Here is a 435,463-nt window from a genome sequence, read left to right as displayed (position 1 = left end):
CTTTTTCGACATTCCCTAAAATTTTCTTGACAGTCAAGGCGACATCCATAAACAGTGGTTTCTTCGTCAAGTAGCGGAGGATTGATCGCGAATACCGTTATTATGAAAAGATTTGGGTGAATTGCCCGCATTAAGATTGGTTTTTCCCAATTGACGCGCAATTGCCACACGAGATATCATCGAATACCTCTTTGGAGGTGTAACGAAATCCATTTTTCAGGTCATTTCGTCTTAACCATCAATACGATGGTATAACGAACCTTATCGAGTGGGCAACGCGCGCGGCGTTGGCTTGCTTGGCCAGCATAATCGAGAATCCCATGTTCAGGCGACGCAAAGACTTCCGGCGCGAAAGCTGGGCACTGCTAGCAGTCGGTGCGGGGCTCTTCCTCTTATCGACCGCGCAGGCACGAACTTGGACCACCCTCGAAGGCAAGAAAGTCGACGCAGAGTTTGTCGAAGTTGCCCAAGGGGGAGACGCGGTCGTTCTTGACGTGAACGGCAATCGCTTTACGGTCCCTGTCACGCGTCTATCTCCGCAAGATCGCGGCTACATTCAAGGCCTTCAAGATGCGATGCCGTCGGTTTCGGATGCTCAGTTGGAGCGAGAAATCGACGAAGCTGTCGCGGAAGACGAAAGCGGTGCCAACGATAACGAGCCGGAAACGGTCCGCCTACGCAGCCGGCGAATCTGGCGTTCCCGCGAAGGCGTCGCTGTCGAAGCCCAATTTGTCCGCATGGTACGCGGGACTCTGGTCCTGAAAGAAGGCTCTCGGTATCACCGTATTCAATACTACGACCTATCGGTTGACGATCGCGAATTCGTTTACAAAGCGCATCAAGCGATCGGAAAAGAAGCTCTTGTCCCTCCTGTTCGTTCTGACTTGTTGGATGTGGAACGTCCCGACCCTGAGCCTGTTCCATCTTATCGCGATCACCCTCCGGTACCCTCTTCGCAACCGACAAGCGGATCGACGAGCCCCCCGAAACAAGGCATCACGCAAAGTGAAGTTAAACTCCCCGGCAATGGATTTGGCTCGGTCGACAATGGAGTCAAGCTTCCCCCGACTGGTTTTGGGGCGACAAACGGTGGAGTGAAACTTCCGCCTGGCGGTTTTGGCGATTCGACCGCTTCCAACGTGAAGCTGCCTTCGTCTGGCTTTGGTGATCCCTCCCAGACCAATAGCGAAGCGAGTGAACCTGGTTCCAGTGTCAAGCTTCCCAGCAGTGGCTTCGGCAACGTCACGCCCTCGGAGGATATCGTATCTACAGACGCCGTAACGCAGGACCATGGGTCGTTCACGACGATTCCAAGCCACGACATGTCGCGGCCTAAAGTGGGCGTACCATCTTCTACCATCATCGATACCGAGCATGCCCAACCCAATGAAAGTGATCGGCCGCTGTTTGACGTCGCGTCGATTCCTTCTCGCTCGACGGGCTTCGATGCGATGACGCCGAGCGTTTCCTCTCCGGGGGAAACCACTACTCCAGAGGCCCGTCCGCCAGAGAAGGATGATTCCGCGAACGACACATCGACAAATCCGAACGCAGCGAGTGATACGCCCGCCGATGGCAATTCGAACAGTCGTCCACAGCCAACGAATGATACCTCGGCGGAAGATGCCAATTTCAATCCACATACCTACACGCCCGGCAGCGACTTTCAGCCGATGCAGTTTGTTGAAGAACGGGAATTCACAACTGCCGACTGGAACTTGCAAATGTTCGGTGTCACACTGTTGGCGTTTGGCAGCCTGCTGATCGCTGGCGGCTATCTCTGGCTAATTGCGTTGGCCTTCCTAGAGAGTCTTCAGGTCGGACTTCGCAGTTTGATTCCAGGAATGGCGATCGTGCATGGGATAACTGACTTCGACAAAGCAAGCATTCCTCTGCTTGGAATGCTGCTCGGCATTTGCTTGACGCTGGGCGGATTTGGCCTGTTGATCGGCGTCAGTTAGGCTCGCACTCGAATATCGACAATCAAGAACACACTTATCCCCGAGTTCGGGAGAATTCAGATGTTGGCCAGCAAAAACATCGCACTCGTCCCTTTGCTTTTCTGCCTATTTGCGACATTTGCGATGGGTCAGGACACGCACGAGTGGACCGACGTGAACGGCAAGAAGCTTCGCGGTAGATTTCTCGAACTGACGCCTGAAAATAACGTCCGCATCGAAACCGACACCGATGTTTTCGTGATTCCGCTGAATGCGTTCAGTGAAGAAGACCAGAAATACGCTCGCATGCAGCAAGGGAGCGCCACAAAAAAGCCTGCAATGGAAACGCCCAAAGTCGACAAAAGCGACACGACTCTCTTCGAGAATCGCGAGTGGACCGACTTTCGTGACCGCCAAGTCAAAGCAAAGTTTGTTCGGATGCACGAAGGCTATGTCATTTTGCTACAAGGCGCGACCGGTCATAAGATATCGTTCTACGTACTCAGCGACGAGGATCAAAAATGGCTGCGAGACCATTTACGCAAACGTGGCGAAGAGGAGCAAATCTTGCCTCGCCTAGAAATGGAACTCGCTGCCCCTGATGTTCATAAGGAGCTCGATCAATATCGCAGCTATCGTTCATCAATTGCTGGAAATAGTAACGCCGGCAGTAATCCTGCACCTGGAAATACGCAGAATAGTTCTCGCCCACCAGCCTATGTTCCGCCGGAGACGCCTGCATACGAACCTCCTTCCGACATGATCGCCAATCAAGGAAACGGCGGCGGTACGACTCCGACTTCTTCCGTTCCGTATAATCCCAACGGCGGCCGCATGCCGGAAAGCACCATTTCGACGCCCGAGAGTGGTTTTGGAACCGATGCCAATGGCGAGCCGATTATGGCGGCGAATACGCCTGCGAACGGATCGATCGATTCCAACGCACAATCTGGCAGTAGCTCGTCGCCTGGGTTTGGCAATCGTTTCCGCGGCAATTCGAACGGCGTTCAGCCAGGGCACTGTCCTAACTGCCGCAAGGAACTTCCCCAAGGTGTCGGCCCAGGCGATCATTGCCCGCGCTGCAAGTTCTACCTGGATTCCTCGGTCTCTCCGGGGACGGGGCCACCGGTCGAACCTTGGTACGTCCGTTACCCCGTTTTCTATATTGGGGGTGGTTTGATCGTTGCGATCGGTGGCTTGAGCCTGCTCTCGAAGAAGTTTTACGGCTAGTCGAAATCGGCGATTCTCAGCCCCAAATGCATCGTTTCGCTGGAATTGCTCGGCCCAAGAGCGAACAATTCCAGCGTGGATACGACCTTTATCTTCAATCGTGTGGTTTGACGTAACTTACGTAAGAGAAAAGGGATCCCTGGGCAGCATGCTCGAATGGGATTACCATTGATGCTTCGTGGTACCTTGCTGGAAAGCGATTTTCGGCTCGCGCCGCCGTGGTAGAAAACCAGCAGAACTTGCGCACCGCATGTGCCGCTCTTTGACGGGTCTTGGCCGACTCGCAACCGATGGATTTAGAACGCGAACGAATACGAGCTGATCTCCGTGGCATTCTGGATGGTGAGATCCGCTGCGATGACACATTCCTCGAGCTGTACTCAACCGATGCGAGTATCTATCAGGTAAAACCACTCGCGGTTGTGCGGCCTCGTCGAACATCCGATGTTTCGGCCACCGTTCAGTACGCCGCCGAAAACCAGATTCCCATTCATGCTCGCGGAGCTGGAACCGGAATGGCTGGGGAATCGCTTGGCACAGGGATCGTGATCGACTTTGCCCATTCGATGCGTCGTATCTTGGAGACAGGCGACGACTGGGTGCGTGTTCAACCAGGCGTTGTGCTGGCCAATTTGAATCGCCACCTCGCACAGCGGGGAAGTATCTTCGGCCCTGATCCGGCGACGCGCAGCGTGACCACCATGGGCAGCGTCATCGCGTTGGATGCTTCGGGAAGTCACTGGCCGCAGCATGGTTCAGCTCGCGATCATATCCTGGAACTCCAAGCCGTCTTGGCCAACGGCGAAGTTGTCACCATCAAACCGACTCATCTCGATCGCGTTGCCCATCTCGAATCGCCAGAACTTGTCCGCATCACTTCTGGTGTGGCAGAGTTGATGGAGACCAACGCCGACAAGATCCAGGGACACCTTCCCAAAACGTTCAATCAGGGAAGTGGCTATCGTCTGTCTGGCGTGCTAAATGACGATCAAATCGATCTCTGTAAGATTCTGTCTGGCTCGGAAGGAAGTCTGGCATTAGTTACCCAGGCCAAACTGCGAACATCACCTCGCGCAAAAGCGAGAGGCTTGGTTCTGCTCTTCTTTGAACGACTCGACAGCGCCGCAAAAGCTGCGGTGCAGTTGGCATCGTCCGGCATCAGTGCGTGCGACCTGTTAGATCGCCGAATCCTAGCCATTGCTCGAGAAACCGATCCACGGTACTCGAATCTTATCCCTGAAAATACTGAGGCCATGCTGCTGGTCGAGTTTTCTGGCGAGACCCAAACGATCGTCCACGACGAGTTGGAAAAGATCGCGGATCGAATTCGCCGGCGACGACGACTTGCATTTCACTCGCTCATTACGACAAGCCCGAAGGAAGTCGGCACCTACTGGGAATTGGCTCGGCGGATGACGCCGATTCTTTACCGTTTGAAAGGGAATACACGGCCCCTCCCCTTCATCGAGGACATGACCGTTCCGCCGCCGCAGATGCCGAACTTTCTGTCCAAACTTCAAGACGTGTTGAAGCGACATGAAACGATCGCTTCTATTTTCGCGCACGCGGCTCATGGGCATTTGCACGTGCGACCACTGCTAAACATGGCAGATCCGGCGGACTTGGCAAAGCTTGAACGTATCGCAGACGAAACGTACGAAGAACTCTTTCAATTGGGCGGCTCCTTAAGTGGTGAATGTGGCGATGGGCTAAGCCGGACCCCATATCTTCCGCGACAGTATGGGCCGCTGTACGACCTATTCGGACGCATCAAACGGCTGTTCGACCCCAGTGGCATCATGAACCCTGGGAAGAAGGTTTTTTCCTCGACGTTTTCGCCCATGGAACTGGTCCGCCGCGTCGAACTCGTTATCCCAGCGGGTGGAAGCGATTCCAATGGCAAGTCTGACGACGGCACAAAGGCGACGTCGAAGAACAAAAGCAACAAGAACGAATTCGAGCTTCCCATTCTGACATGGACGCCTGAAGAGATGGCGACCGAAGCTCGCAGTTGCCATGGCTGTGGTCGCTGCCGCACGTACGGCGCCGACACACGAATGTGCCCTGTCTTTCGCTTCGATTCACGGGAAGACGCCTCGCCGAGGGCGAAAGCCAACCTCTTGCGTGGTGTTCTCGCAGGTCAGTTGCCGCCGGAAAGTCTCGACTCGCAAGAGACCAAAAGCATCCTTGATACCTGCTTCCATTGCCATCAATGTCGCATCGATTGTCCGTCGAATGTTGATATTCCCAACATGGTTCTGGAAATGAAAGCCAGAAACGTCGATGCGAACGGCCTGACTCAAGATGGTTCACTACAAGCCAAGATTCATCGCTGGGCTGTCTGGGGCAATCGTTTTCCCAGAATCGCCAACTGGGCCCTGGGCAATCGAGTCATGCGTTGGCTGATGGAACGTTTCATCGGGTTGGCCAAGCAGCGAAAGTTACCACGACTGGCAAATCGTAGCTTTGTCAAACAAGCCGCTCGACGAGGCCTTACGACGGCTTCGCGTCGAAGTGGTCGCAAAGTGCTTTACTTTGTTGACCTCTACGCGAATCTATTCGACACGCAGCTTGCGCAAGCGTTTGTCAACGTGCTGGATCACAACCGGATTGCGGTCTACGTTCATCCGAAACAGCAAGTCAGTGGCATGCCCTCCATTTCCCAGGGAGCGGTTACCATGGCTGCTCGCTTGGCCCACAAAAACGTTAAAGCGTTAGCCGAAGCAGTCCGGCAAGGCTACACCATCGTCGCGACGGAACCATCCGCGGTCATGGCATTAACCCATGAATATCCCAAGTTGCTCGACTCGGACGATGCGAAAATCGTCGCCGAGAATACGCGCGAAGCGTGTGAATTCCTCTGGGACCTACACCATCACGGCGAGCTGGAACTCGATTTGAAGCCAGTCAACTTGACGGTTGGCTTTCATGTACCGTGTCATCTCCGCGCATTGCACGAGCATTCCTACGGTCAGAGAATCTTGCAGCTGATCCCCGGCCTTTCGGTCCGTTCGATCGAAAAAGGATGCTCCGGGATGGCCGGAACGTTTGGGCTGACGCGAGAGAACTTCCGCAGCAGTCTGCGTATCGGTTGGGATCTTGTCGTTGCCATGCGTGCCAAGCAGATTCAGATTGGATCGACCGAGTGTAGTGCCTGCAAGATGCAAATGGAGCAAGCCGGCAATAAAGCGGTCGTTCATCCGATTAAGTTGCTCGCCAAATCGTACGGCATCTTGGAACAAGAGACTGACCTGTTTTCTCCATCGGCACACGAATTGTTTGTCACATGAACGTACGCGTGAAATTATTTGCCCTGACGCAAGACCTCGCCGGCTGCGAGGAAGTGTCGCTCGAAGTGGAAAAACCGGCCACCATTGGGATGCTTCGAGAAACGCTTGCGAAAGAACTCCCCGCGTTAGCTCCCGTGCTCGCCAGCTGTGCGTTCGCAGTGAACAATGAATACGCCGGGAATCAACGAGTGCTGGAAGCATCGGATGAGATTGCCTGCCTCCCGCCGGTCAGTGGAGGCTAACATTCCCAATGGTTGAACTTACCGAAAAGCCAATCCAAGCCGACGCGATTACCAGCTCGGTCACTTCGCCCAAATGTGGTGCTGTGGTGTTGTTTTTGGGCACGACACGGCAATTTACTGACGCCAAGGAAACCGTCACGCTGACATATACCGCCTACGCGCCGATGGCGCAAAGCGAAATGGAAAAGCTTGAGCAGCAAGCAATCGCACGCTGGCCGATTGATCGATGTGTGCTCATCCATCGCCTGGGAGAAGTCCCAATTGGGGAAGCAAGTGTCGCGGTCGCCGTCTCGACGCCACACCGAAAAGATGCCTTCGAGGCGGCTAGTTGGCTGATGGATCGCTTGAAAGAAATGGTCCCCGTCTGGAAAAAAGAGCACTGGGCAAGTGGGGCAACCGATTGGGTTCACCCAGGATTGGTTCAGCGGACGGACGAAAATACGTTACAATAGAAGTATGTCCACCGCATTCCATTCTCCGTTGATCGACCAGTTTGGCCGCGTGCATACGAGCTTGCGCGTGAGTGTGACCGATCGTTGCAACATACGCTGCTTCTACTGCATGCCGCTGGAGAATGTCCGCTTCAAACCACGTGACGAGCTCCTCACATTTGAAGAAATGACGCGTGTTGTTCGCGTCGCGGCAGGTCACGGAATCAACAAACTGCGTCTGACCGGTGGCGAGCCGTTGGTTCGCTCGAATCTTCCGCAGTTGATTCGCATGCTAAAAGACATTCCCGGCATCGATGAAATTGCATTAACAACCAACGGTATCTTACTGACATCCCAGGCCGAATCGCTTAAAGAAGCGGGACTCGATCGGTTGAACGTCAGCCTCGATGCCATGAACGAGGAAATGTTCGAGCGAATCACCCGTCGGCAAGGCGTTCAGAAAGTACTCGATGGTATCGCTGCCGCGCAACAAGCCGGGTTTACGAATATCCGCTTGAACTCTGTCGCGATTCGGAACTTGACCGAGAGTGAAATCGTTCCACTGGCGAAATTTGCACGAGAGAATGATCTTCATCTGCGGTTCATTGAGTTCATGCCGCTTGATGCCGATCGAGCCTGGGACAAAGATCAAGTTCTCTCCGGCCAACAGCTTCGCGAAATGATCTCGCGAGACGTAGCCAAGCTGGTCGAAGTGAACCGCACTGACAAAAGTCAACCAGCGGTCGACTACGTGTATGCCGATGGCCGGCAACGCGTTGGGTTTATCAACAGTGTGACCGAACCATTTTGTAGCACCTGCAATCGGCTACGCATGACCGCCGAAGGCCAGATGCGAAATTGCTTGTTCAGCACGACAGAATGGGATGCGCGGCAGATTGTCCGAAGTGGCGGGAGCGATGCCGATATTTCCCGTCTCCTTCACGAATGCGTCCAAGCAAAGAAAGCGTCGCACGGGATGGATTCGCCAGACTTTGTTCCTCCCGAGCGAGCGATGTACCAGATTGGCGGTTAGCAGCCGTTCCCAACAAACCGGTTTGACCACGACGGTTGAACCATCGAAGCCAAAATTCAGGAAAGAAGACAGCGGTGGCACGCGAACGAATTTATCTTGATAACGCAGCAACCAGTTGGCCTAAACCAGCCAGCGTGGTCGAAGCCGTTCAGCATCACATGACGGAATTAGGTGCTTGTGCTGGACGAAGTGGCTATCGCGAAGCGAACGAAGTCGAACGTTTGATCGGCGATACCCGCAAGCAGATCGCTTATCTCTTCGGCACACATTCGCCGGAGCATGTGATTTTTGGTTACAACGGCACCGACATGCTGAATTTGGCCCTGCATGGGCTACTTCAACGGGGCGATCATGTCGTTACTACCTCGGTAGAGCACAATTCGATCCTCCGCCCAATTTCCACGATGATGCAAACGTTGGAATTAGACGTCACCTACGTTGAACCCGGCGAGGATGGCCGCGTTGATCCTCATGACGTTGGCAATGCCATCATGGACAACACCCGGTTAATTGCGATCACGCATGTTTCCAACGTGACAGGAGCCATCCAACCGATCCAGGAAATTTGTGCGATTGCCAAAGACCGTGGCGTTCGCACACTCGTCGATGCGGCCCAATCAGCAGGTCATCTCGATTTAAATCTGGCAGAAACCCCTATCGATATGGTCGCGTTTCCTGGCCACAAAGGACTGCTGGGTCCGCTTGGAACCGGCGCAATGATCTTACAGCCGGAGGTAGCCGGAGAACTGAAAAGCCAGCGTCAGGGCGGCACCGGCACTAAAAGCGAATCGAATGAACAGCCGATCGAATTGCCCACAAAGTTCGAGAGCGGCAATGCGAATGTGCCTGGTATCTTGGGGCTTCGCGCAGGTGTCGAATATATCCGCGAGCAAACCGTCACGGCTTTGCATCGTCACACGATGCAGAACACCAGCCGATTAATCGAAGGTTTACAAGGTATGCCGAAGGTACGAATCTTCGGCCCTCAGAATTTAGAGCAGCGGACTGGAGTCGTCAGCATTCAGGTCGAGTCGTTCGACCCCCATGAGCTGGCCACCGCATTGGATTCAGCATTCGGCGTTCAATGCCGAGCCGGGCTACACTGTGCCCCGCTAATGCACCAGCACTTGGGAACCATCGGACATGGCGGTACGCTAAGATTTAGCCTCAGCATTTTTACGACTGCCGAACAAATTGACCGAACGCTGGAAGCCATGCAGGCCATCCTGCGATAGCCCTCCACTTCCACCGCCCGGGTGTCCCTTCTTGCGATAGCATCGATAGCAATGACCAATAAGCCAGATCAAAGCAAACCGTGGTACCAAGATGGTCTTCAGTTTGAGTGCACCCAATGCGGCGGATGCTGTACCGGAGGCCCTGGTTACGTTTGGGTAAACGCGGCAGAAATTGCGGCTCTCGCAGAAGTTACCGACATGACGATCGAACAATTCGAGTCGGTTTACGTCCGAGAAGTCGGACTTCGGAAGAGTTTGAAGGAATACTCAACTGGAGACTGTGTTTTTCTCGATACCGAAAGCAAGGGATGTACGGTTTATTCGGCGCGACCTCGCCAATGCCGGACATGGCCTTTCTGGGACTCAAATATCAAGTCGCCGGAAGATTGGCAGGACACCTGCGATTTCTGTCCCGGCAGCGGTAAGGGGCGTCTCTACAGCCTCGACGAGATCCAAGACCGAGCGAGCGAGATCCGAATTTAAGGAAAATTTGGGTTCAAATGGCCGGTTTGGATTGAAGATTTACCGATTATTCCGTCGATACCGATTGTACGGAGACCGGTACGTTCGAACTGGGGGACAGGTAAAGCCCTGTTTTACGGCACGAAAAGCGGCTCTTCGCTACCTTGGATCTTTGAAAATTGGATAGTTCGGAGAAGCCTGAAAAAGGGAATGCGTCCCGTTGCTGGCATCGCGTTAACTGTGCGCACTGCCAGAATGAGCTTGACTCTAGTGCTTATGGCACTTACACTTGGAGCAATTGCCGACGGAAGTCTAGAAAACTTACGACAACTCAATTCATCCTTGTGTGGGAGTCGCCTCGTGACCAAAAAAGAGATTGTGAAGACGATTTCTGAAGAGATCGGGCTCACACAACTCAAGACGAAAGAGATCGTCCAGAAAACGTTCGACGCCATTGTGACTACCCTTGTCGAGGATGGTCGTATCGAGCTGCGAAACTTCGGCGTTTTCGAGGTCAAAAAGCGAGCCGCTCGAAAGGCACGCAACCCACGAACGGGTGCCAAAGTGGATGTCGACGAAAAATACGTCGTCACCTTTAAGCCTGGCAAAGAGATGGAAGAACGCGTTCGTCAGCTGGAAGAGAAAGACCGACAAGGTCGACTCGAGGCCGAGCAATCGGCAGCTCCCCAGCAGCAACCCTATTCCCCTCCGCAGTCGAATGACTCGCCAGGATATCCATCGGCCTACCCTAACCCACCGAATCCCCCGACTTCTGGTCCGGGCGACTTCGGAAATTAGGCATCAGCTTAGGTTTCTCCGAACTCTCCAAGATTCAATCCTTGGTGGATGGACAATGAACGCAAACGGTCAGGATGGCCGCTTCATAAGTTTCACGGAGGAAATGAGATGCGTAATTTCATCGTTGCACTGCTGCTTGGTATCGCCCTGATCAGTAACACCGGTTGCTTCCTGCCGATTTACTCGGCGGATCCGAGTGTTCGTACGCAAGAGTTAATCTACACCTCGGAAAACGAACGCCATATCCTCGAAGAATGGCAACGCATCTGGTTCCTGGACCAGCCAAGCCACTTGGCTCCATATCGCACCCACGGCGGTATCATCTAACGCCGCGGGCCACCGCTAAAAATCGAAACCGTGAAACGAGACACCATCAGGCTGCCAATGCGCAGACTGGTGGTGTCTTTTTGTTTGCGCGAAAGTCAACCAGCTGTCCAACACTCGCCCTCGTTGCGAGATCCCCAATCCACCGGTACGATTGGCGTACACTTCGCGCAGACTTTGACTACATTTGATGAATCCTTTGCCAACATACACGCATGTCTGTTGATCTTTCCGTGCAGCTAGGGCGACTTTCGCTCCCCAATCCTGTTCTCGTCGCTTCTGGCACCTTTGGCTATGCAAAGGAGATGGCGGGAATCGTCGATCTGGCGAAGCTGGGGGGAATCCTGCCGAAGACGATCACCAGCAGCCCTCGACCTGGCAACAAGCCATGGCGAACCGTTGAAACGACCGGGGGCATGCTCAACAGCATCGGTCTCGATAACGACGGCATCGATTATTTCATCGCCAATCACCTGCCGTATCTAGGCTCGCTTGGGTCGCCGCTGGTCGTCAGCATTGCCGGTAAAACGAAGGAAGACTTCGTCGGCATGGCCGCCCAACTGGGCGAACATTCCCAAGTCGCGGCGATTGAACTCAATATTTCCTGTCCCAACGTGAGCGGTGGGATCGACTTCGGGACCGATCCCGCCACATGCGAAAAGCTGGTCGCCGAAGTTCGTGCGGCTTGCCCTCATCCGATCATCGCCAAGCTGACTCCCAACGTAACGAGTATCGCCAACGTGGCCAAAGCGGCCGAGGCAGGTGGTGCCGATGCCGTTTCAGCGATCAACACCGTGCAAGGGATGGCGATCGATTGGAAGCGTAAAAAGCCGATGCTCGGGAATGTCATCGGTGGACTTTCCGGCCCAGCCATCAAACCTGTCGCGCTGCGGTGTGTCTTTCAAATCGCCAAAGCGACCAGTGTCCCGATCATTGGTATCGGCGGCATCAGCAGCACCGACGACGTGATGGAATTCCTGGTTGCCGGGGCAACAGCCGTTCAAATAGGTACGGCCAACTATTTCGACCCGACACTCTCTAATCGGGTCGTGAACGAACTGCCAGGCGCACTTCGCATGCTCGGCACCACCAGCGTGAAGGATGTCGTGGGAACGCTTCAAGCGTAAGTCCCCCGGGGTGACACTCTCCCCTTCTGTCCGTCATAATAACACGCTGGTTTTGACTTTCGTTTTCCCCGTAATCTGACACGATCCATGCGCGTTCTTTCCGGAATTCAGCCGACAGGGCGTCCCCACTGGGGCAACTACTTCGGTGCCATTCGTCAATATATCGAGCTGCAAGGCAACGAGCAGTCGTTCTACTTCATTGCGAATCTGCACGCCCTGACGACCGTTCGCGACCGAGAAAAGCTGGAGCAAGCGACCATCGATATGGCGCTCGATATTCTCGCGCTCGGCCTCGATCCTGATCAGGCCACGCTGTTCGTTCAGTCGGACGTTCCCGAGATCAGCGAATTGTGCTGGATCTTGATGACCGGAACCGGTATGGGGCTGCTCGAACGCTGCGTCAGCTACAAAGATAAAAAAGACAAAGGCCTGAAAGCGGACGCCGGACTGTTCACTTACCCAGTTTTGCAAGCTGCCGACATTCTCGGCTACGACTCCGACGTCGTCCCTGTTGGCCAAGATCAAGTTCAGCACATTGAAGTCACCCGCGACATCGCCCAAAGCTTCAATCACCAGTTTGGCGAAGTCTTCGTGCTGCCGAAACCCAAAGTCCTGGACGCTTCTGCCAAAGTCCCAGGCACCGACGGCGAAAAGATGTCCAAGAGCTACGGCAACATCATCGAACTGTTCGAGCCACCCAAACAGGCTCGCAAGAAGATCATGCGGATCGTGACCGACTCGCGTCCGATGGAAGACGCCAAGGATCCCGAGACCGATCACCTTTACCAATTGTATTCGCTGTTCGCCGAGCCAGAACCGCTTCAAGAGATGGCCGATCTCTACCGCACCGGCGGCTTCGGATATGGCCACGTGAAAAAAGCCCTGGCGGACGCAGCCGAAGCTTATTTTGCCGAAGCGCACCAGCGACGTGCGGAATTGGTTGCCAATCCCAATCGCTTAAAGGAAATCCTCGGCGACGGAGCTCAAGTGGCACGAAAGAAAGCACGGGAAGTTTTGACGCGAGCCCAAGAGGCTTCCGGAATCTCGAGCTGGCACGCGAAGTTGAAGTAAACAGGCAAGCGAAACGATGGAAATTATTGGAATCGGAACCGACATCATCGAGTGCCTGCGTATCGCTCAAATGATCGAGCGACACGGCGAGATGTTCATCAATCGTGTCTACACGCAGCACGAGATCGAGTACTGCAGCGAACGCAAAGCGGCCACCCAACATTACGCCGGCCGCTGGGCAGCCAAGGAAGCAGTTCTTAAAGCGATCGGTACCGGCTGGATCAAAGGAATCACATGGCGCGACGTCGAAGTCGCGAACCAGTTTGGTGGCAAGCCGGTGATTCATCTATACGGCGGAGCCCTCGACTCGGCCAAACGCCGCGGTATCGAAGAAGTGCAAATTAGCATCAGCCATTGCCGCACGCATGCAGTGGCTTATGCCCTTGCACTCGGCGATACCTCGAAGCTTTCGAATCCGCGTCCCTAAGAAGACTGTCTTCAAATTCCAATTTGGACTTCGATCGACAGCAAAGCGAACTTGAAGACCGTCTCTAAATCGACCGCGGCAAATTTTTGAGAATCAGGTTGCACACAACTGAACACTTGTATACATTGCAGGCGTTCTGGGGCAGCCGTTTGTTTTCCGTTTGCCGAAGCCTCGATTAGGGACGATTGCGATGAGCCTGAGCGATATAGTCTTTGCAGATTTCGAACAGGAAATGGCCCAGACTCGGAAGACGTTAGAGCGTGTTCCAGATGAGAAATGGGACTGGAAGATCCACGAGAAGTCGAACACGATCGGCTGGGTCGCTACGCATTTAGGGCGTATTCCTAGCTGGACAATGTTTACGTTCGATCGCGATTCGCTCGATTTAAGTCCCCCCGACGGACCTAACTTCGATCCTCCGACTCCGACCAACTGTGCCGAAAACCTGGAGATCTTCGATGAGAATGTTGCCCAGGCACTCGCCACACTGAAGTCGGTCGACGACGAGACGCTGCAAAAGCCCTGGTCGCTACTGAACGCGGGGGAAACGCTTTTCACGCTTCCTAAGATGGCGGTCATACGAACCTGGGTGATTAATCACACCGTTCATCATCGTGGCATTCTTACGGTGTACTTCCGCGTCAATGGCGTTCCTGTCCCCGCACTGTATGGACCGTCGGCCGACGAAGGATAACCCACCACCGAGCATGACTTGCCAGCGGTCAGGCGTCCGTCGTCCTCTGTGACGCCTGACCGCTGCAATGATGCGTTACCGCTCGATCTTATTTTGGGAGCCGCCGGAGATGATTGTAGGCACCCATTCCTTGTCGCCTTCACGGCCATACAGCATGTTCTCGGCGACCCGACATTCGACGAGGTCCTTGAGAAGCATCCCTGCTTTTTTACAATCTAACACGGTGCATCCGGTGACATGAAAACGGCGGCAGCCGTCCAGGATCATGCCGGCATCGGTACGCAACGTCTGATGAATGTGCAAACCCGAGATCGTCCCTCCCACACAGTTACGAAACAAGACTCCGTTGTCGCAAGTATCCTCATCGCGATATGGAGGATTTCTTCCTAAGACATTGGGACCAACAACGATATTCTGGCTGTCTTCCACGCGGAGGTTATAGCGATATCCGCTGGAGATCGTGTTTCCTTGAATAACGACATCGCGGGCCTTTTGAATGTCGACGTTCGTTTCCACGTCGCTCAAAATATTGTTGGCAATCGTGACAAGTCCCCAGCGAGGCTCGCCCTCGGGACTGGCGCCGATGAATCGAACATTCGTCGAATTTTCGCCACCAGAGTGCTGAATGGTACAGCCGGTGATCGCGACTTCGGCAGTTCCATATTTTGTTCCGGCGCTATCGATCAGCACGTTCTGCACGTTCGCTTCAATATCGCATCCGGCGATATGAATGTTCCGAACGTTGCCTCCTTTCGAAACGAATCCGCCCCCTTGGTTGTAGCTGATATGGCACGCCGAAAGATTGATTTGATGCAGATTTAAGTCATCTAGAAACACACCGACGCCGCGGTTTTCGTAGAGATGACAGTCGGAGATGATGACGTTGCGATTTCGATCGACCAGGTGAATCGCATGTCGCGTATGACGGATGACGACCTGGGAAATGATCAACTGCATCGTGCGAACCGCTTCGATTCCATCCGCTTCATCGTGCGCGCCGACAATCTCAATCCCTTGCACCAACGGCATGCGTTGCTTTTGCCAAACGTTGTCTTGAACCGTCTTCGGATCGGCCGAACCTTGATGGGTACCCACGAGGCGAATCGCCGGCCCTTTCCCTTCCATGACAATCGTTGCTGTCCCGTCACCTACGATCGAAGTGAAGCCGATCTCATCAAGATCGACCACCAACGTTTTCGTGATGCGGTAAGTCCCGCGTGGAATAGCAACCGCCGACGGCGCGGAATCGATGTACTGCTGCAGCAACTCGGTATCGTCGTGAATTCCATCACCCACAACACCAAAGTCGACGGCGGTTTTCAACGGCGCCGATGCTGCTTCGTTAGCGACCGCTTGAGCATGTACGGAAGCGATACCCAGCATGAAAGAGGCGATCCAAACGGCCGCAATGCTGGAGTTTGTTTTTAGATTCATGATATTCCTTCGGTGGTATCAATCGAGGCACGTATCCCTCGACTGGATCGATTCGTGAACGAATTTCGGCAGCGAAAACGCCTAAAAATGTCACGAGACATCATATTTCTCGATTTTTTGCCACGCAATCGTTTTTCGGCAGAAAGAAATGTTTGCCAACTTCGCGTCGACTTGGCATATTGACGTCGCACCCTCCTGCCTTCCAAACGGTATCCTCGACCGGAGAACTTGCTATGCGACTGGCCTTTGCCGCTGGCGTTATTCTATTGCTTGGTTTCGTCTTACCGCGCACGTTGCATGCGGAGCTGCAAGTGGGTGCCGCGACGGTCGACATCACGCCGCAGTCGTTTCCCGTTCTGATCAACGGTGGATTTTACACGCGGCAAGGGGAACCGAAAAACATCCACGCCAGGGCGATTGTCGTCGACGATGGCACTACGCGAATCGCCATGGTGGTGACCGACAGTTGCATGCTGCCTAAGGACTTAGTCGATAGCGCCAAAAAGCTTGCCGCCGAGCGTGCTCAGATTCCAACGGACCACATGCTGATCTCGGCGACGCATACCCATACGGCCCCTTCGTCGATGGGAGCCCTCGGAACTGACGCCGATCCGACGTATGTCCCGTACCTTCGCATCAAGCTGGCCGAAGCGATCTTGGCCGCAGAAAAGAATCTGGCACCTGCGCAAGTCGGCTGGGGCACCGCAGATGCCAACGAGTTCACCGCGCTTCGCCGCTGGATCTTACGACCAGGCATGGAACGGGAAGATCCGTTCGGCGAAAAGACGGTTCGTGCGAGTATGCACACCGCCAAAAACAACCTGGCCAACGTTACCGGTGAGTCAGGTCCCGAAGATCCGGAGCTCTCGGTCATCTCTTTTCAGACTCCCAGCGGGGAACCGATCGCGCTGTTGGCGAACTTCTCGATGCATTATTTCAGCGGCGGCGGAGCGGCCGATTACTTCGGTGCCTACTGTCAAAAGCTGGAAGAAGCCCTGGGAAGTAAGTCATCCGACCGGCCACCCTTTGTCGCGGCCATGTCGCACGGCTGCAGTGGTGACATTTGGCGTGTCGACTATCGCACCGACACGAATCAAACGTTCGATGGTTTCGTCGATGGCATGGTCGCGAAGACGCAAGAGGCATTGGGTTCAATCAAATACCAGCGTGACGCACCAGTGGCTATGGCGGAAACACGCATGCGACTCGACTACCGCGTCCCGAGCGAAGAGCGTTTGAGCTGGGCCAAAAAGATCGTGGCCGAGATGGGAGATCGTCCACCCAAAACGCCCGCGGAAGTTTATGCTCGCGAACAAATCATCCTTCACGATCGCCAATCAACCGAGATCGTGCTGCAAGCTTTGCGGATCGGCGACATCGCGATCGCCACGACCCCGAACGAAACGTACGCGCTGACCGGGCTCAAACTGAAAGCTCGCAGCCCGTTCCCGCAGACCATGGTCATTGAACTAGCCAACGGAGGCGACGGGTACATTCCTCCACCAGAGCAACATGTGCTGGGCGGTTACAACACCTGGGCGGCACGTTCGGCGGGACTTGAGACCTCGGCCGAGCCGAAAATCGTTGAGGCCGATCTGAAGTTGCTCGAGCAAGTTACCGCTTCGCCACGTCGAAGGTCATTGCCGCCGGACAGTGAGATGGCGAAGAAAATCACCCAGTTGAAGCCTGTTCGTTACTTCCCGCTGCACGACATGGAAGGTCCCCACGCAGAAGACTTCTCCGGCCAAAAGCAACATGGCCTGTTCGAAGATGGCGTGGTCTTTTATCTCGAAGGGGCTGAAGGACCTCGATTTTCCACCGATGCACAGCTGAATCGTGCGGCTCACTTCGCCGATGGCCGTCTCGTGGCCGACGTTTCCCTTCCCGAAGATTCGTACACGGTCAGCCAATGGATCTGGAACGGGATCGATTTGGACGCTCAGCCGATCGCGGGATGGTTTCTTTCCCATGGCGATTCGCTAGGCGTTTCCGGCAAAGGAGAGCATGCTGGCAACGTAATCCTGGAAACGGCCGACGGAAAAACGATTTTCGGCAAGCATAAGATCGATCGCTGGACATGGACTCACGTCGCTCTGGTTCGTGAAGGGAATCAGACTCGTGTCTATATCAATGGTGAATTAGATGTCGAAGCAGCCAGCAAGCCGAACCAATCGTCCGGCACGATTTTCATGGGTGGTCACGCTAAAAACAAAAACAACTGGCAAGGTCGACTCGACGAAGTCGCCCTGTTTGATCGCGCGTTAACGTCGGACGAAATCAAGCAACTGGCCTTGTCTGACTCTAACACTCCCGTAGCCGCTGTCCAAGAAACATTGAGTGAAGAGGAAAAGACGAAAGGGGGACGCCACTGGGTCGATGACGCGACGCCAGCTCCGAAATCGGCCGACGAGCAGCTTAAGTGCTTTCAAATCGAACCAGGCTATCGCATCGAACTGGTCGCCGCGGAACCACTCGTGATGGATCCTGTGGCAATCGCTTTCGACACGCAGGGACGCATGTTTGTCGCGGAATATGGCGACTACCCTATCGGCCCTAGCCAGGAAGGGGACGCCCCACTCTCGCGAATCGTCCTTCTGGAAGATACCAACGACGACGGCCAGATGGACAAGCGGACCGTCTTCGCCGACAAGCTGAACTTTTGCCACAGCTTGATGCCGTTGAACGATGGGATTCTTGCTTGTGCCCAGACCGAACTGATTCTTCTGCGAGACGAGAACGACGACAACGTCGCTGACTCGCGAGAGGTTCTCTTTCAAGGCTTTCAGCCAGCCCATCCGCAGATGCAAGTAGGCTGTCCCAGATTGGGCTTGGACAATCGTATCTATCTGAATTACGGCGTCGGCAAAGTCACCGGCCCCGATATGGCGATGCCTGTCACTATTCCGCGAACCGAGTTTTGGTTCGATCCGCTGACCTATGAATTTGGTTCGGCCAGTGGTACCGGGCAATACGGCAACACAATCACCGCATGGGGCGACCGTTTATTCTGTACGAATCGAAACCCGATCATTGCCACCACCATGACACCGGAAGAAGCGGCACGAAACCCGTTTGCCCGCATCCATTCGGTACAGTACGACGTGGCTCCGTCCGGTGGCGACTCAAAGGTTTTCCCTCGTGTCGCCATGAAAAGCAATTGGCTTTCGCACGCGGGTACGCATACGTCGGCATGTGGTACCACCGCTTACGTTGGCGACGGTTTGGGCGACGCGATGGAGAATAGTGTGTTTGCCTGCGAACCGATTGGGCACCTCGTTACGCGATCGATCGTTACGCGCGATGGCCCCAAACTCAAGTCGATTCGAGCACAAGATGATGCTGACTTTTTAGCTTCGACCGATACCTGGTTTCGCCCTGCAAGCTTGACCAACGGACCGGACGGCATGTTGTATTTGGCCGACATGTACCGCCTATGGGTCGAGCATCCGAAGTTTCTTCCCCCGGAAATTGCGGCTCAATTGGACTGGCGAGCCGGGGAAGACCGCGGTCGCATTTGGCGAATCGTCCCCGAGCAGGATGTCGCTCGTCGCTCGTTCACTCCTCCGGCGAAAGCATCTGAATTTGTCGCATGGTTGGAATCGACCAGTGGTTGGCAGCGCCGCATGGCTCAACAGTATCTCGTTGAAACTCAGGCCAAAGAACTCGCCGATGCGATTCGCCAACTGGCTGAAACATCGCCATCTCCTTTAGGACGTTTGCATGCGTTATGGACACTGGAAGGTCTTGGATCGCTCGACGAACCGACAATTGCCAGCGCGTTGAACGATGACCACTCAGAAGTGCGTGCGGCGGCCATTCGACTGGCGGCACGAAACTGGGATACGTTTCCCGATGTTTGCCCAAAGGTGTTTGGTTTGGCCAAGGATGATTCGGCATGGGTTCGCTACCAACTTGCCCTTGCCATCGGCAACACCGACGCCGATGGCAAGCTGGAAGTTCTTTCGGCACTGGCCGAAACCGATGGCAGCGATCCCACGTTTGTGGATGCCATGATTGCCGCTTCCGAGCAATGCGCCGCCGAGTTGCTGGAACGTTCGCTGAAACACATCCCGACCGACTCGACACTGCCGCAACGATTGGCGCAGATCGTCGGCAAACGCAACGAGCCTGCCGAGGTCACTCAGATCTTAAAGTTTGCATTGTCTCAACCGAACGGACCTGCTCAGCTTGGCGTGCTCAAAGGGTTAGCAGATGGACTGGGAAAAAGTAAACAGTTCGACGCGGTTCTCGCTCGCTTGCCGGATGGCAAGCAATCGCTGACAAAGCAACTTCATTCGCTGGCTACTTCAGAACAACAACCTCCGGCGATGCGACAGGACGCAATTGCTCTGCTTCGTTTCGCGAACCTCGCGGACAGCTCGTTTTTTGTCGAGCTTTGCTCGCCGCAGCATCCTCCCATTGTCCAGCAAGAGGCGATCGCCGCTTTGGCGACTTCCCTCTCGGATGAAAAAGCAGAACTGCTTAGCGAGATTTGGCAAGAGCTTGAGCCTGCGACGCGAGGTGCGGCCGTTTCGCTTTTATTGAAGTCGCCCACAGGCATCGAGTTTTTGTTTCAGGGCCTTCAATCAGGTACCGTCGCGTTGAGTTCGATCGGACTCGATCAGCAAACCCAGTTGCGAGAACATCGTGATCCGGCGATTCGCAAACAAGCGGAACAGCTTCTGGGAAGAGCCGCCAATAAGGATCGCATGGCGGTGCTCAAGCGTTACGCGAGTGCGACGAAGACAATCGGAAGCCCACTCGCAGGACGACAAGTCTTTCTGCAGCAGTGTGCCAAGTGCCATACACCAGCCGAGCCAGGAACGCCCAGCGTCGGCCCAGACTTAGCCGATTCGCAAAATCGTTCCCGCGAGGCGATCTTGTTCGACATCTTGAATCCGAGCGGCAAAGTTGAACCTAAGTATGCCGCAAGTCAATTGCTGACTACCAGCGGGCAAACGTTCAGCGGCATTGTGGCTCATCAGTCACCGCAGGCGATTGTTTTGCAGATGGCAGATGGCAAGCTGCAGGAAACCGCTCGAAGCGAGATTGAACTGTTTCAAACAAGCGACCGCTCGCTGATGCCGGATGGATTAGAAAAAGAGATCTCACTCGAGCAGATGGCTAACCTGCTCGAGTTTCTGACCTCTTCCATGCCAAAGAAGTAGAAATTCTAGTCCCAGTGGACAATCACTTTCAGGCTGTCCGAATCGGCGGCACGATGAATGGCTGCATGGATGTCGCTGCTGCCGAATCGCTCTGAGTCGTTGGTCATCTTGTCGATGTTCGGAAGCTTTCCTTCCGACAGGAATTTGTGCGCCAACTGGATGCCCCGCATGCTTGATCCATGCGTGGCCTGGTAGCACTGCAGCCGATAGTGGATGTCGTTATTCAAGTCGACTTCATGGGCCAAACGTGGCTTGCCTGCCGCCCCTTTCACACCAGCATGGGCATCCATGACGGTCCCATAACCCATGAGCTTGGGAGCCAACTCATAGCCCGCAGCGACCGGTGCATTGACCATCACGAAGTGCGGCTCGTTGAACGGTTGGCATTCCTTGTAGACGTTTTCAACCACGTTCTCGTCCCACCGAATCCCGACGACATTGGGAGCACCAAAGTCTTTTAGCACGCGTTCCAATCGCTCTTGGCCGCGATTAACGAGAATGATCTTTCGAGCATTCATGGCCTGAGCACATTGCAGGGCGTAGGTACTTTGCGAGCCGGCACCGATCAGCACTACGATACGGTTTTCAATGCAATGATTGACCCGAGTCATCCCTTCCAAGCAGCATGCCAGGGGTTCAAGCTGGCAAGCGTGGGAAGGATTGAATCCCTTGGGAAACTTGACGATCGGGCCATATTTGACGAACCAGTCGGGAAGAATCGCGTGCGAACGAGCGAAGCCATCGAACTCGTGTCCAGTTGCCCAAGTGTTGGGACAACTTGTCCAGTCGCCGGTTCCGTTTTCTCCACAGTAAATGCAATCGGCATCGCCGCACGGAATATCGCAGCCTAGGCCAACGAGATCGCCTGGTTCAAACTTCGTGACCCCTTCGCCCACTTCGTCGACCACGCAGGCGGCTTCGTGCAGTAAGATCGCAGGCCACTTTTTAATGCGGGGAAGTCCTTGTTTGTAGATGACAACGTCGGACTGACAGACCGATGTCGTAACGGTCCGCAAGCGAATTTCTCCGGGGGCGGGCTTCGTCAACGACTGTTCGGTCGCTGTGAACGTACCGCCGGGCTGATCGAGATAATGAATTTGGGCGTTCATGATGGGTATTTCAGAAGTTGTTTTTGTGGGAAGTAACCTAGTTATTTCGACGGCGGATGGATGAGGACTTTGGTGAAGAACTCAGACTGCTGATGCATCATTTCCAACGCAGCAATGCCTTCGACTAGCGGAACACGATGAGTGATTAAGGGTTTCAAATTCAGTAAGCCGCTGCTCATGGCTGAAAGAACCGTTCGCCAATCGTCGTCGTCGCTGTAGACGCTGAAGTCGGAGTTCCAGACGCCGAGCATATCGATCTCACGACGCATGGCTTGCGAGATCAAAGGAGCAGGAAGTTTCACGTCTGCGGCAGGGTTACCTAGAAGAACGACTCGACCGGAACGACGTACGACTTCCATAGCCGCCAGCATCGTCGGTGGTACGCCGGCCGCTTCGATGGCGACATGCACGCCATGGCCATCGGTGTGCCGTTTGACGGTTTCGTTGACATCGCACGAGCGGCTGTCGAACGTGTGCTCGAACCCAAGGTTCTTGGCGATGTCGAGCTTTTCCGGCTGAATATCAAACAGCAAGATAGGCCCTGCTCCGGAAGCTTTCAGCCACTGAGCGACCATCAAACCGATCGGGCCAAGTCCAAACACGGCAACGCTGTCGCCTAAGCGAACGTTGGCCCGACGCACGGCGTGCAGAGCGACCGCTGCTGGTTCCGTCATTGCCGCTTCTTCCAGCGAGACGTTATCTGGCACGCGAATGAGATTGCGAGTCGGTGCGATCACATACTCCGAGAACGCACCATCGCTGCGTGAACCGAGATAGTCGTATCCATCCGACTGGGCATATTTGCCTTGTTCGCAAGCGGGATGATCGTCGTTCCACAGAAGCGGAAAGACAGCCACCCGATCGCCAGGCTGAAAATCCGTTACCCCTTCGCCGCATGCCTCGACGGTTCCAGCGAACTCATGTCCGCAGATCGTCGGGAACGAATAGGTTCCCTTGCTGAAGCAGCGAGGAATATCCGATCCACACACGCCACAAAAACCAATTCGGACGCGAACTTTGCCGGGCTCCAGCTTGGGAACGGGAACATGTTCAAATCGCAGGTCACCCACGCCATGCAAAACGATGGCTTCCATTTCAGACTGTTCAGTAGAACTCATAGGAAAATCAGTTTCCGTCGGTTCGAGAAAAAAGATGGGGAATCGATGGTCCACGTAAGCCTACGAAGCGGCTGCAAGTGCCGTCGCTTCTTGAGCGGCCAGTCCTTGTTCGATTGCAGCCAGCATGCGGCGTTTGTTCTCGACCATTGAGTTTGCTTTGTGGAAAATGCTGCTGGTCCCCGCGACTAAGTTCGTAGCCCCCGCAGCAACCATACCTGGGATATTCTCGAAGCTGACATTGCCGTCGACTTGAATCGGCAAATCGAATCCGCGCGAATGCAACAGTTGCTTGCAATCGGCGATTTTTCGCAGCGATGCCGGAGTCATCTTTTGTCCGGCATAGCCAGGGTTCACTGTCATCACCAACACGTAGTCGACGCGTTCCAGTACATAATCGATCGCCGACAGAGGTGTACCAGGGTTGATTGCTACGCCTGCTTTGATTCCCAGATCTCGAATATGCGAAAGCGTGCGATCCAGATGCACTGACGATTCTAAATGGACCGAGATCTGGCTGATTCGCAGCTTTGATAACTGCTGCACAAAGAAGTCGTTGTCGTCCACCATCAAATGAACGTCGAGCGGCAACGTCGTCGCATCTTGAAGCCGTTCCAGCACCGCAAGCCCCATGGGCATGTTGGGCACGAAATGCCCATCCATGATATCCATGTGCAGCATATCGACCCCGACACGCTCGACTTGACGCAGTTCCGACTCAAAGTTCAGCGGGTCAACGCACATCATCGATGGCGAAATCTCAACTGGGTTTTCTGTAGCCGACACCGATTCACCGATGGCAGAACTGGGAGCGTGAATCTGCGGCGCTGTTTCACCGAGAAACGCTTCTTTTAGATATCGTAGAGACGACCGGAGTTGGTCTTCTAGCTGATAGTCGCTGTAGTCGCGACCTAGTTTAGGACCACCAATCTCGAGGAATCCGGTCATTTCCTGCACTGGCAATTTGTCGGCGTTCGCATAGAGCAGATCACGAAAATGGGCGACATCGACAATCCCTTTCTCCCTTTCAGCGGGACCGAAACCAAACGTCGAGTTGAATCGCGCGTCCGTGTTTTTCAGATGAACTTCGTACAGCCATGGATACGTTGCCTCGAATAACTGAACGTGGTCGAAGCCTACTTCGTCTTGCTTATCGATGTACCCATGAGCAATGTCGGCACAGTAGCCAATCTTGGAAGTGGTGTTTTGATTTTGCTGATGGTAATCCGTCAACTCGCGTCCCATGTCAGCTACTTCATTGGGAAGCGTCGGCGGTTCGGCCAGGCACGACATCGGTTCGATCGTCAGCCACTCCACACCCTGCTCTTTCGCGAAGTGCATCAACTCTTTCATGTGTTTGACGTAACAGGCGGTTCCGTTTGACTTCGTTCCCATCTGATCACGTAACACAGCGCCAGGATTCGACCCGACCGACGTCGCCCCCAGAATACCGCCGATTTCGATCAGGCGTTCAAAGTTTCGACGAGCGACTTGTTCAAATCCTGCTTCCGATCGGAAGAAACCGCCCAGTTCTCGATGGGCCGTGAACATGCTGCTGATCTTGATTTCGTGATCTTCCGCTTGCCGCCGTAAGTCCACGAAAAACTGATCCGGCAGCTGATAGATCTCGAACCAGGTTCCCAGCTGAACCAAGTGAATGCCCTCTTCCGCCAACAGGCGAAATAACCAGGGAAACGAGTAGCGATACTCGACGGGATCGGATTTCACACCAAGATTCAGGGTCAATGACATGCCAAGACGCTCCGTGGGGCGGGCCAATTCGAGAGAATTCAGGTCGTTTCCGACAACGCCTGCATGCTATGGACTGATCACCTCTAATCAATAATGATCATTTGCTATCGATCGATTTTGAGCGTATATTTCGCATATTATTCACACCACTCACTGACTCTGATCACTTATGATCATTTCCAACCACTCGAACTGATCATTATTGACCTGAAGTGATTGTCCGAAAAATACCCAATGAGCTCCAGCCGCCACGACCAGATCCTTCGCTTCCTATCCGAGACCGGAGAGTTGCATGTTGACGATGCTGTGACGCGTCTAGAGGCGAGTCCCGCGACGATTCGTCGCGATTTCAACCATCTCGCAGAGGCCGGTGTCGTCGAACGGATTCGGGGAGGAATCAAACTGGCGAAATCGCTTGAGCTAACACCGTTTCGTGCTCGTGAAGTGAAGAATGCGAATGCGAAACTCGATATCGCTCGGCGAGCCACTGCGTTTCTCAACGAAGGGGATGTCGTGTTTGTGGATGGTGGAACGACGACGCTTCAACTTGCCCATTGCCTTCCGCCGATCAAACTGCGGATCATTACCAACTCGCTGATCCTGGCCGCCGCCATCGAACGCCGTATGATGGGACGCGGCCCTTGGGAAGTCTTTTTAACGGGAGGCTATCTCTTTCCCGGCTCCGGTCTATTAGTTGGACCGAGCGCACAATATTCGATCGTTCAATACCATGCCAACTGGGCTTTGCTTTCCGCAGGCGGAATTACCGAGGCAGGCATCTTCAACGACAACGAGCATGTCGTCGAGAGCGAGCGATTGATGATCAAGCATTCCGATCGTGTCGCCGTGTTGGCCGATGACTCAAAGTTCGGACATCATGCGATGCGACATATCGCAGCCCTTGATAAACTGAACTACCTGGTTACAAACCTGCGAACGGAAGAGACCGAATTTTTTGAGAACAACAAAAACGTGCGTCTCAAGATGGTCTATACGAGCGAACGAGAACGCTAGTTACGTGAAACGTTGCTGACGCCTTACAGTTGATCACGTGTTCGCAGCCACTTCTCTTCAAGCCAAGGACTAAGCCATTGCAACACAGTGCGCCGCTGCAACGTGATACGCAGCGTCCCTTTCGATCCAGGCACCAGGGATTCGTTGACATCGAGAGGCATTTTGCCAGAAATACGAGAATCGACCGTTTCGTAGAAAGTACGACCGCTAGCTCGCTGACGTGCGCTGACGGCGATGCTGCCTCCTGAAAGAGCGGACAATGCATCTTCTTCCAAGTCGCGTGTTGCCGATTCGTTGAGCGTGAGCTTCTCAACATTCAAACCGACTGGGACATGTTGATCGACAAACATCTCGACGTGCAGTTCCCTTCGTGTCGACTTGTCACGGAGATAGCGGCGGAGCAAATCGATTTGATTCTGTCGTCCGGAGAACCAGAATTCAAGTTGTGCAACTTCGGCAATGTTGACCAACGGAGTTCCGCGGTCGATATACTGTTCGCTCAAGTGGGACAAATCGAAATCTGTCACGATACCGTCATGCGGTGCATGAACCTCTAAGCTTTGTTGTTGATTTAACAAGATATCCAACTGCTGCTGTTGGTGCCGTGCGACTTCGACTTCGGCGAGCTCTTCGGCGATGCGATCCTCTCGATTGAGTTGTCGTCGTCGCTGTTCAATGCGTTTCAATTCGTTTTGTGCTTGGAGGACACGCAGGTCGAGTTCAGGGCTTTCCAGACGGACCAGCAAGTCGCCCTCTTGCACAGATTGCCCTGGCTTCACTTGAACGTCGATGACCTGACCGGCGACGTTTGAGCGGACGATACTCATTTTCGTCGGCCGTATTACCCCGGGAACAATGACATACTGCGGCACGATCAGCACGCTGAGCAGGAAATAGGCGGCACCACCCAATAACGTAGCAACGAGGATCGCACGAACCGCTTTTGCTGGTTGAGTCCGGCAGACTTGAGCGATCGACATGAGGCCACGACACAGCGGCAGGACCAGCCAGGCGATGGTCGCCAAAATGGCAAGCACCAGCCCCGCTCCATGCAGTAGCGAAGCACATGCGACCAAGATACTCGCACACAGAAGAACCTTCCAAATCCAAGCGGCAACTCCATAGCCGAGGATGAACGTTTGCCAACGTCCTGAGGTATGTTCTTCCGTCGCCGACGCCCCGAAGAAGATGCGTCCGACTAACCGCCGCAGTGCCAACTGCCCTCGCTGGTAAAGATTGGGGATTTCCAACCAATCCGACAATAGGTAATAGCCATCGAAGCGAATCAGCGGATTGCTGTTGAACAATACGGTAGCAATCGTCGCGAGCAAGGCCGTTTGTAAACAAATTTGCTTCACGACTATGTCGTCGGTGTTCGCCCAGACGATGATCGCCAAAGCGGCAACAAGGAACTCGGAATAAATGCCCGCCACGATGACATGAATCCGTTCCCACTTCGAGCCAAATCGCCAGCTGGAGGTTACATCGACATACGCCCCCAGGGGTGCGAACAGAATGAATAAAATCCCCGCTTCTCGCACTTGCCCACCATAGCGAAGGCACGTCAGTCCGTGGAACAATTCGTGAACCGCTTTCAGCCCCCACCAGATGAGAACAAAATGCCACCATTGATCAGGCGAGATGACGCTCACCGATGAATCACGAAACTCGTTCCAGTTGCCGACTACAAGATACAACGCCGCTAAGACAACGGCGGCCCAAATCAACGCGAAGCCTGGCCCGGTTACAAAGCCAAGCCAGGGGTAAAGCTTTTCCAACAACGGTTGCGGATTACCGAGCGGCCAACGCAGAAAGATCAAGCTGCCGGTTCGTTCTGCGAGCGAGCCTTTGGGCTGCGTCGGACTACCACTTCGAGCATTGGCCAACAAATCTTCACGCACCAGCCAGTGCAGTATTTTCTCGGCATCGGATGGGGATACTGGCGTCTCGTCCGCGTCCCGATTCGCGGCAGCCAGGGCCTCGGGAATGGATCGAATCCCATCCAGCTGAGAGATAAAACGAAATTCAGGGATGCCGATTCGCCAGAAGTTCTCACTGATCGGGTCTTCTAAAACGCAGCAAGGCGTCGAACCATACGACTCGATTGAGAAACGGATTTCGGAGCGGAGTTGAGGCCGCAATTGCAGTAGTGGATTCATTGTGTTTTCATCTCACCATGGTGAATAGATTCGCCATTGATTCCACAAGCGATGAAACACAATCCATCCCACCGTTTTCTTCCCCACATCGATCGACGCCCTTCCCTTCATCCCCGGTCGAAGCAGCTTTTCGGGATCGGAAAGTATCACCTCTGCTGTAATCGCGTTTTTGCCTTCCTGAACTTCCGCGATGGGTGAAATGCGAGAAAGCTCACCTTCGAGTGCCGGTCCAGAATTACCCAAGATCCAAACATGAACCACCCGACCGACTTCGATGGAATCGGCATCTTCATCCGGAACGAGGATCCGTGCCCGGAGCGAGTCGAGCGGGGCAATTTCAAATAGGTTTTGTCCCAGATCGACAGGAGCATCAACGACATCGTTCAAGTCGTTACTAAGAACGACTCCTGAAATCGGCGAACGAATCTCGGCCTGATTGAGTTGCTGATCGATCAATTGGAGTTCTGCATTCAATTCTTTGCGGCGGAGCTCGTCGATTTGAGACTTTGCGATTTCGCCCTGCGCGAGGTGAACTTCCCGCTGTTTTGTTACACGAGCCAGTTCCACGGCGATTTGCGACCGTTTGATCTTCAATGGTTGATCATCCAGATTCGCGAGCAATTGCCCTGCTTCAATCAAGTCGCCAGATTCGGCATGAGCCTGAGAAAGAACCCCGGTAAAGGGAGCTCCGATGAAACGACGCGTTACCGGTTCGAGAGTGGTTTCGCATCTTAGGTAGTACGGAATCGGCAATGCCATAAGACCTGCCAAAAGTAGCACAGCTCCGGCGATCCATGCCGTTCGCTTGACGGTACTGGACGTCTTGTTTCTCTGCTTTGCCGGAAGAGCTTTTTGATTGAGTAACAATACCGGCGAAGTCGCAGCAATCAGTCGTTGTGCTTCCTCAAGTTTTTTCGGAAGCAGTGTGTCGCCTGCGAGGATGACCGCCCCTTGAGCTTCGCCGTGTGCATCGACCAAAGCGTAAGCGACGGCCTGATGCACGCCTAATTGCAGCGCCAATCGATCGGCCGACTGGGCGTGGCAATGTCCGTGATTACCGACAATGCCATCTGCTTCGCCGGAAGCAATCATCGCCTGACGAGCCATTTGACACGCCGTTTGAGTCACCTCTCCTTGTCCGGCAGGGATGTCTCGGGAAGACATCGCAACTAGTTCAAGCTTGTTCCTCCAACCCTTTTTCAGGCAGAGCAAAGCGATTTTTGCTCCAGCGACGGTCGACAGATCGAGAGACCATGTTCGCCCCACTTCTGCCAGCGAAGTTCCTTTGCTAACCGCTGATAAGAGCCGCGAGCTTGTCTGCACTTCCGGAGCGGGCAATTGCGACTGCCTCTTTTCCGCCATCACGAAATAGCCGGCCGCCAATTGCAGCAATGCCACAAACGATGGCAACGTGCGTTCGTTCGCAATAATGCGGCTTACGAGCGTGCCGTGCTTCGGAACATGAATCGCGATATCGAATGCTTTAGGAACTCGCTGGCTTGCCTGAATCGCGGCAGCTTGTTTCTCTCGAGCCAGGTTCAAACAGGCAAGCAGTTCTTCATCGAGCGAAATAGCTTCGTTCTTTTCCTCGTTATTGCCTTCCGCCGGTAGTGAAATCCATTGCACGCTTCGGGCGTTGATTCGCTGCTGAGTTAATACAGCTAGTTGGCGCTGGATCACGTCGCATTCCGTATCTTGCTGCAAAACAACTAGATATTGCTGCGTGAGATCGTTCACCGCTGGGCGATTCGTGGATGAGTTGATTTCAGCCAACATGCATTAGGGCTCTTAAGAGTTCCTGAAAGAAAGACATGCCTCTTGCATCCGTGACTCCTTAACTGCCCGGCAAGCGTGCTTCATCGTCAGACTGACGGTTTGTCGCTTGCAGGAGAAGTCGTGCCAGTCGGCTTGCCGATTCGCTCGACAATGCGATGCGAGTATGAATCGGCAGTACTTGCTCTCCTTGTCCAGGAATCGGGCCTGAGGAGAAATCAACAATCACCTCATCCCCTACAGCATTCACAATGGTCTGTCCGGCGTAAAGAGCCGAGGTCGTTTCGTACTTAACAACGAACTTGATTGGTTCCGCATTCATTGGGCTGTCCCCACGTTGGATGTTTTGTTGGAGTTCCGCGGCATTCCGTTCCACAGGCATAATGCACCGCTACGATATTTCGATTCCGGATTGGGAATGTTGACTTCCACCAGAACGGTGGCGCTTTCGGGATCGATCACATGCGAGACGCGCTGAATCGTCCCTTCCGCTTGCTGACGCGACTGCGGCAACGTGACTTCAACCGATTGCCCTGTCTTCAAAGCCTCGACCATCTCGACAGGGACGTGAAATCGAACCCTCAGCGGATTGAGTTTGACAAGCTGCAATACCTCGGGATCGTTCGCGCTGATGAACTCGCCGGGATGCTTCAATATTTCGACGACGTAGCCATCAATCGGAGCCGGCAGTTCGTACTTCTGGCGTTCGGCAGCAAGACGGCGAACTTCTAACGCGTTGATCTCTTGCTCTCGCTGGGCCGATTGAAGCTTGGCCGCGGCGATTTCTAAATCGGTCGATACACGACGAACTTCTGCCGTAGAGGAACCGCCTGAGTCGACGAGTTCCTTCAGATCAGTAACTCTTTGTGTGAGTGAGTCGACTTCGGCTTGGGCGGCATGCACCGGAGATTGATCCGCCGAACGGACCTCCGCAATCTCAAACATGACCCCCAACGCCCCTTCATCGAGCGTTGCCAAAATCTTTCCCGCTTCTACTTGCTCGCCTTCCGCAACGTTGAGCTTCTGCAACTTCCCAGGTTGCGAAAAGGCAACACGGACCGTCTCGACAGGCTCCGTGAAGCTCTGAATCGTTGCTTCCTCTGCCTGGGACAAACAGGGCAACAAAAAGCACAGAACGGCAATCGAAGCGGTAATTACCAGTGTTTTGTGTCTTCTTTCCACTTGCATCGTCCGCTGGGATGGGCAGCCGTAACAAGCTGCTTAGGGATCTTGAAACTTGAACGATGCGAGAAAATGCAATCGCCGTTCCGAATTCACGATGCTCGAGCGTTTTGCCGGACGCCCGCAGTGCGGCTGACCGCGTATCGATTATGCCGATTTTGTTGGAAATTAGGGTTCCCGCAAATCATAATCGAATCTCCTGTCGGAAGGCAAATTTTCGACGATTTGACGGTTTAATTCGTACTCCGGCGAATCAAGATAGATCAGACCGTTCCATCTTTTTCACACGTTCCGTTGGCAGATGATCCCCATGCTGAAACGTCCTACTGAGAAAAAACAAAGCGGACTTCTCCTGGAACGACTCGAACGACGCGTGTTGCTGAACGCGGTCCCTGACGTCACCGTTGATCTGCCGGACGAGGCGCTCATTGGTGAGACCGTCGAATTTGATATTACGTTCGACCTGGCTCCGGGCACCGGTCCCGGGTTCGGCCCCTTCATTGACGTGGTGCTACCTCGTAATGGAGCCGATGGCGCTGCAGGCACCGATACGCCTGATGGCCTGGGTACTGACCCAGGCTCGGTGACGTTCGACATCGAAGGCATCGCCCTGACTCCAGTGCTCGACCAAATCGTCGGTCCAAGTGGCACCGTCGAACATCCATTGCTTCGTAATCCCGATGGAACGCCAGTGATCGTTTCAGGACTCACGCCTGGCGATCGCTTTATTGTGCTTCAGTTACCGCTTGGATCTTATGAAGCTGACTCGACTGAATTGACGATCCATGGTACCGCCAACATCGATCAGCTCGCCGATGTCGGCGAAGCATTGCCAATTGAAGTCCGGGGCGGATTTCAGTACGGGTGTGATCCGCTGGACAATCCTAGCGTCGACAATCCCAACGACACGGTTAGCAATTTCGTTTCCGACTCGGTGACCCCTGAAGTAATTCGCATCGACAAGATGTTGATCGCTCCTGAGAACGAAACAGCCACGGGCTCGAATTTCCCGCGCAGCTATGTCATCAACATTGACATCGCGGATGGCCAAACGATTACGGACTTGGTCATAACCGATCCAATCTCCAACCGAATCGTATATCTGAACAACGTCGCCCTTGGCGGAGCTGGCGTAGGAACGGGAATGATCGTCTCCGAGCCTCCTATCAATACGACTCCATTGAATGGTTCGGAATTGGTGGTCGAGTACGACAGTATTGTGGGCACCTCAAGCTCCGTTGATATCTCCGTGCAATTTGATTTTTATGTCTCAGAATTCGATGCCGATGGAAACCCGATCCTCGATCCGATCACGGGAGATGATACCGAGACGCTCAATACGGCGTTTGCCGAATACACATGGGACCCGATTGACCCACGAGACGATGATGTCACAGAGACGGTCGTCGATGATGGCTCGGATGGCAATCAGACGCTGACCAATAAATCGATCGCGGTTCAAAAGAGTGTTTCCAACGTCAACGACATCGGTCCAACGGGTCCTTCTTCAGGGGACGTCTTGGAATATCGTCTCGAGTTCCAGATCTCGGACTACTTTGATTTCCAGAACATTGTCCTCAGCGATCTACTGTCGGATGGCCAGTCGTTCGATGCGTCGTTTGTTCCGATGCTGCAAATCAGTGGCAATGCTGGCGCAACGTCGCCATTGTCGAACTTCCAATCCGCGAACTACTCATTCGTCGTTCAACCAGGTACACCTTACGGAACGGAAGTTACGTTCGAGGTTTCAAATGAATTGATTGATCGCGGCCAATCAGGCACATTGATTGGCAACGATGGTGGTTCGCCTGGTACAACCGGCGTGATCGTCTTTCGAGCGGTCATCGACGACACCTTCCGCGATCCGACGCTTCCCCCAGATAGCATCAATGTCGACCAGGGGGATACCGTTGGCAACAACGTTCAAGTCTCTGGCGATATTGTCGGGGGCGAATCAGAAACGGACGACAGCAGCACATCGACGCAGCTACCCACAGGTTCGGTCGACAAGACCGTCTTCGCAATCAACGGCAATGCTATCGTCGGTACGCCGACGCTTAGCCCAGGCGATCAGGTCACCTATCGCATCAGCTATGAACTTCCGCTGACAGAGTTCCAAAGCCTTACCATTACCGACTCGTTGCCGCTGCCGATCTTTGACGCTTCAACCGTCTTGACGTTCGTTAATTCGGTGCAAACGACTGGTGTTCCAGCGGTTGGCCAAATTACCTACGGGCCCAATGCTCAAGCCTTCTTCGATCTCTACAGTACCGGCGGAGGCCTGACTCCAACGTTAGCTCAGTCGATGACGAGCAATTCGTTCTCTCTCGACTTCGGAACCTTCGCGGCTGCTGCCCCCGAGATGACGACGATTGACTTGTTGTTCACTGTTCAAGTCGAAGACGTTCCATTCGCGGACGGACTGTTCCTTTCAAACCTGGTCGAAACGGTCGAAGGTTCAACGAACAGTGGTGCAAGTACCGATGTCGACTTGATTCAAGTGCAAACGCAAAGTCCTGAGCTGAATCTGAAAAAGGGGGTCGTCAGCACCGACACCGCATCCCCTCCGGCAGAGTTCACGCCAGGCACGACCGGCCCTGTACCATTCACGCCTCCTGGTACCGCAGGCCCTGCGTTCACCACTCCGATCACATCTGCCGATCTCGACACCGACCCGATCGATAGTGACCTAAGCGGGATCGATGCCGGCGACTTGGTCAAGTTTGCTATTGTCGTCGAGAACACTGGGTCGGACGATGCTTTTGACCTCATCATCAACGATACGCTTCCCCCTGGATTTGTTATTCCAGCCAACGCGACTGGCCTGAATCTTCAAGTTCAATCAGGAGACGGAACCGTTCTGGCATTCACGGACTCGGCTGGAAATTTGATTACACCAGGAACCGAAGCCGATTTCTTTTTTACCAGCGGCAGTAATGGCCAGGGAATTCGCCTAGTCGATCCAGCCGATTTGATGGGTGGTGATCCGCTGGATGGCGTGATCGATGGGCAACCGACAGGAGCCGCTTCTGGTTCCAACATCATCGTCATCACATTTGACCTGCAAGCCGCTGCCGATATTCCCGTCGGTTCGGAACAGCTCGATACGGCAACGCTAGAGAATTTCGCCGGGATCAACAATGGCGTCGACTGGACTGAAGGCGTAGATGGGCCGTTCACCGACGATGCCATCGTAATGGTCCGAGAACCGATCGTTGAGAAGATCTTGACGGGCACCGAGATCGACAACGCGACGAACGGTTTCGATGAAGCGGTTATCGGCGAACTAGTTTACTTTGACATCGTGGTAACGCTGCCGGAAGGCGTGACGCCGAACCTAATTGTCACCGATCAGTTCAACTTGCTTTCAGAAATGGCTTTCGTTCAAGTCGACTCGATCACCGTTAGTGGCGATTTGTCGACAGACCTGCCAGGCGGTGATCTTACTGCGGTCACTCCAGTCGTCACGAATAATGGCACGGTGATTACGTTTGACTTCGGCACGGTCACCAATTCCAACGCGGACAATTCCGTGGCGGAAACGATTACCATCTCGGTGACCGCCGTCGTCTTGAATGATGTGCAAAACCAATCTGGCTCGCAGGAAGTCAATCGAGCCGAAGCGGAATATACGGTGAATGGGCAACCGATCACCACAACCGCGGATGCTGCTCCGGTAACGGTGATCGAACCAGAGCTTGACGTAACCAAGACAGCGACCGTCAACGGCAACACGGCGCCTCCGGGGTCAGGCGATGCCGGCGACCCAGTGGAATACACGATAACGCTGCAGCATAGCGGCAGTAGTGAAACGGATGCTTTCGATGTCACGCTTACCGATCTTCTTCCGACCGGCATCGTCGCCCCGATGGTTACCGGCGTAGTTGATTCAGAAGGGATACTGACAACAGCGGATGTTGTCATCACTGGCGGTACGCTTCAGTTCGCCATCGGCGGCGACATCTCGATGAATACGATCGACATGAATCTGGGCCGTGTCGTTACGATTACTGTTGCCGGAACGCTCGATAATTTAACGCCCGGCGAGGCGGTTACCAACGAGGCGGACATCGCGTGGACAAGTCTCGACGGCGATCCTGGTCAACGCTCCACGTTCAATACTGACAGTGTCGAACGCACCGGAGCCGACGGTCCCGGGGGAGCATTGAACGACTACGCCGACACTGGAACTAATACGTTCCTCTTTGATTCTCCCACGTTGGTCAAATTTGTATCGACCACCTCCGAATCGCACACCGGTGAAGTCGCTGGCATTGAACAAGTCGCCATTGGCGAAATCGTTCGTTATCGCTTAATCACTCGTGTCCCTGAAACCATCGTCGGAGCATTCCTGCAAGATCAGCTGCCAGACGGCATGACGTTCCTGAATGATGGGACGACAATGGTTGCGTTTGTCGGCGATGACCCAGCGCTGTTCTTTTCCAGCTCGCTCGGGTCTCCATCCAACGCCTATTTTGAAGACAGCGCAACATTTGACCTAATGAATGGTGCGTTGTCATTCGTTGTTGATTCTTCACTCATTTCGCCGGAAGCAGGTTCAACGGACTTCACCTCTGGCGTCGATCCCATCATTTCGTTGGGCACCATTACCAATAACGAAAACGATGCCAATTTTGAATTCATCGTGATTGAATTCAATGCCTTGGTGAATAATGTCAGCGGCAACCAGGCCAACACTCAGCTCGACAACGTCTTTTCGGTGGGTGGCAACAATGGTGAGTTTGCATTCACCTCGAATACCGAAACCGTTCAAGTCGTTGAACCGAATGTCAACGTCGAGAAATTGGTCGTTACTCCACCAGTGGACGCTGGGGACACGGTCACCTATTCGATCACGATCGAAAACCTTGCCAGCGCGACATCGACCACTGCGTTTGACATCCGCCTGTCGGACATTTTTGATCCAGCATTGGACCTGCAGTCGGTCCAAGTGGTTTCTTCTCCGGTCGCAACGATCATCACGGACAACTCGGACACCGGCGCCGGCAACTTTGTCGATATGACTTTCGATCGCCTCGACGAGGGCCAATCGATTTCCCTGCTGATCACCGCGACGGTTCTCGACGATACAGCGGTCGATCTGACCATCGACAACACGGCTGACATTACCTATACCAGTCTGCCTGGCGATCAAGGAACGGCCCCGAATCCAACCGGATCGGTACTCCCCGCGACCGACAGTGATCCTGGCGAAGTCAATGGTGAACGTACCGGCGACGATGGCCCCAATGGTGCGTTAAATGACTACGCAGACACGTCAACCGCGTCGCTAGAACTCGATAGTCCTACGGTCGAAAAGTTCGTCGACGAAACGGAATACACCATTGGGGAAATCGTCACGTACGACTTGCTCGTAACCCTTCCGGAAGGGACCACGCTTGACTTGTTCCTTACCGATAACTTGCCACCAGGTCTCGAATATGTCAGCTACGAGATCATCACCGCAGCCGCGTTGTCGAACGGCCTTCTTACCGAAGACTATGGCGGCACGCTCCCGACGCCGATGGTCAATAGTCCCTCGGGCAGTGGCGCCGATCTGGAACTTGATTTCGGAAATACGGTAACCGCAGCCGACAACGACGTCGACAACAATTCATTTGTAGTGCGAGTCACTGCCCGGGTACTTAACATTGTCGCCAATCAAGACGGCATTACGCTGACCAACACCGGAGAGCTTGAGTATACCGATCCCGACACGTCTACGACGACGCTAACAACCGGTTCGGTCGACATCGAACTGATTGAACCAGAACTCAATGTCGAGAAACAAATTTCGGGACAAAGCCAGGCCAATCTCGATGCCGGCGACACGATCGAATATACGGTTGTCATCAGCCACGACGGCAGCAGCACGAGCGATGCGTTTGAGGTTGCTTTCGCGGATTTCGCTCCTGGGGATACGCTGATTACCAGTGTCGTGTCGGTAACGGGGACAGGCTTTGGCACAACGACAATCCCAATCGCAGAGATTGTACCTGGAGGAGCTTCGATCGTTCTTTCGGATACGGCAGGCTCTGGCGTCTTCGACTTGCCATTGGGGGCAAGCATTACGCTTGTTTACGAAGTCACAATACAAGACTCGCTGACCCCAGGTGAAGATCTGACCAACGACGCATCTATCGACTGGTCGAGCGTCGACGGCGACGTGAACCCAGGCGATCCACAAGGGGAGCGCGATGGCAGTAGTCGCCCTGATGCGAATGGTCTAAACAACTACTTCGACGACGACTCCGTCACGACTGGGACGGCCACGCCCACGATTGAGAAGACACTCGTTGCCACGTCTGTGCCTGAAACAATTGGCAATGACTTAGTCGTAGGAGAAACGGCGACGTTCTACTTGACGGTTACGCTTCCAGAAGGAACCTATCCAAACGATTTCGTCGTCACCGATTTCCTTCCAACCATGCCGGGCAAGCTGCAACTGGTCAGCCAAACCTATCGAGCCGATCTTTCTGATTCCGACATAACGTTCTCGAACTTGGCTGTCACGACGAGCGACTCGAACACCGACATGCTCGACGACACTGTTACGTTCACGTTTACCGATCTAGTGAACCCATCCGCTGTCGGCACGAACGACAATCTATTGGTGTTCGAGATTGTGGCTATCGTTCCGGACGATCCAACAAACGTCGACGGCACGACGATAACCAATACCGGAACGGTCACCTATCCCGGCTTCACAGACAGTGACATGACCGATGTCGACATCGTGGAACCGGTACTGGAGATTGAAAAGACTTCCGATATCTCGACAGCCAACGTGGGCGATATCGTTACGTATACGTTGGTCGTCAGCCACGCTTCCAATAGCACCGCTACCGCGTTCGACATCGTCATCGACGATCAACTGCTGGAAGGGATGGGCTTAAACGACAAGCTAGACCTAGTTGTCGGCAGCGTTATGACAAGTACCGGAACGGTAGTCACGGGAAACACGTCCGGTGACACCACCATAGCGGTTGCTGTCGACTCTCTAGATATCGGCGACACGGTGACCATCACCTTCGAAGCCCAGTTGAATGCGAACGTAGATCCGACTGGCGACACGGTTATCAATACTGCCTCGGTTAATTACGACAGCAATCCCGGAGATGGCGGTCGGCCTGGCCTCGACACCGACGACAATGAAGTAGATACGCCACAGGAAGAAGTCGGCATCGATAAAGTTGTCATTCGCACCAGCGAAGCCAGCACGACGTCAGATCAATACAACCCCGACATCGTCGATTTAGCAATTGGTGAAGTCGTAACCTATCAAATCACGCTGGACCTACCAGCAGGTCTCTATGAAGACGATGTTATCTTAACCGACCTGCTTCCTGAATATCTTGCTTTGATTTCAGGGGCAAGTGATGTCCGCGTAACAATGGTCGGCGGTAACATTTCGCTGAACGGAACCACGGTGACAACCTCCGATACCGGCACGGATGGCTACGATGATCAACTGACGATTACGTTCGATGTCGATCAGGTTCAATTACCTGGGATGGGTGATCCAACGCTGAACCAGATTGTCATTGAAGTTGACGCTCAGGTCCTGAACGTTGTCGATAATCAAGCGACGGGAACGCCTCTGGTCAATACCGCAACGGTAACGCTCGACACGTTCACGGATTCGGATACCGCATTGGTCGAACTGGTCGAACCAGACCTAGAGATTGAGAAGCAAATCACTAGTCAGTCTCAAGATCCGCCTGACGCTGGCGACACGATTACGTATCAAGTCGTCATTCAGCATGCGGCCGGCAGTACCGCCGATGCATTTGATGTTGTGTTTACCGACATCGCTCCTTCTGACACGCTGATCACCTCGGTTAATGTCATCGCGACTGGCTTTGCCACGCCGCCCACTGCCGAAATCCTCGGTGGCGGTACCAGCCTGCGATTGAATGGTGCGACGATGGGCCAATTCGACATGCCGCTTGGTTCATCGATAACCCTTGAGTACACCATCACCCTATCCGATTCGGTCGAGCACAATCAGGTTTTGACCAACGATGCCGACCTCACATGGTCTTCACTGGAAGGAGATCAAAACAGCGGCCAAGAGACCGGCGAGCGTGACGGCAGTGGCGCCCCTGATGCCATGGATGTCAACAACTACTTCGCCGGCGATTCGGTCAGCGAAACCGTGGAAGGCTCCCTGGCCATCGAGAAGACAACCCTCAACGGAACCGAGTTCGCAATTGGGGATACGGTCGTTTATCAGTTGACGGTCACACTGTTCGAGGGATTCACGCCTAATCTGAACATTACCGATCTGGTTGCCTCCGTCTTCACGGTCGATCCGAGCACTGTTCAAGTAAACGCCGGCAGTCAGTTCACATTCGCTTCCGCACCGATGGCCAGCTTCATGGGAGGCACGCTTTCCATTGATTTGGGCGATGTCACCAACGCCGGTGACAACAACCCAATGAACAACAGCTTCACCATCACATACGAAGCAGTCGTGGTAAACGATCCAGCCAACGCGAATAATCAAACGAAGCCAAACAGCGTCGAGGCGACTTCTGACAACGAGCTTTCGGACAATGCCAACTTCGACGTGACGATTGTCGAACCGTTCCTCGACATCGAAAAGACTATCAGCGACACGACACCTCACTTGGGCGACATCGTTACTTACGAGTTTGTCATTACACACGATGCGATGAGCACGACGGATGCCTACGATTTGATCATCCAAGACGTGTTGCCGCCTGAGGTTACCATCGTCCCCGGCACTTTGATGGTGGTTTCTCCGATGGGAACGATTGTCATGGACAGCTCATCGGGCAACATGATCTCGCTGATGATCGATCAACTGGCACTCGGCGAATCGATTACGATTACAGTCGATGCGGAAGTAACCAGCGACATTGCCGATTATGGAACGACGTTTACCAATACGGCAACGCTCGACTGGGATAGCCAGCCGGGCGAGAACCCTGAGCAGCGTCCTGATGAAACCATGGACGATGCCGAAGCAACCATCGTCGGCCCTGACCTGACGGTGGAAAAGAGCACGCCAGCCGTAGTTCTCTTCCCAGGCGACATCTACGAATACGATCTGACCGTCACCAACAAGCAAGGCCCCTTCGCCGATGTGGCAACCAACGTGATCGTCGTCGATACGCTCCCTCCTGGCGTGACGTTCGTGAGCAGCACCAGTCCGTTCTTCGATAACTACGACCCAACGCTTGGAACGGTCACGTTCGTCATTCCAAGCATGGCCATCGGCGAGTCGATTGATATCGAGATGATGGTTCAGCTTAGCGATCCGGCCCCTCCCGTTGAGTTCGTGATGAATAACGTCGATGTCACACATGACGATATCGACCCGACGCCGGAAGATAACCATGACGATGTAACGACGCCAATTGACGAAAGTGTTACCCCAGACTTGGTTGTCACCAAGGACGACGGCATTATCCGCGCCTTCCCCGGCGATACGATCGTCTACGACATCCTCGTCACCAACGTTGGGAATCAAACGGCCAGCGGAGTTGTCGTGACCGATACGTTCCCATCGGACGTCCTCGACTTTATCTCCGCTTCCAACGGAGGTGTCTACGATCCATCCACAAGCACGATTGAATGGCAACTGGGCAATCTCGCCGGACAAGGCGGGCAGGTATCGTTGACGATCACTGCTCAGGTTAAAACGATAGTTTCCGACCCAACGATCATGGACTTCACTAACTTTGTGAACGTTCGTGACGACGGAACGCTGGGGCCTGATCCGACGCCGGAAAACAACTTTGACTCCGACACTGACTTAGTGACGTTCTATGGGAAAGATGCCTTCAACGATTTCCTGGGGCCGTTCCACGATATCCTGGACGATCCGATTCGTCGTACGCCAGACCTCCGTATAGAACCGTTTATCTCAGGCATCGCAACTCCTGGGTCAACGCTTCATCTGGAATTCCGTGATCCGTCCGGAGGACTGGTTGGTTGGAAGTCTGTCGTCACCGATTCCGGCGGAAATTACTTCGCCAACATGCAAGGCGTTGAATTCGAGCGGGAAGTCCGAGACTCGCGAGTCTGGTCGACCTCGGCTCAATATGGGCTCAACGAATCGATGGATGGCAATCTACGACGTTACTATGAACCAGCACGTCAGATGGCGACCTACTTCCGCCCAATGCTCTCTCCAGGCTCTGCCTACCTAGGTAGTCCTTCCAATTCGCTTTCTTCGATGTTGGAAGCTGATGCCCGACCGTTACAACTTGCAGACCCGTCAATCCTGGCAGGATACGAATTGCGACTCTCTTCGTTCCTACCAGCAGGGAAGTAGAAGAACCGTTCCACCTTTAGCGATTGCGACGTCGCTTGATAACGCTCGTCGCAGTCGGACTAGTTATTTCGGTTGCGCCCCTCCCTCAAAGGAACGTGCTGGCACGTTCTTGGCACGTCGATAAAACTTGCGACGCCCACAGGATCACGGTAGATCCTGATGCATGGAGCAATGGGCCAAACAACGCAAATGGCAATTGGTGGAACCGAGCCATGATCGCAAGCTTAGCGCCGACTCTGCGCGTTCTTACAGGAACGCTCGTCTTGGGCATACTGCCCACTCTCGGAATCGCACAAGACATCGCGCGACTTCCTCCAATTCAACAAGACTTAAACCACCCGTTGTCGATGCCTAGCAATTTCGACAACATGGGGGGCACCGTTCCCGAGGCGACGCAAACGCCTTGGTGGCAGCCTGAACTCGAGTCGCAATTGGCGGCCCATAGTGTTCCTGTTGATGTTACTGTTGAAACGCTCGTCGCGGGTGCCCTTCAATCATCACATCAAATCCGAGCGTTCAGCGATCTTCCATTGATCCGCGAACAAACCATCACAGAAGAAGATGGCGTTTTCGACTGGCGAGTTTTCGGTGAAACTGGCTATCGTAAAACGAGTGACCCCGTGGGCAACACGCTCACGACCGGCGGTCCCACTCGCTTTCGTGAATCGGACTTTGATACGAACCTGGGATTCCGTCGACTAAACCGCCTCGGTGGAGAGTTTGAAATCCTGCAAGACTTCGGACTGACGAACAACAACTCGGTGTTCTTTATCCCCGAAGACCAAGGCACGTCGCGTCTTACCATGCGATACAACCATCCTCTGATGCGAGGTCGCGGGCTTTACTACAACACCTCACAAGTCTACTTGGCCATGCTCGATACCGCGGCGGCCAACCACGAGTTTTCCCGTCAGGTTCAATCGCAAATCCTGGAAGTCTCTCGCGGTTACTGGGCGTTATATGTCGAACGGGCTCACTTACTTCAGCGCGTCAAGCTCGTTCGTGAAAGCGAAGACTTATACAACATCTTGGAACAACGTCAGAACTTGGACGTCGGTCGCGCCCAGTTGCTGCGTGCTCAAAGTGCTGCCGCTCAGCGACGATCGGACCTGGCTCGTACGCAAACAGCCGTCCGCAATGCCGAATCCCGCATTGTCAGCCTGGTGAACGATCCTTACCTGGAAGACGCAGTCGGTCTGGAAATGCTTCCGGTCGCTCATCCACAAACGACGTACGAACCAGTTAACATCGACGAATCGAAAATGCTGGCTCTGCAGTATCGCCCCGAAATTGCCCAGGCCCGCGTTCAAATCCAAGCGGCTGCCCGTCGCTTGGACATGGCCGTCAATGAATTGATGCCCTACTTAAACGTTGTCATGGAGACATATGTTTCAGGCCTCCGTGGCAGCAACGACATCGGCCAGGCGTGGGTCGATCAGTTTTCTGTCGGCGAACCATCTTACTTCGCTGGTTTGGTACTTGAGTACCCGCTCGGCAATCGTACCGCCTCGGCACGCAAGCGACGCCGCGAGATCGAAGTACGCCAACTGCAAAGTCAGCTGCGTGCCACCATCGAAACGCTGATGCTGGAGGTAGAAGTAGCCGTTCGAGAAGTGCAAACGTCGTACTCCGAACTGCAATCGAAGCAGTTGGCCATGCAAGCCAGCCAGGCAGAAGTTGTCGCACTGAGAAAACGCTGGGAGGTCATGGCCGGAAACGATCCGTCGGCCGCGTTGTACCTGGACAACCTGCTTTCGGCTCAGGTGCGTCTCGCGGAAGCTGAGCGGCAGTTGGCTCAATCGCTTGCGACATACAACTTGTCGCTCGTTAATCTATCCCGAGCGCAGGGGACGCTGCTGCAAGACCAGCACATCGAAATTACTCGTCTCTGCTGCAACTGCATGCCTCAACTAGCCGTCGGCTACGACACGATGTTCTTTGAAGATCTTCGCATCGGCGAAGAACTGATGACTCCGGAATACATTGAACTCGGACCATCGCTCGACGACATGCCAGCGGAAGCCTTAGTCGTTCCGGAAGATGCTCGTTAAGCTTTCCACCTGTGCAAGTCCTAACGTAGAACTTGAGAAACATACGAAAAGAGCCACGGACATTACACTGCCCGTGGCTCTTTTGCGTTCTAAGCGGAGGCGACAGGACTCGAACCTGCAACCGGCGTAACCGGCGACGGATTTCAAATCCGCTCCCTAACCAATTCGGCTCGCCTCCATCGATCTTCGTTAACGCTAACTATCCGTGGTATTTATGTCAACGGGCCGGCGTTCAAGAATGTCTGGTTACGATGGTTGTTCGCATCAAAACAGGAAGTCTCGTACATCAAATCCCGTTTTTCTTGGCTGAAGTGTTCAATAATTCTATCAGACGAGACAATAACGCTATGATGGCACCAGGGTAACATTCGTTGACGAACAACCGAGAAGTACAGACCTCATGACGAATCTGGCAACTCGAAACCTCGGACTGTGGCTGCTATGCATGCTCGCACTGGGAAGTATCTTTCCTGCTACCGCATTGGGGCAGGACACTATGTCACCAACGGAACTGGATTCACCCCATTCCGATATCGTTTCCGAGGACGACTCGCAAGATAAAGTCTACACTTCGCCGCAGAGCATTCTTGCCGACTTCTTTGGACGGCGACGTGCCGGTATGGTCGTCAACGGCTTGGAGGATCTCGTCGGAATTACGGCCACAGGGCTTTCGCCGCTGCTGGTCCTTTCGGTGGTATCCCCTGTCGTCTACTTTCTGACGGAGCCAGGCCAGCGGGCAGAATTGATCTTTCTATACCAACCGTGGTTTTTCATTCCGATCATCATTGTCACCGCGGTAGTCGCATTTAAAGATACGGTACTCACGTTTGCCAGCTATCTAAAAATGCCCCTCGACATCCTTGGCATTCTCTTTCACGTCATTGGCTTTTTCCTCGGCTTTCGCTTGATCTATCACCTACTCGACATCCATGTCGGTGCCGAAGGTGGGCCGCTGGGGACCGTACTGGCAATCGGAATTGTCGTACTGATGTTTGCTTTCTACACAAGCATTTGGGTGATGAGCAATGTCTTCGAAGTGCTCATTCTGATTAACCCTTTTCCACTGGTCGATACGTTTCTTCGCGTTGGGCGAATAAGCATTCTACTTTGCATGTACGTCGCCTGCTGGATTCATCCGGCACTCGGTGGAATCATCGCGTTGCCAATACTGATCGTGTCGCTGATCACCTTCGATCGATCACTACGAACCACGCTGCTAGGATTCCGTCTGATCTACGACGTCGTGCTGTTTCGTACAGATCAAATCGCAGATAATTCAACTCAGCTGACAGCCTTCGCCACATTCGCCGGAAATTTACCCTGGATGACGCTGGGCTCTCTGGTGAAGAAAGACGAAGGCTGGTTCTTTTCGTATCGACGATTCTGTGTTGGGCCGTCGCATTGTGTTCCCATCGAAGATGGTCCCTACGTAATCGCCAAAGGATCGCTATTCCCAGGACTAATGCAACAACTGGAAAGCGGCTCGCAGTTGATCGTTCGTTTTCCAGCCTCGTATCGTGGGCAAGAAGATGCATTAAGCAAGGCCTTTCAAACCGACGACATCCACGACTTCCGCTGGAGCACGATGGCGAAGTCGGCGTGGAGCACTGTCGTCAAAGCGTTCTTTCGGCGATCTTCCAAACAACCTCCGATGTCGCTGCCCGCCCCGAATCAGCCAAGCGAGAACCCCTCGGCGACAGAGCAACCACAGGCCTAAGTGATTGTGATTCGTAAGGCATATTCTGACGATTTCATGATTTTGTGATTCTTTGGCTTTTTGAGACAGATTCTCGCACAACGTTATCGGCGAGAGCTAAGCTTTAACGTCCATCGAGATTATTGCTTATCGACTGATCAGCAGACGCCGATGACAGTAGCTCATGGGCCCAATGTGGCTCCAATACACGATTAACGGCGCAAGCTGTTAATCAAGGCCGTCAAGTACCTGCCCCACTTGACGGCCTTTTTTATGCGCGCGGCGCACGATGGGGAAGCGGTCCCCCTTTCTCATGTGGTTCCCCGAATTCACCCTCAGCGATGCTCGGCGCGTTGCTTTTGGCAAGCCGATAGCCAAAGTACCGAAATGCCACGATGGAAGTCGTGGGCAGGAAGCCGTTGTGTATCTGGGGGCGGATCACAACGGTTTTTTATGCGCTGACGATTACGCCATCACTGACAGCATCGATCTCTTTTTGTGGCAAACTTTGCCGATTACGGCAATTCTCTCGATTGTGCCAACTTTTTGGCCGATATCCGTTCTTGAGTCACGATCCCAATCCCCCCCTGCCCTGTCGATCCAGGGTGGTTCGTTTGAAGTGAACCAGGAAAGTCTCGACATGATGTCACGCCACTTGATCCTCAGCATTGTTGCCGTCGTTGCATTCGCGGCTACCGGTTGCCGTACCGTACCTAGCTGCAATTCCTGCCACATGGGAAACGTCGTTCCTTCGTCTGGGTGTGCCTGCGACGATTGCGGTTCGACTTGTGGCGACTCGTGCGGATGCACAACGACATGTGCCAAAAGCTGCGGTCCTAACTACGAAGTCTGCCTGCCGAAACCTCCGTTCGCAGAGATTCGTCAACACTTGCGAAACAACCTGACATGCACCGCAGGCTGCTCCGATGAAGTCTACTGGGGCGAATGGATCTCAGATCCTCCCAAGTGCGATCCATGCGACTGCTTTGGCAACTACGTTGGTCCTGTTGGCGGAAAGTGCCGACCTGGCCTGACGGGGATCCGCCACGGCGACGACAGCTGCTCGAGCATGTGCGATCAAGGGATGCCATGTAACAGTTGTGCTTGCCAAGCGAAGACACGCACCGTGGGTTACGAGCAAACGATTCCTGGAGAGTCGACAATTCTCTACGACTCTGAAGTTCCCATGCAGTATGGCTCGCCTACGCCAGCTTCCCCATCCGATCAAACGATGTACCGCACGCACACGACTTCGACCAGCGGACGCAGCCCTCACCGACTGGGTCGCGGAAGCATGTAAAACCAAATCAATAGCCAGGGGGGCTTTAGAAGGGATGCGATCACCATCGGGGTCGCATCCCTTTTTTCATGCGCCGAGCGTTTCAGTGCCTCACACTTCAGCTTTGTGTGAATGTCAAACCGGGCCGACTAACGATAGTACCCTGGCGCACTTCCACCGAAGCGATACTCAAAGCCACCGGTGACTGAAAAATTGTTGGTCGAGTCGGCGTCGCTTCCACCCAGGGCCAAGTTATCGAGGACTTCAAAACGAAGTGCCAATCGCTTGTGAACGAGATACTTCAGTCCCAATCCAAACGGCATAGAAACTTGAGCCTGATCACGTGCGCGTCCAAGCACATCTTCATATTGAAACACGGCCGCTCCTAATCCCAACGTGGCATAAGGACGCCAGGCCGAATCGCCCCACGGATAGAACTGCACGTTGTAGTCGAGCAGAATCAGCTGACTCTTTCCCGAAAAGCTGGTATCGGTCGGATAGGTAAGCCGACCTTCCGCGAAGCCCAAACGCACTTCGGTCCCCCAGTAGTGATCGAAGTCGTATCCCAAGCGTAAGCCGTCGAAGAAAGCCCCTTCCTGTTCGACATCGCCAGGGATCAGATTTTGCAGCATAATCGTGCCGGCAAACACATCAATATGAATAGGACGATTCCGCCAACTCATTCCTGTCAGAGGCTGCCCCCAACCGATATGCCGCGCCGGATCGTCAGGGTGGCTGTGAACCATATCGAATCGATGAGAAAACTCACCCTTTTGATGCTTCCCGCCGAACCATGACTCGCCGGCGTCCGGATACGCATAGGTTCGACTGGGCCCTGCTTCGATGACTTCCGCTTCCAACATCGACTTTGGCAGTGGTTCAATCTCTTCCACAGTTGCTGTCGATTGAGAGACGGCTTCCTCTGCCATCAAAGCCGGCGCAAGCAGAACGAACGCGAAGAGCGTTAAAAGAGCGGAATTCGATTTGCCGGATGCGTTCGCCATCCACCAACCTTTGCAGACGATCTCTGATAGCTACCAATTTGGGGCAGCGGATTATCGAAACGTCGTGCGGTGGCGTCAATGCAGATTCTTGAGTCAAAGTTGGTAGACTTTGTCGGATTTGCTAATTTATGGTCGCCAGATGTCGATTCCTACCATCTCACTCAATGGAGTAGAACTATGCCGACGCGATGCTGGACCCCGCTAATTGCTCTATTACTGCTTACCGCCTGCGTTCACGCCGACGAAAAGCCCTCGAAAGATGCCCCTTCCAGCCACTGGCAAACAGGGTCATGGGATCTCAAGGAAATCGAAAAGATCCGCGAACAGCTCGGCCCCGAATTTAAAGTCGAGTCGAAAGCACTCGGCATTCAAGCGGAACCAGCTTCCGGAAATGCATCCACCGGCGACTTACAACAAGAGATTCGCGAAATGGTCGAAACGCTTCGCCAGGACGCTCGAAAGCTAGAAGCATTAGCCTCCCAGGCAGAATCTCAAAACAACTTCACAATGGCCGACAAGCTCCGCGAAATTGGCCGCACTCAGTGGGAATCGGCCAGGAAACTTGTTGCTCCAGCCATGCCATACGCTTACTCGAACCCGTACTCGCCGAATCTTCAGCCACCTACCGCGACCGACGCTCCCCAGATCCACCAAGGCCCCACGGTCAACGACAACATGTACCAATCTCCGACGTGGACGCCCAACCATTCACACGTTCCATATGGGCCACGTCGCATCGAGCCTTCCAAGAGCCAGCCTCGATTCAGCGTCCCGCAGAAAAACGAAGCCGCAGAAACCTACCAAGACGCGGAGTCGGAACATGGCGAGAAATATCGCCAGTACATCCCCAAACAGGAAGAACCCAGAAAGGATACCTATCGCTTCAAAGCCCCCCCGAAAGAACCGCGTCTTGACGACAGGCCATCGCTTTAAGGATGATAGACTTGCGAAATTAGACGTAAATTTCACGCACAAAAGACTTAACGACGTTCCAAGCCTCGTGGTAGGCTAGGAATGCACTTATCTTTTTCTCTAGAACCTTCTCCCTTTCTATATTCCGCTCGGAGGATAGCGCTTTGGCTGGAACCCTGGGAAATTTTGCGGACATTCTGATTCGACGCGGGCTCGTAGGTCCGGACCAATTGCGCGAGGCCGAAACCATGGCCGATGCCCAGGGAATCCCCGTTCCCGAGGCACTTATTCGGTCAGGTTACGTCGGTGCCAACGACGTGATGCGAGCCGTTGCGGAAGAGCATGGACTTGAATTCGTCGACCTGGAAGAGGTCCGAATTCCCATGTCTGCGGTCGAACTAGTGCCAGAATCGGTCGCTCGTGAAAACGTGGTGATGCCAATGGCCGAAGACGACGGGGCACTGAAAGTCATCATTTCCGACCCTCTGGACCTGGAAACGATCGACAAACTCCGATTCATTCTGAATCGTAAGGTCGAGATTGCCCTCGCCCCCCGGGAAAACATCCTGGAATCGATCAACCGATATTACGGTCAGCAAGAGGGCGAATCGGCAGATACGATGCTGCAGGAATTCACCGATACGGCGATCGACTTCACCGACACCATGGAACAAGACACCATGACGATGGCCGGTGACGAAACGGTGGACGAAACGAGCGCCCCCGTCGTTCGGCTGGTGCAGTTGATGATTAACGAGGCTGTTCAACTGCGTGCGTCGGACATCCATGTCGAGCCATTTGAGGACCGTGTTCGTATTCGCTACCGCATCGATGGACGTTTAATCGAACGTGACAGCCCCCCCAGACGTATGCTGGGTGCCATTTTGTCGCGCCTCAAGATTTTGGGGGGTATCGACATTGCCGAACGTCGTCGCTGTCAGGACGGTCGTATTAAAGCAGACGTTGGAACGAAAACGATCGACCTCCGCGTGAGCGTCATCCCGACCAACCATGGTCAGTCGATCGTGATGCGGATTCTGGATAAAGACAGCATCAAGGTGGGGATTCGCCAGCTGGGTCTCTCCGACACCAACTTCATCAAGTTCAATAACCTCATCAAACGGCCCAACGGTATTGTGCTCGTCACCGGACCCACCGGTTCGGGGAAGACGACTACCCTCTACGCGGCCCTCAACGAACTGAACCGCCCAGATACGAAGATCATCACCGCCGAAGACCCCGTTGAGTACTACCTGCCAGGCATCAACCAGACTCAGGTGCGGCACAGCATCGGGCTCGATTTCGCCAAGATTATTAAGGCCATGTTACGACAGGCCCCCAATATCATCCTTGTTGGTGAAATGCGCGATACTGAAACAGCATCCATGGGGATTCAAGCCTCACTCACTGGACACTTGGTTTTTAGTACACTGCACACGAACGATGCGCCCGGTGCTATTACACGTTTAATCGATATGGGTGTTCCCTCATATCTTGTTTCCAGTACAATTATTGGGGTGCTAGCTCAGCGTCTTGTGCGAGTCATTTGCGAGAAATGCAAGGCTCCCTACAAGCCAAGCAAGGAAACGCTGGACGCCGCTGGCATCACGGCAGAGATGGCCGAAGGGGCGACCTTTATGAAGGGTCGCGGCTGCGGCAACTGCCAGCGTAGTGGTTACAAGGGACGTATGGGTATTTTTGAGTTAATGCCTATGAATGCACGACTTAGAGAGTTGGCATTCCAAGGGGCGGCCACCCAGGATATCCGTCGCGCCGCTGTGAACACCGGCATGGATACCTTGTTTGACGACGGGGTCAAAAAAGCGATGCTCGGCAAGACAACGCTGGAAGAAGTCTTCCGTGTGGCCAAGATCGTCGAGAAGGACGCCTAATCGGCATTCTCGGTGTTCACCCCCAAACTGGGACAAACTAAGCGTTTACGAGCCATCAGGCCGTGAACGCTAAAATTAGTACGACAAATTTGAGTCTCCGGCGGCTGATAGCAACAATTCGGTCATCGGGACAGCTTTTCCAACGCTTTTCAATATTTATTCATCAGCAGTTCACGGTCCTGTCGGCACACTGGGAGCTTTCGCTTCGCCCTGGAAGGTGAAACAGAAAGCAGACGTCATCCCAACGACTGCGGCCAAATAGAGGCTGGATTCTCCTCAATAAAAGATCGATTTCGGTCCATGCTGAGGCAATCCAAGATGTGGTAAAGGGAACCAATGGCCACGATTCTGATTGACAAATTGTTACAGGCCGCCATCAAACAAGGCGCGAGCGATATTCATATAACCGTGGGACAGCCCCCCGTGTTTCGCTTGCATGGTCGAATGCGTCAATTGGATACCAAATCGCTGGAACCTGACGACACTGTTTCGCTGATGAAAAGCATCACGCCGGAACGGTGCCAACGCGAATTGCAAGAAACAGGCGGTTCCGACTTTGGTTTTGCGTTTTCGGACTTGGCTCGTTTCCGTGTGTCGATTTTCCGACAGCGTGGAAACATCTCGATGGTCTTGCGTCAGATTCCAAACGACATGCTCACCCCCGAGCAGTTGGGTCTGCCGGCGAAAGTGCTGGAGCTTTGCCATCGGCCGCGTGGGTTGTTCCTCGTCACTGGACCGACCGGTTCTGGTAAGTCGACCACGCTTGCCTCGGTGATCAACCACCTCAACGAAACCATCGACCACCATATCATCACGATCGAAGACCCGATCGAATTTTATCACTACCACAAAAAGTCGACCGTCAACCAACGTGAAATCGGCGTTGACGTGCCGTCGTTCTCGGAAGCCATTCGACGTGCGTTGCGTCAGGACCCTGACGTGATCCTCGTGGGTGAAATGCGAGACTTGGAGACGATTGAAGCTGCTATTTCGGCGGCGGAAACAGGGCACGTTGTGTTCGGTACGCTGCATACCAATAGCGCGGCAAGTACCGTCGACCGTATTATCGACGTGTTCCCGGCCGGCCAACAGGATCAGATTCGTACCCAGCTCGGCTCGGCACTGCTGGGCGTGTTGGCTCAGACGCTGTGCCCCAAAATCGGTGGCGGACGCTGTGCTGCCTACGAGTTGCTGAACGTCACCTCAGGTATCTCCAACCTGATTCGTGAAAACAAAACATTCCGTATTCCATCGATGATTCAAACCGGCTCGAAGCACGGGATGATTCTGATGGACGACTCCTTATTCAATCATTGGCGTGCCGAACGTGTCACCATGGAAGACGCGTTGGCCAAAGCCCAAAATCCCAACGACCTGGCAAAACGTATCGCCGACGCGCGACGCGGTATTGTCGAAGACCGTGAAGGCGCCGCATAACGGCCCTGCTCGCTCTTCCCTTTTCCTTTTCAAAACCTGACGGACAACGAGACGACTTCATGGCAGTTCGCCGACTTGGACAGATTCTGGTCGACCTTGGTTTCATCAGCGATGAACAACTTGAGTTGTTGCTGGAAGAACAAGAAGCCCAGGCAGAACATCAGCCCCTTGGCAAAATTGCCGAGGACATGAATCTGATCACCGACGACCAGTTGGCTCAAGCCTTGGCGGAACAGCTGCACATGCAGGTGATCAGCCTGGACGACGTTTCGATTGCTCCAGACTTGCTGCGTCGCGTTACCGAGCCAATGGCTCAGCTATACAAAGTGATTCCGGTCTCGCATGAAGAAGACCTCAATCGCCTGACCGTGGCAACGTGTGAACCACAAAACCTATCGACCCAGGACGAACTTCGTCAGTTCCTCGGCTACGACGTGCAAATGGTCGTTGCTACGGAACGTGACATCCAGAAGACACTCGATCGCTATTATTCGGAAGATTCCGAAAGCTTTGAAGGTCTTGTCCGTGACCTGGAAGACGACAACGACTTAGCTCAAGCGGCCGCTGCCCTTGCCGGGGACGGCCCGATCGACATTACCGACGCCGAGGCTCTCGCCGACAGTGCTCCTGTTCGCAAACTGCTGAACATGGTGTTGCTGATGGCCATTAAGGACCACGCGAGCGACATCCACTTCGAACCATTTGAAGAAGAGTTCCGCATCCGTATCAAAGCGGATGGCGTGCTGTTTGAAATGGTGCCGCCGCCACGTCACTTGGCGTTTGCCATTACGACACGTATCAAAGTGATGGCAAACCTCGACATCGCCGAGCGACGGTTGCCGCAGGATGGTCGTATCGAACTGACCGTCGGTGGTCACCCGGTCGACCTACGTGTGAGCGTGCTGCCGACCATGTTTGGTGAAAGCGTCGTGATGCGGCTTTTAGACCGCAGCGTTGTGTCGCTGAACATTGAAAAAGTCGGCATGGGTGACGACACCCTTAAGCAGTTCCGCGGCGTGATGCACAAGCCGAACGGTATTGTCTTGGTGACAGGACCGACCGGTTCCGGCAAGACCACCACGTTGTACTCGGCGTTGAGCGAACTCAACTCGGTCAACGAAAAGCTGATCACCACGGAAGACCCTGTCGAGTACGACATCGAGGGCATCATTCAGATTCCTATCGATGCCGACTTGGGCAATACGTTTGCGAACTGCCTGCGAGCGATTTTGCGGCAAGATCCAGACGTGATCCTTGTGGGTGAGATTCGTGACTTGGAGACGGGCGAAATCGCGATCCAAGCATCGCTTACCGGTCACTTGGTGTTCAGCACGCTGCACACCAACGATGCTCCTTCAACGATCACGCGTTTGAAGGACATGGGCATCCCTACATTTATGATCACGGCCACCGTCGAAGCCATTTTGGCTCAGCGTTTGGTTCGCCGTGTTTGCAGCCAATGCCGCCAGGAACACGAACCCTCCAAGGATGCCATCTTCCTTCTTTCGATGAAGGAAGAAGAGCTTGCCGGCCGCAAGTTCTTTAAAGGGACCGGCTGCGAAAACTGCAATGGAACCGGATATAAAGGCCGTATCGGCATTTTTGAACTGATGATCATGAACGATGACTTGCGTTCGATGATCATGCAAAACACTTCGACGGATGAACTCCGCGACGAAGCAAAGAAGTTTGGTATGACGCCACTGCGTGATGCCGGTCTTCAGCTGGCCTTCGATGGGCTAACTACCCTGGACGAAGTGCTTCGCGAAACGGTCGTCGACTAACGAACAAACCACTTGCTGGCCAGCAATTACCGTACACCCATTTTTGACTTCATTAGCAAGAGCCCGACGTAGCCATGCCAACCTATCAATTTGAAGCGATGGACGCTCAAGGTCAGGAGATCCGCGACGTCATCGAGGCCCCGACCGAAGACGATGCCCAAGCGACCATCCGGCAGATGGGCTACTTCGTTACCCGCATCAACGAAAAGAAATCGCGGGAAAAAGCGGGCGCTAAAGGCAAAGGGAAAAATCGCGGCTTCACGATCGGCGGCGTCAGCCACCGACAGTTGACCACGTTTACGCGGCAGCTGGCCATTTTGCAGAATGCCGGTTTGCCGATTCTGCGAAGCCTTAAGATTCTCGAACAACAAGCCAAGCCTGGCCGGCTCAAAAACAGTTTGATGGATGTCTGCGAAGACATCGAATCAGGGGCAGGGCTTTCCGAAGCGATGGCCAAGTGCCCCAAATGTTTCAACCGCTTGTACGTGAACATGATCCGTGCCGGGGAAGCAGGTGGTGCATTGGAAGTCATTCTGATGCGTCTGGCCGACTTCATGGAACGCGATGCCGACCTTCGCCGAAAAGTGCAAGGGGCGATGATCTATCCATGTGTGGTCATCACCGTCGCCGTCGGTATCTTGACGTTTATCATGATCAAGATCGTTCCTACGTTCCGCCAGATCTTCGAGGAATTCGAGCTCGATTTGCCGGCCGTTACGGAACTGCTGATCACCATCAGTAACGGCGTTGTGAACTACTGGTACTGCATCCCGCTGATTCCGATTGCGGTGTTCCTGTTCGTCAAACTGCTTAGAAAATTCAAACATGGCCGCATGGGCTGGGACTTGTTCTTCCTGAACATCCCCATCTTCGGCGGCCTCGTCGAAAAGAACGTATTGGCTCGTACGACACGTACTTTGGGCACGCTTATTTCCTCCGGGGTTCCCATTTTGGAATGTCTGAACATCGCTCGCGATACCAGCGGTAACGCGATGTTCGAGCGGATGTACCACAATGTTTCGGAATCGGTGAAAGAGGGTGAATCGATCTTTAAACCTATGGAAGAGAACTGCCGAGCTCCCTTCCATCCGATCGCGCTTTTCCTTTGGGTCATCTTCCCGTTGGCCCCATTCATCTCATTCTTCTTCATCGAAGCGATGCAGCCGTTTGCCTGGCAAGCGGTCGGCGTGGCTGGTGCCCTGGGTGCCGGCTGGTACTTCCTGACACTGCGGCGACGAATGGTGGAACTGTTCGTTACCAATATGATCGACGTGGGGGAAGAGACCGGTGAACTTGACACCATGTTGTACAAGGTGGCCGACACCTACGACGAAGACGTCAAAGTTCTCACCGACTCGCTCACCAAGATCATGGAACCGTTGTTGATCGTGTTCCTCGGCTTTTCGGTCGGGTTCATCGTCATCGCGTTGTTCCTCCCGCTGGTCGACTTGATTCAGAACCTGAGTTAAGCCAGCCCGCCATCGACAAGGCGTCCCGGTTTCAGGGGTTTCGGGACGCCGAGTTTGGGAAACCACAATCTTGAAATTCAACAGCCCGACAGGCGCACCAGCGCCCGTCCATTTACCAAATCAGGGGCGAAGCATCGCTTCGTACTAGGAAAGGTCTACCATGACATCCCGTCCACGCGCATGCCATCGTGGCTTTACCCTCGTCGAATTGCTGGTGGTGATCACCATCATCGGCATCTTGGCAGGCCTTGCCCTCGTCGGCATTCGAGGTGCCGTCGTCAGCGTTCAACAAACCGCCATGAAAGTCGAGCTCGGTCAAATTGGTTCGGCGCTCGATCAGTACAAAGGGTCAGGGGCGTATCCTCCCGACATGAACTTTGTCTACTACCCGCTGACCATTAGTTCGCCGACGGCAGCTCAGCAAACGGCTCGTATCAACGAAATCAATCGCTTCCTGCGAAAGAAGTTTCCGCAGCGCAATCCCACCTCGGACGATCCGACAACCGCGGCAGCCCAAACCAATATGGCCGCCGCAGGCACGATCAATTCCGCGGCTACGGGAGCAAATGCCTTTGAACTCTGGATGCTCGATCCTTCGGAAGTCTATGTGCTCATCTTGATGGGCGTCAGCGCGGATGTCGAAAACCCGCTCACCGGAACCGGAGATCGTACGCGTCTGTTTGAATTCGATGAAACCCGCCTGGTCGATCCCGACAACGACGGATGGTGGTCGTACAAGACCAGGTACAGCGATTCCGAAATCGTCTACTTCAATTCCAAGTCGTACATCGACGGTAGCGGCAACGTGGCGAGTCTCGACATGTCCGATATCGGTTCGGCCGCCAGTGGTGTCGCGCGTCCCTACGCTCGCGTTGGCACCGGTGGTGCACTCGATTGGGTGAAACCGAACGGATATCAGTTGATGGTCGCCGGCCTCGACAACGACTTCGGTGTCTACGTCGACTCCTCCGGTACCGCGCTTCCGACGGCAATGAAAATTTACTCGTCCGGTACAGCGGACGTGACCGGCAGCGTTGCCTACACGCTGGAAGACTTCGACAACATCACCAGCTTTAGCGAAGCGTCGACTCTCGGTAGCGACACCGACTTGTAAAAGGATGTCCCTCATGCCTATTTCGGCACGACAACTCGAACGGAAACTGTTGCGACCAGCATTCACTTTGGTGGAACTGCTCGTCGTAATGGGGATCCTCGCGATGATGGCGAGCATGGTTCTCGTCGGACTTTCCTCCGCAGCCGAACAAGCACGTCTGAATCGCACTCGCAGCCAAGTTCAAAAGATCCACGAGTTGCTAATGCCGCGATGGGAAGAGTACCGGTACCGCCGCGTTCCGCCATCCTCGGCTGCAAACCCAAGACTTAAAGCACGAGATCGCGTTGATGCTATTCGCGCCTTAATGCGGATGGAAATGCCTTGTCACATTGAAGACGTTAAGTTGGGAGCAAGCGGCTCTGTGACACCAACTGGGGATGAACCTGCCCTTTGGAACTTTTATCAGCGTCGGGTGATGACTCGTGCGGGTGGCTTTGGAGGCTGGACGATCAGCTTCGATGACGCCGAATGCTTGTACATGATTTTGGAGTCCATTCAGGACGGCGATACCAATGGACTCGACTACTTCAAAGAGTCGGAATTCGGCGATCTCGATGGTGATGGAATGCCAGAGATTTTGGATGGCTGGGGACGACCCATTCGCTTTTTGCGTTGGGCTCCTGGATTTATCGGCGTTCGTTCCAACTTGCACCGACGTGATGCTCCAGATCCGTTAGATCCACTGAACGTCCGCGGTGGACGTGGTCAATCTGCCGGGACAGGCATCTATGACCACTTTCCTTTGTATCCACTCGTCATCAGCGCTGGTCCTGATGAACAACTGGACATTCCATTTCGTGTCGACGACACAGATGAAATGGCTGCGATGATTACCGGAACAGCAGCGTCGCCAGTTATTCCCAATGACCCCTATATTCCGATTTCTTCGCCATCCCAACCGCTCTACGATGGGCGACTTTTCGGCGAAGAATTTGATGTCGATGCGGATGGATACGAAGCCTACTTCGACAACATCTCCAATCACCAACTCGTAATCGCGGGGAATGATCAATGAGCTTTTTAAAGCAACATCACCGCGCTGGGTTAACGATTGTCGAACTGCTTGTCGTGCTCGGCGTGTTGGCCGTTTTGCTTGGCATTGCTGCCACGGCAGTCAAAACCGGCACGCGAGGGAAGAAACAGCGAGAAGCGGCTCGTCAGGTAAACGCGTTCATCGCCGGAGCCCAAGCTCGTGCATTGGAAATCAATCGCCCAGTCGGTGTCGAAATCGTTCGCGACGTTCGTGACACCGACGGAACGCCTGGGTTGAGCGCTGCCGACTCGGGGATCAGTAACACTTCGTTGGTGATGTATGTCATCGAAACACCACCAACGTATGCCGGCGACGACAGCAGCGCCACGGCGACATTAACGGCTGTTACCGGATCCAATGTCACGTTTACGGCAACATTTTCCTCGGCAACCGCGTCGATGATTGGCGTCGAAGGCTTCGTTCGCCCCGGCGATCTGATTCGCTTTGGATACCGTGGAGACAAGTACCGCATTATCGGTGTCGATACGACGACTCGCGTCCTCACTGTTTCCTGGGAACAAGGGCAAAGCCCTCCGACCCACGCCGCGGGATCGTATCCGTTTCAGATTTACCCGCAGCCTATTCGCAGCAGTGTTACGCCGCTGCAACTGCCCACCGACATGTGCATTGACCTGACATGCTCGGGCTTTGGCAACAGTGGTGGCCAGTTCGCCACGTGGAACTCTGGCTCGCACGAGCCGATTCGGTTCACGTTCAACCCACGCGGAGATCTTGACCGTGTCTGGACTTCCGCAAGTGCCTGGCAGCGAGCCAGCGGCAACATTCACTTGCTTGTCGGCAAGTACGATTTCGCCGTGAATGCGTTAGAGGCACTTAACAACGATGGAACCAACGACGGGATCACCGACATTGCCAACACGAGCGTCGATTACGAGCTGTTCCTGACAGATCCCGAATTCCCTACGAATCTCGGAGATGGAACGGCCATGTGGGTCTCGGTCAACTTCCTGACCGGGCAAGTGACGACGACGCGCAACAAACTGATTCCACCTACCTACAGTTTCTTATCAACGCAACCGGCCAAAAACCGAGACGTGCTTGCCACCGCTCGTGAGTACGCCACCAAGGTACTCACCGTCCAGGGAGAAGGGGACCAGTAGGCTTATGCTCTTCACCATGCCAAACAACACGAACCACTGCCAGGCACATCGCGGAATCACACTTATTGAAGTGATGATGTCGACGATGGTTGTCAGCCTCGGCATCCTGGGCCTGGTCGCTTTGATCCCGCTGGGGACGCACCTGACCGAACGAGGCGTCCAAGCCGACCGCGTCGCCAGCTTGGGCGAACGAGCCTACCATGAAGCGAAAGCACGGCAGGTTTTCAATCCAAGCAAATGGTTCATTCCCGGCGATACGGATCCGATTGGGAATATTGGGCCTGATGAAATCTCATTAGAGAGTGCTCGCCTACCAGTCCGGCAACCCTACATGATTGACCCATTATTTTTTGGGGCAAATGGTACAGACAGTTCACGAGTCGTTTTTCCATACGCTACTTCGCTGGCCGTCGCTGGAGCGAGTACCGCTTCGTTGGATTCAGCGAGCACTCGTCCAATCCAAATGCCAAGGCTTAGCCTTCGCAATGACTCCGTTGCAAGCGCACTATCGCTTCCTTTGGCACGGCAAAGCTTTCAATCGTACGACGACCTTGCATTTGAACGTCCCGATGATGGGGACTTACCATCGTTTCAGCGGTTCTATGAACGAGGGACTACGCCAACATTTGTTAAGCGACAAGCATTGGGCGAGTACAGCTGGATGATCATGCTAACTCCGGAACCCTTTGAGACGCGGAAAGTTTCAACTATTCCAACGGCACTTTCGCCAACCGACGCAAGCTGGATGCAACCTCCGATTGATATTACTCGGACACCTGCTCCGCCTATTGGAACTTCTGCCCTGACGCCGGTGTTGTCACGCGCAGCAACGGACGAGTATACGGCTCATGTTCTAATTGTGAAGAATCGCCAGGGAATCATCCCGCAAGGCGCAATAGGTGCGGCAGACCCTGAGTTAGTTCAATCGAATGAACGAATACTAAATGTCAGCGGATTCCTGTCCTCGGGTGGCTACTCCACAGGAGAAGTCGTTTTGCAGCAAACGACTGGCTCAAGAGAAGATGCTGAGGAACGCGTCTTAAAACTGAGCAACGGGGATTGGATCTGCCTTGTAAAAAGAATGCCTGCAAATGCGAACTACCCACGCGGCGATATCTATCAATGGTATCGCGTTGTGATGGTGGACGAAGTACTCGACAACGCGGGAACCACCACTGGAAGTGCATTGCCGTTTTCTCGTCGGGTTACTATCAGCGGCCCAGACTGGCCACTTGCAACAGCAGCAAGCGCGCCGACTCATGCCATCGTTGTTGATGGAGTTGTGGGTGTTTACTCCAAGCGTGTAAAGCTTGAATCCCAAACGCCGTGGACGCCGTAGCGGGCAACTTTTCACCGATCCCTTTTCCTTTATAAAACCCGTCTCGGCTTGCCAGGCCAGAGACGACACAAATAAGCGAACTCGGAAACTTTGCGGGGGCTGGTTTCCAAACGAGCGAGCAAGGATAGAAGACTTATGAAACGCATCGAGAGCTTTATGAATGCCAAGCAGCCGCGTCGCGGTGCCTTGCTGTTGGTGGTTCTCAGCATCTTGGTCCTCTTTGCCCTAGTTGGCCTGACGTTTGTCGTCGCGGCAGGTGCTTTTAATCGAGGCGCCACAGCCAATCTGCGCCGCGACATCAACGTCGGCCAGGCCTCCAGCGAAGCAGACGCCGCGCTTATGAACTTCCTGCGTGGTCCTCGAGCAGGAACGTACACCCCGCTCAAAGGCCAAGAGTTGCTTCGCGACAGTTGGGGCAATGATTCCGTCGTTGTTCGTCCCGTGACTGATCTCAACATCGCGATTGGTCATCCGCAAGATGGCGCCGCGACTCCGGCCGACATCGACCAGCTTTACGAAATCATCCTGACCGATCCGAACACGGCGAACACAACCACGCTGGAAGATGTCCTGAACACGCTCGGCATGCATTTGGTTGAAGAGTATTACTCAGGTTCGATCGTCACGTTTTCGTCAGGGCTCGCCCAGGGGCAGTCGCACCGCGTGATGCACTTCTGGCCGGAATGGAACAGCACGTCCGGCACGTTGGTGCGTGTCCGAATTGTCGTCGATGCCGATCCCGTTACCGTTCCCAAGCGAGTCAGCGGCGCCAACGTGCCTGGCAATGGCGACAACTTCGTGCTGAACGATCTGCCGTTCAACGGAACCGGGTACGGCTACGACCCAACCGATCCTACCGCACCCCGTAAGAAACGAAGCCTTAACCTCCGCGATGCCGACGGCGACCCCGTTGCGTTGGTCCCCAACATCAATGCGGCCTATCCCCTGGGAACGGTCGTCCACAGCGTGACCGGCGATACGATCTCTGTCGAAGCCGGCGGTGCCGACGAAAGCTACGATGCCCCCGATCACCAGAACATTTTCCTGTCGTATATCCCATGGGACGCCGCTTCCGGTGCACTCCCGACAACCAACGACATTTTGCCGTCGTTTCATCGACAAGATCTAGCACGATACTGGGTCAACTATCTTGGTGATAAAGACACAACGTTTGGCGCGTTGGACGCGAACGACCAGATTGCTTTGTTCCGTGATCCGACGATCACTACCCTTCCCGTGGCAGGAACGGCTCCTAATCCTACGCATGTTCAACTTGTTGAAAATGCACGACGGAAGGTGATCCTCCGCCCCCTGCCGGAACAGCATCCCAACTTTGACGGCAGCAACCCGAATTTCGATATCTTTGGAACGGCAACGAACGCACGATGGGATATCGACAACGATCTCGACGGGGTGGCGGACAGTATTTGGATTGACATCGGTTTGCCGATGAAGACCGATCGCCAAGGGCGACGCTACAAGCCGTTGGCTGCCATCCTTGTCAAAGACATGGACGGGCTCATCAACATCAACGCCCAAGGCTCGTACGCTCATTTCCAGCAGTTTGAATCGAACACTGCCCTGCCGCTTACGAACAACGCCGTTGGCAATCGTACGCTGATGAATCCAGCGACAACGCAGCTAAACCACGGGGCCTATTCGCCTGCGTGGAGCGGTGGCACGGCGACCTCAATGCAGCTTCCGCTGGGTAGCGGATATGGCCCTGCCGAAGTCAGTTTGTTTGGCATCTTTGGCGACTACACCAATGCCGCCGATCCTGACTTGACAGACGCGTATCGCCTCTTGAACGCTCGATACTCGTCCAACGACCTGATTAGAAACCTGGCATCGACCGCAAACCAGGTTCTCGATCCTGCCACTCCCGGACGGGAAGTCGTCGACAACACCGCTTCCCCCGTGGTGGGCTACGACGACGAACGTAGTCGCATGGACAACATCGGCTTGATCGATTCGTACACGACGTCTACGAGAAACCTGTTCTCGACGCCGCCAGATCGCCTGGGCTTGGGTCGTATGTACATCGACTATGCCGGACGTCCTCGCTTCCAGCCGGCGGTCAATCCAGCGACACTCGCCTCGCAGGCGACGCCTCCAGGGTTTGGTCAACGCCGCAACGATCCTTACGAAATGGATCTCTTACACCCCAGCCGTTACGACTCGCCATTTTCCTATCAAGAGCTGGAACGTGTTCTACGTTACGAAGAATACGACTCCGGTTCCGTGACCGACAGCAACGACCGCATCATGGAGTTGGCCGCCAACTCGCTGAGTACTTCCACTGCGAAGCGTCGTCTCATCACGACGGCCAGCTTCCAAGTGCCGACCACCAACCGGGCCGATATTCCTTACGACTTGCGAGACGAAGATGTCAGCGGCACGCTCGACAACGAGATCTTCAAGAACAAAACAGTCGAAGCAAAACGTCCTGCTCCAACCCTCGTTACGCTTTGCCAGGAACGTCTTCGTCGTCAGAACCCAGGCTGGGCAGGCCCTTCGCTGGATACCCGACTGCGAGAAAAAGTCCACCAACTGCTTCCGCCGGAAATCATGCGGGGCGAACCGTTCGATATCAATCGTTTGCTGGAAGCTCCGGCTGATGGCAACGACAACGATTCCGACAGCTACACCGACGACATTTTCGAGTTGCAGCGGCACGCCGAGATTCTTTTCCAATCGGCCTACAACACGTCCGGCACGTACGCACCGCAATCGCAATTCATCAACTGGGTGAGCGGAACGGCCGGCATGGCCAGCAATTCGCCTTCGCTGCCGACGCCGGTCAATTTCAGCAACCCCACTTCGTACAGTGCGTCGCGTCAGCTGATGGCTCGTTACTTGTACGTGATGATGCTGCTTCTGATGGAAGAGGATTATCGCTTCCCAACGTATCGCCAAGCGGCTGGTGCGGGAGCATACACGCCTGATGAACTGACCGAATTGACGCGTCGACGCATTGCCCAATGGGCGATCAACGTGGTCGACTTCCGTGATCGCGACGGCGTAATGACTCCGTTCGAGTTCGACCTTTACCCATTCCGAGACGACGAGAGCTCTGGCAATCCCTGGAATGTGAACGGTAACCTGGTCACGCAGATGGATGGTTCGGCCGGCATCGAGGGTGGCGATCCATCCCCTTACCGTCGTGTCGTCTGGGGGTCGGAAGCTCCTGATCTCTTGCTGTCGGAAACGCTGGCATTCCACGACCGTGGCATCAAAGACACCGAATGGGACAACGACTCCCAAGCGAAGCGTGGTACTGCGATGAGCGATGACGATACGCTCGATCAGTATCGTATTCCACAGGGATCGCTCTTCCTCGAGTTCTACAACCCACGCAATCTGGCTTCCAACAACCCTGGCTTCTCGCTTCCTTCCGAGTTGTACCAGAATGGCAAACTGCATCTCAATCGGATGACTCCAAGCGGCAATTCGCCCGTTTGGCGTGTCCTGATTGTGGAACGGGAAGATGTCGCAAGCAGTACGACTTCGAGCATTACCAAAGAAATGCTGCGAAACGATGGTCTCGATACCATCAACTTCCAACCACAAGCCAGCGACCGCGTGGCTGGCAACGAAGGAACGGCCGTTCCTGCAGCCGGCCTGAAAATGCTGAGTTCTGGTTCGGACGAGAACTACCAGATCGACCGAATCATTTACTTTGCCAACTATGCTTCGCCAGCTCCTGCGAACGATCGAGAGTTCCGCAATCAGAACAACTCGCCGCTGTTGCTTGAACCCGATCAATACTTTGTCGTCGCGCCCCGAAACGTGACGCACATCGGATCGGTTCCCGACCCCGCAGCCATGACCGCGGGCACAAACGTGCCAGGATCGTACTCGTTTGAGATCCAAGCAGTGCCCGCTGGCAATCGCCTCGACGCCGGCTATGGACACGATACACTCGTGTTCAACCGAAACGGATCGCTGAACGATCATCCGCTTCAGTATCCAAATTCGAGCACGCAGTCGAAGCCGAACCTGGCCATTGCCGTGACGATGGACCTGCCTGATGCGACGGTCTGGACGAACCAGTACGATACCGACGGAGCCCCCGCTGGGATTGGTCTGAACATCTCGGAACCACTCCGGGATGATTACTATCAGGAACCAACCCACCAGGCTCCCGGCACGATGGCTGGACCGTACGCCTACTATGGCGACGACACCACGATGTCGCTCCCGGATGTCCCTTTTGAAACCGACACGCCTGCCGCTGGCACGACAAACTTCCCTCTGAACGATCCCGATGGTGCTTCCACCGGCATACAGCGAACGGGGACTTATCCCGATCCTTCGGCAGGGGGTATCAACGCGGTCCAGGGTTACAAGTCGGCCGTTCTGCAGCGTCTGGCCAACCCTCTTTCCGACTTCCATGCGACGTTGAATCCGTACATCACGCTCGATCACATGCCGATCGATTTGACGGTGTTCAACGGCGAGGACAATCCTAGCACGAGTACCGATGCGACGATCACAGCTGATGCATGGGACCCATCGGAAGGTGGCCAAGATCCGAATGCCGCAACGACGGTTTACTTCCAAAGCCGCGAGCGTGGTCTTCGCGACAATGCAACGCAGAACTCCAACGGTAACCTGCTCGGCATGCTGAACAACATTGCCCCAGCATTGATTACCACACCAGACGGCATTGACGGTGTCCTGCGAGTCAAGCGTCCTGAAATTCAAACTCCACGAGATACGGCGACGTTCACCGATGCCGCTACTATGGAGGCCGAACACTTTGCACGACCTGTCATCCATACATTGGGCTACGTCAATCGTCAGATGGGCGTGCCGATTGCCAGTGGCGGTACCATCAATGCGGTGTATCGAGGTTCGCCAAATCCGGAAGACGCAGCTTATGCCCCTGATCCGATCACTCCAGTTCCTCAACCGGTGATCAACACGCCGTACAGCTGGCTACACTGGGCCAACTCTCCATATGTCAGCAAGTACGACTTGATGATGGTTCCGTCGTCATCGCCACAACGAATGCTGTTCGAGTATTCGCTGTCGAAGAACGTCGATCCATTCAGCACCGATGGCACTAACGATACCGAACGCTTGACCGACTTCCACGCTCCTTACCAGCATTTGTTCAACTTCTTCCATAGTGGAAAGACGAACGATCTGGATGGAACGTCGACCAGCAACGATATGTCGGCTCAGTTCGTCCGCATCTTCGACTACATTCATGTTCCTTCTCGCTTCAACGGAACGAAAAAGTGGTTCGACATCACCGAGTTCAATCCGCCAGGAACCGAACTTCGTAACGATGGTGGATCGCCCGCGAAGTACAACGATGCTCGACTGGGTTACATGTTCCCATTCAACCGTCGTTTGGAATTCCGTGAACCAGGCAAGATTAACTTGAACACGATCTGCTCGGAAACGGTTTATAACTCGATCTTCGATCCAGACTTCTGGCAAGGGACCGCATTTACGTTCCCCAGCTGGAGCGAGTTTGAAGCGAATCGACGTGGGCAATTCAGCGGAACAGCGTCGGAATACCCGTCGCGATTCTCGCACCCGTATCGCCCTTCCTCGGCATCAGAAATTGTGCCGGAACTGGGGACGGCGGCTTCGCCAGACAATCGCTTGCAGTTGCCACCAGTCGAAGCAACCGTTCTGCGATCGGTCGACCCAACATCCACAGGGACGAAATCGCCTCTGTTCGATCTCAATCTGCAAACCCCTGCGGTGACCAATGACGCCATGCGACATTACCGCACCGACGACAACCCGATGCTTCGTTACCAGGCCTATCAGCGTCTGGGGAACATCGCCGGGAACCAGTCGAACGTGTTTGCCGTTTGGATCACCATCGGATACTTCGAGGTCGAACCGCATGCCGTCGATGCCGACCATCCTGATGGTTGGGCTTTGGGCCAGGAACTGGGCAACGATACCGGCGACATCAACCGGCACCGTGCCTTCTACATCATCGACCGTTCGATCCCAGTCGGGTACGTGCCTGGCGAAGACTTGAACGTGGAAGACACGATCATGCTCAAGCGATTCATCGAGTAAACCGCATTCGGCCCCCGTTACCGTTGGTAACGGGGGCAATTCGGAAACACCACGCGGGGCGACTGGTCATGACGACTGGTCGCCTTTTTCATTTCGGGTAAAATCACTCGTTGTGCTGCCAAGCGAAGAGGGCCCGCTTTTGTGGGGCGTGCCTGAAATTCTAGTTTTTTGCCAAGCAAGCGAGAGTTCATGGAAGCCGGAATTGTCGGGTTGCCGAATGTCGGTAAATCGACCCTGTTCAACGCGTTAACCGCCGCAGGCATCGCCAGCGAGAACTACCCCTTCTGCACGATCGAGCCGAACGTCGGGATCGTTTCGGTGCCAGATCCGCGGCTGGATGTTATTCAAAACTACATCAAGACCCAAAAAGTCATCCCAGCCATCCTGCGCCTGGTCGACATCGCGGGCATTGTCCGCGGTGCTTCGGAAGGGGAAGGCCTGGGCAACAAGTTCCTCTCGCACATTCGCGAAGTGGATGCCATTATCCACGTTGTGCGCTGCTTTCAGGAACCGAACGTCGTTCACGTTGACGGCAGCGTCGATCCGATTCGCGACATCGAAACGATCGATACCGAATTGATGCTGGCCGACTTGCAGACCGTCGAATCGGCTCGCGACAAAGCCTCGCGTACCGCACGCTCCGGCGATAAAGAGGCGAAGGCGAAAGTCGAGATCCTAAACGAATGCCACGCCCTGCTGGCGGACGGTAAGCCGCTGCGTTCCGCCGATTGGCACGACCCCGAGATGTTCAACATCGTGCGGAACTATGGTCTTCTAACGGCGAAAAGCGTGCTTTACCTCGCCAACGTCGACGAGGACAACCTCGACGGCGAGGGAGAAATCGTTCAGCGTGTGCGAGCTCGTGCGGCGGAAGAAGGGGGCGAAGTCGTTCCCGTGTGTGCCAAGATCGAGTCGGAACTGATCGAACTGGACGATGCCGACCGCAAAGAGATGCTCGAAAGTGTCGGCCTTGAAGAACCAGCCCTCGCAGTTGTGGCCCGAGCCGCTTACAAACTGCTGGGCCTGCAAAGTTATTTTACGGCAGGCGAAAAAGAAGTTCGTGCTTGGACAATTCCGGTCGGTGCCACGGCACCTCAGTCGGCCGGAGTGATCCACTCGGACTTCGAGCGTGGATTTATCCGAGCGGAAGTCTACTCGCTGAAAGACTTGGAAGAGTTCAAAAGCGAAAAAGCAATCCGCGAAGCTGGCAAGCTCCGCGTCGAAGGCAAAAGCTACGTCATGAACGACGGAGACATTTGCCACTTCCTGTTTAACGTTTAGTCTTCCGCAAGATGACCATCTGCTGCTCGACGACCAGCAGATGGTCGCCAATGGCCTCTTGCTGAGCAGGAGCCAGCGTCTTGCCCCCGAAGCGGATCTGATAGTACCAATCGATCAGTTCTGCGAGGACCGACGGCATCTCGCCCCCGATATCTCGAGAGCGGCAATCGGCGATCACCGAGTCGATAAACTCGCGGGGCGTGTCAGATTCTTTTCGCTGCCAGCCCGCTTTGGCAAGCAGTTTCTCAACTTTGAAATAGAACCCGGCCCGATGCGTGCGACTGGGGAACCACCGCAGGAACATCCGTTTGACCGCCGGCCAATACCGCCGCGAAAGCGTCCGGACCACCTCAAAGATGACAACAATCACGAGCAAAACCAGCATCGTGAAGATCGAAGCGAACCCGCTAAACCACTCGTCGCTCATGTGAATGCCCATCGCGGCGAGGCTATCGCGGAAATACTTCACCCATTGCTCGCGGCTGACCCAGCCCTCGAACGGCTTGACCAGGTTATCGGTCAGAGGCTTATAGATGTCTTTCTCTTGACGCTCGCTGTTCATGCCGACAACGTAATCACGCCAGGCGAGTTCGACGTAGTCGTACCAATCGAGGAACGTATCGAAGACCGTACCGCTGTCCTTACGATTCGGCGAAGGACGCGATGCAGGCGTCGGATCGAGTCGCATCCACGCTCCGTTTGGGAAGTCTTCTTTGGAAATGCCGACCGGTAAGTTCTTGGGACTCAGATAGCATTCAACCCAGGCATGGGCATGCTTTTGCTTCACAGCATAATAGCCGCCGAACGAATTGAACTCGCCCCCTTTGTAACCCACGACAACGCGAGCGGGGATATCTTGCGATCGCAGCATGATCGCCAACGCACTGGCAAAGAATTCGCAGTGTCCGGTTCGGTGATTGACCACGAAGTCTTCAATTGGATCAAGCCGCGTGTTCTTCATATGCAGCGGCACATGAAGCGAATAAGTATAATTGCCATCCATCACAAAATGGCGTTCCAACCGCTGGGCGATAGCAAACTGCGTTGGCTCTTCATCGCCATTTCCAGGAATCTCTTCGACCAGCTCGTCGGCCGTTTTTGTCAAACCGTCAAACAGCGTGTCGGCGAATTCTTTATCAAGCGGTACCTGAGTGAGTTCCCGCTTTAGGTAATGCTGAAATTCTCGGTTGTCCAACTGGTGCTGACAGGGCGTTAAGTCCCCATCCGCTCCAAACGGGTTCCATGGCACCAGCATCTCGTACTGATCCGGCTGACGAACTTGGGCCTGGGCGTCCGTTTCCATCGACACGATCCCGAGCGTCTGGTTGTCGACGATATCGCGAGCGGTATTTTTCGAGGCGTACGCGGGGTAAATACTAAACAGCAGCACCCCTTCGTTCGTGCGATCGAAATGAATCGATTGATTGGTCGCAATCTGCTGACGAACCAGGTTCTTCGCCGACGGTGGCGGCTTCAGCTTGGAAACTTGATACTCCTTCAAGTTGCCAACAATCCACGTCTTGCTGTTCGGGAAATAGGTACTCAGCGATGTGCCGCGGAAGTACGGTTCGTACTCGGTGTCGATAATCGTGTCGGTGTTCAAGTCGGTCAGTCGAACACGCATCACAAAGCGATCGCTCTGCAAAATGCTTCCCATATCGTTCAAGGAAATCTGATCCTTGAACCCGGTCGTCGCCCCGGCACTGCCTCCTAGCGTCTGCGATAAGTTCCCCTGATCGAAGCGGGGGAAACAGTAAAACAGAATCACCGTCGCACACAGGGTGAAGAAGCTCATCTTCAGCACCTGAACGAACATCTTGCTGCTGGTGAACACCGAAGCCAAGTTGCCTGGAAGTTGTCCGGAAAGTGCGATCGCCGGCGTCGATACCTCGGTAGAATCGTTCGTTTCGGCTGGCTTCTTAGCCAGAAACGAGAACAACGGACGGTTCTCGACGGCATCGTGGGCTGCTTTCAGTTCCGGATCGACACGCAGCGTCTCGCGATAGACGAAGAACAAACAGAGCGTCGTCAGCGCGGTGAACATGTAAGGGATCAGCATCAAGCCAAACGCGACGCCAAAATCGAGCGCCGCGGCGACTACGACTTGCAGCAAACTCAACACGGCCAAATGCCAATAAACGCGTGTCGTCTTCGGCTGGAACAGCAGCACGACCTGCAAATAGATCAGCAGTTTTGCAATGGCGACTAATTTGTTTTCGCCGTCGCCCCAGAAGTCGAAGAACGAAAAGACCACGGCAATCAATGCTGCGAAATTCGCCAGGTTACGATTGAGCGTGATCCAACCCTTGATGTCGGTCAGGTACACCGACATGAACGCAGCGATGGTCGCCAGAACCGGCAGAGCCGAATTCGAGCCTTGTCCAAAGGCGAGAAAAAGCGAACCAAGTGCGGCCAGCAGCGCTACACTGATCTGAAGTAGTCGTTCGACTTTCATGAGACGCCTTCCACCGGTTTGGCTTTTTCTCGTTCAGGCAAGTGAAAGAACATTTCGACGTCGCCCCGTCCCGCCGCAACCGTTTTGACACGGCCCAATTCACTTCGCAGCTTCGAGTCATTCCACACGGCCGCGAAAACTTCGGTATCGGACAGATCGGTATTTCTCGTCGTCAGCAGTACAACACGCGAACCAGGACGCGACGTTCGCAGCGCGTTAGCCATCGCCTCGCCGATATCAAGATCGTTGGTCGGTACAAGCACCGCCAAGTCGTGCATTGCCTGAGCAACGTAGGCCTGAGAAACGTTTCCGACAATCGTTTCCGACTCTTCGCCGCAACATACCAGTTGCAACTGGCAGCCACCGACGAGGGCCAATTCCCGAACCGCCGTAGCGGCCATGCTGATGACTGTTTCGGCTCGCTGCTTATCTTCGGCGGTCGCCAAATCAGGCAACCAGGCATCGATCACTAAGACAAAGTCTTGCTGGTTCTGTTTCTCGAATTGTCGAACGACCAGCTCCCCTTGCTTGGCACTGCTGCGCCAGTGAATCCACTGTTTCGGGTCGCCATTTCGGAACTCGCGAAGACCGTAGAAGTCTCCCTCGAGCAAACCATGCTGCCGACGCGACGAAGCGAAGCCAGACTTTTCCTGTTGAATGATACGCCGCCAGGCCGGAGTCATATGTCCCAGCCGCGGCATCACCACAATCGACGTGACCGCCGTATCGGTTCGCGTACTTCGCATCAAGCCCAGCGGGAAAGCAGTCGTCGCGGAAAGCGGGCCGACGTTGTACTTGCCGCGCTTACGAATCACCGCTTTATAGGAAATGACCGCTTCGTCGCGGCTACCGATCTTCGCAAAAAAGACATCGACATGCTGCGGCGGCTCTGGCTCGAATCCAGCGATTTGCTCCAATTTATCTTCGATCACCACGGCATACGTCGATCGCCGCGAAGGATTGGTCGCCGTCAGTTCCACAAAGAATGTCTCGTCGCACGAAAGCAGCGACGGAACGCGGCGGGTAAATCGTAAGTTCCGCAAACTGCTGGTCACAACCCATAAGTTGAACAGCAACGGCCCCAGCAACATGCAAGCCAGGATCATCAGCAGAGGAATCGTACTACGGACGATAGCCCCCGCCAGAATGAAGATAAAGACGAGGAAATAGTAAGTCCCTTCCTGCGTGATCGAGACACCACGCAAGCGGAACCACGAGAACATTCTCGATCCGGCTTCGGACATAAGCCTGTCGCTTGCCTCTTTCGGAGTCGTGCGTTCCCCGGTGGGAACCAAACGTTGGTAAGCTTCCCTTAGACGGGAATCGAAATCTCATCCACGATACGAGCCAGCATCGACTCGACCGCTTCGCGTTGACCGGCGTGCAAAAATCCCTTGGGAATCACGCGGTGCGCCAGGACCGAAACGGCCAGGTTTTTCACGTCGTCAGGCACCACATAGTCACGGCCATCCAACAACGCATGGCTTTGTGCGGCGCGGAATAGACTGAGCCCTGCTCGCGTACTCGCTCCGACTTGCAAGTCATCGCTGGTTCGCGTTCCGTCGATAATATCGAGCAGATACTCGCTGATCGATTCGCTGACTTCAATTTTACGAACCGACTCTTGCAGCTGGACAATTTGTTCGCACGTCACTACCGGCGAGAGTTCCTCGACAGGTTCACCGATTCGGTGCGATTCGAGAATCGTTCGTTCGGCGGCCCGATCGGGATAGCCCATCGAAATCCGCATTAAAAATCGGTCGAGTTGGCTTTCCGGCAGTGGATAGGTCCCCTCGAACTCAAACGGGTTCTGCGTCGCGATCACCATAAATGGCCGCGGCAAATTGTGCGTCTCGCCGTCGATCGAAACCTGTCGATCGCTCATCGCTTCCAGCAACGCACTTTGTGTTCGAGGAGAAGATCGGTTGATTTCGTCCCCGATCACGATATTCGAGAAAATCGCCCCAGGGTGGAAGACAAACTCGTTGGTCTTCGAGTTGAAGATATTCGAGCCGACAATATCACTCGGCAAAAGGTCTGGCGTGAACTGAAGGCGGCAGAAGTTACCAGAGACACTTCGAGCGAGGGCTTTGCCCATCAGCGTTTTACCGACCCCAGGAACGTCTTCCAGCAGGATGTGTTCTCCCGCTAATAACGCCACCAGGCATTTCCGAACCACGTCGGGCTTTCCGACCACGACTTGATTGATATTCGATTCCAACTCGGATACGAGGCTTAGGAGCTCGGCTGGCATTCAATATCCCTTGCACGTGCTGATCTTCACTAAATATTCTTCGTCGGTGTCGACTCGCGGTAGGCATTACCAAACGTCAGGCGACTGTCCCAAAGGTACCGCACCTCACGATTCGTTTCAGCCGGGTCATTATAGCGAATCGATGAGGAAAAGTAGCGTTCTGGAAAACGTTTCGTGGGCGAACATGCCGAAAAGGATCTCAACACACACCTTACAATCGGCCGCAACATCCCATCGTTTCAGATGTTAACGTCACGCCGATTGTCAGGAATTCTCCGACCGGGTCACATCGGCCGTGGTGGCGTTCAGGAAACAGTGTTGTGAATTAGCATCATTTCGCCTGTTTTTACCTGACGCAATGGTGATTCCCGTAACTTGTTTCCGCATTGCCACTTAGAGCATTTTCACGCCTACCTCAAAAGCTTCCCCCCAAGTGTGGCATCCACTTTGCATTAACTACCTCTGCGTCGAATCGTTTGTTTCGCCTGGGGGACGAAGTGATGTCAGAAGTGATCGAAATCAACGAAATCGAAGACCTACGCGGTTACGAGGTCTTCTGGAATCGGCTCTTTCGCCGGACTCCCAATGCGACGTTCTTTCAAACCCTGCCGTGGTTGGAAACATACTGGAAGTTTTTCGGACACGGCAAGAAATTGCGGGTTTTACTCCTCCAAGTTGGCTGCGAGATCAAAGGGATCTTGCCGCTGGTCGAGCAAAACGAACGGACCAAAGCCGGAACATTGCGGACTCTGAACTTCCCGCTGGATGGCTGGGGCCCGTTTTATAGTCCGATCGGCAGCGAACCGACCGCTACCTGGTACGCGGCGATGCAATATCTGCAAGCGATTCCACGTACATGGGACATGATCGACATTCGATTTGTCGATCCAAGCGTCGATCGAGGACGAGCGTTCCATTCGATGCGTTGCCAAGGGATGACCCCAATCGCCATTCCGTGGAACACCTCTTACGGCATCGCATTGCCGGACGACTTCGACGATTACCTGGCCACGCGCAGCTCGAAATTCCGTGCAACCGTTCGTCGTACGCTTCGCAAGGGTGAACAGCATGGTGTGACGTTTCACCGCTATCGCCCTGCCCCTTCGGTTCATGCGATTGAACCTTCGGCGATCGATCTTTATGACGAGTGCGTCCTGCTTGCCAAACGAACGTGGCAGGCCTGTTCGACGACCGGCACCACGATCAGCCATCCGGAAGCGGCCGATTACTTTCGAGCTTGCTTTGTCAAAGCCGCCGAGATGGGCATGATCGATTTGGTCTCGCTACGGCAAAAGGACCGCATGATCGCGTTTGGCTACAACTTCCATCACCAGGGAAACATCCTTGGCACTCGCATCGGGTACGAACGAGACAGCAAACAGATCAGCCCTGGCACTATGATGATGGGGCATCAAATCCGAGATTCGATCGAACGAGGGGACAAGCTGATTGACCTTGGCCCGGAGCATTACGATATCAAGTCGCGATGGACCAACCGAGAAATGCCATCGCAACGAATTTGCCACTACGCTCCACTTTCCCTTGCCGCCAACGTGCTACGCATGGGGCATTGGTGGAAGTATGGTCGACCGGCCGCGTAGCCGCGTTGCCACTACGGGTCTTCTTCGCGGGGACGGATGCCGGTATCGATCAGCATCATGTCTGCCCAGAAGTAAGGGTGATCGAGCGTCTGCGGAATGTCGGCTCCGCTTCCTTTCAGCCGTGGCTCTTTCTTGCCTTCCAAAGGCATTTCGCGAACTCCCGCCATCGCTTCTTGCCAGGCCGTGCTTGCTGGCATCTCGGCCAATCGTGTCCCAATGCCTTCGACAATGGCCATGCTGGCAGAACCGCCGGAATGCCAACGACTCAGCACCACCGTTTCCGATCCAGTCGCCATCAAGCCGAGCGACGTTAGGAAGATATCGTTTCCGGTAGTGTTCCCTTTTAAGGCATCCTCTGCACCGGAATGGAACCCCGGCAGGTAGATCACCTCGGGACCACCCAGCGGCGACTTCAGCCAGGCTGCCAATTCGCTGCCAGACTTGCTGCGGTCGGCTTGGGCCGGAGACCAACTCCAGATGTCGCCTCGGTTGGCGTCTTCACTGTCATCGATCACCACCATCTGATCCCAAACTTTCGCCAAGATACTCGACGGCGCGACAGGTGGACGATCGATTCGATCCGTTCCGACAAAGACATCTTTCAACTGATCAAACTGCTGTTCGGTGATGTCCGAGTCGTCCGAGTTGAACAAACGCCCCACCACAATCGCGGTGTTCTGCGGACGCGGCCGGGCATCTTTCTGAGGAACTGCCAGGCTGGCCGTCGGAGCGTATCGAATCGGAATCACTTCCGAAAGCGGCACGGTGTGACCTGCCCCCAGTCCGTCATCGGTGTGCAGTGCTTCGAAGGGAACGTACCACAGCACATCGTCCGGGACGACTACCAATTCCGAGTACGTATTCCAGAATCCAGGCTTCAACGACGGTATGAACTTCTGCAACAGTTCGCTGGAAGTCGTCTTCCATTCGGTCTCGGCAAGTCCCTTCGCTTGAACGGGAGCATCTCGTTTGACCAGGCCAATCTGTTTTAGCAAGTCGCCAACTTGCCCTTTGATTTCACGCGGATTCTCCAGCGTCCAGTGGACGTAATTCTTTTTCGTAAACAGAAACGCATGGACGGTTTGCGTGGTGTTGAAGAACGTCAGCACCAACTGCGTTTCATCCAACTTCTCTCGAATCTCGGCCGTCGAACGAAGGGGCGGAAAGAGGAACTCACTCGGCGTCCGACGCAGAGCAATCGCTCCCAACAACACTTCGTAACCGTCGGAAACCTTTTTCAGTTCTTCGGCAATGTTTCGCTGCTTCGCGTACGACTCTTTGTCATCCGGCTGCAAACTGATTTGCACCAGTTCCCGCTGCAAACGCTTTGCTTCATCCTGAAATACTTTGATCTCAGGGTGCTTTGCCATCAGGTCTTGCCGCTGCAATTTCCCTTTCGTGTCGAGCGCCGCAGCAGGCGACTCCAACACCCAGCGCAGCGCCAACATGCGGCCACCAAGCGGTAACGTCGCGAAGAAACGCATCCGGCGGATTCGATCGGCCAGTTCCAACGCCAACTCTGGTTGCTTACGCATCATGGCCGTGTTGAACCAGTTTTCCATTGCTTTGCCATTGGGCGTCAGCAACACCGTCAATGTCTCGAAGGGATCAGAAATCCAGTCGGCATCGGTTGGCTCACGAAGCAGGTCGTCGTACAGCAACTGGGCCGAACGTTCCGTGATCGAGTTCGAGACGAACAGCTGATTGGTCATCTCGGTCTGATAAATTCGTGTCGAGACTTTGCGGTTCGCGGCCACGGCCGAGGCGAAGTTGGATGTCCCTTGAGCCGCATTGCCTCCTTGGAATGCCAACAGCGCGGAGAGGTATCCGTAACGAATCCCGACACGTCCTTGACGCATCGATCGACGATTCATCGCTCGGCGGGCATCTTCCAAAGCTGAACTCGCCGCTTGCAGATTCCCCAAGTACGAGTTCGCTTCTGCCAACGCCAGGCTCAGCTTCGCTCGTAACGCATCCAACTTCCGCAGTTCTCCCCAGTTGGCCATTGCCAATAAGCCCTGCGGCATCTGGCCAGCTTTCGTGATCATGCTGCAGTGCGACAAACCATCCAGCGCGTCTTCCACTTGCTGATACTGTTGAAACGCGACTGCCGTATAGCTGGCTTCCAGGAAATAGTTTTGAGCCGCTTGATAGTCTTGCTGTTCGAGGGCGATTCTTCCAAGCTGAAGCAGCGCGAGCGACGTCAGATCATGATCGTACGTGCCAGCCGTGGTTAGGCTTCGCTGCAAGACTTGCACCGCTTCCTCGGTTTTGCCGGCCGCGGCAAGGGCCAAGCCATGCTGCACATCCACCCAGGCGCCTGTCCAATGATTTGGTGGAGCCGGACGACGCTGTAAGATTCCGACCAACTGCCCCGTCAGGCCATCGTATTTGCTGATGGGGCCCAAGATCTCTTGCCGTCGATAAATGGCCAGGCCGACGCAACGGGCGATTTCCTTCGCACGTAGCGGCATAATTCGACTGGACGAGAGGACTCCCCCTCCGCGCACCACGTCTTGGTTCTGAGCGTCTGTGTTTCCCTGGAAAGTTGGCAGCGAATCAGGGAATGCCCCGATGGCCGTGTTGCGGCTCGAAGTGCCCCACGTGATGTTCCCGCGAGGGTCGTTGCTGACTGGACCAATCGGCTGCAAACCATCAGGGCTGATGCGCATCATCCAGTTGGAATTCTGTACGTAAAGCAGTAACGCTGTGTTGTAATTTTCCAATGCCAGCGCGTTGTTTCCCATCTGAAAATGGCACTCCCCCAGCATGGTGGAGTAGCAAATCGAATCGACCCAGCGTCCTTCGGTCGAACGAACCCCGCTGCGAGCGGCCGAATTGAACACCTCGCCGGCGCTTTCGTAATCTCCCTGATAGAAAGGGATGAACCCCGCAAAATAGGCATCGGAGGGCACCACGGTGCTGCGGCGCATGTTTTGTGCCCCTGCGATGTTGGGGAGCAGCATGCCAGCAATGATGGTGAAAAGGACGAGTAAGAGAGGTCGGTTGCTAGCCAACAACATCGGCAAGCTCCTTCGGGATGGCAAATGCGGTGGTGTTCACGCCATTCTACCCCCCAAGTGAAAAGGTTTCATCGAAAAAGACAAAACGTTAGCTACCTAAGCGGCCCAATTTGCGGTGCCTGAAAGGTTTAAGCCGACTCAGCGGTGCTATCGTTTCAAGTGACAATTTGTATCGAATATGACGATTTGGCTGCATGTGGCGGTTTTTCCCGTTTTTGATGCAAAGTTTCGTCCTTCACAAGTCGATACCGGATGTAACGACTTTACGCATTCCATGCGTTGTTCACTTACGCGACCCTTACAGCCCGCGGCGAACATGGATGTGGTTCAGGACGAACCGCTCGCCGACTTGGTGGAGACTTCCAAGGATGGAAACGAAACGCACCTGGATTCAAACCACGTTGTACTCCGGCCTCGGATGTCTTGCTCTGTTGGCTGGAACCGGATGCCAAGTGGATGTCGGCGGACAAACGCTGCCGAGCCCTTACTACATGAGCGACGACGTTCAGTACTATTCCGAAGGTCCGGAATTCAAGCTGCAACGTGAATCGGACGCCATGGAAGCTTACAAAGCCGAAGAAGAAGCCCGCCAAGGCAACTCCGGCTACTAATTCGCTTCCCGCGATCACCGTACAACACGGAGCACCGCGTTGCATTCACCCGGCAGCGCGGTGTTTTGCTGCGCGCTAGTCGCGAGTTAATCGGCTGCCGTTGGTAGCTGCGAGCGGTACTTCCGCAGCGGACATGCCACTTCGTAAACGCTCGCCAGCGACTCTTCCTTATAACTCTTTCCACTGCAAATAGTCGCGGGCACGTTCCATCAGGCAGTACGCGCAGACGACGTTGTCCCAGCTGTGTTCTTTGCCGAGGATGTTCGAGGCGTTCACTTGCTCGACTTTGTCACGTTGTTGGCTGCTCAAACTGAAACCAATGTATCCGGCCGCTTCGTCTCCCTTGCGTTGGGTCGCCATGCGGTAAAACTTCAGGATCTTATCGGCCCCGTTGAAGGCGTTGTACATGGCATCGACGACGTCCAACGCCATGCCGTTTCGCCCAGTCGGATAGATCGCCGAGTAGGTCACTCCGGCCGAAAACAACGCGACACGGTAACCATGGACGTTGGTTTCATGCTCGGGAAGGGCTCGTCCTCGCAGCGATCCGCCGGCCATCAGGTGGCATGCTCCCGTGACCACACGCGAGCCGAGACTGAATGCCGAAAGCGACACTTGTTCTTCCGCTGGTAACGTCATCAAGTAGGAAGCGAGATAGTAGGCATCGTCATCGGCACGGACCGCATGCTCGCGAACGGTACGCAGCGGCTTGGGTTCTTCCTGGGTTGGCCAGGACCACATGATGTGACGAATCTTTTGATCCATCGACAGACCGCGTGTGACTTCGTGGTACATCTCCCAGCCGCGGCGTTCGGCCCAGTACGAATCCATCCAGTTGCCGTGTACGTAGATACTTGTCAGGCCGCCGGGCGATTGGGTTTCGATAAAAGCTTCCCACGGCACCGAGACCCATCCTTCGCCGACGAGGTATTGCGAGACCTGAATCTTTTCGACAGGAAGCTCCCACCCGCATCCGCCTGGCAGGCAGCGCGTGGAAAGCAGAAAGACTTCGTCTCCCGGTCGTGGCGTTTTGCAGGTATAGCCGCACGGATAACCGTCGATTGACTCGCGATAGCCCGACGTCGCCGCGGACGCTGACGTTCCCATCAATAGCAGGAACAGCGCGGCAAATAAGAACGAGCGAATCGTCAGGGCAGGCAAAACGTAAGCGTTCATCAAAGTTACAGGCTTGGGGGGAGTTTGGCGGTCACGCAATCCATCGCAGTAACTTTACCATCTAAAAAGTGACATGTGATGATTTTTTTCAACACACAATGTTGCGAGAAATTCTCATGTTCAAGTTGCACATCGTTAGTTGTGGGGTAGTGTTTGGCAGCCAAACCTGTGCTTTGTACATTTCCCCAGTCGCAACGTTCCCATGAGGAGACCTCCCATGAAGCGCTTTACGCTAATGCTGACGTGCGTGGCATTGATTGCCGCAACGTCCGGTTGTCGCTGCGGGGGTAATCTGTTCGGCGGGCAATCGAGCAACAGTGGTTGCTGCGGACCTGTTGAATCGATCAGCCCCACCATTACGAACTACGAACCCGCAATTTCGTACGAAGGTTCGTACAACGACGGCTCTTCGGTCATCGTTTCGCCATCGGTTGAAACCTTGCCACCAGGCCGTTAAGCAGCCCCCTTGGCACTACGCCAAACGGCAACGAACTAACTTGCCACCTTGCGATCGAGCATGTCTCGCAGCCGCAAGGTGGCTTTTTTTATGGCTTTAACCCTCTTCGGTCGATCGAGCAGAGCTACGCTGGCTTATCTGCTTTAGTCCGTGTATTCGGCACGACTGATAAAACAGTTGCGGCTCTTAGAACACCCAATTCTTGGGGCGACTGTCTCAATTCCGTTCCCCAGATTCGCCCGTCGCGTGCACGATGACTAAGATAGAGTAGAGAGCGGCCGGTGAAGGAATGCTTGCCCGACGGTGCTCACGGAAGACACGAACCCCTTCGATCTTCCATCTCTTTGATGAGAATCATGCTGCGAACCACCCTCGCTCTACCTGTTTTGCTTGTACTGGCGATCCTCTGCCCTCAAACGGCTTGGGCCCAATTTGAAAACGTTCAGCCCGACGAGGCCGAATCGGCCACCGTTCTAGGGACGGCGAAGACAACCAAGTACCAAGTTGGCGTCAAAATCCAAGCGGTCGGCGGTCCTTGTGCTGGACTTACCGCAACGATTCCTGTCCCCGCCGATTGGCCGGAACAAACGGTTCGTTTGTCGGACGAAGAAATTTCGCCTGAAATCGGCCGCGTTGGGTACCGACTCGTGGAAGGAACCGTCAAAGAGATGATGATCTCGGTTCCGCGGCTCAACCCTGGGCAAACGGCTGTGGCGGTTATTACGGTGGAAGTCGAACGCCGTTCCGCTTCACCGCCGGAAGATACCTCGGGGCTGATCGTCCCGCGACGGCTTCCGCTGGCCATGCGGCGCTATCTTGGCTCGAGCCCCTATATCGAATCCCGCCATGGCGAAATCCGCCGCAAAGCGAGTGAGATCACCAAAGACATTGAATCCGACTGGGATAAAGTCGAAGCCATTTACGATTGGGTTCGCGACAACATCAGCTACACCTCGATGAAGCCTACCAACGCCGTGACCGCATTGCGGGAAGAAAAAGGAGACTTCGAGGACGTCACTGGGCTGTTCATCGCCCTCTGCCGTGCATCGGACATTCCGGCCCGAACGGTTTGGATTCCTAGCTCCAGCTATGCCGAGTTCTACCTGGAAGATGCCGAAGGCGTTGGCCATTGGTACCCTTGCCGCGTTGCCGGCGATCGTGCGTTCGGCGAAATGCCCGATCATCCGATCATCCTGCAGAAAGGGGACAACTTCCGCATCCCCGGCCGCAAAGACCCTGTCCGTTTCGTCAACGAAAAGCTCAGCGGCAAGTCGGTTCGTGGCGGCGGTAAGCCCCAAGTCGAATTCGTCCGCGAGGTGCTCGGTGGTTAGATCCCTGGCGAAACGCCCCTTCCCTGCCCTGCTGCTATTGCTGATCGTTTTCAGCGGAAACGTATCGGCCCAGTTCGGTCCGGCCCCTTCAATCGGCACGCAGGATAACGATCCGAATGTCTTCGAGACCGGTTTCACGTTGCAAGTTGCCGGCCCGGCGCTCGGTGTCTCGGCGACGTTTCCCGTGCCGGCCGCGTGGGAAGATCAAACGGTCGAACTGATCGATCAGCAGCTGCATCCAGCCAGTGCGAACTTACGTTTCGTCGATCTCGACGGCACCAAACAGGCCCGCGTCGATATTCCACGCATGGCGGCCGGCGATTCGGCCAAAGTCCTGCTGCGTTTTCGGGTCGATCGAAAACCAATCGAGGCCCCTGCCCAACCACAAAAGCTGACCGTTCCCGGCACAAAGGATCTCGCTCGCGACGCACGCAAGTTTCTGCTGCCGAGTCCGTTCATCGAAAGCCGCGACAGCAAGATCGCCGCGCTCGCCACATCGCTGGCTCCGCCCAATGCTTCGATCTGGGAAAAAGCGGAAGCCTACTACGATTACGTCCACGAAAACGTCACCTACGAGAACGGCCCGATGAAAGGAGCACTCGCTGCCCTTGACGAAGGTCGCGGTGACTGCGAAGAGATGACGACCCTATTCGTTGCGTTATGTCGCGCCGGCGAGATCCCCGCGCGAACCGTCTGGGTTCCTGGGCACTGTTATCCCGAGTTCCTCACGCAAACCGCCGATGGCGAAAACCGCTGGGTTGCCGTCGAAATGACCAGCAACTTCCCGTTCGGCGTCTCGCCCGAAAAACGCCCGATCCTGCAAAAGGGAGACAACTTCCGCATCCCCGGCAACCGTCGCCCGCAACACTACGTCAAGCAGGAACTCGCCATCCGAGACTACAAAGGAACTGCCCCGCCGGTCATCAGTTGGCTTCCGCCGGAAACCAAAGAACCACCGCGAGCGAATTAGCTTTACTTCGTTCGCGACCGCATGCAGCGAACGCTCATCAATCCCAGGTTGGTACCCGTTTTCAAACCGGTACCAACCAATCCATTACCACAGCGCAAAAAAGATGGCTATCCGATGCGGGACATCGATAGCCATCTTACGACTGTTGTCTTGGGTGCCATGCTCACGTCTGCGTGGGCATGTTTGTCGCTTCGAATCGGTCGTCTATTTCTTCTTCAACGCGCTGAGGATATCGTCTCCCATGGCACGTTCTTTCTTCACGCCGTCGATCACGGCGATCACTTTGCCCTGTTCGTCGATCACGTAGGTATCGAAACCTTCGGTGCTGTACGCGCCGGTCTTTTCCGCTTCCAGATCCAATGCAAACGGCATGGTCGCTTTCGTTCGGTCGCGGATCTTTTTCAGACCTTCGCTCCCGGTCGCTTCTTCGCGCCAGATGACCAGCAGTTCGGCTCCTTCATCTTTGATGGCATCGTAGTGCTTTTGCAGATCGACAATTTGCTTCATGCAGAAGGGGCACCAATTGGCACGGTTGAACGTCACCACCAACTTCTTTCCTTCGAAGTCAGAAAGGTTGATCGTATCGGCCCCTTCTCCTTTCAAAGAAAACGCTGGGGCTTGATCGCCCACTTTCAGTTCCGCCGCCGAAACCGCCGACGCCATCAAACCGACCGCCAACACGCACAGACTGCTAACCCACTTCGCAAACATGATTTTTCTCCTCGAATTTCCAAGTTGAACCACAACGGTGATTATAGAGTTACCTCCACCCCGATGGCGAACCGTGCCCTGGCTAACGCTTTGCCCAATTTTTAACGAATCATTGGGAAGGACTTAACGAAACGACCTCCCCCGCTCCGGTCCTCTCGCCCCTCCGGAGAGAGGGTCAGGGTGAGGGGCAAACTAGGTTCGCGCATCTCTGTACACATCGAGCCTGTCTACAGTCCGGGTGATACCGACCTTCAAATCGGTATCGCCAAAGCCAACAGGAAGCCATTGCACACCGTTAGAACTGTCTGGAACGTAACCATACAATTCAAGCCACATGCCATGGCTTCTTGTGGCCGCATTTCCTTTCAAGGTACCATAAAACGCCGAGGTGAAGCGCATGTCGAGGAGGACAACGGCATGGCACGGGGCACAAGGGCCGACCATTCTTTTGCTCCTGCGCACGAAAAAAGCCACGGCGATGATCGCACCGTGGCTTTCGTTCTGTTTCGACAATCGGCGCCGGTGACTAGCGAACGACGCGAAGATTCACTTCGGAATCGGCCGTCCCAGGTACACCACCAGCAGGAACCTGGCCGCGATTAGCAGGGCCAGTCGCTCCCGGAATAGGCTGCGTGACGTTGGCCGTTGGCGTGCTCAAAGATTGAACACCGCCGGCTCCTTGGTTCAGGACACTTTGCAGCAGTTCTTCCAAACGTTCGCCACGTGGATTGATTTCCACAACCGTTCCGTCAGGACCCACGAAAACCAAAAACGGCAACGCTTCGACACCACAGCGTTGAGCGTTGGGGTCTTTGAAACCGGTGTTGTCAGGGTCGGCGCTCACGACAGTCGGCCATGGCAACGAGTTGCTTTGGAAGAACGCACTACGAGCACGGGGATCGTCATCCAAGTTGATGCTGACCACCTCGAAGCCCTTGGCGCGGTACTTCTGATAGACCTGTTTGATGTTCTCCATCTCTTCGATGCAGATCGGACACCAAGTCGCCCAGAAGTCGACCAGAACCCACTTGCCTTTGTATTGGCTCCAATCGAACGGGGTCCCGTTCATGTTGTTGCCTTCGACGACGAATGGCTTCGCGATCAGCCCGGTTCGCTTTTCAGCATTTTTGACCGAGATATTGACCGATTCGACCACTTGGGGATCAGGGTGATTCCCATAGAATTCCAGCATCAGGTTGGCCAGCTTACGAGCCAGCTGCATCTTGCGGTAATCTTCCATCTGCATTTCGATGGTCGACAACATTTGCAGCGGTTCCAAGTCGTCCTTCGGCTTCGTAGCAATCCACGCACGAATGGCGGCAACCAACTGATCCTCCGATGCTTCGTCGCCATTGGCGGCGGCCATCATCGTGCCGAGAATCTTGTACTGCATGATCATGTCGTCCAGCTCTTTGGCACGCTCGGCCAGCTTCTCATCCTTGGCCCCAGTGAAGGAGTTCTTCATGTTGGTCAGGATGGTGACCGCTTCGTTGGTATGCCCCATACGAGCAAACACGGTCGCCGCATTTTCAGCGACGCCAAAGTGCATGATATCGGCGTTGGGATCTTGAATGATGTACTGCGAGTCTTCCAGAACCGGCTGGAACAGCGATGGCTCGCCGGCAGCAAACTGGGCCAGCATCTGTTCAAAGAGGAACAAGCGGGCAAATCGCGAGACCTCTGGATCGTTGGAACCGGCAATATTTTGAGCGAACTGAATTCGTTCCTGGCGAATCTGGTCGGCTTGATTCGGCAGAATTTGAATCAGCATTTCATAGGCGTTGAACTTGAACTGCACAGCGTTCTTGCGTTCTTCCGAAGTCGCTCCAGGAACCGCCATCAGCTTATCGGCCGCGGTGATCACGTTGGAGTAAACCTTGGTGGCAAACTGTCGCAGTTCTTCCGGGGTGGCGTTGTCAGGAAACGGAACCGCGGTCAGGTTGTTCATGTACGTCAAAAGCTCGGTTGGCGTCCCGTTAGGAACGTTGTCCAAGTCCATCTGAGCGGCCAATTCCGCAGGCGTCATCGGCGGAGGCAGTTCTGGCTGAGCCGCGGCACCACCGGCGTTGACTTGCATGTCCGCAGCCCCTTGAGCAGGAGCCGCCGCAGCGGGTGGATTGGCTGCAGGAGCAGCGGCATTGTTGGCCGTCAACTGCGTTTGCATGGCCGGTGTTTGCATGGCCGGCTGTGAAGGGGAACTCGTTGCCGGATTGGCTGGTGTTTCCGTCCCCGTGCTCGCGGCCACTTGCGTGGTCGGTTGCGACGTACTTGGAGCGGCTGCCACGGGCGCCGAATTATTGGTTGATGGTTCGATACTGGCCGCCGGTGGACTTGCGTCGCCGCCACCACACCCAGCCAACATCAGCCCTGCCGCAGCTGCCATCGCAGCCGACCAACAACTTTTGTTCAGCAACACTTGAACTCGCATGGAACACTTCCTGATGAAATTTCTCGGATCCTTCCCGATTGCCCACGGAAAGTCGCGGCGGAATTCTAGAGGAATCGCCCAATCGACACAGCGCCGATTTCCAAGATTCTTGCTGGCACGAGCACCCCAGTGGGGGTATCCCAGGAGAGCACGTGCTCCTCGCTAGCAACGACATCGAGCAGCGTCCCGGCAAGAGGGTTCGTCCGGGGCATCTTAAACGCCATTCGTCCTGCCAAGATTAAGGACGATTCCGCTCCCCAATTTCAGAAAACGAGTGCCGTGAACCGCTGTGACACATATTCTAACGAAGTATTGTCCAAACGTACACGTTTTATGCGCGACTTATTGAAGACCCGTGCGGGCAATCAGTCCTTATCGAGCCCTTTTCCGACACGTTCGGTCCGGAAATTAGAGGCGGAGAAGCCCCGCTAAGCGTTTTGCTCGGCGCTTGGACATTCCTTCGCGATAATAGCGAGCGACTCTACCCTGACTACGAAACTGTGGCGTCATCGAATTGCCCGCTGAAAATCGTGCGGCCGCCATCCACAGGAACGCAAACCCCTGTAATGAAAGGACTTTCGACGAGAAAACGAACGGTTTGAGCCACATCGTCAGGCTCGCCCAAACGCTTCACCAACGTGGCATCGATCGCCGCCTGACGCTTCTCGTCGCTCGATCCTTCCGGCAGCAGCACCTGACCTGGGAGAACTGCGTTGACCCGGATAGCGGAATTTTTCGCCGCCAAATCAATGGCCAGGCTACGAGTTAAGGTAACAACTGCTCCCTTGCTGGCAATATAAGCCGAGAACCCATGAGCTGGTCGAACGACCGACCAGTCCGCGATATTCACAATCGCCCCGCCGGTGGTTTGCTCCTGCATCCGAAGAGCAACCCAGCGACTGCAATTGAGGACCGAAAACGTGTTGACCTGAAACTGCTTCTCGATGTCGTCGGTCGACAATTCATCGAGGGGGGTTGGGCTGAAAATCGAGGCCGAATTCACCAAGACGTCGATTCGGCCAAAGTAAAAGTGGACTTTATCGACCATCGACTTGATCGAGTCTTCGTCGGTAAGCTCCGCTTGAAACGCCTGGGCTTCGACGCCGCGACCGTTGAGCTCTTGGGCGAACGCTTTGGCTTCGTCCATCGAAGAGTTCGCGTGAACGGCAATGCGGTAACCAGCGTCGGCGAGATGCTCGGCGATGACACGTCCGACACGCTTCGCACTGCCGGTAATCAGAGCGACCGGTTGGACGTCGCCGAAGGTTCGTTGCTTGGCAGACTTCATGGGGCGATCACCTTGGCTTCAGGATCGGCAGCGTGGAACTTTTGAATGATGTCCCAAGCCTCCGTCGGCGAGTCGGCGAAGCTTAACAGTTCGAGGTGTTCATCGCGAATGACTGCTTCGTCGGCGAGGTAATCGAAGTTGATCGCCTGTTTCCAGTACTCTGTGCCGTACAGAATGATGGGGATGGCCTGCATCCGATCGGTTTGACGGAGCGTTAGAGCATCGAACAGCTCGTCAAACGTCCCGAACCCACCGGGGAAGACGACGAGTGCCTTGGCTCGCATCAGGAAGTGCATCTTCCGCATTGCGAAGTAATGGAACATGAAGCAGAGATCAGGCGTGATATAAGGATTCGGGTGCTGCTCTTCGGGGAGCGTGATGTTGAGCCCGATCGTCGGTGCTCCGACATCGTACGCTCCGCGATTTCCCGCTTCCATGATGCCGGGTCCGCCCCCGGTGACAACGACATAGTCGTAGCGATCGTTGTTGTACGAATGCTGCGACACCAACGCGGCGAACGCCCTCGCTTCGTCGTAGTATTTGGATTTCGCAAGCTGTCGTTCGGCTCGATGGATGGCTCGTTGAATCTGCGGTCGATCCCCTTCTTCATCCCGTTGTTTTTTGAGTTTGTCGAGTCGCTCTTGAGCCTGCGACTCTTCGACAATTTGCGTGCCGCCAAACAAGATGATCGTCGAGTTAATCTTCTTGCGACGCAGATAGAGGTCCGGCTTGGTGTACTCTAACTGCATCCGCAAGCCACGCATCGCTTCGCTTTGCAGAAAGTCGGTGTCGAGCTCCGGCAACACATAGCTCGGAGAATTCATGATTTGTTCGAGGTTTTGTTCTTCATGTTGATCCATCACGCTTGCTCCTCTAGTTCAAACGACTCACCCATCCGTGGAATGATTGTGCGGAAACCCAACCGTTGCCGCATCAAGCCTGATAACACGGAAGCACTTTCTGGCTCGCCATGCGTCAGGAAAACAAGTTTCGGCTTGGGTAATCCCGAAACCCACTGCATCAGTTCACTTTGACCTGCGTGCCCACTCAGCCCTGAGATCGATTCCAAATGAGCATTGACCGGCACATCACGTTTATGAATTCGGACGGTCTTTTCACCTTCCTGCATTCTGCGTCCCAGGGTGCCAGCCGCCATGAAACCACCCGCAAGAACCGTGTTCTGCGGCCACGGCAGACGTTGTCGAAGGTGAAACAGAATTCGACCACCGGTCATCATCCCAGACGATGCAATGATCACCGCTGGACCTTTGATTTTGTTGAGTTCTTTCGACTCTTTCGAGCTTCGCACCATGTGTACGTTCGGCGCGTTCAACACGCTGTCTCGACCATCCAAGCGGCCTTCGGCCAAGTCGTGGTCTTCCGAAAAATCGCGAAAGATCTCGGTCGCGTCGACCGCCATCGGGCTATCAAGATAAATCGGGATCTCTGGAATCCGCTTGTCGTGCATCAACACTTGCAGCAGATAGATCAGCTGTTGCGCACGTCCCACTGCGAAGGACGCCATAAGAATCACGCCGCCACGCTCGATCGCATCGTTCATGGCCATTTCCAACGAATCCAAGACGTTTCCGTCAGGGTGATCCCGATTACCGTACGTGCTTTCACAAATCAAAAAGTCGCACCGCGGCGGGTCGTGAGGATCGTGGTAAAGCGGAGCATCGTATCGCCCTACGTCACCGGAAAAGAGCAATCGCAGCGGCGGGTCTTGGTTGCGAACTTCGACCTCGATCATATTCGATCCAAGCAAGTGTCCTGCGTCGTGAAAGCGATACCAGATCGGTCCAGCTGCCTGATGCCACTGGGAGCGAGGCTTTGCTTTGAGCTGCTGGATTGCCTTGCGAGCGTCTTTCGGATCGTACAGAGGAAGGGCCGGCTTATGGCTCGAAATCCCTTTGTAATTGAAGTACTCCGCGTCACGCTCTTGGTTTTCCGCCGAATCCAACAGCAGCAGTTCAGCCAGACGCTTCGTGCCCGGCGTGCAAAGAATAGGACCGTGATAGCCATCCTTCACGATCCGCGGCAGATAGCCAGTATGATCGATATGGGCATGCGTCAAGATGATGCGGTCGAGCGAGTCAGCGGTGAACGGCAATGGATCCCAGTTTCGCTTACGCAGTTCTTTCAGTCCCTGAAACAAACCGCAGTCGATCAGGACTTTCGTCCCGTCCGCTTCCAGAAGATACTTGGATCCGGTGACTGTTTCCGCCGCCCCGTGAAACGTCAATCGCGTCATTCGACTACCTTGTGCGTCTGAGTTGCCTGACTTCCTAACCCTTTAATCTGAACCACTCACGCCCGGTTTACAATGGGCCTGACATTTCAAGGATTGCCCTGCGATGTTCCGCGACAAGGACTACCTGCTGACGAAGGACGGCCTGATCTTCAATGTTCTGGGAGATCAACACGAGGGTGGCCACGTGACCGCCGGGCTCAAATATACGAAAGAAGGTAAGTGGATCGATAGCTATCGGGATGCCACCCATTACTTACGCGACCACTATCCAGCCTACGTCAAAGAGAAAATTGTCGTGCCGCTGGACCAAATTGAAAAACACCTGAAACCGTTGCAGCGTACACGACAGTTATTGAATTCAACTGAAGAACTTGCTCCACGTCATCGCATTGCCCTCGAACTGATCGACGTACTGGCCGAGTGTTGTCGCATTCCACCGTTTGAAGTCGGAATTACCGATTCACTTCTTTGGGGCGAAGGCAATCCTCAGTCTGATATCGACTTAGTTCTTTACGGCAGCGAGGTAATAAGCGATTTTCAATTGAAATCGAAGGAGCTCTTCCAGTTTGACGATCTTGAACCGATCGATCCCTCGTTCGTTCAAAGACCTCCCGATGTCGACGATGCCACGTTCGAGACGATGCTTAAGCGGAAAGCGAACCAAGGCTATTTTCGAGGAACACGCTTTAGCATTCGCGGAGCATTGACCGACGAAGAGGTGCTGTGGAGTTCCGAACGACGCGAACCGTTCCAGCCGGTCGAATCGCAGCGGAGAGAATTAGAAATCGGCAATTGCGACGACAGTCTCCTCTTTCCGGTCCAGTATGAAACCAGCGAAGGCTTGCCACTGGTTTCGTATCACATTGGGTACGAAATGAGTTTTCAACCGGGAGACAAAGTGGAAGTCGCAGGAACGTTGGAACGCTCTGGTGACGATCAGCGACTGCTCGTCGGATCGATTCGTGGCGAACAGGAGTCGATCCGCTTGGTGAGGTAATCGGACGTCATCGTCTCAAGGTTTCGAAGTGACTTCGCTCGAATCTTGAATCCAGTTGCGAAGCTCGCGGTAGTTGGTTTTGCCGGTACCAAGGACAGGGATCGCTTCGACCTGACGAACTTCATCGAGACGCATAATACCTTGGAAGCCAGCCGATTTTAAAGTTTCGTTTGCTTCCCGCAGTGTTATTTCCTGCGTAGTAAACAGCACGATGCAGCGGCCTCCTTCCTGCTCGATTCCTTCGACAGCGACTTTAGGGCCCTCCTCGTCGGCCGGAAATTTTTCGGCCAACGGAGATTCCAAGGCCGGCAAGCTGACCATTTCGCCACCGATCTTGAGGAAGCGTTTCATGCGTCCGCGAAACTGTATGAAACCATCTTTATCCTTGGCGACAAGATCGCCCGAGTTGTACCACTGGTGACTGTTCACCTCGATAAATGGTTGCGGTTTGTCATGCTTGTAGTATCCACTGAACACCGAATCGCCTCGAATCAGCAGTAGGCCTGTTTCCCCTTGGGGCAACGGTTCGAACGACTCAGGGTGTACGACCAACGTATCCACGCAACCGATCGGCAGGCCAATAGTTCCAGGCTTATTTCGACCAGGTCGATTACCAGAGACAACCGGACTGCATTCGGTAATACCGTACCCTTCCAGCAATGCCAAGTCAGGTAAGATTTTCATGGTCTGCTCGTACAAGGCAGTCGGGCATTTTTCTGCTCCGACAAGGACCAATCGCAACGATTCCAACTCGCCAGGTTCACTGCTGCTGACGATGTACTGCAGGAACGTAGGCGTCGCGAACATGAGCGTTGGCTTATAGGCCGCAATGACGCGTGCCAACATTCGTGAGTCTGTCGGATCGGCGTGATGTACGACACGAATTCCAGTTAACAGCGGCATCAACGCAGTCGCCGTTAAGCCGAAGCTATGAAACGGAGGCAGGAACCCTAGCAGTGTATCGCTGCGGTGGAAATCCATGTGGTCGATTCCGCCACGGATGTTAGCAATCAAATTTCGATGCGAGAGTGGCACTGCTTTGGGCAGGCTTTCCGAGCCGGACGTAAAAAGCACAACGGCGGGGTCATCCACGTTCGGCTGAGGTAATCCTTTCAAGAATGCGTTGGGAGCAATGTAGGTGGCAGCAAGTGTCTTGAGTTTTTCGAAGGTCGAAATCTCTTCTCGAACGTCTTCGAGATAGAACATTTCGACACCTTCCAGCTCGACGCCAAGACGATCGAGAAAGCGTCGCGATGTGATTACGCGTTTGACTTCCAGCTTCTTCGTGGCATGCTTGAGCCCGGCCGGTCCTGTTGTCCAGTTGAGCATGACAGGCAGCTTGCCCGCGATCAAAGACGCTAACAACGCCGAGTCTGCGGCGACGGAAGCAGGCAGCATAATACCGACCGAATCTCCTTCCAGCTTGGAAATCCGCTTAGACAGCAGCGTTGCGCCGATGAGCAGTTTGCGATAATTCAAGCAGCCAGAAAGCTGATCTGCCACTGCTGGATTGTTCGCACTTTTTAATGCCCGGCGAACGAATGCTTCGGCGACCGTTTCGGCCAAGACCTCGGGATGGTCGGAATCGGCTTTGCGTGTATCGTCCCAGTTCTCGGGAACCTCCAGCGGCTTTTCATCGACAGATGCCTTACCGGCGGCCAAAAGACAAAGCTCGCCGATGCTCGCAGGAACATGGTCACTACGAAATCCAAAATGGCGTTCCAATTCCAGGGCTAGATCCATCCGCTCGAGACTATCCAGGCCGATCAGATCGAGAGTGGTTCCTGGAGATTTCTCATTCTCGTCCAACGGCCGATCGAGGCGATGTTCGAGGATTTCGTAGACATCACGGATTACCTGGTCAGGGATTTCGCTTACGTCGACGTCGACTTGCGTCTTCACTGCGTCAAAATCAAAGTCGCTAGGTCCAAAGAGATGACTGTATGGAACGTACCTGGCCGTCTCTCCACCATCGGCGTTGTAAAACGATTCCAAGTGACGATTGAGTGCCGACTTACTTTCCATCGGAAGCGAGTCGCGATCGAGAGGCACGACTTCGAGTGTGACTTTTCGTTTTGGCAGAAAGAATACGAGTCCTGCAATAATCCACATCAACGAAGCCAACGCGTTCTTACCGAGCGTCGGCACGTCCCCTTCCTGGGCACAGCCAAATCGGCTTCCCCATAAACCTCGAGTTCGGACGAGGACGACGTTAACGTTTTCTACGCGCTCGAGCAGTTCGTAGGCAATCCGTGTTCCACCGACGACTTCGTATCCTTGCCGTTGAAGACGTCCGCTCGGGTAGATCAGGAAGTTTTGCCCTTGCTTCAATTCCCCGGCCACCTGGTCGATTAGTTCCGTCGTCTTCGCATGGGCATCACGACTGTGCGACTGAAGATTCGGCACCTCGTAGGCGTCGATGATCTTCATGATCGGATAGAAAAGCCAGCTTCGGTAGGTATCGGTGAAAACCAACGGTCTGAGCGATTTCCCGAACCGCAGGTGGCTGAGCACAATCGGAGGATCGACATAGGCTGGATGGTTAGGCCAAACCAAGATAGGGCCATCCAGGGCTTCTAGCTTCTCGAGTCCTTTTACTTCGACCTGATAACGACGGTGCAAAAGTCGTCGCAGGCAAAAATAGAGAAGCGATTGAATCCATTTTCCCATAACAGCTGAACCTTCGAATTCGTAGAAACGTGGGTATCGTCTACGTTTAACGCGTCATAGGACGCGATGGGGGACAATCTTGAGGCATTGCGAACCCTCTCTGGCCGTCAATTTATTCGGTATTGTGCGCAACTTCAAAGATCGATGTGACGAATCGCGGCTTCGATTTTGGCCCTCTGCGCCTTATGATATGTAATGGATTCATCCCCGATCCCTTCGTTTTTGTCGTCTGTCAGAAACTAAATTAACATGGCATTGCCTCAAGACCGGCTGGAACTGAACGTCATCGACTCCCACACGGGGGGTGAACCGACACGTACTATTATCGGCGGTGCACCTGAACTTTCCGCAGGTTCGATTGCGGATCAAATTCAGGAACTGAAAACAGAGCACGACTGGATACGAACGGCACTGACGCACGAACCTCGCGGGTACGAGGCCATGGTCGGGGCATTGCTCTTGCCACCTCAAAATCCTGAAGCGGTTGCCCGTGTGATTTATTTTAACAATGTCGGCTACCTCGGCATGTGCGGCCACGGCACCATTGGGGTTGGTGCAACGTTGTCTTACCTCGGCAAAATCTCTCCTGGCGAACACCTTTTGGAAACGATTGCCGGAAACGTTGTTTTCACGCTGCACGAAGACAATCGAGTCTCATTCGTTAACGTCCCCAGCTATCGTTACCGGACGGCTGTCCCCGTAGAAACAAAATCGTTTGGTACGGTGACCGGCGATATTGCATTCGGCGGCAACTGGTTCTATTTGTGTGCCGATCATGGGCTAGAGATTTCGATGGAAAATCTCGACCAGCTCGATCGCTGTTGCCGTGAGATTCGCAATGCGATCGATGAATGCGGAATCGCAGGGGAGAATGGTGGCGTGATTGACCATGTCGAACTATTCGGTCCCCCACGTCGCGAAGATGCTCATTCAGCGAACTACGTCGACTGTCCTGGCGGTGAATATGATCGTTCGCCTTGCGGTACAGGAACAAGTGCCAAGCTTGCCTGCCTGGCTGCGGCCGGAAAACTGTCCCCTGGAGACACATGGGGGCAAGAGTCCGTCACTGGTAGTCTCTTCGAAGGCGCTTACTCCTGGCAGGGAGATCACATTTTACCTCGTATTATGGGCGAGGCGTTTGTTACTGCCGAAACGAAAGTGATCATCGACCCCAATGATCCGCTGACATTTGGATTCAGTCAGCAAAAGAAAACCCCCGCACCGTCTCACTGAAAGAAATCACACGTTGTCTCACTCCACGATTGTTGTCGGCGGCGGAGTCGTCGGAACAGCCACTGCATACTATCTAGCGAAAGCTGGACACTCCGTCACGATCGTCGATCAAGGACGACATGGTGGAGCTTGTTCACATGCGAATTGCGGCTACGTTTCGCCTAGCCATGCTCCTCCGATTGCCCAGCCTGGATTAATCGGCCCAACGATGGCGTCCATGCTGAGTAGCAACTCGCCCTTTTACATTCGCCCGCGAGTTTCTCCGGCGCTGTGGAGTTTTCTGATTCGGTTTTGGTGGAACTGCAATGAAAAGCAGATGAAGAAAGCCGCCCAAGGTAAACATGCCTTGCTTCAATCTTCCAGACAGTTGTACCAAGAGCTCATTGAGGGTGATCAACTTGATTGCAACTGGGAAAAACGGGGGCTCATGTTTGTTTTCCGTGACAAACATCATTTTGATGACTTCGGAAAAACCAATGACTGGCTCACCCAGGAATTAAACCTTCCTGCAACTCCCTACGCCCAGGGAGACCTGCAGAAACTGGAACCTGCGTTAAAGGATCATATTGCCGGAGCCTGGCACTACCCCAACGATGCCCATTTGCGTCCAGACAAGTTGCTCCGATCTTGGCGCACCATTTTGGAACGCTTGAACGTAACGTTTCTGGAGCAGCACAAAGTTACCGAGTTCGTCGGCGAAGGGGAGCGTCTTAAGGCGATTCAATGTGGTAACGAGACGCTGGAGGCCGATCGTTACGTGGTCGCTACCGGTGCATGGAGTCCTGCATTCAATCAGAAACTAGGTTGCACGCTCCGCATTCAACCAGGCAAAGGCTATTCAATCACCATGGCACGCCCTGCAATTTGCCCTAAGATTCCGATGCTACTGGAAGAACGCCATGTTGGGGTCACGCCATTTGACGATGGCTATCGCCTAGGTTCAACCATGGAGTTTGGTGGCTATGACACTCGCGTCAACCAGAAACGGCTTGTGCTGTTAAAGAAGGGCGCGTCCGACTACCTGCGAGAGCCCTTCACCGAAGAGACCCACGAAGAATGGTACGGCTGGCGGCCAATGACACCGGACGATCTGCCGTACATCGATTTCTCTCCCAAGTATGCCAACGTTCTCATCGCCGCAGGCCACAGCATGCTAGGCCTTTCGATGGGAACGGCGACCGGCAAGTTGGCCTGGGAACTACTCGATAAGCTCGATCCGCATATCGACCCTCGGCCATATCGTTTGCGATAAAATTGACGCGTCGATTCCGCTAGATCAAAATAACGACCTGGAAACTCTTCCGGTAACTACTCGATTCTCCTGCCAGAGAGCCGCTCATCATGCGAAGTTTTGCAATCCTGCTTGTTGCGTTGACTGTTTCGCTTAGTTCGCACGCCGCGTCCGCTGCGGAACAGCGTCCGAACTTTGTTTTCTTCCTGGTCGACGACCTCGGCTGGACCGACTTGGGGTGCTATGGCAGCTCGTTTTACGAAACGCCCAACGTCGACAAGCTGGCCAAAAGCGGCATGATGTTTACCGATGCCTACGCCGCTTGCCAGGTCTGTTCGCCAACACGAGCCAGTATTTTAACGGGACGCTATCCAACGCGAACGGGAATCACAGACTTCATCGGTGCCGCTCAGCCTGATCGTTGGAAACGCAAGACAAAGATGCTTCCAGCACCTTACGAGATGCAACTTGCTCATGATGAAGTAACCCTCGCAGAAATCTTAAAAGAGAACGGATACGCGACGTTCTTTGCTGGCAAATGGCACTTAGGGGGAGAGGCCCATTGGCCTGAGCACCAAGGCTTTGACGTCAACCAAGGGGGCATCGATCGTGGAGGCCCTTATGGTGGCAAAAAATACTTTTCACCCTACGGCAACCCACGCTTAGAAGATGGTCCAGCCGGCGAACACTTGCCAGATCGCCTGGCAACGGAAACGGTCAAGTTCATGACTGAGCACAAAGACGAGCCATTCCTGGCCTATCTTTCGTTCTATTCCGTACACACTCCCCTGATCTCGCGTGAGGACCTCAAACAGAAGTATCAGAAGAAGAAGGAAACCATCAAGCATGGTGAGATCTGGGGACAAGAAGGAGAACGCAAAGTTCGACTGGTCCAAGAGCATGCTGTTTATGCCGGCATGGTCGATGCCATGGATCAAGCGGTCGGCAAGGTACTTAAAGGAGTCGATGATCTGGGACTGACAGACAACACCGTCGTCATGTTCATGTCAGACAACGGTGGCCTGTCTACCTCGGAAGGGCATCCTACGAGCAATTTGCCTCTGCGGGGCGGCAAAGGTTGGATCTACGAAGGTGGCATTCGCGAACCAATGATCGTCCGCTGGCCTGGCGTAACAAAAGCGAACAGTTCCTCAGATCAGTATGTCAGTAGCGTTGACTTCTTCCCCACCATTTTGCAGATTGCGGGCATCGAATTGCCATCAGACGTTACCCTCGACGGCATGAGCTTTGCCCCTGTCCTGGAGGGAAAAGAGATCGATCGGGGTGCCATCTATTGGCACTATCCCCACTATGGCAACCAAGGCGGATCGCCTTCGGCTGCCATTCGGGAAGGGGACTGGAAATTGATCGAGTTCTATGAAAATGGGCGTCTCGAACTTTACAATCTGGCCGACGACTTGAGCGAAGAGAACAACCTCGTTGAAAAGAAACCGGACGTCGCTGAGAAGCTTCACGCCGAGCTCAAAGCATGGCGTGAAGAAACCGGCGCGAAAATGCCAACGCACCGGCCCGGTGCCTAAGCTGGGGGTTGCTTTAGGTCGCTCTGCCACTGGATCAGCTTTTGAAACGCATCCAGTGGCGTCATGCCGCTAAGATCAGCTTGACGAATTTCTTCCACGACAGGATGTTCGCTGGGTCCGAACAGCGTTAACTGCAAGTCTGACTTGGGGTGGCGATCCTTCTTCGGTCGAATTTTGGATTGCCCTTCCAAGTCAAGATGCTCTTGCTCTAACTGAGCAAGGATTTGCTTTGCGCGTTCGTTGACATCGTTCGGAATACCTGCCAAACGGGCAACGTAAATCCCGTAGCTTTTATCAGCAGCTCCACTTACGATCTTGTGCAGGAAGATGATCTTATCGTCCCATTCCTTCACCGCCACGTTCAAATTGGTCACATGTTCCAGCGACTGAGACAGATCTGCGAGTTCATGGTAGTGTGTCGCGAAAAGAGTTCGACAACCGATTCGATCATGAATGTACTCGACAATCGACCAAGCTAGTGAAACACCATCGTACGTGCTGGTTCCGCGTCCGATTTCATCCAGAATCACAAGACTCTTGTCGGTGGCGGTATTCAAGATCCGAGCGGTCTCGGTCATTTCCACCATAAACGTACTTTGTCCGCGCGATAGCTCGTCACTTGCACCGACTCGGGCAAACACGCGATCAACAATGCCAATACGAGCTTCTTTCGCCGGCACGAAGCTACCCATCTGGGCCATGATACTGATCAACCCGACTTGGCGAATGTATGTACTTTTACCTGCCATGTTCGGGCCGGTGATGATGGCTACAAAATCGTCCTCTTCACCTCCTAATGCCGTATCGTTTGGGATAAATGTGCCGGCGTCTTCGGTGACGTCTAGTACGGGGTGACGACCATCCACGATTGCTAACTCGTGCCCGTCATCGATCTTGGGTCGACAATAGTTTCGATCACGAGCCAAGCTTCCCAGCGAGACAAGGGCATCCAGTTGGGCCAGTGCCGATGCAGTCTGCCGCAAGCGATCTGCCGCCGATTGAACCAAATCTCGAAGCTCGGCGAACAATTCGTATTCGAGTGTTTTGGCCTTCTCGTCGGCGCTGAGGACTTTCTCTTCGTACTCTTTTAGCTCGGGCGTGATGTACCGTTCCGCATTTTTCAACGTTTGCTTACGGTGGAAGTATGTCGGGACTTTATCGCGATGCGTATTGGTGATCTCGATGTAGTAGCCAAAGACTTTGTTGAACCCGACTTTCATGTTCGGGATGCCTGACTTTTTGCTTTCTTCGGCCTGGTAATTGGCAATCCACTGCTTACCCCCGGCCGCAAGTCCTCGAAGTTCATCCAGCTTGGTATGGAAGCCATCTTGGATGTATCCGCCATCCGCGGTCGTTAAGGGACATTCCTCGACGAGCGCAGCGACAAGCTTATCGTGTACTTCAGGGCAAAGATCGATCTGGCTTTCGATCTCGCCTAACAACTTGCTCTTCCGCGAAGTGACTTTGGCTTTAATTCGGGGCAGCTTCGCCAGTGTCCGTCCAACAAAGCTCAGATCACGTGGGCTTGCTCGTCCTGTGGTAACGCGGGTGAGTAACCGCTGCAAATCATAGACGCCTGCTAAGCCTTCGCCGATCGCTTCGGACAGTGCCTGATCGTTCTTCAGTTCTTCGACGGCATCGTATCGCTGGCTAATCGGCTCGACGGACGCCAATGGGCTGGCGAGCCATTCCGCCATCAGGCGACTTCCCATCGGCGTGCGGCATCGGTCGAGAACGGAGATCAGCGTGCCGTCTCTTCGTTGATCACGAATCGTCCGTGTTAATTCAAGCGAGCGGCGTGTTGACTCATCGATTTCAACCGCGTTCGTCTGACGATAGGGGATAATCGACTGAACATGCTCCAGCGATCCACGCTGTGTTTCCTGGAGATAGTCGAGAATTGCCCCGGCAGCTCGGACGGCGAGGCGATCACCATCTTCAAACCCAAAACCATCCAGGCTTTTAACCTCGAAATGCTTGGAGAGTTTCTCGTCGGCCGACTTGCCTCCAAATGCCCAAGCGGGCCTCTGTGTGTGCAGAAATTGCCCATTCAAATGTTTGGGCAACGCATCTGTCCCTTCCGACAACAGGCACTCCGAAGGTGCAATTCGCGCCAGTTCATCAGCGAGCCGTTCTGCGAGAAACATGCCGGCCAGAAATCGCCCCGTCGACAATTCGATCCAACTAATCCCAGCCTCTTCGCCTTCGCATAATACGGCGGCCAGGTAATTACTTTCTTTCGGGCTGAGAAGCGAATCATCCGTGAGTGTTCCCGGAGAAAGAATTCGCGTAATCTCTCGCTTGACGATTCCCTTGGCCTGTTTCGGGTCTTCAACTTGATCGCAGATGCCGACGCGGTAGCCGTGCTGAATCAGTTTCGCAAGATAGGAGTCGAGCTGATGATGAGGAAACCCGGCCATAGGGGTCGCGTTCTCTCCCTTGTCGCGACTCGTCAGCGTCATGCCCAAGATTTTGGAAGCCGTAACGGCATCGTCGTTGAACAGCTCGTAAAAGTCACCCATTCGAAACAGCAGGATCGCATCGCCACAAGCACTCTTTGCTTCGTGGTACTGCTGCATCATGGGGGTCATCGCCATAGTGTCACCCTATCGTTTTCCAACCGATTCCGAACTTCGGCAAGAGACTGTTACCTATCTAGTGAAGAACGCATGCACGGTACACACCTCCACAAAATTAACATAACAGGCGAGGCTGAAGCGATGCAGGAGGGGCACTCCAGAGGGTGAAGTTTATGGTCGTGTAAAGAAACGGTGAGCGTTGTCCAAATTCGCGATAAACCAATGAACAGAACATCAAATTCGATCGTTTCGTTTATGGCTCCGTCTACACTCGTACACTGCAAGGCGGCGCTGATGTTGAGGAAACGTCACCAGGGATAGCGTGATTTCCACCCAAAGTGCCGGGGGCAACTGATGCCGGACGATCTAATCCGTTTTAAATGCAAACATTGCAAGAACACGATAAAAGCCAAACCGAAATACGCCGGCAAGAAAATCTCGTGCCCTGGCTGCCAACAGCCTATCCGGGTACCGAAGGCGGAAAATACTTCTGAATCAGACAAGTCAAAGAAATCGACAAAGCTGAGCGACAAAGATCGTGGAGATTCCACGGTCATTCTTAGAAATTCCCCAGTCGCAACCGAAGCTCAGAAACGTGAGGCTCGGAAAATGGGGATTCGTTTCAAAGACGAGATTTCGGCTCGAGAGCTTTCCGAACTGATCGAATGGGAAAAGAAGAACCGCGCTAAACGGATCAAAGCAGCCAAGAACAAGCTGGAAGCCATGCTGGCGGAGCTGACCCCCATGGAGTTCATGGAAGAGCTACTCTTGCGGCGGCTGACAGGCGTTCTGGTGCTTGTCGACGCCGACGAGCTAGGCGGAGACCTCGAAAATCTGGCTGATTGTAATGCCCAGATCTTTTCGACCGACGACGTGTCCGAAGCGATGATGCCAGCTTTTTTCCAGCACGCCATGGCTCAGCTTCACGCAGGTCAGGAAGTCCCTCACCTGCGTCGCCAATATGGAACCGACGAAGACGACTAAAGCCTATTTGGCCAGTCTAGTCGCCGGAGCCTTCTTCTTTGGCTGCCATATGGTTGTAAAGTTCAGCCATCATTTCGCTGATCTTCACCGCCATGTCGTAAGCCTCGGCGTCAAGCAAAATAGCCGGATGGCCACCGATATGCTCACTCCAAGTTGCTTCACTCATGTAGATCCGGTCGACCGCTTCATGATTTCCGAAGCTCTCAGATCCAAATTGTTCTGCGAGTTCCTCCATCGAAAGGGAGTTTTCCTCGCATGCTGCAGCCAACAATTCTTCGCGTTCGTCCATGTCCGAATGTCCTTATTCACACAAACAGCGCATAGAAAGACCCGTAACATCTTGTGAGTTACGGGTTTAGAGAAGTGGGCGATGAGGGGCTCGAACCCCCGACATCTTGCTTGTAAGGCAAGCGCTCTAGCCAACTGAGCTAATCGCCCGGGAATCTCACAATTTAACAATCGGGCTTTCGATTCGTCAACATGACCCCCTAACGATACGATTCTTTTGATTTTTTGTCATAGCGGGCCCAAATCTTCGGGTGAAAGCGTGGATCAGCTTATTTTCGTGCCCATCTCAACAAGTATCGACCGACTATAAAATGGCATCCAATGCCTGAAATCCCCGCCGACTGAGGAGTTGTCCTTGATCTACTTGAGGATCATAACGCTATCGATCCACTTGATTCTTATGAATCTCGCTTCTGTGGGGCCACTAATCGCAACATGGCTCGATGCTCGTTCAACACGCGTGAAAAGCCCTGAAATCGCCTCTGTCGGACAAAAGATCGGCTGGTGGTCGATTGCCGCCCTGATTCTGGGGATCGGCATGGGAGTGATCCAAGGGCTGCTCATATGGGCCGAGGGGACGCCGAGCTATTTTGATGCCCTGGACGGCCTCTGGCAGTCGAAAGTGACCTATGGCTTTTGGGAAATCGGCTTTTCCATCGTCTGCACGGCCGGCTTTTTAGCGTGGTGGAAGTTTGGCAAACGCGAAAGTCGATGGCAGCGATTTCTATCGCGTTTTCTGGCTATTTTGTCTGCGACGAATCTGCTGTACCACTTTCCTACGCTTTTCACCATTTTGGGGCTCATCGCTCGGGGGGAAGTGGAAGTCGAACCTCCTGTCGATTCTGGCGAGTTTCGTTCGTTACTCGTCGAAGGCCAAGTCATTTGGTTTACAATCCATTTCTGGTTTGCCTCGTTCGCAGTCAGCGGCCTGATCACGGGGCTGTTTTGTTTGCGTTCGCTATCGGAACCGCATCGAAATTCAACGGCAGGAGCAGCCTTCACAATCGCCCTGATTCCTACACTGCTTCAAATTCCTGTAGGATTTGTGCTGACAACCACCTTGAATTCCGTTCAGCAATCGCGTTTGATGGGCGGAGACCTCGTGTGTACCTTGATGTTTGTCGCGAGCTTAGGTCTGGCGTTCTGGCTGATGCATCTTTTGGCCGGACTTGCGTTTTTTGATCAGAATCGCAAGAAAGCGTTCCAGGCGTTTGCGGCACTCGGAGGTACCATTTTGCTGATGACCGCCACCATGCTTTTGAGTCGGGTTGAGTAGCCGTCGCGAACCGAGGTTCTAACTTCACACCTTGTCGCTTTTTACTCACCTAACATTGAAGTAGCTCCCATGGGATTGGAAGTCGTTGAAATTCGTGACGAGGCGACTGGCTCGTTTGCAAAAATCGTCCCAGGTTTTGGCTTCAACTGCTTTCAGTTTGTTGCCAATGTTGATGGAGAGAACGTCGACGTTCTTTGGGCTGCCGACGACTTTGTCGCTGGTACCGCACGCCCATCCAGCAGCGGCATCCCCCTGCTCTTTCCGTTCCCTGGCCGCATCAAAGGCACCAAACTAATCTGGGAAGATCGCGAGTTTACCATTCCTGAAGGAGATGGCCGCGGTAATGCAATTCATGGGTTTGTGCTCAACCGTGCATGGCGAGTCACCGAGCAAACAGCGTCGAAGATCAGTGCTGAGTTTCAAGCCTCGGAAGATGACGCCACGCTGCTAGAGCAGTGGCCAGCCGACTTCAAAATTCAAGCCAGCTACGAGATCTCCGGCAACACGTTGACGGGAAGTTATCGCGTTGAAAACCCATCGTCCAAACCGCTGCCTTTTGGCCTCGGAACGCATCCTTACTTCAATGTCCCCATCGGTGGCGATTCAGCTGATGCGTGTGAGATTGTCGTCCCCTTCACATTCTCGTGGGAATTCAAAGATCAACTCGCCAGTGGGAATCAATTCAACCGAGACTCAGATCCATTTGATCCCATGCTGTTCAAAGACACTCAGTTCGACAACGGCTTTGGTGGTCTAGAATTCGAAGATGGTATCTGCACGACATCCATTCACGATCCTAAGTCAGGGAAAACGATCGAACAACAATTCGACGACCAGTTTGATTCTGTGGTGCTATACAATCCTGGTCATCGTGAAGCGTTTTGTATTGAACCGTATACATGTATCCCTGACGCCTTCCAATTGCGTCGCCAAGGATACGATGGTGGGCTCCGGGTTTTGCCAGGGGGCGAATCGTTCGAGACGACAATTCGGATCCGAGTAAAGTAGTTCCGTCGCCTGTGAACCATAAAAAAAGCCCTGCTCATCGAGCAGGGCTTTTTTGTTTGTCATGAGATCGCTTGAAGACTAATCTTCGACTTCGACGTCGGTGCCTTCAGCAGCAGGCAACTTGCCGGCTTTGATCTTTTCGCCGAACGTATCGCCCGACTTTGACTTTTCTTCAGCAACTTTGTCGAGAGCGGCAAACAACTCTTCTTGAACCTTTTCTGGCTCTTCTTTGCGACGCTTGGTGCTGTAGTCAGACTTATCCAAAAGCTTACCAAGAGCAACACCGTACTCGTTGCGAATCTTCTTGCTCTTGCCGCCGTGGCAAAGATTGCACTTCGCTTCTTTGACAACTTCAGCCAATGCCTTTTCGGAATCGGTCGTCGGTTCCGTGATGTTGTACTTTTCGTAGAAAGCGTCTTGGAATGGCTTAATCGCAAATGCGGAAGGAGCATAGAACGAGGAGGCAGCAACGACAGCCACCAGACACAACGCGAGTTTCTTCATTAATCGTCTCTCCAAGCAAAGTATCCCCGCCGTGGCATCCAAAAGGTTTGTAACCGTCGCAGGTGGGATAGTCGACGGCGGGAAGATGGTGGTTTTGTAGACCCTAAGCTACCCTTCTAGTTAAGCTTGCCAAGATTAACGTGTCAAGCAAGCCTGATCGGGAATAATAGTTTCGCACGGAAACAACGAACTTACACGTAGATTCTTGCCAAATTTTCATCGATTCTTACGCAATCGAGACTTGATCAGTTCGATTTTCTCTAGCATTTCCGCAATCGACGCTAGCGTAGACAATCGTCAAAAACTTCTTGATCGTCGGCTAAGCAGTTCCTTCAGCCCATCGCCGAAGAGATTGAACCCGAGGATGGTTAACGAAATTGCGATCCCCGGAGCAAGTGCCGGCCATATGGTAACGTGAAGATATTCTTTCGCTTCAACCAACATGGCCCCCCACTCAGCGTGCGAAGGATCGCCGGCAATCCCCAGGAAAGAAAGTCCGGCAACTTCCAAAATTGCATGCCCAAGCCCTAACGTAGCAAGTACCCAGATGGTACCGCTCACCGCTGGTAGAAACACAAACGTAACCAGGTAAAACGGATTCGCCCCAGCGGCAATCGCGGCCTCGACATATGCCGCATGTTTCAGCGAAAGCATCTCTGCACGAATCTGTCGAGCGAAGACAGGAACATTTATCAGCGCTACCGCCATAATGACCGCCGTCCAGCCAGGCCGCAGTGCCGCAATTACTAAAAAAGCAATCAGCAAGCTTGGAAACGAAAGCCAGATATCGATCAGCCGCATGACAAACATATCGGTTCGCCCGCCACGGTACCCGGCCAATACGCCCAGTCCAACTCCGATCACTACCGCACAACTAATAGAAGTAATGCTCGCTAGGAGCGACAACCGCGATCCATGCAGCACACGCGTAAGAACATCTTTCTCATTTGAATCCGTTCCAAGCAGGTGCTTCGAACTAGGTAACTGATTTTGCCCATCACGTTGATCAGGACCGTAAGGCGCGATGACGTCCGCGAAGATGGCACTGAAAAGAAAGAGAAAAATCAAACCTCCCCCAATCCACAAACCTGGCACTTTTAGCATGCGGTGGCCAAGTGAAGGCCTAGAGGGCAGATCTACAGAAGCAGTACTCACGCTTGCCCCCGGTCACGCAAACGTGGATCGAGAAAGAGAAACAAAACATCAAGCGTCAAATTCAGCGTGACAAAAATAGCAGCCATCACCAGGGCACACGCTTGGACGACCGAGTAGTCGTAGTCGCGTATTGCATCGACAACGTAGCGTCCGAGACCGGGCCAATTAAAAACGGTTTCCGTCAGTATCGCTCCTGACAAAAGCATGCCGAATTGAAATCCGACAATATTCAACACCGATAGCGAAGCATTTGGAAACGCATGTCGCGCGATCATTCGCGTCAGGCTTGCCCCCTTGGCTCTTGCCGTTCTTAGATAGTCCGAGTCGAGTACTTCAAGCATGCTGTTTCGTGTAATTCGTGATATGACGGCCAGTGGAATTGTCGACAGGGCAATCGCAGGCAAAATCAAATGACGCGCACTCATGGCAGCCAACTGCCAGTTGCCAGTCAGCAAGGACTCGAAGAAGTAAAACTCCGTCCGTAGGTTATGAAACGTACCCGGCGGAAGACGCAGACCACTGGGCATCGCTGGAAATGCGGCGATCAGGCAAATCGCCAGAAAGAACACGGGAACGCTAACTCCCAGCAGGGCCAATGCCATAGAAATCCAATCTGGCCAAGCACCTCGCCACAAAGCAGCGAGCGTTCCGATAAAGATCCCCAACGGAATCGCCAGCATCATTGCCGCAAACGTCAGCTCAAGTGTGGCTGGAATTGCCTGACTCAATCGCGAACTGATTTTTTCGCCAGGGCGCGCAAACGATTCACCGAGATCTCCACTTCCGAGTTGCCCAACGAAGCTCAGCGTTTGCTGCCAGAGAGGTTTGTTCCAACCTCGTTCTTCCATTTCTTTTTCAATCTTTTCGGGAACCGCATGTTGTCCGAATTGGGCGATCACCGGATTGGCAGGAAGCGCGCGGACCGCCAGAAAGATGGCGATCACCGCAATAAACATGGTGACGACTGCTTGAGCAAGCCGCTTAAGAAGCATTGCCCACACAGTTATTGCTCCGCAATCCGCGCCGACTTAAGACGAACTTGGGAAGAGGGGTGTAAGTGATAGCCTTTCACAAAGTCGCGTTGGGCTATACGCACCGGCACATGCACCAGCGGAAGGACAGGAGCATCTTCAAATATCAACTGCTGAGCCTGTTCGTAGAGCTTGGCTCGTTTGTCGGTATCGAGCTCGAACTGAGCCTCATCGAGAAGCTTATCCACTTCGGCATTTTTGTACTGGCTCAGATTGTTCCCGCCAATCTCGTTAATGTTGTCGGAATGCAGGAGCGTATGCAGAAAATTATGAGGATCAGCAATGTCGGCGCTCCAACCACTTAGCCCCAATTGATGCTCGCCACGTGTCATACGTTGAAAATGCTGCCCAATATCGTTCGTGATGATTTCAATTTGGAAGCCAACTTTTTCCAACTCATCCTTGATAAAGATCGCCGTCTGACGAGGCTGCTGCATATATGGCCGCGGCTGATCCATGACGAAAAGCTCTAACTTTAAAGGCAAGTTAAAGCCATACTCTTCAGATGCTTCCTGCAGAAGTTGTTTTGCCTTTTCGACGTCATGTTTTCGCTCGGGCAGTTCGGTATTGTGTCCCCATAGCGTCGGCGGGACCATCGACTTTGCATTTTGAGCATGTCCCGAATAGGCAACTTCAATCAGTCTTTCGCCGTCGATGGCATAACAAATTGCCTGTCGAACTTTAGCTTTGTCCAGCGGAGGCTTTTGCGTTTGAATTGTCAGATAACCAATGTTGATCCCTGGAGTCGACTGCACGATTACCCCAGGAGCTTTTTCCAAGCCATCGACCTCCGACGGCGGTAAGTTATCCGCCATATGAATTTCGCTGCGTTTCAGCTGCGTCACGCGAATGGAGCTCTCTTCGCTTGGCAGAAAGACGACGCGAGAAACGCCAGCAGGCTCTCCCCAGTAGTCTTCAAAACGAGAAAGTACGATCTCTTGTTTCGGTTTCCAATGCACGAACTGAAACGGACCTGACCCGACTGGATTTCGCGTAAAGTCAGCCCCATACTTCTTCACCGCTGTTGGGCTGACAATTCCCGACGGGTACATCGCAATATTGGCCAGAAATGTTGCTTGCGGCTGTTTCAAAGTAAATTTTACGGTCAGATCATCGATCGCCTCGATCTTCTCAATCTGGGTATAGCTCGAATAGTACGGGATAATGTTGCTATGGACGTGCGGATGATCAGGGTCAAGAATTCGCTCGAACGTAAAGACAACGGCGTCAGCATTCAAAGGAGTGCCATCGTGAAACTTCACATTGGGGCGAAGCTTGAACGTCCATTCTTTTCCGTCGTCACTCGTTTCCCAAGACTCGGCCACGCCAGGTACAAGCTCCAGCGTTTCATCATCGTAGGCCACGAGCGGCTCGAAGACGTTCACGATCACCTTGACCGACTCACCAATATCAGTGTGAATCGGGTCCAGAGCGTTTGCATCCCCGCCACGGCCATAGATCAGCGTATCGGTGACGGCAGGCCCACCTCCACTGCCACAGCCGATGAGAAAGATCAGGAAGCCAAGACTGAGACTGATTCGGAAAATTCGCAACAATTCCATGCGGCAATTCACGCTGTCGAACTGAGATTAGTGTGAAAGTTCGATTTTAGCCATGTAGACCGCTGAAGGACAACCTGAACGGTAAGAGACGTACCGATCAATTTGTGACCGATGAATCATTACCGCTGGCACCAGAGAGGGGCGACACGCCAGAAAGAAGCTTTGTGAAATCTACCCCCGCGTTCCTGTCATCAGGGCGAACCGCGGGATTCTCGCTCAAGTCGTCCAGCAACCGATAGTCGCCAGGAATGCGAGCGGAATAAGCTTTCATCGCGGGAAGGGGGTTGGCCCAAATCGATTCGCTTGGCTCCGAAAAGAGATCGTCCCACATCATTTTCCACTGCGAGAAATCGATCGAGCGTTTGGAACTTGCCCCCATGGAAGTCGATTCCAACAAAATCATCTCTCGTGTAGCGCTGCTCAGGGCGTAGACATTGTCTTCACAGGTAAAAGCAATCGATTTGCTCATTTCATCGACGGTATCTTTGGTCGTTCTTTGAAAGAGCAGCGGAGTTGTCTTTCCCCAGACAACGGCACAGTTGAGCATCCATGTCCGCAGCGGAATGAGGACTGTCCCTTCGCGTCGAATGAGGCTCCCGGCAGTATCTAGCGTGCATCCTTCCAGTCGCATCTGAACAATTCCACTCATTGCACCAACTGCTGCCTCGGAATAGGAGCTAAGGACGTTGCCAGACAGAGCGATCAAACTATTTTCGCAAATAACTCGAAGCGGCTGCTGCCCATTACTTCGCAGCAAGCTTGCTTCGCCCTTGATCATCGAGTTTCTGATATCAACGATGCAGTAACGAGCACTTCCGAGCACGCTCGTTGATGTCGAATCAGTCGCTGTAGTGCTAGGAGTGGAGATAACGGCAGTGGCCCGGCGTAACGATTCAGGTATCAGTGTTTCGTCGTCGCGCTGCACAGTCACCTGGCAGCTGTCCATTTTAAGCTCCGCATTTTCCAGTTGGAAAAGCGACCACTCGCGCATTGAAACCGGCGGCAAGACAATCTTTAGTTGAATTTTTTGAAGGGTTAGCGTGTTAGAACGCAAAAGGATCATTCGATCCCAAGGCTCGATGTCTTGCGGTCGAAATACAATCGAAGGCGTGAAGCCCGGAGCCGCACGGACTGTCAAGCTTTTGTCACCGAGCACAAACGGTCGCTCGACACCGAGCTCTCCCGAATAACGCAGTTCGATCGTATCAAGCAGCGGGTCGGCTTGTGCCATCGTGATGGCTTCGTACAACGTACTGGCATCGGCAGGAATGGTTACCACGTTGGGTGCGGCCGGTGGTGCAGGTTCTTTCGCAACCACCGCAGCAGGTTCCACTGGCTTCGGCGTCGAAACGATCGGTTCTGTAGGAACGACCGGAGAAGCAGTCGTACCGCTATTGCCCTTCGGAGCCGCCAGATTGTCGACAACTTCCGGCGTCTTGTCAGGCATCGGCTTGGTATCTTCAATCGGCTTTACTGTACTTCCGGTTTCCGACTTCGAGACAGCCGAATCCGATTCCGACGTTACCCGCTGCTTCTCGGGAATAATCGGCTGCATATTAGCCGCGCTGGAATAGCTTGGATCGGAAATCAGGCTATCATCTTGCGCCGACCATATGGCCTCTAAAACAAAAACGACAACGACCAGAATGATGGCCGGCATAACCCATGGCAAATGTCGTTCGACTAGCGAACTACGATTTTCTGTCGTCGGAACGTAGACAGCCGACGTGACATGCGGCGACGCAAGATTTAATTCATCGATAAGAAGCAGCGCCGCAGCAATCAGTTCCCCAGGCTTTTGATAGCGATCGTTCGGATTCTTAGCCATCAGACGGCTTAAGATATGTACGACTTCATCAGGGACTTCTGGCCGAAATTCCCGAGGATCTGGTGGTTCTTCACCACTGTGACTCAGCAGCTTCTGAAGAACAGTCCCTTCCGGAAATGGCGGTCGCCCTGTCAGCATAAAGAAGAAGGTGCACCCCAACGAGTACAAGTCACTTCGAACGTCTGCACTACGAGGGTCGCGGGCTTGCTCTGGGGAAATGTAGTCAAATGTTCCAAGCGTCATTCCGGACGCTGTCAGGTCGCTGTCTTGTGAATTGACTTGGTGCAGACGAGCAAGCCCCATATCGACCAGCTTTGCTCGGTGCTGAGCATCGACAAGGATATTCGACGGCTTGATATCTCGATGAACCACGTCACGAGTCGAAGCGTGGTCCAAGGCTTCGGCAACTTGAACGAGATAACTTACGGCGAGCTCAATCTCGAGCGGCCCGCTACGTTCGACCTCGTCACGGATGTTCGTGCCATCGATAAACTCAAAAACGATATAGTTCCACCCTTTGTCCTCGCCGACGTAATAGACCCTGGCGATGTTCGGATGGTCGAGGCGGGCCGCACTTTGGGCTTCGTTGCGAAAGCGACGAACCGTTTCTTCTTTGGTGTTGTGCTCGCCGGAAAGTACTTTCACGGCGACTTGACGATCCAAGAGCGTATCGTGGCCGCGAAACACGGCCCCCATTCCCCCGGCGCCCACGAAAGCGTCCAGTTGGAAATGCCCAAGTGTTTGCCCAACGAGTTCTTTCCCCAGCGTCAATTCTGCCAGAGAGTAAGTCCTGCCGGTCGAATCAGCGACGCTCCCCTTTTTGGTGGAAATCACCGTGGGCGGCTCTTCCAGATAATTCCTTCCATCTGGCAAGTGGTCTGCGGTTGCCGAATCGCTTCCGCGAGCCTCTGCAGCAGGCCCCTTAGCCGACGATTGGAGTTCGTCTTCTTCAGGCTTGGGGCTATCAGAGTCTTTGGGCGAATCAGACATCAAGTTCGCTGTTCGAAAAGGACAGGACGCGACAAGGAAAAGGAACGTCGGTACCGGCTGCCATCGATAAGAAAAGTGTAAGTATACCTACTTGCTAATTGTATCCTGGCGGAGAATTCTCTCCACCATAAGTTCACTAGAACCCCCATTCGGCAAGGTTCTGCGACCGCATCACCCACGCAACCGTCATGACTCACCCCTCGGATGAATTGCCCACATGGGGGGAATGGCCAGCCGTGCTAGTCGTCTCCGGCGTGGATTTGGCAGTAACTTTCGTATCGACGCGTGTCCAAAATCCCGTCGGCGACGGCATTTTTCACAGCGCAGTCTGTTTCATGCGTGTGGGTACAGTTGGGAAATCGGCAGCGGTTAATGAACGGCCGAATGTCACGAAACAGCCCGGCTACTTCTTCAGCAATAATGTCCCATAACTGAAACTGCCGAATTCCTGGCGTATCGATCACATGGCCAGCGGTTGCCAACGGAATTAGCGTCGCCGTCGTCGTCGTGTGCTTTCCCTTGTCGTTTTCACGACTTACGGCGTTCACTCGGAGGTTTAAACCTGGCTCGATGGCGTTCAACAACGACGATTTTCCGACACCACTCTGACCAGACAAAACGGTGTCTTTGCCATGCAACGCTTGGCGCAATCGCTCGATGCCGATTTCCTCTTTCGCGGAAACGAGATGAACTTCGTACCCTAAGCTTCCATAAACGCCGACAATCGTTTGCAGGTCAGCCGGGTTTAGAAGATCGATCTTGTTGATGCAGATGATCGGCCGAATTCCGGCATACTCGGCGGTAAGCAGATAGCGATCAATCAGATTGGGCTTCAGACCCGGCTCAGCCGCGCTGCCGACGATGATCAGCTGGTCGACATTAGAAACAATGATGTGCTGGCGGCCGCGACTCGTCCGGCTAAGGACGCCATAGCGAGGCTCGACACTTTCGATTATGCCTTCGTTTTCGCCACTGGGTCGGAACCAAACATGATCGCCAGCCGCGACAACGTGCCGAACGTCGGTCGCCATCGTCTTGAGAAGCCGCCTGGTGGCACATTGATAGACCGTCCTATCCTCGGCTTCGACTTCGCTGATGAGCCCTTGGACTTGCAGCACACGTCCCGGGAGGCATGTCTCTTTGTCGACATGAATAGAGAAGTTCTCTCCTTCCCCTCCGTCGTCTCCCTCTTGGCCGACAATCGTTCGCTTGCGAGTCAGCTCACCTTTTCCAGAGATTCGTTCACGGCGAACGGACTTATCTACATCGAATTCGTCTCGATTAAACCGCTTGGTGATGTCACCCTGCCGCACCTTCTGCGTACGGTTTTTTCGAAACTCAACGCGACGCTTCTGTTGCCCCTTACCTTTTTTCGCCATGGAAATCCTGATCCCCTCGTCCTTTTCCGGGAGAGGAAACTTAGTTCGATTCTTCCGCCTTCAAATCGTCCGTATTGATCTCTGGCGGAGGCGTGGCGTGTCCGTTGGAAGCAATTTCCATCTCGGAATTCAACTTGCTTGCCTTAGAACGGTGCACGGAAGGACCGATCAGTTTTTCAACTTCTTGATCGGAAAGCTCTTCATGTTCGCACAACGCATTGGTCAGCTTAATCAGCTTGTCCTTGTTGGTTGTCAGAACCTCGATCGCTTTGTCGTGCGACTCGTGCAGAATCCTCGCGACTTCGTCGTCGATGATCTGCATGGTGTGCTCGCTGAAGTGGCGGTTTTCGTGAATTTCGCGACCGAGGAATGGATCTTCATCGGTAATTTTATAATTCACGGGACCGAGACGTTCGCTCATGCCCCACTGTGTGACCATGCGGCGAGCCATCTTCGTTGCTCGCTCTAAGTCGTTCTCGGCGCCGGCACTAAGTTCGTCGTAGGCGATCTTCTCGGCAGCACGGCCGCCTAAAATAAATGCCAGCTGGTCGTACAGCTCGCTCTCGCTGATATTCATCCGGTCTTCTTCCGGAAGCGTTTGCGTTACGCCCAAAGCTCGTCCGCGAGGAATCACGGTCACTTTGTGAAGTCGATCCACGCCGGGCAGCAGCCATGAAAGCAAAGCGTGCCCTGCTTCGTGATAGGCCGTTTTTTCTTTCTCGCGAGCTACCAACGATTCTTCGCGACGTGCTCCCATCAAGATCTTGTCGCGAGCATACTCGAAATCTTCCATCGTCACTGCTTCGCGATCTTGACGCGTCGCCCACAACGCTGCCTCGTTGATCAGGTTGCGAATGTCAGCACCTGTCAGCCCAACGGCACCTGCAGCGAGTCGCTCGATATTGACGTCGTCAGACAACGGCACATCGCGGACGTGTACTTTGAAGATCTCAACTCGCCCCTTTAATGTAGGACGATCGACGGTGATATGGCGATCGAAACGACCAGGCCGCAGCAATGCTGGATCGAGAACGTCGGGACGGTTCGTCGCGGCAATCACGATGACTGTTTCGCCCTGCACAAAGCCGTCCATCTCGCTGAGGATCTGATTCAACGTTTGCTCACGTTCGTCATGCCCACCACCAAGGCCGGCACCACGCTGGCGTCCAACAGCATCAATTTCATCGATAAAGATAATCGAGGGACTGTTGTCTTTTGCGGTCTTGAACAAGTCACGAACACGACTCGCCCCCACACCGACAAACATCTGAATGAACTCAGAACCATTGATCGCATAAAACGGCACGCCAGCTTCACCGGCGATCGCACGAGCGAGCAATGTTTTCCCGGTACCGGGAGGCCCGACTAACAGGACCCCCTTGGGAATCTGACCGCCAAGTCGCTCGAATTTTTCCGGCGTGCGTAGGAAGTCGACAATTTCCAAGAGGTCACTCTTAACCCCTTCCAGGCCAGCGACGTCCTTAAACGTGATTGCCTTTCGAGTCGCCTCGTAGCGCTTCGCGGGACTCTTGCTAAAGCCAGAAAGGAAGCCGCCGCCCATGATCTGATCTCGGCTGCGGCGGAAGCTGTTCCAGATAATGAATAGGAACACCAACGGCAGCAACATTATGACGATCCAAATGATCGACTGCATTGCTTGAGACGACGTATCGATTTCACGCGGCACGTTATGTTCGCGCAGCATCGCTACCAAATCGGCATACTCAGGGGACTCTTGCGACGCAATCCGAACGCGAAACGCCTTTGGCTTCTTAATGAAGTTTCCCTCAGAATCCTTCTTCGCAACTTCTTTGCCATCCTTGATTTCCATGACATTCTGCGGGACTTTTAATTCGCCCCGAGCTTCCATGTCACCAAGTACGACCTTTTCGACATTCCCGTCTTTGATTTCCTTTTCAAATTCGGAAACGGTCAGCGTTGAGTAAGGAGAGTCGGCGGTCGAGATCAGCATCAGCACGACGGCAGCCAAAAGAATGGCGAGCGCGACGACCGTAAAATTAGGCCGCATCCCACCACCTCCACTGGGGCGTTCGTTAGGCTGATCTTCGTTACGCGGATTTTCCGCCATGCAATGATCCTTTGCAGTCGGACAAGTTCACGGTTCTTTAACGTTATATACGTCGCTACATTGTAGCAGTTACTGGCGTCCCTTGGCGTGCCGGACACGAATAATGCCCAGCAGTCCTAAGAACCGCCAATAATTATTGCGGATAAACAACTTAAGTAAAAAGGGGCTACCCCAAATATCATGGCAAGTCGTAGCGATGTGCCGATACGAAAACGTGCGGTGGTGGGCGTGATTGTTCGCCAGAATACCTTCCTGACGATTCGCCGCAGCCAGTTCGTTGTTGCCCCTGGAAAGGTCTGTTTCCCAGGAGGCGGCATCCACACAGGAGAATCCGAGGCAGATGCTCTAATACGAGAAGTTCAGGAAGAACTGGGCATCGACGCCGTGGCTGGCGAGCGACTGTTCGAGACGGTTACCCCTTGGGGCACATCTGTTGCGTGGTGGTATGCCCAAATCGATGAAGAAGCGACGCTTGTCTTAAATGCCGAGGAAGTCGCAGAATCGTTCTGGCTCACAGGGCAAGACTTACTGCGGAATCCCGATCTATTGACGAGCAATCGGGACTTCTTGGTTGCCTGGGGACGTTCGTCGTTCGTTATTCCTGGAATAACGGTTCCTGACGATTGGGATGAAACTGCCGGTTAAACAGTTCTGGATCGAATTCGTCCTTTACTTCCGGCTTCTCTTTCGGGGTCACCCCTTTCTTAGGGATCGATCGATATGGCATTTCACGACCACCTTTTGAAACGTTCGCGTTACCGCCGAAAATAGGGTTCACAGGAATAGATTCGCTCGGTCTCCGACCTGTTTCTTTTGGCTGCTGAAGTGCCTTGGGCATTTCAGCAGGGGCGTCAAACGATGCCGGCATAATCGTGGGAGTGGCTGTCGCTTTCATGGGTCGCGGGCCCCGTGCGGCCGCGAATACCCAAGCCTGAATGGCTCGAAGCTGCTCTGGAGACAAATTGGGGGCCGTTCCATCACCGTGGCGAGTGGCACTCTTGGTCAAAAGCGGGCTGTTCTGGGCTCGTTCATAATCGATGTAAGCCAATGCGGAATTCATGTTTCGCACAGTCATTCGCCGCGGAATCGATCGGACGTTCTCGAACTCGACTAAGCGAAATGCATTTTCTGAGTTCTCTGCATGGCATCGGCTTGCCGCACAACCATTCAACATGATCGGCTGAATAGTACTTGTGTAATATCGAACTACCTGGGGCGACAGTGACGGATCAGGCTCCTCAAAGTCAGTGCTTTCTAAACTGACGTCAGGTTTCGTTACCGGCATGGCGTACTGCACCTGCTCGATTTTGTCAGGATTCGCCTTTTCATCCAATTTGATCTGAAATCGGCGATCCAATCGGATCACATCTGTCTGATTGGGGCCAGAACGCACCGCAATTGCGTGGTGATAAGCAGCTTCTTCCCACAACTGCAGGTCTAAGCACCAGTTCGCGAGTTCGACGTGGTCGGCCACGGTTGTTGTGCCAACTTTGGCTTTTTGCCGCAAGTAAGCCTCTTCAATCGACTTACAAGCAAACGCCACACGCTCGGCAGGCAATCGAACGACGGAATCTTCGTTGATCGCTAACGAGTAATATTCGCCTTCCTGCGTGATTCGCCCACGCATCGCATTACCATTGCTCAGGACAAGCACCCCTTCATAGGGAGCCGCCAAAGGAGACTGTGCCCAGCAAACCGAGGCAAGTAGGCAACAAGCGATCAGGCTAAGAGTGGTAGTTTTCATAGGGGCGGAACGCTACCAATTCGACAATAGATGCGTCAATTGCAGTATTTTTGCATTAGGCCATCTACAAGAGTGGATGCAACGATGGTTTAAATCGCCGTAAGCCTTGAAATCGGCACAATAGCAATGAAGAAAACTTAATCGACCGATCCATCCAACATCTTGGCACGTATAGAGTTTCAGCATCTAGCTGACACGCCCTTGGTGAACTATCATGAGAACTTGCTAGTTGCTATCGCATGGTTCCCTAGAGGGTGGTGAAATGACGGACGCATCAACCCGAATGCACGTAGTCTTTTCCGGGCATGTGCAAGGTGTCGGATTCCGACAAACCACCACTCAGATTGCCAAGTCTTTTCCTGTCGTCGGCTGGGTAAAAAACCTTCCCAGTGGCAACGTAGAGCTTGTCGCAGAGGGTTCCAAGTCGGCTTGTAGCGACTTCCTGGCTGCCATTCGTGATCGCATGTTTGAGTACATTAACGATCTTGATTGTCAGTGGTCTGATTCGTCCGGCGAATTGGAAACCTTCGAGATCCACTATTAATTCAACCTCGTCGAAGCACTTACTTCGCTTCGTGCCTGGCAACCCATTAATCGATTTATGATCCCGACCCACTCTTCCCTTCTCGGCTTCTTTTTCTATATCGACGAAATTAATCGCCAACACTTGGCAACAGCCGTATGGTTGTTTGCCGTTGGTGTGATCCTCGGCCTATTGGCCGTGGCGTTGATTTGGGCATTACTTCTCGCAATTTCACCTAAACTTGGTGGACGATGCACGCAAGCTTTGCGAGGCCCCGTTCTGATGCCAATTTCAGTGGTGATGGGTATCTGGGTAATCATGGCGTTCGCCTTGCTGCCGATGGTTCCCAATGCCATGGGCATTCTGAACTCCCTTAAGCAAATTCCAACCACTGGTGAGTCGACCTACGAAATCGTGGTCCCTGTCGCGACCGGCGATGTCGATGAGTTTGGCAACGTTCCAGCCCAGACTCTCGACGTTACGGTCCTGACTGACCAACTTCGCAACATCACCGTCGATAGCTCGGGAAAGATCGAGCTTGTCGCTCGACTCGAAGGCACCGACGAAGACGTTGTCGCGTTCGACATCAGTGGTGGTGAGCGTTTTGAATGGCGCCGTGGAGACCGAGGGACTTTACTTCGCAAGATCCCTGCCAATGAGTCGATCGATCTTTACGCTCGAAACATCACGAATTCTGATATTTCGATCGACATGAAGATTGTGACGGAGCCGGAACACATCGAGGCCGAGTCGATTTTCTTCATTGGTACTTTGGTGCTGTTGCTGTATGGCACTTTCTTTGCCATGGTCTGCATCTTCCCCAAGATGTCGGCAATCGCGGAAGCTACGGTTCGTAGCGAAATTTACCAGTTGCTGTTCCTGATCTGTGCGGTCGTTGGCTGCTTGTTCATGGTCGCGTCGATCTATATTCCTTACCAAACGTTTGGCGAAGACATCAAAGTGCTTAAGCATACCTGTCTTCAAGCCATGATGGTGCTGGGAATTATCGTCGCCATCTGGGCTGCAAGTCGCAGTGTTTCAGAAGAAATCGAAGGGCGAACCGCACTCACCCTTCTCTCGAAGCCGGTTAGCCGCCGTCAATTCGTGCTTGGCAAGTTCGCTGGCATCGCCTGGCTGGTGAGCGTTTTGTTCATCATGATCAGTTCGGTCTTTGTCGTTGCCGTTGCCCAAAAGCCTATTTTCGACAAACGCGAAGGTGCAGTCGTCGAATACGAAGGGGAAAAAGGGGTTACCTGGCAGTTGCTGCATCATGAAGCGATGAGCGTCGCCCCTGGCGTTCTGCTTGTGTTCATGGAAACTTTGGTGCTTGCCGGCGTTTCGGTCGCTATTTCGACGCGGCTTCCCATGGTTGCCAACTTCATGCTCACTTTTGGCATTTGGGCGTTAGGGCACTTAACACCGTCGATTATGGAGGCGTCCGTCGAGGGATTCGAACCGGTGCAATTTGTCGCCAGCTTTGTGGCGACGATTCTTCCGGTGCTGAAGAACTTCGAAATTTATGGTGCCATCTCGGCTGGCCGAGAGATTCCGATGGAATACATCGCAGGTACCGCACTTTACACCGCACTTTATGGTGCCATGACGATGTTCCTGGCGTTGATCTTGTTTGAAGATCGCGACCTTGCCTAACGTCGTCGATAATCCATTCGAAATAAAAAAGCCACCGCGTTGATTGCGGTGGCTTTTCTTTTGGGTGGATATAACTTAACGCGCTAAGCGGCCTTCTTGATCGTTACGACATGCTTAGGTTCTGGTCGCATGGCAGGGCCGACAAGATTGACATTTCCACCATCCCACTGGTGGGCATGAACCGCATCGCTGATTTGCAGGGCGACAGAAAGGGCTTCGCGAGCCGCTTGCCCGGTTACCGTTGGCGTAAGTCCACGCTGAATACAATCGGCGAATTCACTCAGTTCCGCTTCAATCGCGTTTCCAGGCGCAACTTCTGTTTCCTGGCACGGCAAAACGCTCGAGAACAAGTGATCCCGGACCCAGGTTTTCCCTTCGGGCGAGAGCTTGTGAACTTCGGCGACACCTTGCTTGACGATATCGTCTGCCACAATGGACCGAACATTGCGAGTCGTGAAGTCGACTCCCACGAAGCCGGAATCGCTAAAGACTTCCATGTGCCGCGAAGGATTATAGCTGGCACGCGATGCGGTCAGATTCGCAACGCAGCCGTTAGCAAACGTAAGGCGAGTTTCGACGATATCTTCGTGAGGCCCAAAAACGGTCAACCCGGTTGCCTGAACATCGACGACAGGGCTACGAACCATCGATAGCACGAGATCGATATCGTGAATCATCAGATCCAGCGTTACGCCGACATCGACCGAACGGAACGTATAGCCACTGGTTCGCTCACCTCGAATAAAGCGAGGCGATTCGATTTTTTTACATGCTTCTCGAAAAGCAGGATTGAATCGCTCGACGTGTCCTACCTGCAGGACGCTTTGATGATGCTCGGCCAGCTCAATCAACTCGTCGGCATCTTCCGTGGTGAGCGTAATTGGCTTTTCGATGAGAACATGCTTCCCCGCTTCCAGCAGGGGCGCGGCGACCTCTTTATGATAGAGCGTCGGCGTGGCGATGACGGCGGCGTCGATCTTCGATGCGATTTCGCTGACGTCGTCATAGCCCTTGAGCTTATGCTCTTTGCAGAACGCATCGCGTGTCTCTTTAACTGGATCGACAACGCCGACCAGATTGAACACCGAGATGCCCTTCGCCAATTTGGCGTGAATTTTACCCAGGTGGCCGGTCCCAATGACCGCAAGTCTTACCTGACGCATTGCCAACATCCTCTGCTTGGATCGCACGGCGTTACGAAGCGTTTTGTAAAAAAATCAGGCGGTCCGCCGTGACAAATAGGCAACCTGATTTTCTTTCAGAAGTTGTTTCACCAACTCCGCATTCAAACGATGACCGCTACGATTTGCGATGATCGTTCCTTGAATATCACAACCGGCCAGCGACAGATCACCGACCAGGTCTAAGACTTTGTGCCGTACACATTCGTCTTCAAAACGAAGCTCGTTGTCGATTGGTCCCTCTGGTCCAAAAACTAAAAGCTCGCTGAAATCTACATGCGTTCCCAGCCCTTGCTGACGCAGCCATTCCGCTTCCTGAAGCAACAGAAATGTTCGCGCAGGGGCCAATTCAGCTTGGAAATATTCTGGGGTAAGCTTTCCCTCAAGCGTCTCGCGACCGATCATTCCATCGGTGCCGAAATCGAGACGATACTTGAACTTCATGCGGTTAGAACCACTCGGTCGGGCTTCGACCCAGCATTCGTCATCGCCGACGCGTACCACTTCCGAAATCGCCAATACGGCCCGAGGCGACGATTGTGTTTCGACGCCTGCTTCTGCCAGTTGCTCGACGTAGGCCTTGGAAGACCCATCCAGCCCAGGCATCTCTGCCGAATTCACGTGCACCAGGCAGTTGTCGATCTGCAAACCGGCCAATGCCGCGAGGACATGTTCGACCATTTCGACCGTTGCCCCTTGATGCACCAAATTGGTACGTCGCGGAACTTCGATTCGATAATCAACTTGAGCAGGTACCTGGGGAGCACCCTCTATATCTTCGCGAACGAAGACAATCCCGGTGTCCTCGGGAGCAGGCTCGAAGCGAACTGTCACTTCCTTGCCACTCCAGTAGCCGCGGCCCGATACGGATGCGGTGGCCTTGATGGTTTGCTGAAGTCGTGCGATCGGTTCGCCGGTCGAGGCGATGGATGCGGAATTCATAGAGGCAGTATCTAGCCAATAAAGGCAAAGGAAATCTATCGAACGACAAAAGGCGAGACCAACCGTGCGGCCTCGCCTTTGTTCATAGTGACTATCAACCTTGGGCGAGCCCGATTTAGAAGCGACCCTGCGGTACTTGGCTGGTACCGTTGTTGATCGGAGCACGAGCGACGCCGTTGTTCAGGATGTTCAAGATGTCGTAGGTGATGTCGATCTGGTTTTGATAAATCACCGGACGATTGACACCTTCCAAAACCGATTGACGGTTGGTTGGGTCGATTTCGTTGCTGTTGTAACGAAGAACCAAAGTGATGTTGTGTCGCTGTGCGAACGTAGCAACCGTTTGAGTCACTTGGTTATAGGTGTTGAAGTAGATGCGGGCTTCTTTTTCCATGAAGTCCTTCTTCTGCATGCCCACTTTGACTTGCAGATCGGCTTGAACCTTAGCCATCTTTTCTTCCAACTGCTTGTACTCTGGGGTACCGGCCTTGAAAGCCTGTAGCTGCTCAACCATGCCCTTCATCTGGTCACGATCTTGCGTCAGAGCTTGTTCGGCAGCGTCGACGGAAGCCTTAAGCTCGTCCATCTGCTTCTTGAACAAAGCGTGATTCTTGAAAATGACTGGGATATCGATAACGGCAATGTTACCGGCACTTGCCTGCTGGGCCGAGGCAGTGCTGACTTGACAGAAAACGGTCAACGCGACCGCGACACAGAAACAAGAGAGAATTCGCTTCACTTTCAGCACTCCTTGCTGGACAAAACTGGTCCTCATGACCATCTCGTGGACAGCCCATGGCGGGTGGCTGCCACGGAACAAAAACGATTGCGAAACACACCGTCTGAACGGGAAAGTCGCGACATTTTGCCGAAGAGCCGCGATCACGTAAAGTGCAATCTGAGTAAATTCTTTCCCCTACAACTTCTGGGCTGATCCAGACCTTCGCGAGGTTACTACGCCCTATCGGCAATCGAGGTTCGATCGAGTCCAGGAAATCACCTCTCGTCCGAAATTTCGAGGACGAATCTTGGGCTAGCATTCCAGGCCGGCGATACCCATTCTCGCGACTCAACCTAAATTAAACTTCGGAACTACCGAGGCGGGGCTAGCGTGACGGTTAGCTTAACTTCCTTGCCATCACGAAGAACGACCACTTCGACTTTTTCGCCTGCTTTAAATTTGCGAAGAGCCGCGTCGAAATCTTCCAAACCGCCGATTCGGTTCCCTCCGAGATCGATCAAAACGTCCCCGCCCTTGATGCCAGCTTCGGCGGCGGGACTTCCGGGACTTGCTCCTTGAATGCCGTACCCTTTCCCGACGACGGTGAAATCCGGAATGCTACCGAAGTAAGGACGAGAACCACCTCGCATCTCAGGCTGCTTGCTTTCCACGGCAACATACTTTGGACGATCGTCGGTCTGATCGATCGCAAGCAAGATATCGACTGCATAGTCAATGATTCGCGACATACCTTCGAAGTTGATCTTGTCGGTGTCGTCGCTCGGACGGTGATAGTCGTTGTGGGTCCCGGTAAACAATGCAAGCACTGGGAGCTGCTTCGCATAGAAGGAAGCATGATCGCTTGGGCCGAACCCACCCGGATCTTTGGTGAGTTCAAACTTGTGCTTTTCGTTGAGGCGATCCAGCAGCGGTTCAAACAACTCTGCCGTACCACTTCCCATGGCAATCAACTTGTTTTCATCAAGTCGCCCGACCATGTCCATGTTGAACATCATGAGCGTCTTATCGATTGGGATCACTGGCTCTTTAACGTAGTGGGCACTTCCCAGCAGCCCCTCTTCTTCCCCAGTGAATCCGATGATCAAAACACGATGTTTCAACTCCTTCTTCTTCTCGACAAGTCGGCGGGCAACTTCCAATAATGCAGTCGTCCCCGAGGCGTTATCGTCGGCTCCGTTATGAATTTCATGAGTAAGCGGAGCCAGACTGCCAGTGCCTCCCATGCCTAAATGATCGTAATGGGCTCCGACAACAATGACTTCGTCAGATGTGGCATTAGGGGCATCGATCAAACCGATTACATTTCGCACGGTAGCTTTTTCTCGAACGATGTTCGTTTCACCGACCGCCCGATAGTCCCCCAGAGGGCCGACGATTGGCTTCAAATCTTTGTCGATCGATTGCTCAATTTCCGAAAGTGACTTTCCGAACTGTTTTTCAATCAATGGCTCGAAAACGCTTCGTTTTGCGAAAATCACGGGAAACTTCGGGCGAGTCGACTCCGGCCCAGCTCCTGTAAGAGGCAGCAACTCGTCCATACCCTGCTCGAGTTGTTCGCCATACTCTCCGATCTTCTTTCCGAGCGACGTGATCTTGTCGAGATACGCTTCAATCTCTTCCGGAGATCGCTCATCGCCTGACTTGTGCTCTTGCTGAACTTTAACCAAGTCCGTCACAGCCGTATCAAACGCAGCTTTCACATGGGCACGGATTTCTTCCAGCCCTTGGGCATCGTTGATCAAGATGACGCCAGCGGCTCCTTTTTGATAAGCATTGGAGATCTTGCGACTAAACAATGCGTGCTGAGAAGAAGTCGTGCCATCAAAGACGCTATGCGGATTGGCTTGCTGGGGTTCTTTCCGCAGAATGACAACCATCTTGCCGTCGACGTCGATCTCGGCAAACTCATCGAAATCGAGTTTCGGTGCGGAAATTCCATAACCGACAAAGACCAAGGGGGCATCAAACGTATTGCTTCCGCCTACCGCTAGAGGAGTAAAATCCTTGCCGATCTCTAGCTTCTCGACGGTCGCTCCGGAAACAAGTTTCAGAGTGTTGCTTTGTACCGGCCCAAGCTCTGAAGAAATATTCACCTCGAAGTTCTGAAACGGCGAACCGTTGACCAAGTCGGTCTTCAATCCGATCGCCTCAAACTGCTTCGCGAGATACTGGGCCGCCTCTTCGAGACCATCGCTACCGATCCCACGCCCCTCGAGTTTGTCCGATGCAAGAAAGCCTAAGGTCTTTTTCAGGGACTCGACATCACGTTTTGGTGGAGACTCCGTCGACGTTTCCTGCGCCATCAGAGTGGCAGGCATGGCCAGGATCGTGAGACAAACCAACAGCTTGGCAAAGGCGGGACGAACAAACATCAAGCGGCATTCCACAAAAGAGGGATTCGTGCTTTCCGGAGAAGTTGGGCAACTTACGATTCTTTTCCGTAGCCAGTCCTTCGTCAACCGATAACTCGCCGCATTGCCAGCGGGATGCAAATCGTCGTAAAATCATTTCTCAGTTGAGATTGTTTATTACCTGGACCGCTGCGTCGTCATTCCCGAGTTTGTAGTTTGGCTTCACTATTTGTCATCCAAGGCGACGACCAAGGACGCCGGTTTGAATTAGCGCGTGACATGATTTCGATTGGTCGAGATCGTGGTAACGAGATCGTTCTGCACGATACCGAAATATCGCGTCGCCACGCTGAAATACGCATGACCGACGATGGCTTTCGACTGATTGATCTTCAAAGCTCCAATGGATGCTTCCTCAATCAGAAAAGAGTCTCCGATTGCCAGCTGACTCATGGAGACCGATTGCAGCTCGGTCACACGCTGATGATCTTCACCCATACCGCTTCGGCTCCCACAACTCGGCCGATCAGTGTGAGCCTGCAAGAGCGGCACCGTGAAGGGTCTCGGATTATTCATTCGATTCGACACGAAGAAGGCAGCCAGATCTTTCTGCCTTCCGAGCTTCGTGAGCCAGGAGAATCGCAAAATCTGCAAGACAACTTGCAGCTAATCTACGACACGGCTTTGGCCGTCAGCCGAACGCTCGATATCGAACAATTACTCGATTACCTGCTAGGCCTTATTTTCAACTGGGTCGAAGCGGATCGCGCATGCATTGTGTTGATCGACTCGCAAACGAAAAAGCCCGAAGCCAAAGCACAAAGAGTCCGCGAAGGCCAAAGCGGCATCGACGAGTCGATCACCATCAGTCGCACGATTCTCGAATACGTACTTACCAATCGTGAAGGGGTTCTCACCTCCGATGCCCAAGACGATCAGCGCTGGTCGCCGGAAGGAAGCATCATCAACAGTGGCGTAAACGAAGCGATTTGCGTTCCCATGCAAGGCCGATACGGCATCGTTGGGGCGATATACATCGATACGTTTATCCCTCCCGATATGTCGTCATCCCCGACCAAGTCCCGCTTTACCGAAGACCACCTGAAGCTGATGATCGCTATCGCTCATCAAGCAGCGTTAGCAGTAGAAGACACGCACTACTATTCGGCCGTGGTTCGTAGCGAACGACTTGCCGCTATGGGGCAAGCGGTCGCCGCCATTTCGCATCATGTGAAAAACATTCTGCAAGGGATTCACGGCGGCAGCTACATTATCGAAGAAGGCATCAAGTCCGGCAAAATGGATGTTGTCCAGCATGGCTGGGGCATTGTCTCTAGAAACCAAGACCGCATCGCACACTTGGTCATGGACATGCTTTCTTTCAGTAAGGAACGTGAACCGGATCGCAGCAATGCATCGCTCAACGATGTCGTGGAAGACGTCGTCAATTTGATGCGGGCACGTGCGAAAGAGAACGATGTCCTACTGGAGTTTCGCCCTGACATCGATCTTCCGATGGGGCTGTTCGACGAAGAAGGAATTCACCGCGCCGTGCTAAATGTGGTCACGAACGCGATTGATGCCGTAACAGAAATCGAAACAGCTCGCGTTGTCGTTTCCACGGAATTCCGTCAACAAGATCAAACACTTGCCTGTTTGGTTGAAGACAACGGGTGCGGAATTCCGGACGAGATGCTGCAAAAGATCTTTTCAGCGTTCGAATCGACCAAAGGTAACCGCGGCACAGGACTGGGGCTTCCTGTGACTCAAAAGATCCTCCAAGAACATGGCGGAGACGTCCTCGTGGAAAGCACTCCTGGTCAAGGGACCAAGTTTATCCTGCATTTCCCTTGGATCGCGGTTCCGACCGAAGAAACCCGCTATTAACTTGCAGGATCGTACCCGGCAGGTTTCCCCACGAAGGGATTCGATTCGATTTCGTCCCCCACGGTCGTCGTCGGTCCATGGCCTGGCAAAATGATTGAATCGGTTGGCAGCGTAAACAACTGCTCTTCGATCGATCGCTTCAAATCCGCGAAGCTGCCATCCGGAAAGTCGGTACGTCCGATGCTGCCGCTGAAAAGCACGTCTCCCCCCAAAACGATGGTCCGCGTGCCATCTTTCACAACGAATACGACGTGCCCCTGGCTATGCCCTGGGGTTTCGCGGACCTCGAAGTCGATATCAGCGGCCGAATAAACATCCCCCCCTTTGACTGTCGCGTCCTCTTCCGGACTAACAAGCGCCAGCCCAAATGGTGCACTCAAGTTCTTATTGGGATCGGTCAGCTTTTCAGCGTCACCATGCCCAATCACCAAAGGGGCATCCGGCCACATTTGCTTCATGGTGCCGTTGCCAGCGATGTGGTCGCTGTGACCGTGGGTGTTGAGAATTGCCGCAACTTGAAGTTTCCGCTCCTCGAGCGCTTTCACGATTTTTTCTGGCTCTAATCCTGGATCGACGACAACACATGACGTAACACCTTCTCGATAAAGGAGATAGGTGTTTTCATCGAACGGCATACTGACGATTCGGATAAAATTGATCTCAGGCATCAAAGGAAGATCGCACTCCACTTTGCGGGCAAAATTGGATACAGTAACTGCGCATGATAAACCATCTGACGAGATCTTGGTAATCTGTAAAACTTTGACGCTCGTTTGGAAGGTATTCAATTTGCCGCCATGCACGATGCGATAAGACGCTGTAGGGCATCCTTTCGCTCATGGTAAGGCGAACCAATTTGCTAGCAAGCGCCGCCTCTCGCGAACAAACGAGTCCGGCGCATCGTACTTTTCATTCTCGCAAGGATCGCGAGAAAACCGGACCGGAACAATAACGGAGATTGATCATGACCAAGTCCCTCCTCTCTCGCCGAACGCTGCTCGCCGGCGGCACGGCTTTGGCCTGCGGGCTGACCCGGGCGACTTACGGTGAGGATCAACGTCAGGGCTTACGCGAGCCCGTTTATCGCGTTTCCAACCGTACCGGCGGCCCTGCTCAGCAGGTTACTGCCGAACACCCGCTGGCCCCTGCCCTGCGAATGGCGGAACAAGGGCTGACAAGCATCAACCAGAACATTCGTGATTACGAATGCACGCTCGTCAAGCGAGAGCAAATCAACGGTAAGCTGACCGATCAAGAGTTCATCTATACCAAGATTCGCAACGAGCAAGCCGACGCGAGTGGCCGTGTCTCGACGCCATTCAGCGTCTACATGTACTTTCTGAAACCTTCCAGCGTGAAGGGCCGCGAAGTGCTGTACGTGAAAGGGCACAACAACGGGAATCTGATGGCTCACGAAGGGGGCGCCCTGCTGAAGCACGTCACCGTTTCGCTCGACCCATTAGGTGCATTGGCCATGCGTGGCCAGCGTTATCCAATCACGGATGTCGGTATCAAGAATTTGATCGTCCGTTTGATCGAAGTCGCCAAGCAAGACATGCAATATGGCGAATGTGACGTAAAGTTTTACAACGGCGCAAAAATCAATGGTCGCGTTTGCACCGTGATCGAAGTGGTTCACCCAGTACCACGAAAGAACTTCCGCTTCCACAAAGCTCACGTCTTCATCGACGATGAACTTCAAGTGCCGATCCGATTCGCTTCGTGGGATTGGCCATCCCAGCAAGGTGGACAACCAGCAATGCTGGAAGAATACACCTACATGAACTTGAAGCTCAACAATGGCTTCACCGATGCGGACTTTGACCCGCACAACGAAAAGTACGGCTTCAACGTTTAGTCGGCTTTGAAAGCTCAATATTAAAAGGTCCCCGTCTCGCCGACTGGGGCCTTTTTTTATGCCTAAGAGGCATCTTCGATCGAACGTTCTTCCAATTGAAAAGACTGACGCACCCACCAGGCACTTAACAACATCAGGCCGATCGCAATCACCGCAGTCACAAGAAAGAGCCCAAATCCTTCGACTTCGCCGGCCTTCTCATGCACTGGCAAAAATGCCATGTAGTCGATCGAAGCCACACGAATCAGTTCCCGGATAACCGAAGCACAGAATAGCATCCCCGATAAAAGTAGCACTCGCGGAATCACCCAGCGACGACTTATGGCTTGTGCCTCGGGAAGCCAAAGTACAATTTGCGTTGCCCATAAAACTACGCCGAGCCCTATCCACAAGATGCCGGAGAAACTGCTGACGGCGGCGAACCCTGGCTTCGACAAAGCAACTGCCCCAAGCGAGGCCACGCCGAAAACCGCAAGGCCAGCCAAAGCCATCCAGCGAATCCAACCAACCGCTGGCAAGTCTTCGTCCGTCGCGGTGCCTTCTCGCAAATAAGCCAGCTGAGCTGTGACAATCGAGGCCATGCTCGCGAACGCAACACCGAGCCATACGCCAGAACGTGAAACGACCTGGAGAATGCTCAGCGGAAGTTGCCTGGTGGCAAACGTCTCAGGCCAAGCATCCGGCTGGCTCGAAACCAAATGGTTCGCCGTCCAGCAAAAACCAATGAAAACAAACAGTCCTGCATTAAGTCCAGCCACAAGAGCTCGTTGCCACCAAGTCAACCGCTCGAACCAGTTACTCTTCAAAACATAAAGCAAATAGAAAGCAGCAATCAGCGATGGAATCACTACCATCCATCGCCATCCAAGCAGCAAGTTAGCAGTATAGAAATTGTGCGGCACCAAGATCTGCACGAAGAGCAGCGGCGCTACGCCAAAGGTAATCGCAGCACTCAGCCCAAACGGCATCCAATCCCGCAGCACGCGAATGACCGGATTGGCGATCAACTTTGTTTTGTCAGCCCGATACCAAATACTGGCTCCGACGATCGTCAAACACCCAGCGACGACAAAATGCATCGACACGTGGTGTGTTACGAAAGTCGCCAGGTACAACAGCATGTAAGTTAGCGAAGTCAACGGAAGGTCAAACGGGAACGGCATCTTAGTTTCGCACCTCCTCGACGAGATCACTGCGATGTTGTAGCCCCGAACCGGGTTCGGTACCGGCGGCATCGAGCCATTTCTGAATGTCCGCTAAATCTTCTTCCTTGATCGCCGCTTCCGCCGATTCATCATCTTGATCTTCGACCCACTTGAGGTATCGCACTAACGATTCCAACTCCTCCGGTGTACCAGCAAAAGGAGGCATGAACGGCTTGAGATGCTGCAGTTTCGCAATGTTCATTCGCATCTGCTCTTCGTCCCACGTTTTCGTAAGATCGACCACACCATTGATACCTACCACGGTATGACATACCGCGCATTGCCGCCGAAACACCTTGGCTCCCTTGGTGGTGATCTCGCCGGCAACTTTTGTCCCTTCGGTAAGCGGATAGGGATCGTTGGCCAGGCAGCCATCTTTTCGCATCTGGGCGATCTCGTCCGGGAACAGCCCGTTGGAATACATCCAGTAGCGAATCGAATAAGGCTTCCGAGACCCTTCTCGGACAAATTCCCCCCCAGCAGTCGCTCCAAACGCAAGCATGAGCAGCAAAGTGGCTGTCGCGCCGTTGATATAGAGCTTCTGAAAGAACATTCCGATGACCGCATAACCTCCGATTGCCACGGAGGCTCCAACGGCAATGTTCAAAAACAATGTCATCGCTGGACTGCCACCGGTGATCCAACCACGGCTATCCTCTGGCATCACCATCACAAACCAAATGCCGAGAAACGGCATCAAAATCATGGGCAGAAGCAAATGCGACGCGTAATTAATTAGCGTTCGCTTTTCGTCCTGCTGAAGCTTGTTCATGGTGTTCACAACGATACATGCGACCAGCCCAGCCAACGTCAGCGCGACAATCGTCCGAAAGAACAGACTCGGCCAGAACGTCGGGTTAAAAAATCCCGCGACAATCGAATGCGTTTCAATCCACCCACCGGGCGTTAGCTGCCAGCTGATGATACCGTTGATCAGAAACAAGCTCATCCACGCCGCGAACGCATACATGCCCAGCAATTTCAGACAGGTCGCGTCGTCGACATGACGGTGGTAACGGTAAAACAAATAGCCTGCAAAGATCTCTAGCAGGAAGAACAAGTATTCCGTCGCCCAAATCCAGTGAAAGTTAAAAATCATCTCACCGATCGTTGGGGCACTGACTTGAATGGCAGTGAACCAGATTCCAACTCCGGTCACCGCGCCCGCGACGAAGCTGATAAGAACCAACCACTTGAAATAGCCATGCACGAATAGCCGCGCATTGGCACAGCGGCCAGTCATAGAAAGCCACTGGAAATAGCAAAGTAGCATTCCCCCGCCCACCGCAAACTGGGCAAGAAACACATGCACGACCGCCACGATTGCCATCAGAATTCCTGGCATGAGTGGGTCGTATTGATTGACCGGATAAACTTCCATGGCAGTACTTGCGCCCTCATTCACGCTGTCAATCGAGTGGCAACTTCTACTTTCAATTTTACATCCCAAGAAAACAAAAGCCCGTGCGGCATTTTGTCGCACGGGCTTAGGTGGTGCAAGAAAAGAATCGAACGGTTACGGTTTCGAGACTCTGGCAATCACGACAAACAACGATTCCGAATTCGACTCGACGTGACGGTAAACATTGATCACGTCTGCTTGATTGGCATCCAATATCGTATTAGAGGTGAACGAATGCGTCTCTCGATCGGAAGGATGGTAACCTGAGGTTCGCTGCGGCGACATGACGACTGGTAGCTGTCGTTCAACCGTTACGCCCAAGCCAAACTGTTCTCCGCTACGCACCCATGGCGTAGCTTTCACGGTTGCTTCGCCCATAGAAACGCGAGGAGGGATTCGGCCTGAACTGGTCGAACGCATGTATCCAGGATGAGACATGCCAAACTTGGCCCATTGCTCGAGGTCGTGAAACGACTGCAACGAGAATGCGTCGATACTGGAGTAAACTTTGTCACTCGACTTGGGCAACTTATTTTGGACTGCATCTTGAAGCTCGAACCATGGCTTGGACTTTCCTTTCTCAACGGTCGCTTCGATTTCCTTAATCAAACCTTTGTCGATGGTTCCTTGCTCCGCGTCTGCCGAACAAGTAACCACAATGAGTTCCAGCTTCAATTTGATGGGATTATCAGGTTTCGCGGTCTGGCCAAAAGAAGTCGCACTCAAGAGAGCGACGATAAAAAATGACAGGGCAATGCGCATCACGAGGCAAACCTTTCTAAATGCATGACGGAATTATTTCTCTAGCGAGCCGAAGCTCGTTGGGGCATTAAGTAAGACGATAAACCGAACTCGAACGATTTATCTCCATTCGACAAGAACGACAATTTCTTCTAATTGATCCCCCTTCTTCCTCGCAATTTCTGTCAACACAGCTGGAGACTGAGGTTCCAGACGCAGCTTGCCTTCCGCGGTAATCGTTTCAATGGAGGGGGGTGTCGTAGCAGTTGACGCAACGATGCGTGAAGCGGAAGAACGTTGCCGGGCTCTCAGTTCGTCCAGCATTTCTTCGCGTGTCTTAGGTGAAGAAGTTTCGGAAGCCTCTTCCGTTGAAGTCGCTGCCTCAGGGGATTCTGCCACCTCTTTATCGGCTGGCTCTTTATCTTCGGTCACTGCGTCCACGTAGGACTTTTCAAAAGTAATTTCCAACTCTAATTTGCCTTCGACAAAGTCAGAGGCGTTAACACTTACCAGCGTGCCAACGTTATGAAAGCTATAGGAAGTCGTGCTACGCCCACCGCCCATCTGCGAAATGCTACTGGGGTAGGCCTCGCGTCCGCCACGCTGGATCGTAATTTGCTTACCGGCAATCGACTTCGCTTGAATGTAGTCGAACAATTCCACTTGTTAATTGCTTTTGTCAGCCAGCCATGGCAATAACTTCGCCGAAAGTGGCGGCCCTGGCTCTTTCAGCATGCTCATCACTTCTTCTGCCAAAGTACGCTCGGGCAAGTCCTCCTGAGCGCGACGAATCAGCACAATGTCTACCGTACATGAGTCAGGCACTGCGGTCTTATCGTTGATGGTAGCTTCCGCCGCTGTATCGGCAGGAGCATTTGCCACGGCAGCAGCTTCTTCAGACTCTGGCTTCTTGGTTACTTGGGGATCGACTTCATCGCTTGAGAACAGTTTTGCCCGATATTCCGCATAGCGGCGATCTTCATTGCTACGCCGCTTCGCCGCACTGCGTTCTCGCTTTAGATTTTCCCAATAGGTGTGAAACTCTCGAATCGTGATCTGCTTCTTCGACCAAGCATCGGGAAACCTTTGGTGAAAACCTGATTCAAGAAAACTGGGTAGGTTTGCGAATTCATCCCCTTCCACGACCCCATTGCCATCCTGATCGAGATGCTGAAAGTAAGATGCGTGCGGGCTCGATTCGATTGTCACTACATCGTCGGTGTCGTTGCCGCGACTTCTCGTAGAACCAGGCAGAAGCGAACTTATATATCGATCCAACCCTCGCTGACGATCCTGCTCACCTTCCGCATGCCGTTGAGCTAAAATCTTCTTTAATCTTGCCTGATAAAGCGATTCAACAACCTCATGAAATTGATCAATGGAAATGGGAGGGCCTTCGAGCGGAACGTGTAACTCGCCATCCTTCAAAGTTGCCCCAAAAAAAGCGGACTTGATCGAGCGAGGTAGCTCATGCCCTTCTTTCCCAGATATAACCTCATCGCCATTGGTGTCGAAGCTGCGAAAATAATCTGCATGTCGGCTGTTAAATTCCTCTTCTTTCCTTTCATCCTTCTCTTGTACGTTTGCTTCGTCCTTATCCTCATAGGCCGTCAGTAAACTAGAAATTGGTTGATCCTTCGCACCATGATGGCGATATAGAATGTTCTCCATGGTGCGTCGCATTTCAACGTCGCGAAGGAATTCACCGAAGGCATCCATAAATGAGGAAAAGGTGATTCCTTGCGAAGACGCATCCATTTTCTCAAGCAGAATCTGCCGATGGCCACTTACAAGCTTTCCCTGAGAAATCTCTTCCTTGTCCAACGTTCCATCGTCGTTGCGATCGGCGTATTCCCATAAGAGACGATTACTTTTCACTACGCGAGGGTCATACCCTTTCCAGCGTTTCATCAACTTGGCGACTTCCAGAAGATCTTCCACCGTTGCAGCAACATGTCCTTGAGAAGAACGTCGGCGAACGAGGATTTCGAACATCTCCTCAGGAAACGGTTGGAGATAGGCCTTCAATTCTTCGCCGTCGAGGACGCCATCTTTATTTTGGTCGGCTTCCTTGAACTCTGTTTGGTAGGCATGAACCGAGCTAGAACTCAGTTCACCTACATCCGCCGATGCAGGCGACACACAGAGTAAGACGCTAAGAATCGGTACCGAAAAGAAAAGTCGTATGAGCATCGGGGACAACTCCAACGAAAAACACCCTAATTCGCGCGAGCCCCATTCTACCCCCCAGCGAAATGCCTCTGCAAACGAATTGGCTATCCTATTCGCCCGGCAGTTCATTCTTCACGAAGCGTACCAGATAGACCCAAACCGCTTCTTTGCTAACCACCTCTCCGTCGATTTCTTCGGCATTTGGCAGTCCATCGCAAACAAGCGGGTCACCAGGTCTCAGCCTGATAGTGCTTGTCATTCCTTTGAGGCCGATCCGCCGCTGCAAACCGCGAACGCCGACTTCTTGTTTAATCAATGCGAGTGTTTCCTCCGAAAACGCATGATCAGGCGCCCGCCCTCCATGCGTTAGCACACTGAACCGCCCTTTGAGTTCAATGGCCCCATCTTCCATTTGATGTGATCGAAAGCGCACTTCCATTCCCGTCAATTCCGAGAGCGTGTCTGGCCGCTCTTCCCTTTCATCACGAGGATCTGGCGCGAACATTCTTTCGGTCTCGATATCAACCAGCGTTCCCAACTCCGTTTTGACCCGGACGGTGTCGATTAGCAGCGGCATTTCCTTCGTCCCGGTTTCCCACTGCTTAATTGCCCGAATCAAACCGATCTCGCGCACGTTGCTTTTCTCAAGCATCTGCTTCAAATCATGAGCCAACGTGGTTTCCGGCAGGCTTTGACGTTCGAAGGTTGCCACTTCAACAATCACCTGTGGTGTGGCCGCCACCAGATCAACCGTATGACTCACGACGATAACCATAGCGACGATGAATAATCGGAAAGCACTCATAGCGGTTTTCCTGCATGCCATCTAAAGGCTACTTCACTGGAAACGGGGAAGGTTCGGCAGGATGCACACCAACAACCAGCAGAACTTCGCAGTCCAGTGGCTTTCCAGCAACCATCTTTCGTTGCGTCATCGGCCCAACAGTCCACGCATGACCTGGCTCCAACTCCACACTGCTATTCAGCCATAGGGTCTGAATGCTTGGCGGAAGTGAAGTTTCTTCATCGACATTGACCGTGGGAGATCTAAGCGATTTCTTTTCGTAGCGAAAATCGACAAAGAACTTGCCGCTTGGCTTACGATCAACTCTCACGATCGCTTTCAGCCCTGCGGGATTTGTACCAGACATGGCTGGCACGATTTGATCAGGATGTTCAAACTCTGCCAGCAAAGAATGTCGCGTCGTGAACTCCACTTCGACACCCAGCGGAATCTTCAACTGCATCGTATCGATTTCATGCAGACGACGATCCTTACCCTTTAACCACTTGTCGAAGAATGGCAAAAGTCCTTCGTCAGTCGCCTCTGAACTTTCTAGCTTGGCGTCGAGCTCCTCTTGGAGAGAAACGTTCGGTTTTTGCTCTGAGGCCCGCGAGACGAACGCCAGTTCGACTACAACCCTAGGCGACTGGGCGTGGGTATTTTCTGGTAAAAGAGCCCAAAATAACGTGACAATCAGCCCCACTCGAATCGCATTCATCGGCATTCTCCTGAAGGAATTCGTTGCCCACCATTCGGGCCAGTCCGGACCACTCGCGCATCCACACTGTATCGAAACGGGACTCAGCGATACAATGGCAGGTTTCCGGTGGGCAGCCCGCTGAAATCCCGAGTCGTTCGAGCGCAGAGATAAAGTCTATGAAGGTCACGAGTACCGAACACAAGATTTCTGACTTTTCCGGGGATGTGATCGTCGTCGGGGTGTACGAAGATGGCCTATCGCCGCCAGCAAATCAGCTGGACAACCTGATCGGCGGATCGATCACACGTTTGCTTGAGTCGGGCGATATCACGGGAAAACCGAACGAACTAACCACGATCCTTGCCCCTAGTGGTTTCGCGACAACGCGTGTCTTTGTTGTCGGCCTGGGCAAGAAGGAAGATTTGAATCTTCAACGAGCCTATGAAGCAGCTTCGTCCGCTGCGGTGGCTCTGTCTGGTAAGAAGGTAGAAAAAGCAGCGTTCTATCTCGACGACTTCTGGCCATCGGAAGTCACCGAGCAAGCGATTGCCGGGGCAGTTGTCGGTGTCCATGGACAAGACATCTACCGCAAAGAGAAGAAACAGAATCCGCCAGCCGAGATCCTCTGGAATTCGGCAACCGACGAAGTTTTGGAACGCGGTATCGCTTTGGCCAACGCGATCAACCTGACACGTTCGCTGGTCAACCGCTGTGCCAACGATATCTATCCTGCGACATTCGCCGAAGAAGCTGCCGTCGTGGCCGAAAACCACGACTTGAACATCGAAGTTTGGGATAAAGCCAAGCTCACCGAAGAAAACTGCGGAAGCCTTCTAGCAGTTGCCCGCGGCAGCGTAAAAGATCCTCGCTTGGTAATCGTTCGCTATACCGGCGGCAAGAAGGGTGCTCCGCCACTCGCTTTGGTCGGTAAAGGGGTGACTTTCGACAGCGGTGGGCTTTCGCTGAAGCCATCCGACGGCATGATCACCATGAAAGCTGATATGGCCGGTGCCGCGACAGTGCTCGGTGCCATTAAGGCCATCGCCGCGTGGAAGCTGCCGGTCAACGTCGTCGCACTTTGCGGCCTGGTCGAGAACATGGTCTCTGGCGACAGCTACAAACTGGGCGACATCCTCACTTCGCGCAGCGGCAAGACAATCGAAGTCTTGAACACCGACGCCGAAGGTCGCTTGGTCCTCGCCGACGTATTAAACGTTGCCCTCGATGAAAAGCCGATGGCGATTGTCGATCTGGCAACGCTCACCGGTGCATGCGTTGTCGCACTTGGGCAAGATACGGCCGGCCTAATGACCAACGAGCCGGACTGGTGTCGCGAGATCGAACAAGCGGCGCTGACGACCGGCGAAAAAATGTGGCAGTTGCCGATGTATCCTGAATTCGGTGATCAAGTGAAAAGCCAAATTGCCGACGTAAAGAACGTGGGCGACGGGCGTTGGGGCGGAGCAATCACCGCAGCCAAGTTCCTTGAAGAGTTCATCGACGATACTCCGTGGACTCATATCGACATCGCAGGCCCTTCCTTTGCCGAAAAACCGAAGCCATACTGCAGTGGTGGCGCAACCGGTTTTGCGGTTCGTACATTGTTGGAATTGGCGCGACGCCAAGCCAACGGTTAGAAAATAATACCCGTCGGGTTCTATGTCCTCGTTCTAGGCATGCCCGAGTTCCTATGTCTCTCGCTCGCTTCCAGAGCGAGAGACCGATCGGAAGCTTCTCGCTCAGTTAACCCTCAAATTGGATTGCCCTACCCATGCCTTGGATTTCCGAGACCGCAAAAGAAATCAAAAAGCCAGAGTTGCTTGCCATTCTCGACCGAGCCATCGAAGAAGCTCGCCAGCGGATTTGCGGCACTCCTAAGCGAGTTCTCCTACTTCCTCCCGACATCACACGCATGCATTCCGGCTCAGGCTGGATCACAGAGTACTTCTGGGAGAAGCTCAAAGACGAAGCGGAAATCCACGTCATTCCCACGCTCGGACAGCATGAACCGCATACGCCTGAGCAGAACAAGCAGATGTTCGGCAACATCCCGAACGAAATCATCCACGCCCACGATTGGCGTGATGGATGCGTGAAAGTGGGTGAGATCTCGGCTGACTTCGTCAAAGAAATCAGCGAAGGGGCCGCCGATTGGGCCATTCCGATTTGGCTCAACAAAATGCTCATGGAAGAACAATGGGATCTGATCATCAATATCGGTCACGTCGTTCCCCACGAGGTGCTCGGCTTTGCCAATCACAACAAGAACTATTTCATCGGTCTTGCCGGCAAGGACCTTATTTGCACTTCGCACATGATGGCGGCCAGCTGCGGGATCGAGAATAACCTCGGCAATCTGATCACTCCTGTTCGCGCCGTCTTCAATAAAGCCGAAGACGAGATGCTCGGTCACTTGCCAGACTTCTACGTTCAAGTCGTTCTGTCGCGTAATGAAGAAGGCGAACTTGTGCACACCGGCGTTCACATCGGTGACGATTTGGACACCTACTTGAACGCTGCGAAGCAGTCGCGTGCCGAGAACATTACCGTGTTTGACGAGCCCGTCAAAAAGATCGTCTGCGTCATGCAAGGAGACGAGTTCTTCAGCACTTGGGTCGCGAACAAAAGCGTGTACCGCACCCGAATGGCAATCGCCGACGGCGGCGAACTGTTGGTGATCGCCCCAGGCCTCAAACGTTTTGGTGAACAGCCTGACGTTGATGCGCTGATTCGGAAGTATGGCTATCAGCCGACGCCAAAAATCCTCGAACTCTACAAAGAGAACGACGACATGCAGGATCTGGCCCATGGCACGGCTCACCTGATGCATGGCACTTCGGAGGGCCGCTTCACCATTCGTTACGCACCAGGCCACTTGAACCAGGAAGAAGTCGAACAGGTTCACTTCGCCTATGCGGACTACGACGAAACGCTGAAACGCTACCCAATCGAAACCATGAAAGAAGGCTTCAACACGATGCCTGACGGCGAAGAAATCTTCTTCATCGCGACACCTTCGGCCGGTTTGTGGAGCACGAAAGAAAAGCTGTACAACCGCAAGACAGGGTTTGCTGAGGTTTAGTAGCTTCCGCGACTGAAAAACTGTTTACAGAAGAATGCCTGAGATGTTGTCTCAGGCATTTTTTAATGACAACAATAGTGGCTCAACGCACGTAATTCATCCGTATTAGCCAGAGGCGGAATGAAAAAATATTATGCAGGTCTGTTTCTGCTTCTAGCCACTCTGATCTTCTTCAGTTGGGGCTCGATAAGGATTTCAAGCCGCGTAACGGATGAGAAATGGCTTGAGGTCGAATCCACTAAAGTCCGTGACGACTTTGAGCAGATTTCGCAAGCATATAAGACGCATGATTTCGAGCACGTTCGGGAATTTCTGCATCGCCGGGTTCGTGTCTCTGAGGGAGCACCCGCAGCCTATGAAAATCGCTTCGATGAAATCATCGAGCAGTTCGATTCAGAGGACGTTTCGATTGAGCATTTTTTCATCTCGGAAACACCTCTCTTCTATCAATCCAGAGACGATGACTATGTAATCATTCCGACATCCATGGTGGTCTCGTACGGTTTTGGTAAATCACGATTTACCGGCTTTCTTCTCGGTCATAAGCGAACTTCTGATTCGGCATGGAAGTATGTCGATATGAGCGGCAACTGGGAGCAGCCGAGGCGAGTCATCCGTCAACATTTTTACGACATGCCCAAGGATATCCCCATTCCCCAAGGGACGATGGATTATGTTGATCCAGAGAAGGAAATGACAACCGAAGCGTAAAGTATTGCCCCTGCAACAACTTAATGCCCCTCTCCTGGCCAATTCCATTTGACGCCCCAAGTCCCATACCCCAAACTACGGGCAGCGTCGCTTCTCTCGCGGATTTCCGGTTTTGCCTTCAAGATTCCCGCAAAATGGACGAATACCCGGGTGAAAACGCTACTTCGGTTTGCTCGTCTTTGTGAAAGGTCGGTCTGATGTCCTTGTACTGGGTGTTTCTCGGCTGTGCTGTTGTGGCTGGAACGGTGTTCGTCCTCCAGTTTCTGCTGGCGGTCGTAGGTATTGGCCTGGAAGGGACAGACTTTCCTGACGAAATACCCGACGACATTCCGGACGACATCGGAGGCGATTCGCACGGCTCGACCGCTTTGTTCGGTGTTCTTTCGTTTAAGACCATCGTCACGGCCCTGACATTCTTCGGCCTCTCTGGGCTCGCATGTTTGTCGGCCGACTTGAACGAACCGGTCTCCTTCACCATTGCCGTCATCTTTGGTCTTGCCGCCATGTACGGTGTGCACTGGATGATGCAACTGATGATGAAGTTGGCCCAAGACGGAACCGTCCGTATCCGAAACACGGTCGGCGAACATGGCACCGTATACATTCCCATTCCTGCGAACAAAGAAGGCGTGGGCAAGATTCAACTGCGAGTCCAAGATCAGCTTGTCGAATTCGCGGCCCAGACGTCAGCGGACGAAAAGCTAACGACCGGTACGCCGGTTCAAGTCACCGAAGTCATCAGCCCGACGATCGTCCTGGTCGTCCCGCTTTCGACACAAGTCGATGTTCAGCCAGATTCCGCAGAACCGGAACAAACGGCACAAGCCCACTAAAAAATCGGCTCGTCTCTCAATCGCTGCCCCTGGATGGGTAGTTCGTAACCTACATATGCCTAGTTGCCGCTGCGCGCGGACTGCGCCGGCACTGATTGTCGACACTGAGGAACCCCGCTCATGGAAAACGTATTGTTACTTGCCCAGGAAGGTGGCCTGCTGGAATTCTTCAGCGGCTTCTGGGGCATCGTCTCCATCATTGTCATCATGGTCGTGATGGCTTTCTTCGGGTTTTTAATCCTGCTGCAAAGCCAATACAAACGCTGCCCTAGTAACCGCGTGCTGGTCGTCTATGGTCGCACTGGCGGCGGCAAATCGGCTCAAACGGTTCACGGTGGCGCCAAGTTTGTCATTCCGTTGATCCAAGACTATGCGTACTTGAGCCTGGAACCGATTCAAATTGAAATCCCGCTGCGTGGTGCTCTTTCTTCGGAAAACATCCGTGTGAACGTGCCGAGTTGCTTCACCGTCGCCATCGGTACGATGCCAGGCGTGATGGACAACGCCGCTGTTCGTTTGCTGGGTCTCACTACGAACGAGATTCGCAAGCAAGCAGAAGAACTGATTTTCGGTCAGCTACGTCAAGTGATCGCCTCGATGCGGATTGAAGAAATCAACCGCGACCGCGACACGTTCCTCGAACACATTCAGCGTTCGCTTGAACCAGAACTCAACAAGATCGGTCTCGTCCTGATCAACGTGAACATCACCGACATCACCGACGAGTCTGGCTATATCGACGCCATCGGTCAGAAGGCCGCCTCGCTCGCCATTCAACAAGCCCGCGGTGACGTCGCCGACAACGAAAAGATGGGTGAAATTCGTGTTGCCTCAGCCCAACGCGACCGAGAAGTGGAAGTCGCCAACGCGACCAAGGCCCGAATGATCGGTACCCGTGAAGCGGAACGGGAACAAGCCATCCGCATCGCGGAACTTGAAAAGGAGCAAACCGTCGGTGAACGTGCCGCCGAATACGAACGTGAAGCGAAGGTGAAAGATGCCGAGCGTGAAAAGCGTATCCGTATTGCCGACGCCGACGCAGCGGCGATCATCGGTGAGCGCAACGCCGAGTTTGAACGCGAAGCCGCGGTGAAAGACGCCGAACGCGAAAAGCGTATCAAGATCGCCGAAGCCGATGCGACCGCCATCGAAGGGGAAAACATTTCGGAAGCGAAAGTCGCTGCCTCGAAAGCCGAGCTGGCCATCAAGCGAGCCGAAGCGTACGAACGTGGTGAAATCCGTCGACGCGAAGCGGAAGGTGCCGTTCAGGAAGCGGAAAACAAAGCCCTCGCCAAAGCGGCATTGGCCGAAGCTGAACGCGTGGAAGCTGAAAAGCGTGCATTGCTTGAAGCTCCTGCGAAAGCCGAAAAAGCGAAGATCGAAGTCGAATCGGCTGCCGAAGCTGCCAAACGTCGTATTCTCGCCCAGGCCGAAGCCGACGCGATTTACGCCAAACTGGAAGCCGAGGCCCGTGGTGAGTACGAAAAGCTGGCCAAGAAGGGTGAAGGTTTGAAAGCCATCGTCGAAGCGTGCGGTAGCAGCAAGGAAGCGTTCCAACTGATGCTGCTGGAACACCTCGACACGCTGGCCGAAAGCAGTGCCAAGGCGATCTCGAACATCAAGTTCGACAAGGTCGTCGTCTGGGAAGGTGGCGGTCAAAACGGCCGCTCGAACACTGCCGACTGGCTCAGCGGTATGGCCAAAACGTTGCCACCCATGATGCAAGTCATGAAAGACATCGGCGGCATCGAACTGCCCGAAGCTCTCGTCCGCTACACCGAAGATCCCGAGTCGCTGGCCAATGGACAAAGCAAGCCAAGCGAACAGGAACCTTCAGCGAACTAAACTTGGTAGAAGATTCCGAGCGAACTCATGCAGCGGTCACTTTCGAGTGGCCGCTGTTTTTTTTGACTGGCTTAGCGGCGTGGATCACCAAGCGGGTTTTCAAGTGCTTCGTAGTAGGGTCCCAGAATAACCGCAAAAAACAATTTAAATATCACGGCGACTATCAAGCCTATAATCATCATCCAAATGATGACGCCTGCAATATTAGCCAGCGTATTCAATGCATCACGTGCCTTCTGCTGATACTGCACCGAGAGTACATCAAGCGACTCGGCCAGCGTTCCGCCAATTTCTCCGGTTTCGACAACGTCCAGAAAGTCAGGTGGGAAGATGCGTGTCCGCCGGAGAGCATCATGAACTTCTTCGCCAGCAATCAAGTCGCGGTCAATCGTATCACTGAATTGTCGATAGTATTGGCTTCTTGTTGCGTCAATCGAAAGTCGCATCGCCTGTCGAATCTCCATTCCACCTTTCAATGTCAAAGCCAACGCCCATGCCATCCTAGACAAACAGAGAGTCCGAATAGGGGTACCTATCCAGGGAATATTCATAACCAAGCGATCGAGTTGCAGAACTGCAAACTTTCCTCGCGACCACATCAAGTACAAGATAAATCCAGAAAAGACAATCATCCCAACGATAGCAAAATACTCTATCGCTCCTTGAGTTCCGACCAAGCCGAATCCAAGCGGATCGATCTTGCTGCCGGTGCCTTTCGACACCCAGCCCATGATATAGATCAAACCACCGACGATCAAAATAGCCAAAACCAACTGAATCGTTGGCCAGGCAATTACGGAACGAAACGAACGTCTCAGTTGAATCTGATGTTCGTATTGATCAGCTAATTCGAGAAACACTCGATCGATATGTCCCGTCGCATCCCCAAGTTCAACCATCTGCCGAAATAGCTTTGGAAAATACTCTCCGGTTCGATTGACCGCATCAGGCAACGAACCGCCCCGATTCAAAAAATCGGATATCTCAACCATCATATGCTTTTGATACCCAAAAGCTCTCTCTGCTTCACGTAGCCAAACGCGACGAATGTCGACACCAGCTTGAAGCTGATTGCCAACGCGGCGGCATAACTGGACAAGGTGATCGGTACGGATTCGTGGTGAAAAAAGCATGGAAGAACGTTTCAGTTTCCGTAGTTCAGTTTTCAGCAAGCCTCTGAGTTGTCGTATCTCACTCCCACATCTTACTGAAAACTGAAAACCGAACACTGAAAACTCACCTAACTCCTGCTATAATCCCCGTCTTACCTTATTGATCAGGCAAACTATCGTGGCTTCAGACTTCAAACAAATCGCGATTCTCGGCGTCGGGCTCATTGGCGGTTCGATTGGGCTGGCTGCCTTGAAGCGCAAGATAGCGGATAAAGTGGTCGGCATCGGGCGCAGCGCCGAAAAGCTCGCCAAAGCCCAGCGACAAGGTTGCATCACCGAAGGCACCACTGACTGGCAAGCCGGAATTCGTGGCGCGGACCTGATTGTCGTTTGCTCGCCGGTCGAATCGGTGATTCCACTTGTCGAACAGTTGGTCCCCTTCTGCCAGCCTGGCACGGTGATTACTGATGCTGGTAGTACCAAGCAGAAGATCGTGGACACCCTCCATTTGAGTGAGTCGGTCCGTGGTCGCAAGGACGTTTACTTCGTCGGCAGCCACCCCATGGCCGGCAGCGATAAGAGCGGCAGCGACCATGCTTCGGCCGATTTATTCCAAAATCGTGTGACAATTGTCACCCCCGTTGCCGAAACGGAGCGTACCGCTCAAGCGACTGTCCGCAAATTTTGGGAATCGCTCGGCAGCGAAGTCCATCAGATGAGCCCCAGCGAACACGACGCGGTTGTAGCGGCTACCAGCCATATGCCCCACGTTATCGCGGCGTTGGTGGCTGGTTCGACCCCCGAAGCAATGCTTAAGTTCACCAGTACCGGTTGGGCCGATACCACAAGAATTGCCGCTGGCGACATCGAATTGTGGCGTCAGATCCTATCCACGAATCGTGCCCACGTCTTGCAGTCGCTAGCGAACTTTGAGAAATTGCTGACTGCCTTCCGAACCTCGCTGGAAGCAGGTCAGGACGAGCATTGGATCAAGCTGTTAAAACAGGGAAAGCACCACCGTGACATTGTGGGAAGTTGATATCTATCCCGGTCCCGGACACGTCGACCGACTCGCCGCATCGATTGTCGCCGACGCCGAAGACCTGCAAATTGCCACCCACCTCGAAATTGCCACGGCCCACGGCTTTTTGGTTCAAGCCGATTTCGACGCGGATCATATCAAGCTGTTGGCCGATCAGCTTCTCGTCGACAACGTGGTCGAAAAAGCGGTCGTGGCTCAAGCCGGCGAAGCGATCCTCGCCGAAGCTCCTTCGACGCTCTACGATCGACTGATCCATGTCATGCCGAAGCCAGGCGTGATGGATCCCGTCGCACAAAGTACCCAGGCCGCCATCGCCGATTTTGGGAAGCCGGCCGAAGCGGTTCGTACGTTCCGCAAGTACTGGATCGGCGGTCTCGACGACGCCCAAACCGAACGTCTTGTCACGAAGCTGTTGGCGAACGATTCGGTCGAACAAGTCATCAACGGCCCCATTGATTTGGAACGACTTTCGTTCGGCAAATCGCAGCCGTTCGAGCTGAAAACGGTCAACATCCGCGAACTCGACGATGACCACCTGCAACTGCTCAGCAAAGAAGGCCAGCTTTACCTGACGCTGGTCGAAATGCAGACGATCCAGAAGTACTTCCAGGAACTAGGTCGCGATCCAACCGACATCGAGTTGGAAACCGTCGCACAGACTTGGAGCGAGCACTGCAGCCACAAGACATTGGCCGGCAAGATCGCCTACAAAGACGAAAAGCAAGAGCTTCGCTTCGACAATATGTTGAAGGAAACCATCTTCGCCGCCACGCAGGAAATTCGTAAGAAGCTGGGCGACGACGATTGGTGTGTCAGCGTTTTCAAAGACAACGCCGGCATCGTGACGTTCAACGACGAATACAACATCTGCTTCAAAGTCGAAACGCACAATCATCCTAGCGCGTTGGAACCTTACGGGGGTGCCAACACCGGGATCGGTGGCGTTATTCGCGACCCCATGGGCACCGGGATGGGTGCCAAACCGATCTGCAACACCGATGTCTTCTGCTTCGCTCCGCCTGAAACCGATCCAGCCAGCTTGCCCCCAGGCGTGTTGCATCCGCGTCGGGTCATGAAGGGTGTTGTCAGCGGTGTTCGCGACTACGGCAACCGTATGGGCATTCCCACGGTGAATGGCGCCGTTTACTTCGACCAGCGTTATCTCGGCAATCCCTTGGTTTACGCTGGGAATGTCGGCCTGATCCCTGTCGACATGTCGTTCAAAGAAGTGAAGCCCAACGACTTGATCGTTGCCGTCGGTGGACGTACCGGCCGCGACGGTATCCATGGTGCCACGTTCAGTTCGGCCGAACTCACCAGCGAAAGCGAATCGCTCTCCGGCGGTGCCGTTCAAATTGGTAACGCGATCACCGAAAAAATGGTACTCGACGTTCTGCTCGAGGCCCGAGATCGCAATCTCTACAATGCCGTGACCGACTGCGGAGCTGGTGGTTTTTCCAGTGCGGTCGGCGAAATGGGCGAAGAGATCGGCGCCGAAGTTTGGCTCGAGAAAGCACCACTCAAGTACGAAGGCCTCAGCTATACCGAGATCTGGATCAGCGAAGCTCAGGAACGCATGGTTCTCGCAGTTCCTGAAGAAAAATGGCCAGAGCTGGAAGCACTGTTCGCCTCGGAAGGAAGCGAAGCCGTTGTGCTGGGCAAGTTCGTCCCGACAGGCAACTTGACGCTCACCTACGAAGGGAACAAAGTTGGCGAACTCGACATGCGATTCCTGCATGACGGTCGCCCACCCATCGTTCGTGATGCCATCTTCACCCCACCAACAACGCAGCCACTTTCCGTCGAACAGGACGATACCCAATCGCTGGGGGACGACCTGCGAAAGATCCTCAGCTCGCTCAACGTGGCCAGCAAGGAGTGGATCATTCGTCAATACGATCATGAAGTCCAAGGGGGCAGCGTGATCAAGCCATTAGTTGGTATTCAGAACGACGGTCCAAGCGACGCCGCAGTCGTCCGTCCTGTTTTGAACAGCCGCAAAGGGATTGTCCTTTCCTGTGGCATGAATCCACACTTTGGCGACTTCGATCCTTACGACATGGCCGCAAGTGCCATCGACGAGGCCCTGCGAAACTGTGTCGCTGTCGGTGCTGATCCTTCCAAGATCGCGATCCTCGACAACTTCTGCTGGGGCTATACTGACCGGCCAGAAACGCTTGGAACGTTGGTTCGTGCCGCACTTGCTTGCCGCGATCTGGCAATCGATCTCGGTACACCGTTCATCAGCGGCAAGGACAGCCTCAACAACGAGTTCAGCTACTTCGACGAACATGGCGACAAAAAGACAATCGCCATTCCATCTACGCTGTTAATCAGCGCGATGGGTCAAGTGGAAGACGTCTCGACTTGTGTCACGATGGACCTGAAGTCGGCCGGCAACCGTTTGTATCTCGTCGGACTGACGAAGGACGAACTAGGCGGCTCGCACTGGGCATTGGTCAACGACAAAGTGGGCGGTCAAGTTCCGAAGGTCGACACCCAACTGGCCAAGAAGGTATTCGGCGGAATCCATGCCGCCATTCAAGCAGGCTCGATCCGAGCTTGTCACGACTTGTCGGAAGGCGGCTTGGCAGTTGCTCTAGCGGAAATGGCATTCGCCGGTGGGTTGGGAGCGAACGTATCGCTCGACAACATCCCGCACGAACTTGCCACGGAATCGGCCACCTCACTGCTGTATAGCGAGTCAAATACCCGCTTCGTGTGCGAAGTCCCGGAAGCTTCGGCCGCCGCATTTGAAGCCGCATTGGCTGATGCACCATTTGCCCACATCGGAAATGTCGCCGAACATAAAGAACTGGTCGTCACGCACGGCGAAACAACGCTGCTTGACGAACCAATCGAACTGTTGAAACAGGCTTGGCAAGCTCCCCTGAATTGGTAGTGACACGGAAAGATCTCATACGATGGCTCAGCCTAAAGCCCTGTTAATCCGCTCGCCTGGTACGAACTGCGATCTCGAAACGGCCTACGCCTTCGAGCAAGCCGGTGCCGCTGCTGATCGCGTTCACTTGAACCGTGTTCTCGAAAAGCCAGAACTGCTCAACGACTATCAAATCCTCGGTCTTTCCGGTGGATTCAGCTACGGCGACGACATCTCGGCCGGGCGTATTGTCGGCAGTCTCTTTCGGCACCACTTGATGGACGCTGTCAAGAAGTTTCACGAAGACGGCAAGCTGATTCTCGGCATCTGCAATGGTTTTCAGATCCTGATCAAGACAGGTCTGCTGTTGGCCGACGACGAGCAGGGACTGCCTTCCAGTACGCTTGCTTGGAACGACTGCCAGATGTTTCAGGATCGCTGGGTGAATCTGCGAACGTCAGGCAATAAGTGCGTTTTCCTGAACGGCGTCGAGCAAATGTATTTGCCGGTCGCTCACGCGGAAGGCCGTTTCGTCGCTCGCGATGAGGAAACGCTCAATCGTTTGGCCGCCGCTGGGCAGCTTTGTTTGACCTACGCCGCCAACCGCGAAGGGGAAGCGGATGTTACGTTCCCAGACAACCCCAACGGTGCTCAGCGACATGTCGCAGGCGTCTGTGACGAGACCGGTCGAATCTTCGGCTTAATGCCGCACCCGGAACGCTATATCGACCGCACGCATCACCCACGTTGGACGCGCGGCGAAGGCAACGACCCCGGCGACGGGCTCAAGCTGTTCCAGAACGCCGTCGCGTTCTTTAACTAGAGTGCCCAACAAGAACAATTCGCTCTGAGAAGCAAGCGTCGAGTGGTTATCCGCTCGACGCTTTTGCTTCTTGCTTCCGTCGCCGCGAATCGACCACGCGGCGGATGATCTCGTCCGCAATCACGCCGGCCAGAATCACGATCCCGATCACCGTTCCTTCCAGTTCCGAGAACTTCAGCGTTTCGATCGCCTGATAAAGCTCTCGTAGGATCGCCGTTCCCAAAACAACTCCCAGGATCGATCCGGTCCCGCCTCGCAGACTACAGCCTCCAAGCACAGCCGCGGCAATCGCGTACAGTTCGTAGAAAGTCCCGGCTTCGTTCGGTCCGACGCTATTCAGATCGATGGCGAACAGTATCGCCGAGATCCCAGCCATCAGCGAGCAAATCATGTACGCCGAGATCGTTATCCAGTCGGTGTTGATACCGCTGTAGCGTGCCGCTTGTTCGTTGTTGCCCAAGGCCTTCAAGTAGCGGCCGAAGGTCGTCTTATTCAACACCAACGCCGAAAGCAGAGCCACGCCTCCCAGCATCCACAACGGTAGCGGGATCCACAGAAAGTCCATGTTCGTCAGATAGTTGATATCGGTGCCCCCTTCCGGGCTGACGAAGTTGGAGATCTTATCGTCATGAGCCAGGTACCGCGCGATGCTTCGCAGGACGAGCAAGCCGCACAATGTCACCACGAACGGCTGCAACTTCAGCTTTGTGATCAACAGCCCATAACCAAGGCCAATCAGCATTGCCCCGACCAGCACGACGACCATGGCAACATAGGGATTCATCTGCTGGTCGTTAATAAGAATGCCAAATTGCACGCCCACCAGAGCGACCATCGACCCCATCGAAAGATCGATTCCTCCGGCGATGATGACAAATGCGGCACCGATTGCCATGATGCCATACAACCCGGTCCAGCGAGCCATAATATCGAGGTTATACGGAGTGGCGAACGTCGGCGCGATGACCGACGTAATTCCGAAGATGGCAAAGATCAACAGAAACAGAACGATATTCTTAAGCATTCAGTGCTTCTCTTTCAGACAGCCGTCAATTGCTGACCGGTGGCAAGATGCATGACCGCCTCTTCGCTGAGTTGGTCTCGTGCAAGTTCGCCTGACAGAGCCCCCTCGTGCATCACCAGCACGCGGTCGGCCATTCCCAGGATCTCTTCCATTTCACTTGAAACAAATAAGATTGCCACCCCTTTGCGAGCTAACTCTTCCATCAGCTCGTAAATTTCGTGCTTCGCGCCAACATCGATTCCCCGAGTCGGCTCGTCGAGCAGTAATACCTTCGGATGCATTGCCAACCACTTGGCGATCACCACCTTTTGCTGGTTGCCGCCGCTCAGGTATTGAATGATTTGCCGAGTGCTGGGTGTTTTGACCCGCATTCGCTGGACCATCTCGTCGGCCAGCTTTTGCTCTTGCCGCGGATCGACCCACGAAAGATACGACAGCCGATGCAAACCTGGAAGCGTTGTGTTCTGCCCGACATCCATCGGCAGCACCAAGCCTTGCTGCTTTCGATCTTCCGGTACCAAGAATATTTCCTGGGCAATCGCATCACGTGGTGAACGCATCGCAACACGTTTGCCGCTGACTTCGATCGAGCCCCCTTCCGGCGGATGCACGCCGAACAACGTCTCGAACAGCTCTGTCCGCCCTGCCCCGACAAGTCCTGCCAGGCCAACGATTTCACCAGCACGAAGCTCAAAGCTGATTTCGTGTTTCGGATGGGCATGCGTGCGCAGGTTCTTGACTTCCAGCACCAACTCGCCAGGCGTCATTGGCTCGTGGGCATAAAATTGAGCCAAGTCGCGGCCGACCATCAATCGCACCATGTTATCGTGCGAGATCTCTTCGCGGGAAAGCTCGCCGCTATTCTGTCCATCGCGCAGCGCCACGACTCGGTCGCACACGCGGTGGACTTCGCTAAGCCGATGCGAGATGTAAACGATGCTTACGCCGGCAGCACGAAGCGACTGGATCACCTCGAACAGCCGTTCCACTTCGCGGGCCGATAAGCTGGACGTCGGCTCGTCCATGATTAGCAGCTTCGCGTTGCACGAGAGGGCCTTGGCGATTTCGACAAGCTGTTGTTGGCCGATCGAAAGATCCGCAAGTAGCGTACGGGGATCGATATCGAGTCCGACTTGCTTTAAATAAGTCTTCGACTGGGCACAAACCTTGCTTTGATCAATCCAGCCCAAAGTGCGTGGCTCGCGGCCCAGGTAGATATTCGCACCAACGGAAAGGTTATCGCAAAGATTCAACTCTTGATGAATCAACGCGATGCCAAGTTCCAGGGCATCGGTCACGCCACGAATCTCGACCGGTTTGCCTTCGACGCGAATCGTCCCAGAATCGGGTGGCTGTATACCCGCGAGAATCTTCATCAGCGTGCTTTTGCCGGCACCATTCTCGCCGATCACCGCAATCGATTCGCCGGCCCCTACGCGCAGCGAAACCTCCGAAAGCGCTTTCACGCCTGGGAATCGCTTCGAGATCCGCTCCACTTCCAGAAATGGAATCGCGTCTTCACTCATGCGCGGCTCGCTCTAGCTTTCCACTTCCGTCGAAGCTTCGTCCTTCATCGGCGACTCTTCGGAAGAAGCTTCTGGCGTCTCAGGCTCAGTGGGCTTTTCTTCGGCAGGCTTCGTGTCCGACGGCGCTTCATCCTTTGGCATGTACTTCGCAATTTCAGGAGGAATGGGCTTATCCATCAACTCGTCGATCACGCCGGCACTTCGCTCTTGGGCGTTGAGCTGTTCCATCATCCCTACGAAGATCATCACGTCGCCACCGTTGGGGATTGCTTCTTTGACTAAACGCCCCACCTCGCGACCGGCCAGGTAATTATGCGTACCGATGTAAAACTTGCGCTCACTGCTGGGGGCATCGGAATCGTGACAGATCACGTTCCCCTCAAATTTTTCGACCGCCTTATTGATCAAGCTGGTCTGACTCTCAGGCGAACTGGGGCTCATTGCCAGGGCCTGACATCCATCCCCAATTTTGCGCTCGATGAAGCGTTTCTGTTCTTCCTGTGAACCATTGGGCGGATGATACACTTCGCACTCGGCATTGAAGATCGGTTCGGCGACGCGAACCCCTTCCTCGGCATAGTTCCAGAACGGATCGACCGTGTTGGTCAAAAAGGCGATCTTCACCTTCTCTTGGGTATCGTATTGGGGCTGATTGTGCGGTGGTGGCGTACCGTTACCTGCTTTGATTCGATTCAGCTCCGCTTGGAACTCGGCGACGTTATCTTGTCGGATCGACTTGAATGGGACAAAGATCAAATTACTTTCCGGGATATCGAGTTGCTGTCCACGAGCCAATGCTGAAAGAAACTCGACCGACTTATACCCAAACACAAATGGCTGCTGCACGACGGTACCGTAAACTTTGCCATCTTGAATTCCCTTGAGCGTGACGGGATCTTCGTCGAAGCCGATCACATGGATCTCGCCCGTCTTCCCGGCTCCTTCCACCGCGCTAAGGATCATCGGCGGATTGTACGCCCAGAGTCCGACCATTGCTTTCAGGTTCGGATTGTTGGCAATCGCCGACTCCGCATTCTGCTTTGCCCTGGCATGGTCGGTATTGTCGGTCCGAATGCCAAGGATGCGGTACTTGCCGGCCTCGATCGGAAATTCGTAGCCACCACTGCCAGCCGCTTGATTCTCGGTCTTCGCTCGGCAGCTGACGAACGTAGTCGCCACTAACAGCACCAAAAGTAAGCTTGGAAGTCGATTCAAGGGAAAGATCCTTCGGAGGAGTGTGTGCGAGGGGAAAACAGCGAAAAAAGAGGAGAAAACCGCTATCTTAAGCCGCAAAGAGGCTCAAGGCAACTATCTTACGCACTAACCCGCATCGTGGCGTACGTTCCTTCCGTCGCGACAGTCACAAGCGGCAGAGTCTAGCCATCGGTAGGAGGTTGGGTCAAACCGCGAATTGCTCGATCGACCAACCAACGACTCTCTTGAATAACCTGGGAACGCCACCGAGGCGACGCAGGACAAAACAGCTCCGTCAGCTTCGTCTTTGCCGATGCAGCCTCAGCAGAGTTTCCCCAGTGATGGGCCTGATTCTCGGCACGAAGCCCGGCTAGTACTTTCACCGGCGAATAAGTTCCGAACTCCGCACAGCTAAACAGATACTCCGGAGCAAACTTCTGCGCGACGCACCACTGCCAGAATCCGCCCCGGGCATCGTAGGCAATGTCGCTCTTCTGATTAGTCTCGAACGCGTCAGCACCAAACCAACTTGCAAGCTGTTCCCGCTGACGGTCGCTCAGCGCGTAGTCGATCAACAGCTTCCACGTTCCGCTCGCTCCTAGTCCGGTATGAAAGTCGAGATGCGCGACCTGCTGACTTCCTTCCAGCAGATGCGGCAAGATCTGTGACAACTGCGTCTGCAAACTCGCAGGTCCCTTGCCGCCGAAGAAAAGCCCCAAGGGAAAATCGTATTGCCCCGACGCGATCGCGCCGCGCAGCTTCTTCATTCCATGCGTGGCAATCAACCAAGCCGCTTTTAAATGAAACAACTCAAAACGAGCTGGCGGCCTCCGAGGATTGAGAAACGAATCGAGTTCGGCATACCCATCCGGAGCTCCTTCAAACGCTTGCCCAGGCAGCAGAAAGTTGCGGTTAAGATCGACGTTGTCTTCATTAAATCGCCTGCGCCAGGCAAATCCGTACGCATTCAAACCATGCAAAAGCACGACTTTCACCGGCGGAGCACCCACTTCATGCCAGTGCCGAAGCAAAGCAAGTTGAACCGCCGAGCCAAAGAACGCTTCGACGCCATGGATACCGGACGAAACGACAAGCACGTTGGCCGGATCGCCTGATTGAGAACAGGCAACATCAAACTCCAACGGCCGATCATCTGGCCCTTTGGCGTCGACGGCATGCTGCTCGAACTCCCAACCGAGACAGTCGACCGCCTCACAAAATCGTTTTCGCGCTGTCACGTCATCAGGAGAGAAATCCATCGCTGATACCTTCCATCATTCCCATAAAAAAGCCGCCTTGGAAAATATCCCACGGCGGCTATCACTTCGCAAACCGTACGATTGGGTCAATTCGCTACGTGCATCCGAACAGATTGACTCCGATTCAAGAAGAAAGCCCGTTTTTCTTTTGCGTGCATCGGTAATTGCACACAGCTATAATATCGCCCGACTCACCTTCTGCAGTTCTGCTACGTATGTTGAGAAAGCCCGCTATGACCTACCGCATTGTTTCGTTCTCGCTGCTGTTGTTATTCCTTGTCGCCATCGCTCCCGTCACGTCGTTCGCCCAAGATGCGAAGAGCTTCGACATTCCTGAAACCAACGATGGTCTTCCTGGGGAAGGGCCGATTCGTCGGTACGATTGGTTCAGCAATCTTTGGAAGAACAAGCGATCGACGTGGGCCAAACAGGTAGAAAAAGACCAAGGGGCCGTTGTGTTCCTGGGCGATTCGATCACCCAAGGCTGGGGCGATCAACTCGGCGGCAGTTTTGGTGATATGAAAGTCGCCAATCGAGGCATCAGTGGCGATACGACTCGCGGCATGCTAATTCGTCTCGAGGAAGATGTCCTTTCGCTGAATCCTAAAGCAGTCGTGATGCTGATGGGGACCAACGACTTGGAAGAACAAGCCGAGCCAGAAACAGTCGCCGCCAACGCCAAGTTAATTGTCGAAGCGCTGAAGAAGCATGATTCAGAGATGCCGATCATCTTGTGCAAGGTTTTCCCCAGTTCCGAAACCAAAAGCCGCCCTGCAGATAAGATCCAAAAGATCAACGAACTTTACGAACAACTTGCCCAGGGCGACCCCCAGGTAATTGCCCTGGAAACCTGGCTTCCTTTCGCCAACGAAAAAGGGAACGCCAAGCCAGAAGAGTTCCCTGATTTGTTGCACCCGAATAAAGAAGGCTATGCCATCTGGGCCGCGGCTCTCCGTCCGATCTTTGCTACGCTTGGCTATTTGGAAACTGAAACCGATACGTTTGAACCTGAGCCTGGTTTCGAGAGCCTGTTCAACGGCAAAGATTTGACTGGATGGATGTTCAAAGCCAATCCCGAACGCAAAGGAAAGAAGACGCGCATTGCCTGGCCAGTGTTTGAAGAGGACATTGTCTTTGATGGCAAGACCGAAAGCGTCGACGGGCGTTACCAGGCCATCAACGGTCGCATTGCGGTTACGACACCTGCCGAAGGGCGTCGCATCCAACAAATGTGGACCACGCGTGAGTTCCCGAACGACTTTGTCTTGAAGCTTGAATTCCGCGCGACGCCCAACGCCGACAGTGGCGTCTTCCTGCGAGCTCCACAGCTACAATGTCGCGACTATCCCTTGGCCGGGCCCTACAAAGACCTGAAGAATTACAAGCCACAAGATTGGAACGAATTGGTCGTAACCGTCCAAGGAAACAAAGCCCGCTGCACATGCAACGGCGAAGTCTTGGAAGAAGCGTTCGAGCTGCCCGATTCTGGACCGATTGGCCTGGAAGGGGATCGCGGACAAATGGAATATCGCCGCATTCGAGTCAAAGAAATGAAGTAAGTCTTTCGGCTTACTCTCGACTTCGAAAGACCGCGAAGCCATTTCCTTCGCGGTCTTTCTTTTTGGGCCCGTGCGAGACACGTAGACGGCTTAGCTCTCGAAGGTGACGTCAAGCGAGATTTCCGCGTTCAATACCTTGGAAACGGGACACCCTGCTTTTGCTTTCCCGGCAAGTTCTTCAAACTGTTCTTTCGTTGCCCCCGGCACTTTCCCTGTCAGCGACAGTTGGATGGTCGTGATCGCGAAGCCGTCGTCGACTTGCTCTAAGGCAACCACCGCCGAGGTCTCCAGCTTTTCGGCGGTCAGCCCCGCTTCGCCGAGAATCTTCGACAACGCCATCGTGAAGCAGCCAGCGTGGGCCGCAGCGATCAATTCCTCGGGATTGCTTCCCTTCTGCCCTTCAAACCGCGCGGCAAAGCCGTAAGGGTATCCGCTGAGGGCGCCACTCTCGGTCGTCAGGGCCCCTTTGCCATCCTTCAGTCCACCGCTCCAAACTACCGAACCACGTCGTTTGATTTTCATTGTGTTGTTCCCTTTTCAGAAGAAGATAGAAACGCTTCTTTCATCGTAGGAAGCCAGCAACAGGAGTCTACGAGCAAACAACCGCGCACGAAAAAAGCCGCTCGAGAAAACTCCCGGCGGCTTTTCTGTTTTACGGAAGGCAATTGCATCGCGTGCCCGCTTAACGTCCCCGTTCCTGCGCTTGTTCATCCACTTTCGGATTGGACAGGCGAATCTTCGGGCCTTTCACGTCGATCGGCGCCACGGTTACTTCGGCCGTGTCGATCTTGATGGTTTCCAGCGGATCGTGCGGTTTGTTGAATTTGCCACGCCAGCGATCTCGCCCAGGCTTGACGTTTCGATCGGGGAACCCGGTCCAAACCATCGTCACCGCATACTCGCCTGGAGGTGCCCCGTCGTTCTTTTCGTACGACTGCACCTGAAACGTACCATCTTCCTCGACACGTCCACGCGGGATCAGCGTGTCCCACTGCGTGTTCTCTAAGGGAAGCGGATTGAGAATCACGTACGCTCCAACTGGAGCCTCGCCGTTGTACGAAACGGTACCACTCACCGGAAAACGATCCGGCAAGTCACGATCTCGATTCGGCGAACTCGGCCAGTACAGGTACGCAACCAGGACGATCAACACGCCTGACAGAAAAAGGGCGGCCCCAGTTTTAGAATTCACCGACCACTTCTCCCCCCTGTCGCGTGCACAGGGCAAACAACGTCGTACCTTGGATGGTTTCCGGCAGGAACCGCACCGAACCATCTCCCAACGCAATGTTCGCTCCGCCAGGATGGAATGCGTAAATCCCCGCCCAGCTATGGTTGCTGCAATTCACCATGCACGGAGCGTTGGCACTGTAGTTCAACGTCAAACCATCCGAATCGAAGCCGCTCAGAAAAATACGCCGCGTGTACGACCACGCCGCACGCGAGTTACGCCCGGGGTTAGAGCCAGCTTCTTCCAGTTTGCCATTCACGTAATGGTCGATCGTTCCGCCCTGTTCGCTGAAGAAAATCGTATTCGACAAACCGTCGGAAATATCGCGGAACTTCACGTCAAACGTTTCGTACGGTGCGACACTCACATCGGAAGTGGTCGAACGATAAGAAGCCATTCCGGAAAAGTGATAGTCGCCATTGGGCGCTACGCATTCTTCCACGGCAATGTAATCTCCGCTGAAACCTTCCACGCCGGTGTCGATCTCCACTAATCGAGCCTGCGGTGCCGAAGGACATTCGTAGGCGGGCATGCGGTTACTGACTACGTCCAGATTTTCCGTATCCCAGCAGCTGTAGTTGCGGTCCCACAGCTCTTTCATGTTCCCCTGTTCCAAGAATGCGAGGATCTCGGTTCCCCAGTATTGGTACGCCGTCCCGGGGTCGCCCCAGTCGGGGTTCACAATCGTTCGCGGAAGATGCGTATGCGTGTTTTCAAAGTTGTGAACCGCCAACACGATTTGCTTCATGTTATTGGTGCACTGCATGCGACGAGCCGCTTCACGAGCTTGCTGCACCGCAGGTAATAAAAGAGCAATCAAGATTCCGATGATGGCAATCACCACCAATAACTCCACGAGGGTAAACCCCGTGCGACGCGATGTCGCGACTGATACCGACATGTGTGCCTCTTCAAACAAAAAGATAGAAGTGAAGTTCACTTCGGCGGGGTTCTACTCGCTGGCCCTGTGGATGGAGGCAAAAGATACTGGCTTGCAGGAACCGCCGGCGACTTGAGATGAACTCTCAATTACGCCCACTCTAACCTCCCAGATTCAGAGGTACAAGTACGTACTTATGGGCTATCAACGAAAGCATTCAGCTGCCACGCAAAGCGCATAAAAAATGACCACTGAGCAACTGCCAAGCGGTCATTTTCTGATTTTCGACGTGCGTATGGGGTAACGCCTGCAGACGCGGCTCTTAGTGAGTCGTGTTCGTTGGGGCGGTGTCGTTGCTGTTTGGGTTCGTCGTCGAAGGGTCGCCCTTAGGAGCACAACCGACGAGGAAGGTGGTCAGGGCTACGAGAACCAACAAGGATCCGAGCTTCTTCATTCGAAATTCTACCTTTGTGAAGTGTTCAAAATTTACCTAGATGCTTAGCTATCTTACTTGATCCCGGAACAATTTCCAAAGGGGGTGAAGTCCCTTACCTAAGGCGCCCAGGCCGCAAATCCCTTGTTGCCCCGATAACGGGACAACCTTGGCTGCTATCAGAGTTTTCGCCAGCCATCGCCGAATATTGATCGTATTCAGGAGTCTTTTTTTGCCAGGGACTGGCTCGGAAAGTCACGTTTTGACGACCATCGGTAAATCACCGCAGTTCACTCAAGCACGCCGTCGCTCGCCGCGCTGCTTGTATGGTTCTTGGCAAGTAGGCCCGCAACTGGGGGAAGGTACTTACTTCCGCGTCTTTCGGGCCCGGCCCAGCGAAGGCTCTTTCAGCGGCTGGGATTTCGCCCTGAAAACAATTCGGCCGGAGTTCAAAGGAGAACGACTCCTTATGCAGCGGCTGCAGCGCGAAGCGGAAGCAGGCAGCGAGATCACTTCGGCCCACATCGTTCCTGTGATCGATACCCGCCAAGGCTCGTTCGTCGTCATGCCGCGGGTGTGGGGACAAACGCTGTCGCAGATTCTCAGCGCCGGCAAGCAGCTTCCCCTGGGCAGCGCCGTGTGGACGGCCCGCCAATTGGCTCAAGGGCTGATGCATATGCACGATGCCGGTTGGATTCATGGCGACGTGAAGCCTGACAACGTTGTCTTATCCAGCACCGGACACGCCACGCTGATCGATCTCGGCTTCGCTCAGCGTGTCGATTTGAACCTTCCCTGTACCAGCCGCAAATGCGATCGCCAAGGCACGCTTCGGTATCTACCGCCAGAGATGCTGACCACCAGCGTGCCGATCTTACCCCAGGCGGACACGTATAGCCTGGGCGTGATTCTGTTCGAACTGATTACCGGCCGTCAGCTGTTCGACCAGAATTCGACCGATGCGATCGTTCAAGCCCAACTGTCGCAGCGAGCCCCTAACGTACGGTCCCTGGTTCCGCACGTTCCGGGCTCGCTCGATAAGTTGGTCAGCCAAATGCTTGCCAAAGATCCGCTTCGCCGCCCCTCTCCGGACGCTGCACTCGTCAAAGCATTGGCCTCCGCCGAGATCGAACTCCTCTCGCCCGATCCCCAAATGCGGCACGTCGCTTAAGCGGAAATAGTGGGACCACCCCATTCGTCTTCTAATTGAAGAACCGTTCGCCCCGCGACGCGCGGGCCCTACGAATCGTTAGTCAGTTCCACCAAAGTCACTCACATCGATATCAACATCCATGGTGCTATGGAATGTCGAGCGATGATCTTTGAGCGGTAACGGCTCAATCGGATCGACCGCTTCCCACCAGCACTGTCGCCGGCTGTGCGATTTGCGGCGAGGAGAAACCTGGCGGCGTTTCGGATGAAACAATTCGACCGCCAAATGAGCAATCGCGAGAAAGACAATAATCGCGAGCATAACAAACAGAACAGTCATCGGCAGAAACTCCCAAAAAGGACGTCACAAACCTGCCCAGGCTGCCTACTTATTCGCTCGCCTCGATGAAATATTGGAGACGTCGGTCAAATGTTTTTGCAGCGACTTACTTTTCGCCGCTTGATACAATCGCGTTAAGCAGATGTCGCATTTCTTTGACTCGATGCTGAAGCCTTATTGGAGCAAACTGATGCTTCTCCCGCTATTCGCATTCGCAGCAATTGCAATTGGTGTTGTTATTTGCTGTTGGTTGGAAGTGCCAAAACCGTCGCTCGATAAATGGCCTCCGATTACCGACGATGAATTCATCGCCCGATGCTCGCCCGGCGTCAATCGAGAGCGAGCATTGAAGGTACGGCGAATCATTGCCCGACACCTCGGCGTCGACTACGACCGAGTCTATCCCGAGCAACGATTTGTAGACGACCTGGGAGCTGACTGAATCATCAGCACAGCAACGATGTCGACATCGCACACATAAAAAAATAGGGCCCGCGTATTGCAGGCCCTACTCTTATTAACTCACCGAGGTCGACTCGATGGTGCTTGCTCCGGCCGTTGACTTGGCGAATGTATATTCGTTTCCGTCGTAGCCGACCGTGATGCGATCGCCATCTTTGAAGTCTCCCTTCAACAGCAGTGTCGCCAGTTGGTTTTGCAGGCGGTTCTGAATGACTCGCTTCAAGGGGCGGGCTCCATACAGCGGGTCGAAACCTTCTTCCGCGAGCGCATCCTTGGCGGCATCGCTTACCACCAACTCCATTCCCTGTTCGGCCAGCTGATGGGCGAGACCGCGGGTCTGGAAGTCGACGATCGACCGGATCTGCTCCTTCACCAGCGGCTTGAAGACAATGATGTCATCAATTCGGTTCAGGAACTCTGGCAGGAACTTCGTTCGCAGGTTGGCCTGGGCGGCGTCGCGAATCTCGTCGTCGCTTCCACCTTCCTGGGCAATCTGCTGAATCGCCTGGCTACCGATGTTGCTCGTCATCACCACAATCGTGTTGGTGAAATCTACCGTGTGACCATGGTTGTCGGTCAAACGGCCATCATCCAACACTTGCAGCAAGATGTTGAACACATCGTGATGAGCCTTTTCGATTTCGTCGAGCAAGATCACGCTGTAAGGACGTCGCCGAACCGCTTCGGTCAGCTTGCCCCCTTCTTCGTAGCCAACGTACCCCGGAGGTGCCCCGATCAGTCGACTCACCGCGTGACGCTCCATGTACTCGCTCATATCGATCCGGACCATCGCGTTTTCGTCGTCGAACAACGCTTCCGCCAACGCTTTGCAAAGTTCGGTCTTACCGACACCAGTTGGCCCCAGGAAGATGAACGATCCGACGGGACGATTGGCCGCTTGCAGTCCGCTGCGGCTACGTCGTACCGCATTGGCAACCGCGACAACCGCTTCGTCCTGCCCGACCACGCGCTGGTGCAAACGTTCTTCCAGCACCAACAGCTTCGCACGTTCCGTCTCCAACATCTTGGCAATCGGCACTCCGGTCCATTGGCTGACCACCTCGGCAATTTCATCCTCAGTGACTTGCTCGCGAAGGAGACGTCGCTCGCTTTTGGCTTCGTCCTTATCGGCCTCTTGCTCGCTTTCGGTCTCCATTCGCTTGACCAACGCGTCACGCTTCTTTTGCAACTCGAACAGCTGCTGATAGTCGCTTTCGGAAACAGGTTGCCCTGCCGATTGCGTCTCTTGAATCGAAGCGTGCAAGCGAGAATATTTGAGATCGGTCGCGGCCAGTTCTTCGCGAATCTGCGCCACGTCTCCCATTCCCATCTTCTCGGCCTCCCACTGTTCGCGGAGGCTGGCCAACTGGCGTTTGACCTCTTCCATTTCGTCCTGAATTTCTTCACGACGCTGAATGGCACCTTCTTCGGTCTCTTCCGCCAACTGACGGTCGGCCAACTGAAGCTGGGTCAAACGACGCTGTACCTGGTCGATCTCGGCCGGAACGCTTTCCAGCTCGATCGCCAACCGGCTCGAGGCTTCATCGACTAAGTCGATCGCTTTGTCCGGAAGGAATCGATCGGTAATGTAGCGATCGGAAAGCTTCGCCGCGGCGACAAGTGCCGAGTCCTTAATCTTGATCCCGTGATGCGCTTCATAACGTGGCTTCAGCCCACGCAGAATCGCAATGGTATCGTCGATTGAAGGTTCACCCACATACACCGGCTGAAAACGACGCTCCAGCGCCGCGTCCTTTTCGATGTACTGACGGTACTCGTCCAGCGTTGTCGCTCCAATACATCGCAGTTCGCCACGAGCAAGCGCCGGCTTCAACAGGTTCGCCGCATCGGCTCCCCCTTCCGCTTTGCCTGCTCCGACAACGGTGTGCAATTCGTCGATAAACAGCACGACACTCCCCTGCGAGTCCTGTACTTCCTTCAGAACCGCCTTCAAGCGTTCCTCGAACTCGCCGCGGAACTTTGCCCCGGCAACCAAGGCCCCCATGTCGAGCGCGATGACTCGCTTGTTCTTCAGGCTTTGCGGCACGTCGCCTTGCACGATACGTAGTGCCAAGCCTTCGGCGATTGCCGTCTTTCCGACACCAGGTTCCCCGATCAGTACCGGGTTATTCTTGGTACGTCGCGAAAGCACTTGCACCGTGCGGCGGATCTCGTCGTCGCGGCCGATCACTGGATCGAGCTTCCCTTTTTCAGCTCGCTCGACCAGGTCGATGCCATACTTCTGCAATGCCTGAAACGTATCTTCCGGGCTCTCGGAAGTGACCCGCGAGTTGCCGCGCACTTCCCGCAGCGCCGCCAAGATGTCTTTCTCGGTCACCGCGTTGACTTGCAGAATATCCTTCGCCTTCGAGGCAACGCTCGACAACGCATACATCAAGTGCTCAGTCGAAACGAACTCGTCTTTCATCGTGTCGGCTTGCTTCTGCGCCGCTTGAAAGACTTGATCCAGTTCGCTCGACAGTCGCAGCTGTCCGTCGCCGCTGGTTACCGTCGACAGCCGTCCGATTTCGGACTTCACCATCGACTCTAACTGCCCACGATTCGCGCCAATCTTATCGAGCAATGGTCGAACAATTCCGCCATCCTCTTTCAAGAGGGCCGCGAGCAAGTGCAGTGGAGAAAGGGCCGTGTTGCGTGCCTCGGTTGCCATCTGCTGAGCCAGCTGAACGGCTTCCTGAGCTTTTATGGTGTATTTATCGAATCGTGGAGTCATAACGTTTTCCTTTTATGTTGATGGGATGTATTCGCTGGAATGGCACTCCCTGGTTTTAGTTTGAAGTTCTCAGTGTGAAGTAATTCCGTTTTCAGCCCGTAGGGTCCGCTGTGCGGACGCGGGATACGGGTACCCTGCGGTTGGTCTGCCGGCACAGCTCGGGCGTAGACGAGCATCGTTGCATGTTGGTAGGGACAATCGATTGCCGCGTCCGCACAGCGGACCCTACCGTCTTCGTATCAGGGGCTTGCGCCCCTGGCTACATTCGGTCGGCCTTCCAGGCCTCGGAGTAGTTCCCTACTAAAAGCCTCGATTCCCAACCGTGACAATTCGTCTCTCTAGGATCTCGCAATTGACGGTCATAAGTTCCATCAGCCCATAAAAAGGGCCGGGCACCTTGCGGTCCCAGCCCTTGGTTATCACAAACTTCGGTTCGTGATGCACGGGCTTTTCAGACCGAGCATCGTTGGCCGTGAAGGTTAGTCCTTCTTGACCTCGAACTCGGCGTCGATCGCGTCGTCGTCGCCGCCATCCTTCGACTCGCCTGCGGGCGCTTCCCCACCGGCAGCCGCTTCAGGATTGTTGGCAGCGGCAGCTTCGTACAGGATCTTGCTGACCGCGTGCGAAGCAGCTTCCAGTTCGCTGATGGCGGACTTGATCGCCTCGACGTCTTCGCCCTTAGCAGCTTCGCGAACTTTGGCGATGGCTGCTTCCAGCGGAGCTTTGTCGTCGTCGGAGATCTTTTCGCCGGCATCCTTGATCAGCTTCTCGAGTTGGAAGCAGTTCGATTCGGCTTCGTTGCGAGCTTCGGCCAGTTCACGCTTCCGCTTGTCGTCGGCGGCGTGTTCTTCGGCGTCCTTCTGCATCCGATCGATTTCTTCCTTCGACAGACCCGAACTTTGCTTGATCTCGACTTTCATTTCCTTGCCGGTACCAAGGTCCTTCGCCATCACGTTGAGGATACCGTTCTGGTCGATGTCGAATTTGACTTCGATCTGTGGCATACCACGTGGGGCCGGAGCGATCCCGTCGAGGTTGAACTCGTCGAGCAAGCGGTTGTCGGTTGCCATCGGGCGTTCCCCTTGGAACACGCGGACGGTGACCGCGGCCTGATTGTCTTCGGCCGTGCTGAAGGTTTGCTTCTTCTCGGTCGGAATCGTCGTGTTGCGTTCGACCAATTTGGTGAACACACCACCGAGCGTTTCGATACCGAGCGACAGTGGAGTGACGTCCAACAACAGCACGTCCTTACGACCACCTTCGGCGAGCACGCTCCCCTGAATCGCGGCACCAGCGGCGACCACTTCATCGGGGTTCACACCCTTGTGTGGTTCCTTCGAGAAGATCTTTTTGACCATCTCTTGAACCTTCGGGATACGCGTACTACCACCCACGAGCACGACTTCGTCGATTTCGCTTGGCGACAGACCGGCGTCCTTCAATGCCTTTTCGACAGGGATACGGCAACGCTCGATGAGGTCGTCGGTCATCTGCTCGAACTGGCTGCGAGTGATCGTCAGCTGCAAGTGCTTTGGACCGGAAGCATCGGCCGTGATGAACGGCAAGTTGATGTCGGTCGAGGCCTGGCCGCTGAGTTCTTTCTTCGCCTTTTCGCAAGCTTCCTGCAGACGCTGCAGAGCCATTTGATCTTTGCGAAGGTCGATGCCGTTGTCTTTTTCAAACTGTTCGGCAACGTAGTTGATCAGCTTCTCGTCGAAGTCGTCACCACCCAGGTGCGTATCACCATTGGTGCTGATCACCTCGAACACGGTACGTCCGCCTTCTTCACCATCTTCCGGAGGCGAGACTTCCAGGATCGAGATATCGAACGTACCACCACCGAGGTCGAACACGGCGATCTTTTCCGCTTTGTTCTTACCGAGCCCGTAAGCCAGTGCGGCAGCGGTCGGTTCGTTGATGATACGAGCAACTTCGAGCCCGGCGATCTGCCCGGCGTCTTTGGTGGCCTGACGTTGAGCGTCGTTAAAGTAAGCCGGCACGGTGATGACGGCCTTGCTGACTTTATGCCCCAAGTAGCTTTCTGCGGCGGCCTTCAGCTTTTGCAAGACTTTGGCCGAGATCTCTGGGGGCGTGTACGATTCGTCGCCGATCTGAACTTTGACGTATTCGTCTGCGTTGCCGACAACTTTGTACGGCACCATCCGTTCTTCCGAGCCGACTTCGCTGTGACGACGCCCCATGAATCGCTTGATGGAGTAAACTGTTTTGGTCGGGTTGGTCACTGCCTGACGGCGAGCAGGTTCGCCAACGAGAACTTCCCCCTTGTCGGTATAGCCAATAACGCTTGGGGTGAGTCGGCTACCTTCGGCGTTCGGAATGACTTTCGCTTCCGAACCTTCCATGACCGCGACCACGGAGTTCGTGGTACCGAGGTCGATCCCAATAATCACTTCGCCTTGTGCCATCGTGGTTACCTCTTTCTTTGGTAAAGTACTGAGCCGAGTCGGCTTCAGAGTTTTTATGTTGTGAGCCTGGGCTGATACCCAGGATTGATTACCGATTGAGTGACCACGTACGACCTATCAGGCGTTTGCGGTCGGCTCAGGTAATTGCAAGAGGTATGCCAAAAGAGTCCACCTGACCATAGATTACGCTGTAAGATGTTGCCATGCAGCAACTTACAGATGCAATCTTTTTTCCTGACGCGAGCGAGAAGCGAAATTGACTCGAAATCTCTGCCAAAATGGCAGCGATTTATCACAAACCAGGAAATGAGCTAGGTTTATGGCGTAGAAAGATGCGTTATCATGCTGAGAGAAGCAATTCCTTACGTTGCAGACATAATTATAACGAAGTATTGCACAAGCATTCAAAAGATTTCACCAAGTTAACGCGGAGCTTACCTGAAGTGTATGCGTCGTTTGCTCGTGATTTAGCGTAAAGATTCTCAATAACCGAGTAGAGCTCGATGGCTAAAACCCCTCGCAAAACCTCCCCGACCGAGTTGAAGAAGTCGCTCGCCAAGATCGACCAGCAAATCCTCACATTGCTCGGCAAACGGGTCGATGCCTGCCAAAAGATGGTCCAAGCCGAGCCTGGCAAGACAATCGAACAGCAGCTTAGCAGCGAAGAATCGGAGCTTCAGGCCCTACTGAAATCGAACAAATCGAGCCTTTCGCCTGAAGCCCTATCTCCTGTGCTGCAAGAGGTTTTAAGCTTGTGCCGAAGTGCTTCTCGGCGGCTGCGAGTGGCCTATTTAGGGCCGCAGTACAGCTATTCGCATCAGGCCGCCGTGGAGAAGTTCGGAGCCAATGCGGACTATTCTCCCGTAGCGACAATTGCGGCAGTTTTCGAGGAAATCCAGCGGAATCAAGCCGATTTCGGGCTCGTCCCTGTCGAGAACTCGAACGATGGCCGTGTGACCGATACGCTCGAGATGTTCGCCAAGCACCCCACGAAGATCTGCGGTGAAGTCAAACTCCATATCCACCATCAGCTTTTAGCCAAATGCAATCGAGAGGAGATCAAAGAGGTTTTCAGCAAGCCTCAGGCGCTCTCGCAATGCCGTAATTGGCTCGCTAAGCATCTTCCGGCGGCTCGTCCGATTGAGATGACCAGCACCGCCGCGGCAGCGCAGTTGGCAGCTCAAAAAGAAGGGGCCGCTGCGATCGCAAGTCGTGCTGCTGGCGTGAATTACAACCTAGAGACGATCGCCTCAGACATTGAAGATAACCCCAATAACATCACGCGTTTTGCCGTGATTTCGCACCAGATGGGACCAAAGACTGGCAACGACAAAACCGCCCTGCTCTTCCAGACGGAGCACAAGCCAGGTGCGCTGGCGGATGCGATGAATATCTTCAAACGCAATCGCTTAAATCTGACTTGGATCGAGTCGTTCCCGGTCGCGAATTCCCCGGAAGAATACCTCTTTTTCGTCGAAATGGAGGGACATAGCAGCGAACTGAAGATCCGTCGAGCGATCAGCTCGCTTGAGAAAAAGTCGCTTCGACTCGAGGTCCTCGGGTCGTATCAGAAGACCGAACCAGTCAACTAACCCCCCGACATCCATTTCATAGGCCAGGCGGTTCACGCGTCAGGATACGCCTGAATTAGCAGCATACTTGGTGCAGTTCCTATCAACACTTTGTTGATACTTGTACAACACTTCATTACAATTAAGTGAGTCTTCGGCAGCGTAGCCTTCTGCCAGGGCATTTCGCCCACTCCAAGGGGGTTCGATCTTCCAGTAATAGCTACATTTGTGGTCGCCTATGCCGGCCAACTTGTCCCCTGTGTTACCGCTATCTCCTGGCCTACGCAGGCCGCCTAATTAATCCCCCAGGAAGGCCAGAGGTGACCTCGACGGGCGTGCAAGCACTCTGCTATATTGTTGAGTTTCATTCTGAACGTACAGCACGACTTACAGCATTCTGAAGTCTTTGAAACTAAACCTCGAAGCGTAGTATCGGCCAAGGCGGTCCGAAGGGAGAACGACGGGTGAGACGTCCTTTCATTGCAGGTAACTGGAAAATGAACACCACCAAGGCCGACGGTGTCGCTTTGGTGAAAGGCGTTGCTGAAGGCAACACGGCAGGCGACGCGGTGGAAGTTGCCGTTTGTGCTCCTAGCGTTTACCTCGATGCCATCGCCACTGCGGCTGACGGCAAAGTGGGTGTCGGCGCTCAGAACTGCTACCACGAAGCTTCCGGCGCATTCACCGGCGAAATCTCCGCTGGCATGGCCAAAGACATCGGCTGCCAATACGTCATTCTCGGTCACAGCGAACGTCGCCATATCTTCGGCGAATCGAACGCCGACGTCTGCAAGAAGGTTCACGCCGTCTTGGCAGCTGGTCTGGTACCGATCGTTTGTGTTGGCGAACTGCTTGAAGAACGCGAATCAGGCAAAACGACCGACGTCGTTGCCGAGCAAATGTACGGCAGCCTCGCTGGCGTTTCGGCCGAACAGATGAAGTCGGTCGTCATCGCATACGAACCTGTCTGGGCCATCGGCACCGGCAAAGTTGCTACGCCGGAACAAGCGGAAGAAGTTCACGCTGGTATCCGCACGCTGATGACTGCCAAGTATGGCGACGAAGTCAGCCAGTCGGTTCGCATTCAGTACGGCGGAAGCGTCAAACCAGACAACGCGGCGGAACTCCTTTCGCAGCCCAACATCGACGGTGCTCTCGTCGGTGGTGCTTCGCTAAAAGCAGATAGCTTCCTTGGCATTATCGCCGGAGCGAAGTCGTAAATCGTATTCCTTCCCCTTCCGGGATTCGCTGCTTGAAGTGAGTCCCTTTTTGAATCCTGACACGGACGTTTAACAAGTAGCCAGTTATGACCACGACAATCCTCTTCTCAGCAGCAATGCAGTACGTCTTCGGCCCGCTGATTCTGCTGACGTCGCTGTTTTTGATCCTGGTAGTTCTCGTTCAGCGAGGACGCGGTGGCGGTTTGACAGGCGCCCTGGGCGGAGCCGGCGGCCAAAGTGCTTTCGGTGCCAAAGCTGGGGACGTCTTCACCAAGATCACCATCGTCGTCGCGGTCTTCTGGATCCTCCTTTGCATTCTCGCCACGATGAGCCTGCAAGATCAGGGAACTGAAAAGCTGCAAGACGGTGGTAGCGCGGCCCCTGCGACCGGACTTCCTGCCGATCCTGGTGCTGCCGATCCTGGTGCTGCCGATCCTGGTGCTGGCGGTCCTGCGTTGACGCTGCCATCGGAAGAAGGGGACGCGCCTGCCGAAGGTGGTGCTGCCGATACACCGGCTGCCGACCTCGAGCCATCCGGTGAAGGTGCTGCCGATGCTCCAGCCCCCATGGGAACCGCCCCAGCTGAGCCAGCTCCGATGGACAGCGCTCCTATGGATAGCGCTGCTCCTGCCGAAGGGGACGCCGCTTCGACCGAAGAAAAGCCGGCCGAGTAAGCTTCGCGGTATCTCGATAAGCTTTGGAAACTTCCCCAGGAATAAACTTGGGGAAGTTTCGTTCGTTTCCTTACCCACGTAAAATCCCGCATCGCGAGATCTTAGAAAGACAATCCATGCTGCTGAGCATGACCGGATATGGCGATGCCCACATGCACGCGGAAGGTGTTTCCGTGTCGGTCGAAGTACGTTCGGTGAACAACCGTTACTTCAAGTTGGCCGTGCGTGGCAATGAACTGTTCAGCGGGCTGGAATCGCAAATCGAGGCGGTCACGCGAAAGCATATCAATCGCGGCACGATCACCATCAATCTGCGAATCAAGCAAGACGCGACGGCCGACAAGTATCGGATCGATACGGATGTGCTGGAAAGCTACATGCAGCAGATCCACGCCCTCGGCTCCAAAGTTGGCTTGGCGGAAACACCGCATATCGATTCGGTGCTGCAACTGCCCGGCGTCGTGCAAGAGAACACCGATTCCGACGACGAGCAATTCAACGCCTGGCCGGTCATTGAAAAGACCTTGAAAGCGGCGCTCGAAAAATTCGACGCCATGCGTCAAGCCGAAGGCGAAAACACATCGACTGACCTTCGCGAGAATCTGGCCGCGATCGCGTCGCACTTGGAACAGATCGAAGCGAAGTCACCGGCTGTGGTCGATGGCTACCGCGAACGGATGACCGACCGCGTCAACAAAGTGCTGGAAGAGTTCGACGTTACCGTCGACCCGGCGACGCTCCTTCGCGAAGTGGCGATCTTCACCGATCGCGTAAACATCTCGGAAGAGATCGTGCGACTGAAGAGCCACCTGGGCCAGTTCGAGAAGTTCCTGACCCAAAAGGAATCAGCCGGGCGAAAGCTCGACTTCCTGACCCAGGAACTGTTCCGCGAAACCAATACCATTGGCTCGAAAGCCAACGACGCAGAGATTGCTCGATCGGTGGTCGAAATGAAAACCGCCATCGAAAAAATCCGCGAACAAGTTCAGAACATCGAGTAACCCTGTTCGTTCACCGTGCGAGAAGCGTTGCCGATCGCACCGACCGAGTCCCCTACAACGATTGCTTCCTTCCACCTGATGAACGACTTTAAGCAGATGGACTTGGAGGCCACCATTGGTGCGATACGTTTTACGACTCGCAGCCTACGGAAGAACATGACAGCGAAAGCACCTGGCATTTTGGTCATTTTGTCCGGCCCCTCGGGCGTCGGGAAATCGACCGTGGTGCGCAAGCTGTTAGCGTTGGGCGAGCCGGCGATTGAACTGAGCATTTCCGCAACGACACGTGCTCCGCGGGCCGGAGAACAAAACGGCACCGACTATCACTTCCTTGCCAAAGAGGAATTTGAGCGACATGTCGCAGCGGACGAGTTCCTGGAGTATGTCGAAGTATTCCGCACCGGACATTTGTACGGAACGCTTCGCAGCGAAGTGGAAGCCCGTTTGTCCCAAGGCATTTCGGTCTTATTAGAGATCGACGTCGAAGGAGCTGAGAAGGTCACGCAGAAGTATCCGCTGGCCGTGACGATTTTCCTTAGCCCCGAGTCGAACGAAGAATTAGAACGTCGCCTGCGGGACCGAGGCACCGAAACCGAACAAGCCATACAGCGGCGACTGGAAACGGCCAAGAACGAAATGGAAGCGTCCACGTGGTATCGTCATCACGTGGTCAACAAAGTCGACGCCGCCGATAACACCGCCGCACAAATCGCGGACATTATCCGTCAGGAAAAGGAGGAGCGATGCTCGAAGAACTGAAAGAAGAATTCATCATCAAGAAGGTGGGTGGCCGCTTTAAGTTGTCGACCCTGATCCAAAAACGCCTGGTCGCTTTGAACGCCGGTAGCCGTCCGTTGGTCGACATCAATTCGGACAACAAGATGGAAATCGTGCTGGAAGAAATCAAGCAGGACAAGATCTTCCTGGACACCTCGAACGAACTTCGCACCGCCGCCGATGGCGACGTGATGATCAAGTCGTTCGACGCAATGATGAGCGACGAACTGTGAGCCAACGTTCGGTTATCATCGGCGTCACCGGCGGAATTGCCGCGTATAAGACGCCTGCGTTGGTCAGCCAGCTGGTCAAAGCAGATGTCGACGTCACCGTGGTGATGACCGAGGCTTCCCACCATTTTGTCGGCGCGGCCACATTGACCGCGCTGTCCGGGAAGCGTGTTCACACGAATCTTTTTGACGATGCCATGCCGCTTGGCGCGCACATTGAAATCGCGCGCCGAGCCGATCTTTTATGCATCGTTCCGGCTTCGGCCGACTTCATGGCCAAAGCGGCCCAAGGCTTAGCGGACGATCTGTTGAGCACGCTTTACCTCGCATTTGCTGGCGACGTAATGATGTGCCCTGCGATGAACAAAGAGATGTGGGCCCATCCGGCCGTGCAGCGAAACGTTCATCAGCTGGTCGAGGACGGCGTGCGGATGATTGGCCCTGACAGCGGTTGGCAAAGCTGCCGCGTCGAAGGGACCGGCCGCATGACCGAGCCTGACGAGATCTTCACCGCGCTGCAAAGCTATTGGACAACCGGCTAACCGCCGGCCAAAGCACGTTGTCGACATTCACGTCCGATTGCCCTCGAAACGCAGAGAGAGGGAACAGACCTGAGTGCGCAGCAAAAAAGCGGAGCCAAGGGGACTCCGCTCTTTTTGATTTCGCTCTTTATCGAACTAACTGAGTGACCGAGCCGTTTAGGCTTCCAGGCCCCAGCGTTGGATCAGTTCTTCAGCCGCGGGGGTCAGCTTGCGGAGCTTGTGAGCCATCTTTCGCTTCTCGTCGTTCGACGGATTCTGGGCGATTTTGGCCTTAAACTTAGCGTAAACCTTCTTACGATGACGTCGACGCTTCAACTCCTGATGGCGCTCGTTAATAACCGGCACGCGACAGTTCCTTTAGTGGGATTCGTGAATCTGAATGGTTAACGACGCTATAGCGTCGGATTTGACTGATCTGGAAACCCCACAATGTACGGAATTAGGCCTATTTCGTCAATCGGCCCACCTCTTTTCGCCGCCCGATCGGCCAATTATGCGGATTGCGACTCCCTTATTGGGCAATTAGGGATCAGGGAATTGACGCGTGATCGTGCGTAACAGAGACTAGACGGTTCGGCTAACCGTAACCTCGGCCGAGATTTCCCACCTTGTGACTTTCCACCACAACCCCCAGGAGATAGACGATGCGTTGTTTTGCCTGCTTGATGCTGACCCTGGTCCTTGCCATGCCGGCTTGGGCGGAAGATACGGCCACCAAAGAGCCGATCGAAGCCTTGAAGCCTGCCCCACGTGAAGGCTGGTGGGTCAAGCGTCACGAAGAAAAGCTGAAGGCGATTGAAGATGCCGAGAAGATCGACGTCGTGTTCATTGGCGACTCGATTACTCACGGCTGGGAAAACGCCGGGAAGGAAGTCTTCGCCAACACGTTCGGCTCGATGGATACCCTTAACATCGGTTACGGCGGCGACCGTACCGAGCACGTCCTGTGGCGTTTCGATCATGGCGAACTGGACGGCTATGAGCCCAAAGTCGCGATGATCATGATCGGCACCAATAACACCGGCCACCGCGACGAAAAGTCGGAACACACGGCTGCCGGCGTCAAAGCGATCGTCGAAAAGCTGCACGAAAAGCACCCGGAAACAAAGATCCTGCTGCTGGCCATCTTCCCACGCGGGGCGACCACCGACGATCCGAAGCGCAAGCTGAACGACGGCGCCAACGCGATCATCGAAAAGGAAATGAAGGGCAAAGACTACGTCACCTTCCTGAACATCAACGACATCTTCCTGACCGAAGACGGCACGTTGCCGAAGGAAATCATGCCTGACCTGCTGCATCCTAAGCAAAAGGGTTACCAGATGTGGGCCGACGCTGTCGCTCCCAAAATCAAAGAGCTGATGGGCGAATAGTCGCCAGACATCACTCGTGACATCAAAAAGCCAGGGCGATTCGCTTCGTCCTGGCTTTTTTTGTTGACGCCGCGTAGAAAGCTCGACAAGATAAGGTTCCCACCTACGAAAATCCCTGCCGGAGAATTCGCCTGATGCGTTTCGTTCTTGCTTTGCTTCTGCCGCTTTCGTTCGTCTCGTGGATTGCTGCCGCCGATACTTCGGAAGGTGATCAGCAGCTACACGACTATTTCCGCGCCGAGACCCAACGGGTAACCAACGCCCCGCTCACCGAGATCGATTCCATCGAAGACTGGCAAGCAAAGCGTGGCGAGTATCATCAGCAGCTCAAAGAGATGCTCGGGCTCGATCCCTGGCCGGAAAAGACCGATCTGAAGGCGACCGTCACGAAAACGACCGAACGAGACGGAATCGTCGTCGAGAACATCCACTTTCAGTCGCGCCCAGGGCTGTACGTCACCGCGAATCTCTATCGCCCGGCAAGCGTCGACAGCAAACTGCCGGCGGTGCTCTACGTTTGCGGGCATGGTCGTGTGAAGAAGGATGGCATCAGCTACGGCAACAAGTCGCACTATCAGCATCATGGGGCCTGGTTCGCGCGACATGGGTTTGTTTGCCTCACGATCGATTCGCTGGAACTAGGCGAGATCGAAGGGAAGCACAAAGGGCTCTACAACGACAAGCACCAGTGGTGGACCAACCGCGGTTACACGCCGGCCGGGGTCGAAGCATGGAATTCGATCCGCGCCATCGATTACCTTCAGTCGCGTGACGAAGTCGATCCTGATCGCATCGGCATGACCGGGCGCAGCGGCGGTGGTGCTTACAGCTGGTATACGGCTGCCCTCGACGATCGCATTAAAGCGGCCGTTCCTGTGGCTGGGATTACCGACTTGGAAGATCACGTGGTCGACGGCGTAGTCTCCGGCCATTGCGACTGCATGTATTGGGTCAACACCTACGGTTTCGACTACGGTCTGTTGCCTGCGTTGATCGCTCCTCGCCCGCTGATGATTGCCAATACCGATCGCGACCCGATCTTTCCTTTGGTCGGCGTTGAGCGAACCCATCTCGCGGCCCGTAAAATTTATGAGCTCTACGAGAAAGCGCCCAATCTTGCGTTGACCATCTTGCCAGGCGGTCATGCCGACACGCAGCCACTTCGCATCCCTGCGTTCTACTGGCTACGTCAACACCTCCAAGGCAAAGCCCCTGAAATTACCGACGTGGCCACCAAGAAGTTCGAGATCGAAGAACTGAAGGTGTTCGATCAATTACCTAAGGACGAGATCAACACGAAGATCGAAGAATCGTTCGTGGCCGCCGCCGAGCCTGGCAAAGTGCCAGAAACGCGTGCTGACTGGCAGCAAATGTCTGGCAAGTGGAAGCAGCAGCTTGCGGAGAAATCGTTCGGAGGCTGGCCGCAAGACCCCGATGACGTCGAATTGGTCGATAACGGCAGCCTTGAAACCGACGGTTGGCACATCGATAGCTTTACCGTGACCACCCAAGCAGGAATCGAGTTGCCACTGACCCGAATTCGGAAGAAGCAATCGACGATTCCCAACGCCCAAGCGAAACTAGTCCTCATCGATCAGGCCCAGTGGGAAGCGATGGGCAAAGAGATCGCTTCCTCGGAAAAGAAATTATCGTTTGTCGATCTCGATAAGTATCGCGCCGCCTATGTGCTCGCCGTTCGTGGCATTGGCCCGACACAGTGGACCCAGGAAACCAAACCAGAGATCCACTTGCGACGCCGCTACCTGCTGCTCGGTCAATCACTCGACGCTATGCGTGTCTGGGATATTGCTCGAACCGCGAAAGCAATTGCCGAGAAAGACTCGATCGATCAGATCGATGTGGAAGCCAGCGGCAACTTCGCGGCGCTCGCGCTGTATGCCGCTTTGTTCGAGCCTGCGGTTGGTGATCTGCTACTGCACGATCCACCAGGTGACCATCGTGAAGGTCCTTACTTCATGAACGTGCGCCGCTTCATGAACCTGCCGGAAGCTGCCGCAATGGCCGCGAACGACTTGGATGCTCCACGCGTCATCAAGACCGACAACGATGCGTTAATGCAGTACGCCAATCAGGTCCGTGAAACGATCAACGTCCCCGTAGGACTACCAATGGCACCGTCCCCAGTCCGGCTGAAGCGTTAGCCTCTTCGGATCACGCTGATCTGTTTTTTCCGGGTGGTACCTACCACAGAATCGGTACCACCCAAGCGGCCATAGCATCTCTGCGGCTCCCTTCATTTTGAGGCGCTCTCTCGTCAACGATTTGGCCTGAACACCTAACGAAAACACGTCTTTTCGCACCTCTTTTCCCTAGACAAGAAGCAACGCCTGGGGGCCTATTCTGGTGCCAACTCTGCCGCATTGATTGCGTGGCGGACAAGCAGTGAGGGCTACCGCTGCTCAGCATTGAGGCAGCTTATTGTTCATCGATCGAATAATCGTCGACTCCACGCCTTCGGCATAGCAGTTGCCATATCTTGTGGGCACCTCACAGCGCGAGGAAAAGCCATCTGTGCTTGTCCCCAACGAGGTGCGCGGCCGAGAAGTGTCAAGGAAAAAAGGCGATGATCGTACGTCGAAATTTAAGCTGGCGGCAGATTCTGTTTTATACCTGGAAGAGCCTGCTCTACTTTCTTGTTTTATCGGTCGCCGTCTACTTACTGCACTACGAGTTCGACCTTCGCGATCTTTCGGTTCCATTCAACGTGGTGGCCATCCTCAGCACAGCGTTGGCGATCTTTTTAGGCTTCAAGAACAACAGTGCCTACGATCGCTGGTGGGAGGCCCGCAAGATTTGGGGCCTGCTGGTGAACTACAGCCGTGCTTGGGGCCGCGAAGTGCTGACGCTTAGTTTCGACGAGCATGGCGTTCCCAGCAAAGAGTTGTCTCAATGGCAACGACGGTTGGTCTATCGGCACATTGCCTTCGTGCACGCGTTGCGCGTCTTCCTGCGGCATCGTCACGACTACAACGAGATCGAAGGCGAGATCATCGAAACCACGAACGACTACAACGACATTCGCCCGTTTCTTTCTTCTGAAGAAGCAGATGAGGTGCTCCAGAAGAAGAATCCACCCAACTATTTGCTGATGATTCAGGGTCGCGAATTACGTGAGGCGCGAGAGCGAGGATGGCTGTCTGACTACCGCTTCGTGCAGCTTTCCGAAACGCTCACGGAATTCAACAACCATCAAGGGAAGAGCGAGCGAATTAAAAACACGCCATTCCCACGCCCCTACAGTTTCTTCTCGCGCATCTTCGTGTATCTGCACGGAACGTTGGTGCCGTTTGCGTTTGTCGAAGAACTGGGGATGCTCAACATTCCGTTGGCCATGGTGATCAACTTCGTTTTCCTCAGCCTCGATCAGATCGGCGAACGAACCGAAGATCCTTTCGAGAATCGACTCGACGACACGCCGCTGACATCGATCAGTGTGACCATCGAGACGAATCTGAAAGAGATGCTGGACGAGCAGCACTTGCCCGAGAAGCCGAAAGCACTCGGCGGCGTCGTCTTTTAACGCCACAAGCTGTCATCGCTTAAACGGTCCGCTGCTGGCCATCTTCCATGTACTGCACTTTGTAGAGGTCTTTGCGGCGGTCGTTCCAGTTTTGGACCGAACCTTCCAGTCGATGCCGGCGGAGAAGTTCCAAGTCGACGTCATGGATGACGATCGTTTCGACGTTCGGATTGCACTCGGCAGCGATGCCATCTCGCGCAAACTCGGCATCGCATGGGGTGAAGACGCCAGACTGGGCGTAATGGATGTCGGCATTTTCAACAAAGGGCAAGTTACCGGTACAGCCAGAGATGGCAACGTAGATCTGATTTTCTACGCAGCGAGCCTGGGCACACGTTTTCACACGAAGATACCCATGCCGCGTATCGGTGTTGTACGGCACGAAGATCATCTCGGCCCCTTTGTTCGCCGCGATCCGCGTCAGTTCGGGGAACTCGATGTCGTAACAGATTTGAATCGCCACTTTCCCGCAATCGGTATCGAACACTTCGACCGTGTCGCCAGGCTCGATTCCCCACCATTTGCGTTCGCTGGGGGTGATATGAATCTTGTACTGTTTCCCGATCGAGCCGTCGCGACCGAACAAATAGGCAATGTTGTACAGCGTATCGTTTTCCAGCACGAAGTGGCTGCCGCCGATTACGTTGACGTTAAACTTGATGGCACGTTCCGAGAAGTACTCGAGATAGTCGGTTGTGAACTCGGCCAAACGTCGTGCTGCGAGCCCTGGCCGCGTTGGTTCCACGCACGAAAGCAGCTGCGTGGTGAACAGTTCCGGGAAGAGAATGAAGTCTGACTTGTAATCGGAAGCGACATCGAGAAAGAAGTCGCACTGCTGGGCAAACTCGTCGAAGCTACGAATGGCCCGCATTTCGTACTGCACCACGGTAATGCGGATCGGTTCGACCAGGTGATGAAACCGGCGCTTCGCCCCTGGCTTGAAGTCGAGATTAAGCCACTCGAGGAATGTCGCGTAGCCGCACGAAGCTTTATCGCTGGGCAGGTAATTCGAGATGAGTCCCTGCAGCGCAAAGCCGTTGGCGGTCTGAGCGGTTAGTACAGGATCGAACTCGGCTTTGGCGACCACACGTTCGACATACTCGCGCGCGGTCATCTTGTCCGCCACTTTGTGGTAGCCAGGAATGCGGCCGCCGATGATCATGCGGGCCAAATTCATCTCGCGGCACATCTCTTTCCGCGCGTCGTACATGCGGCGCGAAAGCTTTAGCCCACGGAACTCGGGATGAACCATCATCTCGATTCCGTACAGGGTGTCTCCCTTAGGGTTGTGATTGCGGATGTAGCCGTTGTCGGAGATCGCTTTAAAGTTGTGCCACGCCATGTTGGGATCGTACTGCACGATCAAGCTGCTGGAGGACGCCGCGATCTGGCCGTCGATCTCGATGACGATCTGCCCGTTTGGGAAGTGCTGGATCTGGCTTTCGATGTGGGCCTTCGACCAAGGTTCCATACCGGGGAAACAGGCCGTCTGCATTTCGACCAACGCGTCGTAATCGTCGACGCGCATAGGACGAATCACCGTTTTCCACTCGTATTCCTTCAGATCAATCGGTTCCATCGAACGCACCTATCCCCTAGACTGCCTTAATGTGTGCTGACGCGCAAGCATTATCCGCGCGGCGACCTGTTTACACAATGATATCCGCTGGTCTCTGTCAACCATTTCACATTCCCGCAAATCTCAAGGAGCCGTTTTGCATATGGAGTCCGAGCCACTTCAGTTTCTCGAGCGAATGTTGAACACCCCGAGTCCCTCTGGCTATGAAGCCCCTGTCCAGAACCTGGTCCGGGAATACTCGGCCGATTTCGCCGACAACGTCGACACGGACTTCCATGGCAACGTCATCGCTTCGGTCAATTCCGGCGGCAAGGTCCGCGTGATGATGGCCGGGCACTGCGATCAAATCGGTTTGCTGGTTACCCAGATCGACGAAATGGGCTTCATTCGCTGCCAAACCATCGGCGGCTGGGATCCTGTTCAGCTGGTCGGGCAGAAGATGAGCATCTGGACCGACGACGGTGAGATTCCCGCGGTCATCTCTCGCAAGCCGATCCACTTGTTGACCGATGGCGAACGCAAAGCGGCCATTCAGCTGAAAGACTTGTGGCTCGACATCGGTGCCAAGGATCAAGCCGAAGCGAAGAAGCTTGTCCGCGTGGGCGACCCTGTCACGCTGCAGCTTGGCATGCAGAAGATGCAGAACAACCTGGCCTTCGGACCGAAGATGGATGACACGACCGGCTTGTGGGTCGTGATCGAAGCAGCTCGACGCTACGGCCAGAAGAGCGAGAAGAACTGTGCTGCCTATGCCGTTTCGACCGTTCAAGAAGAGATTGGACTGCGTGGAGCCAAGACAAGTGCCTACGGCATCGATCCCCACATCGGGATTGCGGTCGACGTGACCCACGCGACCGACTGCCCCACGATCGACCGCGGTGAACGGGGCGAAGTGTACCTGGGACGTGGTCCGGTCATCTATCGCGGCCCCAATATGAACCCCAAAGTGGTTGCTCGGCTGATCGAAGTGGCCGAGAAGCACAACATTCCGTATCAGATTGCCGCCCTTGGCAAAGCAGCCCCGAACGACTCGAACGCGATTCAAACCACCCGAGGTGGGGTCGCCGCCGGGCTGGTCGCCATTCCGAACCGTTACATGCACAGCGCCGTCGAAACGATCTCGCTAGACGACATCGACCACGCCGCGAACCTGCTCGCCGAGTTCCTGCACAGCGTTCAGGACGACGATGACTTCCGCCCAGGGATGTAGGCATCCGGTCGATTTTTTCGCCCTGCCAAATTGGCAAGCGGAAGATTCTGGCAGAGAATTCCTGCCAAAGCATCAAGCGCAAGTCTCTTCACACAAGGGACTTGCGTTTTTGCATTAGTATCCCGGCACGGTAGTTGCATCTATTGCCCAACCTCAAGCGAGAGTCTGCCAAAATCTGCACTCAGGGTGCATCGGCAGTTCGCTTTGAGAGACAAACGAAACAACGGTTACTCACCAAGTTATGGAATAAACCGGTCGCGACCGCTCGCCCAATTGAGGGGACACCCCGTCACGAGCCCGACCGAGTGAAACCAGTTCATCCCACAAGAGGAGGATTCCAGACGTGGCAAAACAGATGGTCTTTGGAGATGAAGCGCGACAGCCGCTTTTGGCCGGCGTAACAAAGCTGGCACGTGCCGTGAAAAGCACGTTGGGTCCGCGTGGTCGCAATGCCGTGCTGGACAAAGGCTGGGGTTCCCCCAAGATCACCAAGGACGGCGTCACGGTTGCCGAAGACATCGAATTGGATGATGTCTACGAAAACCTGGCCTGTCAGTTGGTCAAAGAAGCTGCCAGCAAGACGAACGACGTTGCCGGCGACGGTACCACTACCGCCACCGTGCTCGCCGAAGGCATCTTCCGCGAAGGTCTTAAGATGTTGGCTGCCGGTGCCGACGGCATGGCTTTGCAGCGTGGCATCCTGAAAGCTGCCGACGCCGTGGGCGAAGCTGTTCAGAAGTCGTCGACCAAGATCGACGAAAAGAGCAAGAAGCAGATCGAACAGATCGCTACCATCGCAGGTAACAACGATCCGACGATCGGTAAAGTGCTCGCCGAGGCCTTCCTGAAAGTTGGTAAAGACGGCGTCATCACCGTCGAAGAAGGTCGCGGTAGCGAAACGACCGTCGACATCGTCGAAGGGATGCAGTTCGATCGCGGTTTCCTTTCGCCACACTTCGTCACCGACGAAGACAGCCAAACCGTCGAACTGGAAGATTGCTACATTCTTCTGTTTGAAGAAAAGATCTCGGCTGCTAAGAAGCTCGTTCCACTTCTGGAAGCTGTCAGCAAAGCCAACAAGCCTCTGCTGATCATCGCCGAAGACGTCGAAGGCGAAGCTCTCGCCACGCTCGTCGTCAACAAGATGCGTGGCATTCTGAACGTTGCCGCCGTCAAAGCTCCTGGCTACGGCGACCGTCGTAAAGCCATGCTCGGCGACATTGCCACGCTGACCGGCGGAACGGCCATCTTCAAGGATCTCGGCATCGAGTTGGAAAGCGTCAAGACTTCCAACCTCGGTCGTGCCAAGAAGGTCAAGCTTTCGGCCAGCGACACCGTTATCGTCGGTGGTGCCGGCAAGAAGGCCGACATCGAAGGTCGTGCTTCGCAAATCCGCAACGAAATCGAAGCGACCGACAGCGAATACGACAAGGAAAAGCTGCAGGAACGTCTCGCGAAGTTGGCCGGTGGCGTTGCTCAGATCAACTGCGGTGCCGTAACCGAAACCGAAATGAAGGAACGTAAGGACCTGTTGGTCGACGCCAAGAGCGCCACCCAGGCCGCCCTGCAAGAAGGGATCGTTCCTGGGGGTGGCATCGCCCTGTTGCGTGCCGAAAAGGCCCTCAAGAAGCTAAACGTCGAAGGAGACGAAAAGCTGGGTGCCGACATCGTCGCTAAAGTGCTCGAATTCCCACTGCGTACGATCTCGGAAAATGCTGGTTTGGACGGGGGCGTTGTCGTCAACCGTGTTCGTCAGCAGAAGAAGGCCACCGAAGGCTTCAACGCCGACACCGGCAACTACGAAGACCTGGTCGAAGCTGGCGTGATCGATCCTGCCAAAGTTGTTCGCACGGCCTTGCAAAACGCAGCAAGCGTCGCGGCTCTGTTGCTGACGACCGACTCGCTGGTCACCGAAATCCCAACCGAAGATGATGGTGGCGATCACCACGATCACCATGACCACGGCGGAATGGGTGGCATGGGCGGAATGGGCGGCATGCCAGGAATGGGCGGCATGGGCATGCCCGGCATGATGTAATTCAGGCTTTGCCTTGAGTTGCTTTCGACCTTACCAATATTCGTTTCAAAACATCAAACATACCCCTGAATAAGTTTTAAGGATAAACACCCATGGCGAAGAGTCTGAAGATTCGCACTTTGGATGACCGCATTGTTGTTCAGCCGCTGGAAGCAGAAGAAACCACCGCTGGTGGTATCGTTCTCCCTGACTCCGCTCAGGAAAAGCCACAGCGTGGTACCGTGTTGGCCGTTGGCCCCGGCAAGCTGTTGGATAGCGGCAACCGTGCTGAACTTTCGGTAGCTATTGGCGACGAAGTTATCTACGGCAAGTACAGCGGCAGCGATATCGAAATCGATGGCGACGAGTACAAGATCCTTCGCGAGACCGAAATTCTGGCCAAAGTCGTCAACGACTAAGACCCCAGATTCGGCTCTGTCCTAAACCGCATTCAGTTTTTATCACATAAGGATTCTTAGCGTGGCAAAACAACTGCTTTTCGAGGATCATGCCCGAGCCAAGATGCTCAAGGGCATCGACAAGCTGGCCGACGCTGTCGCCGTCACGATGGGCCCGACCGGCCGTAACGTGATCATCAACAAGTCGTTCGGCGGCCCAACGGTTACCAAAGACGGTGTGACCGTCGCCAAAGAAATCGAACTTGAAGATCGCTTCGAGAACATGGGCGCTAAGCTCGTCAACGAAGTCGCCAGCAAAACGTCTGACGTTGCCGGCGATGGAACGACGACCGCTACGGTTCTCGCTCGTGCCATCTTCAAGGAAGGTCTTCGTAACATTGTCGCTGGTAGCAACCCGACCGCCATTCGTCGCGGTATCGAGAAGGCTGTCAACGCTGCCGAAGACTTCCTGCTGAACCTGGCCAAGCCAGTCAACAGCAAGGATGACGTTGCCAACATCGGTAGCATCAGCGCCAACAACGACCGCGCGATCGGCGAACTGTTGGCCGAAGCATTGCACCGTGTCGGCCAAGATGGCGTCATCACCGTCGAAGAAGGCAAGAGCCGCGAAACGACGGTCGATTACGTCGAAGGGATGCAGTTCGACAAGGGCTATATCTCGCCTTACTTCATCAACCGTCCAGCCGAAATGGACGTGGAGATGGAAGACGCTTACATCCTGTTCCACGAAAAGAAGATCAGCAATCTGCGAGAGCTGATTCCACTTCTAGAACAAGTTGGCAACACCGGCAAGCCTCTGCTGATCGTTGCTGAAGACATCGAAGGCGAAGCGTTGACCGCTTTGGTCGTCAACCGTCTGCGTGGCGTGTTGAACATCGCTGCAGTGAAGGCTCCTGGCTTCGGCGATCGTCGTAAGGCGATGCTGGCCGATATGGGCGTCCTGACCGGCGGTACAGTGATCAGCGATGACCTCGGCATCACGCTCGACAAGGTTCAGTTGAACCAGCTCGGTCGTGCCAAAAAGATCAACATCACCAAAGACAAGACGACGATCGTCGAAGGTGGCGGCGACAAGAAAGATCTGGAACAACGCATCGGTCAGCTGAAGCGTCAGATCGAAGAAACCGACAGCGAATACGACAAGGAAAAGTACCAGGAACGCCTGGCGAAGCTTTCCGGTGGTGTTGCTGTGATCTCGGTCGGTGCCGAAACCGAAGCCGAAATGAAGCAAACCAAGGCTCGCGTTGAAGACGCTCTGCATGCCACGCGTGCGGCCGTTGAAGAAGGCGTCCTGCCAGGTGGTGGTGTTGCTTTGGTCCGTGCGATCGAAGCAGTCGAAAAAGCTCGTTCGTCCGCCCGTGGCGACGAGAAGATCGGCGTCGACATTATCCTGAAGGCTTTGCCGGCTCCGATGCGTCAAATCGCCAACAACTGTGGTATCGATGGCAACGTGGTTGTCGACGAAGTGCTGCAGAAGTCGACCAACTACGGCTACGATGCCTACAAGGGCGAGTACGTCGACATGGTCAAAGCTGGCGTCATCGACCCAGCCAAGGTGGTTCGTACCGCTTTAAGCAACGCCGCCAGTATCTCTGGTTTGCTGCTGACCACCGAAGCGTTGGTCACCAACCTGGAAGATGACGGCAAGCGTCCGGCCGAAGGCGTCATTCGCTAAGCCAGACATGATGTTCGAGTGGCCCGGGTTCATAAGCTCGGACCACTCAAGCAAAACAAATGACAACGGGCTGAATCTCTTCCGGGGACCAGCCCGTTTTGTTTCTACCGCCGCCTACGTGAGGACACGATGGCAACGAAAGTCGACTATTACGAAGTCCTGGGAATTGAACGCTCGGCCTCGAGTGGCGAGATTTCCAAGGCCTATCGCAAGCTGGCGATCAAGTATCACCCCGACTCAAACCCAGGCGACGAGGAAGCCGTCGTCCGGTTTAAAGAAGCGGCCGAGGCGTACGAAGTTCTGAGCGATTCCGAGAAACGGGCTCGCTACGATCAGTACGGCCACGCGGGAGTCGAAGGAGGAGCTCGGGCCAACTTCCACGACGTCGAAGACATCATGGAAGCGTTCGGCGATATCTTTGGCGGAGGCATTTTCAGCGATATCTTCGGCCGTGGCGGCGGTCGAGGTGGTCGCCGACGTGTCCGCAAAGGGGCCGACATTCAAGTTCGCGTGACGCTCGATCTGGAAGAAGCCGCATCAGGCGTCGATCGCGAGATCCAAGTCGATCGACGTGTCGCTTGCGGAACTTGCAGCGGAAGCGGGGCGAAGCCTGGCTCGAAGCCGGAAGCGTGCAGTCGCTGCGGTGGTGCCGGGCAAGTCGTTCAGCAGGCCGGAATTCTGCGAGTTCAGACCACGTGTCCTTCCTGTGGCGGACAAGGAACGATCATCACCGATCCTTGTGCCGATTGCCGCGGCAACGGTTTCACCACCAATCGCGTCAGCATGGACGTTGCGATCCCGCCTGGGGTCGACGACGGCATGCGAGTTCGTCTGGCTGGGGAAGGACAACCGAGCCCTGATGGAGGGCCTCCCGGCGATTGCTACTGCCATATCTCGATTCGAAAGCACAAGCTGTTCGAACGTGAGGGGGATCATTTGATCCTCAAAATGCCGATCACTTACACCCAGGCCGTCCTGGGAAGTGAGATCGAAGTGCCGACGCTCAGCGGCCCGGCAACGCTGACGATTCCCGCAGGCTCGGGTTCGTCGGAAGTGTTCAAGATGCGCGGCAAAGGCATGCCCGACCCCCACGGACGCGGCACCGGCGACTTGTACGTGCAAACCTATATTGAAGTTCCCAAGAAGCTCGATCCGAAACAGGAAGAACTTCTTCGCGAACTTGCCGAGTACGAGCACACGAACGTCAGCCCTCACCGGAAGTCGTTCCTGGAATCGATTAAAGACTATTTGTTCGCATCGTCGGACGAAAAAGATACCAAGAATTAGAGCGAATCAAGGAGTTTAGCGCGTGTCTGCAGATCATCCCGAAAAGGATCCCTCGCAGGACCCCACCCCTGAAGTGAACGAGTCGCCAGTGACCGAGGAAGCCGCATCGGCTGATGCTGTCTTCGGAGACTCGGACGATCAGATCGAGCAGTTGAAGCAAGATCTTGTCGACGCGGAAAAACGCGTGCTCATGGCTCAAGCCGATCTGGAAAACTATCGCAAACGCGTCAAGCGAGAACGCGACGACGAGTTGAAGTATGCGAACTCGCCGCTGCTTTCCGATCTGTTGCCGGTCGTCGATAACTTGCAGCGAGCCATGCAGTCCGCTGGTGACTCGGAGCAAGCGGCTGGTATCGTTGAAGGGATTAAGCTGGTCGAAAAGCAGCTTCTCGAAACGATGAAGAAGCGTGGCTGCGAACCGATCGCCGCCGAAGGCGAACCGTTCGATCCTAACTTCCATGAAGCAATCTTGCAGCAGCCAAGTGCTGACGTGGAACCAGGCACCGTTCTGCATGTGGCCCAAGTTGGCTACAAGCTGTTCGATCGTTGCCTGCGTCCGAGCCACGTGATTGTTTCCAAGTCTCCCGAGTAAGTTGCTGGCTATACTTAAAGAGACGGTCATTCGATCCACTGATCATTAACCCCGGAGAATCCCTTGTAATGCCCACCTACGAATACAAGTGCGACGCCTGTGACTACGAGTTTGAGGAATTCCAGTCGATTTCGGCGGATCCTTTGACGAAGTGCCCTGAGTGCAAGAAAAAGAAGTTGCGCCGGCTCTTCAGTACCGGTGGCGGATTGTTGTTCAAGGGCTCGGGATTCTACATCACCGATTACCGTAGCGATTCTTACAAGAAGAGTGCGGAAAAGGGATCGAAGAGCAGCGAGTCGTCGAAGCCGGCAAAAAGCGAATCGAAAAGCAAACCAAAGTCGGACTAGATCGCGTTTTTCCAAGGAGGTCGATCATGGCTACACTTCGATGCCCCACGTGTGGTCATCCTTTCGAGTCCGACTACACGCCTGCGATGCCGTTCTGCAGCGAACGTTGTCGCCAGATCGACTTGGGGCAGTGGCTTGATGAAGAACATGCACTGCCGGTCGATATCGAAAAGCATATCGAGGAACAAGCGAATCGCTCGCCAGACGAACTCGACGAAGATTCGTAGGAGTGACGTTTTAAAGCTTTCCTTCTCTGCCTATAATTCGGGCTAAAAATTCCCGCAGGGTAAGAGGAGTTAAGCTGCATGTCGGAGGAACGCGGACTACTGCGAGGCATTTCGTGGCACGAGTGCTTTCCCTGGTTGATCCTCTTTCGGGCAACCTTGGTTGCATTCTATTTGCGAGTTCTGTTTCTCGCGTATGTTGCCGTTTGCTTGCTATCCTTGGGGCATTGGATCGGATTTCATCTGTTCGGGAGCTGGACTGCCGAAGGTGCCGCTCCCGTTTTGGCCGCTTCGCCGGTTAATTTTCTCGATGTCGTCCAGCGCGGTTTGACGGGCGAGAACCCTTTTCAGAGTCTCTTCCCTGCCCCGACATTTGGTGGGCTGCTGACGTTTCTATTCTTTTCACTATGGTACATCGCAACATTTGCCATTTTTGGCGGAGCGATTGCCCGGATTGCAGCGATGGAGTTTTCAGTCAACGACCGCTGTGGAATCAAAGCCGCGCTAGGCCACTCGCTGCGAAAGTTTCTCGCTTATTTTCTTTCCCCTTTGTTCCCGATGATCGGTGTCACCATGTTGATGGTGATATTGCTTTTGTTCGGGCTCATTAACTGGATTGGACCTTGGGCGGCAGTCATTACAGGGATTGTCGGCTTCTTGGCCGTACTTGTGGCGTTAGGAATCAGCATGCTAATCGTTCCGCTCGTGCTGGGGTGGCCGCTGATGTGGGGAACGATCAGTACCGAATGCTCCGATCATTTCGATGCCCTGAGCCGCTGCTATGCCTATGTGACGCAGCGTCCGTTCCACTACTTGTGGTACTTGCTGGTCGCGTTCGTGGGCGGATCGGTCGGGTTTTTTGCGGTTAGCTTACTGACAGGAACCGCAATTGCCGCCTTGCAAACCGGACTTCGCTGGGGCCAAGGTGCCGATCAAACGGCAGCGATTATGGAACATGGCGTTGCCGGGCCGATCTGGCGTTTCTGGTTTTCCGCGATCGCTTATTTGGCGCATGCCTATCTATTTGGCTACTTCTTTGCCGTATTCGCAGGGATTTACCTGCTGCTTCGCCGCGATGTCGATCAGGCGGAGATGGACGAGATTGTCTTGGACGACGACCAACCACGGTTTGCCATGCCGGCGCTCAACAAAGATCTCGGCGGCGATGAAGAGCCTGACGATGCGAACGACACCAACTCAAACGCAGCGAACAGCGAAGAATCGACCTAAGCGGTTTCTGCCAGTTTCGTGAGAATCGCGTCGACTTGATTGTGGAACTGGCCGTTGGTCACCACTTCGGCGCCAGCCTCCTTGGCCTGCGACAATAGTTCGACTTGAACATGTGGGCCATGGCAAACGATCCGCAAGTCGGGATGGGCAGCTTTCGCTTCCTCGATCGTGCTGATTGCGTTGCGAGCCGGAGGATTCAAATCGACGATCAATGCGGTCGTTTCATCGTCGATCGTCTCGAGGATTCCCCCTTTCGAGGCAATCACACGGAGGGGAATTCCCAAGGCATTGGCTGGCCCTGTAACACGGGAATTCGACATCAAGTCTGCTGTGAAGTAAAGAATCAAAGAAGCACCTGTAGGGAAGATCTAAACCGCAGAAGGTCCACGTTCTTTGCCGCCAATTTGGACGACTTGCTCAATCGGCAGGACTAAGATTTTGCCGTCGCCGATGTTCCCTTCCTGGCCGGTTCGCGAGACATTCTCGATGATGCTGAGCGTCTTTTCCAGGAAGTCATCGTTTACGGCGATTTCGACGATCACTTTCCGCAGCAGATTGGTTTGGTACTCAATGCCGCGGAAAGTTGCCGTCTGCCCACGCTGCCGTCCGTAACCTTCGGCGTCGAAAACGGTTAAACGCTCGACCGCCATTTCCGACAGAGCCGTGCGGACACTGTCCAATTTGGTGGGTTGGATGACAGCGACGATCAGTTTCACGTGGGGCTCCTTCAACACAACGGAGGTGGCGATACGTTCGTTCTACCAAAACACCCCCAAGTCCGACCAGATGGAGGTCACTTTCCCACCACGTGATTGTTGGCGAACTCGATGTAGCGCTGCCAATCGATTGGCTTCACGTCGTGCCCACCTGCCCGAATGACGTACCCCAATCGGCTGAGAACCGGCTGGTCGACGGCGGGCATTTCGTCCGTTTTCAGGCCCTCGACTCCAAGAAGTTCATAGACTGGACTCGCATGCTTTGCCGAAAGGAATTCACCGCGAGGGTCCGCCCAACGATCTTCTTCCGCACTACAAACCAGGCACGGACGTGGTGCGATCAATGCAATCAATTGGTGCTGATCGACGGGGCACGCGTCTTCGTTGTGATTGTACTTGGTGAAATTGTCGTTGAACCAATGCGGAAATGAGGTATTGATTCTTTTCACCGATTCGCCAAATCGTCGCCGCGACAATGCCGCTCCACCGCAGCCGGAGTTATTCGAGATCACTGCGGCAAAACGCGGATCGGTCGCTCCAGCCCAAAGGGCTGTCTTACCGAGTCGCGAATGGCCCATCATGATTACTTTTTCCGAGTCGATTTCGTCGGCCTCCTCGAAGTAGTCCATCGCTCGGCTGACTCCCCAAGCCCATGCGGCAATACCGCCCCACTCATCCGGCTTCGGCTTGGTTTGCCCATCTTCGTAGAAGTAAGGATGAATCCCATTTTGAAATTTGTCGTCGAAGTCGGGATCAATATCTCCGTAGTAAGCGGTCGCTAATCCGTAACCGTTTTCCAGAATCGTCTCGACCGGCCAACGCGAACTACTCGATCCGCGTAGCTTTTCTGTCGCTTTGTGATCGACAACTCCTTTTTCCTTATTGTTACGGAGCCAACTTGTCGGCAGCGGAACTGCGGGATCGTTGTTGATGGAAGCATTGCCGTAGAAGTTAAGCGTCATGAACGTTGGAACCGGTTGATCGGTTTTCGGCAGATAAACCAAGAGATTCAAAACCGGACCATTAGGATCATCCGTCAATCGAATAGCGATTTGACGACGCCGGGCTTTGCCACCCAGGGCATCATCGGACGATTCTGTTACCTCGAAGACGATCTTCTCTGGGGCTGCAGGAGATTCGCCGTATACGGCTTGCTCGAACAGTTTCAAAATCTCGCCACGCCGAACGTTGTTCCAATCTTCGGCCGTACGAATCGTGTCGCCATCGCTCGAAAGCAGCAGGTCAGGCAATGAGTACTTGGGCACATCGGCTTCGTCGTAGATGACTTTATCTTGCTGAGCTGGAAGCATCGCCGTCGTGGAAAAGAGGAGAAGAAGACTGAAAACGCACGCAATGCGCGGCACGGGAAACGTCATGGTGGGAACTCGAATCTGCGTGGTAGAAAAAGGTGGGTCAACGAAGTGGTCCCCATTCTAACGTGGCAACTCGACCGCCCCCAGCAGATTTCGGCGTAATTGTGAACCTGGCTACTGCTTTTCGGTCTAAATAAACAGCGGAAAGAGGCCTACTTAGGGTCAATGAGGCTCACGATTTGTGGCGTAGATGTGCCCCTAACCATCGACAGGTTATCGACATTTTTCCCACGAATTACGAGACCCTTCGTACCCCCTTAACACAAGTTGCCTACAGTTCCGTTGCCTTGGCGTCGAGCGAAGGACGTTCGGTCGCCTGAAATATTGGCATAAATGGTTGGAAGTATGTTATGTTGAAGGTCTTACACGTCGGACCGCCGAGCGTGAATGCTCCCGGTCTATTCGTGCATCCCTTCCCAGCCCCAAATGCCTACTAATCGTTTTTTCGTTACTTCGGTAGTCGTGGCTCGGTGGTACGAGATCTTTCCGCTGCACGCATGAAAGAACGTTCGGTTCGAATCCGATCGGCTACCTTCCAACGAGGGAGAAATCAGATTCATGACGGCCCTTTTGGAGCGGCCCACGCTGGTCCTCAACCGCAACTGGCAGCCTGTCGGTGTGGCTTCAGTGGCACGTTCGTTGACGCAGGTCTTCTGCGGTACGGCTCGTGTTGTTGACCCGCATAGCTACCAGCTTTACTCGTGGGAGGATTGGTCCAGCTTGGCCCCAGGCAAGGACGAGCCATTCATCTCTTCGCAGTTGCTGAAGATTCGGATCCCGGAAGTCGTTTCGCTGATCAACTATGACCGAATTCCGCGGAATACGGTGACGTTTAGTCGTCGCAATGTGTTCAAGCGGGACCAGTACACGTGTCAGTACTGCGGTTCACGTCCCGGCAGCGAATACCTGACGATCGATCACGTGCTTCCTCGCAGCAAGGGAGGCGAGTCTTCCTGGGAAAACTGTGTGTTGGCTTGTGTCGACTGTAATCATCGCAAGGCCAACCGTACGCCTGCCGAGGCTCACATGCCAATGAAAAAGGAGCCGATTCGGCCGAGGTGGACGCCAGTTTACGCGGCAAGACGCGTAAGAATCGAGTCCTGGAGTAAGTTCGTTAGCGAAGCTTACTGGGACACCGAACTCGACACCTAACAGGCCTGGGTAACGACACGTTATCAAGGCCTGTTTCTTTAACGACAATCGAAAAGTGGCCCTCGCTAGCCGGCGGCCACTTTCACGATGTCGCCAGGTTGAACGATGCCAGCGGTGACGACACTGGCAAAAAAGCCGAAATGCTCCTGGGAATTGACGCGGGAGTAGCCATTCGCCGCATTCTTGGCATGACATGGCTTCCACGGTTTCTCGAGCCGTACGACCGTTTTGCCGATTTCCAGGTTTACTCCAACTGCCAACCGACTCAATTCGATTCCGGCAATGGTGATGTTTTCTCCCACGCTTCCCGGCGGAAAGGCCGCCGAATCGGCGTCAAACTGCTCGAGAATTTCTTGATTGAACAGCGTCACGGCCCGGTTTTTGGCGTAATGCTCGTCGAAACGATGCCCGTCATCTTGAAAACCATTGACTGTCAATTGGGCCGAATCGACCGGAAGTCGTGGAATTCCACCGGTAGAGAGACAAACAGCAACAACGCGGCCTGGGGGGAAATTCATCCGTAATCACCGTAAATGCTTCCGACGCCAATGTTTTCGCCTGCGAGGTGGTTGACGCAGGTGGGGTCTGGCTTTTCTAATTTCAGGATTCGGTTCCCGGCGAACACGCTCCCTATATCGATACCCGGCACGAACATAAACGACCGAAGGTTAGCAATGCCTGAAGAAATCCTGGAAAAGCCTCTGGCGCACGATCGTTACTTGCCCGCTTTCTCTGAATCGATTGTAGCGGCCGACGACGAGTACGAAGAAGACGTAGAAGAGGATTTCGACGAGGACGACTTCGACGACGACTTTGACGAAGACTTCGAGGACTTCGACGACGAAACGCCCGTAGACGATGAAAGCTTCGACGACGACCTGATCGACGACGATGAGGACGAAGAAATGGACGAAGAGTTCTTCGACGAAGACGAAGAGCGTGAGGACGACGAAGAGGAAAAAGAAGAAGAGGAAGAAGACGACGACGATTAAGTCGCGTCCCTGAACCCCAACAGCCAATGGCTGGTCCTATTCCAAAGCCGGCATCACGTCGGCCCATTGCCTGATCGAAATGCATGGAACGATTTGAGGGAGCGTTTGGGCTCCCTCATTCATAGACCGCTCGAGGAAGATGAGATTCGATGTTTGAAAGCATCCCGCAGAATGTTTCGTTTCCCGCGATGGAAACCAAAGTCCTCGAGTATTGGCAGAAGAATCAGATTTACGAAAAGTCGCTCGAAGCCCGCCAAGGTGCCGAGCCATTCGTCTTCTATGAAGGCCCGCCGACCGCCAACGGCATGCCTCATCCTGGGCACTGCTTGACGCGTGCCATCAAGGATGTCTTTCCCCGTTACCGCACCATGCGGGGCTATTACTGCGAGCGGAAAGCTGGCTGGGATACCCATGGCCTTCCTGTGGAAGTCGAAGTCTGCAAAGAACTCGGAATCCACTCGAAGGAAGAAATCGAAAACTACGGTGTCGAACCGTTCATCCACAAATGCCAAGCCAGTGTTTGGCGATACATGCAAGAGTGGGAACGCCTGACACAGCGACTCGGCTTCTGGGTCAACTTGGACGAAGCTTACGTGACCTATCACAAAAGCTTCGTTGAAAGCGTTTGGTGGTCTCTGAAGAACTTGTACGATCGTGGCTTGCTTTACCAAGGGCACAAGATCGTCTGGTGGTGGGCCCAAGGCGGCACGGCGCTAAGCAGTGGCGAAGTCGGCCAAGGCTATCGCAAAGTGGCCGATCCGAGCGTGTTCGTACGCTTCCCACTTCTCGACGAAGAGAACACTTCGCTGCTCGTTTGGACAACCACTCCTTGGACGTTGCCAAGCAATCAGTTCGCGGCTGTCCATCCAGAACTCGACTACGCCACAGTCGAAGACGAAGAGTCCGGCGAAAAGTTGATCGTCGCCGAGGCACTTGTCGAAGCGATCGCCACCAAAGCAAAACGTACCTGGAAAGTCACCGGAACCAGGAAAGGGAGCGAACTGCTCGGAAAGCGATACCGTCCGCCGTTCGACTACTACTACAAAGACCTCGGCGACACCCAAGGCAAGCTGAAGTCGGGCGAAAAGCAGCATGTCGCATGGCGTATCGTCGCCGCTGACTTCGTCACTACCGACAGCGGAACTGGCCTCGTTCATCAAGCTCCTGCATTCGGTGAAGTCGACTACGAAGTCCTTGCCAAGGAGCAGGAACGCTTTGAATTCGGCGAAGGTCCTGCATTGATCTGCGCGGTTGGGCCGGATGGCAAGTTCACGGCGGAAGCTCCCGACTACCAAGGCCGCTGGGTCAAAGAAGCCGACAAAGACATCTCGCGCGAACTGAAAGAACGCGGCCTATTGTTCCTGTTAGATCAGTACCTGCACGATTACCCATTCTGCTGGCGTGCCGAAGAAGATCCATTGATCCAGTACCCACGTGAAAGCTGGTTCATCCGCACGACCAAATTCAAAGACGAAATGCTGGCCAACAACCGGCAGATCAACTGGTTGCCCGATCATATCCGCGACGGCCGCTTTGGTAACTTCCTGGAAAGCAATGTCGACTGGGCCCTTTCGCGCGAACGATATTGGGGGACGCCGCTACCGATCTGGGTTTGCCAGGAAACCGATCGTGCCGAAGCAGTTGCCAGCTATGCCGAACTCCAAGAAAAGCCAGGAGCGACAGGTTTCGAGGTTTGGGAAAAAGCCAAAGCCGACAATCCTGACTTGGTCGACGATCTGAAGATCCATAAGCCGTACATCGACGAGATCACCTACGACTCGCCGTTCGCGGAAGGGGCTCGCATGCAGCGTGTGCCGGAAGTGATCGACTGTTGGTACGACTCAGGCGCGATGCCGTTCGCTCAGTGGGGTTATCCTCACCAAGGCGAGAAGAATTTCGGAGCCCAATTCCCAGCTGACTTCATCAGCGAAGCGATCGATCAGACACGCGGTTGGTTCTACAGCCAACTGGCGATCAGCACCCTTCTGTTCGGCAACGATGACGAAGGCAACACCGTTCCGCACGAGTATCCGCACCCCTTCAAAAACTGCATCGTTTTGGGGCTGATGCTTGGTGAAGATGGCCAGAAGATGTCCAAAAGCAAGCGGAACTACCGCGAGCCAAACGAGATCTTCGACAAGTATGGTGCCGATGCATTGCGTTGGTACTTGTACGCTAACCAACCACCATGGACGTCGATCCGTTACAACGAGCAGTCCATCAAAGACAGCATCCCGGAATTCCTGCTGCGACTCTGGAACGTGTTCAGCTTCTTCACGATTTACGCGAACATCGACGGCTTCGAGCCGGAATCGTCCGGCGTCGATCTACAAGATGGCCTGGCCAATCATTTCGCCGGAGCGAAAGGTGCTCGACCTGTCGCTGAGCGAAGCGAACTGGATCGCTGGGTGCTTAGCGAATTAGGCCGCACGATCCAAACCGTTACGCAGCGAATGGATGCTTACGACAATTACAACGCCTGTGCCGCGATCAATCAGTTCGTCGATGGCTTGTCCAATTGGTATGTTCGCCGCAGCCGTGATCGTTTCTGGGCGAAAGACAAAACCTCGGCAGACAAGCTGGATGCCTATTGGACGCTTTACGAATGCCTACTGACGACCTGTCAGGTTATCGCCCCGTTCGTGCCATTCCTATCGGAAACATTGTGGCAAAACCTGGCCGGGGTATTCGGTGACAAGGCGAAGAGTAGCGTTCATCTTTGCGATTTTCCTGCGGCCGATGAAACCGCCATTGATACGCAACTTTCCCAGCGTATGGAATTGCTTCGTGAAATCGCGTCGCTGGGTCGCCAGGCACGCATGAACGAAAAACTGAAAGTTCGCCAACCGCTAAGCAAAGTGGAAGTCGTTCTCGCAGACGATACCCATCGAGAATGGTTGAAGTCGCACAGTGCGATCCTCCGCGAAGAGTTGAACGTCAAAGCGGTGGAATATACCCAGGATGCTGACGAGTACATCAACTACCAGATCCAGCCAAACTTCAAACGGCTGGGCCCACGCGTCGGTAAGTTGCTACCGAGCGTGAAGAAAGTACTCGGCCAGACCGATGCCGCCGCGCTGCTTAACACTCTGCAGGCTGACGGTGCATTTACACTGACAATCGATGGCGAATCGCTAACGCTCGACAACGAAGACATCCAAGTTCGTCTTTCCGCTAAGGAAGGTTGGGCCGCAGCACAAGGAAAGCTTTGCGTTGTCGTTCTCAATACCGAACTAACGCCTGAGCTGATCCAGGAAGGGTACATCAAGGACGTCGTACGCTTGATCCAAGACAAGCGAAAAGAACTCGACTTGGAATACACCGCTAAAATCGAAGTGGGCGTAGTGACCGATTCCGACGAAGTTCAGTCTGCGGTCAAAAGCCATGCCGAATACATCCAGGGCGAAACGCTGGCGAGCTCGGTTACGTTGGCAGCCGTCGATGGTGTTGAACCGAATGCAACTAAAATTGCCGACAGCGATGTCCGCATCTACGTGAAGCAAGTATGACACAGCCGGTAACGACTTGGTCGAAGCATACGCGGGACAACCCGCTGAAGATTGCTGTGCTTATCTCCGGCGGGGGCACGACCCTACGGAACTTGCTCGATCGTATCGCCGCGGACAATCTTCCGTTGGAGATCGTACTGGTGATCTCCAGCAGTGGGAAAGCAAAAGGATTGCAGTACGCCGAGTCGGGCAATATTCCCTATCAGGTAATCACCGTCGCGCAGCATCCTGACAAAGCCGATTTCTCGAAAGCAATCTTTGACGCTTGCCGAGAAGCCGCAGCTGAACTGGTTGTCATGGGTGGCTTCCTGAAACAGGTGGCCGTTCCGAGCGACTTTGAGAATCGCGTGATAAATATCCACCCGTCGCTCATCCCTGCTTTCTGCGGCGCTGGCTTCTATGGCATTCGCGTACATACCGCTGTGCTGGAACATGGCGCCAAAGTAAGTGGCTGTACGGTGCATTTCGTTGACGATCATTACGACCACGGACCGATCATCGCCCAGCATGTCGTCGAAGTGCTTCCAGATGACTTACCAGAAGATCTAGCCGCACGCGTTTTCGATGCAGAATGCGTCATCTACCCTGAAACGATTGCCGCTATCGCCGATGGCCGCGTTTCCGTCGTCGGCCGAACAGTCTCTGTCGCCCCCGCCAACTAGTCGGGCTCGAGATGTATTCAGTCCTCCTTTCACGGCTTCTGCTGGCAATACAAAGGCGTTAAACTTAGTGCAAACACGCTATCTTTCCATCTCACCTGCGTGACGCCATTCTTTCATTCTGTGAAGCATTTCTGTCATTTAGGCTCGTTCTGACCTGACATGGCGTAGTTCCTGCTGTGTGGATTGTCCTAATCGGGCTCAATATGGCGTATTTTTCCGTTTTAGCGGGCTATGACCGGCGTGACCGACATACCAAGTCGTGAATTTTGAAAGAAATATGCCACGATCTGATTGATTGTTGGCAATGCGGGATGCATAATCTAGGTGTTTTAACTCAACTGAGTTAGCTATCACCCTCCCCGTCCCGAAATCATCCCCCACATGCAAGCGGACGCCCGACGAACGCGACTTCTCGACCTGGTTCGGTCCCGAGGCTTTGCCTCGCTGCCGGAACTTGCTCAGGAATTGGAAGTCTCGGAATCGACTGTTCGCCGCGACGTGGAACTGCTGGAAGAAGCAGGGACGGCTCGCAGGACGCATGGGGGCGTGTTTTATACCGGTCCTTCTCCGAACCTGCCCCACTTTGAACTTCGCCACGAAATGCAGTGGAGCAAGAAGCGGCAGATCGCGAAGGCCGCGGCTCAGCTGATCGAAGATGGCGACACGGTCATTCTCGACGGCGGTAGCACCACCTATGAATTAGCCCAGATGCTTGTCGGGCGAACCCTGCAGATTGTGACCAATTCGTTGCCGGTGGCCAACTTGTTCATGGCCAGCCCAACGACGGAATTGATCTTACTCGGCGGGTACGTTCATAACGCTACAGGCGTTTCGCTGGGCCCTTATGCCAACGAGATGATCTCGCGGCTAAGTGCTCGTAGGGCTGTGCTGAGTGTCGCGGGAATTACCGAGCAAGGACTGTACAACAGCAACCTCCTGCTCGTTGAGACAGAACGAGCCATGATGAAAGCTGGCGGTGAAGTAATCATCGTTGCCGACAGCACCAAGTTTGGACGCCAAAGCCTCGCCCAGATGTGTGAGCTTTCCGAAGTCGACAAACTCGTGGTCGATCACGAGATTTCGGAGGCCTGGCAATCACGCGTGCAAAACGCGGGAGTCGATTTGATCGTCGCTCCTGCTGAGATGGCGATCATTGATCGCCCAATTTCCCACAAAGTAAGCTAAACCCCAACAAGGGTTCGATACGAATGAGTTCCTCGCTGAATCTCGATCATGCCACCATCGAACGGATCGTTCGCCAGATCGTCCTTTCGCAAAATGGTGCTCCGGTTCAAGCTCCTGTCGCGCCGGCTGCCCCGAAGTTGGTCGTCAGCATTTCGGCACGGCACATTCACTTGACTGATGCTCACGTCGAAACGTTGTTTGGCCCTGGACATGTACTAACTCCCATGAAAGACCTCTATCAGGACGGCTTCTACGCCGCCGAAGAGACTGTCATGGTCGTGGGCCCCCGCCGACGGATGCTCGAGAAAGTTCGCGTGCTCGGTCCGACACGAGACTACAGCCAAGTCGAGCTGGCTTTCACCGATGCCATTTCGCTCGGCATTGAAGCGCCCGTTCGTGCTTCCGGCAAGATTGACGGTACGCCTGGTTGTGTGCTCGTCGGCCCCAAGGGTGCGGTTCAACTGGATCAAGGTGTCATCCGAGCCGAACGTCATGTCCACATGAACAATCGCGACGCCGAATTTTACGGCGTGCAGAATGGCGACCGCATGAACCTGCGGATCACGTCCCTCGGCTGCACGACCACGTTTGAAGACTTGCTCGTGCGAGCCGACGAAGTCAGCAAGCTGGAAGTCCACATTGATACCGACGAAGGCAACGCCTGCAACTTGGACGCAGCGACGGAAATCGAACTGCTCAAGAAAGAGCCGTGCGGCTGCAAGACAAAACATTAGAACTAACTACGCTTTCGTTGGTCTCGCATGATTTGCCACTGTGAGTCCTCTCCAGAGGCCAGCGAGAGCGTTTTTATGACCCCTGTTAGAAGACATCGCCCCTGACTTTCAGGAGCGAAACGAAGTAACGGTTTCCTTTTTTGTTCGGGAGATAAAACCCCATGGCGAAAGTAATGGAAGCGTTGGGCATGATTGAAACCAAGGGCTTTGTGACCTTGGTGGAAGCCACCGACGCAATGTTGAAGGCAGCCAACGTGACGTTCGTTGGTTGGGACAAAGTTGGCAGCGGTTTGGTTTCCGCTTTCATCACCGGCGACGTCGCCGCGGTGAAGGCTGCCACCGATGCTGGTGCCGCGGCCGCTGGTCGTTTGGGCGAAGTTGTCAGCGTTCAGGTCATTCCACGACCACACGAAGACATCGGTATCGTCCTTCCTCCACCGGTTAAGAAGGTTTACACCTCCGAGTAGTCCCGCCCCTTTCAAGAAACATCCGCTAAGGAAAACTATCCATGCAAAACGCAATTGGTTTGATTGAAACCAAGGGTTTGGTTGGCCTGGTCGAAGCGACCGATGCCATGGCGAAGGCCGCCAACGTCAAGATTGTAAAACGCGTCAACATCGGCGGTGGCCTGGTCACCACGGTTGTCAGTGGCGACGTCGGAAGCGTTCGTGCTGCCGTTGAAGCTGGTGCCAATGCAGCTCAACAGGTCGGTGAACTGGCCGGTAGCCACGTTTTGCCACGTCCTGCTGAAGGCCTGAGCGACGTTTACTTCAGCTAGATCGACCTAACGTAAGCCGCTAGTCCGCGGAGTAACCCAGCGAAAGGAGTCCTCGCTAATGAAAGTTCTGGTAGCAAATCTCGGATCGACCAGCTTCAAGTATCGCTTGTTCGACATGGACAGCGAAACGCAACTGGCTCGAGGTGGGATCGATCGAATCGGATCTCCAGAAAGTTCCTGCAGCGTTCAGATTGGCCAGTGGAAGGAAGACGTCACGGATCATGTTCCAGATCATGCCGTGGCCGTTCGCAAATGCCTTTCGCAACTGACCGATGCAGAAAATGGGTGCCTCAAAGACGCCGCCGAAGTTTCGGCAATCGGCTTTAAAGCGGTCCACGGTGGACGAGTTTCCGGCGTGCAGCGTGTAAACGACGATGTCCTTTCCGCTATGGCAGAAATGAACGAAGTCGCGCCAGCGCATAACCCGCCGTACATCGCCGCCATGCGATTACTTTCTGAGCAACTTCCGGAGATTCCGCTAGTTGCCGCCTTTGAAACAGGCTTTCATCAGACGATTCCTGATCGGAATCGTTACTACGGTATCCCCAAAGCTTGGTCGGACGAGTTCCAGATTAAGAAGTGGGGTTTCCATGGTGCGAGCCATCGGTACATCGCGACGCGAAGTGCCGAACTGTTGGGACGCGACGATTTGCGAGTTATCTCGTGCCACCTAGGTGGAAGCAGCAGCTTATGTGCGATTAAAAACCGCCAAAGCGTTGCCGTCACCATGGGCATGAGCCCGCAAACCGGCTTACCGCAGAACAATCGGGTCGGGGATTTCGATCCCTATGCCCTGCCCCTGCTGATGGAACGAACTGGCAAAACCCTTACCGAAGTTCTCGCGTATATCGGGAATCATGGTGGGCTGCTCGGCTTAAGTAACGGCCTCAGTGGGGATATGCGAGACCTGGAAGAAGCGGCAGTCAACGGCAATGCCGATGCTAAGTTGGCTTTAGACATGTACGCCAGCGAAGTTCGTCGATATCTCGGCGGCATGTTGGTGGAACTGGGCGGAGCCGATGCGATCGTCTTTACCGGTGGTATTGGCGAGAACGGCAAAGAGCTTCGCAAGGACTTGTGTGCCAACTTGCAAGAATTGGGAATCGAACTGGACGAAGAAAAGAACATCTCCGCCAAAGGAGAGGCTTCGATCCATTCGGAAAACAGCAAGACGCAACTGTGGGTTATTCCAACCAACGAAGAAATCATCGTTGCTCGGCAGACCAAGCAGTTGCTGGAGTCGACCTAAGATGTTTATCGCCAAAGTGACCGGTTCGGTCATATCGACGCAGAAAGTCGACACGATGGTCGGCCACAAATTGTTGGTCGTCGAACCGTATCGGTTGGAAGCGAAAGATCGCCAGTCGCTCGTAACCACCGGGCGAACGTTCGTGGCTGTCGACATGCTCGGCAGTGGCGTCGGCGACTTCGTGCTGATCACCCAAGGTTCAAGCGCCCGATTGACCCCGGAAACCAAAACGCTTCCGATCGACTGTGTTGTGATTGGCATTGTCGACCGAGCTCACATCGAGAGCTTCTGCGTTTACGATCGAGACGAAGAGACTGACGAGCCAGAACCAAAGGCACCCGCCAAGGCCAAAGCCACTCCGCCCCCCAAGGCAGAGCCAAAGCCACAGCCCAAGCCGGAACCGCCACCTGCTCAGGACGAACCGAAAGAGAACGAATCTGAAGGCTAGTCCGCCCAAACATTCACGCGTTGACGCGAGGATATAATCATCATGCAATTTGACGAATCCATCATTCGCAATGTGGTGGCCCAGGTCTTGGCCGAAGTTGGCCAAGCACCGCCGGTATCGTCCGGCTTCAGTGGTCGCTACGGCATCTTCGACTGTGCCGACGAAGCAGTTCGAGCCGCTCGTGAAGCGTTCGAGAAACTCTCAGAACGCACGATCGAAGACCGGAAGCGAATCATCGATCACATCCGTCGTATTTCCATCGACCAAAAGGTGGAACTCGGCACGATGGAAATGAACGAGACCAAGATTGGCCGTCTCGAACATAAGATCGAGAAGCTGGAATTGCTTGGCCGAAAAACGCCAGGCGTTGAATTTCTGCGGAGCGAAGTGTTCAGTGGCGACCACGGCTTGGCAGTAATCGAGCATGCACCTTTTGGTGTGATCGGCTGTATAACGCCTGTGACACACTCGCTACCAACGATCACCGGAAACGCCGTGAACATGATTGCCGGCGGTAACACGCTGGTCGTCAATCCGCATCCAAGCGGTAAGAAGGTCGCCGCCGAAGGGGTTCGTCGCTTCAACAAAGCGATCTACGATGACCTAGGCATCGACAACCTGATTTGCGTCGTCGCCGAACCAACCCTCGAATCAGCTGATCTGATCTTCCATCATCGTGACGTCGCAATGATCTGCGTCACCGGTGGTCCAGCAGTTGCCCGAGCAGCGCTTAACAGCGGTAAAAAAGCGGTCGTCGCCGGACCAGGCAATCCACCCGTGGTCGTCGATGAAACGGCTGATTTGGATCGTGCAGCGCGTTGCATCATTCAAGGGGGTGCTTACGACAACAACTTGCTTTGCATCGCCGAAAAGGAAGTCTTCGTTGTCAATTCTGTGTTCGACGACATGATGCGAGCCATGGAACGAGCTGGTGCAGCTCGCTTGAACAGCAGCGAAATCGACCGGCTGACTTCCGTTGCCATCGCCGAATATGGCGACCCTGGCAAAAAGAAGAAGGTCGCCGCGAAGGAATTTATCGGCCAAGATGCCGCCGTCCTCGCTCGTGCTGCTGGCAAAAACATTTCGCAAGACGTTGAACTGGTGTTTGGCGAAACGGACGAACACAACCCGTTTGTCCCTGTCGAACAAATGATGCCGTTCATTCCTTTCGTTCGTTGTCACGACGTGGACGAAGCGATCGAAAAGGCGAAGTACTACGAACATGGCTTCCGTCACACGGCCATCATTCACAGCAACAACGTACGCAACATGACCAAGATGGGCCGCGTGATGGACACGACGTTGTTCGTCAAAAATGGTCCTTGTGCTTCGGCACTCGGCGTTGGAGGCGAAGGTTACATTTCGTTCTCGATCGCCACCCCGACCGGCGAAGGCGTCACCACTCCGCTTACTTTTACGCGGGAACGACGTTGTTCGCTGATTGACGATTTGTGCATCCTTGGCCACCCGGCGAAAGGTTAATCCTTCCATGCAAGCGGCACGCGTGGTCGGAACGGCCACCAGTACGGTTCGACACGTGTCGATGCAGGGCTGGAAACTATTGGTCGTCCAGCCGATGCAAGTCGATGGCACCACGCCCGATGGCTTTCCGCTGTTGGCAGTCGATGCCGTCAACGCAGGTCCTGGAGACCTGGTGATGATCACGAGCGATGGCAAATCAACTTCCGAACTATTGAACTACCCCCGAACACCGGTCCGTTGGACGGTGATCGGAATTGTTGACGAATAAACGTGCAGTCCAACTTCAGCAGTCAAGATATCGAACGCATCGTCCGCATGGTCGTCCAACGACTCATGACGGATGGTGCTGCTTCGACCAACGTGAAACCAACTTCTTCTACAGGCGAACTTCGTCTGAGCGAGAAGCTGGTGACCGTTGAAACGCTGAAGCAGAAGCTGACGGAGTCGACCACAACGCTGTGTGTGCCAGCCAAAGCGGTTGTTACTCCGGCAGTGAAAGACGAACTAAAACAACGCGGGATCGAGCTTCGGAAAGTCGATGCCGCGAATGACTGCCGGCAAGACAATTCGCCAGTGGTGATCGATGCCACCAAGATTTCTGCTTCGGCAGCTTGGAAGTCGGTCCAACGCGTTGAACAAATCGGCAGCCTGCAACAAGCGGTCGGACGTGCCGTAAACGTTGCCAAGACGGAACAGATGGTAGTCGTCCTTTCGGATCAGCCAGAAGTCGCTGTTGCAGCCGCGAATCGACAAAGTGGCGTTCGCGCGATGGTTGCGTGCGGAAGTCACGACTGGCAATCAGCCGCGAAAACCTTAGGGGCGAACCTAATTGTTTGCCAACCAAGCCAGTGGCAGGACTCGGAAGTACCACGATTCCTTTCGGCGGCCTGGAACCTTCGCGGCAGCGCCGGCCCTAACTGGATGAAGTAACGGACAACTCATGCGTATCGCCAAAGTCATCGGAAAAGTCACTCTCAGCCGTTCGGTCTCCGAATTTCAAGGGGCCGTGCTGAAGTTGGCCGTACCCATGATGTTGAGCGATATCGATAACGAAACCACTCCGCTGGATGACCTTCTGGTTGTGTATGACGAACTGGGAGCAGGGCAAGACAACTACATCGCGTTAAGCGAAGGGGGTGAAGCGGCTCAGCCGTTTTATCCCAATATGAAGCCTGTCGATGCCTACAACGCGGCCATTTTGGACACGGTTGATATTCGTTATCGCCACACGTCCTAACCCCGAACACTTACGAAATCACCTAACGCACCCCTTGATTGCGAGATACGAATCGGCATGACGAACGTTCACAAGATCAAACAAGATATGTGTGACATTGGACGGCGAATCTATAACAAAGGCTTCGCCGCTGCGAACGATGGTAACATCACCGTCCGTGTGAGCGACAACGAAGTCCTTTGCACGCCAACGATGCACTGCAAAGGTTTTCTGAAGCCAGAAGACATTGCCACGATCGACATGACCGGCAAGCAAATCGCTGGTAGCAAACCACGATCGAGCGAGGCCCTGCTGCACTTGGAAATCTACAAGCAGCGTCAGGACGTCAAGAGTGTCGTGCATTGCCATCCGCCTCACGCGACGGCATTCGCAATTGCCCGCGAACCAATTCCGCAGTGCATTTTGCCGGAAGTGGAAGTCTTTCTGGGCGATGTGCCGATCACCAAGTACGAAACGCCTGGTGGTCAATCGTTCGCAGATACGATTATCCCATTTGTCGATCGCACCAACGTGATTCTTCTGGCCAACCATGGAACGGTCAGCTACGGCGAAACGGTTGAACGTGCTTATTGGTGGACCGAAATTCTCGATGCCTACTGCCGCATGTTGATCCTGGCCAAACAGCTCGGTCACGTCGAATTCCTCAATGAAAAGAAGTCGCGTGAACTGCTTGACCTGAAGGACAAGTGGGGCTGGAAAGATCCGCGCAACACTGAAGAGTACAAAGACTGCGATATCTGTGCGAATGATATCTTCCGCGATAGCTGGGAAGACTCGCAAGTTCAGCGCCGTGCATTCGGTGCTCCAGAGCCAATGGGGCCTAACGCGAAGAAGCCAGCGGCTGCGACGACCTCCGGTTCATCAGACCAGGAAGCGTTGATCCAGATGATTACCCAACGCGTCGTCGCCGAATTGTCGAAGCAGCGATAAACCTACACTACCCCAATCAGCGAAAGAATTGACCATGAAAGTAAGCATCATTGGTGGTGGCGGTTTGGTCGGATCGTGTGCCGCATTCGCTCTGCAGTGCAGTGGCATCGTTCGCGAAATCGCGTTGCTCGATGTCAACGCCGACTTGGCCGGAGGCCAGGCGCTCGATTTACTTCACGGTGGACCAAGCACGGCCGATCAAATCATTTCGAGCGGAAGCTACGAACATATCCCTGATTCAGATCTGATCTGCATCACGGCTGGACTGCGACGTAAGCCAGATGAAAGTCGATTGGATTTGATCAATCGTAACGTCGATTTGTTCCTGACGATCCTCGAATCGATTAAGAAGGTCGGCTATAAGAAAGACGCGACCGTATTCGTCGTCTCGAATCCGGTTGATATTCTCACCTACCTGGCATCGACTCGACTCGACCTACCTAACAATCGAGTGATCGGTCTAGGTACACAACTCGATACGATTCGCTTCCGAGCTTTAATCGCCGAACATTGCCAATTGCCACCGACTCAAGTCAAAGCATTGATCTTGGGCGAACATGGCGACAGTATGGTGCCGATCTGGTCATCTGCTTCGGTCAATGGCTTGCCGCTCGAGAAATTCCCCGGCTGGAATCCCAACGCAGCAAACGAACTGTTTACGCGAACCAAGGGCTCCGGGGCAGAAGTGATCAAAAAGAAGGGTGGCGCAGGTTTCGCCGTCGGGATTGCAATTCGCGACGTTATCGATGCGATTGCTCTCGACAGCCATCAGATTCTGCCGATCTCAAGCATTCAAAACGGTTGCTACGACATTCGTGACGTCGCGTTGAGCGTACCTACCGTGGTTGGCAAGAATGGTGTCGAGTCGACGTACCAACTTGACCTTTGGCCCAAAGAGATTCAGGCACTTCGTCGCAGCGGAACGGTCCTTCGTGAAACGCTCGCCACAGTCCTCAACCGCGTGGGCCGTAGCTAAACGACCGACGCTTACAAAAAACAAAAAGCCTCGCAGGACTTGCGAGGCTTTTTTTGTGTGACGGGAAGCTTACCTGGTAACTAGCCAGCCTTGCTGGAAGTTTCTCGATGAACTTTCGGGCCCGTTAATAAAGCTCGCATCAATTCTTCAGGTTCAGCATTATGAGGATCGCGTTCTTTCCATACCCGAAGCACCTCTCTCGATGCGTCATGTTCTTCCAGAGCAGCAAGCGTCGTTGCATACCAGCGAAGACAAAGCTGCTCGCGTGAGCCTTGGCGATAAGCTGCTTCAAGATACGGACGAGCACCGATCCAATTCTGCTGAGATGCCAATGCCGCGCCTCGAACAGCACTACGGAAGGACTCCACCTTTGGATAGTCTCCGGGAAGGCGTTCCAGCTCTGCCAGTGCCTCTTGGCGACGGCCATGCTTGACGTGCATCTCAATCACTTGGCGTCGCAACCGAACGGAATGTGGACAGTCGGCCAAAGCTTCGAGCAAGATCCGCTCCGCCTCTTCGACTTTACCACCGGCATGAGTCGTTATCGCCAAGCAGGACGCAGCAATTTCGTCGATGTCGTCAATATGCCAAGTTTCGAGATTGATCTGCCCATGTTTATAGGCAGTCTCGAACGAACGGCGAGCCAAATCCAGATGCCCTTTGGTCTGCAGATAACCGCCAACCGCACAAAGTAGCTGTGCATCGAGTGGGAAAATTTCCAACGCCGTCATACAGGTCTGAATCTGCAGATCGAGCCCGTCGGCGCGGCTGTCTAACGCGGTCAAAATTCCATAGAACGCTTCCAGCATTTCTGCAGAACCGTGGTCAGAGAGGCGGCACGCCTGCTCAAAGAACATGAGCGCGTTCTCTTGATCGTTCAATGTCTGAACCGCTTCCGCCATGCAAATCATCAAACGCGCATTGGGTCCTGACTCTTTGATTTCCAGTTCGACTAACTTCGCATCGCGACTAGCTCGCTGAACCTTCCACTGAGAATCCCCCTCGATCGCATGCCGCTGGACGAGAAATGGAACGGCCTCTATCGCCATTCCACATTCGGCCAGTGAAGGAATGCAAGTCTCTCGCACACGCCCTTCAAACCGAATCCCAGGATGATTCGGATGAAGGCGAACTTGGCCAATTTGCTCGCTGCCAATTGCTCCGGGCGTTTGAGGTGCGCGAACCAACAGAACGTAAGCGGTCATGATGTCGACTTGACCATTTACGAAAGCACGGAGCTTTGCCGCATCTTCTTCAACGATCGTTTCGCCCGGATCGAGCCAAAGAATCCATTCACCGGTAACGTGAGCGAGCGCTGCGTTACGAGCCTGGGAGGTCGACTCTTGCCAAGAATGGGCCACAACACGAGCCTGAAATTCATTGGCAATCGACGAGATCGCGTCGGTCTTGCCAATATTCAGCAGGACAATTTCGTCGACGATCTGCCGGACGCTACTCAGCGTCTCTCGGATCAAATCTGTTTCTTCGTTGACGACCATGACGGCAGTCAATTTGCGATTCCGAGCTTCCTTAGTCATGGCAGACGAATACCTCAGGGACATATCACTAGCAAAGACGTGGCGGTGCATGATGGGGTTTGCCTGGCTGCGACAAAACGCAACCACATCACACGGCCCTATTTCATGCCGTGGCGGAAGTGTAGCGAGCGCGGGATTCCGCGCAAAGACGTATTTCTGCTAGCACACCATTGAGATTTGCCGACCAATCGAAGTGGCTGGCCCGACCGTATCGCGGCCAGCCATGTCCATTGCTTCGGCTTATGTGCGATACTCGGAGTTAAACCGGACGTATTCGACGGTTAGATCGCTTGACCAATATCGAAAACTGGTATCTCCCTCTTTAAAGTTGAGAGTCACATTGGTTTCGAAATTATCTTTGATCGACTGGCTAACGACCTTTTCGTCAAACTTGACGGGAGTTCCTTGCTGGTAAAGCAAATGCCCATTGACGATCAATTCCATCCCGAGAGGATCGAATTGCACGCCAGAGTATCCTGCCGCCGAGACGATTCGCCCCCAATTAGGATCACCCCCGGTAATCGCGGTTTTCACCAACGCACTATCTGCGACCGTTTTCGCGATCCGGAAGGCGTCATCTCGATTGGCGCAGCCTTCGATGTTGATCTCGATCAAATGCGTCGAGCCTTCGCCATCAGCAGGAATCTGTTTCGCCAGATCTTCGCATAGCTGCTGTAGCTCAGCCTTGAAGCTCTCTAAAGCAGCTCCGGTAATTTCTCCGGTTTCCGCTTTGCCACTTGCCAACAACAAAAGCGTATCGTTTGTGCTACGGTGGCCATCAACGGTAATGCAGTTGAACGTATTGTTGGTTACCTCGGACAGCAACTCTTTTGCTTGATCCGGCGTAAGCTGAGCATCGGTGAGAACGACCGAGAGCATTGTCGCCATGTTAGGAGCAATCATGCCTGCCCCTTTACACATACCGACCAGCTTGACAGGCTTTCCGTTCACTTCGCATTGACGCGAAGCAACCTTCTTCCCTTTATCGGTCGTCATGATGCCCCGAGCAGCGGCATCGAAATGAGATTCGTCAGTACCAAGTCGCTGAAAGACTTCGCCAAGGCCGGCTCGAATTTTTTCCATCGGTAGATGATGACCGATGATTCCAGTCGACATGGTCAGGACCTGATCGGCGGAAACTCCGAACTGCTCCGCGACGATACCAGCCATTTCGGCATTGTCTTTCTCGCCTTGTTCGCCAGTGCATGCGTTGGCATTGCCGGAATTCGTGATGACTGCACGAATTTTATTGGAAGGAGTTCTTGCTCGATCCCAAACGACCGGCGCAGCGACGACAAGATTAGTCGTGTAAACGCCAGCTGCAACGGTATCTTCGTCGCAGACAATCAGCGAAAGGTCTTCCTTGTTCGGATTTCGCTTCAATCCGCAGTGAAACCCACCCAATTGAAATCCAGCAGGGATTGGTGAAGTCATCCTATGTCTTCCTTCGTCTTTGGATCAAAGCAGAGCAGTCGTTTCTGCGAAACCGTACATCAAATTGAAGTTTTGAACAGCAGCTCCCGACGCCCCTTTCACGAGGTTGTCGATCGCCGAAATCGTCAATACGCGATCTTTCACCCGGCGAACGGTAATGTCGCAAAAGTTGGTTCCCGACACATGCTTCGTCGCCGGAATATCGCTACGAACGCGGACAAATGGCTCGTCTGCATAGGTGTCATACAGAAGGTCCAGCAGTTCCTTTTCAGAAACATCCTTCTCTGGAATTGCATAACACGTACTCAAAATTCCGCGATCCATCGGAACTAGGTGCGGCGTGAAAATAACGCTGGCAGACTTCCCTGAGTAAACCGACAAATTCTGCTCGATCTCCGGCATGTGACGATGTGTACCGACGCCATACGCCGTAAAACTCTCGTTGCACTCCGGAAAGAGCGTCAGCAATTTCGGAGTCCGCCCTGCCCCGCTTACGCCGCTTTTACAGTCCGCAATGATTCCGTCCGGTCGAATCAAGCCATGCTTCAACAACGGAGCTAACGATAACGACACACCTGTTGGATAACAGCCTGGGTTGGCAACCAACTGAGCTTCGGCAATTCCATCACGAAAAAGCTCGGGCAATCCATAGACGGTGCTTTTCATTCGCTCTGCATCTGGGTGATCTCCCCCATACCACTGGGTATAGACAGCAGGGTCGTTCAGGCGATAGTCCGCGCTAAGATCCACCACCTTCAAGCCTGCTTCCAGGAATTCTGGAATAACAGACGCTGATGCGGCGTGAGGTAAACAACCAAAGACACAATCGCATCGCTGAGCAACTTCCTGCGGTCCCCAGTTCTCCAGATGTAAGTCGAGCACTTTGTGAAATTGAGGATGCACCGAACTCACATGCGGACGATCTTCCTGGCGAGTCGTCAGAGCGGTGACCTCTACTTCAGGATGGCGAACCAAGATTTTTAATAGCTCGAGAGCCGTATATCCGGTGGCTCCGAGTATGCCGACACGTACCGTCATGGCATGCAGCCCAATTAATGCGTCAAGAAAGGAGAACCGACCGGTTAGTATAAAGGACCACCCGCCTGCGAACATAGGGAGGCCCCAGCCGGTAGGGACGATGTTTTTGATGCGTCGAAGATCTTCAATTCGAGATCTTCTTATTCCAAAACCCAAAGATTAGCTGGCCGAATCGAGAGCTTCCCCCAATTCGACCAACATACGGAGCGTCGCACCCCAGACGCGTTGCCCGTTGACATTCAAGTGTGGGGCAGAAAATCGTGCACGGCGGCGGGTAACTTGGTGCATGCCGAAATTCCTGGGGTTCATTAGATCGGTAAGCGATAGAAACAGGAGGCCAGCCACTTCTTTAGGGTCTGGCTTCCATTCAGGTAAAGAGTGCTCGAGGGCGACAAAGGTTCGCACTTGGTGGTTGCTGGCCCAAACATTGGTAGGAGGCAATTCTCCAACGACCGACTCCGCAGGCACCCTGTGCCCCGTTTCCTCCCAGAACTCACGCAATGCCGCCGAGCGAGCAGTCTCGCCCGCTTCGCATCTACCACCAGGCAATGCAATTTCGCCCGCATGAACGCCCTCCGTTTCAGCGCGGATCATCAGCGGAATCGTCCATTCACCGTCGCTGTTTGGGTAAAGCAGAATCAGATTCGCAGCTTTACGAGCACGCGTATAGGCAGGTGCTTTATGGCGACCGTAGGACAAGTTAGGCGCGGTGTGCCGCAGCTTGGGAATCCGCTGCGACGTAATTCCCAGCGTCTGCCTGAGCACGCTTGCCCAGCGTCGGGTATCAGTCGTCTGCCGAGGTAACTTCATAGACTTCGTAACTAGCTTCTTCGAGGGAGTCGGTAGGGAAAAGTTTGGGAAAACTCCAACTCACCTCCATTTCATCACGATTGGCCAGCTTTCGATCCACAATCACGTAGCGAAAGCCGTAGGTAGCAGCCAGTTCACGAATATATTCCTCCGTCAAACCGGCTAGACTTAGTGTGTTTCTGCTGTGCACACTTCGCCAATGCGTATCGCCTCGGCGTTCTCGCCACTCAAGTAATTTCACGTCATCTTGGGGGACGTCTTTCGTGGTGACCACTTCAGCACGTTCGGCATACCACTTAAAGGAGGATTGCAGACGAGGCGTCAGGCAAATGACATCACTATCTGTGTTTTCGCGGATCCAATGGCATGTTTGAACCCATGCATCTGGGTCGCTCACAAGACTACTACGATCGGCCGGACTAGCCGTTGCCGTCCAGCGGTCAGCGATACGAACGATCATTCCCAAACCAACCAGGAGAGACAAGCCTAAGTAACCAACTTTCGTCAACTTCGGTCGGTCTTGTCCGATACGCTGCAGTAGCAAGATCACATTCAACGCTAACGCCAGTGGCACCATGATATCCGCGATCCGATACCAATAAAGCCGAAGGAGCTTCGTCGCCATCAACCAATCTTCAACAACGTTAAAGAACCATTGATCAATTGCGACGCCGATAAGAACGAGGACGACACTTCCCGCGACGATACTATTCAGGACTCGAAGCTTATCCTCGTTACGTAATATCCAAGCAGTAATCGCCCAACCCACAGTGGCAAGCGAAAACCGTAATTTAAATGGATCAGAAAATGTGTGAACGACCAAATGGTGCGACAGTCGTTCGTAAACATAGTAGTAACTGGCCCAATTGCTTTGAATGTCGGTTGCATCCCGATTCAAAAGGAGCAAAGGTACAACTCCAACAAGCGAAATTGCACCTCCTAGAAAAAGCCCTGGAAGCATCGAACGGAGTGAGGCTCTTTGCTGCGGACAAAGAAGCCAGCTAATCATTAAACAGACAACCATCCAACCACCGACAAGCACGTGAAACGCGCTGGCGACTCCGAGCAAGATCCAGGCACGGTTCCAACGCTGTGACAATGCGTCGCCGATTGCCCAAAACGCGATCGCGTAGGCGAAGCACTTTGCTTCGACTCCCCCGATCAGCCACTCCCCGGCCATGTGCAGATAATTAATTCCTGCAAGCCCCGCCGCCATGGCCAGAAAGCCAATCCAGGGACGATTATCAATCTTGGCAATCATCCGTTGCCAACTAACGGCAATTCCGATCCAGCAAATGACGCGTCCAATCCAAGCGGCCGCAGGAAACGACACAAGCGTCGTGATCCAGCCAAAACTCCAGTAAAAGACGCCATGAGCGTCGCCTGAGTTTAGAAAATGATCCTCAGGACACCATTTTGGATTCCAGTAGTGACGAGCCTTCGACAGATAGTGCGGTTCGTTGACTTCCGGCGTAAGTGGACCGACGAACAAGAAAAAAAGCAGGACGATCAGCCCTAACTCCAGCCATCGTAGCGACATCGATGTCGAAGGATGCTCCGCTTCCTGCGGTTGGGCTGGCGTGGTTGAATTCATGGATGGTGCGAAGAAGCAAGGAGGTTAGAAGGCTATTTTGCTTCTAATTTACCATATCGCACGCCGGTCGCTTGCGTTGGACGGCGATAAATTCCGTCGCCACACGTTACATAGAGCCAATCAAGATTCGGGCCACCGAATACCACGTTCGACAAAAACTGATCCGCAGGCTTAAGCATCACACCGCTAATACGTGCCGTCGAGTCGAACATCTGCAGGCCTTCTTCGGTTGCCACGTATAAGCGGCCAGCGGAGTCTACAGTCATACCATCGGCTCGACTCGCAGCTCCCTCTTCCGAAACACGACACGTGTAGACAGGGGCTCGAAACGTTAGCCTGCCATCTTCTTCGACACGGTATGCAATCAGGTTCTCGCCGGCAGAGTCCGCAATCACTAAAGTTCCTTCGCCAGGCCAAAGAATTATGCCGTTAGGCGTTGTGATGTCTCGGGCGACAACCTCCTTCGTTCCGTTCGGTCGAACTAACCAAACCTGATGCATTTTAGGGTCGGTGCAATAAATATTGCCGTTACTTGCGACGACGATGTCATTGGCACCCAGTTCCTCAGCGATGACGTCAGCCGTTCCATCTTTCTGAAATACGACGACGCGGCGGTTTCGATTCTGACCTCCGTACAAGCGACCATCAGGTCCAAACATAAGGCCACTCGTCGCTCCTTGTCCTTGCGAGAACGTACGCACCTGCTTTGTCGCGTGATCAACTTTCAGAACCAGTTGATTGGGAACATCAACAAAGTAGACGTCCCCATTCGCATCGACCGCTGGCCCTTCCGTGAACTTGTAGCCTTCGGCAACTCGTTCCCAAGATTTTCCATCGATCAATACATCCGAGAGCGGCATATCTTGAGCAACGGAGAATTGCACGAAACAGCATAAAACTAGCAGCGCAAGGGTAAATCGCATGACAGAGAGCTCCGAACATCAAACGAATAAAACGCTACTTCGATTCCGCGACATCACTCCACAGCCATCGCATGGTGTCGGGAAATATGGCCCCACCATGGCGTGCACTATGTTTACCTTCGCCGTAGACGAACTTGTAGTCGTAGTTAGAAAACTTCAATGCGGCGGCCATCTGCTGATTCGCCAAGGGCCAGTTTCCATGCAGGTTGTCTAGGTCGTTACTGCCATCTTGTAAGAATACTTTAATCGGCTTCCGCTCCGTCTTTCGAATAATTGCGGGATAGACATGCCCACCACGGATGTTGGTAAAGCTCCCAATATGACTGACCACTTTGCCAAATGAGTCTGGGCGTTCCCACGCCGCAGTAAAAGCACAGATTCCCCCGGAGCTATTTCCACAGATCGCACGTAGCTTAGGGTCGTCCGAGATATCGTACTGCTTGCCAATATCTGCCAAGATTTCATCCAACAGAAATCGCACGTATTGATCGCTGAGCGTATCGTACTCGAAGCTACGATTCTTGCGCGGGGTTTGACCTTCTTTGGTCGCAGGCACAACGCCTGGTTGAATGAAAACGCCAATAGTTACAGGCATTTCGCCTGCATGAATGAGGTTATCGAAAACGATCGGCACACGCGTATGCCCTTTTTCATTGACGAATCCAGCACCATCTTGGAAGACCATTAAAGCGGCCGAACTGCCTTTTTTATACTGCTTAGGAACGTACACCCAGTAATCGCGGACAGTACCAGGGTAGATATCGCTTTTGTCCCAAACATGCTTAGTAACGGTTCCCTGGGGTACTCCGTCTTTTCTTTCCGCATCGGGCCCAGGCTGGTATTGTTCGTCTTGAGCCAAACCAGGAGAAATCAACGCACAGCAAAATAGCAATGCAATAAGCATTCGGGGCATGCAATCTTTCACTTATTGAGGAAGGGCTATTGAAAGGAGGATGGGCTAGAAGCATCAGCCTAATTGGTTCCTCTCCTCAACTCAAGCATAGCTGCCTACTTGGGAAATTCGACTTGAAGTTCCAGCTCGAGCATTCCCCGCAGTACGCGAACAGGTACTTTCGTATCAAATTCGGTTGCGCGAACGGCCGTGCGGAGATCATCGACAGACGTCACTTTGTTTTTTCCCCATCCAACCAGAACGTCACCGCCACGCATGCCCGCTTTTTCTGCTGCACTGTCAGGGGTCACTTTAAGAATGGGGATTCCGTTTGGCAGTGGATCGCCGACTTGTACCCCAAGAGCACGACGGCCGGCCTCTTTGTTTTTCTCTGGCTGAGGAGGCGTCCCAGATCCCAGGCCGCCGAAATAGAGATCCAACATTGAACCACCTGCGTTCTTATTCGGCGAAATCGTTTCCGTAGCCATTCGCTGCAGAAGCTCAACATTCATCGCCACGATTTTCCGAATGCCGGGTACATTGATATGCTCGATGTCATCACTCGGACGATGGTATTCCCCATGAAACCCTGTGAAATCATGCATCACGGGGACATCTCGGCCATAAAACGACGCATGATCGCTCGGTCCATATCCTCCCGGTACCTTTTTAATTGTCAAAGCTTGTTTTTGGGCTGCTTCGTCGAGCCACGACTCAAATTGTTTCGCGGTGTTAAATCCATAAACTGTCAGCTGATCTTTCCGCAGACGCCCTACCATGTCGAAGTTAAGCATCGCTTTTGTGTTCTCCATGGAATACAAGGGATGCCGCACATAGTACTCGCTGCCAATCAACCCTTGTTCTTCTGCCCCAAAGGCGATGAACAAAAGCGTACGGCTGTTGGTATTCTTCCACGCCGCACAATGTCGCGCGGTTTCGAGAAGTGCGACCGTTCCTGATGCGTTGTCGTCGGCCCCGTTGTGAATCTCTCGCGTCCATGGAGCGAGCGAGCCAGATCCTCCGTAGCCAAGGTGATCGTAGTGAGCCCCTACGACAACTACTTCGCCGGCCAACTTTCCGGCCCCAGGCAACACACCGAGAACGTTTTGCTGCGTTTGCTTCGACTGTTGAACATTGACTTCACCAATCGCTTTGAAGCCCGGTAAGTCAAACGAATCAGGCTTCAGAGACTCGTCAACCGAGGCTTCCCATTCCGCCAGTGAAGGTTTGTCTGATGCTTTGAGTATTTCATCGACCACGTCGCGTTTGACATGCAAAACGGGAATCTGTGGTTCAAAATCATTCGGCATGCGAATTTGGAAAGAAAGTAGCTTGTCCTCTCCTGCATCTTTCGTTTGGATCGCGGCGTTGTCTGTTACGAAAATGATCGCCGCGGCCCCATGCTCGACCGCGTTAATTACTTTTGTTGAGAGGTAGGCAAACTTTGAATTGCCGCTACCAGCAAACTTCTGGCTGCTTCCCCCTTGATCAGGTTCGTGCCGCAAAATTATGAGAGCCTTACCGTCGGCATTGAATTCAGCAAAGTCATCATAGCCGTCCCGTGCCGAGCTAATTCCGTAGCCGGCAAATGCCAGTGGCAGGTCAAAGCTTCCACTCGTACTGGGAGATAAAGGCGTGTAAGCACCGCCGCTAATCGCACGTTTCGTTCCGCCAGGCCATTCGAACTCCAAAACGTTACTTTTGCCTAGTTCTAGACGTTCGCGAGTCGCGAATACTTGAAATGGCTTACCTTCAATAAGATTTGTCTTCAATCCGGCATCGCCAAACTGTTGAGCGATGTACTGCGCGGCCGCTTGAAGCCCTTTCGAGTACGGTCCGCGTCCTTCCCGCTCGTCCGAGGCTAGAAAACTGAGATCCTCGGAAATACGTTGCTCGATCTGCTCATCGTCTAACGCATAGGTCGCAACGGTCTGCGTGTCGAACTCAACAACAGGCAATGGGGCAGAAGTTTCGTCGGGCGTCGCCGCCGCAGACTCCTGCTGCTGACAACCGCCAATCAAAACGGCCAACAGAGTAACGAAAAACGACAAGTTGGCCGGAGGTAATTTCATAGAGATTAATCGGTCAGAGCACGTGCTCTAAATTGGACGAACAAAACTAGGGAGGATCGCACTCAAACACATCAACACGAATCAGCTTGGGATCGCCGGTGTCGCAGTCGTAGTAGGCAGTGGATTTAGCACTTACTCCCCATGGACCGATATCAAATCCACAGATCGTCTTGACCACGCTTTGAACTCGGATCGTTGCTTGAGCGCGAACAGCAAAGAATGCCTGCGGTGAGCCAAACTGGCCAAGGACATAAGACTGTCCATTTCCGTTGGGGTTATTGGTATGCTGACACGGCAGATCTGTGATTCCCGAAGGACTACCATTGTAGTGTTCAATCCCTTCCGAATCGACAAAACTAGAGTTCGAGCAACTCCCAGTTTCCGACGTGTCGACCAACCTCATCGATTCCGTCGGCAGAGGGTTTCCCGCGCTGTCATTAAAGAAGATCGTAATCTCGGTCCCGGTCTTCCCGGGGCCCTGGCCGACACCATCGGAGCCAACTTGACTCGAACCTGTTAGCACACTCGCACCAAATCGAAAACGCTCTCCAGGATAAAGCTCCTCGGACGCCCCTACCCCGAACGTAATGATCAGAACGGACAGATCCAGCGGATTTACTTCGAACATCACGTCCGACTCGGTCAAATGACCTGCATAGAAAACATTATCCGGGATTGCAGCCATTGGGCCACCGGTTGGAGGGCTAATGGACTCGTCAGAGATGACCCCAAACACCGCCATGCCATCTGCAGTAAATGGAGCGAAGATGAAACCATTGGTTGAATCTGGATCGACGTCGTACTCAATTCGTGAAATACGAGTGTCTGGATTTACTGGATCTAAGTTGGGAGCACCAAAAGAAAACCCCCAGGCATTTCGGTTCCCCCCAGATCCTAGGTTTCCATTAGGCTGCCCAGTTGCATCAACTAAGACGGTTGAACTTCCTGCACAGCTTGGCACGACGTCAGCATTAAAGACGACGCTTTCTCTCGGTGTTCCAATATTTTCGGTTTGCGTAATCGCCCCAAAAACCATTACTCCTGGCTGAAGATAGCTGTCGTAATCCGAGATATCTGTACAGACCAGGTTTTCATTTGGATTAGCAGCTACTCCGCTGTTGTCGTAATTCAGCCGAGTTGCTCCATTGGTGAATGCCGAATTGAGCACCATGTCGGTCAAGTCAACGTCTTGTCCTCGAACAGGGTTCGCGATTGAAAAATCATTGCCAACTTCCCGAGCCATCAACGTATCACCGCCACCGGTTTCAGCCCATTGTTTTACTGCCGCAAGGGCATTGGCCTCCAGGCTTTGTTCCAGTTCCAACCGAGCGAGCCAAATGTTGCCAATCTCGACGGCGAATACCAAAAACAAAATCAACGCAGGAAATGCGATAATTATCCAGAGCAACGACACGCCACGTCGTGCACGTCGGGACAGGAAATCGAGTCGTCGCTGCAGATTTTTCATGGAGGGGCTATGGTGTGGAATCATCGTTGTTCGACTCGGCCATACTTCGCGAGATCGCTTAGCACATCTTGATGCTTTCCGGCGACATTAACTTTCTCTTGAGGATCATCCGGCAGAAAGAAGAGCTGGTTTGATGATCCGAAAATTGCCTTCCATGGACCTTGGCGTACGGCAACTTGATCTTCGTCGTTGGGATTCGTCCATCGAAATACACGCGTAGGAGCCGGTTCACCATTCATCCATTTCAGCAACGATGTGCCGCTATTGCGTGGGATTCGACTGCTTCCGATACCATCGGCCAGAGTTGGTAGAACATCAAGCAAACCGCAAGCATCAATAATTCGGGCTGGGCTTTCGCCATGCGAACGATAAACCATCAGCGGCACTTGGAGCTCCGTTTCGCTTAGTGCAGCCACTTCGACATCGTTTCCTGTGTCACCAGGCAGACCGGTCACCATCAGCAATACTGACCGAGAGTTCCGTGACTTTTGGACAGAGTAAACAAGCCGACCAATTGCTTGATCGATTTGAGCCACTTCTTCGGCCCTTGATTTGTCATCTTCTCCATTAACAGAGAAATGGAACTCCACAAAAGTAGGGCGATGCGATGGATTATTTTCAATCAACTCTCGCGCCTGACCCACGAGCAGTTCTGCCGCGGAAACATCATCTTCCGACGTCTCGTTTTCGTTGGCCACAATCTTCGCCGAAGCCCCATTGAACGCCAGCTTCGTAGGCAAAGAGCTATGACTGTTGAACGTCAATTGAACGTCTTCATCGATGAATTGTCGCTCTGCACTAGACATCCAGCCGGTCCCGTCCATCAAGATGGTCCGGTAACCAGAGTTCCACATCATCTGGGCAAGTCGGTTGTAACGTGATTTCTTCTTGCTATGCCCCGATCCGGTGAGGAACATGAATTGAGCGATCTCTGAAGAAGGCCCAGCATAACAGTTGTCGAAGACGGTCCCTTTTTCTGCAAACGATTCGAGAAGTGGGGTTTTGCCGATTTGTCCATAAAACCCGAGTTCGCTTTTTGCGATACCTTCGAAAACAACAAGCATAACAAGAGGAGACTTTTGGCCCGGTATTCGGATTTGACGATTCGCGTTTTGCATCGCGGACCGGATGTCTGCTTTTACGTTCGTCAATTGTCGATCAGCATCTTGGAGTTGATCTCGCAAGCCACTTTCAGAGTCTTTGAAGACTTCCCCATGCGACGCGAGCATTCCATCGATCGCACGAGTAAGAGGGTTTTGCATATCAGAAATATGGGGATTGTCATCGCTGGCCGTTTGGCCATCCAAATTGCCGTTGGGCAATGTCAACGGCATCGATGGATCGACGGCCACTTGATTCTCAGCGGGACCATCGGGAGTCGATCGCCATGCATCCGGCCATAGAATCGCCGCAGCGATGATCACCAACGCGAGCAAGACAATCGATCTTCCAATCCAATACATAGGTAGCATCTGCTTGGTGTTATGGAACGACAACAACCGGCGAGAATTCGTGCCGGAAGAGGCTCGTCATGATCACGTTTCGTCCCGAAAAATCGCCCCCAAAACATGCCATCGCATTGGGAGCAAGTCGGTCTGCGGGAAGACATACCGTCACTTGAACGTAGTAAAATGAAGGTTCCGTCGTATCAGGTGGTGGACACCCGACATTGGCAACTTTGGTTCCAGAAATACTCGTATCGTTTACTTCATCGTAAACAAAGTAGTCTAACTGAACGTCACCTACCGCTGCGATGTTCTCCATTTCGCCAATCAAACCACTGCGGCGAAGAACCTCATTAACGGCATTGACGATCTCAGGGTTGATTGGGCCGCCTGAATTGATGTCTAGCTCGACGGCGGCCAACGCCCCAGCTCGGCTTGCCATCTTCAACGTCTGTTGGTTGGATTGCAGCAAACCGAACTGCGCAACTGCGAAGAGCAGAATCAAAACGACCGGAAGTCCTAGAATAATTTCCAATAGACTGGCCGCGCGACGCTTCGACTTTCGAAACAGCACCATCGCTTAAAACAACTCCCCCCGAAAACGTGCCTTTTGATTACCTATAATCACCAGCAGGTCGTTTGCCAACTCAATTGCGGCGCTTCAAGCGTATTCTCTCAACATTCCGCGAATCTCTCATAACGCGCAATCGCACCACGCTTTGCATTTTTTTCAAAATACCTGTCTTAGCCAGTTGAAACAAGGTTTCGTGCTTTTAAACTGAATCGTGTCCTATTTAGATTGACTGATCCTAATAGTCGAATCTAAATGGAATCGTTTTAGGGCTTTTCGTGCTTTTTTCTCAAGCACGTGAGCATTTCATGACCTAAGGCGGGCAGCAGCGCAATTTTCATGGGACGAGGATCAACCATGACTTGGATTACCAAGCAAATTCGACATTTGGCGGGAGATTGTCAGGGAAGTGTATTCGTTGAATATCTACTTCTCCTCACAATCGTTGGAATTGGTGTTATCGCTGGATTGGCTACCGTTCGTGGTTCGCTTCTCAACGAATTGCTCGAACTCGCAGAAGCCATTACCAACTTGACACCATAGAGGCTCCTTCAAACGAGACCTCATTCACAGTCACAGGCGTTTCGGGGGAGCGTACTGGTGCAATCTTATTTCCAAACCGGATTTCGGCAGAAAAGACACGGCATTCAAGTGCTGGAAGTCTTGTTGCTGTTTCCTGTGTTGCTGATTGCAACTTTCTCCTTCTTCGTTCTTGGCCCCACCGTTACCGTTCGCCAAGCGGTTCAACACGCAGCAGAAGAAACTGCCCGTGAAGTCGCCAAGAAAGTGGGAACGCAAACCACGACGATTATTGCCACGGAAGTCGTCAACGAAGTTCTCTCCGTCCATGGACTCGAGGGGACGAATATGCCGTTGGCATTGGCACCATCTGGTGTTCGCGTCGACGTATGGGAGTACGACGCGCTGGGTATGGCCATAGAAACGACTTCGCTCGGTGATTTGACGATTCCTGCTCCTACTAACCCACCGAACATGGGCAACTTTACCAATCCAGATCAAGTCATCGCTCAGGTAACCGTGGCGGTCGACGACGCCCCGATTCCCAACGTTTTGAGCGAGATGAAATTTGATATTTCAGGTCGGTACCTGACACACCGCACAACCGCATTTCGCGATCCCTAGTGGTCTCGGAATGTATTAGCAACGATTCGCACGGATTCGCGAATCGCCAACTAGCATGGATGCCATCAGCACATCACATAAGGCTGTCGGCACCTTTGCCCACACTACAAGAATCAACCCTGGAATCGAATCGATACGAGCTGGAAGCCCTGCTCAGTGATCGATTTGTTCTCACCTGGCGGCAACTGACCGTCGTGGGGTTGGTTTGTGTACTTTTCGTGCTCATCAGCTTCACGCCACTTTCCTCGCATACAACTTGGAATTTAGCTACGCGTGGAGAAGCAATTTTAGCGAACGGAAATCTTCCTACGACGGACGTAACGCAAGTTCTCTCTCAAGGAATGTCTGTTCGCGAAACCTCGTGGCTGAGTGCGACTTTCTGGGCACTCATTGCTCGCAATAGTCTTGAAGCGGTCTCATGGACGACGACTATCTTGGCAACGATTTCGCTTGTCGCGGTTACTGCATTTCTTTGGACTGCCACGCGAAACTCGCTTTTGACAGGTCTGGGCACGCTTTGGTTTTCGGCTGCCACATGGAGTCTACTCGGACAAGGATCTGCGCTGCTGTTGGTGTTACCCGTTTGGATCGGCCTGATTTTGCTAGTGCGACGCCAGGAAAATGATTCGCTCTGGAATGTGTTCGCGATGGTAGGCCTAGTCGCCGTTTGGGCCAATCTCGACTCTTCGGTTTTTATTGCCCTGGTGTTGCTCGCATTGGTATGGGTCGCGTCGTCATTCGATCTACTCACAGCCAATGGCTGGAACTGGAATGCACTGATTCGTGATCGTCGCTTCCAATCGAAAGCGATAACGGTTGAACTATCGGTTCTCGCGACGCTGGTTACCCCACTTGGAGTTTCTCTTTGGGCAGAACTGTTCGACAGGTTTTCCTTGAGTGGGCCCCAACTAACTTTTGCAAGCGTATCCGGTGTGTGTTGGTTGGTCGCCATGCTGGCGTTCGGGCTGGTTCTTCGCAAACATGCCGGGAGCTTGCCATCTACAGAAATCGTGCTCGTCGCGTTTTTTGGACTTACCTGTGTTGGTTATTCGACGGGTATTCTTTGGTTCGCCCCATTGGCAGCTCTCTTGTTAATTCCACGAATTCAGCAAGCGTTGAATCTTTCGGCGGATCCTGTTGCCCCCATGGATGCTGAAGAAGGGGAAGCAGAAGCCAAACCACCCGTTCTGCGATTCGCATACTCGTTAGCGGCTGTACTGCTTTGCTGGATCGCGTTTGCGGTTTCTCCATTGAGCCATAGCGTTCTCGGAGGACAGCCACGAACGATCGGTCAACTGTTCGACGAAAAGACCCCAGTCGCTGCTGTCCGATATCTCCGCGAGAACCCCGTTGACGGCCTGGTTTATTCGCCAGCAACTTGGGGAGACTTGCTACAAAGTCGCCAAGGTGGTCAAGCGGAAGTGTTTGCCACCACCTCAATGGCCCACTTGCCGCAACAGGTGAAATACGACTACGGCCGCTTGAACCGTGGAGACGCCGGCTGGGAAGGCACTGCCGATCGTTACGACATCGATGCCTTCGTGATTGACAAACAAAATCAGCCGTCACTATTGGAAGCCGTAGGCACAGGCAACGAATCGTGGCAGATTGCCTACGAAGATGATATCTCCCTCGTACTGCGAAGGAGAAAAGCATGACCCAGCGGCACCTCAAATCCCGTCGTGGCATAGTTAATTCGTTAGGCCTGTTTGCTCTCTCACAAGTCTTACTTGTTGGTGGGATCGCCGTTGCCGCGGTTCTTTCGATTCCAAGCCAATCAGAGAGACTTCCCCAGTTTCAGAACGAGCCACGTTCAGTCGAACTGAAATACAACTGGCCTCAAGTCATCACCGATGAGCAACTGATGAATGTCATGACGAAATTGCGTCCGCAACTTCGTCATGAACATCCCAAGATCAATCACGTCGACCACGCACTGAGATGCTGGGGGAAAAGTGCGACGTTCTCGGATCCCAATTGCTTAAGCGGTGACGAGATGGTTGCCATGCTCACAGATCAAAATGCTTACCAGTCAGCATGGGGCATTGATTCAGCTCCGCTGTTGATTCAAGGAGAGTATGGTCCCGGCTTCCGCACCCAACAAGGCGAAGCCTCGGCCAGTCACGTCGACCATACGCTTGGGACACTCGCCGAAATTGGAATTCCTCTGGACTTTCCGATTGTCTTGCAAGGTAACGTCGAACCACGCACCGTTGAATCCCTGCTAGTCGCTGCCATGCGAGACTTCCGGCTGAACCAAAAGGAATACGAGTGGACCACGGTTGCCGCCGCTTCCTACGCGACCGGTCCAACGCACTGGATTTCCCAAGACGGCGAACAAATCACCTTCGACCTGTTGGCCAATCGCCTAATGCGGCAAGACTGGGTCGACGGTGTCTGCTACGGCAACCATCGCCTATACGCATTGGCGATGCTGCTTCAGTTTGATCAACAAGCTCAACTGTTCCGAGATTCAGCGACCAGGTCGAACATCATTGCCCATCTTAGTGAAGCAAGTGCTCGACTCGTTAAAAGTCAGTCCTCGGAAGGCTACTGGGACGAGAACTGGGAAGACGCGAGTCGTCCTGCAAAGGAGATGGAAGCAGGGGGCCCGACCATGCGTCGCATCTTAGCTACGGGACATGCCCTTGAATGGTGGGCGATCGCTCCCAAAGAAGTTTTGCCACCGCGCGAAGTCATCATTCGTGGTGCTCAGTGGCTGGTCGTTGAAGTCGAACGAATGGAACCTGAGTCAGTCGTCAAAAACTATACGTTCCTGACACATGTGGGACGTGCACTGTGCCTTTGGCGCGGAAAGTTTCCTCACGAACTGACTCCCCTAACCAATCCACAAACCGGCGCCGAAGGATAACGCCGGAAGCCATTAACTCAATAGGTGCTACGCCATGTTGACCACGCTTAAAAAACTCTGGAACGACGAACGCGGGTTCGTTAACTCGATGGAGCTAATTCTGATCGCGACCATCGCCGTGATTGGGTTGATCGTCGGTCTTGTCGCATTCCGCGATTCCGTTGTCCAGGAACTAGGTGACTCGGCTTCGGCAGTTGGTGAATTGAATCAGTCCTATGCCATCTTTGTTGGCGACAGCACCAACCGCGATCCCGAGGATGGACCAGTCGTCACTGGACCTAATGCGGTAAGCCAAGTCACTGTCGAGCGTGACTTCCTCAATGCAGATGGTGATGTCACCGTGTCGGTGACATCTTCGTTTCAGAACTATCGGTACAACGATCGAACCGATGTCGGCGACGGGCCGGACCTTCTTCTAACGCCTCCAGCAACCATCATTTCGCTAAGTGGTGCCCCAACTGACGAAGGGTCTTAATCGCAAGATGTTCAAAACACTTATTCCTGCACAGTTGAAGATGCGACCAGCAATCCGCCGGCGTCAAGGAAATGCCCTGGTGATCTCGGTGATCCTGCTTGTCGTGATTCTCGGCATTGGAGTCATTGTCGGAGCGGTCGCGCTGCGAGACCAGATCACGCAGGAGTTCGGCGACGCAGCAGTCGCCCTGGACAATCTTGACCAGTCGTATTCCTACTTGATTGAAATCGATACCAACGGCGACGGTACATTCGACGCACAGTGTTTCGCTGAATATGACGACCCTGATCCAACATTAACAGATCCCGGCCCTAACTTGGCACCGGCTGATATTGAATTTATTGCCCCAGCCGTTCCAGATCAAAGGGAAGGCGTGGTGGACAATCCATCGGGAGAATTCCCGTAACTAAATCACTTTTAGTTTGGAGTGAACCTTCCTGCCATGGGCAGCAGCGAATCGCGGCGGTCGATTCGAGGGCACGTCAGCAAGGCTGGAAGAACTTTTTCGTGTGTTTTTACCCCTTAGGAGATTAGCTCATGAGCCTCATGAAGCGCCTCTGGAACGACGAAGCTGGTTTCGTTGTCTCCGCAGAATTGATTCTGATCGCGACGATCGCCGTTCTCGGCCTGATCGTTGCCCTGGACACCGTTCGTAACGCAATTACGAGCGAACTGTCCGACGTTGCTGGTGCCATCCAAGATGTCAACCAGTCCTACTCGTACTCGGAAGTTCTGGGCCACTCGGCACGCGTTGCTGGTTCGGCCTTCGCAGACCAAACCGACTTCTGCGATAGCCCAGACGACGCTCCACAAGACGATGACAACTGCATCGATCACACTGGCGTTGTCTACGACGAAGGCGTGACTGGTCCATTCGTTGTTGCTCCTAACAACGCTGCTCCGTAAGCCTACGGTAGCTATTGCAAACATCTGGCGAGGTGGATTTTGAGCAAAACGCCACCTCGCCCACGAGGACTGTAGCCAACATCTGCGAATGCAGACGGAGGCTTTAGTACTTCGATCAGAATTGACCTTAGGAATCTACCGCCATTCCTTAGGTCAGCCTGTGTTGGACCCTTAAGAGATTTGCATCACGGAGATTTAGCGTCGAACACAGCCTGACTTAAGGCGTGTGAAACGTCCGAATGTTATTTTTCGAGCATCCCATGACCATGATTCCCCAACTCATTGTTTTGCTATTTGTCGCTGCGTACACCGCCACCGGATGTGCGTGGGACATGAAGACTCGCAAGCTGCCAAACTGGTTGACGGTGAGTGCATTTGGGCTTGGATTGATTTTCCATACCGCAGCCGGGGCATTTTCTGAGCAGGGAGCGATGAATGGTTTCCTTTTCTCGCTGGCTGGATTCGGAATGGGCTTCGGCATCTTGTTCGTTCTGTTTGCGATCGGCGGCGGAGCGGGCGGAGACGTGAAGTTTATGGGAGCGCTCGGCGCTTGGGTGGGTTGGAAAGCCATCCTCATAATTTTTATCGGCAGTGGACTAGTCGCAGCGATTAGTCTGGCTGTCGTATTTATATGGAGTCTTTTCGCTGGTTCATCTCCATCGGATGATGAGGAAAAGCAACAAACCACCAGCGGTAGGCAGAAGATTCCCTACGCGATCCCCGCCACAATTTCTGCCTGGCTCGTGCTGGGGGGACTATTCACGTTGAAGTGGGTAGCCATGTCGGGATCGCCAATTACACTGGAAAACTAGTTAAACGTTAACGCTGCGAAATCACTCGCACATACTCGGAGTAGACGAGCAATGAGGGTAAGTCCGGGAACAATGCTTTTGGGCGTGGTGGCAGTCATGTTTGGGCTGCTGGGGGCGTACATTGTCCAAAAGAACATGCAACAACAACCCCAACAAGTCGCCGCGGACAGCGTTCCTGAATCGTACGTGGTTCCTCGTGCTGGAACCGACTTACAAGCAGGACGTGAGATAACGATGGGAGATATCGTTATCCACCGCATGTCGGCAAAGCAAATCCACGACCAAGGTCTTCCACATCAATTCATGGGGCGAACATCAGACATCATTGGGCGAACTTTACGCGTTGATGTCCCCAAGGGATCGTCATTTGACGCTCACTTGTTCTATCCAGAAGGAACGGGGCCCAGTATCGTTGATCGATTGGATCCGGGGATGCGGGCCGTGACGATCAAAGTCGCCGCAGATGAAGCAGTTGATAGCTTTGCTGCACCTGGTACTTGGGTTGACGTGCTCTTCCGCAGTGAAGAAGACGCTCAGGACGATTTGCCTGAGATGACCGTCAATCTTCTCGAAGGCGTTAAGGTTTTGGCCGTCAACAGCACGACCACCGAGATGCGAACCATCCGCGGCCAACGCGAAGCTCGCCAGGAAACGTCCGTCACGCTTTCAGTCACTCCTGATCAAGCCGTTGCCCTTCGCGTTGTCGAGAATCGTGGCACCATGGCTTTGGCACTTCGCCATCCAGATGATCTGAACAATGATGCTCAGTTTGCTGGCATGACAATGGATCAGCTTTTGAACCGACCGATTTCACGCGAACGAATTGAAGTCTACCGTGGTCATTCGATTTCTCAGGTAGAGTTCCGCGAACGGTTCCGTGCCAACTTCGATCCTGAGAAGCTGGCCAAGCAAAACCTGAACAAGCAAGCCAAGGCAGACCCACCGGCCCAAGCTGCTGAAAACGTGAAATAGTCGTCTACGGTTAAGAAACGACTGCCGCAAGCGATCACTAGCTTGCGGCCTCTTTCCTCCTTTCACACCAATAGACCTGGCCATGATTCGATTTACCTCGTCCGAACCCACGTCGGACAATCCGCCAAGCGAAATCGACTTTCAACGATTGAAGGCGGACATTCATGAACAGCTGGTTGAGTCGCTCGATCTCTCGTTGGTTGCCCGGATCGACGATGAGCGAATGCGAACCAATGTTCAGAACCTGGCCAAAGAGGTCATCTCGACCTATCGTCCCAAGATAGATAAGTCTCTCCACGAACGACTTCTGAGCGAGCTGCAAGACGAAGTATTCGGGCTTGGCCCTCTGGAACCACTGATGGACGACCCTACCATCAGCGATATTCTGGTGAACAATGCCCACGAGATTTATCTGGAACGCCATGGTCGACTCGAAGCATCGGACATTGTTTTCGCCGATGATGCTCACTTGATGCGAATCATTCAGCGCGTCGTGGCTCGCGTCGGCCGCCGGATCGATGAAGTCAGTCCGATGGTAGATGCCCGACTACCAGATGGTTCTCGAGTCAACGCCGTCGTTCCTCCATTGGCACTCAACGGTCCCAAGCTTTCCATTCGTCGGTTTGGTGTCGAACACCTGCGTTTGGAAAAGCTTCTGGAGAACGAAACGATTAACCAACCGATGGTTGACTTCCTTAAAGCAGCCGTCCAGGGCCGTGTCAGTTTCATGGTATCCGGCGGTACCGGTGCCGGTAAGACTACGATGCTCAACGCGTTGAGCAAGTCGATCCCAGCCGACGAACGAATCGTAACGATCGAAGATTCGGCCGAGCTTTTGCTGCAACACTCTCATGTTGTCGGCATGGAAACTCGTCCTGCGAATTCGGAAGGCCAGGGATCCGTTACCCCTCGTGACTTAGTTCGCAACAGTCTACGTATGCGACCAGACCGGATTTTGGTGGGTGAAGTGCGAGGGGCAGAAGCCCTCGACATGTTACAAGCCATGAACACCGGTCACGAAGGTTCGTTGACCACGATCCATGCCAACGACGCGGTCGATGCATTACATCGCTTGGAAATGATGGTCGCGATGGCTGGATTCGAATTGCCTATCAGCGTCATCCGACGATATGTGGCAAGTGGCATTCGCATCATTGTTCACGTCGCTCGTCTGAAAGGCGGTATCCGAAAAGTGATGCGAATCGCTGAAATCGCTGGCACTGAGAATGGCGAATATCAGCTCAATGACATCTTCCGTTTCGAGCATCAAGGATTGGATGATAGCGGAAATGCAACAGGCCGATTCGTTGCCACTGGCTACCAACCCAAGTGTGTCGAACGGTTCCTGGAGTCTGGCGTTCAAATCGATACCAGCATTTTCCAGGCCACTACCTAAGCCCGCTCAAAGAGAGTTCCTTTCGTGGATCAACTTGCCCTAGCTTTGAATGCCAATTCGCTACCGATCTTCGTGTTCGGTGGAATGGCTGCCGCGCTTGGGGCGTTGCTGATGGGTGTTCGCGACTTGTTCCTGTCTCGCGATTCCCGTTTGATGGCGTCCCCTATCCTGAAGAAATTGCCGGCCCGCATTGATGAAGCGGACTCGACGGCTGTTGGCCGGTTCGATGTTTGGCTCGAACGTGCCGTCTATATGACCGGCATGAATACCAGCATCACGATGGCATCACTGCTGTTCATCTTGATTGGCACGACCGTCGGCATGGCTTTGTTTGTGTTCACTGAAGACGTCCTCCTCAGCGTTATTGCAGGCATCTCAGGAATCGCGGTTTGCTTCATCATCTTATCAATCGTCTATAAGCGAGTGATGAAGAAGTTTGAAGAGCAATTCCCGCCGGCTTTGGACTTACTGGCGAGAGCTGTTCGCGCCGGTGAAAGCCTTGATCAGGCGTTTGTGATGATTGGCGATTCGGTAACCGATCCGGTTGCCGGAGAGTTTCGTCGAATCGCAAAGCATTTAGAGATGGGGCTTTCACTTTCTGCTGCGATGAAGAGCTTTGCTTACCGTGTACCAACCATGGACGTGCGAATCTTTGCATCGGCACTCAGCGTTCATCGCGAAGCTGGCGGTAATTTACCTAAGACATTGGAACGCTTGGCCAACGTGATCCGCGATCGCATGAGCTACCAGCGTCAACTGAAAAGCGTGACGGGAGCCGGACGCGTTACAGCCACAATCATTTCGGCATTAGGTCCACTGCTGTTCCTCTACTTGTTCTTCGTTCAACCTGAATATAGCAGTTCGCTGTGGAACGACCCGACCGGACGGCTTGTTTTAATCGCAGCCGCCGTTTCACAAGTCATCGGCTTGATCATCGTCAGCCGAATGCTACGAAGTCGCTATTAATCCCGAAGAGTATTCCATGCCATTCAGCCTAGAAGTTGTCGGAGCCTTTCTCGGAATCAGTATCTTACTGTTTCTGGTCGGTAGTCTCATGCTATGGCTAGGTGGCAACCGCGCCGAAGACTACCTGGAAGCATCCAGTGGTAAATCGCTTGGTATTTTCACGAAGCTCTTCGCTTACATGATTCCAATCGCGAACGAGAGCCGAGACAAGCTGCAGGCCGAGTTGGTAAAAGCTGGCCACTACGGCAAGTATGCGGCCGAAGACTATTTGGCCATTCGAAACGCGGCCGTGTTTGCCTGGCTGATCTTCGTTGCTGCGGCATTAGTCATGACAATGAATGACGGAGCACAAGCTCAGCAGTTCTATTTCATCACCGGAGCTGTCGTGCTCGCGCTGATCTGGGGGCTTCCACGTATCATCCTTTCCTCGTCTGCATCCTCGCGTATTCAGCGAATTCGCTATGGTTTGCCAGATGCATTGGACATGATCACGATGACGGTCTCTGCAGGTATGCCGCTTCAGCGAGCCATCAGCCATGTCAGCCGAGAGCTACAAACTTCGCACCGCGACTTAGCCTGCGAGTTGACCATCCTAGAAGGCCAAGCTTCGGCTCGCTCACTTGATTACGCCCTGAAAGAATTTGCCAAACGCGTCGACGAGCCAGATGTGACCGCACTCTCAACATTAATTCATCACGCAGAGCGACTAGGTGGAAACGTAGCGACGGCATTTCACGAGTTCGCGGACAGCATTCGTGAAACGCGACGGCAGCGGGCAGAAGAAGAAGGCAATCGCACTTCGATTAAGTTGCTCTTCCCCGTTATCTTTTTTCTCGCCCCGCCCATTTATGTCCTACTGCTAGGTCCAGCGGTTATGGAGTTGCGAGATTTTTCGATGCGTGAGACAGCCCCTGGCGGAGCATTAAATCAGACGGCCACCCAGGCATCTATTTCCGCCGTTCGTGATGCCCCTAACGGCAATCAGCCAGCCAACAACTAGAAGTCCCAACGACTATTTGGCGGCAGCAGTTTCCAATGCGCTGATCACTTGCTTGGAGAAATCTTGTGCCGAAGCAGATGGAACGGCTCCAATCTGTGTCGATGCCGCTGGCGGCTGCTGAACATTGCTACCTAAGGGCTGATCAGAAATCTGGTAAACGGCTGGGCCGGTTCCCAAACTTTGGGTAGGAATCGTCAAACCACTCTTGGCCGGAGCTTGCGTCGGAACCGTCGTGGTTTGAGCAGCAGTTTGCGTTTCACTTCGATACTGCACCTGTTGAACCGCAGGCTGGTTCCCCGAGAACCGGGAGTTCGTGCGAAGCGGATTCGATGAATCCGTTTTCGCTTTCACAGGCTCGGCTTGAGCAACAAATTGTGGCTGTTCGATGAAATTCTTATTCCGTTCGATCGGCGACGTTTCGGCAACCATCTCTTGCTGTGGCTGCTCTTGGGGAGGCACGATATGTGGGCGAACATTCGGGCGATTGGTGACTTCCCCAGTCATCTGAGCGATTTGAACCAAGGCTTCCGCAGCAGGTCGAAGCCGCTTGTCTAAATCCAACGCACGGCTGTAATTCTGTTCCGCCAAAGCAATGTCGCCACGTTGACTTTGAATGTAAGCCAGGTTCGACAATGCTTCCGCTTCGCTCCCAACGCGTCGAAACTGTTGCAATGCCAGATCGTATTGACCTAACTCAGCGTACACGATTGCCAGATTGGTTCGTGCGGCCTCGTAATCAGGATCTTCAACCAACGCTTCTTCAAGAAGCTGCTGAGCCTGTTCTTGGTTGTCCTGCAGGTAATAGACGTACCCCAGATCGGAAAGCACTTCCGCCGATGGTTGACCTGCGGTCTGAGCTTTGGCCAAGTATTCGATCGCAAGATTGTATTGACCCTCTTTGCCAGCAATTACGCCCATTCGATGCAGGGCGACGCGATTCTCTGGCTGCTCCGACAAGATATGACGGTAAATTTTCTTAGCCGTCGTGCCGTTGCCATTGCGTTCAGAGAGACGTGCCAGGCTGATCTCTTGCTTGAAATTATTTACCGGAACGGTTTCCGACTTGGCAAACATGGATCCCATGCCTGGCCGGTTCGTAGCACATCCACTAAGAACCAGGCCAGTTGCGAACATTACGATTGGAAGAACAAAGCGATAGTTCATTCGGCTCGTCATCTCAAAAAATCGCACAAATAGGATCCACGTTTCAAAAGGTCTCTTCTCGATTAGAAGAAACCACCGCCGAATCCGCCGAAGCCACCGCCGCCAATTCCACCGCCGTAGCCGCCGCCGAATCCGCCTCGGCCTGACAAACCACGTTGGTAGGCACTTGCCGCTTCGCCACTTGTCAGACCTTCCGAGAAGGACGGAGCGACAACGACACGTGATTCTGCGTCAGCAACACCCATGGCGGTCAATGCAGCAACCACACAGCGACGACGCTTTTCATCTAGCTCATCATTGAAGTGAACTGGATATTCGTAATCGGTGCCTGGCTTAGGCGACGTCTGGCTGCGTTCTACGACGACTGGCAGTTCATCACCACGAAGCAGGTTGGCAGCGATTTGCTTGACGTGATCTTCGCCGTAGCCGTTAAGCTTCCAAGCGTCTTTTTCACCTTTACCGGCGATGAAGTTGGGCTCAAATTCATGCTGGTAGATAACGTACTTCGCCGCTTCTGCGTTGAGTTCCTGGGTACGATTCATTTCATCGACCGAGGCACCCAACATGGTCGGTGGAGCGGGCTCGATCCGACCGTAGCTTTGGCATCCAACTAGGCCAGCCGCCACCAGGGCGAGCGTCAAGCCTCCAGCAGTTCGATTGAATAGGGTCATCTTGGCTATCCTCAATTTGGTTTCGTCACGGGAACGAAAAAGGGGCTGGGCTTTACCACCTTGGGCCTAGTTAGTTGGAAAAACCTTGCGGTCCGGAGATGTAGTAATCTTCGCACTCGTGATAGTGACGGCTCGCCTTACGGGCATGGCGTTGGGCCTTCAAAATCTCGTGGTTCTCGTGATGAATCTGGTGACGCATCGCGGGCCAAACAGTGCTGCGGTAGTTGTAACCAGGACGTCCTTCGATTTGCTGATGCCAGAAGAACTCCTTATTCGTTGGGTCGGTCACATCCGTGCCGGGCAGAAACAGTGGGAGCTGTTCAACTTCCATCGGATGAACAAGTTCTGGACTGACGAGAACGACCAATTCGGTCTCCGTCCGGTTGGTCGATTGTCGACCGAATGCAGCACCGACAAGTGGAATATCACCGATACCTGGCAGTCGCGTTCGGCTACCTTGTTGTTCGTCCTGAATCAAACCAGCCACCGCCAGCCATTGACCTTCACGAAGATCGACTGTCGTCGTGACCCCTCGCATATCCAAGCCTGGAATTCCATCCACCGTGTTGTCGCTGTTGATAGAGCTGAACGACGGTGCAACTTGCAGACGAATCTTATCTTTGTCCAGAACGGTCGGTGTAAACGCGAGCTGAGTACCGAAACCACGGAAGGTCGTCGACACAGCACCGATACCGCCAACACCAACGGCAGTGGGTACAGCAAACTCACCACCAGCGATGAAGTTGGCCGACTTGCCGCTGATCGTAACCAGTGTTGGTTCGGCTAAAATCTTCGCCATCCCATTGGTGCTTGTCGCTTGCAGAAACAGCTCGACGTCACCACCATCCAGGATTGCGGAGAGATTACCAGCCCCGGCCCCAATAATGTGCGAGACGTCATAGTTTTCGCCACTGACGCTAAAGTCAAAACCAAGGTTTCTGGCAGCGGTTCGTTGCAGTTCTGCGATCCGAACTTTCAGCATCACTTGCTGTTCGCCAGGAACTTGTAGCAAGTCGATCACGCTGGTTGTTCGCAAGTCTTCGGCACCAGGCAACAACGCTGCAGAACCAAGATTGGCTCCCAACGACAAGTTGCCAGACTGGTCGATCGATTGACCACCGAGGACAGCCAAGATCTGAGCAGCTTCCTGAGCGTCGCGAGCCTGACCGCGTACGATCAGCTTATCTGCGACAGGAATCAGCTGTACGATGCTATTAGGAAAGAGCTCGTTGATGCGAGCTTCCAGTTTGCCGTATTCAATTTCAGCACGACGCTGTTCTTCGTCGTTCGCAGCAACTTTAACCAGGTACCGAAGTACGGTCGAAGTTCCGTCCGGAGCGGCGAACCAGATCGTCATCGTCGTTTCGCCAGCTTTCAAACCGATGACTTCTACCTCGGTTGTGCTGAATTCATTGATCTCGACGATGTCTGGGCTGGTGATAGCAACCCGCGTCATCGGTAGCTTAGTCTTGAGAATCTTCGATCGCGAAGGTTCGACTCGGAAAATCAGTTCCGGCTCGAGCACCTCTTGAATCAAGTTCGACTCTTTCATCAAGACCGATTCATTGGGCTTCTCGATGAGTTGAGCATCTCGTGGGCTGGGTAGCTCAGCGGCGATTTGTGCTTGGGCAAGCGCCGGCACAAAGGCAAACGCACCCGCCACCGCAGCGGCAAACACGGCACGCCCGCCGTACTGAACTGTAAGTTGGAAGAAGCTTTTCATGGATACCTACCACCACATGCGCTGGTTGGGAACGGTCGTGATCGGCAAGACTGCGTCAAACAATAATGGGGACTCCGGCTACCACCCGTCGTACAGGGCGATCCCGCGGACCATCTAAGGTTTCGGATGTTCCGATTGTGAGAGTTGAGCCGTATTTGCCTAAGTTACGATTTGTTACTGAAATACCCCTTCAATTGGAGAAACAGTAAAAAGCTAGTCGCCTAGTCGTCTTTCAGCCTTCTTACCCAGAATGACACGAAACAGTGTGAATTTAGCTAAGATGGGTCAAGAGATCCGAAGGAGTCGATTTTTTCGTAGCGGGGTCCCGGAAACTGCCGAACGTAACAACGACGCATCCCCATGCGCCGCACAACTCCACTCGATGTCCGTGTAAACCAATATCAAAGGTTGAACCCACAATGACGACCGTATTCGTAATTGCTGCCGTGATGCTCGGTGCCGAAGGCGGCACTCCGGCCCCAGTCGTCCAGTTGAAACAGCCTTCGGTTGCTGAACAATCTCAGCCCGTGGTCGTCGACCTCGGTGCTTTAAGCACTCCTAGAAGTGCTGCGAAAACCAATGGCGGCCTGATTAAGCCGGTTGGATATGAAACGAAGCATCCGCAAACCGCGAAGTCCGCGAAAATCGCAGCTGTTTCGGCCAAAGGTGGCTTCTCACTCGTTCAAGATGCTTCGCCATCGGACGGTGTTGCCCCACGCCCGATGAAACCTATGCAGATCCCAACTCCGCCTAGCCCGGTTCAGCTTCCAGAAGAGAAGCAAGACAGCCATTTCGTGGAACCGTATGTCGCTGAAGACGACTTCACCACGGCAAGCTGTGGCTGTGGCGATTCCGTCGATAGTGGCTGCACTTCGTGTGATACCGGCGGCAATTCGTGTGGTTGCCATAAGGCTCATGGCTGTAACCTTGGATGTCATGGCGGATGCCACGGATGTGGTTACGGCCACGGCCACGGCGGTTTCTATGCACGTCACTGCCTGCCTTCCCCATGGCACGCCCCTGGCAACATGGTTCCCCACATCCCGTACGTTGCTTACCCAAAGACGTACTACTACTTCCGCCCTTACAACATGCTGCACATTCCTGACCAACAGGCACGTGCCGCCGGTTGGGTTGAAAACCCTGCCCTGCCGTATTCCAATCGAATCTTCGATAAGGTCTACGCTGAGCTCGAACCTGTGTTGAACGCTCCTGGTGAAGTCGTTCCTCCGCCTGTCTCCACGCGATAAGCTGTACCGAGATTCAATCGTTCAAAAAGGCTCGATGCTCCAACGCATCGAGCTTTTTTTGTTTCGAAACACAGAACCGCCGAGATTGCTCGAATCTACCCTCTGTATCCAGTAGAATACATTCACTTCTCACCTCACCCATCGCTTTCCCCTCCGTATCAAGAGAACGATCCCCATGCGTTTCCTGCTGCTTTTGGCAACCGTTTGCACATTGTCGTTCGCTTCGCTCGCGTCCGCTCAAGACCCGAAGAAGCCCAACATTTTGTTCATCTCAATCGATGACCAAAACGATTGGATTGGTTGCCTCAACGGACATCCTCAAGCCCAAACTCCCAACATCGATAAGATTGCTGAAGCGGGAACGGTCTTCTTAAATGCTCATTGCCAGTCTCCGTTATGCAATCCTTCCCGCACAAGCTTGATGACCGGCCGTCGACCTTCTTCAACAGGGATTTATGGACTTTCGCCATGGTTTAGAAGCGTTCCAGAGCTGGCAGATATTGTGACATTACCCCAGCATCTGCACGCGAATGGATATACGAACTACTCCACCGGTAAGATCTATCACGGAGGCTACGGTCGAAAGAAGAACGACTCGGAGTTTCAAGTCTTAGGCCCAGCGTCATCCGTCGGGGTACGCCCCAAGAAGAAGTTGGTCGATACTCCGGCCGCGCATCCCCTGGTCGATTGGGGTACGTTTCCTCACAAAGACGAAGACAAAGGAGACTATCAAGTCGCATCGTGGGCCGTCGACACGTTGAACAACAAGCCTAAAGAACCGTTCTGTTTATCGGTTGGTTTTTTTCTTCCACACGTTCCATGTTATGCAACTCAGAAATGGTTTGATCTCTACCCTGAGGATGAACTGCAAGTTCCTGAAATCATGGAAAACGATCGAGAAGATACACCTCGTTTTAGCTGGTATCTCCATTGGAAACTCCCTGAGCCGCGTCTGAAGTTTTTGAAGGACGAGCAGGAATGGAGAAACCTCACTCGCAGCTATCTCGCGTGTACCAGTTTTGTGGACGCTCAAATTGGAAGAGTCACCGCTGCTTTGGAGGCCAACGGCTATGCTGAGAACACGATCATAGTCATCTGGTCCGATCATGGCTGGCATATCGGCGAAAAAGAAATCACCGGCAAGAACACGCTATGGGACGACGGAACACGAGTTCCCTTAATTTTCGCAGGTCCTGGAATCAGCCAAGGACAACGCTGCACGCAACCGGCGGAATTGCTCGACATTTATCCGACGCTCAGTGATCTGACTGGACTTCCCAAAGCCGATGGTTTGGAAGGTCATTCGCTGGTTCCTCAGCTTCAAGACGCACAGACGGAACGTACACATCCTGCCATTACAACGCATAACCATGACAATCATGGAATACGAACGGAACGATGGCGTTTCATTCAGTACGCCGACGGTTCAAGAGAACTGTACGACATGCAGGCCGATCCCAACGAATGGACGAACTTAGCAGGAAGCGATCAGCATGCTGACATAATCGAAGAGCTCGCGAAGTTCCTCCCGCCCAAAAGCAAAATGCCAGCTCCTGGCAGTAAACATCGTGTGTTGACATACACCGATGGAATTGCGATTTGGGAAGGCGAGGAAATCAAAGACGGCGATCCGATTCCCGAGATCGACTAGAAGTCACGGCCGAGTTAATCCTCAGCCCGACTCCCGTCTCCGCACATTTTGACGATTTTTGGATCAAAGCGACCGAGGATATCGACCAGGTCGCTTTGTGACGCCATGACTTCGTGAATGTCCTTATAGACGCCTGGGACTTCATCGGAACCAGCCGACAAGATGTGGACACCCTTCTCTTTTAACTCTTGCCGCGTGTTTTGAATGCGGAACGTATCGTTCGCCTTCTTACGCGACATACAGCGACCGGCGCCGTGGGATGCGGAATCGAAACTAGCAGCTTCTCCTTTTCCACGAACGACGAAGCCAGGCGTTCCCATCGAGCCTGGAATGACGCCAAGAACACCTTTTCCGGCCGGAGTTGCCCCCTTGCGGTGAACTATCATTTCGCGTCCATCGTGCATCTCTTTCCAGGCAAAGTTGTGATGATTTTCGACGCCTGCTACGATCTCCGCGCCGACGATGTCACTTACCAATCGGTGGATGACTTCGTGGTTGGCCGCAGCATATCGTCCCATCAAGTTCATCGCCTCCCAGTACTCTTGACCTTCTTCGCTGTCCAACGTCAACCAGGCCAGGTTTTTGAGCGTTTCGTACTTCTTTGGCAACTTCGTTCGCGCGATGTTGCTGTAGGTACTACAAACTGCAGCCCCTGGGCCTCGGCTTCCGCTATGGCTCAGCAGGGCCACATACTGTCCAGGCTGCAACGCAAACGACTCTTCAGTCGCGTCACCTTCGTTAATCGTCAGGACACCAAATTCAACGAAGTGATTTCCGGAACCTGAAGTTCCCAGCTGCTGCCAAGCTTTGTCTTTCGATTGGCGCGTGACCTTACTAATGTTCCAGTCTTCGTCCATCACATCGTGCTGCTGCGGCTTCTTATGCGTTGAGCCGACACCAAATCGCGTCCCTTTCTCCAAGGCCCGGCAATAGTTATCAAAGCGAGACTCTAAGGAATCGAGTTCCATATCGAGCACACTTAGCTTCATCCGACATGCAATATCGACACCTACCGCATATGGTACGACGGCTCCTTCCAACGCCAGCACACCACCGATTGGCAAGCCGTATCCCAGATGCGCATCGGGCATCAATGCAGCGCCAGCCGCGTGCGGAAGCTTACATGCCTCACGCATTTGGGCATGGGCCATTTCATCAATATCTTCGCCCCACGTACGATAAGAAACCTTTTCGTGCAATGGCTCGATGGTCTGGTCCGTCGTCAACAGCGTTGCAAGTTCACCAAAACAGTTATCACCCACGAATTGCTCCGGCCCTGCGAGAACCTCCTTAAAACGATGCTTCAACGCAGCGCCTCGCAGTTGGTGCGAAGTCGCAGCACTCGAAACAGCTTTCACCGCTTCCGTCAAAGCGTATTCAGGAACACCCAATTGCGTTAGTTGACGACGATTCACAACAAGACCTCTTAATACAGTTCATTCACTCTTTGAAGAACTATGTCCCCGCTCATCGTACTAAGGTTCGCTTCTACCCTGTCAGAACATCTGCTGATTGTTCCGCAATCAAAGAACCAATATTCAAAGACGAAGTCGCGGCCGGGCTCGGTGCATTCAATACGTGGATGAAATTGCCTTCTCTCTGGATGACAAAATCATCCACAAGAGAACCATCGCGTCGCAATGCCTGAGCTCGAACACCCGCCGGAGCAGGCACCAAATCCTTAGCCGATACCGAGGGAATCAGCCGCTGCAACGAAGCCAGAAATGCAGACCGAAAATAAGATCGACGCATTTCTCCCATCCCGACACTCCAGTATTTAGCCGCAAGCCGTTGGAATCCTCGATAGCCGATTGAATCCCACAAATCACGAACGTTGATGTCCCATTTGGTGTAGCCTTCGCGTGCGAACGCCAACACAGCGTTAGGGCCACACTCGACACCTCCAAAAATTGTTCGTGTGAAATGGACCCCTAAAAATGGAAACGCCGGATCAGGCACGGGATAGATCAAATTGCGACAAAGATGCTGAGCCGACTCGGTCAGCTCAAAGTACTCGCCCCGAAACGGAACGATTTTGACTTCCGGGGCGTGCCCACACATCCTTGCAATTCGATCGCTCTGAAGTCCCGCACAATTGATCAATAGTGACGTTCGCAGCGTTCCATTATTTGTTTCGACAACGATCTCACCATTTCGCTTGGAAACCGATTGCAATTGCGTCGACGTGCGAACTTCTCCCCCGGCATCCTGAATCAACTCGCACAGCTTAAAACAAACGCGTCGATAGTCGACAATCCCTGCCGATCGCACATGGACTGCCGCAATGCCGTGACAGTATGGTTCGTGGGCTCGCAATTGGTCGGCATCGAGCTGCTCGCACTCAATCCCGTTTTGGATTCCACGCTCGAAAATTGCTACCAAACGGGGCAACTCTTTTTCGTCCGTGGCGACAATCACTTTCCCACAGATCTCGTGTGGGATCTCGTATTGCTCGCAAAACGACTGCATCGCCAAGCGGCCCTCGCGGCAGTTGATTGCTTTCAACGAACCAGGCCGGTAATAAATGCCCGAGTGGATTACCCCGGAGTTTCTACCCGACTGATGCTGAGCGAGTACTTTTTCCTTTTCGATGACAATGACATCGTGATCGGGAAACCGGCGTGAAATCTGGTAGGCCGTCGCCAAACCGACAATACCACCACCCACGATTACGACATCAGCAAACTGCGACTCCATGCTCAAGTTACTTTCCTACTGGCCATTCTTCGGATCGAGCTTGGTGTCGTCGATTGTCTTGAGAGGGGCATCGACTTTGGATAGAACGCTACTCACTTTTGAGTCGAGTCGTCCCTGATATCCTTTTCGATAGTCCAGCTTCGCAGTGCATGTAACTCGGTCGCAATCTTCCGCCATCGCTTCCAAGCATTTCTGCATGACAGTTAGAACCTGATCGATTTCGCCTTCGATGATGGTTCCCATGGCATGCAAGCGGTAATCAAGTCCGCTAGCAGCAATTATTTTCAAACTTCGGGCAACATATTCGCTCACCGAATCCCCTTTGCTGAGCGGGGACATGCTGAATTCCAAGAGTACCATTGGGCCTGTTTTCTAGTCTAAAAGGGCGTAGCGATCTAATTAGTTTACTAATGCACTATTTTGGTGAAAACTGATATTGGGCTCGATCCGCCACCTCGCTACACTTCGCCGTCATCCTCGGTGGCCGATTATGCCGATAAGGAAGGTTATCGCGGATGGATCAATTACAACGCTATCAGGTTCTCCCCACCTTGCGATGATACTTAACGCCCGGATTACTGTTCTCCTAATCCTTTGCAGCTCTCTGCTGCCGTCATCGCTTAGCGCGCAGACGGGACTTGGGTGGCCCGATCCGACCAATCTGTTTCCTGGTCAACGATCGCAGCATTTGCAGCCGATCCTTGATTTTCCCACAGACGAGCCTTCATCTCAAATCGCGCAAGTTGCTTACGATAGCCCGCTCGGTCAACCAGTCATTCACAATGACCTGACGATGATCGATCCCGGCGCAGAGGTCCAGTGGGTAGAGCCTCGCTACGGGGAAACCGTTTACGAACGACCGATGGCGATGGTCGATGAAAATGAGCCGTATGACTGGACAATACTTCCCAAGGGCATGGTCTACAAGTCTTACTTGGCCGGCCAGAAAGAATCGCGGCTTTCCGCCCAACTGGTCAAAATTACGGACGACAATTGGATGCTGGACGGTAACCTCGGTGGTCGTTTCGGCGTGTTACGCTATGGACGTGATTCTTCCTTTTTGTCCGATGGTATCCAGTGGGATGTGGAAGGTTCTGCCCATGTACGACTCGACATCCCGGAAGATGTCGACGTCCGTGCAGTTGACTTCCGCGCTGGTACGCAGCTCACTTGGAGTTACGCGGCAGATCCTCGTCACCGATCGCGATTTGGGTACTATCACCTGAGTTCGCATCTTGGGGACGAATTCCTCCTTAAAAACCCTACGTTTGATCGACTGAATTACGCTCACGATCTGCTCATTTTTGGTCATTCGTTCTACTTCACGAAGAAGCTTCGCGTTTATGGTGAAGTTGGCTGGGCGTTTTACCACTTAGTCGCAGATCCGTGGGAATTCCAATTTGGCGTGGAATGGGCCCCGAACGAAGCAACCGGTCCTTGGGGCGAACCATTTATCGCCGTTGGCACCCATTTGCGTCAGGAAGTCAACTACGGTGGTAGCTTCGTCGTTCAGGCTGGTTGGGCTTGGGTTGGCGAAATTCCCGGACGAACCTTACGAACCGGTTTCCACTATCACAACGGCGATAGTACGCAGAACTCGTTCTACGACGAGTTTGAACAGCAAATCGGCTTCGGTATCTGGTACGACTTCTAAATCTTGGATCCCCAAGGTTTCAATTGCCGCATTTTTCTGGGGGTTCTATAATTTCCCCAGATCATCACTCGCGTTTTAACTTTCCTTTTGCGCGAGCACCTTCGTCAACGCCTAGGTAAGGACCGACCTCCATGCCGTGGAAATATGCCGCCATTGTCGCGATCTTGTTTTTGCTTCCCTGCCATTCCAACTTGGCAGCTGCCGAAATTGAAACCAGCGACGATCCCACAAACCCCGACAATGTTTACGCGAACGTTGACGAAGACTACGTCGAGCTTATTCAGCTTTTCGCAGACACGCTGGACCAAGTTGATCGAAACTACGTCAAAGACATCGATCGTCGAGAACTGATGGAAGCGGCGATCCGCGGCGTTATCACTAAGCTAGACCCCTACTCGAACTATATCGCTCCGGAAGACCTCGAACGCTTCAAAACCGGAGTGGAAAACGAGTTTGGTGGTATCGGCATTCAAGTCTCGACACGCGACGGCAATTTGGTCGTTACGAGTCCTCTGATCGGTACTCCCGCCTATGAAGCCGGCATCATCGCAGGCGATCGCATCACGCATATTGAAGGTGAAAAAACGGAAGGCCTCACGATCGATCAGGCCGTCAAAAAGCTGAAAGGCCCCATCGGAACAAGTGTGACGATGACCGTTTATCACCCCAGCACATTCACCAGCGAAGACCTGACGGTGCGACGCGAACTTGTCCAAATCGAAACCGTGATGGGTGACGAACGCCTTGAGGGTGGCGACTGGGATTTCATGTTCGATCATCGTGACAAGATTGGATACATCCGAATCTCCGCTTTCAGTCGCCATACGGCCGACGATCTTCATAAGGCGGTCACCAAGCTTTTAGACGACGGCATGAAAGGCCTGATTGTCGATCTACGAGCCAACCCCGGCGGATTGCTGACTTCGGCGGTGGAGATTTGCGATATGTTCATCGACGAAGGAAAGATTGTCAGCACCGAAGGACGCAACTCCCCGAAGCGTGTCTGGACCGCCGAAAAGGATGGTACTCTGCCCGACTTCCCGATGGTCGTACTGATTGATCACTACAGCGCAAGCGCCAGCGAGATTCTTTCGGCTTGCCTGCAAGATCACGACCGAGCGATCATCATCGGCGAGCGAAGCTGGGGCAAAGGCAGCGTCCAAAACATTATCGAACTCGAAGAGGGCAAGAGCGCCCTGAAGCTGACTACCGCCGGCTATCAGCGTCCTAGTGGAGAGAAAATCCACCGCTTTGAAGGGGATACCGAAGAAGATAAGTGGGGTGTTTCCCCCGATGATGGCATGGAGGTGAAGATGAGCCGCGAACAGAAAGTCGCCTATCATACCTACCGCCGAATGCGGGATCAGGATACGATCATTCCACACCCGCCAGCACCCCTACCGGAGCTTTCTGACATCGATCCGGTCCTCAGCAAGGGGTTGGAAACTTTGAAGGCGGAGATTTCATCCTCCTGATCCGCATCGAAGCCGATGAAAATCCTCACGATTGAATCGACCTGTGACGAAACAGCCGCAGCGATTATTACGGACGAATTGGAAGTCCTTTCGTCCGTCGTTGCGTCGCAAGACGAACTGCATCAACGGTTTGCCGGCGTTGTCCCAGAGATCGCAGCACGTGCTCATCTGGAACGTTGCCTCCCCGTGATCGACGAGGCAGTCCGAAAAGCCGGGATCGAGCTTAGCGACATCGACGCGATTGCGGTCGCTCACATGCCAGGCCTTGCAGGGTCGCTTCTCGTAGGTGTCACTGCAGCTAAGACGCTGGCCCTAATGCTGGATAAACCCTTGATTGGTATCAATCACCTTCAGGGGCATATCTACGCCTGTCAGGTCGCCTTCAAAAAGCCAATCTTCCCCTGCATCGGCTTGATCATCAGTGGCGGTCATTCGACGATTTACCACTGTAAAAGCCCTTTCGACTTTGAACCACTCGGGGGAACGATCGACGACGCAGCTGGCGAGTCGTTCGATAAAGTCGCATCGATGCTCGGTCTTCCTTACCCAGGAGGTCCGTCGCTTTCCAAGTGCGCTGCGAATGGTGATCCGGCCGCGTTTGCGTTTCCTCGTCCTTTTTTGAACGATAAGTCGCGACTCGACTTTAGCTTCAGTGGATTGAAGACGGCGGTTCGATACGAGATTGCCGGCCCTGGCGCAGTCGACTTTAAGTCACTCGAGATCGACGACCAGCGTAAAGCAGACATTGCGGCCAGCTTTGAGCAAGCGGTCGTCGATTGCCTTGTCGGTAAGACGATGCAGGCCATGCAACAAACCGGAATCGAACGCATCTGCGTTGGTGGCGGTGTCGCAGCCAACAGAAAATTCCGAGCTGCTCTGGAAGAAGCCGTATCGCAGGCTGGCGGTGAACTACTTATCGCGCCAATGCATCTTTGCACGGACAATGCGGTCCTAGGTGCCATCGCAATCGAAAAAATCAAAGCGGGACAATTCGACGATCTTTCACTAGATGCGTTGCCGGGTTTGATTCGCAACTAAACAAAAAAAGCGGCCCAGGAATTAACCTGGGCCGCTTTTATTTTGTCTGATCTTCTTTCGCAGCGATTAGAAGAAACCGCCGCCGCCGATACCGCCGGTGTTGTTACCACCGCCAGTGTTGTCGGTTTGTGCCCCGGTGTTGGTACCGGAGAACGTGTAGGAGGTAACTTCACCAATCGCCGAGAAAAGTGGCGTACCGTTGAATCGCACATAACGACGGTCTGCCGAAACCACAGCGAATGCCGAGAAGTTTGTACCTTCAGGAAGAGTCGTAATCACTGGGCGGTAACCCACCGAGTTACGAACGCGGCGAACGAAATCGTTCGATCCGTTGTTGACGTCAGCAACATATTCTTCCGAGGCAGTCGAGCTTTCCGAAGCGGAATTTAGCTTCGCAGCGACAATTTCACGTGTCATTGCGGCTTGCGTTTCGACAGCCACTTGAACCTGCTGTTCCGAGAGGCTTTCGGTTCGGCGGCCCGTTGGCACATTGAAGGTGACCAAAGCACCGTCCTTGCCAAGTTCCAACTGACGACGTTCGTGGTGCTGCTCGTCGGTTCCGTAGTTGGTGAAGACGTCCACGGTAATTTTACCTGCGGTCACGTCGCCCCAAACTTTTCGGACGAGCATTTTGTAGTCGCCCTTGAAGCCCTTCGGCAACACGTAAACTTCGTAGGCACCGTCGGTCCCGGCATCCGCCAGCGAAGATGCTGCATCGCCGAGGAAGATCCCGCCGGAGATCGTGCGAGGATTATGTTGCGAGCAAACGCTTCCACTTGGTTCTTCCACGACTAAGTCTAAGTCTGATTCGCCTGACCAGGTCACTTTCACGATCGCATCACGCACGAGTGCTTCGCGAATTTGATCGTTGAAGGCCTTGGCTTCCTCGGATCGTTTTTCGTCGATCAACTTCTGCAACTGTGCCTTGGCAATGTTGAAAGCATCCGTACGAACGTTGAGTCGTTCCTTGGGCCATTCCTGCGACAAAATGCCGATGCATGCCCAGCGAATGGCATCTTCGTCTTCCAAACGTTCCGCGACCGCTAAACCAGCCGCGTAGGGTTCCGGACGAAGTGGTTCCATTTGCGAGACGTCCTGGTAGAGCTTCAAAGCTCGTGCGTCCAAGTCCAAACGAGACATCAGAGCAGCAACAACCAGCATGTGATTCGGCCCTGTCGAGAAATCGATAGCACTCATCAGGGCACGTTCGATTTCTTGCTTAGGAGCATGATCAAGCTGCATTGCCAACGCCATTGCTTCGTACATCCAAGGCTGCAGTTGTCCGTTACGCAGTGCCAACTGAATAACACCGGTCACGTCACTGTATCGCTTGGCAGCCATGGCACGTCGAACTTCGCTTCGCACGGCAATCGCTGGAATACGTTCTTCGGTTTCAAAAGCTCGTTCCCAAGCCTGCAGACGAGTTTCGCCGTCGTTGACCTTCAGAATGAAAGGCTCTTTTTCTGCCGTAGCAGGATCGACTTCTGCTTCTTCAGCTGGTTGTGCAGCTTTCACGTCTTCGATTTTGCTGACGGTCTTTTCGTCGGCCACAGCGAAGACACCGCCACCACCGCCGAAGCCACCTTGGTTGTTGCCGTTAAAGGCACCACCGCCACCGCCGCCGCCGAAACCACCGCCGCCGTTGACACCATTGCCACCGCCGCCAAGCGTACCGATCTGGGCCGAAACTGGCAGAACCAAGTCAGCGACAGGATACACCTTAGTGATCAATTCGCTTTCCGCTTCTTCAGGCGTCGTGATCATCAGCACTTCGTTAGCGACGATGTACGTCAGATCAAGTTCCTTCAGCATCAAACGCAGAGCCGAACGGAGCGAAATACCTTCGATGTTTCGCGTGACTGGGGTATCGGTCGAAAGACCAACATCTTCCAAAGCACGATTGTCGATTTGAATTTCGATGCCGTGAAGCTGTTTCAGATAACCGACCACTTCTTCCAGTGGCGTATCGATAAACTGAATCTTCGTTTCGGCTTCCAACTGCTGGAAGATCTTCTGCTCGGCAGTACCTGTCGAAGCCAAGTCAACCGAACCGTACTTCTCTTTTCGGTAGTAGATCTCTTCCCAGAATTCAGCATCTGGATAGACAATCGGTGGTTCATCCGGGAACGGCACGTGCGACTTTTCGACTTCAAAGAGCGTGTCGACCATCCGCTGGTAGCGGATTTCTTTGATCGCCATCATCGAGCGGTAGTTACCGACGATTTCCGCGATTTCAACGCCAGCGACAGCCGCTTGGTTGTAAGGGTCCATCGCTCGAACTTCCTGGGCACCTGCCAAGGCTTCCGAGTATTTTCCTTCGTCCATCAACGCGTCGAACATTTCCATGATCACGCGAGCACGTTCTTCGTCACGCAGAAGCTGCTCGGTAAGAGCAATGCGTTCTTGAGCGATCGCTTCACGCTCGGCGATTTCCGCACGGCGAGCTTCCACTTCCACGGCACGAGCCGACGATTCGCGAATGGCTGCAATGATCTGATTTCGCAGACGAGCACGCACGTCTGGATTCAAGTCAGGAGCACGCTCCAGATTATCCAGCAGCAACTTCAGGGCATCACGCGTTCCATCTGGATCGGTGCTCATCTGTTCGCGAGCAGCGGCGAGCCGGTTGGTCACTTCCGCTTCGATCACGCGAGCATTACGAACACGATCGAGATCAACGTCGTTGAGGAAACGACCGTCATCCGCACCTAGATTCAAAGGAGCAGCTGCATCACTGGAACCATCGTTTTGGAAAGCGACAAACTGGAATGGATTTCGGCGAGCCGAAGCACCTTGATTGACAGGAGCTTTCTCTTCGGCAGGCTTATCGCCTTCCACTTTCTCGGCAGCTTTGGCAACTGCTTGGGCTCGTGGGTTGCCTGGATCGATTTCCATGGCAGCTTTCGCGAGTCGAGCCGCCCCTTCCTTGTCGCCAGCGGCAAGGGCTTGGCTTCCAAGGCGAGCATATTCGTCGGCCGAAGCCATCAGCACGCTGGCCGTTTCACGCAAACCAGCTGAACCAACCGTCGGGAGGTTCAAGCCTTGATCCTTCTGCGCCAACTCGATCAGTTGAGGAAGGTAAGCGTGATCTTCATTAGTTTTTTCAGGATTAGCGGTCCACTTATGAGCAAATGCACCACTTCCTTTCACTTCCACACTGACAGGAGCATCGGTGTCGAGCACACCAACGACGATCGAATCGCGATCCGCTCGCAGCGGTGGAAATTGACTTGGATAAGCTTCCGCCACGTTCGCCGAATACTTGACCGAAGCGGGCCAAACAACGGGGGTCGTTGCATAAGCAGCCAATTGAACGCCTGCTTGCTCAGCAGGAATTTCGCGGGTGTCGATTTGCAGCATGCCGCCGGAATGATTCGCCAGCGTAGCGAGCGTTTCGATGTCACGATCTGGACCGATCGCGAGCGAAGTCAAAGCAACTTTGTTATCACGAAGCTTCGCAATAACGTCCTTGAATTCAGTCTCCGAAAGGAAGTTTGCACGGCTGCTGCCATCGCCGATGTAAACGATCGAACGATTGAGCTTGTCACTCTTCGAGAATGCTGCCACCGAGTCGCTAATAAGAGCAGCCATGTCGGTTGCCCCGAGCGGTGTTCGGTTTTCCAGAGCGGCGAAGGCTTCCGCCATTTCGCTGCTGCCAGGCTGCACGAAACTTTTGGTCATCGGCACGGCCATGATGTCGCCGGCAAACAGTTGCACGCGGCAATCACTTGGAAGCGCTTTCATCAATGCTTTGGCCGAGGCGATTGAATCGGTGCGGAAGATTCCCGCCTGGCTGGCAGAAGTATCGACCATCACCACGACTTCTGAAGGCTTGGCTTCCGGCTTCTCTTCAAGAGAAACACTCATGGCGAAGTAGCGAGGACCGGCCGCTTGTTGATAGGTGGTAACTCGCGTGGCGTCTTCTGCCATCGTCGGAGCTACCCAAAGAACGGCCAGCCCGATTGCCAAAAATGCCGAGAGACACTGCTCGAAGTGCTCACGCTTAGGCATAGTCGAAACTCCAAAATAGATATCGTGAGAAGTGTTGTTCGATGCGACTCTGTTCCGAAACGGCCGCAGGTCGACTGAGTCAGGCAAGCCCTAAATGTACGGACTTTTCCGACGGAAAACGTTCTCCGCGCAGGGATTGCGTCCCAGTCTGAACCCTAATTCTATTTCCCGGCTGCAATTACTGCCACCAAAAAACAGCGAATCCGCTTAAGTTTAGCTGGATTAACATTTTGAGAAAATAGATGAAACGGGTCGTTCCTGCAGGCATCCCCTGACTGGGGAGATTCGCCGCTCGGAAAACGGCGTAAAGGGAGCCGTAGCTCCCTTGCCTGTTCTATCATAAGTCACGATCTAGAAGCGACTTGCTAAAATTAGAACAAATCTGGTAGATGCGATACCCGGTGAATTGGCAGGAGCTCGGTTTGTTTAAGCGAGGCAATCGAGATCGGCTGGGTAAAACTGGTCCAGTGTTGCTGGAATTGCGTGGCCATCTCAAATAATGAGTATTCGCCAGCGAACAGCGATCTAACTTGTTCTCGTACAACAACTTTGAACGATTCAGGAACGTCTGGCTGAGCGTTCTTTTCAGCGAGCAGTACCGGGTCGACGCGACTTGGCATTTCGTCGCTGTTTTCGTAGACGTAAACCACTGTCAGGTCATCGGTTACGAATACGAACCAATCGTAGATCTCTGGCTCGAAGTAGTGGTTGTACTCTGCATAGCCATAAGGATCGAGCGGAAACTGAGCTTCGTCCTGAGCGATCAGTTCCATAACCTCTTCCCCAGTATGCACTTGGGGCAGATTGTCTATCTGGATTAGATCGACGATTTCCTCACCGGTGTGAACATCCGGAAGCTGGTCGAGCTGAATCTCGCTTGGGGAAGATTCCGACAGCACATCGTGCGACGTAACATATTTCAGGTTAGCAACTTGTGACTCGAATTCAGCCTTGATGATTGCTCGTAAGTGGGCGTTGACGGTGTCTTGGAAGTCCACGTGAATCGGGTTATTCAGAAGCGACTCCCACTCTGCGATCATCTCAGCCGCAACCTCTTTCTTTGCAACCGGTTCCGAGATTTCCGCGAACGTATGATCGCGAAGCATGCTCCATTGGAACGGCGGCCGCTTCAACGCTTCCGCAATGCGGAACTCCACTTCGGGATGGAATTCTGGCGTCAATTGGACGCTCACCAGGGGCATACTTGGTGAAGACTCGGCGGCCTTTACCTGTACGCTTGTACAACAAAAAGTTATAATTAGTGACGCAAATAAGCGGGCAAACGTGCGGCAGTGCATTCCTCTGTATCCTCCCAGAGTATTCTCGATAGAACGCGATTAGGAAACTTAGGCAATCCTTGCATCGCGTATTTGGTAGGTAGTTTAGCTAGACTAGGGTATCGTCGACTTCAAAATGAACCCATTAGGCCCATTGAATAAGTCAGGCAAAATGCGTTAACCAGGTGCCGTCACATTCCGCACCTTTTTTCACAGACCTCCCGCACCCTCGATGGTCGAAAACCGAAAGAGGGGCCTACTACCGCTCAACGCAATCCTCTCGAAAATGGATTGCCTTCCCCCATCGATGCCTTCGACACCTCAGATCGTGTCTGGAAATAACGCCACCAATGGAATTTCTGCAAGCCGCTCATCCCTGGATTGCCATCGCGACCACGCTGGCTGTCTTCCTGGCGATTCAGTTCGCTCGGCGCGTTCCTGTCGATCTTCTGTTCTTGTTGGCGCTTTGCTTTGTCACGCTGTTTGGTGTCATCACGCCGTCGACCGCGATCAGTGGGTTTTCCAGTCGTGCGGTGATTGCCATCAGTGCGTTGCTGGTCGTTTCAGCCGGCCTACGAAAGACAGGCGTCCTCGATTGGATTGGCTCGAAGATCCTTGGCCGCGCGACAGACGAACGCTCTGCCCTGCTCCGATTGACAGGACCGATCGTCGTTTCCGCGGCGTTTGTTTTGAACACTGCATTGGTCGCGATGATGATGCCGGTCATTCTCGATTGGTGCCGGCAACGCAATCTGTCCCCTTCCAAAATCTTGCTGCCTCTCAGTTATCTGACCATCCTGGGTGGCGTTTGCACATTGATCGGAACCAGCACCACGCTGGTCGTCAATGAAAAGCTGCGCGACAGCGTCGTGATCGTTCAGGAAGAAATCACCCAACTGGAAAGTCAGATTGCCACGGCCAACGATGCCGATCGACCGGCGCTACAAGAAAAACTTGCTAATCGCCAACGCGTTCTTCCTAACGTTCAGCCGATGGGCTTCTTCGAGATCAGTTGGATCGGTGTTCCGTGTGCCCTTGTCGGCAGCTTGTACATGTTGATCTTGGGCCAACGCTTTTTGCCTGGCAAACGCGACATCATGGAGCAGCTGGGCGATCAACAACGCGAGTACTTAGTCGAAATGCAGGTTCAGCCAGACTGTCCGCTGATTGACAAAACAGTTGAAGCGGCTGGCCTGCGAAATTTGCATGGATTGTTTCTGATTGAAATCGATCGCGACGGCGACATCATTACGCCGGTCACGCCACGCGACTTTGTTCGTTCCGGCGATCGCCTCGTGTTTACCGGGTTAGTGAACACGATCGTTGATCTCGAGAAAATCCCTGGGCTCATTCCGGCCGCCGATCGAACGTATGAGTTTCATCCGCAGTCGCGTGTTCAGCGTCACCTGACCGAAGTGGTTCTCAGTCCTTCTTCGCCGCTGATCGGTACGACCGTTCGGAAAGCGAACTTCCGCCAGTTGTATAACGCCGCTGTTGTGGCCGTGCATCGAAATGGTCAACGTTTGCCGAACAAAATCGGTAACATCGTGCTGGAAGTTGGCGACACACTATTGCTGCAAACACGCAGCGATTTCATTTCGCAGCATCGTAACAACCGCGACTTTTATTTGGTCAGTAGCGTCGACGACGCCGAGCCGCGCCGTCATGATCGAGCCATCCTGTCTGGCAGCTTGATGATCTTGCTGATCCTATGGCTTTGCTTGACGTCGGTCTTCTCTGGACTCGAATTCGCTGGTGGCTGGGGCAGCCCGGCGATTGCCGCGCTGACGGTTGCCGGCCTGATGATTTTGACTCAGTGCCTTTCCGCTTCCGAAGCACGTAGTGCTCTCGATATTCAAGTGGTCGTGACCATTGCCGCCGCATTAGGCTTGGGCAATGCCCTGTGGGAAAGTGGGGCCGCGCAAATGATCGCCGAAGGACTCGTTTCGGCCGTTGGCGTGAACCCGTTCGTGCTGTTGATTGTGATCTACCTGATGACGGTCGTCTTTACCGAAATGATCACCAACACTGCCGTCGCGGCGCTGCTGCTGCCGATTGCCGTGGCGATTGGTCAAGAAGGTGACGTCAGTCCGCGTCCTTTCATCATGGTGATCGCCATCGGGGCGTCGATGGCCTTCCTGACGCCGATCGGCTACCAAACCAACTTGATGGTGATGGGTCCCGGCGGTTACACCCCGCGCGACTACCTCAAGTCCGGCATTCCCCTGGCCATCCTTATCGCCATCACCGCAATCGTACTCATCCCACGAATCTGGTCGTTTTAACAAAACGAACCGCCTACAAAATCTCTGGTATTTCCAGGATTTCTCTTGTCGTTATTGCTAACAATGCCTACGTTGGGTTTAGGCATTGTGCGGGTACGCAGATACCTCTCAGTGACGAAACGCTCCTTCATACTCTTATCGTGGTGCCGTTTCCTTCCATTGGCATGGACTCATTCTTTATTTTTCCAAAGGGTTTTTACTGATGCGCACAAAAGATTTCCCGAGGAATCGGGGTGGCTTTACGTTGGTCGAACTATTGGTGGTGATCGCCATCATCGGTGTTTTGATCGCGCTTTTATTGCCGGCGGTTCAACAAGCTCGAGAAGCGGCACGGCGAATGGACTGCTCGAATCGCCTGAAACAGATGGGGCTCGCCATTCACAACCATCACGATACCTTCCTGCATTTTCCGGCCCTGCGAAACAACAACGGTGGAACGCGCAGCACGAACCCGAGAGGAAACGAAGGACGCAACAGCGGGTTGATGTTTATCCTGCCGTTTATCGAGCAGCCGGCCGTTTACGAAATTATGTCAAAGCCTGGCACCTTCAACAGCACCGACGTACTGGAGTTTGGTCCGATTCGCGAGCGAGCGTGGTATCCGCCCTATGTGGCGAAGTTCGATGCGTTTGTCTGTCCATCCAATCCTTCGACACCTGCCAATATTTGGGGGAACTCGTTTGGTGCTCGAAGTTACGCAGTGAGCCTGGGCGACTCGATTAACAACAACCATAACCTGGAAAACCCACGCGGTATTTTTGGTCGTGTCGATGCTGGTAAGAAGTCGCAAATCGATATGAGCTCGATCACCGATGGAACGAGCAATACGATCATGATGGCCGAGCGTGCGTTTGGTGTTTCTGGCGACACTCGCAACATCAAAGGCTTTTTCGCGAACAACGTAAGTGGCTTGAATGCATCGCCGATCGATTGCATGACGACTGCCAGCCAAGGGCGTTACCTTACTTCGCAATCGGTTCAAACCGATCGCGCTGTCGGGGTTCAGTGGTTTGATGGTTACCCAGCGTTTACTGGCGTGACGACCGTTCTTCCTCCGAACAGTCCTTCGTGTGCTCGCGACAACTGGGGAGACTCTTGGGGTTTGTTCAGCGCCAGCAGTTATCACCCGGGCGGCGTCATGGTACTGATGGCCGACGCTTCCGTGCAGTTCATTCCTGAAACCATTGATACCGGTAACTTGACCGCCGCCGAGGCGACAAGCGGAATCAGTCCTTACGGCGTGTGGGGAGCGTTGGGTAGCAAAGCTGGCGGCGAGACGGTTTCGCTTCCATAGCATTGTGCCAGCAGATTACCGGTTTTCTTATTCGCTTTGTCTCGTCTTATCAGAGGAATGGGCAACAATGCGCTACGTCCAGAATGTCGCTTTCGTGACGTTTTTATTACTTGGATCGACGGCTTTATACGGTTGCAATAATTCGGGCTTGCCGAAGACGGAAAAAGTCTCGGGCCAAGTCACCTACAAGGGAGATCCCGTTGAAAACGCAACGGTGATCTTCAGCCGTGGATCGAAGAACATTGCCCAGGGAGAGATCGCCCTGGGTAAGACCGACGCCGATGGCAAGTTTGTTTTGACCACCCATCTCAGCGGCCAGGCCGATGTGGAAGGGGCCATTGCCGGAGACTACGAAGTTACGGTCTCGAAGAAGATTCCGCCTCCTGGCATGACGCAAGCGGAATACGACAAGAAGATGGATGCCATCAACAAAGCTTCTGAACAAGGATCGGTTCAACCGCCAGGTATGGAGCTTCCACCGTTAGTCGAAATGTTGCCACGCAAATATTCTGCGGCAGCAGCCACGGAACTGAAAGCAGAAGTGAAGCCGAACGATGCAAATGAGTTTGTCTTCGACTTGAAGTAACGTCTCCGATTCTACGCCGACGACACTCGACCCGAGTTGGCGGAACGATATCGATCGAAATGAAAAGGGCCTCGATGTGCAATCCATCGAGGCCTTTTTTATGTGGCCTAAGCGAGCGAAATGGTCTCACGTTTCGCCAGTTGTCCAGCACGGCAAAAGGGACTCGGCAATCCACAGCGAGTGGAGAATCCATTTTCGCGGTTTACCGAACGGCTCGATTGGCGTAGTTCGATTTGTGGTTAACCGATGCACCATCGTGAGGCGTTACCTGGTGCGATCAGCGGCGTTGCGTTCTAAGTGGTTGATGTCCCTGTAGTAGCAACACGTCTGCACAAAAGAGGCGATGGTCCATGCCAATGGCGATATCGCTCTAATGGATGAAGCAATCTCGCACTGCAGGTGTATTCTACTTAATTCTTATTTTTTATCTCAGCAACTCCTCGCAAGTTGCTTGGCATTAGCTGTAGACATCGACCGGCTCTCGTCGTATCTATTGTTAAGGATAAGCGTCAGCAATGCCGCATCTTGCTGCACAATCCCGAGAGAGCGGTATCGATACCCCCATTCCTGCACCATGCGACGCTTTGCCCAGCCCACTCCTGCGGACGTAGAAAGGCCCCTCACAATGCATAAAAGACGGATTCGATCTGGTTTTACCTTGGTCGAGCTCTTAGTCGTGATCGCCATCATTGGCGTCTTGATTGCCCTGTTGTTACCAGCGGTTCAGCAAGCTCGCGAGGCGGCTCGGCGTAGTGAGTGCTCGAACAACTTGAAGCAGATCGGCCTTGCCGCGCACATGTTCCACGACACCTACACGAAGATGCCGCCGCTGGTGAACTGCCAGCAAGGATACAGCGTGTGGGTTCACCTGATGCCGTTCGCCGAACAGAACGCCCAGTACGAACTGTTGCACTCGGTGAATACCGATAACTGGAAGGACACGATCTTCGAGAACTTCACGCAACAAGAGAAGGAAGGGATCAGTTCGATCTCGTATATGACTTGCCCTTCGCGTCGCAGTGGCGTGCAGATGAAAGGGGATGGCGGTCAGCAAGGGCCTTGGAGCGACTATAGCGCCGTCGGCTACGACTCATCGAACCCTGTCTTCAACTTCTATTACAACCCCAACGACAGCTCGCACGTTAACGAAACGATGAGCATGCTTCGCGTCGGTATTCCCGTCAACGGTGGCGACAATAACCCATGTGGCGATGCTCGTCCGCGCGATTCGTTCTCGCGTGTCACCGACGGCCTGAGCAACACGCTGATGTTCGGCGAAAAGGGTATCGGCAAAGATCAACTGGGTGTTTGCTGTGGCGAAACCGGGGCCGACGGTTCATTTCTGTATACCTCCGACAGCTGGCGTGAGTTTGCCGTGGCAAGTTCGATTCGTCTTCGCTTGGGACGCGGACCGAACGACAACGCACGACCAGACAGTGGACAGGGGCACGGCAGTTGGCACCCTGGCATCACCCAGTTTGTGCTTGGCGATGGTTCGGTGCGACCGATCTCGACGAACATCTCGCAAAGCACGCTCGAGAACCTGGGCAACGCGATGGATGGCAATGTCATTGGCGAATTTTAAGCCGACCGACATTCGCCCAGGGCGACGACGATCCGAAGCATGATTCTCGTCGCCTCCACCTCCTGCAACCTCTCAACGAAAAGCAATCCCATGCCACGAATCGTATCGATACTGTCCTGTTTGTTACTGCTTGGCGCGGTAATCGGCTGTTCTCAGCAAACCGAGAACGCCGTCTATGGAACGATCCATTACGACGACGGAACGCCTCTCAGCCAAGGCGAGTTGATCTTTGACGATGGGTCATACTCAGACATTGCTCCGATTGATAGCGAAGGCAATTTTGCCGTCGAGAAAGGACTGCCGGCTGGGACCTACAAGATCACGCTCGGAGGTGTGTTAGAGCCAGACGCTACCGGCAACTACGCTCCGATCGTCCATAAGCGTTATTTGGATTATCGATCGACCGATTTGAGTATTCAGGTTCCCATGACTAGCGAGGGCACCGAGGTCGTAATCGATCGACCGAAGAAGTAACAGATTGCTCAAACCTACCTGCGAGTGACGTTCGACTTGTCGCTCGCTTCCCCCGCAATGCGTGCCAAGGGCATGCAAATCTCCCTTGCCTCAAAAACTTCACGATATTGCCGGGAATTTCCCTAGTTGATATCCCGAGATTTTATATAAATAAGTATTGGAAACGCAACGTTTGTGAGATTTTTTACTTTCGCGTTTCCCACCCCTTTTCCCTTAGCTGATGCGCCCTGCTGCCCACTCCGTCATGCGCATTCGCGACTTCATTTCTCATTCGTACGGACAAAATTATGGCTCTGAAACGAAATGCATCGGGGTTTACCCTGGTGGAATTGTTGGTGGTGATTGCCATCATCGGTGTCTTGATCGCTTTATTGTTGCCGGCAGTGCAGCAAGCTCGAGAAGCGGCCCGACGCATGTCTTGCTCGAACAATCAGAAACAATTGGGCATTGCCCTCCACAACTACCATGACACCCATGGCAGTTTCCCGCCGATGATCGTTCGCGAAGCGACCCCGACCGATGCGTCGTGGGCGTGGAGTGCGTTGATCTTGCCCATGCTGGAACAGTCGAACATCTACGATCAGCTACGCGTCGGCAAGCAAACGTTGGCCGATGCCGCCAACACGACTGCAGGTGAAGACATCTTGGGCCTGCCGCTGGAAGCTTACACTTGCCCTTCCGATGCACGCTCGAGCGATACGTCGCCGCGAGCCGTCTCAGGCGTGAATCTTGGCTTATCCAGCTATCCTGGCGTCAACGGACATGGTCCACGCGCCTATTACTACGACGAAGGCCCAACGCCGTCTGCGTCGGGTATTTTCTCGCACCGCGTTGATGGTTACGGATTCCGTGACATCACCGATGGTTCGTCCAACACGATGGTTGTCGGCGAACGTGCTTTCCACCCGAACTACAACGAACGAAATTCCCCGACTCAGTGGGCAGGGACTTCCGACGGCAACCAAGACAACAGTGGCTATTACGGTTCGCTGGAAGTCGCTGGGTGCACAGGCTACCCGCTCAACGAGCCGCAGATCACCAACTGGCAGTATCAACACTGGTTCAGCAGTCTTCATCCAGGCGGAGCGATGTTCGCGTTTGGTGACGGCAGCGTTCATTTCATCAGTGAAACGATTGACCAGAACACGTACCAGAATCTCTCGAATCGCGCTGATGGTGTGACGCTCGGCGAATATTAAGCCGCGGCGTTTTCTCAGCCAGATTCTTAGCTATAAGGAGATTCACTCATGGCATATCGATTGGCGTTGCTGGTGGGCTTAACCACCATGCTGGGTTGTTTCAGCGGAAAGCCAGACCTCGACTTTGCCGACGTTCATGGCACCGTCACGCTGCAAGGGGAACCGCTGCGTGACGCGACGGTTCGCTTTCAACCAGCCAACGGACGGCCTTCGTACGGTAAAACCAATGAGGCTGGAGAGTTCAAGTTGAATTTCATGGGACGCGAATGGGGAGCTTTGGTCGGCAATCATACGGTTGCCATCACGACCGAAGACCGTATTGAAAATCCCGAGACCGGCGAGACTCGCTGGCAACCAGAGATCTTGCCGCCGAAGTACAACAAGCAGTCAGAACTGACCGCCAACGTTGAACCTGGCGACAACGAATTCAACTTTTCGCTCGACGAAATGAAAAAGGGAGCCAAGCGTCCCTAGGGAATTTGCAGGCTGCCATCTTCGTTGAACTCGAAGGCACCGTAAGCCACTTCCCACAGATAACCGTCAAGATCAGAGAAATAGCCGGAGTAGCCACCCCAAAAGGTGTCCTGCCCCGGCTTTTCTATTTTGGCACCTGCTGCTTCGGCTTGCTGTAGAATCTGATCGACTTCGTCCTTTTGACGGACGTTATGAGCCAATGCTATCCCGGTAAACCTGGCGGGCTTTTCGCCGATCCAATCCTCGCCGACATCTTCGGCCAACTTGTCCAGCGGATACAACGCCAAGCATGTTCCGGTCGTTTGAAAGAAGACAACACCACGATCGCCGGTCCATGTTGTCGGCAAGCCGAGACCATCGCGATAGAACTTTAACGAGCGTTCCAAATCGGCAACGCCCAAAGTGATTAAACTGACGCGCGGTTCCATGGCCTGAAATCCTGTCGACTGCTGTGGGGTAAAGGGTGTCAAACGCCAAGTTGCTTGGTCTGTTCGCTGGGATCTTCCGTCTCGTCCTCTTCTTCGGCGGCCTCATCTTCGGCGTCGCTCGTTCCGGTATCTTTGAAATGCTCTTCCAGTTGTTCTTTCTCTTGCCGCACTTTATCGAACTGATCGAGCGGATCAAAGTCGGGGTCGTTCGCTTCACGGAAGACTTGATCGAAGCTGGTCGTGATGGCACTGAAGCAAGCCATAAAAATCGCTAGACCGCCAATCATATAGAACATGACGATGATCTTGCCGGGCACCGATTCCGGAGACAAATCGCCGTAACCGACCGTTGTTCCCGTTACCTCCAGAAACCAGACGACAGTGAACAAACTGCGAAACTCTTCCTGATGCATTCCTTCCACTTCAAACAATGCGAACGTGGTAAACAGAATCATGATCAGCGTCGCCAGCATCAACGGTCGCAAGTTCCAGTAGGAACGATAGAACCCCAATGCCATCAACTGCAGCCCGCGCGAGTAGCGAAAGAACTTCAGCATCCGTAGCACGCGTAGCGTACGAATCGCGTGCAGAAAAGCGTCGGTCGTAAAAATAAAACCGGTCCAGAATGGGACAATGGCGATTAAGTCGATGACGCCCAATGCGGTGAAAGGATAAAACCCGCGACCTGAGTTTCGTATCAGGCGGACGATATATTCCATCGTAAATATCAGCGCGACGATCCGTTCGGACCATAGGAAATAGATCGGTGTGTCGTGGCTGTCATCGTTGGGATAGAACTGGCATTCCACGGCCAGCATGATCACGCTGTACCAGACCAGTGGAATGACCACACGGTCGAGTCCGTCGATGACGGTTTTCAGAAATGTGCCCCGCTGATCTGCCTCCGGTGCTTGGGAATTCATGCGGCCTCCGATGTTGCTTCATGACGCGTTCAGGCAAAGATCTCCCGATCCTAGTGGCTTCATCGTAACGGACTGTCCGACGATGCCCACCGCAACTAAGCGTAATTCCCGGGGTTTCTTGCAAAGATGACTGTTTTTTGAACCACTTCGCGTAGAATGAACGTGTCGCTTTGTTGGATGCCGATTTGCCGGAAAGTCTCTGAATGACCGATCTTCAGTTTTCAGTCGAACGCCCAATCTTCCTGTTTTTGCTGGCGTTGATTCCGGCTTTGTGGTGGGTTTCATGGAACGGGCTCGCAATCGGCAATCGCTGGCGTTGGTTTCTTTCCAACGGATTGCGAAGCGTTCTCGTCTTATTGGTGGTGCTCGCCCTGTCCGAAGTAGAACTGGTTCGGACGAACGATCGTTTAACGGTGATCTATCTGGTCGATCGCTCGCTGAGTATTCCCGCGGACCGTCTCGAGAATGTGATTGACTACGTGCGAACGACCGCGAACACCTATCGCGATTCGGTTCCAGACGATCGCGTAGGGGTGATCAGTTTTGGAGGCGACGCCGCGATCGAAATCCCCCCTTGGTCAGGCGACTTGTTCCTGCGGTCGCAATTGGAAGCGACCATTGATCCGCAGCAAACCAATCTCGAAGCCGCATTGAAACTGGCCCAAGCTGCGTTTCCCGTCGATGCGGCCAAACGTGTTGTGATTGTCACCGATGGCAAGCAGACGTTAGGGGATGCGTTGCCAATTGCTCGATCGCTAAGCCAGGCAGGTATCGGCATTGATGTTGTTCCGATTACCGATGTCGCTCGCACGGAGATCACCGTCGAAAAGATTACCTCGCCGGCGACGATGCGCGAGAAGGCTCCGTTTCAAGTGCAAGTGGTGCTGAACAATCGACCTGGGGTCCATTGGGATCAAAACGCAGCTCAGGAACCAGTGCCGGGGCGAATTCGAGTGCTTCGCAAAGGAGCCGGACGCGATCAAGTTGTTGTCGAGCAATCGATTGAACTTGAGCCAGGGACGCGCGTGTTCAGCTTTCAAGATGAGCTGCCGGACGGAGGTTTCTATACCTACGAAGCTGAGTTTACGCCCGATCGTGAAGGAGTGGATGGGTTCACGCAAAACAATCGTGCAACGTCGTTCACGCATATAGAGTCGTCCGGCCAAGTCCTGCTTGTCGTCGACTCGACACGCCCTGACGAGTTCGATGACTTCGCCGAGATGCTTCGTCGTAACAACTTGAAGGTAACTGTTCAGCCAAGCGATCAGCTATTCACAAAGCTGTCCGACTTGCAGCCCTACGATGTCGTTGTGTTGGCAAACGTTGCCCGCAGCAGCGGCGACACCAACGGGCTGACGGCGTTTAGCGATGCCCAGATGCAAATGCTCGCAGACAATACCCGGAACTTAGGGGCAGGCCTGGTCATGCTCGGCGGGCCTGATAGCTTCGGAGCCGGCGGTTGGCATAACACGCCCGTCGAAGAAGCGATGCCGCTTGAGTTTCAAATCAAAGATGCCAAAGTCGTTCCTGTCGGCGCATTGATGTTGGTGATGGACAAGTCAGGCTCGATGTCTGGCGAAAAAATTCATTGGTGCAAGACGGCCGCCCGAGAAGCTCTTCGCGCACTGGGCCCACGCGACTACATCGGCGTGACGACGTTCGATGCCTCGGCGACGCAAACAGTTCCGCTTCAAGCAGCCAAGAATCGGCAGTTTGTGATGCAGATGATTTCTCGGCTTGGTGCTGGGGGTGGAACGAACATGTTCCCCGCGATGGAAGACGGCTTCCGCCAGTTGCAAGCAAATGAAGCGGCCGTGAAACATATGATCGTGTTGACCGACGGCCAAACGCCGAATGCGGACTTCGCGAATCTGACCAGACAAATGCAACAGGTCGGTATCACCGTTACTTCGGTCGCGGTCGGGCAAGATGCCGATGTGCGGTTGCTGAATCAGATCGCTTCAATCGGACGCGGCAAGTTCTATCAGGTCACTTCTCCCAAAGCGATTCCGCGAATCTTCATGCAGGAAGTTCGCCGAGTTGCGCGTCCGTTGGTGTTCGAGAATCCCAACGGCATGATTCCCCAAGTCACAGCCAACCACGAGATTTTAAAAGGGATACCGACGTCGCTCCCTCCCTTTTCTGGTTACGTGATGACTACGCCGAAAGACAGTCCATTGGTCGACGTGCTGCTGACGGCTCCTGAACCATCGGGGCAAACCAACGCACTGCTTGCCGCATGGCAGTATGGCATTGGGCGAAGCGTTTGCTGGACGAGCGATGCAGGACAACGCTGGACAACCAACTGGACCGGCTGGGAAGGCAACGAAAAACTATTGATGCAGATGATTCGTTGGAGCATGCGAAGCACCAGCGAGTCGGACAACTTTCTGATTGCCTCGGAGGTGAAGGGGCAAAAAGTAAAACTGATTTTGAATGCCCTGGACGATGACGGGAACTTCGTCAACTTCGCTTCGCCGCAACTCAATGGCGTCGGCCCTCGTTCCGACCGAATCAGCGAAGCGTTCGTGCAAGTCGCTCCTGGTCGATACGAAGCGGAGTTTGATGCGGAACATGCCGGCGCACACTTCTTAGCCGTTTCTCCCGAAGCGGGACAAGCTCCGCTAAGAATCGGTGTGAACGTGCAGAATGCTCAAGAGTTTCGCGATCGCTCCGACAACTTGCCTATGCTGCGGCGATTGGCCGAACTGACTCCCCCCGGCGGACAACCTGGCGAGGTATTCAATCTCGACATGACCGACGAACAACTCGCTAACTTGGAAACGACCCCTTTCCGTCACGACTTGCCGAAAGCCAGCAGCCAACGACCGATTTGGTACCTGGTGCTGGTTACCACCGCGTGCTTATTTGTCATGGACATTGCCAATCGTCGAATTTTGTGGAGCTTCGCCTGGATCGGGCCAATCTGGGCGAAGATGCTCGATCGTCCCGCTGAAGAAGCCCCTGTGGCTGAGTCGCTTAATCGCTTGAAGGCTAAAAAGGAGAAGCTCAACCAGGATTGGCTCGACACGTTTGCTCAGGAGGAATCGACCACGGATCCTTCCCCACCTAAGACGATCGAAGTACCACAGCAGCAAACTGCTGCATCGGCCGAAGCGACTCAGCCGAGCCTCGAAACGGACTCGCAACAAGGCTATCTCGACCGCTTACTACACGCCAAACGGCAAACACGACGGCAAGACGAAGAGCAGTAACCATGTCGACCTGCGCGACACGCATGTCATTTCGTGCGACACGCCTGTTGCCTCAACCAATGACCAATCATCTGAATCGACGTGTTTTTCCGTAGGTTGCGTCGTTCGCGTCTGCTGGCATGCTCTTTGCAACTCCCTGTGACGCGCGCCTGCATTTCCCCCAACAGATACATAGAGGTTAACGTGAACATTTCCCGTCGCGTATTCGTTGCGATTTCTCCTTGCTTGGTTCTTGCGATTGGCTCGATGGCCACAGCGGCCGACAGCCCAATTTCGAGCGACGCTCAAAAGAAGCTCGATGCGATTGTTTCGAAAGGTTTGTCCTACCTCGAAAAGAATGGCCAGGCCGACGACGGCAGCTTCACCGCTCAAGCAGGACCAGGCCTGACTGCTTTGGCCGTGACGGGAGCTCTTCGCAACGGCAAGTCGGTCGACGATCCGGTGGTCGCCAAGGGTTTGAAAGCGCTTGAAGGCTTCGTGAAACCAGACGGCGGGATCTATGGCAACGGTCGTTTACGAAACTACGAAACATGTGTTGGCATGCTTTGCTTTGAAGCGGCCAACGCCGACGGGCGATATAACGACACGCTCAAGAAGGCTCGCGAATTCGTCACCGGGCTGCAGTACGCGGAAGGAAAAGTCGCCAAGGATGACGTCTGGTTTGGTGGCGTTGGGTATGGCGGTCCTAGCCGTCCCGATCTTTCCAACACGGCCTACCTCGTTGAATCGCTCATCGAAACCGGCAGCGAAGCAGATGACGAAGCGATTCAGCGTGCCCTCGTGTTCGTGTCGCGTTGCCAGAACCTGGAAAGCAAGTACAACACGACCGAAGTCGCCGGCAAAGTTAACGATGGTGGTTTCTTCTACGAGATTCCTCGTGAGAAAGTCGATCCTTCGACTTCGCCGGAACGGTATACGGAAAACGGCGGCGTCCGTAGCTACGGCTCAATGACTTATGCCGGCTTGAAGAGCATGATCTATGCTGGTCTGACGAAGGACGATCCACGCGTGAAAGCCGCAACACAGTGGGTTTCCGATAACTACAGCGTCGAACAAAACCCAGGTATGGGCAGCGCCGGCTTGTACTACTATTACCACACGTTCGCCGCCGGTCTTGGGACCGCAGGTCTTAATGAAGTGACCGACGCCGAAGGCAACACACACAACTGGCGAGAAGATCTTATCAACGAACTGGCCGAACGCCAGAACGAAGATGGATCGTGGGCCAACGAAAATGGTCGCTGGTTCGAGAACGATAAAAACCTCGCAACGGCATTCGCCCTGATGGCATTGTCCTACTGCGATGCTGATTCTTCTAAACCTGCCGCTAATGCTGCAGAGTAAGCTTTCGCCTTGCCCTCGGAGTCCGCTCTTCACCATCGAGAGGAGCGGACTCTCTTTTTGCCATGCACGCTCCCATTGAACCCACCACCGCGAATCGCGTTTCTCAGGAAAACACCTGGGCTGGTCGCTTTGCACCGATGCGGCATCCCCTGATCCTTTGGCTGATCAACGCAGGCATCTTGCTGCTTTTGGCCGGGTGGATCATCTGGGACGCTCGGTTCTCTTCAACGTGGGATCACCTTCAACACGAACTGGGGCTTGCCGGTGAAAGTTCTACACTGGACGAGTTCGCCAACACGTTTTTCATCCGCTGGAAGATCTACTCGTTGGCTGCCATCGCCATCGTTTCAACGCTCAGCCTTTCAGCTTTGGCCGTTGGGCTGATGTTTGGTGGGCGCGGATATCGCTCGCTTGCCTCATGGATGGTCGTACTTTCATTGGCTTGTGGCTGGCTGGGTCTGCTGGCTGGCTGGGATGAAATGATCTGGGTCGGCAAACGACTCCGAATCGATTCGCATGTTGCCGCGTTCGAGCCAATTGCCGACTCGCTTCGTACCACGTGGCCTAAGCATGATGGCCAGCAAGATCATCTCGGCCCTTTTATGGCTTACCCCGCAGGAAAGCCAAAGACACTTATTTTGCTGACGACGCCTGAGATCGCAAAATCAGGACCGACGTTCAGCAGTGTCGAACGAAGTGACGCCGGAGGAATTCGGTTTCAGCTTTCTGGCAACGAGCGAGGCGTCTGGCTCGAATGGCACCCCGATGGCAACCAGCCTGATTCCTTCGTCGGTGGTTTGCTCGAACCGCATCATCTACTGCGAAGCGTTCCACTCGGAGATGGTTGGTACCTGGCTCGGTACGATCAAGCGGCCATGGCAAGTTAGTGCCGCCGCAGATAGTGGAAACGCCAAGGAAAGAAACGAGACCGCGTTATCCGGTCTCAGGAAACATACTGCGAACTGTGTCGACAAACAGCGATTCAATCGAAGAGTCGCTATCGATCGAATCTTGCAGTCGCGGATGCAGGAAGATCCGAACCTTCTTTACGTAGTCGTCAAACTGTCGTTTCGCTAACGTCTCGACCATCGGCGAGACATCGCCAAGCCCGCGATATTTTCCGCTGTTCTGATCCAACACGTCGATGTTGAACTGCACTTCCAACTTCACCGGTGGTGCATCGATCAAGATCTCGTGCGGAGCAACCCGCTTACCTAAATGTCGGGACAATGTCGTGGCAAACTGATCGCTCAGCTCGACCAGCCAGTCGTAAGGCCGACGAGCAATTTGATGAAACAGTTCCGGATGCTCGAAGTGAGAGTACTCGAACAATTGCTTGTACAGCCTTCGCGTCGGGCCGAACAGCCCTGCCAACAAGTCGCGAGCCGGACCGTTGCTGGCCGCTTCCAACATGACGTCAATCATCGGACGTTCGGTCAAACGAAAGAGCGAGTCAAGCTCCAACTGAGGACGCAACATGAAGAACGCACGCTGCAGCATGGCGGTCGCACTTCGTACGGCATGATGCCAGTAAACTTCGCTGAACATCACATACCGAGCAAAGACCATCATCTCGGCGGCCGTGCGGCCCTTGTTGGTCAGCGCGAGCTTATCGCCTGCTTCGTTCACGCACAGACTTGCGATCAGGCGCTGCTGATCGAAGTTCCGGCCATACGGAACCCCGGCATGCAAACTGTCTCGCTGAAGATAGTCGAGCTTATCGACATCGATCGGCCCGCTGATGACACTTTGCATCAGCTTCATTTTGGCGGTACGTCCTTTTTCCGAAAGGAAGCTGACGACGTCACGCGGATTGATTCCCCAGTCGTCACGCAGGCAATCGGCAATTTCCCCTTCCAGCAGAAAACTGTTGGCGAACAGTTCATGCTGGGGAACGCCGGTCAGCCGCATGTCTTCAATCGGATGGCAAAACGGCCAATGCCCCAAATCATGGAGCAACGCCGCGACGATCATCAGCTCGGCATCTGCGGTTTCGATGACTTCCGCGAACTCCGGCACATGAGCCAAACGCTGCAGGTAGAGCAGCATGGTGCGGTACACACCCAAACTGTGCTCGAATCGGCTGTGATGAGCGGCCGGAAAGACGAGTGAAACCAATCCCAGCTGGCTGATATGGACAAGGCGGCGAAATTCGGCCGTATCGACCAAGTGCCGAACCCGATCGGTCATCGGGACGTCCAAGTCTGGAGGGATACGAATCACATCGGATCGAGACTGCAGCCCAACCACTTCCGGTATTTCAAGGAGTTCACTCATGAGCGCCGGTATACCTGAATGAGGCCGCGATGGGAAGATGGAGGCAGTTAACCCTCCCTTAGGGTCCGCCGGGCGGACGCGGAATAAAGCGTCTAATCGGTATATAGATCGGCGTCCGCCCAGCGGACACTAAGGGAGGATAAAGCCCAATCTAGCCACTAAGGCTCCTTCGGTCTAAAATACTCGATTTCCCCCCGACACTTCGACGCTGTCCTGACCACCTGCGAGGAACAGAACCTTGTATCGCACACACACTTGCGGCGAATTACGAAAATCCGACATCGGCCAATCCGTTACCCTCGCGGGGTGGGTCGATTCGTACCGCGACCATGGCGGCGGACTTTTCGTCGACCTTCGCGACCGCTACGGCAAGACCCAGGTAGTTTTCAGCAGCGACAGCGGCGAGCAGACGCAAAAGCTTTCGCGAAGCCTCCGGAACGAAGACGTCATTCAAGTGATCGGCAAAGTCGATCCTCGCCCTGACGGCACGGTGAACCCCAAACTGATCACCGGCGAAATCGAAATCAAAGTCGAGAAGCTGACGGTCCTCAATAAGTGCAAGACGCCGCCGTTCTTCCCGAGCCAGCAAGACATGCCTGGTGAAGACTTGCGTCTGAAGCATCGTTACTTGGATCTTCGTCGCCAGCAAATGCAAGAGACCATGCTGCTGCGAAGCAAGATCATCAAGCTGATGCGAGACTACTTCGAAGAGCATCAGTTCATCGACGTCGAAACTCCGATCCTCGGCCGCAGCACGCCGGAAGGGGCTCGCGATTACCTCGTGCCCAGCCGAGTGCACCACGGCGAGTTCTATGCGTTGCCACAGTCGCCACAGCTGTACAAGCAGATCTTGATGATGGCTGGTTACGACCGCTACGTTCAAGTTGCTCGCTGCTTCCGCGACGAAGACCTTCGCGCCGACCGCCAACCAGAGTTCACGCAGTTGGACATGGAGATGGCGTTCTGCGAAATGGACGACATCATCGGTATCATCGATGGGCTCGTGCAGAAAGCTGCGAAGGAAGTGCTCGACATTCAAGTCGACGGTCCCCTGCCCCGCATGACCTACGACGAAGCGATGGAACGTTTCGGCCACGATGCTCCGGACCTTCGCTTCGGCATGGAGATTGTGGACGCGACCGACCTGGCAGCCGAAGCCGAATTCCGCGTCTTCAAAGCGGTTGCCGATGCTGGTAATCGCGTGCGAGGTATCTGTGCCAAGGGTGCTGCCGACAAGTACTCGCGTCGACTAATCGACGACATGACCTCGATGGTTCAGGATGACTTCGGTGCCAAGGGGCTGGCCTGGTTCAAAGTGGAAGCGGACGGAACGCTCAACTCGCCGATCGCCAAGAACTTCACCCCGGAACTGCTGGCGAAGTTCAAAGAACGCTTCGAGGCTGAGCCTGGCGACTTAATCCTAATTGTTGCCGACAAGTTCGAGGTGACTTGCAAGTCGCTTTACGGCCTGCGAAAGAAGCTAGGTGCGGAACTGAAACTGTACGATCCCGAAGCGATGCACTTCAGCTGGATTGTCGAGTTTCCGATGTTCGACTACGACGAAGAAGAAGGCCGCTGGGTTGCCATGCATCACCCATTCACCGCGCCTCGTCCGCAAGACATCGACTTGCTAGACAGCGATCCCGGCAAGTGCCGCGCGTTGGCCTACGACTTGGTAATCAACGGCAGCGAAGCTGGTGGTGGGACAATTCGTATCCACGACAATGCCACCCAGCAAAAAGTGTTTGGCCTGTTGGGCATGACCGAAGAAGACGCTAAAGAGCGTTTCGGCTTCCTGCTGGACGCCCTGCAATATGGTGCTCCACCGCATGGTGGGATCGCCCTGGGCATCGACCGCTGGGTGATGCTGTTTGGTCATCTGGACAACATTCGCGACTGCATCGCGTTCCCCAAAACCCAACGCGCGGCCGACCTCATGACCGAAGCCCCAAGCACGGTCGATCGCAAACAGTTGGAAGAACTCGCGATCAAAGTTCTGCGTTTGGACGAAGTGAAGAAGTAGTTCTTCAATCCTCCAGCTCAAACGTAAACACGTTCTCACCGCCGTCGACTACTTCGGCGGTGAGGCCGCTGGTTTCAGGTTTGGCGTACTTCTTGGGAACCAAATGGTTGGGGGCACCGCTCAGCGCTCGGTTCATCTCGTGAGTCATCCGGGAATATTCTTCGGGGCTCACAGACTCAGGATCAGGCAACGCCAGCACTTCTAGTTTGCGAATGGCCACGGTGTACGTTCCAGGAATGACGCCATCGCCAGGTTCGTACGTCCACAGCGTCACTTCTCCGTCGGCGTCTGTGTTACCAACGGCCCCTCGGATGTCTGCACCACCGAAAGTAACGGCGGCCCCTTCGACTGGTTTTCCTTGGTAGATCACGACTGCTTTTGCAGGAACGCGCTTGGGCAAGCCGGAATCGTCCGCAGCCGTACAGCCAGACGTGCCTACGATCAGAATCAAAATGAAAAGCTGATATCGAAGCATGAGTTCCACATCGGGGTAAGGAGTTTACAAAGAAGAATATGCTTCGCCGCCGTTGATCGAACCAAGAGCTCCCCACACACCGTAAGGACTTGGACCGGTGGTCGCTTCGACCGCAGTGGGATCGCCGGCATCGATTGTCTCTGGCACGAACTGAGTCGAACCATCCGCACGACCGCAGAGAACTCCGCCAGGATGAAAACTACTTGGCGTCCAAATCCCCCAACTTCCATCGTTATGAGCAATCGTGCAGCGAGGCGAGTTCGGAGGCAGTACGGTGCTAAAACCGGTAAAGAAAACGCGCCCTTCCGCCCAGCGACTTCCGGGAGCACGATGCACGTATGATTCCGCGGTTACCGGCACCGCAGCGTCGACTTCACCATTCACACCTCGCGCGGCCCAGCAATCGGCCGGACTGGAAGGGTTAGTGTTAATCCCAGGCGTAACGGCGACGTTCCCTTTCATCGTTCGCGTAATGTTGTTGGGACCCACAACTACTTCGCTGATGGCAAGCGTGTTACTCGTTCCATCAACAATGTCTCGAAACGCCAGATTGGTTTGCGTGACGAACAAGCCTCGCTTCGATGAACTGGTGTTATGGTTGTTACGAATGCTGTCGCCAACGCACAAATGGTAACTACGTGGCTTGCGTCCGGTGACATCGGCTCGCGAAGACCAATAGGGATCGGAAGGACAAAGAAGTTCGGGGATCAACGTATTTTGTTCGGCTGGATTCCAGTCGCCAGCTCCGAACGGTGTCGCCGCCCCGGAAGCTCGATTCCATACGGCCGTTTGTTCGATGTAAGGAAGCAGCGCCACGAAACCACTCGGGCGAGACGGCGCGGCCTGCATTTGTAACGCCGGAAATGCTCCGTGTGTGTCGTGATAGTTGTGCAGTGCCAATCCGACCTGCTTCATGCGGTTGGAACATTGCATGCGCCGCGCCGACTCTCGGGCCTGTTGCACGGCCGGAAGGAGCAAAGCAATCAGCACTCCGATAATTGCAATCACAACAAGTAATTCAACCAGTGTGAAACCAGCACGGCGCGCATGGCTATGGGAGAAGACATTCATGGCACACTCTCGTATTCCGGAGGAAGGGAAAAGGAAGGCAGAAACGACAGAGTTGTGAATCGAGGAGGAGGAGAAAACGGAGACAAAAGAAATCAAGTGAATTTATTGCGTTTGTTTGTGTATATTTCTTTTACGAAGACAGGTCAAGAAATTTATACCTATAAAAAGTTTCGTAGCTGACACCCTATATCACGCGGAATCATGACTTACGATCTGATATAACGAAGGGCTGTTTCACGTTGAATGCCGCAGGGAACGCGGTCTACCAGGTTACTTTTTAGACCCCCGGAGTTTGCATCTATGCGATGTCTTTCTGCTTCCCTTCTGACTCTGCTACTTCTTGCGTCGGTCGCTTCGGCCGAAGTGAAAACCGAAGTCATCGAATACCAAGTCGGCGACAAAACGTTCGACGGCTATCTCGCCTACGACGATTCCATCAAAGGCCCACGCCCCGGCGTGATTGTCTTTCATGAATGGTGGGGCCTGAACGATTACGCCAAGAAGCGAACCACAATGCTGGCCGAACTTGGCTACGTTGCGTTCGCCGCCGACATGTATGGCGACGGCCAGTTTGTTGATCATCCGAAAGATGCTGGCGCGATGGCGGGTAAAGTTCGAGCGAACGTCGACGAGTGGCAAAAACGGGCCACCGTCGCTTTGGACGTTTTGAAAAAGCAACCGCAGTGCAATCCAGATAAGATCGCTGCAATTGGCTACTGCTTTGGTGGGTCGACGGCACTGCAACTTGGCTACACGGGTGCCGACGTCGATGCGATTGCGACGTTCCATGCGGCTCTGCCAACTCCCAGCGAAGACCAAGCCGAAGCGATCGAAGCCAAGGTGCTTGTTTGCCACGGAGCCGACGACGGCTTTGTCTCTCAGGAATCGATCGACGCTTTCCAAGAGAAGCTCAAAGATGCCGAGGTCGATTTGAACTTTGTCGCATTCCCCGGCGCCGTTCATAGCTTCACCGTGGAAGACTCCGGCAAGCACAACAACCCTGGCATGCAGTACAACAAAGAAGCCGACGAAAAGTCGTGGGCCATGCTGCTTGATCTGCTGAACAAAGAACTGAAATAGCAACGCCGCAAAGAAAAAAGGACCGCCTACCTAGTGCGGTCCTTTTTTTGTTTCTTGGCGGACTAACGCCCCTCGAGATCGAAGTTGGCGACATTCTCTTTGCCAGACTCAACCGTGAATTTCAGTTCCGTACGAAGGTTGTATTTCGCCGGCAATGTTTCTTTCGACATGTTCGGAATCGCATCGCTCAGATAAGCTTTGACCATCTCATCGGTAACGTTTGGATTTTCGTTACCATTGGCAACCTCTTGCTTCTCGAGACGCTGCTTGGCTTGCGTCATTTGCTTTTCGGAATACTCCTGCGCTTTCGTTGTCACGATTCGCACGCGATGCTGACCGACTGCGGCCCCTTCAACATCTTCCTGCGGACACCGAAGCGAGAATTGCCCAGAGCTGTCGGTTTTTCCGTAGGAAGGCTTTCCACTCGAGTTCCCCGTGCTGTCGCCAATCGGCTCAAAGATGAGCTTTGCGTCGGCAAGGGGCTGACCGTCGAAGTTTACTATACCACTGACGGGCGCGTACGCTTCGCTTCCGCAGCCGCTAATCAACATCACCATCAAGCAGCCGAAGATGACAACCATCCCTTGAGATACGGCATGTCGAATTCTGACCGCGACAGAACTGGATGAGACATTCATGCTTTTCCCTAGTTCAGTTAGATACGAATAAATAAGAGCCAACGCTCCACGCAGAGAAGTGGAAACCGCAGAGCGTTTACGTTCATCGATCGACTGCGACTAGGCACCAGGAACGACTTCACTTCCCGAGATCGTAGCCAGGTTCCCCAACACGATTTGATCGATCGTTTCGGGAACGAAGCTGACGCTACCATCGACGCGGCCAAACTGAACACCGCCAGGGTGCATTGCCCCGAAGAATCGTTTGCACGCATCGGTCGAAACACCCAAGTCATTCGCCGTCGTCGCACAGACTTCGTAATCGGTGATACCGAAGGATGGCACCGGATAACCGACCGTGATCGACGACAACGCGTACGATGTATAGGTGTGTGCCCAGAACGTGCCACGCGTTGGATGGGTCGTGGTGTGTGCTTCACCGATCATCAACGTGTTGCTTGTACCGTCGGTCACTTCCCCGAAATAGGTTGGACGGCCGCCGTCCGACAGCGCCGGGAAAACCCCTTTGTCCTGAGAATTCGTGCCACCGAAGTGACGCGCATCGTCCCAGTATCGCGATCCATCCGAGCGGCCGGAGACTCCGCGGTAACTGCTCGATGCATAAACGCGGCTGCAACAAGTTCCCGATTCTGGCGTATGCAGCTGACCTGTGTCGATGTCGCTGGGGCAGTTGTAGGTGGCAATGGGTGTCTCGCGGACTTGGGCGTTGACCGACGAAAGCGAGTCCCGCGTCGAGTCGTACCGCTCAAACAGATTCTGTTGCTCGATGTAATTCAGAATCCCAATTCCCCAGCCCATGAAACCACGATCGCCGACCAGCCCGGTGTGGTTGTACTGACTCGATCCGATCGGGAACGAATTGTAGACATCGTGATAGGTGTGCGTGGCGAGCACGATCTGCTTGATGTGGTTGGAACATTGCATCCGCCGGGCTGCCTCGCGTGCTTGTTGCACCGCGGGAAGCAGCAAGGCAATCAGAACTCCAATAATGGCGATAACAACCAGAAGCTCGACTAACGTGAAACCGAAGCGCTTAGATGTCATATCCAACCTGCCTTTCAGATGAGAGTTGGAAATAAAAGACGAGATTTTTATCTGACACCTATCAGGTACAAATGTCAACACATCTTTGATCTTTTACAAAACCGGGGCCCGGAATTGTCGCAAAAGGATGACATTGCGGAAATCCTTGCCACTTTCCTACCAATAAGGATCATTTTTTCTCGCGGTTTTATCTCGACATGGGCTGTTGCAATGTAAGGTTTTACGCGAAACGGGGGTATCTAACGCTTCAATGCTGCGTCTGGTCCTTGCTGAAAACGCTTGAGCCAGCCGGCTAAAATTGCCCCTTGCATCGTCCCGGCCGCTTCGTATTCTGGGATGGTGGTTCCCCAGTAGAAACTGATGAGCCCGTCGGTGAACGGTCGCGTTTCGGCCAGAAACTGTTCCGCTTCTTCCTGAGAACATTTCAGCGGAAAGAATTCCTCGATCACCAACGGCTTGCCGATGTCGTAGACCTTAAGTGCGGCGATGGCTTTGTCGACTTTGCCTTTCTCGGGATAGAAATGAACGCTGACGAAATCGAGCGGACCGGCGACTTCTTCGCTGTAGAAAAGAGGCTTGGCATTGGGCCACACATGTGCCCAAGGAATGACGCCGACGGTAATCAGTGTTTGCTTGTCCTCGGCACGAATTGCGTCGGTAAGCTGCTTGACCCAAGCCGCGGCGATTTGCTTGTTGTCGCGCTGGGCAACGTCGTTGGTGATGCGTTGCACGAAATACTTTCCGCCTAGAGGCTTGCCAACTAGCCACTCGGTTGGATTTTCTCCCCCGCCAACCACTGGCTCGTTCATCAAGTCGTAGCAAAAGATGGCGGGGCTCCCGTTGCATGTCTTTGCAATCGCTTTCCAGAAGTTCGCTTGTACTTGCCAACGATCGGTTTCGTTCATCGCGTCGTACCAGGCCGGCACATCTTGCTTGTGGTAACACCCTAGCCCGGTCAGGTTCAAATACAGCTGCTTCTTCTCGGCCAGCTCGATTAACTTGGCCAACTGCTGTAGGTTCGTTTCGTTCGGCTGATCGGCCGTCTTCATGAATCTGGCCAGCTGCAGGTGGACGCGAATGACGTTCGCCCCCAAGGCTTTGATCTCGTCGAAATCTTCGTCGATCACATCCCACTGATCGTGCCAATAATCTTCGATCAAGTTCCCGTCGCGGTCGTGATCGTAGTTAACGCCCCAAACATAGAACGGTTCGTCCGAACCCCCTTGGCGAAAGTCTTTGCCATCGGGCGAAAGCGTTACCTTAGCAAGCGGCCGATTCGCCATGGCGATCGCTGGAAAGATGAATAACACAAGCAGTAAAGCGAAGCAGGTTTTCATGTTGGGGCTCCATGAAAGGCGTTTGCTTGAAAGAAAAGCAGACTCATTCGCAATTGTTGTGTTTTTCCTGCACAGTTGTCTAGCAATATTTTTCCGGGGATCAAAACCCTCGTAAAAATGAACGTTTTACGACGTGTGTTATAATCCCGTCTCTCGCTCAGCAAGCTGCAATGGCGAATCGGGACGCGCAAACTTCGCGCAGACTTTGTCAATACTTTGCGAACACTTACCCCCAGCAGAGCTACCCCGGAACAATCTCTTTCGCACTCCCCAGCAGACTTCGGCATTCCCCCGAATCGCCTTCAAGCAGACGCTACCCGGGTCGACGCAAAGAGCCCATTTACCCGGTTGGGGCTGAAGGGGATGCTTAGCCACAGAGGGCACAGAGATCACCGAGGGAAGAAACATAAAGCAGATTCCCTCTCCGGCAAACGGGTAGCCCATGGTTGCTTGCAACCTGGGGAGCACAGCGAATGGAGGTCTTTCTATTGGGTTGCCCACACACGAAGACCTCGATTCGGCTTCGCCTCCCCAGTTTGCAAGCAAACCGGGCTACCCAATTATTAAAACCCATCCTCAGTTTATCATTTCTTCCCCCTCGGTGATCTCTGTGCCCTCTGTGGCTAAACTTCTTCCCCTGGCACCTTCGATGGAATCGATATAATGGCCAGGATGAATGATGCTTCTGTCCTACCTCCGTTTTCCATTTTGTACGAAAAAGGCCCCTGCATCTGTGTGCAGAAGCCGGCCGGGCTGCTGACTCAGGCACCTCCGGGAATCGACAACTTGGAACTCCAGCTTCGCGACTTCATCAAGCAACGCGAGCAAAAGAGTGGCAAGATTTACCTGGCGATCATTCATCGGCTCGATCGACCGGTCTCTGGGGCAATTGTTTTTTGCCGCAACGTCCGTGCGGCTCAGCGGCTGGCGGCCCAGTTCAGGGAACGCGCTGTCCGGAAAACCTATTGGGCAATCGTCGAAGGGCGAGTTCCCGACGGGGCCGGGGAATGGACCGACCATGTGCGGAAAATTCCGGATGTTGCCCAGGGGGAAGTCGTTGAAGCGGACGCCGAAGGCGCGAAAGTTGCCGAGCTCCATTTTCAAGTGCTCGCGCAGAATGAAACGCATAGTTTGCTCGAGATCGAACTCGGTACTGGCCGGTACCATCAAATTCGCCTGCAATGTTCGCAGCGGGGATTCCCAATTTTAGGGGACAACTTATACCAAGCGGGTGAAGCGTTCGGGCCTAAGGTGGAAGACATGCGGCGTCGGCATATCGCCCTGCATGCGCGGCAATTGCAGTTTCGTCACCCGATGGTCGACGAGATGGTGGACGTTACCGCGCCACTGCCGGCAGCATGGGAGGAGTCCGCTGTCTGGCAATCGCTTAAGCAGCAGTTGAACCACGAGGTACAAGCATGATTCGTCGTTACCGTATCGGCTGGCTTTATACGATGCGTGGAACTCCAATTCCTGATGCGACGCTCACCGTTGAAGACCACCGGATTGTCGTTATCGAGGAAACAGGGATCTGGAACGATGCGGTCGATCTTCGTGATTGGGCCGTACTGCCTGCTTTGATCAACGCGCACACGCATCTTGAATTCAGCAATTTGCATCAACCGCTGGGAACGGCTGGCATGCCGTTTCCGCAGTGGATTGCTGAGGTCATTCGTTACCGCCAAGGTTTCGGCGAGAACCTGGCCGTCGAAAAAGCTCAAGCGATTCGCAGCGGTTTGAAGCAATCGGCCGAGCATGGTGTTGGTGTCGTTGGCGAGATTGCCACGTTGCCGCTCATGGAAGCGGCCTACGATCGGCCAGACGTGCATGTCGTTTCGCTGTTGGAAGTGTTAGGTCTCGATCCAGCGGTCACCGCCGAACGTCTCGCTCAGGCAAAGGATCATGCGAACTACCCTTGGTCGCATCGCAACGTTTCGACAGGACTCAGTCCGCACGCGCCATATTCGATACGAACCGACATGATCGATCGCTGCGTCGAGTTGTCTCGTGAGCAGCAGCTTCCCCTGGTGATGCATTTAGCGGAATCGCTGGAAGAGCTTGAGCTTCTCGAGAAAGGAACAGGGCCGTTTCGATTGATCTTGGAGAACATGGGCCTGTTCGACGAGGCTGACTTCCCCGGCGGCAAAGGGGCGAGCGACTATATCCAACAGCTTTCAACAGCCTTCCGGGCAATGGTCGTGCATGGCAACTACCTGACCGACGCCGACATTGGCTTGCTCAAGCAGCACGCGGAATCGATGAGCGTTTGTTATTGCCCGCGGACGCACGCCTATTTCCAGCACGATCGCCATCCGCTTGAAAAGCTGTTGGCTGCTGGCATTCGAGTCGTGCTAGGGACCGACTCGCGGTCGTCCAATCCTGATCTCGGGGTCTGGGGAGAAGTGCAAGCGGTCAGCGAGACTTTCCCCAATGTTCCGGCCGAGCAGCTTTTGCCGATGGTGACTAGGGACGCCGCATTTGCGTTAGGTTTGGAAAACGAGTTCGGCACCATCCAGCCAGGTCGCCGCGCCATGGTATCGGCGTTTCCGGTCGGAGCCGAATGTCCCGATGTGCTGACCGCCATGCTTGCCGGCCAGCCGAGGCTTTGGAACTTGGGCGAAGGCTTAACGCAGCTCGACGTGGCCACTGCCTGATTTGACTTTGCCGATCTCGAAGACATCGCAGCCAGATTCGCCGAGCATTTTTTGCACGCTGGCTGCATAGTAGCTGCTGACGACGACGACCAGGCCGATCCCCATGTTGAAGACGCGGCCCATCTCTTCCTCTTCGATTTCGCCGAGTTCCTGAATCCAGGGGAAGACAGGTAGCTGTGGCCAGCTTCCCTTTTTGATCTCGACGTCGACATTCTTCGGCAAGATCCGTTCCAAGTTTTCCTGCAAGCCGCCGCCGGTGATGTGGGCGATGCCATGGACGACGTTCTTGATCTTGTAATGCGAAAGAACGTTGCGAATTGGCTGAACGTAAATCTTCGTTGGCGTCAGCAGTGTTTCGCCGACGGTTGCCCCGAGTGCTTCAATATGATCGTCCAGCTTCAGCCCGGCGATCTCGAAGACGACCTTGCGGACGAGGCTAAACCCGTTGGAGTGGATCCCGCTGGAGGAAATCCCGAGCACCACGTCTCCGTCGGCAATTGCTTTGCCATCGATCAAATGCTTACGATCGGCCACGCCGACGCAAAAGCCTGCCATGTCGTAATCGCCCACCTTATAAAGGTCAGGCATGATGGCCGTTTCGCCACCAATCAGTGCCGAGTCGCTTTCGACGCAGCCATTGGTGATACCCGTTACCAGCTGTTCCAGCAGTTCCGGATCGTCTTTCCCCATGGCGATATAGTCGAGAAAGAAGAGCGGTTCGGCCCCACAGCAGATTGCATCGTTCACGCACATGGCGACTAAGTCGATGCCGACGGTATCGTGCTTGCCGCTATCGATGGCCAGCTTGATCTTCGTACCGACACCATCGGTGCAAGAGATCAGGACAGGGTCTTCGTATTTCCGCTTGAACAGGGCGTTGTCGAAGTCGAGCTTAAATAGCCCGGCGAAACCGCCGTCCAACTGCATCACGCGAGGCGAAAAAGTCCGCTTAACCAACCGTGGAAGACGGGACATCGATTCTGCATACACGTCGAGATCGACGCCGGCATCTTTATAGGTGGCTTTTGCCATTACTTACTTCTATCGGGGCGGAAGGTTAGCAAACAGAGACCAAGATTTTCGAACCCACCGCCCAAGTTGTCAACGCACCTAATACCAAGCCCAAAGATGTGGCTAGGCGCACGTCTCTACAAGATAGGGATGTTCCGCTGGCGATGCCGGATGGTTGCCGTTGTCTTCGCTACCTGGCCAAGTTTCCGCTGAATCGCTGGCGTTTGCCTCAGAAGACGTAGGCATCTTACAACAAGTCACGAAAAACGTTCGGGGGGGATGCTCGCTCAGGTTTTGGGCAGAATTGCCTGGGGCTCTAGCATCTACGGAGGGAACTGTGTTCAAATGCGGGGGTCGGCATGGTTAAAATAAACCGGCAAAATCGGTGAAATGGGAAATTTGCTCCTAGGCGGAAGCAGGCTTTCCATTCTTTTGGCCCAATGATTGCGGTTACTGTGGGCCGACTGGGGGGACCGAAAACGGGACGGCACTCCGTTCCCGTACAAGCGCACGCGGCAGGTAGAAATCCTTCGAATCAGCAAACTCCACGCAGGACCTACGCCTTAGCCCTAAGCTATTATTTCGCCAGACGATGCATCACGTGTTTTGAAGAAAAAAAATTGGTTTTAGGAGGGGCGTCTTCTCCGGTCTGCCGCGAATTGGGTGGTAGTGTTTCAGCACACTCATTCAATCGAGGTCTTAGGAGGTTAGATCGGGACAGTCGCCTATGCTTATGGTTCATCCGCATCCGGAGCTGCAATTTAGTCATGTGCTTCCTTATGGAGCAATTCTGCACGAACGCGGCGTACGGTTTGTTGTATTCAGCCGATCCGCCACGGCGATGCGACTATTGCTATACAACAACGTCGATGATCGCGAACCAAGCGAAATCATCGACTTCGACCGCGAGACCGATCGCTGGGGAGATATCTGGAGTATCTTCATCCCCGGACTATCGGCCGGTCAGCTATATCACTTTCAAGCCGAAGGCCCATACAACCCCGACGAAGGCATGCTCTTCGACGGTCGTGCCCGGCTGATCGATCCTTACGCGAAAGCCTTGGCTGGAACTTTCCAGTCGGCCGACGACGGGATCATTCGCCCACCCAAGTGCGTGGTCGTTGACGAAAGCTTCAACTGGGAAGGGGATCGCCATTTAAAGCGAGACCTGAGCGAGACGATCATCTATGAGATGCACGTCAAAGGTTTCACGGCGCACGAATCGAGCGACGTGGAACACCCAGGCACCTATCGTGGTGTGATCGAGAAAATTCCGTATCTCAAGTCCCTGGGCGTGACCGCGGTCGAGCTGATGCCGATCCACGAGTTCCCGATCATGGACATGGTGACCGGAAAAACGCCGACGCGAGGCAACTATTGGGGTTACGACTCCATGGCGTTCTTCGCGCCGCATCGTGGCTATGCCGCCAGCAAAACGCCTGGCGGTCAGGTCCGCGAATTCAAAGAGATGGTCAAAGCCCTTCACCAGGCCGGCATCGAGGTGATCCTCGACGTGGTTTACAACCATACCTGTGAAGGGAACGAAAAAGGCCCGATCCTCAGCTTCAAGGGGCTCGAGAACCAGGTCTATTACATGTTGGCCAACGGTGGCCGCGAGTATAAGAACTACTCCGGTTGCGGTAATACGGTCAACGGTAACCATCCGATCGTTCGCGAAATGATCTTTAACAGTTTGCGTCACTGGGTGCACAACTACCACGTCGACGGCTTCCGTTTCGATCTCGCATCGATTCTCAGCCGTGACCGAAATGGTAACCTGGTCGCAAATCCACCATTGGTCGAAGCGATTGCTGAAGACCCGATGTTGGCCGATACCAAGATCATCGCCGAAGCTTGGGACGCCGCGGGCGCCTATCAGGTCGGTTCGTTCGCCAACTTGCGTTGGGCCGAATGGAACGGTCGATACCGCGACGATATCCGTAGCTTCTGGAAAGGCGAGCCGCACAAGCTGGGGGCGTTGGCCACTCGCTTGGCTGGTTCGAGCGACCTTTACCAGGCCGGCGGACGTCAGCCGTATCACAGTATTAACTTCATCACGTCGCACGACGGTTTCCCGATGAACGACTTAGTGTCGTACAACCATAAGCACAACGAGGCTAATGGCGAAGGAAACCGCGACGGAGATAACCACAACCTGAGTTACAACTATGGTGTGGAAGGCCCCACGAAACGGGCCAGCATCGAGAAGATCCGTAACCAGCAGATCAAGAACATGTTCTGCACGCTGTTGCTCTCGCAAGGTGTGCCGATGGTTCTGATGGGTGACGAAGTTCGTCGTACGCAGCATGGCAACAACAACGCCTACTGCCAAGACAACGAAATTTCGTGGCTCGACTGGAAACTGGTCAAAAAGAACGACGAGATGCGACGCTTCGTGCGTGCACTGATCGCCTTCCGCCGCGACCAGCCAACGGTTCGTCAGAAGCACTTCCTGGGTGGCTTCCCCACCGGGCGACGTGGCCTGTACGACGTGAACTGGTACAACAATCTCGGCACAGCCGTCGATTGGGACAGCGGCGACTCGATGCTTTCCTGCCTGTTGGCAGCACCAAGCAAAGAGAACGACCCGGAAGCGATCGGACGCGATGTGTTGCTGTTGATGAATGGTAGTGCTTCGCCGCAACAGTTCATCTTGCCCCCAGTGGCCAAGGGAACGAGCTGGCGAATGTTCGTCGACACGGCTGCCACCTCGCCGAGCGACGTCTACCCCGATCTCAACGGCCCACGCCCACCAGCGGCCGGTAAGTTCGTGATGCCAGAACGGAGCGTGCGAATCTACGTGGCCTCACGTTAATCGCTCGCCCACAAGATAAAACCAACCTAAAATGGCGGCTTGAAAACAAGCCGCCATTTTTCTTTTCGAATGCGTGGTCGGAAAGAAGTTTAGCCACATAGGGCACAGAGATCACCGAGGAGAGGAAGCCTAGCCACGGAACCGTCTTGTTCGGGTAACCCACGGTTGTTTGCAACCTGGGGAGGCGAAGCTGAATCGAGGTCCTTGGGTCGCGGCAAAGCAAACGAATAACGCAACGGTTACGGACGATGAAAACGAACTGCCCTATCAATATTTGAGGTGTCAGAATGAACGGTCGTAAGCCTCTCGTGCAGTTTTCTATCGCGGAACTGGTTACCGTACTGACGATAGGGTGCCTTGTCGTGGGGGCGATGTGGGCACACGAGATTGTTTCGAACTTGGCACTGCTGGTGGCTATGGGAATTGTTATTGGCAATCTGATCGTGATCGCCGTAGCGAGAAACCAACCGCGGACGTTTGCGATCGGCTTCACTTTAGCAGCGTTTAGTTACGCTGTTTTGTCTTTGATTGTTGAACATCGAATTGGAGAAACGTCCGAGTTTCGTCTTGATCGAGAGCTTCCCACTACGAAATTATGGATGGAACTGAGGGAGCCGATTACCCGCGAGTATTTTTACTTGGACGACAAGTTAATCCCAGAATCTAGGAAACCAACCTTCTTGGAGGACGGTAGAACCGTCGTCGACAAGGACGGAACGAAGCTTGGCAGAGTTTCGTCACTTGGGGGATCCAAGCTCAAGATAAAGGAATCACCCTCCGGTACAATGTTTATACGAACTGGATTTGTTGTGTGGACACTCCTGCTGGGCTACCTCGGCGGCAAATTCGCCGTCGGATTCCGCCGCTATCAAGACCGCCAATCCATTGAGCCCAAGCCCCAAGATTCCTCCAACCTTTCGTAGGATGGCTGCGCCTTCCGAGTCGATAGCCATCGCTTGCCACCCTATGGGAACGAATCGTGACGACGCCTTTGGTTCTGCTTTCTCCTCGGTGAGATCTCTGTGCCCTCTGTGACTAAACCTCTTCCCAAACAACGTTCCCAAGAAAAGAACAACGCCAGGCAGGTTGCCTGGCGTTGTCGCGTTTTTGACTGAGCGAGTAAGTCGCTTAGACTTTGCCTTCGGCGGGGACTTCAAAGCCTTTGCGGTATTCGCGGCTGAGGTATTGGTCGGCTTTGTCGTTGTTGATGAACGTTTCGCTCTTCGGATCGAACGACAACATTGGGCCGAGCTGGACACCTTCCTGATCGATATTCACTTTGTTGTCGCGAAGATGATCTTGAACGCGTGCCATCGTTGCACGGACGTCTTCGGTCGTCTTGATCGCTTCCATTCGTTCCAGGCATTCGTCTGGAGAAACATGGTCGCCCATCTGGTACGAAATCAGCCCGGTGTGACACAACGCGCTTGAAAGGTGACCTTCCAGAATGTCGCCGTTGAGGTGATTCACATCTCGGCTGCGAACGGCCTGAACGAAATTGTCGTAGTGGTTTTGATCGCCACCACCACTGAAGTCGCGGATCTTGTTGCCATCTTTATCGAAGGCGGAACCGGAGTGATACGTGGTCATCACGACGTAGCCATCGGTACCTTCGAAGATGACACCGATCTTCGAGCCCTTGTAGCTGACGCTGCTGGTCTTCAGCTTCTTGTCGTAAACCAAGCCACGGACCTCGAACACGAGCGACTTATCGCCGTAATCGTGCACAACCACTTGGGTGTTTGGCGTGGTGCCGGCATCTTCATAACCGAAGCGACCGCCGTAGCTGATGACCGCATTGCTCAGTTGATTGGCGTTGAGGCCCCAACGAGCGAGGTCCATCTGGTGGATCCCCTGGTTGCCCAAGTCACCGTTGCCGAACGGCATTTGCCAATGCCAGTCGTAATGGAACTGAGGACGCGTGACGTCTTGCATTTGAGCTGGGCCGAGCCACAAGCTGTAGTCAACCGTCTTGGGCGGTTGGTACTTACCCTTCGGGCCGATGCTTTTGCGCGGCTTGTAACACAAACCGCGTGCAACTTTGACGTCGCCGATCTTGCCACTGTGCACAAAGTTGATCGCTTCGATCATGCCTGGGTTCGAGCGACTTTGAGTACCTGCCTGGCAAATACGATCGTACTTGCGAGCCGCTTCGACGACGCGACGGCCTTCGCTAACGTTATGGCTGACAGGCTTTTCGACGTAGACGTCTTTGCCGGCTTGCAGCGCCCAGATCGCTTGCAGCGAGTGCAGGTGGTTCGGCGTCGCGATGCTGACGATATCGACCGATGGATCGTCGAGCACTTTGCGGAGGTCGGTCTCGAACTTTGGCTTGTGGCCATCCTGACGCTTGGCGACCCCTTCCACTTTGCTTTCATGGAACTTCGAGTCGACGTCGCACAGGTGGGTGATGATGATGTCGTCGCGATTGGTGAAACCGCCGATGTGGGCGTTACCTCGGCCGTTCAAACCGACCACGGCCACATGCAGCTTTTCGTTAGGGCTCTTGCTTTGCTTTTCAGCGGCGAGCAACGAAGTCGGCGCCGCAAACGCAGCAGCAGCCGCGGCGGCGAACATGGAATCTTCAAGGAACTCGCGGCGAGTCTTGCGAATCGTCATGGCATCTGCCTTTGTGTTGAAAAAGAGTTGATGGGCGGTGGGAGGGAGGGAACTACCAGGGGCACTCGTCGGACCGACCCAATTCAAGACGCAGATCTGCGTTGCAATTCGTAGGTATGAGCCGAAAAGAGATGTCTCTGAAGCCGCTTTAAAGATAACTAAACTTAGAAATCCTGACAACTATTTCGGCCCTGACAGAGGGTGATCATCACAGCTTTCCGAAACCGCGAATCCGACTAACCCGAATTCTCCTTACTGACCGGCAGGCATGACCCACAACGATTGCCGGCGGAAGCGGTCGAAAACAGGCTCCAAAAGCCTTGCAAATGCCTTGATAGATGTCGTGCCAAGCAAGGGCGAATGACTCGACGATTATCGGGCTCAAACCAGTTTTTGATAAATCAAAACTACGACGAGATTTTGACGCGTCAAAACTATCCAAATTTCGCCACGGCCCAGTCGGCCAGAGAAGGCCACAAACGATCCAAAAGAACCATCGCGTAGCCTGTCTTACTGGGGATAATTTCATGCTTTCCAGCACGGATCGCACGGAGCGTTAGCTTGGCGATATTTTGGGGCGTGCGAGCGAACTTTCCGACCGCTGGCTCCTTGCCCCGCTTCTCGATCACCGAGGCCGAAAACTCACTGCTTGTCGTGCTCGGACTGACCAAGATGACGTCTATTTCTTTGGTCGACAGTTCGGCCCGCAACGCATCACTAAAACCATGCAAAGCGAACTTGCTAGCACAGTACTCGCTCTTGCCAGGAACGGCCCGATGAGCGAGGACCGAAGAGATATTACAGATGGCCGGCGTGCACCCTTTTTCGAGCATCGGCAGGCAGATTCTCGTGAGCTCGACCGGGGCGAAAAAGTTGACCTCCATCAGCTGCCGAAGTCGTTCCGGGGACGCATCTTCAAAGCCCCCATACGCCCCGATGCCGGCATTATTCACCAACACATCGAGCCCCTGAAACGAACGCTGCGCCTTCTCGCGAAGGCGCTCGCGGTGACCTGAATCCGTGATATCGCCGGCCAGATAATCGGCGTCAGCCCCCTTCGCGTGAACGACCTCGAGAAGCTCTTCCAGCCGCTCTTCACGCCGCGCCGTTAACAGCAGTTTCGCGCCAGCTTCTGCTGCCTGAACCGCCAAGGCGCGACCAATCCCCGACGACGCGCCGGTCACCAACATCCGCAATCCATCAAGCTTTCGCCGCATCAGGCAACATCCCCGACAGTGTCGGAGTTTTCCTGATCAGATACAGGGTCGTAAGGACGAATCACGGCGTCCGGATTCTGGTTCTCGATACGCCCCAAATGCGCCGTCGGAATGCGGCAATGCACGAATAACTTCTCATTGCCATAACGCTTGGAAACAACCTCGCCGTGGGTCGCCAAATAGGCAACCAACTTGCCGTTGTCGACGTTCGCTTCGATCTCGACATCCGAGAACGATTTGCTCAGAGCGTCACTCACGGCGATGGCCAGTTTATCGAGCCCTTCGCGCGAAACGGCACTGACAGGAACCGACCCTGGATAGCGGCTTTGCAGCTGCTCTAATCGCCGAGCATCTTCGATCCGATCGACTTTATTCAGCACAAGAAGCGTGTTCTTCTGCTCGATGCCGATTTCCTCTAAAACGTCGTAAACCGCGGCAATTTGCTGCTCTGCCTCAGGGTTACTTGCGTCGGCAACATGCAGCAGAAGATCGGCCTGATTGGCTTCTTCCAGCGTCGCTTTAAAGGAAGCGATCAAACGGTGCGGCAGATCACGGATAAAACCGACCGTATCGCTCAACAAAACCGGCCCCCAATGCGGCAAACGCCACCGCCGAGTCCGCGTGTCGAGCGTAGCGAAAAGCATGTCAGCTGAAAGAACCTGGGCTGACGTCAACGAATTCATCAGCGTACTTTTGCCGGCGTTGGTATAGCCGACCAGGCTGATGGTCATCGACTCTTTTCGAGCGGCCACTTCGCGCTCGCGACGCTTGGCAACTTTGTCCAAATCGTCCTTCAAATCGCGAATGCGTTTCTCGACCAACCGGCGGTCGACTTCCAACTGCTTTTCCCCAGGGCCACGCATCCCGACGCCCATCTTGATACGGTCCAAGTGAGACCACATTCGCTTCAATCGAGGGAGCGAATATTCAAGCTGAGCGAGTTCAACCGCCAGACGCGATTCGAGCGTCTGGGCATGGGTCGCGAAGATATCGAGAATAAGCTCGGTGCGGTCGATCACCTTGCGCTTCGTTTCGCGTTCCAAGTTGCGAGTCTGACCTGGGGAAAGCTCGTTGTCGAAGATAATGACATCCGCTTCCGAAGCTTCGGCGCAGAGCGTCAATTCTTCAATCTTCCCTTTCCCTAGATAAGAGCCAGGATCTGGCTTGTCTCGCTTTTGGGTCAGCTTTCCAACCACCGTCGTTCCTGCCGTCGTCGCGAGGCCGTCCAATTCTTCGAGCGGGTCGTCCGAGTACTGGACCGAGGGATCCAACAATTTGACCAGAATGGCATTTTCCTGAGCGACGCTCTGTTTACGATCTCGTTCTGTCACAAGCGGTGCCTGCTTTTCCTTTCTTTGCCGGTGCCGCGGCGAGAGATGACTTGCGGCACGGGAAACGTTTTCGGCTGCTGATTACCGTCCAGCGACCGTCCTTTTAATTCTAACCAGCCCTGCCAGCGTAGCGAAGATGCTTTCACACCCCCTGTGGGTAAGAATTTGCGGCTGAGAGATGGCATTTTTCGCCCTGTTTTTCCCCTGGGAATAGCGGCGATATATTCCGTCTTCTAAACTACAGTAGAGGTTAAACCCCGCGAAAAGTTCACCATTTACCCAATACCTTCCAAGGAAGACACCCATGCAATTGCAACTCGGCCGACGTCAATTCCTTCAATCGATGGCAGCCACCGGTGCCGCATTGACCCTCGGTTCGCCACTTTTGGCTGCCGATGCCGACAAGACAGCCCCTTTCAAGATCTCGCTGGCCCAGTGGTCCCTGCACCGCACCATTCGCAGCGGCAAGCTCGATAACCTCGATTTCGCCAAAACCGCCAAGGAAGAATGCGGCATTGAAGCGATTGAATACGTCAATCAGTTCTTCAAAGACAAAGCCAAGGACGAAAAGTACCTGGCCGAGATGAACAAGCGAGCCGACGATAACGGCGTGAAGCAACTGCTGATCATGGTCGACGGCGAAGGCGCTTTGGGCGATCCGAACGAGGCGAAACGTAAGAAAGCTGTCGAAAACCACTACAAATGGGCTGAAGCAGCAAAAACCCTCGGCGGCCACTCGATCCGCGTCAACGCCCAGAGCGGTGGTAGCTATGAAGAACAAATCAAGCTGGCAGCCGACGGTTTGGCTCAATTGAGCGAATTCGCCAAGGGCTTGGGCCTGAACGTCATCGTCGAAAACCATGGCGGCCTATCGTCCAACGGCGAATGGCTTGCTTCGGTGATGAAGACGGTCGACATGGACAATTGCGGCACGCTGCCTGACTTCGGCAACTTCCGCGTCAGCAAAGACGAAATGTACGACCGCTATAAAGGGGTCGACGAACTGATGCCATTCGCCAAAGCGGTCAGCGCCAAGTCGCACCACTTCAACGACGAAGGCATGGAAACCAATACCGATTACTTCAAGATGATGGACATCGTCGTCAACAAGCATGGCTATCACGGCTATGTCGGCGTCGAATGGGAAGGGGGCAACCCAGGCGAGATCGAAGGAATCGTCCTGACACGCAAGCTTCTGGAAAAATGCCAAGCGAAGCTAGCAGGCTAGCACGTTAGCTTCGGGTGCCATGCTCACGTCCGCGTGGGCATGTCTCTCCTCTACCTGGCACGCCCACGAAGACGTGAGCGTGGCACCCAACACGACCAGAAGACCAAAAACAAACCCCGGTGCGAAACTGCCCCGGGGTTTTCTTTTGCGCGAATTGCTCGGAAAAACTCGGCTCAGGCAACTATTTGGAACTATTTTGGGAAAAATTACCCGGTCGCAAAGAGACATCTCCTCGAATGCGAAATTGAAGGCTGCCTAATTCTTGTGCACGACCACCCCTGCCCAAAAAAGTCGCGTCACTGCAACCAGATTGTGCATGCAATGCTGGCGGCCGTAAGTGCTTGCACTGCAGTCACTTCTACGCTGGTCTTGACTCGAAACCAATGATTCTGGCATACCGTTACACATCGCATGGCGAACACAGCCATGACGGTGCCAATAGTCCTCAGTCGTTTCCAGGAAGGAGCCTCGCACATGTCCCAATACAACCAAGGCACGAACCCTTACCCGCAGTCGCAGCCAGCACCGCGTCCGGTTTACCCAAATACCACCTTCCCACCTCAGCAGCACAGCCAGCCGCAGTATCACGCGCCCCAGCCGACTGCGACCGAAGGTGCTTACGCCACTTCGCGTCCGACATTCACCGGCACGCCACAAGCTCCCGTTCAACCGGCAGCTCCAGCTGGCCCAGCTCTGAATGTCGCCCCGACGGCCACCTTCGAAGAAAAGAAGGCGGAATGCGTTCGCATCGCTCGCGACTTTTTCCGCGGCGTGCCTGATTGGGTTACGTACTTCCGTGAAATCCTCGGTGTGGAAGGCGTCGTTCATCGCCTCTTCCCTCAACCGGAAGAATTCACCAAGTTCGAGCAGTCGGAAGAGTACAGCGAAATCCAGCTGATGATCGTCAAGCTGCGTGAGCGTACCAACGTCCAGAACGAATCGAAGGAACCAACTCGCGTGATCACCGTGCGCCTGCCAAAGAGCCTGCACGAGTCACTCCGCGTCGAAGCTCACTCGCGACGTACCAGCATGAACAAGCTGTGCATCTCGAAGCTGCTTCAAGTCATCGACGATTCGATGATCCCGAACGACTAAGCATCCAAGCCGCCGAAGGCCGCCACCGACAACGGTAGCGCGGCCTGGCTTGAATCGAGAAAACCTCGCCAGGTGGAAGCACTTTGCGTGCTGGAACCCCACACCGCCCGGCATCACTCGCGCTCAAACGCGCCACTCGTACGTGATGAACCCCATCCGCATGGGTGGCCGCGCACTTGAATTTCATTGCGGCTGAGGACGAAAAGGGTCTGGCATTTTCGCTAAGCGAACCTGCCGGCCCTTTTTTCGTGTCCTTTCGCGGAAATCCGAGTACGATTTCCCTTTGGTTTCAACGAATCTAGTTATTACAACAATGAGTATCGTTGGACATTGTCATCTCCCCAGCAGCAACTGAAATATGATGAGTAGCGAAGATACGGTCGTCGCCACCCCCGAGTCGATCGTCGAAAACAAACCGAGACGCCAGCCACCCTACGGCGTGATCTTGCACAACGATCACATCAATACGTTCGAGTTCGTAATCGAAACGCTGCGCAAAGTCTTCGGCTACGAATTGGAAAAGTGCTTTCATCTGACGATGGAAGCTCACGAGCAAGGACGCAGCCTCCTGTGGTGCGGAACATTGGAAGGGGCTGAACTCAAGCGCGAGCAAGTTCTTTCGCGCGGTCCCGACCCGGTGATGAAAGCCAAAGGGGCCCTTCCCTTGCGTGTCACCCTGGAAGAAATGCCGCAATAGCCGCGAGCCAGGGTGATCCCCCCGTTTGCGAAAATCGGGTAACCAAAGATAATTTGCGGTATGAATACGCCAACCGCCGTGCCCGATGCTGGGCCAGTTCTGAACATTTCTTCCTATTTGTTTGCTTCGCTGACCGATTTGAAGCCGCTGCGCGACTCGCTGCGCCGCGCCTGCAAGAAGCTCGATCTGCGAGGAACGATCCTGCTGAGCACCGAGGGGATCAATCTCTTCGTGGCCGGTCCGGAAGAAAATGTCCATAAACTTCTGGAAATACTTCGCAAAGTTCCTGGGCTAGAAAAGCTGGAAGCGAAAGAGAGCTTTACCAGCTATCAACCGTTTCGCCGGATGTTGGTGAAGATCAAGAAGGAAATCATTGCGTTCGGGATCGATGGCATCGAACCGGCCGAGCGGACTTCCCCTAAGCTTCCGCCGCAACAACTCAAACAGTGGCTCGACGAAGGCAAACCGCTTCTGTTGTACGACGTTCGCAACGATTACGAAGTGAAAGTCGGCACGTTCGAAAAGGCGGTCCCCGCAGGGATCGATACCTTCCGCGATTTTCCCGAAGCAGTGGCCAGCCTTCCAGAAGATGCCAAGTCGACCCCTGTCGTGATGTTCTGCACCGGCGGCATTCGTTGTGAGAAGGCTGGCCCCTTCATGCAGCAAGCCGGCTTCAACGAGGTTTACCAACTGGAAGGTGGCATCCTTAAATATTTTGAACTCGTCGGCGGCGACCACTACCAAGGAGACTGTTTTGTCTTCGATCAACGTGTGGCAGTCGATCCGAAGCTGCAAGAGTCGGCTGTGGCTCAATGCTTTGCCTGCCAAACGCCATTAACCACCGAAGAACAGAACTCGCCGCTGTACGTCCCCGGCACGTCTTGCCCTCACTGCTTCAAATCGGCCCAGGAAACGATGGCCGAAGTAATTGCCAAGCGACAAGAGAAACTCAAACAAGTCACTTCGCCGTTGCCAGGCAGTATCCCTTACACCAATACGCGGCGGATTTTTGTTTCCTCCGAACAAAAAGGGAAAACGCTTTACGAAGTTCTCGCCGAAAAAGTCCCTGCGGCATCGCATGGCTTTTGGGAACGTATGGTCGCTCAGCAATTGCTTGTCGAGATCATCCATCACCAGGACGAGCGGTTGCAGGAATTCCATGCGGCCGATCCTAATGTGCCCCTTAACGCCGGCCAACTCTTCGAGCAGCGTTATCCCGGAACCACCGAACCTGACGTCAGTACCGACATTCAAATTTTGTACGAAGACTCGGGGATGATTGTCGTCAGCAAGCCGGCCCCGCTGCCGATGCATCCTTGCGGGCGGTTCAACAAGAACTCGCTGATCAGCTTCCTCGAACAAGTTTATCATCCTCAAAAGCTGCGGATCGCGCATCGTCTCGATGCGAATACGACCGGGGTGGCCGTACTTTCGCGAACCAGCGCGGTGGCTCGCCAGATTCAGCCGCAGTTCGAGCAAGGCAAAGTCGAAAAGCGATACCTGGCGTTAGTGCATGGGCATCCAGCGGAAGACGAGTTCATCTGCGACGAACCGATCGGCACGTCTCGCGTAACCGGAGGTGGACGTCGCGTCGAAGCTGGCGGACAAGAGTCGCGCACCGACTTCCTTGTGAAGGAACGATTCGACGACGGCACTGCCCTGCTGGAAGTTTCTCCGAAGACCGGACGCACGAATCAGATTCGCTTGCACCTCTGGCATCTCGGCTACCCGATCGTCGGCGATCCGATGTACCAGCAAGGGGGCGTCATGCAGCAGAAGCAAACGCTCGGCGTCGAAGAACCACCAATGTGTTTGCACGCTTGGGAAGTTCGGTTCCGTCATCCGCAAACGGCCGAAATGGTCACCTTCCAAGCCCCTGCGCCCACCTGGGCGACGAGTGAAAAGCCATAGAGCCTCGCGTTCAGCCAGGCTTACGAGGAAGTCCGGTCTTTGCGTTTTCCAATCGCGGTGCGGAAGACGCCTTGATGATTGAGCGCCGCTTGCCGACGTTCCTCCGAGGAAAGCTCGGCCGGCATTCTCGCCAAAATCCCCACGATCACCACCGCACCGATGCCGCACAAGAAGACGAGCACTGGTTGATACCGAGCATCGCCAGGCATGTCGCTCGCCACAGCAACAAGCGTGTTGAGCCATGGGTTGGCCTGGATCGTTTCTGTGGTAATCATCCCCTGAGCGAAGACCAAGCTGTTGTGCGTCGCATGAAATAAAATCGCCGGCAGAATACTACGCGACTGTACCGCAACAAACCCGATCACCAGGCCAAAGATCGTCGCGGGAATCGATTGCTGCAAAATACCATGCAGCAATCCAAAGAAAATGGCCGCAATGCTGATCGCTGCCCACTTATGACCAATGTGCCGCATGCCGGAGAGGATAAACCCACGACAGGCAAACTCTTCGCAAATGGCAGGCAAAATCGCAAACAACAAGAAGATCTCGAAAACCGGCAGTTCGGCCGTACTGCCGAGCATGTTCTGCAATTGGTCCTGCAAGTCTTGTGACATCGGAATTGTGTTCTGGATAATGTCACGAAGATAGATCGCATAGGGATGCAGACAGATCGCGAGAATCGGTGCCATCAGGATGGCGGCGAAAACCCTCGGGTCGAGAATCCGCAGCAGGAATGTCTTTTTTACGCTACGCGTGAATATGAAAGCGGCAATCACCACCGGCAACAGAATCAACACAATCTGGTTGGTCAGCATGTATTGAATCAGAGAACCAGCACCCAACTTACCTTCGGCATCGGTGCCCGGCATGATGTATTTGCCGACCATGTGGGGAAGCGCGAGCAGGACGATCCCCATCACGAATGCTCCCGCGGCCGATGGCGTATCTTGACGGTCTCGCCAAACCTTTCGCAGCCAGGCCTGGAGACTGAATCGTTCACTCTCGCGGAACAAAACCGATTCGTTATTGAACTGATCGATCGCCCAGCGAATCGCCACCCAGATACAAAACGCGGTCACGCCGAGCACAGGCAGGGTGTACGTCGCCGCTTTGGTGTAGTCCCCTTCCATCAGCGACTTCAGCAGGAATGACATCCCGCTAACTGGAATCAAAGACGTGCCGAACGTCAGTTCGGTGTCCGGAAGAACCGGCAACACGACCAGCGGCAAATTCAACATCAGCAGCGGAAGAAGGTAGTATTGCCCTTCCTTGCTACTGCGAGCCATTGTCGCGATTGCCAGCGCCAAAGCACTAAACAGTGCCGCCATCGGAATAAGTGCGAGGAACAACCAGCCAAGTGACCAGATCGGAGGAGGTCCAAAGTTGAGCCGCGAAGCCATTTCGCCGCTGCCAACTTGGCCCATCACGAAGCTCGCGGTGAATCCCATGCTCGCGAGATTCAACACGCTGGTCGCGATACTGAATGTCATGATCGCGAGTAACTTCCCCGCGACAATCTCGGAGCGAAGCGCCGGACTGGAAAGAAGCGTTTCGAGCGTGCCCCGTTCTTTTTCGCCGGCACAAAGATCGATCGCCGGGTAGAACGCACCGGTCAGCGCCCAAATGACCACGATGAAAGGAAAGATCTTCGCCCACAGGAACGACGATTGATCGAGCGGTTTCTCAGAAAGATCGAGCGTGCCGAAACTGAACGGGTCGGTAATCTCTGTCGGAACTTTATTCGCTTCCAAGTTCCGTTGAATCAGTTTCTCTCGCCAGGAATGCAGAATCTGCCGTAGGCGATTGTCGGCCAGCTTGGAGCGTTCGTCGGATGAGTTGGTGATCAACTGAGGTGAAGGAATCTCTTCGCCATCGGAAGGCCCTGATTGGGCATCCTGAAAACTCTCCATCCGCTCTTTAAAGCCTGGCGGGAAGTAGATAATCGCGTCAAGTTTTTCAGCTTCGAGCGTCTCCTTAGCCGTCTTTTCGACCACCGCAGCATCGACCGAAGCTTCGGATGCTTCGATCTCGAATCGACTGGAAACGCCTGCGTCTTTCAACAGTGCGGCGGGGAATTCGTATCGGTTATCGCCGCTTTCTTCTTCGCTTGGCTTGGTGGCCGCGACGAAAAGCTCGGGGTTGCCAGGCAACTCGCTCAGCCCGATCACGCGCAGTTTCGTCGGGTGCGTTTGACGAAACTGCATGACCTGCAGAACCATCAAGCCCATCAAGGGATACAACAGAACCGGCAAACCGATCACCGAAAACAACGTACGACGATCGCGTGCTTGATCACGCAATTCTCGCTTGAGAATCAGCTTGATGTTGTCCCAGTTCATTCCTTGCTCTCGCTGCCGTTAGTTGGCGATTCCTTCCGGCTCCCCGATCAGATGGAAGAAAAGCTCCTCCAGATCAGGCTGGTTGTATTGTGTCCGCAGTTCGTCGATGGTGCCTTCGGCGAGAATCTTACCGCGATTCATAATCGCCACTTTATCGCACAGCTTCTCGACTTCCCGCATGATATGGGACGAAAAGATGATGCACTTCCCTTGCTCTCGCAGCTCGGAAATCAACTGCACCAGTGCCCGCGCGACGAACACGTCGAGCCCGAGTGTCGGTTCGTCAAAAATCAAAACCGGCGGATCATGCACCAGCGCGCGTGCGATCGAAACTTTTTGCTTCATCCCTGTCGACATCTTCGCTCCCAGGACGTCGCGAATTTCTCGCATGCCGAGACGATGGAACAGTTCTTCCATCCGTTCGTGCAGTTCATGGTCAGGCATGCCGTACAGCTTGCCGAAGTATTCGACCATTTCCCAGGCCGTCATCCGGTCGTACACCGCGGTATTCGCCGACATGAAGCCGATCTTATGCCGCACCATGGCAGGCTCGGTAACGACGTCGTACCCGGCAATTTGAACGGTGCCAGCGGTTGGCTCGAGAACAGTGCTTAAGATACGCAACGCGGTTGTCTTCCCGGCCCCGTTCGGACCGAGCAAACCGAAGATCTCGCCAGGCATCGCAAAGAAGCTGATGTGATCTACTGCCGTGAATTTGCCGAGTTGCAGATCGTCGTACGACTTGACGAGATCACGAACGTGAATCATGCGGCTGCCAGTGTCCGATGGCGAGTTTGGGGGTATCGAGTGCTTACACGATTGCGTGCACTGAATTCTATCGGACAACACCCCATCTATGGCACCCTGGCAGCAACATAGCGTCGCAGATCAGAAGTTCCGCGACGAGATAGAGCGATTTTAACGGTTTTTTCGCAACCGAGTCCCTCCGGCAGGACTACTAGTCAAACTTGAGATCGTCCTCGGTGAGGACCTTGAAATTGCGAGACAGCAGCGTGTCCATCGCGATGTCAGCATTGTCGACCATCAACGCGACCGCCGAACGGTTGTTCGGCGTGTAAAGCAGCGGATAGGCCTGAACAATGTTAACTTCCGACTGCAGTAGTGCCGTACAGACACGAAGCAGTGGCTGCTTTTCGGCTGGCAGCTCGACACCAATTAGATCTGATTCGATCAACGCCAAGCCGGCTCGTTCCAGAATCTCGCGGCCCCCTTCGGGATCGCTCAAAAGAAATCGAACAAAGCAACATTCAGTTGCGTCGTTGATCGATAAGGCCACGATCCGAACGTTACTTCCCTCGAAACGTCGAACGATCTCCAGCAGTTGACCGACCCGGTTTTCCAGGAAGACAGTAAATTGACGAAGCGACGGGTAATCGCGGCCTCGCATGGTGCTGAAGTTGGTACCGGAGCCGACTCCCGTACTCATAATGCCCCAATCATGCTAAAACGAAATTGGCAGGTAACAACCGCAACTATAAAAAAGGCTTAGGGTTCGGTCAATCATTGCCCCAACTGGAGGGGAAAGATCAGCCACGGAAATGAGAGAAAGTTCACCAGGGATGCTGACAGAGCACACGATCGAAGTTCGCGTTCGCTATCAGGAAACGGATGCACAGGGGCGCGTTCATCATGCGAATTACATCACTTACTTCGAGCTTGCGCGAACCGAAATGCTTCGCGCCAGCGGATTTAATTACAAGCGGATGGAAGAGGAAGGCCTGCTGCTGGTGGTGCGCGATGTCGAGTGCCGCTATCACCTGCCGGCCGAATTCGACGACTTGCTGCATGTTTCGGTGCGAACAATCAAAGCCAAAGGGGCGAGAATCGAATTGGCCTACGAGATTCGCCGCGACGACGATTTAGTCGTCGAAGGAAAAACGCTGCTTGCTTGCATTACCCGAGAAGGGAAGCCGACAAAGATTCCGGAAGTGTTACGCTTGGACTAACCGCTCGGTCACAATCTGCATGATCTGCGTGGCAACGTCGGACTTGTTGCCCTGAATGGTCGCGACGACGCTGCCATCTTTGGCGAGGACTTCGACCTGGTTTTCTTCGCTGTTCATCGCTTCCGGACCGTTGAGAACCATCAAGTCGCAGCTTTTCTTTTCCAGCTTGACGAGGGCCCGGAACCGACGGTCCTCGGTTTCCAAGGCGAACCCCACCACCCAGCGATCTTTCTTTTCCGCACCCAACGTCGCCACAATGTCAGGCGTTTCAATCAGTTGAAGAACAAGTGGTTGGCCCGTTTTGGCAATCTTCTGATCTTGGACGAACTCGGGGCGATAGTCGCACGGGGCGGCAACACCGATCAAGCCGTCACAAGAATCAAACTGCTTGCGAGCTTCTTCCAGCATTTCATCGGTCGTATCGACCCAGTGTACCGTCGCTTCCGCCGGATAAGTCACGCTGACAGGGCCAGAAACGATGACGACGTCGTGCCCGGCAGCGACGGCCGCCTCGGCCAGACTACAGCCCATCCGTCCGCTCGATGCATTGGTGAGGTAGCGAACCGGATCGATGTATTGTCTCGTCGGACCGGAGGTTAGAAGAATGCGTGCCATAAAGCTGGGTCGTACTAAATGAAGCGGAAAACGTCTTTATCGTACTGGGAACTGACAGCGATGCTACCAGGGGGCAGTTGCGATGGCCGCTGGCAAAGTCACCTTGACCTAGGTGGAGCGGCTTCGTAATGTTGCCGCGCTCGGGATCCTGGCCGTTACTGCGACAGGTTTCCGGCAACGGATGCAATCCTGTCTGCCGAGGACTTTTCACATGGCAAGAACGCTGGCAATTTGCCTGATCGTGGCGATCGGCTGTTTGCCCTTTCTTGCTAAACGAGTCGGGGCGGAAGGACTGTTATCGAGTGCCGCCGGCGAGAGCCGGACCGACGATCCTGATCCACCACGCAGCGAAACACCGAAACGCAGAGACCGCCATCACGACCATGATTGTGATGATGATATCGGCTCAGCCGCCGGCGAACTTCTCGGTGTTTTGCTGTTGTATGGAACGATTGCCACCGTCGATGCGATGGTGCCTGACAAACGCACTGTCATTTGCATGACAGAATCAGGCGAAGAGATCACGTACACGATTTATGGCCCGCCCGGGTATTTTTCGGATTACCCGTATCAGCATGAGTTTGGCTATATGCTGATGGGTGACGAGTGGGTCAGCATCGGTAAGACGACGTCGATACGCGGATCGGTGGAGTACGGTACCGACTTCGGTGACCTATCGCGAGTCGGCACCAAGCTGCTCGTCGAAGGGACCAGCCGCTGGGGTATCGACATGCAATGGGATGAGTACTTCGAGAACATCCCATCCGGCGGAACAGATCAACTGACACTCGGCGACTTAAACTTTACGTTTCGAGCGCCGCAAGGATATCACAGCCAGTTTCGTTTCGGCTTGGGAGCCAACTTGCTGGAAGATCGAAATGGTTCCGAGTTCGGAATCAATTTCACGACAGAATACGACGTCTATCTCGGCAAGCCATGGATATGGTCGACCGAAATGGACCTGGGCAAAGTAGGATCGGCTGATCTGTTTCGGATTCGCTCGACCCTAGGCGCACAATGGAAACGGGCCGAACTATTCGCGGGGTACCAATACACCAACTTGGAGGGGATTGAGCTGAATGGCTTTATCTCTGGCATGCGTTTTTGGTTTTAACCGCGATTCCCCTGTGGAAATTGGTCCGATAGCACGGCATGATGGGGCGTGTAAATCTGGACCGAATTTGACGATTACATCGATTGAGTGGACATTCATGCGTCGTTTCGCATTCGCCCTAGCTCTGATTCTTCTCGCCCACCCGGTACGCGGTGCCGAGATCTTCGTCGATAACGTGAGTGGCGACGACCGCAATAACGGCACGACGGCTAACGCATCGGAAGGCAGCAGCGGTCCGATTGAGACGATCACTAAGGCGCTTCGTATTGCACGCAAAGGGGATCGAGTCATCATCGCGAACAAAGGGGTCCCCTATCGCGAATCGATTACCCTGCAAGGTGGTCACAACAGCGGCTGGGAGTTCGCTCCCTTTACCATCGTTGGCAATGGAGCAATCCTCGACGGTCGTGCGCAAGTTCCCGTTGATGGCTGGAAGCATGTCGTCAACGACGTTTACTGCTTCGCTCCCACGTACAAGACATACCATCAGCTTTACCTGGACGATCGACCCGCGAAACGCGTGAAGCTCGAAAGCACCGAGCAGATTGATACGCTTCAACCACTGGAATGGTCCCTGACCGATGGCATGATCTTTTTCTGCACCGAAAAGGATCGTGGACCAGGCAGTTATCGCCTGACCTACACAGCTCGTCGAACCGGCATCACGCTGTATGAAGTGCGAAACGTCAAGATTTTGGATCTGACCGTGCAAGGTTTTCAGCTCGACGGCATCAACGTTCATAGCAACTGCTACGACATTGAGCTTGCCGAGATCACGTCGCGCGGAAACGGCCGCAGTGGTGTCTCGGTCGGCGGAGCGTCCCGGGCCACGCTCAACAAATCGCTGCTAGGCGACAATGGCACGGCACAGTTACGAGGCGAAGGGTTCTCGAAGACAACCGTCGTCGATTCGACTTTGCTCGAAAATACCGCTCCGGCAACGTTCCGCGACGATGCCAAAATCACCATTGATGGTCAGGAAGCTACCGATGCTCCGGTTGCTGAGACGGCGAAAACTCTTCGTCCGATGCCTCAGCAAGATGCTCCAGCGTCTCCTCTTCGGCGCTAACTTCGGCCATCGACTGATCGACCGACGACCGGTTGGTCCAGTAGAAGATCGCCCCGATGAATGCCAGGCCAATCGTCAACGCACGAAAGCCAAGGGCCACCGTAATCGCGCTGGCCTTGCTCATTTCTTCGGATGGAACCGTCACGTAAAGCTCGGTGATTGCAAGCTCCAGCGTGCCCATTCCCCCGGGCGACAGGGGAATCGCTGCGAATACCATAGCCAGCGGAGTGATCACCATCATTTCGAACAAAGAAGGATGCTTCTCGAACAATCCCGAGGCAACAAAGTAAGCTGCCACCGAGAACAACGAGTGGACCCCCAAGCTTAGTAAGCCGATCCAGACGAGATACTTCGGACGGCGACGATACATTGCGGCGGCTTCAAAGATGCGTTTGAACGCGCCGCCGATCTTTGGCAGTTCTTCCAGAAACTCACGTATCGATCCCTTGCTGAACCCTGGCAGAAAGATCAGAGTGAGCCCGACAAGTCCACCGAGTGTCGCTCCATGCACGACGTACGTCACCGTACGAATGGCTGGCTGTGCTCCCTCAAGGTCTAAGCTCAAAGCTGCCAGCGATGTTACGACAAACAACGCGTAGAGCCCGATCAAACGATCCATGAAGATTGTCGAGATCGCCTCTGGCCGCTTATGAGGATTATCCTTCGCCAACATGTAACCTTTGAAAAGATCGCCGCCGACGCCGCCGAGTCCGACAAAGTTCAGCATGTACCCTAGGAAACCGAGACGAAAAGCATCTTTCAAGCGAAATGGAATTCCGACCGAGATGACCAGCAAGTACCAGCGAATGAATGTGCACGAGAGCGCACACAACGCAAAACCAAACGCGACCGCGACGCTCCACCAGCGTGTCTTCGCGCTAAAGATCTGACGGACCGCTTCGACGTTCTCCGGATTACTACCGATCGTCCATAACAGGTAGGCCAAGATGCCAGCAGGTACGAGGATTCTTAAAACGGTAACCAGGTGCTTTTTCACGCGAGTCCATTTCAGCCTTAAAGGCAGGTGAAAGCCCCTTACCAGGGTTGATGAAGATTTGGGATTCGGCGGAAACCTTCTACGTAGTGTAACTTAACGCAGAAGATGCGTGACCGGTTGTTGACACCCTGGGAGCAGATTGGTAATCTTATCTCTTTACTCAGGCGGCCTTGGTGCCGATAAAGTAAATAGTGAATGCCCAAAGCATTCAACCCAAGGTTTTACCTTGAACTTGGGGGATTAGCTCAGCTGGGAGAGCGCTTGCATGGCATGCAAGAGGTCATCGGTTCGATCCCGTTATCCTCCACCTTAAAGGCCCGCGAATCAAAATGGTTTGCGGGCTTTTTTCATGCCCGCACCGTTGAGCCGTACAGCTTCTGCTTCGCCACAACACCTCAGGTAACCGATCCCAGTGCCCACCGAACGCGAAAAAATGCTGGTTGGTCAACTCTACGACGCTACAGATCCTGACCTGATTGCGTCGCGCAGGCGAGCACGAACGATCTGCCACGCGATGTACGATTGCCCCCCGGAAGATGCCGATCAGCTACAAGAACTTATTAAACAGCTGATCGGACGCGGAGGGGAGACAGCATGGATTGAACCGCCGTTTCATTGCGACTACGGCAGCAATATCACCCTGGGCAAGAAGGTTTATTTCAATTTCAACTGCATCGTATTGGATGTTTGCCATGTTGAAATTGGGGATCACACGCTGCTTGGACCTGCGGTGCAAATTTACACCGCATCACATCCGATGGATGCCCAACTTCGCAGATCAGAAGAATTTGGCAAGCCGATCTCGATTGGCTCCGACGTTTGGATTGGAGGCGGAGCCATCATCTGCCCTGGCGTTACGATAGGCGACCAAACGGTCATCGGCGCCGGCAGTGTGGTGACCAAAGATATTCCCAGCGGTGTCTTCGCGGCAGGCAATCCGTGCCGCGTCATCCGGGAAATCGAGTCTACTCCGTCCGAGTAGATTCCTTGAGCGCCGACTTGGAAAGCTTTTTCACTTTCGGGCGGCGCTGTTTGATAATCTTCTCAGGAATCAGTCCGCGCATCGCATCCAGCTTCCCGAAGCAAAGCAATCGATCGCCGGGCTCAAGAGTTCGCTTCAAACGCGGATTCGGAATCACAGATGTGCCGCGATACAACGTCAGCACGTTGATATCGTGATCAGGGAAACCTGACTCGTCGATCGTCTTGCCGCAATACTCCGATCCCTCCGGAATGTGCAGTTCAGTCACGCCATAGCCGCGACTGACAGTCAGGCGTTGACGAATATCGATTTCGGGGAAGTCGACCTGGGCTGCGATGTAATCGACAATCGCCCCGGCAATGTCAAGCTTGGTGCAACGTTCAATCCCTTCCAAGCCAGGCGAAGAGTTCACTTCCATGACCTGAGGACCGGTATCGCTTTCCAGCATGTCGACGCCAGCCACACGAAGCCCCATGATCTGAGAAGCGCGAACGGCCGTCTCGCGATACTTGTCGTCCAACTCAACCGCTTCGGTAAGTCCACCGCGGTGAACGTTGCTGCGGAACTCGGTTCCCTGAGCGATACGCCGCATGGCCGCAACAACTTGATCGCCAACGACGAATGCTCGAACGTCACGTCCTCGGCTTTCTTTGACAAACTTCTGGACGAGCACGTTTTGTCGCGTGCTGTGCAGCGTCTCGATAATTGCCTCAGCAATTTTTACCGAATCGGCCAAGATAACACCGACACCTTGCGTGCCTTCGATCAACTTGATGACGACCGGTGCTCCACCGACACGTTCGATCGCTGGCAAAATGTCGGCTCGATCGCGGACGAATGTCGTCTGAGGAATACCGATGTGATGTCGGCTAAGGATTTGCAGGCTGCGAAGCTTGTCTCGCGAATTCGTGATGCCCCACGAGCTGTTCGCCGGGAAAACGTCCATTTGCTCGAACTGGCGAACCACGGCCGTTCCGAAATAGGTGATCGAAGCACCAATCCGGGGCAGCACGGCGTCGTAAGAGCTAAGCTGTTTCGAGCGGAAGTAAAGATCAGGCTCTCCCTTCTCGAGATCGATGGCGAACTTGAGGGTATTCAATACCTTCACGTCATGACCACGTTCCACCGCGGCGTCACGCAGGCGACGAGTACTGTAGCAAAATCGATTGCAGGAAAGGATTCCTAACTTCATTTCGTCGCGTTTCCATCTCGACAGGTTTGTGCGCCGGCTTCTCGCACGGCAGAGCGATCCGCAGGAAGAAACGTTCTCCCCTATACGTCATCGTAAAGACATTTTGACGTCAGACAACCGAATTACTAGGTGGCATCCGATTGGGTTTTCGCCGAGTCTCGCTTCGCTGGCGTTCCGTTAGTGGGACGCTTCACTTTCAACCGCTTAGGGATGCCGGATAAATAAGATGCGCCGGAATCGACCAGCAAACGGCCTCGGATCGCTTCGCGGCCTAACAACATGCGAAATCCCATGGCGTCGCGGTTGGCCAGCGTGAGTTCGATCTCGCACAGCTCGCCCAGGATATCGACCATTGTCACAATCACAGGGCGTTTGGTGACATGGCCGTTGGAACTGCGAACTTTGCGAAACTCCAGCACTTCGCTTTCTGCTGAGACGGGGCCTGCAGAACTGCGTTGGCGGGGATGCACTTTAAAGCGTACCCACTGCTTGCCGTCACGTTCCTCGTACTTCAAGTCGTAGGCGTGAAGCGAGGAAGATCTCGCACCGGTGTCGATCTTCGCTTTGATTTTGGCAATTCCCAGTTGGGGAAGTTGCACCCATTCGCGCCACCCAATGATCGGCAGCTTGACCGGTTGTGCTTTCGTGGGCATGCCTTACTCGGGAAAGAACTCTTTGACGGCAAAACAACAAAAGGCCACAGGGCGGCCTCGTACTCGTAGGATTGTAGGCAAGTCGAAACGTTAATAGTAGTCGGGCTCGTTCCAAGGCCGGACCGTCCCTACCCCAATCCGATAGCGCATCAAGACAGACTGAGTATCTTGCAACGTCGAACGCTTCACGCTGCGGCGAAGATACTGACAGTAGAGATCCCAAGTAACGTTCTTGGCCATCGTCTCGAAATCTGCGAAGAGATCCTTGGCGTCTCCTTCGAGGGTGAAGATGCCAGGGGCGTTTTCTCGCTGGGCATTTTGAAATCGTGCGGCTTCGCACGGATGCGAATCAAAAAGCCCGCATTTTCCAGACTTCATATCCTTATGAATCTGCTCTTTGATGGCATCCGACATGCTGGAAATGTGGTGACGCACCAGCAACGCAACATCATCAATCAAGATGTCTCGGTCAACCAACTGAGAAATCTGCGACTGAGTGTGCAGCCATGCGTAGCCTGCCAACTGGATTCGCCAGCTGGTCTCGGCAAACTCATTACTCCCAGCAACGCGGGCCTCGTATCGGTCGGCGTCAAACTCCATTTCACGAAGCAAAAAACCGCCGACCAACAAGCCGATGTTCATCAGCAATCGAAGTAGTTGTCGCGACAACCAAACGCACGAACGCGCCGGCCAGGTAATCACTGACAGTGGTAAGAAGTCAGGACCGCACAGCATGTCGAGACATTTGTCCCACTCGTCACGCTCGAACACAACGCGAGCAAACCATTCGCTAATCGCACGAATAATAAACGTCAGCCGCATGCCGGTGCCTTGGCTGAAGTGGCCAAACTCGTGAGCCAACACGCCGGCGAACTGGCGTGTGGTAAGTGCTCCGACCAAGGGCACACCAATGGTGAGCACCAAGTCGTTGCCGCTCAATAGGCTTCGTAGTCCTAAACGAAAACTGGCCGAAGCGTTGACGTCGTAGGTAACATCAATCCGAGATGGGAACGGAGAACCAACAACATCGCAAACACGCGAAACGAACGCGAACAACATCGGGTCGCTTTGCGGGGTAATACTCCGCGTACGTGCCACATTCGCAGGCCGCGCGAAAACAGGTTTCAGCAAAAAGAAAACCACCACCGCGCTGATCGATCCGATGCCAGCCCCAACCAAATACGGCAACGGTCCGATCATGCCGGGAAACAGTAGGTACTGCCCTTGGGCAAAATACCAATACGTGGCGTAGCAAATACTGCCAACGAACGTGAAGTATATGGTGGGCAGGGTCAGCATCACCAACGCGACGACGATTACCCCAATCTTGTACGCGAGCGTCGGTTCGGTTTTCTCCACTGGAGGTCCGAACGCCTTGAGGATCTTCAGCCCCTCGACAGGGAACTCGGGGACTTTCAGGGGCGAGCATTTCTCGAAATGCTCGGCGCGCTGCGTAGGAAGGCGGAGCGACCGCTGAACTGGTGCCTTCCAGTTTTCCTTGGAAGAAGTCTCGCCAAGTGGTTCGCCACGATGCTGCGTGGCTCCTGGTTGCTCGATAGGCACCTGAGTAGGGGGAGAGGGAACGACAATTTCTCCGAGACAGCGCGGACACTTTTGGTGGGTACCCGCAGCCGAAGCTGAGATTGTCAGCTTTAGATGGCAATGTCGACAGCGAAATCCTATTTTCATCGGCACGCGAACTTTCGCTAGTTCCGGTCAGGCGTTGCCTGAGGTCCCCTTAGGAAACGACGCTCATCGCTACGTTAAAATCACTCGAATTCCCCCTCCAAACAGGGGAAACAGATCGAATTACTTCATGGGGGAATAGTCCACCGGCCGCAGGACTTGGCTATCGACTTGGATCACGATTTTGCCGTCCTTGGTCGACTTCTCCCACAATTGTTGCCACTCTTCATCGTTGCGGAAACCGTCCCAGGCCTTTTTCTTGGCGGCGGCGTCTTTATGCGCAACGACGTAAATCAATGTATTCGGCATTTCCAAGGGGGTAAAATAAGCAACATTGGTCATGCCCTGCTTCTCGAACAACTTTAGCTCACCGTCACGAAAACGCTGCAACAATGCCGGCAGGCGACCTTCTGCGGTGGTGTACTTACGCAGCTCGAACAAGCGAGGTTCTTCGGCCGACTCGAAGTTCTGAGGAGAAAAATCCGTTGGCTGCATGTAGACGGAATCTGGCCGTTTCGCGAGTATCTTGCCATCTTTTTCCGATTCAGCGGCAACCGTTTTCCACTCAGCATTGGCCCGGAACTTCTCCCAATTCTTGGCAGCAGCTTCGGGGCTTTCGTGGGAAATGATGTAAACGAGCGTGTTATCGGCTCCTTCGCCATCGCTGGGGACCCAATAAACGTGATTTTCCATGCCAGCTTCTTCGAAGAATCGCATGGTGTGGTCACGGAAGCGAGCATGCAGATTTTCTAGCTTGCCTTCGTTGGTGGTATACGTTCGCAGCTCGTAGACGCGGTTTTGAGCTTCGGCAGCAGAAATAAACGTCATCAATAGCAACAGGCAGGCCAGCCCAAGAGGCAGGTGGATCATGCGCATCATGCAACTTTTCCGAGAAAAGAGAGGATTAGGAGGAGGGTCCAAGGCCTTCATTCTAATGAAGTTGGTGAATCTTTTCGCGGGTATTTTTCGCAGTTGATCGAACTTTTTCCCGCGGATTGCGCTCTTTACGGCATGCCATTGCGAGGGGTACGTGGTCAAATTTGGCCGTCTTACCTATGCTTTACACTGGCCCAAGTGGATCAGATAGCCGCCGGCTGACGACTTTTTTGACGTCGGCGGGAGGAAAGTCCGGGCTCCAAAGGACAGGGTGGTCGATAACGTCGACCGGTCGCAAGATCAGGGAAAGTGCCGCAGAAAACAAACCGCCTACTTCCTCATGGACACTGTCCATTGGGAACGGTAAGGGTGAAAAGGTGCGGTAAGAGCGCACCAGCAGTCGGGGTGACTCGACTGGCTTGGTAAACCCCACCCGGAGCAAGGCAAACAGGCGGAAAACGCGTTGGCAACAACGCCGCACGGGCTCGTCCGGCCCGTCATTTACCGCCGGGTACGCTGCTTGAGATGTGGAGCAATCCACGTCCTAGATGAATGGCTATCGCTGCACAAGTTGCAGAACAGAACCCGGCTTACCGATCCACTTGGGCTTCTTTTAATGCGGCACGATTCGCAGCACTACATGCCAAACCACTGGCATGTCACCGAAGGCAACCATTGGCCACGTTGCTTCTAAGAAGACGTGACGTCACACAGTTTGCCTTGCCAGGTATCTCGACGGACCAGTTCATCATCGATCGCGCGCAGCACGGCCGATTTGTCCAAGCACCAACTTGGGCCGACGAAGTAATCCGGAGGAGCGTCGCCGATAGTACGTTCCACCAAGACATTCTCAGGAATGCGTTCCAGAAAATCGACCAACGTGTTGATATAGTCTTGCCGCTCCATCAGTTTGACTTCGCCGGTCGCAACTTGATCGGCCATCTTGGTATTCTTCACGCAGTACAAGTTATGAATCTTCACTGCGTCGATATTCAGCCGAGCCACTTCGGCAGCGGTGGCCATCATGTCTTCGTGCGACTCGTGCGGAAGTCCTAAAATCACATGCAGACAGACCTCGAAACCGCGGCCTCGGCTTCGCTCGATGGCATCGACGGTTGCGTCGTGATGATGTCCACGATTCATCCAGTCGAGCGAACGATCGTGGATCGTTTGCATCCCATACTCGACCGTCAGATAGGTTCGGCCAGCAAACTCTTCCAGCAGATCCATCACGTCCGGTTCGACGCAATCGGGACGTGTCCCAATACTCAGCCCGACCACTTTTTCATGATCGATGGCTTGTTCGTACAACGGACGTAACCGCTCGACGGCTGCATAGGTGTTCGTCGCTGGCTGAAAGTAAGCGATGAACTTGTCGACTTTGTATCGGCGTTTCAGCCGGACCATGCCGTTGGCAAGTTGGTCGGTGATGTCGCGGATCGGCTCTCGGCGACTCGGGCTGAAGCTGCGATTGTCGCAAAACGTACAGCCCCCCTTGGCGACGGTGCCGTCGACATTCGGACAGGTAAACTTCGCGTCGAGGCTTACCTTCTGGACTCGTTCGCCGAATCGCTGCCGAAGATACCAACTGTACGCATAATAACGGAGGCCTGCCTCCCGCCATCCATTTTTGACCGTTGCGGACAAATCAACCCCTGCTGATGATCGTTGACTCGTGTTAAGGAATTGGTAAAGTGAGTGATGGCCATTCTTACCAATTTAATGCTTATCATCTAGCCACTATCGGAACGAGGCACTTGAATGACCCAGAAATATGGGGAATTGATCCCCGTTGGCGGGGGAGATCCGATTCCACTTCTCAAAAAGACTCTCTTGGTCGGCCGTCGCGAGTCTAACGACGTCGTCCTTCGATTCGCCAACGTATCGAGCAATCACTGCCAACTGTACGTCAAACAAGGCTACTGGTTCGTGGAAGACCAGAACAGCCGCAACGGAACGAAGGTCGGAGGAAAACGCGTTCGCGACACCGACAAGCGGATCGACCCCGGCAATATCATTGCGATTGCCAAGCACGAGTACGAATTGCATTACGATCCGACCGAACTCGGCGCGACTGGACCACCTCCGGCCGAATCGAATATCGCGGAAGAAATTCTCGGCAAGTCGTTGCTTGAACGAGCTGGGATCGGCAATTCGCGGCGTCGCGGCGAAGACTAATCTCGTCCGCCATCGCAGACAAATCCGATTAAGGCCACGCATTTCGCCGTGGCCTTTTTCATGCGCCTGCGTTGTTCGCCGCTCGTCGGCTTAGTACATTGCACTCCTTCATGCGTTCCCCATTTCTTCAACCTGAATCACCGATTGCCTCTTATGGACAACCTTAAGCAGATCGCTCACAACGTTTATTTCACCTTGAAAGACAAGTCGCCAGAAGCGCAGCAAAAGCTGGTCGAAGCTTGCCAGAAATATCTCACTGGCCATCCTGGTTGTGTCTTCTTCGCTGCCGGTATTTTGACCGACGAACTGACTCGCCCAGTGAACGATCGTGACTTCCAAGTTGCTTTGCACGTCGTGTTTGATTCCCTCGAATCGCAAAACGCCTACCAGGTTGCCGAACGACACGTACAGTTCATCGAAGAGAACAAAGAGAACTGGGAAACGGTTCGCGTCTTCGATTCGACCGTCGGCAGCTAACCCTCGGCAAAGGTAAAACCGTGGTCGATCTTGACGCATTACGATCACGTAAAGGAGCCGTTCGGCGGAGCGAGATTCCGTCGAACGTCCTTGCCGCTTTGAATCGCGGCGATATCGAAACGGTCAACCTGGTCGAGTTTCTCGCCGTTGATCACGTCAAGCTATTCCGGGCCATTCGTCCCCAGCTTCCGCTCGAAGACCAGCAAGCGAAGCTCATAGCCGCTGGTCTCAAAAAGCTCTCCAGCGAAGGGGTCATGCAGCGGCTTTCGTCTACCGGGCAATTGCTGCACGAAACAATCGACGACAAGTCGACTCGCAAGGAACTTTACGAAGCCCTGGCTTCCCACCCGAGCGACATCCCTAGAAACTGGGCCGCCTACATGGACGCGGCCGATCCTTCTTTGACGTTCGCCAAGCGATTGAAACGAGCTCATCGCTTTGCGATCGATCCCAACATGGGCGTCCGCGAAATTGCATGGATGTGCGTTCGACTGCCTGCGGCCGACGGAATTGTCAACGAGATCGAACGGCTTCACCCGATCGCCAGCCACAAGAATCATTTGGCACGACGATTTGCGATCGAACTCTCTCGTCCCTGTGGTGTTTGGACGAAGCATATTGCCGAACTGAAAACTCAGCCGGAAGTCGCCAAGTCGCTGCTTGAATTGTGCCGCGAAGACGAGTCGAAGTACGTGCAAGACTCCGTCGCGAATTGGCTGAACGATGCCAGCAAAACGCGTCCCGACTTTGTCGAATCGCTTTGCGAGCGATGGCTCGCCGAGACCGATTCGAAGCATACCCAGCGAATTACCCACCGTGCACTTCGCACGCTTCGCAAAAAAGCGAGCGGCTGAACACGTACCCATTACGCCATAAAAAAAGCCTCCGAACGCAATGCATTCAGAGGCTTCGTCTTTTGCCAGATCGCTTAGAAGCTGACTTCCAGCTTTGGGTTCGCTTCCTTCAACTGCTCGACGCCGTCGTCGTAGATCTGCGTGAAATTGAGGGTCAGTCGCTTCAAGTTCGTCAGCGTGTTGATGACTGGAATCGACTCGTTGGTGACCGAGCTGTTTTCCTTCAACGACAAGCTGGTCAGCGAAGTCATCCCTTCCAGGTGCTTCACGCCGGCATCGCTCAACGCACAGTTTTGCAGATCGAGTTCTTTCAGCTTCTTCAAGTTGCTGACAGGAGCCAATCCATCGTCAGTGATGAACGTGTTCCAAAGATTGAGCGTTTCCAGGTTTTCAAACGTCGCGGCAACAGCCACCCCGTCGTCAACGAACGGAGTTTCGCTCACGTCCAGATGCTTCAGCTTCGTCATGCCTTTCAGCTTTTCCATCTGCTCGCCCCGGACCGGCGATTGACGGAACTTGAGATCTTCCATTTCGGTCATTCCGGTCAGGTACTGCATACCGTCGTCGGTGACTTTGGTGCGGAACAAGTGCAGCTTCGTCAGCTTGGTGCAATCTTTGATGTGAGCCAGGCCTTCATTGGAACAAGCCACTTCGTTCAATTCCAACGTCTGCAAGTTCTTCATTCCAGCGAGGTAAGCAATTCCCTTATCGGTGATCTTCTTATCCCGCAGATTCAAAAATCGCATCTTCGTCAGGTCGGCCAGATGAGCCATCCCTTCGTCGCTGATGAAAGCCCCTTCGGTTCGCAGGACTTCCATGTTCTTCATCTGCCCGACCGACTTCATCCCTTCGTCGTCTACGTTGCAGTAGCGGACGTCGAGGTAACGCGTCTTGGGAAACGATGCGGAGATCGTTTCGAGCGATTTGTTTGAGATGTTCGTGCGTCGCAGACCGAACGCGGAAAGCTCTTTTGAGTTGGTCAGGTTCGCAATACCTTCGTCGGTGATGTTGCCGTTTTCAAACGTCACGTCACGCAAATTGGTCAGGTCTTTCATGTAGGTGGTGACCTGGTCGGTGATTTCCGCACCGTAGAACTTGATCAGCTGCAGCTGCTTCAGCTTCGAGATTGGCTCGAATACTTTGTCGTCTTCCACAACCACGACCGAGAAGTCGGCTCGGGTCACGTTGCCGTTGCCATCCTTGGTCAGCTTGCCACCCAACTCCTCGAGTGCGGCTACGGCTTCTGGGTCGTCCGCTTCTGGTTTCGGGGCTGCGGCGCTGCCACCTTTGCCGTCAGGCTTATCGGTCGGCGTGCTAGAAGGACAGCCAACGCAAAGCGGCAAAGCAAGCAGTACGATTCCGAGAATCCAATGACGACTCATGGAGAACAATTTCCTTAGAGGATAGTACTTGGGTGAGGGTTGAGGATGGGCAAGCAGTTTAAGCTACAGCAGTTTGCTAGTGTTCGCAACCAACGTCAATCCGCTTCCCAGTCCGAATCCCCATTGCGCGATTTAATTCTCAAGAGGCCTGTCTTTATTTGCCCGATTGGACATCGCTGATCCTGATATCCCCGGTAACCCAATCGCATCGCAGGCTGGCCGAGGTTCCGCTATCGATCGATTTTTCTCGACTTGCCCAAAAGTCCGTCTAACAATTTGACCTCCCCAATTCGCTAATTAGCGGCGTCGACGGAATCGGCTACTGCCGAAACAATCCTCAAAACCGGACAGTTGGGCCAAATGGCGAGGCTCGCCAAGCATGTTTCGCAGCCTCTCTGCGCGAAAGTGGCATACGCTTGGGGTAGCGACCGAGCCGTCAACAAACCAATCGCGGGAATGGTGTCAATGAGCTTATACGAATATTGGTGCGAACAATACGATCCGCAACCGGTCGGTAGTGTCGAGCTGAATACCGAGCACATTGCTCAGCGAAACGAGTGGGCGGTGCTGTTTAAAGTGATTGCCGCGTTCGCCATGACAGCCGGACTGTTCTGGCTGCCGTTCCACTTCCTGCCCCTCACCGGATGGCATAGCGTAGCGGTCGCGTCAGGCATTGTCCTTATCTATGTCGGTCTCGCATTCTTCTTTGTTCCTCGAGCCAATACCGACAACATGGGCTGGCTCGGCGGAATGGTCGACGATCCGTTCCATATCTCGGACGACTGGAACCGTTCTCTGATGTTCTACTACGCCGTTCTGGGCCCTGGTCGCTTTATTGCGGGGACTATTTTGGACGTTGCTTGCGTCGTAGGGGTGGCGAAAAGCGATCCGATTCCGATGTCGGATGAATACTTCCATCAGCAGCTTGGGTACTCCGACGAAGCGGCGACCGCCAATGCGACGATGACCGAGCTTCCCTCTGAGTCAGAACTGCAGATGGAATCAGAACTTACCCGCGAAGAGGCCAACCAACAGCGGTATGGCTTGTCTTCGGCGAAGTATCTTCTGAACGATGACGAATAGACTCGTCGTGTATTATCGCACAGTTCGTGAACAATCTTCCACCCGTTTGTTAGAATTTTGCCCCTGCAAAACCTTGGCGGAATCGCTTCCCTTATTTCTGCCGCCGAACGCCGTTTCCTTGCGTATTGCATGTCCACGAGACGCGCACACTACGACATTCTTCGTGAACTTTTCTTCGACACTTGGACAATACTTGCGTACAATTATTGGCGACGGCGGCGGATAGAGGCCTTCACCGAAATAAGGGAAGCCAGAGCGACATTCCCATTCTGACAACTTGAAGCGTTACAAGTTCGGAATTTGAATCGGCGGCCGTGGCACTCCGCCGGGGGCTGGACGAGGACGATTGATCCTCCGCGTATCGAAGAAGATCGGTTCCAACATCACGCCAAAGCCGCGTTTGATCTCCCAGCTCGCACGTGTGGCCCACGGCGTCCCTTCATGCTCTTCCATCACGTACATCAGCACGTCCTTCGAAAGTGAGATATCCTCCTCGGTTTTCTCCGGGGCGGAAAGTTCGTCGGTCGTGGCAAGTCGCCAGCCGCGGAACTCCATATACGCAGGCATTTGGGGGGGTGCTGGTGGGTTCTCAGCGAACTTGGTCAGATACGCTCCATACTCGAAAGCCCGGGCACGGTACGCAAGAAGCTGGCCATAAAGCAGGTCGTAATTCGCGTTCCAGCGGAGCGAACTCGACTCATCACGCAAGTTGCGATTCTCTTCCGCCACTTCGATCGCGCGATCCAAGTAAGTGATATACGTAATCATCTTGGCTTGCTGCTGACGCACTTGCTGGCGGAACGTTCGCAAGTCGCCGCTGAAGACCTGTTGAATCTCGATTACGTCGGCAACGCTTTCCTGATATGGATTCAAATCGTAGATGATCTTGGTCACCAGCGTTTTCAGCGGATCGTTTTTCACTTCGTTGACTTGCTCGAGTCGAGCATTCAAATTCGGCCGATACATGTCCATGGTTTTGGCCTGGTAACGCCGATCGATGGCGTTGTTCACGTTCGCTTCTTCGCCAGGCAGCATGAAGAAGATGCCGCCGGTTTCCTTGGCCAGGCGAACTTGCTCGAACGGTCCGAATCCGCTGGACAATGCGTCGGTTCGCTTGCCGAAGCCGTCGGTCTGCAATTGTTCGATCAATGCCGCTTCCGGGCCACGATCGACTGGCAAGAGATGAATGGTGCCTTCTTCGGGGTGCATCCACTGCACATGGGCAAACGGATAGCCGAACACCGCTTCGCGACCTAGCACAAAGACCCTGGCATCGGTCGCTTTGGCAATCGAGATCGCTTTCTCCAATCGGCTTTCGTTGTCTTCGGTGTTACCACTTTCGTCGGTTACCACAATCAACGCCACTTTGCGATCGGCGATCTTCGCGTAGCGGCGATGCAGTGTCAGGGCTTCGGCAACAGCCGAACTGAACATCTCTTCGCCGGACGGATCGACAGGGACGGAAGCAATCGCTTCGTCGATTTTATCCAAGTCATCGGTGGGGGCTTTGGTATGCAGTTGGAAGCCTTGGCCGAAGCTGGCCACCCCCGTCGTCAGTGCGTCTCCCTTGGCATGCTCACTCAGGCTGACTTCGCCATAGATACGATGGATCCGCTGACGAATCTTGGCCTGATCGTCCTTCATGCTTTCCGACTGATCGAACAGCCAGATGACGAGGACTTTGTTTTTGGAAAGCATCCAGATCAACTCTTGCGAGATCTGATCCATCGCTTCCTGGTAATCGCCGACGACTGCTTGCACCGAGCCGACAGTGCCGACCGGCATGTCTTGAATCAGCGAGTCGGTATCTTTCGTCAGAAAATCGACCGCCTGCAACGAAACGAGTGGTGCGTTGGCGATTTCAGTCGGGGGCATTTCCAATTGTGGGGCTTTCAGCGAAGCCTCGACTAAGCCTTCCATTCCCTGCTCTGGAGTGGTCAGATTGGCGATCGTCATTTCCTCGGCGATCTTTTCCGACTCGTCCAGCTCGACTTCCAAGGGACGCTCGCGTTCCTCCTGTTCAGGCTCGATAACGACAAGTTCGATCTGCTTGGAAGGAGGCTCAACAATGGTGAACATCGCCAACAGCAGCACAAGCGAGAAATGGAAGATCAGCGAGACCAGAAACGAGGCCGAGTTTTGAATCGTTTCAAACCGAAGCCACTCGCGCGGTACGTCCTGTTCTTCCGATGATGCTAGCGAACCATCTCCGTCAGGCGGCGGGGGTGTCGAGGCTTGGGCAGGGATGGCAAGACGATTCATGCAGGTCGGTCAATCAAGGAGGGAAAGAAGCATGACTCACTCTTTAATCCTAGAAGATGACTACAAATGCTGCCATGGAAATTCGCGCACAAACGGCCGTTGCGCGGAATTGATCTGCTTTTCTCCCCCGATTGGTCTGGATGCGATGTCGCGAATTTGATACAGCACAGCCAACTTGCGCAATTATTTCGTGAAATCTCGCTCCAGCCGAGGATGCCGTGTCCGTACTTCGAAATCTTCTGATCGTGGGACTTTTAGTCTGCGTCGCGTACAACGGGTACGTTATATACCGAAACCAACTCGCCCAATCTCCTGCCGATTCCTTAGAAGTGATCGAGCAAGCACCGCTCTTTTCGGCTGAAGCCTTTACGGAACTTGCCGAGAATCGTAGCCAGGTAAGCGTTCAGGAAGTGCCGACCATCGTCACGCCGGAAGAAGCTGCTTCTCCGAAATCAACTGTCGCGAATCCCGTACTGGAAACGGCCGCGGCCTCGCTGCCGGTGCTGCCGGTTTCTGCGAAGAAGCCGGTCAACGGCAAGGGAAGTCGCTTTACGGCAGCCACTGGCGAAGCCCCGAAGGACGAACCGATTCCGGCGGAAGCTGCAGAAACCAAGCCGATGGTGCCTGCCGACATAACGCCGAAAGTGCTTTCGTTTGAAGACGCATGGGCTGAGATCGAAAAGTCGGAAGCCTCGTTCACGCTGGCCACCGCGCTGAAGCAGATCAACAAGCTTGCCCAGCGAGCCGACTTGACCGACCAACAGCGAGAACAAGTAACCGACAAGGGAGACGAGCTGGCCGAAATGGTGATCTTTGCCCCGAACAAGCATCTCGCGAAGCCAGCGATGACGTTTCTACCTGACATGAAGCTGGAAGAGATCGCGGCGAATCATCAGATTCCGGAGGCGTTCCTGCGGAAGATCAACGGCTGGTCGAAAGACGAGAACCCAACGCCTGGCGATTCGGTGAAAGTTGTCGAAGGCCCTGTTGCGATGCATGTCGACTTGCCTGCAAAACAAATCCGACTGACGGTCGGCGAACTGCATGCCGGGCGAATTTCGATTGGCCAGAATGATCTGACGGTACCAGAAGCAAGTTCGCTGACACTGAAGGAAGTGGAAGCGATCATGGAACTTTCGATTGGCGATGTATCGGTGGCAATCGATCAAGACAACGTCGCGCCGCCTGCGAACGCGTTGCTGGTCACCGCAGAAGATTGGAACTTGCTGGCCGCATTGGCCGACGAATCGGTCACCATCGGTTGGACCGAAGAGAAACAGCCGGAAGCGCCTGTCGTGGCGGAAGCGGAAGCAGAAACCGAACAAGCCATGGTCGCCGAATCAGCCAAGCCACAGCCCATGACCGCCGATCCGGTTGACGCATTGAAGCTGGAAATCTTCACGCCGGCCGAAGTAGTCGTTCAAGGCAAGCCGGTCAAATATGGCATCGAAGTCACGAACTTGAGCGATCAGCCAAGCGAGATGGCCCAAGTGGTGATCAACCTTTCCGAAGGGATCGAACCAATCAAGTTGGAAGGCCAGCCAGGCCGCATCGCTCCCGGGCAAGCTTTGTTTGAGCCTGTTTCGATCGAACCTGGCGAGAGCATTCGCATGACGGTCACGATTGAAACGAGCGGCCCTGGGCAGTTTCTAGTTCGCCCAGAACTGCAATGTGCCAAGCCTGAGACGAAGTATGCGACGGAAGTCGAACTGCGAGTCATCGCCGCTCCGCCTGTTTCCGCAGAGCCGGAACCGGAACCGAAGAGCGAAGGAAACATTCCTCCGCAACCGAAAGACGTGATGGCCGAAATCCCGTTCAACCCAGCCAAAGACATTCGCTAACACCGGCTTTCATTTCAAAAGCCTTGGGTGCCATGCCCTCGTCCGCGTGGGCATGTCTTTGAACCGTTATCTCACTTCGCATGCCTACGAAGACGAAGGCATGGCACCCGGAGGAGATGTGAGATTCGCATCGGAACCTCTCGGCATCCGAGACCTTGGCGGCCTGGAATCCACTAGAACGGCAAGTCGAGTCCGATGCCGGGGTTGTTGGCGGCCAACTGTAAAAATTTGGTGCCCAGCGCGACATCTTGCACCGCGAGACCGACCGTTTTGTAGACGACGATGCTGTCGGCATTGTTTCGGCCGATGACCGTGCCGGCGATAACATCGGAGAGCGAAACGGCTTTGTCCCAATCGAAGTAGCCTTCTTCCTCCGCTTGCAGGTAGTCGCCTGCTTCGTTCTGGCAAGCCTCGATCGAATCGCACACCCAGTTGTCGGCGCGGCGAATCGTGACGACGTCGACCTCGCGTTTGTAAGCCCAGTTGCCTCCCATCGCACAAACCAACGCCCCTTCGGCAAGCAGGTTGCCGTCGAAGACAGGGTGCTTGCTGGTCGTCGCGGTGATCACCAGCGGCAGATCTTCCACGGCGTCCTTGGGGTCGTGAACAGGGACAACTTCAATCTGGCATTTGTCGGCCATCTTTTCAGCGAACTGTTCTCGCTTGACTTGATCGCGCGAGTAGACGAATGCCTGGGTAAGATCGAACTCGGTGGCCATCGCTTCCAACTGCGATTCGGCCTGCCATCCACTGCCGAAGATACCGAGCTGCGTGATCGGCTTGTTGGCCAGGTAACGAGCCCCGACCGCCGATGAAGCTGCCGTGCGAAGCTGGCCGAGCTTGTCGGCTTCGATCAGCGCGACCATTTGACCGCTGTCGATGTCGTACAAGCCGACAACAAACTTCGCCCCGATCCGCGTGGTGCTATACATTTTGAAGCCCGCAAAGCCGAGGTATTCGGCGGCGGCGTGCATACCATGCAAGACAAACCCCGGCGCCGTGGCGCGATGCCGGGGGACGTTTTCGGCGCCGCCGGTGCCGAGTTGACGAAAGCTTTCTTCGACCACTTCGATGGTGGTAGCCATATCGAGAAGTGCGGTCACTTCCTGCTCGCGATAAAATCGGCACGTCATGTCGGCATCCTTATGTCAGCAGGGAATCAACTACCCAAGCGGCCCAGCTTCTTGAAGTCTTCCTTCAACGATTGATACAAGTCTTGGTAGACGGGGAAGGCTTGATCGTAGTACTTCTTGGCACTTCGATCCGGTTTCGTTTCCGAGACTTCACTGATCGTCGCGGCACACGCTTCCTGTATATTTTTATACGCCCCAGCCCCTGTCGCGGCCAACAACGCAACGCCGTAGGCAGGGCCTTGCTCGGCATTCAGGCGAACGACTTTCTTACCGAACACGTCGGCTTGCATCTGCCGCCAGAATGCACTCTTCGCACCACCGCCGCCGGCACGCACCTGGCGAACGGGGATATTCATTTCGTTGAGTACTTCGAGGCTTTCTCGCAGCGAATAGGTAACCCCTTCCATGATGGCACGTGTGAGATGAGCGCGCTCATGCTTGAGCGTAATTCCAACGAAGCAGCCACGTGCGTCGGGATCGGCATGCGGGGTGCGTTCGCCGGCGAGATACGGGAGGACCATCAAGCCTTCGCTGCCAACAGGAACCGCTTCCGCCTCTTTCATCAGCGTCGAGTAAGGATCGCTCTTGCCGCGTGGTCCTCGCATTTCGGCACACAGCTTCTGCACGAACCACTCCAGTGTGCCTGCCGCACAAAGCGTGACCCCCATCATGTGCCACTTGCCACGAACGGCGTGACAGAACGTATGCAAACGGCCTTCCGGATCGGCGGCCATTTCGTCGCTGTGAACAAACATCACACCACTGGTTCCCAGCGAACTGGCGAGAATCCCTTTCTTCACCACGCCGTTGCCCAGGGCGTTTGCCGCGCAGTCCCCTGCCCCACCGACGACCACACAGTCGGTAGTCAGGCCGAGCTTCTTCGCCGCTTCCTTGGTCAGCGTTCCGGTGACATCTTCCGACTCGTACACTTTGCCCAGCAAGTCGACGTCCAGCTCCAGCTTGGAAAGCAGTTCGGTCGACCAATCTCGCTTGGCGACGTCCAACAGCAGCATGCCGCTGGCGTCGCTCACTTCGGTAGCATATTCGCCGGTCAGTCGGCGGCGGATTTCATCTTTCGGCAGCAGCACTTTAGCCAGCCGGTCGAAGTTCTTTGGCTCGTTGTTGCGCAGCCATAGCACCTTAGGAGCCGTGAATCCGGTCAGTGCCGGGTTGGCGACCATCTTGATCAGCTTCTTGCGGCCGCCGGCGCGGGACTCGATCTCTTCGCATTCGGCTGCCGTTCGCTGATCGTTCCACAGCAGTGCGGGGCGGATCACTTCGTCGTTTTTGTCTAAGAAGACCGATCCATGCATCTGGCCTGAAAGACCGATCGCTTTGACTTCGGCCGGCTTCGCTTTGGCCAGCTGCACAACTTTTTTGACAGTCTTCACCGTCGCTTTCCACCACAGCTCGGGATCTTGCTCACTCCAGAGTGGTTTTGGGTGCGAAGCGGGGTAGCTAGCAGACGCTTCGGCAAGGATCGAACCTTCTTCAGTCATCGCAATGGTTTTGGTGCCGGACGTGCCGATGTCGATTCCCAAGTAGATATTCACAGAGACAGATCCTCACGGGGTGCGCATGTTAAGGGATAATGACGGAGACTTAAGACGAGCCGAAGGGCCTATTCTGCCCTATTTTCTTGGACGAACCAAGCGTATGGGGGTGGGGTACGGCCGCAAGATGTTAACTTCTTACAGGCATTGTCATTCTCGTTAGTACGTACCATTCCCAGATTGTTCCCGTCGCCCTTTCAGATCACTCTTCCCACCCGCCGATGAAACAGGTACTCTCTGGTCGTCCGGGGGATAGGCTATCGCATCACCAGCGCGCGGCCGATTGTCCTGGATGCCGTGCTAATCACCCATGAAATACCATCAGCATCGATAGCGGCGAAATCGACGGCCCTGCCGACGTTCCTGCTGAATTCATTCATGCCTCAACCGACGCCAAGTGTTGTTCTCGATCTGGAGAAGTCCCGGAACCGATGTTCGGGACTAGGGCAATTTGCCTGCCAGCTCGGTCACGCTTTGACGGTCGAGATGAGTCGTCGCGGGCTGATACCCGTTCCGCTGGTCGCGGCATCGCAAGCAGATGAATTCGGCACGCCCGACTTCTTACTGGCCAAATTGTGGCGGAAAGAAATCTTCCAGCGTTGGTACCGTTGGTCGCAGTGGGGACGCGTTCCACAGCACGCCCTCTGGCATGCGACACATCAGCAAGCGAAGTACTTGCCGATCAACCCGAAAACTCGTGTGCTGCTGACGATTCACGATCTGAATTACCTGCGAGAAAAAGCTGGTCCGAAGATCGACCGCGAACATCGCCGTATTAAGCGTCTGATCAAACGCTGCGATGCGGTGACAGTGATCTCGAAGTTTGTTGCGGACGAAGTGAAGTCTTACTTCGATTTGCAAGGCAAACCGCTGCAAGTCATTTACAACGGGCGACCTGATATATCGCAATTTGAAGCGGCACAGCCTGCGTGGCTGAACCCGAGCAAGCCGTTTCTGTTTAGCATCGGCATCATCGATCGCAAAAAGAACTTCCACGTCCTGCTCGACTTAATCAAACAGTTGCCCAATCACCAGTTGGTGATCGCTGGGCAAAACGATTCGCCGTACGCCCAGGAAATGCGAGCCACGATCGAGCAGTACGGTATCTCGGATCAGGTTTTAATGCCTGGTCCGGTGAGCGACGAAGAACGGCAATGGCTGTACGAAAACTGCGAGTCGTTCGTGTTTCCTTCCCTCACAGAAGGCTTCGGACTGCCGCCGATTGAAGCGATGACGGTCGGAAAGCCCGTGTTTTTAGCGCGACGCACAAGCCTGCCGGAGATTGGCGGGCAAAAAGCGTTTTACTGGGACACGTTTACGCCGAATCACCTGATGGACGTCTATCAGAATGGCATGCAGCTTTACAATGCCCAGCCGAACTATGCCGAAGATCTGCAACAAGCGGCGGCTCGGTTCTGTTGGCAGGAAGCAGCTCGCCAATACGTCGATATGTACCGCCAAGTATTAGAACTGCCGGAAGAGGAACTTTTCGAGCCACGCTTGGTTGCGGCTTAACCGCAATCACCCCCAAAATGAGTACCCTGTGTGTTATGGGGATTCATAATTGCCCATTTAGGGAGGTTATTGTTGACTCAGCTCAAGCTGGGGGGTAATCTACACGATATAGTTTTTAACGGGGTGAAACTTTTTAACTTGTCTACCCCAAAAACAGTTAGCTCGCCTAACTAATCGGGAAACCGCAGTCCGTTTTTTATAACGTGACTATTGAAGATAGAATTTGTTCCCATTACCTATCCTTAACTTCCACCTGGGGCAGAGTACCGCTAGGTACTAGCTGGAAGTTGCCGGTTGCACAGCGATCGTAGGTAATGGGAACTTTTTCTTTTTCTTGCTTGGCATACTCCCCCATCCTTCCGGCCCCCGACCGATAAATCGTTAAAGTCGGCATACTCAGCTGACGATCTTTCTAAGGACGGGGGGCTGTCATCAACGCAGAAAGTGCGCGCATGAATATCGCATCGGCAATACCACTTGGCATTGGTGCCGCATCGATGGCGGCTGGCGCGGCGAAAAATCTGTCGCAGGGAATGTTCTCGCTGTTTTCCAACGAGGAAGCTTCAACCCCGGAAAGCGAATCCTCCAGCGGAAACACGCTCGACTCATTTCTGGCTTCCGCCGGAATATTGGGTACCGACGCCGCAGCTTTGGAAGATCAACTGGGACGCTCGCTAGAAGAGTTGGAAGACCTGCTGCGACGCACGTTTCACCAGGCCGGTCAAGAGTTGCCAGATTCGTTTCAGCTTCGCATCGACCTTAACGGCGAGATCGCGATGAGTGGTGGTGATGCATTCGCACAACAAGCCAAAGGGTTGTTGCAGCAGTCGGAAGAAGGGCAACGCCTGCTCTCGCAAATTGCCGCGCAAACGGCTGCCATTCAAGCAGCCACCGATCAGCAAGCTTTCGCCCAGTCCTACAATGACGATCCTGAGGCCGCTTTGAGTGCGCTGCAGAAAGCGAAAGAATCGGCAGGCGGACTCGATGTTGCGTTTGTTGGTGGCGAAGTGGCAAGCATTCAACTAGCGGCTGCGTAAATACTCCACGACGCGCGCCGCGGCTTGCTCACCACTTTGAATACATTGCGGCACGCCGACGCCGCGGTAAGCATTGCCGGCCAATTCCAAGCCAGGCAAACTGCCGCATTCCCTTTCCAATGTCGCAACGCGATCGAGATGCCCAAGATGGTACTGCGGCATCTTGCCCATCCAGCGCGTAACCAGAAACTTCTCGGGCTCCCCTTCCAAGCCAATCAACTCGTTCAGCTCTTGCAGCACGACGCGTCGCATTTCGTCGTCCGGCAGATCGGCCAACTCAGGGTGACAGGCCCCGCCGACGAAGACACGAATAACCACTTTGCCGTCCGGAGCGCGGCCGGGGAACTTGGTGCTGGAAAAACTGCCGGCCAATATCTTGCGGTTCTCGATCTCTGGCACCACGAACCCAAACCCAGCCACTGGGCGGCGAATTTGCTTTTCGTCGACGGCCAAGATGGCCACGCTGCATCCCGCGTAAGGAATTGCCTGAAGGTTTTCGGCCAGGACCGAAAACGCTTCCAACGTCTTCGCGGCATGCGGAGCAGGCAATGCCACGATAACGGCATCGAACTCAAGCGACTGCGTGGCCGTATCGACCATCCACAAATCGCCCTTGCGCCGAATCGATTGAATGGGAGTTTCGCAGCGTAGGTCGTGACCAGATAGTCGCTCGACGAGACGTTCGATCAATTGCCGCATGCCATACCTCGGCGCGACGAACATCGAGTAGCGAGCTCCGCTCTCGTTCTTCTTGCCATTGTTCTGATCGCGACGCTGCATTCCCTTGATCAAGCTGCCATGCTTTCGTTCCATTTCCACAAACTGCCGCAGTGTCGCTTGGATGCTGAGCTTTGTCGGATCGGCCGTATAAATGCCACCGATCAGTGGTTGCACGAGACGCTGGTAAACTTCTTTCCCCATGCGTCGTGTGACGAACGACTCGAGACACTCGTCGGTTTGCTCTTGGCGACGCGGGACAAAGAACTCGCGGGCCAAACGCAGCTTGCCGGACCAGGATAGAATGGGCGTTGTAATGACCGACCACATCTTGCCAGGCGCCATCAACACGAAGCCTTCCGGCACGGGATGCAATTTCCCTTGCCGTACGACGAAGGCTTTGCGTAACGCCTCGTTGGTCGGCAGCAAATCTTCTTCCAAGCCGAGTCGGCGGCAAAGATCCAATGCAAATGGCAGGTTGGTGATGAAGTTATCGGCGCTGTTTTCCAGTAAGTAACCGTCGTCGGTCGTGGTAGTTTGCAGGACACCGCCGAGTTTTTTATCTGCTTCGAAGAGGGTGATCTTGGCCGAAGGATCTAATTCCTGAACGCGATGCGCAGCGGCGAGCCCTGAGATGCCGCCCCCAATGATGGCGACGCGATGATCGGCTTTCGATTCTTCAGTCATTCAATCCGAGTTGGGTTACCGTTTGCGTTGGCGGGATGGGTGTTCTCTATTCTAGATCGTGGAAGCCGAAATGGTTACCCAGGGCGGGGTTGGCAGCGTTTGCGGATCGGGGGAAGATAGGGATTCGTCTTTTTCGTCCGATTCCGGGGAAAGTAGCTGTGCAGATTGGCAACACGCAAATTGTCGATACGTTCGCCGAAGCGTTTGGGATGGTCTATACCCGGTTGATCTTAACCGCGTTTGACGACCATTGGCTCGCCGCGGCCACCAACGAACTGTGCGGCTACGGCAGCAGCGTGATTGCCTGCGACGCGGAAGTAGGCGTCGAACGGCATCTTTCCGCCGACGAAACACCGGACGGTCGCCCTGGGGCAAGCGTTCTGGCGTTCGGATTTTCAGCCGATGCCCTTGGCAAAGCGATCAGCAATCGGGTCGGACAGTGCGTGATGACATGTGCTTCGACCGCTCTGTTCGATGGCCTGCCGGACTCGGAAAAACGCATGCCACTGGGTAAGTCGCTTCGTTATTTCGGCGATGGCTTTCAGAAGAGTAAAGTGGTCGGCGATACCCGGTATTGGCGAATCCCCGTGATGGATGGCGAATTCGTTTGCGTCGAATCGCTTGGCATCGAGAAAGGGGTAGCTGGCGGCAACATTATCTTCCAAGCGGTCGACCAGGCCACGGCGTTGACGGCGGCTCTACGTGCGGTCGATGCGTTAGCGGAACTGCCGGACGTGATCGCTCCGTTCCCCGGCGGAGTCGCCCGCAGCGGGAGCAAAGTGGGCTCGAAGTACAAAGCGCTGCGTGCATCGACTTCCGATACCAACTGCCCAACGCTTCGCGGCAGGGTCGACTCGCAAGTGGTCGAAGGTGCCAACTGCGTTCTGGAAATTGTGCTGGATGGCACCAACGAAGAAGCGGTTGCCGCCGGCATGAAAGCGGCAATGAACGCTGCCGCCATCGAAGGTGTTCTCGCCATTTCGGCCGGCAACTACGGTGGCAAGCTCGGCAAGTTTCATTTCCATTTGAAAGATCTTGTCGAATAGGCGTTTCGTTCACTCCACAAAAAAGTCCCCAGGCCTCACGAATGCGACCTGGGGACCAGGGGAAAGACTGAATTGGAGAAGCGCGAGCGATGCTTAGTCTCGCATCGCTCCGACGATGGAATCGCACGAAATGCGTCGTTCGGCGATCTGGCCCAGATCGTTCAACGAACGACGCTGGCCTACATTATTCCAAGCGTTGATGTCGGCAAGCTCCGGCATCAAGTCAACCAGTTGATCGGTCAGCACTTCGGCCAGAATTCCGATATTCGGTTCCTGGGTTCGTTCCGAAATGGCTTTGACCGTTTTCATGATGCGGACCAGCTTGGCACGCTCACGAATCGGGGACGAAAGATTGTTCTGGGGTTCTTCCAGAAGGTCGGCGATGGGCACATCGAGGATGTCGGCCCATTGCGAGAGTTGCGAGACCAAAAGGTCCGTGTCAGGCTTTTCTTCTTCACGCACTTGAGAAGCCGGCATGCCTAACTTCCGGGATGCGGTGCGAAGTGAAACGCCCTGTTGTTTACGTAGCTCGCGGATGCGATGCAACTTACGAGGGGACTTGTTGCCCATCTCGGAAGGCGCGTACGCGTAGACCGCGTGGTCCATGCTGAATGGAACCGTTGCCATGAGAAGTCCTCCCTTGTTCCGGAGGCTTAACCGACTGCCTCAAGGCCATGGTCGGAGGCAACGCAAAGACGACACGACAGCAACCTCACCGGTAAGCGCGCGGGCACCGAGAGCGAGTATTGTTGGAATGCTTCTTGTCTGTTCCGTTTACCGCGATCAAAGGCCGATCGGCGTGGGGTGCCTAGTCCCGTCTGCCAAGCCTAGTTTGGAAGTCGAGCGCCGCCCAAGAGGAGAGTCAGGACGTCACCGAACTTCATGAAAAGTGTGCCTGAAAACGCTTCAAGCATCGGAATGATTCCGAAGCTGCCGTGGGGTCCCTCGCCGACGATCAATGCCGGAAAGTTCACCTAAGGTAAGAAAATGACGAATGTAGCGCCTGAAACATTTTGAAGGCACTGGCTGATTCTATCGAATGGTTTCGATCGAATCAAGCGTTTGCTTTAATTATCGGAAAACAATTCACCGCAACGCCAGACATAAGGGACACCATCTGGACGAACGGAAAATGTTCCGCAGATTGCCTGTTATTCGCCGGTTGCGAACTCTTGAATTCGTCGGAGAAAACGGGGCATTTTCAGCTTGGGAGCGGGGGCCTGGACCACTTCATGTTTGGCTTGCGGCTGGGCCGCTTGGGGCTGAATTGTTTCAGTAAGCGATTCTAGTTCGCTGATATCGGCACCCCAACTCGACAGCTTCGCAAGCAAGTCTTGATTTAGCGGCTGCGGATCGCCAGGCAAGAGCGGCTTAACAGGCTCAATCGCTTTCTGCGGTTGCGGCTGAGCGGCCAGCGACGCATCGATGTGCATTGCCCATAGCGAGTGGATATCGTCGGTCGAAAGCGGGCGATCCATATCTTGAATCATGACCACTTCGCCAGCGGCAGCTGCCAGGCCGAGATCGATTGCGGTCGCTTTTCCCTGCTTGGGCGTGTAACGACGCGAACGGACTTGAGGGTAGCGGCAGCTGATTTCGTACAGCACTTCTTCGGTACCATCGGTGGAACCGTCGTCGACGATCATCAGTTCGAAGTCGTTGGTCAGATCGGCCACGATTTCCAGAAGGCGATCCACTTCCCCCACAATGATCGACTGAACATTGTGCACCGGAATGACAATACTCAAAGACTTTTTCACAACGGGACCTCGGTGATGCATGGGGGGAATCGATGATAGCTGGCTACGAAGAAAACCGTTGGCGAGAGAACTCGGCCGAACACCTTACGATTCGGCAAAACGACTGCACTGACTACACCGCTAGCGAACAGGGTCCGGATGTACCATGTCTTCCGACAAGTCGGATCGGTCGTGCTGGATCAGATCTGTCGTTTGCCCTGCCCCCTTCCCCGGTTGCCGATTGCGGTTGAAACGGCCACACTAAACCAGATTGGTTTCCCTGTTTTTCCCGTTCCATGATGAGTTTTTTGCGATGACGATCTCCTTGCCTCGCGAGCCCGACTTTGAAAAGGCTGGCGGTCTGGTCCCTGCCATCGCTCAAGATGCCGACAACGGTCAGGTGCTGATGATGGCCTGGATGAACCGCGAGGCTTTCCAGGAAACGCTTACGACCGGCAAAGCGGTGTATTTCAGCCGCAGCCGCAACAAGCTTTGGCGAAAAGGGGAAGAAAGTGGCCATCAGCAGCAAGTCCACCAAATTCTGGTCGACTGCGACGCCGACACGGTGCTGCTGAAAGTGGATCAAAAAGGGGCCGCTTGCCACGAAGGGTTTCGCACTTGTTTCTTCCGCGAAGTCGGTCAGGCCGAAACCAAGATTGTTGAACAACGTCTGGTCAACCCAGACGACGTGTATAAGAAATAGTCTTCTGATGGTTCCCTCTTTCTAAAAAAGAAGGAAGGGATCGTTTTCATTCCAACCGAAAGAATCACGCATGAGCTTCGATGCCAACTTGGACGCTTTGAACGTTGAACTTCCGCCAGCCCCTAAGGCGATGGGCTTGTACAAGCCGGCCATCACTGTTGGCAATCTCGTTTACCTTTCCGGCCATGGCCCCTTGAGCACCGATGGCACGCTGCAGCTCGGTAAAGTGGGTGTCGATGTCGACGAAGCCGTAGGCAATGCCGCCGCTCGTCAAACCGGTTTGGCCATGCTGGCGACTTTGAAGGCTCACCTGGGCAGTCTCGACAAGATCAAACGTTTGGTGAAAACCTTCGGCATGGTCAATTGCAAAGATGGCTTCACCCAACAGCCTGCGGTCATCAATGGCTTCAGCGAACTGATGAAAGAAGTCTTCGGCGAAGATTGCGGTGTTGCTGCGCGAAGTGCCATCGGCGTGAACGCACTTCCGGCCGGGATGACGGTCGAAGTTGAAGCAATCTTCGAGCTGAAAGACTAAGTCGATCATTCGGCACCCCTCTCCCCCCGCAGACGGTGGAGAGGGAAGCGGATAAATTGAAACGCCGGTAATGCGATTACCTGGTTTCTTCCATCCTTTTCCTCGGATCCCCCATGGAACGCGAGTTTTACGATCGAGCCGAAAGCATTCGTGAGCAACTTCTACAGCTAAAGGACTCTCTTTGACTACGCTGCGAAACAGCAGCAGTTGAAAGAGATCGAAGCGAAGATGGCTGCGCCGGACTTCTGGGACAATCAAGAGAAGGCCCAGGAAACTGTCGGCCAAATGAAGTCGCTTAAGAATCTGGTCGAACCGCTGGACGAATGCGTTGCGGGGATTGAAGACCTCGACGTCATGCTGGAAATGGCCGAGGAAGACGAATCGCTCGCCGCGGAAGTGCCTGGCACACTCGAGCAGTTAGAATCGACCCTGGAAGCATTGGCTTTGAAGGCTTTGCTCGACGGCCCTTACGACGACTGCGGCGCGATTGTCACGATCAATGCCCGTGATGGCGGGACCGACGCCAACGACTGGGCCGAGATGTTGTTGACGATGTATGGTCGTTGGGCAGACCAGAACGACTATAGCGTCGAGCTCCTCGATCGAACCGACAACGAAGAAGCAGGCATCAACAACGCAACGTTTGTCGTTCGCGGCCCGATGGCCTATGGCTACCTGAAAGGGGAGACGGGCATGCACCGTCTGGTGCGGATCAGCCCGTTCAACTCCGAAGGCAAACGCCAGACGAGCTTCGCCGCGGTCGACGTTTCGCCAGAAATTCCTGATAGCGAAGAAGTTGACATCGACGAAGAAGATGTCCGCGTCGACACGTTCCGTGCCAGTGGTGCCGGCGGTCAGCACGTGAACAAGACCGACAGTGCGATTCGCTTGACGCACGTACCGACCGGCATTGTGGTGCAGTGCCAACAGGAGCGAAGTCAGCACAAAAACCGGGCCCAGGCCTGGAAGATGCTTCGTTCGCGTTTAGCGCGTGTCGAAGAAGAACGTCGCGAAAGCGAACAAGCGGAGAAGTACAAAACGCAGGCCAAAGTTGGCTTCGGATCGCAGATTCGGAACTATTTCCTGCACCCTGATCAACGTGTGAAAGATGCCCGGACTGGCTACTACATGGGCAGCTTCCACAGTGTGATGAATGGCGAGATCCAAGGCTTCTTCGATGCCTATCTAAGATGGCGTGTCGGACAAGACATGCCTGAGAACTAAGAACGAGGAACGCATTTCGTGTCAGAGTCTTCCCCTGATTCCCAAGATCATTTCGTTGAATCGGTTCGTGACGATGGCGTTGGCATCTTTGTCAGCTTCGTCAAACAAAAGGACCGCTTCGGCCATGTTGTTGCCTTGATTCAAGGGGACGAGTGCACGCCGCTGTTCGTCACGCTTGAAGGGACCGACGAGGAAGATTGGCCGGCCAGCCCGCCGTTCCAAGAGATCCACATGGAAGATCGCACCGATGGCATGGTGGCGTTGCTGGTCGGCATGGCCGGCGATAGCCATTGGTCGGCTGCTGTCGAACCGCTCGACGAACCCGGCGGCATTCACTTCTCGGTTGCGTGCCGGATGAAGGGATACCCGATTCAAATTTGCAGCCGCTATGGCTGTGCAATGGAAGAAGTCGCCAAGCCGAAATTAGAACGAGACGGCCCTTGGGTCTGGAGCGTCAACGGCGTGGAAGTTTGTGTCGATGTCATCGCACAAGAGCAATATCCCACGCCTGAGCTTCCGGCAAATGCCAAGGGCTTTGAAGTGAATGCTTCGCTCGATCACGAGCCGTTCCCGAAAACGATCGAGTGGCGTTATAAGATCTGGGTTCGCTAACGAGTTAAAACTCGTTCATCCGGACCGCTTTGCTTAGGCCCATGGCCCCTGCTCCGCTGCTCGTCCCGACCGACTCCAGAAGATCGGTCATCAGGTCTTGCATCTTGGACACGGTACCGATCACCATGGCAGCGTGTTCATCTTCGGAACGCACCTCGACGTCGTTGGTCAACTGACGCGACGTTTCGGCAAGCAACTTGGCGGCGTTTTCCAGCCGATCAGTCGTGTGACCAGACGGATGCGCGGTCCCGCTGGGAAGGCCGTTTTGCTTCCAGGCGGTGTTGGCCAGCCAACGCAAAATACTTTGGCGGCTGAGTACGCCTAGTGCTTTGTTGTTGTCGGTGATCAGAACAGTGCGAATCGAAACGCGGTTTAAGAATTCCCAAACGACCCGTAGCGGAATGTCTGGCGGATAGCAGATCAAGTTCTTCCGCATCACTTCCGAAATCGTGATCTCGTGCGGGTTCGGCCGACTGGCCACCGACATAAGATCTTTCTCCGACACGATCCCGACCAACGCGCCATCTTCATCGACGACTGGAGCAGACGGAATGCGGTAGTTCAAAAAGAACTGGCTGATCTCGACGACACTCGAGTCCGGCGTCACCGTGCTCACTACCGGTGTCATCGCGTCGGCGGAAACCGCTCCGCTGAAGACGGAATCGAGTTGCCCCGAGGCGTCGCTTTGAATGGCATTCTGCAGGCTGTCGATCGATACGACCTGATTTCGACCTTTTGACTTTGCTTCCAAAAGACAATGGTCGGCCATTTCGACCAACTGATCCATGTCTTCCATTTCGGCAAGCACTTCCGCGACGCCCAAACTGGCGGTAACGTTGACCACCGCAGACTCGAGGATAATATCCATTTCCCCGATTCGCTGACGCAGAATTTCGGCCCATTGCCGAGCTTGTTCGATGGAAGTCTCTGGCAGAACCGCACAGAACTCTTCCCCACCGTAGCGACAAATAATGTCAGACTTGCGTACTGAATCGGCAAAGACGCGTCCTACTTCGCGAAGTACTTCATCCCCAGCGGCATGTCCATGGACATCGTTGATCCGCTTGAAGTAGTCGATATCGAATATGACACAAGACAACGGTAGTCGATAGCGTCTCGCTCGACTCCACTCTTTAACGACCATCGACTCGAAGACGCGACGCGTAGGCAAACCGGTCAGGAGATCGCTATTGGCGAGGTGCGTCAGTCGTGTTTCCAGATCGAGGATTCGCTGGCCGGCACGCATTCGTGCGATCAGTTCGCCTCGATCGATCGGCTTGGCCAGAAAATCATCGGCGCCCGCGTTAAGAGCCTGAGTCAGGTTCTCTCGATTGCCATGCGAGGTCGCCATCACGATATACATATAGTGCGAGCAGACTACGTGTCGCACGTGCCGAATCAAATCAATGCCCGAACCGTCCGGCAACTCCCAGTCGGTAACGAGAAACTTGAACTGGTGCTTCCCTTCTTCCAGGATCTCAAGGGCCTGCATACAACTTTCCGCAACGACCACATCATATCCTTCACGCGTTAGAAACTCGCGAAGCAGTGTGCGAATAAGCCTATCGTCGTCCACGACCAGGACCTGGCATGGCGTCGAACAGGGTTCGGATTGCAGGATTGTTTCTGATGTCAATTTAGTGCTCTTTCACTACCTCGCCCCGAGGCACATCATTCATTGAAGTAACCAAGGTTAGAACACGATTATCGACCGGGCGAATTTCCGAACGGCAAAAGCAATATTCGCTATCGAAGAGAGGAGTTGACCCTCACCATGCCGATGGGGTTCGCTTATAACGATTATCCGAAACGTTCTCCTCCTACGGCGTGTATCAGGTATGCCATCCGCTTCGCATAGTTGACGTTGTTCTGGTTCCGGTTTGAGTGATTGCACCGAATTAGATTGGTCGATTCCGTTATTAGGATTCGATGTACCGTTCCACGGATCGGAATGCGCTGCATCATGCGAAACTTCACGGATGAACCGATGGATCGACCTCTGCACTCCACAAGCCTGGTTGGGATTGCGCTGAGTTTGACGATACTGCTGATCGTCGGCTGCTCGCGTAGCTCTGATATGGCCCAACCCTCTGGTGATAAGCCGGAAGCGGTTGCCATACCCCACCGCTTTCAAGCGCCTGAAGATGTTCGCCCGATGGCGCAGTTGGCTGCCCACCTTCAAATCAGCGACGCACACGAAAACATCATCACCAACCCGCACACGCCACCAAAGCGTTTGCCACCGGTGATGGGCGAAAAGACACCTGCGGACCCTACCCCTCTGGAAACGATTCGCTTCCCGCTGAAAATCGAAAAATCGACACCGTCGGAACAATCGTTACAGCTGGAACCACCAGCACCTTCGGCGCCACCGAAAATGGCAGCACCTCAGTCCCTGAAAACGACTCCGGAAATTACTCCGGCTCCTGTGCAGAAACAGGTGGCACGTTCACGCAAACCGAGCGAGACAGAAACTCCCCTGGCGCTCAACGCGCCCAAGATCGAGTTGCCTTCCGAACCACCCAAGCGACAGCCAGTTGCTCCCCAGCGTGAAATCCCACCATCTCAAGTCGTTCCAAATTTCCTGAGCGGCAACCCACAGCCCAAACAGCCATCACCACCTGCGGTAGAGCTTCCGCGTGAACCGGCCGGACCTCCTTCCAAGTTTGTTAGTCTGGCCCCGGCTCAGCCCGCGTTGGAAGGCACTTTAAATCCTGCCAAGCAAGAGATTGTCAACTTGCCAGGCCCTCCGATGAATGTCGGACCTACGATGCCGCGAATGGTTCCCATGACGCCCGCCTTCGTGCCGAGCACGCCCCAGTCGGCCACGGTCGACCACGCGATGATTGCCGTGCGTGAACGAATGGCAACATTGGTCGATCATGGCTTGGTGCTTGCCCAGCGAGGTGCATACTATTCGGCACGTGCCGAATTCATTCAGGCTCTACGCTTGGCCACGCAAACGCTCGACACTGCCGAAAAGTCGCACCGACACAGCGACGCCTTGGCCGAAGCCATTGCTGCGTTGGAAGAAGCTGGCGAGTTCATTCCTTCTGGAGCTCGCCTGGAAGCAAATGTTGACTTGAATCTTGTCGTCGATGCCCATCGCACGACCGTGCTGAAAGGGAAGAACCTGGAATATGAAACGGCGTTAACCGCTGCTCAAGCTTACTTCTCGCATGCTCAAACGAAGTTGACCGAAGCGTGTGGCGGTATGCCGGAAACAGGCCGAGCCCTCGTTGGCTTGGGACGCATTCAAGAGTACCTGTACAACACGACCGGCGACAACCGTACGCTGATTGGTCCTCGATCGATCGCGTTATTCCAAACAGCACTTGCCATTGATGAGAAGAACTATGAAGCCGCCAACGAGCTAGGCGTGCTGTTGGCTCGCTACGGTCAATTGGAAGATGCTAAGCAGGCCCTACTGCAAGGCGTAAAAGCTTCGCCACGTCCAGAACTGTGGCAAAACCTCGCTTCGGTTCACGAGAAGCTCGGCGAGACCGAGATGGCACGCCGAGCTTCCGTTGAAGCGCATGCGGCACGTGAGTTCGCTCAACTCAACGGTGGGCTCGAAGCGGTTCGCTGGGTTTCCCCAGAACAGATGGCGGAGCATGGCAAAGGGGACACCGGACTGAAACAAGCCGCACGCTCGACTGCCAGTCAGCCGATTGCCAACCGCACTCGCACAAGCACCCGATAGACTCGATCGCTGGTCAAGGACTCGACCTCATGCATATCTGGAAATTCGTACTTAGCAGTGTTCTTTTCGCCAGTCTAGCCACTTCAGCAATGGCTCAGACGCCGGCTCCTTACTGCAATCCACACGATCGTCAGGTACTTGTAGGTGTCGACTCAACCGATCCGACATGCGAAGGAGAACCGCACTGGGATGCGCGTCGTCCCATTCCATGGCAAGTCTTTGCCCAGGGCGAATATGTCGGTCCTGCACGTACCGCCCATGTTCCGGAGTATCGTTTGCGTGTCGATGACGAACTCGATTTCGTCTACCGACTCACACGTCAGGAATCGACGCAGCCATATCGCTTGAACGTGGGCGACGAAGTCCAGATTGAATCGCTGACCGATCCGAACCTCGATCGAAACCTGGTCATCCAGCCTGATGGGACGATCACCGTCTTGCTATTAGGCCAGATCCATGCCGCGCGTCGGACCGTCGACGAACTGCGAAAAGCGTTGGACGATCAGTACAAAGAGTACTACAAAGTTCCCGCGATCACGGTGACGCCCCTGAAGGTGAACACCAAACTGGAAGACCTGCGAGCCACCGTCGACAGTCGAGCCGGGACAGGCGGTCAAGGACGCAGCAGCCGCGTGACGCCGGAAGGAACGATTCAGCTTCCGGCGATCGGAAATGTGCCTGCCCAGGGAATGACGCTGAACGAGCTGAAACGGGAGATCGACGAGCGTTATGCTAAGGAAATCGAAGGGATCGAAGTCACGCCGGTACTGATCCAACGTGCTCCGAGCTATGTCTACGTTCTAGGCGAAGTTCCTAATCCTGGGCGGTACGAGCTGACCGGTCCCACGACGGCAATCCAAAGCATCGCCATGGCTGGCGGCTGGAATGTTGGGGCGAACCTACGAGAAGTGGTCGTTTTCCGTCGTGCTGAAGATTGGCGATTGGTGGCAACAAAGCTTGATCTCAAGGGTGCTTTGTATGCTCGCCGCCCTGCTCCTTCGGACGAAATTTGGATTCGTGATGCCGATATCGTAGTCGTTCCTAAGAGCCCGATCTTATGGGCGGACGAATTCATCGAGCTGGTTCTGACGCGTGGGATTTACGGTGTTGTCCCCTTCCAGGGGGTGAACATCAGCGTGAATCGTTTGAGCACGTTCTAGTCTCAGCAAATTGGCCGATCTTGGGTTTCCGGGAAAGATCCTGAAAAATTCGCGCTAGGCGAAACTTATTCCTGCTCGGTAAAGTTTACGAAGTAGGAAATTGCTTGCCTGGCATTTGTTTTCAGGAGTGTCCCCCCCGTGAACCGACGTATCCTTGCTCTCTTGCTGATTGCCGTCTCCGCGTTGCCGCTGTGGGCTCGGGAATCGAATGTCGAGCCGAAGCCGATCGGGAAACACATTGCCGAGTTCGACTTGAAAGACTTCCGCGGCAAGACACACAAGCTGTCGGATTACTCCGAAAGCAAAGTGGTCGTTCTGGCATTCATCGGCTGCGAATGCCCAGTCGCAAAGCGTTACTCCGTGACGCTTCAACAGTTGGCCGATCAGTTTGCCGACGATCAAGTCACCATTCTTGCGGTCGATGCCAATCAGCATGATTCGATGACCGAGATGGCAGCATTTGCCCGTATCCACTCACTGAAAATCCCGTTTCTGAAAGACCTCGCCAATCGCCTTGCCGATGACGTAGGTGCCCGACGAACTCCTGAAGTTGTTCTCTTAGATCAGGCTCGGACGATTCAGTATCGAGGCCGGATCGACGATCATTTTCTTGTCGGCAATGTCCGTGATGCCGCGACACGGAATGACTTGAAGATCGCTATCGAAGAAGTCCTGGCAGGCAAGAAGGTGAGCGTTCCGGAAACTGATCCAGTCGGTTGCCATATCGGCCGTATCTTGGAAGCAGACGAATCAGCTGAGGTGACCTATTCCAATCAGATCGCGAGGATCTTTCAGAATCGCTGCGTTGAATGTCACCGCGAAGGCCAAATTGCTCCATTTGCGCTGACCGACTACGACGAGGTGGTTGGCTGGGCAGAGATGATTGCCGAAGTCGTGGAAGATCAGCGGATGCCACCATGGCACGCCGATCCGAAGTACGGCCACTTCGCCAACGATCGTCATCTTTCCGCGAAGGAAAAAGAAACGATTTTGAAGTGGGTCGAAGCCGGGGCACCTCAAGGGGACTTAAAGCAACTACCCAAGCCAAGTACTTTCGTTGAAGGCTGGACGTTGCCGAGCAAGCCAGAATTCGTCCTGAACATCACCGACGAACCGTACGCCGTACCAGCCGAAGGAGAAGTGAAGTACAAGTACTTTGTCGTCGATCCGAAATTCACGGAAGACAAGTGGATTAAAGCAGCCGAGCTTCGCCCAGGCAACTTGCAGGTTGTGCATCACATTCTGTGCTTTGCGTTGCCTCCACGAGCCAACCTTCGTGATCTACCACAAGAAGGTGGTGCTCGCGGTTTCCTGGTCGGCTATGTGCCTGGCAAAGATGCCACCGAGTATGCCCAAGGCATGGCTAAACGAGTTCCGGCGGGATCGAAATTGATCTTTCAAATGCACTACACTCCAATTGGCTCGCCTCAGGAAGATCAAAGTCAGCTCGGCTTAATCTTCGCAGATCCTCAGGAAATTGATTACGAAGTCAAAACGACCAGCGCGGTGAGGCGGCGGTTATCGATCCCCCCCCACGCAAGTAACCACAAGGAAGAAGCCGACGCCGATCAATTCAACGATGACGATACACTGCTTCTGACATTCATGCCGCATATGCACTTACGCGGAAAGTCGTTCCGCTACGTTGCCGTCGGGCCGGATGGCCGTGAAGAGATCCTGATCGACATCCCCAAGTACGATTTCAACTGGCAAACGGCTTACGAACTTGCCGAACCGAGGAAGATGACCAAGGGCTCGCATATTCATGCAATCGCCCACTACGACAATTCCAAGGGTAACCTGTTTAATCCTGATCCAACGAAGACCGTTCGTTGGGGAGATCAAACGTGGGACGAGATGATGATCGGCTATTTCGACATCGCGGTTCCCGTAAAGCCGAGCGAAGTCGCGACAACCGATCAGCCTGGAAAGGTTTCAAAGGAAGTACTCGACAAAGCGAATCAGCTGATCACGAAATTCGATACCAACCAAGATGGTACCGTCGCTCGTAGTGAGGTGCCCGAGAAGGGACGCAACGTCTTTGATCGGCTCGATACCAATGGCGACAAAAACGTCACGAAGCAGGAGCTGATCGATATTTTCCAACAGTATCCAGCCGTGATGCGGATGATCCGCTAGAACCAATTAAAAAAGCCCTGAGCATTTCTCAGGGCTTTTATTCTATGGTATTAGCCTGGTCCGTTCTGAGCGATCACATTCAGAAATCTTCCGCCGTTGTCGTACCAGCCTTGCCGGGTAAATCGAGTCCACAGCAAGTCGGTGACTACGGAAACTCGAGCTCCATCTTCCGCTTCCAACGTAAGAATCACACGCCGATAAGGAAGCGGCTCGCGATGGAAGAAATCGATGCCTCGTTCCGTAATGTTCTTACCGACCACGACCGTCGAAAGATCGTTCAGCGGCTCGCCTGAGGCATCCACCGGAGTCAGGTACATCAAGTGCGGGTAAGGATAACGGAAGTCGCGTCGACGTTCGTTGGTGATCTTCTTGGGAAGAATCCGGCTGATCAGCTGACCTACCGCTTTGCGCACCTTGGTTTCACTCTCATCAGAGCAATTCGGAACCGTGGTGAACACAAAGTCAGACGAGGTCGTAGCGCAACTAGCCATAGATTCAACCTGAGAAAAAACTCATCGGAAAAGATAGTGGCTCGTGGTGCAGACAGCCCACAAGGCTTTACGCGGATAAGGAGGAAGTTCTCAAGAGCAGCCGCAAGTCAGACAGACGAACGGATTCGTCTGCGCGGACCTTCCTCACGATGCTTGCCCCTGAACTATTTAAATAAATAGGTCATGATCTGACGATGGCAAGCGCCTGCAACCGACGTAACGAAAAACCGCAAAGAAAACGAGGAATTACCCAGGCGAGAACTGGCGATATTGTCGACGCAATTGAGCCACCGACAGTGGATCGTCTTCCAATGCCGATATTGCGGATCGTAGGGCATTTTTAGCCTCGAACCAGTCCCCACGACGACTGGCATCTTCAATCCAGCTTTCGTAGATCGATCGCGTTGAATGACGGCTCGAAGCAACATCGGCTTGCCAATCTAACAAACGCAGTGCCTCGGCATAGCGTCCGCTACGGCACCATTGGTCGATCACTGCATCGACGATCTTCCGACGGTTCTCGTCTAAATCGGGATCGGTAGGCGATTGCTGTTCCATCCGTTTCAACAAGTCGAGCGCGGTCTCGAAGTCCTGCTGTCCGACACATGCAACGGCCCAGTTATTCAGAATCGCGCTACGATTTCGGAGTGACGCGGCATCTTGAGGATCGAGTGCCAAAGCAAAGTTAAGCAGTTCAATTGCTTCCGCGTAATCTTGTTGAGCGGCTGCCAGGCTGGCTTTGTTATAAGGAATTTTGGCTGCCAGGCCGCGTGCCGATAAAGCCCTCGCTTCGCTTCTGGCTTGCACGGCCGGCGATTGATCGCGGTCGTGCGGTTCCAATAAAAACCAAGTCGGACAAGTCGTTTCAATATCTAATTCAGGACGACTCAACAGTCGACACCAAACGTGCCCACGTGTCTGCATCGCAACGGTCGGCAGTCCCGCTCGCTCCGTCAAAATTTGGAACAGGATGGTCGCCGAGACGCAATTGTAATCCCCCTTCTGAAGAGCAACGCTCAATGCGTTTTGGTTTTCGTCGTATTCCCCAGTCAGCAATCGATCGTGCATCGATTGAAAAACCCATTCCGCTCGTTCCGCGAATGAGTAGCGTCCCCATTGCGCGGGAAGATTATCTTGCATCCACGCCAGATGATCGGCCAGGATTTGATGCGCGGCCGCTCGGTCTTCTTCAGAAAGGTCGCCTTCGGCGGCCCACGCCATTTCGACAAGACTGGCTGGCTGCGAGGCGCTGACGGCGGATCGCAGCGTCGACGTCGCTGCAGAAATCAGGACCACCAGGTAAAACAGAATCAACATCCAAAGGATGCGGTCAGATTCCTTCCAAATTCGAAGCATATTGCCACCGGCCGTGATTTGATTCTCGGGAGAGTTTTAAAAGTGTGCGCGCTGATGAACTTCCTGCGCGAACTCCCGAAAGCTTTTTCTGACACGTCGGTTGCCCCTAGATGGCAAAGCTCGACTAACCGCTACGACTAGAAGCGATGGCAGAATAATACGATCAACGATTGCTCATCCTGGCCGGCGAATAAATTCGAGCATGTCGATCCTTGCTCCGAATCAGGCCCACGTTATATTTAAGAGTACGCCTCGCGGGTGTAGCTCAATGGTAGAGCCCTTGCTTCCCAAGCAAGTTACGAGGGTTCGATTCCCTTCACCCGCTTTGAAACAGAAAACGCCATGCGGAGATTTCCTGCATGGCGTTTTTTGTTTCGAAGACCTTTTCCAGGTACGATAAAGCCTTCCTACCCATCTCCCCCTCGAATATCTCCTGAAGAGCCATCATGATTTGTCGCTTGTTATCTTTGTTCGTGTTTTCAGCCAGTCTATTCGCGGCGTCCTGTCTAAACGGCCAAGAGAAAGTAGACGTCTACATCCTCTCCGGTCAGTCCAACATGGCTGGCAGTGGCAACAAATCGCAACTTCCGGAAGCATGGAAGAAGACATTACCTTCGGTCCAGTACTGGGACGGGAAAAAGTTTGTCGACTTCGATCCCATGGCATTGAATTTAAATGGAGGCCAACGCTTTGGTCCCGAAGTGGGCTTCGCTGGCACCATGGCATCACTTCATCCCGATCAGAAGATCTATGTCGTGAAGTTCGCTTTGAGTGGCCAGCCACTGCACGCAGGCTTCCATGGGGCGAAGTGGAATGGCGAAGAGCCCGGGCCCAATCGCAACACGTTCTATCCTGGGACATCGCCGGAAGACCCCAACATGGGAAATCACTACAAGCGACTACGTGATCAGTTCAACAAAGCGTTTACTGCATTGAGAGAATCTGGCAAACAACCTCAGCTGCGCGGAATCGCTTGGATGCAAGGAGAAGCAGACGCCAAACAGGAAGTTTCCGCCACGAAATACGACCAATCGATTGCACTACTGAAGTCACGCATTGAAGAAGACTGCCAAAGCGGGCCAGTTCCGCTGGCGATGGGCCAAGTTCTTCCGCACATTCCATGGATGGAACGCTTCACTCATCGCAATGAAATTCGCCAAGCTCAAGAAGACGCCGACATGCGATCAGGTTCCGAGCGAGCCATTCTCGGCGTATGGAACGTCCCAACCGACGGGATGCCGCTGCTAGCAGATACGGTTCACTACGATACAACCGGTCAGCTCATGCTAGGCACCTCCTTCGCCTTGGGGGTTCTCGAGGCGGAACATCAAATGAAGATGCTGGCTGCCGACGATGATCCAGAATAATGAAATGATCAAGCAAGTTTGCGTTGGGATTCGCTCAGTAGCTTCCGCGCGGCCTTTTGTCGTTTGAGGCTGGAGAGAATTCCTGCGATCGGGGATGGGTTTTGGCCGTACTTGAATTCTAGCTTTTGAATCTCGGCGTGGGCTGCTGCTCTGGCGGACTTCTCTGTGAGATAGCCTGTCATGTAAGCTTGCAGCAGCGGTTCGCCACCGTCGACTTTAACGCTGAAGACAACTCGATTCGAGATCGGGCTCGCAGGTCGCCGCGTGATTTCGATCTGATATTCCTGAAAGCTTTCGACGATTGGTTTCTGCATGCCGGCCCTGCGTATCGATTTGGGCATGCCACTTCCATGAGCTGAATGCTTGCGAAGATCGAACATTGCCTGGAACTCCTTTTCCAGAGGTGGACTATCGAATGAACTCAATTCGAGTTCTTCGCATCTTTCTTCGGACCAAAGTGAATCGCGCATGCGTCACCGCAGTCGTCTTCGGTATTCTTACCAAATCGGTATCTCGCGGCGGCGACCTTTTGATAAAGCCAGTTCCAAAGTGGAAGGGAACCAGGAATTTGCAAAAGTGGCATCGCTGGCCACAACAGCACAAGCCGCCTGGTCAAATAGCGAAATGCCTTCGCGCCGCTGTACTGACGGTCTTGCATATCAACGACCCACATTTCTTCCATCATCTGATCGTGCGTCAGATTAGGCGCCACGAGTGCGACATCGCCATCGTGCAATGAAAGAAACGAAAGCCGCTTCATGACATCCAGGCGATACAAAATGCGCACGCCTCCGGTGCAAATTCGGCAGTGACCGTCATAGATTACGACGTCCGTGACCCGATTGGCCTCGGGACGGGGCAACGCAGATTTTTCGGATCGTGTTTCGGCTTGAGTTGCCATCATCTCGCTCTTTTCCGCGTTTTCACCTTCGCCTGACAAGAATCCTGAAATGCGAGGATTTCGTCTCATTGGCGAAGGAAACGCCTGATCGTTTCTAGTTTACCCGTAATTTCTGGAACAATACCACTGCAACTTGGAGGCCTATAAGTTCCGCTTTCCGGGGAAAATCAGTGGAATTTTAGGCCCCATTTCCGGTACACTTGAAGATGAACCGATCTAGACGGCGAATTGCTAGTCGGGATCTTTCCTGTGCCGTCGAATTCAAAAGGACGACGTTCCATGGACACGCTTCAGAAACATATCCGTAAAGCCCAGTGGCGCATGATCTTACAGCAATTCGTTGCTCGCTTGATTATCTGCCTTTCGGTGACATTGACCCTCGCAGCGATTGCTGTGATTCTGCCAAAACTTTGGCCATTGGGTCTCGATCGGAGCGTCTGGATGTGGAGCTGGCTCGGGGGTGGGGCTGCCCTTGGCGTGATTGCTTCGATCGTTTGGACGTATCTCAGCCATACGTCGGCGCTTGCAGCGGCAATCGAAATGGATATCCGTTTCGGCTTGAAGGAACGCGTTTCCAGTTCACTTTCGCTCGATGAAAACTCACGTCAGACCGAATGGGGACAGGCCCTCATGGAAGACGCGGCCCGACAGGTTGAGCGGATCGACGTCAACGAGCGTTTTCCGGTACGCAGTGGGTGGAATGGACTAGCCCCCGTGGGAATTATCATCGCGGCACTGCTTATTGCTCTGTTCATTCCCGATGCTGTGGTCGACCCCAACACGGCCGAAGCGAACCCAACACAGCTCGATCCAGAGCAGACAAAAGTCGTGAAAAAGACGGCTGACGAGCTTCGAAAGGAGCTCAAGGAACGCAAAGAGAAAGCGGAAGAGAAGGGCCTGAAAGAAGCCGAGGAGCTCTTCAAGAAGCTGGAGGAAGGCACCAAGGACATCTCGAAAAAAGACAAAGTCACGCAGAAGGATACCCTTCTGGAACTGAACGACTTGGCCAAAGAACTGAAAAAACGTCGTGACGAGTTGGCCTCCAGTGAAGAGTTCAAAAAGAAGCTGGAGATGCTGAAAGACCTTCTTAAAGGTGGCTTGGCCGAGGAACTTGCCAAGGCGATGCAGAAGGGCGATCTGCAAAAAGCCCTCGAAGCGATGAAGAGCCTGCAAGATAAATTGAACAAAGGCGATCTGACCAAAGAAGAGCGAGAAGCACTGGGCAAACAACTGGAACAGATGGGCCAAAAGATGCAAGACATCGCCAAAGCTCATCAGGAAGCCAAGAACAAGCTTCAGGAACAGATCCAACAAGCTCAGCAAGCCGGCAATCAAGCGGAAGCAGATCGCCTGCAAAAGCAACTCGATCAAATGGGTATGCAAGACGCTCAGATGCAGCGTATGCAGCAGATGGGGGACCAGCTGTCCAAAGCTTCCGAAGCCTTGCAAAATGGCCAGCAACAGCAAGCGGCCGATCAGCTAAACCAAATGGCCAATGAAATGCAGGACCTCCAGGCCCAACTCGACGAGCTGGAAATGTTGGACGAAGCGATGGACCAAATGGAAGCGGCTCGCAATCAGATGTGCAAAGCTTGCCAGGGTGGCCAAAACGGAATGATGGGGCAGCAAGGCATGATGGGAATGGGTCGAGGCCAGGGCAACGGTATGGGACAAGGCCAAGGCGAGGGCGACCGTCCTGAAGAAGAAAATGAAACCGGTTCGTACGATTCTCAAGTGCGTGCCGATCCGAAGAAGGGACGCGGCGTGATCGTTGACTACGTTGACGGTAAAAACCGTGCCGGGCAAACGCTGATCGAGATCAAGCAGGCCATGGAATCGGAATCGTCACTTGGTGGTGACGCCCTTACCGAAACGCGTCTGTCCAAAGATCACCAGCAGAACGCTCAGGAATACTTCGACATGGTTCGCGATGGGCGATAGCCAGCGAACCTCCTCAAGCATTGAAAACGTAGACGGCGGTCCTCACAGGGCCGCCGTTTTTCATTGAGCTATGCGTCTAGCCATTCATTCGCTTGGGAATGGTAAAGCTGTACAGAATGACAATCGCACCACTGGACATCATGCTCCACGGAGCCCAATCGGGAGGCGTAAATGGCCTCGGGCCTCCCTCAGCGGCCACCATGGCCGAATCAACGATCAGGCACTCCGCTCCGACGATGATCAATGTGATACCGACTGCCAAAAATAGCGACCGCCACATGGCAAAATTCCTTCTTTCCCTCCGGCCTTCCTCTTCGACTTAAGATACATCCCAAGCCGCAGCGCTAATACGCATTCGAACCGTTCGTTGTCCCTGTTATCGGCATGAATGCAGGGCCCCGCTAGCGTGAAAAGGGGAAGGCCGAGCAACCGTTACAATTTGATCTTTCATCACACCTCGCAGGTAGTGCCCCAGCTTCCACTTCGACAAGAAACAAAAACACGCCCCATGAACAAACCGTTCAAGGGGCGTGAAATGACTCTTGTCGTTGAGCAACTGCAGCCGTTTATTCGACTACCCAGGTATCCCCCGAGTTAAAGAGCTTATCCAAGCTGGCTTCACCCTTGGCTTCTTTGGCGGTTTTGACCTGATAGTTGATCGCGTCATCGTAGCAAGGTGCGTCAACATCTCGCAGCACGCCGATTGGTTCCGGAAATTCCGGATGCGACATTCGCGTTAGCAGATAGGCCAGCGTTGGGTCGCTCGTTTTCGCATCGTGGAACAGCAGATCGTCTTCGCTGATCCCCTTGCCAACATCGACCACTTCTGGGGTCATACCGTTCAGACGAATCCCCTTGTCGCGATCCTTACCAAAGATCAGCGGCTTGCCATGCTCCAGTTCCAAAATCGTGTCGGCCTTGGTGTCTTTGTCGGTGGCCCACTTATAGGCACCGTCGTTGAAGACGTTGCAGTTCTGGTAAACCTCGACGAACGAAACACCCTTATGGGCGACGGCTCGCTCCAGCGTAGCTGCCAAGTGCTTGATGTGGACATCAATCGAACGAGCTACAAACGTCGCTTCGCAGGAAAGGGCAATCGAAAGCGGGTTGATCGGGTTATCGATCGCTCCCATTGGCGTACTCTTGGTGATCTTCCCCTTTTCGGAAGTTGGCGAGTACTGCCCTTTCGTCAAACCATAAATGCGGTTGTTGAACAGGATGATGTTCAAATTCACGTTTCGACGCAGCACATGCATCAGGTGATTACCACCGATCGAAAGTGCGTCGCCGTCGCCGGTGATGACGAACACCGTCAGATCTTGTCGCGAAGACTTCAGCCCTGTGGCGAAAGCTGGAGCACGACCATGCACGCTGTGCATACCGTAGGTGTTCATGTAGTACGGAAAGCGACTGCTACAACCGATACCGCTGACGAAGACCGTGTCTTCGCGGCTCATGTTGAGCGTCGACATGACCTTCTTCATTTGGGCCAAAATCGAGTAGTCACCGCAACCGGGGCACCAACGCACGTCCTGGTCGGTACCGTAGTCCGCGGGCTTCAATACAGGCAGTTCTGCAGATGCCATGGTGGATCGTTTCTCTATCATTGAAGGGTTTGCAATCAAATGGTTGGGGTATTTGGTTAACCGAGCAGCGACTCGATTTTTTCGGCGATTTCGGTTGTCGTGAAAGGCTTTCCTTGGACCTTATTCAAACCGATCGCATCGACCAGGTATTCGTCGCGAAGCAGCATGCGCAGCTGTCCCAAGTTCAATTCCGGAACGAGAACTTTCTCGAAGCTGGAAAGAAGTTCGCCGAGGTTTTTCGGGAACGGGTTCATGTATCGCAAATGAGCATGGCTGACCGACTTACCTTGAGCTTGCAGGCGAGCCACTGCCGTGCGACAGGAACCATACGTTCCGCCCCAGCTGACGACCAACACTTTGCCTTTCGATTCGCCCATGACTTCTTGCGGCGGAACAGCGTCGGCGATGCCGGCAACTTTCTTTGCACGCGTCATGACCATGTGATGGTGATTCTGCGGGTCGTAGCTGACGTTGCCGGTACCGTCTTGCTTTTCCAAACCACCAACGCGGTGCATCAAGCCTGGCGTGCCAGGAATTGCCCATGGACGAGCAAGTTCGTCATTTCGCTGGTAAGCGAGGAACGGTGGATCGTCTTCGTTGCGAGGGCCAGGATGTTTGACTTCGATCTTTGGCAGATCGGCCATGTTCGGAATTCGCCATGGCTCGCTACCGTTGGCAATGTAGCCGTCGGTCAGGATGATAATTGGTGTCATAAACCGAGTGGCGATTCGCCAGGCTTCGATGGCTACGTCAAAACAGTCGGCAGGACTACGTGCAGCGATCACTGGAATGGGCGATTCACCATTGCGTCCGAACATCGCTTGCAGCAAGTCGGCCTGCTCGGTTTTCGTAGGTAGCCCAGTGCTTGGGCCGCCACGCTGAACGTCGACAATCACCAGCGGAAGTTCCAGCATCATTGCCAAGCCCATTGCTTCGCCCTTGAGTGCCATCCCAGGTCCACTGGTTGTCGTCAGGGCCATTTCTCCACCATAGGCAGCACCGATGGCGGCACACACCGCTGCGATTTCGTCTTCGGCCTGAAAGGTGAGAACATCGTAGTTCTTGTACTTGCTCAGCTCGTGCAGAATGTCACTCGCCGGAGTGATTGGGTACGACCCCAGGAACAATTTCTTTTCACTCAGCTTGGCCGCACTGATCAGCCCCCAAGCCAACGCCTGGTTGCCGGTCATGTTGCGGTACTTGCCTGGCGGAAGCTTGGCTTTGTCGACTTTATAGCTACTGCGGAATGCATCGGTGGTCTCGCCAAAAGCATGACCTGCTTTCAAAGCGCGTCGGTTGGCTTCCGCAATAGCCGGCAGCTTGGCGAACTTCGCGTCGATGAATCGCAAAGTCGGCTCCATCGAGCGACCAAACAACCAGAACACGAGCCCCATGGCGAAGAAGTTACGGCATCGATCCGCTTCCTTCACGCTCAGATCCAAACCTTCTACCGCGCCCCGCGTCATGCTGGTCATCGGGACGGAAAAGACCTGAAACCCACTCAGCGAATCATCTTCGATCGGGTTCGATTCGTATCCGGCTTGGCCAAGGGCTTTCTTGTCGAACGCGTTGCTGTTGACGATCAGCACGCCGTTTCGCTTGAGATCGCCCAGATTGGTCTTCAGCGCGGCAGGATTCATCGCCACCAACGCGTCGACCGTCTCGCCAGGTGTGAAAATATCGTGAGAAGCAAAGTGAATCTGGAAACCACTCACGCCGGCCAGCGTACCGCGAGGAGCACGGATTTCAGCCGGGAAGTCGGGGAACGTCGCAATGTCGTTTCCGGCCAGGGCAGATGTATTGGAGAACTGCGTACCGGCCAACTGCATACCGTCGCCAGAGTCGCCACAGAAGCGAACGGTCGCTTCTTCCAACGGCTGAATCTCTTTTACGACAGTGGTTTCATCGGTAGTTGTGGACATGGTTTATCGGGGTATCCGAGCAACAACAGGGTTTCTATGGGAATTATCGAGTCTCATGGCCTCGCGGCAAATATTACGCAGAGGCAGCTCGATTTCAGTTTTCCGGGGCAACGATGGCTGAGTGTTCAAAGCGCCACAAATGCATCGCTCTATACTCAACCAAATGTTACGAATGTCCGCCACGCAGTTTGGGCTGGCATCCTTCCCGAAGTGGGAAGTCAGCTGGCAGAAAAGAGGCGTTTTGCCGGAACAAAGCGAATGCCAAGTACGAAACTTGGTGCGGGCCGCAAATCGGGTAACCAGGGCAAAGCCGACACGTGGTGTACCCTGCCGAACATGGTTCTCGATGATCGGAGAAGCCTTTAAGGGCCGAACGGACTCCACTTGGTACTTCATGGCCTCTGGGACAAAGCCGATTGATCGCTGCTGTCAATGACAGCGGATCCGCCTTCAATCTGTTTGTTGATTTCCGAACTTCAAAAAGCCTCGCGCAACTGCGCTAACTAATTGAAATTTCGACGAGGCCCCCGCATTTTTATGAGGCAATTTTGCCGGTTATGCCGATTTTTCGGGGTTCGCGTGCCATATAGTCTAACAATCTCCCCAAATCGGTAGAACAAGACGACGCACGAAACCCGGGCAAAATAGGGAGAAATTACCGCATTTCCCACTAAATAAGACATCTGGATCTGATTTAATCCAGCGAAAGTAGTCTCTATGACTGCAACGACATCGGCGAGCACTCATTTCGCGCAGAAAAATTACCCGTCGAGATCATCCAGCGTGGAAGAGCCTTTTTCTTTCTCATAGAACTTGGAGAGATCGATTCCACCACGATTCTCTTCTTCCAACAGTTTGATCCGTGCTTCGAGCCGCTCCATCCGCCGCATCATCTGCGGAATCAGGAACAAATCCTCCTCCATCTTTTTCTTCGAGGGAACCTTGGGATACCCAAGTTGTCGCTGTAAAGCAGAAAACAGAAGTAGCGGATCTCGCTTGCGATTGGCCAGCGCGATGCGGCCTTCGCGTTCGCCGAACAGGGGAGGAAAGTCGGACCCCGGCATTTTTCCGCCGCGACGAATCTGCTGCGTGATGTAATGCTCGCTCCGCGTATAGATCATGTCCGCAATGTCGATCAAACCAATGCGTCGTCGATTGATCTCAAGAAATCGCCGCCAATGCTCGTCGAACATCGGATCGGTTGCCATTGCTGCGAAGCCTTGGTCGTACTTCAACCGATGGCGGCAAATGGTCTCGAACTGGTAAAGAAACAACGACTGCGGTGTCGCATGTTCAGCGCGTAGTTTGACTTCGAGTTTCAAGATCTCCAGGCCAGTCTGAAAATCGAAACGGCCTCGATCATCTTCCGAAGACTCGACAATAAACGTCTGAAACCCTGTGAAATAGTGCGAAAGCCGCTTCATCGCGGGATGAAACAGACCACTATGACGAAGTTCCGCTGCCAGGAAGTCGATCGCCATGGGCAGTTTGGTCGTGACCAGAATCTCGTCGCCGACCGACTTCAAGATCTCCTGCATCGGGCGATTGTCTGCCAGGCCCGTTTGAATGCCTTCGAACAGATGCCGCTGCTCGACATATTCTTCAACTTCCAAGCCTGCGTTTGAATTCGCCTCGTCATTCATGCTTGTGAAACATCTTTCGCTGCGGGAAGTACGCCAGGCTCATCGCTAACCTGGCACGATTACGACTTCCCGAGTTTGAGATGTCCGTCCAGGAATTTCAATGCCTCTCGCTTTGCCTGGGCATCGATAAAAGTCCCTAGATGCCCCCTGCCCTGCGACTTATACAGTGTCGTTGGAATACCCAACGAAGACAGCTTGTCGTGCATGACTTCGGCATTTCGCATCGGTACCAAGTCGTCTTCGGTACCATGGTAGAAGAAAATCGGAGGACACTTGGCCGTCACATGGGCCAATGGAGAAGCATCGACGTAAGTCCCCGGTACCTCCAAGCGAGATCCGCCAAGGAAGAACTTTAGACGCTCGCTTCGTAATGGTTCGTTTGTGAAATCGCATGGCGCCGCACCGGCAACGACTGCTTTTAAAGGAGGCGTTCCTTCGACCTGCTCCGCTTCGATGGCAGCCATCAGACAAGCCAGATGTCCACCAGCTGAGTAGCCCCAGCCGCCGATTCGTGTGGTATCGATATCGAATTCATCTGCGTTCTCGAGTAGCCAATTAAGCCCAGCCTGGCAGTCTTCCAATTGAGCCGGAAAGATGTGCGTCGGCGCGAATCGATAGGTGATTGTCGCGACGGCATAGCCATGATTGGCCAAAAAGATGGCATGAGTCGCCATATGGCTCCGTGAGCCCCCTGCCCAAGCTCCACCATGAATCATCAAGATCCCGGGGAAAGGACCTTCTCCGGGCGGCAAATATAAATCGGCCTTTAACGTCTTGTCTTCTCGCTCGGCAAAAACCTGATTCGGCACCAAACGCACCGACGGTTTCTCTGCGAAAACGGTTGTTTCGACCGCCATAAAGACGAGCAGCGTCAAAAGGGAACTTTTCCAACCAGCCACATCGGACTCCGTCAAGGTGAACTATGCCGCGCAATCGCGGGTCCTATAATGAGTTATTCCGCCGACATTGCCCAATATTAACCCCAAGGACCGTGCAGGGTATCCTTTTTTCCATCGGCGATGCCCCGTGCTTTTCAGGAGAGTGCTTCCCGTGAGCCACCGTTTTTCTACCGTGCAAGCGGCCGTCGATGCGATCAAAGCTGGCAAAGTCATCATTGTTGTGGACGCCGAAGACCGGGAAAACGAAGGGGATTTTGTCGCCGCAGCGGAAAAAACCACCCCCGAAGTCGTTAATTTCATGATTACGCAGGGACGTGGACTCCTTTGTGCTGCGTGCCTGCCGGACGTCTGTGAACGCCTCGAATTGACGCCACTTGTGGAAAACAACAACGCGCCACTTCGGACTGCGTTTACCACGCCAATCGATCATAAGAACGCCAAAACTGGAATCACGGCCAAAGAGCGATCTGAGACCATAATGAGCATGGTCGACGAAAAATCGACCGCAGACGACTTCGTCCGCCCTGGCCATGTCTATCCGCTTCTAGCCAAAGAAGGGGGCGTGCTCCGCAGAGCAGGTCACACTGAAGCTTCCGTCGATTTGGCTCGCATGGCAGGTCTCACCCCGGCCGGATCGCTTTGCGAAATCCTCAACGAAGAGGGTGATCGGGCCACACGCGACGAATTGATCGCACTGGCCGAAAAACACAACCTTGAAATCATCTCGATCGAACAACTGATTTCGCATCGCCGGGTGAACGAGAAGCTTGTCGAACGTGGCGCTGAAGCCAAGCTGCCAACGTCATTCGGTGAGTTCGATATCATCGTTTACGACGTGAAATACGAATCGCAGGAACCTGTGGCGATCGCGATGGGAGACCTCACTTCAGTCGAAGCCCCACTGGTCCGACTGCACAGCAGCTGCTTTACCGGAGACTTGATCAATTCGCTGCGGTGCGACTGCGGAGATCAATTGAAGATGGCGTTGCAACAGATCAGTGAAGAAGGCGTAGGAGCATTGATTTATCTTCCGCAGGAAGGGCGTGGCATTGGGCTGAAAGCCAAGATTCGCGCCTATGCCCTCCAAGATCAAGGGCTTGATACGGTCGAAGCCAATCACGCTTTGGGCTTTAAGAGCGATATGCGTGACTACGGCGTCGGCATTCAGATTTTGAAAGACCTGGGCCTATCGAAGATTCGCCTCCTGACGAACAATCCGAAGAAAACCGATGCGTTCATCTACGGCGGGTTTGACTTGGAAGTAGTTGATCAGGTCGCCATTCATCCCGAACCCAATCCCCACAATCAGAAGTATCTCGATACTAAGCGAGACAAAATGGGGCACCGATTGCCGTAGGCGTCAGTTGCGAACCATGCAGACGCTTTCGACGATCTCGTCGTCGCGTACGATCGCCAGACCGGCGTCCCCTTGATTACTGGCCCAGAAACTGTCCGGCGTCGAGTAGTTCCAAAGCTCGTCCCCGGGCTGCATCTGATCGACGAAACCGGTGGCTTGAGTCAGGTAATGCTTTGCGACCACGGCAATTTGCGGGTCAGGATGGGCACACGTGGCGACGATTTCTTCCATCGTCGTCTTTTCGGTGAGCCACTCTTTGGGAACAGTTTGCTCGCTCATAGACACCGCCTAGATGTAGAACATTTCGTCGGGTTGTTCAGCAACGCGTGCTGCCAGATTGGCAAGCGTCACTTCTTCCAGGATTCGCGAACGGGCCTGGCATATTTGCCCCCAGACTCCGCACAACGCTTCCGTGGCTGGCGTTGGTTTCTGCAGGTTCGATTCGGTCTGATCGCCGTTGCCTTCGATGACCTGAAAGATGTCGGCCAGCGTTATCCGATCAGGGGCTTGGGCTAACCGATAGCCGCCGGTGGCGCCGCGTGTGCTCAGCACCAAACCGGCCGCTTTGAGTTGCGACATGATCTGCACGAGAAAGGGTTGCGGAATCCCCTGAGCCTCGACGATCTCGCGCAGTCGAGCTGGTTGACCGGCCTCGAAGCGGGCCGCCAGTTCGATCATTGCGATACATGCGTATTCGGTTTTCGCCGAGACTGTCATAACGATTTAGGCGTTGGGGCTATCGTCTTCCATCGTGTGCAAACCGCACTCGGTTTTGGCCGTACCACTCCAGCGGCCGGCTCGTTCATCTTCGCCTGCCAGGACGGCTCGCGTGCACGGCCAGCAGCCGACGCTGGTATAGCCTTGGTCGTGCAGAGCGTTGTAAGGAACGCCATGCTCGGTGATCATTCGCCAGACCCAGCTCTTCGTTTGATTCGCAAGCGGATTGATCTTCACCAATCCGAACTTTTTATCCCAACCGACAATGCTGGCCTTCGCGCGGTCTTCGCTCTGATCGCGACGAATCGCGCTGATCCAAGCATGTTTGCCGGCTGCGCCACGCTTGAGAACTTTGATTTTGCGATCGAAGCAGCACTGGGTTGGGTTGGTTTTGTAAAGCGGACCGCCATGGATCTGCTCATACTCCTCGACGGTATGCTCAGGCTTCAGAAGTTCGACGTCGATCCCAAACTTTTCGCGAATCTGATCGCGAACGTCGAGCGTTTCCTGGAATTGGTACCCCGTATCTAAATTAAATACTGGCGTATCTGGGGCAATCTGGGAGAGCAGGTAAAGAATTACACACCCTTCCGGACCAAAAGCGGTTCCCATCGTCAGCTTCAAACCGAAACGTTCCGCCCCCCAGCGAATAATTTCTTCTGGGGTAGCCGTTTCGAGTCTCTGGGAAGCTTCTTCCAGCTCCGCCATAAGCTCTGGCGTAGGCTGAAGCATCTCGGAAGTCGTTTGCTGTTCTTGGGTTACTTTACCGGCCGACATGGCATTCACTTCAATCGGGACGTCCGTGGTAAGGCTAGTCAGTTGCATGGGTTACGCGCCCTGTGGGTTCATTGTTAACTATCATGACCAACTTAGTCAACAATGGGTTCGATGCCGTGAGTTTTCATCGGTTACAGCAATTACCTAACTCCAGGGCAAATCCTACCGGTTTTGACGATTGTGGCAGAGCATCGACGTTTTTGGCATTTCTCGAAAAGAGAAATAGAACACTCTTCGACCGCAGAAATTGATTCGGGGCAGAAGCCCCAGATCTTAGAACGACTCGCTCTCGGCCAGCTTTTCGATCATGCCGATCAGCATCAATGCCGTTTGCGATTCCTCGTCCGTCACATAGTCGGCCCCAACCAGGTGAAGCCGTTCACGGTTTCGCTGATATCGACAGCGAGCCAAGACGGTGCAATGCCGATTCATTCCGCGGACATTCTTGACGATCTGCACCGAAGCTTCGTCATCAGGAACCGAAACGAGCACCAAATTAGCATGGATAATTTCGGCTTCTTCCAGCGTTTTCCGCTTCGTCGCATCTCCGGTAACAGCACGAAATCCGGCTTGAATGAGAGGGTAGGTATTCACCGAATTAAGATCGATAAAGCGTACGTCTGCGCCAGATGTCTCGATGCGAGATGCCACCTGGCGTGCGACAGGCCCGACACCGATGATCACAGCCTCGCGGATCGTTTCGCGGGCCTCGATCGCTTTTTCTTCCTTGACCACTTGCAGGACCGTATCGTCTCGCAGCTTTCGCACGCCCCATTTGATCAGGCCCGGCGTTAAGATCATCGTCCCGATCGCCAGGACCAGCATTTGATTGTAATGCGAGCTATTGATCAGTTCGGACTCCATCCCTTCGGAGAGCAGCAGAAAGCTCAATTCCCCCACCTGGGATAGCCCCAATCCCATGATCAAAGCGACTTTCCATCGCATTCCCGAGAGCTTCAGAGCCAGCCCGGCACCAAGGGTTTTCACCGCGATAATCAGTGGAAAACCAATCAGCACCAGCATCGGATCGCGAAGCAGTGCTTGGATATCAAGCAAACCGCCGAGCGAGATGAAGAACACGGCCGCAAAACTTTCGCGAAAGGGAAGCGTCAACGCATCGACTTGCTGCGTAAAACGGTTTCCTCCCAAAATCAGACCTGCCCCGAAGGCCCCGAAGGCCGCGGGAAGGCCCAGAATATGGGCAACAAAGCAGCCACCGCCCAGCAGTGCCAACGCAAATAAGAGCAGCAGTTCGCGACTTCTCAGCAGTGAGAACAGCGGCAAAGCGAAGCGATGCGTCACGAACGCGAGGACAGGGATTGTCGTCACGAACAGTAGCGAAACAATTCCCAACCGAAAGAATTCGAAACTGGAATGTCCATCCGAGGCGGCCAGCAGCGGAACGGCGAGCATCAGTGGAACGATCGCCATATCTTGAAACAGTAAAATCCCGACGCTTCGCAGACCTGCCGGGGAGGAAGCAACGTTTAGCTCGTGCAGGGCCCGAAACACCAGGACTGTCGAACTCAATGCGACGGCAGCCCCTAGAAGTGCGGCTCCTTGCCATGGGATACCTATCATCATGAACAGAAAGCTAGAGGGAACGCTTACTGCGATCAGCTGAATAAACCCGGCCACCAAGATCCACGGCCCAACGTGCTTCAGCTCTTCCCACGAAATTTCGGTACCGATCGAAAACAGGAGGAACAATGCTCCCATTTCCGCGAGGTGCTTAAGATCGTGGTTTTCTGTTTGCAGAATCTGAAATCCACCTTCGCCGATAATTGCGCCAACAACCAGGTAGCCGACAATCGACGAGAAATGGTAATACCGACAGACGGCCCCTGACACGAAGCCAGCGGCCAGAATGATGATTAGATTGAGTGCCAGGATCTCAAGCGGTTCCACAGGTCCTAATCCCTGGAGCTGAGGGCGAAGGTGCGTACATCATTGCCGGTACCACTAGTTTTACACGTCGAATCCGTTTTAGCGATTGGGTCAACGCCGAGAATCGCCCGATTCCCGGCAGAAACCGATGATTGTTGTGCGTGCTTGCGTCTATTACACTGCAATCCGCCCTACCCTACTCCGTCATCTCTTTCACCCCAGACGAACAAAACGATGTCCGAAAAGACCTATCTTGCCGTCGACTTAGGTGCTTCCAGCGGTCGAGTTCTTGGTGGCCGCTTCGATGGCCAGAAATTACAGCTGGAAGAAGTCCACCGATTCGAGAACGGCCCCACGGCGTTTGCCGGCAATCTGTACTGGGATCTGCTCAAGCTTTGGCAAAACATCAAAGATGGTCTGACTGCGTCGGGAACCAAGTTTGGAAATCAAATTAGCAGTATCGGTGTTGATACCTGGGGGGTCGACTTTGCTCTGCTGGGAAGAAACGACGAGCTGCTCGGCAATCCTTACCACTACCGCGATCCACGCACCAACGGAATGTTCGCCGAAGCATTCGCTCAAGTCAGCCGAGAAGAGATCTTCGCCGAGACCGGGCTCCAGTTCATGGAGATCAACACGCTTTATCAACTGCTGGCCATGAAGAAGGCGAACAGTTCAGTCCTGGACGCCGCTCAAAGCTTTTTGATGATGCCTGACTTGTTCCATTGGCTTCTGACGGGAGAAAAAGGGAACGAACTTACCAACGCCACCACTTCGCAGCTGTTCAATCCGGTTACCAAACAGTGGTCGCAGAAGCTGATTGAAGGCTTTGGACTTCCAGGACATATCTTCGGAGAAATCGTCGATCCTGGCTCGGTCGTCGGTCCTCTTCGCGAATCGGTGCTGGACCAAATTGGGCTGAAAGGAACGAAAGTCGTTCGCCCTGGCACACACGATACGGCATCGGCCGTCGTTGCAGTTCCCGCGAAGAGCTCCCCCGGCGAGATGCCCAATTGGTGCTACATATCGAGCGGAACTTGGTCGCTGATGGGAGTTGAAACGCCACACCCGATCATCAACGAGCAGTGCGCCGCACTCAACTACACCAACGAAGGGGGCGTGTACGGCACTACGCGGCTGTTAAAGAACATTGCCGGGCTGTGGCTAGTTCAAGAGTGTCGTCGCATCTGGAAGCAAAACGGTCATGAGTATGGCTATTCCGACTTGGTCCGGATGTCGCAGGAAGCAACGCCGTTGGCCTCGTTCGTGAATCCTGACCACGGTGACTTCGCAGCTCCACAAGATATGCCGGCCCAAATTCGCGAATTCTGTCAGCGGACATCGCAAGTGGTTCCGCAGTCTGACGGAGCTGTAATTCGCTGCGTCCTGGAAAGCCTCGCCATGCGATACCGCGTTGTCCATCGTAATCTCCAAGATCTAACTGGAGCCAAGATCGACACAATCCATATCGTCGGTGGCGGCACCCAGAACCAATTGCTTTGCCAAATGGCTGCTGATGCCTGCAACTGCCAGGTCGTCGCTGGGCCGGTTGAAGCAACGGCGATTGGCAACCTCATGCTGCAAGCGGTCGCTGCGGGAGACATTGGAAGCCTGGCTGAAGGGCGCGAAGTGATTCGCAACAGCTTCCCAGTTGTGACTTACGAACCGAAAACACCAACGATGTGGGACGACGCATTCCCTCGCTTCGAAAAGATGTGTGACGCTTAAGCGGCAAGTTTCTCCAAGAGGCTTTTTAAATCGCTTGCAGGTGCAAAAAGCGGCCTCTTCGTATTAACTGGGAACGCAATACAAAAAAACGAAATACTCTCGAAGAGAAACATCATGATCAAAGTTGGCATCGTCGGCGTCGGTTTTATGAGCTGGATTCACTACCTTGCTTACCAGAAGGTGCGAGGGATGAAAGTTACCAGCTTTTGCTCGCGTGATCCTAAAAAGCAAAAAGGGGATTGGCGAGGAATCAAAGGTAACTTTGGCCCTCCCGGCGAGAAGATCGATGTCTCGAAGATGACCGTTTACGCAACGTTAGACGAACTGCTCGCGGACGACTCGATCGACATGGTCGACATTTGCCTTCCGCCGGCGCTACATGAAGAAGCAACCATTGCAGCGTTGAAAGCGGGCAAGCATGTCCTTGTCGAAAAGCCAATTGCTCTCGATCCTGCCGCGGCCAAACGAATGCAGAAAGCAGCCGAAAAGAGCGGCAAGCTTTTGCTAACCGCTCACGTGCTGCCATTCTTCGCGGAATTCAACTTTGCGTTGGAAGCGGCACGTAGTGGCAAGTTTGGCAACCTGCTCGGCGGACACTTCAAGCGCTTGATCAACGATCCTACGTGGATTCCTGACTTCTACGATCTCGAGAAAGTTGGTGGTCCACTCCTCGACTTGCACATCCACGATGCTCACTTTATTCGCCTGATGTTTGGCATGCCTAAGAGTGTCAGTAGCGTTGGACGCATGCGAGGCGATTGCGTCGAGTACTTCACCTCGCAGTACGGCTTCGGCGAAGACAACTATGTCGTCACTGCGACCAGCGGCGTGCTTCACCAGGCTGCTCGGAGTTTCACGCATGGTTTTGAAATTCACTTTGAAGAAGCAACGTTAATGCTCGACTTCGCGGTAATCGATGATGCTCCCGTGGTTTCGATGCCGCTAACCGTTTTGCCCAAGAAAGGGAAGTCGAAGCAGCCGAAGCTCAAAGGAGGCGACCCGGTTGATTCGTTCGTCGCCGAGTTGAAAGAAGTCGAAAAGAGCATCCTCGAAGGAAAGCCATCCGATATCCTAGGTGGTGAAATTGCCGTCGACGCATTGGTGCTGTGCCAAAAACAAGCCGATTCGGTCGCCAAAGGGAAGACTGTCCGAGTTTAAAGAGGACATACATGTACGTGCTTCCGATGATCAGCGCCGGCCAGGTCCTAATTGCCGGGATCGTCAGCATTGTTTGCTTCTGCATGATCATCTATCGCATGTTCAAGGCAGATCAAATCGCGCTGCCACTTATATGTATTGTTCTGGCGTTCTTTGGTTTCGGCGGGGGCATTATCGCGTTCGTCGTCGGCTGGATCGATGTGAAGAAGTACGACGCCATGAAAGTGATGGTCACGTGGACCATCGCACTGGTGATCTTCGTGGGACTCCTGCTTTCTGTCCCACTTTGGCTGCCGCGGCCGGCTCCGAGCTATCCATAGACCATCGCCCATGTTCTGTTTTCTGAACGTAGATTGCTTGACTGCGCGATTTCGGCAACCTAGATAGCTACAGCCGAATGTTTCACCGGGGGAGCGTTCGCTACGAGCGTTCTCGACGGGAGAGACCTTCGATGGCTGGGCTGAGCTTCGTATTGATGAGCCTTTGCTGGATTTTGGGGGCCATAAACTTGGTCTGCTTTGTCCTGGTCCTCGTCAAGATGTGCTGCCACGAGGACATCGGGCTGGCGGGACTGTCGTTGCTACTGACATTTTGCTCAGGCTTTGGCGTCCTGATTGGCTTTTTTGCCGGCTGGGTCTATGTCGGCAAATACGACGCATTTCGGCTAATGGGCTTTTGGACGGCGATTTGCTTTGCCCAACTGATGTTCGGCATGGCGTATGGATTGATTCAGATGCAGGCCGAAGGACTTATCCATTAGGTCGGTTGCGATTTATTGGGGAGTCCCAAGATTGCGACCGAAACGACGAAACACCCTCAGGCAACTTTCATTTTGCTTGAGGAAACGACGATGGATGCCATTGCGGCTCTGTTTGAATTGGCCACTTCACTTATTGAATTGGCCCTGGAAGTCATTTTTGGCCTGCTCGATGTGGCATTCGGCAGCAAAGATGGCTCCAGGCGCTGACGCGACATAAAATTACTCCGTTTGCGGTATTTGTAGGGACTAGGAGATGCCTACGATCACAAACGTAATATTTTGCCGCTGAAAGCTGACGAAAAATACTTGATTGCCGTTAACTTCAAAGATTACAACCACTTTTAACAACGTTTCGATGGGAAACGTGCGTTCGTTCGTCAGACGGGGGAGTCTACACCATGGGTTTTATTTTTCTAGGTTTGGCCGGCTTGCTAAGCATTGTGAGCTTGGTTTGCCTCATTCTGGTCATCGTCAAAATGTTCCAGAATGACGACTCGACATTGGGCATCATCTGTATTTTGACGACCATCTTCTGCGGCTTCGGCGGCCTCATTACCTTTGTAATGGGCTGGGTTAATGCTGGCAAATACGGCGCAAGCCAACTGATGCTGGTATGGACGGGGTGTATCGTTGGAAGCATGATCCTCGGCATCATTGGCCAAGTCCTGATGGGCGACCAATTAGTCGCTCAATAAGCGACGCCGACTAAGTTGAAATCATCAAAAGGCCGCTTCTCAACGGAGGCGGCCTTTTTCTGTCATATTGGCAGCCCAAGCCTTCTCTGACAAAACGGACAGCTAAGCACGAAATTCTTTTCGCCGCAAACCTTTACCCGAAAAACACTTGCGGCACAAAGGACACTTTCTGGCACACCAGTTGCAACATGGACGGTCCACGCAATTGTTCGCGCAACAATGGCAGTCGGGCCCGGTTCAGACTTACCGCGTGCCGATCGCCAACCGTTCATATCCCGCATCGGCGTCTCCTGTGAAAGGGAGACACAAGCCCCTAGTTTTCTGGAGGAAGGCAAGAGCATGGCAACGGCTACGAAAAAGAAGAAGGCATCCGGCAACCAGCAACGTTTGCAGCCGCTGGGCGATCGCGTTGTCGTTCGTCGCGACGAGCTGGAAGAAAAGACCGCTGGTGGGATCTTCCTGCCGGAAACGGCTAAGAACAAGCCATCCCGCGGCGTCGTCATCAGCGTTGGCAACGGTCGACTGCTGGAAGACGGTAGCCGTAGCGAACTTCAGGTCAAAGAAGGCGACAAAGTTGTCTTCAGCGCTTATGCCGGTAGCGATACGTTCACCATTGGTGACGACGAAGTCATTCTGATCCGCGAAGACGACATCCTCGCTGTCATCGAAGGCTAGTCTCGCGCTCGCTGATATTTCCCCGTAAACACAACGTTTGACGCTAAGAACATTTTAGGAGTATTCATCGATGGCAAAGATCATCGCCTTTGATCAGGAAGCCCGCGAAGCTATCCGCCGCGGCGTATCCAAGTTGGCGAAAGCCGTCAAAACGACGCTGGGCCCAAAGGGTCGTAACGTCATCATCCAAAAGTCCTTCGGCAGCCCAACGGTCACCAAAGACGGTGTCACGGTCGCCAAGGAAGTCGAACTGGAAGACGTCTATGAAAACATGGGCGCTCAAATGGTTCGTGAAGTTGCCAGCAAGACGAGCGACGTTGCCGGTGACGGTACCACGACCGCCACGCTGATGGCCGAGGCGATCTTCAACGAAGGTCTGAAGGCGGTTGTTTCCGGCGTGAATCCAATTCAAATGAAAGCCGGTATCGAAAAAGCCGTCAACGCCATCACGGCCGAACTGAACGGCATGGCCATTCCGATCAAGAAGAAGGAAGAAATGGCCAACGTTGGCTCGATCGCTTCCAACAACGATCGTGAAATCGGCGAACTGCTTGCCGACGCCATGGAAAAAGTGGGCAAGGACGGCGTCATCACCGTCGACGAAGGCAAGTCGCTTGCCACCGAAGTCGAATGGGTCGAAGGGATGCAGTTCGATCGCGGCTATCTGTCCCCTTACTTCGTGACCAATCCGACCAGCATGCAGGTCGAATTGGAAGACTGCTACGTGCTTGTCTTCGAAAAGAAGATCAGTAACATCAAGGACCTCGTTCCGGTTCTCGAAGCAGTTGTTCAGCAGAGCAAGCCACTGTTGATTATCGCAGAAGACGTCGACGGCGAAGCACTTGCTACGTTGGTCATCAACCGTCTGCGTGGTACGTTCACTTGTGCCGCTGTGAAGGCTCCTGGCTACGGCGACCGTCGTAAAGCCATGATGGAAGACATCGCCATCCTGACCGGTGGTACTGCCATCTTCGAAAGCCTCGGCATCAAGCTCGAAAACCTCGGCTTGGCGGAATTGGGTCGTGCTAAGAAGGTGATCATCGACAAAGACAACACGACGATCATCGAAGGTGCCGGCGATACCCAGAACATCAAGGATCGTATCGCCCAGATCCGTCGCGAAATCGAAAACTCGACCAGCGACTACGACAAGGAAAAGCTGGAAGAGCGTCTCGCTAAGTTGGCTGGCGGTGTCGCCAAAGTCAACGTCGGTGCTGCTACCGAAAGCGAAATGAAGGAAAAGAAGGCTCGCGTCGAAGACGCCCTGCACGCCACGCGTGCTGCCGCTGCTGAAGGCATCTTGCCTGGTGGTGGTGTTGCCCTTCTCCGTGCTTCGTCCAAGGTGAAGACTGAAGATCTGAGCCACGACGAAGAAATCGGCTTCAACATCGTTATCCGTGCGTGCCGTGCTCCGATCACCACGATCGCCACCAACGCCGGTAAAGATGGCAGCATCATCTGCGAAAAGATCTTGGAATCGAAGGGCAACCAGGGCTACAACGCCCTGACCGACACCTACGAAGACCTGGTCAAGTCGGGCGTTATCGATCCTGCCAAGGTCACCAAAACCGCTCTGGCAAACGCTGCTTCGGTCGCCACGCTGTTGCTGACTAGCGATGCTTTGATCGCTGAAAAGCCAAAGGCTGACAAGAAGGGTGGCCACAGCCACGACGACATGTACTAATCGACGTTAGTACCGCTGAAATCCAAAGCCTGTCGAAGTGTTCCCCTTCGGCAGGCTTTTTTTATGCGCGATCAGATGCATGATGATCCCCTCAGGCCAAACTTGAACTAATCCATTAATTTCTCCCGAAATTTTGGTGAGAGTCGGTTGCCTATAAAAAAATAGCTCGCTACACTAACATTCTCTATTGAGACGATGTTTCAATAGCCGCCGCAAGCCTTTCGCCAGCGGAATTAACAGAGGAATGCGGTAACTCTAGCTAAGGCGTGCGGTTTCTTCGACACTCTCCCGTCACGCGCGACTCGCCAATGCCCGTATTCGGACATTCCCCCGGAGAACGGACCACTTAGGTCCACAGCGCGGTGCTTGCCCTTGTGACGTTTCGGCACAAACGTTTCCCCGGCAATGCACAATAAACAGGAGTCTTCCCCATGCGTACGCGTAAAGGTTTTACGCTTGTCGAATTGCTTGTTGTGATCGCGATCATCGGTATCCTGATCGCCCTTCTGCTTCCCGCCGTCCAACAGGCCCGCGAAGCAGCACGTCGAATGTCGTGCACGAATAACCTGAAACAGATCGGGCTCGCCACGCATAACTATGCGGACACTTACCAAGGTGCGTTTCCAAACGCCGGCTGGGACGGCCCTGCGGATCCGTCACCGCTTAATGGCTATCTCAGTGACTATTCGCCAATGGCTAAGATCTTGCCCTATATGGAGCAAGAGAATCTCCAGAATCTCATCGATTTTGGCTTCTTCATGGGACATCCCGGCAGAGACGGGATCATTCCTCAAATTCGCCCTATTATTCAATATCCAATAAATTCGTTTTTCTGCCCTAGTGCTACGACGCCGCAAGTTCAGCAAATTACCGATTCGGTATCGGGCGATACCGTTTCCGTTGCAGGTAGTAGCTACGGTATGAATGCTGGTAATGGACTTGATGCAGCATTCCACGCAGGTACGACCGCTAACAACGGTATGTGCTGGGTGAAAGCAAAGATTAAGTTTGCGTCCGTTACGGACGGCACGACAAACACGTTGCTATTCTCGGAAACGGTTACCGGTACTGGTGACTCACCAACGACCACGGATGCAGACGTTCGAATCTACCGACTTTCCCCAAGCTCTAGCATCGATTTCGTTGACTACGGCAATCGAGCCAATGCAAGTGGTATCGCTGGCGTTCAGTCCGAAGTCAGCAGCGGAAGCTGGGACGGTGGTCGTTGCTTGATGTGGCTACGCGGTAGTGTTCCTCAGGGTCCACTTCTCAATGGCCTTTTGACGCCAAACAATTCAGCGCCGGACCTTACCTATCGCTCGTCGAAGGCTAACAGTGCACGTAGCTTTCATCCCGGCGGGGTGAATGCTTGTTTGGTCGATGGCAGTGTCCGCTTCGTTCCTGACACCGTCAACGCCGACGCGTGGCATGCTCTCTGGAGCCGTGCTGGTGGCGAGATCAATACCATCAACCAATAAGTCACGGTTAATAAACACGAAGCCCATCGAATGCGATTCGGTGGGCTTTTTTATGCGCCGCGGTGGTAAATACTTAATAGACGGTGGGCACGAATACGTCCTCGGGCAGGACCTGCCGTTTGTAGCCTTCCTCATGTTCGCGAGGCGGCAACGAGATCGAGGGCTGGGATACTTCCGAATAGGGAATTTGTTGCAGCAAGTGATGAATACAATTGAGCCGGGCTCTTTTTTTATCGTCTGCTTCTACAACCCACCAGTTCGCCTCCGGGATATTGGTTCGCGAGAACATCTCTTCCTTAGCGACCGTGTATTGCTCCCAACGGCGACGTGACTCGAGATCCATCGGGCTTAGTTTCCACTGTTTCAATGGATCGTCGATACGGCACTGAAATCGAAACTGTTGCTCCTGATCGCTGATCGAGAACCAGTATTTGATCAAGTAAATTCCGGAACGCACAAGCATCTGCTCGAACTCGGGAACTGTTCGGAAGAACTCTTCCAACTGCTGCTCGTTACAGAACCCCATCACCCGTTCGACGCCGGCTCGGTTGTACCAGCTACGATCGAACAAAACGATCTCGCCACCTGCGGGCAAGTGCTGAATGTAACGCTGAAAATACCATTGCGTTTTCTCACGCTCGCTCGGAGCGGGAAGTGCCGCGACTCGACAAACGCGTGGGTTCAGCCGCTGCGTGATTCGCTTGATCGTTCCGCCTTTGCCGGCGGCATCTCGTCCTTCAAACAAAACGGCCACTTTGGCTTTATGCTCGACGACCCAACTTTGAAGCTTGATCAGCTCGCGCTGTAGGCGAAGCAACTCTCGAAAATAGACTCGGCGAGGTAGTGGTTCGTCTGTTGCAATTTCTGGACGTGTCGCCACACGGTCCATCATCGCATCTTCTAACTCCGCCTCGAACTCCTCGTCCAACGAGTCGATGATTTCGTCGTGCAAACGCTGTTGGTCGAATTCCGAAGAAAATTCGTTCATTGTGGTCGACTTTCTCAAGCTCCTATCATCCAATCCCAGACCATGAGTCTAACAAACCGTGTGGCATGGGATATTAAGATTTGAAGAGCCGCGTGTCGCCCTCTAGCGAGCTTGCTTTCCCTCGGCGGAAAGGTTCGTACCGTTTCGCATGTCAAACAGAATTCGCGGTGCTTCTTCCGAGATGGCCATCACCACAGGATGCGATAGCTTCCGCTGGGCCGTGATAGCAAAGAAATGGCTTCTTACGTCCTCTAGCGTGCCGACCAGTTCGACGTCGTACTGTCGCCGCACTTGATCCAGCACCGCCGCCGGAGTGGGAAAGACCCCAGCGCCACCGCTGCCAAACTCGTTAAGCATTGCACTATCGTCGAATTGGGCGACAATCTTGGGGCAGATATCATTCTCGTCGAACCACTGATCCAAACTTCGCCGCAACTCCGTATTGGGCGACGGCAACAGCAACGGCGCACGTTGCAACGACTTGGGAAAGTCGGCCCGTAACTGTTCGGCCATCGAACCGACCGCACAAAACGCAATCGCACAATCGCCAAGTGGATGATTGAAACTGCGTCGTTGTCGATTCGAAGAAAGCGGTCGATCCGAAATAATCACGTCATGTTGATGCCGCGCAAGATCGGCGACCAGTTCTTCCATGGGCGCTTCGTGATAGTCGATTTGAACCGGCCGAGAATATCGTAATGCCACTTCCAATAGCCGATACGTAATCAGTTTCGGCACATACATCGGCACGCCAACGCTCAGTCGCAACGCTCGATCGCTGGGCAACCCTCTGAGGCTGCCAAGCATCTCTCTTCCTGTCGAAAAAATCTCGTCAGCGTACTCAAACACGGTCGAGCCGACGTCGGTGAGCTGTAGGTCTCGCCCGCTTCGGTCCAGCAGATCATGTCCAAGTGACTTTTCTAATTTACGAATCTGCGAACTAACGGTCGGCTGAGAAAGATGGAGATGGTCGCAAGCAGCCGTAATGCTTCCCTGCCGAACTGCCACCCAAAAATAAAACAGATGTAGAAAATTAAGCTCTTGGAGACGATCGATCATCAAACCTTCTCATCCTGTAATCCCTACGTTTCGTGGGGCGAAACATCCATGGAATCAGGTTCGGGGGATAGTTGCGGTGTGTCGCACAATTCTAGCGATACGCACTCAATTGTCCGCAGGCAGATATTCTTTCCGACATAAGAAAGTCATATTTTTTCCGCGCCGCCTGCGTCAGCATAGAAAATTTCAATGTACTACTAAGACAGACGCCACCATAGAGATTTTCAATGCAAAGTGATGAAAGATTGTTGCGACTTTCGAGGCTCGAAATGCGTATAAACATTCCAGCAAAGGACCACGGAATACGGTCCTCAGCCATGCATTCGTTGATAGCGGATGCAAACGAATTCCCCATGAAGAGGGCATCGAATGCTAAAGAGCGTCTTGCTTCACCTCAGCGGTTGCTACGGTTCGGACCAAGTGATTGAACTCGGTGCTCGGATCGCACAGCGCTGCAACGCCCGTCTGCAAGGTCTCTCGGTACTCGACAACAGATCGCTTCAAAACACCGGACACCTGGTATCGGCCGTTCATACGTTAAGCGAAACCACTCGGCTTGCACACACGGAGCGGCGGCAAAGCATCTCGCACGATCAGATTCGCCAGGTGGGTCAGCGATACCAACTCGAGTTCGATTCGCTCGGGCTCGAAGGGGATCCTATCCGGACGTTGGCTCGTGAATCGCAGTTTCATGATCTGCTTGTCGGATACTGTCCGATCGGCAGCCAGTTTTCTCCTGGCGAACTCGATCCCTGGCAGCACGTGGAACTTGCTTCGCGAAGTCGGCAGCCCCTGTATGTTTCGCGAGGTGAAAAGACCGATCCGCGCCGTGTCTTGCTGGTTTACGACGGTAGCGTCGCAGCCGCGAGAGCGATTCGCACGTTTCTCAGTCAGTCTCCCTTGGAAATGCCGCAGTGTCGTCTGCTTGGTGTTGGAGCGGCCGCCAACGAGTGTGCTAATCGACTACTTTCGATGCGTCGGTACTGCGAGTCGCGGTGCCCTGACGTGGAAGTAGGTTACCTGACAGGGTCGGTTCGCAGGGTCCTAATTCCGTACGCCCAGAAGTGGGAAGCGGATGTCGTCGTGATGGGAATTCCCAGCCAGCTGGGCCTTTGGTCTCGCTGGGTCGGGCAATTGTCGCTCGTCGTGCTGCGACAGACGAAGCTCGATCTTTACTTAATGGGATAGACATCCACATTCTGGAACAAGAGAACATTTCTTCCGCAGGCAACGGAAAGAAGTAAAGAGGATTTATGATTCGCGAAGGATTTTGGACCGAAGTTTTCAAACTACAAGGTTCCGTAACCCCCTACATCGCTGGCAGACTTTTTGTATTTACCGCTTTCAGCGCGGCTATCTATACGCTGTTTCAAATCTTCGATCTCAAGAACGGTCTCGCGACAGCTCACTACGAGTACATTGGTGTCGTGCTCGCATTGCTATTGGTACTTCGAACCAACGCAGGCTACGACCGTTGGTGGGAAGCTCGCAAAATTTGGGGCGGCATCGTCAATCAATCGCGAAACCTTGCCCAGATTGGACTGATCTATGGCAGTTCCGATCCGAAATGGCGAGAGTCGTATGCCCGCTGGGTTTCCGCATTCTCGGCGACTTGCTGCCATAGCCTGCGAAGCGAACATAAGTTCGACGAAATTTCTGGTCTATGCGAAATCGTTGGTACCGATGAGACGCGTCGACTCTCCCAGGCCGAACACATGCCGATGTACGTCATTCGCCGCGTGGCCGACCTTTTGAAGGAGTCGGTCGACAACGGGCAGCTGGATCGTTTTTTCTTTCTGCAAGCGGAAACGGAACGTGCCCGGCTCATCGATCACATTGGTGCCTGCGAACGGATTTTGCGTACGCCATTGGCTTCGGCATTTTCCATCAAGATTCGCCGGTTCCTGTTTCTTTATCTCATTTTCCTACCAATCGCGATTGTCGATGCAGCAGGTATGGCAACGCCGTTGATTGTTTTCTTGGTGGCGTATCCATTACTGGCGCTCGATCAAATTGGTGTCGAACTGGAAAACCCATTCAGCAAGCGTCGCCTGAATCATTTACCGCTCGATCAGATATCGCAAACGATTCATGGCAACATCATGGCCTCCGTCGCGGAACTTCCTCCCGTCATCTCGCACGACGCCACTCCAATTCCCAAACCGAAGCGAGACGTGATGCCTGCCACTACCGAATATGAAGAGTCACGATCGATGGAGTTTCGTCCTGCGATTATCGAGCCATAGCCGCCCACGCTATTACGGCTGCGAGTAAAGCAGCATCAGCGGTTCGTCCGAAACTTCCAACTGAACCAATGCCCGATTCGTGTCGATGTGTTGCCTCAGACCATCGATGCGAATCACGTCGACCTTGGCGTCCTTTGCGACGTCAAGGTCGACAATTTTTTTGGCTTCGTCATTCCAAACGACTTTTAAGCAATTTCCTGCATCGTCGCGAAATAAATACGATTGCGTTCCATCAGGCGACTGCTTCTCTTCGACGAACTTCTTCACGCCCAAGCTGTTAATCAGGTGATAGTAAGTCACCGCATCGAGCCGCGGATTGTAGTTATTGAACTTACAGTCAAAGACGCAGTGAGCATCACCAAATTGCCCCCGGGCATTGCCATCTTTGTCGGGGTACATGATCGTGAACCAACTGACGGTTTCGCCTCCTTCGGCAAAAAAGACCGTACACTTCTTGATCATCTCGATCGCCACCGCCAGTCGCGCTTGCCCTTGGCTATTGAGCCCTAGTTCGGTCGAATGAATCGGCTTTACGGCGTCGTACTTTTCCATCAACTTCCGATACTCAGCCATCGTGCGGCGAACTTTGCTGTAGTGCTCGTAGATATGAAAATCGTACGAGTCGAGATAGTTCTGATAGCCTGCTTCAAAGTACTCTTTGTTCGGCTCGACCGAAGTACCGATCACATGGATGGCAGGGTCATACGCTTTCACCGCTTCATAGACGGCCTTGTATGCTTTGACGTTGTCGAGAACGACTTTCCCCTTTCCATGCGGTTCGTTGCCCAGGGCAATCATCGCCAATCCTTGATCCGCATAATCCTTGAGAAAATTGGTTATCCCTTGGCGAAGCGACTCTTCGGTGACCGTCTTGAATCCTTCATCTTCCACCTTAGACGCAGGCGTTCCGGTGACCCATTTGGCGTCGAGCTTTTTGACAATCTCCAATCCTGGCAGTTTCGGCCGATACGGAGGCTCATTCGACCAGCCACCCCAGACTCCCATCATGCGCAAGCCAAGCCGATCCGCTAGATAAAAATAATCGGGAAAGCGACTATCCCAATTCCGAATCGTGAAGGGAATCTGTTCCGGCTTATACTGCTTACTGATAGCTTCCGGCAAGATTGCAAAGCCGGAAAACTCCGTTGCCGGTTCCCCTTCCCCTTGAGCAATCGTCACGTGCAATTCATAAAACTGCCCAACGTTTAGCTTGCTTCGATCGAGTTCAATTCGCCCGTCGTACGTTTGCCGTTCCACTTGTGAAAGTGGAACGGCGATCTGGCTAAGCACGATGTCACCGCGATAGTCAAGTACTTCTGCCTGAACGAGTTGATTTTCTTTCGCGAGCGGTTTATTGGTGGGAACCGAAATCTGAAAGGCGATTGGCCTCTCAGGGTAAAACAAATTGCCGATCGCTTCCGAAGCAATCCGAATGCTCTCAATCCGTGGCACCGCGGGCTGTACGACCAATCGAGCTACGGTTAGATCATCGATCGAAAAATGGCCATACGTTTTATTCAGCTGACAGTTCCACCTCGCATAGGCAGCCCCATCCGGCAAACGGATTTGCTTCTCGACTTCCGTCCAATCGTTTTGGCCAAACCCAATCGCCAGCGGAAACGTTGTCAATTTTTGATCGTTCGTGTCGTAGATGTTCAGTTCGACAGCGCCATGAAACGAATTGTCTGGCGAATGCAGGTCGGACTTCCATCGATACGCAACGCGCCACGATCCCTCCTTCACTGCGAGTCGTGGACTACTTGCCGAAGTTGGCTGCTGGATTGTTTCCAGCGTTCGTCGCATCGTCAGCATAGAATCGTAGGAGACATCTCCACTGGTCTGCCACTTTAATGCCTCCACTTCGTCAAAGTCTTCTTGCCAGGCCTCTTGCGAAAGCTGACCTTCGACAATCGCTTCCATCCGCAAGTCAGCCAAGTCAAGCTGCATGGGCGAATCGGACGATCGCGTGTTCAACATCAATTCGATCAGTTTGACACCTCCATGCCACTTGCCATCATTGGCACCACCCCAATGCTCGCCTCCCGCGACCTTCTCTGGCTCGATGCTGACAAGGTGCCACTGGCCATCGGCGTTGACGTTAAAACCGTGTCGTTGATGGGTTTGACCGCTGTCATCGACCAACCGCAGAGAGAACTCGTTCACAGTCTCCGATCGAACTTGCATACGAATCGCTGTGGTTCGTTTCACATCCGATTCGTCCAAACGATTTCGCATGCCCACATAGCGTCCGCCGCTTGAGAAGTCGGCTTTCAACCGCAAGCCTGAACGTTCGGCGGTAGCGCCGTCAATCGACGTGAGTCCACCTTCGGCTCCTTTGAATTCGTTGCCATTGTTGTACTGCCAGGCACCTGTTGTTCCTTCGGCAAACTCGTCCAGGCGAACCGTTGTCGTGATATCCACTTTCGGTGGCGTAGGTGTCAGCGTTACATTCCGAATTGCGATACTTCCTTCGCTGAGTGCCTCGCGACCGGCCAATATGACGAACAACTTGCCGGGCTGATGCCACCGCCCATCGTTCGCACCGCTCCACTTCTCGTAGTTCGTCACGATGTCGAGCGGGGCCCCTTTCTCCAGCGACGTGAAATATCTTGCCACAGGGAACGTGTAGGTTTGCCAGCCCCCTTTATCATTCAAGCGAATGCTTAGTTGGTGGCATTGCCCGGTACCGTCAATCAATCGCGTGGTGACTTTACCGACGCCACTGGGTACCTTGATCTCGAACGAAACTGTTTCGATCGGCAACTCCGGCAGGCGTTTCGCCGCTTGCACGTACATTCCGCCGTCCGAGAAATCGCCATGCAAATTTAGCGTGGGTGGATCCGATTTCACAAGTTCCAACCGGCCGACCGCTCCGGGAAATTCTTTGCCGTTATCGAACGTCCAGCCGCCTAGCTTAGACTTCGTATCGATCAGCTCGATGGGCGATTCTGCGCAGACGTTTGTCCCGGCCAAACAAACCAGTGCGATCAGAAGTAGCAGACGTATCATGAATCTGGCCATTCGTTCGAGAAAAACAGGGCGATTCGCACACTAATCGCCAAAACTTGCGCCCGATTTGACCGACAGGCCCAGGACGAGGACAATATGGATCACCTTTGAGACCCACCCAAGTATGTCCCTCCTCGACGTAAGGTTTCATCATGCACCGTCTTTTTCCCCTCGCATTGTTGGCCATCGGCCTCTTCCTTCCTCACGCGCTTCACGCAGCAGATGCCGCTAAGCCGAACGTCGTGATGATTCTCACCGACGATCAAGGCTGGGGCGATCTCAGCGTACACGGCAACACGAATCTCGCCACACCCAAGATCGATCAGTTGGCCCAGGAAGGTGCCCTGTTTGAAAACTTCTACGTCTGCCATCTGTGCGCTCCAACTCGCGCCGAAATGCTCACCGGCCGCTTTTACGGACGCACTGGCGTTCGTGGCGTTTCGACCGGACAGGAACGATTGAATCTCGACGAGAAAACGATCGCCCAGTACTTCAAAGAAGCTGGCTACGCGACCGGGGCCTTCGGCAAGTGGCACAACGGGATGCAGTTTCCCTACCATCCCAATGCACGCGGCTTCGATGAATACTACGGATTCTGCTCTGGCCACTGGGGACATTATTTCAGCCCAGAATTGGATCACAACAACAAGTTGGTGCGTGGCGACGGCTATGTTTCCGACGACTTCACCAACCGCGCGATGCAGTTCATGGAGAAGAACAAAGACAAACCATTCTTCTGCTATGTTCCGTACTGCACGCCTCATTCACCGATGCAAGTACCTGACGAGTTTTACGACAAGTTTGCCGACATGGATCCGAAGATGAAGAATCGCGATCCCAATAAAGAACAGCTCGGCATGACCAGGGCAGCACTCGCAATGTGCGAAAACATCGACTGGAACGTCGGCCGGTTGGTAAGCAAGATCGACGAACTCGGCCTCGCCGATAACACCATCGTCATTTACTTCGCCGACAACGGACCGAACAGTTTCCGCTGGAACGGCGACATGAAGGGGCGCAAAGGTTCGCTCGATGAAGGAGGAACTCGTGTCCCATGCATCATTCGTTGGCCTGAGCATATTCCTGCTGGGCGAACGATCGAACCGATCGCAGGCGCAGTCGATCTATTGCCAACACTCTTGGACTTCGCTGGTATCAAGCAGGAATTCCCGAAGCCCATCGATGGCATTAGCCTCAAACCGCTGTTGACCGAAAAGAACGCCCAAGCTTCCGAAGACCGTTACCTGATTGCTTCGCGTCGAAACCAGGTAAGCGTTCGCAGCCAGAAATATCGGCTCGACGCCGACGGCAAGCTGTACGACATCACCAAGGATCGAGGACAACGCAAAGATGTTTCCAAGGAGCATCCTCAAGTAACTGCCAAGCTGAAAGAAGTTGCTAAACGATACCGCGGCGAGATGCTTCCCAACGAGGATAAGCGGCCGTTCACCGTTGGCTATTCGACCAATACGCCTCTTCCGGCTCGAGATGGTAACGGCCATGGCGGAATCAAGCGGAGTGCCGGAGCTCCGAATTGCTCCTACTTCACCAACTGGAAGAATACCGACGGCACGATTACCTGGGACGTCGAAGTGAGCGAGCCTGGCGAGTACGAAGCGATCGTCTATTACACCTGCCCGAAAGAAAACGTGGGAGTCGAAATCGAAGCGGATCTGCTCGGTCAAAAGACATCGGCGACAATCTCCGAAGTGCATGACCCCGAAAGCTATGGCCCTGAAAGTGACCGCTTCGATCGTGGTTCCGAGTCACCGGTGAAAGACTTCAAACCCTTCTCGCTGGGCACATTGGACCTACCGAAAGGGCAAGGGACACTCACCCTTTCCGCCGCTAAAATCCCTGGCGATGGTGCCATCGAAGTTCGCTACGTCTGGCTCAATCGTAAGTAATGACGCGATGCCAGAGGATCGATCGGAAGGCCAGTCCAATCCATTTGCTCCGCCACAATCTGCGGCGGGGCAAATTGGTTTAAGAGTCGCCTCACGATCGATCGGCTTGGTTTCGCTGCTCATTCCCTACGTGGTATTGCCGTTACTAATGAAACTGGCGGAACTCGTTCCGGCCGGGCCTGCGTGGAGTAGCGTGCAGATCGTTTTGTTATTGCCCGCCATTCCGATTACCGCGTCATTGATACTAGGGGTGATCCTCGCGAAACATTTCAACATGTTCCTCTTTCGATACTTGGAATGGCTCGTCGGATTTTATGTAGTAACCCTGCTCGTCGAATACGTTACGATATTTGATTGGGTCTATCCCAATTTCAGCTGGCGATAGTTCCACTCTTTGCTCCTTCCCCTTTGCCAATCACATTCCCTTCCGGAAGATTACGACCCATGATACCACGTCACATCTTCGCCTTTTCCGCAATAACTGCCCTTCTTTCTATCTTCGCCAGCAGCGCTGTAGCGGAGCAAACGAAGTCGTACGATCTTGTCGTTTACGGCGGGACGAGTGCCGGGGTAATTGCCGCGGTGCAAGCGAAACAAATGGGCAAGACCGTTGTACTGATCAGTCCTGACAAACACTTAGGCGGACTTTCGAGCAGCGGTCTCGGGCGAACCGATAGTGGTCGCCAAAATGCGATCGGCGGACTTTCGCAAGAGTTCTATCACCGCATCTACAAGCACTACGCCAAAAGCGATTCCTGGCCATACGAGAACCCGAAAGACTACTTGGCCCAGCGTGAAGCCCACGGCGCGTCAGATTCCAAGAACGAAACCTGGTGGGTCTTCGAGCCGCACGTTGCAGAAAACGTCTTTGAAGATTTCATCGGCGAAAACAACATCGAAGTCCTGCGCGACGAATGGCTCGATCGTATGGATGGAGTTCGGATGGATGGTCAGCGGATCGCAGCGATCAGCACCCTTTCCGGCAAGACGTTCCACGGCAAGATGTTCATCGACGCCACCTACGAAGGCGACCTGATGGCAGCCGCTGGCGTCACGTTTACCGTTGGTCGTGAAAGCAACGATAAATACGGCGAGATCGGCAACGGAGTCGAAGTGGCGAAGAACATTAAGAACCATCGCTTCCGCGTATCGGTCGATCCCTACATCAAGCCAGGCGATCCGAACAGCGGCGTGGTTTGGGGCGTTCACAACCAAGGGCCTGGCCAGGAAGGTTCTGCCGATCATCGTGTGCAAGCCTATTGCTATCGTATGTGTATGTCGCGTGTGCCAGAGAACAGCGTGCCGTTCCCCAAACCCAAGAACTATGACGAAAGCGTCTACGAGCTTCTCTTCCGGAACTATGAAGCTGGCGATATGCGTGTGCCGCTGCACCCTGCCCCTGCCCCCAACGGCAAGACCGACACCAACAACAACGGCGCGTTCTCGACCGACAACATCGGAATGAATTACGATTACCCCGAGGCCAGTTATGCGGAGCGAAAACAAATCCTGCAGCAGCACCTCGACTACCAACAAGGGCTCATGTGGACGCTGGCCAATCATCCTCGTGTTCCCCAAGAGGTGCGTGACGAGATGGCAAAGTGGGGACTCGCCAAAGACGAATTCGTCGACAACGCCAATTGGCCGTACCAGATTTATGTTCGCGAGGCCCGGAGAATGGTTTCGGATTATGTTCAGACCGAAAGCGATTGTCGCCGACTGAGAATTTGTGACGACAGCGTCGGGCTCGGCTCTTACAATATGGATTCGCACAACGTTCAGCGATTCGTCACGGAAGAGGGCACCGTGCAGAATGAAGGCGATGTGCAAGTCGCCACCGGCGGTAGCTACGCGATCAGTTTCCGTTCGTTAATCCCCAAGCAAGGTGAAGCGACCAACCTGTTGGTCCCCTGCTGCTTGTCGAGTTCGCACATTGCATTCGGCAGCATTCGCATGGAACCAGTTTTCATGATCCTAGGTCAAAGCTCGGCAACCGCCGCGGTCTTGGCGATCGATCAGAACATTAGCCTGCACGACCTTCAATATTCAGATTTGAAAACACGTTTGGAAAAAGATGGTCAGCAACTAACCCCCGCTGGCAAACCGAAACCGTATACCAATCGGTAGCCACTCGCTTCAGGGAGTTCTCCTCATGAAGTCTTTTCTTTTCATCTTCGCGGCGTGCGTCAGCGTCTGTCTGTTGTCCCACGCCGCCGCAGCCCCAGTAAAAGTATTCGTGCTGTGTGGTCAGTCGAACATGGAAGGCAAAGGGGCGATCCAACACCTTGAACAACTTCTCTCCGATCCTGCCACCGCGAAGACGTATCAGCATCTGAAGGATAAAAGCGGCTGGGTCGAACGAGACGACGTCTTCATCAAATACAACGACGATCGCGGGCAAGGCAAGCTTTCCGTCGGTTACGGGACGCCCACCAATCGATTTGGTCCCGAACTTCAGTTCGGCCATGTTGTCGGCGAAGCCTTTGACGAAAAAGTCCTCATCATCAAATGTGCCTGGGGTGGAAGAGCAATGGCGGTTCGCTTTCGTCCCCCCAGTTCCGGCCCAGGAAATTACACCCAGCGAAATCGTCAAACGAAAGAAATTGAACCTCTCCCAGAAGAAACGTATGGCGAAGCTTACCGAGACACGATTCGTATCGTCCAGGAAACGTTAGCCAACATCGAAAACGTCGTTCCGAACTACGATCCACAGCAAGGATACGAACTTTCTGGATTCGTTTTCTTTCAGGGCTTCAACGACATCATCGATCAAAAGAAGATGGATGAATATGGCCAAAACTTGGAGAACCTCGTTCGTGACGTTCGTAAAGATCTGGACGCCCCGAACCTCCCGTTCGTCATTGGCGAACTAGGCCAGCAAGGGGTCGAGCCAGAGAAACGTTACGCAGAAAAGCACTTCAAGTTTCGCAAGATCCAAGAGGACGTCACCAAGCTGCCTGACTTTCGCGGCAACGTCGCCTTCGTAAAGACCAGCCCCTACATCGTCAAAGATGGTGAGTCATTCGACGGCGGCTACCACTACTACGGACGTGCCGACACGTTCTTTCAAATTGGTAACGCTTTCGGGCAAGCAATGCTTACGATGGTTCCAGGGAAGTGATTGCCTATTTATCAATTTGAGCAGCAAGGAATTTAGAAATGGTTCGTTCGATTCCGTTGATGTTTCTGTTCCTGATCGCGATGTCGTCTAGCCTACAGGCTCAGTCGACTTTCGCTGGCACGAAATTTCTCGCACAGGGCGCCGTTTATGAGATCGATTTCGCAACGACTGTCGATCGCATTAATGGCCAGCCATTCGAGCCGAGAGCTCGCCAACGCTTGTTTCGTATCGCCAGTTTCGGCCCTGCCAGTTGGGTACGCTTAGAGCATCCTCGCGATGTGGACGATCTCTACAAATGGAATCGCAAGCTATTCGCTGAAAAACTGCTCGCCACGGAAGACGCAGTTGCAAAGATTGAATCGCATGAAGCCGGAAAACAGGTCCTCGAACGATTCCGAAAAGAGGCTGCCGTTGAAATCAAGCTTACGACAACACGAGTCAACTTGGCCTATGCCGTTTCTATTTCCGAGATTTCGCTACACAAGTTTCTCGCCGGCTTCGAAGATTTTATCGAAGAGAACCCGCCTGAAGACTCATCGGAATAGATCGTCGTTAACGGCAAGGCCCTTCTAAGCAGTCAACTCTTCGATACGCTGAGTGATCTCTTGTTTCCAAACCGTCACGACCGTTTGGCAATGGTCGTTCGGTCCATAATCGACCCTACGGACCTACCCGCCACCATCTTGCCACAAAGCGGCCACTCAGTTAAGATTTTCGTACTGAGAACAACTCTCAATTAGCAGGCAATAGATGCTTCCCGACATTCCCCTTAGCATGGTGCAGCCAGGGTCCGTGGTGCGGATTTCGCAGATCGTTGGCGGATGCGACGACGTCAAGCGGATGGCCGAGATGGGGCTGCAAACGGGAACGGAAGTCGAGATGCTGCAAAGCGGCAGTCCCTGCATAGTTCGCGTGGGGCAGTCGAAGCTTTGTTTTCGGCAGTCCGATATCCTCAACATTCTGGTGAATACGGACGAGACATAATGTCGAAGCTGTCGGAACTTGCGGTTGGCCAGGAAGGGGTCATCGCTTCGATCGATGCCACCAACACGGCGGCCGTACGACTGTTGGAAATGGGCATGACCCCAGGCTGTGCCGTCAAGATGATTGGCTCGGCACCGTTTGGCGATCCCCTTGAGGTGGAGATTCGCGGTTACCACCTCAGCCTGCGTAAGACCGAAGCAGACTTAGTCCAACTGGTCAGCTAATCCTTCCCTAGTGCGCACCGTTCTCGCCGACCGCTTTTCGCCCCCGGCGATCCTTCTTGCATTCCTCGAACAGCCCAAGTGAAACAACAAGCCGCATGTCTGTCGACGCACCTGCCAGAACGCTAAACGTTGCCCTTGTCGGAAATCCCAACACTGGGAAATCGACCCTCTTCAACGCATTGTCTGGCATCCGCCAGAAGACCGGCAACTATCCCGGCGTGACCGTCGAAAAGAAGCATGGTTCGTTCACCCACAACGGGCAAAAAGTCGAACTGATCGACTTGCCTGGGACGTACAGCCTTGCCCCGCGTTCGCCGGATGAAATGGTGACCGTTGATGTGCTGCTAGGCCGTCAAGCGAACGAAGCCAAGCCGAACGCCGTGTTGGTGATCGTCGATGCGAGCAACCTCGAGCGAAACTTGTACATCGTCAGCCAGGTCAAAGAACTCGGCTTGCCGACGGTTGTCGCGCTGAACATGGGGGACATCGCCCAAGACAAAGGGATCACCATCGATGTCGCGAAGCTGGAAGAACGACTCGGGCTGCCGGTTGTCGCGACCCAGGCCAATCGCCGAGGTGGTCTCGATCAACTTCGCGATACAATCGTCGCCCTGCTAGAGCGAGATTCCATTGCGGTCGAGAGCCCCTTCCCTGACGAATTCCGCGACAAAGTAGGCCAGCTACATGCCAAGCTACAAGAGCGCGACGTCGATGCTCCTCGTTACCTGGCCGAGCGTCTGCTGCTCGACACAAGCGGCTACCTCGAAAAAGAAGTCGCCGGCGGCGGACAGGAACTGCACAACTGGATTGTCGAATCACGCAATCAGCTTGCCGAACTGGGGCAACCGGTTCCAGCGATCGAAGCCATTTCCCGCTATCAATGGGTGCAAGGTGTCCTCGATGGCATCGTCACCCGCGAGGCGACGCGAAAAGTCACGCTGTCCGATCGAATCGACCGTGTGCTAACGAACCGTTTCGGTGGCACCATCTTCTTCATTCTCATCATGACACTCATGTTTCAAGCGGTCTTCAGCGACTTAGTTGCAGGCAACTTGATGGGATTGATCGAAGCGTTTTTCGAGTTGATCGCCGGGGTAGTCGATGCCAACCTGGCCGATGGTGCTCTCAAGTCGCTATTGATCGACGGTGTCATCGCAGGCGTCGGCGGCGTGTTGGTTTTTCTGCCGCAGATTTGCATTTTGTTCTTCTTCATCGCGATCCTGGAAGATTGCGGTTACCTGGCCAGGGCCGCCTATTTGATGGATCGCCTGTTCAGCAAGATTGGCCTAAGCGGCAAGTCGTTCATTCCATTGCTGTCCAGCTTCGCTTGTGCCATCCCCGGCATTATGGCGGCTCGTGTGATTGAAAATCGCCGCGACCGACTGATTACGATCTTGGTCGCTCCGCTGATGAGCTGCAGTGCCCGAATGCCCGTTTACGTGCTGCTAACCGCGGCGTTCATTCCCGATGAAACGTTCGGCGGCGTCCTTTCGCTGCACACGTTGGTAATGCTCAGCATGTACCTGCTAGGAATTATCGCCGCGGTGGGTGTCGCGTTCTGTTTACGCAAAACCATTCTGCCGGGCGAAACGCCTCCGTTCGTGATGGAACTTCCCAGCTACAAGTTTCCATCGATTGTTGGGGTGCTGACGGTGATGGTCGAAAAAGGATGGGCCTTCGTCAAACGAGCCGGTACGCTGATTTTTGCGATGACCGTAATTATTTGGGCGTTGTCGTACTTCCCTCGCAACGAAGAAGCAGCCACGGCACCGTTCGCGGATGAGATCGCTCAATTGGAAGCCCAGCTTGAAAACGCCAACGAGGAAGAAGCAGAAGTAATCGAAGCTCGCTTGGGCGAAATCAACAACCAGATCGACGGCAACTTATTGCGACACAGCTTCCTTGGCATGGCCGGACATTGGATCGAGCCCGTTGTTCGCCCGTTGGGTTGGGATTGGAAGATCGGCAGTGCCGCGATTGCCTCGTTCCCGGCTCGCGAAGTGATCATCAGTACCATGGGCGTGCTCTACAATCTAGGTGGCGATGAAGACGAAGAGTCCGAACCGCTGCGAGAAACGATCAAGGGAGCCACGTGGGACGGCAGCGAGGACAAAGTGTTCAACATCCCTGTCGCGTTGTCGATCATGGTGTTCTTCGCGTTATGTGCTCAATGTGCTGCGACATTGGCCGTTATTAAACGCGAAACCAACAGCTGGCGATGGCCCATTTTCACGTTCGTTTACATGACGGTCCTGGCCTACGTCGGAGCCCTGATCACCTACCAAGTCTCCGCCGCAATCCTGCTGAGTTAAAATTGCTGGCTGAAGCGGGGCCATCTGCCGATGATACGCTTTAGCTACCCCCATCGGTCTTCACTGAAAACTGAACATCGAAGATTGAAGCCCCCTCCATTTGACTTTCCCCCCGAACACGCAACGATAGGCCAAGGAGTTTCCCCATGTGGCAAAACTTAATCGTGCTTCTGATCGTTGGCTCGGCGTTTGGGTATATCGGCTGGGCCATTTACCGGAGCATCCTGGGTGCGGCATCGGCATGCAGCGGAGGTGGTTGCGGGGGCTGCGGTTGTGGCTCGAAGCAATCCGCCGAAGGTGGCAATCTGATTCAGCTGACCAGTAGCGAACCGACCGACAACGCGGTAACTTCCCCTGACGAGACTTCTGCGGTAAGCTCGCAGCGAACGTAATCTTCGCCGCTTCACTCCAGAACGCGCCGCTCGATCTCTTTCCCGCTTGAAGAAGGACACCCCATGGCAGGGCCAATCGCCTACTGGGAAGGTACCTGGATACCTCACAGCGAACTGACCATTCCGCTTAGCGATGCCGGGTTCGTACTGGGGACCACCGTCGCGGAACAGTGTCGCACGTTCAACGGCAAGATCTTTCGACTTGACGAGCATCTCGATCGTCTCTGGAACAGCTTGCAAATGGTCGACGTCCAGTCGCCGGAATCGAAGCAGTCGCTGACCGTTGTCGTTCATCAAATTATCGAGCACAATTACCCGCTACTTCCAGCCGGAGCCGATTTGGGTGTGACAATCTTCATCACCCCCGGCTCGATGGATCAGGTCTACAAGCCACACAAAACGGGTCGGCTGGCCGTTCACACGCAGATGGTCGCCTTCGATACGTTTGCCCATCTTTACGAAGCTGGTCAGGCATTGATCGTCCCGCAAACGCGTCAGACCCCGGTCGAGTGTTGGCCGCGTGAACTGAAAGTTCGCTCGCGCGTGCATTATTACCTGGCCGACTTGGAAGCGAAGAAGCAAGATCCCGCCGCGCGAGCCGTTTTGCTCGATCAAGCAGGCTACGTGATGGAAGCCACAACCGCCAACATCGCCAAGTACCACCCCAACACCGGATTGGAACTTCCTCCGGCCGAACTCGTGTTGCCAGGCATCAGTATCGCCACGCTCGAGATGCTGGCCAAACAGCTCGATATTCCTGTCACGCACAAACAATTGACGCCAGAAGATTTCGCCACAGCGGATGAAGTGCTGCTGACGAGCACGTCGCCATGCATCGTGCCGTGCAATCAATGGAACGGCAAACCGATCAGTGTCGGCAAACCAGGCCCGATCTTTAAACAGCTGATTGAGACCTGGGAAGAAATGGTCGGCGTCGGCGTGCGGGAACAAGCGAGAAAATTCGCCGGTAAATAGCGGTGGACTAACCGTCGCGGCGAAGGTCGACGCTCAGTGGCATCTTCTTGTTAGCGTACCAAGCTTTCCAGGCGGCTTCGTCGAATTGGAAATCGACTTCTTCGTCCAAAACCTGACGCAGCGCGACACGCACCCCTCGGTTCTGAATGTCTTTGTCGATGATCTGGGCTTTTTCCGAGCCAAACGACATACCGCCACCGCCGGTGTTGCTGAACGCGGCGTTCGTACGGCCAGGCTGAGTTCCCTTCTTCACTTGGAACTTATGCGTCGTTACCAGGGCATCCATCAACGGTAGGACGCTCGCGGGATGCTTCAAACGCCCTAGCACAATCGCGGCTCGATTGACCGCTGTATTGTCGTCACTTTTCAACTGAGTGATCAAATAGCTGACGGCGAGTTGGCTTTCCCGCTGCTCGAGTGCGATGGTGGCTCGATCACGGAGAGAATCGTCCGGGTCGTTTGCGGCGATCTTGACTAACGTCATCGTCGTTTGGGGTGTCTTGATCCCGGACAATGCTTCAACAAGCAGTTCGCGCACCGCAGGGTGCTTTTCATCTTCCAGAACTTCGATCACCGCCAAGCCAGCGTTAGGATCGGTCAGCGATTGCAGCCCCTTGGCCGCTTCCTGAGCTTTGTCGCCGCCACGCTTTAGCCACGATCGCCAGTTACGGACTTGCTTCCGCCATTCGACTTGCTGGTCTTCGATCTTTTGATCTTCGGCCATCATCTTCAGGTCTTGCGGAAATCGCCAGCGACGCCCATCGCGAATGTATCCCTGCTGTCGCAGCCAATCGTCGCGGATGATCCACTTGTTCTGAAAACGTTCGTAGCCGAGGGCCTTACGTGCGTCGACGTTGTCTGGCTCGCGCCGTAGGACTTCGTTGTAGTGATAGTCCCGCTTCTCCGGCAGATTGTTCTGATCGCACCACTTGGCCATTTGCAGTTGGCCTTCGACGGTGTCTGGCATGCGCGGCAGAAACTCTTCGTACTGCTTCAACTGAGCCGAGAAAGCCACGACGTCGCGAACGGTCGTCTTACCAAGCACCAGCGTGCCGTTATCGGTTTTGACCTGGTACGTCGCGCGAGGCGATTCGTCCGGATTCAGCAGCGTTCCTTCGACCGTCCCACCGCTGGCCAGGTGAAAGACTTCCGCCTCGGCGATAGCGCAGAATCCTGCCAGCCCCATTGCCGCAGCAATGAAGGAAGTACAGAACGTCTTGGCAACCAATCGGCGTCGCACCGGCAAGCTCTCTGTGGGAAATGGCGAGAAAAACCCTATCCCTAAGTATACGAACCGCTTAGCTCCGGCACCAAGATTTGGCCCCAGAATTCAAAAAATGCGGGTTATCACGGTCCGGGGGAGGCCAAAACGTCCAAAATCTACGACGTCTGGGCCACGTCTTCGTTGCGGAACGCGTCGATGATGGCTTGGGGGACTTTCGCCGGCATCCGCTTGTCGAGGTCGACAAATGCCCAATTGGTCTGGGCAATGGCCAACACTTTTTCGTCGCGGCTGCGGCGGATTTCGTATTTACGGACGCACGAGGCCCGGCGGAAGGAGTCGACCCACGTGACCACTTCCAGCTGGTCGTTCTCAAACGCTGGCCAGCGGTATTCGATTTGATGGGCACGAACGACCCAGCCGCAGCGGAGTTCGTCGTATTGCTTCTGGCCCCAGCCCTTTTCCAACGAATGGGCCACGGCTGCGTCCTGCATCCACTTTAAGTAGACCAGGTTATTTACGTGCCCTTGCACATCGATATCGTCGGACACGACATCGATTTTATGATGGTAGATATTCGTCAGCATGAAACGTTCGGTACCCTACGCCCCCGCGGTGATCCGCCGAGGGGTATGAAATTCTCGCACGTCGACAACGTGCATCCCGGCAGCCTGCCCTGCTTCGATGCCGAGTTGGGCATCTTCGTAAACGCAGCACTTTTCGGGGGCGACGTTCAAACGCTTGGCCGCTTCCAGAAACACATCCGGGAACGGCTTGTGCCGCTCGGTATCTTCCGAGCAGACGAACGCCTGAAAGTAATCGCGGATCTCAAGTTCTTTCAAAATGCGATCCATCACCCATCGCATCGCCCCGGTGGCAACCGCCATCGGCACTTTGCCATGATTCAACCGAACCACTTCCAGGACCGGCTCGATCGGCTCGACCTCGGAAATCAGTTCGACAAATGCGTCTTCCTTCTCGTGAGCACATTCCAATGCGTCGAGCGTGACGCCCTGCTCTTCGGCGAGAATATTGAAGATTCGCTCGGTCGGCATCCCCCCCATCGAGTAGAACCGATCTTCCGAGAACTCCAAGCCATGCTTCTCGGTGACCTGACGCCACGACAAATAGTGAGCCGGCATCGTATCGGCCAGCGTTCCATCCAGGTCGAAGATATAACCTTCAAATTGCACGATTTTGCCTCTTAGTGGTGCTTTTCTGCCTGTTCTCAGGTTTTGCTTATTGTAGATGCTCTGTCGGGGCAATGAAGGGCATTTGAGTTGACGCGGCTTACCGCAGCGGACGATAATGGGGCCTCCCGCCGCCTAGCGCAACGATCCTCCCCGCTCGAACCTCGTTAAGGGTATTGCAGAATGCGTCTGCCGATTTTCCTTTCTTTCTGCCTTGCATGCTTTTCCTGGAACATTTTGTCCGCTGAACACAATTGGCCTGAGTTTCGTGGCACCGACGGTAACGGGGCGAACTTCGCGGCCAAAGTCCCCACCGACTTAAGCGACCCTGCCAATATCGCTTGGAAAGCAGAGCCACACGGCAAAGGCTGGTCGTCCCCTGTCATCTGGGGAGATCAACTTTGGATTACGACCGCAACCGAAGATGGACTCAAGCAGTACGCATTGTGTTACGACCGCAACACCGGCGAAAAACTGCACGACCTGTTGATCTTTGAAAACGAAGAAGTCGACGAAGCCCACCACACCAACAGCTACGCATCGTGTACGCCGGCCATTGAAGAAGGTCGCATCTATCTGCACTACGGTAAATATGGCACTGCATGTCTCGATACGAAGTCGGGCGAAATCATTTGGCAGCGTCGCGATCTCCCTTGCCAACATCATCGCGGGCCCGCTTCGTCACCGATCCTGGACGACAAAAACCTATACGTCGCGTTCGATGGCTTCGACGTGCAGTATGTCGTCGCCCTCGATAAAGCGACCGGCGAAACCGTTTGGAAGACCGACCGCAATATCAAGTACAACACCGATAATGGCGACTGGATGAAAGCGTACGGCACCGCGCTGCTGATTAACCATAATGGCCGCCGGCAGTTGATCTATCCCAGTGCATATGAAACCCAGTCGTTCGATCCCGAGACCGGCAAGATCTTATGGAGCGTGCAGCATGGCGGGATGAACGCGGCCATTCGACCGATCTATCGGCACGGGCTCATCTACATTTTCCCCGGACATGGTAAGAACTTGATCGTCACCGTCGATCCCTCAGGCAGTGGCGACGTCACAAGCACGCACATCAAATGGACTGCCGGCAAAGGGGTACCACTGCGACCTGGTCCTGTCTTTATTGACGACAAAATCTTCATGCTGGACGATGGCGGCGTGGTCTCGTGCCGCGATGCAGTGACCGGCGATGTCGATTGGATCAAACGAATCGGCGGCAACTACCGAGCCTCGCTCGTATGTGCAGGAGACAACTTGTATGCCATGACGGACGACGGCCATGCCACTGTGTTCAAAGCTTCGCCGGAAGAGTACATCGAAGTCAGCCAGGCCGATTTCCCCTCGGGCTTTCAAGCTTCCGGGGTGCCTATGGACGACGCGTTGTACCTTCGCAGCGTCAATGGTTTGTACTGCTTCCGTAACCCGAAGTAACCGTTACTCAGATCGTCGAGCTTTGCGATAGGATGCCAACGGCTTGCCCCACGGCATCCAAGCTTGCCGCAAGTACGACGGTCAGTTCTCTTTTCTGCGATTTCTAATCACCCACTTCATTTCGGAGCGAATCCCATGATTCAGCTTTCACGTTCCTGGTGCGCCATGTTGCTATGCGTACTGAGCAGTGTCCCGCTGCTCGCGGAAGACGGAAAGGCACCAGTCAGCCTGACACGCGAAGAGAAAGTTCGCGGCGACCGCGAAAAAGTTCTTTCGGAAGGCTATTGGATCTACAACGACTTCCAAAAAGGAATTGCCGAGGCGAAAGAAACCGGCAAGCCGCTGCTGGTCGTCCTACGCTGCATTCCTTGCGAAGAGTGCGTCAAGCTGGACGAAGAGATCATGGAGAAAGATCCCGTCCTGCGTCCGCTGCTGGACAAGTATGTCCGCGTCCGAATTGTCGGCACCAACGGCTTAGACTTGGACTTGTTCCAGTACGACTACGATCAATCGTTTGCCGTGTTTCTGATGAACCCCGACAAGACAATCTACGGCCGCTTCGGTACCCGATCGCATCGTACCGACTGGACAAGCGACGTTTCAATTGAAGGCTTGACGGAAGCACTCGATGCCGGCCTGAAGCTGCACGCCAACTACCCCCGCAATAAGTCGTACTTCGAGGGGAAGCATGGCGATAAGCCGCTGTTCGCTTCGCCGGAGAAGTTTCCGTCGCTGAAAGACAAGTTCACCGACACGCTCAATTACGAAGGGGATGTCGTCAAAAGTTGCATTCATTGCCATCAAATCGGTGACGCCCAAAAGAACTTCTTCCGGAGCCGCGGTCAGGCAATTCCCACCGAGTTTCTCTTTCCGTATCCTCACCCCAAAGCGATCGGGATGGTGATCGACCCCAGCACGATGAACACCATCAAAGAAGTAACGGAAGATTCGATTGCAAGCGAAGCAGGTCTGCAGGCCGGCGATCAGGTGTTCGCCCTTAATGGCCAAGTCATGCTTTCGATTGCCGATATGCAGTGGGTGTTGCACCACGCGAAACCGCAAGACACCCTCGCCGCGGTGATCGTTCGAGATGGCAAACAACTTGCCAAATCGATCACGCTGACCGAAGGCTGGCGACAACAGGACGATCTTTCCTGGCGTGTCGGTGCATGGCCCATGCGTGGGATGGTGCTGGGTGGTCTTGTCTTAGAGGAAGCTTCGGCCGAACAGCGACGAAAAGCAGGCATTACCGATCCGGAAAAGATGGCTCTGCGTGTTCGCTTCGTAGGACGATATGGCAAGCATGCGTTGGCGAAGAACACCGGCTTTCGCGTCGATGATGTTATCGTTGGATACGACGGCCGCGATGATCTGGCCCGCGAAACCGACTTGCTCGCCTACGCGGCTCAAAACTGCATGCCCGGCGAAAAGGTGGCCGTCAAGCTGGTCCGGGGAACCAAACCGCTAACACTCTCGCTGAAGATGCAAGACTGAGCGGCTTTGTTCAATCTATAGCGTTCTAGCCGGCGCATTAAAAAGCCCCGCGAAGCTTTTCGCCTCGCGGGGCTCTGTCCCTAAGCATCTAGCTGATTGCCGACTAGCGACTAGTCAGCGGCGTCGCCGACAGCGGCACCGATACCAGCACCGATTCGGGCACCTTCTCGACCACCGATGGCTCCACCGATGCCGGCTCCGATACCAGCACCACGGCGGACGTCTGGATCAGCGAATCGGCGATCGTAACGACGGTTGGCACCGTCGAAGTAGTATCGACCATCGTTGTCGTAGTAATAACGTCGGCCACCATCGTAGTAGAATCGCATGCCGTCGTTATCGCGGTAGTAGTAACCATCTCGGTAGTCACCACCACGGTATCCGGTCGTACGACGTGGTTGGTAGTTGTCGTACCATGCACCACCGTGACCGTAACCAGGACCGTTGTAGTTCACCCAACCGCCGTTACGGTAAACCATCCAGCTGTTGGCTGGAGTCCAGTACCACCAGGTACCGTTCTGGTTCTTGAAACGCCAGCGAGCGTTACGGTCCATGTCGCGATCACGACGATCTCGGTCGCCACGGTCGAAGTCACGATCTCGATCGCGACCATCTCGGTCACGCATACGAGCATCGGCATCAACACGACCATCGGCGTTAATCCGTGCGTCGGCATCTAGACGGTTGCTGTTAATGTTGGCATCGACATCTGCGTCGACGTCAGCACCCACTTGAGGTGGATTCGGAGCGTCATTCAAGTTCGGAGCTTGTGCGTCTAGACTCGCGTCAACGTCAGCGGCCGCATCACCAGCAGCACCTTCGATCGATTCGGTCAGCCCACGTGCTGGGGTGTCAGGCGTAGCAGGCGTTGCGGGTGGTGTAACGTTGGCACCTGCATCAGCACCAGCATCGACAGCACCACGAGTACCTTCGACGGCGCCTTGAACTCCGGCATCAGCAGCACCTTCAACGGCACCCTGAACGTTAGCGCCGGCATTGGCACCTGCATCAGCGGCGCCGCTTACGGCCTCACCAGCGGATTCGACAACACCGCCGAGGTCTTGAGCGTTGGCCGTACCAGCGAGTGCCAAACCGGTCGCTGCGACCAGCCCTAGAATCCAATTGCTTGGCGTGATTTTCATAGTCTTTCCTTTCTCATGATTGAGGGGGAACTTCCAAGTTCGCGAATACGTGTTCGGACTTGGGGCGACGTATTCGAGTCTCGTCGAACGATGGGTACGACGATCTTCCACGAATTGCTTGTTGGCTTAGGTACATGGCAAGCACTATGCCAAACCTGGAAGAATGCGATAGAAAAACCGGAGCGACGCGTAGAATCGCGACTTATCGGCTCGATTTGCCGAGAATTCGCTGACAACCGCTCAAGAAGAAATGGTGGCCGGTTTACGTGTTCTTAACCGTGGTGGTCGTGCGGCAATCACGATGGCTTTTGAAGGTTCACACAAAAAAAGGTGGTCATCACCTAAGCAATGACCACCTAAAGATTTGGGCGCTAAGCTACTAGAAAACTAGTCGGCCAGCTTCTTCAGTTTGATGTTTTTCCAAGCGACGTCGTAAGGACCTTGTTGCTTGCCGATGCCGTGCACCTGCAGGCCGATGAATCCCTTCGGATGCGACTTGTAGATCTCTTCGTCGTTCAGGTCTTCGATCATTTCGCCATTGATCCACGTTTGAATACGTGGGCCGTTAGCAACAACGCGGTAGTGATTCCACTCGCCGCTCTTGAAGTGCGAATGTGGCTTGAGACGTTCCTTAGGAGTCAACCAACCGCGGCCGGTCGCTTCGCCGTAAACGTAACCAGCTTCCGCTTTGCCAGCTTCGATTTCGACTTGAGGACCATTCACGCGACCGTCGTTGGTGTCGCCCTTGGTCTGCGAACGAATTTGAACCCCGGAGTTCAGCTTGTCGTGAACTTTCACGTCGAACTCGAGTTCAAAGTTGCCGTACTCTTCGTCGGTGCACAGGAAAGAGTTAGGGCTGCCGGTCTTGGTGGTGCCAAGAATGGTGCCGTCTTTAACTTCGTACGTGGCGGTGCCGTTCTTTTGGGTCCAGCCGCTCAGGTCTTTACCGTTGAACAGTTCGACCCAGCCTTCTTCCGCTTGGGCCGTTGCCGCGAAGCCAAAGATCAACAAGCCAAACATCAGCCAAGATTTCTGCATGGGTAGGAAACTCCTAGGTTGAGTTAGAGGATGGGGTTTTGGAGAGGGTGTCCTATTATCCTTCCCCACTTGCCACGCTTCAACCAACCGCCCTGCAAAAGCGCATAAAAAGCCCCTTTTCCAGGCGAATCCTGAAAAGGGGCCACGTTTAATTCATCATAACGCGAGCAATCGCACTATTTGCTGCAGCACGCGGCGACTTCTTCGCAGCATGCCTGACCTTCTTCGCAGCACGTTGGCTTCACGTCGTCGCAGCAAGCTTCCTGCGTTTCACAGCATTCCAATTGCAGCGTGCAACAGTCGGCCTGAGGTGCCTGCGAGGCAGTCGTCGCAGGAACCGACATCGCACCGAAACCAAGACCCAAAGCAACCAACGAACCAAAAACAAGTTTAGTGATCATCATCACGTCCTTTTCAATTTCAAATAGAAGTAATTAAGTGTGTAGCAGTTGCCGGCGCGTCACGGACTTTCCGCGCACGTCAGCTTCAGTTGGCAATAGAAAGGGCTGAGAACGGCAGAACGTTAACAGCGCCAGACACACTTCAGAACGTGAATCGGGACGGGAGGCGTCTCGTGTGTTTGCGTGAGCGTCGTCTTTGGCAGCAGCCCAAGACCCAGCGGTTCGACCGACAGCCAATCTGCGATCAGAAACAACGACGGAACCTCGACGGTAACCAAACGAACTTCGTTGGTCACCGGCCGAACCTGGCAGCGGCAATCTTCGCTGGACGGAATCCCGGGGGAAGGATGTTCGGCCGTATTCGATGCCGCCGTACTCGATACCAGGGCACGGCTTGACTGACAGCAGGAAGCCACCGCGAAGTTTCCAGAGCCGGCGATTCCTGAAGCGGAAGCTGCCTGGCAATGCATACGACACCACCCCGGACCGATCGCCAACAGCAGGGCGAGGCCAAAGATCATCGTCGTTTGCAAAAAGGAACGCATCGTGAAAGGAGGTCTCTGCAAGCTAATAGAAAGGGAAATGCCTTAGCATTCTTTACTCGTTCCTACGGAAGTCAAGCAAGATCGGTTCAGCTAAAACATTCGCATTTGCGACTTTCCATTTTGGGTAGGCCCACGGAATTGTGTCGTATCTAACGCGACCTTCTTTTGTTCTAGTCCGTAACGCGTACGAAAGATAGAAAATGTTTTCGCAATCGTCGAAGCGATGATGCCTTCGCCCCGCATGCGGCTTCCCCACCGTGAGTCGGTCAGTTGCCCACCTCGGCAAGCTTCGATCCGCGAACGAACCCGCTCGGCATGTTCCGGCAAGTTTTCCTCTAGCCAAGCAACAAAGATCTCTTTCACGGCGTGCGGCAATCTCAGCAGCGTGTATCCGGCACTCAGGGCCCCCTTCGCCGCGGCTGCCTCCAAGATATTCGGAACTTCGGTGTCGTTCAGCCCTGGGATAATGGGCGCCACCATTACGTTCACCGGAATGCCGGCCGCGGTCAGCTGCTCGATCGCCCTGAGTCTTGCCGCAGGGCTCGACGTGCGCGGTTCCATCAGCCTGGTCAGCTTTTGATCGAGTGATGTGATGCTCAAGTTCACGCAAACCAGCCGATGCCGAGCCATTTCCCGCAGCAGTTCAAGATCGCGCAGGACCAATGCATTCTTCGTGATGATTCCAATCGGCTGCCGCGCCTCCAAGGCCACCTCCAAGCACCCCTTGGTGACCTCGAATTCCTTTTCGGCCGGCTGGTAGCAATCGGTGACGCCAGACATCGCAATCACTTCACACTTCCAAGTCTTCCGTTTCAAGAAGTCACGAAACAGTTGTGGGGCATCTCGCTTGACCATAATCTTGGTTTCGAAGTCGAGCCCGCTGCTGAACCCCAAGTATTCGTGATACGGCCGGGCATAGCAGTAGCTACACCCATGAGCACACCCTCGATAAGGGTTCAAGCTGTACGTGAACGGAATGTCGGGGCTGTCGTTCTTAGTCACCAACGACTGTGTCGCATCGGCGAAATACTGCGTCGGCACCTTCCGCGCGGCGAACTCGTTGGCATCGGTTCGATCCAAATGCTCCAGATCGTCGGAAACGCTTAACGTCTCGAACCGATTCGTCGGGTTCTCACTCGTTCCCCGGCCAATCGCTTTCCGCATAGGGTCCATTAAACAATACTGCCGCTTACAAGCTGCCTGCTTCGCTGGGTGACTGGAAGACTTACCGTCAGAAGAAGGATTTAGCCACAGAGGACACAGAGTTCACCGAGGCGGAGACTTTCCTACATCTTCGCCGGGTAGCCCATGGTTGCTTGCAACTTGGGGAGCGCAGCGAATAGAGGTCTTTCCATTGGGTTGGCCGCACACAAAGACCTCGATTCGGCTTCGCCTCCCCGGTTTGCAAGCAAACCGGGCTACCCAATGGGGCAAGACTAACCAATGGAAATGAATCGTGGTTATGCTAACGGCCCGGCTCTTTCCTCGGTGATCTCTGTGGCTAAATCCTTCCCCCGGCCCCCGCTTCGCGCAAACCAAGCGGGACCGGTTTTCTTTCCAGCCGACAGTATACACCAGTACACTATTTCGCCAAGGCGATTTTACCCGGCGAAAGGAGTCGTCGCGGCACCGCGGACGCCTGGCTGACAGAGAAACAGGCCGCCGGCGTTGGGGTATTTTTTCAGCTGCTCGTCATCGAGCCCTTTTCGTGGCGTAGTGATATACAGCTGATCGAAATTTTCGCCACCAAAACAGCAAGACGTCACGTTGGGGCAGGGTATTTCCACTTTGCCGATCAGTTCGCCGCTCTCAGGGTTCCAACGGCAAACGGCACCGCCACCCCACATGCCGGTCCACAGCATCCCTTCACTGTCGATCGTCATGCCGTCTGGCTTGCCGATGCCCAGCGATTCCGGAATATCGACCACCGTGCGGCGATTGGTGATGTTGCCGCTCTCGATATCGTAGTCGAACGCATCCACCTTCCGTGTCGCCGTATCGATGTAATAGAACGTCTTTTGATCCGGCGACCAGCACAAACCGTTGCTGTTCACCACACCAGGAACGACCGTTTCGTACTGGAATTGCGAGTCAAAACGGTAGCAATTGGCATCGCCTGGGGTTCGGGTGTCCGAAATCGTCCCCGCGAATAGCCGACCCCGCGGGTCGCACTTTCCGTCGTTAAATCGATTGGTTTCGGAATTGGTCTCGGGATTGGCCACTTGGGTGATGGCGCCCGAAAGCGGATCGAGCCGTACCACCCCGTCTCGTGTGCCGACGATGATATCTCCCTTCGTCGAAGCAATCGCGAAACTACATTCCTGCTCGACCGTCCACGACTCGTTTTGGCCTGTTTCAGGGTCGAAGCGATTGACCAGACTGTTCTCGATATCGACCCACAGCAGCTTTTTCGTGGCCGCATCCCAGGAAGGGCCTTCCCCCAAAGTGGCTTGAATATCGAGGACACATTTCGCTTCGTAGGTCTGCATTGGGCCTTTTTCCCGTAGTTTGTGGGGTGTTGTGATCCGCTGGGAAGACTTTTTACACTATAAGATTGCTTGGAAAACAAGCTTACCGCCGATGGTATGTCCCTGCGACACGATCGGCAAGGATAGCCTTCTTCATCCCCTGAAAAGCCCTGCCATGCCTGATAGCCAATACGCCCAGGAACTTCGCGTCGCCATTGAATCCGTTGTGGAAGCGAGCAAGATCTGCCGCCACATTCAGTCGACCGAAGACTTCGCGGAGCTTTCCAAGAACGATCGCAGCCCCGTGACCGTGGCAGACTTCGGCAGTCAGGCCGTCGTTTGCAAAGCGATCCACGAAGCATTTCCGGAAGATCCAATGATCGCCGAGGAAGATTCCGCGGCGCTTCGCCTGCCGGATCAAATCTCGGTACTCAGCCGCGTGGTGAAGGAAGTGGGCAAAGTCATTCCAGACGCGTCGCAGGAGCAAGTCCTTTCGTGGATCGACCAAGGCATCTCGCGCGATCCAGCACCACGGACATGGACGCTCGACCCAATCGACGGCACCAAAGGCTTCCTGCGAAAAGAACAATACGCGATTGCTTTGGCGCTGCTGGTCGACGGCCAGGTCAAAGTTGCCGCGTTGGCATGCCCCAACCTCGGCACGATCGAAAGCGATGAAGTCGGTTATCTGTTCACCGCCGTGCGTGGCGAAGGAGCTTATGTGGCTCCGCTCTCTGACCCGGAAGATCGCCGCCGAATCGAGACTTCCGGCTGCATTATTTCGAGAGACGCACGCTTCTGCGAGTCGGTCGAGTCAGGTCACAGCGACCACAGCTGGTCGTCCGAAATCGCCAAGCATCTCGACATCTCGCGCGATTCAGTTCGCCTGGACAGTCAGGCCAAATACGCGGTTGTCGCCCGTGGCGAAGCGGAAATCTACCTGCGACTTCCTACGAAGCCAGGCTATGTCGAAAAAATCTGGGATCACGCCGCTGGCTCGCTTGTCATCGAAGAAGCGGGCGGAACGGTCACCGACATCCATGGTCACCCGCTCGACTTCTCACGCGGGGCTTTGCTTTCGGAGAACCAAGGGATCATCGCCACCAACGGTCCCCTGCACGACGCCGTCGCTGCGGCGGTCAAGAAGGCGAACGAGTAATCGATTTCCTGGCGGCTTAACGCCGCTTCCGACGCCGTAGAAATGGCACCATTGAGAAGTTTGCTCTTCCGCGCGCCATTTTACGGTTTTATTGAACACGTGTACAACAACTTTGCGCGAACCATTGAGGTTTTCGAAGAAAGGTTGTCGGTTTCACCGGTTCATTTCGGCAAGATTTAGCGGCAGAATTCTTGCCATGTTCTTTTCGCGCACTGAATGTGTGAAAGATCTTCGCTGAGGATCACGTTCTTACATTTTTCGCACGAATTGCGTGAACACTCTTGTAGAATACACAATGAGTCTAGCGACGCGAAACACAGCGTCTTCAGATTAATCGAATCGAATCAGGCTGCGACGGAAGCTCGACCAATATGCGGCCATTTTCGACATTTACAGCGTATACCTTGGCATTAAAGCGAGGCTCGTCGGCATCCAGATATTGGCCATCCGAAAGTCGAAAACGCCAATGATGCACCGGGCAAGCAACCGCCCCATCGCAAACGTTCCCCTTGGCCAGGTTGGCCCCCGCATGGGGACACATCGCATCGATCGCGAAGATGCCCTCGGGGGTTTGAAAGAGCCCTATCCATTGGTCGTCGACGACTACGAGCCGTCCCCCGTGGGTCGGCAGATCATCGACGCTGGCCAACGGTACACGCAGCGACACGCGTAGGCCGTAATTAAGCCGAGACGAGCGACTTAAGACGCTCGTGGGCTTCCAGCAGAAGTTGTTCCGTTTCATCCCAACCGATGCATGCGTCGGTGATTGAAATGCCATATTCCAGACCGCTCGGATCTTCGGTCAGCTTTTGATTGCCTGGCATGAGATTGCTTTCCAGCATCATGCCGGCGATCGCACGGCTGCCGTCCATCCGCTGCTGAAGTACATCCCGCCAAACGCCAGCTTGTCGGGTATGATCCTTCAGCGAGTTCCCGTGACTGCAGTCGACCAACAAACGAGGCGGCAGATTCCGCTTTTCGAGGGCTTCAATCGCTTCGGCGACCGATTCTTTCGAGAAGTTCGGGCCGGATCGACCACCACGCAGAATCAGGTGTCCCCAAGGGTTTCCCTTGGAGTGAACGACACATGTTGCTCCCTCGCCATCGATGCCCAGAAAACTGTGCGGGGCGTTGGAGGAGGTCATCGCATCAAGCGCGATTTGCAGATCACCATCGGTGCCGTTCTTGAACCCGATCGGCATCGACAGTCCACTCGCCATTTGACGATGGGTGGGGGACTCGGTCGTGCGAGCCCCGATGGAAGCGAGTGAGATCAGATCGGCAATGTACTGCGGAGTGATCGGCTCCAAGGCTTCGCTGGCAGCTGGAATTTGCATTTCAGCGAGCTCCATCAGCAGCTTCCGAGCCATACGATATCCTTCGGCCATGTCGAAGGTATCGTTCAGATGGGGATCGTTGATCAGCCCTTTCCAACCGACGGTGGTCCGGGGCTTTTCAAAATATACTCGCATGACCACGAGCAGCGTATCGGAGACCTGATCGGCGAGCTTTTTCAGCCGCTTGCCAAATTCAATCGCCATATCGACGTTGTGGATCGAGCAGGGACCGACCACCGCAATCAGCCTATCTTCCTTGCCGGCAAGGATTTGCTGAATGTGCTGACGGGAATCGAAAACGAAATCTTGAGCAGCTTCCGAGAGGGGGAATTCCTGCTTGATGGCACTGGGTGGAGCCAATTTTTCGATTCGGTGGACGTTAACGTTGTCGGTCTGGTGCATGATCCTGCCTACTAGGGCCGCCTTAACGATCAGGGGAAACCTCTATCATGTCTTAAGGCGTCGAATTGTCCTAGGCGGCTGATTGCCCGTGTCGAGAAATTTCAGCTTGGATGGTCGGATTTTGCCGATTTCGCCCCGAAATTTCACATTTTCTCGGCGGTTTCAGCATCTTCCGGCGAGATCGAAGAAGTCTCGAGGTCTTCCAAAAGTTGCTCGGACTCGATGACAAAGACGCCTCGAGAGTTGTCCTCGAGCTTGGCATAGACGCCTAGCTCGGTCAGCTCGTGGCTTTCAGTACTGAAAGGAAGTCCGTTCTTTCGGGTGAAATGTGCGAACGGAATGGAAAGATCTTCGCCGCCTGGCAGAGGATCCTTACTGTAGAAATGAAACGCATCGTTTAGCGTGATTCCGATGCTGGCCAGCGGTTTCTCCGAGTGATTCGTCACGACGACCGCCTTTGTGGCGTCGACATCCTTCACACGCAAAGAGATCGGTAGTGGGTTATCCGACTTTTTCGGCAGCGAAACCCCTAGAAAGATCAGCATCGAGATCGGCAGGATCACAACCATCGCCATAAAACAGGTAAGTCCGAACTTGGAAAGTCGTAACTCGTTGGGATCTTGAGCATTTTCGTTCATGGAGTAATCTGTCCTCAGGCAGGAATCGCCGTCTCTATTCTTATTTTTCGCTACCAATCCACCAGCCGGCTACCCGCCTCATGGCGCAAACCTCTCATTTTGATAACAGTCCGCATGTCCTGGAAGGGCGGAAGGCGCGACTTACGATCAACACGGCCTGGCTGATCAAGCTTCGCTGGGTGGCCGCTTTCGGGCAGTGGATCACGATCGCAGTGACCATGTTTCTGCTGGGCATCGAGATCCGGTGGCAACCGCTGGCCACCATTATTTTCCTAACCGCCAGCAGTAACTTGCTGCTCACTTATTTATTCGAATCGCTCCGCTCTCGCGATCTCAAAAGCCTCGCGGCATGGGAAGCATTGCTATTCGTTGTGATGCTGATGGACCTAGGCTTCTTGACCGCGATGCTTTATTTCACGGGAGGAATTACCAATCCATTTGCCGTTTTCTACCTGGTGAACCTTTCGTTGGCGGCCATCGTGCTGATCCCGAAATATACCGGTACGCTGGCCATTGTAACTGTCGGGTGCGTTGGACTTTTACTGTTGGCCAGCTTTCCGGTCCCCATTCTCGGCAGTTGGCAAATCGATAATCTGGCGACAAGCACAATCCCAGTCCACGTGTTGCTCGCAGGGACGTCAATTGCTCTCGTAACTTGTGCGATGGTCGTGGTTTACTTCACGACCCGGCTTAATGTGGAGCTACAGCGAAAAGAGGCTAACCTTCGGCTGAATGAGATGAAACAGGCCCGCAGCGAAAAGCTTGAAGCCCTGGGAACGCTCGCCGCAGGAGCAGCCCATGAGCTTTCCACCCCGCTGGCCACCATTGCCGTGGTCGCGAAAGAAGTCCAGCGAGAACTCGAACAAGGCGACATCGCCCCGGAAATCAAGGAAGACATCTCCCTCATCCGTGGCGAGCTGGATCGCTGCCGGACCATTCTCGATCAGATGTCGACCGATGCCGGACAGGCAACCGGCGAGCCGATCGTACGGATATCGGCCGCCAAACTTGTGGAAGAAGTCACGCAGCTAATCGAAACCCAGCATCGCGGACGCGTTCACGTTGCGGCCAATTTGCCGGAGGTCGAGATCGAAGCCCCCCTGCATCTATTGGCTCAGGCCATCCGGGGACTCGTCAAAAATGCGATCGACGCGACACCGCAGAAAGAATCGATCCAGCTTGACCTGTCGACCAATGCCAACCAACTGGTGATCACCATCCGCGATCATGGAACCGGAATGCCACCCCACGTGCTGGCCAGAATTGGCGAACCGTTCTTCACCACCAAAGAGCCAGGCTCGGGTACCGGGCTCGGGGTTTTCCTGGCGAAGAATGTCGTCGAGAAGCTTAACGGCAATGTTTCGATCGAATCGGTCGCCGACGCAGGAACAACAGTGACGGTCACCATTCCGCGACTTCCTGCAACAAATAACGGAAATTCCTTACCGAACTCGCATAGTGACTCATAGGAATCCTTCACGGTATTCCCTATAGTTGACGTTCTGACGCCGTCATGATTAGTCAGGTCATCGCCCAGCTACGCATTCCGGAATCGGCGGATCCATGTCGCGACCTACAATCCTCCTCGTCGATGACGACGATATCTTGCGGAACCGATTGACGCGGGCCTTCTCGTCCCGCGGCTTCGACGTTTACTCCGCGAAGACCAAAGAGGATGCTGTCTCCCAAGCCGAAGAAGCTCAGCCCGATCGCGCAGTGCTCGACTTGAAATTGCCTGAGACGTCCGGAATCGAGATCCTCAAAGACCTGCTCAAAGTCTCTCCGCTCACCCAAGCTGTCATTTTGACCGGCTACGGCAGCATCACGAATGCGGTCGAAGCGGTTCGCCTGGGTGCCGTAAACTACCTAACCAAGCCAGCCGACGCGGATGAAATTTTAGCGGCATTCGAGAACAAGGAAGCGGCATCCCCCCAAGCAGAGCCGCAATCGTACAATCCCCAGTCGCTTGCCGAGGCGGAATGGGAACACATCCACCGCGTGCTAAATGACTGTGGCGGCAACCTTTCCGAAGCCGCGAGACTGTTAGATATCCCACGCCGAACGCTTCAACGGAAGCTGAAAAAACTGGCTCCGTAAGCAGCCCGAACAAGACACCCCCCATCCTAGTGCGACCTATTGTCACGTCGTACGAAACTGATGGTTATTTTACGATTTACACGCTGATAGCAAACGAGAACGAGCCTCCCTTAGGCTGCTTCTCGTTGCTGGCAACGTTGCGATTTACAACAATCCGCTTTGCTTGAGTTTTGGCCGGATGCCTAACTCCGGTTGCCTCTCGAGTAAGGCACTTTTCCGTCGACGCGTCTCGCATCGAGACCACTAACGACTGAGAAAGTCATGGACCGCTTTCTATTTCCCAGATGGGTAAATAAGTTCGTTCCGCTAATGCTGGGCGCAATCCTTGTTGGTGCAGCCTACGGCGGTTCCGTACTCTTTGTGACTTCGTCACCCCAGATTCTTAACCGTGGCTATCGTCCCGAACAGCCGGTACCGTTCAGCCATAAGCTGCACGCAGGCCGTCTGAAGATGGACTGCCGTTATTGTCATAACACCGTCGAGAAAGCGAGTCATGCGGCTGTGCCTCCGACGGCGACGTGTGGTAACTGCCACAGCGGTCAAGACTCGAGTGGTGCAACGCAGTACGCGGCAGTTCATGCCAACAGCGTGGCGTTGGAACCTGTCCGCGAAAGCCTCGCTACCGGCGAGTCGATCGATTGGATGCGAGTTCACAACCTGCCTGACTTTGTCTACTTCAATCACAGTGCTCACGTGACCCAGGGTGTTTCCTGTGTCGAATGTCACGGCCGCGTCGACAAAATGGATGTTGTAGAAGTCGTCGAGCCAATCTCCATGGCTTGGTGCTTGGACTGCCATCGCAATCCTGACGCGAAAATCCGCCCTGCCAACGAGGTTACGAATCTCGCTTGGGGTACGGAAGCTGGCGGTAACAAATTGAGCGTCGAAGAAAAGCGTCTGATCGGACAGCAACTTCGCGAAGAGTTGAACATTAACCCATCGACCAACTGCTCGACATGTCATCGATAAAGCCTGATAACGAAAAACCGAAGTACTGGCGTAGCCTCGATCAACTCGAGGGAACTCCTGAGTTCGAGCAGTTCCTGAAACGTGAATTTCCGGAAGCTGCTGAAGAAGCTCCAACCGGGTTGCCGCGTCGTCGCTGGATGCAGTTGATGGGGGCCTCGCTGGCCCTGGCAACGGGTGCTGCTGGCTGCCGCTACCCAGAAGAAGAAGTGGTTGGCTTCCGCTATCCGGAAGAAGAGATCGCTCCATTCTCGCGACGTCCAGAAGACCGAATTCCTGGCAAACCGCAAAAGTTCGCCACGACCCTGCAAGTCGCCGGCAAAGTTTGTCCATCCGTCGCTACGAGCTACGACGGCCGACCGATCAAGATCGATGGCAACCAGATGCACCCAATGGTCTCTGGTGCGGACACTTTCGCTCAGGCCACCATTCTGCATTTGTACGACCCTGATCGTAGCCAGCACCCTGTCGAACGTGACGACAGCGGACAGCAATTCAAGCGAACCTGGGACGAGTTCAACGTTTGGTGGAAAGAACATGCCAAGTCCCTGGAAGGTGGCAACGCCTCCAAGCTGGCCATTTTGCACCAAGCGAATCACTCGCCGACCGTGCTCGCTCAGTTCAACGCGATCGCTCAAAAGTTTCCCCAAGCCAAGTGGTATCAATACGATTCCATCACCGGCAACACGACGCTCGGCACCGAAATTGCCTTCGGTCAAAAGCTGCGACCGATCTTGAAGCTGGAAGAAGCCGAGATCATCGTTGACATTAGCGCCGACATTCTGGGAAGCCATCAAACGCACGGGCCCAACAGCCGCGAGTTCGCCAAGCATCGCACGCCAGAAGATGGCAAGATGAGCCGTCTTTACGTGGTAGAAAGCCGATTCTCCTCGACAGGAATTGCCGCCGATCATCGCCTGGCAGTGGCCGCCTCGCAGATGGCCAGCTTCGTTGCTGAGCTTGAGCAAAAACTCGACGGCGCAATCGAAAACGGCGAAACGAAAGAACCTCCGGCTGATAAGCGTGACATCATGGTCACGGCCATGGTCAACGACCTCGTCAGCCATCAAGGCAAGAGCCTCGTTGTCGGTGGTGAAACGCTGGACGTTGAAACCCAGGCTCGCATCTGGCGAATTAACGACAAGCTGAAAAACCTCGGCAAGACGGTTACTTTCATCGAAGAACCGAAGCTCGCTCGCGACAACACCGGTTCAATCGAAGATTTGACCACCGCACTTAACGGCGGCGAAATCGAAACGATTTTGTTCGTCGGTGGAAACCCAATCTACGATGCACCTGCGGACCTCGATTTCGTGGCCGCAATGGACAAAGCCAAGACCCAGGTCTACTACGGCGATTACGAGACCGAAACCTCGAAGCTTTGCTCGTGGCATTTGCCCGCATCGCACGGCTTAGAGCAATGGGGCGACGCGATTGCCTACGACGGTAGTTACTGCATCGCTCAGCCGCTGATTTCTCCCATCTTTGAAACCAAAGATCCGGTCGAATTCCTGAGCCTGATCGCTGGCTCGCCGATTTCCGAAACTCTGGAAGCCGTGAAGCAGTCGGTTGCGACCGCATTCTCGACTTCTGCTACCGATGCCGCATGGACGAAAGTCCTTCACGACGGCTTCATCGCCGACTCGGCTGCCGAAGCGGTCACCGCAACGCTATCGTCGGATCTCGAACTGGGAGAAGTTTCGGTCTCCGCATGGCGAGACGGACTTGGCGATGCCCTGGAACTGATCTTCCATCCCGGCTCCGGTACTTTCGATGGTCGATTCGCCAATAACGGCTGGTTGCAAGAACTGCCTGAGCCAATCACCAAGGTAACTTGGGACAACGTCGTTACGATGAGTCCTAAGACAGCTCAAGACCAAGGCGTCAAACAAGCAGAGCTCGTTACGCTTTCGGCTAACGGCAAGACGGTTGAAGTTCCTGTTTACATTCAACCCGGTCAAGCACACGGCACTTTGGCAGTAGGCCTCGGTTACGGTCGTACGAAAGCTGGATCGGTCGGTGGCGATACGGATGCCGGAATCGATCCAGTCGGCGTCGATGTCAGCCCACTGCGAACCAAAGAAACGATGCTGCTCGCCACCGATGTCACCATGGATGGCACCGGCAAAGAGTTCACGCTGGCTACCACGCAGGATCACTTCGCAATCGACTTGCTCGGGATGCGAGAAATTGGTCGCCGCGTGGAAGAACTCGTCCGCGAAGGCACCGTCGAAGAATACGAACATCATCCTGACTTCGCCAAACATGTTGTCCACCATCCACCTCTGGAGTCCCTGTGGGAAGACCAGGAATGGATGAAGGAATCGTACGACGGCCACGCTTGGGGCATGTCGATCGACTTGACCAAGTGCACCGGCTGTAATGCGTGCACGATTGCCTGCCAATCGGAAAACAACATTCCGATCGTCGGCAAGGAAGCGGTTTCGGTCGGTCGCGAAATGCACTGGATCCGTGTCGATCGTTACTTCAGCGGCGACATGGAAGACCCCAAAGCGGTCTCGCAACCGGTGACATGTCATCAGTGCGAAACGGCTCCTTGCGAAAGCGTTTGTCCAGTCGCGGCTACCGTTCATAGCAACGAAGGCCTCAACGACATGGTCTACAACCGCTGTATCGGTACGCGTTACTGCGGTAACAACTGTCCTTACAAAGTTCGCCGGTTCAATTACCTCGACTGGCGAGCCGATGAGACTCGCTTCGACGCCGCCAATAAAGAGCTCGCCAAGCTGATCTTCAATCCCGAAGTCACTGTGCGTAATCGTGGCGTGATGGAAAAGTGCACCTACTGCGTGCAGCGAATCCAAAACACCAAGATCGAAGCCAAAGCAGACCGTCGAGCGATCGGCCCGAACGAAATTCAAGTCGCTTGCCAGGAAGCTTGTTCCGCACAAGCGATCGAGTTTGGCGACTTGAACAATCCCGAAAGCAAAGTCGCCAAGGCTCACGCAAATCCACGTGCTTACGCAATGCTGGCGGAACTGAACACCAAGCCACGTACGCGTTACTTGGCCAAGATTCGCAATCCGCATCCATGGTTGGCTCCGAAGGAAACCGACCATCATGGCCACGGACATGGCGGCGACGATCATGATCACGCCCATGCCGAAGGCGAGCACGCCGATGACCACGAACATGAAACGGCAGAAGAAAAGCACTAAGCTCTTCGATCGTTCGATTCACCTAACCAGCAGTCAGCTAAAGTTCATATAACCAAGAGTAAGAATGGCCACCGTAAACGAAGTCATTGACACCACGATCGACGATCCGGGCAACCGGACGCCGCTTGTGATTGGCGGGCACGACTACGGCTCGATTACCCGGTTGGTTTGTCAGATCAACGAAAGCAAGACGCCCATCGCGTGGTACGTTGCGTTCGTTGCATCGCTGGGCCTATTGGGAATGTTCTTCTCGTTGATCGGTTACCTTGTTTTCACCGGGGTCGGTGTTTGGGGTAACAATAACCCGGTTTACTGGGGTTTTCCGATCGTGAACTTCGTGTTCTGGGTCGGTATCGGTCACGCTGGTACGCTGATTTCTGCAATTCTGTTTATCTTCCGGCAAAACTGGCGTACGAGTATCAACCGCTTCGCCGAAGCGATGACGATCTTTGCGGTCTGCTGTGCCGGTGTGTTTCCGGCTGTCCATATCGGTCGTGTTTGGGTCTTTTACTGGCTGTTTCCGCTGCCGAGTTTGCAACTGGCAATGTGGCCTCAGTTCCGTAGTCCTTTGCTGTGGGACGTTTTCGCCGTTTCGACCTACGCGACGGTTTCGTTGATCTTCTGGTACACCGGCATGATCCCTGATCTCGCGACCCTGCGAGACCGTACCAATAACAAAATCCTGCGAATCGTTTACTCGATTTTCTCGCTCGGCTGGACTGGCTCGGCTCGCTCTTGGTCGCGATACGAAAAGGCCTACACCCTTTTCGCCGCCTTGGCTGCCCCGCTCGTTCTTTCGGTGCATACGATCGTTAGTTTCGACTTTGCTGTTTCGCAGCTTCCCGGTTGGCACACAACGATCTTCCCGCCGTACTTTGTCGCTGGGGCCGTGTTCTCTGGTTTTGGGATGGTGCTGACGCTGATGGTTCCTGCTCGCCAACTGTTTGGCTTGAAGGATGTCGTCACGCTCCGCCACCTCGAAAACGTCTGCAAGATTTTGCTCGCCACCGGCTCGATGGTCGGTTACGCCTACGCAATGGAATTCTTCATTGCCTGGTACGGCGGTAACATGTACGAAGGTTTCGCGTTCGTTAACCGTGCGTTCGGTCCCTATTGGTGGGCCTACTGGATCATGGTTTCCTGTAACGTGATCAGCCCGCAGCTGTTCTGGTTCAAGAAGTGTCGCACCACGCCGTGGTTGATGTTTGTGATCAGCATCTTCGTGAACATCGGTATGTGGTTCGAACGATTTGTGATTACGGTGACTTCGCTGGCTCGCGACTTCCTTCCGTCGTCGTGGGGCATGTTCCATCCGACTTGGGTCGACTACGGCATGCTGATCGGCAGCTTCGGGTTGTTCTTCACCCTGTTCCTGCTGTTCGTCCGCTTTGGTCCGATCGTGGCCATGGCAGAAGTCAAATCGGTGATGCCTCATCCGCACTCCCCAGTGCATGATGAAGACCACGCGGCAGTCGAGCACTCGTAACTAATAACTCCTCCCTGGGCTTCCAGCAGGGCAAAAGATAGATGGCAGAAGACGCGAACAACTCGGAACCTAAGCTAATCGGGCTGATGGCACAGTTCGACGACCCCGACTCCTTGTTGGTGGCCTGCGAAAAGGTGCGTAAAGCGGGTTACAAGAAGACCGACGCCTACACGCCCTTCCCTCTGCACGGGATCGACGAAGCTCTCGGCATCAAGCCGACGATCTTGCCATGGATCGTTCTGGCATTGGGCATCATGGGCGGATTTGCCGGTCTCGGCCTGCAGTTCATGACCAACGCCGAATGGTATCCATTCATCATTTCGGCGAAGCCACGTTTCAGCTTACCGGCCAACATTCCGGTCATCTTCGAGCTCGTCATTTTACACGCAGCTTTCGCCGTCTTTATCGGCATGTTGCTGTTGAACAAGCTTCCGATGTTTTCCAATCCATTGTTTCGCGTCCCAGAATTTGCTCGGGCCACCGACGACAAATTCTTCCTGGCGATCGATGTCAACGACGAGAAATACAAACCCAACAAGACTCGCGAACTTCTGGAAGGTTTCATCGGCCAGACCGGGGTGATCGAAGTCTTTGAAGATCCTAGCCCGAACGAACTTCCCAAGGTGATCAAGTTCGTTGGGGTAGGGGCTGCTGTCGTCGCCCTGGTTCCACCGCTGCTGCTGTGGCGTGCCTATTACCAGACATCGACCGTTCCCCGTATCAATCCGATCCGTGACATGGATATCCAGTTGCGTGGCGACACGCAAACGATCAGCCCAGTTTTTGCTGATGGCCGCACCATGCGACCTCGCATTCCTGGCACTGTCGCGCGGGGCGAATGGACCGATCCGATCATGCTGACTGGGATCGTTCCTGAGGTGGGTCAGCAAAATGTGGCCTTCCTACAGGAAGAAGAACCACCAGCTGAGGACGCGGAAAAGCCAGCGGAAGAAGCTCCTGCCGACGAAAAACCGGCAGCCGATGAGCCAATGGAAGAGACGGTTGAAGAAGCCAAGCCGGAAGACGACGCTCCAATGGAGGAAGAGGCTCCGGAAGAAGAAAAGCCTGCTGCTGACGACAAGCCAGCTGAAGAGCAACCTGCTGCGGAAAACGCAGAAGGTGATGCGGCTGCTCCGGAAGAGCCAGAACCAAACTGGGTGAAGATCGCTCCGATCAAAGTCACGCGAGCCACCGTCGAACGAGGCCGTAATCGCTACAACATCTACTGTTCGGTTTGCCACGGTTTAGCTGGTGATGGAGACGGGCTTGTTTCGCAGCGAGCTTTGGAACTCCAACAACCAACGTGGGTTCCACCAACGAACCTTCACACCGACTACTTGCTCACTCAGCCTGACGGCAAGCTGTACAACACCATCACTCACGGCATTCGCAAGATGAAGGGCTACGGCGATCAAATCCCTGCGGAAGATCGCTGGGCTATCGTCACCTACGTACGTGCTTTGCAAAAGACGCGTACTGGAACGCCGGAAGAGATTCCTGCCGTCGAGATGAAAGAATTGGAAATTAAAGGTCAGTAAGTAACATGGGCGGTCACCACAAACCTACGATCAAAGTGACGGACGACGAAACGATCCGCCTCAATCCGGCCTGGCAGTCGGTGCGAATGGTCGCGATGGCTGTTGGCGTCTTGGCGCTGCTGTTGGCCATGGGCATTGGATTGACGCAGGAAAGCTCTTCCTACTTCTTCCATTCGTACCTGACAAGCTTCGTCTACTTCCTCAGTATTTCGCTCGGAGCATTGTTCTTCGTGCCGATTCATCACCTGACGCGTGCTGGTTGGAGCGTCGTGGTGCGTCGCGTCGCTGAGCTGCTGACGCAGAACGTCATTCCTATGGCGCTTTTGTTCCTCGTGATTCTGTTTCCAGTACTGTTCGGCAGTCACACGCTGTTCGAGTGGAACGACGCTGCCAAGATCGATACGGCTTCCGATCAATACGACTTCCTGATCGCTCACAAGTCGCCGTACTTGAACTCGTTCTTCTTTGCCATCCGTGCGATCGTTTATTTCGGTACGTGGATTTGCATTGCTCGCTACTTCTTCTTGAACTCGCTGGCTCAAGATACCAGTGGTGACAAAGAGATTACGCTTAAGCTGCAGAAGTGGAGTTCGTTGGCCGTGGTCATGTTTGGCCTGACGGCGACGTTTGCTTCCTTTGACTGGCTGATGTCACTCGACCCACATTGGTTCAGTACGATTTTCGGCGTCTACTTCTTCGCTGGAAGTGCTCTCAGCTTCTTTGCGTTCATGACGGTCGTTATCTTCCTGCTTCAGCAGGATGGAAAGATGGCGAATATCGTGACTAAGGAGCATTACCACGACTTGGGTAAGTACACGTTTGGTTTCACGTTGTTCTGGGGTTACATCGCGTTCAGCCAGTTTTTGCTGATCTGGTACGCCAACATTCCGGAAGAAACCGGCTGGTACCTGCGTCGCCAAGAGAATGGCTGGGCCACGGTCGCCATCCTATTGATCTTCGGCCACTTTTTCATTCCGTTCTTTGGGGTTATGTCGCGGCACATTCGCCGCAACAAGTACCTTCTGACCGGCTGGGCCGTGTTCATCTTGATTATGCACTACGTCGATTTGTACTACATTGTCATGCCACAAGTGGCTCATGGAACGGCCGCTCCAAGTTTTGGCCTGATTGATGTGTGCTGTATCGTCGGAATTGGCGGTTTATACATTAGCTCGTTGATCTGGTTCGCCACCGATAAGCCGCTGGTTCCTGTCAAGGATCCGCGACTGGACGAATCGCTGGCACTACAGAATCATTAAGAGGGTGGTTTGATGACGGAAATCACTGAAGAAACACCAGAAAACGAACCCCAAGAAACAGCGACCGAAACTCCAGTTGCTGATTCGCACAACGGGCACGAACTCCCGCAGTACGATGACTTGAACACCCCCATGATTGGCTTGGTCGGGTTCATCAGCGCGGTTGTCACGTTCATCTGCATTATTGGTCTGCAAGCAGCCTTCTTGCAGTTCGAGAAGCAGCAGCACCAGGAGAAAGTTGTCGACCAGGTACTTGAGGTGGAAGACAGCATTCTCAGCGCTCAGAAGGCGAAGCTGAACAACGGATACAGCTGGGTCAACAAAGAATCAAAAACGATCGGCATGCCGATTGAGCAGGCCATGAAAGTGGTCGCCGATCAATACGAATCGAACTAACCCTTCGCGGGGCTAACACGGATTGAAATGCGAGGTTTGAGGACAATTCGTTGGGTATGGGCAGGCCTGTTCTGCCTACTGCTGAGCACCTCGGCTGAGGCTCAACTTCATGAGACGCCTGACGCCGTCGATGGACTAGGTGTCACCGAGCATCTCAACGATCCCCTCCCTCTCGATACCAAGTTCACGGACGATCGCGGCAACTTGATTCGTTTGGGTGACTACTTCGACGGCGAAAAGCCGGTCATTTTGTCGCTCAACTACTCAAACTGCCCCATGCTGTGTCAGCAGCAACTCAATGGTCTCGTCATGACCCTTCGCCAAATGGAGGCTAGTGCGGGAGAAGACTTTCAGGTGGTGTCGATCAGCATCGACCCCAAAGAAACTTACCAGCGAGCCAGCGACACACGAAAACGTTACTACCAGGAATATTCTCGCCCAGGCACCGCCGACGGCTGGCACTTTTTGGTAGGGGATGCGAAGTCGATACTGACCGTTGCCAAGGCGACCGGTTTTCAGTTTCGCTACGTTCCTGAACGCAAGGAATACGCTCACAATGCAGTGCTGATGCTTTGCACTCCTGACGGGCGAATTTCACGATACATTTACGGCGTTCAATTCGACGAACCAACATTGCGTTTGTCGTTGGTCGAAGCGAGCGAAGGAAAGATTGGCACGACGGTGGATAAGATAATCCTCTCGTGTTTTATGTACGATGAAACGGCAGGTCGTTACGGACCACAGGCCGTCAAATTGATGCAGTTAGGTGCATTCACCACGGTGACGTGCCTGGCAATTGGATTGTTCCCGTTTTGGCTTCTCCGCCGTAAAACGAGATAGTCCCACGCATTGCATACCGATTCAGCGAGTGGACTATTTCCCTCGCAAACGACCTAGACAAGAAACAAGATAGAACGAGATGGCCCCAGTAATAGGCTCAACCATGCAATCCATCTTGGCGGATACCATGTTCTTCCCGCCCGAGCGATCCACGGTCGCTGGGAGTGTCGACGGGTTGTTTGATTTCATCTATTACCTGTCAGCGTTTTTCTTCGTGCTCATCGTCGGCGCGATGATCTACTTTGTGCTGCGGTACTATCAACGCCCTGGCCACAAAGAACAGCCATCGCCTTCCCACAACGAATCGTTGGAAATTACCTGGAGCATCATCCCATCGCTCCTGGTGGGTGTGATTTTCTATTACGGCTTTACCGGCTATTTGAACGTCCGAGAAGCCCCGGAAAACTCCTACGAGATTCAAGTAGTTGCTAATAAATGGAACTGGCTGTTCCGTTATCCAAACGGCGCCGAATCGAATGATCTCCACATTCCAGTTGATCGTAATGTGAAGTTCTTGCTGCAATCGGAGGACGTTTTACACAGCTTCTACATCCCCGCATTCCGCATCAAGATGGACTGCGTACCTGGTCGTTACACTTCGACTTGGGTTAACGCAACAGAGACCACCGGCAGTGGTTCCGAGGACGCATCACACGAACCATTGGATCTTTTCTGTGCGGAATACTGCGGGCAGAAGCACTCTCAGATGCGTGCCAAGGTCTTCGTTCATGAACCTGCCGACTTTGATCAATGGGCCGAAAAAGCCGCCAACATCTTAGAGAACAATACACCTGTCGATGCTGGGGAAATCCTTTTCAAGCGAAAAGGGTGTGCACAGTGTCACTCGGTCGAAGGCGTCAACTCCGCTAAATACGCTGGCCCAGCACTCAATGGCCAGTGGGGGACCGAACGTCAGGTCATTCCCCGCGGTTCGAGTTCCCCCGAAACGGTCGTCATGGACGAAAACTATGTTCGTAAGTCCATCCGCCAACCTAATTCCGAGATCGTCGTCGGTCGCAAGCCAGGCATGACCGTGTTCACGCCGCAGTTGCTCAAAGACGAAGAAATCACGGCGATCATCGCCTACTTGAAGTCGCTTAAGTAGAAATTTGCATAGGGCAGCCTAAGCCATGTCCACGATTACACCAGACACTCAAATCGATATCGGTCACAACGACGACCCTAGCTCGAACTACCTCACCAGTTCGTCCGGGTTCATGTCGTGGGCCTTCACGCTTGACCACAAACGAATCGGCGTGATGTACCTCGTCGGGATCTTCGCCTCGTTCTTCCTGGGCGGTGTCCTGGCTCTGGTACTCCGACTCCATCTGATGATGCCAAATGGCTTTTTCCCAGACTGGATGATCTCACTCGATCGCTATAACCAGCTGTTCACGCTGCATGGTGCGGTGATGACCTTCTTGTTCATCATTCCCAGCATTCCAGCAGCACTGGGTAACTTCGTGTTACCGTTGATGGTGGGTGCTAAGGACGTCGCGTTCCCTCGCATGAACCTGGCGAGTTTCCACCTATGGGTTTTCGGTGCGATCTTCTTCCTGATCGCCTTGGTCACCACAGGTTTGGACACCGGTTGGACTTTCTACACTCCTTATAGTATTGAAACGACAACCAACGTGATCGCGGCCACTATCGGTGCGTTCATTCTTGGTTTCAGTTCGATCTTCACCGGTCTGAACTTCATTGTCACCGTGAACACGATGCGTCCGCCAGGTATGACTTGGTTCAAGATGCCGCTGTTCATGTGGGCCATTTACGCCACGGCAATTATCCAGATCTTGGCGACCCCGGTTCTCGGTATCACCCTGCTGCTGCTGATGGGCGAACGCCTTCTCGGTATCGGCATTTTCGATCCGAGCATGGGTGGCGACCCAGTGTTGTTCCAGCACTTCTTCTGGTTCTACTCGCACCCAGCGGTTTACATCATGATTCTGCCTGCGATGGGTATCATGAGTGAGTTGATGTCGGTCTACAGCCGTAAGCCAATCTTCGGTTACACGTTCATCGCGTACAGCTCGATTGCGATTGCTTTGCTCGGCTTCCTCGTCTGGGGTCACCATATGTTTGTCAGCGGACAAAGTCCGATGGCGGCGGTGATCTTCAGTGGTTTGACGTTTAGCGTCTCGATTCCGTCTGCGATCAAAGTGTTCAACTGGACCGCGACGATGTACAAGGGGAGCATCAACCTGGCCACGCCGATGTGCTACGCGTTGTCCTTCATCTTCCTGTTCACCATCGGTGGTCTGACAGGTTTGTTCCTCGGTGCTTTGGCAACCGACGTTCACCTGCACGATACCTACTTCGTCGTCGCTCACTTCCACTATGTGATGATGGGTGGAACGGTGATCGCATTTGTCGGTGGTCTTTACCACTGGTGGCCGAAAATGTTCGGCGTGATGTACAACGAAACCTTCGGCCGACTGTTTTGCGGGGTGGTCTTCTTTGGCTTCAACCTGACGTTCCTGCCACAGTTTGTGATGGGCTCGCGTGGTATGCCGCGACGTTACGCGACTTACGTCGATGAGTATCAGGTTTATCACGTTCTCTCGACGGTCGGTGCTTTGACACTCGGCATCGGGATGGTTGGTGCCATTGCCGTGTTGGTGGTATCACTCTTCAGAGGACGCAAAGCTCCTGCGAATCCATGGGGTGCTGCGACGCTCGAATGGACGTGCACCAGCCCGCCTCCTTATTACAACTTTGAACACGCTCCGCATGTCGATTCGCCTTACGACTACAGCGATTTGAAATACGACGAACGAGTGGGTGGATATGTGAAAGATCCGAATGCCGTCAAATCGACGAGCCAGGACCATCACTAAACCGTTCCTCCAATCCTTCATTCCGTTACGTGACGACGTTTAGAAACGAAATTGCCCTATGAGCGCCGCCGTCGACTCCCAAGATCAGGCCCATCATGCGGATGGCGACCATCACGGTCACAGTCCGTTCCAGGCTCACCACTTCGAAACAATGCAGCAGCAGTTCGATGCAGGTAAGCTTGGCATCTGGCTCTTTCTATTCACTGAAATCCTGATGTTCAGCGGCCTCTTCTGTGCGTACCTCATTTACCGGTACAACCATCCAGAAGTGTTCCTGTACGCTCATAAGCAGTTGGACACCACGATGGGTGCAATCAATACGGTTGTGCTTATCGTCAGCAGCTTGTCGATGGCTTGGGCTGTTCGTGCGGCTCAGCTTTCGCAGAAGAAGCTGCTCGTGGCGATGCTCAGCGTTACGCTCGCACTGGCTGGCGTCTTCTTGGTGATTAAGTACTTCGAGTACACCCATAAGTTCGACATCGGTTTGTACACCGGCAAGTCGAACATTATCTATCAAGTTCAGCACCCTGCCGATTATCAGGAAGTGCATGAAGAGGTGCTCGCCGCTCAGAAGAAAGAAGCGGAAGAGCACAAGGAAGAAGCGGAACACGCTGTCGCCGAAGCCGAGCACGAAGACGATCATCCCGAAGATCATCCCGAAGAGCATGTCGATACGCATGCCTCGCATGGCGACTCGCACGGGCACGGGCATGCTGGTCCGGAACAGTTCGTCGATGCTCCACGCAACACGCAAATTTTCTTTGGCATCTATTACATGATGACCGGCCTGCATGGTTTTCACATCCTCTTTGGAATGGGAGCTATCGGCTGGCTGTTGTATCGATCGATTCGCGGTGACTTCAGCAGCGAATACTTTGGTCCTGTTGACTACGTCGGGCTCTACTGGCACTTGGTCGACTTGATCTGGATTTACTTGTTCCCGCTGCTCTACCTCATTCGCTCCTAAACCCCACGGGGATTTTTGATATGTCCGATCCATCGACCAATCATTCCGACGATCACGAACATGGCTTGGCCCACGTCATGCCGATTCCGATCTTACTCGGAACGTTCGTGGCTTTGCTGTTCTTCACCGGACTGACGGTCTTCCTGGCCGATCAACACCTTGGTGAGATCGATATTTGGATTGCCCTTGCGATCGCCACCATCAAGGCTGGTCTCGTCGCGACTTACTTCATGCACTTGCGGTACGACAAACCGATCAACGTGTTGTTCTTCCTGTTCTGCCTCGGATTCGTGGCCCTGTTCTTCAGCATTACATTGCTCGACTCGGAACAGTATCAGCCGCAGATCAAGGAGTTCTACGAAAACACGACGGTAGTCACCGCAACCGAAACGCCTTAGTTCCTTTTACAAGCCGATGAAGTCAGTCACGCTTCATCGGCAAGACGTCTCCTGCGATGCTCAGGTCTTCTTTCTCATCGGTCACCATGCGTCGCGATGAATACCAAGCCAAATTCGGCTTTGCTTTATTCATCGCCTCGCTGACGATGTTCTTTCTCGCAAGCATCGCCGCTTATGGAATCATCCGATTTGCTTCGGATGCTCCAGCCATCTCGATTGGATCGTTTCCGCCGAGCTTGATTGTCAGCACGCTCAGCATGTTTGGTGTTGGCTTCGCGATGCACATGGCGGTTGCCAATGTTCGGCGAGAACGCCAGGTTCCCTTTCGACGCTGGCTTTACGCCGCGACAGGCATTGCGGTGATCTTCCTGGTCTTCCAGTCGCTCGGTCTGCATGCCCTGCTAGAGATGCATCGCGACGCACTCAATGATGGAGTGACCAAACAGTTCGGACTGATGTTCTTCCTCGTGTTCGTCCATGCACTGCATGTCGTCGGAGGTCTTGCTTTCCTGAGCGGTGTGCTCTTTCGAGCCCACTCCGATGGTTACGATCATGAAAAGCATTGGGGCGTCGATATCTGTGCTTTGTACTGGCACTTCCTAGACATCGTTTGGATCGTAATGCTTGCGGCCTTCTTGCTGGCCCGTTAACTCGCCTCTTGAATGGTGGCCAGTTCTTCCCATCGCTCCAAGCATTCCAGTAGCTCTTCGCCGACCGCTTCCAGACGCTGCGAAACCTGTTTGATCTCGTCTTGCGGTTTTTGATAAAAACTTGGCTCCGCCATTTTGGCTTGAAGCTCTTCCTGCTCTGCTTCCAACTGCTCGATCTTCTCAGGCAGGCTATCCAGTTCGCGTTGCTCTTTGTAGGAAAGCTTTCGGCCACGCGGCTTGTTCGCTTCCTTCTTCTCCGCCGCCGGTTTGGCAGCTGATGCAGGCTTAGCTTCAGTCTTTGGCGGCTCGAATGGAGGTGTTGTATCTTTCTTATGCTGAATCAAATAGTCGTCGTATCCACCAGCATATTCCAGAACGATGCCGTCCCCTTCAAACGAAATAGTGCTCGTGACGACGTTGTTCAGGAACTCTCGATCGTGGCTGACGACCAGCATTGTGCCGGGGTAGTTCACGACCAAATCTTCCAGCAACTCCATCGTGTCAGAATCTAAATCGTTCGTTGGTTCGTCGAGTACCAATACGTTCGACGGCTTGGCAAAAAGCTGAGCCAAAAGCAATCGATTGCGTTCGCCCCCACTCAAAAACTTGATCGCGCGATTGGCTTGTTCCGGAGTGAAAAGAAACTCTTGCAAGTAACCAACGACATGCTTCGACTTGCCGTTGATTTTGACGAACTCGTTTCCTTCGCCAATGTTCTCCCGCAGCGTTTGCTCCGGATCGAGCCGAGCTTGAAGCTGATCGAAGTAGGCGATCTGCACGTTCGTGCCAACTTTTACCTGGCCGCTATCTGGCTTCATTTGCCCGAGCAGGATTCGCAGCAATGTCGACTTGCCGATCCCGTTTCGACCGATGATGCCGACTTTGTCGCCACGCATGATGACCGTGGAAAAGTCATTCACAATTCGTAGGTCACCAAACCGGTGGGCCAGGTCATCTGCTTTGAAAACCATCTGACCCGATCGATCACCAACGTGCGCTTCCATCTTCACGCTACCGACATGCTTGCGGCGGTCGCGGTACTCGTCGCGCATCTTCTTCAGTGCTCGGACGCGACCTTCGTTGCGTGTTCGGCGAGCTTTGATTCCTTGGCGAATCCAGACTTCCTCCTGAGCAAGCTTTTTGTCGAAGAGGGCCTGTTCTTTCTCTTCGGCCTCAAGCGATGCGGCTTTGCGTTTCAAGAAATCATCGTAGCCGCACGACCAGCTTGTCACACGACCGCGATCGACATCAAGGACCCGTGTTGCCAACTTACGTGCGAAGGCCCGGTCGTGCGTGACGAAGACGATCGAGCACGAAATGTTCATCAACAGCTTTTCCAGCCAGATGATCGAGTCGATGTCCAAGTGGTTCGTCGGTTCGTCCAGCAGCAACAAATCTGGCTCGTTCACCAAAGCTCGGGCCAGTAGCACGCGGCGTTTCATTCCAGCCGAAAGCTTTTGGAAAACCAGCTCGCCATCGAGCCCGGTCTTCGTCAGTGTTTGCTCGATCTGGTTCTGCAGATTCCAGCCATCCTGCGTGTCGATCTCGTGTTGCAGCTCGTCGAGTCGCTTCGCTGCTTCGTCGGTCGGGTTCTCTGCCAGTTGATGCGTCAGGGCATGATATTCGCGAAGGATCTCGGCCAAATCGCCTACGCCGTCGGCGACCACATCGTAAACCGTTCCTCGATCGTCGGTCGGCACCGTCTGAGCCATCTGGGCTCGCGTCAGGCCGGTGGCCAATGCGATCTCGCCATCATCTGGGACCACTTCGCCAGCGAGGATCTTCAGCAGTGTTGACTTGCCTGCTCCGTTACGCCCCATCAAGCAGACACGCTGCCCTGGCTCCAAAACGAAGGAAACGTCGGTAAACAGCGGTCGATCGTGGTACGAATGACGAACGTTCTTCAGCGTGATCAGTGGCATAGAACTCAGCGGCCGAGCAGTTCGGCCCAGGTGAAGATAATGGAGAGCACTGGGGGACAAAATCGTCCTCAATTTGAATCCCTCTATCGTCGCGGAAAATGCCCGTTTCCAAAAGGCCGGTCATACGCTCCCCCTGTAAGAAAAATCAGAGACAAGCCGCTATTTTCGCGGTCGAGACAGACGCATCGAGCATTATCTAGAAATAGTGTACAAGTCACAAACAATTCATAAGAAGCGATCCTAGTGTATGAGATCCTTTACCCGCAGGCCTTGTGTACGGCCAGCAACTTTACCTGCACACAACCTGTATACTTGGCGCAAACTTGGATTCGGCAACCGGAACCATTCTCACTGGCGGCTGCAAACGCTTGCTCCTATTCCCCGGCAGAGGCCGGTACCTGATTTCGGGCAGAAGCTACGAAATGTTTTCCAGGTTCCCACGAATCTTTAGTAGACAATCGACGCATCTGACCGAGACAATAGCTCCATGAACGAGACGATCGAAGGACAACTGAACCGCAGGAATCTTTCTTGGCAGTGGTTATGGGACGCAAGCGTTATTTTCTTCTGGCTCTGGTTGGCGTTCGCTACGATGCTTTTGGGGATGGGACTGATCGTCTTTCTCGATCACGTTCCGCTGTGGGCGAACCTAATCTTGGGGGCATTCTTTTTGTTCGGTATGGCTTGCTCGGTGGGGCATGTCTGGCTGAGGGTCTTTAACAAATGGCACAATGCGGTGGCCTGGTTCCGCTGCGAAGAAGATGTGCTGCACTACCGACTGTGGCGTTCTCGCGATACGCACCAGGTTCCCTTGGAACAAATTACCTGGGTATTGCCGAAGGCCCCTTTGGATGCCCCAAACCAATTCGGGAATCTTGTCAGTGTTTGTCTGACGTCGGGGGATTGGATTTATCTACCGACCAACCTACTAACGGAAGTGCCTCCCTTGTGCGAACGCTTAATCCCGATCGCAACGTGGAACCGCGTGGACGATTACCAAAGCCACGAACCATCAGCGCCTTCCGAAGTCGATGAAACACACGAACTCTGGCCGCGACTCGAACCCCACTTGGTAGCGGGAGAAACCGTTTATTGGCTCGGAACATCGCTGTCGGATCGACTCGCACAGACTTGGACGATGACCTATCTTTCGGTGCCATTCTTTTTCCTCACCGGCAGCCTGCTGGCCTACGGCTTTGTGGAAGAGCTTCTAGCCGACCCTGCCCTGCTGCTTACGTTCGGCGGAGTGATCGCTCTGTTGGCAATCACAATGTGCTTTGTGTTTGCCATTTCCCAGTTGCGAAAGATACTTCGGAAACGAAAGCGAATACAGCCAAGCGTGTTCGCGATTACGTCCCACCGGGCAATCGCTGTCGATGCGGTCGAATGGGGAAGGAACGGCTATGTGCATTGGGAACAGACGCCGTTGCAGACATGGACGCCCAATCAACTGATCGGCTACGGCTACCTACCGAATCCTATTCCAGCCGGTTCTGTTGAGCAATGGACTTATGCCAGCCTCATTCAGGAAACGCCCAGCTTGGTCTTTAGCTCACGGAACAGCCAGGGCCCGCTCGGCGTTCCGAGATTCCATCTGTACCAAGGCTTCTTGAACCTCGATGATATGAAAGGGGCCAACACGGCCATCCTGCAACTGCTGAAGCAACATCGAGGTGAGTAAAGGGGCATCGATGTCTTTTCATGATGACTTATTCGGGCAATTCGAGTTAGACGACTTCGACCACTTTGCCACCGATACGAAATGGCGCGAGATGGAAGTCGAGCTAACGCTATTCACCGATACGGAGTCGGAAGTCCCGGAAGCACTTTCAGTAGCCCACCACTTATGGTCTGACGCCGACCGCTGGCACGCCAAGATGCTGGACCTGATCCAGGACATGGTACTGCCGCTAAAGAACAATAACTGGCTGGAAGACGGCGAAACCCCTCTGGAATTCGAGTCCCTTCAAAAAAGAATCATGCTAGGGCACATTCAAGTCTATCCTGACCGAAGCTTTGAGTTCGTCTTCTACGATGACGGCATCTTCTTGGAGCACGATATCGTCCTGCAAGGCAGTCTCGACGATGGCTGGAAGAACTTTCATTTGCAGGGCTAAGTTCGTATCACATAAATCGATCTGCTGAAACATTCAGTGGGCCGAGAAACAGATGATTTCCCCTTGGAGTGCGTTCAAGTTGAGTTAAAGTTCTCCGCTATCACATCTGCTACCTCCCTGTCGCGATCCGTTCCGCCCTAAGATTGTTTAATCTGACGATTGCATAAGATCCCCCTAGTAACCATTGAAGGACTACGCGAACGAATGCCCAAGCTGCCGGAAACACTCGCCCTCTTCGATGCCGTTCGAATTGTGAATCTTCCGGAAGGAAAGATCCCCTCCTGCTATTCTCAAACCGGGATCACCCATATCCACGTTGGTGACGTTGGCGTCGTAATCGATCAGTGGCCAGGAGGCAAGTTTCGAGTCGAAGCAGTTGATAAATCTGGGGCAATCCTCTGGCAGGATCATACCTTCGAGCGTGATCAACTTGAAAAGTTGCCCCCGACAGATGCCGCGTATTGTCGTCGCCGAATCAACGAGCACTGGGCCTGGCAGTTATCGCTTACCGATGAATTGTTAAAAACGCAGCAGCGCAAAGATGCGTTGGATTTTGCTTGCAAAGTAATGTCGTTTGCGCGACAGAACTTGGAAGTTCTTTTCGCCCGACTCACGGAATCCGGCTACCAGTTCGCGCACCGGAATCCGTTCTGTCCCCCAGAAGAGAATGTAAAACGCAATCTCGAGGAACTCTGGAAGCGGGGTGTCTACGTTCCGGTGTCGCTTCAAGCATGGCTTATCGAAGTCGGCTGTGTCGACTTTTGCGGGACGCACCCTGACTGGCCACGAACCGGCTGTGCAGGAATGTACGACGACCAATCAGATGAAACGGAACCTTGGTACACCGATCCTCTCGTCTTCGATGTTTCGACGAAAACCATGCTTGAGGACCTAGAGGAATATCCGCCGCCAAAAGAAGGCGACTTCTTTTCCAACTGTATTGAGATAGCACCCGATGACACGACAAAGGCGAACATAAGCGGGGGAGGTCCCATCTCGATTAGCAGTGCAGCTCCTCGATTCGACAGCGTACTTGTGGGGCAACACGGCAGCCTAACCCTTCTCTCGTATTTGCGTCACGCATTTTCCTGGGGTGGATTTCCAGGATTCGATTACATCACGAATGCACCGACGGAAATGATTCATCGATTGACGCATGATCTAACGCGACTTTGATACGATTCTCCTTTCCATCTCGAAACCTCCTCAACGGCTCATAAAAGAGTTCAACTTTCCGTGAACTCCTCTCAGCAAGCCGTGTCTCCTTCAGCAACGAAACGTTGATGCCCTTTGGTTGGGCGGTTGTCTTTGTGGCAGCTTCTTTGGGTTCGACTCCCAGCGATGTTTCTTTTTAAGGAAGGGATTGTGGTCGTCTTACCGGCGGCAATCGCGCTCATGCTATCGGCAGGTTAGCGGCGGTTGTCCCGTGCACGGGTTCTACGTGGCGGCCCAGTTCGGATAGCTCAAAGGTAGAGCACCAGACATTTAATCTGGAAGTTACAGGTTCGAATCCTGTTCCGACACCAAGGTTTTCCACCTTGACTACCGAAAGGCGAAAGCCTTTCTCCATGAGCGCCGGCGGTAAGCGGGCGATCGTGCGGTCGGCATTGGCTCGATGGTTCTGCGAAAGCGACGTTGGCCGGATCACTTCGGTGAAACGACAACGCCGCAGACAAGGAATCGTCGGCCAAAGCACCAGGTGAAATACGCCCTGCAGCGTGACGGTTCGCCTTCATTCGCAGGCAGTGAAATGAAACGGAAGTCGGCTTGCCGGCAGATGCGCTCCGCGCCATCTTGCCTGCTTGCGGATTGAAAGTTCAGGAAACTGCTTTCCGTGAACGCGAACGCACGACTCCGCGTTATTTTCTGGGACTGCTGCGAACGTCTGCTTGCCAAAGGTGTCATTTTTCTAACGAATTCAATAACACGTATTACTGATTTGGCCCCAGGTTGGGTCGTTCCTATTTTTGTTGGGTTGTACCCCAAGGAGGTGCAACAATGTGGTTGTTTAAGAAGATCAAGATTCGCAACTTTGAAGTCGGGCTGTTGTTCCGCGAAGGAAACTTCGTGGGCACTTTGGAACCTGGTACGCACCGATTCTTCGATCCTTGGAATAAGATCAACGTCGACGTGTATTCGCAGCGCGATCCTTACCTTCATGACGAGCAGCTAGACGTCATCGTGAAGTCAGGCGTGCTAAAGGACCGCGCAATGGTGGTCGACTTGAAGCAGCACCAGCGTGCGCTGGTTTGGATCGATGGCCGATTCGATGGTGTGTTGGGGCCTGGTCTTTACGCATTGTGGACGACGTTCCGTGATGTGCATGTAGAAATGTTCGATGCACGGGACGTGCGCTTCGAGCACGCAGACTTGAAGTCGATCTCGCACGAGCCAACGGCGCTGATCCAACTGGACATCTGCGACGTCGAGCGTGAATGCGCCGGCGTGCTGTTCGTCGATGGCCGTTACGTCGAAACGCTGAGCCCAGGTACGTACGCGTTCTGGCGAGGTCCAGCCGACGCACGGATTGTGGAAGTCGATCTGCGCGAAACGATGATCGACGTTTCTGGTCAGGACATCATGACCCTGGATAAGGTAACGCTGCGGATGAATGCCGTGGTGACGTACCAGGTATTGGATGCCAAGAAGGCCGTGACGGCGACCAACGATGTGAAGCAGGCATTGTACCGCGAGGTGCAGTTGGCTCTGCGAAGCGTTGTGGGTGCCCGAGAACTGGATAACCTTCTGACCGATAAGGAAGCCGTGGCGGAAGAACTCGACACAGCCGTACGTGGTCGGTCCAACGAGCTTGGTTTGAAGCTAGTAAGCGTAGGAATTCGCGACGTGATTCTACCAGGCGAAATGAAGGACCTGATGAACAAGGTGACCGAAGCCAAGAAGGCGGCGGAAGCCAACTTGATCTCGCGTCGCGAAGAAACGGCCGCGATGCGTAGCCAGGCCAACACGGCCAAGATGCTCGCCGATAGCCCAACGCTGATGCGTTTGCGAGAGCTGGAAGTTCTCGAGAAGATCGCAGCCGGTGGAAAGCTAAACGTCGTGCTAGGCGAGAAGGGTCTCGCCGATCGTGTCGTGAACTTGTTGTAACTCGAAAAGGCAGTATGTCCCCAGCGGCGTACTGTCTTTTCTTTTTGCACGCTATTCGACGACGCACGAAAGAAACAATCTTGGGTTTAATTCTCTAACGGCTGATTCAACGCCGTCTACCTAATCGACGCAATCTCGCGATCGATTCCTTATCGACTTCCCATCAGTCGCTAACGAACTGTTCACAATTGTTGTCACTATTGGGAACCGATTTTTGCTGGAAAACTCGCTAGCACCTCAAATAGGGGCGCGATGGACAAGTGCTGCTCAGCTGTTGCTGCCTCCTTCAGCAGCCGATTCGCACAGAGGATTAGCAGCCACGGCAATCATTCTATTTCACAAAACCTACTTTTTTGCGTAAGTGAGATTCTCTACCACTATTCAAACTCGCGATCACGATTCTCCGCGTTCCTTGATTGTGGTCACAAAAGACTCTTCCCTTATCCATTTCTTGGCACGGCCATTGCCAAGGGGTTGGGTGGAACTGAAAGAGGTTTTGCGTTCGCATTTGGCTGATCCGGAGGTGAGCCATGCGAGCCGTGACTTTTACCCTTAAGAGGTAAGTGATGAGCAAGGGTTTTTTGATCGACATGGATGGTGTCATGTATCGCGGCGGCCAGATGATCCCTGGCGCGGATACGTTCATCCGACAACTGCGCGAAGACGGTACTCCGTTTCTGTTTCTCACCAACAACAGCCAACGCACGCGACGCGATGTGGTGACGAAACTGGCCCGCATGGGCATTGAAGTAGAAGAGCGTCAGGTGTTTACCTGTGCGATGGCAACCGCACGTTTCCTGGCCAGCCAGAAGCCAAACGGTACGGCCTACGTACTTGGCGAAGGGGGTCTGCTGAATGCCCTTCACCAGAATGGCTACTCGGTGGTCGACCACGACCCCGACTTTGTCGTCGTCGGCGAAGGTCGCACGCTCAATTGGGACCAGTTGGAAACGGCGACCCAAATGATTTTGGATGGTGCCAAGCTGATTGCTACGAACGACGATCCCAACTGCCCCACTTCGCGCGGTACGCGCCCGGGAGCAGGAGCAACGATCGCCTTTCTGGAAGAAGCGACCGGCCGAAAGGCTTTAAGCATCGGCAAGCCTAGCCCGCTGATGATGCGAATGGCTCGTAAAGAAATCGGCTTGGAAACTTCCGAGACCGTGATGATCGGCGACACCATGGAAACCGATATCCTGGGTGGCGTGCAGATGGGGTACCAGACGATTCTGGTTCTCTCAGGTGGGACTCGTTTGGAAGATATTCCGAAGCATCCGTACCAGCCCGACTTAATCATTGATTCGGTTGCGGAATTGGTTCGAAAGAACTTTGAAGAACCTGTCACGCTGCGAACTCCGGTCACGGTTCCGGACGACGCTGCCAACGAGTTTGTCGCTTCGCTTCGCCGTTAAGTGAGCCGCATTCGCAACCATGCAACGGCCGCGACATCAGAGCGCTGCCTTGTCGTTTCCCTCCCCTAGTTGCCACTGGAAAGACGGCCTTTCCGAGGCAACTTGATGGCCCACAGCAATTCCCGCCGGTGCCGTTTCCGCTAGTCCCGCTTATCTGCCGATAACAACCAGACAGAGCGGGCGTCATGCTCTTCCCTACCCGAGTGTGACGCCCGTTACTCTTCTTTTTGCAGCTTTTCGTGCGTCATCAGCTTGCGTAGATCTTCAATACCAACCGGTTTGACCAGATGCACATCGAAGCCTGCGGCCTCGGATTGCTGCCGATCTTCGCTTTGCCCATACCCGGTAACAGCGACAAGCAAAATTCGGTTCTGCGTATCAACTCCACGGATCCGGCGAGCGACTTCGTACCCGTCCATCATGGGCAAGCCGATGTCAAGCATGACGACCGAAGGATGGAACTCGCCGACCATATCGAGGGCTTCCATACCGCTGGCCGCCGATTGAATCTCGTGATTGCCCAGTGCGGCGAGCAAACGTGAGAGCAAATGACGTGCACTCTTGTTGTCGTCGACAACCAAGATTTTTTCTTCGTTACTGCTCTCGATCGCGGTCACGGCTGAGTTTTCCCCCGGTGCTTTCTTCAAGACAGGAAGCTGAACGATGAACTCGCTTCCCTTTCCAAGTCCTTCGCTTTTTACGTCGACGGAACCTTTGTGTAGTTCCACCAGGCTTTTGACGATGGTCAAACCAATGCCGAGCCCGCCAGGCTCGCGATCGAAAGAACGTGACGATTGGGCGAACAGTTCAAACACACGCGGCATCAATTCGGTATCGATACCGATGCCGTTGTCCTGAATTGAAACAATCGCCTTCGATTCCTGGCGGCGAAGGGTGACATCGATCTGGCCCCCTTCTTCGGTGTACTTCACGCCATTGATAATCAGGTTCTCAAAAATCTGCGCGAGCCGCACCGGATCGGCTTTGAGCCAGATCGGCTCCTCAGGCAGCTCGACCGTACAACTGATGTTCTTTTGTTCGGCATACGGTTCGATCGAATTAACCGCTTTGCGGATGACCTTTTGAAGCTGGACGTTTTCTTTGCGGAGCTCAACTTTTCCTCGGGTGATGCGAGAAACATCGAGCAAGTCGTCGACCAAGCGGACGAGGTGCCGAACTTGCTCTTCCATCACCTCCAGCGGTTCCTGAGGGCTGCGCGGATCCATCATCAGCAAGTCGATACCGCTACGAATCGGAGCCAGTGGATTTCGCAGTTCGTGGGCCAGCATCGCCAGGAATTCATCTTTGCGACGATCGGCCTCCTTCAAAGCGTGTTCCAGTTCCATCTGTTCGGTGATGTCGGTATTGGTTCCGAACCATCGAATCACGTTGCCTTCGTTGTCACGAATGGGAACGGCTCGAGAAAGGAACCAGCGGTAAACGCCATCGTGCCGACGCAGCGGGAAGGTATCTTGCCACATACACTCCTTGGCGGCACAGTCGGCAATGATCTCTTTAACACGTTCAACGTGATCCGGGTGATGGACGTCGGCCCAACCCATTCCCTTGGCATCTTCGGGCGTTTGCCCCGTAAATTCATACCACCGGCGGTTGTACCATGTCACTTGCCCCAGTTCATCGCACGTCCAAGCCAACTGCAAAATGTTATCGGCCAAGTCGCGGAAGCGAGACTCACTTTCATGCAAGGCTTTTTCTGCTTCGTAACGCTTTGAAATATCTTGAATCAAAGCGTAGTAGCCGATCACCTGGCCATCGGGACTAGCGTGCGGAATGTATTCGACATGGACGAATCTCGCCGGGCCGTGGCGGTACGGCAGCTCTCCTTCCCAGACGACCCGCTCCCCTTTCATGACCTGTTCGATTTTCGGCAAGGCGACTTCATACGCATGTTGCCCGACAACGTCCCATACCGGCCGTCCCACGACATCCGCGATCGGTACGCCAAACCACTTTTCGTAACTTGCGTTGGCGAACTGATATTTCAAGTCTTGATCGACATAGGCAATCAGAACCGGCATGGCATCGGCCACGAGCGAAAGCTGCTGCCGCTGCAGAGTCAGTTCGCCCTGAATCGATTTCAAGTCGGTAATATCTTGGAAGGTAGCAACGACCCCTTCAATTCGATTGTCGTACGTACGATATGGCAAAAGTCGTCGCACGAAGATTCGATTTTGATCGGTGTTCACCTCTCGCTCGACAGGGGAAAGCGTTTTGAGCACTTCCCGCGCATCGTCCATGAAAGAACCGTCAGTGAATTTGTGGGCCAAGTCGCTGATCGGTCGACCGATATCGGTACGAATCAGGCTGAACAGATCGATCGCTTCCGGGGTGAAGTTGCGAACACGGAACTCTGTATCGAGAAACACAACGGCGATACGCGTGCTGGAAATCAAGTTATCCAGATCGTTGTTGGTCGCCTCTAGTTCGGCAAGCTTGTCTTCCAGCTGAACATTGAGGGTCGTGAGCTCTTCGTTGAGCGATTGCAGTTCTTCACGCGACGCTTCAAGTTCTTCGGTCCCTGATTGAAGCTCTTCGTTGACGCTCATTGCTTCCTCGTGGGAAGCACGCAACTCTTCGTTTGCTTGCTCGAGCTGTTCGATGGTGTGGCTCAGTTCTTCGCGCGTTTCGAGCAGTTCCCGCTCTAGCGACTTGACCACTTCTTCCTGATTGTCGCCACTAATCTTGGAAAGATCTCCATCGATCAGTTCGCCGTTCAGTTCCAGCGGGTTTCGTCCGTTGGGATCTTCCTCTAAAGAGACGAAGATCATCCGCTGTTTATTCTCAGGATCGGTCAGCTTGCGAACTTCACCACGTACTTCCAGCGTTGAGCCATCGCTTTGCGTCACTTTGACTCGCTCGAAGGATGCGTTGCCTTCACCGTCCAGACGTCCAATGGCACCACGCAGCTTCAAATGCAAGCCTGGTCGCACCAACTCGTAAACGGTGTACCGCTGTTCTCCTTCTGGAATCTTGAGAAATCGATCGCCACTGCCCCCCACGAACACAGGCTGCAGTTTGTCGTTCAAGATCAGCACAACGGACTTCGTCGATTTCCAAAACTGTTCTGCCGCGAGTTCTCTGAGGCTCGGCGGTTGTGGACCACGAAACCACTTGCGCTGCGGCACGACTCGACGTGGCATCGAAGTGGAAGGAACCGCCATTTCGGTCGACCCGACATCTCCAGCACGCTGGTAAATACGTGCATGCGCGTCGATGGCCGTGAACCCTGGATCGAACCTGCCTGCGGTTTCGGAACTTCCCAGCAGTAGAAAGCCTTCGGGATTTAATGCGAAATGAAACTTCCGCAAGATCTGGGCCTGAGCTTCCGGTTCGAGGTAAATCATTAGGTTTCGGCAACTGATCAAGTCGAGCCGAAAGAATGAAGGATCTCCCTTCAAGTCATGGGCGGCGAAGACCACCATTTCTCGGATGGTCTTGGAAACACGAAATACGTCCGCTTCGCGCGTGAAGTATTTCCTTGCCCATTCTGGCTTGATATCGGCAGCGATCGTTTCCGGATAAACGCCAGCACGAGCCGTTTTCAGGGCATGATTACTGATGTCGGTTGCAAAGATCTGAATGCGAACGTCTCGGCGATTGCCAACGGCATCGCACAGCAGCATCGCCAGCGTGTAGGCTTCTTCTCCTGTTGCGCAGCCTGGTACCCAAATCCGTATCGGTTCGCGCGGCCCGGTGTCTTCCAGAAGCTTAGGAATCACCTTTTCAACAACCGATTCCCAGACTTCTGGATTTCGTAGAAACTGCGTCACGCAGATCAGCAAGTCTTGCGCGAGGGCGTCGATTTCTTCCGGGCGATCTTTCAGCAGATGGACATACTCGCGGATGTCGGAGACGCCGGTCAGTCCCATACGTCGCTGCACTCGCCGCAGCAGCGTGGTGTGTTTGTAATTCTTGAAGTCGTATTCCGCATGAAACTTCAGCAGATGCTGGATCTCTTCCAGTTCGGAAACAAACTGAATCGGATCGATCACTGCGTCGTCGAACAACGAGTTATGATCGACATAGCTTTCCAGCGACTTCGCCAACTGCGCCACCGGCTGAACGTAATCGGCTTGCCCAGTCTCCATGGCATTGAGCGGCATGGAATCGTGCGATGCTTCGTGCGGATGCTGAACCATCACCATGCCGCCGCATTCTTTGATTTCTCGAATGCCCAATGTCCCGTCGCTGCCGTTGCCGGAGAGAATCATCCCGACCGCATTTTGCCGCTGATCTTGGGCGAGGCTTCGGAAGAAGTAATCGATCGGGTGCCGCCACCCACGCGACTCGGCCGAGGGGGCAACATGAAATTCGCCCGAGTGGATGCTGACATCTTGTCCCGGCGGTGCAACATAGACATGCCCCGCTTGGGCGACTTGGCCGTTCTCCAACGGAACGACTTTCAGCTTGGTATGTTTCGTTAAGATGTCTGGCAGAAGGCTTTCGTGGTCCGGCATCAAATGCTGAACCACCACAAACGCCACTCCCTGATGCTGCGTGACCGATGCAAAGAACTTCTTCAGCGCATCGAGTCCGCCAGACGACGCTCCGATTCCTACGATGGAAAAAGGAGGACGCGAACGGTCAGACGAGTGATCACCTCCGGCTGGCCCGGTCGATTCAGCATGTGCCATATAATCCAATCGTCGACGAACGCAAATCAGGCGGGATCGTCAAAGCGGGGAAACCTTAGATATAAGGGCGCAACGCGTCTAAGGTAGTCGCGGCAACTCAGTACGAGACGTAATCCCCCGATTAAGACTCTCATTACCAGGCGAACCGCATTCTCTCAAACGCCACAACTGCTTGCAAGATTGCCACTTAAGTTTATCCAAGCCACGCAGGATCGGCCGCGTCACAACTGGCCAATCCAGCACGATCCGCAACCACTCTCAATTTGACCTCGAAAGACGCGGATTTCTTCGGGAAAGAAGCCTCTTTTTGCCGTGAGAATTTTTTCTTATCCAGCTTCGGCTAGTGGCGACGTTTATACTCAATTTTTCCCTTGACCTACCTCCCCATGCCTATCCCCGGAGATCAATATGTTGCGTCGCTGCTTTACCTATGTCCTTCTGGCCGCTGGCTTTCTGGTACTTACCTCTTCTCCGGCTGTCGCTGGGCCGTTTCGCCTCGTCATGCAAGGCAACGGCAAACTGGCCATCGTCGCGGAAAATGGCGAGATCGAGTGGGAGATGCCATGGGGTGGTATCCATGATATTCACGTTTTGGAAAACGGGCACATCATGGTTCAGCAAGGTGCAGCGAGCGTTGCGGAAATCAATCCTGAATCGAAGAAGGTGGTCTGGTCGTACGATTCAGCCAAGAGCAACGGCAACGAGGGAAAACGCATTGAAGTGCACGCCTTCCAACCCCTCGCAAATGGGAACGTGATGATCGCCGAATCTGGCGCAGGACGAATCATCGAGATCGACCGAAACGGCAAATTGCTGAAGGAGATTTCGCTGAAGCTAGACCATCCGCATCCGCATTCCGATACCCGTCTCGTTCGCAAGCTGGACAACGGCAACTATCTGGTAGCGCACGAAAACGATGGCCACATTCGTGAATATGATGGCAAGAGCGGCGAGGTCGTTTGGGACTTTGAAGTCCCCATGTTCGGCGAAGAGTCCCGCGGCGGCCATGGTCCGGAAGCGTTTGGGAACAAAGCGTTCGCGGCAGTTCGCTTGAAGAATGGCAACACGCTCGTCGCGACAGGCAACGGACATAGCGTCATTGAAGTGACGCCTGAAAAGGAAGTCGTTTGGAAGATCGCCCAGAACGACTTACCTGGCATCACGTTGGCTTGGGTCACGACGCTGGAAGTTCTGCCTAACGGAAACTACGTGATTGGCAACTGCCACGCAGGTCCCGAAAACCCACTACTCGTGGAAGTGGATCCGAAAACGAAGAAGGTTGTCTGGCAATTCGATCGCTTCGACATCTTCGGCAATTCGGCTCCCAACTCGCAGCTACTAAATGTCGAAGGCGATGTACTTCGTTAACGGCGATCACGTATCGCTTCGATAAGTTCCGACTTGGTCATTTTACTGCGGCCGCGGATGTTTCTTTCCTGGGCGAGATTGTAAAGCTCGTCCTTGGTGCGATCCTCAAGGGACCGATTCGGGTTGCCGGTCCCTTGGGTGGTTTTGTTCGGCGTCTTTCCATCTTGCCGACGCTGTTTGTTCACCGTCCGCGCGGCAACCTCCTTCGCTCGTTTTTTGCTCATCCCGCGATCGAGATTGCTGTCGCGAATCTTTTCATACTGCCGATCGTCTTTGGCTGTCCAACTGGGCATTTTACGACTCCTTGAAGAGGGCAATGGGGCTTCCCTTGATCCAGCGAATCGTGTGCCGATTTAACTGTCACGATCTGGCCACACCCCCATATCTCCGCCCAACTCGTTAAAAATTAAAGGACTTATGGCGGCAGCGATGCGATCGGAAGTGTACGATAGAACCGATTTTGATTCGTCAACTTGGTTAAAACGCTTCCACCATGGAAACCTCTGTTAGCTTTCTCGACTCGCTTCAACACTCTGCCGACGAAGAGGCGTGGGGCCGTTTGGTCGGTATGTACTCGCCCCTCATTCAAGGATGGCTGAAGCGAAACGGGGCGTCGTTGGCCGATGTTGAAGACGTGACCCAGGAAGTCTTGACGGTTGTTTTTCGACGCTTTCCTGAATTTCGTCGCGAGCCTCGTCCGGGCGCATTCCGGGCCTGGCTGCGAACCATTACGGCGAATTGTCTGCGCGATCATTGGCGAAAGAAAAACAAGCAGCCGGCAGGCGTCGGCGGAAGCGACTTCGGCCAGGTCGTCGCCCAGTTGGAAGATCCCGATAGCGGGCTGAGTGCTCAATGGAATCGAGAGCATGATCGCCACGTGATACAATATCTGCTGCAAGAAGTCCGGCCTGCTTTTACCGACAACACCTGGGCTGCGTTCCAACGATTCGCCCTTGATGGTTTAAGTGCCGATGACGTCAGCCAAGAGCTCGGCATTTCCGTGAACGCAGTCTTTGTCGCCAAGTCGCGCGTCCTTGCGCGACTCCGGCAACGAGGGTTGGGCCTTATCGACTGAACACCTTTCGCAACGACGACCGGCAACTGTCCATGAGCGAGACCCGAATCACGCATCCCACGCGAGAAGAGCTTGCGTCGTTCTTTCACGGAACGATGGAAGAATCGCTGCGACAGAAAGTCGAAGACCATGTTGCCAAGTGCAATGCTTGCTGCGATGTGCTGCGTTCGCTGCCTCATGATCCACTTGTCGAACGAATTCATGCCGCGACAAGCAGCGTGGACGACGGTGTGACCTCCATCTCCAATCGAACACCACTTTTCGACGAGGAGGACGCTGGAACCATTCCTTCTGCCCTGCTCGACCATCCCCGCTATCGAATCATCCGGCAACTTGGACGCGGGGGTATGGGAGTCGTCTATCAGGCCGAGCACAAGATGATGGAACGTCCCGTCGCGCTGAAGGTGATTAGCTCGCGGTTGATGAAAAACGAGCTTGCCGTAGAACGGTTCCATCAAGAAGTCAAAGCGGCAGCAAAGCTTTCGCATCGCAACATTGTCGCCGCATACGATGCGGAGCGTGCCGGTGACTTGCACTTTTTAGTGATGGAATTCATTGAAGGAATCAGCCTCGATCAGCTTGTCGCCCAACGAAAACCGCTGCCCGTGTTGCATGCATGCAACTACGTAATGCAAGCGGCGCAGGGGCTTCAGCATGCCTATTCACGCGGTACGGTGCATCGCGACATCAAGCCACACAATCTGATGCGAACCAACCGAGGGACGATTAAGATCCTCGACTTTGGACTTGCTCGTTTTGCGACGCAGTCAGAGCAAGCTCACGACGATCCCGGTCTTACAGCTGACTTTACCGCGTTGGGTACGCCGGACTACATGGCGCCGGAACAAGCTCGTGATTCCAAGCGAGCCGATATCCGTGCCGATCTATACAGCCTCGGTTGCACGCTTTATTTCCTGCTCGCCGGGCAACCACCCTTTCCGCAAGGAACGGCCTTCGAGAAAGTCCTTGGGCATTGCGAACGCGAACCGCAGTCGCTGACCAACTTTCGGCAAGACATTCCCCAGGAAGTGATTGCGATTGTCGTAAAGCTTATGGAGAAACAGCCAGAGCAGCGTTACCAAACCCCAGCCGAGTTAGTCGAAGCGCTGCGTCCTTTTGGCCATCCCGATTCGGAATTCGCCACCGAGCAAACCACGCCCCATGTCAGCATGCCAAAGACTTTGACATCAGTGTCAAAGGTCACTTCACCACCCGCGGTACGTCCTACCCAGTCCAAGCCCCATGCGAGTCCTCCCAGCAACGTTACTTGGATTCGCAACAACCGCTGGGCGGTTGGGAGCGTTGCGGCACTGTTAGGCGGGCTAGTTGCCTTTCTCATTTTTGGAGATTTTGGAAATCGTGATCGCCCAAACGAGCCTGGCGTAGTTCCAGCGGAATCGAACGCAGTCTCTTCCAACGAACCGTTACCGAACCAGGCTGGGTGGGTCGATCTGATTCCTACACTCGACCTTCCAGCAAACATGGTGGCAGGCAACTGGGAGGTTACTTCAAGCGGCGAGTTGCATGTAGAGTCTGGTCCCGCGGCCCGAATCATGATTCCGTTTCATCCGCCACGCGAGTATGACTACGAGGTGCAGTTCACGCGAAACGATGGGACACAATCGATCGCGTTGCATTTTCTTCACGGAGACGGTAACGCCTCGTTCGATATCGATGGATGGAGCGAGAACCTGGCCGGCATTCAAAATATTGCCCGCCGCGATATGCGAACCAATCCGACGCGTGTCGACAGTGTAGTGCTTGAAAATGGGCGTCGTTACACCGCCGAAGTTCACGTTCGGCGTGATCGAGTTGAAGTTTATCTGGATGACCAATTGCTGACGTCCCACTCTGGCGATGGCTCAGATCTATCCCTTCTTGAACTCTGGGAACTGCCCGAAAAGTCTTTGGGGTTAGGAGCTTACGACAGCGACACGACATTTCATCAAGTCCGAATTCGCCCCATTTCGAACTAATGTTGCTGCCTTCCTTTTCCGTCGAAAAGTGACTTCTTCGATTTTTTTCTGTTCTGCGTGAAAGGTTTTCCGCTGGGCTGCCATTTATACGGCAGCCAGCAGAAACACCACCATCTCATTCGGAACAGACTCGGAGAAACGACATGTCACGACTTGCCCTTTTCACTTCTCATAAACGCACCAAGACCGCGTCATCGGCTCGCAATCGGCGCCGAGTAGGACGAAACTTACAGGGCCTCGAAGACCGCCGCATGATGGCTGGCGACTTGGTTCAAGCAGACCTTCCGCCGCTGGAGGCTGAGTATGTCGAAACATCAACGATCAATCCTGCAGCGGACGCCGGATGGACGCTCGACACAGTTGCAGATCTGGAGGCGAATAGCGGACAGTCGCTTGAAACGATATTGACGGTTAGTGGCGATGTCGATTCCGATGCGTTGCTGTTCACCGCTTCGATTGTACCGACGCTCGAACAGCAGCTCGACTCTCAATATGATTTGGTCGAGTCGGACGACTACCACACCAACTGCCTGGGCAACAACGAACGTTGGATTCGTTCTGCCCACGGTGGCTGGTTCTATGTGCTGCAAAATGGCGAGTTCTATCAATGGCAAGGCTCATTCGGCAGTAGCACACTGCTGGCCAATTTCGATTCGACGCACTACGACAACCCTGATCTGATTGCGGAACCAGAATCGATTGATGCCGATGTACGCATGGATGGCGACGTGCTCGTAATTACGCCAGATGCCCACTACACCGGAAGTTTTCAGATCGAAATCGGAGCAACCGATGGTACTCAGTCCGCCGGTCAAACAGTTTTGGTTGCCGTAACAGAGTCGCCGGTGGATGAAGATGAACCGACCGGCGACCCTCCTACAGAAGACGCACAACCGATGCCGGTTCTGATGGTGATTGCCAACCAAGACTTCTACTACCAGGAATACTCCGACACGCGAGCTTCTTTGGAAGCCCAGGGCCTGGAAGTTGTTGTGGCGGCGACGACCACCGAAGTCTCCCGCCCACATGCCAACTCAGGGCAAGGTTCCAGCAATGGAGACGTCACGCCAGATTTGGCACTTGCTGATGTCGAAGCGGAAGATTACTCGGCGGTTGTCTTCGTCGGCGGCTGGGGATCGTCCAGCTATCAATACGCCTTCGAGGGAACTTACAACCATGGCGTGTACAACAGCACCGATGCGTTGAAGGCGACCGTAAACGACTTAATCAACGATTTCGTCGCACAAGACAAATATGTCACCGCGATCTGCCATGGCGTTTCCGTTCTGGCATATGCCCGAGTCGACGGCACGAGCTTATTGGAAGGAACGACGGTTTCTGCTTGGGCAGGCTCGGCCCCTAGCTCCGATCAACCAATTTACACCACTCGTCAGGCGATCGAAATGAATGGCGGCACAATGGTGCAGTCTGGTTCGATCGGCGATCCGACCACCGCGGAAGACGACGTAGTAATCGACGGACGCATTATCACGGCTGAAAACTATGATTCGGCCGCGATGTTTGGGCAGGTAATCGGCGAGTTGGTAAGTGATCCGGCGTACATCGATGCGGTCTTCGCCGATTGGGAATAACAAGCAAGGGCAGCGAGCAATCGCTAAGCCCTGTCAGGCCGACGTGAGGTTAAGCAGCAAGGCCTCACCGAAACCTGGCAGGGCTTTTTTGCGTTTACTTTTCCTTGCCATGAGCATGATCGCCATGATTATGGAGATGCTTCAAATGCTCAGGCATTTCGTACCCACCAGCTTCGAGGTAGCTGTGCAGGTCGTAGATCTCTTCCTTCGTCAGCGTGTTGAGCAAGCCACCTGGCATAGGAGACATTTTTGACGGGGCCATCTGCTCGACGTCATCCTTCGGAATGATCGTCAAGCTGTTGGGCGTCAACAAATTGGTCGCCACGTGAAACGCTTGCTTGTCCTCGTTAACCACCACGCCGGTAATCACGCGTCCGCCAATGGTCAAAAACTGCACGTTCTGGAACTTCTCGTTGATCTGGCTGGAAGGATCCACCATTTGCTGAAGGAGGTCTTTGCCTTTCAGCTTCTTGACCGATTCCGTCAGATCTGGTCCGAGATTGGTCCCGTGACCTGCAACGACGTGGCACTGATTGCAGCGTGCCTTTACGAATGCGGTCATTCCACGGACAAGCGTTGCGTCATCTTTCTTGCGAGGATGCTGGGCGAAATCCGCGAAGTCAGCCATCGTCCATTCTTTAATGACCTGAGGAACGCTCGCATCCATCAACGCTTGAGCACTCGCATCGTCCTTGGCAACCACCATCACCCCGTTCATCACCACCCAGTGCCCTGGGAAGGTACAAACGTATGGGTAAATGCCTTCTTCCTTCGGAGCATGAAAACGGAGTACGGCGATCTGGGCCGAACGTGTCGGGCCAATCATCGGCGTGTTCTGAATAATCAAATCCATCTTTTCGCGTGGAATGAAATCGGAGTCGGCGTTGGTTGGATCTTTGGCCATTTCGTTCGCGGCCATACCCACGTCGGCCAGGGCGTCGGGCTTCACGATTACAAAGTTGTGGTCCGTCGCATCTGGGTTGGTGAAGACAATCTTGAGCGGCTGTCCTGGCACGACCATGAAGTGCTTAACGTCGAACAACATTCGCTCTTCGAGGCACGAGATCTTCACTTCGCGAAGATTCTTCTGGGCATCGAACTTAGCCTCGGCGACGGTCGGCTTCGGCTCTTTGATTTCTGCGTCCTGCGAGGCCTGTTTCAGGATGCGGGCAATGTTGTAGCGAGGATTTCCTTCCCAGTGCGCCCGCATCGGTTTTGACATCAACGCACACGTGATCGCATATGCGACATGCCCTTCGCGAGGATGCTTCAGTACGTCCAGCACGGCATTAAACGCTGGCTTACTGCCGATGTACGTTGCCGCGACGGCTGCCTGCATGCGGACGATACCATTTTCATCGTTAGCCGCATCCTTGAGTCGCTGTTGCCACTGCGGAACGTAAGGGTACCAATATCGAAGCTGCTTCGTCGCGGCTGCACGCGCCATATGATTCTCGCACGCCAGAAGATCTTCCAGCACACCAACGGCGGCAGCCAAATCCGCTTCGGGTGTTTCGTCCGTCGCTGGCACCATCGGCACCGCATCGATCCAACGATATGTCCAAAGCCCTTCGACTTGGTGATGGCGGAACTCAGGGTCGTCCGCATTCAGACCGGAGATCCATGCGTCGAGCAGCGGTTTCACTTCGGCTGGGTCTCGTTCGCCTAGCTCGCGTTTGGCCATGAAACGAATCGCGTACTCGCGTCGCTTCAGCAGCTCCAGCAATTCGGGAATGGAGGCATCCGCAATCTTTGGTGCCTCTTGCAGCGGCTTATCCTTGGCGGTAATTCGCCAGATACGGCCAGAGTGTCGGTCGCGACGCTCGTCTCGCAGCGAATACTGGGCATGCCCTTTAATTGGGTTGTACCAGTCGCACACATACAAGTCGCCCCGCGGCCCCCACTGCAAATCGACTGGGATGAAGCTGAGGTTTCTCGAGAACAGCAAGTCGCCGACATATTCCTCGGTGAAACCATACGGGCCTTCCTTCCACTTCAAAATTTCGACGCGGTTGGTTGGCTTATAACGAACTTTGATGAACGTGTCTTGCAGTTCCTCCGGAAACGTATTCCAGTCGACGATGTGATGTCCACAAACGCCGGAATAGGCTTGCAAGCCTTTCGGGCGATCGTTCTGAAGCGGGTAAGGAGGATCGACCGCATGATGGGCCTCGGCGTAGACCGGGTGACTTGCCATGTGCTGTCCCCAACGATCAAACGATACGCCCCAAGGGTTTGTACTAGGATACGTTCCGAAGCTGATCAATCGCTGCGTCTTCGGATCGAAACGGAACCAACCGCTGTTCTGCTGACGCACAGGCCCATAGGGTGTTTCAACTTGCGAATGATGAAAGATCGACTCACGGAAAATCAAATCACCATCCGGTGTCCAGGTAAAGTCATGCAGCGAGTGATGCGAGTCTTCCGTGCCGAAACCACGCAGGACGGTCTTTTTAATATCCGCTTTGTCGTCGCCGTCGGTGTCCTTCAGAAACGTCAGGTTCGGCTGTTCGGAAACATAAACGCCTCCATCGCCGAACTCAAACGATAGGGGAATGTGTAGATCGTCGGCGAAAACGGTCGACTTGTCCGCTTTGCCATCGCCGTCGGTATCTTCCAAGATGACCAGCTTGTCGTTCGGTTCGTTCCCGGGATAGACATGCGGATAAGTCGTCGAACAACTGACCCAAAGTCTCCCTTTTGAGTCCCACCGCATTTGAATCGGATTAACCATGTCGGGGAATTCTTCTTCCCCAGCGAACAGGTTCACCTCAAAGCGAGGGTCCATATCGAACGCCTGTTTTTCGTCCGCCGCAGTCATCCACTGATTCGCCCCGCGACTTTGCTTGGTCATCGGCAGCGGCGGAACGTTTGAGTCGTCGACTTTCTCGGGCACCGACTTACCTTGGGCGATATCCCAGATCCGCTGATCTCGGTTGGCCACCATCATGTCGAAGTTTCGCATCGCCGGGAGAAAGTCGAGATAGCCATAGTCCTTATTTCGACCGCCGGTGTAATAGAACGTGTTGAGTGGGCGAAAGCGACGAAAGAACTGTAAGTTTTTGTCGACAATCGTATCTAACATGGCCTGACGAATCTCAGGCGGTTTTTCCTGAAACAACTGCTCGAACAACGCTGCAGAAAAGACACGATCGCCCGCTTCATTGAGATGCACACCGTTAATGGTCAAATCGGTGCCGGGACTCGCCATTTCGGCTGCGGTCGTCGGAAAGACATTGGCGAAACCGACGTTCTGTTCCGCGGCCACGTCTCGCATCACGTCAACATAAAGCTGAATGTTCGCGTTATTAAGCGTCGCGGCTGGGACGTTGTCGATGTTTTCGTTGGCAATCGGCGAGATCAACACGATGCGCGGAGCAGACTTGCCGTTGTAGGCCTTCGACTTCAAGTCGGTCAGGTAATCGCCCAGCTTGCGGCGAAAGTCAGCCAAGCCGCCTGGCCCGGCGAACGATTCGTTGAAACCAAACGCAGCGAGAATGACATCCGCTTTTTCATGGACTAAGTGCTGCTGCGTATCGGCGAAGTTGTCAGGTCGCGGTTGCTGATCGATCGCATCGGCCGACCAAGCCAGGTGACGAACGACCAGTTGATGCTGTGGAAACTTCTGCTGCAACATCGCTTCGAAATGGCCAAAGTCCTGCGACCGTTCCAGCAACGTGTTCCCGATCAACGCGATTCGGTCCCCTTTTTTTAATGGCAGCGGCAACGAAGTGGCGACCGGCTTGGCCGCTTCTGGACGAGGAGCCGTCTTTTCATAAATAGCGAACGCAGAAAAGTCTTCTTCGGTCAGTTCTGGCGGGTTTTCCAGCTTCTTGTTCTTCGCATCTTGAACATTCTGCTTCCGTGCATCGCGTCCATTGTCGCGGCGTGGAGCTTTCATCGCCGTCGTCTTATCTTTTGCGTTGCTATGATCCGGCAGGATTGGCGAATCCCATCCTTTAATTTCGGCAGGCTTCACCCCTTTGCGGTGCCCACCATTGCTGAATCGCGACGGATGGTAAAGGCCGACGAAATCGATCTTCAAGTCTGGCTTGATTTGCGATTCCAGGCCCATCGCCCACAAACAGCCATTGGTCAGCATGCGGCGAAAGCCATCGTTACGTAGGTCTTCCGAGGCTCCGTAGGTCGTCGTGAAAACGCGTCCCTTGTTGCCAGGCTCGTATTCATATTCACGAACCCAAACACCAGGGCATGGCTTCTTATCCTTTGCTACCGGCGAATCGATCTTCATGCCTTGCAGCGGCTGAGCCATCGCTAACACGGTGCAATCTTCCAGTGGCTCGGTCCAATAGCCGCCTGCTTCCACCCAGGCATCCTTCACGCCGTTTAACACTGGGTGATCTTTCTGCTGTGCGACAAGATCGAGCCGCGTGCTCATGACATGATTCTTACCGTAATGCCCCGCCCAGGTTTCGCCCAAAACCTGGCGGCCAAAACCCATATGAAAGTCCTTACCGGCATAGCGGAAATTGAACTTTGCGTAGGGAGAATCTTCTGGGATTTTGAACGCATGCGTTGATGTTCGCAGGCCAACGACAGGACCACCTCGCTTTAGGTAATCGACAATCGGCTGCATCTGTTCTTTCGGGAAATCTTGGAAGCGGAGGAAGATGATCATCAGGTCGGCATCTTTCAACACTTCGGTCCCAGGCATGTGGCTAGAGCCTGGCAAGATGTCGCCGGTCTTTTTGTCGAGCGTGAACAGCACCGTACATTTGAAGCCATGATGCTTGGCAAGTATCCGCGCCATTGCCGGCAATGTTTCTTCCGAGCGGTATTCGTGATCACCCGCCAGAAAAACGATGTGCTTGCCCTTTCCAATACCGGACTCACCTTCGTAGACGACTGGATTGGCCCAAGCAGCGGAAGCGAGCGACGCAGATACGACAAGAGCAAGCAGCAAGTTGCGAATCATAAGAATTTTTTTGGGGGATTAGGTGGGGATGGGAAGGTTGCCGTCAGCGATTCCGAGACGATCGCGCGGATAAGGGCTATTTCAGCATAGTCCATCGCCATACCGCACGTCGAACAAGAAACCTGCCGGGGAATTCCCTGGAAAAAACGAATCATGGCGGATCGATCCTAAAACTTGGCCGATTCGGACAAATATTCGTGGAGTTCGTCCCGTTATCGCGGCAACACAACGTAGAAGTCAGCCGTGACGGCGAATAAAATCAGCAGCGAATTGATTAGCCAGCAAATAAAGGAATGGTGACCTGTGGCGAACTTGTGGTCCCAAATCGATAACGACTTCAACACATTGTTCCTCGCGATCAGCCGCGAACTGGATGGTTCGTCGGTAAAGATCGATTTTAAAGGCGAATTCAACGAGTTCCTGAATATCCCCTGGGGGGAGATCACCGCCACCTACCAACGCCAAGGGCAATACCCGGAGTCGCTCGTCCGTATGGCGTTGGCCAGCGACTGCCTGCATTACCTGGGGTTGGCCATTCTCGCCGATCATCGCATCGAAGAGCGTGAGTTCGATCTTTCGTTTACGACCGCGTTACCGCTTGGCAGTACACTTTGCACGCTTCCTCGTTTTCGACGCTATGCGAATCTCGATCGACATCAATGGGAATCGTTTCTCAGCGCGTTCATGAACGATCGCGAGTGGTTCGGCGGGAACTGTCCGGAAACCCAAAACGTCAGCCTGCTGATGTGCATGATCGTACATCACTTGAGTGGCAGTACCGATTTGCTTCCAACATACGAACGGATGATTCGCACTATCGTCGGATCGGTCTTTCAATGGGGAGCCTCGACCGATGTTGAACGAGACTTAGTTGATAAGATCGATCGCATCTTCGCCGCCTGCCGATTTGGCAACTCTTATACAAGCCGGACAGATCGTCGCGGTCGGCCAAGCTCGCCACTGGACATGCTAAAACCGCAGGAACCACCCAAGCCGGAGGCGAAAACGTTAGAAGACTACGGCAAACCAGAAGAAGTGCTGAAAGAAGCCCAGGCCGAACTAGATAGTCTGATCGGTTTGGATGGTGTGAAAACCGAGGTGAAACGGTTAATGGCATACCTGAAGATTCAGCAGCAGCGACGCGAACATGGTCTCAAGCAGTCGTCGCAAACGCTGCACTTCGTCTTCAAAGGAAATCCTGGAACCGGCAAAACGACCGTCGCGCGGATCATCGGCAAGATTTTGTATGGCTTTCAGATTTTGAAAACTCCCAAAATCGTCGAAGGCGATCGGGCCGATCTTGTCAGCGGCTATGTCGGCCAAACCGCATTGAAGACCGACAAGTTGATCGATTCCGCTTTGGATGGCGTGCTGTTTATTGACGAAGCCTACGCATTGTCGAATCCTACGGGGCAGCACGACTTTGGCCAGGAAGCGATCAATACGCTGCTTAAACGGATGGAAGACAATCGCGATCAACTGGTGGTCATCGTTGCCGGCTATCCACGGCTGATGCAAGAGTTCATTGAAACCAATCCTGGACTGGAAAGCCGCTTCACGCGCTATATCGATTTCGACGACTATGCCGTGGCCGACCTATGCCGCATCTTTGATAAGTTCTGTACCGATGCCGAATACGAACTGACGACCGAAGCGCGAGCGATCACAAGTATCTTGTTCACCGCAGCATATCACGGACGTGACGAACGATTCGGCAATGCTCGGTTTGCCCGTAATGTTTTTGAACGCGCAGTTGGCCTTCACTCGGAACGTTTAGCCGCGTTACCGGAAGGATCGATTACCCGGCAAGCGTTGATTGAATTCAACGTCGCCGACATCCCCCTCGACGCGTATCAACCGCTCAAAGGAAAGACGATCGACTTGGAGAAAGTTGAGTGGCTGGCCACCTGCCCAGGTTGCGAATGGCAAAGCGATGGCGGCATGAAGTTCCTCGGACAGCGTGTGACCTGTCGGAAATGCCAAGAGACATTTCATTTCCCTTGGTGGTCGGTCCGCATCGACACGGTCGAAGGGATCGACCCCAGTTTGCTCAAGCCGCGTTAGACGGCGGAAAGCTCGGTCAGCGTGCTGGTACCGGACGCGAACTGATCGGTTTCGACGCCCACATGTTGCAAATAGTTCACCAGCAAATTGCACAGCGGTGGAGCATTCCCTTCTTCATAAGCGATATGCTGCCCATGCCGGAAGTGACCGCCTGCCGCGATGATCGGCAGGTTTGTATTGTTGTGACTGGAAGCGTTCCCCAGACTCGAACCAAACAAGATCGCCGTTTGATCCAGCAGCGAATGACCTCCTTCTTTCACATTGTCCAGCTTCTGCATCAGTTCGGCGAACAAACGCATCTCTTCCAGCTCAATGATCGTTAGCATCTCGATCTTATCGGGGTCGCGGCCGTGATGGCTTAGGTTGTGCCAACCGTCGTCGACACCATCGAGCGACACCACTTCGTTGCCGCCAGGGCCGACGAGCGAAATGAACCGAGTCGAGTCGGTTTGAATTGCCAGGAAGATCATCTCGTACATCAAACGCAACCGCTCGGTCATGTTCGCACGATCTTGGATATCTTCTGGCTGTTTGCGATCAACTTCCGGCTTGGGACGCTTGGCCCACGCTTCCGCTTGCACCAGTCGCTGTTCCAGCTCTCGCACGCTGGTGAAGTACTGATCGAGCGTTTGGTTATCTTCCCGGCCAACTTTTCGGGTCACCTTTTTGGTTTGATCCTGAACAAGATCCATGATGCTTTGACCATCTTCGATCCGTCGCATCTGTTCTTCTTTTTCCTGTTGCGTCCCTTCCAAAAACAGTTTGGCAAACAATTTTGAAGGACGATTCTCGGCAGGAATTCGTACGCCACTTCGCGTGTACGAGATACTGTTGTTGTCGACAGCAAGCGTCAGTGAGCCGAAGCGGGTCTTGTAGCCTAGTTGCTCGGCGGCAAGCTGATCGACCGAAATCGTATTTTGGAAGCTCGGTTGGCCAGGATGCGCGGCCCCAGTTAAAAAGCTCTTTTCCGCGGCGTGGCCCCCGTCGACGTTCGGGTGCATGATGCCTGAAATGACCGAAAACTTGTCGCGTAGATTCGCCATCGGTTTTAGGTATGGCGTCAGCTCGTAGCCCTTACCAGCTTCCTTCGGAAAAAGATTCGGAGTATGAATCCCCAGCGGAGCACAAACGGCCAGCATACGGCGAACGTCAGTCGCATCGCCGGCCCCCTCTTTGGCAAGCAGCCGAGTTGCTCCCATGCTTCCCAAGAGGGGCAAGCCCATCGCAATGCCAGAGGCACGAAGAAACGTTCGGCGGCTAAGTTGGCGAGACATGGCGAATCCTTCGTCGCAAGGCAACGGAAACCAGTTACGGGGCAAGGAACAAATCACTTTCGACCACGGCATGAATCATCGACTTCAAACCATGATCGTTCTTCTTCGACGTGGCGACTACCTGATCGACTGAGTCGCGCTGGGCTAAGCCAATCTTTCGGCCGGTCGCATAAACCAGCAGCTTTTCGGCCATCGCACGAGCCACCAGCGGTTCATCGTCCAGCAAGCAATCGCGGAACTGCTGAAAATTGGAAAACTCTCGGCCGTCGGCCATCTCAAACGATGACTCAACGTCAGGTCCTTTGCGATACGACTTCTGGCCAGGGATTTTCTCTCCTTCGCCAATCGAACGATAAAAGTCGCGATGACCGCCGATCGCGTCAAACTCTTCCAGCGCGAAACCAGGAGGATCGATCCGTTTGTGGCAACTCGCACATGCGGCAATGCTGCGGTGCTTGTCGAGCTGTTCCCGTATGGTCGTCGCGCCACGAATGTCTGGCTCGACAGCGGGAACCCCAGGAGGTGGCGGAGGAGCAGGCCGGCCGAGCATCTTGTCCAACACCCAAACGCCACGAATGACCGGCGAAGTGGTCGTGCCGTTGGCGGTCACTTTCAACACACTGGCTTGCGTCAGCACACCGCCGCGGATGCTATCCGGAGGAAGACTTGTCTTCTGGAACTTTTCGTGCCCTTCTACTTCGTCCAAGCCATAGTGGCCAGCCATTCGTTGATTGACGAACGTCCAATCAGAATCGACAAAGTTCATCACGCTCAGATCTTCCTTGAGGACATGCTCGAAGAAGTGTCGCGTCTCGCCCAGCATCCCTTCCAGCAGCAGCGGATCGTATTCGGGATACAGCTTCTTATCTGGCGTCGTGAATTCAATCTCTCGCAAATCGAGCCACTGCCCCGTGAAATCGTTCACCAGGTTCTCGATCTTCGGATCAGCGATCATCCGTTCTACTTGGGCATGGCGGACGCTGGGGTCGCTCAGCTTGCCGGCCGCGGCCAAATCCAACAGTTCCTGATCGGGCATCGTCGACCACAAGAAGTAAGACATCCGCGACGCGATGCCGTAATCGTCTACGGCCGGTTCGCGATTGATCAGCAGGAACTGCGGCGAGCACAGAACAGCCGTGACGCCTGTTCGGACCGCTTGTTCAAACGTACGACCGTTGTTTAACCGGCTGACAGCCAACTGAATAAATGGCTGCATCTCTTCGTCGGAGACTGGTCGCCGAAAGGCCCGGGGAATGAACTCTTTTAAAATTCGCTGCAGATCGGCCTCTGGCTCCGACGACTCGACGATGTGACTCTTCACGTTCTTACGATGCCGCATCCAGACCGGCCATTGCTCCTTCATTTCGATCGAATCGTCATCGCCGAACAGCTTGGTGGTCGCGATCGAAGGAAACTCTTGATCGATCGGGCCGTACGTTTCGACCCAGGCAATCCCCACGCCAGGGCGTGCTTCGTGCTTGTCTCGCCACGTCACATGCTCCGGCCAAACTCGTGGAACGATATGAACCGTGTCCCCTTCTTTCATCCGCCGGGTGAACTCGACGATGCGCGGCTTTTGTGGCGTTCCATGGGCGTCGAAAATTCCGACGAAGTCTTGCGTATCGGGACCAAACAATGAACCAACGTAAAGCGCGACCGAGATGGTGCGATCGTTCGGATTGTGGGGCCAGATTGCGACGCGGCAGCGATAGACGCCATCTTCGATCGGATGCGCCGCATCGATTCGAGCCGGCGGCCACCCTGGGGTGAACTTGACCAGCGAGCCGTCCACTTCGATCACGCCCCCCTTTTTCTTCTTCACCGAGTCGATGTTTTCTTTGATCTCCATCAAATCGGCTCGACGTGTTTCTGGAGGAAGTGGTTTGATCCGCCGGATCGTTGCATCGTAGGCAACGTTTGCCGCTTTCAAATACTCTTCCATCAACACCGAAGAAAAACTCAGCCCGTCGGCCCCTTTATCAAAGCCCTGCACGCTGCCATCTTCCGGCAGTAGATCGACCAAGGGGACATCAATCCCCAAAAGATCGTGGACTGTGTTCTCATATTCCTGGCGATTCATCCGTCGTAAAGAGATCGGCTGCTCCAACGACCGCGAAACGGTTTGCACGACCTGCTTGATCAGCGTTCGCTTTTCGTCGGCGGTCGGCTGATCCTGATACTCTGGCGGCATCTCGCCACGTTCGATGGCGTTCGCCACGCGCGACCAGACATGGGCGTTGTCAGCGGCAGGCGTCGGGAACTGTAGATTGTCGAGCCGAATGCTTGCTTCCTGGGTATCGGCTCCATGGCATTCGATACAGTGCTTCGCGAAGAACGCGCGCACGTCGGCATTTTCCGCCGCGAAGACATGCGAACCAGGGAGACCGAGGGCCCAAAGCCCTACCAGGCAGGCAGTGAAAAGGAGGGAGATTTTCATATCGTTAAGTATAACGAGGAAACCGCAAAAACTGACTTTTTTTGCATGCAGAACAGACGAGCATCGTTACCCTATGCCCTGAAGAGCACGATGGTTACGTGAATTCGCAGAAGAATTCAAGAAAGCGTCTGGCATCTCGCCGCGTGATATCGCGGGTAGCCCTTTAACACTCGCTGATATTTACCGCCAAACCGCCGCGGGAAGTTTCTTTATAGCGGGAAGACATATCGGCTCCCGTTCGTTTCATTACCCGGATAACGCGGTCGAGAGAAACAAAGTGGCTGCCATCTCCGCGCAAAGCAAGCCGGCAAGCATTGATGGCTTTGACCGCCCCCATCGCGTTGCGTTCAATACAGGGAACTTGCACCAAACCTTTGATTGGATCACACGTCAGGCCCAAGTTGTGTTCCATTCCGATCTCGGCCGCTTCTTCGACCTGACGGGGAGTGCCTCCACGGACTTCGGTCAACGCGCCAGCGGCCATGCTACACGCAACGCCCACTTCTCCCTGGCAACCCACTTCCGCACCTGAGATCGAAGCGTTCTTTTTGTAAAGCGACCCGATCGCGGCGGCGGTTAACAGAAACTGTTGAATCTTCTCCGGCGTCGACTCGGGGCAGAAACGATCGAAATAGCAGAGAACCGCCGGAATAATCCCTGCGGCTCCGTTCGTAGGTGCGGTAACGACACGTCCCCCGGCAGCGTTCTCCTCGTTTACGGCAATCGCGTAAAGATCGACCCAGTCGAGGATGTTCAGCGGATCGCGCATGTTCGCTTCCGGTCGACTGCACAGCGTGCGGTAAAGGCTTGGGGCTCGGCGACGGACGTTCAAACCGCCCGGCAAGATTCCTTCGTTTTGGCTACCCCGCTCGACGCACTGCTGCATCGTGTCCCAGATTTTCGTCAAGCCATCCCGGATGTCAGCTTCCGAACGGAACGCTTTTTCGTTTTCCAATGCAATCTGACTGATGCCGCACCCTTGCTCTTCCGCAAGTCGTAAAAGCTCAGCAGCCGAATCAAATGGAAACGGAACCGCCGACATCGGATGCGCAATCCCCTGTCCTGAGGCGCCTTCACGAACAACAAAACCGCCTCCGATCGAGAAGTACGTTTCCTCCAAAAGGGGCTGCGAATCGTCCGGCGAAGCAAACGCCGAAAACTTCAGCGTGTTGGGGTGCCCTGCCTGGAAGGTCTTGCGATGAAAAAGTAGGTCTTCTTTCTCGGTAAACGGAATGTTCCGTTGGCCAGCAAAGAGAAGTTGATGCTGCTCGCGAATGACTTTCAGCTTTTCCGCGACCGTTTCCGGTTCAATCTGATCCGGCACTTCTCCTTGAAGCCCCATCAGAACGGCGATATCGGTGGCGTGCCCAATACCGGTCAGTGCTAACGAACCGTACAAGTCGACTTGCACACGCTGAACATCACGGATCTGGTCTGAATCGGCCAGCGATTGCAGGAACATCTCGGCCGCGCGCATCGGTCCGACGCTGTGCGAACTGGAAGGCCCGATGCCGATTTTGAACAAATCGAACACGCCCACGAACGCCTGCTCGCCAGAAATATTCGACGATTCCGCGGTTTTGACCGACTTCGATGCCACAACAAATTCCTACAAAAAGCCAAGATGGCCGCCTGTAGTAATTGTGCTCTATCGCGCAGCATTCGGAAAGGGCATTTTCTCTTTCGAGCCGGAAGAAACGCTCAGGTTATCTCCCCAGAAATCGACTTTTCCGACTTGGCAATGCGTTAGGACAAAATGTCCTTCACCACATGGCCATGCACGTCGGTCAGTCGGAAGTACCGTCCCTGAAAGCGGTACGTCAATTTCTCGTGGTCGATTCCCAGCAGGTGGAGCATCGTCGCGTGCAAGTCATGCACGTGCATCGGGTTTTCGACCACGTTGTAGCAAACGTCGTCGGTCTTGCCGTACGTGAAACCACGTTTGATCCCGGCCCCTGTCATCCAAAGTGAGAAACAACGTGGATGATGATCTCGGCCGTATGTCTGTGCGTTGAGCGTTCCTTGGCAGTACGAAGTCCGGCCGAACTCGCCACCCCAGACGACCAGCGTATCTTCCAGCATGCCTCGCTGCTTCAAGTCGTTCACCAACGCCTTGGTAGGCTGGTCGGTATCGCGGCACTGACCAGGCAACTGCTTCGGCAACGTGAAGTGCTGATCCCAACCCATGTGAAACAGCTGCACGAAGCGGACATCTCGTTCGGCCAGGCGTCGTGCGAGCAAGCAGTTGTACGCGTACGTTCCCCGCTTCGTCACGTCAGGGCCATACGCATCGAGCACATGCTGCGGCTCGTCCGAGAAGTCGGTCAAGTCAGGCACCGACGTCTGCATACGATACGCCAATTCGTACTGCTGAATACGCGTGTGAATTTCAGGATCGCCGAATTCGTCGAGCTTCTTTTGATTCAGCTTCGCGAGATCGTCCAGCATACGTCGCCGGGCCGTCGGATTGAGCCCTTCCGGATTGCTCAAGTACAGCACCGGATCTCCGACGCTCATCAGCTTCACGCCGGCATAAGTCGACGGCAGAAAACCGCTGCCCCACAAGCGATCGTAAAGGGGCTGACAGTTGGGGCGTCCGGTACCGCGGGACACCATGGTGATGAATGTCGGCAGGTTTTGATTGATCGTCCCCAAGCCATAGTGCAGCCACGAACCAAAGCTCGGTCGGCCAGGCAACTGATGTCCCGACTGAAAGAACGTCATCGCTGGGTCATGGTTGATCGCTTCGGTTTGCATCGAACGAATCAAACACATGTCGTCCGCTAAGGAAGCAATGTGGGGGATCAGTTCGCTACCGATCTCGATGCCTGATTTGCCTTCCTGGGTGAATTTGTAACGCGAGCCTGCCAACGGGAATGACTTCTGCCCCGCCGTCATTCCCGTGACACGCTGCGTCATTTCGACAAAGTCGGATAGTTCTTTACCTTCGTTCTCGCGCAGCAGCGGTTTCGGATCGAACAATTCCTGCTGCGATGGCGCTCCACTTTGGAACAAGTAAATCACACGCTTTGCTTTCGGCGGTGTGTGATAGGCTTTCAATGCACCTGTCGGCTGCGTTAGCTCTGCCGACGTTTCCGCGTGGGCGTCTTTCCCCAACAGCGAGGCCAGTGCTGCGACTCCTACGCCGCTGGCCGAGCGGCCGAAGAAGTGCCGCCGCGTCATCATCATGCGGTTTTCGTTAGCTTCGTTATTCGATTGCATCGATAAGACTCCGTGAGCATGTCACGTGGGTAGGTATTGTGGCGAACGTCGCAACGCGGACAGCTATTCGATCGTGACAAATTCGTCCATGTTCAAAATCAAATGGGCCACCGCGGTTAGTGCGGCATGCTCCGCTGGATCGAACGACGCGTCCCGCGAGGTCGCTCCGACCGACAAAAGGGCCTCGGCATCCTTGGGATTTTCGCCATAGTGCTGCTTGAAATAGGTCAGGCTATCCAGCAAGATCGCCAACGTTTCGTCATCAACCGAACGAGCAAGCGCGAAGCGATACATTTCGGCAACGCGGTCGGCGTCGCTGTTGGCTTCCGACTGGAGTGCTCGCTGGGCGAGTTGCCGGGCACTTTCGACAAACGTCTTGTCGTTCATCAGTACCAAGGCCTGTAGCGGCGTGTTGGTCCGATTCGACCGAACCGTGCAGACTTCGCGGCTACCGGCGTCGAAGATTGTTTGCCGCGGCGGATTCACGGCCCGCTTCCAATAGGTGTACATACTTTTGCGATAAAGGCCTTCTCCTTGGTCCTCGCGGTAACGCACCCCTGCACTTGCCGCCACCGTGGACCAAAGTCCGGCCGGCTGATATGGCTTCACCGAAGCACCACCCACTTTGTCACTTAAAAGACCACTCGCTTGCAGTGCGATATCACGAATCGAATAACCATCGGCGCGGTACCGTGGGCCACGTGCGAGAAGGCGGTTTTCCGGATCACGCTCGTTCAGCTTGGGCGATTGTTTCGAGGCCTGACGATAGGCGGCGCTGGTAACCATCAAGCGATGCATCGCCTGCATATCCCAGCCAGATTCGATGAACTCGACCGCCAGCCAATCAAGCAGTTCCGGATGGCTCGGCATTTCTCCTTGCAGACCGAAGTCGTCGACCGTCTTCACCAACCCAGTGCCGAAGTGATCTTGCCACAATCGGTTGACAATCACGCGAGCGGTCAGCGGGTTTTCGCGAGAGACTAACCACTGGGCCAACTCCAAACGGTTGCCTGGCTGCGAAGACTCCTTCGTCGGCAGAAGCTCCTTGGGAACGCCTCGCGATAGCGGATCGTCCTTTACCGGATCGGTGTATTGTCCTCGATCCAGTAAATAGATCGGGGCCGGATCGCCGTCACGCTCGCGCATGATCATTACGCTAACCTCAGGCCCGGCCTCTTTGCGTAGCTGCGTTTCAGCCTTCTTCACGCTCCGTTCCGCGGCGGCCAAGACAGGATCGACCGTTTCGTAATACTTGGCGATTGCCTGCAGTTCTTTTGGCTGACGCTTCTCCGCCGGCTTGGCCAACGCTTTGCGTACTTCGTCGGTCAGACCATCCTCAGCACTCTTGCCCGCTTCGGGATGATCGGAGAAAGCGAACCTCGCTTTGCCGATCGCATGGTTGGCGAACTGGCTTTCAAAACGAAGCTGTACATTGAGTGTCGCGTCGTCGTCGAGCGTGATCGGTTCGGCGAAACGAATCGTCGCGGTGACTGCTTCCGGCTGAACGTCTGGACCGAAGATCGCCCAGCCTGTTTTAGGATTGTTGTCGAGGATGTTCTTAACTGGGTAGCTGTCCTGCTCGAACGTTGCCGTGGCAGACTTCAACGCGACCGGTGTCCCTTGGTACTGCACGATTACGCGAGACAAGACGAAGTTACCGTTCACACTGGGGGCCAGCTGTCTCGGCTTGGAAAATGCCGCGTCGGGAAGTGCTTCCAGCTGAATCGCCGTTAACGTCTTCAGCCCTGGCTTCAGCTGCACGTCGTAGACGATATCGCCTCCCTTTTTTCCGCCGGAGTAACGAACGGTGTTCTCTTTATCGACCACCAAATCGCCGTCCCCCGTTAGCTGGGCCGTTTGAACGGTGGCCGTTTGCCAGGCTACTTCATCGTTCGATGGCGAAGCATCGTACTCGCGGAGCCACTGCTTCATGCGCTCGTCGAGACCAGACTCGGCGGTTTCTAGCTGCTGCTTCGCTTCCGCCTGCTGGGCGAGCGTCGCAGCAGAAACCTTGGCCAATGGAGAACTGGCCGTCATCGTCGGATTGGCATTGATCCCGCGGCCAATTCCTTTTTCGCCAATGTTATTGAAGTAGCCGTAGAACTGGTAGAACTCGCGTTGGCTGAGCGGGTCGTACTTGTGGTCGTGGCACCGGGCACATCCCATCGTCAGGCCCAACCAAACCGTCGACGTCGTTTCGACACGATCAATCACGTTCTCGACAAGGAACTCCGCCGCGAGTGCTCCCCCTTCGGCGTTCTGTCGATGGTTTCGATTGAAGGCGGTCGCGAGCCGCTGCGAATCGGTTGCCTCCGGAAGCATATCGCCGGCCAGCTGCTCGATCGTGAATTGATCGAACGGCATGTTGTTGTGCATCGATTGAATCACCCAGTCACGCCACGGCCAATTGGTTCGTTCGTTGTCGTTCTGGTAGCCATCGGTATCGGCGTAGCGTGCCGCGTCGAGCCAGCGAAGAGCCTGGCGTTCGGCGTAAGCCATCGAGCCCATCAACTCGTTGACGGCTTCGCGATAAGCGGCCTCCGTCGGATCGGCCTGGAATTTTTCCTGCAGTTCCCGGGGTGGAAGCAAGCCGGTCAGCGTCAACGAAGCACGTCGCAGCAGCGTGGCTGGATCGGCTTCAGAGGTAGGCTGCAATTTTTCGGCGATGAGTCGCCGCGCAATAAATGCATCGATCGGGTTGGTGGACCACTCTTGGGACAGCTCGTTGGACCACCTTGCGGCGGAAAGATCGTTCTGCGGAACCTCCGGTCGCTGTGGTGCTTCAAAGGCCCAGTGCCGCTGGTACTCGGCCCCTTGCTTAATCCACAAGTCCAAGATCCGCTTTTCTTCTTCGGTCAGCGAACGGTTGCTGTCCGGCGGCGGCATCTGCGAGAACTCGTCGTCGCTATGAATTCGCGCATGCAGCTCGCTTGCCTCCAAATCGCCAGGCACCACAGCCGCATACCCCCCAAGATCCGCGAGGATGTTTTCCTGCGTGTCGAGACGGAACTCCGAATCCTGATTTGCGGCATCCGGACCATGGCAATGGAAACAACGGTCCGAGAGGATCGGCCGAACCTGACTGCGGAAGTCGATCTTTTCCTCAGCCGTAGCGGTCGAAATGAAGACCAAAACGATCCCCAAACCGAAAAGATGAAGGACTTTCTGCCCAAAATGGCATAAACTCAAGGTGGGATTCCTTATCGTGCTTCCCTGGGAAATCAGGAGGTAGGACACCATTCTACTCCCGATATGCCAACAACCTGCCGCGCATTTTTGTAAATGTCGATCGAGAAAAAGAAATACCGGCAGGTCGCTCGATCGTGGGGAGTAACTAGTTAGGTAATTCTGGTCGCAAAGGTCGCCACCGTGGAAAAAGATCGATTCCTGACTCTGTTTTTGAAGCATGAACGCGAGCTCGCCGGCATCGCGCGGGCTGCTTTGCCAGACTGGAATGCCGTGGACGATGTGCTCCAGGAAGCCAGCCTCGTCATGTGGCGGAAGATCGATCAGCTGCAAGCCGACGACGAATTCATCCCGTGGGCTCGGATGGTCCTGCGATTCGAAGTCCTCAAGTATCGCCGCAGCTGCAGCCG

Annotated in this window: 348 protein-coding genes, 5 tRNA genes and 1 other RNA gene (1 of these 354 running past the window's edge); 205 read left to right on the top strand and 149 right to left on the bottom strand. The window is 54.1% G+C overall.

Annotated features, from left to right (window positions below; genetic code table 11):
* Positions 1-320 precede the first annotated feature (320 nt).
* The 14 genes from LA756_RS27075 (at position 321) to LA756_RS27010 (ending at position 14,304) form a co-directional block, all read left to right on the top strand.
* A complete protein-coding gene (locus tag LA756_RS27075; RefSeq protein ID WP_224437836.1) occupies positions 321-1,961 on the top strand; it encodes a hypothetical protein in 1,641 nt (546 codons plus the stop codon).
* Positions 1,962-2,021: 60 nt separating this feature from the next.
* Complete coding sequence (locus tag LA756_RS27070) at positions 2,022-3,170, top strand: hypothetical protein (RefSeq protein ID WP_224437835.1); 1,149 nt, start codon at positions 2,022-2,024, stop codon at positions 3,168-3,170.
* A gap of 290 nt (positions 3,171-3,460) precedes the next feature.
* Positions 3,461-6,460 carry an anaerobic glycerol-3-phosphate dehydrogenase subunit C gene (locus LA756_RS27065; RefSeq protein WP_224437834.1) on the top strand — a complete coding sequence of 1,000 codons (3,000 nt, stop codon included), beginning with the start codon at positions 3,461-3,463 and terminating at the stop codon, positions 6,458-6,460.
* Between the two features lie 8 nt (positions 6,461-6,468).
* Positions 6,469-6,702: a MoaD/ThiS family protein gene (locus LA756_RS27060; protein ID WP_224437833.1), complete on the top strand. Its 234-nt coding sequence runs from the start codon at positions 6,469-6,471 to the stop codon at positions 6,700-6,702.
* An 8-nt stretch (positions 6,703-6,710) separates the two neighbouring features.
* On the top strand, positions 6,711-7,154 hold the full coding sequence (locus LA756_RS27055) for a molybdenum cofactor biosynthesis protein MoaE (RefSeq protein ID WP_224437832.1): 444 nt from the start codon (positions 6,711-6,713) through the stop codon (positions 7,152-7,154).
* A 4-nt stretch (positions 7,155-7,158) separates the two neighbouring features.
* The gene (gene moaA / locus LA756_RS27050; RefSeq protein ID WP_224437831.1) at positions 7,159-8,166 is read left to right on the top strand and encodes a GTP 3',8-cyclase MoaA; all 1,008 of its coding nucleotides are present in this window, start codon (positions 7,159-7,161) and stop codon (positions 8,164-8,166) included.
* Between the two features lie 74 nt (positions 8,167-8,240).
* Positions 8,241-9,401 (top strand): aminotransferase class V-fold PLP-dependent enzyme, encoded by a 1,161-nt coding sequence (locus LA756_RS27045; protein WP_224437830.1) that lies wholly within the window; start codon positions 8,241-8,243, stop codon positions 9,399-9,401.
* Between the two features lie 51 nt (positions 9,402-9,452).
* Positions 9,453-9,884, top strand: a complete 432-nt coding sequence (locus LA756_RS27040; protein WP_224437829.1) for a YkgJ family cysteine cluster protein — start codon at positions 9,453-9,455, stop codon at positions 9,882-9,884.
* Positions 9,885-10,223: 339 nt separating this feature from the next.
* Positions 10,224-10,661 carry an HU family DNA-binding protein gene (locus LA756_RS27035; protein ID WP_224437828.1) on the top strand — a complete coding sequence of 146 codons (438 nt, stop codon included), beginning with the start codon at positions 10,224-10,226 and terminating at the stop codon, positions 10,659-10,661.
* Positions 10,662-10,769: 108 nt separating this feature from the next.
* Complete coding sequence (locus LA756_RS27030; protein ID WP_224437827.1) at positions 10,770-10,988, top strand: hypothetical protein; 219 nt, start codon at positions 10,770-10,772, stop codon at positions 10,986-10,988.
* Between the two features lie 212 nt (positions 10,989-11,200).
* Positions 11,201-12,112 (top strand): dihydroorotate dehydrogenase, encoded by a 912-nt coding sequence (locus LA756_RS27025; protein WP_224437826.1) that lies wholly within the window; start codon positions 11,201-11,203, stop codon positions 12,110-12,112.
* Between the two features lie 87 nt (positions 12,113-12,199).
* Positions 12,200-13,183: a tryptophan--tRNA ligase gene (gene trpS, locus LA756_RS27020; RefSeq protein ID WP_224437825.1), complete on the top strand. Its 984-nt coding sequence runs from the start codon at positions 12,200-12,202 to the stop codon at positions 13,181-13,183.
* A gap of 16 nt (positions 13,184-13,199) precedes the next feature.
* Positions 13,200-13,610, top strand: coding sequence for a holo-ACP synthase (gene acpS / locus LA756_RS27015; protein ID WP_224437824.1), 411 nt, complete (start codon positions 13,200-13,202; stop codon positions 13,608-13,610).
* A 232-nt stretch (positions 13,611-13,842) separates the two neighbouring features.
* On the top strand, positions 13,843-14,304 hold the full coding sequence (locus LA756_RS27010; protein ID WP_261362066.1) for a DinB family protein: 462 nt from the start codon (positions 13,843-13,845) through the stop codon (positions 14,302-14,304).
* A 75-nt stretch (positions 14,305-14,379) separates the two neighbouring features.
* On the opposite strand, the gene LA756_RS27005 is transcribed toward LA756_RS27010, so the two are convergent.
* Positions 14,380-15,738 carry a right-handed parallel beta-helix repeat-containing protein gene (locus LA756_RS27005; RefSeq protein ID WP_224437822.1) on the bottom strand — a complete coding sequence of 453 codons (1,359 nt, stop codon included), beginning with the start codon at positions 15,736-15,738 and terminating at the stop codon, positions 14,380-14,382.
* 233 nt (positions 15,739-15,971) lie between these two features.
* Here LA756_RS27005 and LA756_RS27000 point away from each other — a divergent pair, with 233 nt between their 5' ends.
* Positions 15,972-20,906 carry a PVC-type heme-binding CxxCH protein gene (locus LA756_RS27000; protein ID WP_224437821.1) on the top strand — a complete coding sequence of 1,645 codons (4,935 nt, stop codon included), beginning with the start codon at positions 15,972-15,974 and terminating at the stop codon, positions 20,904-20,906.
* Positions 20,907-20,911: 5 nt separating this feature from the next.
* Here the strand turns inward: LA756_RS27000 and LA756_RS26995 are convergent, their stop codons facing one another.
* Genes LA756_RS26995 through rpe form a run of 3 tightly spaced genes read right to left on the bottom strand, consistent with a single transcriptional unit; the run spans position 20,912 to position 24,882 of the window.
* Positions 20,912-22,015 (bottom strand): alcohol dehydrogenase catalytic domain-containing protein, encoded by a 1,104-nt coding sequence (locus tag LA756_RS26995; protein WP_224437820.1) that lies wholly within the window; start codon positions 22,013-22,015, stop codon positions 20,912-20,914.
* Between the two features lie 41 nt (positions 22,016-22,056).
* Complete coding sequence (locus LA756_RS26990; protein WP_224437819.1) at positions 22,057-23,133, bottom strand: galactitol-1-phosphate 5-dehydrogenase; 1,077 nt, start codon at positions 23,131-23,133, stop codon at positions 22,057-22,059.
* Positions 23,134-23,193: 60 nt separating this feature from the next.
* Positions 23,194-24,882: a ribulose-phosphate 3-epimerase gene (gene rpe, locus LA756_RS26985; protein ID WP_224437818.1), complete on the bottom strand. Its 1,689-nt coding sequence runs from the start codon at positions 24,880-24,882 to the stop codon at positions 23,194-23,196.
* 234 nt (positions 24,883-25,116) lie between these two features.
* Between rpe and LA756_RS26980 the strand changes: the two genes are divergently transcribed.
* Positions 25,117-25,896 carry a DeoR/GlpR family DNA-binding transcription regulator gene (locus LA756_RS26980; protein WP_224437817.1) on the top strand — a complete coding sequence of 260 codons (780 nt, stop codon included), beginning with the start codon at positions 25,117-25,119 and terminating at the stop codon, positions 25,894-25,896.
* Positions 25,897-25,919: 23 nt separating this feature from the next.
* On the opposite strand, the gene LA756_RS26975 is transcribed toward LA756_RS26980, so the two are convergent.
* Genes LA756_RS26975 through LA756_RS26960 form a run of 4 tightly spaced genes read right to left on the bottom strand, consistent with a single transcriptional unit; the run spans position 25,920 to position 31,010 of the window.
* On the bottom strand, positions 25,920-28,055 hold the full coding sequence (locus LA756_RS26975; protein ID WP_224437816.1) for an efflux RND transporter periplasmic adaptor subunit: 2,136 nt from the start codon (positions 28,053-28,055) through the stop codon (positions 25,920-25,922).
* Between the two features lie 12 nt (positions 28,056-28,067).
* The gene (locus LA756_RS26970) at positions 28,068-29,831 is read right to left on the bottom strand and encodes an efflux RND transporter periplasmic adaptor subunit (RefSeq protein WP_224437815.1); all 1,764 of its coding nucleotides are present in this window, start codon (positions 29,829-29,831) and stop codon (positions 28,068-28,070) included.
* Positions 29,832-29,889: 58 nt separating this feature from the next.
* Complete coding sequence (locus tag LA756_RS26965) at positions 29,890-30,150, bottom strand: hypothetical protein (protein ID WP_224437814.1); 261 nt, start codon at positions 30,148-30,150, stop codon at positions 29,890-29,892.
* A complete protein-coding gene (locus tag LA756_RS26960; protein ID WP_224437813.1) occupies positions 30,147-31,010 on the bottom strand; it encodes an efflux RND transporter periplasmic adaptor subunit in 864 nt (287 codons plus the stop codon). The genes LA756_RS26965 and LA756_RS26960 overlap by 4 nt, the downstream gene beginning before the upstream one ends.
* Before the next feature lie 310 nt (positions 31,011-31,320).
* Here LA756_RS26960 and LA756_RS26955 point away from each other — a divergent pair, with 310 nt between their 5' ends.
* Together LA756_RS26955 and LA756_RS26950 are read left to right on the top strand one after the other, a co-directional pair.
* Positions 31,321-41,316, top strand: coding sequence for an isopeptide-forming domain-containing fimbrial protein (locus LA756_RS26955; RefSeq protein WP_224437812.1), 9,996 nt, complete (start codon positions 31,321-31,323; stop codon positions 41,314-41,316).
* 212 nt (positions 41,317-41,528) lie between these two features.
* Positions 41,529-43,367, top strand: coding sequence for a TolC family protein (locus tag LA756_RS26950; RefSeq protein ID WP_224437811.1), 1,839 nt, complete (start codon positions 41,529-41,531; stop codon positions 43,365-43,367).
* A gap of 94 nt (positions 43,368-43,461) precedes the next feature.
* Here the strand turns inward: LA756_RS26950 and LA756_RS26945 are convergent.
* Positions 43,462-43,545, bottom strand: a tRNA-Ser gene (locus tag LA756_RS26945).
* A gap of 222 nt (positions 43,546-43,767) precedes the next feature.
* On the opposite strand from LA756_RS26945, the gene LA756_RS26940 reads away from it, so the two are divergent.
* Both LA756_RS26940 and LA756_RS26935 read left to right on the top strand, forming a co-directional pair.
* A complete protein-coding gene (locus tag LA756_RS26940) occupies positions 43,768-45,084 on the top strand; it encodes a hypothetical protein (RefSeq protein ID WP_224437810.1) in 1,317 nt (438 codons plus the stop codon).
* A 292-nt stretch (positions 45,085-45,376) separates the two neighbouring features.
* Positions 45,377-46,363, top strand: coding sequence for a hypothetical protein (locus tag LA756_RS26935; RefSeq protein ID WP_224437809.1), 987 nt, complete (start codon positions 45,377-45,379; stop codon positions 46,361-46,363).
* A gap of 128 nt (positions 46,364-46,491) precedes the next feature.
* On the opposite strand, the gene LA756_RS26930 is transcribed toward LA756_RS26935, so the two are convergent.
* The gene (locus tag LA756_RS26930) at positions 46,492-47,346 is read right to left on the bottom strand and encodes a porin family protein (protein WP_224437808.1); all 855 of its coding nucleotides are present in this window, start codon (positions 47,344-47,346) and stop codon (positions 46,492-46,494) included.
* A 177-nt stretch (positions 47,347-47,523) separates the two neighbouring features.
* On the opposite strand from LA756_RS26930, the gene LA756_RS26925 reads away from it, so the two are divergent.
* From LA756_RS26925 to ychF, 11 genes are all read left to right on the top strand, one after another.
* Complete coding sequence (locus tag LA756_RS26925) at positions 47,524-48,279, top strand: hypothetical protein (protein ID WP_224437807.1); 756 nt, start codon at positions 47,524-47,526, stop codon at positions 48,277-48,279.
* 143 nt (positions 48,280-48,422) lie between these two features.
* The gene (locus tag LA756_RS26920) at positions 48,423-50,150 is read left to right on the top strand and encodes a GspE/PulE family protein (RefSeq protein WP_224437806.1); all 1,728 of its coding nucleotides are present in this window, start codon (positions 48,423-48,425) and stop codon (positions 50,148-50,150) included.
* 336 nt (positions 50,151-50,486) lie between these two features.
* Positions 50,487-51,587, top strand: coding sequence for a type IV pilus twitching motility protein PilT (locus tag LA756_RS26915; RefSeq protein WP_224437805.1), 1,101 nt, complete (start codon positions 50,487-50,489; stop codon positions 51,585-51,587).
* Between the two features lie 59 nt (positions 51,588-51,646).
* Positions 51,647-53,371 carry a GspE/PulE family protein gene (locus tag LA756_RS26910; protein ID WP_224437804.1) on the top strand — a complete coding sequence of 575 codons (1,725 nt, stop codon included), beginning with the start codon at positions 51,647-51,649 and terminating at the stop codon, positions 53,369-53,371.
* A gap of 74 nt (positions 53,372-53,445) precedes the next feature.
* Complete coding sequence (locus LA756_RS26905; RefSeq protein ID WP_224437803.1) at positions 53,446-54,840, top strand: type II secretion system F family protein; 1,395 nt, start codon at positions 53,446-53,448, stop codon at positions 54,838-54,840.
* 160 nt (positions 54,841-55,000) lie between these two features.
* The gene (locus LA756_RS26900) at positions 55,001-55,954 is read left to right on the top strand and encodes a type II secretion system protein (RefSeq protein WP_224437802.1); all 954 of its coding nucleotides are present in this window, start codon (positions 55,001-55,003) and stop codon (positions 55,952-55,954) included.
* 13 nt (positions 55,955-55,967) lie between these two features.
* Positions 55,968-56,969 (top strand): type II secretion system protein, encoded by a 1,002-nt coding sequence (locus LA756_RS26895; protein WP_224437801.1) that lies wholly within the window; start codon positions 55,968-55,970, stop codon positions 56,967-56,969.
* Positions 56,966-58,108, top strand: a complete 1,143-nt coding sequence (locus LA756_RS26890; protein WP_224437800.1) for a prepilin-type N-terminal cleavage/methylation domain-containing protein — start codon at positions 56,966-56,968, stop codon at positions 58,106-58,108. The genes LA756_RS26895 and LA756_RS26890 overlap by 4 nt, the downstream gene beginning before the upstream one ends.
* Before the next feature lie 16 nt (positions 58,109-58,124).
* Positions 58,125-59,447: a hypothetical protein gene (locus LA756_RS26885; RefSeq protein WP_224437799.1), complete on the top strand. Its 1,323-nt coding sequence runs from the start codon at positions 58,125-58,127 to the stop codon at positions 59,445-59,447.
* A gap of 135 nt (positions 59,448-59,582) precedes the next feature.
* On the top strand, positions 59,583-65,498 hold the full coding sequence (locus tag LA756_RS26880; protein WP_224437798.1) for a hypothetical protein: 5,916 nt from the start codon (positions 59,583-59,585) through the stop codon (positions 65,496-65,498).
* Between the two features lie 189 nt (positions 65,499-65,687).
* Complete coding sequence (gene ychF / locus LA756_RS26875) at positions 65,688-66,779, top strand: redox-regulated ATPase YchF (protein WP_224437797.1); 1,092 nt, start codon at positions 65,688-65,690, stop codon at positions 66,777-66,779.
* Here the strand turns inward: ychF and LA756_RS26870 are convergent.
* From LA756_RS26870 to LA756_RS26860, 3 genes are all read right to left on the bottom strand, one after another.
* The gene (locus LA756_RS26870) at positions 66,769-69,234 is read right to left on the bottom strand and encodes a DUF3488 and transglutaminase-like domain-containing protein (RefSeq protein ID WP_224437796.1); all 2,466 of its coding nucleotides are present in this window, start codon (positions 69,232-69,234) and stop codon (positions 66,769-66,771) included. The genes ychF and LA756_RS26870 overlap by 11 nt on opposite strands.
* Entirely contained in the window at positions 69,231-70,478 is a 1,248-nt protein-coding gene (locus tag LA756_RS26865) for a DUF58 domain-containing protein (RefSeq protein WP_224437795.1), read from the bottom strand. Before LA756_RS26865 ends, LA756_RS26870 begins: the two co-directional genes overlap by 4 nt.
* A 68-nt stretch (positions 70,479-70,546) precedes the next feature.
* On the bottom strand, positions 70,547-71,488 hold the full coding sequence (locus LA756_RS26860; protein ID WP_224437794.1) for a MoxR family ATPase: 942 nt from the start codon (positions 71,486-71,488) through the stop codon (positions 70,547-70,549).
* Between the two features lie 500 nt (positions 71,489-71,988).
* On the opposite strand from LA756_RS26860, the gene LA756_RS26855 reads away from it, so the two are divergent.
* Positions 71,989-73,089, top strand: a complete 1,101-nt coding sequence (locus tag LA756_RS26855) for a GNAT family N-acetyltransferase (RefSeq protein WP_224437793.1) — start codon at positions 71,989-71,991, stop codon at positions 73,087-73,089.
* 11 nt (positions 73,090-73,100) lie between these two features.
* On the opposite strand, the gene LA756_RS26850 is transcribed toward LA756_RS26855, so the two are convergent.
* Positions 73,101-76,112 carry a tetratricopeptide repeat protein gene (locus tag LA756_RS26850; RefSeq protein WP_224437792.1) on the bottom strand — a complete coding sequence of 1,004 codons (3,012 nt, stop codon included), beginning with the start codon at positions 76,110-76,112 and terminating at the stop codon, positions 73,101-73,103.
* A gap of 368 nt (positions 76,113-76,480) precedes the next feature.
* On the opposite strand from LA756_RS26850, the gene LA756_RS26845 reads away from it, so the two are divergent.
* Positions 76,481-76,723 carry a hypothetical protein gene (locus LA756_RS26845; RefSeq protein ID WP_224437791.1) on the top strand — a complete coding sequence of 81 codons (243 nt, stop codon included), beginning with the start codon at positions 76,481-76,483 and terminating at the stop codon, positions 76,721-76,723.
* 168 nt (positions 76,724-76,891) lie between these two features.
* On the opposite strand, the gene LA756_RS26840 is transcribed toward LA756_RS26845, so the two are convergent.
* Positions 76,892-77,899 (bottom strand): hypothetical protein, encoded by a 1,008-nt coding sequence (locus tag LA756_RS26840; protein WP_224437790.1) that lies wholly within the window; start codon positions 77,897-77,899, stop codon positions 76,892-76,894.
* Positions 77,900-78,116: 217 nt separating this feature from the next.
* On the opposite strand from LA756_RS26840, the gene LA756_RS26835 reads away from it, so the two are divergent.
* The 3 genes from LA756_RS26835 (at position 78,117) to LA756_RS26825 (ending at position 80,657) form a co-directional block, all read left to right on the top strand.
* The gene (locus tag LA756_RS26835) at positions 78,117-78,356 is read left to right on the top strand and encodes a hypothetical protein (RefSeq protein WP_224437789.1); all 240 of its coding nucleotides are present in this window, start codon (positions 78,117-78,119) and stop codon (positions 78,354-78,356) included.
* A gap of 356 nt (positions 78,357-78,712) precedes the next feature.
* Complete coding sequence (locus tag LA756_RS26830; RefSeq protein WP_224437788.1) at positions 78,713-79,687, top strand: transglutaminase family protein; 975 nt, start codon at positions 78,713-78,715, stop codon at positions 79,685-79,687.
* Positions 79,680-80,657: a transglutaminase family protein gene (locus LA756_RS26825; protein ID WP_224437787.1), complete on the top strand. Its 978-nt coding sequence runs from the start codon at positions 79,680-79,682 to the stop codon at positions 80,655-80,657. Before LA756_RS26830 ends, LA756_RS26825 begins: the two co-directional genes overlap by 8 nt.
* 204 nt (positions 80,658-80,861) lie before the next feature.
* On the opposite strand, the gene LA756_RS26820 is transcribed toward LA756_RS26825, so the two are convergent.
* The 5 genes from LA756_RS26820 to LA756_RS26800 form a co-directional block, all read right to left on the bottom strand.
* Positions 80,862-81,368, bottom strand: coding sequence for a peroxiredoxin (locus LA756_RS26820; RefSeq protein WP_224437786.1), 507 nt, complete (start codon positions 81,366-81,368; stop codon positions 80,862-80,864).
* A gap of 526 nt (positions 81,369-81,894) precedes the next feature.
* Positions 81,895-83,796 (bottom strand): TlpA disulfide reductase family protein, encoded by a 1,902-nt coding sequence (locus tag LA756_RS26815; RefSeq protein ID WP_224437785.1) that lies wholly within the window; start codon positions 83,794-83,796, stop codon positions 81,895-81,897.
* Positions 83,797-84,286: 490 nt separating this feature from the next.
* Positions 84,287-85,084 carry an SDR family NAD(P)-dependent oxidoreductase gene (locus LA756_RS26810; RefSeq protein WP_224437784.1) on the bottom strand — a complete coding sequence of 266 codons (798 nt, stop codon included), beginning with the start codon at positions 85,082-85,084 and terminating at the stop codon, positions 84,287-84,289.
* A complete protein-coding gene (locus LA756_RS26805) occupies positions 85,081-85,944 on the bottom strand; it encodes an LOG family protein (protein ID WP_224440447.1) in 864 nt (287 codons plus the stop codon). The genes LA756_RS26810 and LA756_RS26805 overlap by 4 nt, the downstream gene beginning before the upstream one ends.
* Positions 85,944-87,338, bottom strand: a complete 1,395-nt coding sequence (locus LA756_RS26800; protein WP_224437783.1) for an MBL fold metallo-hydrolase RNA specificity domain-containing protein — start codon at positions 87,336-87,338, stop codon at positions 85,944-85,946. Before LA756_RS26800 ends, LA756_RS26805 begins: the two co-directional genes overlap by 1 nt.
* 103 nt (positions 87,339-87,441) lie before the next feature.
* Here LA756_RS26800 and LA756_RS26795 point away from each other — a divergent pair, with 103 nt between their 5' ends.
* Entirely contained in the window at positions 87,442-88,335 is an 894-nt protein-coding gene (locus LA756_RS26795; RefSeq protein ID WP_224437782.1) for a hypothetical protein, read from the top strand.
* Positions 88,336-88,350: 15 nt separating this feature from the next.
* On the opposite strand, the gene LA756_RS26790 is transcribed toward LA756_RS26795, so the two are convergent.
* On the bottom strand, positions 88,351-91,005 hold the full coding sequence (locus LA756_RS26790; RefSeq protein ID WP_224437781.1) for an AMP-binding protein: 2,655 nt from the start codon (positions 91,003-91,005) through the stop codon (positions 88,351-88,353).
* A 249-nt stretch (positions 91,006-91,254) separates the two neighbouring features.
* Between LA756_RS26790 and LA756_RS26785 the strand changes: the two genes are divergently transcribed.
* From LA756_RS26785 to LA756_RS26775, 3 genes are all read left to right on the top strand, one after another.
* On the top strand, positions 91,255-92,238 hold the full coding sequence (locus LA756_RS26785) for a proline racemase family protein (protein WP_224437780.1): 984 nt from the start codon (positions 91,255-91,257) through the stop codon (positions 92,236-92,238).
* A 13-nt stretch (positions 92,239-92,251) separates the two neighbouring features.
* Positions 92,252-93,490 (top strand): FAD-binding oxidoreductase, encoded by a 1,239-nt coding sequence (locus tag LA756_RS26780; RefSeq protein ID WP_224437779.1) that lies wholly within the window; start codon positions 92,252-92,254, stop codon positions 93,488-93,490.
* A gap of 89 nt (positions 93,491-93,579) precedes the next feature.
* Positions 93,580-95,010 carry a sulfatase gene (locus LA756_RS26775; protein WP_224437778.1) on the top strand — a complete coding sequence of 477 codons (1,431 nt, stop codon included), beginning with the start codon at positions 93,580-93,582 and terminating at the stop codon, positions 95,008-95,010.
* On the opposite strand, the gene mutS is transcribed toward LA756_RS26775, so the two are convergent.
* A complete protein-coding gene (gene mutS, locus LA756_RS26770) occupies positions 95,007-97,601 on the bottom strand; it encodes a DNA mismatch repair protein MutS (protein WP_224440446.1) in 2,595 nt (864 codons plus the stop codon). The two genes, LA756_RS26775 and mutS, sit on opposite strands and share 4 nt — an antisense overlap.
* Positions 97,602-98,198: 597 nt before the next feature.
* Between mutS and LA756_RS26765 the strand changes: the two genes are divergently transcribed.
* A complete protein-coding gene (locus LA756_RS26765; protein WP_224437777.1) occupies positions 98,199-98,573 on the top strand; it encodes a hypothetical protein in 375 nt (124 codons plus the stop codon).
* A 16-nt stretch (positions 98,574-98,589) separates the two neighbouring features.
* Here LA756_RS26765 and LA756_RS26760 read toward each other — a convergent pair whose 3' ends face one another.
* Both LA756_RS26760 and LA756_RS26755 read right to left on the bottom strand, forming a co-directional pair.
* Positions 98,590-98,862, bottom strand: a complete 273-nt coding sequence (locus LA756_RS26760) for a hypothetical protein (RefSeq protein WP_224437776.1) — start codon at positions 98,860-98,862, stop codon at positions 98,590-98,592.
* Positions 98,863-98,937: 75 nt separating this feature from the next.
* Positions 98,938-99,011, bottom strand: a tRNA-Val gene (locus LA756_RS26755).
* A gap of 250 nt (positions 99,012-99,261) precedes the next feature.
* On the opposite strand from LA756_RS26755, the gene LA756_RS26750 reads away from it, so the two are divergent.
* Together LA756_RS26750 and LA756_RS26745 are read left to right on the top strand one after the other, a co-directional pair.
* Positions 99,262-100,137, top strand: coding sequence for a hypothetical protein (locus LA756_RS26750; protein WP_224437775.1), 876 nt, complete (start codon positions 99,262-99,264; stop codon positions 100,135-100,137).
* Positions 100,138-100,206: 69 nt separating this feature from the next.
* Entirely contained in the window at positions 100,207-101,145 is a 939-nt protein-coding gene (locus tag LA756_RS26745; protein WP_224437774.1) for an aldose 1-epimerase, read from the top strand.
* Between the two features lie 78 nt (positions 101,146-101,223).
* Here LA756_RS26745 and LA756_RS26740 read toward each other — a convergent pair whose 3' ends face one another.
* From LA756_RS26740 to ftsH, 7 genes are all read right to left on the bottom strand, one after another.
* The gene (locus LA756_RS26740; RefSeq protein ID WP_224437773.1) at positions 101,224-101,649 is read right to left on the bottom strand and encodes a hypothetical protein; all 426 of its coding nucleotides are present in this window, start codon (positions 101,647-101,649) and stop codon (positions 101,224-101,226) included.
* 297 nt (positions 101,650-101,946) lie between these two features.
* A complete protein-coding gene (locus LA756_RS26735; RefSeq protein ID WP_331468575.1) occupies positions 101,947-102,753 on the bottom strand; it encodes an ABC transporter permease in 807 nt (268 codons plus the stop codon).
* Between the two features lie 47 nt (positions 102,754-102,800).
* Positions 102,801-103,796, bottom strand: coding sequence for an ABC transporter permease (locus LA756_RS26730; RefSeq protein WP_224440445.1), 996 nt, complete (start codon positions 103,794-103,796; stop codon positions 102,801-102,803).
* A gap of 11 nt (positions 103,797-103,807) precedes the next feature.
* A complete protein-coding gene (locus LA756_RS26725; protein WP_224437771.1) occupies positions 103,808-105,397 on the bottom strand; it encodes an ABC transporter substrate-binding protein in 1,590 nt (529 codons plus the stop codon).
* Between the two features lie 97 nt (positions 105,398-105,494).
* Positions 105,495-108,215, bottom strand: a complete 2,721-nt coding sequence (locus LA756_RS26720; RefSeq protein WP_224437770.1) for a serine/threonine-protein kinase — start codon at positions 108,213-108,215, stop codon at positions 105,495-105,497.
* Positions 108,216-108,454: 239 nt separating this feature from the next.
* The gene (rsgA, locus tag LA756_RS26715; protein ID WP_224437769.1) at positions 108,455-109,594 is read right to left on the bottom strand and encodes a ribosome small subunit-dependent GTPase A; all 1,140 of its coding nucleotides are present in this window, start codon (positions 109,592-109,594) and stop codon (positions 108,455-108,457) included.
* A 40-nt stretch (positions 109,595-109,634) separates the two neighbouring features.
* Positions 109,635-111,566 carry an ATP-dependent zinc metalloprotease FtsH gene (ftsH, locus tag LA756_RS26710; protein ID WP_261362128.1) on the bottom strand — a complete coding sequence of 644 codons (1,932 nt, stop codon included), beginning with the start codon at positions 111,564-111,566 and terminating at the stop codon, positions 109,635-109,637.
* 297 nt (positions 111,567-111,863) lie between these two features.
* On the opposite strand from ftsH, the gene LA756_RS26705 reads away from it, so the two are divergent.
* A complete protein-coding gene (locus LA756_RS26705; protein WP_224437767.1) occupies positions 111,864-112,328 on the top strand; it encodes an NUDIX hydrolase in 465 nt (154 codons plus the stop codon).
* On the opposite strand, the gene LA756_RS26700 is transcribed toward LA756_RS26705, so the two are convergent.
* Positions 112,279-113,427: a hypothetical protein gene (locus LA756_RS26700; RefSeq protein WP_224437766.1), complete on the bottom strand. Its 1,149-nt coding sequence runs from the start codon at positions 113,425-113,427 to the stop codon at positions 112,279-112,281. The two genes, LA756_RS26705 and LA756_RS26700, sit on opposite strands and share 50 nt — an antisense overlap.
* A 262-nt stretch (positions 113,428-113,689) precedes the next feature.
* Here LA756_RS26700 and LA756_RS26695 point away from each other — a divergent pair, with 262 nt between their 5' ends.
* Positions 113,690-113,971 carry an acylphosphatase gene (locus LA756_RS26695; RefSeq protein ID WP_224437765.1) on the top strand — a complete coding sequence of 94 codons (282 nt, stop codon included), beginning with the start codon at positions 113,690-113,692 and terminating at the stop codon, positions 113,969-113,971.
* Positions 113,972-114,028: 57 nt separating this feature from the next.
* The gene (locus LA756_RS26690) at positions 114,029-115,600 is read left to right on the top strand and encodes an ABC transporter permease (RefSeq protein WP_224437764.1); all 1,572 of its coding nucleotides are present in this window, start codon (positions 114,029-114,031) and stop codon (positions 115,598-115,600) included.
* 83 nt (positions 115,601-115,683) lie between these two features.
* On the opposite strand, the gene LA756_RS26685 is transcribed toward LA756_RS26690, so the two are convergent.
* The 4 genes from LA756_RS26685 to LA756_RS26670 form a co-directional block, all read right to left on the bottom strand.
* Complete coding sequence (locus LA756_RS26685) at positions 115,684-116,763, bottom strand: Gfo/Idh/MocA family protein (protein ID WP_224437763.1); 1,080 nt, start codon at positions 116,761-116,763, stop codon at positions 115,684-115,686.
* A gap of 54 nt (positions 116,764-116,817) precedes the next feature.
* Positions 116,818-117,723, bottom strand: a complete 906-nt coding sequence (gene lpxC / locus LA756_RS26680) for a UDP-3-O-acyl-N-acetylglucosamine deacetylase (protein ID WP_224437762.1) — start codon at positions 117,721-117,723, stop codon at positions 116,818-116,820.
* Between the two features lie 115 nt (positions 117,724-117,838).
* On the bottom strand, positions 117,839-118,498 hold the full coding sequence (locus LA756_RS26675; protein WP_224437761.1) for an OmpH family outer membrane protein: 660 nt from the start codon (positions 118,496-118,498) through the stop codon (positions 117,839-117,841).
* Positions 118,499-118,815: 317 nt separating this feature from the next.
* Positions 118,816-120,837 carry a M28 family peptidase gene (locus LA756_RS26670; protein WP_224437760.1) on the bottom strand — a complete coding sequence of 674 codons (2,022 nt, stop codon included), beginning with the start codon at positions 120,835-120,837 and terminating at the stop codon, positions 118,816-118,818.
* 195 nt (positions 120,838-121,032) lie between these two features.
* On the opposite strand from LA756_RS26670, the gene LA756_RS26665 reads away from it, so the two are divergent.
* The gene (locus LA756_RS26665; protein ID WP_224437759.1) at positions 121,033-122,703 is read left to right on the top strand and encodes an ATP-binding protein; all 1,671 of its coding nucleotides are present in this window, start codon (positions 121,033-121,035) and stop codon (positions 122,701-122,703) included.
* On the opposite strand, the gene LA756_RS26660 is transcribed toward LA756_RS26665, so the two are convergent.
* Positions 122,700-123,371 carry an MBL fold metallo-hydrolase gene (locus LA756_RS26660; protein ID WP_224437758.1) on the bottom strand — a complete coding sequence of 224 codons (672 nt, stop codon included), beginning with the start codon at positions 123,369-123,371 and terminating at the stop codon, positions 122,700-122,702. The two genes, LA756_RS26665 and LA756_RS26660, sit on opposite strands and share 4 nt — an antisense overlap.
* A gap of 296 nt (positions 123,372-123,667) precedes the next feature.
* Between LA756_RS26660 and LA756_RS26655 the strand changes: the two genes are divergently transcribed.
* Entirely contained in the window at positions 123,668-124,561 is an 894-nt protein-coding gene (locus LA756_RS26655; RefSeq protein ID WP_224437757.1) for a DUF1571 domain-containing protein, read from the top strand.
* A gap of 62 nt (positions 124,562-124,623) precedes the next feature.
* Here LA756_RS26655 and LA756_RS26650 read toward each other — a convergent pair whose 3' ends face one another.
* From LA756_RS26650 to LA756_RS26620, 7 genes are all read right to left on the bottom strand, one after another.
* Entirely contained in the window at positions 124,624-125,724 is a 1,101-nt protein-coding gene (locus LA756_RS26650) for a hypothetical protein (protein ID WP_224437756.1), read from the bottom strand.
* Between the two features lies 1 nt (position 125,725).
* Positions 125,726-127,147 carry a c-type cytochrome gene (locus tag LA756_RS26645; protein WP_224437755.1) on the bottom strand — a complete coding sequence of 474 codons (1,422 nt, stop codon included), beginning with the start codon at positions 127,145-127,147 and terminating at the stop codon, positions 125,726-125,728.
* Between the two features lie 135 nt (positions 127,148-127,282).
* Positions 127,283-127,933, bottom strand: a complete 651-nt coding sequence (locus LA756_RS26640) for a hypothetical protein (RefSeq protein ID WP_224437754.1) — start codon at positions 127,931-127,933, stop codon at positions 127,283-127,285.
* Between the two features lie 96 nt (positions 127,934-128,029).
* Positions 128,030-128,572 (bottom strand): hypothetical protein, encoded by a 543-nt coding sequence (locus LA756_RS26635; protein ID WP_224437753.1) that lies wholly within the window; start codon positions 128,570-128,572, stop codon positions 128,030-128,032.
* Positions 128,573-128,575: 3 nt separating this feature from the next.
* Positions 128,576-130,102, bottom strand: a complete 1,527-nt coding sequence (locus tag LA756_RS26630; RefSeq protein WP_224437752.1) for an EF-hand domain-containing protein — start codon at positions 130,100-130,102, stop codon at positions 128,576-128,578.
* Positions 130,103-130,190: 88 nt separating this feature from the next.
* Positions 130,191-130,907, bottom strand: a complete 717-nt coding sequence (locus tag LA756_RS26625; protein ID WP_224437751.1) for a hypothetical protein — start codon at positions 130,905-130,907, stop codon at positions 130,191-130,193.
* 7 nt (positions 130,908-130,914) lie between these two features.
* Complete coding sequence (locus tag LA756_RS26620; protein WP_224437750.1) at positions 130,915-131,583, bottom strand: hypothetical protein; 669 nt, start codon at positions 131,581-131,583, stop codon at positions 130,915-130,917.
* Between the two features lie 158 nt (positions 131,584-131,741).
* On the opposite strand from LA756_RS26620, the gene LA756_RS26615 reads away from it, so the two are divergent.
* The 5 genes from LA756_RS26615 to LA756_RS26595 all read left to right on the top strand — a co-directional run bounded on the left by LA756_RS26615 (position 131,742) and on the right by LA756_RS26595 (position 138,036).
* On the top strand, positions 131,742-133,202 hold the full coding sequence (locus LA756_RS26615) for a leucyl aminopeptidase (protein ID WP_224437749.1): 1,461 nt from the start codon (positions 131,742-131,744) through the stop codon (positions 133,200-133,202).
* A gap of 134 nt (positions 133,203-133,336) precedes the next feature.
* Positions 133,337-134,647 (top strand): lactate racemase domain-containing protein, encoded by a 1,311-nt coding sequence (locus LA756_RS26610; RefSeq protein ID WP_224437748.1) that lies wholly within the window; start codon positions 133,337-133,339, stop codon positions 134,645-134,647.
* 120 nt (positions 134,648-134,767) lie between these two features.
* Positions 134,768-135,358, top strand: a complete 591-nt coding sequence (locus tag LA756_RS26605; RefSeq protein WP_224437747.1) for a hypothetical protein — start codon at positions 134,768-134,770, stop codon at positions 135,356-135,358.
* Positions 135,359-135,555: 197 nt separating this feature from the next.
* Positions 135,556-136,191, top strand: a complete 636-nt coding sequence (locus LA756_RS26600; protein WP_224437746.1) for a hypothetical protein — start codon at positions 135,556-135,558, stop codon at positions 136,189-136,191.
* A gap of 120 nt (positions 136,192-136,311) precedes the next feature.
* A complete protein-coding gene (locus tag LA756_RS26595) occupies positions 136,312-138,036 on the top strand; it encodes a flotillin family protein (protein ID WP_224437745.1) in 1,725 nt (574 codons plus the stop codon).
* Between the two features lie 71 nt (positions 138,037-138,107).
* Here the strand turns inward: LA756_RS26595 and LA756_RS26590 are convergent, their stop codons facing one another.
* Entirely contained in the window at positions 138,108-139,169 is a 1,062-nt protein-coding gene (locus LA756_RS26590; protein ID WP_224437744.1) for a type II secretion system F family protein, read from the bottom strand.
* Positions 139,170-139,326: 157 nt separating this feature from the next.
* Here LA756_RS26590 and LA756_RS26585 point away from each other — a divergent pair, with 157 nt between their 5' ends.
* From LA756_RS26585 to purQ, 3 genes are read left to right on the top strand one after another with little or no spacing between them, the layout of a single operon-like run.
* Entirely contained in the window at positions 139,327-140,187 is an 861-nt protein-coding gene (locus LA756_RS26585) for a prephenate dehydrogenase (RefSeq protein ID WP_224437743.1), read from the top strand.
* Positions 140,168-143,092 carry a phosphoribosylformylglycinamidine synthase subunit PurL gene (purL, locus tag LA756_RS26580; protein ID WP_224437742.1) on the top strand — a complete coding sequence of 975 codons (2,925 nt, stop codon included), beginning with the start codon at positions 140,168-140,170 and terminating at the stop codon, positions 143,090-143,092. Before LA756_RS26585 ends, purL begins: the two co-directional genes overlap by 20 nt.
* A gap of 22 nt (positions 143,093-143,114) precedes the next feature.
* Positions 143,115-143,894 (top strand): phosphoribosylformylglycinamidine synthase I, encoded by a 780-nt coding sequence (purQ, locus tag LA756_RS26575; protein WP_224437741.1) that lies wholly within the window; start codon positions 143,115-143,117, stop codon positions 143,892-143,894.
* 46 nt (positions 143,895-143,940) lie between these two features.
* Here the strand turns inward: purQ and LA756_RS26570 are convergent, their stop codons facing one another.
* The 4 genes from LA756_RS26570 to LA756_RS26555 all read right to left on the bottom strand — a co-directional run bounded on the left by LA756_RS26570 (position 143,941) and on the right by LA756_RS26555 (position 148,897).
* Positions 143,941-144,918, bottom strand: a complete 978-nt coding sequence (locus LA756_RS26570; protein ID WP_224437740.1) for an ABC transporter permease — start codon at positions 144,916-144,918, stop codon at positions 143,941-143,943.
* 14 nt (positions 144,919-144,932) lie between these two features.
* Positions 144,933-146,444 (bottom strand): sugar ABC transporter ATP-binding protein, encoded by a 1,512-nt coding sequence (locus LA756_RS26565; protein WP_224437739.1) that lies wholly within the window; start codon positions 146,442-146,444, stop codon positions 144,933-144,935.
* Positions 146,445-146,456: 12 nt separating this feature from the next.
* Positions 146,457-147,659 carry a substrate-binding domain-containing protein gene (locus tag LA756_RS26560; protein ID WP_224437738.1) on the bottom strand — a complete coding sequence of 401 codons (1,203 nt, stop codon included), beginning with the start codon at positions 147,657-147,659 and terminating at the stop codon, positions 146,457-146,459.
* 161 nt (positions 147,660-147,820) lie between these two features.
* Positions 147,821-148,897, bottom strand: coding sequence for a M14 family metallopeptidase (locus LA756_RS26555; protein ID WP_224437737.1), 1,077 nt, complete (start codon positions 148,895-148,897; stop codon positions 147,821-147,823).
* Positions 148,898-149,130: 233 nt separating this feature from the next.
* Here LA756_RS26555 and LA756_RS26550 point away from each other — a divergent pair, with 233 nt between their 5' ends.
* Positions 149,131-150,456 carry a GDSL-type esterase/lipase family protein gene (locus tag LA756_RS26550; protein WP_224437736.1) on the top strand — a complete coding sequence of 442 codons (1,326 nt, stop codon included), beginning with the start codon at positions 149,131-149,133 and terminating at the stop codon, positions 150,454-150,456.
* 90 nt (positions 150,457-150,546) lie between these two features.
* Here the strand turns inward: LA756_RS26550 and LA756_RS26545 are convergent, their stop codons facing one another.
* The 4 genes from LA756_RS26545 to LA756_RS27225 all read right to left on the bottom strand — a co-directional run bounded on the left by LA756_RS26545 (position 150,547) and on the right by LA756_RS27225 (position 153,021).
* Positions 150,547-150,978, bottom strand: a complete 432-nt coding sequence (locus LA756_RS26545) for an OsmC family protein (protein ID WP_224437735.1) — start codon at positions 150,976-150,978, stop codon at positions 150,547-150,549.
* Between the two features lie 160 nt (positions 150,979-151,138).
* Positions 151,139-151,648 (bottom strand): hypothetical protein, encoded by a 510-nt coding sequence (locus LA756_RS26540; RefSeq protein ID WP_224437734.1) that lies wholly within the window; start codon positions 151,646-151,648, stop codon positions 151,139-151,141.
* Positions 151,638-152,588: a DUF1559 domain-containing protein gene (locus LA756_RS26535; protein WP_224437733.1), complete on the bottom strand. Its 951-nt coding sequence runs from the start codon at positions 152,586-152,588 to the stop codon at positions 151,638-151,640. The genes LA756_RS26540 and LA756_RS26535 overlap by 11 nt, the downstream gene beginning before the upstream one ends.
* Before the next feature lie 301 nt (positions 152,589-152,889).
* Positions 152,890-153,021: a hypothetical protein gene (locus LA756_RS27225; protein ID WP_261362065.1), complete on the bottom strand. Its 132-nt coding sequence runs from the start codon at positions 153,019-153,021 to the stop codon at positions 152,890-152,892.
* A gap of 211 nt (positions 153,022-153,232) precedes the next feature.
* Between LA756_RS27225 and LA756_RS26530 the strand changes: the two genes are divergently transcribed.
* Complete coding sequence (locus LA756_RS26530; RefSeq protein WP_224437732.1) at positions 153,233-154,171, top strand: serine/threonine-protein kinase; 939 nt, start codon at positions 153,233-153,235, stop codon at positions 154,169-154,171.
* A 78-nt stretch (positions 154,172-154,249) separates the two neighbouring features.
* On the opposite strand, the gene LA756_RS26525 is transcribed toward LA756_RS26530, so the two are convergent.
* Positions 154,250-154,492, bottom strand: coding sequence for a hypothetical protein (locus LA756_RS26525; RefSeq protein ID WP_224437731.1), 243 nt, complete (start codon positions 154,490-154,492; stop codon positions 154,250-154,252).
* Positions 154,493-154,634: 142 nt separating this feature from the next.
* Here LA756_RS26525 and LA756_RS26520 point away from each other — a divergent pair, with 142 nt between their 5' ends.
* Positions 154,635-154,934 (top strand): hypothetical protein, encoded by a 300-nt coding sequence (locus tag LA756_RS26520; RefSeq protein ID WP_224437730.1) that lies wholly within the window; start codon positions 154,635-154,637, stop codon positions 154,932-154,934.
* A 75-nt stretch (positions 154,935-155,009) separates the two neighbouring features.
* Here LA756_RS26520 and clpB read toward each other — a convergent pair whose 3' ends face one another.
* Together clpB and dnaK are read right to left on the bottom strand one after the other, a co-directional pair.
* A complete protein-coding gene (clpB, locus tag LA756_RS26515; RefSeq protein ID WP_224437729.1) occupies positions 155,010-157,688 on the bottom strand; it encodes an ATP-dependent chaperone ClpB in 2,679 nt (892 codons plus the stop codon).
* Between the two features lie 479 nt (positions 157,689-158,167).
* A complete protein-coding gene (gene dnaK, locus LA756_RS26510) occupies positions 158,168-160,114 on the bottom strand; it encodes a molecular chaperone DnaK (protein ID WP_224437728.1) in 1,947 nt (648 codons plus the stop codon).
* A gap of 503 nt (positions 160,115-160,617) precedes the next feature.
* Between dnaK and pheA the strand changes: the two genes are divergently transcribed.
* From pheA to LA756_RS26475, 7 genes are all read left to right on the top strand, one after another.
* Positions 160,618-161,706, top strand: a complete 1,089-nt coding sequence (pheA, locus tag LA756_RS26505; protein WP_224437727.1) for a prephenate dehydratase — start codon at positions 160,618-160,620, stop codon at positions 161,704-161,706.
* 476 nt (positions 161,707-162,182) lie between these two features.
* Complete coding sequence (gene tpiA / locus LA756_RS26500; protein ID WP_315858335.1) at positions 162,183-162,905, top strand: triose-phosphate isomerase; 723 nt, start codon at positions 162,183-162,185, stop codon at positions 162,903-162,905.
* A gap of 116 nt (positions 162,906-163,021) precedes the next feature.
* Entirely contained in the window at positions 163,022-163,579 is a 558-nt protein-coding gene (gene secG, locus LA756_RS26495) for a preprotein translocase subunit SecG (protein ID WP_315858368.1), read from the top strand.
* Between the two features lie 47 nt (positions 163,580-163,626).
* Complete coding sequence (locus LA756_RS26490) at positions 163,627-164,580, top strand: YicC/YloC family endoribonuclease (RefSeq protein ID WP_224437724.1); 954 nt, start codon at positions 163,627-163,629, stop codon at positions 164,578-164,580.
* 156 nt (positions 164,581-164,736) lie between these two features.
* Positions 164,737-165,339, top strand: coding sequence for a guanylate kinase (gene gmk / locus LA756_RS26485; RefSeq protein ID WP_224437723.1), 603 nt, complete (start codon positions 164,737-164,739; stop codon positions 165,337-165,339).
* Complete coding sequence (locus LA756_RS26480; protein WP_224437722.1) at positions 165,324-165,590, top strand: DNA-directed RNA polymerase subunit omega; 267 nt, start codon at positions 165,324-165,326, stop codon at positions 165,588-165,590. Before gmk ends, LA756_RS26480 begins: the two co-directional genes overlap by 16 nt.
* Complete coding sequence (locus LA756_RS26475) at positions 165,587-166,129, top strand: flavoprotein (RefSeq protein WP_224437721.1); 543 nt, start codon at positions 165,587-165,589, stop codon at positions 166,127-166,129. Before LA756_RS26480 ends, LA756_RS26475 begins: the two co-directional genes overlap by 4 nt.
* A gap of 156 nt (positions 166,130-166,285) precedes the next feature.
* Here LA756_RS26475 and LA756_RS26470 read toward each other — a convergent pair whose 3' ends face one another.
* Positions 166,286-166,474, bottom strand: coding sequence for a DUF6800 family protein (locus LA756_RS26470; protein ID WP_224437720.1), 189 nt, complete (start codon positions 166,472-166,474; stop codon positions 166,286-166,288).
* Positions 166,475-166,773: 299 nt separating this feature from the next.
* On the opposite strand from LA756_RS26470, the gene LA756_RS26465 reads away from it, so the two are divergent.
* From LA756_RS26465 to LA756_RS26455, 3 genes are all read left to right on the top strand, one after another.
* The gene (locus tag LA756_RS26465; RefSeq protein WP_224437719.1) at positions 166,774-167,502 is read left to right on the top strand and encodes a platelet-activating factor acetylhydrolase IB subunit; all 729 of its coding nucleotides are present in this window, start codon (positions 166,774-166,776) and stop codon (positions 167,500-167,502) included.
* Between the two features lie 134 nt (positions 167,503-167,636).
* Complete coding sequence (locus tag LA756_RS26460) at positions 167,637-169,664, top strand: alpha/beta hydrolase (RefSeq protein WP_224437718.1); 2,028 nt, start codon at positions 167,637-167,639, stop codon at positions 169,662-169,664.
* A 422-nt stretch (positions 169,665-170,086) separates the two neighbouring features.
* Positions 170,087-171,043, top strand: a complete 957-nt coding sequence (locus LA756_RS26455) for a bestrophin family protein (RefSeq protein WP_224437717.1) — start codon at positions 170,087-170,089, stop codon at positions 171,041-171,043.
* A 19-nt stretch (positions 171,044-171,062) separates the two neighbouring features.
* Here LA756_RS26455 and LA756_RS26450 read toward each other — a convergent pair whose 3' ends face one another.
* Complete coding sequence (locus LA756_RS26450; protein WP_224437716.1) at positions 171,063-172,622, bottom strand: bifunctional GNAT family N-acetyltransferase/carbon-nitrogen hydrolase family protein; 1,560 nt, start codon at positions 172,620-172,622, stop codon at positions 171,063-171,065.
* Positions 172,623-172,764: 142 nt separating this feature from the next.
* Between LA756_RS26450 and LA756_RS26445 the strand changes: the two genes are divergently transcribed.
* The 9 genes from LA756_RS26445 (at position 172,765) to LA756_RS26405 (ending at position 181,623) form a co-directional block, all read left to right on the top strand.
* On the top strand, positions 172,765-173,832 hold the full coding sequence (locus LA756_RS26445; RefSeq protein WP_224437715.1) for a M42 family metallopeptidase: 1,068 nt from the start codon (positions 172,765-172,767) through the stop codon (positions 173,830-173,832).
* Between the two features lie 355 nt (positions 173,833-174,187).
* A complete protein-coding gene (gene groL / locus LA756_RS26440; protein ID WP_224440444.1) occupies positions 174,188-175,870 on the top strand; it encodes a chaperonin GroEL in 1,683 nt (560 codons plus the stop codon).
* A gap of 92 nt (positions 175,871-175,962) precedes the next feature.
* Positions 175,963-176,268, top strand: a complete 306-nt coding sequence (gene groES / locus LA756_RS26435) for a co-chaperone GroES (protein ID WP_224437714.1) — start codon at positions 175,963-175,965, stop codon at positions 176,266-176,268.
* 61 nt (positions 176,269-176,329) lie between these two features.
* Positions 176,330-177,943: a chaperonin GroEL gene (groL, locus tag LA756_RS26430; RefSeq protein WP_224437713.1), complete on the top strand. Its 1,614-nt coding sequence runs from the start codon at positions 176,330-176,332 to the stop codon at positions 177,941-177,943.
* A 129-nt stretch (positions 177,944-178,072) separates the two neighbouring features.
* The gene (dnaJ, locus tag LA756_RS26425; protein WP_224437712.1) at positions 178,073-179,230 is read left to right on the top strand and encodes a molecular chaperone DnaJ; all 1,158 of its coding nucleotides are present in this window, start codon (positions 178,073-178,075) and stop codon (positions 179,228-179,230) included.
* A gap of 22 nt (positions 179,231-179,252) precedes the next feature.
* Positions 179,253-179,822, top strand: a complete 570-nt coding sequence (gene grpE / locus LA756_RS26420) for a nucleotide exchange factor GrpE (RefSeq protein WP_224437711.1) — start codon at positions 179,253-179,255, stop codon at positions 179,820-179,822.
* Between the two features lie 68 nt (positions 179,823-179,890).
* Positions 179,891-180,169, top strand: coding sequence for an FmdB family zinc ribbon protein (locus tag LA756_RS26415; protein WP_224437710.1), 279 nt, complete (start codon positions 179,891-179,893; stop codon positions 180,167-180,169).
* Positions 180,170-180,195: 26 nt separating this feature from the next.
* Positions 180,196-180,396, top strand: coding sequence for a DNA gyrase inhibitor YacG (locus tag LA756_RS26410; protein ID WP_224437709.1), 201 nt, complete (start codon positions 180,196-180,198; stop codon positions 180,394-180,396).
* Between the two features lie 78 nt (positions 180,397-180,474).
* Positions 180,475-181,623: a hypothetical protein gene (locus tag LA756_RS26405; protein ID WP_224437708.1), complete on the top strand. Its 1,149-nt coding sequence runs from the start codon at positions 180,475-180,477 to the stop codon at positions 181,621-181,623.
* Here the strand turns inward: LA756_RS26405 and LA756_RS26400 are convergent.
* From LA756_RS26400 to LA756_RS26390, 3 genes are all read right to left on the bottom strand, one after another.
* Positions 181,620-181,943 (bottom strand): hypothetical protein, encoded by a 324-nt coding sequence (locus tag LA756_RS26400; protein ID WP_224437707.1) that lies wholly within the window; start codon positions 181,941-181,943, stop codon positions 181,620-181,622. The two genes, LA756_RS26405 and LA756_RS26400, sit on opposite strands and share 4 nt — an antisense overlap.
* Positions 181,944-181,991: 48 nt before the next feature.
* Entirely contained in the window at positions 181,992-182,339 is a 348-nt protein-coding gene (locus LA756_RS26395; RefSeq protein WP_224437706.1) for a P-II family nitrogen regulator, read from the bottom strand.
* Positions 182,340-182,416: 77 nt separating this feature from the next.
* Entirely contained in the window at positions 182,417-183,715 is a 1,299-nt protein-coding gene (locus LA756_RS26390) for a S9 family peptidase (RefSeq protein WP_224437705.1), read from the bottom strand.
* Between the two features lie 555 nt (positions 183,716-184,270).
* Between LA756_RS26390 and LA756_RS26385 the strand changes: the two genes are divergently transcribed.
* Positions 184,271-184,864 carry an HNH endonuclease gene (locus LA756_RS26385; RefSeq protein WP_224437704.1) on the top strand — a complete coding sequence of 198 codons (594 nt, stop codon included), beginning with the start codon at positions 184,271-184,273 and terminating at the stop codon, positions 184,862-184,864.
* Between the two features lie 65 nt (positions 184,865-184,929).
* Here the strand turns inward: LA756_RS26385 and LA756_RS26380 are convergent, their stop codons facing one another.
* A complete protein-coding gene (locus LA756_RS26380) occupies positions 184,930-185,382 on the bottom strand; it encodes an MOSC domain-containing protein (RefSeq protein ID WP_224437703.1) in 453 nt (150 codons plus the stop codon).
* Positions 185,383-185,538: 156 nt separating this feature from the next.
* On the opposite strand from LA756_RS26380, the gene LA756_RS26375 reads away from it, so the two are divergent.
* The 15 genes from LA756_RS26375 (at position 185,539) to LA756_RS26305 (ending at position 199,046) form a co-directional block, all read left to right on the top strand.
* Entirely contained in the window at positions 185,539-185,856 is a 318-nt protein-coding gene (locus LA756_RS26375; protein ID WP_224437702.1) for a hypothetical protein, read from the top strand.
* Positions 185,857-186,005: 149 nt separating this feature from the next.
* Positions 186,006-189,365: an isoleucine--tRNA ligase gene (gene ileS, locus LA756_RS26370; protein WP_224437701.1), complete on the top strand. Its 3,360-nt coding sequence runs from the start codon at positions 186,006-186,008 to the stop codon at positions 189,363-189,365.
* Positions 189,362-190,027, top strand: a complete 666-nt coding sequence (gene purN / locus LA756_RS26365) for a phosphoribosylglycinamide formyltransferase (RefSeq protein WP_224437700.1) — start codon at positions 189,362-189,364, stop codon at positions 190,025-190,027. The genes ileS and purN overlap by 4 nt, the downstream gene beginning before the upstream one ends.
* A 381-nt stretch (positions 190,028-190,408) precedes the next feature.
* Positions 190,409-191,212: a DeoR/GlpR family DNA-binding transcription regulator gene (locus LA756_RS26360; RefSeq protein ID WP_224437699.1), complete on the top strand. Its 804-nt coding sequence runs from the start codon at positions 190,409-190,411 to the stop codon at positions 191,210-191,212.
* A 23-nt stretch (positions 191,213-191,235) separates the two neighbouring features.
* Positions 191,236-191,946, top strand: a complete 711-nt coding sequence (gene pduL / locus LA756_RS26355; RefSeq protein ID WP_224437698.1) for a phosphate propanoyltransferase — start codon at positions 191,236-191,238, stop codon at positions 191,944-191,946.
* A gap of 161 nt (positions 191,947-192,107) precedes the next feature.
* Complete coding sequence (locus tag LA756_RS26350; RefSeq protein ID WP_224437697.1) at positions 192,108-192,413, top strand: BMC domain-containing protein; 306 nt, start codon at positions 192,108-192,110, stop codon at positions 192,411-192,413.
* A 41-nt stretch (positions 192,414-192,454) separates the two neighbouring features.
* On the top strand, positions 192,455-192,724 hold the full coding sequence (locus LA756_RS26345; RefSeq protein WP_144974708.1) for a BMC domain-containing protein: 270 nt from the start codon (positions 192,455-192,457) through the stop codon (positions 192,722-192,724).
* Between the two features lie 58 nt (positions 192,725-192,782).
* Positions 192,783-193,973, top strand: a complete 1,191-nt coding sequence (locus LA756_RS26340) for an acetate/propionate family kinase (protein WP_224437696.1) — start codon at positions 192,783-192,785, stop codon at positions 193,971-193,973.
* Between the two features lies 1 nt (position 193,974).
* Entirely contained in the window at positions 193,975-194,421 is a 447-nt protein-coding gene (locus LA756_RS27265) for a EutN/CcmL family microcompartment protein (protein WP_315858334.1), read from the top strand.
* A gap of 42 nt (positions 194,422-194,463) precedes the next feature.
* Positions 194,464-195,903, top strand: coding sequence for an aldehyde dehydrogenase family protein (locus tag LA756_RS26330; protein WP_224437695.1), 1,440 nt, complete (start codon positions 194,464-194,466; stop codon positions 195,901-195,903).
* A 7-nt stretch (positions 195,904-195,910) separates the two neighbouring features.
* A complete protein-coding gene (locus LA756_RS26325) occupies positions 195,911-196,171 on the top strand; it encodes a EutN/CcmL family microcompartment protein (RefSeq protein ID WP_224437694.1) in 261 nt (86 codons plus the stop codon).
* 2 nt (positions 196,172-196,173) lie between these two features.
* Positions 196,174-196,833 carry a hypothetical protein gene (locus LA756_RS26320; protein ID WP_224437693.1) on the top strand — a complete coding sequence of 220 codons (660 nt, stop codon included), beginning with the start codon at positions 196,174-196,176 and terminating at the stop codon, positions 196,831-196,833.
* A 10-nt stretch (positions 196,834-196,843) separates the two neighbouring features.
* Positions 196,844-197,140: a EutN/CcmL family microcompartment protein gene (locus LA756_RS26315; protein WP_224437692.1), complete on the top strand. Its 297-nt coding sequence runs from the start codon at positions 196,844-196,846 to the stop codon at positions 197,138-197,140.
* A gap of 57 nt (positions 197,141-197,197) precedes the next feature.
* Positions 197,198-198,070 (top strand): class II aldolase/adducin family protein, encoded by an 873-nt coding sequence (locus tag LA756_RS26310; RefSeq protein ID WP_224437691.1) that lies wholly within the window; start codon positions 197,198-197,200, stop codon positions 198,068-198,070.
* Between the two features lie 34 nt (positions 198,071-198,104).
* The gene (locus tag LA756_RS26305) at positions 198,105-199,046 is read left to right on the top strand and encodes a lactate/malate dehydrogenase family protein (protein WP_224437690.1); all 942 of its coding nucleotides are present in this window, start codon (positions 198,105-198,107) and stop codon (positions 199,044-199,046) included.
* Between the two features lie 80 nt (positions 199,047-199,126).
* Here the strand turns inward: LA756_RS26305 and LA756_RS26300 are convergent, their stop codons facing one another.
* The 11 genes from LA756_RS26300 to LA756_RS26250 all read right to left on the bottom strand — a co-directional run bounded on the left by LA756_RS26300 (position 199,127) and on the right by LA756_RS26250 (position 212,837).
* Positions 199,127-200,584, bottom strand: a complete 1,458-nt coding sequence (locus LA756_RS26300) for a glycosyltransferase (RefSeq protein WP_224437689.1) — start codon at positions 200,582-200,584, stop codon at positions 199,127-199,129.
* Between the two features lie 240 nt (positions 200,585-200,824).
* On the bottom strand, positions 200,825-202,018 hold the full coding sequence (gene argJ / locus LA756_RS26295; RefSeq protein ID WP_224437688.1) for a bifunctional glutamate N-acetyltransferase/amino-acid acetyltransferase ArgJ: 1,194 nt from the start codon (positions 202,016-202,018) through the stop codon (positions 200,825-200,827).
* A gap of 24 nt (positions 202,019-202,042) precedes the next feature.
* On the bottom strand, positions 202,043-203,056 hold the full coding sequence (gene argC / locus LA756_RS26290; RefSeq protein WP_224437687.1) for an N-acetyl-gamma-glutamyl-phosphate reductase: 1,014 nt from the start codon (positions 203,054-203,056) through the stop codon (positions 202,043-202,045).
* A gap of 159 nt (positions 203,057-203,215) precedes the next feature.
* Positions 203,216-203,866: a CoA pyrophosphatase gene (locus LA756_RS26285; protein WP_224437686.1), complete on the bottom strand. Its 651-nt coding sequence runs from the start codon at positions 203,864-203,866 to the stop codon at positions 203,216-203,218.
* Positions 203,841-205,460, bottom strand: a complete 1,620-nt coding sequence (locus LA756_RS26280; protein ID WP_224437685.1) for a DUF6798 domain-containing protein — start codon at positions 205,458-205,460, stop codon at positions 203,841-203,843. Before LA756_RS26280 ends, LA756_RS26285 begins: the two co-directional genes overlap by 26 nt.
* Before the next feature lie 32 nt (positions 205,461-205,492).
* Positions 205,493-206,383, bottom strand: coding sequence for an SMP-30/gluconolactonase/LRE family protein (locus tag LA756_RS26275; protein WP_224437684.1), 891 nt, complete (start codon positions 206,381-206,383; stop codon positions 205,493-205,495).
* 34 nt (positions 206,384-206,417) lie between these two features.
* Positions 206,418-207,296, bottom strand: a complete 879-nt coding sequence (locus LA756_RS26270; RefSeq protein ID WP_224437683.1) for an esterase family protein — start codon at positions 207,294-207,296, stop codon at positions 206,418-206,420.
* A 95-nt stretch (positions 207,297-207,391) separates the two neighbouring features.
* Entirely contained in the window at positions 207,392-209,347 is a 1,956-nt protein-coding gene (locus tag LA756_RS26265) for a M28 family peptidase (RefSeq protein ID WP_224437682.1), read from the bottom strand.
* Between the two features lie 46 nt (positions 209,348-209,393).
* A complete protein-coding gene (locus LA756_RS26260) occupies positions 209,394-210,815 on the bottom strand; it encodes a TadE/TadG family type IV pilus assembly protein (protein WP_224437681.1) in 1,422 nt (473 codons plus the stop codon).
* A 20-nt stretch (positions 210,816-210,835) separates the two neighbouring features.
* Positions 210,836-212,278: a sulfatase-like hydrolase/transferase gene (locus tag LA756_RS26255; RefSeq protein ID WP_224437680.1), complete on the bottom strand. Its 1,443-nt coding sequence runs from the start codon at positions 212,276-212,278 to the stop codon at positions 210,836-210,838.
* A 19-nt stretch (positions 212,279-212,297) separates the two neighbouring features.
* Positions 212,298-212,837, bottom strand: coding sequence for a TadE/TadG family type IV pilus assembly protein (locus tag LA756_RS26250; protein ID WP_224437679.1), 540 nt, complete (start codon positions 212,835-212,837; stop codon positions 212,298-212,300).
* A gap of 351 nt (positions 212,838-213,188) precedes the next feature.
* On the opposite strand from LA756_RS26250, the gene LA756_RS26245 reads away from it, so the two are divergent.
* The 12 genes from LA756_RS26245 (at position 213,189) to LA756_RS26190 (ending at position 223,373) form a co-directional block, all read left to right on the top strand.
* On the top strand, positions 213,189-213,374 hold the full coding sequence (locus LA756_RS26245) for a hypothetical protein (protein WP_224437678.1): 186 nt from the start codon (positions 213,189-213,191) through the stop codon (positions 213,372-213,374).
* A 57-nt stretch (positions 213,375-213,431) separates the two neighbouring features.
* On the top strand, positions 213,432-213,974 hold the full coding sequence (locus LA756_RS26240) for a TadE/TadG family type IV pilus assembly protein (RefSeq protein WP_224437677.1): 543 nt from the start codon (positions 213,432-213,434) through the stop codon (positions 213,972-213,974).
* Between the two features lie 95 nt (positions 213,975-214,069).
* A complete protein-coding gene (locus LA756_RS26235) occupies positions 214,070-215,632 on the top strand; it encodes a hypothetical protein (protein WP_224437676.1) in 1,563 nt (520 codons plus the stop codon).
* On the top strand, positions 215,629-216,846 hold the full coding sequence (locus LA756_RS26230; RefSeq protein ID WP_224437675.1) for a hypothetical protein: 1,218 nt from the start codon (positions 215,629-215,631) through the stop codon (positions 216,844-216,846). The genes LA756_RS26235 and LA756_RS26230 overlap by 4 nt, the downstream gene beginning before the upstream one ends.
* A 34-nt stretch (positions 216,847-216,880) precedes the next feature.
* On the top strand, positions 216,881-217,321 hold the full coding sequence (locus LA756_RS26225) for a Flp family type IVb pilin (protein WP_224437674.1): 441 nt from the start codon (positions 216,881-216,883) through the stop codon (positions 217,319-217,321).
* A 7-nt stretch (positions 217,322-217,328) separates the two neighbouring features.
* Positions 217,329-217,727, top strand: coding sequence for a hypothetical protein (locus LA756_RS26220; RefSeq protein WP_224437673.1), 399 nt, complete (start codon positions 217,329-217,331; stop codon positions 217,725-217,727).
* 131 nt (positions 217,728-217,858) lie between these two features.
* Positions 217,859-218,227, top strand: coding sequence for a Flp family type IVb pilin (locus LA756_RS26215; RefSeq protein ID WP_224437672.1), 369 nt, complete (start codon positions 217,859-217,861; stop codon positions 218,225-218,227).
* Positions 218,228-218,559: 332 nt separating this feature from the next.
* Positions 218,560-219,039 carry a prepilin peptidase gene (locus LA756_RS26210; protein ID WP_261362064.1) on the top strand — a complete coding sequence of 160 codons (480 nt, stop codon included), beginning with the start codon at positions 218,560-218,562 and terminating at the stop codon, positions 219,037-219,039.
* 96 nt (positions 219,040-219,135) lie between these two features.
* On the top strand, positions 219,136-220,011 hold the full coding sequence (gene cpaB, locus LA756_RS26205; RefSeq protein ID WP_261362063.1) for a Flp pilus assembly protein CpaB: 876 nt from the start codon (positions 219,136-219,138) through the stop codon (positions 220,009-220,011).
* 82 nt (positions 220,012-220,093) lie between these two features.
* Complete coding sequence (locus tag LA756_RS26200) at positions 220,094-221,407, top strand: CpaF family protein (RefSeq protein WP_224437671.1); 1,314 nt, start codon at positions 220,094-220,096, stop codon at positions 221,405-221,407.
* A 24-nt stretch (positions 221,408-221,431) separates the two neighbouring features.
* Entirely contained in the window at positions 221,432-222,373 is a 942-nt protein-coding gene (locus LA756_RS26195) for a type II secretion system F family protein (RefSeq protein WP_224437670.1), read from the top strand.
* A gap of 16 nt (positions 222,374-222,389) precedes the next feature.
* The gene (locus tag LA756_RS26190) at positions 222,390-223,373 is read left to right on the top strand and encodes a type II secretion system F family protein (RefSeq protein WP_224437669.1); all 984 of its coding nucleotides are present in this window, start codon (positions 222,390-222,392) and stop codon (positions 223,371-223,373) included.
* Positions 223,374-223,385: 12 nt separating this feature from the next.
* On the opposite strand, the gene LA756_RS26185 is transcribed toward LA756_RS26190, so the two are convergent.
* The 3 genes from LA756_RS26185 to LA756_RS26175 all read right to left on the bottom strand — a co-directional run bounded on the left by LA756_RS26185 (position 223,386) and on the right by LA756_RS26175 (position 226,931).
* On the bottom strand, positions 223,386-224,456 hold the full coding sequence (locus LA756_RS26185) for a lipopolysaccharide assembly protein LapB (protein WP_224437668.1): 1,071 nt from the start codon (positions 224,454-224,456) through the stop codon (positions 223,386-223,388).
* A 143-nt stretch (positions 224,457-224,599) separates the two neighbouring features.
* The gene (locus tag LA756_RS26180) at positions 224,600-225,208 is read right to left on the bottom strand and encodes a hypothetical protein (RefSeq protein WP_224440479.1); all 609 of its coding nucleotides are present in this window, start codon (positions 225,206-225,208) and stop codon (positions 224,600-224,602) included.
* A 70-nt stretch (positions 225,209-225,278) separates the two neighbouring features.
* Positions 225,279-226,931: a type II and III secretion system protein family protein gene (locus tag LA756_RS26175; protein WP_224437667.1), complete on the bottom strand. Its 1,653-nt coding sequence runs from the start codon at positions 226,929-226,931 to the stop codon at positions 225,279-225,281.
* A 419-nt stretch (positions 226,932-227,350) separates the two neighbouring features.
* On the opposite strand from LA756_RS26175, the gene LA756_RS26170 reads away from it, so the two are divergent.
* Positions 227,351-228,181, top strand: coding sequence for a hypothetical protein (locus LA756_RS26170; protein WP_224437666.1), 831 nt, complete (start codon positions 227,351-227,353; stop codon positions 228,179-228,181).
* A gap of 175 nt (positions 228,182-228,356) precedes the next feature.
* Positions 228,357-229,832 (top strand): sulfatase, encoded by a 1,476-nt coding sequence (locus tag LA756_RS26165; protein ID WP_224437665.1) that lies wholly within the window; start codon positions 228,357-228,359, stop codon positions 229,830-229,832.
* A 14-nt stretch (positions 229,833-229,846) separates the two neighbouring features.
* Here the strand turns inward: LA756_RS26165 and LA756_RS26160 are convergent, their stop codons facing one another.
* From LA756_RS26160 to LA756_RS26150, 3 genes are all read right to left on the bottom strand, one after another.
* A complete protein-coding gene (locus LA756_RS26160; RefSeq protein WP_224437664.1) occupies positions 229,847-231,247 on the bottom strand; it encodes an RtcB family protein in 1,401 nt (466 codons plus the stop codon).
* Positions 231,248-231,320: 73 nt separating this feature from the next.
* Positions 231,321-232,529 (bottom strand): L-2-hydroxyglutarate oxidase, encoded by a 1,209-nt coding sequence (gene lhgO / locus LA756_RS26155; RefSeq protein WP_224440441.1) that lies wholly within the window; start codon positions 232,527-232,529, stop codon positions 231,321-231,323.
* A gap of 15 nt (positions 232,530-232,544) precedes the next feature.
* On the bottom strand, positions 232,545-232,868 hold the full coding sequence (locus tag LA756_RS26150) for an MTH1187 family thiamine-binding protein (RefSeq protein ID WP_224437663.1): 324 nt from the start codon (positions 232,866-232,868) through the stop codon (positions 232,545-232,547).
* 349 nt (positions 232,869-233,217) lie between these two features.
* Between LA756_RS26150 and LA756_RS26145 the strand changes: the two genes are divergently transcribed.
* The 3 genes from LA756_RS26145 to tsaD all read left to right on the top strand — a co-directional run bounded on the left by LA756_RS26145 (position 233,218) and on the right by tsaD (position 236,696).
* Positions 233,218-234,183: a DUF1207 domain-containing protein gene (locus LA756_RS26145; RefSeq protein ID WP_224437662.1), complete on the top strand. Its 966-nt coding sequence runs from the start codon at positions 233,218-233,220 to the stop codon at positions 234,181-234,183.
* Positions 234,184-234,314: 131 nt separating this feature from the next.
* Positions 234,315-235,658 carry a S41 family peptidase gene (locus tag LA756_RS26140; RefSeq protein WP_224437661.1) on the top strand — a complete coding sequence of 448 codons (1,344 nt, stop codon included), beginning with the start codon at positions 234,315-234,317 and terminating at the stop codon, positions 235,656-235,658.
* 15 nt (positions 235,659-235,673) lie between these two features.
* On the top strand, positions 235,674-236,696 hold the full coding sequence (gene tsaD / locus LA756_RS26135; RefSeq protein ID WP_224437660.1) for a tRNA (adenosine(37)-N6)-threonylcarbamoyltransferase complex transferase subunit TsaD: 1,023 nt from the start codon (positions 235,674-235,676) through the stop codon (positions 236,694-236,696).
* A gap of 66 nt (positions 236,697-236,762) precedes the next feature.
* On the opposite strand, the gene LA756_RS26130 is transcribed toward tsaD, so the two are convergent.
* Positions 236,763-240,707: a hypothetical protein gene (locus tag LA756_RS26130; RefSeq protein WP_224437659.1), complete on the bottom strand. Its 3,945-nt coding sequence runs from the start codon at positions 240,705-240,707 to the stop codon at positions 236,763-236,765.
* A gap of 371 nt (positions 240,708-241,078) precedes the next feature.
* Positions 241,079-241,900, bottom strand: a complete 822-nt coding sequence (locus LA756_RS26125; RefSeq protein WP_224437658.1) for a hypothetical protein — start codon at positions 241,898-241,900, stop codon at positions 241,079-241,081.
* A 434-nt stretch (positions 241,901-242,334) separates the two neighbouring features.
* On the opposite strand from LA756_RS26125, the gene LA756_RS26120 reads away from it, so the two are divergent.
* From LA756_RS26120 to LA756_RS26090, 7 genes are all read left to right on the top strand, one after another.
* Positions 242,335-244,269 carry an SLC13 family permease gene (locus LA756_RS26120; RefSeq protein ID WP_224437657.1) on the top strand — a complete coding sequence of 645 codons (1,935 nt, stop codon included), beginning with the start codon at positions 242,335-242,337 and terminating at the stop codon, positions 244,267-244,269.
* Positions 244,270-244,471: 202 nt separating this feature from the next.
* A complete protein-coding gene (locus tag LA756_RS26115) occupies positions 244,472-245,563 on the top strand; it encodes a DUF1559 domain-containing protein (protein ID WP_224437656.1) in 1,092 nt (363 codons plus the stop codon).
* Between the two features lie 67 nt (positions 245,564-245,630).
* Entirely contained in the window at positions 245,631-246,149 is a 519-nt protein-coding gene (locus LA756_RS26110) for a carboxypeptidase-like regulatory domain-containing protein (RefSeq protein WP_224437655.1), read from the top strand.
* Between the two features lie 625 nt (positions 246,150-246,774).
* On the top strand, positions 246,775-247,734 hold the full coding sequence (locus LA756_RS26105; RefSeq protein ID WP_224437654.1) for a DUF1559 domain-containing protein: 960 nt from the start codon (positions 246,775-246,777) through the stop codon (positions 247,732-247,734).
* 90 nt (positions 247,735-247,824) lie between these two features.
* Positions 247,825-248,208, top strand: coding sequence for a hypothetical protein (locus tag LA756_RS26100; RefSeq protein ID WP_224437653.1), 384 nt, complete (start codon positions 247,825-247,827; stop codon positions 248,206-248,208).
* Positions 248,209-248,495: 287 nt separating this feature from the next.
* Positions 248,496-249,407, top strand: a complete 912-nt coding sequence (locus LA756_RS26095) for a DUF1559 domain-containing protein (RefSeq protein ID WP_224437652.1) — start codon at positions 248,496-248,498, stop codon at positions 249,405-249,407.
* Positions 249,408-249,455: 48 nt separating this feature from the next.
* Complete coding sequence (locus LA756_RS26090) at positions 249,456-249,881, top strand: carboxypeptidase regulatory-like domain-containing protein (RefSeq protein ID WP_224437651.1); 426 nt, start codon at positions 249,456-249,458, stop codon at positions 249,879-249,881.
* Here the strand turns inward: LA756_RS26090 and LA756_RS26085 are convergent.
* Together LA756_RS26085 and LA756_RS26080 are read right to left on the bottom strand one after the other, a co-directional pair.
* On the bottom strand, positions 249,878-250,309 hold the full coding sequence (locus LA756_RS26085; RefSeq protein ID WP_224437650.1) for a VOC family protein: 432 nt from the start codon (positions 250,307-250,309) through the stop codon (positions 249,878-249,880). The two genes, LA756_RS26090 and LA756_RS26085, sit on opposite strands and share 4 nt — an antisense overlap.
* Before the next feature lie 38 nt (positions 250,310-250,347).
* The gene (locus LA756_RS26080) at positions 250,348-251,232 is read right to left on the bottom strand and encodes an ion transporter (protein WP_224437649.1); all 885 of its coding nucleotides are present in this window, start codon (positions 251,230-251,232) and stop codon (positions 250,348-250,350) included.
* Between the two features lie 203 nt (positions 251,233-251,435).
* On the opposite strand from LA756_RS26080, the gene LA756_RS26075 reads away from it, so the two are divergent.
* The 3 genes from LA756_RS26075 (at position 251,436) to LA756_RS26065 (ending at position 256,678) form a co-directional block, all read left to right on the top strand.
* The gene (locus tag LA756_RS26075) at positions 251,436-254,447 is read left to right on the top strand and encodes a VWA domain-containing protein (RefSeq protein ID WP_224437648.1); all 3,012 of its coding nucleotides are present in this window, start codon (positions 251,436-251,438) and stop codon (positions 254,445-254,447) included.
* A 246-nt stretch (positions 254,448-254,693) separates the two neighbouring features.
* Positions 254,694-255,791, top strand: coding sequence for a prenyltransferase/squalene oxidase repeat-containing protein (locus LA756_RS26070; protein WP_224440440.1), 1,098 nt, complete (start codon positions 254,694-254,696; stop codon positions 255,789-255,791).
* A gap of 62 nt (positions 255,792-255,853) precedes the next feature.
* On the top strand, positions 255,854-256,678 hold the full coding sequence (locus LA756_RS26065) for a hypothetical protein (RefSeq protein ID WP_224437647.1): 825 nt from the start codon (positions 255,854-255,856) through the stop codon (positions 256,676-256,678).
* Positions 256,679-256,724: 46 nt separating this feature from the next.
* Here LA756_RS26065 and LA756_RS26060 read toward each other — a convergent pair whose 3' ends face one another.
* Positions 256,725-258,068 (bottom strand): HD domain-containing protein, encoded by a 1,344-nt coding sequence (locus LA756_RS26060; protein ID WP_224437646.1) that lies wholly within the window; start codon positions 258,066-258,068, stop codon positions 256,725-256,727.
* A 238-nt stretch (positions 258,069-258,306) separates the two neighbouring features.
* Between LA756_RS26060 and aspS the strand changes: the two genes are divergently transcribed.
* Positions 258,307-260,091, top strand: a complete 1,785-nt coding sequence (gene aspS, locus LA756_RS26055) for an aspartate--tRNA ligase (RefSeq protein ID WP_224437645.1) — start codon at positions 258,307-258,309, stop codon at positions 260,089-260,091.
* Between the two features lie 4 nt (positions 260,092-260,095).
* On the opposite strand, the gene LA756_RS26050 is transcribed toward aspS, so the two are convergent.
* Positions 260,096-260,566, bottom strand: coding sequence for a carboxypeptidase-like regulatory domain-containing protein (locus LA756_RS26050; RefSeq protein ID WP_224437644.1), 471 nt, complete (start codon positions 260,564-260,566; stop codon positions 260,096-260,098).
* A gap of 24 nt (positions 260,567-260,590) precedes the next feature.
* A complete protein-coding gene (locus LA756_RS26045) occupies positions 260,591-261,637 on the bottom strand; it encodes a DUF1559 domain-containing protein (protein WP_224437643.1) in 1,047 nt (348 codons plus the stop codon).
* Positions 261,638-261,937: 300 nt separating this feature from the next.
* Here LA756_RS26045 and LA756_RS26040 point away from each other — a divergent pair, with 300 nt between their 5' ends.
* The gene (locus LA756_RS26040; protein ID WP_224437642.1) at positions 261,938-262,717 is read left to right on the top strand and encodes a dienelactone hydrolase family protein; all 780 of its coding nucleotides are present in this window, start codon (positions 261,938-261,940) and stop codon (positions 262,715-262,717) included.
* A 62-nt stretch (positions 262,718-262,779) separates the two neighbouring features.
* Here LA756_RS26040 and LA756_RS26035 read toward each other — a convergent pair whose 3' ends face one another.
* From LA756_RS26035 to LA756_RS26025, 3 genes are all read right to left on the bottom strand, one after another.
* Positions 262,780-263,355, bottom strand: coding sequence for a DUF4198 domain-containing protein (locus LA756_RS26035; protein ID WP_224437641.1), 576 nt, complete (start codon positions 263,353-263,355; stop codon positions 262,780-262,782).
* A gap of 99 nt (positions 263,356-263,454) precedes the next feature.
* Positions 263,455-264,399 carry a DUF1559 domain-containing protein gene (locus tag LA756_RS26030; protein ID WP_224437640.1) on the bottom strand — a complete coding sequence of 315 codons (945 nt, stop codon included), beginning with the start codon at positions 264,397-264,399 and terminating at the stop codon, positions 263,455-263,457.
* Positions 264,400-264,638: 239 nt separating this feature from the next.
* The gene (locus LA756_RS26025; protein WP_224437639.1) at positions 264,639-265,736 is read right to left on the bottom strand and encodes a cellulase family glycosylhydrolase; all 1,098 of its coding nucleotides are present in this window, start codon (positions 265,734-265,736) and stop codon (positions 264,639-264,641) included.
* A 663-nt stretch (positions 265,737-266,399) separates the two neighbouring features.
* Between LA756_RS26025 and LA756_RS26020 the strand changes: the two genes are divergently transcribed.
* Positions 266,400-267,158, top strand: coding sequence for an RluA family pseudouridine synthase (locus LA756_RS26020; RefSeq protein WP_224437638.1), 759 nt, complete (start codon positions 266,400-266,402; stop codon positions 267,156-267,158).
* The gene (locus tag LA756_RS26015; RefSeq protein ID WP_224437637.1) at positions 267,155-268,390 is read left to right on the top strand and encodes an amidohydrolase family protein; all 1,236 of its coding nucleotides are present in this window, start codon (positions 267,155-267,157) and stop codon (positions 268,388-268,390) included. Before LA756_RS26020 ends, LA756_RS26015 begins: the two co-directional genes overlap by 4 nt.
* On the opposite strand, the gene purM is transcribed toward LA756_RS26015, so the two are convergent.
* Entirely contained in the window at positions 268,361-269,422 is a 1,062-nt protein-coding gene (gene purM / locus LA756_RS26010) for a phosphoribosylformylglycinamidine cyclo-ligase (RefSeq protein WP_224437636.1), read from the bottom strand. The two genes, LA756_RS26015 and purM, sit on opposite strands and share 30 nt — an antisense overlap.
* Before the next feature lie 706 nt (positions 269,423-270,128).
* Here purM and glgX point away from each other — a divergent pair.
* Positions 270,129-272,216 (top strand): glycogen debranching protein GlgX, encoded by a 2,088-nt coding sequence (gene glgX / locus LA756_RS26005; RefSeq protein WP_224437635.1) that lies wholly within the window; start codon positions 270,129-270,131, stop codon positions 272,214-272,216.
* A gap of 287 nt (positions 272,217-272,503) precedes the next feature.
* Entirely contained in the window at positions 272,504-273,139 is a 636-nt protein-coding gene (locus tag LA756_RS26000; RefSeq protein ID WP_224437634.1) for a hypothetical protein, read from the top strand.
* 205 nt (positions 273,140-273,344) lie between these two features.
* Here the strand turns inward: LA756_RS26000 and LA756_RS25995 are convergent, their stop codons facing one another.
* The 3 genes from LA756_RS25995 to hflX form a co-directional block, all read right to left on the bottom strand.
* Complete coding sequence (locus LA756_RS25995; RefSeq protein ID WP_224437633.1) at positions 273,345-274,835, bottom strand: Gfo/Idh/MocA family protein; 1,491 nt, start codon at positions 274,833-274,835, stop codon at positions 273,345-273,347.
* A 434-nt stretch (positions 274,836-275,269) separates the two neighbouring features.
* Positions 275,270-276,052: an SDR family oxidoreductase gene (locus LA756_RS25990; protein WP_224437632.1), complete on the bottom strand. Its 783-nt coding sequence runs from the start codon at positions 276,050-276,052 to the stop codon at positions 275,270-275,272.
* A complete protein-coding gene (gene hflX / locus LA756_RS25985) occupies positions 276,052-277,383 on the bottom strand; it encodes a GTPase HflX (RefSeq protein WP_224437631.1) in 1,332 nt (443 codons plus the stop codon). The genes LA756_RS25990 and hflX overlap by 1 nt, the downstream gene beginning before the upstream one ends.
* Before the next feature lie 304 nt (positions 277,384-277,687).
* On the opposite strand from hflX, the gene LA756_RS25980 reads away from it, so the two are divergent.
* From LA756_RS25980 to LA756_RS25965, 4 genes are all read left to right on the top strand, one after another.
* Positions 277,688-278,611: a TIM barrel protein gene (locus LA756_RS25980; protein WP_224437630.1), complete on the top strand. Its 924-nt coding sequence runs from the start codon at positions 277,688-277,690 to the stop codon at positions 278,609-278,611.
* A 474-nt stretch (positions 278,612-279,085) separates the two neighbouring features.
* Positions 279,086-279,706 carry a toxin-antitoxin system HicB family antitoxin gene (locus LA756_RS25975; protein ID WP_224437629.1) on the top strand — a complete coding sequence of 207 codons (621 nt, stop codon included), beginning with the start codon at positions 279,086-279,088 and terminating at the stop codon, positions 279,704-279,706.
* Positions 279,707-280,064: 358 nt separating this feature from the next.
* Positions 280,065-280,403 carry an ATP-dependent Clp protease adaptor ClpS gene (locus LA756_RS25970; protein ID WP_224437628.1) on the top strand — a complete coding sequence of 113 codons (339 nt, stop codon included), beginning with the start codon at positions 280,065-280,067 and terminating at the stop codon, positions 280,401-280,403.
* 60 nt (positions 280,404-280,463) lie between these two features.
* Positions 280,464-282,314, top strand: coding sequence for a sulfurtransferase (locus LA756_RS25965; RefSeq protein WP_224437627.1), 1,851 nt, complete (start codon positions 280,464-280,466; stop codon positions 282,312-282,314).
* A gap of 20 nt (positions 282,315-282,334) precedes the next feature.
* Here the strand turns inward: LA756_RS25965 and LA756_RS25960 are convergent, their stop codons facing one another.
* The 3 genes from LA756_RS25960 to LA756_RS25950 all read right to left on the bottom strand — a co-directional run bounded on the left by LA756_RS25960 (position 282,335) and on the right by LA756_RS25950 (position 286,100).
* Positions 282,335-284,653, bottom strand: a complete 2,319-nt coding sequence (locus LA756_RS25960) for an ABC transporter permease subunit/CPBP intramembrane protease (RefSeq protein WP_224437626.1) — start codon at positions 284,651-284,653, stop codon at positions 282,335-282,337.
* 18 nt (positions 284,654-284,671) lie between these two features.
* Complete coding sequence (locus tag LA756_RS25955) at positions 284,672-285,421, bottom strand: ABC transporter ATP-binding protein (protein ID WP_224437625.1); 750 nt, start codon at positions 285,419-285,421, stop codon at positions 284,672-284,674.
* 190 nt (positions 285,422-285,611) lie between these two features.
* Complete coding sequence (locus LA756_RS25950; protein WP_224437624.1) at positions 285,612-286,100, bottom strand: acetolactate synthase; 489 nt, start codon at positions 286,098-286,100, stop codon at positions 285,612-285,614.
* A gap of 112 nt (positions 286,101-286,212) precedes the next feature.
* Here LA756_RS25950 and LA756_RS25945 point away from each other — a divergent pair, with 112 nt between their 5' ends.
* Positions 286,213-286,620 carry a thioesterase family protein gene (locus LA756_RS25945; RefSeq protein ID WP_224437623.1) on the top strand — a complete coding sequence of 136 codons (408 nt, stop codon included), beginning with the start codon at positions 286,213-286,215 and terminating at the stop codon, positions 286,618-286,620.
* Here LA756_RS25945 and LA756_RS25940 read toward each other — a convergent pair.
* Positions 286,606-287,235, bottom strand: a complete 630-nt coding sequence (locus LA756_RS25940; RefSeq protein ID WP_224437622.1) for a phosphopantothenoylcysteine decarboxylase — start codon at positions 287,233-287,235, stop codon at positions 286,606-286,608. The genes LA756_RS25945 and LA756_RS25940 overlap by 15 nt on opposite strands.
* A 211-nt stretch (positions 287,236-287,446) precedes the next feature.
* Between LA756_RS25940 and LA756_RS25935 the strand changes: the two genes are divergently transcribed.
* Both LA756_RS25935 and LA756_RS25930 read left to right on the top strand, forming a co-directional pair.
* Positions 287,447-288,349, top strand: coding sequence for a hypothetical protein (locus LA756_RS25935; protein WP_224437621.1), 903 nt, complete (start codon positions 287,447-287,449; stop codon positions 288,347-288,349).
* Between the two features lie 97 nt (positions 288,350-288,446).
* Positions 288,447-289,418, top strand: a complete 972-nt coding sequence (locus LA756_RS25930) for a right-handed parallel beta-helix repeat-containing protein (protein WP_224437620.1) — start codon at positions 288,447-288,449, stop codon at positions 289,416-289,418.
* On the opposite strand, the gene LA756_RS25925 is transcribed toward LA756_RS25930, so the two are convergent.
* Positions 289,333-290,415: a lysylphosphatidylglycerol synthase transmembrane domain-containing protein gene (locus LA756_RS25925; RefSeq protein WP_224437619.1), complete on the bottom strand. Its 1,083-nt coding sequence runs from the start codon at positions 290,413-290,415 to the stop codon at positions 289,333-289,335. The genes LA756_RS25930 and LA756_RS25925 overlap by 86 nt on opposite strands.
* Before the next feature lie 234 nt (positions 290,416-290,649).
* Between LA756_RS25925 and LA756_RS25920 the strand changes: the two genes are divergently transcribed.
* Both LA756_RS25920 and LA756_RS25915 read left to right on the top strand, forming a co-directional pair.
* A tRNA-Ala gene (locus tag LA756_RS25920) sits at positions 290,650-290,722 on the top strand.
* 126 nt (positions 290,723-290,848) lie between these two features.
* Positions 290,849-291,397, top strand: a complete 549-nt coding sequence (locus tag LA756_RS25915; RefSeq protein ID WP_315858333.1) for a sugar O-acetyltransferase — start codon at positions 290,849-290,851, stop codon at positions 291,395-291,397.
* Here the strand turns inward: LA756_RS25915 and LA756_RS25910 are convergent.
* The 4 genes from LA756_RS25910 to LA756_RS25895 all read right to left on the bottom strand — a co-directional run bounded on the left by LA756_RS25910 (position 291,381) and on the right by LA756_RS25895 (position 295,807).
* On the bottom strand, positions 291,381-292,589 hold the full coding sequence (locus tag LA756_RS25910) for a RimK family alpha-L-glutamate ligase (protein ID WP_224437617.1): 1,209 nt from the start codon (positions 292,587-292,589) through the stop codon (positions 291,381-291,383). The two genes, LA756_RS25915 and LA756_RS25910, sit on opposite strands and share 17 nt — an antisense overlap.
* A gap of 125 nt (positions 292,590-292,714) precedes the next feature.
* A complete protein-coding gene (locus tag LA756_RS25905) occupies positions 292,715-293,242 on the bottom strand; it encodes a RimK/LysX family protein (RefSeq protein WP_224437616.1) in 528 nt (175 codons plus the stop codon).
* 90 nt (positions 293,243-293,332) lie between these two features.
* Positions 293,333-294,931, bottom strand: a complete 1,599-nt coding sequence (locus LA756_RS25900) for a M48 family metallopeptidase (RefSeq protein ID WP_224437615.1) — start codon at positions 294,929-294,931, stop codon at positions 293,333-293,335.
* 120 nt (positions 294,932-295,051) lie between these two features.
* On the bottom strand, positions 295,052-295,807 hold the full coding sequence (locus LA756_RS25895) for an NIPSNAP family protein (RefSeq protein ID WP_224437614.1): 756 nt from the start codon (positions 295,805-295,807) through the stop codon (positions 295,052-295,054).
* A gap of 192 nt (positions 295,808-295,999) precedes the next feature.
* On the opposite strand from LA756_RS25895, the gene rnpB reads away from it, so the two are divergent.
* Positions 296,000-296,413, top strand: an RNA gene (rnpB, locus tag LA756_RS25890) — RNase P RNA component class A.
* Between the two features lie 81 nt (positions 296,414-296,494).
* Here rnpB and LA756_RS25885 read toward each other — a convergent pair.
* Entirely contained in the window at positions 296,495-297,451 is a 957-nt protein-coding gene (locus LA756_RS25885) for a TIGR01212 family radical SAM protein (RefSeq protein WP_224437613.1), read from the bottom strand.
* A gap of 114 nt (positions 297,452-297,565) precedes the next feature.
* Here LA756_RS25885 and LA756_RS25880 point away from each other — a divergent pair, with 114 nt between their 5' ends.
* The 3 genes from LA756_RS25880 (at position 297,566) to LA756_RS25870 (ending at position 299,313) form a co-directional block, all read left to right on the top strand.
* Positions 297,566-297,982, top strand: a complete 417-nt coding sequence (locus tag LA756_RS25880) for an FHA domain-containing protein (RefSeq protein WP_224437612.1) — start codon at positions 297,566-297,568, stop codon at positions 297,980-297,982.
* Between the two features lie 153 nt (positions 297,983-298,135).
* Positions 298,136-298,459 carry a Dabb family protein gene (locus LA756_RS25875; protein WP_224437611.1) on the top strand — a complete coding sequence of 108 codons (324 nt, stop codon included), beginning with the start codon at positions 298,136-298,138 and terminating at the stop codon, positions 298,457-298,459.
* A 20-nt stretch (positions 298,460-298,479) separates the two neighbouring features.
* Positions 298,480-299,313 (top strand): hypothetical protein, encoded by an 834-nt coding sequence (locus tag LA756_RS25870; RefSeq protein ID WP_224437610.1) that lies wholly within the window; start codon positions 298,480-298,482, stop codon positions 299,311-299,313.
* A gap of 74 nt (positions 299,314-299,387) precedes the next feature.
* Here the strand turns inward: LA756_RS25870 and LA756_RS25865 are convergent, their stop codons facing one another.
* Entirely contained in the window at positions 299,388-300,695 is a 1,308-nt protein-coding gene (locus LA756_RS25865; protein WP_224437609.1) for a leucine-rich repeat domain-containing protein, read from the bottom strand.
* 465 nt (positions 300,696-301,160) lie between these two features.
* Here LA756_RS25865 and LA756_RS25860 point away from each other — a divergent pair, with 465 nt between their 5' ends.
* The gene (locus LA756_RS25860; protein ID WP_224437608.1) at positions 301,161-301,778 is read left to right on the top strand and encodes a hypothetical protein; all 618 of its coding nucleotides are present in this window, start codon (positions 301,161-301,163) and stop codon (positions 301,776-301,778) included.
* Positions 301,779-302,063: 285 nt separating this feature from the next.
* On the opposite strand, the gene LA756_RS25855 is transcribed toward LA756_RS25860, so the two are convergent.
* Positions 302,064-304,040 carry a vWA domain-containing protein gene (locus LA756_RS25855; RefSeq protein ID WP_224437607.1) on the bottom strand — a complete coding sequence of 659 codons (1,977 nt, stop codon included), beginning with the start codon at positions 304,038-304,040 and terminating at the stop codon, positions 302,064-302,066.
* Positions 304,041-304,258: 218 nt separating this feature from the next.
* Here LA756_RS25855 and LA756_RS25850 point away from each other — a divergent pair, with 218 nt between their 5' ends.
* A complete protein-coding gene (locus LA756_RS25850) occupies positions 304,259-305,881 on the top strand; it encodes a hypothetical protein (protein WP_224437606.1) in 1,623 nt (540 codons plus the stop codon).
* 173 nt (positions 305,882-306,054) lie between these two features.
* On the opposite strand, the gene LA756_RS25845 is transcribed toward LA756_RS25850, so the two are convergent.
* On the bottom strand, positions 306,055-307,014 hold the full coding sequence (locus tag LA756_RS25845; protein WP_224437605.1) for an ornithine cyclodeaminase family protein: 960 nt from the start codon (positions 307,012-307,014) through the stop codon (positions 306,055-306,057).
* A gap of 26 nt (positions 307,015-307,040) precedes the next feature.
* Positions 307,041-308,567, bottom strand: a complete 1,527-nt coding sequence (xylB, locus tag LA756_RS25840) for a xylulokinase (RefSeq protein ID WP_224437604.1) — start codon at positions 308,565-308,567, stop codon at positions 307,041-307,043.
* Positions 308,568-308,945: 378 nt separating this feature from the next.
* Between xylB and LA756_RS25835 the strand changes: the two genes are divergently transcribed.
* Positions 308,946-310,082 carry a glycosyltransferase family 1 protein gene (locus LA756_RS25835; protein WP_224437603.1) on the top strand — a complete coding sequence of 379 codons (1,137 nt, stop codon included), beginning with the start codon at positions 308,946-308,948 and terminating at the stop codon, positions 310,080-310,082.
* Between the two features lie 452 nt (positions 310,083-310,534).
* The gene (locus LA756_RS25830; RefSeq protein ID WP_224437602.1) at positions 310,535-311,119 is read left to right on the top strand and encodes a hypothetical protein; all 585 of its coding nucleotides are present in this window, start codon (positions 310,535-310,537) and stop codon (positions 311,117-311,119) included.
* Here LA756_RS25830 and hemG read toward each other — a convergent pair.
* Positions 311,105-312,523, bottom strand: coding sequence for a protoporphyrinogen oxidase (gene hemG, locus LA756_RS25825; RefSeq protein WP_224437601.1), 1,419 nt, complete (start codon positions 312,521-312,523; stop codon positions 311,105-311,107). The two genes, LA756_RS25830 and hemG, sit on opposite strands and share 15 nt — an antisense overlap.
* A gap of 209 nt (positions 312,524-312,732) precedes the next feature.
* Here hemG and fhcD point away from each other — a divergent pair, with 209 nt between their 5' ends.
* A complete protein-coding gene (fhcD, locus tag LA756_RS25820; RefSeq protein ID WP_315858367.1) occupies positions 312,733-313,569 on the top strand; it encodes a formylmethanofuran--tetrahydromethanopterin N-formyltransferase in 837 nt (278 codons plus the stop codon).
* 93 nt (positions 313,570-313,662) lie between these two features.
* Here fhcD and LA756_RS25815 read toward each other — a convergent pair whose 3' ends face one another.
* Together LA756_RS25815 and LA756_RS25810 are read right to left on the bottom strand one after the other, a co-directional pair.
* A complete protein-coding gene (locus tag LA756_RS25815) occupies positions 313,663-314,196 on the bottom strand; it encodes a helix-turn-helix domain-containing protein (RefSeq protein ID WP_224437599.1) in 534 nt (177 codons plus the stop codon).
* A 524-nt stretch (positions 314,197-314,720) separates the two neighbouring features.
* Positions 314,721-315,329 (bottom strand): glycosyltransferase, encoded by a 609-nt coding sequence (locus LA756_RS25810; protein ID WP_224437598.1) that lies wholly within the window; start codon positions 315,327-315,329, stop codon positions 314,721-314,723.
* Positions 315,330-315,621: 292 nt separating this feature from the next.
* Between LA756_RS25810 and hisI the strand changes: the two genes are divergently transcribed.
* From hisI to LA756_RS25790, 4 genes are all read left to right on the top strand, one after another.
* A complete protein-coding gene (gene hisI / locus LA756_RS25805) occupies positions 315,622-316,011 on the top strand; it encodes a phosphoribosyl-AMP cyclohydrolase (RefSeq protein WP_224437597.1) in 390 nt (129 codons plus the stop codon).
* A gap of 70 nt (positions 316,012-316,081) precedes the next feature.
* Positions 316,082-316,546, top strand: coding sequence for a RidA family protein (locus LA756_RS25800; RefSeq protein ID WP_224437596.1), 465 nt, complete (start codon positions 316,082-316,084; stop codon positions 316,544-316,546).
* 113 nt (positions 316,547-316,659) lie between these two features.
* A protein-coding gene (prfB, locus tag LA756_RS25795; RefSeq protein ID WP_331468572.1) for a peptide chain release factor 2 occupies positions 316,660-317,770 on the top strand; the annotation gives its coding sequence in 2 pieces (ribosomal slippage) (positions 316,660-316,728 and positions 316,730-317,770; 1,110 coding nt in all).
* A gap of 18 nt (positions 317,771-317,788) precedes the next feature.
* Positions 317,789-318,382, top strand: a complete 594-nt coding sequence (locus LA756_RS25790; protein ID WP_224437595.1) for a hypothetical protein — start codon at positions 317,789-317,791, stop codon at positions 318,380-318,382.
* Between the two features lie 4 nt (positions 318,383-318,386).
* Here the strand turns inward: LA756_RS25790 and LA756_RS25785 are convergent, their stop codons facing one another.
* Positions 318,387-319,958 (bottom strand): diguanylate cyclase, encoded by a 1,572-nt coding sequence (locus LA756_RS25785; RefSeq protein ID WP_224437594.1) that lies wholly within the window; start codon positions 319,956-319,958, stop codon positions 318,387-318,389.
* Positions 319,959-320,345: 387 nt separating this feature from the next.
* Here LA756_RS25785 and LA756_RS25780 point away from each other — a divergent pair, with 387 nt between their 5' ends.
* From LA756_RS25780 to LA756_RS25770, 3 genes are all read left to right on the top strand, one after another.
* Positions 320,346-322,085, top strand: coding sequence for a tetratricopeptide repeat protein (locus LA756_RS25780; protein ID WP_224437593.1), 1,740 nt, complete (start codon positions 320,346-320,348; stop codon positions 322,083-322,085).
* Positions 322,086-322,114: 29 nt separating this feature from the next.
* Entirely contained in the window at positions 322,115-323,245 is a 1,131-nt protein-coding gene (locus LA756_RS25775) for a polysaccharide biosynthesis/export family protein (RefSeq protein WP_224437592.1), read from the top strand.
* Positions 323,246-323,383: 138 nt separating this feature from the next.
* Complete coding sequence (locus LA756_RS25770; protein WP_224437591.1) at positions 323,384-325,384, top strand: redoxin domain-containing protein; 2,001 nt, start codon at positions 323,384-323,386, stop codon at positions 325,382-325,384.
* Between the two features lie 50 nt (positions 325,385-325,434).
* On the opposite strand, the gene LA756_RS25765 is transcribed toward LA756_RS25770, so the two are convergent.
* Both LA756_RS25765 and LA756_RS25760 read right to left on the bottom strand, forming a co-directional pair.
* Positions 325,435-325,875, bottom strand: coding sequence for a hypothetical protein (locus tag LA756_RS25765; RefSeq protein ID WP_224437590.1), 441 nt, complete (start codon positions 325,873-325,875; stop codon positions 325,435-325,437).
* Positions 325,876-326,121: 246 nt separating this feature from the next.
* Positions 326,122-327,231, bottom strand: coding sequence for a lipopolysaccharide assembly protein LapB (locus LA756_RS25760; protein WP_224437589.1), 1,110 nt, complete (start codon positions 327,229-327,231; stop codon positions 326,122-326,124).
* Between the two features lie 254 nt (positions 327,232-327,485).
* On the opposite strand from LA756_RS25760, the gene LA756_RS25755 reads away from it, so the two are divergent.
* Together LA756_RS25755 and LA756_RS25750 are read left to right on the top strand one after the other, a co-directional pair.
* Positions 327,486-327,556 (top strand) — tRNA-Gly (locus LA756_RS25755).
* Between the two features lie 121 nt (positions 327,557-327,677).
* Positions 327,678-328,598 (top strand): sialate O-acetylesterase, encoded by a 921-nt coding sequence (locus tag LA756_RS25750; protein ID WP_224437588.1) that lies wholly within the window; start codon positions 327,678-327,680, stop codon positions 328,596-328,598.
* Positions 328,599-328,606: 8 nt separating this feature from the next.
* On the opposite strand, the gene LA756_RS25745 is transcribed toward LA756_RS25750, so the two are convergent.
* A complete protein-coding gene (locus LA756_RS25745; RefSeq protein ID WP_224437587.1) occupies positions 328,607-329,023 on the bottom strand; it encodes a hypothetical protein in 417 nt (138 codons plus the stop codon).
* Positions 329,020-329,568, bottom strand: a complete 549-nt coding sequence (locus LA756_RS25740) for a thiol-disulfide oxidoreductase DCC family protein (protein WP_224437586.1) — start codon at positions 329,566-329,568, stop codon at positions 329,020-329,022. Before LA756_RS25740 ends, LA756_RS25745 begins: the two co-directional genes overlap by 4 nt.
* Before the next feature lie 210 nt (positions 329,569-329,778).
* Between LA756_RS25740 and LA756_RS25735 the strand changes: the two genes are divergently transcribed.
* Positions 329,779-331,440, top strand: a complete 1,662-nt coding sequence (locus tag LA756_RS25735; protein ID WP_224437585.1) for a hypothetical protein — start codon at positions 329,779-329,781, stop codon at positions 331,438-331,440.
* 76 nt (positions 331,441-331,516) lie between these two features.
* On the opposite strand, the gene LA756_RS25730 is transcribed toward LA756_RS25735, so the two are convergent.
* From LA756_RS25730 to LA756_RS25710, 5 genes are all read right to left on the bottom strand, one after another.
* A complete protein-coding gene (locus tag LA756_RS25730) occupies positions 331,517-331,720 on the bottom strand; it encodes a hypothetical protein (protein WP_224437584.1) in 204 nt (67 codons plus the stop codon).
* A 286-nt stretch (positions 331,721-332,006) separates the two neighbouring features.
* Positions 332,007-333,026: a 2-oxoacid:ferredoxin oxidoreductase subunit beta gene (locus tag LA756_RS25725; RefSeq protein WP_224437583.1), complete on the bottom strand. Its 1,020-nt coding sequence runs from the start codon at positions 333,024-333,026 to the stop codon at positions 332,007-332,009.
* 56 nt (positions 333,027-333,082) lie between these two features.
* On the bottom strand, positions 333,083-334,855 hold the full coding sequence (locus LA756_RS25720; protein ID WP_261362126.1) for a 2-oxoacid:acceptor oxidoreductase subunit alpha: 1,773 nt from the start codon (positions 334,853-334,855) through the stop codon (positions 333,083-333,085).
* Positions 334,856-335,709: 854 nt separating this feature from the next.
* Complete coding sequence (locus LA756_RS25715) at positions 335,710-336,591, bottom strand: hypothetical protein (RefSeq protein ID WP_224437581.1); 882 nt, start codon at positions 336,589-336,591, stop codon at positions 335,710-335,712.
* Positions 336,592-336,650: 59 nt separating this feature from the next.
* Entirely contained in the window at positions 336,651-337,490 is an 840-nt protein-coding gene (locus tag LA756_RS25710; protein WP_224437580.1) for an alpha/beta hydrolase, read from the bottom strand.
* Positions 337,491-337,641: 151 nt separating this feature from the next.
* On the opposite strand from LA756_RS25710, the gene ribA reads away from it, so the two are divergent.
* Positions 337,642-338,847, top strand: coding sequence for a GTP cyclohydrolase II (ribA, locus tag LA756_RS25705; protein WP_224437579.1), 1,206 nt, complete (start codon positions 337,642-337,644; stop codon positions 338,845-338,847).
* A 3-nt stretch (positions 338,848-338,850) separates the two neighbouring features.
* On the opposite strand, the gene LA756_RS25700 is transcribed toward ribA, so the two are convergent.
* The 4 genes from LA756_RS25700 to LA756_RS25685 form a co-directional block, all read right to left on the bottom strand.
* Complete coding sequence (locus tag LA756_RS25700; RefSeq protein WP_224437578.1) at positions 338,851-339,126, bottom strand: hypothetical protein; 276 nt, start codon at positions 339,124-339,126, stop codon at positions 338,851-338,853.
* A gap of 9 nt (positions 339,127-339,135) precedes the next feature.
* Positions 339,136-339,564: an Rrf2 family transcriptional regulator gene (locus LA756_RS25695; RefSeq protein WP_224437577.1), complete on the bottom strand. Its 429-nt coding sequence runs from the start codon at positions 339,562-339,564 to the stop codon at positions 339,136-339,138.
* Positions 339,565-339,570: 6 nt separating this feature from the next.
* Positions 339,571-340,341 carry a phosphoadenylyl-sulfate reductase gene (locus tag LA756_RS25690; RefSeq protein WP_224440439.1) on the bottom strand — a complete coding sequence of 257 codons (771 nt, stop codon included), beginning with the start codon at positions 340,339-340,341 and terminating at the stop codon, positions 339,571-339,573.
* Positions 340,342-340,614: 273 nt separating this feature from the next.
* On the bottom strand, positions 340,615-342,249 hold the full coding sequence (locus LA756_RS25685; protein ID WP_224437576.1) for a cation:proton antiporter: 1,635 nt from the start codon (positions 342,247-342,249) through the stop codon (positions 340,615-340,617).
* Positions 342,250-342,462: 213 nt separating this feature from the next.
* On the opposite strand from LA756_RS25685, the gene LA756_RS25680 reads away from it, so the two are divergent.
* The 8 genes from LA756_RS25680 to LA756_RS25645 all read left to right on the top strand — a co-directional run bounded on the left by LA756_RS25680 (position 342,463) and on the right by LA756_RS25645 (position 350,406).
* Positions 342,463-343,956 carry a rhamnulokinase family protein gene (locus LA756_RS25680; RefSeq protein ID WP_224437575.1) on the top strand — a complete coding sequence of 498 codons (1,494 nt, stop codon included), beginning with the start codon at positions 342,463-342,465 and terminating at the stop codon, positions 343,954-343,956.
* Positions 343,957-344,070: 114 nt separating this feature from the next.
* On the top strand, positions 344,071-345,114 hold the full coding sequence (locus LA756_RS25675) for a Gfo/Idh/MocA family protein (protein ID WP_224437574.1): 1,044 nt from the start codon (positions 344,071-344,073) through the stop codon (positions 345,112-345,114).
* Positions 345,115-345,125: 11 nt separating this feature from the next.
* A complete protein-coding gene (locus LA756_RS25670) occupies positions 345,126-345,434 on the top strand; it encodes a hypothetical protein (protein WP_224437573.1) in 309 nt (102 codons plus the stop codon).
* A gap of 131 nt (positions 345,435-345,565) precedes the next feature.
* Entirely contained in the window at positions 345,566-345,874 is a 309-nt protein-coding gene (locus LA756_RS25665; RefSeq protein WP_224437572.1) for a hypothetical protein, read from the top strand.
* 398 nt (positions 345,875-346,272) lie between these two features.
* Positions 346,273-346,569 (top strand): hypothetical protein, encoded by a 297-nt coding sequence (locus tag LA756_RS25660; RefSeq protein ID WP_224437571.1) that lies wholly within the window; start codon positions 346,273-346,275, stop codon positions 346,567-346,569.
* Between the two features lie 339 nt (positions 346,570-346,908).
* A complete protein-coding gene (groES, locus tag LA756_RS25655; RefSeq protein WP_224437570.1) occupies positions 346,909-347,244 on the top strand; it encodes a co-chaperone GroES in 336 nt (111 codons plus the stop codon).
* Positions 347,245-347,314: 70 nt separating this feature from the next.
* Complete coding sequence (groL, locus tag LA756_RS25650) at positions 347,315-348,928, top strand: chaperonin GroEL (protein WP_224437569.1); 1,614 nt, start codon at positions 347,315-347,317, stop codon at positions 348,926-348,928.
* 431 nt (positions 348,929-349,359) lie between these two features.
* Positions 349,360-350,406 (top strand): DUF1559 domain-containing protein, encoded by a 1,047-nt coding sequence (locus LA756_RS25645; protein ID WP_224437568.1) that lies wholly within the window; start codon positions 349,360-349,362, stop codon positions 350,404-350,406.
* Between the two features lie 73 nt (positions 350,407-350,479).
* Here the strand turns inward: LA756_RS25645 and ppk2 are convergent, their stop codons facing one another.
* The 3 genes from ppk2 to LA756_RS27390 all read right to left on the bottom strand — a co-directional run bounded on the left by ppk2 (position 350,480) and on the right by LA756_RS27390 (position 352,824).
* Positions 350,480-351,394 carry a polyphosphate kinase 2 gene (ppk2, locus tag LA756_RS25640; protein ID WP_224437567.1) on the bottom strand — a complete coding sequence of 305 codons (915 nt, stop codon included), beginning with the start codon at positions 351,392-351,394 and terminating at the stop codon, positions 350,480-350,482.
* 102 nt (positions 351,395-351,496) lie between these two features.
* Positions 351,497-352,453 carry a LysR family transcriptional regulator gene (locus LA756_RS25635; RefSeq protein ID WP_224437566.1) on the bottom strand — a complete coding sequence of 319 codons (957 nt, stop codon included), beginning with the start codon at positions 352,451-352,453 and terminating at the stop codon, positions 351,497-351,499.
* Between the two features lie 311 nt (positions 352,454-352,764).
* Positions 352,765-352,824, bottom strand: a complete 60-nt coding sequence (locus LA756_RS27390) for a hypothetical protein (RefSeq protein WP_224440438.1) — start codon at positions 352,822-352,824, stop codon at positions 352,765-352,767.
* Here LA756_RS27390 and LA756_RS25625 point away from each other — a divergent pair.
* Both LA756_RS25625 and LA756_RS25620 read left to right on the top strand, forming a co-directional pair.
* Positions 352,823-353,641 carry a universal stress protein gene (locus LA756_RS25625; RefSeq protein ID WP_224437565.1) on the top strand — a complete coding sequence of 273 codons (819 nt, stop codon included), beginning with the start codon at positions 352,823-352,825 and terminating at the stop codon, positions 353,639-353,641. The genes LA756_RS27390 and LA756_RS25625 overlap by 2 nt on opposite strands.
* Before the next feature lie 65 nt (positions 353,642-353,706).
* Entirely contained in the window at positions 353,707-354,699 is a 993-nt protein-coding gene (locus LA756_RS25620; RefSeq protein WP_224437564.1) for a bestrophin family protein, read from the top strand.
* A gap of 12 nt (positions 354,700-354,711) precedes the next feature.
* Here LA756_RS25620 and LA756_RS25615 read toward each other — a convergent pair whose 3' ends face one another.
* Complete coding sequence (locus LA756_RS25615; protein ID WP_224437563.1) at positions 354,712-357,708, bottom strand: hypothetical protein; 2,997 nt, start codon at positions 357,706-357,708, stop codon at positions 354,712-354,714.
* A gap of 152 nt (positions 357,709-357,860) precedes the next feature.
* Here LA756_RS25615 and LA756_RS25610 point away from each other — a divergent pair, with 152 nt between their 5' ends.
* The 10 genes from LA756_RS25610 (at position 357,861) to LA756_RS25565 (ending at position 367,623) form a co-directional block, all read left to right on the top strand.
* A complete protein-coding gene (locus LA756_RS25610) occupies positions 357,861-359,615 on the top strand; it encodes an arylsulfatase (protein ID WP_224437562.1) in 1,755 nt (584 codons plus the stop codon).
* A gap of 7 nt (positions 359,616-359,622) precedes the next feature.
* Positions 359,623-360,000, top strand: a complete 378-nt coding sequence (locus tag LA756_RS25605; RefSeq protein WP_224437561.1) for a hypothetical protein — start codon at positions 359,623-359,625, stop codon at positions 359,998-360,000.
* A gap of 59 nt (positions 360,001-360,059) precedes the next feature.
* Positions 360,060-361,742, top strand: a complete 1,683-nt coding sequence (locus LA756_RS25600; protein WP_224437560.1) for an FAD-dependent oxidoreductase — start codon at positions 360,060-360,062, stop codon at positions 361,740-361,742.
* Between the two features lie 25 nt (positions 361,743-361,767).
* Positions 361,768-362,736, top strand: coding sequence for a sialate O-acetylesterase (locus tag LA756_RS25595; RefSeq protein WP_224437559.1), 969 nt, complete (start codon positions 361,768-361,770; stop codon positions 362,734-362,736).
* Between the two features lie 38 nt (positions 362,737-362,774).
* A complete protein-coding gene (locus LA756_RS25590) occupies positions 362,775-363,281 on the top strand; it encodes a hypothetical protein (protein ID WP_224437558.1) in 507 nt (168 codons plus the stop codon).
* Positions 363,282-363,486: 205 nt separating this feature from the next.
* Positions 363,487-363,720, top strand: a complete 234-nt coding sequence (locus tag LA756_RS25585) for a FeoA domain-containing protein (RefSeq protein ID WP_224437557.1) — start codon at positions 363,487-363,489, stop codon at positions 363,718-363,720.
* Positions 363,720-363,944, top strand: coding sequence for a ferrous iron transport protein A (locus LA756_RS25580; protein WP_224437556.1), 225 nt, complete (start codon positions 363,720-363,722; stop codon positions 363,942-363,944). The genes LA756_RS25585 and LA756_RS25580 overlap by 1 nt, the downstream gene beginning before the upstream one ends.
* Positions 363,945-364,039: 95 nt before the next feature.
* Positions 364,040-366,256: a ferrous iron transport protein B gene (gene feoB / locus LA756_RS25575; protein WP_224437555.1), complete on the top strand. Its 2,217-nt coding sequence runs from the start codon at positions 364,040-364,042 to the stop codon at positions 366,254-366,256.
* A gap of 146 nt (positions 366,257-366,402) precedes the next feature.
* Positions 366,403-366,648, top strand: coding sequence for a hypothetical protein (locus LA756_RS25570; protein ID WP_224437554.1), 246 nt, complete (start codon positions 366,403-366,405; stop codon positions 366,646-366,648).
* A gap of 63 nt (positions 366,649-366,711) precedes the next feature.
* Positions 366,712-367,623, top strand: a complete 912-nt coding sequence (locus LA756_RS25565) for an aminotransferase class IV (RefSeq protein WP_224437553.1) — start codon at positions 366,712-366,714, stop codon at positions 367,621-367,623.
* A 7-nt stretch (positions 367,624-367,630) separates the two neighbouring features.
* On the opposite strand, the gene LA756_RS25560 is transcribed toward LA756_RS25565, so the two are convergent.
* The 3 genes from LA756_RS25560 to LA756_RS25550 all read right to left on the bottom strand — a co-directional run bounded on the left by LA756_RS25560 (position 367,631) and on the right by LA756_RS25550 (position 370,038).
* The gene (locus LA756_RS25560; RefSeq protein ID WP_224437552.1) at positions 367,631-368,863 is read right to left on the bottom strand and encodes a HEAT repeat domain-containing protein; all 1,233 of its coding nucleotides are present in this window, start codon (positions 368,861-368,863) and stop codon (positions 367,631-367,633) included.
* A 140-nt stretch (positions 368,864-369,003) separates the two neighbouring features.
* Positions 369,004-369,432, bottom strand: coding sequence for a thioesterase family protein (locus LA756_RS25555; RefSeq protein WP_224437551.1), 429 nt, complete (start codon positions 369,430-369,432; stop codon positions 369,004-369,006).
* Between the two features lie 15 nt (positions 369,433-369,447).
* Entirely contained in the window at positions 369,448-370,038 is a 591-nt protein-coding gene (locus tag LA756_RS25550) for an HAD family phosphatase (protein ID WP_224437550.1), read from the bottom strand.
* A 234-nt stretch (positions 370,039-370,272) separates the two neighbouring features.
* On the opposite strand from LA756_RS25550, the gene LA756_RS25545 reads away from it, so the two are divergent.
* Positions 370,273-371,472, top strand: a complete 1,200-nt coding sequence (locus LA756_RS25545) for a PQQ-binding-like beta-propeller repeat protein (RefSeq protein WP_224437549.1) — start codon at positions 370,273-370,275, stop codon at positions 371,470-371,472.
* A gap of 135 nt (positions 371,473-371,607) precedes the next feature.
* A complete protein-coding gene (locus LA756_RS25540) occupies positions 371,608-372,966 on the top strand; it encodes a Trx7/PDZ domain-containing (seleno)protein (protein ID WP_224437548.1) in 1,359 nt (452 codons plus the stop codon).
* 110 nt (positions 372,967-373,076) lie between these two features.
* Here LA756_RS25540 and LA756_RS25535 read toward each other — a convergent pair whose 3' ends face one another.
* The 6 genes from LA756_RS25535 to LA756_RS25510 all read right to left on the bottom strand — a co-directional run bounded on the left by LA756_RS25535 (position 373,077) and on the right by LA756_RS25510 (position 378,581).
* Entirely contained in the window at positions 373,077-374,108 is a 1,032-nt protein-coding gene (locus LA756_RS25535; protein WP_224437547.1) for a hypothetical protein, read from the bottom strand.
* Positions 374,109-374,495: 387 nt separating this feature from the next.
* Positions 374,496-375,146, bottom strand: coding sequence for a DUF1080 domain-containing protein (locus tag LA756_RS25530; RefSeq protein ID WP_224437546.1), 651 nt, complete (start codon positions 375,144-375,146; stop codon positions 374,496-374,498).
* 176 nt (positions 375,147-375,322) lie between these two features.
* Positions 375,323-375,550, bottom strand: coding sequence for a hypothetical protein (locus LA756_RS25525; protein WP_224437545.1), 228 nt, complete (start codon positions 375,548-375,550; stop codon positions 375,323-375,325).
* A gap of 119 nt (positions 375,551-375,669) precedes the next feature.
* Complete coding sequence (locus LA756_RS25520; RefSeq protein WP_224437544.1) at positions 375,670-376,092, bottom strand: hypothetical protein; 423 nt, start codon at positions 376,090-376,092, stop codon at positions 375,670-375,672.
* Between the two features lie 90 nt (positions 376,093-376,182).
* Positions 376,183-377,256 (bottom strand): PA0069 family radical SAM protein, encoded by a 1,074-nt coding sequence (locus LA756_RS25515; RefSeq protein WP_224437543.1) that lies wholly within the window; start codon positions 377,254-377,256, stop codon positions 376,183-376,185.
* A 437-nt stretch (positions 377,257-377,693) separates the two neighbouring features.
* Positions 377,694-378,581 (bottom strand): SMP-30/gluconolactonase/LRE family protein, encoded by an 888-nt coding sequence (locus LA756_RS25510; RefSeq protein ID WP_224437542.1) that lies wholly within the window; start codon positions 378,579-378,581, stop codon positions 377,694-377,696.
* 154 nt (positions 378,582-378,735) lie between these two features.
* On the opposite strand from LA756_RS25510, the gene LA756_RS25505 reads away from it, so the two are divergent.
* Positions 378,736-379,719, top strand: coding sequence for a 3'(2'),5'-bisphosphate nucleotidase (locus LA756_RS25505; protein ID WP_224437541.1), 984 nt, complete (start codon positions 378,736-378,738; stop codon positions 379,717-379,719).
* Positions 379,720-380,044: 325 nt separating this feature from the next.
* Here LA756_RS25505 and LA756_RS25500 read toward each other — a convergent pair whose 3' ends face one another.
* From LA756_RS25500 to LA756_RS25490, 3 genes are all read right to left on the bottom strand, one after another.
* A complete protein-coding gene (locus tag LA756_RS25500; RefSeq protein ID WP_224437540.1) occupies positions 380,045-380,386 on the bottom strand; it encodes a Rieske (2Fe-2S) protein in 342 nt (113 codons plus the stop codon).
* A 13-nt stretch (positions 380,387-380,399) separates the two neighbouring features.
* Positions 380,400-381,458 carry a 3-deoxy-7-phosphoheptulonate synthase gene (locus tag LA756_RS25495; protein WP_315858332.1) on the bottom strand — a complete coding sequence of 353 codons (1,059 nt, stop codon included), beginning with the start codon at positions 381,456-381,458 and terminating at the stop codon, positions 380,400-380,402.
* A gap of 143 nt (positions 381,459-381,601) precedes the next feature.
* Entirely contained in the window at positions 381,602-382,096 is a 495-nt protein-coding gene (locus tag LA756_RS25490; RefSeq protein WP_224437539.1) for a hypothetical protein, read from the bottom strand.
* Positions 382,097-382,176: 80 nt separating this feature from the next.
* On the opposite strand from LA756_RS25490, the gene LA756_RS25485 reads away from it, so the two are divergent.
* The 14 genes from LA756_RS25485 to LA756_RS25420 all read left to right on the top strand — a co-directional run bounded on the left by LA756_RS25485 (position 382,177) and on the right by LA756_RS25420 (position 398,712).
* Positions 382,177-383,565: an ATP-binding protein gene (locus LA756_RS25485; RefSeq protein WP_224437538.1), complete on the top strand. Its 1,389-nt coding sequence runs from the start codon at positions 382,177-382,179 to the stop codon at positions 383,563-383,565.
* A gap of 94 nt (positions 383,566-383,659) precedes the next feature.
* Positions 383,660-384,193 carry a response regulator transcription factor gene (locus LA756_RS25480; RefSeq protein ID WP_224437537.1) on the top strand — a complete coding sequence of 178 codons (534 nt, stop codon included), beginning with the start codon at positions 383,660-383,662 and terminating at the stop codon, positions 384,191-384,193.
* A gap of 261 nt (positions 384,194-384,454) precedes the next feature.
* Complete coding sequence (locus tag LA756_RS25475) at positions 384,455-385,162, top strand: cytochrome c3 family protein (protein WP_224437536.1); 708 nt, start codon at positions 384,455-384,457, stop codon at positions 385,160-385,162.
* Positions 385,150-388,338 carry a TAT-variant-translocated molybdopterin oxidoreductase gene (locus LA756_RS25470; protein ID WP_224437535.1) on the top strand — a complete coding sequence of 1,063 codons (3,189 nt, stop codon included), beginning with the start codon at positions 385,150-385,152 and terminating at the stop codon, positions 388,336-388,338. The genes LA756_RS25475 and LA756_RS25470 overlap by 13 nt, the downstream gene beginning before the upstream one ends.
* Before the next feature lie 64 nt (positions 388,339-388,402).
* Positions 388,403-389,824 (top strand): NrfD/PsrC family molybdoenzyme membrane anchor subunit, encoded by a 1,422-nt coding sequence (gene nrfD, locus LA756_RS25465; protein ID WP_224437534.1) that lies wholly within the window; start codon positions 388,403-388,405, stop codon positions 389,822-389,824.
* 41 nt (positions 389,825-389,865) lie between these two features.
* Positions 389,866-391,362 (top strand): quinol:electron acceptor oxidoreductase subunit ActD, encoded by a 1,497-nt coding sequence (locus LA756_RS25460; protein ID WP_224437533.1) that lies wholly within the window; start codon positions 389,866-389,868, stop codon positions 391,360-391,362.
* A 5-nt stretch (positions 391,363-391,367) separates the two neighbouring features.
* Complete coding sequence (locus LA756_RS25455; RefSeq protein ID WP_224437532.1) at positions 391,368-392,621, top strand: quinol:cytochrome C oxidoreductase; 1,254 nt, start codon at positions 391,368-391,370, stop codon at positions 392,619-392,621.
* Positions 392,622-392,633: 12 nt separating this feature from the next.
* Complete coding sequence (locus tag LA756_RS25450) at positions 392,634-393,017, top strand: hypothetical protein (protein WP_224437531.1); 384 nt, start codon at positions 392,634-392,636, stop codon at positions 393,015-393,017.
* A gap of 27 nt (positions 393,018-393,044) precedes the next feature.
* Complete coding sequence (locus LA756_RS25445; protein ID WP_224437530.1) at positions 393,045-393,857, top strand: SCO family protein; 813 nt, start codon at positions 393,045-393,047, stop codon at positions 393,855-393,857.
* A gap of 103 nt (positions 393,858-393,960) precedes the next feature.
* Positions 393,961-394,962, top strand: a complete 1,002-nt coding sequence (gene coxB, locus LA756_RS25440) for a cytochrome c oxidase subunit II (RefSeq protein ID WP_224437529.1) — start codon at positions 393,961-393,963, stop codon at positions 394,960-394,962.
* A 25-nt stretch (positions 394,963-394,987) separates the two neighbouring features.
* Positions 394,988-396,697: a cbb3-type cytochrome c oxidase subunit I gene (locus LA756_RS25435; protein ID WP_224437528.1), complete on the top strand. Its 1,710-nt coding sequence runs from the start codon at positions 394,988-394,990 to the stop codon at positions 396,695-396,697.
* A gap of 58 nt (positions 396,698-396,755) precedes the next feature.
* Complete coding sequence (locus LA756_RS25430) at positions 396,756-397,664, top strand: cytochrome c oxidase subunit 3 family protein (protein ID WP_224437527.1); 909 nt, start codon at positions 396,756-396,758, stop codon at positions 397,662-397,664.
* Positions 397,665-397,684: 20 nt separating this feature from the next.
* Positions 397,685-398,062 carry a cytochrome C oxidase subunit IV family protein gene (locus LA756_RS25425; RefSeq protein ID WP_224437526.1) on the top strand — a complete coding sequence of 126 codons (378 nt, stop codon included), beginning with the start codon at positions 397,685-397,687 and terminating at the stop codon, positions 398,060-398,062.
* Between the two features lie 56 nt (positions 398,063-398,118).
* Positions 398,119-398,712, top strand: coding sequence for a cytochrome c oxidase subunit 3 (locus tag LA756_RS25420; RefSeq protein WP_224437525.1), 594 nt, complete (start codon positions 398,119-398,121; stop codon positions 398,710-398,712).
* On the opposite strand, the gene LA756_RS25415 is transcribed toward LA756_RS25420, so the two are convergent.
* Positions 398,709-400,634, bottom strand: coding sequence for an ATP-binding cassette domain-containing protein (locus tag LA756_RS25415; protein ID WP_224437524.1), 1,926 nt, complete (start codon positions 400,632-400,634; stop codon positions 398,709-398,711). The two genes, LA756_RS25420 and LA756_RS25415, sit on opposite strands and share 4 nt — an antisense overlap.
* A 487-nt stretch (positions 400,635-401,121) precedes the next feature.
* On the opposite strand from LA756_RS25415, the gene LA756_RS25410 reads away from it, so the two are divergent.
* The 6 genes from LA756_RS25410 to LA756_RS25385 all read left to right on the top strand — a co-directional run bounded on the left by LA756_RS25410 (position 401,122) and on the right by LA756_RS25385 (position 407,268).
* Positions 401,122-402,315 (top strand): hypothetical protein, encoded by a 1,194-nt coding sequence (locus LA756_RS25410; RefSeq protein ID WP_224437523.1) that lies wholly within the window; start codon positions 401,122-401,124, stop codon positions 402,313-402,315.
* Positions 402,316-402,325: 10 nt separating this feature from the next.
* On the top strand, positions 402,326-402,751 hold the full coding sequence (locus LA756_RS25405) for a DUF2262 domain-containing protein (protein ID WP_224437522.1): 426 nt from the start codon (positions 402,326-402,328) through the stop codon (positions 402,749-402,751).
* Between the two features lie 204 nt (positions 402,752-402,955).
* A complete protein-coding gene (locus LA756_RS25400) occupies positions 402,956-403,927 on the top strand; it encodes a hypothetical protein (RefSeq protein ID WP_224437521.1) in 972 nt (323 codons plus the stop codon).
* 276 nt (positions 403,928-404,203) lie between these two features.
* A tRNA-Lys gene (locus tag LA756_RS25395) sits at positions 404,204-404,277 on the top strand.
* 472 nt (positions 404,278-404,749) lie between these two features.
* A complete protein-coding gene (locus LA756_RS25390; protein WP_224437520.1) occupies positions 404,750-405,856 on the top strand; it encodes a slipin family protein in 1,107 nt (368 codons plus the stop codon).
* A 566-nt stretch (positions 405,857-406,422) separates the two neighbouring features.
* Positions 406,423-407,268, top strand: a complete 846-nt coding sequence (locus tag LA756_RS25385; protein ID WP_224437519.1) for a TIGR01457 family HAD-type hydrolase — start codon at positions 406,423-406,425, stop codon at positions 407,266-407,268.
* A 215-nt stretch (positions 407,269-407,483) separates the two neighbouring features.
* Here LA756_RS25385 and LA756_RS25380 read toward each other — a convergent pair whose 3' ends face one another.
* Positions 407,484-411,923, bottom strand: a complete 4,440-nt coding sequence (locus tag LA756_RS25380) for a chemotaxis protein CheB (protein ID WP_224437518.1) — start codon at positions 411,921-411,923, stop codon at positions 407,484-407,486.
* 408 nt (positions 411,924-412,331) lie between these two features.
* Between LA756_RS25380 and LA756_RS25375 the strand changes: the two genes are divergently transcribed.
* Positions 412,332-413,291, top strand: a complete 960-nt coding sequence (locus tag LA756_RS25375; protein WP_224437517.1) for a PQQ-binding-like beta-propeller repeat protein — start codon at positions 412,332-412,334, stop codon at positions 413,289-413,291.
* Here LA756_RS25375 and LA756_RS25370 read toward each other — a convergent pair.
* Positions 413,288-413,584 (bottom strand): Rho termination factor N-terminal domain-containing protein, encoded by a 297-nt coding sequence (locus tag LA756_RS25370; protein WP_224437516.1) that lies wholly within the window; start codon positions 413,582-413,584, stop codon positions 413,288-413,290. The two genes, LA756_RS25375 and LA756_RS25370, sit on opposite strands and share 4 nt — an antisense overlap.
* Positions 413,585-413,784: 200 nt before the next feature.
* On the opposite strand from LA756_RS25370, the gene LA756_RS25365 reads away from it, so the two are divergent.
* The 3 genes from LA756_RS25365 (at position 413,785) to LA756_RS25355 (ending at position 417,934) form a co-directional block, all read left to right on the top strand.
* The gene (locus LA756_RS25365; RefSeq protein ID WP_224437515.1) at positions 413,785-414,366 is read left to right on the top strand and encodes an RNA polymerase sigma factor; all 582 of its coding nucleotides are present in this window, start codon (positions 413,785-413,787) and stop codon (positions 414,364-414,366) included.
* 32 nt (positions 414,367-414,398) lie between these two features.
* Positions 414,399-416,342: a serine/threonine-protein kinase gene (locus LA756_RS25360; RefSeq protein ID WP_224437514.1), complete on the top strand. Its 1,944-nt coding sequence runs from the start codon at positions 414,399-414,401 to the stop codon at positions 416,340-416,342.
* 143 nt (positions 416,343-416,485) lie between these two features.
* Entirely contained in the window at positions 416,486-417,934 is a 1,449-nt protein-coding gene (locus LA756_RS25355) for a DJ-1/PfpI family protein (protein ID WP_224437513.1), read from the top strand.
* A 94-nt stretch (positions 417,935-418,028) separates the two neighbouring features.
* Here LA756_RS25355 and LA756_RS25350 read toward each other — a convergent pair whose 3' ends face one another.
* Positions 418,029-422,870: a PVC-type heme-binding CxxCH protein gene (locus LA756_RS25350; RefSeq protein ID WP_224437512.1), complete on the bottom strand. Its 4,842-nt coding sequence runs from the start codon at positions 422,868-422,870 to the stop codon at positions 418,029-418,031.
* A gap of 303 nt (positions 422,871-423,173) precedes the next feature.
* Between LA756_RS25350 and LA756_RS25345 the strand changes: the two genes are divergently transcribed.
* Complete coding sequence (locus LA756_RS25345; protein WP_224437511.1) at positions 423,174-424,934, top strand: AAA family ATPase; 1,761 nt, start codon at positions 423,174-423,176, stop codon at positions 424,932-424,934.
* On the opposite strand, the gene LA756_RS25340 is transcribed toward LA756_RS25345, so the two are convergent.
* The 5 genes from LA756_RS25340 to LA756_RS25320 all read right to left on the bottom strand — a co-directional run bounded on the left by LA756_RS25340 (position 424,931) and on the right by LA756_RS25320 (position 435,056).
* Positions 424,931-426,208: a DUF1552 domain-containing protein gene (locus tag LA756_RS25340; protein ID WP_224437510.1), complete on the bottom strand. Its 1,278-nt coding sequence runs from the start codon at positions 426,206-426,208 to the stop codon at positions 424,931-424,933. The genes LA756_RS25345 and LA756_RS25340 overlap by 4 nt on opposite strands.
* 34 nt (positions 426,209-426,242) lie before the next feature.
* Positions 426,243-428,645 carry a DUF1592 domain-containing protein gene (locus tag LA756_RS25335; protein WP_224437509.1) on the bottom strand — a complete coding sequence of 801 codons (2,403 nt, stop codon included), beginning with the start codon at positions 428,643-428,645 and terminating at the stop codon, positions 426,243-426,245.
* Positions 428,646-428,808: 163 nt separating this feature from the next.
* Complete coding sequence (locus LA756_RS25330; protein WP_369123658.1) at positions 428,809-430,179, bottom strand: L-serine ammonia-lyase; 1,371 nt, start codon at positions 430,177-430,179, stop codon at positions 428,809-428,811.
* Positions 430,180-430,391: 212 nt separating this feature from the next.
* Positions 430,392-431,867 (bottom strand): DUF1501 domain-containing protein, encoded by a 1,476-nt coding sequence (locus LA756_RS25325; RefSeq protein WP_224437507.1) that lies wholly within the window; start codon positions 431,865-431,867, stop codon positions 430,392-430,394.
* Positions 431,868-431,930: 63 nt separating this feature from the next.
* Positions 431,931-435,056 carry a PSD1 and planctomycete cytochrome C domain-containing protein gene (locus LA756_RS25320; protein ID WP_224437506.1) on the bottom strand — a complete coding sequence of 1,042 codons (3,126 nt, stop codon included), beginning with the start codon at positions 435,054-435,056 and terminating at the stop codon, positions 431,931-431,933.
* A 180-nt stretch (positions 435,057-435,236) separates the two neighbouring features.
* Here LA756_RS25320 and LA756_RS25315 point away from each other — a divergent pair, with 180 nt between their 5' ends.
* On the top strand, positions 435,237-435,463 hold the start of the coding sequence (locus LA756_RS25315; protein ID WP_224437505.1) for a sigma-70 family RNA polymerase sigma factor. Its footprint extends 286 nt past the window's final position; only the first 227 of its 513 coding nucleotides appear in the window; its start codon is at positions 435,237-435,239; its stop codon lies beyond the right edge, outside the window.

The sequence above is a fragment of the Bremerella sp. TYQ1 genome, assembly GCF_020150455.1.
Lineage (GTDB): Bacteria > Planctomycetota > Planctomycetia > Pirellulales > Pirellulaceae > Bremerella > Bremerella volcania_A.
Note: the sequence above shows the minus strand (reverse complement) of the source record. Positions and strands in the feature narration are given on the sequence as shown.

Bases quoted from the DNA above. Each gene is read 5' to 3' on its own strand.
- LA756_RS27075 (WP_224437836.1), top strand. From the start codon at position 321: ATGTTCAGGCGACGCAAAGACTTCCGGCGCGAAAGCTGGGCACTGCTA.
- LA756_RS27070 (WP_224437835.1), top strand. From the start codon at position 2,022: ATGTTGGCCAGCAAAAACATCGCACTCGTCCCTTTGCTTTTCTGCCTA.
- LA756_RS27065 (WP_224437834.1), top strand. From the start codon at position 3,461: ATGGATTTAGAACGCGAACGAATACGAGCTGATCTCCGTGGCATTCTG.
- LA756_RS27055 (WP_224437832.1), top strand. From the start codon at position 6,711: ATGGTTGAACTTACCGAAAAGCCAATCCAAGCCGACGCGATTACCAGC.
- moaA (WP_224437831.1), top strand. From the start codon at position 7,159: ATGTCCACCGCATTCCATTCTCCGTTGATCGACCAGTTTGGCCGCGTG.
- LA756_RS27040 (WP_224437829.1), top strand. From the start codon at position 9,453: ATGACCAATAAGCCAGATCAAAGCAAACCGTGGTACCAAGATGGTCTT.
- LA756_RS27030 (WP_224437827.1), top strand. From the start codon at position 10,770: ATGCGTAATTTCATCGTTGCACTGCTGCTTGGTATCGCCCTGATCAGT.
- LA756_RS27025 (WP_224437826.1), top strand. From the start codon at position 11,201: ATGTCTGTTGATCTTTCCGTGCAGCTAGGGCGACTTTCGCTCCCCAAT.
- trpS (WP_224437825.1), top strand. From the start codon at position 12,200: ATGCGCGTTCTTTCCGGAATTCAGCCGACAGGGCGTCCCCACTGGGGC.
- acpS (WP_224437824.1), top strand. From the start codon at position 13,200: ATGGAAATTATTGGAATCGGAACCGACATCATCGAGTGCCTGCGTATC.
- LA756_RS27010 (WP_261362066.1), top strand. From the start codon at position 13,843: ATGGCCCAGACTCGGAAGACGTTAGAGCGTGTTCCAGATGAGAAATGG.
- LA756_RS27005 (WP_224437822.1), bottom strand. From the start codon at position 15,738: ATGAATCTAAAAACAAACTCCAGCATTGCGGCCGTTTGGATCGCCTCT.
- LA756_RS27000 (WP_224437821.1), top strand. From the start codon at position 15,972: ATGCGACTGGCCTTTGCCGCTGGCGTTATTCTATTGCTTGGTTTCGTC.
- LA756_RS26995 (WP_224437820.1), bottom strand. From the start codon at position 22,015: ATGAACGCCCAAATTCATTATCTCGATCAGCCCGGCGGTACGTTCACA.
- LA756_RS26990 (WP_224437819.1), bottom strand. From the start codon at position 23,133: ATGAGTTCTACTGAACAGTCTGAAATGGAAGCCATCGTTTTGCATGGC.
- rpe (WP_224437818.1), bottom strand. From the start codon at position 24,882: ATGTCATTGACCCTGAATCTTGGTGTGAAATCCGATCCCGTCGAGTAT.
- LA756_RS26980 (WP_224437817.1), top strand. From the start codon at position 25,117: ATGAGCTCCAGCCGCCACGACCAGATCCTTCGCTTCCTATCCGAGACC.
- LA756_RS26975 (WP_224437816.1), bottom strand. From the start codon at position 28,055: ATGAATCCACTACTGCAATTGCGGCCTCAACTCCGCTCCGAAATCCGT.
- LA756_RS26970 (WP_224437815.1), bottom strand. From the start codon at position 29,831: ATGTTGGCTGAAATCAACTCATCCACGAATCGCCCAGCGGTGAACGAT.
- LA756_RS26965 (WP_224437814.1), bottom strand. From the start codon at position 30,150: ATGAATGCGGAACCAATCAAGTTCGTTGTTAAGTACGAAACGACCTCG.
- LA756_RS26955 (WP_224437812.1), top strand. From the start codon at position 31,321: ATGCTGAAACGTCCTACTGAGAAAAAACAAAGCGGACTTCTCCTGGAA.
- LA756_RS26950 (WP_224437811.1), top strand. From the start codon at position 41,529: ATGATCGCAAGCTTAGCGCCGACTCTGCGCGTTCTTACAGGAACGCTC.
- LA756_RS26940 (WP_224437810.1), top strand. From the start codon at position 43,768: ATGACGAATCTGGCAACTCGAAACCTCGGACTGTGGCTGCTATGCATG.
- LA756_RS26935 (WP_224437809.1), top strand. From the start codon at position 45,377: ATGTGGTTCCCCGAATTCACCCTCAGCGATGCTCGGCGCGTTGCTTTT.
- LA756_RS26930 (WP_224437808.1), bottom strand. From the start codon at position 47,346: ATGGCGAACGCATCCGGCAAATCGAATTCCGCTCTTTTAACGCTCTTC.
- LA756_RS26925 (WP_224437807.1), top strand. From the start codon at position 47,524: ATGCCGACGCGATGCTGGACCCCGCTAATTGCTCTATTACTGCTTACC.
- LA756_RS26915 (WP_224437805.1), top strand. From the start codon at position 50,487: ATGGCCACGATTCTGATTGACAAATTGTTACAGGCCGCCATCAAACAA.
- LA756_RS26910 (WP_224437804.1), top strand. From the start codon at position 51,647: ATGGCAGTTCGCCGACTTGGACAGATTCTGGTCGACCTTGGTTTCATC.
- LA756_RS26905 (WP_224437803.1), top strand. From the start codon at position 53,446: ATGCCAACCTATCAATTTGAAGCGATGGACGCTCAAGGTCAGGAGATC.
- LA756_RS26900 (WP_224437802.1), top strand. From the start codon at position 55,001: ATGACATCCCGTCCACGCGCATGCCATCGTGGCTTTACCCTCGTCGAA.
- LA756_RS26895 (WP_224437801.1), top strand. From the start codon at position 55,968: ATGCCTATTTCGGCACGACAACTCGAACGGAAACTGTTGCGACCAGCA.
- LA756_RS26890 (WP_224437800.1), top strand. From the start codon at position 56,966: ATGAGCTTTTTAAAGCAACATCACCGCGCTGGGTTAACGATTGTCGAA.
- LA756_RS26885 (WP_224437799.1), top strand. From the start codon at position 58,125: ATGCCAAACAACACGAACCACTGCCAGGCACATCGCGGAATCACACTT.
- LA756_RS26880 (WP_224437798.1), top strand. From the start codon at position 59,583: ATGAAACGCATCGAGAGCTTTATGAATGCCAAGCAGCCGCGTCGCGGT.
- ychF (WP_224437797.1), top strand. From the start codon at position 65,688: ATGGAAGCCGGAATTGTCGGGTTGCCGAATGTCGGTAAATCGACCCTG.
- LA756_RS26870 (WP_224437796.1), bottom strand. From the start codon at position 69,234: ATGAAAGTCGAACGACTACTTCAGATCAGTGTAGCGCTGCTGGCCGCA.
- LA756_RS26865 (WP_224437795.1), bottom strand. From the start codon at position 70,478: ATGTCCGAAGCCGGATCGAGAATGTTCTCGTGGTTCCGCTTGCGTGGT.
- LA756_RS26860 (WP_224437794.1), bottom strand. From the start codon at position 71,488: ATGCCAGCCGAGCTCCTAAGCCTCGTATCCGAGTTGGAATCGAATATC.
- LA756_RS26855 (WP_224437793.1), top strand. From the start codon at position 71,989: ATGTCAGAAGTGATCGAAATCAACGAAATCGAAGACCTACGCGGTTAC.
- LA756_RS26850 (WP_224437792.1), bottom strand. From the start codon at position 76,112: ATGTTGTTGGCTAGCAACCGACCTCTCTTACTCGTCCTTTTCACCATC.
- LA756_RS26845 (WP_224437791.1), top strand. From the start codon at position 76,481: ATGGAAACGAAACGCACCTGGATTCAAACCACGTTGTACTCCGGCCTC.
- LA756_RS26840 (WP_224437790.1), bottom strand. From the start codon at position 77,899: ATGAACGCTTACGTTTTGCCTGCCCTGACGATTCGCTCGTTCTTATTT.
- LA756_RS26835 (WP_224437789.1), top strand. From the start codon at position 78,117: ATGAAGCGCTTTACGCTAATGCTGACGTGCGTGGCATTGATTGCCGCA.
- LA756_RS26830 (WP_224437788.1), top strand. From the start codon at position 78,713: ATGCTGCGAACCACCCTCGCTCTACCTGTTTTGCTTGTACTGGCGATC.
- LA756_RS26820 (WP_224437786.1), bottom strand. From the start codon at position 81,368: ATGTTTGCGAAGTGGGTTAGCAGTCTGTGCGTGTTGGCGGTCGGTTTG.
- LA756_RS26815 (WP_224437785.1), bottom strand. From the start codon at position 83,796: ATGCGAGTTCAAGTGTTGCTGAACAAAAGTTGTTGGTCGGCTGCGATG.
- LA756_RS26810 (WP_224437784.1), bottom strand. From the start codon at position 85,084: ATGAAGTCTGCCAAGCAACGAACCTTCGGCGACGTCCAACCGGTCGCT.
- LA756_RS26805 (WP_224440447.1), bottom strand. From the start codon at position 85,944: ATGGATCAACATGAAGAACAAAACCTCGAACAAATCATGAATTCTCCG.
- LA756_RS26800 (WP_224437783.1), bottom strand. From the start codon at position 87,338: ATGACGCGATTGACGTTTCACGGGGCGGCGGAAACAGTCACCGGATCC.
- LA756_RS26795 (WP_224437782.1), top strand. From the start codon at position 87,442: ATGTTCCGCGACAAGGACTACCTGCTGACGAAGGACGGCCTGATCTTC.
- LA756_RS26790 (WP_224437781.1), bottom strand. From the start codon at position 91,005: ATGGGAAAATGGATTCAATCGCTTCTCTATTTTTGCCTGCGACGACTT.
- LA756_RS26785 (WP_224437780.1), top strand. From the start codon at position 91,255: ATGGCATTGCCTCAAGACCGGCTGGAACTGAACGTCATCGACTCCCAC.
- LA756_RS26775 (WP_224437778.1), top strand. From the start codon at position 93,580: ATGCGAAGTTTTGCAATCCTGCTTGTTGCGTTGACTGTTTCGCTTAGT.
- mutS (WP_224440446.1), bottom strand. From the start codon at position 97,601: ATGACCCCCATGATGCAGCAGTACCACGAAGCAAAGAGTGCTTGTGGC.
- LA756_RS26765 (WP_224437777.1), top strand. From the start codon at position 98,199: ATGGGGATTCGTTTCAAAGACGAGATTTCGGCTCGAGAGCTTTCCGAA.
- LA756_RS26760 (WP_224437776.1), bottom strand. From the start codon at position 98,862: ATGGACGAACGCGAAGAATTGTTGGCTGCAGCATGCGAGGAAAACTCC.
- LA756_RS26750 (WP_224437775.1), top strand. From the start codon at position 99,262: ATGAATCTCGCTTCTGTGGGGCCACTAATCGCAACATGGCTCGATGCT.
- LA756_RS26745 (WP_224437774.1), top strand. From the start codon at position 100,207: ATGGGATTGGAAGTCGTTGAAATTCGTGACGAGGCGACTGGCTCGTTT.
- LA756_RS26740 (WP_224437773.1), bottom strand. From the start codon at position 101,649: ATGAAGAAACTCGCGTTGTGTCTGGTGGCTGTCGTTGCTGCCTCCTCG.
- LA756_RS26735 (WP_331468575.1), bottom strand. From the start codon at position 102,753: ATGCTAAAAGTGCCAGGTTTGTGGATTGGGGGAGGTTTGATTTTTCTC.
- LA756_RS26730 (WP_224440445.1), bottom strand. From the start codon at position 103,796: ATGCTTCTTAAGCGGCTTGCTCAAGCAGTCGTCACCATGTTTATTGCG.
- LA756_RS26725 (WP_224437771.1), bottom strand. From the start codon at position 105,397: ATGGAATTGTTGCGAATTTTCCGAATCAGTCTCAGTCTTGGCTTCCTG.
- LA756_RS26720 (WP_224437770.1), bottom strand. From the start codon at position 108,215: ATGTCTGATTCGCCCAAAGACTCTGATAGCCCCAAGCCTGAAGAAGAC.
- rsgA (WP_224437769.1), bottom strand. From the start codon at position 109,594: ATGGCGAAAAAAGGTAAGGGGCAACAGAAGCGTCGCGTTGAGTTTCGA.
- ftsH (WP_261362128.1), bottom strand. From the start codon at position 111,566: ATGCTGATCTCGACCGCCGACTCTCCTTACTCAACGCTGACCGTTTCC.
- LA756_RS26705 (WP_224437767.1), top strand. From the start codon at position 111,864: ATGGCAAGTCGTAGCGATGTGCCGATACGAAAACGTGCGGTGGTGGGC.
- LA756_RS26700 (WP_224437766.1), bottom strand. From the start codon at position 113,427: ATGAAAACTACCACTCTTAGCCTGATCGCTTGTTGCCTACTTGCCTCG.
- LA756_RS26695 (WP_224437765.1), top strand. From the start codon at position 113,690: ATGACGGACGCATCAACCCGAATGCACGTAGTCTTTTCCGGGCATGTG.
- LA756_RS26690 (WP_224437764.1), top strand. From the start codon at position 114,029: ATGATCCCGACCCACTCTTCCCTTCTCGGCTTCTTTTTCTATATCGAC.
- LA756_RS26685 (WP_224437763.1), bottom strand. From the start codon at position 116,763: ATGCGTCAGGTAAGACTTGCGGTCATTGGGACCGGCCACCTGGGTAAA.
- lpxC (WP_224437762.1), bottom strand. From the start codon at position 117,723: ATGAATTCCGCATCCATCGCCTCGACCGGCGAACCGATCGCACGACTT.
- LA756_RS26675 (WP_224437761.1), bottom strand. From the start codon at position 118,498: ATGAGGACCAGTTTTGTCCAGCAAGGAGTGCTGAAAGTGAAGCGAATT.
- LA756_RS26670 (WP_224437760.1), bottom strand. From the start codon at position 120,837: ATGTTTGTTCGTCCCGCCTTTGCCAAGCTGTTGGTTTGTCTCACGATC.
- LA756_RS26660 (WP_224437758.1), bottom strand. From the start codon at position 123,371: ATGCCTGAGATCAATTTTATCCGAATCGTCAGTATGCCGTTCGATGAA.
- LA756_RS26655 (WP_224437757.1), top strand. From the start codon at position 123,668: ATGACCAAGTCCCTCCTCTCTCGCCGAACGCTGCTCGCCGGCGGCACG.
- LA756_RS26650 (WP_224437756.1), bottom strand. From the start codon at position 125,724: ATGCCGTTCCCGTTTGACCTTCCGTTGACTTCGCTAACTTACATGCTG.
- LA756_RS26645 (WP_224437755.1), bottom strand. From the start codon at position 127,147: ATGGAAGTTTATCCGGTCAATCAATACGACCCACTCATGCCAGGAATT.
- LA756_RS26630 (WP_224437752.1), bottom strand. From the start codon at position 130,102: ATGCTCATACGACTTTTCTTTTCGGTACCGATTCTTAGCGTCTTACTC.
- LA756_RS26625 (WP_224437751.1), bottom strand. From the start codon at position 130,907: ATGGCATGCAGGAAAACCGCTATGAGTGCTTTCCGATTATTCATCGTC.
- LA756_RS26620 (WP_224437750.1), bottom strand. From the start codon at position 131,583: ATGAATGCGATTCGAGTGGGGCTGATTGTCACGTTATTTTGGGCTCTT.
- LA756_RS26615 (WP_224437749.1), top strand. From the start codon at position 131,742: ATGAAGGTCACGAGTACCGAACACAAGATTTCTGACTTTTCCGGGGAT.
- LA756_RS26610 (WP_224437748.1), top strand. From the start codon at position 133,337: ATGCCTTGGATTTCCGAGACCGCAAAAGAAATCAAAAAGCCAGAGTTG.
- LA756_RS26605 (WP_224437747.1), top strand. From the start codon at position 134,768: ATGAAAAAATATTATGCAGGTCTGTTTCTGCTTCTAGCCACTCTGATC.
- LA756_RS26600 (WP_224437746.1), top strand. From the start codon at position 135,556: ATGTCCTTGTACTGGGTGTTTCTCGGCTGTGCTGTTGTGGCTGGAACG.
- LA756_RS26595 (WP_224437745.1), top strand. From the start codon at position 136,312: ATGGAAAACGTATTGTTACTTGCCCAGGAAGGTGGCCTGCTGGAATTC.
- LA756_RS26590 (WP_224437744.1), bottom strand. From the start codon at position 139,169: ATGCTTTTTTCACCACGAATCCGTACCGATCACCTTGTCCAGTTATGC.
- purQ (WP_224437741.1), top strand. From the start codon at position 143,115: ATGGCTCAGCCTAAAGCCCTGTTAATCCGCTCGCCTGGTACGAACTGC.
- LA756_RS26570 (WP_224437740.1), bottom strand. From the start codon at position 144,918: ATGCTTAAGAATATCGTTCTGTTTCTGTTGATCTTTGCCATCTTCGGA.
- LA756_RS26565 (WP_224437739.1), bottom strand. From the start codon at position 146,444: ATGAGTGAAGACGCGATTCCATTTCTGGAAGTGGAGCGGATCTCGAAG.
- LA756_RS26555 (WP_224437737.1), bottom strand. From the start codon at position 148,897: ATGGATTTCTCTCCTGATGACGTGACAGCGCGAAAACGATTTTGTGAG.
- LA756_RS26550 (WP_224437736.1), top strand. From the start codon at position 149,131: ATGACCTACCGCATTGTTTCGTTCTCGCTGCTGTTGTTATTCCTTGTC.
- LA756_RS26545 (WP_224437735.1), bottom strand. From the start codon at position 150,978: ATGAAAATCAAACGACGTGGTTCGGTAGTTTGGAGCGGTGGACTGAAG.
- LA756_RS26535 (WP_224437733.1), bottom strand. From the start codon at position 152,588: ATGTCGGTATCAGTCGCGACATCGCGTCGCACGGGGTTTACCCTCGTG.
- LA756_RS27225 (WP_261362065.1), bottom strand. From the start codon at position 153,021: ATGAAGAAGCTCGGATCCTTGTTGGTTCTCGTAGCCCTGACCACCTTC.
- LA756_RS26525 (WP_224437731.1), bottom strand. From the start codon at position 154,492: ATGACTGTTCTGTTTGTTATGCTCGCGATTATTGTCTTTCTCGCGATT.
- LA756_RS26520 (WP_224437730.1), top strand. From the start codon at position 154,635: ATGTCGCATTTCTTTGACTCGATGCTGAAGCCTTATTGGAGCAAACTG.
- clpB (WP_224437729.1), bottom strand. From the start codon at position 157,688: ATGACTCCACGATTCGATAAATACACCATAAAAGCTCAGGAAGCCGTT.
- dnaK (WP_224437728.1), bottom strand. From the start codon at position 160,114: ATGGCACAAGGCGAAGTGATTATTGGGATCGACCTCGGTACCACGAAC.
- pheA (WP_224437727.1), top strand. From the start codon at position 160,618: ATGGCTAAAACCCCTCGCAAAACCTCCCCGACCGAGTTGAAGAAGTCG.
- tpiA (WP_315858335.1), top strand. From the start codon at position 162,183: ATGAACACCACCAAGGCCGACGGTGTCGCTTTGGTGAAAGGCGTTGCT.
- secG (WP_315858368.1), top strand. From the start codon at position 163,022: ATGCAGTACGTCTTCGGCCCGCTGATTCTGCTGACGTCGCTGTTTTTG.
- gmk (WP_224437723.1), top strand. From the start codon at position 164,737: ATGACAGCGAAAGCACCTGGCATTTTGGTCATTTTGTCCGGCCCCTCG.
- LA756_RS26480 (WP_224437722.1), top strand. From the start codon at position 165,324: ATGCTCGAAGAACTGAAAGAAGAATTCATCATCAAGAAGGTGGGTGGC.
- LA756_RS26465 (WP_224437719.1), top strand. From the start codon at position 166,774: ATGCGTTGTTTTGCCTGCTTGATGCTGACCCTGGTCCTTGCCATGCCG.
- LA756_RS26460 (WP_224437718.1), top strand. From the start codon at position 167,637: ATGCGTTTCGTTCTTGCTTTGCTTCTGCCGCTTTCGTTCGTCTCGTGG.
- LA756_RS26455 (WP_224437717.1), top strand. From the start codon at position 170,087: ATGATCGTACGTCGAAATTTAAGCTGGCGGCAGATTCTGTTTTATACC.
- LA756_RS26450 (WP_224437716.1), bottom strand. From the start codon at position 172,622: ATGGAACCGATTGATCTGAAGGAATACGAGTGGAAAACGGTGATTCGT.
- LA756_RS26445 (WP_224437715.1), top strand. From the start codon at position 172,765: ATGGAGTCCGAGCCACTTCAGTTTCTCGAGCGAATGTTGAACACCCCG.
- groL (WP_224440444.1), top strand. From the start codon at position 174,188: ATGGTCTTTGGAGATGAAGCGCGACAGCCGCTTTTGGCCGGCGTAACA.
- groES (WP_224437714.1), top strand. From the start codon at position 175,963: ATGGCGAAGAGTCTGAAGATTCGCACTTTGGATGACCGCATTGTTGTT.
- dnaJ (WP_224437712.1), top strand. From the start codon at position 178,073: ATGGCAACGAAAGTCGACTATTACGAAGTCCTGGGAATTGAACGCTCG.
- LA756_RS26415 (WP_224437710.1), top strand. From the start codon at position 179,891: ATGCCCACCTACGAATACAAGTGCGACGCCTGTGACTACGAGTTTGAG.
- LA756_RS26410 (WP_224437709.1), top strand. From the start codon at position 180,196: ATGGCTACACTTCGATGCCCCACGTGTGGTCATCCTTTCGAGTCCGAC.
- LA756_RS26405 (WP_224437708.1), top strand. From the start codon at position 180,475: ATGTCGGAGGAACGCGGACTACTGCGAGGCATTTCGTGGCACGAGTGC.
- LA756_RS26400 (WP_224437707.1), bottom strand. From the start codon at position 181,943: ATGTCGAATTCCCGTGTTACAGGGCCAGCCAATGCCTTGGGAATTCCC.
- LA756_RS26390 (WP_224437705.1), bottom strand. From the start codon at position 183,715: ATGACGTTTCCCGTGCCGCGCATTGCGTGCGTTTTCAGTCTTCTTCTC.
- LA756_RS26385 (WP_224437704.1), top strand. From the start codon at position 184,271: ATGACGGCCCTTTTGGAGCGGCCCACGCTGGTCCTCAACCGCAACTGG.
- LA756_RS26380 (WP_224437703.1), bottom strand. From the start codon at position 185,382: ATGAATTTCCCCCCAGGCCGCGTTGTTGCTGTTTGTCTCTCTACCGGT.
- LA756_RS26375 (WP_224437702.1), top strand. From the start codon at position 185,539: ATGCCTGAAGAAATCCTGGAAAAGCCTCTGGCGCACGATCGTTACTTG.
- ileS (WP_224437701.1), top strand. From the start codon at position 186,006: ATGTTTGAAAGCATCCCGCAGAATGTTTCGTTTCCCGCGATGGAAACC.
- purN (WP_224437700.1), top strand. From the start codon at position 189,362: ATGACACAGCCGGTAACGACTTGGTCGAAGCATACGCGGGACAACCCG.
- LA756_RS26360 (WP_224437699.1), top strand. From the start codon at position 190,409: ATGCAAGCGGACGCCCGACGAACGCGACTTCTCGACCTGGTTCGGTCC.
- pduL (WP_224437698.1), top strand. From the start codon at position 191,236: ATGAGTTCCTCGCTGAATCTCGATCATGCCACCATCGAACGGATCGTT.
- LA756_RS26350 (WP_224437697.1), top strand. From the start codon at position 192,108: ATGGCGAAAGTAATGGAAGCGTTGGGCATGATTGAAACCAAGGGCTTT.
- LA756_RS26345 (WP_144974708.1), top strand. From the start codon at position 192,455: ATGCAAAACGCAATTGGTTTGATTGAAACCAAGGGTTTGGTTGGCCTG.
- LA756_RS26340 (WP_224437696.1), top strand. From the start codon at position 192,783: ATGAAAGTTCTGGTAGCAAATCTCGGATCGACCAGCTTCAAGTATCGC.
- LA756_RS27265 (WP_315858334.1), top strand. From the start codon at position 193,975: ATGTTTATCGCCAAAGTGACCGGTTCGGTCATATCGACGCAGAAAGTC.
- LA756_RS26330 (WP_224437695.1), top strand. From the start codon at position 194,464: ATGCAATTTGACGAATCCATCATTCGCAATGTGGTGGCCCAGGTCTTG.
- LA756_RS26325 (WP_224437694.1), top strand. From the start codon at position 195,911: ATGCAAGCGGCACGCGTGGTCGGAACGGCCACCAGTACGGTTCGACAC.
- LA756_RS26315 (WP_224437692.1), top strand. From the start codon at position 196,844: ATGCGTATCGCCAAAGTCATCGGAAAAGTCACTCTCAGCCGTTCGGTC.
- LA756_RS26310 (WP_224437691.1), top strand. From the start codon at position 197,198: ATGACGAACGTTCACAAGATCAAACAAGATATGTGTGACATTGGACGG.
- LA756_RS26305 (WP_224437690.1), top strand. From the start codon at position 198,105: ATGAAAGTAAGCATCATTGGTGGTGGCGGTTTGGTCGGATCGTGTGCC.
- LA756_RS26300 (WP_224437689.1), bottom strand. From the start codon at position 200,584: ATGACTAAGGAAGCTCGGAATCGCAAATTGACTGCCGTCATGGTCGTC.
- argJ (WP_224437688.1), bottom strand. From the start codon at position 202,018: ATGACTTCACCAATCCCTGCTGGATTTCAATTGGGTGGGTTTCACTGC.
- argC (WP_224437687.1), bottom strand. From the start codon at position 203,056: ATGACGGTACGTGTCGGCATACTCGGAGCCACCGGATATACGGCTCTC.
- LA756_RS26285 (WP_224437686.1), bottom strand. From the start codon at position 203,866: ATGAAGTTACCTCGGCAGACGACTGATACCCGACGCTGGGCAAGCGTG.
- LA756_RS26280 (WP_224437685.1), bottom strand. From the start codon at position 205,460: ATGAATTCAACCACGCCAGCCCAACCGCAGGAAGCGGAGCATCCTTCG.
- LA756_RS26275 (WP_224437684.1), bottom strand. From the start codon at position 206,383: ATGCGATTTACCCTTGCGCTGCTAGTTTTATGCTGTTTCGTGCAATTC.
- LA756_RS26270 (WP_224437683.1), bottom strand. From the start codon at position 207,296: ATGCCCCGAATGCTTATTGCATTGCTATTTTGCTGTGCGTTGATTTCT.
- LA756_RS26265 (WP_224437682.1), bottom strand. From the start codon at position 209,347: ATGAAATTACCTCCGGCCAACTTGTCGTTTTTCGTTACTCTGTTGGCC.
- LA756_RS26260 (WP_224437681.1), bottom strand. From the start codon at position 210,815: ATGAAAAATCTGCAGCGACGACTCGATTTCCTGTCCCGACGTGCACGA.
- LA756_RS26255 (WP_224437680.1), bottom strand. From the start codon at position 212,278: ATGTATTGGATTGGAAGATCGATTGTCTTGCTCGCGTTGGTGATCATC.
- LA756_RS26250 (WP_224437679.1), bottom strand. From the start codon at position 212,837: ATGGTGCTGTTTCGAAAGTCGAAGCGTCGCGCGGCCAGTCTATTGGAA.
- LA756_RS26245 (WP_224437678.1), top strand. From the start codon at position 213,189: ATGACTTGGATTACCAAGCAAATTCGACATTTGGCGGGAGATTGTCAG.
- LA756_RS26230 (WP_224437675.1), top strand. From the start codon at position 215,629: ATGACCCAGCGGCACCTCAAATCCCGTCGTGGCATAGTTAATTCGTTA.
- LA756_RS26225 (WP_224437674.1), top strand. From the start codon at position 216,881: ATGTTGACCACGCTTAAAAAACTCTGGAACGACGAACGCGGGTTCGTT.
- LA756_RS26220 (WP_224437673.1), top strand. From the start codon at position 217,329: ATGTTCAAAACACTTATTCCTGCACAGTTGAAGATGCGACCAGCAATC.
- LA756_RS26215 (WP_224437672.1), top strand. From the start codon at position 217,859: ATGAGCCTCATGAAGCGCCTCTGGAACGACGAAGCTGGTTTCGTTGTC.
- LA756_RS26210 (WP_261362064.1), top strand. From the start codon at position 218,560: ATGAAGACTCGCAAGCTGCCAAACTGGTTGACGGTGAGTGCATTTGGG.
- cpaB (WP_261362063.1), top strand. From the start codon at position 219,136: ATGTTTGGGCTGCTGGGGGCGTACATTGTCCAAAAGAACATGCAACAA.
- LA756_RS26200 (WP_224437671.1), top strand. From the start codon at position 220,094: ATGATTCGATTTACCTCGTCCGAACCCACGTCGGACAATCCGCCAAGC.
- LA756_RS26190 (WP_224437669.1), top strand. From the start codon at position 222,390: ATGCCATTCAGCCTAGAAGTTGTCGGAGCCTTTCTCGGAATCAGTATC.
- LA756_RS26185 (WP_224437668.1), bottom strand. From the start codon at position 224,456: ATGGGATCCATGTTTGCCAAGTCGGAAACCGTTCCGGTAAATAATTTC.
- LA756_RS26180 (WP_224440479.1), bottom strand. From the start codon at position 225,208: ATGACCCTATTCAATCGAACTGCTGGAGGCTTGACGCTCGCCCTGGTG.
- LA756_RS26175 (WP_224437667.1), bottom strand. From the start codon at position 226,931: ATGAAAAGCTTCTTCCAACTTACAGTTCAGTACGGCGGGCGTGCCGTG.
- LA756_RS26170 (WP_224437666.1), top strand. From the start codon at position 227,351: ATGACGACCGTATTCGTAATTGCTGCCGTGATGCTCGGTGCCGAAGGC.
- LA756_RS26165 (WP_224437665.1), top strand. From the start codon at position 228,357: ATGCGTTTCCTGCTGCTTTTGGCAACCGTTTGCACATTGTCGTTCGCT.
- lhgO (WP_224440441.1), bottom strand. From the start codon at position 232,529: ATGGAGTCGCAGTTTGCTGATGTCGTAATCGTGGGTGGTGGTATTGTC.
- LA756_RS26150 (WP_224437663.1), bottom strand. From the start codon at position 232,868: ATGTCCCCGCTCAGCAAAGGGGATTCGGTGAGCGAATATGTTGCCCGA.
- LA756_RS26140 (WP_224437661.1), top strand. From the start codon at position 234,315: ATGCCGTGGAAATATGCCGCCATTGTCGCGATCTTGTTTTTGCTTCCC.
- tsaD (WP_224437660.1), top strand. From the start codon at position 235,674: ATGAAAATCCTCACGATTGAATCGACCTGTGACGAAACAGCCGCAGCG.
- LA756_RS26130 (WP_224437659.1), bottom strand. From the start codon at position 240,707: ATGCCTAAGCGTGAGCACTTCGAGCAGTGTCTCTCGGCATTTTTGGCA.
- LA756_RS26120 (WP_224437657.1), top strand. From the start codon at position 242,335: ATGGAATTTCTGCAAGCCGCTCATCCCTGGATTGCCATCGCGACCACG.
- LA756_RS26115 (WP_224437656.1), top strand. From the start codon at position 244,472: ATGCGCACAAAAGATTTCCCGAGGAATCGGGGTGGCTTTACGTTGGTC.
- LA756_RS26110 (WP_224437655.1), top strand. From the start codon at position 245,631: ATGCGCTACGTCCAGAATGTCGCTTTCGTGACGTTTTTATTACTTGGA.
- LA756_RS26105 (WP_224437654.1), top strand. From the start codon at position 246,775: ATGCATAAAAGACGGATTCGATCTGGTTTTACCTTGGTCGAGCTCTTA.
- LA756_RS26100 (WP_224437653.1), top strand. From the start codon at position 247,825: ATGCCACGAATCGTATCGATACTGTCCTGTTTGTTACTGCTTGGCGCG.
- LA756_RS26095 (WP_224437652.1), top strand. From the start codon at position 248,496: ATGGCTCTGAAACGAAATGCATCGGGGTTTACCCTGGTGGAATTGTTG.
- LA756_RS26090 (WP_224437651.1), top strand. From the start codon at position 249,456: ATGGCATATCGATTGGCGTTGCTGGTGGGCTTAACCACCATGCTGGGT.
- LA756_RS26085 (WP_224437650.1), bottom strand. From the start codon at position 250,309: ATGGAACCGCGCGTCAGTTTAATCACTTTGGGCGTTGCCGATTTGGAA.
- LA756_RS26080 (WP_224437649.1), bottom strand. From the start codon at position 251,232: ATGAATTCCCAAGCACCGGAGGCAGATCAGCGGGGCACATTTCTGAAA.
- LA756_RS26075 (WP_224437648.1), top strand. From the start codon at position 251,436: ATGACCGATCTTCAGTTTTCAGTCGAACGCCCAATCTTCCTGTTTTTG.
- LA756_RS26070 (WP_224440440.1), top strand. From the start codon at position 254,694: ATGGCCACAGCGGCCGACAGCCCAATTTCGAGCGACGCTCAAAAGAAG.
- LA756_RS26065 (WP_224437647.1), top strand. From the start codon at position 255,854: ATGCACGCTCCCATTGAACCCACCACCGCGAATCGCGTTTCTCAGGAA.
- LA756_RS26060 (WP_224437646.1), bottom strand. From the start codon at position 258,068: ATGAGTGAACTCCTTGAAATACCGGAAGTGGTTGGGCTGCAGTCTCGA.
- LA756_RS26050 (WP_224437644.1), bottom strand. From the start codon at position 260,566: ATGCTTCGATATCAGCTTTTCATTTTGATTCTGATCGTAGGCACGTCT.
- LA756_RS26045 (WP_224437643.1), bottom strand. From the start codon at position 261,637: ATGAATGTCTTCTCCCATAGCCATGCGCGCCGTGCTGGTTTCACACTG.
- LA756_RS26040 (WP_224437642.1), top strand. From the start codon at position 261,938: ATGCGATGTCTTTCTGCTTCCCTTCTGACTCTGCTACTTCTTGCGTCG.
- LA756_RS26035 (WP_224437641.1), bottom strand. From the start codon at position 263,355: ATGAATGTCTCATCCAGTTCTGTCGCGGTCAGAATTCGACATGCCGTA.
- LA756_RS26030 (WP_224437640.1), bottom strand. From the start codon at position 264,399: ATGACATCTAAGCGCTTCGGTTTCACGTTAGTCGAGCTTCTGGTTGTT.
- LA756_RS26025 (WP_224437639.1), bottom strand. From the start codon at position 265,736: ATGAAAACCTGCTTCGCTTTACTGCTTGTGTTATTCATCTTTCCAGCG.
- LA756_RS26020 (WP_224437638.1), top strand. From the start codon at position 266,400: ATGGCCAGGATGAATGATGCTTCTGTCCTACCTCCGTTTTCCATTTTG.
- LA756_RS26015 (WP_224437637.1), top strand. From the start codon at position 267,155: ATGATTCGTCGTTACCGTATCGGCTGGCTTTATACGATGCGTGGAACT.
- purM (WP_224437636.1), bottom strand. From the start codon at position 269,422: ATGGCAAAAGCCACCTATAAAGATGCCGGCGTCGATCTCGACGTGTAT.
- glgX (WP_224437635.1), top strand. From the start codon at position 270,129: ATGCTTATGGTTCATCCGCATCCGGAGCTGCAATTTAGTCATGTGCTT.
- LA756_RS26000 (WP_224437634.1), top strand. From the start codon at position 272,504: ATGAACGGTCGTAAGCCTCTCGTGCAGTTTTCTATCGCGGAACTGGTT.
- LA756_RS25995 (WP_224437633.1), bottom strand. From the start codon at position 274,835: ATGACGATTCGCAAGACTCGCCGCGAGTTCCTTGAAGATTCCATGTTC.
- LA756_RS25990 (WP_224437632.1), bottom strand. From the start codon at position 276,052: ATGCGGCGAAAGCTTGATGGATTGCGGATGTTGGTGACCGGCGCGTCG.
- LA756_RS25980 (WP_224437630.1), top strand. From the start codon at position 277,688: ATGCAATTGCAACTCGGCCGACGTCAATTCCTTCAATCGATGGCAGCC.
- LA756_RS25975 (WP_224437629.1), top strand. From the start codon at position 279,086: ATGTCCCAATACAACCAAGGCACGAACCCTTACCCGCAGTCGCAGCCA.
- LA756_RS25970 (WP_224437628.1), top strand. From the start codon at position 280,065: ATGATGAGTAGCGAAGATACGGTCGTCGCCACCCCCGAGTCGATCGTC.
- LA756_RS25965 (WP_224437627.1), top strand. From the start codon at position 280,464: ATGAATACGCCAACCGCCGTGCCCGATGCTGGGCCAGTTCTGAACATT.
- LA756_RS25960 (WP_224437626.1), bottom strand. From the start codon at position 284,653: ATGAACTGGGACAACATCAAGCTGATTCTCAAGCGAGAATTGCGTGAT.
- LA756_RS25955 (WP_224437625.1), bottom strand. From the start codon at position 285,421: ATGATTCACGTTCGTGATCTCGTCAAGTCGTACGACGATCTGCAACTC.
- LA756_RS25950 (WP_224437624.1), bottom strand. From the start codon at position 286,100: ATGAGTACGGGAGTCGGCTCCGGTACCAACTTCAGCACCATGCGAGGC.
- LA756_RS25945 (WP_224437623.1), top strand. From the start codon at position 286,213: ATGAGAGAAAGTTCACCAGGGATGCTGACAGAGCACACGATCGAAGTT.
- LA756_RS25940 (WP_224437622.1), bottom strand. From the start codon at position 287,235: ATGGCACGCATTCTTCTAACCTCCGGTCCGACGAGACAATACATCGAT.
- LA756_RS25935 (WP_224437621.1), top strand. From the start codon at position 287,447: ATGGCAAGAACGCTGGCAATTTGCCTGATCGTGGCGATCGGCTGTTTG.
- LA756_RS25930 (WP_224437620.1), top strand. From the start codon at position 288,447: ATGCGTCGTTTCGCATTCGCCCTAGCTCTGATTCTTCTCGCCCACCCG.
- LA756_RS25915 (WP_315858333.1), top strand. From the start codon at position 290,849: ATGCTGGTTGGTCAACTCTACGACGCTACAGATCCTGACCTGATTGCG.
- LA756_RS25910 (WP_224437617.1), bottom strand. From the start codon at position 292,589: ATGAAGTTAGGAATCCTTTCCTGCAATCGATTTTGCTACAGTACTCGT.
- LA756_RS25905 (WP_224437616.1), bottom strand. From the start codon at position 293,242: ATGCCCACGAAAGCACAACCGGTCAAGCTGCCGATCATTGGGTGGCGC.
- LA756_RS25900 (WP_224437615.1), bottom strand. From the start codon at position 294,931: ATGAAAATAGGATTTCGCTGTCGACATTGCCATCTAAAGCTGACAATC.
- LA756_RS25895 (WP_224437614.1), bottom strand. From the start codon at position 295,807: ATGATGCGCATGATCCACCTGCCTCTTGGGCTGGCCTGCCTGTTGCTA.
- LA756_RS25880 (WP_224437612.1), top strand. From the start codon at position 297,566: ATGACCCAGAAATATGGGGAATTGATCCCCGTTGGCGGGGGAGATCCG.
- LA756_RS25875 (WP_224437611.1), top strand. From the start codon at position 298,136: ATGGACAACCTTAAGCAGATCGCTCACAACGTTTATTTCACCTTGAAA.
- LA756_RS25865 (WP_224437609.1), bottom strand. From the start codon at position 300,695: ATGAGTCGTCATTGGATTCTCGGAATCGTACTGCTTGCTTTGCCGCTT.
- LA756_RS25860 (WP_224437608.1), top strand. From the start codon at position 301,161: ATGAGCTTATACGAATATTGGTGCGAACAATACGATCCGCAACCGGTC.
- LA756_RS25855 (WP_224437607.1), bottom strand. From the start codon at position 304,040: ATGAATCGTCTTGCCATCCCTGCCCAAGCCTCGACACCCCCGCCGCCT.
- LA756_RS25845 (WP_224437605.1), bottom strand. From the start codon at position 307,014: ATGACGTGCCGATTTTATCGCGAGCAGGAAGTGACCGCACTTCTCGAT.
- LA756_RS25835 (WP_224437603.1), top strand. From the start codon at position 308,946: ATGCCTCAACCGACGCCAAGTGTTGTTCTCGATCTGGAGAAGTCCCGG.
- LA756_RS25830 (WP_224437602.1), top strand. From the start codon at position 310,535: ATGAATATCGCATCGGCAATACCACTTGGCATTGGTGCCGCATCGATG.
- hemG (WP_224437601.1), bottom strand. From the start codon at position 312,523: ATGACTGAAGAATCGAAAGCCGATCATCGCGTCGCCATCATTGGGGGC.
- fhcD (WP_315858367.1), top strand. From the start codon at position 312,733: ATGGTCTATACCCGGTTGATCTTAACCGCGTTTGACGACCATTGGCTC.
- LA756_RS25815 (WP_224437599.1), bottom strand. From the start codon at position 314,196: ATGGCAACGGTTCCATTCAGCATGGACCACGCGGTCTACGCGTACGCG.
- hisI (WP_224437597.1), top strand. From the start codon at position 315,622: ATGACGATCTCCTTGCCTCGCGAGCCCGACTTTGAAAAGGCTGGCGGT.
- LA756_RS25800 (WP_224437596.1), top strand. From the start codon at position 316,082: ATGAGCTTCGATGCCAACTTGGACGCTTTGAACGTTGAACTTCCGCCA.
- LA756_RS25780 (WP_224437593.1), top strand. From the start codon at position 320,346: ATGCGAAACTTCACGGATGAACCGATGGATCGACCTCTGCACTCCACA.
- LA756_RS25775 (WP_224437592.1), top strand. From the start codon at position 322,115: ATGCATATCTGGAAATTCGTACTTAGCAGTGTTCTTTTCGCCAGTCTA.
- LA756_RS25765 (WP_224437590.1), bottom strand. From the start codon at position 325,875: ATGGCTAGTTGCGCTACGACCTCGTCTGACTTTGTGTTCACCACGGTT.
- LA756_RS25760 (WP_224437589.1), bottom strand. From the start codon at position 327,231: ATGCTTCGAATTTGGAAGGAATCTGACCGCATCCTTTGGATGTTGATT.
- LA756_RS25750 (WP_224437588.1), top strand. From the start codon at position 327,678: ATGATTTGTCGCTTGTTATCTTTGTTCGTGTTTTCAGCCAGTCTATTC.
- LA756_RS25740 (WP_224437586.1), bottom strand. From the start codon at position 329,568: ATGAGACGAAATCCTCGCATTTCAGGATTCTTGTCAGGCGAAGGTGAA.
- LA756_RS25735 (WP_224437585.1), top strand. From the start codon at position 329,779: ATGGACACGCTTCAGAAACATATCCGTAAAGCCCAGTGGCGCATGATC.
- LA756_RS25730 (WP_224437584.1), bottom strand. From the start codon at position 331,720: ATGTGGCGGTCGCTATTTTTGGCAGTCGGTATCACATTGATCATCGTC.
- LA756_RS25725 (WP_224437583.1), bottom strand. From the start codon at position 333,026: ATGGCATCTGCAGAACTGCCTGTATTGAAGCCCGCGGACTACGGTACC.
- LA756_RS25720 (WP_261362126.1), bottom strand. From the start codon at position 334,855: ATGCAGTTGGCCGGTACGCAGTTCTCCAATACATCTGCCCTGGCCGGA.
- LA756_RS25715 (WP_224437581.1), bottom strand. From the start codon at position 336,591: ATGAATGACGAGGCGAATTCAAACGCAGGCTTGGAAGTTGAAGAATAT.
- LA756_RS25700 (WP_224437578.1), bottom strand. From the start codon at position 339,126: ATGAGCGAGCAAACTGTTCCCAAAGAGTGGCTCACCGAAAAGACGACG.
- LA756_RS25695 (WP_224437577.1), bottom strand. From the start codon at position 339,564: ATGACAGTCTCGGCGAAAACCGAATACGCATGTATCGCAATGATCGAA.
- LA756_RS25690 (WP_224440439.1), bottom strand. From the start codon at position 340,341: ATGTCGGCCGGTAAAGTAACCCAAGAACAGCAAACGACTTCCGAGATG.
- LA756_RS25680 (WP_224437575.1), top strand. From the start codon at position 342,463: ATGTCCGAAAAGACCTATCTTGCCGTCGACTTAGGTGCTTCCAGCGGT.
- LA756_RS25675 (WP_224437574.1), top strand. From the start codon at position 344,071: ATGATCAAAGTTGGCATCGTCGGCGTCGGTTTTATGAGCTGGATTCAC.
- LA756_RS25670 (WP_224437573.1), top strand. From the start codon at position 345,126: ATGTACGTGCTTCCGATGATCAGCGCCGGCCAGGTCCTAATTGCCGGG.
- LA756_RS25665 (WP_224437572.1), top strand. From the start codon at position 345,566: ATGGCTGGGCTGAGCTTCGTATTGATGAGCCTTTGCTGGATTTTGGGG.
- LA756_RS25660 (WP_224437571.1), top strand. From the start codon at position 346,273: ATGGGTTTTATTTTTCTAGGTTTGGCCGGCTTGCTAAGCATTGTGAGC.
- groES (WP_224437570.1), top strand. From the start codon at position 346,909: ATGGCAACGGCTACGAAAAAGAAGAAGGCATCCGGCAACCAGCAACGT.
- groL (WP_224437569.1), top strand. From the start codon at position 347,315: ATGGCAAAGATCATCGCCTTTGATCAGGAAGCCCGCGAAGCTATCCGC.
- LA756_RS25645 (WP_224437568.1), top strand. From the start codon at position 349,360: ATGCGTACGCGTAAAGGTTTTACGCTTGTCGAATTGCTTGTTGTGATC.
- ppk2 (WP_224437567.1), bottom strand. From the start codon at position 351,394: ATGAACGAATTTTCTTCGGAATTCGACCAACAGCGTTTGCACGACGAA.
- LA756_RS25635 (WP_224437566.1), bottom strand. From the start codon at position 352,453: ATGATCGATCGTCTCCAAGAGCTTAATTTTCTACATCTGTTTTATTTT.
- LA756_RS25625 (WP_224437565.1), top strand. From the start codon at position 352,823: ATGCTAAAGAGCGTCTTGCTTCACCTCAGCGGTTGCTACGGTTCGGAC.
- LA756_RS25620 (WP_224437564.1), top strand. From the start codon at position 353,707: ATGATTCGCGAAGGATTTTGGACCGAAGTTTTCAAACTACAAGGTTCC.
- LA756_RS25615 (WP_224437563.1), bottom strand. From the start codon at position 357,708: ATGATACGTCTGCTACTTCTGATCGCACTGGTTTGTTTGGCCGGGACA.
- LA756_RS25610 (WP_224437562.1), top strand. From the start codon at position 357,861: ATGCACCGTCTTTTTCCCCTCGCATTGTTGGCCATCGGCCTCTTCCTT.
- LA756_RS25605 (WP_224437561.1), top strand. From the start codon at position 359,623: ATGCCAGAGGATCGATCGGAAGGCCAGTCCAATCCATTTGCTCCGCCA.
- LA756_RS25600 (WP_224437560.1), top strand. From the start codon at position 360,060: ATGATACCACGTCACATCTTCGCCTTTTCCGCAATAACTGCCCTTCTT.
- LA756_RS25595 (WP_224437559.1), top strand. From the start codon at position 361,768: ATGAAGTCTTTTCTTTTCATCTTCGCGGCGTGCGTCAGCGTCTGTCTG.
- LA756_RS25590 (WP_224437558.1), top strand. From the start codon at position 362,775: ATGGTTCGTTCGATTCCGTTGATGTTTCTGTTCCTGATCGCGATGTCG.
- LA756_RS25585 (WP_224437557.1), top strand. From the start codon at position 363,487: ATGCTTCCCGACATTCCCCTTAGCATGGTGCAGCCAGGGTCCGTGGTG.
- LA756_RS25580 (WP_224437556.1), top strand. From the start codon at position 363,720: ATGTCGAAGCTGTCGGAACTTGCGGTTGGCCAGGAAGGGGTCATCGCT.
- feoB (WP_224437555.1), top strand. From the start codon at position 364,040: ATGTCTGTCGACGCACCTGCCAGAACGCTAAACGTTGCCCTTGTCGGA.
- LA756_RS25570 (WP_224437554.1), top strand. From the start codon at position 366,403: ATGTGGCAAAACTTAATCGTGCTTCTGATCGTTGGCTCGGCGTTTGGG.
- LA756_RS25565 (WP_224437553.1), top strand. From the start codon at position 366,712: ATGGCAGGGCCAATCGCCTACTGGGAAGGTACCTGGATACCTCACAGC.
- LA756_RS25555 (WP_224437551.1), bottom strand. From the start codon at position 369,432: ATGCTGACGAATATCTACCATCATAAAATCGATGTCGTGTCCGACGAT.
- LA756_RS25540 (WP_224437548.1), top strand. From the start codon at position 371,608: ATGATTCAGCTTTCACGTTCCTGGTGCGCCATGTTGCTATGCGTACTG.
- LA756_RS25535 (WP_224437547.1), bottom strand. From the start codon at position 374,108: ATGAAAATCACGCCAAGCAATTGGATTCTAGGGCTGGTCGCAGCGACC.
- LA756_RS25530 (WP_224437546.1), bottom strand. From the start codon at position 375,146: ATGCAGAAATCTTGGCTGATGTTTGGCTTGTTGATCTTTGGCTTCGCG.
- LA756_RS25525 (WP_224437545.1), bottom strand. From the start codon at position 375,550: ATGATGATCACTAAACTTGTTTTTGGTTCGTTGGTTGCTTTGGGTCTT.
- LA756_RS25520 (WP_224437544.1), bottom strand. From the start codon at position 376,092: ATGCGTTCCTTTTTGCAAACGACGATGATCTTTGGCCTCGCCCTGCTG.
- LA756_RS25515 (WP_224437543.1), bottom strand. From the start codon at position 377,256: ATGCGGAAAGCGATTGGCCGGGGAACGAGTGAGAACCCGACGAATCGG.
- LA756_RS25510 (WP_224437542.1), bottom strand. From the start codon at position 378,581: ATGCAGACCTACGAAGCGAAATGTGTCCTCGATATTCAAGCCACTTTG.
- LA756_RS25505 (WP_224437541.1), top strand. From the start codon at position 378,736: ATGCCTGATAGCCAATACGCCCAGGAACTTCGCGTCGCCATTGAATCC.
- LA756_RS25495 (WP_315858332.1), bottom strand. From the start codon at position 381,458: ATGCACCAGACCGACAACGTTAACGTCCACCGAATCGAAAAATTGGCT.
- LA756_RS25490 (WP_224437539.1), bottom strand. From the start codon at position 382,096: ATGAACGAAAATGCTCAAGATCCCAACGAGTTACGACTTTCCAAGTTC.
- LA756_RS25485 (WP_224437538.1), top strand. From the start codon at position 382,177: ATGGCGCAAACCTCTCATTTTGATAACAGTCCGCATGTCCTGGAAGGG.
- LA756_RS25480 (WP_224437537.1), top strand. From the start codon at position 383,660: ATGTCGCGACCTACAATCCTCCTCGTCGATGACGACGATATCTTGCGG.
- LA756_RS25475 (WP_224437536.1), top strand. From the start codon at position 384,455: ATGGACCGCTTTCTATTTCCCAGATGGGTAAATAAGTTCGTTCCGCTA.
- LA756_RS25470 (WP_224437535.1), top strand. From the start codon at position 385,150: ATGTCATCGATAAAGCCTGATAACGAAAAACCGAAGTACTGGCGTAGC.
- nrfD (WP_224437534.1), top strand. From the start codon at position 388,403: ATGGCCACCGTAAACGAAGTCATTGACACCACGATCGACGATCCGGGC.
- LA756_RS25460 (WP_224437533.1), top strand. From the start codon at position 389,866: ATGGCAGAAGACGCGAACAACTCGGAACCTAAGCTAATCGGGCTGATG.
- LA756_RS25455 (WP_224437532.1), top strand. From the start codon at position 391,368: ATGGGCGGTCACCACAAACCTACGATCAAAGTGACGGACGACGAAACG.
- LA756_RS25450 (WP_224437531.1), top strand. From the start codon at position 392,634: ATGACGGAAATCACTGAAGAAACACCAGAAAACGAACCCCAAGAAACA.
- LA756_RS25445 (WP_224437530.1), top strand. From the start codon at position 393,045: ATGCGAGGTTTGAGGACAATTCGTTGGGTATGGGCAGGCCTGTTCTGC.
- coxB (WP_224437529.1), top strand. From the start codon at position 393,961: ATGCAATCCATCTTGGCGGATACCATGTTCTTCCCGCCCGAGCGATCC.
- LA756_RS25435 (WP_224437528.1), top strand. From the start codon at position 394,988: ATGTCCACGATTACACCAGACACTCAAATCGATATCGGTCACAACGAC.
- LA756_RS25430 (WP_224437527.1), top strand. From the start codon at position 396,756: ATGAGCGCCGCCGTCGACTCCCAAGATCAGGCCCATCATGCGGATGGC.
- LA756_RS25425 (WP_224437526.1), top strand. From the start codon at position 397,685: ATGTCCGATCCATCGACCAATCATTCCGACGATCACGAACATGGCTTG.
- LA756_RS25420 (WP_224437525.1), top strand. From the start codon at position 398,119: ATGCTCAGGTCTTCTTTCTCATCGGTCACCATGCGTCGCGATGAATAC.
- LA756_RS25415 (WP_224437524.1), bottom strand. From the start codon at position 400,634: ATGCCACTGATCACGCTGAAGAACGTTCGTCATTCGTACCACGATCGA.
- LA756_RS25410 (WP_224437523.1), top strand. From the start codon at position 401,122: ATGAACGAGACGATCGAAGGACAACTGAACCGCAGGAATCTTTCTTGG.
- LA756_RS25405 (WP_224437522.1), top strand. From the start codon at position 402,326: ATGTCTTTTCATGATGACTTATTCGGGCAATTCGAGTTAGACGACTTC.
- LA756_RS25400 (WP_224437521.1), top strand. From the start codon at position 402,956: ATGCCCAAGCTGCCGGAAACACTCGCCCTCTTCGATGCCGTTCGAATT.
- LA756_RS25390 (WP_224437520.1), top strand. From the start codon at position 404,750: ATGTGGTTGTTTAAGAAGATCAAGATTCGCAACTTTGAAGTCGGGCTG.
- LA756_RS25385 (WP_224437519.1), top strand. From the start codon at position 406,423: ATGAGCAAGGGTTTTTTGATCGACATGGATGGTGTCATGTATCGCGGC.
- LA756_RS25380 (WP_224437518.1), bottom strand. From the start codon at position 411,923: ATGGCACATGCTGAATCGACCGGGCCAGCCGGAGGTGATCACTCGTCT.
- LA756_RS25375 (WP_224437517.1), top strand. From the start codon at position 412,332: ATGTTGCGTCGCTGCTTTACCTATGTCCTTCTGGCCGCTGGCTTTCTG.
- LA756_RS25370 (WP_224437516.1), bottom strand. From the start codon at position 413,584: ATGCCCAGTTGGACAGCCAAAGACGATCGGCAGTATGAAAAGATTCGC.
- LA756_RS25365 (WP_224437515.1), top strand. From the start codon at position 413,785: ATGGAAACCTCTGTTAGCTTTCTCGACTCGCTTCAACACTCTGCCGAC.
- LA756_RS25360 (WP_224437514.1), top strand. From the start codon at position 414,399: ATGAGCGAGACCCGAATCACGCATCCCACGCGAGAAGAGCTTGCGTCG.
- LA756_RS25355 (WP_224437513.1), top strand. From the start codon at position 416,486: ATGTCACGACTTGCCCTTTTCACTTCTCATAAACGCACCAAGACCGCG.
- LA756_RS25350 (WP_224437512.1), bottom strand. From the start codon at position 422,870: ATGATTCGCAACTTGCTGCTTGCTCTTGTCGTATCTGCGTCGCTCGCT.
- LA756_RS25340 (WP_224437510.1), bottom strand. From the start codon at position 426,208: ATGTCTCGCCAACTTAGCCGCCGAACGTTTCTTCGTGCCTCTGGCATT.
- LA756_RS25335 (WP_224437509.1), bottom strand. From the start codon at position 428,645: ATGAAAATCTCCCTCCTTTTCACTGCCTGCCTGGTAGGGCTTTGGGCC.
- LA756_RS25325 (WP_224437507.1), bottom strand. From the start codon at position 431,867: ATGCAATCGAATAACGAAGCTAACGAAAACCGCATGATGATGACGCGG.